We start from the raw sequence: 452390 nt of genomic DNA, 5'->3' as shown, positions 1-452390 counted from the left end.
GCCGTTCGGCTGCCGGATGGGCATCTGCCAGACATGCGTGGTCACCCTCACCGACGGACATGTGCGCGATCTGCGCAACGGATCCGAGCACCAGGCCGGGGAGAAGGTGCAGACCTGCATCTCGGCCGCGGCCGGAGACTGCACTCTCGACGTGTGAGCCGGAACTCCGGTGGGACGCGCGGTGACCGTACCGGCACAAGCGATCACCACCGGTAACCGATACTCTGAACAGGAACAGACCGAGACCTCCCACCGAAGTGCAGCGGAGGCAATCCGAGACCGGCCCGCCGACGCGCAGCAGAGGCATTCATCTCGAAACCGCCGGAGCGAAGCGGAGGCATTGCAATACCGTGGCCATCACCGACATCAAGGCGTATTCGCACCTGACGGCAGCCGATATCGAAACCCTCGGCGAAGAACTCGACACTATCCGGCGCACCGTCGAGCAATCGCTGGGCGAGCGCGACGCCGCCTATATCCGGCGCACCATTCGGGCCCAGCGCACCCTCGAGGCCGCGGGCCGGGCGGTCCTGTTCGCCGGGCGCAACAAGTGGGCCTGGGTGGCCGGGACGGCGATGCTGTCGGTGGCCAAGATCATCGAGAACATGGAGCTCGGCCACAACATCAGCCACGGCCAGTGGGATTGGATGAACGATCCGGAAATCCACTCCACCAGCTGGGAGTGGGATATGACGGGCACCTCCGGTCAGTGGAAGCGCGCCCACAACTTCTCTCACCACACCTACACCAACATCGTCGGCATGGACGACGATGTGGGCTTCGGCATCCTGCGGATGACCCGCGACGAGCAGTGGAAGCCGATCAATCTCGCCCAGCCGGTGGCGAACCTGATCCTGGCCGCGCTGTTCGAGTGGGGTATCGCGCTGCACGATCTGAAGATCGAGAAGATGCAGCTGGGCGTCCCGCGCAGCGATCTGCTGTCGGAGCCGAATCGGCAATTCCTCCGCAAGGCCGGGCGACAGGTGGCCAAGGACTTCCTGGTCTATCCGCTGCTGACCGGTCCGGGCTGGAAGCAGACGCTCAAAGCCAATGCCACCGCCAATCTGATCCGCAATCTGTGGGCGTACGCGGTGATCTTCTGCGGCCATTTCCCCGATGGCGCCGAGAAGTTCACCCAGGAACAGTTCGCCGGCGAAACGCGGGCGGAGTGGTATCTACGGCAGATGCTCGGTAGCGCCAACTTCCAGGCGGGCCCGGCGATGGCGTTCATGAGCGGCAATCTCTGCTATCAGATCGAGCACCACCTCTTTCCGGACATTCCGAGCAATCGGTATCCGGAGATCTCCGAGCAGGTGCGGCAACTGTGCGACAAATACGATCTGCCGTACACGACCGGATCGCTCGGAAAGCAATATCTGCTCGCCTTCCGCACCATTCACAAACTGGCACTGCCCGATCGGTTCCTGCGCCGCACCGCCGACGACGCACCGGAGACCTCGTCGGAACGCAAATTCACGCTCTCGGCGCTGCCGTTGGCCGGCGGTTCCGACGACGCGCTGTTCGCGATCGACCCATTGACCGGCCGGCGGCAGGGATTGCGCTCGGCGCTGGCCGAGGCGAAAGCGGCGCTGCGCGAGAAAGCACGGCAGGAAAAGGCGGCACTGCGCGAGGCGAAACTCGTACTGCAGGAGAAAGCGCAGGCCGAGAAGCAGATCTTGCGCCGGCGGGCGCTGCGCGAGCGGGCGACCGTTCGAGTACGGTGGCGTCAGCGACGGAAGCGACTAACTTAAGCAGATATCGGTCACAATCACAATGCGGTATACGCCACAGTTGTAATCCGATCCCGAGGCAACCTACGCAACCGTAACCTACGGTAGTGTAACCAGCATGGCGATCTCGGATGTCAAGGAATACGCCCACCTCACCCCCGAGGATGTGGAGGCTATCGGCGCGGAGCTGGATGCGATCCGCCGCGAAATCGAGTCCTCCCGGGGTGCGAGCGACGCCCGCTACATCCGCAATGTGATCCGTTTGCAGCGCGCTCTGGAAATCGGTGGCCGCGCAACGCTGTTCGCCAGTTTCCTGCCGCCGGCCTGGCTGGCCGGCACCGCGATGTTGTCGGCCGCCAAGATCATCGAGAACATGGAGATCGGCCACAACGTCATGCACGGCCAGTGGGACTGGATGAACGATCCGGAAATCCACTCCACCAACTGGGAATGGGACAACGCCGGCCCGTCCGAGCACTGGAAGATCACGCACAACTACCTGCATCACAAGTACACCAACGTGCTGGGCATGGACGACGACATCGGCTACGGCCTGCTGCGCGTGACCCGCGATCAGCGGTGGACCCCGTTCTATCTCGGCCAGCCCGTATACAACCTGCTGCTGCAGATGTTCTTCGAATACGGCGTCGCCATCCAGCATTTGGAGCTGGGCAAGGTGGCGAAGAAGAAGTGGGCACCCGGATCGCCCGAGCGGCTGCAGTTCGAAGAGGACCGCCGCGTGGTGCTGAAGAAGATCGGTAAGCAGGCCGCCAAGGATTACCTGATCTTCCCGCTGCTCACCGGACCGGCGTTCCTGTCCACCCTCACGGCCAATATCACCGCGAATATCGTCCGGAATGTCTGGACCAACGCGGTCATCTTCTGCGGACACTTCCCCGACGGTGCGGAGAAGTTCACCAAGGGCGATGTGGACAACGAAACCCAGGGCGAGTGGTATCTGCGTCAGATGCTGGGCAGCGCCAATATCACCGGTGGCGCGGTCATGCATTTCATGACCGGCAACCTCTCGCACCAGATCGAACACCACCTTTTCCCGGATCTGCCGAGCAACCGGCTGCGCGCTATCTCGGTCCGGGTCCGCGAAATGTGCGATAAATACGACCTGCCCTACACCGCCGGATCCCTGCCGGTGCAGTACGGCAAGTCGTGGCGCACCATCATCAAGCTGTCGCTGCCCAACAAATATCTGCGCCGCGGCACCGACGACGCCCCGGAGACCAAGTCCGAGCGCGCATTCGGCGGCATCGGCACCGTCGACCCGGCCACCGGCCGCCGCCGCGGGCTGCGTACCGCGCTGCGCGAAGGAAAGCGCCGCGTCGCCGAGCGACGCCAGGCCGTCGGTTCGGCCGCCTGATTCCACGAACACGGCACAGGGGCTTCCCGGATTTGTCCGGGGAGCCCCTTTGCCATGGGTATCGATCGCGACTGGTTGACTGAACCGGTGTCAGTGCAAGAACCCAGCATCTACGACGTGATCCGGCGGCGCCGCGATGTGCGTGCCGAATTCACCGGGGAAGTCGTCGACGATGCGACCCTGCTCCGCATTCTCGACGCCGCGCATCGCGCACCGAGCGTGGGCAATTCACAGCCCTGGGATTTCGTGGTCGTCCGCGCCCCGGAGACCCTGACGAGATTCGCCGCCCACGTCGCCGACAAACGGGTGGAGTTCCACGATTCCCTGCCCCCGGAGCGGGCCCGCACCTTCGATCCGATCAAGATCGAGGGCATCACGGAGAGCGGCACCGGCATCGTCGTCACCCACGACGACAGCCGCGGCGGTCCGCAGGTGCTGGGCCGGGCGACCGTACCCGAAACCGGCTTGTACTCCACGATTCTGGCGATCCAGAATCTGTGGCTCGCCGCCACCTCGGAGGGGGTCGGGGTCGGCTGGGTGAGTTTCTACGACGCCCCGTTCCTCACCTCGCTCATGGAACTGCCGCCCGGTATCCGGCCCGTGGCATGGCTGTGCGTCGGACCGGTCCACGACTTTCAGCAGACGCCGGATCTGGAACGATTCGGCTGGCGTGAGCGGCGCCCACTCGAGGATGCGATCCACTGGGAACGGTACTGATCCGCCTCCGGAGACCGGGGCTACACCCGTTCGAGGACCGCGGACGCGCCGTGGCCGCCCGCGGCGCAGATGCCCAGTAGCGCGGTGCTCTTGCCCGTCAGCGCCAATTCGTTGGCCATGGTCGCCACCATACGGGCGCCGGTGGCTCCGAACGGGTGACCCAGCGATACCGAGCCACCGTGCACATTGAGGATGTCGGGATCGACCTCGCCGACCGCGGTATCGCGATCCAGCCGGGATTTGGCCCAGTCGGCGCTGGCCAGCGCGGAGACCACCGACAGCGTCTGCGCCGCGAACGCCTCGTGGATATCCACCAGATCGACATCGGACAGCGACAGGCCCGCCTTGTCCAGGGCTCGCGGCATCGAGATGGCCGGTCCGATCAACACCTGATCGGCGGGGTCGACGCTCACGAAACTCCAGGACCGGATGGCCGCCAGCGGCATGAATCCCAGGGCCCGGGCCTTCTCCTCGCTCATCAGTAGGACCGCGGCGGCGCCGTCGGTGAGCGGACTGGCATTTCCCGCGGTCACCGTGCCGTCGCGTGCGAACGCCGGCGCCAGGGTCGCCAGCTTCTCCACACTGGTGTTCGCGCGCACCAGCCCGTCGCGATCGATCGTCTTCCCGTCGGGGGTACGCACCGTCAGCACCTCGCGGTCGAAGCGGCCGGAGTCGATCGCGGCCGCCGCGCGATGATGTGACCGGACGGCGAATCGATCCTGCTCGGCGCGGGTGATCCCGTGGATGCGCGCCATCTTCTCCGCGGACTCCCCCATCACCTCACCGGTGGTGCGTTCGGCGATCCGCGGACGGCGCGGCACGAGATCGGTGAACGGGGCCAGCTGGGCGACCGCGGACAGATAGTCCTTGGGCTTGGGTTTGCCCAGCGCCAGGGGCGCGGCGGCGTGCACCATCTTCTGTGGCAGCTTCACCTCGGCATTACTGGTCGAGTCGCTGCCGCCGGCGATCATGACGTCGTACTCGCCGCGTTCGATGGCGGCGGCTGCCGCGGTCACGGCCTGCAGGCCCGAGGCGCAGGCCCGGGTGACGGTGTACCCCTCGACACCGTGGCCGAGATTCAGATCCAGCGCGATCTCCCGGGCGATGTTGGGGGCCGCGCTCGGCAGGATCACCCCGCCCCACACCATGGCCTGCACCTGCTCCTTCGGCAGGCCGACCCGTTCCAGGAGGCCGGAGACCGCCTGTGCGCCCAGATCGATGGTGTCCATCCGCATGTAGTCGGAGAAGGCGCGGAGGAACGGGGTGCGGGCGCCGGCGACGATGACGGCGCGACGGGAACGCTCGGTAGTCATGGGGCTTACTGTATGGTCGGAAAAATCCCGGTACAAGGTGTCACAGTAAATTGATCCGGAATAGTAAGCGGCCGGGGCACCAGGCCCCGGCCGCGGTCGATCAATCCATGATGCGTAACTCGGTTACGCCAGCCTGATCAACCCGTAGTCGAAGGCGTGGCGGCGGTATACGACCGACGGGCGGTCGGTCTCGCGATCGTGGAATAGGAAGAAATCGTGGCCTACCAGCTCCATCTGATACAACGCGTCGTCCACCGACATCGGTGTCGCGGAGTGCACCTTGGTTCGCACGATATGGCCGGGACCGGCGTACTCGCCGGTGTCGGCGGCGGACTCGGCCGCCTCGGAACCGTCGGAGGTCAGCAGTGCGGTGTCATCGATCAGCGCGGCCGTCGCCTCGGCCACCGATACCGGGGTCTTCTCGCCGTAGTGCACCCTGCGACGATCCTTACTGCGACGCAAGCGGGACTCGAGCTTGGCCACGGCCTGTTCCAGCGCACCGTAGAAACTGTCGGCACACGCCTCCGCGCGGACAACCGGGCCTTTACCACGCACGGTGATTTCCACGCGCTGACAGTTCTTGCGCTGACGGCGATTTCGTTCGTGGAACAGCTCGACGTCGAACAGATAGATCGACGGGTCGAAGCGTTCCAAACGGGAGAGTCGGTCCGCGACATGAATGCGGAAATGATCGGGTACCTCGACGTTGCGTCCCTTGACCACGACGTCCGCTTCGGGCGTCCGGGGCACATCCGAGATGGTCTGTTCGGCTCCGTTCAATTCTGTGGAACCCAGCTGGGTGCCCGTACCGGTCGAGGAATCTGCTTCTTTGACTGAAGGTCGTGAAGTCGTCACGCGTACCTCCCGGATCTGGCCGCACAACCGTGTCATGTGCGGCGGGTTAGCAGCCGTGCCGAGCAGGCGAACCGGGGGTGTCAGGAACTGGTGAGAAGGCTTGCGGCCTGCCACCCGTGGCCCGCTGTTCACGCCGGAAAGCTCGGCACGAAGTCGTCCGAGTTGCCACCTCCAACCTCTGGGATCGGGTGTCAGATCGCTATGTCAGCAACGCTATTACGCCAACGATCCGTCCGCCACTGTTCACGCAAATTTCTCCGACTCACGCGGCGCATGTCACCATCACGGCCCGAACCCGCAGTCCCGCGGCGGCCAGCACACGCACCGATTCGGCCGCCGTCGCCCCGGTGGTCAGCACATCGTCTACCAGCACGATGTCGGCATCGGCCACGGTCAGAAGCGGTGAGGAGGCGGTGATCCGGACGGCGATACGTCCGGCCAGATTGTCCCGGCGCGCCGCCACACCCAATCCGACCGAATCCCGCACCTCACCACGTGCCCACAGCACCGGTGCGAGATGGCAATCGGTCAGCCAACCGGCCGCGACCCGGGCGGTCCGGACGACCGGATCGCCACCGCGACGCCGCGCCGCGACCCGGCGACTGGGCGCCGGGACCAGGATCAGTGGACGTTCGGGAGCGCGCAACCGGCCGATCCCCCGCGCCAAGGCCAGCCCCAGCGGCGCCGCCAGATCACGGCGGCCCGACTCCTTCGCCGCCACCACCGCCCGCCGCGCCGGACCGGTGTACGGTCCCAGTGCCCAGCACGGCGCCCCCGGGGCGGTTCGTGGCCTGATCCGCATCGGTGGCTGCGTGAGAATCGCGGCGCATTCCGCACACCATCCGGTCCCGGCCGATCCACATCCCCCGCAGTACTGCGGCAGGATCAACTCCAGCAGCGTGCGCATCGCACCAGTGTCGCCGAAGCCACCGACACGGCCGTCTCCGGCGCTGTCGGTGGGTGCCGAGATCGCCGGGCGCAATTCCGCTCGGCGTCCGCGCTCAGCCCGGCAGTACCGGCACGGCGTTGGCACCCAGCCCGGGCACCTCGCGCCAGAATCGATCCGTGGCCGGATCGGAGGACTGCAGCTGCATCACCGCCCGCGAATCCGCGGCGTAGAGCGTATCGGGCGCGGCACTCACCACGCGCACCGGCGGAGTGAGGTTCTGGCTGGACAGCGCCATCAGCTCCGAACCGTCGACGAATACCGAGTCCACCGGGTTCACATCGCCTTCTCTCGCCACGACCAGCGTGTCGGGAGTGGACCAGTCGATGGACGCCGCCGTCGTGCTGGAATCTACCGCCACCGGCTGCGGTGCGGTCAGCGAGTACTTACCGTCCGGATGTGGCACCACGATCGCCTGGTACACCTTGCCTCCGGCGATGATCGCCGCACGGGCGCCGTCACGCGAGATACGAAGGTCGGTGATGGGCAGCCGCGGCACGGAATCGGCGCTGTTGGGCTCCGCCACCGTGAGGGAGGAACTGTCGACGTTCTGCATCGAGACATTGCCGGTAGCGCGATCGTGCACGACCCGGACCACCCGGGTGCCGTCGACCACCGTCCACACCGCGCCCCCGTCGGAGGTCCACGACGGCCGGGTGAAGGTATCGCCCTGGACCACCGAGAAGGTGGTCGCGCCGTCGTAGCTGCCGATCACCAGAGTCTGCTTCGGAGCGGGAGCGGGCTCACCGCTGTCGGCCACCGCGGCCACCAATTGCCCGTCCTCGGACAATCCGACCGAGCGCAGATTGTGCACCGTGCCGAAGTATCCGGGTGTGGGGGCGATATCACCCTTGGTGGATTCCACCTTGACCAGCGTGCCGTCCCGCAAGGCGTGCAGACCGGCCCGGTCGGCGGTGCGCGCCGAGGGATTCATCGAGGTGACGTCTTCCAGCGACCAGCCGGTGCCGGCATACCGGTCGTCGAGCGGTTTACCGTCACCCAGCAGGACATACGGACCGAGAATGCCCGCACCGGAAAGGGTCAGCACGACCTGCGCGGCCAGCAGTTCCTTGCTGCGCTGATCGAGTGCCGAGGCGCCGGAGAAATCCATCCGCACACCACCGAGGCCGACACCGACGCCATCGGTCGCGCCGTTGGCCTTGGTGATGTCCGAACTCAGGCTCACCGGCGCGGCCAGCACATTGCGCACGGCCGGTGCCAGCCCCTCTCGCGGCCCGTCGGCCAGCAGCGATATCAGCCGCTGCGTGAGCTGATCCTTGCCGACCGCGATCCAGCGCAGGTCGGGAACCATCATGGTGCCGGGACTGTTGGCGAAATGCAGCGAATACCGGTGATAGGACTTGTAGAAGGCCGTGCTGTCGACCACGACGCCCGGCTCCATCTGGTTGATCCGCCACTCGTCGCCGACCTTCGTCATCTCGATTCGGGTCTCGTAGGTGTTGTCCTGCGCCCGGAACGACCCATCGGTGCCCAGCTCACCGAGCTTTCGCGCCCGCACCCGATAGGTCGCCGTGTCCTCGGACCTCGACTCCCGCAGGGTGTCGGGCTTGTCCACGATGATGGTCCGGGCGGTGTCGTCCCAATTCTGCGAGGCATCCGAGGTGAGATACTGCCGTGCGGTCCGATGGTTGTCGGCCGGATCCGCGGTGGCCTGCAGGAAGTCGTGCAGCAGCAGATCCGGATCGCGCCCGTTGACCGGTGGATGCGGACCCGTCGACGTCGGCTCGTGACTGATGGTGCCCAGCGCCTGGGGCGCGGAGGAATCCGGCAGATTGGCACAACCGGTGATCAGCAGCGCGCAGCCGAACAGCGCACCGATCACCGTTGCCAGTCCGGTGCGATTCATGGGTTGATGTCCTCTTTGTCGGCACGCGCGGCATCCGTCGCGCTCTCGGCAGCGTCACTCGTCCCGGCCGGTGCGGGCGCGGACGACGACGCGCCGCCATCCGACGACTCCGGATGGCCGGACGGCTCCGCCGCCTCCGGCGTCGTACCGGACGGCGTCTCGGCATCGGCTTCGGCATCGACGGTACCGGGCCTCGCGGAGCTCTCCGAGAGGCCCGACTCCTGTGTGCCCGAGTTCTCCGGCTCCCCTGGGCCCGTGGCCTCCGGCTCCCCTGGGCCCGTGGCCTCCGGCTCCCGTTCACCGGCCGGTTCGGCCGGCGTATCGGCCAACCGGCGTTTGGGCGGCTCCAGCGACAGCGGACTGGGACCGAGCTTGCGTCCACGTACCAGCGGCAAGGTCAGCCGGAAGCTCGCACCCGCGCCGGGCTCACCCCAGGCCTCGAGGCGGCCGTCGTGCAGATTCGCGTCCTCGACGCTGATCGACAGGCCCAGACCCGTACCGCCCGAACGCCGCATCCGGGACGGATCCGAACGCCAGAACCGGTTGAAGACCAATTTCTCCTCACCGGGCCGCAGGCCGACACCCTGATCACGAACCACCATCGAGACCGCGTTGGCATCGGAGTCGCCGCGCATCCGGATCAGCACCGGCTTGCCCTCGCTGTGGTCGATGGCGTTGGCGAGCAGATTGCGCAGCACCCGCTCCACCCGCCGTGGATCGACCTCGGCGACCAACGGCTCCTCCGGCAGATCCACGATCAGTTCACAGCTGGATTCCTTGGCCAGATGCCGCACCGTGGACACCGCCGCCCGGGCGCACATGCGCACATCCAGCGATTCGACCTGCAATTCGGCCACACCCGCGTCGTGGCGGCTGATCTCGAGCAGATCGTTGAGCAGTCCCTCGAATCGATCCAGCTCGGTGACCAGCAGTTCCGCACTGCGGGCCAGCGCCGGATCGAGTTCGTCGCTGGAACCGTGAATCAGATCGGCGGCCATCCGCACGGTGGTCAGCGGTGTCCGCAATTCGTGGCTGACATCGGAGGTGAACCGGCGTTGCAGATTGCCGAATTCCTCGAGCTGGGTGATCTGATTCGACAGACTCTCGGCCATCTCGTTGAACGACATGGCGAGTCTGGCCATATCGTCCTCACCTCGGACCAGCATGCGCTCCTTGAGCCGCCCATCGGCGAACCGGCTGGCGATGCGCGCCGCCGAGCGGATCGGCAGCACGACCTGCCGGGTCACGAGCGCGGTGATCGCCGCCAGGAGCACCAGCAGCACGATGCCGCCGATCAGCATGGTGCCGCGCATCAGGCTCAGACTGCGCTGCTCGTTGTTGAGCGGGAAGATCAGGTAGACCTCGAGCGTCGGCACCTCGGTGCTCGGGCTGCCGATGATCAGCACCGGTCCGTGGTAGCCGTCCACGCCGGCGGCCGTCGCGAACTGGTAGCTGACCTGGTTCTGCTGGACGAACCGGCGCAGTTCGGCGGGCACCTCCAGCATCGGCCCGGCGGTCACCTCCTGCTGGCCGTTGCCGACCATCGCCAGCGCCACACTGTAGGTTCCGGCCCCGCCCGTGGCGGACGAACCACCACCGGCGACCGAGGAAGCCGACAGCGCGCTCACCGCATCCTGCAGCCGGGCGGCCTGGGTCCTCGAATCCGAGGCACCCGTCAGCTGTGCCTCGACCGTATTGCGGGCACGCCCCATCTCCTCAACGGCCGCATTGACTTTCGCGTCCAGGAGGCGATCGGTGATCTGGCTGGTCAGCACGACACCGAGAATCGTGATGACGATCAGCGACAGCGTCAGCGTGGATACCACCACGCGGAGCTGCAGCGACCGTCGCCACATGTGGCCCAGCGATTCTCCGACGGATTTGAACCAGGCCACCACAGCTGCCAGCCACCGCTCGAGGCGGTTCCTGGAGCCAGCGATCACGGCTGTGCCTCGCCGAGGCGTTCGATCACGGCGGTCCGGCCTTGTATCCGACACCGCGGACGGTCAGCACGATCTCGGGGTTCTCCGGGTCCTTCTCGACCTTGGCCCGCAGTCGCTGCACATGCACGTTCACCAGGCGGGTGTCGGCCGCGTGCCGGTAACCCCACACCTGCTCGAGCAGGACCTCACGGGTGAACACCTGACGCGGCTTGCGGGCCAGGGCCACCAGCAGGTCGAACTCGAGCGGAGTCAGCGAGATCTGCTGACCGCTGCGGGTCACCTTGTGGGCCGGTACGTCGATGACGATGTCGGCGATCGACAGCAGTTCGGCCGGCTCGTCATCGGTCCGGCGCAACCGCGCCCGCACCCGAGCGACCAGCTCCTTGGGCTTGAAGGGTTTGACGATGTAATCGTCGGCGCCCGACTCCAAGCCCAGAACGACATCGACCGTGTCCGGTCTTGGCCGTCAACATCACGATCGGCACACCGGAATCGGCGCGCAGCACCCGGCATACATCGATGCCGTTCATGCCCGGAAGCATGAGGTCGAGCAACACCAGGTCCGGGCGTAGCTCTCGGACCGCGGTGAGCGCCTGCGTGCCGTCACCGACGACATGGGGGTCGAAACCCTCGCCGCGCAAGACGATCGTGAGCATCTCCGCGAGCGCCATATCGTCGTCGACGACCAGAATCTTCGGCTTCATAACTACTATGTTGTCATCTCTCCGGCTCGGAACGGGCAACCACGCCAACACTGGTTACATTACCGACGCACATCCCACCCTATCGGCCAGTCATTTCCGATAGTCGAGCGGTGAGTCGGGCTGGATCGTCCTGCGGCGCATGGACCCACCAGGGGCCGTGCCACTGCGATTCGGCCAACACACGATAGACCGCCCCGGTGCGTTCCTGCAGCGATATATCGCGTTCGTAGGCATCCAACGCCCTGGACGTGTCGAGTTCGCCTCGGCGGCGGGCGCGTTCGGCGGCCAGTTCGGTGGGAATATCGAGCAGGACCTGAATGTCGGGCACCGGGAGCTCGAAGCGGGCGAACTCCAATTCCGCCACCCACGACACCATTTCACCGTCGGCATCCTCGCCCACCCGCGCCGCGCTGTAGGCGGCGTTGGACGCCACGTAGCGATCCAGCAGCACGATGTCGTTGTCCGCCAACAGTTTCGACAACTCGTCCCGGGCGTCGGCGCGATCCAGCGCGAACAGCAGGGCCATCGCGTTCACCGAGACGGCCACATCGCCGTGGCGGCCGCGCAGCGCCTCGGCTGCCAGATCCGCGTGCACCGAGCGGCCGTAGCGCGGAAAGGCCAGTGTCCCCACCCGCTGTCCCCGGCCGCGCAGCTCCGCGACGACGGCGTCGATCAATGTCCGCTTACCCGCGCCGTCGAGGCCCTCCACTGCGATGAGTGCACCCATAACGTGCAGGCTACAGGGCTGCCCAGCGCGCTGTTCGACGCGCCTGAGCGCGTCGTCCGAAATCTCGATTTTCCACAGAATCGGAGCGCCGGCCCGCCCCCTGTTAACGGCCGCGCCGCCGGGCGCGATCCTCGAAGCGTCTCGAACACAGGAAGGCAATCATGATCATCACCCGCGTATTACCCACCGTCGCAGTGACTCTCGCGATCGGTGCGCTGGGCGTCGGCGCCGCGACGGCCGCGCCGCTGTCCCTCGAGCCCGCCACGGTCACCACCTCGGCCGCGACCCCCGGCCGGATCGCCGATTCCGGCGGTCCGCTCGGTTCGGGTTCAGCGAGTGGATCGAACGAACCGGGCTCGATTCTGTGCTGGCTCCTGCACCCCAGCCCGACCTGCCAGCTCTGACGAGGCGCCGGCGAGCGTCCCTCACAGCGGCGAAGGCGTCCCGCCGACCTCGGAAGGTTCGGCGGGACAACGGCTCGATACCGCTCAGTAGCGGTAGTGCTCGGGCTTGAACGGGCCCTCGACATCCACACCGATGTACTCGGCCTGGTCCTTGGTGAGCTTGGTGAGGGTGCCGCCCAGTGCCTCGACGTGAATGCGGGCGACCTTCTCGTCGAGCACCTTCGGCAGACGGTAGACCTCGTTGTCGTATTCCTCCGGCTTGGTCCACAGCTCGATCTGCGCGATGACCTGGTTGGAGAAGCTGTTGGACATCACGAAGGACGGGTGGCCGGTGGCGTTGCCCAGGTTGAGCAGCCGGCCCTCGCTCAGCACGATGATCGACTTCCCGGTGCCCTCGAAGGTCCACAGGTCCACCTGCGGCTTGATGTTGAGCCGGGTGGCGCCCGAGTTCTCCAGGGCCGCCATATCGATCTCGTTGTCGAAGTGGCCGATATTGCCCAGGATCGCCTGGTCCTTCATGGCCTTCATGTGGTCCAGGCCGATGATGTCCTTGTTACCGGTCGAGGTGATCACGATGTCGGCGTCGGCGATGGCCTGATCGACGGTGACCACGTCGAAACCGTCCATCAGCGCCTGCAGCGCGTTGATCGGGTCGATCTCGGTGACCTGTACGCGCGCGCCCTGACCGGCCAGCGACTCCGCGCACCCCTTGCCGACATCGCCGTAACCGCAGATCAGCACCTTCTTGCCGCCGATCAGCACATCGGTGCCGCGGTTGATGCCGTCGATCAGCGAGTGGCGGGTGCCGTATTTGTTGTCGAACTTGGACTTGGTGACCGAGTCGTTGACGTTGATCGCCGGGAAGGACAGCTCACCCGCGGCGGCGAACTGGTACAGCCGCAGCACGCCGGTGGTGGTCTCCTCGGTGACACCGCGGACCGAGTCCGCGATGACGCTCCACTTGCTCGGGTTCGCCGCCAGGCTCGCGCGCAGCAGGTTCAGGAACACCTTGTACTCGGTGGAGTGCGTCTCGTCCTCCGGCGGCACGACTCCGGCCTTCTCGAACTGAGCGCCGCGCAGCACCAGCATGGTGGCGTCACCGCCGTCGTCGAGGATCATGTTGGCGGGCTCATCCTGCCAGGTCAGCATCTGTTCGGCCGCCCACCAGTACTCCTCGAGGGTCTCCCCCTTCCAGGCGAAGACCGGGGTGCCCTTGGGATCGTCGACGGTGCCGTGCGGGCCGACCACCACCGCCGCGGCGGCGTGATCCTGGGTGGAGAAGATGTTGCACGAGGCCCACCGCACCTGAGCACCCAGTTCGACCAGGGTCTCGATCAACACCGCGGTCTGCACCGTCATGTGCAGCGAACCGGAGATGCGCGCACCCTTCAGCGGCTGCACCTCCGCGTATTCGCGGCGCAGCGCCATCAGCCCGGGCATCTCGTGCTCGGCGAGCCGGATCTCCTTGCGGCCGAACTCGGCCAGCGACAGATCCGCCACCTTGTAGTCGATGCCGTTGCGGACATCGGGAGTCAGCGTGGTGCTAGCGGAAAGTTCTGAGGTCGTCATGCGCCTGGATCAGCCTCTCGGTGGATGTCGGTACGACAATTCAGGCTAGCCTCTCCGGCGCACGCGGTGTGCGCCGACGTGGCGCCGCGATCGGCCGTATCGAATACCGCTGCGAAACAACGTGCGTTCCGGGGTGATGCGACGCCGCGAATCGAGTAGTCCGGCAGATCGCGCTATCCCGCCAGACCGTAGGCAGCCAGAATGCGCTCCCGCTTGCGCGGGGCGATATTGGCGCGGGTCAGATCGCCGGCATAGTGTGCGCGCACCTTCGGATCCATGACCCGGCGCCACAACGGCGGCACGGTGGCCAGCAGGATCATGGTCGCGTAGCCGGCGGGCAGTTGCGGCGCCTCCTCGGTGCTGCGCAGAGTCTGGTAGCGCCGCCCCGGATTGGCGTGGTGGTCACTGTGCCGCTGCAGGTGGAACAAGAAGATGTTGGTGACCAGGCGATCCGAGTTCCAGCTGTCGGCCGGGGAGCAGCGAGCCCACCGCCCGCCGGGCAGCCGCCGGCGCAGCAGGCCGTAGTGCTCGACGTAGTTGACCGTCTCCAGCAACCCGAAACCGATCACCGCCTGCAACACCAGATACGGCAGGACGGCGGGGCCGAACAACAGCACCAGGGCGCCGTAGAGCACCAGCGTCATCGACCAGCCCTGCAGGATGTTGTTGCGAATGTTCCACCAGCCCAAGCCCTTCCGGTCCAGCCGATCGCGTTCGAGACGGATCGCGGAACGGAAGCCGCCGACGATGCTCCGCGGCAGGAACATCCACAACGACTCGCCCAGCCGGGCACTGGCCGGATCCTCCGGGGTGGCCACCCGGGCGTGATGACCCTTGTTGTGCTCAACGTAGAAGTGCCCATATCCGGACTGCGCCAGGGCCAGTTTGGCCAGCCAGCGCTCCAAGCGCTCGACCCGATGGCCGAGTTCGTGCGCGGCGTTGATCCCGATACCGCTGACCAATCCGAGCGTGGTGGCCAATCCCACCTTGTCCACGATGCCGAGCCCGTCATCGGCCCACAGATAGGCGGCGATGATCAGCCCGGCCAGCTGGATCGGCAGGAAGAGGTAGGTGCACCAGCGGTAGTACCGGTCGTGCGAGAGCCGCTCGTAGTCCTCGTCGCGCGGATTGGTGCCGTCCTCGCCGACGAACCAGTCGAGGACCGGAATCAGGATCAGCACGATGATCGGCCCGAGCCACCAGAACACCTCGATACCCGTCCGCGCGACCAACTGCGACGGGAGTAGGGCACAGCCGGGCGCGATCAATCCCAACATCCACAAGTGCCGTTTGGGATCAGGCGAAACCGCCTGTTTGCCGACCGATTGCACGCAAGCTCCACGGGAAACGAACTGGACTACTGCCAGATAAATATGTAGCGACTCTACGGGCGTTACGCAGGGTGGATCTTGCCAAAGGTGGTGACCGTTACATCCGGCGAGGCCGCAATCCCGTGCCGCTCAGCCGCGACGCACCCCCCGGCACATCATCAGCTATCACGACGATCGAGGGTGATTCGCGCGGTCGACCCGCCTGCGACACCCCGGCTCGCCCCACCCCGCCCGGCCCGGCGGATGATCAGCATCCGAAATCGCGTGGCGGCTCAATCGTTATACGCCACAATGCGATTGGACTCCGATTCAACGATGCTCCGATGCGGCGACGATCGCCTCCACATACGGCGACAGCAGCCTGCTCAACTCCTCCGGAGCGTCGCGGTGCACCGCGGCCGGGGTCGGGATATAGCTGATCGCGATCCGCACCAGCGCATGCGCCAGCACATCTGCCTGCGACGATGAGGCGCCGACCCAGCTCCGTTCGAACGCGCCACCCAACCGCTCGGCGGCATGTTCGATGATCGGGCCGGCGTCGAGCGTGATCAACCGGAGCAGGTCCAGTTTCGCCTCTCCGACAACCAGCGACTGCACCAGCGGATCGGCGGCGCTGTCGAGAATGAAATTTGCCAGCCCTTCGCGGAAGCCCGCGCGCGCGTCCCCGACGTTATCGTCGATCGCCGTGCCGACATGGTCCACCAGCTGGTCGGCCAGCCGCAGCGCATACGCCTGCGCGAGCCCCGTCCGGGACCCGAATTCGTTGTAGAGCGTCTGCCGGCTCACCCCGGCCCGCGTCGCGATATCCCCGAGGGTGATCTTGGCCCAGTCCCGCTCGGTGAGCAGCTCGCGCATCGCGTCGAGCACCGAGGTGCGCAACAGGGTGCGCGCCGCCTCCTGATACGGGACCCGGGCTCCGTTACGCGGCATACCCGTGACGGTGTCACGGGCCGATTCCGCAGTCAAAGCGACTCACGAACGCTCGATCTCGACCATGAAGAAGTCGGCCTTGGCCGCACCGCAGTCCGGACAGGTCCAGTCGTCGGGGATGTCCTCCCAGCGCGTGCCGGGGGCGATACCCTCATCCGGCCAGCCCTGCTCCTCGTCGTACTCGAACCCGCACTGGATGCATTGGAAAATCCGGAACCCGCCACTCACCGCGCCTCCTCGAAATCGATCTTCTCCCGCACTCCGCAGTCCGGACAGCACCAGTCGTCGGGTACCTCGCCCCAGGGCGTCCCCGCCGGAAACCCCTCGCGAGGAGCACCTTTCACCTCGTCGTACTCGTAGTCACAGACGGGACAACGAAAAACGCTCATCACCTCTCCTGCCTCCGGTCGGCACCGCGAGCCGCTACGCGATTGTCGCTCACCGTGCCACCGCGACACGCGGGACACCCGCACCCGGTCGGCACCGCGAGCCGCTACGCGATTGTCGCTCACCGTGCCACCGCGACACGCGGGACACCCGCACCCGGTCGGCACCGCGAGCCGCTACGCGATTGTCGCTCACCGTGCCTCCTGGAAACGCGCGAAGACCTTGTCCCGCTTACTCGGCTGCACGTTGGCGAGGGTGATGTCGCCCTCGTAGTGCGCGAGCACCCGCTTGTCCATGACGCGCCGCCACAGCGGCGGGAAGTAGGCGAGCAGAATCATGCTGGCGTACCCGCTGGGCAGATTCGGCGCGCCGTCCCAGCTGCGCAGGGTCTGGTAGCGCCGGGTCGGATAGGCGTGATGGTCGCTGTGCCGCTGCAGGTGGTACAGGAAGATGTTCGTGACGATGTGGTCGCTGTTCCAGCTGTGCCGCGGTGCGGGCCGCTCGTACCGGCCCCGCGCCGTGCGCTGGCGCAGCAGCCCGTAGTGCTCGAGATAGTTGACGGCCTCGAGCAGGCTGAATCCCACCACCGCCTGCAGCACGAGATACGGCAGCAACTCGATGCCGAAGGCCGCGACCAGTGCCGCGTAGAGCACCAGCGACATCGCCCACGCACTGAGCACATCGTTGTGCAGCGACCACGGCCGCTTTCCGAGCCGCTCCAGCCGAGTCCGCTCGAGCCCCCAGGCCGAGCGGAGACTGCCCCACACCGTGCGTGGCCAGAACGTCCAGAACGTCTCTCCCACCCGAGAACTCGCCGGATCCTCGGGTGTGGCCACCCGCACGTGATGTCCTCGATTGTGCTCGATGTAGAAGTGGCCGTAGCAGGTCTGGGCCAGGGCGATCCGCGACAGCCAGCGCTCGAGATGGACCTTCTTGTGCCCGAGCTCGTGCGCGGTGTTGATGCCGATACCGCCCACCATGCCGACCGTGAGCGCGAGACCGATCTTGTCGACGACTCCCAGTCCGCCGTCGATCCCCAGCCAGCTCAGATCGCCGGCGGTGATCAGATAGCAGGCCATGATCAGCGAGGCGTACTGGAACGGCAGGTAGATGTAGGTGAGATAGCGGTAGTACCGGTCGTTCTCCAGGTACTCCATCACCTCGTCGGGCGGATTGTCGCCGTCGGCGCCGAAGAACAGATCGGCCGCCGGGATCACCACGTAGATCAGAATCGGACCGAGCCAGAACGGCACTCTCGCCAGGGTGTGCCAGCCCAGTTCGTTGAGTCCCCAGATCAGCGGGATTCCGATGATGAACAGTCCGGTCGGGGCGAACAGGCCCCACAACCACAGATAACGCTTGCGGTCCCGCCAGCCCGAGTCGAGAAGTCCGCTGGAAGCTCCGGCTTCGGTCGACATCGTTGTCTCCATTCGATACAGCTGCCACATCAACTGTGACGTGGATAACCATTACCGTGGACAATATGTCGATCAATGTCGGGTGTCTATACATATCCGATGATTTGTAAAGGCATCGTGATGCGGCAGCGCCCGATGCGACGGCACCGTCTCCGGAGGGCCGGCGCATCGGCGCACCGAGAGCCTCAGCGCAACAGCACGTCGGAATCCGGCGGCAGCGCGTCGACCGGCCACCATCGCAGATCCGTCGACTCCGAACTGCGCACCGGAACCGCGCCGCGCGGCGCGCGGATCTTGAACAGCAGATCGAGATGCCGGGTCGGCACCCCCAGCGAGCACGTGATCGGATGCGCTTGCGCTCCGTACAGGCCGGGTTCCACCACGAGGCCCGCGATCCCCGACTCCTCGGTCGCCTCGCGCAGCGCGGCGTCCACGACCGTCTCGTCGGCGGGCTCGCAATGCCCGCCGAGCTGGATCCACCGCCCCACTCGCGGATGCAACGTCAGCAGCACCTCGCGTTCGTCGGCGGAGAAGACCACCGCCGAGGCGGTGATATGGCCGGGCGCGTGTTCACGCAGGCACCCACGTGCCGCCGAGCCCAGGAAGGCGAGCATCGCCGCACGGATCGACTCTTCCGCATGCGTTGCGGGCGACCAGGTTTCGAGCAGTTCGGTGGCCGATTCGTGTAAGGATTCGGCGCTCACAGTTCGATCAACCCGAAGCCGTCCGGCCGCGGCTCGCGCGGCGTCAGTTCCTCCAGCGGATATCCGACGGCGATGGCGCCCAGCGGGTTCCAGTCCTCGGCCAGACCCAACACCTCGCGTGTCACCTCCGGCGCGAAGATCGTCGAACCGATCCAGCAACTACCGACGCCACGAGTGGCCAACGACACCAGCAGCCCTTGCACGGCAGCGCCGACCGCCACGGTGAACATCGTCGACTCGGCGGCGCGGCGACGCTGATCCGGATACGCGTGCGCACCGTCGGGCACACAGAACGGAATGATCACCTCCGGTGCGTCGAACAGAATGCGCCCGCGCGCGACCCGGCGCTCGACCCGATCGGGTTCGAGGCCGTCACCGCCGAGATCGTTACGCCACTGCGCGGCCATCGCGTTCAGCAATCCCGCCCGCAACTCCGGGCGGCGCACCCAGACGAACCGCACCGGATGCGTGTGATGCGGGGCGGGTGCGGTCAGCGCCTCCGACACCGCGGACCGGACGAGTTCGGGGTCGACCGGCGTATCGGCGAAGCCGCGCACCGAACGGCGCAGCAGCAGCGCTTCGCGGCGGCCGCGCTCGATCGCCTCGGCGGTGCCCAGCCAGAACAGATCCTCCTCACCGCCGCGCAACAGATCCTTGGCGGTCGAACCGTCGTCGTCGGGCACCAGTCCGCGCACCACGGCGACCGGGACTCCGCCGAGTTTGCCCTTCGCCAGATCCGCTGCGGCGGCGAGCTCGTCGGCCACCGCGACCTGCGTCACCTGCAGTTCGTTGCCCTGCTCGTCGATGGCGCCGGCGTAGTCGTGCACCACGCGCAGACCGGCCGCGCCGATCGCGGCGTCGGTCTGGCCGATCCGCCACGCACGGCCCATCGTGTCGGTGATCACCACCGCGACCCGCACCCCCAGCCGCTGCGCCAATGCCGCCCGTAACGACCGCGCACTGGCATCGGGATCGACCGGCAGCAGCACCAATTCACCCCGCTCCACATTGGAGCCGTCGACGCCGGAGGCGGCCTGCACGATGCCGATCCGGTTCTCGGTGATCAGGGTGCGACCCTTGCGCGCCAGCACTCGCACCGCCTCGGCGTCGACCAGCTTGCGGCGCAACGTATCTCGCTCATCGGGATCCAGTGGCGCGTCCACGATGCGCCCCTCGGCCTTGGCGACGATCTTGCTGGTGACCACCAGCACATCCCCGTCGGCGAGCCAGGGCGCTTGCGCCGCAATATGTTCCGCGATGTCGTCACCGGGACGGAACTCCGGCAGCCCCGGCACCGGGATGATGTGGATCTCGCCACCCGGCGCGTGATCGTTCACCTGATCGCTCACGCCGGCACCCCCGCGATATCGAGCGCCTCACGTACCATCGCGGCCGTGGTGGCCGGATCGGTCATCAGCAGCGGCACGCTGCGCACCTCCACACCCGGAATATCCGCCTTGTCGGTGGAATGGACCAGCCAGCCGTCGAGGATGCCGGTCTCGGATCGAGCGCCGAAGTGCCGTCCGATGGCCTCGGCCGAGGTCTCGACGCCGATCACCTCGAGGCACTCGTCGGCCATGCCGCGCAACGGTTTTCCGTCGATCACCGGAGACAGGCCGACCACCTTCGCCGAGGTCGTCCGCAGCGCGCCCCGGATACCCGGTACCGCGAGGATCGCGCCGACGCTCACCACGGGGTTCGAAGGGGCCAGCAGAACAGCATCAGCCCGCTCTATGATTTCCGTCACACCGGGTGCGGGTTTGGCTTGATCCGCCCCGATTGTGACGAATCCATGGGTCTCGACGTTTGCTCGGTACCGAACCCACCACTCTTGGAAATGAATCGCGCGACGTTCGCCAGGGTTGCCCGGGTCGCTGATTACAACATGGGTTTCACATCTGTCGTCGGTCGCCGGCAGAAGTTTCACACCCGGTTGCCAGCGGTTACACAGCGCTTCGGTTACCACTGAGAGCGGGTATCCCGCACGCAGCATTTCACTTCGAACGAGATGTGTCGCGATATCGCGATCTCCGAGTCCGAACCAATCGGGCTGGGCGTGATATTTCGCCAGTTCCTCCTTGGCGTGCCACGTTTCCCCGACCCGGCCCCAGCCGCGCTCGGTATCGATGCCCCCACCCAGGGTGTACATGCAGGTGTCCAGGTCGGGACAGATTCGTAAACCGTGCATCCAGACGTCGTCACCGACGTTCACCAGCGCCGTCACATCCGCATCCGGCAGCAGTTCCCGCACGCCTTGCAAGAAGCGCGCGCCGCCGACTCCACCGACCAACACCGCAATGCGCGGTTTACCATCAACCCGCTCGATCTCGACCGCGATGTCCGCTTGTTCTCCAGTCACATCCGCACAGCCTATGCGGTGCCCGGAAACGTGCGCTCGAGTGCATATTTGCTGGTCATTTGCTACTCCAGGGTTACCGAACCGCGTTCGAGGCGGCGACGGATAGTAACGGAATTGTGTCGGCAGCTTGACCATCGCCGCGTCCGGCGTGTCTAATCACAGACATGTCATTCCGGGTCCGCGCGAGAGCGTATGGCGCAGACCGTATTTCGAACAAGTGTTCGTATCGGAACGACAAGCTCGGGGATGTCCGCGGGACTACGTCGCGGTGTGGGACCGTCGGTGGGCACGTTCGGTCCGACGGAACAATCATTCTGCGCTAACACACAGTGAGGAGGCGGAGCGATGGCCGAGGAGCTGGCCCCGTCGGGCATTCCGGGCGGTGTATCGCAAACCGATTCCACAGCATGCGCAGTACCTGGCGACTGCGCTGACAGCCGGAACGACGAACGAGAGGGGGGCAGCACGGTGAACGAAGAATCGGGATCGCTCAGCAGAACTCCGCAGGGAGGGCAGTGGGCGCGCACCCAGCGCAAACCCGAACCACCGCAGCTGAGTCTCATCGTCACCGACTTCGATGCGATGTTCGACACCATCGAGGAACAGTGGCAGGAACGGGCGCTGTGCGCCCAAACCGATCCGGAAGCCTTCTTCCCCGAAAAAGGCGGCTCCACAAGGGAAGCCAAACGGATCTGCTTGGGCTGCGAGGTTCGTGACGAGTGCCTGGAGTACGCACTCGCCCACGACGAACGCTTCGGTATCTGGGGTGGTCTGTCCGAACGCGAACGCCGGCGCCTCAAGCGCGGCATCAGCTGAGGACTGTCCCGCCTCCCCTGGCCACTGCGGACGAGTAGGAGCCGCACGGTCGCGTCACGGGGCGGCGGTCGGGATGCAGTGCGGGTTCCGGGCGTCCCGACGAGTTCCCCATGTGTTCACCAATTGTGTTGTGACCTTTCGGCGTCGCCCCGCTTCGCTGCCGGCGAAGCGGGGCGGGGCCGGAGTCGGTGCGCCGGCTCCCGTTTCCGCGGCCCGTGGTCGCGAGAACCGCCGGCGACCGCGAAAACCTCTGCCGTGTCCGGCCTTCGCGTCACCGCGCATCGTGCGACGCGGCCGGTCACTCCCCCGTCGGGTCGATGACCTCCGGGTCCACACCCAGGTAGGTGGCTATCTGCTGGACCAGCACCTCGCGCAGGAGATCCAGCAGATCCTCCGGGTCCTGGGCGCGCAGTTCGAGCGGCTTGCGGAACAGGACCACCCGGGCGCGGGTGGCCACGTTGTGGCGGTCCATGCCGGCGGGGATCAGGCGCGACAGGGGCACCGGGCCATCGGCCACCACCTCGTCGGGCCAGGTGACCGAATCCGGATGCAGAGGACGGATCTTGGGTACGTCGTCGACCGCGATATCGAGTTTGGTCAGGCGATCGTGCCAGCGCGCGTCCAAGGGCGCGAAGGCCTCCAGCACCAAGCGGTCGAACTGCTGACCGCGGGTACGGCGCGCGGGCGCCGACGGCGGCAGCATCGGTCCGCGCACACCGCGGCCACGGCGCACCACCGAGCGGGTGGTGACCGGCCGCCTCTTCGAACGGGTCATACCTTGCGACAGTAGTCACCGCGCCGGTGCCGCGGCGAAACCATCTCCTCGACTGCACGGCACCGTAGTCAGCGTGTCTGTCTGCGACACACGGCTCGGCGGGTTAGTCTGCTTGGCGTGATTCCCATGCGTCGTTGCTGCCGCCCAGGCTGCAAGAATCCGGCCGTAGCGACGCTCACGTATGTCTACTCGGACTCCACCGCAGTCGTCGGACCGCTCGCCACCGTCGCCGAACCGCACTCCTGGGATCTGTGCGAAACCCACGGCTCCCGGATCACCGCCCCCAAGGGCTGGGAAATGGTTCGCCACGAGGGTGGATTCTCCTCCAGCACACCGGACGACGACGATCTGACCGCACTGGCCGAGGCCGTCCGCGAGGCCGGAATGCGGCGACGCGCACCCGAACCCGAACAGCCGGGCTACGCCGATTACGCACCGCCGCCGGCCCGGCCCCAGCGACCCGGCCGCACCGGCCGTCGCGGCCATCTCCGGGTGCTGCCCGATCCCCCGAACTGAGCCCGCGTCGGGCCCGGCACACGCGCAACCGGCCTGAAGCCCGATCGAGCTCCGCGTCCTATTAGGGTGTTGGTCATGACAGTCGCCCGGTCTGCCGAGTCCGTTCACGCAGTTGTCAAGGCATATGACGTTCGCGGGGTTGTCGGAGAGCAGATCGACGCGGCATTCGTCCGCGATGTCGGCGCGGCCTTCGCCCGCCTGATGCGCGACTCCGCCACCCGAATCGTGATCGGCCACGATATGCGGGAATCTTCCCCGGACCTGGCCGCCGCCTTCGCCGAGGGCGTGCTCGAGCAGGGTCTCGACGTGGTCCACATCGGGCTCGCCTCCACCGACCAGCTGTACTTCGCCTCGGGCCATCTCGAGTGCCCGGGCGCTATGTTCACGGCGAGCCACAATCCCGCGCGCTACAACGGCATCAAGCTGTGCCGGGCCAACGCACTGCCGGTCGGTCAGGACACCGGACTGGCGACCATCTCGAACGAACTGATCGACGGCGTGCCCGCCGGACCGGGTCCGCGCGGTACCGCCACCGAAGTCGACCTGCTCGAGGCATACGCCGAATTCCTGCGCGGGCTCGTCGATCTCGGCGGGATCCGACCGTTGAAGGTCGCGGTCGACGCCGGCAACGGAATGGGTGGCCACACGGTGCCCGCCGTCCTCGGCGCGGTGCCGCAGTTGACGATCGCCCCGCTGTATTTCGAACTCGACGGCTCGTTCCCCAATCACGAGGCCAACCCGCTGGATCCGAAGAACCTCGTCGATCTGCAGAAGTACGTGCGCGAGACCGGCGCCGACATCGGCCTGGCATTCGACGGTGACGCCGATCGCTGCTTCGTCGTCGACGAGCGTGGCGAACCGGTCTCCCCGTCCGCGGTCACCGCGCTGGTGGCCGAGCGTGAACTAGCCAAGGAACCGGGCGCCACCATCATCCACAACCTGATCACCTCCCAGGCGGTACCGGAATTGGTCACCGAACTGGGCGGTACCCCGGTGCGCACCCGGGTCGGGCATTCGTTCATCAAGCAGCAGATGGCCTCGACCGGCGCCATCTTCGGCGGTGAGCATTCGGCCCATTACTACTTCCGCGACTTCTGGGGCGCCGACTCCGGTATGCTCGCGGCTCTGCATGTGCTCGCCGCGCTCGGTGGGAGCGACGGGGACGAAGGCGGCAGCTCGCGTAACCACGAAGGCCCCCGCGGACACCGCGTCGAACACAGTGGGAGCGACGGGGACGAAGGCGGCAGCTCGCGTAACCACGAAGGCCCCCGCGGACACCGCGTCGAACACAGTGGGAGCGACGGGGACGGCGAGAAGTCCCGCACCATGTCCGAGCTCGCGTCCTCGTACTCGACCTATGCGGCGTCGGGAGAGATCAACTCCACAGTGGCGGATGCGCAGGAGCGGACCATGGCGGTCGTCACCGCGTTCGAGGACCGCGCCCGATCGGTGGACCGGCTCGACGGTGTGACCGTGCGGCTGCCCGGCCAGGCATGGTTCAATCTGCGCGCATCCAATACCGAACCGCTGCTGCGACTCAACGTCGAGGCTCGTTCGCAGGAGGAAGTAGACGCACTCGTGACCGAGATTCTGAGCATCGTGCGCGGCTGACTGGAATAGTGGAATCACAGGGCTTGGATTCACCCGGGGACAACGACATCACCCGGCGTGGTGACCCGATTGAGGGGAGGTGGCAACGCCCGATGATCGCAGGGACACCCGTACTCGACCTCGATGACGTCGCCTCGTTGGAGGCCGCGGATTCCGGGGGAATCTTACGTTCGGCAGCACTGGGTGGCGCGCAGGTGCGTGCCACCGCGGCAGCTGTCGCCGAGGGCGCGCTCACGCGCCTGGACGGACTGCGTCCACGCAGTCTGGTGCTGGTCTCCGGCACCGGGCGCGCGGTGCGCGCGGCCACACTGCTGCAGGCGGCACTCGGCGACCGCGCTGGTCTGCCCGTCATCTCTACCACCACCATTCCCCAGTGGGTGGGTTCGCTCGACGTGGTGATCGTCGCCGGCGACGACTCGGCCGATCCACGACTGACCGGCGCCGTCGATCGGGCGCTGCGCCGCGGCGCCGAGGTCGTGGTCGCCGCGCCGGACGAAGGTCCGATGCGGGCCGCCGCCGCCGGACGCGCCGCCATGGTGTCACCGCGGGTGCGGGTGCTCGACCACAACCGGATCATGCGTTTCCTCGCGGTCGGCATCGCGGTCCTGCACGCGATCGATCCCGTGCACATCGGCCCACTCGTCCCGAATCTCGACGAACTCGCCGATGTCCTCGATGCCGAGGCACTGCGCGACGGCCCGCACAACGAGGTCTTCCACAATCCGGCCAAGACTCTCGCCGCGCGGATGCGCGATCGCCGCCTGGTCCTGACCGGCGACTCACCCGCCGCGGCGATCGTCGCCCAGCACGGGGCCGAGGTGCTGCTGCAGACAGCCGGGCAGATCGCGTCCGCCGCCGATCTCACCGAGGCCGTCGCGGCCAATGCGCGGCTCGTCGAATCCGCGGAGACGACGGCGCCGGGCTACGATCCGCTGTTCCACGACGAGCAGCTCGACGGACCGCCACCGGTCGATCGCGCCCGGGTCTTCGTGCTGAGCGCCGATGCCGATCAGGTCGCCGCGCGGCGGCGGCTGGGCGTCTTCGGCGCGGGTGGTGGAATCGTCGACGCCGACCTGGTGAATGTCGATGTGGACCTGATGCGTTCGGAGGCGAGCGTGCCGCGTGACGCCGGAGCGGGCGAACCCCAGCCACCGGCCGCCGGACGCGGCAGCGAACTCGAGCAATTGGCGGTGCTGGTGCTGCGGCTCGAGATGGCCGCCGCCTATCTGCGGCTCCTGGGTAGCCCGGCCGCCGCGAGCCGACCCGCCCACTACGACGGGGGCCACTACTAGTGCACGAACTCGTTGGTGCGTTGCGTTCCTACGCCTGGGGATCACGCACCGCCCTCGCTCAGCTGTGCGGTCGGGAGGTCCCCTCGGCCCATCCGGAGGCCGAACTGTGGTTCGGCGCCCACCCCGCCGATCCGGCGCAGGTCCGCACCGATGGCGTGACCCGGTCACTGCTGGAGGTGCTCGAGGCCGATCCCACCGGGGAATTGGGTTCGGTCGCACCGGCATTCGGCGGACGGCTGCCCTTCCTGGTGAAGATCCTCGCCGCCGAGGAGCCGCTGTCGCTGCAGGCGCATCCCAGCGCCGATCAGGCCCGGTACGGATTCGAGCGGGAGAACCACCACCGGGTGCCGCTGGATTCGCCGATGCGCAACTACCGCGACGACAGTCACAAGCCCGAACTGGTGGTGGCGCTGGACCGGTTCGAGGCGCTCGCCGGATTCCGCGATCCGCTGCGCACCGTCGAACTGCTCAGTTCACTGGCCGTGCCCGAGCTGGTGCAGTACACCGAACTACTTGCCGCGCAGCCCGATTCGGGTGGTCTGCGCACCCTGTTCACCACCTGGATCACGCTGCCGCAGGCGATGCTGGCCACCCTGCTGCCGAAGGTGCTCGACGGCTGTGTGCGCTATCTCAAACAGGGCGACCCCACCGATTCCCCCCGGCAGAACAAGGAATTCGCGGCCGAGGTGCAGACCACGCTCGAACTCGCCGAGGCCTATCCGGGCGATGCGGGAGTGCTGGCCGCGCTGCTGCTGAACCGGGTGACACTCGAACCCGGTCAGGGCTTGTTCCTGGCCGCCGGCAGTCTGCACGCCTATCTGCGCGGTATGGGTGTGGAGATCATGGCCAACTCCGACAACGTCCTGCGCGGCGGGCTCACGCCCAAACATGTCGACGTACCCGAGTTGCTGCGGGTGCTGGACTTCGAGCCGCTGCGGCTGCCGATCATCGAGCCCGAACCCGTCGGCCGGGAGTCGTTCCGGTACCGCACGCCCGCGGCGGAGTTCGCGCTGCGCCGCTTCGAACTGACCGAAGGCGAAGGACCCATGGACATTCCGCGGAGCGGGCCGGGCATCCTGCTGATCACGGCCGGGCGGGTGCGGCTGACGCAGCACGGTGACGCCCTGCCGATCACCGCGGGCAGCGCGGCGTGGGTCTCGGCGACCGATACCGATATCCGGGCCGAGGCCATCGGCGGGCCCGCCCAGCTGTTCTGCGCCTGTGTGGGTGAGTGAGCCGTCGACCCGGTCGGCGGGGCTAGTAGATTAATCCAACAAATCGGACATCTACCGGCGAGCGCCGGGAACGAAAGGACCGGGGCAACACCATGTCTGCAGGTGGCGGCAAGAAGGCGATCTTCGCGGCGTTGACCGCTAACGCCGGTATCGCGGTGGCGAAATTCGTCGGTGCGGCGATTACCGGCTCGGGTTCGATGCTCGCCGAGGCGGTGCACTCGGTGGCGGATACGGGTAATCAGGGTCTGCTGCTGCTCGGCCAGAAGCGCGCCGAACAGGAAGCCGACGAACTACATCCGTTCGGATACGGGCGTAACCGCTACTTCTACTCCTTCGTCGTCGCGCTGGTGCTGTTCTCCCTGGGTTCGATGTACGCGATCTACGAGGGTGTGCACAAGATCCAGCATCCCGAGGAGCTGACCTCGCCGGTCGTCGCGATCGTCATCCTCGCGATCGCCGCGGCGCTGGAGGGATTCAGCTTCCGCACCGCCATGCGGGAGTCCGCGCCGCTGCGCGAGGGCGCCAGCTGGTGGCGATTCATCCGCAATTCGCGCAGTCCCGAACTGCCGGTGGTACTGCTCGAGGACACCGGTGCGCTGATCGGTCTGCTGATGGCGCTGGTCGCGGTGATCCTCACGGTGCTGACCGACAATCCGATCTGGGACGGTATCGGCACCCTCGGCATCGGCGCCCTGCTCGGAGCCATCGCGGTGGTCCTGATCGTGGAGATGAAGAGCCTGCTCATCGGTGAGGGTGCCACGCCCGCGGAGAACGAGGCGATCCGCGCGAATCTGGTCGACGGCAGCCGGATCGACCGGGTGATCCATCTGCGCACCGAATATCTCGGCCCCGACGAGATGCTGGTCGCGGCGAAGGTGGCGATCGCGCCGGGACTGGACATCGCCCAGATCGCCACGGCCATCGACGAGGCCGAAGCGCGGGTGCGCACGGCGGTACCCGCCGCGCGGGTGATGTACATCGAACCCGACCTGTACCGGACCCAGCCGGTCCAGTAGGTCCCGCCGTTACCGGCCCGGACACGTCCGGTCAGCGTCCTCGCAACAAGGTGTACGGGTCGGTCCGGATACCGAATCGGTCGCGCAGCACGTGGGTCGCCGCGTGCAGACCGCACATACCGTGCACTCCCGGGCCGGGCGGTGTCGCCGCGGAACACAGGTAGACCCCCGACAGTGGTGTGCGGTACGGGTTCCAGCGCGGGGTGGGACGAAAGATCGTCTGCCACAGACTCATCGCGCCCGCGGCGATATCACCGCCGACGTAGTTGGCATTGTGGTCGGGCATGCGGGCGGCCGTGCGGACGTGTGTGTGTTCGATCAGATCGCGGAATCCGGGCGCGAAACGGTCGATCTGGGCGATGATCTCGGCGCTGACGTCACGATCGGATCCGTTCGGCACATGGGCGTAGGCGTAGAGCGTCCGGTGTCCCGCGGGGGCGCGGGAGTCGTCGACCACACCCGGCTGGATCACCAGCACATACGGCCGCGGCGCGTGCCGGCCCGCGGCGATCGTTCGTTCGGCGGCCACCGCTTCGGCCCGGGTGCCGACCACGTGCACCGTGCCCGCCGCCGCCAGCTCGGCGGCCCGCCAGGGCACCGGGCCCGACAGCGCGAAGTCCACCTTGCACGCCGCGGCGCCGAAGCGGTAGCGCTGCAGCCGATTCCGATATGCCCGCGGCAGCCGGGCAATCCGCAGCAGCTCGGTGGGTGCGGTATCGAGCAGGATCGCGCGGGCCGCGCCGAACTCGTCCAGCGAATCCACTCGATGCCCCGGATGTACGCGACCACCGTGCCGTCGGATATCCGCCATCATGGCATCGGCGATGGCCTGGCTGCCGCCGCGTGGGATAGGCCAGCCCTCGACGTGGGCGAGCGTACCCAACAGCAATGCCACCCCCGCCGCGGCGAACGCGCGCGGTGGCGTGATGGCGTGCGCGCTCACACCGGTGAACAGCGCCGCGGCCGGTTCGTCGCGAAACCGTAAGTCCCACATCGGCGTCGACTGCTCCAGCAGTCTGCGGCCGAATCGCACGGCGGTGGCCGGATCGCGGGGCGGATGACGCAGATCCGACATCGCCAGCTCGACCACCGCGTCCCACCGCCGAACCAGCGGCTCGAACAGTCCGCGCCACGCCGCACCGTCGCGCCCGAGCCCGTCCACGGTCCGGTCGAGGTCGCGCCAGGCCACAGCGGCCGCACCACCGTCGAGCGGATGGCCGTAGGAGATATCGGGGCGCAACAGTTCCACCCCGTGCGCGGCCAGGTCGAAGGCTCGGAAGAACGGGGAGGCCGACGCCATGGGGTGGGCGCCGGCGCACAGGTCGTGCTGAAAACCGGGCAGGGTCAATTCGGCCGTGCGACTGCCGCCACCGGCGGATTCGGCCGCCTCGAACACCGCGACCTCGAGGCCGGCGCGAGCGAGCACCACCGCGGCGGCCAAGCCGTTGGGTCCCGACCCGACCACCACCGCATCCGCCATGATCACCACTGTAGGTGGGCGGGCTCAGCGTGCTACCGGCTGCTTTCCCCAGCGCATCAGCACCTGCATCCGCTGTTCCCGCAGATCCGGACGCAGCCGCCCGCTGCGGTCCAGTGCCGCCAGACCGTGCAGCGCGCTCCAGTACACCTCGGCATAGGTCCCCAATTCCGATTCGGGCACCAGCGGGTGGAACACCGCCTCGAGTTCGGCGAACGCCGCGCGCAACGCTTCCGGAGCATCGGGGCCGAACGCCAGATCCGTGTCGAGGATGAACATCGCGTCGTAGAGCGCGGTGTTGTCGGCGGCGAAATCCAGGTAGGCGCGCGCGACGGCCTCCATCGCCGCCGCGGGATCGGCATGCTGCACGCGCGCGGCATGCAACACCTTCGCCAGCACCCCGCATCCCTCTTCGGCGACCGCGGAGACGATCGCGCGCTTACCGGAGAAGTGGCTGTAGAGCACGGGCTGGCTGTATTCGATCCGATCCGCCAGCCGACGCACGGTGACCGCATCCCAGCCATCGGATTCGGCCAGCTCACGGGCGCTGTCGATGATCGCCTGGCGGCGTTGAGCGCGATCGCGCTCCTTGCGTTCCTGAACCGTCATACCCAAATTCTAGCAACGCTAGACAAGGTAGCGATCGACGAGTTAGTCTTTACCGCATAAGTTAGCAACGCTAGATTTTGGAGCAGAACAATGACACGCACTCGCATCGCCACCGCCCTCGCCCTGCTCGGTGCGGCGTTCATCCTCTACATCGGGATCGGCTACGTCGTCACCCCGGATTCGATGGCGCAGGGGTTCGGGCTGCCGGCCTGGCCGCAGGGATCGAGTTCGGCGTTCATGACCCTGAAGGGAGTGCGCGATATCAGCGTCGGCGTGATGATCCTGGCACTACTGCTGACCCGGCAGCGCTTCGCGCTCGGCGTGGCACTACTGGCCACCGCGGTGACGCCGACCGGCGACATGCTGACCGTGCTGAACAACCACGGCTCGATCACCACCGCGCTCAGCGTGCACGGCGCGACCGCGCTGCTGGTCGTGCTCACCGGTCTGCTGCTGATCCGGGAACGGTCGGCGGTTGCGGAATCACCCGCGGTGCCCGCGACAGTGTAGAAACCGCGAAACCGGCGGGCCCCGTTGACAACAGGTCAGCGGGCCCGCCGGTTCCGGCTGGTGAACTATACGTCGGTGGAGAAGCGGATACCGCCGTCGGGCAGATCCACCCCCGGCCAGATACGCGCGCCGCGCAACAACTCGCAACGGGCACCGACACTGGCGCCGTCACCGATCACGGCATCGCGAACCAGGGCACGCGGACCGATGCGCGCGCCGAATCCGATGATCGAACGCTCGACCGTGGCCCCGGCCTCGACCCGGGCGCCGTCGAACAGCACCGCGCCGTCCAACCGCGCACCCGCGCCGACCTCCGCACCGCGGCCGACGACCGTACCACCGATCAGCAGCGCCCCCGGTGCGACTCCGGCGCCGGGATGCACCAGCGATTCTCCGCGCTGACCGGGCAGGGCCGGCGACGGCGCGATACCGCGCACCAGATCCGCGGAACCACGGACGAAATCCTCCGGCGTGCCCATATCGCGCCAGTAGGAGATATCCACATGGCCCTGGATGTGGGCGCCCTCGGCCAGCAGCGACGGGAACACCTCACGCTCGACCGAGACCGGGCGACCGGACGGGATCTTCTCGATATAGGCCCGGCGGAAGACGTAGCAGCCGGCGTTGATCTGATCGGTCGGCGGATCCTGGGTCTTCTCCAGGAAGGCGGTCACCCGGCCGTTCTCGTCGGTCGGCACACAGCCGAAGGCACGCGGATCGCTGACCCGGACCAGATGCAGCGTCACATCGGCGCGACTGGAGGCATGCGTGTCGAGTACCGCGCCCAGATCGGCGCCGCCCAGTACGTCACCGTTGAACACCATCACGTTGTCGGCGCGCAACTTGGGCAGCACGTTGCGGATACCACCACCGGTGCCGAGCGGCTCGGTCTCGGTGACGTACTCGATCTCCAGGCCCATATCGGCGCCGTCGCCGAAATGCTCCTCGAAAACCTCCGCGCGGAAGGAGGTCCCCAGCACCACATGGCTGATGCCGGCATCGGCGATCCGGGCCAGTAGGTGGTGCAGGAACGGCAGACCGGCAACCGGCAACATCGGCTTCGGCGCCGACAGTGTCAGCGGACGCAGCCGGGTGCCCTGGCCGCCGACCAGGATCACGGCATCAGTTGCGGTGTCCACACCCGCTCCTTCCCGAATATCCGGCATCAGTCTTCCTCTGTTCGATCCAGGCGCTACTGGTGCGCGCTCCGGTCGCGCTCGCGCAGCGCAGATCGAACCGCAAGTTTGCAGCGAATCGCAAGTCCGGCGCGCAGCGCCCACCGCAACGGTGCCTGCCACCAGTGCGGATGGCGATCGGCCTGGAAACGATAGGCGGACGCGTGGTGGGCGGGCAACATGGTCTCCGGATGCCGTCCGGCCGCATGTCCCTTGGCGTGGGTGACCTCGGCGGTGGGCACGAAGACGTTGTGCCAGCCGGCCTTGCCCATCCGGTCGCCGAAGTCGACGTCCTCCATGTACATGAAGTAGCGGGAATCGAAGCCGTCGATGCTGTCGAAGGCCTCGCGCCGGACCAGCAGGCACGATCCGGACAGCCAGCCCACCGTGCGCTCGGCGATCTCCTCGTTCTCCTGCCGATAACGCCGCGTCCACGGATTGCCCGGCCACACCGTGCCGAGGACCGCGTGACCGGCGCCGTCGAGAAGACCGGGCACCCGCCGCGCCGACGGATAGATGCTGCCGTCGGGTTCGTGGATCAGCGGGCCCAGCGCCCCGGCGCGGGGCCACCGCCGCGCCGCCGCGAGCAGTTGATCGATGGCATCGGTGCTCCAGCGCACATCCGGATTGGCGATGACGATGTACTCGATCTCCGGATCGACCTCGGCCACCGCGCGATTCACCGCGCCGCCGTAGCCGATATTGCCGCCGGTGTGCAGCAGCGTGACATGTTCGTTGGATTCGGCGGCCAGCTCGGGGGAACCGTCGGTCGAGCCGTTATCGGCCAGGATCACCTGCGGCTTCTCATTGGTCGCAGCGGCCAGCGTGCTGATGAAATGGTCGAGATGCTCGCCCGGCGAATAGGTCACGGTGACCACCGCCAGCTGGGGAGTACGGTCCGCGGAGGGGGCTGAATCCGAAGCGCTCACGGGGGTTCACCCTAACTGGTCGGAGCCCGGTTGGCGGCAGCGAGCGTCGGGTTCCCGGCGGCACCGACCACCTGCCGGCTAATCGACCAGCCGCGCGAGCGCGTCCGAGAGCGCGGAACGCCAGTCGCGCAGCGGAGTCAGGCCGGCCTCCTTCCAGGCGCGATCCGACAGCACCGAATAGGCCGGGCGCCGTGCGGGTCTCGGAAAATCGGCGGTCGTGCACGGGCGCACCCGTTCGGGATCCTCACCCAGTTGAGCGAAGACCGCGCGGGCCACCTCGAACCAGCTCGCCACACCCGCGTTGGTGGCGTGCAGGATGCGTGACTTCGGCTCCCGGGCAACGACTTCCAGCACCGCGTCGGCGAGGTCGGGCGCGTAGGTGGGCGAGCCGATCTGATCGTCGACCACCGATACCGGATCGTCCCCTGCCGCCAACCGGCGCATGGTCGCGACGAAATCACCGTGGTCGCCGGTGTACACCCAGGCCGTGCGCACGATCGTCGCATCCGGATGGGACTGCGATACCGCCTGTTCACCGGCCAGTTTGGTACGTCCGTAGACCGAGGTCGGGGCGGTCGGGTCATCCGGTTCGTAGGGACGGTCCGCGGTGCCGTCGAAGACGTAGTCGGTGGAGATGTGGATCAGCCGCGCCCCCGCTTCCCGGCAGCCGGCGGCCAGGACACCGGGCCCGGTGGCATTACCGGCGAAGGCCGCGTCGGGGTCGGACTCGGCGGCATCGACCGCGGTGTAGGCGGCGCAGTTGATCACGACATCGCCGGGACGCAGGGCCGCGCGCACCGCGCCGGGGTCGGTGATATCGAGATCGGCACGTCGCAGCATCACCGCCTCCGGTGCGCGGGAGGCCAGGGCGCGGCCGAGTTGCCCACCGGCGCCGACGACAACGATTCGGGACGGAGAAGCAAGGCTCACGCGGCAAGTCTGGCACGCCACGCCAACAGCGGTTCAGCGGTGCGGGCGGCCGGGTTGGATAGCCTCGGATTCGGGAACCCACACCTACGCCGCCGGTCGGGATGCGATATCCCTCGCGACGTAGTACACGCCCCGCCGGCACGGTCGGTGCGTGTCCGCGTGGCCCGGGTTCTCGAACGGGGGTCGATCGACAGTGGAGAAGGAAGACGAAGTGCCGCAGAACAGGAGGGCATCGTCACCGCGTCCGCGTGGTACCGGTGCACCACTGCCCGGCGGCCGTATCCCGCGTGCTCGTGGCGCGCGCCCGGCCGCGACGTCCGGGGTGAACCGGCCCGGACGGCTACTCGCCACCGCCGCCGCGGCCGTGGTGTTCATCGTCACCGGATTCGGCTGGCACAGTGTGGACAGCCTGATCTCGGGTATCGAGCGCATCGGCAACCTCGGGCTGGGCGGGGGCCACGACGGCGCGGTCGACATCCTGATGGTGGGTATCGACAGCAGGACCGACGCCCACGGCAATCCGCTCAGCGATCGAGAGCGGGCCATGCTGCACGCCGGTGACGAGGTCGGCACCAACACCGACACCATCGTGCTGGTCCGGGTACCCAACGACGGCCGCTCGGCCACGGCGATCTCGATCCCGCGGGATTCGTATGTCGATATTCCGGGCATCGGCAAAGGCAAGATCAACTCCGCCTACGGCGTCACCAAGGAGAACGCGCGCCAGAAGCTGGCGAATCAAGGACTGTCGGACTCCCAGGTAGAGGAGAAGTCCACCCAGGCGGGCCGGCAGGCGCTGATCAAGAGCGTCGCCGGTCTCACCGGCATCACCGTCGACCACTACGCCGAGGTCGGCCTGCTCGGATTCGTCCTGCTCACCGACGCCGTGGGCGGGGTCCAGGTGTGCCTGAACGATGCGGTGGACGAACCGCTGTCGGGTGCGGAGTTCCCGGCCGGGGAGCAACGGCTCGACGGTCAGCAAGCCCTGAGTTTCGTCCGTCAGCGGCACGATCTGCAGCGCGGGGATCTGGATCGGATCGTGCGCCAGCAGGTGTTCATGGCATCGCTGGTGAATCAGGCGTTGAACGCCCGGATCCTGGCCAATCCCGGTAAATTGCGTGAGCTCGGCGATGCCGTCGGCCGCACCATCGTGCTCGACGAGGACTGGGATGTGGTGGCGTTCATGCATCAGCTGCAGGACCTGTCGGGCGGGAAAGTGAATTTCGAAACCATCCCGGTGCAGGACCTCAACGGCAGCACCGCCGACGGCGAATCCGTGGTGAAGGTCGATCCGAAATCGGTCAGATCCTTCGTGGCGGCGGCAGTGGGTGGCCGGGCGGACGAGCAGCACAGCGACGATGCCACGGTGGCGCCGAGCTCGGTGAGCGCCGACGTCTACAACGCCGCCGGGACCGGGGGTCTGGCCGGGCAGGTGGCGCAGGCACTGACCGCCAAGGGCTTTCACACCGGGACCGTGGCCAACTGGGACGGTGCGCCGGTGCGCAGCAGCCGGGTCCTGGCGGCGTCGACCTCCGATCCCGGTGCGAAGGCCGTCGCCGAGGCGCTGGGCGGACTGACCGTGATCGCCGACCCCGGGGCGCAGGAGGGTGCGGTGCGGGTGGTCCTGGCCGATGACTACTCTGGTCCGGGCTCGGCGGCCGGCAGTCTGTTCGATCTGTCGGGAACCTCGTCGTCCTCGGGCACCCCGACACCGGTGCCGCCCGCGCCTCCCATCGACGCCGGCCAGAACGGACCGAAATGCGTGAACTGAACGACACTCTGACCGATGCCCTGCTCGGTCCGATCCTGGCGCGCGAACCCGCCGCACCACGGATCACCCACTACGACGACGGCACCGGCGCCCGGATCGAACTGTCCGGTCTGACCCTGGCCAACTGGGCGGCCAAGACCGCCAACATGATTCGCGACGAATTCGGCCTGGCCCCGGGGGCCCGGGTGTCGGTGCTGCTGCCCGCGCACTGGCAGACCGCGGCGGTCCTGCTGGGTTGCTGGTGGGCCGGCACCGAGGTGGTCCTGGCCCCCGACGCCGATGCCGAACTCGCCCTGGTATCGGCGGCCCGCATCGACGAGACCGGCGATATCGCGGAGGTGGCGGCCCTGTCGCTGGATCCGATGGGCCTGCCCGTCGCCGATCTGCCGGTCGGGATCACCGACTTCGCGACCTCGGTGCGCGGTCACGGTGACCAGTTCACCCCGTCGGGCGCGGGGCCCGCCCTCGACGGGGCCTCCGTCGCCGAGACCGTGGCCGCGGCGCGCGCTTCGGCCGAGCGCCAGGGATTCGGCGCGGGCGACCGGGTGCTGTCCACGACGCCGTGGGATACCGCCGCCCAGCTGATCGACGGCCTGCTCGCGGTGTACGCGGCCGGCGCCTCGCTGGTACAGGTCACCGCGCCGGACCCGGCGAAACTGGAACATCGGGTGGACATCGAGCGGGTGACGGCCCGCCGCGGCTGATCTCCTACCCCGGTATGGGGTGCGATCCACCCGCGGACCGTTTCCGGGCCGGCCCGGTCTCCGTACTGTGGAGACCGAGAACCGGACTACGAACGGGGATGGCGATGAAGCCGCAGCACTGGGTTCGATGGTTACTGGTACAGGGCACACCGCGGCTGGCCCTCAAGACCTACGCGCGTCGCGGCGAAACCCTGGCCCGACTGATGTCGAGCCCGGCCGCGGTGCGGGATCCGATACCGCTGCTGGAGTCGTTGCGCGCGCAGGGCCGGATCGTGCGTTCCCCGTTCGGCTGGGCGACCGCCGATCACGAACTGGTCCGGACCGTGCTGCGCGACAGCACCTTCGGCGTCGCGGCGGCCGAGGGTTTCGTGCCCGAACGGCTGCGCCCACTCGCGGATCGGGCGCAGTTGCCGCCCAATCCGGTGCAGCCGCCCTCGATGCTGGTGATCAATCCACCGGATCACACCCGGATGCGTAAGCCGGTGGCCTCGGCGTTCACTCCGCGCGCGATCGCCCGGCTGCGCGATCGCGTCGAATCGGTGACGGCGGAACTGCTCGACGCGCTGCCCTCCGGCGGTTCGGCGGATCTGGTGGCGGACTTCGCGGCGCAGGTGCCCATCGCGATCATCTCCGAGATGCTGGGCTTCCCCGATGCCGACCGCAGCCGCTTCCTGGCCTGGGGTGACGCCGTATCTCCGATGCTGGACATCGGTATCAGCTGGCGTACCACCCGCGACGCCTCGGCCGCCATCGTGGAGATGGACCGGTACCTCGACGCGCATATCGCGCGGCTACGGCGAGATCCGGGCGAGGACATCCTGTCCGGCCTGGTGGCCTCGGGGGATCTGGACGACCGCGAGTTGAAGGCCTCGGCCACTCTGCTGATGGGCGCCGGCTTCGAGACCACGGTCAACCTGATCAGCAACGGCGTCGTCCAGCTGGTGAACCATCGCGCACAGCTCGACCGGTTGCTCGCCGATCCGCAGTTGTGGCCCAACGCGATCGAGGAGATTCTGCGTTTCGACGCGCCGGTTCAGAACACCGGGCGCATCGCCGGGCGCGATGTCGAACTCGCGGGGACGCACGTGCGCAAGGGCAGTACCGTCGTCGTCTCACTGGCCGGAGCCAATCGCGATCCGAAGGTGTTCACCGATCCGCACACGTTCGACGTCACCCGCGCCAACGCGAAGGATCATCTGACCTTCTCCAGCGGTATTCACGTCTGCCTGGGCGCCAGCCTGGCCCGGATGGAGGGCACCTACGCGCTGCAGTCGCTGTTCGAACGGTTCCCGAATCTGGTGCTGGCCGGGGTTCCGGAACGCCGTCCACTGTTCACACTGCACGGTTACAGCCGCCTGCCGGTACTGCTCGGGCAGCGCGCCGAACAGCACAGCAGCGTGTGAGCCGGCTCAGCTGAAGCCGACCGCCTCATCACCCCAGGCGGTGTGCAGATCGTGATCGGGGTCGTCGACGACACGATCGGAGGCGTCGACGACCAGTGTGGTGCGGGTGGATTCGCGGTACGGCGGCCAGTGCTTGGAACCGTCCAGCGCCGCCGGGACGCCGTGCTCGGCGAAGGCCAGCCAGCGCCGCATCATCCGGCCCGACACCTCCATCGCGACCTTGCGCCCGCCCAGCCAGAAGGTCGGATCGTGGTCGAAGGAACCGAAATTGCCGAAGATGTACGGCAATTCGGTGGCGTGACCGGCGCCGACCCGGGCCGCCTTGAGCATCGGCGTGGCCTGGTCGAAACGGTACATCCAGGTGCGGCTGTGGCGAGAGTGCGCATCGGCCACCCAGTGCGCCGGCATCCGGAACGCGGCGTCGGTGGACATCGCCAGCGCACCCCGCGTCTTGGCCAGATCCGGGTAGGCGGAGGTGATCTCGGCGATGCGCTCGTGCGACAGCCCGGGATGTTCTCCCGCGACGGCGTTGAGCATCGCGTTCACCGCATCGGGGGTGACCGGCATGATCGGTGACCGGAACAGCCGGAACAGGGAGGCCTCGTCCTTGTTGGTGCCGATGATCAGCGGTACCCGATGCGATCGCCCCTGCTGGAAGCGATCGGTCGGATAGGTCGGGAGGATGTCGCCGTCGACCACCGGGGCGGCGGCGAGGCGTCCGGGCGACTGCAGCGGCACCTCGTCGAGCAGCACACCCGCCGCGTCCACGATCCGCTCGATCGGGCATTCCAGCAGTTCACCGGCACGCTCGGGCGGCAACTCCATCAGTTCCAGGAAACGGCTCGCGACTCCGGCGGCCCGATCGGGACCGAAGACGGTGGTGGCCGGCGGGCTCTGGGCGATCGCGCGGTGGAACAGACCGGCAGCGCGGGGCGAGGTCAGCAGTGCGGTGACGCATCCGGCACCGGAGGATTCGCCGAAGACGGTCACATTGCCCGGATCACCACCGAAGGCGGCGGCATTGTCGCGCACCCATTCCAGGGCCGCTATCTGATCGTGCAGACCGAGGTTCGGCACGAATTCGTCGCCGAGTGAGGACAGATCGAGGAAGCCCAGGGCACCCAGCCGGTAGTTGACGGCCACGAGAACCACATCACCGGCCTCCACCATCCGGCGACCGTCGTATATCGCCTGGGCCGCGGTACCGAGACAGTAGGCGCCGCCGTGCAGCCACACCATCACCGGACGGGGCTGTACCGGCTCGGCGGCCGGCGTCCACACATTGACCCACAGGCAGTCCTCGCCCATCCGCAGCCCGGAGTCCACAGGCACCATATCGCCCATGGTCTGCGGGGCGATCTCGCCGAATTCGGTGCAGTCGCGCACTCCCGACCAGGATGCGGGCGGCTGTGGACGCGCGAAGCGATGCGGGCCCGCCGGCGCCGCCGCGTAGGGGATACCGCGCCACGCGTGGACCGATCCCGCACGGAATCCGCGTACCGCTCCCCCGGTCGTGTGAGCGAGGGGACCATCACCGAGTGTGTCCTCAGCGGGGGTCGCCTCGAAGAATTGAGTGCTCATCTCGCACCTCCTCGTACTCCCTGTCACCGAGAGTACGTCCGAGATCATGCCGTCAGCGTCAGCCTCGGTCGATGTGGCCGAGGTCTCGATCGGGATCTATGCGGTCGCGCACACGCTGCTTGAGCCGGGCGATATCGGGAAAACCGCCGTCCGCCTTGCGCTCCCAGATCTGTTCACCATCCACCGTTACCCGGAAGACTCCGCCGGTGCCGGGGATCAATGCCACCTCGTCGAGGCCGGTGCCGAAGGTGTTGAGCAACTCCTGTGCCATCCACCCGGCTCGTAACAGCCACCGGCATTGCGTGCAATATTCGATCGCGATTCGCGCCATGGTGCGACCCTAATGAGCCGGCGACCGTGGCGATCGCGCAGCGCGCTTCGCGTAACCTACTGGCAACTCCTTCGCTATCTGTACTAATCGGAAATGTATGGCCGCCATAGTAGTGACCTACCACTAGCAACCACCCACGAGCCGATCACGATTCGATATCACCATCGACGTACAGCCACTGGCCGTTAACACGAGCAAACCTGCTGCATTCGGAGAGGACACCGCGCCGCCCGGCGATCCGGTAGATCGCGCGGAACTCGACCACCCCGGTGTCGTCGAACAGGCCGCCCGCTTCGGTGCCGAACACCTGGAGCGACACCCAGTGCTGGGCGGGATCGAGTGTCAGCCGCCGCGGCCGGGTGCCGGGGTGCCAGGACCGCAGCAGATAGTCGCGGTCACCGACCGCGAAGGCGGTGTATCGCGAACGCATCAGGGCCTCCGCGGTGGGTGCGGGAACGGTGCCGTCCAGGCGCGGGGCGCAGCATCGGGCGAAGGCTTCGCCACTGCCACAGGGACAACGATCGTCGCCGTCCGGTCGGGTCGGCGGGGTATCGGCCATCGTTCGATTATCGCCGGGCGGAATTCGCCGGCGACGACCGGTTCAGCGGCGACGGGTGAAAGCGGCCGGTACCTCCGCCGATTCGATCCGGTCGAGTTCCTCCACCAGCCGAGCCGTCTCGTCGTACCAGTCCCGCAGCTCGAGCACACTCGGCGCGGGTTCGGAATCGAGGTGGTGGCCCGCTCGTGACAGCACCGCCCACAGTCCCGCGACCCGACCGGCGAGTTCGGGACCGGCGCAGCTCTCCAGGGCCAGCAGTTGCGCGCGCATACTGCATCGGGCCAGCGGCGGGGCCACGCGCGCCCAGACCCGGTCGACCGATTGCTCCAGGGCGATGCGCAGAATCCAGACCGTGGCCCGCGACCACAATCCTCCGGCATCGGTCACGGTGCCGTCCAGGAGATCCGCGGCCGCCGCCAGCCGCTGCGCCACCGTCGGTCTCACGGATTCAGCCATGTCACGAAGCGCTTGGTCCCGGACACCAGATCACCCGACCGGCGCTGGATGCGAATATGGGCACCGGCGGCGGCGTCGCGAATCACGGCACGCGCCCAGGGCGCCTGCTGGTCGAGCAGTTCGTTGAGATCGTCGACCCGGTCCGGAACACCGAAAACGGCCAAAGAGACCGTCTCCCAGGTGGTTCGAGCCCGGTCGACTCGCTTCTGCACCTCTCGGTGGTCGATTCCGGCCGCCAGCAGGTCACGGCGAGCGCGAGCCAACGCGGCCGCCTCGATGGCCGAACGGCAGCAGGTGATCACGAGTTCGTTCGCGATCGGGCGGGGCAGCTGGCGGGTGCGCAGCAGGGCGCGCGCGTCGCTGAGATAGCGCCGCACCGGATCCTCGACCGCCCGCACCTCCACTCGCGATCGTTCCCGCCGCTGCACCTCGAGCACCGTGGCGTCCAACCGCAGCCGGCGCACCGCCTCGGCCAGCCGCTCGTCGTGGGTGAACACCACCACCTGACGCCCGCTGCGTGCCACCGCGGCCAGTACCCGGGCCAGTCCGTCCACCTTCGCCGGATCCATCGCCTGCACCGGATCGTCGATCATGACGAAGCCGAAGGGACTCTCGGCCACCGTGGCCCGGGGCAGGAACAACGCCAGCCCCAGCGCGTGCAGCTCGCCCTGACTCATCACCCCCAGCGCGGTGCCGTCGGAATCGTCGACGGTGACATCGAGCAGGACTTTGCGGCTGGCTCCGGCGTTGCCCTGCAGGCGAATCGCACCCAGATCCACATTGCTGCGCTGCCGCAATCCGCCCCAGATGCGTCGCGCGTGCTCGGCCAGTGGCGCCATGCGTTCGTCGCGCAGTCCGGCGGCCGCCGATTTCAGCCATTCCTCCGCGCGGCGCACCGTCCGCAATTCCGGATCGGCCGCGGCCACCTGGCGCGCGTCGTGCAACCAGGACGCGATACGCGGAACCAGCGGAGTCCACACCGCATCGATGCGATCGAGTTCCTTGGATACCGCATGCTGCAGCAAACCCAGCTCCGCCGCCAGGTCGGCATGGGTACCGCGCAGGCGCGCGGCCAGCGTGCCGGCGGCGTCGAGGTCGAGCAGCGCGGCCCAGTCCGCCCACGCCCGATCGGCCGGTCCCGGATCGATATTCGGCGCGGCGACCATCGAATCCAGCTCCGGCGGAACGGGTTCGATCAGCGACTGTGCCTCGGCTATCGCCTCGTCCAGGCTCCGGCGCGCCGCGGTGAGGGCGGTGGCGCGCCGGTCGGCGGCGGCGAGGCGGCGGGTGGTCTCCCGGCGCCAGGTGGCATCGAGGACACCGTGCCCGCAGACCGGGCAGTGGCATTCCTCGCCGGTCTCGGTGTGAGCGAGGGCCCGGCGCAGCAGATCCGCGACGCCCAGTTCGGACTCGAGATCACCGGTCGCGAGGGCGAGCAACCGCGCGGTGCCGCGCTCGACGGCCGTGGCCGCGGCGTCGACCTGCGCGGCGGCGGGGATGCGCAGTCGCGCGATGGCCTGCAGGGCGGCGACCCCGCCCGGATCGTGGCGCGCGCCCGCCAGTTCCCGGGCGATCACCTCCAGATCCGGAGTCGGGTTCCGCAACATGCCGGCGACGCGTTCGGCGCGATCGTCGGCGACGGTGATCAATTCGTCCAGCAGTGCCTGGCGCCCGTCCCGCGACTGTTTGGCCGCGCGCTCCAATTCGATTCGCCGCGTACGGGTTCGGTCCAGCGCGGCGCTGATGTCATCGAGTCCGAGCAAGCGGTGCAGAGCGTCGAACAGATCACTGGGGCGCCCGTCGACGACCGCGCCGAGTTCGCTGTAGGAGAGAAATGGGCGGTAGAGCTCCAGCGCACGAGCCCAGTCCTCGATCCGGAATTCACTGTCGGAACGATCGTTTCGGCGTCTGGCCCACCGGCCTTCGGACAACTCCTGCCCGTCGGCCCACTCCCGCACGACGGCATACTCGCCCACCGCCTCCGACACCAGCTCCACCGCGATGCGAGGTGCGCTGTCGCAGTGCATATTCCGCCAGCCCTCGCGCCAGACGGCCGACCGCCCCTCCCAGCGCCGGTTGACGCCGGTGAGCGCCAGTTCGGCCGCCTCGGCGAAACTCGACTTACCCGAACCGTTGCGGCCCACGACGAGTGTCAGCCCGGGACCGGGCGCGATCGGCAACACCGCCTCCGGGCCGATCCCGCGAAATCCGCGCACGCGCACGGCGCGCAGGAAGATCCCGGACTGCGGAGTGGTGTCGGCCGCGTCGGCCGCGTCTCCCAGGGCCGTGAGGACGGTGTGGGCGACATCGGGGCTCACCGACGAATCCGCGTGCAGGCGAGCGGAAACCAGCTCGCGCAGGCGCGATGCGGCTTCCCCCTGGCCTTGCCCCACGTCCCCTCCTGGCATTCACGCACGATTCCTCGTGGCGAACGCTACCGGAGAACCGGCCCGGGCGGGACGCATGGCCATCGGACGGTCGAACCGGCCGGTGGCCACCCCTCGGCCGTCCCGGCCGGGCAGTTCCACGGGTTACACCCTTGCAGGCGGCTCGGTTCAACCGAACAGATCAGAATGCCAGAACTTGCGATCTTGCACAAGGCGAACGCCACGTCGCAATGACATTCTGCGGCATGGATATTCGTCTCGCAACCATCGGGCGAATGTCGGAATCCGAGCACTCCCGGCCGGTCGGGGCCGGATCCACATGATCTTGTCGGTGGGCTCGGGTACAAATCCGGGGTACCGAACGAACGGGGGAACATGTGACGACATCTCCGGCCGCCACCCATGCCGTAACCGCCGACAATGTGCTGGCCCTGGCGCCCGATGCCGCCTCGGTGAACGCCGCGCGCAAGCTCGCCGGCGCCTGGCGCGGCACCGGCGCCCGCGGCAGTGCGCTGTGGGGGTCGTGCAAGGGCAGCGGGGCCGTGCCGTATCAGACGATCGTCGATCTGTCGGGGCCCGCGTATCGCTGCACGTGCCCCAGCCGGAAATTTCCCTGCAAACATGCGCTGTCCCTCCTGCTGCTGTGGTCGCAGGGCGCGATCGAGCAGTGTGAAGCACCGGCCGACTTCGCCGCCGAATGGCTCGCGTCCCGCGCCGCCCGCAACGCGGCGCCGGCCGAGTCCGGCAGCCGCGGGACCAGACAGTCGACGCTGGATCAGCGGCGCGCGCGGGTCACCGCCGGCCTGGACGATCTCGATATCTGGCTCAGCGATCAGATCCGCACCGGATTGGCCCAGGCCGATCACTCGCCCGCGGCCCTGGAAGCGGTGGCCAAGCGCATGGTCGATTCGCAGGCACCGGGCGTCGCCGCCGCACTGCGGCAACTGTCGCGGCGCCTGCTCGGCACCGAACAGTGGCCGGCCATCCTGATCAGTGAATTCGCCCGCATCCATCTGCTGATCACCGCGCATCGGCGGCTCGACGAGCTGGCGCCGGAGCTCGCCGCCGGGGTGCGCGCGCATATCGGCTATCCGGCCCGGGCCGAGGAGGTGCGCGCCGGTGAACCCGCGGTCCGCGATCACTGGATGGTGCTCGGCGTGCGGATCACCGAGGAGGAGCGGGTCTTCAGTCGGCGCACGCTGCTGCGCGGCCGGCACACCCAGCGCTGGGCGCAGGTGGTGGACCACAGCTTCGGCAGCGCGAGCTTCGCGGGCGACCTGCCGATCCCGGGCACCGTGGCGGAGGCCGATCTGCATTTCCACCCCGCCGCGATGCCGCTGCGCGCGGTATGGGGAGCCCGCCACGGCCGGGCCGAGCCGTTCACCACGATCATCGCCGAATCCCCCACCGTCACCGGTCAACTCGGCGCCCATGCCCGTGCGCTGAGCGCCGATCCGTGGCTACGCGAATGGCCGATGCTGCTGTCGGAGGTGGTACCGACCCCTGGTGAGCACGGCTGGTATCTCGCGGAAGCCGACGGCACCGCGGTGCCGATCGCCGCGACCGTCGAGGTGCCGTGGCGGTTGATCGGGCTGTCCGGTGGCCATCCGCTGACGGTGATCGGCGAATGGACCGCGGCCGGGCTGGTCCCGATCGCCGCCCTGTCCGGCGGCGAGCTGGTCGATGTGGAGACCGAATCGGCCACCGGCGTCCCCAGCCCGGCCACCGCGGTTGTGTCGTCCTCGGCCATGGTGGTCCCGGTCGCGCTGCTGGGAACAGCGCGCCGGACCTTGGATCCGGGCACGCTGGCGCCGGCGGTCGCCGAGACATCACGCGCGGCCGATCCGGAGCACACCGTCCTGAATGCGGTGGCGCTGCAGGAGCTCTATCACCGCGGCGGCGCCGAGCCGGCGCGGGTGGAGCCACTCGCACCCGCCGCACCCGACGATCGCCGGGTCCTGTCTCCGGCGGCGGCGCATCGGCTGCACCAGCTGCTCACCGACGGGTCACCGATGCTCGCGGAATGGTTCGAGGCAGCACTGCCCGGCGACCCGCGGGCCCCCGACGCATTCTGTGCCGAGCTGCTGGACCAGGCGAGAACCCAGACCGCCCTGCGTGATTCGCTCCTGCGGCTGGCGGGCCCGCGTGGCCGGTGGCTCGCCGCGCTGCATCCGCGCTGGCGCCCCCTGCTGCGCGCCGGCGACGAGGATCCGCAGGTGTGGACCCATGGCCATCCCGCCGAACGGCGGAGCTGGCTGGCCGCCCTGCGCTCCCGCGATGCCGCGGCCGCACGGGAAGCGCTCACCGAAACCTGGAGCCGGGAACCGGCGCGCGGACGAGCCGAACTGCTGGCGGTACTCGCCGCCGGCGTCGGCGCGGACGACGAATCGCTGCTGGAATCGGCGCTCGACGATCCGCGCGGGGACGTGCGCCGCACCGCCGCGGATCTGCTTGCGCGACTGCCGAATTCGGCCTTCGCCGCGCGGATGCGCGCCCGCGCCGCCGACTGGATCACCGTGCGATCCGGCGCACTGGCAGCCGACCTGCCGCCCGAGCTCGACGACTCCGCCCGGCGCGACGGGCTCACCGATCGTCTCGACCCGGTCGCCTACCGCCGCGACGGCGGGGCCGATGTCGACGCCGAACGCATCCGCCGGTTGATGGCCGCGACTCCGCTGAACCACTGGGAATCGCTGTGCGGTTCCGCGGCGGCGGCCACCGGGCTGCGCCTGCCCGACGACATTCTCGGGCCGATCTGCGCGGGCTGGTCCGAAGCCGCACTCGCACAGCGAGACTCGCGATGGGCCGGACCATTGTTCGAGGTCCTGAGCACCACGCCCACACTCGGCGCGGATCCGCGGTTGCGCCAGGAACTGTTCGCTGTGTTGCCGCTCGAACAGCGGGTGCGGTATCTGTGCGGACTCGACAGCAGCTGGCTGGCCGAACTCGAACTGCTGGTACCGGCGCTGCCGCGCCCCTGGCCACAACCCCTGGCCGAACACGTGATCCGGCTCCTGCTCGATCGCGCGCACCTGGCCGCCGCCCAGCCCGGCGCCGCGGGCCGGTCCCCCGCGTCCTATCGCACCCTGCTGCGCAGTGCCGCGATCAATTTCCCGCCCCGCGCGGTCGGGGCGGTCACCGTGGCATCGCGCCGCTGCGCGGATCCCCACTGGCAAAGCGCCTTCGACCGTCTCACCGACGATCTGACCCAACGCACCCTGATGCTCGAGGAGCTGGCATGACCACGACCCAGAATCCGCCCGCCGACCTGCTGCGCCCCCATGCCGAACAGTCCTTCGCCGGCGAACTTCGCGCCCTCGCCGCCGCGGACGACCGCCCGCGCCCGCCGTCGTGGCAGCTGTCGCCCTGGGCGGTGGTCACCTATCTGCTCGGCGACACCCTGTCCGACGGCACCGTGATCACGCCCAAGTACGTGGGCCCGCGCCGCCTGATGGAGGTCGCGGTCGCGACCCTGGCGACCGATCGCGCACTGCTGCTGCTCGGTGTTCCGGGCACCGCGAAAACCTGGGTGTCGGAACATCTCTCGGCCGCCATCAGCGGGGCTTCGACGCTGCTGGTGCAGGGCACGTCCGGTACCGCCGAGGAGGCGATCCGCTACGGCTGGAACTATGCCCGGCTGCTCGCCGAGGGCCCCAGCGACGGCGCACTGGTGCCCTCACCGGTGATGACCGCGATGCGCACCGGAACCATCGCCCGGGTCGAGGAGCTCACCCGCATCCCGTCCGATGTGCAGGACGCGTTGATCACGGTGCTGTCGGAGAAGACTTTGCCGGTTCCGGAGCTCGGCATCGAGGTGCAGGCGGCCAAGGGCTTCAACGTCATCGCCACCGCGAACGATCGCGATCGCGGCGTCAACGAGCTCTCCTCGGCACTGCGCCGCCGGTTCAACACCGTGGTCCTGCCGCTGCCCGCGGATGAGGAGGACGAGGTGGCCATCGTCACCCGGCGGGTCGAACAGCTCGGCGCCGCACTGCAATTGCCGCCGATTCCGGCCGCCGCCGAGGAGGTGCGCCGGGTGGTGCGGGTGTTCCGGGAACTGCGTTCCGGAATCACCGAGGACGGGCGGACCAAGCTCAAGTCGCCGTCGGGCACGCTGTCGACCGCCGAGGCGATCTCGGTGATCACCAACGGCATCGCCCTGGCCGCGCATTTCGGCGACGGTGTGCTGCGCGCGAGCGATGTCGCGGGTGCGGTGCTGGGTGCGGTGGTCAAGGATCCGGTGGCCGATGCGGTGGTGTGGACGGAATATCTCGAAGCGGTCGTCCGCGAGCGCCCCGAGTGGTCCGACTTCTATCGCGCCTGCCGCGAGGTGCACGGATGACCGAGTCCGCGGCACCCCTGGACGCACCACGGACCCAGGTGTTCGGAATTCGCCATCACGGCCCCGGTTCGGCACGGTCACTGCGCTGGGCACTGCGGCGTTTTCGGCCCGACGCCATCCTGATCGAAGGTCCTGCCGATGCCGATCCGCTGATCGCGTATGTGGCCGCGGAGGGAATGGAACCACCGGTAGCGCTGCTGGCCTACACCCCGAACGATCCGTCCCGGGCGGGATTCTGGCCGTTCGCGGTGTTCTCCCCGGAGTGGCAGGCCCTACGGTACGCCGTGGAAAACGCCGTGCCCGTGCACTTCTGCGATCTACCCGCCGCGCATACGCTCGCCGGTGACGACGACTCGGGTGAGCGCGGTGATCCGTTGGCGGCGCTCGCCGCCGCCGGCGGATACGACGATCCCGAACGCTGGTGGGATGCGGTGATCGAATCCTCGGCCGATCCGAGCGGCGACGGCACCGAGATCTTCGACGCCATCACCGAAGCGATGGCCGAGCTGCGCGCGGCCGACGCCGATATCTCCGCTGATACCCGCACACTCCGGCGCGAGGCGTACATGCGCCAGACGATGCGCGCCACTGTGAAGTCCGGCGCCCGGCGGCTCGCGGTCGTGTGCGGGGCGTGGCATGCGCCGGCGCTGGCCGGCGACCTCGGTCCGGCCGCACCGGATATTCGGCTGCTCAAGGGTCTGCCCAAGGTGAAGACCGCGTTGACCTGGGTGCCGTGGACCCATTCCCGGCTCGCCGGATCGTGCGGGTACGGCGCGGGCATCACCTCACCGGGCTGGTACCACCATCTGTTCACCTACTCCGACCGCCCGATCCCGCGCTGGCTCACCCGGGTGGCCGGCGCCCTGCGGGCACGGGATCTGCCGGTCTCCAGTGCGCACATCATCGAATCGGTGCGATTGGCCGAAACCCTCGCCGCCCTGCGCGGACGTCCCGGACCGGGATTGTCCGAGGTCACCGATGCGACCCGATCGGTGTTGTGCGAGGGCGACGAGGCGATGCTGCGATTCGTGAGCAGTGAACTGGTCGTGGGCGAGGCCCTCGGCTCGGTACCCGACAGCACGCCGACCGTCCCGCTCGACGCCGATCTGCGAGCCCGGGCACGGACATTGCGGCTACCGCAGCAGGCGTTGGCCAAGCAGTGGGATCTGGATCTGCGCAAGGACCGGGATGTGGACCGGTCACACTTGCTGCATCGGCTGCGCATCCTCGGAATCGACTGGGGCACACCGGTTACCGGCGAGGTTCGCAACACCGGCACTTTCCGCGAGTCGTGGGCGCTGCGCTGGGAGCCCGACCTGTCGGTCGCGGTGATCGAGGCATCCCGCTGGGGCACCACGATTCACGCCGCGGCCGAGGCGAAGGTCCTGGACCGGGCCGGCGCCGCCGACGCCACGGTCGGCGATATCAGCGCGGCCCTCGACACCGCGCTGCAGGCCGATCTCGGCGGGGCGGTGGACGGATTGGTCACCAGGCTGGAGGCGGTGGCCGCACTCGACCACGACGTCACCCATCTGCTCGCCGCCCTGCCCGGACTGATCCGCACCCTGCGCTACGGCGATGTACGCAGTACGGATGTGCGCGCCCTCGCCCGCGTCGCCGACGGTCTGCTCGTGCGTATCTGCGCGGGACTGCCCGGAGCCGTGACCGGCCTGGACACCGATGCCGCCACCCACCTTCGCGAGCTGATCGACGCCGCCCATGTCGCGATCGCCACCCGCGACGACCCGCGGGCGACCGAGAGCTGGCTCACGGCGCTGGGCCAGCTGGCCGACCGCGACGATGTACACGGCGCGCTGGTAGGGCGCGCGGTGCGACTGCTCTGCGATGCCGAGATCATCGCCGATACCGAGGCCGGCCGCCGACTGTCGGCGGCGCTGTCGGTCGGCCACCTCCCCGCCGAGAAAGCGGCGTGGATCGACGGGTTCCTCGGCGGACGCGGACTGCTGCTGGTCCACGATCGAGATCTGCTGCGGCGCATCGATTCCTGGCTGCGCCACCTCGACGAGGAGCAGTTCGTCGCCACCCTCCCTCTGCTGCGGCGAACTTTCGGCGCCTTCGAAGCGGGGGAACGCCAGGCGATCGCGCGTGCCGTCCGCGACGGTGCGCCGATCACCGCCACGACCCACCACCGCGCCGGTGTGGATATCGACCGCGGCCTGCTCGCACTGCGCGCGGCGACCGAGATCCTGGTGACCGCGGGATGATTCGACCGAGGAGATACCGACTATGACACATCCGGAGACCGACGACGCCCAAGCCCGTCGCTGGCGGCTCGTCCTCGGCGCACCCGCCGAGGCCGGTCTGGGCGGACTGAATTCGGCCGAGGACACCGCGATGGATCGGGCGCTGTCGGCGCTGTACAACGGCGACGAGCACACCCCGTCCGAGAAGCGCGCGGCCGGCCTGGGCGGTTCGGCGCCGAAAGTCGCCCGGTGGCTGGGCGATATCCGCACCTACTTCCCGTCCACCGTGGTCGAGGTGATGCAACGCGACGCCATCGACCGGTTGCAGCTCAGTCAGCTGCTGCTGGAACCGGAGCTGCTCGAGGCCGTGGAACCCGACGTCCAGCTCGTCGGCACCCTGCTGAGCCTCAACCGGATGATGCCCGAAACCACCCGCGCCACAGCTCGAGTCGTGGTCGAGAAGGTGGTCCGGGACATCGAGCGGCGACTGGCCGCGCGTACCGTCGCCGCGGTAACCGGTGCGATCAACCGGGCCGCCCGAGTGTCGCGGCCGCCATTGCGCGATATCGACTGGGACCGTACCATCCGCCGCAACCTCGCCCATTACCTGCCCGAACATCGCACCGTCGTACCGCAGCACCTGGTCGGCTACGGCCGCAAGGCGCAGGCGGTACGCCGCGAGGTGATACTCGCCATCGACCAATCCGGTTCGATGGCCGCCAGCGTCGTCTACGCTTCGGTCTTCGGCGCGGTGCTGGCATCGATGCGCTCATTGAAGACCTCACTGGTGGTATTCGACACCGCGGTAGTCGATCTCACCGAACAGCTGTCGGATCCGGTCGATGTGCTGTTCGGCACCCAGTTGGGCGGCGGCACCGATATCAACCGGGCCATCGCCTACTCCGAACAACTCGTCACCCGGCCGGCCGACACCTTGTTCGTCCTGATCTCCGACCTGTACGAGGGCGGCATCCGCGACGAGATGCTGCGCCGGATCGGTGCCATGAAGGAGGCGGGCGTCCAGGTGCTGGTACTGCTGGCCCTGTCCGATGAAGGCGCACCCGCCTACGATCACGACAATGCCGCCGCACTCGCCGCACTCGGCGTTCCCGCCTTCGCGTGTACCCCCGACCGTTTTCCCGATCTGCTGTCGGTCGCCCTCGACCGCGGCGATGTGCGGACCTGGGCGCGGTCGAACGCGAGCCGCCGCTGAACCATCGGCACCGCCCGGCGAAAGCGGTTGTGATAGCACGATTCTCACGCCGATCGGCGCCGCGGTGCTATTACCTGCGGTTCTGCGTACTATGCCGGTCACGGCCCGAAAGAGACCCGGCACACATCGGCGGGCCGCGTGTCGGCGCGGAATCCGACGCGATAACTTGGAATGGTGTTGAAGAATTCCGTGGCCACGACGGCAGGAGCATGGCGGGTAACTGACGACACTACGGTGTCATTTCGTGAAGCGGCGGTGGCCTGGGCATTGGCAGCACATGCCGAGCTGGCCGAAACCGCGACCGGATACGGGCATTTCATCACTGTCAACGAGCTGGCCGACCGGATTCAGGAAGTCTCCGGGATCCACACCGAGGCGCCGACCCGGACCTGGATGGCCGCGATTCTGCGCAAGGTCGCACGACGCTGCCACGGCGCCGGCGAACCGCCGCTGACCGCACTGTGCGTGCGCCAGAATCACACCGTCGGCGACGACTACAAATACGTCCTGGAGCTGGCCGGCCTGCCGATCCCCGAGGATCTGGAACTGCATGCCGCCTACGCCCGCTGGCAGTGCTATCAGCACTACGGTGCGGATATGCCCGCCGAGGTCGGCGTGCCGCCACTGACCCCGAAGGTCGATGCGCGCCGCCGCGGACGCGGCGCCGCGAAACCCACCGCCGCACAGGAGGAGAAGTCCTCCGAACCGCGTCCGGCGGTGTGCTCGCAGTGCTTCATTCAGCTGCCCGCGGGCGGCGTGTGCCAGTACTGCGTCTGATCGAGCCGAGTGGCACGGCGGCGCGAGGCCGCCGTGCGCTCACAGATCGGCGATCGCCGCCAGCGGTGGGGTGCGCGCGGCCCGCACGGCCGGCCACAACGCCGCCAGCACCCCCACCACGGCCGAGCCGAGGAGCATGCCCACGATCTGCGACCACGGCACCGTGATCGTGCTCAGCCCCAGATCCGACAGCGTACGCAGGAACCCGACGCCGAGCCCGAGCCCGAGCACCACACCGACGACGGCGCCGAAGACCGCGATCAACATGGATTCGAGATAGATGGTGCGCCGCACCTGTGGTCGCTGCATACCGACCGCACGCAACATGCCGATCTCCCGGCGTCGCTCCACCACCGACAGCGCCAGCGTGTTGACGATACCCAGAATCGCGATCACGACCGCGAGCGCCAGCAACCCGTACAGAATCGCGAGCATGGTGTTGATCTGGCGGCCCTGAGCGCCCTTGAAATCCTCCCGATCCTGCACCTGTACCACCACATACGAGGCGGTCGCCTTCTCCAGCGCCCCCCGCATCGCGGTCAGATCGGCACCCGGCATCCCCTTGACCAGCACGATCAGGTCGGTGCGGAACGCCACCGGCATCACCTGGTCGTACAGCCCCGGAGCCACCACCATCGGGCCGAGCAACTGGCTGTCGGCATAGATACCGGAGACGGTCACCGAGAATTTCTTGTTGTCCACACTCGTGACGTCGACCCGATCCCCGGCATGCCAATGACGTTCACCGGCTTCGGTTTCCGAAGCGAGGATGGAATCACCGGCGAGATTGTCCGTGCCGTGCCGGAGGTCGTAGTGCAGCACACCGCCCAGCGGACCGTCGGGTGAGGTCCCGGTGACCTGATCGTCGCCGACGCGCAGGGCCACCCCGCGGATCGCCACCACATCGGCGACACCCTGGACCGAGCGGGCCGCCTCGGCGGCGCCCAGCGGCACCCCGATCATCTGCGGTCCGGCGAGGACGTAGTCGGCATTGACACCCTTGTCGACCAGGTCGCCGACACTGGCCTTCGCCGAGGCTCCGAGCATGCCGATCGCCGACACCAGCATCAGGCCGAGGGTCAGTGCGAAGGCCGTGGCGGCGGTCCGGCGCGGGTTGCGCACCGCGTTGTTTCGAGCCATCGCCCCGATCGAGCCGAACGGTCGAACCAGCAGTCCCAGTACGCCGACCACCGGTCGCGACAACGCCGGCGAGGCGAACAGCACCGCGAAAATCATGGCCGCCGCGCCGATTCCGACCGTCGCCGCCGCATTGCCGCCGGTATGGCGCGCGCCGGCGACGACGAGGACGACACCGATCACCGCCAGAACCGCGCCGATCACGGTCCGCACCCGCAGTGACTCACCGACCGAGGCGAACTCCTCCCGCATCGCCTCCACCGGCGGAATCTTGGCGGCCCGCCGCGCCGGGGCATAGGCGCTGGCCATGGTGACCACCAGCCCGATCCCCACCGCCGCCAGCACGGTCCGCGGCAGCACCTGCATGGTTCCGGTGGGCAGGCCGAGATCGAACGCGTTCAGCAGTGCCGAGAGCCCGAAGGCCAGGCCGATACCGCCGGCCAGTCCGATCAGGCTGCCGATCAGCCCGATCACGAACGCCTCCGACACCACCGACAATCCGACCTGCCGGCGTCCGGCGCCGACCGCGCGCAACAGCGCCAGCTCGCGCAACCGCTGGGCCACGATCATCGAGAAGGTGTTGTAGATGATGAAAGTGCCGACCAGCAGCGCGATCGCGCCGAAGGCGAGCAGGAAGTAGTTGACGAATTTCAGGGCATTGCCGACCTGCTCCTTCAGATCGGCGCGCACCTGATCACCGTCGGACACCTTGAAGTCCGGCACCGCCTTGGCGATCCGGTCGCGCAGGGTGTCCGGTGAAACACCCGGCACCGCGGCCACATCCACGTAGCCGACATGCGCACCGTCGGTGAACAGCTCGCGCGCCTGGGAGTCCGCGAACAGCAACCCGATGAATCCGCCGGTATCGGAGGGCACGGTGTAGATGCCGCTGACCGTCATATCCATGGTGCCGCGCGAGGGTACGAGCACCGTCGCCTTCTCACCGACATGCAGTCCGGCCCGCTCGGCGCCACCGGAATTGATCGCGATCTGCCCCGGCGTCACCGGCGCCACCCCGTCGACGAAATGCTCCGGTTCGGCGATCGCCCGATCGGGCGGCAGATAGGACCGGCCCCAACTCGGCGCACCGCCGGTCTGCACCGCGTGCCCGTCCTTCAGCAAGACGACCGGCCCCTGCACGGCGGGCGCGACCGCGCGCACCCCGTCGGTCCCCGCGACGGTGGTGACCACATCGTTCGGAACACCGAGGGACTGAGCGTGTTCGGGCTCCACCCGGACGTCCACGCCCTTGGCCTGATCGGCGAAGATACCGTCGAAGGTCTGCTGGAGGGTATCGGTGAACACGAACGAGCCCGCGACGAACGCGGTCCCGAGCACGACCGACAACAGGGTCAGAACGAGCCGCACCTTGTGCGCGGCCAGATTACGCAAGGCCACCTTGCGCATCGGAGATCCAGCCACGATCTATCCCTCCAGTGCCCGGCGGGACACCCGCACCCGGGCGGCGCCATGAGCCGCCGCGCGATCGTCGCTCATCACGCCCCGTAATCCGCGATCGTCGCTCATCACGCCTCCAGCGACTTCATCCGGTCCAGTACCGATTCCGCTGTCGGATCACGCAATTCGTCGACGATGCGGCCGTCGGCGAGGAAGATGACGCGGGCGGCGTAGGAGGCGGCATGGGGTTCGTGGGTGACGATGACGACCGTCTGGCCGAATTCGTCGACCGCGGCCCGCAGAATCGACAGCACCTCTCCCGAGGACCGCGAATCCAGATTTCCGGTCGGCTCGTCACCGAAGATGATGTCGGGCCGTCCGACCAGCGCCCGGGCGCAGGCCACCCGTTGCTGCTGGCCACCGGACAGTTCGCTGGGCCGGTGGTCCAGCCGATCGCCGAGCCCCAGCCGTCCGATCACCGTATCCAGCCACTGCTGATCGGGTTTGCGGCCCGCGATATCGAGCGGCAGGGTGATGTTCTCGAGCGCGGTCAGCGTCGGCACCAGGTTGAAGGCCTGGAAGACGAACCCGATGCGGTCGCGACGCAGACGGGTCATCTGTTTGTCCGACAGCCCGGTCAGCTCGGTATCACCGATCGCCACGGTGCCGGAGGTGGCGGTGTCCAGTCCGGCCAGGCAGTGCATCAGGGTGGATTTGCCGGAGCCGGACGGGCCCATGATCGCGGTGAACTCCCGCTGGGCGAAATCGGCCGATACTCCGTCGAGGGCACGGACCTGGGTGTCTCCGGATCCGTACAGCTTCATCAGGTCGGTTGCGCGGGCCGCGAGCGTGGTCGCGGCGGCGGTTTCGGTGCCAAGGGCATCGGCAGTCATGCACACCAGTCTGGTCAAGACCGCCCGCGGGCGCCATCAGGAATATCCCCCAATACCTCAGGGGCACGGCTCGCGTCCGGGACCCGCGCGCCGACCTATTCTCGTGCCCATGGCCCTGCTCGCCCCCGTTCTGCTCGCGGTCGTCATCGGGATCGCGGCGATGCAGCACGGATCGATGAGCCGGGCCCGGGCCGCGGTCCTGCTCGCCCTGGCCACGGTCGCCGGCCTCTTCGCCCAGCTCACCCACGATGTCGTCGACGGCGGCGGTGCGATACGTATCGACGAGCCGATCACCGACTGGGTGATCGGCCACCGCGTCGGCTGGCTGAATCCGGTGGTCCGGATAATCACCGACAGCGGTGGTGTCGCGGCGATGACGGCGGTGACGATCGTGGTCTGCGCCGGGTTGGGCGCGCGGCGGCGATGGCCTGCGTTCCTGGTCGTCGCGGCGGCGGGCATCGCCTCCGCGGTACTCGGATCGGTGCTGAAATCGGCGATCGGGCGAGCGCGTCCGCCGGTCGTCGATCGGCTGGTCTCGGAGACCAACGCGTCGTTCCCGTCCGGTCACGCCCTCGGCAGCACCACGATCACGGGAATCGTCGCCGCGCTGGTGGTGATCGGCACCGCGCGCCGGTCGATCCGGGTGGTGGCGGTGGCCGTCGCGGCCGGGTTCGCGGTGATCATCGGGCTCACCCGGATCTATCTGGGTGTGCACTGGACCACCGATGTGGTCGCCGGCTGGGCGCTGGGCATCCTGCTGATCGCGCTGTGCCTGACACCGTATCTGTGGTGGCGGCGGGGCCGATCAGCTGGACATGGCCGCCATGACCAGGAGTACGACCAGTAGCAGCACCACCGCGCCGACGATGATGCCGATGATCACGCCGGTATTGGATTTGCTCTGCGGCGCCGGTGGCCGGTAGCCGTAGGGCTGGTTGTACGGGGCGGACGTACCGTAGTTCGGCTGCACCTGGTTCATCGGCTGCATCTGGTTCATCGGCTGCATCTGGTTCATCGGCCGCGCGCCGGTGAGCGGCGGCACGGGCTGCGCCATCGGGTGCGGCTGCGACATCGGGTGCGGCTGCGACATCGGCCGCGGTGCGTGCGGCACGGACGGACCGGTCGACGGATGCGGCGCGACCGGAGTGCCCGGGCCCGTCACCGGCCGTCCCGTCGTCGGCGTGGGCGGCCCGGTGTAGGGGTGTCCGACCGTCGGAATGCGCGGCGCACTGGCCGGCGACACCGCCTGGCGCGCGGCGGCCGCGAAGTCGGCACAGGTGTCGAAGCGGTCGATGGCCCGCTTCTGCATCGCCTTGAGCAGGACCGCGTCCAATCCGGCGGGCAGGCCGGGACGCACACTGCTCAACGACGGCGCCGGACCCTGCAGATGTCCGCGGATCACCGCCGCCGGATTCGGCGCGTTGAACGGGCCGCGACCGGTGAACAGCCAGAACAGACTGCATGCCAGCGAATACTGATCCGAACGCCCGTCGAGCTGGGCGCCGGTCAGCTGTTCCGGCGAGGCGTAGGCCAGGGTCGCGGTGAAGGTTCCGGTCTGGGTCAGGTGGCCGCCGTCGTCGCGCAGCCGCGCGATACCGAAATCGGTGAGGTAGACCCGCTCACCCTTACCGCCGGTGGAGCGGGCCAGCAACATGTTGCCCGGCTTCACATCCCGGTGCATGACGCCGTTGCCGTGCGCGTAGTCCAGCGCCTCGGCCACCTCGGCGATGATCTGCACGGCACGTTCGGGCGGCAGCTTCTGCGGATCCACGCTGGCGGCGTCGATTCCGTCGATGAACTGCATGGAGATCCAGAGCTGGCCGTCCTCGAGGCCGCGATCGTAGACCGTGACGACCTTGGGATGGTCGAGCTGGGCGACCAGATCGGCCTCCCGCTCGAAGCGGGCCCGAATCTCCGGATCGGCGACCATTTCACGGTTGAGCAGCTTCAACGCGGTCATTCGCGGCAACCGCGGATGCTTGGCGAGATACACCTGCCCCATACCACCGCGGCCCAACAGTCGTTCGATGACGTAGCCCGCGAACACATCGCCGCTTGCCAGCATGCCCCGCTCCCACTTCCCGTGCCGGAATCACCGAAACCATAGCAGTACGGCGGAAAAGGCGATCTCGATCGGCGGGGGCCCGGCTGTCGGTGGCTACCGATACCCTGCTGTCATGCGCATTGGAGCACACGTCCGCCAAGACAGTGATCCGATCGGCTTCGGCGAGCGTCTGGGCGCCGACGTCATCCAGATGTTCGTGGTGGACCCGCAAGGCTGGGACAAACCGCAACCGCACCCCCGCACCGAGGAGATCAAGGCCAGCGCGATCGACGTGGTGGTGCACTCCTCGTATCAGATCAACGTGGCCAGTACGAACAACCGGCTGCGGATGCCGTCGCGCAACGCGGTGGCCCAGCAGGCACAGGCCGCGGCCGATCTCGGCGCGTTCGGGCTCGTCGTCCACGGCGGGCACGTGCGGTCGGATTCGGAGATCGAGGCCGGCATCGTCAACTGGCGCAAGCTGTTCGAACGCCAGCAGGACAAGGGCGGGTTCGCGGTGCCGATCCTCGTCGAGAACACCGCGGGCGGCAATCACGCGATGGCGCGGCACTTCGATTCCATCGCCCGGCTGTGGGACGCGATCGGCGATTTCGGGGCCGGCTTCTGCTTGGACACCTGTCACGCCTGGGCCGGCGGTGAGGAACTGATCGGCGTCGTCGACCGGATCCGTGCGATCACCGGCCGGATCGATCTGGTGCATCTGAACTCCTCGCGCGACGATTTCAACTCCGGCGCCGACCGGCACGCGAACTTCGCCGACGGCACGATCGATCCGCAGTTGCTGGCCGAGGTCTGCCGGACCGCCGATGCGCCGGTGGTGCTCGAGACTCCGGCCGAAGGTGTCGCCGAGGACCTGGCCTACCTGCGCGAACACCTGGGCTGATCACAGCGGCGCGGTCGATCCGCGGCCGGCTTTGTGATCGCGCTGACCGTAAACCTGTTCGCGGGCGAGGCTCGATGGTGTGCTCGAACCACAGCAAGATTCGAGCGAAAGGCCTTCCATGTCTGTCGATCACGCAGCAGAACCCGTGTCCGTGCGCAAGCTCGGCACCCACATCGGTGCACGGATCGACGGCGTCCGGCTCGGCGGGGATCTGGCTCCGGAGACCGTCGCGGCCATTCGCACGGCACTCAACGAGCACAAGGTGATCTTCTTCCGCGACCAGCACCATCTCACCGAGGACACCCAGTACGAGTTCGCGGAACTGCTCGGCAGCCCCACCACGCCACATCCGACGGTCACCTCCAAGGGTGTGAAGAGCCTGGCGATCGATTCACACCACGGCCGGGCCAACAGCTGGCACAGCGATGTCACCTTCGTCGACCGCATCCCGAAGGCGTCGATCCTGCGCGCGGTGAGCCTGCCCAGCTACGGCGGTTCCACGACCTGGGCGTCCACGGTCGCGGCCTACGAGTCGCTGCCGGAGCCGCTGAAGCGGCTGGCCGAGGGCCTGCGGGCCGTGCACACCAACAAGTACGACTACGCCGCGACCCAGGAGGATCGGCCGAACCAGCGGTCCAAGGCCTACCGCGAGGAATTCGAGTCGACCTACTACGAGACCGAACATCCGCTGGTCCGGGTGCACCCCGAAACCGGTGAGCGCGCGCTGCTGCTCGGACATTTCGTCAAGCAGATCGTCGGACTGTCCGGTAACGAGTCGCACGCGCTGTTCCGGCTGTTCCAGGACCGGGTGACCCGGCTCGAACACACCACCCGGTGGGATTGGTCGCTCGGTGACGTGGCCATCTGGGACAACCGCGCCACCCAGCACTACGCGATCGACGACTACGACGGCAGCGAGCACCGCCAGCTGACCCGCATCACGCTGGCCGGCGATATCCCGGTCGGAGTCGACGGCCGCTCCAGCACCGTCATCGCCGGTAACGCCGAGCACTACTCGATCGTCGAAGAGGTCGCCCAGGCGGCCTGACCGTCACCGCCGGCCGGTGGTTGAATCACTACATGGAGATTCGACCGCTGGCCGGCGTTCGGGTATTGGAGCTGGGCAACTACATCGCCGCCCCCACAGCCGGGCGCATTCTCGGCGACTTCGGCGCCGAGGTGATCAAGGTCGAGCGCCCGAAAACCGGTGACGAGCTGCGTAATTGGCGGCTCTACGGCGGCGATACCTCGATGCTCTACCGCACCGTCAACCGCAACAAGAAGTCCATCACGCTGGATCTGCGCACCGACGCGGGCCGCGCGATCGTGCTCGATCTGATCCGGCACTGCGATGTGCTGCTGGAGAACTTCCGCCCCGGAATGCTGGAGAAGTGGGGGCTGGGCCCCGAGGTCCTCGACGAGGTCAATCCGGATCTGGTCATCACTCGAATCTCGGCCTACGGCCAGACCGGTCCGCTATCGCAGCGCCCGGGGTTCGCCGCGGTCGCCGAGGCGGTCGGTGGGCTGCGTGAACTCGTCGGCGATCCGGACCGGCCGCCGGTCCGGGTGGGTGTCTCGATCGGCGATTCGATCGCCGGGATCTACGCCGCCTTCGGCACGGTACTGGCGCTGTTCCAGCGCACCGGTGCCGACGAGCGAATTCCGTTGCCGCACCGCATCATCGATGTCGCGCTGAGCGAATCGATTCTGTCGGTGATGGAATCGCTGGTCCCCGATTACGAGGCCTACGGCATCAACCGCCAGCGGGTCGGCGGGCGCATGGAGGGGATCGCACCCAGTAACGCCTATCCCTGTTCGGATGGCACCAGCATCATCATCGGCGGTAACGGAGACGCCATTTTCCGCCGCTACATGCAGGTGATCGAACGGCCCGAGCTGGCCGAGGACCCGGAACTGCAGGACAACGCCGGACGCTGGCGCCACCGCGACCGCCTCGACGCCGCGATCGGCGAGTGGACCGCGCGCCGCACTCGCGAGGAGGCACTGGCCGTCCTGGAGGCGGCCGCCATCCCGTGCGGGCCGATCTACACCGCCGCCGATATCGTCACCGACGAGCAGTACCGGGCCCGGGACATGATCCAGCATTTCCCGGTCGACGTCGGTGCGGACGAACCGAAGCAGGTGGCGTTCACCGGCATCGTCCCGGTGATCGGCGACCGGTCGCTGCCCATCCGGTCCGTGGGCCCGGACCTCGGTGAACACACCCGGGAAGTACTCTCGGAGCTGCTGGGCATGTCGGAGGCCGAGATCGACGCCCTGGACGCGTCGTGAGCCGGGCGGTCTTCCCGCGGACTCGGGAGGTGCGATGAGCGACGCGACGATCACGGCCGGATTGCGTGATGTGACCTTGCGCGACGGTCTGCAGTTGACCGGCAAGGTACTGCCCACCGAGCACAAGGTGGAGATAGCCCGCACCCTGCTCGCCCTGGGGGTGCCGGAGCTGGAGATCGGTTCGATGGCGCGGCCGGATCTGGTGCCGCCGATGGCCAACACCATGGAGCTGGTCGCCGCGCTGAGTCCCGAAGAGCTGCAACGAAGCTGGGTGTGGGTGGCCACGCCGCGACAGGTCGCCCGGGCCGCCGAGGCGGGAGTGCGAAAGTTTCAGTACTGCCTGTCGGTTTCGGATGCGCACAACCAGGCCAATATCGGCCGCACCGCCGAGGACAGCGTGGCCGCCATGCCGGAGGCGATCCGGTTGGCCGAGGAGGTCGACGGGTCGATTCAGCTCTGCCTGGCGACCTCGTTCACCTGCCCGTTCGACGGACCGGTGGATCCGGCGCGGGTGCTGGCCATCGCCGCCGACCCGCGCACCGACGGCGCCGCGGATATCGTGCTCGCCGATACCCTCGGGCAGGCGCATCCGTCCCAGGTACACGCACTCGTGGCCGCGGTCCGATCGGGAACGCCGCAGCGCCGCATCCTCTTCCACGGCCACGACACCTGGGGTATGGGGGTCGCGAACTCACTGGCCGCGGTGGCCGCCGGAGCGAGCGCGGTCGACGGTTCGCTGGGCGGTCTCGGTGGCTGCCCGTTCGCCCCGGGCGCCAGTGGTAATACCGCGAGTGAGGATCTGGTGTTCGCCACCCGCCCCGATTGGTTCACTCCGGCCGCGCTGGCCACCCTGGTGGAGCTGACCGAGACCTTGCTCGCCGATCTCGGTGAACCCAACCGCTCCCGCACCGCCGAGGGCGCCCGCTCCGAGGCCCGCGCATTCGAATGGGTCGTGCGACAAGCGGATTAGCGGGACCCGGTATCGGCGGCGCCGGCCCGCGATGGGTCACGCCGGACCGGCGGGCGGGGTCGACGGCGGTCGCCGGCCTTCTTCGATCCCCAGTCGGGAGGCCAGCCCGTCCACAAGACACCGCAGGGTCCACGCCACCGGATCGGCCGGGCCGGAGCCGGTCCGGCCGTGGAACCAGCGCGCGAAGGCCGGGTAGTGGCCGCCGGCGAGAATCGGTTCGATGAAGGGTGCTGCCGCCGCGGTCAGTTCGCTGTCGGTCCGTATACCCACGCGCGATCGCATCCGCTGTTCCTCGGCCGCTTGCAGTGCGGCGCCGAACAGGTGACCGTCCACCGCGCCGGTCAGTAACGACAGATCGTCGGCGGACAGCCCCAGGGGCTCGAGCATCCGGAAGCGGACATCGAAATAGCGCAGTGCGTTCGGTCCGAGTGGCGGCCGGGTGTGGACGAGTTCGCCGAACCACAGATGCCGCTGGATCACCACCCAGGTATCGAGCGCCAGGCGCTCCAGCGCATCGCGCCAGTTCGGCTGTTCGCCTGTGTCTTTCGACTCCGGTGCGGCGCCGGCCGGTGGTTCCGGTAGCGGAATCTCACCGTAGACGGCGTCGATCATCAGATCGACCAATCCGTCCTTACTGCCCACATAGCGATACAGCGACATCGGCGTGGAGGCGCCGACCGCCTGCGCGACCCGGCGCATGGTCAGCGCCCGCGCTCCCTCGCCATCGGCGATCGTCAGGGCCGCGCGCAGGATGTCCACGCGGCTCAGGTTCGTCGTCGGCCGGCCAGGTGGTTCCGGCAGGGTCCAGATGAGCGCTCCGGGTGCCTCGTCGGTCATCGCACCTCCTTGCCGAAATTCAACCACTGGTGTACAACGTACACATGATGTACGACGTACACTCAGAGCCCGTAGTGATCGTCGGCGGCGGACTGACCGGACTCACCGCGGCCCTGTTCCTGCGGCATCACGGTGTCCCGACGGTACTGATCGAGCGCCGCCGCACGACCTCCCCGCAGCCGAAAGCACGCCGGATCAATATCCGCACGATGGAGCTGTTCCGGCAGATCGGCATCGCCGAGGCCGTCGAGGAGGCCGCACGGGGCCTGTCCGCTCATCAGGCGATGGCGGCGGGCCCGACCCTGGCGCGCGCCGAGCGCATCCCCTTCACCCTGCCCGGGGGCCTGCCGGACTGGGATGCGATCACCCCGTCCGCGGCATGTCTGTGCGCTCAGGATCTCCTGGAGCCCCTCCTGCGCGACCTGGCGACGGCCCGTGGCTGCGATATCCGATTCGGTGTCGAATGCGTCGAATTCGAGGAGACCGCAACGGGTATCGCCGCACTGTTGCGCACCGGCGACGGTCTCGCCGAGCCACTGCGCGCGTCGTACCTGATCGCCGCGGACGGTGCGCACAGCCCGATCCGGCACCGGCTGGGCATCGATCGGCACGGCCGCGGCACCCTCGGGCGCGCGGTGAACGTCTACTTTCGCGCCGATCTGTCGGAGGTGGTGCGCGGCCGCGAATTCAACCTCTGCCAGATCGAGAACGACCGCATCCCGGGCGCTTTCGCCTCGGTCGACGGATCTCAGCGCTGGATCTTCACGAGTTCCACCGAGCTCGACCGCCCGGCCGCGGACTGGCCCGGCCTGCTGCGCCGGGCGATCGGCGCCGGCGATCTCGACCTCGAGGTGCTGAGTGTATTGCCCTGGGAGTCCGGCATGTTCGTCGCCGACCGGTTCGGATCGGGCCGGGTCTTCCTCGCCGGCGACGCGGCCCACGTAATGCCGCCCTATGCGGCCGCGGGTGCCAATACCGGCATCCAGGACGGCCACAATCTGGCCTGGAAACTCGCGATGGTGTTGCGCGGTACGGCCGATCCGCGATTGCTGGACAGCTACGATGCCGAGCGCCGCCCCATCGGCTGGTACACGGCCGACCAATCCAGCATCCGGACCGCGAATCTGCGCACGATGGCCACCGAGTCCGCCGACGACACCCCCCTCGCCGATCCGATCGCGCTGATCCTGGGATTGCGCTATCCCGACGGCGCCTTCGTGGACGACGGCAGTGCGCACACCACCACCCGGCTCGATCTCGGCGGTTGCCCCGGTACCCGGCTGCCGCACCGCTTCCTGGACGGCCGGCGCTCCACCCTCGATCTCGTCGGCACCGGCTTCACCCTGTTCACCGGACCGGATGCGGCCGCCTGGCAAGCGATGTCACCCCGCGACGACCGGGTGCGCCACCTCCGCATGGACGAGAACTGGTGCGCCGACGTCGGCATCGGCACATCCGGAGCACTGCTGGTGCGCCCCGATCAGATCGTGGCCTGGCGCGCGCCACATGCCCCCGCCGATCCCGGGCGGGCGCTACGCGCGGCGCTGACGCGGATTCTGGGCACACGTGACAGTGCTCACGCGCGCTTGACCTGAAGTTACGTTCAGTTTCTAGGTTCGAGAGCGTACCCGGAACCAGGAGGTAGTCATGATGAATCGCCCCGCATTGGACAATCCGTCGGCACGCGACGAGGCCCATCGGGTCGCGACCGCATTGGCCGCGGAACTGCAGCACGCCGGGGAAACGGGTGACGCGGACCTCTACGACCACTCCTTCGCCGCGGACGTGCTGTGGGGAACTCCGTTCGGCGCCACCGTCATCGGCTACGACCAGCTCAATCCGATCCACCATCGGCTGATGTCCGGACAGGTGGCGCCGCCGTCGACCTTCGAAGTGGTCACGGCGATCAGCCCGGCCCCCGGTGTGGTGGTCACCCAGATCCGGCGGCAGGCCGCCGATCCCACGGCGTTCTCCGAAACGGCGCTGTACGTCATGGTGGAACGGAACGGAAACTGGTGGCTTTCGGCCGCCCAGAACACACCGCTGAATCCGGAGAAGTCGCCGCTGCTGCGGATGTCATGAACCGGCGGGATCCGTGCGAGTGTCGAAGGTGTACTGCAGGAAGTCACACACCGGCCGATATCCGATGTCCTGATAGATCTTGTTGGAGGTCGGATTGCCGATATCGGTGCACAGGCACACCTGCGAGCCGTTGTCCCGCAACATTTTCGATACCCGGGCGGTGAGCGCGGAGGCGTAGCCGCGGCGCCGGAACTCCGGCGGCGTGTACACCGGCGCGATACGCGTCCAGCCGAAGGAACGGATCTGATGTCCGGCGATCGCCACCGGCCGCGCACCGTCCTCCCACAACCACAAATGCCCCACGGCCACCCGCGCGGGCACCGACCGAGGGTCCGGACCTATGCCGGAATCCCGTCGCATCCGCTCGGCGAACTCGACGCAGATCGCCACATCCGAGTCGGTGGCCGGCCGCGCGCGACCGGATACCACGGGACTGCCCGGATCGGCGAACCGATAGAGCCGGGTGGACCCGGTCTGCCGGAAATCCTTGCCGGACAATGCCCGCCAAGACCGGGCGAAGGCGAGGCCGGACAGCGGGCCGCCGTCGACGCCGGGCATATCGGGGTCGCCCGCGAAGAAGGTGCCGGCCAGTTCCGCGAGCGCGGCATCGGGAAGCTCGCCGAGGCACACCCCGCGCCCAGGGGTGTCCATCGCGACACCGACCACCGCACCGTCGGCATACACCGCGGCGAACAGCGGATCGACAACGGACGTACCCGCCACGCAGTTGTCGACCATGGTGGTGATGATCGTGTGCCGCAGGGGGTCTCGCGCCAGGAAGGTCTCGGCACGACGGCGGAATTCGGCCGCGTCGATGGTCGATTCGATCCTCATGCCGCCCCACGGTAAGCCCGAGGGATTCCGGCGCCCAGTGATTTTCCGCCGATGCGGAACCTCAGGCGGAACTGTGACCGTCGGCCCGCAGCTTCAGCAGGACCAGACCTGTCGTACACGCCAGAATCAGTCCGGCGACAGTGATTTCGACACGAAGGCCCGCGATGCCGAGCACCGCGCCGACCAATCCACCCAGGAAGATCAGCCAGGCCGCGATGCGGGCTGTGATCGACCATGCGGTGCGCCCGGATTCGGCGGAGGCCGAATCGTTCCGCGACACCGCGCGTGTGGGGGATGTCGAATAAGCTCCCATCACCACTCCTCGATGACGCCTACCGAGATGCTCGAAACGTCAGTTTCACCCGGCAAACAACACGCGTCGCATTTGTAACTTCGCTCACACGGTACGTGGCCGTTGCCGAAACTCCACACGACACGTGCCCGCAACACGCCGAAAGTAATCGCTTTGTTATGTGAAACATTGGCACTTCACGTTACTCTCCGGTATCTTGCCGCGCCGCGGACGCGTCTGGCCTCGTCAGCCGGTCTCGGTTACTGTGAGGCCACTCGGAAACAGTTTGAGGGAGCACCACATCCATGGACGACAGGGCGGGCACGGGGGATCGCGCCGATGCGGATATCCCAGGCCGCCTGAATATGAAGGTCGCGGGCCCCGCCATGGCCGCCGGCGCCGTATCGCTGGGACTGGTGCTGATCGGCGCCTGCGGGATCGGGCACAAGGACGTCTACGTCGCCCCGCCGCCACTTTCCGCGGATCTGCAGGTAGCCACCGCCCCGCTCCGGCACAGCGGCACCACCACTCCCCAGGTGATGATTCCGCCCTCCCCGTCCTGGCGGGTCGCGGCGAATACGCCGGCCCGGCGGACCACCTCGGCGACCGCGACCGACACCGCCATCACGTCGCCCGATGCGGAACCGAGCTACACGCCCTACGCGCCGCCGCCGACCACATCCTCGCGAACCGTCCCGACCACCGTTGATCCGAACGACGACCGTTACGACGAATCCGAGACCGGCACCACGACGACCACGCGGCCGCACTACACGCCGCACTCGATCGAGGAGACCGAACCCGCGCCGCCCGACAGCGGCAACGAGAACTGAGACCCGATACGGAAAAGGTGGCGGCCGCGCGGAATTCGCGTCGACCGCCACCCCTGCCGGAGACCGTTCGAATCAGAGTTCGACCAGGCTGTACTCCCCCACCCCGGCGGCGAGCACACCGAGATGTTCCCTGCGGCCACCGAAGGTCTGATCGACCGCGGTGAGCCGGGCGACGTAGTGACTGACCGGATATTCGGTGGTGATGCCGATACCGCCGTGCATCTGCACCGCTTCCTGGCCGATATGGCGAGCACCGCGCCCGACCTGCAGGCGGGCCCGGGACAGGACCGACGCGTCGACCGCGCCCTCGGCGAGCGACGCCGTCGCGTAGTAGCTCATGCTGCGGGCCAGCTCCAGCGAGACGTACATATCCGCGGCACGCTGGGTCAGGGTCTGGAACTTCGACAGGGTGACCCCGAACTGCTTGCGCGTCTTGAGATATTCGGTGGTCAGGCGCATCGCCTCACCCATCGCACCGACCGACTCCGCACACAGGCTCGCCTGTGCGACAGCGATGGCCGAGGCGACCGCGTCGGCGGCGTCACCGGCATCGGCCGCACCGAGCAATTCCGCGGAAGCCGAGGCGAATTCGACCTGCGCACCCCGCCGTTCGTCGAAGGTGCGATACGGCGTGCGAGTGACGCCTTCGGCATCGGCCGCCACCAGGAACACCCGCAGCGCACCGTCGGCGTCGCGCGCGGTCACGACCAGCTCGTCGGCGCAATCACCGTGCGGTACCCGGCTTTTCACACCGGTCAGCCGATAGCCGGCGCCCTCCGCGGCGGCCGTCGTCGTCACCTCGAGATCCGGCCAGCGCGAACCGGCCTCCTCGTGCGCCAGGGCCAGCAGCCGGGATCCGCCGACCACCTCGGGCAGGATCCGCTCGCGCTGTGCGGCCGTACCTAGTGCGGCGACCAGCCCACCGGGCAGCAACACCGCGTCGAGCAGCGGCTCCGGCGCCAACCGGCGCCCGATCTCCTCCATGACGACCATCGTCTCCACGGGGCCCGCGCCGACACCGCCGTCGGCCTCGCTGAAACTCAGTCCCAGCACACCCAATTCGGCCAGTTGCGACCACACGTCACGGCTCCAGCCGAGTTCGGTGTCGAGCACCTTCAGCCGGCTCTCCGGATCGTAGGTACGAGCCAGCAGATCACGCACCGTATCGCGCAGCATGACCTGTTCATCGGTGAGCTCAAAGTCCATGGCTACGCCTCACAATCCGAGGATGGTGGAGGCGATGATGGTGCGCTGCACCTCGTTCGAGCCTCCGTAGATGCTGGTCTTGCGGTAGTTGAGATACGTCGGCCCGGTGCGCTGCGCCCAGTCCGGCGCGGCGATATCGGCCGCGGCGACCGGCACCGCATCCGGACCGGCGACATCGAGCATGAGCTCGGTGGCGGCCTGCTGCAATTCGGTGCCCCGCAGCTTCAGCACCGACGAGACCGGATTCGGCTTACCCTCGGCGGAATTGGCCACCACTCGCAGCAGGGTCAGCTCCAGTGCGAGCAATTCGTTCTCCAGCTCCGCGACGCGAGAGGCGAAGACCGGATCCTCGAGCAGCGTGCCGGAACCCGATGCGATCCGCGCCGCATGCTCCTTGGCGGTCGCGACCACCACCTTGGTGCGGCCCACGCCCGCGATACCGGTGCGCTCGTTGCCGAGCAGGAACTTGGCGTAGGTCCAGCCCATGTTCTCCTCGCCGACCAGCTGATCGGCCGGGACCCGGACATTCTCGAAGAAGACCTCGTTGACCTCGTGATGACCGTCGATCAGTTTGATCGGCCGCACGGTGACCCCGGGCGAATTCACGTCGAACAGCAGCATCGAGATACCGGCCTGCTTCTTCGGCGCATTCGGGTCGGTGCGGACCAGGCAGAAGATCCAGTCGGCGTACTGGGCCAGGGTGGTCCAGATCTTCTGGCCGTTGACGATGTAGGAGTCACCGTCGCGCACCGCGGTGGTCCGCAGCGAGGCCAGGTCGGATCCGGCGTCCGGCTCCGAGAAACCCTGGCACCACCAGATGTCGAGCGCCGCGGTCGGCGGCAGGAAGCGCTGTTTGAGCTCCTCGGAGCCGAACTGCGCGATGACCGGCCCGATCATATTGGCGTTGAAGGTCAGCGGCTCGGGCACACCGGCCAGCTGCATCTCGTCTTCCCAGATGTGGCGCTGCATGGAGGTCCAGTCCTGACCACCCCACGCCACCGGCCACTTCGGCACCGCGATGCCCTTGCCGTGGAGCAGCTTGTGCGCGGTGACTATGTCGTCGCGGGAGAGCTCCCGGCCGCTGGTGACCTTGTCCCGGATCTCGGCCGGAATCTCGGTCCGGAAGAACGTGCGCAGGTCGTCCCGGAAGGCCACCTCATCGGGTGACAGGGCAAGTTTCATGGGCATCTCCCACCGTATTCGTAGGTCCGAATCGAATCTACGCCTCGACACGAACCACATGTCGACCGGATCATAAACGACGAATCGCGCGCTTCACGCCGATGGGATGCCACAGGATACCGTCGGGTAACCAGCTGAACCGTTAGGTTGCGACAAAGAAGGGCCCACCCTGCGGAATTCGCGGCCGAGCAGTTAAGTTAATGGAAATTCGCATCCACTGTGGGACAGTTCCGCGCGGCACGCGCGGGTGGCGGGGCGCCCGTCCCGCAGCGTCGGCCGGTTCGATTTATCGCACACCCTCCGGCGCGTGGACGGCGTTTTGCCGATTCCGCAAATTTTCTTGCTGCCCGCACCGATTCGGCGCGATGCTCGGATGCGGTGCCGCCCCCGGCCCAACCCATCGTGACGAGGAGTCTCATGTCCGCCACATCCCCGACCGAACCCGCCCTGTTCTGGGAGCAGCGCTACCGCGACAGCGACCGGATCTGGAGCGGCAACCCCAACCCGCTGCTGGTCCGCGAGACGACGGACCTTCGTCCGGGCCGGGCTCTGGATCTGGGCTGCGGAGAGGGCGCGGACGCGGTCTGGCTGGCCGGCCGGGGCTGGCAGGTGACCGGAGTCGATATCGCGGCGACCGCGCTGACCCGCGCGGCCGCCCATGCCGAATCCGCCGGTGTCGCCGACCGGATCTCCTGGCAGCGCCACGAATTGGGCGTCACCTTCCCCGAAGGCACCTACGACCTGGTCAATGCCCAATTCCTACAATCGCCGGTCGCCCTGGACCAAGACGGGGTCCTGCGCCGCGCCGCCGATGCGGTGGCATCCGGCGGCACCCTGCTGATCGTGATGCACGGCGGCTGGCCGACCTGGATGACACCGGACGAATATCCCTTCGACGCGGAATTCCCCACCCTCGACGGAGTTCTGGAGAGCCTGAACCTCTCCGCCGAATGGACGGTGACGACCCACGAGCCGGTGCGACGGCCACTGACCGCGCCGGACGGCCGCACCGGCACCCGCGTGGACAACGTCTGGCGGCTGACCCGTGCGGACGCCGCGGAACGTTAGCTCCGAGGCTTGCGGCGATCGTATTTGCGACCACCCTCGCGGCGGGGGCCGCGCGGCATCGCGCGGTGCGACGGCGGGCCCTGATCCAGCTGCAACTGGATCAGGACACCGCTGATCCGGGTGCGGCGCAAGGCGTCCAGCGTCTCCGAGGACAGGTCCGCGGGGAGCTCGACCAGGCTGTGATCGGGCCGGATGCTGATATGTCCGAAATCGCTGCGACGCAGGCCGCCCTCATTGGCGATCGCCCCGACGATCGCACCGGGAACCACGCGGTGACGTTTGCCGACCGCGATCCGATAGGTCGCCATCTCCGCACCGGTGGCGCGATGACGCTGCGGCCCTTCGGGCCGCCGCTCGCGCTCTTCGCGCGGCGCACGTTCACGCCGCGCCGGGCGGATCGGCTCGATCTCGGGCTCCATGAAGAAGTTCTCGCCGTCGTGGCCGCCGACGGCCAGCGCCGCGGCGATATCGGCCAGCGGGATGTTGTGCTCGGCCTCGTAGTCCTCGATGAGCTTGCGGAACAGCGCGAGATTCGGCGACGAGAGGTTCTCGGTGATCGCGTCGTGGAACTTGACCACGCGCTGCGCGTTCACGTCGTCGACGCTGGGCAGCTGCATCTCGGTCAGCGGTTGCCGGGTCGCGCGCTCGATGGCGTCGAGCAGGCGGCGCTCGCGCGGTGCGACGAACAGCAGCGCCTCACCCGTGCGGCCCGCGCGTCCGGTACGACCGATGCGGTGCACGTAGGACTCGGTGTCGTGCGGAATGTCGTAGTTGACCACATGGGAGATGCGGTCGACATCGAGTCCGCGGGCGGCGACATCGGTGGCGACGAGGATGTCGAGAGCGCCGGACTTCAGCTGCCCGATCGTGCGTTCACGCTGGTTCTGCGCGATATCGCCGTTGATCGCGGCCGCCGAGTACCCGCGCGACCGCAACTTCTCGGCCAGTTCCTCGGTGGCCTGCTTGGTCCGCACGAAGATGATCATCGCCTCGAACGGCTCGACCTCGAGGATGCGGGTCAGAGCGTCGAGTTTGCGCTGATAGGACACATGCACCCAGCGCTGGGTGATGTTGGTGTTGGTCGAGGTCTTGGATTTGACCGTGATCTCGACCGGATCCTTCAGATACTGCTTGGAGATCTTGCGGATCACCGCCGGCATGGTCGCGGAGAACAGCGCGACCTGCTTCTCGGGCGGAGTGTCGCGCAGAATGCGCTCGACATCCTCCTGGAAGCCCATCTTCAGCATCTCGTCGGCCTCGTCCAGGACCAGATACCGCAGCTGGGTCAGGTCGAGTGTGCCGCGTTCGAGATGGTCGATGACGCGGCCCGGCGTGCCGACGACGACCTGCGCGCCGCGCCGCAGGCCCTGCAGCTGCACCGCGTAGTTCTGGCCGCCGTAGATCGGCAGCACATGGATGCCCGGCAGATGCGCCGAGTAGCGGCCGAAGGCCTCGGCCACCTGGATCGCCAGCTCACGGGTCGGCGCGAGCACCAGCGCCTGCGGCGGCTTCGGCCGTTTGTCCAGCCCCATCAGGATCGGGATCGCGAACGCGGCCGTCTTACCGGTTCCGGTCTGCGCCAGGCCGACGACATCGGCGCCGGCCAGCAGCGGCGGGATCGTGGCCGCCTGGATCGGCGACGGCGACTCGTAGCCGACATCGGCGATGGCCGCGAGCAGCCGATCGTCGATGCCGAGATCGGCGAACGACGGTTCGGATGCGTCGCCGCGCTCGGGTGAGCCGCCGCCCGCGGGCGCGGTGCTCCCGTCGCGGTACCCGGTGGCGGCGTCCGCGGGCCCTTCGTGGATGCGCTCTGCTGCGCCTTCGGGCCTGTCGCCCCCGCCGCTGGGTACGCTGTCGACCGATGAGTTGTTCATATTGACCAGCAGTTTAATGCCTCGTGGTGGCCGCCCGGACCATCGGGCCAATACGGTGAGACGTATGCAACCGCAGCAGCCGCCCCCGCGCGCCGTTCCGGAATCCGCCGAACCCCTGCGGCCCACCGCATCTGCGCCCGGCGAGCCGAATTCACCGTCGGACGCCGATGTCGGCACGAGTGACGAATCAGACACCCTCGATCCCGCCGGAACAACCCGCGATCCCGCGCCGATCGTGGTCACCTACTCGTCCACGATCGATGCCGGGCGCCCGGCACCGGCCACCGCGGTCGGTGTGGAGGAACGGCCGCGACCGCAGCCCGCCGCGGCACCGGCCCCCGCGCAGGCCGTCGATATCGCGGTGGTGCAGTTCGGCCCGTACACCGACAAGGCGGCCAATCTCGCGACCCTGCGCGCACACGTCCGCGCCGCAGCCGGACACGGCGTGAAAGTTGTTGTCGCCCCGGAGTACTCGATGTTCGCGGTGAAGCGGCTGGATGAGCGGGTGGTGGCGGCCGCCGAACCCGTCACCGGCCCGTGGGTGAGCGAATTGCGGGGACTGGCCGCCGAATTCGGCGTGCACGTGGTCGCCGGTGTCGTCGAGTCGCCGGGCGGGGAGCAGGGCGAGCGAATCTACAACACACTGGTCGCCGCCGGTCCCGATGCCGAGTTCGCGGCGATCTATCGGAAGGTGCATCTCTACGACGCCTTCGGTTTCCGTGAATCGGAGGTGGTGGCGCCCGGGCCGATCGAGGATCCGGCCACCTTCGCCGTGGACGGCGTCGTCTTCGGCCTGCAGACCTGCTTCGATCTGCGCTTCCCGGAGGGATGCCGCCGGGTCGCCGCCGCGGGCGCGCACGTGCTGCTACTTCCGGCGCAATGGATTCCGGGTCCCGGGAAACTGGACCAGTGGACCACTCTGCTGCGGGCGCGGGCCATCGAGAACACGGTCTACGTGGCCGCCGCCGACCACTGCGCGCCCCGGGGCGCGGGCGGGTCGATGATCGTCGACCCGGCCGGCAATCTCCTGGCCGAACTGGGCGATGCCGACGGCATCGCCACCAGCCGCGTCGACCTGGATCACCTGCGGCAGATCCGCACCACCAACCCCAGCCTGAGCCTGCGCAGATTCACCATCGAGCCATAGACTGAGGGCACCATGATCTATCCGGATCGGAGGGCCGCCGGTCGCACGCTGGGTGCATCGCTGACACACCTGCGCGCGTGGAATCCCCTGGTGCTGGGCCTGCCCCGAGGCGGGGTACCGGTCGCGGCCGCGGTGCGGGAGGTCATCGGCGGAGATCTCGACGTGTTGCTGGTGCGCAAGCTCGGCGTGCCCTGGCAGCCGGAACTGGCGATGGGCGCGATCGGTGAGGGCGGGGTGCGGGTCCTCAACGAGGATGTGGTCTCCCAGACCGGGGTGCGCGACGATCAGATCGCCGCGGTGGAGGCCGCCGAACGCGCGGAGCTGTCCCGCCGGGAGGACATGATCCGGTCACAGGTGCCGCGGGTGCCGGTGCGCGACCGCACGGCGGTGATCGTCGACGACGGTATGGCGACCGGTGCGACGGTGGCCGCGGCCTGCCGGGTCGCGAGCTCACATCGACCGCGCTGGATCACGGTGGCGGTGCCGGTGTCCTCGATCGAGGCGATGGATCGGCTGCGCGGGCTGGCACAGGAGATCATCTGCCCGCTGGTCCCGCGCTCCCTCGGCGGGGTCGGCGGCGCCTATCGCGATTTCCATCAACTCGGCGACGAGGAGATGCTGGGCCTGCTGCGGTCACCGCCGCCCCCGGGCGACTGACGAGTCGACCCCGGCGTCCGAATCGCCCGCCACCGATCCGGACGCCTCTCGACCGGTGGCCGCTCCCGGGTCGCGGGAGCGGATTCGCCGCACCGTCGCCCGCGAGCGCGGATTACTCTGCCGCCGTATCGATCTCGCGGATGCCCTCGCGATGGCGCTCGGCGAGTTCCGCGTAGTATTCGGGGTTGATCTTGACCCAGCCTTCGGCCTGCGTTCCGGCGATGGGGCGCTTGACCTCGGCGGGTGCGCCCGCCGCGAGGACGTGGTCGGGGATCACGGTGCCGGGCTGGACCAGGGAGTGCGCGGCGATCATCGAGCCGGCGCCGATTGTGGCCATATCCAGCACCGTACTGCCGTTGCCGACGATCGCCTCCGCGCCGACACTCGCCCCGTGCAGGACCACGCTGTGCGCGATGGTGGCACCGGGCCCGACCTCGACGGCCACCTCGGGCGGGGTGTGAATCACGCTGTTGTCCTGCACATTCGCGCGCTCGCGCACGATGATCGGCGCCAGGTCGGCACGCAGCACCGCGCCGTACCAGATCGAGGCCCGCGCCTCCACCCGGACATCGCCGATCAGGGTGGCGGTCGGGGCGACGAAGGCGGTGGGATCCACCTGCGGCCGCTTACCTTCGAATTCGTAACAGGGCATGCGTTCTCACCATTCGTTGTTGTCCGCGACCAGACGCTCCGCGGCCGCGACCATCGGACGTAGTTGCGCGGCGAAGGTTTCCGCGGTGACGCCGACGATGTCGACCTCGGCGCGGGTGCGCACCGCGTAGCGGCCGTCGTCGACGACATCGATCCAGCACAGCACGGCGAGGGCACGCATGGTGTCGTCGGGGCGGCGCGCGGAGACCACGATCTGGCCGATTCCGTCGCGGGGCTGTTTGAGCAGCCGCCGCATGCGCGCGGTGTTCGACGGCCCCGCGACCGGCACCGTGACCAGATCCCGGCTGTCCTCGCGGACCCGGTCCAAGGGTGCGGTGCGGCGCGGTTCGGTACCGGGCCCGTTCTCCGGCAGCAGGGAAACGACCCGGGCGGCAAGGGTTTTCGAATTGCCCACGAACAGCCGGATATCGCCGCCGCGATCGGGCCGGGCGCCGTGGCGCTGGGCCGCGACCACCGTGATGTGTCCCGCCGCGGTGCCCAGAACCCGCACCGGCCGTACCTCGCCGGTGCCCTGTTCGCCGAAGACCTCGATCCGGATGGTGGGGCGGGCGAGCACTCGCAACGCCGCCTCCAGGTCGGGATCCAGCGCGGTGCCGGACCATTCGGTCAGCGCGGGAAGTTGCGCGGCCCGTTCGACATTGTCGCGCGCGGACAATCGCACCGCGAGCGGATACGGAATGCGGTCACCGTCGATACGCTGCCAAGCCAGGGCGAACTGATCAGGCGTCAACGTCCATTTCACCGCGGGTGGACCACCCGCGCCACACCGGCCGAACGGCGGTCAGTCATCCTCGGACCATTCGCCGAGTACGGGTGGCGTGGTCGGACCGAGTTGCCCGACCAGCTCGCCGCCGGGTTCAGCCGGTTCGAGAAAGGTCGGCTCGTCGAATTCGGCGAAGTAGTCCTCGTCGTCGTCCTCATCGTCGTCGAGGCGCGGCGGCCTCACCGGCGCGGGGCCGGAGGTTCCCTGCCGGACGGCGTCACCCGCCGCGAACGCGCCACCCGCCAGACCGCCGACGATTCCGGCGCCCATACCGGATACGGCGTCGGTGCCGGAGTTGCGGTCGTCGCGCTCGTCCCGCTTGGCCGGATCGGAATTCTGGGCATTCGCCGGTGTGGTGGCGCCGCTCGTCGCGGTGGTCACGGTGGCCACACTCGGCACCCCGGCCGGGGCCGCCGGGACAGGCATCGACTTCGCCGGCGGTTTTCGCTGTGGCGCAACCGGATCGACGACCATCGCGGGGCCGGGCCCCGACACCGGTGCGACCGCCGGCTGGACGGTTCCCGGTACCGCGGGGGCGGTGACACGCGTCGCGGGTTCGACACCGGAGGGGACGGTCGCGGCGGCCGGGGCGACCGCGGCCGGGCGCTCGACGGGCTGCTCGCCGGGCCGATCGTCGCCCGGTCGATCGGGATCGGCCGCCGGCGCCTGCGGCCCGCCGGGCAGCTCCCCCGCTTCCGCCGCCACCCGCGGCGTCGGCGTACCGACCAGATCCGCGCTGCCGCCGCCGGGTGCCGTCGTCTCGTCCGGACCGGGCGGGGCGACAGCGGGATTCGGATACATCCCGCCCTCGGGGAAGGCCGGCACATTGTCGCCCGTGGGCAGGAAGACACCCGCGTAGACGGAATCCATCACCCGCACCGCGTCCAGGCGCAGGTTCTCGGCGCTCTTCTGCAGCGCGCTGTTGGCGGTGGCCTGTTTCGGATCCAGCAGGGCCGCCTCCAGATTCGGCACATCGGCCATCTGCTGCGAGACGGAGGCGCGCAATGTCTCGGCCGCGTCGTTGGCCTGTCCGAGCCGCCGCCCGACAACCGCCATCACATCGGACAGATTCTGGCCCAGCCGCTCGAAGGCCGTCACCGCATCCGCCGCCAGCTGTGCCGCGCCACCGCGCCAGCCGTCGGCGATGGCGCCGCGGATCTCGGTATGCGCCGACTGCACCGCTTCGGCGAGCCCGGCCGCCGACTGCTGCCATGCCTGCCGGCCGGCGGTGAGTACCTCCGGGTCGAGGGCCTGCACCCCGCGCTGGATATCGACGTGGGTGAGGTTGTCGAACACCTCGACCGTGGTGGCGTAGTTCGGGTCGGTATGCCCCTCGGCAGGCGGGGTGCCGTTACCGCTGACCCTATGCATGGCCGACCCCCACCGGTTGCGTCGGCTGCACAGTGACCGGCGGCGGCGCGGCGCGGCCGATCGCGGCCGCCGCATCGCTGTCGTGCCGGGCGTACGCGTCCGCGGCGGCCCGCAGGGTCTGTGCCAATTGCCGTGCGGCATCGGCGTATTCGCGGAGCCGATCGACCGCGTCGGCGGCCTTGCCCTCGAACCCGCGGCGCAGCGCGGCACCCGATTCGAAGCCCCCGAATCCGGGCAGGGTGGCGGCCCCGCCGAGCGTGCGGATCTGCAGTTCGACCTGTTCGGCGAGTGCTTCGTAGCGGCGCGCACAGCGTTCGTGTGTGCCGTCACCGACCAGGACCCCGTCGATCCACAGCTCGCCGTCGTCGACCGCCTGGGTCAGTGCGCGGACATCGGTACCCAGATCCCCGGCCTCTTGTGACTGCATCGCGGTCCCCCTTTCTCAGCCCACTTCCGTGGCGCCGTGCCGACGATCCGCGACCGCGCGAATCCACTCCGCGATATCGGCGGTCACTGCCGCGTGCACCGGCTCGTGCAGCAAATCGTGCCCGGCGTCGGCGTACTCGTGCAACCCCACCGACCGATGCCGCGCCGCCCAATCGCGTACCGCGTCGATCGGCGCCCGGCGGTCGTCGACACCGTGCAGCGCCAGAACGGGCAGTTCGGGCGGCGGTACAACGGATGGGTCGAGCGCACGTTTCGGGGTTCCGGTCAGAACCGATCCCGCGCACCCGGACAGTTCCGGAAGTCCGGCCGCCACCAGGCAGCTCGCCGCGCCGAGTGAATGACCCGCGAGGAAGAACGGCACGCCCGGACGCTCGGCTCGCGTCAGGGCGGCGAGGGCGGCGGCATCTGCCGCCAGTTCGGTGAGGGTGCCGGGCGCCTCCGGATCGCCTTCACTGAGCCCCTGGCCCGCGGTGTCCAGGCAGCGGGTCTCGATCCCCCATCGGCCGAGAGCCCGGCCGAAACGGTGATAGTGCCCACTGTGCTGGCCGGATCCCGGGAGGAACACGACCACGGCCACCGGGTCGGCGGAATCCGACGGCCGGCACCGGTAGTGCAGCCGGCCGCGCGCGCCCTGGAAGTACGGCATCGCACCATTGTTCGCGATCGTCGGCAGCCGGGTGAACTCGGTCCGATATCCGACACGCCCCCCTCACGCCACGCCGTGCGACCTCGAATGATTACGCTGATGCGCGACTCGGGACGCCGGCGGTGCGTCGGCCGCGTGCGGGTATCCGGAACTCAGGAGGGCCGCGATTGATTTTGTTCGGTGATCGTGTCGTGTGCAGCACCGATGACCTGGTGAGGGCAGCGCGCTGCGAATTCGCGCTGTTGCGCGCGTTCGATACCGAACTGGGCCTTGTTCTTTCGCCGGATTCCGCCGATGCGCCGGGCATCCGGCTCGGGTCCCAGGACGTCGCGCGGGAAGCGTTCGAGGATCTGCGCGCCACCTTCGGCGAAGCGGTCGAGATCGCCGCACCGGCGGCGCACACTCCCGCCGAACTGACGGCCGCGCACGACCGGACCGTGGCCGCACTGCGCGACGGTGTCCGCGCGCTGGCCGGCGCCACCTTCTTCGCCGACGGCTTCGCCGCCGGATGCGCCGTCATCGCCCGCACCGACCCGGACGCGCCCCTCATCCTGTACGGCCACCACGACCGCGCCGAGGTGGCGGCCCTCATGGAGCTGGCAGCGTGTGCGCAGATGTTGCGGGCCAACGGGTTCACGGTCGATCCGCTGGTGCGTCTGCGTGACGAATCGGGTGCCGAGCGGATCCACGAACTGGCCTACGCCGAGCCGGTCCACACGGCCCGGCGGATCCGGCTGTCCGCGATCCTCTCCGCCAAACAGGACGAACTGCTGCCCGTGCAGTGGGGAGATCGCCGCTATCTGGCCTGCGGACACTGTGCGCGCTGCACCGCCGAACTGGTCGCCGGGCGGGATCTGCTGCTGGTGGCCGGAATGCGTCCCACGGTCCGGGCTCAGCTGCGGGACGCGGGAATCACCACCGTCGACCGGCTCGCCTCGGCCGACTCCTCGGTGACCGGTGTGGCAGTGCAGACCCTGTCGGCGCTGCGACGGCAGGCCGAACTGCAGCTGCGCCGGGAGCGGACCGGGCGATCGGCCTACGCGGTCACCGACGCGGCGGCCTTCGGTGAGCTGGCCCGCCCCGACACCGGCGACGTCTTCGTGTCGGTCTCCGGGTCGACGGTCGGGGTCGGGGTCACCGCGCGCGGCGCCGACGGGGGCGAGGGCGTCTTCCTCTTCCACGCGTTCAGCACGCACGATCCGGTCGCACTGCTGGAATTCCTCGCCGACCGGCAGCAGCACCACCCCGAACTACGGATCTACCACTACTGCTCACCGATCCGCACGTTGCTGGCCGATCTGTGCGCCCGCTGCGGCGCGGATGAGGAAACCGCCGACGAACTGCTCGGCGCGCTCCTGGATCTGTACCCGATCGTGCGTTCGGCGCTGCTGATCGGCGCCCGGTCCTACGCCCTGCCCGAGGTGCTCGACCTGCTCGATCCCGACGCGGCGACGGTCGGCACTGATCTCGAATCCGCCTGTGCGGCAACACTGCGCCTACGCGAACGACTCCACGAACTCGCGGCCTGCCACGATGTGCGCCCGTGTCCGGTCCCCCGCCGGACCCTCGCCGAACAGCCCGCCGCGGTCGAGGCCGCGCTGCGCGAGTTCGCCTACGACTACGACGAGACCCGAAGCACCGCACAGCAAGCCGCCGCGATGATGGCCGCGGTGCTCGGCTATCACCGCCGGGAACGCCAGCCGCTGCACTGGGCGCACGAGGATCGCCTGCATCGTCCGATCGGCGAATGGGCCGACACCCCGGGCGTTCTCGTCGCCGACTGGGCCAGCGTGGACACCAAATGGCAGCATGCGGACAACCGGCCGATGCGGCGTTATCTCAAGCTGACCGGCCGCTTGGGCACCGGCCGTCCGCCGCCGCCGGGCACCGCGGTGCGCACCCTCTACGACAGCCCCGTCCCCGATCTGCCCGCTACGCCGGGCCGTCGCGCGACCGCGGCCGCCACCGTGCTCGGCTGCGCCCTGGACGACAATTTCGACGATGTGGTCCGGGTGGAGGAGGTACTGCCGCCGGGTTGCGCGCCCTTCGACGAGTTGCCGGTCGCCATCGTCCCCGATCCCCCGGGCCGGGACGAGAATCTGGAACTGACACTGACCTCGGTCGCCCACGAGCTGCTGGTCAGCCTGCCACAGGTGCCGCATACGGCCACCTTCGATCTGCTGTGCCGGCGGCGGCCGCGGCTGCGCGCCACCACGTCGCTGCCGCAGGTCTTCGGCGATTACGCGGCGGCCGTCACTGCGGCGGTACTCGATCTGGACTGCTCCTATCTCGCGGTCCAGGGGCCCTCGGGTACCGGCAAGACCGATACCACCGCACGCGTGATCGAACGACTCGTCACCCGATACAAATGGCGGGTCGGCGTTGTGGCGCAATCGCATTCGGCCGCCGAATCCCTGCTGGACGCCGTGGTCCGGGTGGGCGTGCTGCCGGAGCTGGTCGCCAAATCGGATGTGCACACGGTGGCGCCCGAATGGCTGGGTATCGCGGCCGATCGGTACCCCCGATTCCTCGACAATGCCGTCAACGGATGTGTGATCGGTGGTCTGCCGGGCGATTTCATCGACCCCGACCAGGTCGCGCCGTCGAGTCTGGATCTGCTGGTGATCGCCGACGCCGGATATTTCCCGCTGGCCCAGGCGATCGCGGTGGGCGCGGCCGCGCGCAATCTGCTGCTGCTCGGCGATCCGGCGCCGCTGCCCGCGGAGGGGCTGCATCCGGAGCCGGTGGAAGAGTCGGCGCTCGGGCGCATCGTGGGTGAGGCTCCCACGCTGCCCGCCGATTTCGGATACTTCCTGGAACGCACGTGGCGGATGCATCCGCGGTTGTGCGGGCCGGTGTCGCGGCTGCGCTACGGCAATCGGCTGCGATCCAACGAAACCGTCACGCTCGCACGCGAACTCGAGGGAGTGCCGCCCGGCGTCCGGGCCGTTCCGGTCGAACATCACGGCAACAGCACCGAATCCGCCGAGGAGGCCCGCGAGATCGTGCGGCAGGTCCGCGCGCTGCTGGGCCGCGACTGGCGCCAGGGCGTCCTCACCCGGCCGCTGCATCCGCACGACATCCTGGTCGTGACGCCCTACCACGCGCAGGTAGCACGGATCCGAACCCTGTTGTCGCGGGCCCGGATCGAGGATGTGGTCGTCGGCACCGCCGATCGGTTCCGGGGCCGGGAGGCCGCGGTCGTCCTGATCTCGATGACCACCTCGGCGCCGGCGGACGCACCGCACGGCATGGACGAACTGCTGTCACGGCACTGGCTCACGACCGCGGTGTCGCGGGCGATGTGGTCGGCGATCGTCGTCGCCTCACCGCTGCTCACCGACTACCTGCCCGAAACTCCCGGACAGCTGCCCGATCTGGCGGCGTATCTGGAACTACTCGGCGACTGAGCCGTCAGCCGAAGTTGCGGCCCTCGCCCCGGTAGGTGGGCACCGCGGTGCGCCGTCCGTCGGCGTCCACGACGTGGAGCCGATCGAAACGCTCGCAGAGCTCACCGGCCTTCGCGTGCCGCATCCAGACCCGATCTCCGATCGCCAGTCGCGTGGCGCCGGTGAACGGTGTCTGCACCTCGCCCGCGCCCTCGGTGCCGATCAGCCGCAAGCCCTTGGGCCACACCGGTTTCGGAACACGGGACGCACCCGCCGGTCCGGACGCGATGTATCCCCCGGCGAAGACCGTGGCGATGCCGGCGGCCGGGTGGCGCAGCACCGGCAGCGCGAAGTACAGCGCCGGGCGCGGCGTGAAGGCGCGGTATCCGTCGAACAGCGTCGGCACGTACAGGCCCGAGCCCGCGGTCACCTCGGTGACCTCCGGTGCGGACACGCTGACCTCGATCGAACCGCTGCCACCGCTGTTGACGATCTCGAGGGCGCCGGCCACCGAACGCACCGCGTCGAGCACCTGTTCGCGGCGGGCGCCGATCTCCTTCGCCGACAGCCGCTTGACCACGCGCACCGCGGGATTGGTGTCGGGCAGGCCCGCGATCTGAGCCTCGTAGGTCATCACGCCGACCACCCGGAAGCCGCGGTCGCGGGCGACGCGGGCGAGTTGCTCGGCCTGCTCCGGCGTGCGGATCGGCGACCGCCGCACCCCCAGGTGCAGCGGGCCGATTCGCAGCGAGGCGTCCACATCCAGGCAGACCCGCGGGCTCACCGTGGCGCCGACCGCGGATCGGATCAGGTCGAGTTGCGCGACATCGTCGACCATGAGGGTGATCGAATCGAGCAGTGTGGCATCGGCCGCGAGTTCGTTCAGCGCGCCGCGATCGACGCTGGGATAGCCGAGCAGGATGTCGCGCGCACCGAGTCCGGCCAGCCACAGGGCCTCACGCAACGAATAAGACATGATGCCGGCGAATCCGCCCTGAGCCGTGAGCCCCGACCCGAGCACCTCCTCGAGAACGGCGCGGCAGCGCACCGATTTACTCGCCACCCGGATGGGCACTCCACGAGCGCGACGGACCAGATCGGCGGCATTGGCGCGCACGGCGGTCAGGTCCAGTGCGGCCAGCGGCGGATCCAGGTCCGCGGTGGCGGCATGCAGGTCGGCGATCGGCGACGCATCTGTCACGACATCAGCCAATCATGAAACTGGTCAAACGTCCAGAACTTGGTTCCGGCCGATCGGGGGTCGCGACCGGATCAGAGCTCGACGGCCTTGGTGGTCAAGGTCGAGACCAGATCGTCGAAGACCACCAGGGTCGTCTCGTCGTCACAGTCGGCCAGCCACCGCAGGACGGTGCCGTGCGTGACCGCGACGACATAGGCCGCGATCGCCTCCACCGGCTCGATCCACTGGGTACCCGACCGCTCGGCGCACAGCTGCAGATAGGCCGTGACCTCGTCGTCCAGATCGCGGAACATCTCCGAGACCGACGGATCGGCGACACAATCGACCCGCCCCTCCCAGCGCTGACGTAATGCGGCGATCGTCGCCTCGAGGGTCCGGACCTGACGCTCCGGCGCCGCCTTGATGGCAGGCCACAGCGCACTCACCCCGGCATGCAGGAGTACTCGCAACGCGCGCGTGCCGGTGCAATCGATCGCGGCACTGGCCGTCTCGATGGCCTCCTGCACGGTCGGCCGGGGCCGGACCTCGATCATCTCTCCACTAGCGCTCAACGACGACTCCCTCGGCGAAAGAACGCGCGCACCTCGCCTGCGCGACTCGCTCACGGGTTGCGGATCTGCGGTGACCTCTACCGAGGACGACCTCGGACGACCCGTCAACATCCGTCAATGCTAGAGGCTATTCGGGGATTAGGACCATGTTCGAGTGGTTATTCCAGACTGAAAGAATGTTTTGTTACCACTTCACCGAGTCTCGGACGGGGCGCTCTGGGCGGATCCGCCACGGTCAAGCGGCTGCCGCGCGGGCACAAACGCCCAGAACTCTACGGCCCCTCGGCCGGAATCGTTATATCGATGTGGTCGAGCACACACCCGAACAAACGCCTCGCCACCGGGCATCGGGCGCCGATAATCTGGATTCGTGACCACGGCGCGCCCCGATCATCTTCACATTCCCGGCACCTTCAACTACCGCGACGTCGGCGGACTGCGCACCGCGCGCGGGACCACGATCCGGTCCGGCGTCCTGCTCCGATCGGCGCAGCTGTGCCGGCTGGACACCACCGGCCACGACACCCTGCGTCGGCTGGGCGTCGCCACCGTGCACGATCTGCGCGGGCCGGCCGAAGCGGACCGTATGGGTGTCGACATCCTCCCGGAGGGGGTGCGGCTCGAGCTGACCCCGTTCGATTCGGCGATCGGCGCCGCGCCACCGCACGAAGAGGCGGCCGAGGAGAGCCGGCACCTCGATCTGGTCGATGTCTACACCGCCTTCCCCTCGATGCCCGAGGCCGGAGTCGCGCTGACCGCGATGGCCCGTTCGCTGATTCGCGGTGACGGCGCGGTGCTGGTGCACTGCGCGGCCGGTAAGGACCGCACCGGCTGGGCCATCGCCACGCTGCTGCGCGCGGTCGGCGTCACCGAGGAGGAGATCCTCACCGACTACCTGCTCAGCAACGCCGCCATCGACGCGCTGGCCGCGGATGTGGCCCGCAACTCCGGCGGCACCACGACGCTGCCGGCCGCACTGCTCGGGGTGAGCGTGGAGTACCTCGCGGCCGGTACCGAGTCCATGCACCGGCTGTACGGGGATCTCGACGGGTACCTGACAGCCATCGGATTCAGCCCCGAACTGCGGACCGCACTGCACGACCGCATGGTGGAGTGACCGCGGCGCGGCACTATTCGGTGCGATGCACCAGGCCGTCGGTATCGATGCTCACCTGGTTACCGGTGTGGAACCAGGTGCCGGTGAAACGGGATTCGGTGGTCTGCGGGTCGTTCCAGTAGCGCGGGGCGACATTCGGTCCGCGACACAGCAATTCCCCACTGCCCCCCTTCGCCCTCGGACCCCACAGCGCCAATTCCGTACCGCCGAACGGGAATCCGAGCAGATCACCGGCGGGCGTCGCGGTGCCGTCCACCAATGCCAGCCCGATACCGCTGGTTTCGGTGGCGCCCCACACCGACCACTGCCGGGCCAGCGGGAAGACCTCGCGCAGCGCCGCGGTCACCAGATCGGCGGTGCCCGCTTCGGTGGCGGCAAGTTCGGCGCGGTGCCCGGCACTGCAGACCTGACGCACTCCCTCGGCACGCAGACCCGCCAGTTCCGGAAGGAGTCCGGCGAAGATCCGCGGCGTCGCGGAGACCATATCGATGCGTTCGGCCACGATCGCCTCCGCGATCGCGCCCGAATCCGGGGCCAGGACGACGGTGCCGCCGACCGCGAAGGTCGGCAACAGCTGGTCGACACAACCGCTGGCGTGCGCCAGCGGCAGCAAGACCAGATTGCGCAACCCGTCGGTCGGCAGATCGAAGGCGCCGACCACCGACCGCACGGCCGACAGCAGATTCTCGTTGGTCAACTCGACCCCGCGCGGACCGCTGCCGTCCTCGGCCGAAACGCTCTGGGCCGCACCACCACTGGTGTAGCACAGCAACGCGAGCTCGCCGAGGGAGGCGCCGTCGTCGATGAAGGCGGCCCCATCGGGCAGATCGGCGTACCCCGCCTCCGGGCCACCGCCGTCCAGGACGAAATCCGCGCAGCTGTCGGCGAGGACCTGATCGGCGACCGACTCGGGCAGGCCGTCGTGCACCAGCACCGGCACCGCACCCGACAGCAGCGCGCCGAGGAAGGCCTGCACCCAGCGGGCGCCCACCGGCATCCGCACCGCAACCCGATCGCCGTAGCCGATTCCGTGCTCCTGCAGCCCGCCCGCGATGCGGGAGGCGGCGTGCCACAGCTGCCGGTAGGTCAGCCGTGGACCGCCGATTTCGACAACCGCCTCACGCGCCGCGAAGGCGTGCACCTGAACATCGAGTAGTTCGGTCAATGCCGGGTTCAGGTTGCCGTAACGCAGGACGCCGTCGGCCCCGCGAGCAAGAGGGTTGCCGCACCACGGATTTCGCGACTGCGGATATTCGATCAGAAGCTGCGCCATCAAGTCCCTCCGAAATGCCTCGATCAACAGGCACTTGTGACTATATGACGCAGATCACAATCATGGGGGATTAGGCGACAAAGATGTCCGCGTGATCACCGCCCGGAGTAGCTCGCCTTGCCGGGCCCCACGTCGAGGAAGCTGCGCACCGCACCCCGCAAATCCTCGGTATCGAACAGTTCCCCGGACACCTTCGGGGTCACCGAATCCGCGTGCGCGACCCCGCCGGATCGCCATGCGGCGATGATCTGCTTGGTCGCGGCGTGCGCGCGAGTCGGACCATCGGCGAGGCGGGCGGCCAGTGCCCGGGCCGCCGCGTCCACATCCTCGTGGATCGCGTTGACCACTCCCCATTCGGCCAGGGTGGCCGCGTCGTACACATCACCGGTCATGACCAGCTCACGAGCCCGGCCCGAACCGGCGCGCTCGGCCAGCCGCTGCGGGCCACCCATCGACGGCGTCAACCCGACCACCGTCTCCACCAGGCCGAACTTGGCCTTCGGGGAGGCCAGCAGCAGATCGCAGGCCAGCGAGATCTCGAAGGCGGCGGTGAGGGTGAGCCCGTGCGCGGCGAACACCACCGGGCACGGCAGCTCCTCGATGGGATGGATGATCCGATCGAACAGCCGCTGCCACAGCGCGGCGCCCTGCTCGACGGTCAGCCCCTCGAATTCGTGCACGTCGACGCCACCGGAGACGACCTTGCCCTCGGCCCGCAGCAACAAGGCCCGAGGCGGAGTCGCGGCCAGCGCGGCGAGATCGCCGGCGAGCGAGTCCAGCAGCGCCGAATCGAACAGATTCAGCGGCGGATGGTCGATGGTGACGATCGCCAGCTGCGCGCCGCCCTCGGTCTCGGTGCGCTCCAACCGGGTGGGTTTCGAATCGCTCATCGGCCGAATCTATCCAGATCGCCGTCGATTCGGTACCCCGCCCGCAGGCAGGCCCGGGTCATCGTGGCGGTCTGCCACACTGGTGCGGTGACCACCTCGCCGACCCAGAATGCCGGGCCGAACTCCGCGACCTATGTCGAGCCGGGCGAGTTCGAACGCGATACCAACTACATCACCACGCGGATCACCGCCGACGGCCGCGACGGATACCCCGTCGAACCCCAGCGCTATCGACTGGTCGCGGCCCGCGCCTGCCCGTGGGCCAACCGCACGTTGATCGTGCGCCGGTTACTCGGTTTGGAACCGGTGATCTCGCTGGGCCTGTGCGGACCCACCCACGACCAGCGCAGCTGGACCTTCGACCTCGACCCGGGCGAGATGGACCCGGTGCTGGGCATCCACTTCCTGCGCGACGCCTACCTGGCGCGCGATCCGGAATACCCCCGGGGCATCACGGTTCCGGCGATGGTCGACATTCCTACCGGACAGATCGTCACCAACGACTACGCGCAGATGACCCTGGACTTTTCCACGGAGTGGACGGCGTTCCATCGCCCCGGCGCGCCGCAGCTGTATCCCGAACCGCTGCGCGCGGAGATCGACCGGGTGAATCGCCGGGTCTACACCGAGGTGAACAACGGGGTGTACCGGTGCGGCTTCGCCGGTAGTCAGGAGGGCTACGACGCCGCCTACGATCGGCTGTTCACCGCGCTGGACTGGCTCTCCGAGCGCCTCGGCCGACAGCGCTACCTGGTCGGCGACACCATCACCGAGGCCGATGTGCGGCTGTTCACGACGCTGGTGCGATTCGACCCGGTCTACCACGGGCATTTCAAGTGCAACCGGGACAAACTCAGCGAACAGCCCGTGCTGTGGGCGTACGCGCGCGATCTCTTCCAGACGCCGGGGTTCGGTGACACCGTCGACTTCACCCAGATCAAGCAGCACTACTACATCGTCCACAGCGATATCAACCCCACCGGAGTGGTGCCCAAGGGGCCGGAGCTGTCCGGCTGGCTGACTCCGCACGGGCGCGAAGCGCTGGGCGGCAGACCCTTCGGCGACGGCACGCCGCCGCCACCGCCCTTGCCGCCGGAACGAGTCCCGGCGGCAGACTGGGCGTAGTGCGGTCACCCGGGCCGCCGGCTGCTCATCCGGCGGCGCCCGCGTAGGTGCCGAAGCTCCAGTACACACCCTCCGGATCGCGGCAGGTGAATCCGCGCGAGCCGTAGTCCTCGTCGCGCAGTTCGCGGGTGATGGTCGCGCCGGCGGCGCGGGCTCGCTCGTAGAGACCGTCGGGATCGCCGGTGACGACGTATACCGAGCCGGTCCCGGCGGGCAGTTCGCTCAGGCTCGTCCCCTCACGGACCGAACCGAGCATGATGCCGCCGCCACCGGGCCAGGTCAGCTCGGCGTGGTCGATCACGTCGCCGGTGCCGTATCGAGCGGCCTCGACGAAACCGAAGGCGCGGCGCAGGAAGTCGATAGCGGCCGGAGCGTCGCGATAGGTGAAGCTCGGCCACAAGGGAGCGGTTGTCGCTGTGGTGTTGGTCGTATCGGTCATACCTGCAGCCTCTCTCGATCGACTACCCGGTGGCTTGGACGAATGGGAACACTTCCCGCGCCCGCCACGCCGACGGGGACGAACCGGCCAGCTCACGCCACTCCCGAGCCATATGCGCCTGGTCGTAGTAGCCGGTCGCGGCGGCCACCTCGGCGATACCGGCCCCGGGCCGGCGGAGCAGGCGATGCGAGGTCTCGAATCTGGTCAGCCGCGCGGCATCCTTCGGGGTGATGCCGAACTCCGCTGTGAACCGGGCAGCGAGATATCTTCTGCTCCAGCCGATCTCCTGCGCGACCCCGGCGACCGCGAGCCGCCGCGCCGGATCGGTCAGCAGCCGCCAGGCCTGTCCGAGATTGGCGTCCATACCCAGCCGGGGCCGATCGGTCCCCGCGGCCCGGGCGGTGAACACCGCGTCGAGAATCGTGAACCGGGCCGGCCAGTCGGGAGCGGCGGCGATCCGCTCGCGCAGCCGCCGGGCCTCGGGCCCCAGCAGATCCGCCAGGTCGACGATCCACGACCCCAGCTCACCGGCCGGTATGCCGAACAGCGCCCGCGCGCCCAGCGGCGTCATGGCCAATTGGATGCCGTACTGGTTGCCGTCGTGCGCGATGAGCGTCGGCCGCAGGGTGAGCCCGCCCGCCAGCGTGTCCCAGCGCGCACCGGCCTGATCGGGATGTGACGACACCGGCACGTCGATCGGCTCGTCGATGGTGAGGATCACCGTGATCGAGGTTCCCGGCATCCCCACGTGGACGCCGGATTCGAACCCGCGCAGCAGATAGCCGTCGTAGGGGCCGAGAAACGCCCGCAACGACGGAGCCGGCGGTCTGCGGGCTCCCGCGGAGACACCACTCACGCCCTCCACGGTAGGCGTCGCACGCGAGGACGCGGAACCGGATCCGGGCGCGGTTCGTTACTCGTTCGACGGCCGCGTCGTCCACGGCCGCATACGCGGTCGCCGGGCAGAACAGACACCACTAGAGTTTGTGCGGACCGGACGAGAGGGGTGCGTTACCGATGTTCGACAGCGGCATGGAGAAGGCCGTGCGGTCCCTGCTGGACAACGGGGCACAGTTGCAGGCTCCGGCCGTCGCGAAATATGTCGACCGATTCCGCCGGGCTCATCCCGACGAGAGCCCGGCCCAGATCCTGGACCGCCTGGAGAGGCTGTACCTCACCACCGTGACCGGCAGCGGCACGGCCGTGGGCGCGACCGCCGCGGTACCGGGCGTCGGCACTCTCACCTCGATCGCCGCGATGAGCGCGGAAACCACCTTCTTCCTCGAGGCGTCGGCCGTGCTGACCCTGGCGGTGGCCGCCGTGCACGGCATCGCCCCCGAGGACAAGGAACGGCGGCGGGCGCTGGTGCTGGCGGTGGTGCTCGGCGAAACCGGCATGGATATCGTCCAGCGCAGCGTCGGGCATTCGGCCAAGAACTGGGGCACCCTGCTGGCCGACCGGATTCCGGGCATCAATCGGATGAACGACTCGCTGATGAAGAAGTTCGTCGTCCAGTTCATCACCAAGCGCAGCCTGCTGATGTTCGGGAAGGTGCTGCCGGCCGGAATCGGCGCCGCGATCGGCGGATTCGGCAACCGTGGCCTGGGCAAGGGCGTGATCGCCAACGCGCACCGGGCCTTCGGTCCGGCCCCCTCGCACTGGCCCTCCCCCGCCCGCGGCGCGGTGATAGACGCGGATCCGCTTCCGGCGCTGACCGATTCGGCCACCGACGACACCGCCGAGCAGCGATGAGCGCGGCCCGGTCACCGGCGATCTCGGTCACCGGACTGCACAAGCAGTTCGAGGGCATCGCCGCGCTGCGGGATGTCGACTTCTCCGTTCCGCCCGGAACCACCGCGGCGCTGGTCGGCCCACCCGCCTCGGGAAAGTCCACGACCGTGCGGATTCTGCTCGGCCTGCTCCAGGCCGATTCCGGCGTCGCCGCGCTGTCGCGTGCCGGTGGAATCGGCGCCGTCCTGCAACCGCGGGGCCTGCATCCGGCCCGCTCGCTGCGGGCACAACTGCGGATCTACGCCGCCGCGGCCGGTGTCGGCGACGAGCGAGTGGAAACGGTGCTCACCGCGCTGGGCCTGTCCGAGGCCGCCGCGACCCGGGTGCGCGAGGTGCCCGAGGGCACGCTGACCCGGCTCGCCCTGGCGCAGGCGTTATTGGCCGATCCGCGCGTCCTGGTGCTCGACGACCCCTTCGACGGCCTCGAATCCGGTGAGCGCACCTGGCTTTTCGACTACCTGCGCGGCCACGGCCGGCGCGGTGGTACCACCCTGCTGACCTCGCGTAGTCTCGCCGCGGCGGTGCCGCTGTGCGATCAGGTGATCGTGTTGTCGTCGGGCACCGTGGCCTACCAGGGCAGTCCGCGGCGGCTGCGCCGCAACCATCCGGATCGTCTGGTGGTCGCGGCCTCGAGTCCGATCGCGCTGGCGACCACGCTGGCCTCGCAGGGGTTCACCGACGCGGTGATGCGCGGTGACGGCCGCTTGGCGATCGCCGAGGCCTCGCCCGCGGAGATCGAGGCCGCGGCGGTGCTGGCCCGCGTCCAGCTCGGTGAGATGGTCGCCGAACCCGTGCATCCGGATCGGGTGCTGGCCGTACTCACCAAATCGACACCGCCGCCGGCCTATCCGTCCCCCACCCCTGCGACCACGTACGGAACGCGATGATGCTGCCGACGATGCCCACCATCCCGGCCGAGGTGAGCCGAGCGGCGACCGCCGAGCTCCGCAAGATCACCGCGGTGCGATCCGGCTGGCTGCTGCCGCCGATCCTGGCGGCCGTCGGATTCGTCGTCGCGGCCGCCTCGGCGCTGCGCGGCTCCGGGCCGCAACCGCACGCGGCCCTGGCTACCGGGACCGCGACGGTCGGGCTCTATCTGGCCATCGCCGTCGCGGTGGCGGCCGGGGCGATCGGCGGTGCGGTCAGCGCGGGCGACGAGTATCGCTACCGCGGAATCGAATCGACGGCCCTGTTCACGTCCGACCGCGATGTGCTCTTCGGCGCGAAAGCGGGTGTGGCCGGGGCGTATTCGCTGGTGGTCGCGGCCTGTGCCGAGATCGGCGCGGCACTCGGGCTGGCCCTGTTCGGGCGGGGATCGGTGGAATTCGGCTGGCGACTGACCGGCGTGTTCGGCGGCGGTCTGCTGGCCGCGGTGTGCTGGGGCGTGATCGGGGCGAGCCTGGGCCTGCTGCTGCGGTCGCCGAATCTGGCGGTGGTCGCGACGGCGGGCTGGCTGTTCATTCTGGAACCGCTGATCTGGCTGGTCGCCAAGGGCGCGGGGATCGCGGGCGTGGTGGTGCTGCTGCCCGGCTCGGCGACCATCGGCACGGTGGCGGTCGGTTCCTTCGCCGACAGTCCCTTCTTGCCGCCGAACGCGGCCTCCGCGGTGGTGCTGGTGATCTGGACGATCGCCGCGGGCGCCGCCGGTTGGTGGTATCTGCGCACCCGCGATATTTGATAACGCGGGGTACCTGTTCAGGCCGGCCGGGCGGGGTCCGCCGTACCGCGCTGTTCCGGCGGCAGATTCGACCGGATCTCCTTGCGGGACCCGATCATCAGTTTCGCCAGGATGGATGCCACCTGAGCGTCGGTGGTACGCACGGAGGTGCCGCGCCGTAGCGCGATCGCGGTATTGGTCAAACCCGTCGCGGCCATCACCGCCACCTCTTGTTCGGCGATGGTGAGCGATTGCCAAGGAGACTCCGTGCGCCCATCGCGACGCTTCGGCCGCACCGGCTCGGCGCCCGGAGTTCCCGGCGCCGCGGCGGCGTCGAAGACCTCGGCTCCCAGCACCTCCCGCGCCTTGTCGACGGCCGCGGAGGTCTCGGTGGCGAAAGGCCCCAGATTGGTCAGGTCGATACCCAGCCGGCGCCGCAGCGCCTTCGTCTCACCGATCAGGCGCGCGATCTCCAGCGCCCGCTCCGGCGCGCGATCAGCATGATCGGCGATTTCGCGGGCGGCGATCCAGGACCGGATATGCAAGGCCCACACCCCACCCCATTGATCCCGCATGGGTTGCTGCCAGCCCTCCGCCGAATCGCACAGCTCCCGCGCCCGGGCCGGATCACCGTGGGCCGCCTCGGCGATGGCGGCGGCCAGCTCCGCCCAGGAAATCGCCCACTGCGCACCCGAGGCGGACATGTTGTCCAGGTGCCGCCGGGTGGTCTCGAGCGCGCTCTCGGCGGAACCGAAGAATGCCATCGCCAGTGCCTCGAACAGACTGCTCATGGCGACACCGCCCGGATCACCGGCTTGGGCGAACTTCGCCCGGGCGCGAGCCAGCACCTCGGCCGACCGGCTATCCATCTGCAGTAATAGCAGGCTGCACCCCCACAGGAAGTCCACCTGCGCCGGAAGTACGGGGTCGATCGCGGGATCGGTATCGCGGCCGGCCCACCCGGTACTGCCCCAGATCTCGGCACATTCGTCGAGAATTCGCTCGGCATCGGCGGATCGCCCCTGGCACAGCGCGATCCATCCGGCCAGGGCCAGCGCCGAGATCTCCAGCTCCACCGGATATTCGCCGAAGGATCGCACCGCCGCCAGGCTGCGATCGGCGAGTTGACGTGACTCGCGCAGGACTCCGCGCAGGAAGGGAATGCGCAGGGCCATGACAGCAACCACGATCTCGAGCCCGACCACGGCTTCGCGCGGGTCGGTCAGGCTGGTGTCGATGGCGCACAGCAGGTCGTCCCACGCCGCCCAAGCCCAGATCAGCAACGGTTGTTCATGGGGACCCACCCACCGCGCGGCGCCGAGCCGGTCCCGATAGTAGCGCCGGTGGCGCGCGCCCAGCATTTCCCACTGGCCGTCTCCGCGCTCGCGGATGCGCTCCCGGGCGAAGAGCCGGAAGCTCTCCGACAGCGAATATCGCACCGTCTGGGTGTCCAGGTGGATGGTGATCATCGAACGGTCGGCGAGCTGTTCCAGCAGCGGTTGGATATCGCGGCGGTCGAGACCACCCGGTGTGGGGTCGACGCAGATCGCCTCCACGGCATCCAGCTCGACACCGGTCTCATGGGCGAAACCACCGGCATCACGCAGGCCGGGGTACAACTCGTCGCCGGCGGCGAAGACCGACATCCGCTCGAACAACAGACGTTCCTCGGCACTGCACAGATCGAACGACCAGCCGATGACCGCACCGATATCGCGATGACGGTCGTCGTCACCGACTCGGAAGCCCGGCGACCAGCGCAACCGGCGGTCGGCGCCGCCCTCGAGATCATGCAGTACCGCGGGGAGCGGCTGATAGCGCAGCCGGGCGGCGGCGAGCCGGATGAACAGCGGATAGTTGTGCAGATGCCGGCAGATGGCCTCGACCACCGCCGCGTCGGCATCTGTGACGACCCGTCCGGTCAGCTCCGCTCGCCGCCGGAACAGTCGAGCCGCATGAGCTGGTGGCAGCGGCACCACGGGCAGAATCTGCTCGTCCACCCATCCGATGGCGGTCCGGCTGGTCGCCAGCACCGTGAGCGCCGGCATCGCGGCCAGCAGTTCGCTCACCACCCGGCCGACCCCGTCCAGCACATGCTCGCAGTTGTCCAGGACCAGCACCGCGCGGCCGTTGCCCCGCCGCGCGGCATCGACTCGACTCAACGCAGCCACCAGGGCCGTACGCACCGGACGACCCGAGAAATCGCCGTCGACGACCACGCCGGCGATCTCGTTCTCGACCTCCGCGGCTGTGGCGTCTTTCGGCAGCCTGGCCAGCCGCACCCAATACACCTGGCCGTGCCGGGCTCGGCGCACCCGTTCGGTCGCCTCCATCGCCAGCCGCGTCTTACCGATCCCGCCGGGGCCGAGCAGGGTGATCAACCGGCACGACCCCACCAGCAGTGCCGCTGTGCGCTCCAGTTCTTCGGCGCGACCGACGAAATCCTTCACGGCGGCTTCCGCACTCGCCCCGTACTCACCGCCCGACACGTTCGCAGAGCTTAACGGCAGTCGCGGCAACCGAATAGGCAACCGCGAAACTCGTCTCGGTAGTCCGGCCGCGGATTACCGATGCCGGTGCGGTACCTATTCGCCGAGACTTCGTATCGAGCCATCCGGCCTGGTCCGGGCGGTCATGACACCACCGATATCGTGAGGATTACGCGCATGACGCGAGTGCAGGTACTGGGTGCGGGTGAATGCGGACTACCGCTTGCACTCCGGCTGCTCGACAGCGGTGTGGCGGTCACACTGGTCGCCGATCGGGACCCGGAGGCCGTGCTGGCCGGCGCGGTCACCAGCACCCAGGTGAAGTTCGCTCGCACGCTGCAACTGGAATCCGATGCCGGACTGGGCACGTGGCGCGACAAGGCCCCGCAGATCCGCGGTATCCGGCTCACCGTGGGCGTCGACCGCACGCCCGTGTCGAGTTGGGCCGCCCCGCTGGACAGCCCCGCGCAGAGTGTCGACCAGCGCACCGTATTCAGCCATCGGATGACCCAGTTCGCCGCCGCCGGGGGCGATCTGCAGATCCGGCAGCTCTCGGTGGACGAACTCGATGCCCGGACCGCCGACTTCGATCTGACGGTGGTGACCCGCGCGCCGAAGGAACTGGCCACCGCCTTCCCCGACGATCCGGACTGGAGGTATCCGGTCGGTCCCATGCGACAGTCGGCGGCACTCTATCTGGACGGCGTCGAGCCCGACCCGGATCAGCTGGGCATGTTCCTGGCGCTACCGGGACTCGGTGAGCTGATCTCCACCCCCGCTCTGACCGGAGCCCCCGGCTCCGAGCGACCGTGTCATGTCCTGATGTTCGCGGCGGTTCCCGGAGGTCCGCTGGACCTGTTCCGCGGCGACAGCACACCGGGTGAGCGGCTGAAACTGGCCACGGAACTACTCGAATCGCACTGCCCGCCGGCATTGGCGCGGCGCTTCCACGGTGTCGAATTGACCGATGGCGGAGGCACATTGGTCGGCGCCGTGATCCCGGCGATGCGACGACCGGTCGGCTTCCTGCCGTCCGGAACCGCCGTACTCGGCGGCGGCGACGTCGTCTGCCGGATGGACCCCTCGGGTGCTCAGGGAGCGAACAGCGCGGTGCACTGCGGCTTCCACTACGCCGAGGCCATTCTGAATCATTCCGGCGGTCCGTTCGGCTCCGCGTGGATGCGCGCCACCGGCGAGCGGTGGCTCGAGGAGACCGCCCATCCGGCCGCTCGCTGGACGCTGACCATGTTGTCGGCGGCACCGGAGCTGGACGAGTTGATGCGCGCCGGCGAGCACGATCCCGCGGTCGCGCGCTCCTTCGCCGCCGGCTTCGCCCGGCCGGCCGATTCGCCGCTGACGGCAGTCTGACCGTTCGACACGATTCGAGGGCACCCATGGATCACCACAGCCGCTCGCAGTGCCGCCGAGCGCCGCTACCACCATGGCATCGGCGCGGGACCGCGGTCCCACCCCAGGCGCAGCCCACCAAGGGATCGTCCGCGACCGATCCGGTGTGGCGAACCCGCTGGTGCCATCTGGAGAAACGGGACAACTGATATCCGGCCGCACCGCCGGGGGTCCGGGAAGAATTCGGTGTCCGATCGCGTCGGTACCGTCGAATCGACATGAACGACACCGACACCACCGGTACCGGACTCCACGCGTCGCGGCGCGCCGACGGTTCCGACGCCTCCTCCCCCGACGCGCCCGCGCGTCCTACCGCCGCACCCGGCTGGCTGCGGCGGCTGTGGGCTGCCTGCCGCGCCCACTCGCGCGTACTGGCCGGGGTGATCATCGCGGTCGTCGCGGGTGCCGGCGCCGAGTCGGCGGCCCCGCTCGCCGCCAAGGCGGCGCTCGATCGCGCGCGGGCCGGTGAGGTGAGCGCGCTGGCACCGATCGCCGGTGTGCTGGTGGCACTGGCCTTCGCCCGATTCGCCGCAACCTATGGACGGCGCTGGCTGGCCGGGCGGCTCGCCCTGGATGTGCAACACGAATTGCGGGTGAGTCTGCTGACCGCGCTGCATCGCTACGACGGGCCGCGCCAGGACCGGCTGCGCACCGGACAGGTGGTGTCGCGCTCGATCAGCGATCTGCAATTGGTCCAGGGGCTGCTCGCGATGGCACCGCTGTCGGCGGCTTCGCTGCTGATCTTCGCCTTCGCCGCGATCGCGATGGTGCTGTTGTCCCCGCCGCTGGCGCTGGTCTCGTTGCTGACAGTGCCCGCGCTGGCCCTGGTGGTGTACCGGGTCCGGCCCACCTTGCACGCCGCCACCTGGTCCGCGCAGCAGCGCGCCGCCGACCTGGCCCAGCACGTCGAGGAGACGGTGACCGGTGTGCGGGTGGTGAAGGGATTCGGCCAGGAATCGCGGATGGTCCGGATCCTGGAGGAGCACGGCCGCAGGCTCTACTCCCACCGGATGCGCGCCGCCCGCATCGATTCCCGCTTCGCCCCGACGGTTTCCGCGATTCCGCAGGCCGGACTGGTGATCGTCATCGCGCTCGGTGGCGTGCTGGCACTGCATTCGGTGATCGGTGTCGGCACCTTCCTGGCCTTCGCGACCTACGTGACGATGATGGCGTCCAGTACCAGGATCCTGTCCAGCGTCGTGGTGATGGCGCAGCTGACACGGGCGGCGGCCGAACGCGTCTACCAGGTCGTCGACGATGCGCCGGAGAGTGTGGATCCGCCCGATCCGCAGCCGCTGCCCGACGGCCCGCTCGGGCTGCGGATCCACGGCCTCACCTTCGGTTTCGAACCGGGCCGTCCGGTCCTGCACGACCTCGATCTCACGCTGCGCGCCGGTGAGACGGTCGCGGTGATCGGCCCGGCCGGATCCGGCAAATCCACGCTGACCTTGCTGCTGCCGCGATTCCACACCCCGGAATCCGGCCGGATCACGCTGTTCGGCGCGGGCCCCGACGCCGCGGACGTCGACATCTCCCGGGTGCGGGCGGGCGATCTGCGGGAGGCGGTCGGTGTCGTCTTCGACGAGCCGTTCCTGTTCTCCGACACCATCGCCGCGAATATCGCACTCGGCGCACCGGATGCCGACCGCGCCGAGATCGAGTCCGCCGCGCGCATGGCAGCGGCCGACGAGTTCATTCGCGCCCTGCCCGACGGCTACGACACCGTCGTCGGCGAACGCGGCCTGACCCTGTCCGGCGGTCAGCGCCAGCGCCTCGCCCTGGCCCGGGCCCTGCTGGCCGATCCGCGCATCCTGATTCTCGACGACGCCACCTCGGCGGTCGACGCGGTGACCGAGGCCGCGATCTTCGCGGCCCTGCCCGCCCGCGGCCGTACCACCCTGATCCTGGCGCACCGCGAATCGACGCTGGCGCACGCCGATCGGGTGGTCCGCCTGCCCGGCCCGAGCACCGGGGTGGTCCTGGCGGCCGATACCGAACCGCAGGCACCGGCCGGGTACGAACCCGCGCCGGCGGACGGCGCCATCTTCGCCCCCGGCCTCGCCCGTCCCGTCGTTGCGGAACCGGCTCCCGAGCCCGTCGCGTACGAACCGCAATCACCGCCCGTGGAGCCGGACGCGCCGCCGGAGATGCGGGCGGCGCTGACGCGCCTCACGCCCGCCACCGAACAACCCGCGCTCGACGATCGCGAACTCGAGCGGCCCGACCCCCGGTTCCGGCTGGTCCGCCTGCTGCGTCCGGTCCGGTGGCTCCTGGCGGCGGTGGTCGCGCTGCTGGCGCTCGACGCCGCCATCGGTGTGGCGTTCCCGGCGCTGACCCGATTCGCCCTCGACGACGGGGTGGGTCAGCATCGCGGTTCGGTGCTGGTGGCCGCCGCTGTCGTCGGGGTGCTGCTGGTACTGGTCAGCTGGGCCGGCGAGGCGCTGGGCACGCTGCTGTCGGCGCGCGGCGGCGAGCGGGTGCTCTACGGTCTGCGGGTGCGCAGTTACGCCCACCTCCAGCGGCTGGGCCTGGACTACTACGAGCGCGAACTCTCCGGCCGCATCATGACCCGGATGACGACCGATATCGATGCGCTGTCGACCTTCCTGCAGACCGGGCTGGGGACGGCGTTGATCAGCATCGTCACCGTCGTGGGTATCGCGGTCGCACTGCTGATCATCGATGCCCCGCTGGCGCTGGTGGTGTTCGTGGCGCTGCCACCGCTGATCGTGGCGACGCTGATCTTCCGCCGCGTGTCCGCCTCGGCGTATTCGGCGTCGCGGGAGCGGGTCGCCACGGTCAATGCCGATTTCCAGGAGAACGTCGCGGGCCTGCGGGCCACCCAGGCCTATCGGCACGAGGCCGAGGCCGCCCGCCGGTTCAGCGCGTACTCCGACCGCTACCGCACCGCCCGCCTGCGCGCCCAGCGGGCGATCGCGATCTACTTCGCCTTCGTGCTGGCGTGGGCGGATCTGGCCCAGGCGGCGGTGGTGTACCTGGGTGCGCGCGAGGTGGCGCACGGCACCACGACGCCGGGCACCCTGGTGGCGTTCGTGCTCTACCTGAGCCTGCTGTTCGGGCCGATCACGCAGCTGTCCCAGGTCTTCGACGGATATCAGCAGGCCCGGGTGGGGTTGCGGCGCATCGAGACGCTGCTGCACACCGAGTCCTCGATCGCCCCCGACCCGGAAGATCCGGCCGCCATCGGCGAGCACCTGCGCGGTGAGGTGCGCTTCGACGGCGTCACCTTCCGCTACCCCGATGCGAAAACGCCCGCGCTGGAGGATGTCTCACTGCACGTCCCGGCCGGCTCGACCCTGGCCCTGGTCGGTGCGACCGGTGCGGGCAAGTCGACGGTGGTCAAGCTGCTGGCCCGCCTCTACGACCTCCCCCGGCAGGATGCGGGAACCATCCGAGTCGACGATGTGGATATTCGCGACTATCGGCTCGCGCGGTTCCGATCGCGGCTGGGCGTGGTGCCCCAGGAACCTCACCTGTTCACCGGCGACATTGCCAGCAACATTGCATTCGGGAAACCTTTCGCCACTCCGGCGGAAATAGCGGATGCCGCGGCGGCGGTGGGCGCACGGGAGATGATCGAGGGCCTGCCCCGGGGTATGGCCCAGCCGGTCGGCGAGGGCGGACGCGGACTATCGGCCGGGCAACGTCAGTTGATCGCGCTGGCCCGTGCCGAATTGGTCGATCCGGATCTGCTGCTTCTCGATGAGGCCACCGCCGTGCTGGATCCGGCCAACGAGGAGAAGGTGCTGGTAGCGAGTAGATCGCTGACACGCGGGCGGACCACGATTATCGTCGCGCATCGGTTGGCGACCGCCGCGCGGGCCGATCGGATCGCGGTGGTGGCCCACGGCCGGATCGTGGAATTCGGCGCGCACGAGCAGTTGGTGGCCGAACGCGGAATCTATAACCGACTCTGGGAGGCAGCCGATTCCGACGAAGGAATATTCTCGACCCGGGACGAGTCGTCACCTATGAGGCTGGGTCTGTCCGGCGGGTAAGTGAGCCGGGCAGTAGCGGAGCGGTGCACCCGAAAGACGGCAGCCGGGGGAACCAGGAAATGGGCCCGCGCCTGCCGCGCTGGGGCACGGCGTCGGGGCTGGGCCTATCCTCAGAAAGGGCGCAACGGCGCAAATCGCGCCGATTACCCGTGCCGGGCACGTCACAAACGTCGCAGCGCGAAGAACGAAATGAGGCGAACACCTGCTGTGAGCAGCTCAACATCCCAGTTCGGACAGAACCAGTGGCTCGTCGACGAGATGTACCAGAAGTACAAGCAAGATCCGTCGTCGGTCGATGAGAGCTGGCATGAGTTCCTCGCCGACTACACACCGGAATCGCCGGGTGAGATTGTTAACAGCACGCCCGCCGCCTCCGCACCCACCGCGGCGCCCTCGGCGCCGGCTCCCTCCAACTCGGTCACGAAGGCGGCCCCGGTCGCACCGGCCCAGCCCGCGCCGGCGCCGCCCGCCCCCCAGGCCCCCGCCGCTCAGGTTCCGGCCGCCCCGAAGGCGACCGCCGCTGTCTCCGCGGCCGCGGCCCCGCCGCAGGCGCGTGCCAGCAAGCCACAGGCCAGCACCACCCCGGCGCCGACCTCCAACGCCACCCCCGCCAAGAGCGCTCCGGCGGAACCGGCCGCCGACGAGTCCAAGGTGCTGCGCGGACCGGCCGCGGCGATCGTCAAGAACATGTCGTCGTCGCTGACCATCCCGACCGCGACCAGCGTGCGTGCCATTCCGGCGAAGCTGATGATCGACAACCGTCTGGTCATCAACAATCACCTGGCTCGCACCCGGGGCGGCAAGATCTCCTTCACCCACCTGCTGGGTTATGCGATCGTGCAGGCGGTCAAGGCGTTCCCGAACATGAACCGCCACTTCGCCGAGGTCGACGGCAAGCCGAACTCGGTCACCCCGGCGCACACCAATCTCGGCCTGGCGATCGACCTTCCGGGCAAGGACGGCAACCGCACGCTGGTCGTCGCGGCCATCAAGAACACCGAGTCGATGTCGTTCGCGCAGTTCCACAGCGCCTACGAGGACATCGTGCGGCGAGCCCGCGACGGCAAGCTCGGCGCCGACGACTTCTCCGGCGTCACCATCTCGCTGACCAACCCCGGCACCATCGGCACCAACCACTCGGTGCCCCGGCTGATGCCCGGTCAGGGCGCGATCATCGGTGCGGGCGCCATGGAGTACCCGGCCGAGTTCCAGGGGATGAGCGATCAGCAGCTCGCCGAGATCGGTATCGGCAAGCTGATGACACTGACCTCCACCTACGACCACCGCATCATCCAGGGTGCGGAGTCCGGTGACTTCCTGCGCACGATCCACAACCTGCTGATCTCCGACGAGTTCTTCGACGAGATCTTCCACGGCATGGGCGTGCCCTACGAGCCGGTCCGCTGGCGCAAGGACATCAAGGAACGCGGCGTCGACAAGAGCGTGCGCGTGCAGGAGCTGATCGCGGCGTATCGCAGTCGCGGCCACCTGATGGCCGATACCGATCCGCTGCGGCTGGTCAAGGACAAGTTCCGCAGCCACCCCGACCTCGATGTCACCCAGCACGGCCTGACCCTGTGGGATCTGGACCGCGAGTTCAACGTCGCGGGCTTCCACGGCCAGGAGCGGATGAAGCTGCGCGACGTGCTGTCGGTGCTGCGCGACGCGTATTGCCGCCACGTCGGTGTGGAGTACACCCACATCCTGGAAACCGAACAGCTGCAGTGGATTCAGGACCGGGTCGAGCAGAAGCACGAGAAGCCGACCGTCGCCCAGCAGAAGTACATCCTGTCGCGGCTGAACGCGGCCGAGGCGTTCGAGACCTTCCTGCAGACCAAGTACGTCGGCCAGAAGCGGTTCTCGCTCGAGGGCGCCGAGTCGACCATCCCGATGATGGACGCCGTCATCGACCAGTGCGCCGAGCACGCGCTCGACGAGGTCGTCATCGGTATGCCGCACCGCGGTCGCCTCAACGTGCTGGCCAATATCGTCGGCAAGCCCTACTCGCAGATCTTCACCGAGTTCGAGGGCAACATGAACCCGGCCGCCACCCACGGCTCGGGCGATGTGAAGTACCACCTCGGCGCGCACGGCACCTACATCCAGATGTTCGGCGACAACGACATCGAGGTCTCGCTGACGGCCAACCCGTCGCACCTCGAGGCCGTCGACCCGGTGCTGGAGGGTCTGGTCCGCGCCAAGCAGGACCTGCTCACCAAGGAAGATCTGGTCACCCGGGGCGAGGAGGCACGCACCTTCTCGGTCGTGCCGCTGATGCTGCACGGTGACGCCGCGTTCGCCGGTCAGGGTGTGGTGGCCGAGACACTGAACATGTCCGGCCTGCGCGGCTACCGCGTCGGCGGCACGGTGCACATCGTGGTGAACAACCAGATCGGTTTCACCACCGCGCCGGAGAACAGCCGCTCCACCGAGTACTCCACCGATATCGCCAAGTCGATCGGCGCGCCGATCTTCCACGTCAACGGCGATGATCCGGAGGCCTGCACCTGGGTGGCGCGCTTGGCTACCGACTTCCGCGAGAAGTTCCACAAGGACGTGGTCATCGACCTCATCTGCTACCGGCGTCGCGGCCACAACGAGGGCGACGACCCGTCGATGACCCAGCCGTACATGTACGACGTCATCGACACCAAGCGCAGCGTCCGCAAGTCCTACACCGAGGCTCTGATCGGCCGTGGCGACATCTCGATGAAAGAGGCCGAGGACGCCCTGCGTGACTACCAGGGTCAGCTGGAGCGGGTGTTCAACGAGGTTCGCGAGCTGGAGAAGTATCCGCCGGAGCCGAGCGAATCGGTCGAGGAGGAGCAGACCGTTCCGGGCACCGTCGTGACCGCGGTCGACAAGTCCGTCCTGCAGCGCATCGGCGACGCCTTCCTCGGCGTGCCGGACGGCTTCAATGTGCACCCACGCGTGAAGCCGGTGCTCGAACGTCGCCGGGAAATGGCCTACGAGGGCAAGGTCGACTGGGCCTTCGCGGAGCTGCTGGCCTTCGGCACCCTGATCGACGAGGGTAAGGCGGTCCGGTTGACCGGCCAGGACTCCCGTCGCGGCACGTTCACCCAGCGGCATTCGGTGATCATCGACCGCAAGTCCGGTGCCGAGTACACCCCGCTGCACAACATCGGCAGCGAGAACCCGGGCTGGTTCGCGGTCCACGACTCGGCGCTGAGCGAGTTCGCCGCGGTCGGCTTCGAATACGGCTACTCCCTGGGCAATCCGGATGCGCTGGTGCTGTGGGAGGCCCAGTTCGGTGACTTCGTCAACGGCGCGCAGTCGATCATCGACGAGTTCATCTCCTCGGGTGAGGCCAAGTGGCAGCAGCTCTCGGAGGTCGTGTTGCTGTTGCCGCACGGTCACGAGGGTCAGGGTCCCGACCACACCTCCGGCCGCATCGAGCGGTTCCTGCAGCTGTGCGCCGAGGGTTCGATGGCGGTGGCGGTTCCCTCCACTCCGTCGAACTACTTCCACCTGCTGCGCCGTCACGCCCTCGACGGCATCCGCCGACCGCTGATCGTCTTCACCCCGAAGTCGATGCTGCGCAACAAGGCCGTCGTCTCCAATATCGAGGACTTCACCGACGCCAAGTTCCGGTCGGTGCTCGAGGAGCCGACCTACGAGAGCGGCGACGGTGACCGCACCAAGGTCAAGCGGATCCTGCTGACCAGCGGCAAGCTCTACTACGAGCTGGTCGCGGAGAAGGCGAAGAAGAACCGCGACGATGTGGCGATCATCCGCATCGAGCAGCTCTACCCGATCCCGTCCTACCGGCTCAACGAGAAGCTGGCCACCTACCCCAACGCCACCGATCTGGCGTGGGTGCAGGAGGAGCCGGCCAACCAGGGCGCCTGGCCGTTCTTCGGCCTGAACCTGCCGGAGATCCTGCCGGACCGGTTCAACAAGCTGCGCCGCATCTCGCGTCGCGCCATGTCGGCCCCGTCCTCGGGTTCGTCGAAGGTGCACGCGGTCGAGCAGCAGGAGATCGTCGACTTGGCCTTCGCTCCGACCGACTAGCCTTCGCTCCGACCGACTGGGTCGCATCGCCTCTTCGAGGTCGGATCATCGGCGCCGGGCCGGATCACTCGTTTCGAGTGATCCGGCCCGGCGTTTTTGTCGTATTCGGGGGCGTTCGGTCGTCGTCTTCGGTGAAACGGTCTTGCTTCACGTACTTCCGCGTCGTATATTCGGCGTGGAATATTTGATGTGGGTTATGTCGGCGGGCGTGCGTAGAGTCCGGCGACAGCGATGAAGGGAGTCGATACCGATGTCCAAGCAGCCGGGTGCCACGTTGACGCCGATGGCGATCGCGGTGCTCGCGCTGTTACAGGAGGAACCGATGCATCCGTACGAGATGTATCAGCTGATGCTCAAACGCCGGGAAGACAATCTCGTCAAGATCCGGCCCGGCTCGCTCTACCACACGGTAACCCGGCTGGCCGAACAAGGAATGGTGCACGCCGAGGGCACCGAACGCGCGGGCAACCGGCCCGAGCGCACCACATACCGCATCACCGAGGCGGGTACCGCAGCGTTGCGCACCCGCATCTCCGACATCATTCGCCGACCGATCCGCGAGTACCCGATCTTTCCCGTCGCCCTGGCCGAGTCCCACAATCTGCCCGCCGGCGAGACCATCGATCTGCTCACCGAACGCATCGGCTGGCTCGACAACGACATCGTCGAACTCGAAGCCATTCGCACGTGGGCGACCACCCATTCGGTACCGCGGCGGTACTGGATGGTCATCGACTATCTCCGCAGCCAGACCGCCGTCGAAGCGCACTGGCTCCGCGGCCTCGTCGAGGAAATTCGCGACGGTTCACTGCCGTGGGAGGAATTCGACGAGCACGGAACCCGTTGCCCCAGCAAGAGCGGTGACATGGGCCACGACTGGGGTGCGGCCCTCACCGACGACATGCTCGCCGAGCTGCGGAAAGGTGGTGCGACCACTGCCGAACCCTGAGGGGGGCACGGTCCCACGCCGCGCTCCGAGACCCGCATACGTTCGACCATCGGCCGTACCGACCGGCCGGTTTCTGGAACAGGAACGAAATCTATGACAACCCAACGCAATCCGTGGCTGGCGCTCTCCGCGCTGGTCGTCGGGTTCTTCATGATCCTGCTGGATATGACCATCGTCGCGGTGGCCAATCCGGCGATCCTGTCGGACCTGCACACCGATATGAACAAAGTCATCTGGGTGACCAGCGCCTATCTGCTCACCTACGCGGTGCCGCTGCTGGTCACGGGACGCCTCGGCGACCGCTTCGGCCCGAAGAACGTGTACCTGGCCGGGCTGGCGGTGTTCACCCTGGCCTCGCTGTGGTGTGCCACGTCGGGCTCGGTCGAGATGCTCATCGCCGCGCGCGCCGTACAGGGCCTCGGCGCCGCGTTGATGACGCCGCAGACCATGGCGGTCATCACCCGCACCTTCCCGCCGGACAAGCGCGGTGCGGCCATGGGCCTGTGGGGCGGTGTCGCCGGCCTGGCGACCCTGGTCGGCCCGATCCTCGGCGGTGTGCTGGTCGACTGGCAGGGCTGGAACTGGATCTTCTACATCAACGTCCCCGTCGGCATCGTGGCCTTCGTCCTGGCGGTCTGGCTGGTGCCGAGCCTGGAGACCCACCAGCACAAGTTCGACATCGTCGGCGTCGTGCTCAGCGGTGTCGGCATGTTCCTGCTGGTGTTCGGCATCCAGGAAGGCAATACCCGGGACTGGGACGCCTGGATCTGGACGATGATCGTGGCCGGTCTCGTGGTGCTGGCCCTGTTCGTGGTCAACCAGGCACGCAACAAGAACGAGCCGCTGGTGCCGCTGAGCCTGTTCCGCGACCGCAACTTCTCGATGTCGAGTATCGCGATCGCCGCGATGGGTGCCGCGGTCACCTCGCTGATGGTTCCCGCCTACTTCTACCTGGAAGCCGTGCGGGAGTACACGCCGACGCGGGCCGCGCTGGTCTTCGCGCCGATGGCCATCGTCACCGGTCTGACCGCGCCGATCATCGGCAAGATCTCCGATCGGATGCATCCGCGGGTGTTGCCCACCATCGGTTTCGCGGGCTTCGCGTTGACCGTGTTCGGGTTCGCGGCATTGATGAAGCCGGACAGCTCGATCGTGGTGTTCCTGATCGTCGCCGGTATCGCCGGTCTGTCGAACTCGTGCATCTGGGCGCCGCTGGCTTCCACCGCCACCCGTAACCTGCCGATCCATCAGGCCGGCGCGGGCGCCGGTGTCTACAACACCACCCGGCAGGTCGGCTCGGTGCTGGGCAGCGCCGCGATCAGCGCGCTGATCTCGGCTCGCATGTCGGCGCAGGGCCTGGGCGGCGGCCAGTTCGGTGAGGGCGGTGGCGCGGGTACCGGCCACATCCCGGTGCCGATCCTGGACAAGTTCAGCACGGCCCTGGGGCAGGCGATGATCCTGCCGGGCGCCATCCTGCTGATCGGCGTCGTGGCCTCGGCGTTGTTCATCGCCAACGGATCCGCGAAGCCGCAGGCCGCACCGGATTCCGAACCGGAGAAGGCCGGAATCGCCGGCTGATCGGCCACACTGTCGAAGGCCCCGCCCGAGAAGCTTGGGTTCACACGGGCGGGGCCTTTCGCGTCGCCGGCGCTCTCGGCCGACTATCCGACCCGCACGGTCTTGGACGGATATCCACTGGCGCCGTCGGGTACGACGTCGGCGTATTCGGCGGTCTGCACCGCGCCGGTGCCGTCGGTCGAGCGGGCGCGGAGGGTGTGGGTGCCGGCGGTGGCATCCCAGTCGAAACTCCACTGCCGCCAGGTGTCGATCGAGGGTTCGGCGGCCAGGCGCGCGAATTGCCAGGGGCCGTCGTCGATCTGCACTTCCACCGCCCGGATGCCGCGATGCTGGGCCCAGGCCACGCCCGCGATCGTCACCACCCCCGCCCGCACCGCCCCGCCCCGCGGCGTATCGATGCGGGTGCCGGTTTTGATCGGACCGCGGGCGGACCAGCCGCGCCGGGTCCAATATGCCTGTGCGCGATCGAATCTCGTGACCTCGAGTTCGGTGACCCATTTGGTGGCCGATACGTAGCCGTACAGCCCGGGCACCACCAGCCGCACCGGATATCCGTGTTCGACCGGTAGCGGTTCGCCGTTCATGCCCACAGCCAGCAGGGCGTCGCGGCCGTCGGTCAGTGCCGCCAGCGGGCTTCCCGCGGTGAACCCGTCGACGCTGCGGGACAGCACCATATCGGCATCGGGGTGCGGACCGGCCTCGGCGAGCAGCTCGTCGAGCCGATATCCGAGCCAGCGGGCATTACCGATCAGATCGCCGCCGACCGGATTCGACACACAGGTCAGTGTCACCGTTCGCTCCACCGCTTGCCGATGGGTGAGATCGCGGTAGTCCAGCCGGATTTCGCGGTCGACCATGCCGTGGATACGCAGCGACCAGGTTTCGGTACTGACCTGCGGCACCACCAGCGCCGTATCGATGCGGTAGAAGTCGTCGTTCGCGGTGAGATACGGCGTAAGTCCCGGTATCCGGAGGTCCGCGGCCGGATCGGGCGGTGGCGCGGGGGTATTCGGCGGCGGCAGCCGGATCTGGGCCCGCTCGGCCGACACACTGTGCACCGTCGCGCCCAGTACCCGGCCGACGACTCCGGCGGCCACCGCGACCACGCCGACACTCGCGATCGCGCGCACCAGCTGTCGCCGATCCATCTGCGCGACAACGGGTTCCGCCGGTGCCGCGACCGCGTCGGCAGCCGGCCGTTCGCCTCGGCGGATCAACCACCGCAGCGCCACGATCGCGAGCGCGACCCCGACGATCGACGGCAGCATCCAGGTCCGGTCGGCGGCAGGACGGGTCACGGCCGCCCAGGCGGCGACGATCCCGAAGATCGCGAAGACGGCCGATCCGATCGGACGGCCGATGCGCTCGACCGTGCCGGCGAGCGCCGCGACAGCGAGCGCCACGATTCCCATCAGCAGGGAGAGAACGAGTTTGTCGTTGGTCCCGAAGGTGTCGATCGCCCATTCCCGCACGGTGTCGGGGGTGTGGTCGACCACCGCCGATCCCAGGGCGGCCAAGGGCGCGCTGCCCGCTCCCACCGGCACCGACACCAACTCCGCGACACCCAGTGCCACACCCGCGGATACGACCCCGCAGGCCGCCCGCAGTCCCGTTCCGGCCATATCCGCGAGCGTACTGCGCACCGATACGCTCCCGGGCCGGTCACGGCCGCCGTCATACTTTCGTCAGGATCGCTCTCGGCGGGATCGTCCACGGTCGTGAGCCGGGCCACGTAGGCAGTTCCACGGCAAGCGCCCAGCCCTCTCTCAGGAAACGCGCGCTTAATCGATTACAGGATCCGAATTCCCGCGCCGGATCCGCCGACACCCGGGATGTGACCGAACAGGACGTGATGAGTGTGTATCCGAATCAGGGCAACCGGCCGTATCCGCCCGGACCGTACGAACCACCGTCGGGGGCGTACGGTCCGCAGTCGTCTCCGCCGGGCGCCGCCCGCGCACCACGCCACGGTCTGACCTTCGGGTTGATCGCGGCGCTGGTCGCGGTGATCGCGCTGACCATCGGGCTGGTCGGTGCCCGCATCGACGGCCACGGTCCCGTCTCGGGGACACCCCTCGGTCACGGTCGAGTGCCGGCGGTGGAGCAGGTCGATTCCCAGGCCACGGCGCTGGAGCAGGCCGCGAACGCGGTCGTCCCCGGCATCGTGGTGGTGAATACCGAACTCGGGATGCAGAACGGAGCCGGCGCCGGAACGGGCATCGTGCTCGGTTCCGACGGCACGATCCTGACCAACAATCACGTGGTGGAGGGCGCGACCGACATCTCGGTCACCGCGCTGGGCGATGGCCGCACCTATCAGGGCACCGTCGCCGGATTCGATCGGCAGGACGATCTGGCGCTGGTGAAACTGCGGGGCGCATCGGGTCTGCAGACCGCGCCCCTCGGCGATTCGGACCAGGTCGCGGTCGGCGACGCCGTCGTCGGCGTGGGTAACGCGGGCGGTACCGGCTCCCCGACCGCGGCCGGCGGGCGCGTCACGGGACTGAACCGATCGATCACCGCCAGTGACGACTCCGCCGGCACCTCGGAACAACTGACCGGCCTGATCCAGGTCGCCGCGAATATCCAGCCCGGCGATTCCGGCGGTCCGCTGATCAACAGTTCCGGCAAGGTGATCGGCGTCGATACCGCTGCGTCCCAAGGCTTCCGGCTCGGCACCGGCGGCGGTCAGGGCTTCGCGATCCCGATCAACAAGGCGGTGTCGATCGCCAAGCAGATTCAGGCCGGTTCCGCCTCGGATCGCGTGCACATCGGCGATTCGGCCTTCCTGGGTATCACGATGAGCGATGCCAACGGTTCCGGTGCGCTGGTCCGCGATGTGGTCGGCGGCGGCCCCGCCGAGGCGGCCGGGCTGGCCGCGGGCGATGTCATCACCGGCCTCGACGGCCACAGCATCGACTCGGCGACCGCCCTCACCGGCACCATGGATCAGCACCACCCGGGCGATACCGTCACGCTCACCTGGACCGACGGTTCGGGACAGCACGAGTCGGCCCGCACCGGACTGACCCAGGGCCCGGTCGGCTGAGCCGTGGCCGGCCCGGTCACCGCGGCGGCTGCCAGGACAGCGCCGGGCCCAGCCCACGCAACAGCACACTGCCCGGTGTCACCAACAGCGCCGCGTCCCGGCCCAGGGCCGGAACCGAGGACAGTTGCGCGATCCGGCCGATGCGGCGCGAACGCTGTGCGATCCGCCGGGTCCGGGGCCGGCGGATCCGGTCGTATTCGACCAGGGCGGCGCCGATTTCGCCGGTGCGGTCGAGCAGGGCGGCCAGGGTGACGGCATCTTCGATCGCCTGATTCGCACCCTGTCCCATATTCGGGGTCATCGCATGGGCGGCATCTCCGAGCACGGCCGCGCGGCCGCGGGCGAACGTGCGTAGCGGCGGCAGGTGGTAGATGTCGTGGCGCAGGACGTCGTCCTCGCCGACCGCGTCCAGCAGCGCCGGAATCGGCTCGTGCCAGTGGCCGAATCGGCGGCGCAGCTCGCCGAGTTCGTTCCCCGGGCTGCGTTGCCCGGCGGGCGCGGCGGCGGCGCCGAAGACGTACACCCGACCGTCGGGCAGCGGGATGACACCGGCCTGTTGCCCATTCCCCCAGCTCTGTCCGCCCTCACGCAGTGCCGGGACCGGCCGGGCGGTGATCATCCGCCACGCGGTCAGTCCCGTATATCGCGGTGGCGCCGCCTGGGGGCAGACCCATTCCCGGACCACACTGTGGATCCCGTCCGCACCAACGACGAGATCGCTATGGGACGCACCGGCGCCGTGCCGGACCGTGATCCGGTCGCCGTCGGCCTCGATCCCGGTCACCGCGATACTCGTGCGAATGCCGAGTCCGGCGACCGCGCCGCGCAGGATGTCGAACAGATCGGACCGCGGGATCATGACCACTTCGCCGTAGCGCCGGGTCAATTCGGCGGTGTCGGTCCGAATCAGCCACCGGCCCCGCGGGTTACGAATACCGGCATCGGTCTCGGGCATCGCCCGGGCCCGTACCTCGGCCCCGAGACCGATGCTGTCCAGGGCTCGTAAGCCGTTGCACCACAGGGTCAGTCCCGATCCCGATTCGCCGATCGCGGCCGACCGCTCCAGGATCTCGACAGCCCACCCCCGGCGGCTCAGCGCGACGGCCGCCGCGAGCCCGCCGATACCGGCGCCCACGACCACGGCCCGCCGGGTGTTCGGGTCGGCCCTCATCGCCGATTGAGCCGGATCTCGATATCGCCCGACTTCGCGTGCGGTCCCGGATCCCGCACCACCTGCACTCCGATCTCGGCGCCCGAATCCCGCTCCACGAACGCCAGCGGCGGCGCCCCGTCCTGCAGGTACCTGTCACCCCACTGCATCAGGGCCAGGAAGACGGGCAGCAGATCCTCACCGGCCGCGGTCAACCCGTATTCCTCACGCGCGCGGCGCCCCGGTTCCCGATAGGGCATGCGCTCGACGATCCCCGCCGCCTCGAGTTGTTTGAGCGCGCGCGACACCGCGGGGGCCGACGTTCCCACCCGCACCACGAAGTCCTCGAATCTGGTTGTGCCGTAGAAGCATTCACGGACCACCAGAAAGACGGTCCGCGTACTCAGCAAATCCAGCACCCGCCCGGCCGAGCAGTGGTCACCGATCGACCAGTCATCGCGGTCGCGCAGCCGCGCCTCGAACGTCATCGACACGAGACCCATCGTACCTAACGCTTGCGTTACCCAGATAGCTGTGCTGTCATCTAACTAACGACATCGTTATCCAGCTCGGAAATCCGAAGGGAAGTACATGGTCGACATCGAAGGCGCGGTCGCAATCGTCACCGGTGGCCGTCGCGGACTGGGCAAGGCGTTCGTGGACGAACTACTCCGGCGCGGCGCGGCGAAGGTCTACGCCGCCGCGCGAACTCCGCATCCGGACCCCGATTCGCGGATCGAGGTACTCGCCCTGGATGTCACCGATCCGGAATCGGTGGCGGCCGCGGCGCAACGGGCGACCGATGTCGACATCGTGGTCAACAATGCCGGCGTCCTGCTGCCGGCGCCGCTGCTGACCACCGAGATGGCCGACGTCCGAACCACATTCGACACCAACGTCTTCGGGCCGCTGCGGATCGCTCAGGCCTTCGCGCCGACGCTGGCGGCCCGCGGCGGCGGTGCGCTGATCGATATTCATTCGGTGCTGTCGTGGGGTGCGGGGGCGGCGGCCTACGGCGCGTCCAAAGCGGCGCTGTGGTCACTGACCAATTCACTGCGGCTGGAACTCGCCGCACAGCACACCCAGGTGGTCGGCGTACATCTGGGATTCGCCGATACCGAGATGGTCGAACGGCTGACCGTCGACAAGATCTCCCCGGCTCGCGTCGCCGAAGCCGTATTCGACGGCCTGGAGCGCGGCGACCACGAGGTGCTCGTCGACGAGATAACCCGACGGGTGAAGGCCGCGCTGTCGGGTCCCGTCGACGGGCTGGCACTCACCATCCCCCGATAGATCAGCGACGGCGAAAGGACGAACCGATGCCTCTCTGGCATATCTACCATCCGGCGAATACCTACTCCGACAAGGATAAACAAGATTTCGCCCGGGATATCACCGCGCTCTACACCAGCTTCGGACTGCCCGAGTTCTATGTCGTCGTACTGTTCCGGGAACTCGAGGAATCGTCGTATTTCGTGGGCGGTGAGCCGGCGCGCGACACCGTGCGGATCGTGGTCGAACATCTGGCCCGGCATCTCGACGATCCGGATATGCGTAGGCGATCGACGCTGCGGCTGAACGCGATCATGGAGCCCTACACCCGCGATCGCGGACTACATTGGGAATTCCACACCTACGAATCCCCGCGGGATCTGTGGATGATCGCCGGATTGTTCCCGCCGGACGCGGGATCCGAAGCCGAAAAGACGTGGGCTCGGTCGAACAAACCCGCCCCCTACTGAACACACCACCGCCCGCCGCATGTCCCGAGCCATGCGGCGGGTACTCGAAACCTGCGAGAAACCCTATTCGCCGCCGTACAGGTTGATCATCCACGGCACCGAGTATTTGTCGGTGACCATGCCGAACAGTTCGGCCCATTCGGTCTTGCCCAGCGGCATCGATACCTGACCGCCGGCCGACAGCCCGGTGAAAATCCGCTCGGCCTCGGCCTGATCGTCGACGTCCAGGCATACGCTGAAGGCCGGGTCGGCGTGGTTGACCCGCTGGTCGGGCGGACAGTCCGAGCCCATGATCATCTGATCCGCACGCCAGGTCAGCGCGGCATTGGCGATGCGCTTCGCGACCTCGGGGGGCAGATCGCCCCCACCGCCGTCACCCATTTCGCCGTAGCGAACCATCTGCAGTTCGCCACCGAGAACGGACTGGTAGAAGCCGAACGCCTCCTCGGCATCGCCTTCGAACATCAGGTAGGTGGTAGCTGATTTCACGGTTGCCTCCTCCGCAGTGGATACGGGCCGGTGACCGGTGGCCGCGGCCCTGCAGATGAGACGACGGCAACCGGCGGAAATCATCGCGTGCAGCCGATATCGTCGCATGCCCGAGAACGCCGATGGCCCGCCTTCGCGAAGAAGGCGGGCCGGAAGCGACGCGACGATCAGCTGTAGATCGCCTCGACCTCGCTCGCGTAGTTCTTCATCACCACATTGCGCTTGAGCGACATCTTCGGGGTGAGTTCACCGCTGTCCTCGGTCCAGTCGACCGGCAGGATGCGGATCTTCTTGATCGCCTCGGCGTGGGAGACCAGCTTGTTGGTGTCCTTGACCGCCTTGTCGATCTCGGCGTTCAGTTCCGGCAGTTCGATCAGCTTCTCGATCGGGGTGTCGGCGGGCACGTTGTTGCGAGTCTGCCAGCCCGGCAGCGCCTCCGGATCGAGGGTGATCAGCGCGCCCACGAACGGCTTGCCGTCGCCGACCACCATCACCTGGCTGATCAGCGGATGTGAGCGCAGTGAGTCCTCGAGCATTCCCGGGGAGACGTTCTTACCGCCTGCGGTGACGATGATTTCCTTCTTACGACCGGTGATCGTGACGAAGCCCTGATCGTCGATCGCGCCGAGGTCGCCGGTCTTGAACCAGCCGTCGGCGAAGGCGTCCTCGGTGGCGGTGGGGTTGTTCCAGTAGCCGGCGAAGACGACCGGGCCACGCAGCAGCAGTTCACCGTCGTCGGCCACCTTGGCGGCGTGACCGCCGAGCGGGCGGCCCACCGAACCGACCTTCAGATGGTCGGGGGTGTTCACCGACACCGCGGCGGTGCTCTCGGTCAGGCCGTAACCCTCGTAGATGGTGACGCCGACACCGCGGAAGAAGTGCCCGAGCCGCGCGCCCAGCGGGCCGCCGCCGGATACCGCGGACTTGCAGCGCCCGCCCATCGCCTCGCGCAACTTGCCGTAGACCAGCTTGTCGAACAGGGTGTGCTTGAGCTTGAGCACCAGCCCCGGGCCGCCGTTGTCGAGCGCCTGGCTGTACTCCACGGCGGTTTCCGCGGCCAGATCGAAGATCTTGCCCTTGCCGCCGTCGTGTGCCTTCTGCTTGGCGCCGTTGAAGACCTTTTCGAACACGCGCGGCACCGAGAGGATGAAGTCCGGCTTGTATTCGCCGAACTGCTCGACCAGCGTCGACCAGTCGGCGGTGTGGGCCACGGTGACGCCGGCGTCGAAAGCGGCCAGCGCCACCGCGCGGGCGAATACGTGCGCCAGCGGCAGGAACAGCAGCGAGCGATGGCCCGGCTTGAGGAACTGCGGCATCGCGGCGCGGTCGGCGGCGGACTCGGCGTAGAGGTTGGCATGGGAGAGCATGACGCCCTTGGGCCGTCCCGTGGTGCCGGAGGTGTAGATCAGCGATGCCGGGGAAGCGGCCTTGACCTGCTTGCGCCGTTCGTGCACGGCCTCGTCGGCGAGTTCGGCGCCCCGGGTGACCAGGGTGTCGATGGCGCCGGCGTCGATCACCAGCGGCTCACCCAGTTCCGGCAGGCCGTCCTCGATCTCGGCGATGGTGGCGCGGTGCCGGGCGTTCTCGACCACGATCAGCTTGGTGCCCGAATCGGACAGGATCCAGCGCGCCTGCTCGGCGGAGGAACTGTCGAAGATCGCTACCGTGCAGCCGCCGGCGGCCCAGATCGCGAAGTCCAGCACCACCCACTCGTAGCGGGTCGAGGCCAGGATGGCGACCCGGTCACCGAGTTCGATCCCGGAGGCGATCAGTCCCTTGGCCACCGCGGTGACGTGCTTCGCGAACTCCGCGGCGGTGACATCAGTCCAACCGCCCTTGCCGTCCGGCCTGTTGAACACCACCAGGCCGGGCGTGCGCTCGGCGTGCCGGAAGGCGCCATCGGACATATTGGCGTCTTCGGGGATGGTGTAGGTAGCCGGGACTTCGAACTCTCGCATCGGTGCCCTTCCACGTGGTCTACTCGCCAGTAATTTACGCCAGCCACAACAGCAGGCTCCGCCCGGCCGCCCGGTCGACGTGTCGACGCGGATGCGGCGGGCGGAACCGGTCCGACCGACTTCTATCCTATGGATCGAATTTGCGCTGGTTGCAGCGATTCGCCGAGGAACTGCGCCAGCTCACGAGCGGCGGCCGCCGCGGGCTGTACCAGCGATGCCTGCAGCTGGGAAACATGCCAGAGGCCGTGGGTCACCGAGAACCGAACCGGCACCTCGGCCACACGCAGCGCCTCCACCAGCCGCTCGCACTGATCGTGCAGCAACTCCCCGGCATCGACCTGGACATAGATGACCGGCAGGCCGCGCAGCACACCCAGCAGCGGTGCGTAACCCGAATCCAGCGGATCGCCGTCACCGAGGTACGCGGCCGCGCACATCCGCGACCACGGCGTATTGATCACCAGATCCCGCGCGCGACTCGGCAGCTCGTTCGGATCCGCCCACGGCGCGATCAGGCCGAGGCCCGCGGGCCGGATACCGTGCCGATCCCGCAACCGCTGCGCGAGCGCCAGCGACAAGCCGCCACCGGCCGAATCACCGGAGATCGCGATCTGCTCGGGGGCCAACCCGGTCGACACCAACTCCAGGAATGCCGCCTCGGCGTCATCGAGCGCGGCCGGATAGGGGTGTTCCGGCGCGAGCCGGTAGTCCGGGACGTAGACCGGACAGCCGATATCGCGTGCCAGATGTCCCGCCAGCGACCGATGGGTGGCCGGGGATCCGATGGTGTAGCCACCGCCGTGCAGATACAGCACCGCGCCCGAGCCGGTCGCACCGGCCGCGGTCACCCGCTCGGCGGAGCGTCCACCCAGTCGCATCCGGTCCACCCGGGTCCCGCTCGGTAGGAGCTGCAGCACGGAACCGGCATCGAGCAGCGCCCGCTGCAGGGTGAAGGGCAGCCGGCTGTGCATGGCATACCGGAACATCGGATGCAGGACGGCCCGTGCGATCGGCAAGGGCATGGACAACGCTTTCGAAAAACCAGGCATCACAGCGTCATTCACTCGCGGCTCAGGGCATGAACCGGCTGTTGACGATGCTGGCGATGCGCTGATAGTAGGAGCCCGTGGTGCGCACGAACAGATCCAGCGCCTTCGCCTCCCAGCCGATCAGCACCCGGCCGTGCCCCTTGCGCACGCCCTCGGTGATGGTCTGCGCGGCCATCTCCGGGGTGTGCATGGCGAGCTTCTTGTCGAAGAAGGCGGAGAGCTGATTCGCGTCGAGCCCCTCGGCGTAGGTGGCGTTGCGCGCCACCGCGGTCTTGATACCGCCCGGATGCACACAGGTGACCTTGACCGGCTTCTTACCGCCCAGCATCTCCTGACGCAGCGATTCGGTGAAACCGCGCACCGCGAACTTCGCCGCGTTGTAGGCACTCTGACTCGGCACCGCGATCAGACCGAACAGCGACGACACGTTGATCACGTGACCGTCGCCGGATTCGATGAGGTAGGGCAGGAAAGCCTTGGTGCCGTTGACGACTCCCCAGAAGTCGACATCCATGACACGCTCGAAGTCCTTGAACTGGGACTCGTTGACCTCGCCGTGGAAGGCGATACCGGCGTTGTTGTAGATCTGGTGCACGACACCGAAATGCTTTTTCACCTCGTCGGCGTAGAGCAGGACGGCCTCGCGCTCGGCCACGTTGAGCCGATCGGATTTGACCTGGGCACCCAGCGCTTCGACGCGTCGGACCGTCTCGGCCAAGCCTTCGGAATCGATATCGGACAGCGCGAGTTTCGCGCCCCGGCGGGCCAGATTCTCGGCCAGTGCCCGGCCGATGCCCGACCCGGCGCCCGTGATCACACAAACCTTGCCCGTGAAGTAAGCGTCATTGCTCACTGTGTTGCCACCACTTTCAGATCGGGCCGCGCGGCCTCGTCGGTCGATTGGGTCGTCTCGTACGCCGCGACATCGAATTTCTCGGTCAGCTTACGGAAGCGGAAGGTGAAATCGGGCCACAGCGTGGTGTTGTTGCCGTGCTTGTCCAGGTACCAGCTGGCGCAGCCGCCGTTGAGCCAGACACTGGCGGCCATGCTGTCCTGCAGGTCGCGGTTGTACTTGTCCTGCACGTCTTTTCGCACCTCGACTGTGCGCAGTCCGCGCTGGTCGACGGTGGCGATGGCGTCGGCGACGTAGTTGATCTGCGATTCGATCATGTACACCATCGAGGTGTGGCCCAGGCCCACGTTCGGCCCGAGCATGAAGAACATATTCGGGAAGTTGTGGATGGCCGCGCCCTTGTAGCCCTGCTGGCCGACCTCGTCGAAGAGTTCGGTGAGGGTGCGCCCGTCACGACCGGAGATGGTCTCGTACACCGGCGAATCGGTGACGTGGAAGCCGGTGGCCACGATGATGGCGTCGACCTCGCGCTCGGTGCCGTCGGCGGTGACGATCGAGTTCGCGCGGACCTCGCGGATACCGTCGGTGACGACATCGACGTTGTCGCGTCCCAGCGCCGGGTAGTACTCGTTCGAGATCAGCATGCGCTTACAGCCGATGCGGAAGTTCGGCGTCACCTTCTCGCGCAACGTCGCGTCGGACACCTCGAGCCGCAGCTTGAGCCGGGCGAGCCCTTCGAACGCCAGCATCGCGGGCGGGAACTTGGCCAGTCCGACGACCTGCGTCTCCCGGGCGGCGTAGATGGCCGCGCGGGACAACTTCTGCACGCCCGGAACGTATTTGAACGCCAGCCGCTCGGCCCGCGTGTACTGACGGTCCATTCGCGGCAGCAGCCAGGGCGCGGTGCGCTGATAGAGGTCCAGGCGGGCGACCTTCGGCGCGATCGAGGGCACGATCTGAATGGCCGAGGCTCCGGTGCCGATCACCGCGACCCGCTTACCCGTCAGATCGGCGTCGTGATCCCAGCGCGCGGAGTGGAAGATCTGCCCTTCGAAACCGCTGATGCCCTTGATATCCGGCAGATTCGGCTCACACAGCGCACCGACGGCGGAGACCAGGACATCGGCGGTGAAGGCACCCCGGCTGGTCTGCACCTCCCAGCGGGCCACTTCGTCGTTCCAGCGCGCGCCGGTCATCTCGCAATCGAACAGGTGCTTGTCGCGCACCCCGTAGCGGTCGGCCACGCCCTGGATGTAGGCCTGGATCTCCGGCTGCTTGGAGAACGACCGGGACCAGTCCGGGTTGAGCGCGAACGAATACGAATACAGCTGTGAGGGCACATCGCAGGCCGCACCCGGGTAGGTGTTGTCCCGCCAGGTACCGCCGACATCGTTGCCGCGCTCGAGTACGAGATAGTCGTCGCGCCCCTGCTGGCTCAGCCGGATGGCCAGCCCGAGCCCGGAGAATCCGCTGCCGACGATCAAGGTGCGCACATGACGAGCGGGCGCAGCTTCGCCACCGCCTTCGGACGCAGCGCCGCGGCCGTTGTCTGTAACCCTACGACTCATGTACTAAAGCCTACGGTCTTATTGAGCGCGAGTCAACAGTATTGACTACCGTTCAGTAAGATGAGATCCGTGAGTGACAACGGTCCCGGAACCAAAAGGGTGCGGCTGAGCCCGGACGAGCGCCGGGAACAGCTGGTCACCCTCGGCGTGAACATGTTGCGCGACCGCACGCTCGAGGACATCTCCATCGGGGAGATCGCCCGGCAGGCGGGGATCTCCCGGGGCCTGCTGTTCCACTACTTCGCCTCGAAACAGGACTTCCAGCGCGCCATCGTCCGCCGCGCCAACGAGGAGTTGCTGGCCCGGACCATGCCCGATCGCAGTCTCGGCCTGCTGGGGATGCTGCACGATGCGGTCGAGCGCTACGTCGACTACGTCAGCGAGAACCGTATCTCCTATCAGGGCCTGCTGCGCGGCCCCGCCAGCGGCAGCCCGGAACTGCTGGCCCTGGCCGATGCCACCCGCGACGCCATCGTCGACCGGATCCTCACCGAAACACCGTTGACCCCCGACGATCCCGAACTGCCCCGGCTGCGGCTGGTGTTCCGCGGCTGGATCGCCTTCGTCGAGGAAACCACCCTGATCTGGTTGCGCGAGGAGACGATCGGCCGCACCGAACTGATCGATACCCTGGTCGGCGCGCTACCGGCACTGGCCATGCATCCGGCGCTGGCCGAATGGCTGGCCGAATCGGCGGACGGCAGCACCCTGCCCGCGTGAGCGGCGGATCGGCGGCGGTGCGGCCCCATGACACGGCGAGATCAGTCCTCGTGCACGTACCCGGCACGGTCCCCGCGACGCGGCAGCCATACCGCGGTGACGACGGCGGCGAGCAGGATCATGATCGCAGACACCAGCAGCGCCACCTCGAGTCCGCGGTGGAACGCCTCGTAGGTGGCGTTGATGACCCGATTCACGATGGGTCCATAAGCCGCCGAGGCCGCGGCGTCACCACCGGCCGGGACATTGCCGGTCTCGATGGCGTCGATCACGATGGCCTGGAAGTTGGCCGGAACCCCGATCTGCCGCAACCGATCCCGCAGATCGGAATTGAGGAAGGAGTTCACCAGCGAGCCCAGCGCGGCCACACCGACGACCGCACCGACCTGTCGCATGGTGTTGGTGGCCGCGGCCGCCATACCGGAATGTTCGGCCGGAACGCCGGACAGTACCGCCGAGGTCAGTGGTACCACGGCGATACCGAAACCGAGTCCGGCCAGCATCAGCGCCAGCGCCAGCGGCGTGAATTCGACCGTGACGCCCAGGAAGTGACGGGTGAGCAGAATTCCCGCCGCACCCAGCACACAGCCGGCGATCATCGGCGTACGGGATCCACGCAGCGCCACCCAGAAGCCGGAGATCAGTGATCCGGCGATGATCGCCACCGCCATCGGGCCGAAGACCGCCGCGGTCCGCCAGCCCGAATAGCTCACCACCTCTTGGAGATACAGCGCGGTGAAGAAGAAGATCGAGAAGATCCCGAAGTAGACCGCGAAGGCGACCACCAGCGCGCTGCGTACCAGCGGACGCTCCAGATAGTGGAAGTCGAACATCGGGTTGGGCGCACGCGTCTCGACCCACAGGAACGCGACGAACGCGAGCGCGCCGATCACGAACAGCGTGATCACCGAGGCGGACGAGTAGCCCACCTGCTCACCGGAGATGGCCGCGTAGATCACGCATCCGAGAAAGGTGGCGCCCAGGACGAATCCGGCCCAGTCGACCGGACCCGGCTGCGGATCGGCGCTCTCCGGAACGAATTTCAGCGCGGCCGCCAGCACGACCACGCCGACGATCAGGTTGAACCAGAAGATCGAGCGCCAGCCGAAGGCGCCGACCAGCACACCGCCGATCACCGGCCCCAACGCCAGGGCCAGCCCCGACACCGCCGCCCAGGCGCCCAGCGCCTTGGCTCGGGCACCGCGATCCGGGAAGATGTGCCGGATCACCGACAGCGTGCCCGGTTCCGAGGCCGCCGCACCGACACCCATCACCGCGCGCCCCGCGATCAGCAGCGAGACGCCACCGGCCAGCGCCGACAGCACCGAGCCGATACAGAACACGACGAGCCCGCCGACCATCACGCGTTTGCGGCCCCACCGGTCGCCGAGAGTGCCGGCGGTGAGCATCAGGCTCGCGAAGACCAGCGTGTAGGCGTTGACCACCCACTGCAGCGACACCACCCCGGCATGCACATCGGACTGGATATCGCCGAGTGCGACGCTGACGATGGTGGTGTCGAGGAAGGTCACGAACAGCACCGCGGTGACCACCGCCAGCGCGACATAGGGTCGCCGGGTTCCGCCCGCCGATGCGCCGTCCCCGGTCGCCGGCGCGACCGCGCCGGGCGCATTCACCGTGGGATTCGTTGCGGCGGAGGCACTACCGCGATGCGGTCGGCGCGATCCGGTACCCCACCGGCTCGACGACGTCATCGAGACCTCAGCTGGTCGGTGTCGGAACGACGGTGGGCGGCGGTGCCGCGCCGGGCGCCGGACTCGCGCCGGGGGCCGGTGCGGGCGCGCCACAGACCGGCGGCGCCGCCCCCTCCAGGGTGAGCAGCGCGCAGAAGGTCGAAGCCGTCACCTTCCAGGTGCCGTCGGTGTAGACCGCCGACCCCTGCTGACCGGACAGCGCGGGTGTGCCGTTGAACAACACGTCGAAAGTCACATCGGCGTGATCGGTACTCGTACTGGCCACCGTGGTGACCTTGGCGGACGCCGATTTGGCCAGCGGGGAATCGGCTTGGGCCCTGATGGCGTCGGAGAACGCGGCGCCGTTCTCCAGCAGCGCGATCTTCTGATCCGCCGAGGTGGCGCCGTCGAAGAACTTCTCGAAGTTGACGGTGACCGCCTGGGTGACCGTGGGCGCGCCGGAATTCGACGACGATGCGGCCTTGTCGCCGGAATCGTCACTCCCGCAGGCGGCGGTGGTGGCCAGCAGCGCGGTAAGGGCACACGCCACAAGCGCTTTCGACGCGATCCGGTCGAACATGATTCGGCCTCCCTCGGGTAACGGTCGGCTCCGTGATCAACTGGTCGAAGACTACTCGCCGGATCCTGCCTCCGGGCGCTATTCGGCCACGAACGTGGGGTCGGCGAGTTCGGCCAGCACACCGGGCAACTCGGCCGCGACCGTGGCGGCGTCGAGTATCGCCGGATCCACCGAGAGCCCGATTCCCAGCTCCCCGTGCCAGCTCAGCACACCGGCCACCACGGGCACCCCCGGTGCGGCCGGAAGAATCGGAAAGACCTGGGTGATAGGCATATTCGCGAAAGTCATCGCGATCTCGGGCCCGGCCATATTGGACACTATGGCGTGGAAGAACCGGCCGCCGTACACCGACCGCGCGAACGCCCCGACCGCGGGCTCCGGGAACAGCCGGAGTACCTGCGCCATCACGAAATGCGAGGCGAGCGCGCGGGTTCCCGCATGCAGCCGGTCGCTGTGGGCGCGGATATCGGCGAGCCGGTCGCGGGGGCTCATCGCGGTCAGCGGGATATCGATCATCACCGCGGCGGTCAGATTGCCCTCCGCCCCCGAGGACGGATCGCGCACCATCAGCGGGACCGCGACCCGGATCCTTCCGTGCAGCCGTTCCCCCAGATCGGGACGCAGTCGCTGCAGTGCGGTGACGGTCAGACACAACAGCACATCGGTGACCCGGGCGCGATGCGAACGCGCCACCGCCCGAACGGTTTCCAGATCCAGCGAACAGACCGTGAACACTCGCCGCACGCAGTCGCCGGGCAGGGTGCCGCCGGGCCGCGCATCGGCCGCGAGCTGCGCCAGCCCGGCGACCGTACCCACGGCGGTCGTGGCCCACCCGGGTGGTGTGCGGTCGGCCACGGCCAGATCGATGGTCGGGCGCAGCAGTCGCAGCGCCTGCAGGACCGTACCGATACCGTCGGCCACCACATGGTGCAGCAGCAGCACCACTCCGATGGCGCCGTCGGCCGGATCGCGTACCAGCACCAACCGCCACAGCGGGCGATCCTTCGGCAGTGTCTCGGCCGCCAGATCGGTGACCACCCGGCTGATTCCGTCCACCCGCCGCGCCACCGCTTCGGTGGCCGCCGGGCACCGCGGTTCGGCCACACCGGATTCGATGCCACCGCCGCCGGGACCGACGGCGACGCCGGCCGGCACGACGTCGAAAGCCGAGAAGCCGTCCTCGGATCGGCCGGTACCGCCGGCGCGCCCGGGACGATCGCCAGATCCCTCCGGTGATCCGGTCTCGACGGTGCGCTCGGTGACATGCCAGTCCCAATCCACCGGACTGTCCACCCAGCGCGCCCGGCGCCACCGCCCCGGCTGGTCCAGCCGCTGCTGGAATCGCGGTAGATGACGCAGTTCACCGCGCACCAGATCGCGCACCTCGGCCAGGGTGGGCCCGCCGTCGGCGCGGGGTCCGAACACCACCATCCCACCGACCTGCTGCGGTATTCCGGACTTCTCGATATGCAGGAAGAACGCGTCGGCCGGGGGGACGGCGGGCGGACGCGCGTACCAGCGATCGACCAGCCGCACACTCACCGCGACGAAGGCCACCGCGATCACCGCGTCCAGGACGAAGTGATTGGCGGTCGCCACGATCACGTAGCTGGTGAGCCCGACATGCGCGGCGCTGAGCAACTGCATCGCCCAGCCGCCGGAGACCCGGGCCAGCACCACGCTGACCCACAGCGCCCAGCCGACATGCAACGACGGGACCGCGGCGAGTTGATTCGCCCCGGAAACCAGCGATGACCCCCACGAGCCCCAGGTGTGGCCGGCGACGACGGTATCGGTGAAGCCCAGATCGGCCAGCAGCCGCGGCGGGGTGACCGGAAAGACGGCGAAGCAGGCGATGGCCAGCACGTTCAGCAGCAGGAACGAGTCGCGGGCGCGAGGGTAGTCGGCGCGGCGGCGGAAATACATCCAGAACAGCAGCGCGAAGGCGCTGATGATGTAGGTGAAGGCGTATTCGTAATTGGCCAGTGTGGCCAGCAGTTCGCGTGACTCCAGCCAGCGATTGAGCGGGCGCTCGACGTCGATGTCGAGCCATTGTTCGAGGTCGAAGATGCGGTGCGCATGACGGTCGGCCGATTCGCGACGCGCCGGGCTGTGCAGGGCATCCACCGCCAGATACAGCCCGAATACGGCCAGTCCGACCACACAGTCCCGCCACAGCACCGGACGCGACGGATTGCCCACACAATGGTCATAACACATGCGTCGCAACCCTTTTACGACATCAGGCTTGGCGATTCATCGGTTATCTCCTCGTTACCGGCATAGAACGCGCGCGCCAGCGGCGAGTGCGCGAGCCCGCCGATGCCCGCGGCGATCAGCGCGCCGGCCACCGCCACCGCCGCGAGGGAACCGGGATCGTGGGGTACGGCCACGCGGAAGGCCAACACACCGACCACATAGCTGACGATGGGGTTGGTGACGCTCATGGCCGCGATCGCCCACGGCAACGGCCCCGCGGCGAAGGCGGTCTGCTCCAGCAGCAGCCCGCTGAGCGTGGAGACCGCCAGCAGATATCCGGGCCAGTCCGCCGCGGTGGCCGGGATGCCACGATGCAGCAGATCCTCGGTGGTCAGTTTCATGAACACCGCACTCATGGCGAAACAGACGCCGGCCGCCACCGCCACCAGATTGGCCGCCACCCAGATCGGGCAGCGAATACTGATCAGGGCCAGCAGGGCCACCAGCCCGGCCGCGGAGAACGTGGCCAGCAGCACCCGGCCCCGGTCGGGCTCACCCGACAGCGGCGCCACGCCGCCGATACCGAACAGCACCGCCAGTCCGGCACAGACCAGCAGGGCGAAGCAGATATCGCGGCCGCGCGGCCGGCGCCTGCGGCCGAAGGCCTCGAGCGGGACCGCGAACAACAGCTGGGTCGACATCAACGGCTGAACCGCGGCCACCGACCCCAGATGCAAGGCCGCCGCCTGGGTCAGGAAACCCGCCAGATTCGTCAGCCAGCCGCGCAACCAGGTACCGCTGCGCAGCAGGCGCTGCATCAGGGTGGTCATACCGAAGACCCGGGCCGCCCGGGGTTGCTCGGCGACCACGGTGCGCGCCGCGCGCTGCTGCAGATATCCGGCCGCGGCGAACAAGAATGCGGCCAGCACTCCCAACGCGATGACCAGGACCATGCGGACCCCCACTCAGGTGATCTATTCGCACTGTACGCCCGAATTCCCAGAGAACCTGATCATGAACGACGGCCGCGGGCCGGATGCGGCCGGGGTGGTCAGAGCGCGTGCTCGTCCAACCAGGCCCGCGCCACCTCGGCAGCCGGTGCGTGTTCGTCGCGGACCCGGCGCACCAGATCCGCGAAGTCGGCCGCGGTGAGCTCACCGGCGACATAGTTGAGTTTCTCGAGTTGCCGACGGTCCAGCGCGCCCTGACGCAGCAGGGGGATCACGTTCTGGGCACGGAAGGCGTAATACGGATCGGCCACCACCGCCAGATCGCCGGGGCCGCCCGGCAGCAGCGCGACCGCCGAGGTGAACACACCGGCGTCGATCTGTCCCTCGCGCAGGGCCTTTCGCAGGTCCGAATCACTGGCGAAGGTGATGTGGCGGACGATGTCGCAGCCGTAGACCTCGTGCAGCGGTGTCAGTACATCGCGTTGTGGATCCGGCGCGATGCGCAGCGGGTCCAATTCGTGGCCGGTCGCGATGCCGACCGACAGTTCGGCACAGTGCGGGGCCAGCGCGGTCGCGTCGACCGGGAAGCGTGCGGCCGCGGACGGTGCGAGCGCCAGCTGGGGACGCAGATCGGTGGCATCGGCGAGGTCGGAGATCGCCAGGCCCTCCGGCACCGCCCGGCTGAGATCCTCGGCGACCGAATCGACCCGTGTCGCGTCGGAACCACCCGGCGCGGCGGCCTCGGTGGGCGGGGTGGACGGGGTGCGGTCGTCGGCGATCTTCGCCGCGACCGCTCGATCCGGCGCGCTCGCCCGGGACGACGAATCGAAGGCGCGGAGCAGATCGCCACTGGTGTCACCCACCACGGTCACCGTGCCCGCGTCCAGCGCGGCCAGGTAGTCGGCGCGCTGGCCGAGATGTTCGCGGGTGACCGCGCGCGTGCCCGCGCGGGCGAGCGCCTGAGCGTAGATCTGGGCGATGATCCGCGACTGCGCGGAATCGCCGGCGCCCACGGTGAGCGTGGGCTCTGCGTCCGCGCTCGAACATGCCACCGCCAGCGCCACGGCGGTCACGGCGATCATCACACCGGCCGTCGCTCGCACCGATCCGGCCAGTCCCATCCGGCGACACCCACTCCCGATAGTCAGCAACAACCACGTCCGGCGGCCGGGACGGGCCCGGCACAGGAATCGTAGGTGCCGCCGCGGGATACCGGGATACCCGCACCCGGTCCCGGAGCAGTGGGCGCAGCGCCATTGACCTCACCTGTGATGTGGATCACGATTGAAGCGGCCGTAAGTCCGGGCTCACTGCAACTGACAGGAGGTTCGCCGTGGAGGTAATGAAGGCCCGCGACATCATGCATCTCGATGCGACGTGTATCCCGGCCGACGAAACCCTCGACCGTGCCGCACAACTGATGCGGAATATGGATGTCGGCGCGCTGCCGATCTGCAACGACGATCGGCTCATCGGCATGCTCACCGACCGCGACATCGTGGTCGGCTGCATCGCCGAGGGCCACGACCCGAGCCGGGTGCGCGCGGGCGATCTGGCGCAGGGCACCCCCCACTGGATCGACGCCGACGCCGCCGTCACCGATGTTCTCGACCTGATGGAGAGCCACCGGATCAAACGCCTGCCGGTGATCGACACCCGCGCCGGTAAACGACTGGTCGGGATGATCTGCGAATCGGATCTGGCCCGCAACATCAGCGACGAACAGCTGGCTCGCTTCGTCGCCTCGGTGGCCGTGCCACACTGACCTCGCACAAGGGACGAATCGGACCTGCCCGAAGTGACCGGACAGGTCCGATTCGCGCCGCCTCAGCCCTCGATGCCGCGCGTGCCCGCCTCCCCGTACGGATTGCCCTCCCGCGGTCGCGATCGCTCGTTCGCGCGCCGCAGTGACGCGACCTCACGAGCCACCTGCCGGGCCCGCTTGCCGACCTCCGGAGGGTTGTCACCCCGATGACGACGCCTCGACATCCGTTCGATGAATCGTCGAATTCCCAAGTGCACCACACCTTTCGGATGTTCGAGTCGATATGACTCTACCGCTGACCACCGACAGATTCCGGCGTGCGAAGCGAGCGCGAAGCAGACTCTCGAGCGGCTTTCAGCCAGGTCTCAGCCGGGGCGGCGAATAATGTGCGGGTGCAGCCCGGACGCATCCTCCTGATCGAAGACGCCGACGCCATTCGCACGGCGATCGCGGCGGCCGTGCACACCGCCGGGCACGAGGTGCTGGCGCGCGAGCACGGCGAACGACTCGAGGCCGACCTGGAACAGTTCCGCCCCGATGTCGTAGTGCTCGATGTGATGCTGCCCGGCCGCGACGGCTTCGGACTGCTCGAGGTGGTGCGGGCGCGCAGCGGGGCGGGCGTGGTCATGGTGACCGCCCGCGACGGGGTGGCGGACCGGGTTCGCGGCTTGCGTTCCGGCTCCGACGATTACGTGGTGAAACCCTTCGATCTGGCCGAGCTGGTGGCCCGCATCGAGGCGCTGCTGCGCCGGATGGGCCGGCTGCACGACCGCATCACGATCGCCGATCTCGTCGTCGAGACCGACTCCGGCACCGTGCGGCGCGGCAGTGCGCCGATCACCCTGACCGCGACGGAGTTCAAACTGCTCAGCTATCTGGCCGCACATCGCGATCGAGTGGTCACCAAGACCCAGATCCTCACCGCCGTATGGGGTTACGAGGACTACGACCCGAATCTGGTCGAGGTGTACGTCAGCGCGGTGCGACGCAAACTGGAGGAGCACGGGCCCCGCCTGCTGCACACCGTGCGCGGTCTGGGCTACGCGCTGCGAGCGAGCCGGCCGTGACGACCGACGGCCCGGACCACACCCCGCGACCACGGCGACTACCGACCGTCTCGCTGCGCCGCCGGGTGGTTCTCACCGCCGTCGCGGTGTCCGGACTGGCGTTGATCGCGGTGGCGCTGGCCGTACACAGCCTGTTCGGTGTCGTGGTGGCGCGCAGCGCCGATACCGTCCTGACCGATCGCGCCCAGCTGGCACGCCGGCTCGCCGTACAGGACACCTCGCCCGCCGAGCTGATCATGCGCGTGGACAACCGCTCGGTGCGCGCCCGGCTGGTCCTGGCCGACGGCAGCGTCTACGGCAGTCTGCCGTCCGGACACCCCTCCGACAACGGTGTCCGGACCCGGACCGTGACCCTCGCCGGAACCGGGCAGCTCGAGCGGGCCCGGCTCACCCTGCAGGCCGACACCCCGCTCCCGGCGAAACTGCGAGCCCGGCTGGGTCGCGTGCTGATCGGAACCACCGCGGCCGCGATCGTGATGATCACCGCCGCACTGTGGTTCGGTTTGCGGCAGGCGCTGGCACCGCTGGACTCGATGACCCGCCTGGCCGGCGATATCGCCCGCGGCGGGCGCGGTCGGCGGCTCTCCCCCGCCCGCACCGATACCGAATTGGGTCGCACCGCAGCGGCATTCGATGACATGCTCGACGCGCTCGAGGGAGCGGAAGCCCGCGCCCGGGCCTCCGAGCAACAGATGCGCGCCTTCGTCGGCGATGCCGCGCACGAGTTGCGCACGCCCATCGCGGGTATCAAGGCGATGGCGGAGGCGGTCCTGCACCAGCCCGCCGATACCGATCCCGAACAGCGCGAGCGAATGTACCTGCTACTGGTCCGCGAAGCCCACCGGGCCGGGCGGCTGGTCGAGGATTTGCTCGATATGGCGCGCATCGATGCCGGGCTGACGCTGCACCGCGAACCGGCCGACCTCTACGAGCTCGCGCGGTCTCAGCTGGATCGGATGCGAATCCTGCACCCGGACATCGAATTCCGGCTCACCGGCCGACCGGTGCCGGCCGAGGTCGACCCGGAGCGGATCGGGCAGATCCTGGTGAATCTGCTGAGCAACGCGTGCGCCGCGGTGACCGGCGGGGCGACGATCGGCATCGCGGTCGGCGAGGGCGTCGACGTCACCGGCGCGCCCCGCGCCGAGATCCGCGTCAGCGATACCGGCCCGGGAGTCCCCGCCCCCGACCGCGACCGCATCTTCGACCGCCTGGTGCGGCTGGACGCGGGCCGCGACCGCCGCCGCGACGGCGCCGGTATGGGTCTGGCGATCGCCCGCGGCATCGCCCGCGCCCATGGCGGCGAGCTGCGCTGCGTTGCGCCGCCGCCGGGTCACTCGGGGGCGGTGTTCGAACTGGTCGTGCCGACGGGCCCGATATCGGCGACCATTGTGCGGCACGTCGGTCCCACCTGAGGATCGGCTGAAGATCACCCGCCGCCACTCGGTGTCTTCAGGCTCCTATCAGATTCGCGGCGCAGATTCGGCATTCGACAACGTCCCGTCACGAATGGAGTTACCGGTATGAAGCGAACCGTCGCCGCCCTGCTGGCCGGCACCGCCGGCATCGCCGCCCTGGCCCTCGCCGTCCCAGGCGTCGCCTCGGCCGATGCGCCGCAGTGCAATCCGCAGGCACGCGCCCAGGTGCAGGCCCAGACCGCTCCGCAGGTCGCGTCGTACCTCGCGGCGCATCCGGATCTGGCCGCCGAGCTGGCCAAGGTCAAAGGGATGCCGAAGGATCAGCGCAAGGCCGAAATGCAGGCCTACCGGCAGGGCCACCAGCAGGAGCTGAAGGATTTCCGCTCGGTGCGCCAGCCGATGATCGACTACCGCATGTCCTGCCACACGAGGTGATCCACCGGATATGCCGAGGGCGCCCCGTTCCGATGAACGGGGCGCCCTCGGCGCAGGAGTGTGAAGTCGCTGTCAGGCAACGCCTTCGGCCCGGGCGGCCGCGGCCACGGCCTCGGCGACGGCCGGGGCGACACGCGGGTCCAGCGGGCTCGGGATGATCTTGTCGGGCGCGAGCTCGTCGGCGACCACTCCGAAGATGGCGTTGGCGGCCGCGACCTTCATCCCCTCGGTGATCCGGCGCGCACCGGCATCCAGCGCGCCCTTGAACACGCCTGGGAAGGCGAGCACGTTGTTGATCTGGTTCGGGAAATCGCTGCGGCCGGTGGCCACGATCGCGGCGTAGCGGTGCGCCACCTCGGGGTGGATCTCCGGGTCCGGGTTCGACATCGCGAACACGATCGACTCGGGTGCCATCGACGCGATCAGGTCCTCGGCGATGGTGCCGGCCGACAGGCCCAGGAACACATCGGCCCCCGACAGCGCCTCGGCGGCGCCACCGGTGATCCCGCGCGGGTTGGTGCGCTGGGCCAGATCCGCCTTGACCTCGTTCAGGTCACCGCGATCCCGGCTGACGATGCCCTTGGAGTCGAGCACCACCACATCGGAGACTCCCGCGGCCAGCAGGATGTTCGTGCACGCCACACCGGCGGCACCGGCGCCGGACACGACGACCTTCAGATCGGCGGTGTCCCGGCCCTGCACCTTGGCCGCGCCGTTGAGCGCGGCGAGCACCACGATCGCGGTGCCGTGCTGATCGTCGTGCATGACCGGGCAGTCCAGCGCCTCGACGACCCGCTTCTCGATCTCGAAGCAGCGCGGGGCGGAGATGTCCTCGAGGTTCACCGCACCGAAGCTCGGGCGCAGGCGGACCAGGGTCTCCACGATCTCGTCGACATCCTTGGTGTCGAGCACGATCGGAATCGAATCCAGGCCGGCGAACTTCTTGAACAGCGCGGCCTTGCCCTCCATCACCGGCAGCGAGGCGCGCGGTCCGATATCGCCGAGGCCGAGCACCGCGGTGCCGTCGCTGACCACGACCACCAGCCGGTCGGTCCAGGTGTACCGCTTGGCGAGCGCCTCGTCCTTGTGGATCGCGCGGCTCACCTGCGCGACGCCGGGGGTGTAGGCGATCGACAGATCACGCTGGGTCTCCAGCGGCGCGGACAATTCCACCGAAAGCTTGCCACCGAGATGGCCGGCGAAAATTTCCTCGTGAGTGATAGCGGAAAGGTCGGTCGTATCGGTTTCACGGCTCGCTGTAGTGGCATTCGGTGCGTCAGTCACAGATGACACGATTTCACTCCTGCTCGGTCCGGGCTGAACCGGCTCACGGTTACCGCCGGGTATGCGTATAAAAGGTATTCACTATTCGAACGACGTGCGCCGACCAGGCGTTCACGGGCCGCGCAATACGTCCGGTAATTACATCGCGCGGCGAGCCGTCCCGAGTACAACGACAACGAGTCGGCTGCGCATCGTGACGGCGAACCATCCGCTGCAACAGGCGAACACGTTCACATTCTTTGTAGGGCTCGTGCACAATCCGTCGAGCGAGAACCGGACGGGTGGTCCGGGCAAGGCTGCGGGGTGATCCGCGGATCGGAGCCGTGCGTCACGACCCGAAGCTCACCAACCGTCCCGGACCGGGCGGTGGCGTCGGCCGGGGATCCGCAACATTCTGCCAGTAGGGACGGATAGTTGCCAAATCCCTCTGTTCGGAGCCTGCTGGGGACCGGATGCGCGCTGCCATCTCCCGAGGGTAGGGCGTCCGAATTACCTGCGCGTAAGGGGAAACTCGCCCGCGCGATCCAGTGGCGGTGAACAGTCCGGCCGAGGCCGCCCCCGCGGCTGTGAGATCGCGCTCGCCGCTGGTCAGGCCGGTCGCACCCAGACCTGGCTCACCCCGCCGGTGAGCAACCGCCGACACCAGTCCTGGGTCGCGCCGGGATGGTCGGTGCGCCGGTGCACCCCACGGGTCTCGGTTCGCGCCAGCGCGCTGTATTTCGTCCAGCGGGCCACCGCCAGCAGGGCGGCGGCCTGCCGCGCCCGCACCCGATCGGCGCCGATGCCGCCGAGCTCGCACTCGGTGACCGGCCAGATCGCATCCAGTTCGGCGATGCTGTCGCGCAGACTGCCCGCGCTGCGCCAATAGCTGCGGCGCATCGGCAGCGTATGTTCCTGCACCAGCCCGACCACCGCGCGTGCGTCGATTCCGGAGCGCGGATTCAGTCCGGCGCCCGGAAGCGGCCGGGCCCGGCCCACTCGGCCGCGCTGACGAGCGAAGCGCTCCGCTCCCGATCCGGCCCACATCCCCGACGAGATCGCCCAGCCGCCGCCGTGTCCGCCGAAGCCGCCGACCGCGCCCGTGACCGGTTCCCTGGTCGCGATGTCGCCGGCCGCGTAGAGCCCGGGAACTGTTGTCGCACAATCGAATCCAACGAGGCGAAGCCCACCCGAACCGCGCACCGTACCCTCCAGGACCGCGCGCAGCCGCACCCGGCCGGACGGATCCGCTCGATGATCCGGGATACCCGGCACAGCCGTGGTGCCGGCCGGAACCACCGCCCTCGGACCCAGCCGCACCGCCGATCCGCGCATCGGATCGGCATAGATCCGCCGCCCCTGCGCCAATGCCGTCAGTGCGGCCGAGCGCACGGTGAACTCGTCCCCTTCCAGCAGCGCCCCGGATTCGTCGAACAGCGCGCCGAATCGCACATCCCGCGGATCGGCCGCCGACGCCAGGCTGTAGGCCCCGGAGAATTCCATCCCCGATAGCTCACCACCGGCCTCCGCCGCCATGAGCAGGCCCTCGCCGGTGGCGCCGTCGGTGCCGGCGCCGCCCGACAGGAATGCGCAGCCACCGGTCGCGAGCACGACCCCGCCCGCGCGCACGGTCCAGCTCCGGAAGCTGTCGCGCACCTGCGCACCACCTGCCCCGCACACCACGCCGTCGCTGTCGACCAGCAGATACAGCGCCTGATGATGATCGAGCACCCGCACCCCGGCCCGCAGCAGGCCACGCCGCAGCGCACCCAGATATCGGCGACCGTCCAGCCGGACCCGGGTCGACGGCCCGAGCGCGTCGCCGGCCTGCCGGTAACCCCAGCGCAGCAACGGATCGATGCGGTGATGGGTTTCGCCCAGTACCCGATCCAGCCACTCCGGATCGCCCAGACCACCGCCGTGCGAGAAGCTGTGCGCCACCACTTCGTCGCGGCCCGGTCCGGGTGGGATATCCCACAGCGCGACGGTGCCGTTCGCGGACGGCCCGCTGCGGCCACAGCGGGCCTTGTCGACGAGAATCACGCGCGCACCGGCCGCGACGGCGGTCAACGCGGACCACATACCGGCGGGCCCGCCACCGACCACCAGGACATCGGCGGTCGTCTCATCCCCCGCTGGCGGGTGCGCGGCATCGTTCACCGGGCGCCCCCGCGAATTGTGGACCGGTTACGGACGCTCACAGAGAAAAATATTCGGCCACAATTCATCCGACCGCAACCGTTACGCGGAGCTCAATTCCACCATTGCGTAACCAATAGGTAACCTGCCGCCACAAAGACGACCACCGATCCGAAAAATGCCGGAATTCCCCGACGTCTGTCGGAAAAAATCTGTGCGCCGAGGGCGAGCACCGCCAGTGCGATATGCCAACCCACACTGGTCGCGCCCGGGCCCGGAAAACCGCGCTGTGACGCCGCGATCGCCGCCCCGACGACCACCAGCGCCAGCACCACCAGTCCGGCGGCGACAGTTCCGCTCAACGCCCGCAGCACCCTCACGAGGCGATCACCGCGACGCCACTGGCCTTCTCCACCAGCCGGTCGAATTGCGCCGGATCGGTACGGCATTCGCCGAGTCGCACCGGCTTGTCGGCACCGTGGTAGTCCGAGGAACCGGTGGTGATCAGATTCAGCTCGCGTGCCAGCTCCCGCAGTACCGCGCGATCGGCGTCGTTGTGGTCGGGGTGGTCGATCTCGAGTCCGCCCAGACCGTGCCCGGCCAGCTCGCGAATATCGTCGAGCGCCAGCAGCCGGCCCCGGGTGCGCGCCCGGGCGTGGGCGACCACCGTCACCCCGCCGGCCGCCGCGACCATCTCCACGGCCTGCCGCAGCGGCGTATCGGCCTTCTCCGCGTAGTAGCGGCCCCGCGGGGCCAGCAGATCGGTGAATGCCGCGCCGACCGTCGGCACCACACCGGCATCGACCAGTGCCCGCGCCAGATGCGGCCGTCCGGCCGCGGGACCGGCCGCCGCGACGACCGCGTCCGGATCGATCGGCAATCCGTCGTCGGCCATCCGCTGCGCCATCGCCCGCACCCGGGCCACGCGCTCACCGCGCAGCCGCTCACGCTCCGCGGCGAAAGCGCCGTCGTCGGGATCGAAGAGGTACGCGAGCAGATGCACCGGTACCGGCCAGCCGTCCTCGCCCATCCCCACACACGACATCTCCATGCCGCGCACCAGCCGTAATCCGCTCGGGAGCGCGTCGACGGCCGCCGCCCACCCCGCCGTGGTGTCGTGATCGGTGATCGCGACGACATCCAGTCCGGCCGCGGCGGCGGCACGCATCAACTCGGCGGGGGTTTCGGTGCCGTCCGACGCGGTCGAATGGGTGTGGAGGTCGATGCGCACGCGCTCCATCTTGCCCAACCGCGGTCGTGCGGCACGCGGTCGGGGCGCGGCGGCGCGGCCGTGGTGCGGCGCACCATCTCCTGCGGGGCACCGATCTCAGCCGCTAGCATCCGGCATCGTGCCCTCGATACCTCCGTTTCCACAGTTCCGTGGCTCCGGGAGGACGCGGCGTAACCCGCGCGTCCCCCGCATTCCGGTGCCCACCGCCCGCGCCATCGTCGATTGCGGGGTCTACGTCGACGGGCGGCGTCAACCCGGACATGTCACCCCGGCGGACGGGCTGGCGCAGGTACGCAAGCAGAACAAGGGCTTCGTCTGGGTGGGTATCCACGCACCCGATGCGGATCAGATGGCCGAGGTGGCACAGATTTTCGGACTGCACGAACTGGCGGTCGAAGATGCCGTGCACGCGCATCAGCGGCCCAAGCTCGAGCGCTACGACGACACGATGTTCCTGGTGCTGCGCACGGTGAAATACCTCGAGCACGATCCGAATTCGGTCAGCGAGATCGTGCAGACGGGCGAGATCATGATCTTCGTGGGCCCGGATTTCGTCGTGACGGTCCGGCACGGCGAGCACACCGCGCTGGCCGTGGTCCGCGACCAGATGGAACAGCATCCCGATCGGCTGGCGCTGGGGCCCGGCGCGGTACTGCACGCCGTCGCCGACCATGTGGTCGACTCGTACCTGCTGGTCACCCAGTCGGTGGAAGACGATGTGGAGGCCATGGAGGAAGAGGTCTTCACGCCGCGCAGCCGCCTCACCATCGAGGCGATCTATCAGCTCAAGCGCGAGGTCGTCGAATTGCGACGGGCGGTCAATCCGCTCGCGCTGCCGCTGCAATTGCTCAGTCGCAGTACGGAATTGCCGATGCCGAAGGAGATCCGCCGATATCTGCGCGATGTCGCCGATCACCACACCGCCGTCGCGGAGCGGATCAGTGATTTCGACGAAGCGCTCAGCGCCCTGATCAACGCGGCGCTGGCGAAGGTGAGCGTCCAGCAGAACACCGATATGCGCAAGATCTCCGCCTGGGCCGCGATGGCGGCGGTGCCGACCATGATCGCCGGAATCTACGGGATGAATTTCGAGCACATGCCGGAGCTGGGGTGGACCTACGGTTACGGGCTGATATGGCTCATCATTCTGGTGATCTGCGGTGCGCTGTTCGTGGCGCTGCGACGCAACAAATGGTTGTGACGGTTACAGATTCGCCACGGATCGATCCGGATCCCGCACATCGATGCCCGCCTCCGCCCACGCTTCCCGCAATGCCCCCGCACCCCGCACCCGCACCCAGGCGGCCTCGGTCGCGGTGATCGGCGCGACGGACAGGAATCGCACCGGCTCGGCGGGTTCGGGCAGCGGCACCTCGGCGATATCGGCCGTGCCCAGCAGCGCGGCCGTGAACGGCGCGTTGCGCCACAACGGCTCTCCGAGATCGAGGAGGGCGTCGGTCTGCAACACAACACCTTCCACCGCCGGCGCGGCGATCAGCACACCGAGCCCGCGCGGTAATCCGGCCTGCACCCCCGCCCCGCCGCGCACGGTCAAGACGAGCTCCGCGCGCGGGCCGCGCAGCGGATCGGCCAGCGCCGCGGCGGGATCGGTCATCGGATGCCGGGAGCCGCCGAGGGTGACGTAGTGCACGAACTCGCCGTCGGGGATACGCAGGATTTCGATCGGCTCGAGTCCCAGGAAGGTCACCGATGCCGAATCGAAGCGGGTGGCGTCCCAGCCCGACTCGGCGCGCGGGATGCCGAAATGCGTCAGGACCGCGGCCCGCACCTGATCGAGTTCCATAGCCCTACCGTGCCAGAGCGCTACAGGGCCAGGCGAGCCAGCATGTCACGCGCCTGCTCGGCCACCTTCGGATCGCACAGCACGTCGTAGCGCCCGGCGACCAACTGCATGGTCGAGGCGAAATCGCGGGTGCCGCGGGTGGCCGCGTACGGGATGACCGCCGAGATGAGCCCGAAGATGATGCCGCCGATCAAGCCGACCACCAGCGGTCCGATCACCCCGCCGGTGGTGAACAGGCTCAGCAGCAGACCCAGGAACAAACCCAGCCAAGCGCCCGAAACCATGCCGCCGCCAATGACTTTGCCCCAGGTGAGACGGCCGAGCACGCGTTCGACCTGCATGAGGTCGACACCCACGATGGTCATGTTCTCCACCGGGAACTGATTGTCGGCCAGATAGTCGACCGCCCGCTGCGCCTCCGCATAGGTCGGATACGAGGCCACCGGCCACCCCGACGGCGGCGTCGGCAGGCCGGGCCGATTGCGATTCGTACTACCCAACGGATTGGTCATAACTCTCGCATCCTAGGTCGATATCGCCGTCGCGGCCGGATGCGGCGGTTCAGCGCCCCGCCCGCGTGTCCGATTTTACCGGCGCGGGCGAGAAACGGACATCTCGGTCCAGCGCCCGCGACAGCCAGTGCTGCGCGGCCCCGGCGGTCGTGGTGCCCAGCATGTCACCGGTGCGAGCCCAATATCGGTGGATCCGCGGATCGGTGTCACCGAGGGCGCCGCGGAGTCGCCTCCGGAATCGCGGTGTGTCGCGAACCTCACGGGCGGCGGCATGGGCGGCCACGAAGCGGTCGAGTTCCGCACCGGGGCGCGGCTCGACCTCCGCCGTCGCCGACACGCCCACGGCCGCGCATGCCTCGGCGACCCCCGCCAGCAGTTCGCGCGGGTGGACGACGGCCCGCCGGTCGCCACCCCACAGCTGGCGCGAGACCGCCGCGAACCAGCCGGGATCGGCTGCGGCGCAGACGAGGTCGGCGTAGGCGAGAACCTGCGCCGCGGTGGGATCGGCGGGTGGCGCGGGGACGTTCATCTCGACGAACCCGTCGAATTCGGTGGCCGGCATGGGAGCCAGCAGACGCCGCCATATCGCGACGAGACCGTCGCGGGCATGCGGTCCGTCCAGCACTGCGGCCAGGCGTTCGAGGCGCGCGGCGCGTAGTTCCGGTGCGGCGGTCTCGACCGCGACGAGTGCGGCGCGGCGCCAGCGCAGTGCCGTCAATTCGTTGTCGAGCGAGCGGCGTTCGGCGGCAACGGCATCGCCGATCGATACGGCCCCGCGCAGGACCTCGACGATCGCGGCCAAACCGAGTCCCAGGCCCCGCAGCCGCCGCACGAACGCCACCTGCTCCGCGGCGGTCGCCGGATCGAACAGCCGATGACCGGTGGCGCTGCGCACGGTGTCGAGGACCCCCTCGTCGCAGTAGAACCGCAGCGTGCGAACGGGAACCCCGGTCGACCGGGACAGCGCGCCGATGCCGATCAACTCGTCGCGAGGTGTGGCCTCGGTCACGTTCGCTTGCACCTCCACCCGACTGGAATTCCTACGGTACGGGAATCCGCATCCCCAGTGAGGAGTACGAACATGACCGCACCGATGGACCTCGAACAGATCTGGCAGGCGATCGTCGTGGAACGAGCCGGACTCGCGGATCTGCTGGGCTCGCTCGCCGCATCCGGCTGGGATCACCCCTCACTGTGCGACGGCTGGCGCGTGCGCGATGTCGCCGCCCATCTGATCCAGGCCACCCGACTGGATGTGCCGGCGATCGCGATGGGGCTGATTCGGGCGCGCGGCAACCTCGATCGCGCGATCCGCGACTCCGCGATCCGCTACGCCGACGCCCGCTCGACCCCGGCACTGCTCGCCGAGTTCCGCGACAGCGTCGGATCGCGTGCCGTCCCGTTCGGGACCACCCCGGCCGATCGCCTGATGGATCTGCTCCTGCACGGCCAGGACATCGCGATCCCGCTGGGCATCACACGGGAGATGCCCACCGCGGCAGCGGTATCGGCACTGCGGCGGATCTGGGAGACGGGCGCGCCCTTCCATGCCCGCAGGCGGTTCGCCGGATACCGATTGACCGCAACCGATTCCCCATGGTCGGCGGGTACCGGTCTCGCGGTCGAAGGCCCCTCGGCCGCGCTACTGCTGCTGATCAGCGGGCGGTCCGCCGCCCTCGACCGGATCACCGGCGAGGGCGCCACGCGGTTGCGGCAGTGACGGCCGGGCGCCGGCAGGTCCCGGTTATCGGCCGGGTCGGAACGTGGTGGTGCGGGCCATGCCGGCGGCGCGGCCCTTCTCCGCCACCACCTGGGCCATCTTCGCGCTGGCCTCATCGATCATCTCGTCGCCCAGCATGACCGCGCCGCGGGCGCCGCCCTCGGCCGAGGTGTGGTACGCGTAGGCGTCGAGAATCTCCTCGGCGCGGTCGTAATCGGCCTGGCGCGGGCTGAAGATCTCGTTCGCGGCCTCGATCTGGGTGGGATGCAGGACCCACTTGCCGTCGAAACCCAGTGCGGCCGTGCGCGATGCCGCCCGGCGGAAACCGTCCAGATCGCGAATCTGCAGGTACGGACCGTCGATCGCCTGCAGTCCGTGAGCGCGGGCGGTCAGCAGAATGGTCATCAGGATGTGGTGATAGGCGTCGCCGGGCTCGTAACCCTCGGGCTGTTCGCCGACCACCAGGGTGCGCATATTGATACTGGCCATGAAATCGGCCGGGCCGAAGACCAGGGTCCGCACCCGCGGGCTCGCGGTGGCGATCTCATCGATGTTGCGCAGGCCCAGCGCGTTCTCCAGCTGCGGTTCGATGCCGATGCGCCCCACTTCGAGACCGTTGGCCTTCTCCAATTGGGTCAGCAGCAGATCGAGGGCGCGTACCTGCCCGGCGTCGAGCACCTTCGGCAACAGGATCGCGTCCAGATCGCGGCCCGCTCCTTCGACCACCGAGATCACGTCGGAGTAGGTCCACTGGGTGGTCCAGTCGTTGACCCGCACCACCTTGATCTGATCACCCCAGCCCGGTGAGTTCAGCGCGGCGATGATGTTGGCGCGCGCCGCGGCCTTGGCGGGCGGAGCGACGGCGTCCTCGAGGTCCAGGAAGATCTCGTCGGCGGGCAAGCCCTTGGCCTTGTCGATCATCCGCAGATTACTGCCGGGTACGGCGAGCACCGAACGACGCGTTGACATGGGCTGCTCCTGAATCGTCTCGCGCGGCTGCACCACATAGCCTTGCACTTATGGCAGCAACGAAAGTTTTCGCCGCCAGGCTGGCGGGCCTGGTGGTACTGGGTCCGGACGGCGAGTCTATCGGCCGCCTCCGCGACGTGGTGATCTCCATCCGCTACGACCGCCAGCAACCCAGGGTGCTGGGACTGCTCGTCGAATTGCCCACGCGTAAACGCATTTTCGTGCCGATGCTGCGCGTCAACGCGATCGAGCCGAATTCGGTGAACCTCAACACCGGCACCGTGAGCTTGCGCCGTTTCGAACAGCGACCGGGCGAGATGCTGGCCCTGGCCCAGGTCCTCGACTCCAAGGTGCGCGTCGCAGACCCCGAACTGCCCGACCTCGAGGGAGTGGATGTTTTCGTCGTCGACCTGGGCATCGAACAGAGCCGCACCCGGGACTGGGTGCTGTCGCGGGTGGCGGTGCGCGGGCATCGCCGGCTGGGCCGGCGCCGCGAAGTCCACGTCGTGGAGTGGTCGGATGTGCGCGGGCTGACCCAGCACGAACTGAATCTGCCCGGTCAGGACGTCACCCAGTTGCTCGGGCAGTTCGAGGGCCTGCGCCCCGCGGATGTGGCTCATCTGCTGCGTGAACTGCCCGAGAAGCGCCGCATCGAATTGGCCCGGGCGCTGGACGACGAGCGCCTCGCCGACGTGGTGCAGGAACTTCCCGACGACGATCAGGTCGACGTACTGCAGCACCTGGGCGTGGAACGCGCGGCCGATCTGCTGGAGGCGATGGATCCCGACGACGCCGCCGACCTGCTCGGTGAACTGCCCACCGGGGAGGCCGAAGCGCTGCTGGCGCTGATGGATCCGGAGGAGTCCGAACCGGTGCGGCGACTGCTCGAGTACTCGCCCTACACCGCCGGCGGCATGATGACGCCCCGGCCGGTGGTACTCACTCCCGCCGCCACCGTCGCCGAGGCGCTGGCGCGGGTCCGCGATCCCGACCTCACCCCGGCGCTGGCGTCGATGGTGTTCGTGGTCCGCCCGCCCACCGCCACCCCGACCGGCCGTTATCTGGGCTGCGTGCACACCCAGCAGCTGCTGCGGGAACCCCCCGCGACACTGGTCGGCGGTCTGGTCGACAGCGATCTGACCCAGCTGCGTCCGGAAGCCGCCCTCACCACCGTCACCCGCTACTTCGCGACCTACAACCTGGTCTGCGGACCGGTGGTGGACGAGGAGAACCACCTGCTCGGAGCCGTCAGCGTCGACGACGTCCTGGACCATCTGCTACCCGAGGACTGGCGCGAACAGGATGAGGACGGCTCCGATTCGGCGAACGCGATCCACGCGGTCGCGGCGGCGGGCCGGGCGGCCGAAGCCGGAAAGGCACAGCAATGAGCGAGCGCAGCGAACGCGCCGGCGTGCGCACGGAGAAGGCACTTCCGCGCCAGCGCCTGGAAACCCCCGTCGAATCCCGATTCCGGTTCGAGATAGACGCCGAGGCGGTGGCTCGTGGCAGCGAGACCGTGGCCCGGTTCCTGGGCACCGGGCGCTATCTGCTGCTGCAGTCCGTCGTGGTCGTGGTCTGGATCCTGCTGAACGTGTTCGCGGTTTCGCTGCAATGGGACCCGTACCCCTTCATCCTGCTCAACCTGGCCTTCTCCACCCAGGCCGCCTATGCCGCACCGTTGATCCTGCTGGCGCAGAACCGACAGGACAACCGGGACAAGGTCGCGCTCGAGGAGGACCGCTCGCGTGCCGCGCAGACCAAGGCCGATACCGAGTTCCTGGCCCGCGAGTTGGCGGCGCTGCGGATCGCGGTCGGCGAGGTGGCCACTCGTGACTATCTGCGCCGAGAGCTCGAAGACATCAAAGATGCTCTGGCGCGGCTCCAACTACATGCGCCGCTGGACGACGAAGATGCTGTCGAGGCCGCCAAGACCAAGAAAAGTACCGATCGAAAGAGGGGTCGGGTACCGATTTCGCCTCAAATAGATGGCGGCTGACCGCAATTATCGATAACAACGTGCTGACCGACAGGTAACCTGGATCACGTTGTCCGCGGCGGCCCCGTGCTGAACAGGCCGCCCAATGACTACGAGGGGATTGGTTGTGCCGATGCGAATATCTGGACCGATTACCGTGTCGGCGCTGGTGGTTGCGGGTTTGATGGCTACCGGTTCGGCAGCGCACACCACCGCCAGAACGAGTGCGCCCAAGACGGCCGAGGCACGCCTGGCGGCAGCGAGCTCCCCCACCGACGCCGGCAACTCCGACACCGCATCAGCCGGACTGGTGCCGGCAGCGCCCGAACCTCCCCGCAAACTTCGAGCTATGGCGGCGCCCGCGAACGGGGCGCCGTTGTTCGGCGACACGGTCCCGCTGCGGGACATCGCATTGCCAGGAGGTAACGGGGCCTTCGGAATTCCGGAGATCGTGCTGGCCGCCTATCGCAATGCCGAGCTGACTCTGCAGTCGTCGGAACCGAACTGCGGTCTGAGCTGGAGCCTGTTGGCGGGTATCGGGCATATCGAGTCCAACCACGCCGGCCACGGCCGCACCGATGCCGCCGGCACCACGATCGGCACCATCTATGGTCCCTCCCTGGACGGGACCCTCCCGGGTAACGAGGTGATCAAGGCCGCCGACGGCAACTTCGTCCGGGCGGTCGGGCCGATGCAGTTCCTGCCCGGCACCTGGTCGTACTATGCCTCCGACGGTAACGGCGACGGCGTGGCGGATCCGAACAACGTCTTCGACGCGTCACTGGCCGCCGGGAAGTACCTGTGCTCGGGCGGGTTGAATCTGCGCGACCCGCAACAGGAACTGCGCGCGGTCCTGCGCTACAACAACTCGACCGCCTACGCCTCCAACGTGCTGAGTTGGGCCAACGCCTACAAGACCGGCGGCACCCCGACCCAGGTGACCATATCCCCGGATATGGTTCCGCCCGGCACCATGTCCGTCCCGCCGGCCGGACCCGACATCCTCGCGGCCAACGGCTCCATTCCGACCCCGACGGAACCGCCGTCGCAGGCCACCACGACGGTGCCGACCCCGCAGCAGCCGACCCAGGTGATGATCAATCTGCCCGGCCTGCCACCGATTCCGTGCGGAATCTTCTGCCCCCCACCGAAGCCGAATCCGTGCGATCCGGCCGCGGTCCCCGCGCCGATGCCGCAACCGGGCCGGCCCGCCGCACCGATGGAAACCCAGCGCTGGGCGCCGGGCAATCCGGTACGCCCCGTCGATCCACAGGCCGCCGACGGCAAACCGGCCGATCCGAACGCGGCGGCGAATCCGAACGCGGCGGCGAATCCCAGCATGCCGGCGAATCCCGGTGCGGCCCAGAACGATCCGAACGCACCCAAACCCGCCGCCCCCGCCTGCACCCAGCCGCAGGACCGGCCCGCCCCCGGCGCACCGGCCCAGCCGAACGGCGCGCCGGCACCGGCGCCCGCGCCCGATCAGCAGCCGGAAATGCCGTCCAAGACACCGGAACCCAGTCCGCAGGGCGCGGCGCCGGCGCCGCCCGCTCCCCCGGCCCCGCCGCAGCCGCCGGCCATCACCCTCCCGTTCGGGATCGTCGTCCCACTGCCCGCACTGCCGGCCCCGCCGAAATAGTTCCCCACCCGAAACCCCTGCTCACGCGGGGGTTTCGGGTTAAACGGGACACCCGGTCACGAAGCAGTAACGAAAAGGTCTCGGATGCGGTAATCTGGTCTCGTTGTGTCACGAAAAGCTCACAGCGAGCATTGGAGGGTCACCACATAGTGGGACGTCACCGAAAGCCGCCGGCTACGCCTGTCCGGCGCGGATCCGTTATTGCTCTGACCGGACTCGTCCCCGCGGGACTCGTCGCCGTCGGTGCCTCTGCCGCCGAGTTGAACACCGGCGAATTCGCCGCTGTGGCTCTGCCGCAACACACTCAGGACGCCGAACAGGCCGCCGACCAGCAGGATGCGCCGGATGAGATGATGCGTGCCGCAAAGCATCCCGGCCCCCCGATCGTGAGAACCGTTGCGCAGCAGGACGGCCGGGTCGCCGCCGACCTCCCGCCGGGGCCGAACGGCATGCCGGGCATCGCCTACGAGGCGTATCAGAACGCGGAGCGGATTCTGGCCCAGGAGGACCCGAACTGCCACATGCCGTGGTCGGTGCTGGCCGGTATCGGCCAGGTCGAATCACATCACGCCTACGGCAAGGCGGACTCCAAGGGCGTCGCGCTCGACCCGATCTACGGTCCGGTGCTCGACGGCAGCCTCGCGGGCAACAACGTCGTCCACGCGACCGGTGACGACCTCGACGGTGGCATGGGCAGCTTCACCCGCGCGGTGGGACCCATGCAGTTCCTGCCCGAGACCTGGCGCAAGTACGCCGGCGACGGCGACGGTGACGGCATCGCCGATCCGCAGAACCTCTTCGACGCGGCGCTCACCGCGGGCAACTACCTGTGCTCCGGCGGCCTGGACATGTCGGACCTGTCGCAGCAGTCGAAGGCGATCATGCGCTACAACAACTCGATGGCCTACGTCGCCAACGTGATGGCGTGGGAGGTCGCGTACCGCACGGGCGTCGCCCCCAAGGCCAGCGACCTGCCCCGCATCTGACCTACGCGGCGGCCTCCGTGGTAACGCAGGCTGCCGCCTCCGGCCTCGTCGCTCCGGTCGCAGTGCGCGATCAGCGACCTACGCGGAGGCCTCCGTGGTAACGCAGGCTGCCGCCTCCGGCCTCGTCGCTCCGGTCGCAGTGCCCGATCAGCGACCTACGCGGAGGCCTCCGTGGTAACGCAGGCTGCCGCCTCCGGCCTCGTCGCTCCGGTCGCTAGACTCCCCCATATGCCAGTGGTTACGGAAACGGATGTGCGGGGCGCGCTCGCAAAGGTGGACGACCCGGAGATCCGCAAGCCGATCACCGAACTCGGCATGGTCAAGAGTGTCGCCGTCCGCGACGACAGCAGTGTCCACGTCGAGATCTACCTGACGACGGCGGCCTGCCCGCTACGCACCAAGCTCACCGAAATGGTCACCAAGGCGGTCGCCGATGTGGCGGGCGTCGGCGCGGTCACCGTCGAGCTGGATGTGATGAGCGATGAGCAGCGCACCGAACTGCGCAAGCAGCTGCGCGGCGATTCGGCCGAACCGGTCATCCCGTTCGCACAGCCCGGATCGCTGACCCGGGTGTACGCCGTCGCCTCCGGTAAGGGTGGCGTCGGAAAGTCCAGTGTCACCGTCAATCTCGCCGCCGCGCTCGCCGAACGCGGCCTGTCGGTCGGCGTGCTGGACGCCGATATCTACGGCCATTCGGTACCGCGCATGCTCGGCACCGACCAACGCCCGACCCAGGTCGAGCGGATGATCATGCCTCCGATCGCCCACAACGTGAAGCTCATCTCGATCGCCATGTTCACCCAGGGCAATACGCCCGTGGTGTGGCGCGGCCCGATGCTGCACCGCGCGCTGCAGCAGTTCCTCGCCGATGTCTTCTGGGGCGACCTGGATGTGCTGCTGCTGGATCTGCCGCCCGGTACCGGCGATGTCGCGATCTCCATCGCCCAGCTGATCCCCAACGCCGAGATCCTGGTCGTGACGACTCCGCAGCCGGCGGCCGCCGAGGTCGCCGAGCGCGCCGGCGCCATCGCGCTACAGACCCGCCAGCGCATCGCCGGCGTGGTGGAGAACATGTCGTGGCTGGATCTGCCCGACGGCACCCGCATGGAGCTCTACGGTGCGGGCGGCGGCCAAGACGTCGCGGAGCGCCTCAGCCGCGCGGTCGGCGCCGATGTCCCCCTGCTCGGCCAGATCCCGATCACCCAGGAACTGCGTGAGGCCGGCGACGAGGGAACGCCGATCGTGCTGCGCGATCCGCGGAACCCCGCCGCCCAGGCATTGCAGGGCATCGCCGACAAACTCGCCGTGCGCCGCCGCGGCCTGGCCGGGATGTCACTGGGCATCGACACCACCCGGCACCTGTAGCAGGTCGGAGCCGGAAACCCCGGCCCACGGGATCGTCGCATGCGAGGGCTGCCACCGCGCCGGCCGCCCTCGATCACGTACTCCGCACGGACCGTGCCTCCCGCGGCCGGGGCCGACGGTTCGGCACGAACCCGGACCCGCACAGCTGCGAACGCCGTTGTCGGCGGCGCCCCCTATCCTCAGACCTATGCTCACGCTGCTGTTGTACGTGCTCATCGTCGGCTTGGTGGCCGCGCTGTTGTTTCTGGTGGCCAGTGCGGTGTTCGGGCGCGGGGAGGAGTTGGGGCCGCTGCCGGAGGGCACGACGGTGACGGTGCTGCCCGCGGCGGGGATTCGCGGATCCGATGTGCGGGCGCTGCGCTTCCAGCAGGTTTTCCGCGGCTACAAGGCCGGTGAGGTCGATTGGGCGCTGAGCCGGTTGGCCGCCCGCATCGACGAACTGGAAACGCAACTCGCCCAGGGATCTCCATCCACCGCGGCCTCGGATCCGGCGTCACCGGGTAGCGGCGGGATGAGCGCTCCAGGCGCTGAGATCGAGCCGCACGGCCCCGCCAACGGCACGGCCACGAATTTCAGCACCGGATTCGCGAACACGATCTCCGGCTTTCCCACCGCCCCGGGTCAGCTCGCCCCCGGATTCGGCGGCCCGCCGGCCCCGGCGGGGCCACCATTCAACGGCGGCGCCGGGTTCGTCCCGCCGACCGTCACCGGATTCGGCAGCGGCCCGGTGCCCTCGACTCCCCCGACCGACCCGACCACGGGCGGATATCCCGGCATCCCCGGAACCGGTTTCGGCGTCGCGACGCCGGGCACACCGACCACCTCGGCCTACGGCTTCCCCGGCGCCGCCCAGGCGGCGCCGGGAGTCGGCGGGCACGTCCCGCCCGGCACCGGCACCTTCCCCGCCACCCCGGGCCCCGGGCAACCGACCGCGAACACCCCCGCGGTACCCCCTGCCACCGGAGCTTCCTCCGCCGCGGCCGAGGCTTCGGGCACCGGATCGTGGGCACCGCCTCCACTACCCGGTGACCCGCCTCCGGGAACCGGAGCACCGCGGTGAGCACGGCCGCCGTCGAGGACGACGGAAAGGTGCGCTGCGGATGGTCCCAGTCGTCGCAGCTCTACCGCGATTATCACGACACCGAGTGGGGACGGCCGCTGCACGGAGACGACGCCCTGTTCGAACGTATGTGCCTGGAAGCGTTCCAGTCCGGCCTGTCGTGGATCACGATCCTGCGGAAACGCCCGGCATTCCGGGCGGCGTTCGACGGGTTCGTCATCGAGCGGGTGGCCGAATTCGGCGACGACGATGTCGAGCGACTGCTGACCGATCCCGGCATCGTGCGCAATCGCGCCAAAATCCTGGCCTGTGTCGGTAATGCCAAAGTCGCGCGAGACCTGGGTGCCGGCCTGGACGACCTGCTCTGGTCGTTCGCCCCACCAGCGCGTCCGCGGCCGCCCACCCTCGCCGACGTGCCCGCCGTCACACCCGAATCCGTAGCTCTCGCAACCGAACTCAAAAAACGGGGGTTCCGCTTCGTGGGCCCGACCACGGCCTACGCGCTGATGCAGGCCACCGGAATGGTCGATGACCATCTGGCCGATTGCTGGGTCGATCTGCGACGTTGATCGCGCGCCACGCCGGTCGGTTTTCGAACTCAGCTACCCGGCCGGATCCGTGATGAGGAAGAATAGGCGTGGTGCAGCCCACCGGACACGCTCGTCGGGTCCGGCGGCTGCCTGTTGGTGACAACACATTAGTTCCGAGAAGTGCGCAGCAGACCGCGCGGATCTGGAGGGAGCAGAGGATGGCGGCCATGAAGCCCCGCACCGGGGACGGTCCCCTCGAGGCAACCAAGGAAGGGCGTGGAATCGTCATGCGGGTTCCACTCGAGGGTGGCGGGCGTTTGGTCGTCGAGCTCACGCCGGAGGAAGCGGCAGCGCTCGGCAAAGAGCTCACCGCGGTCACCAGCTAACCGCTCGACCCAACCGAAACAACCGGTGAAGAAATTGCCGGTGAGGGCTCGTACGCAGGGATCCGGTCACCTTCGGGGGCCGGATCCCTGCTCCCCGCCCCACCCGAGCCGACCGGGCGTCCAGGTGCGTCCGCACTCGGATGAGTGATTCGGCGCCCACGGCGCTGTCCGCCGTCGCTTCCGCCGTGGCATGTCCGGAATGCCGTGGCGATATCGACGTACGAGATCGCCGTGTGGTGTGCGCGCGGGGCCACAGTTTCGATATCGCCAAACAGGGCTATGTCAGCCTGCTGACCGGCGCCGCGACGAAGATGAGTGGCGACACCGCCGACATGCTCGACGCACGCGAGCGATTTCAGTCCGCGGGTCACTTCACCCCGATCGCGCGGGCGGCGGCCGAGGCCGTGAGCGGTGACGCCACGCCCGAGGTGCTGCTCGAGATCGGCGCCGGCACCGGCTACTACCTGGCCGCGGCATTGGACGCGGTCCCGCCCGCCTACGGTATCGCCCTGGATGTCGCCAAACCGGCCGCGCGCCGGGCCGCGCGCGCACATCCACGCGCCGCCTCGATCCTCGCCGATGTCTGGCGCGGTCTCCCGATCCGCGACGGCGCCCTCGATGCGGTGCTGTCGGTTTTCGCGCCCCGCAATCCCGCCGAGGTGGCCCGGGTGTTGCGGCCGGGCGGCCGGTTCGTCGTGGTCACCCCGACTCCACGGCATCTGGGCGAGTTGATCGGCCCGCTCGGCATGGTCGGAGTGCAGGCCGATAAGGACGAACGCCTGTCGGAGGCACTGGCGGCCGATTTCACCCGCGTGGACAGCGCGGCGGTCGAGTATGCGATGCCGCTGGATCACGCGGCGGTCGCCCAGGTGGTCGGCATGGGGCCGTCGGCCCATCACGCCGCCGGCTCCCGTGACGATCTGGTCGCCGCCCTACCGGACATCGCGCCGGTCACCGCATCGGTCACGGTCACCACGTATCGCCGCTGAGCGCGATCCGGCGTCACCCGGCGATGTCATCGTGGGAAGAAGGCGCCCACCTGCTGCCGGTCGGCGTAGATGTCGATCTCGGCGATCGATCCGCCGGTCACCGTGAATGCCAGCAACACCCCGGGCTGCCCGTCGAACCGGACCAGCGCACCGGCAGCGCCGTTCACCAGTACCGGATGGACATCGGACGAAGGCCGAGCGAAAAGCACTGCGCGCGTGGCGGTATCCCCCGGGCCGTGGATCTCCCAGCGCCCGCCCGCGCCGGCATCGGCGCGACAGCACCACCTGCATCGCCAGTCCGAGCGAATCCGCCAGCAGTGCTTGTGCTTCCGGTCCCGCCGCGGGATCGGCGGTGACGACCAGCGGATCGGGCAGTGCGGCCGGGCCGGGTTGTTCGGGCCGGGCGCGCTGGGCGCGCAGCAGATCCAGGTAGGTGTGGGCGAGCGCGGTGGTGAGCCACGCGTCGAGATTGCCGACCTAGTGCGGCGGGCTGCGGCTCGCATCTGAGCGCTCGATACGCGCGCGGTGAGGTCGCGATCCTGAGTGTGATGGCGGTGCTAACCGTGGTGTCGTGGGCACTGCGACCGGCCGACCGCTGCCTGCCCGGGCGTCAGCCCTTGCGGATGCGGTCGTAGAGGTCCGTGGTGCGGCCGGCGACCTGCGCCCAACTGAATTCGGCCATGGCTCGGGCCCGGCCGGCGGCGCCGAGCCGCGCGGCCGTGGCGCTGTCGCCGGCCAGGGCGCTGACGGTGGCCGCCAGATCCCGTTCGAACTCCGCCGGCCGCTGCGGGTCGTAGTGCACCAGCCGCCCGGTCTGCCCGTCGAGGACCACCTCCGGAATACCGCCCACGTCCGAGGCGACGACCGCGGTACCGCAGGCCATCGCCTCCAGATTCACGATCCCGAGCGGTTCGTAGACGGACGGACAGATGAACACCGTTGCGGCGGCGAGAATCTGGCGTACCTGCTCGGTCGGCAACATATCGCGCACCCAGAACACACCGCCCCGGGTCGCGGCGAGTTCGCGCACCGCCCGGGCGGCCTCGGCCTCGAGCTGTGGGGTGTCGGGGGCGCCGGCGCACAGGACGAGCTGGATCTCGGGGTCGATATCGCGGGCCGCGGCGAGTAGATGCGCGACCCCCTTCTGCCGGGTGATCCGGCCGACGAAGGCCGCGATCGGGGCGTCTCGGCGGACCCGGAGTTCGTCGAGCACATCGCGGGCCTCGGGGACCGGGCCGCCCGGGAACCAGGACCGGCTGTCGATACCGTTGTGCACCACGTGGACTCGGGACGGATCCACGGTCGGGTAGGCGTCGAGCACATCGCGGCGCATCCCCTCGCTCACCGCGATCACGGCATCGGCGTTCTCCATCGCGGTGCGTTCCGACCACGAGGACAGCCGGTACCCGCCGCCGAGTTGTTCGGCCTTCCACGGCCGCCGCGGTTCCAGCGAATGCGCGGTGAGCACGTGCGGGATGCCGTAGAGCGTCGCGGCCAGATGCCCGGCCAGGCCGGTGTACCAGGTGTGGGAGTGGACGATGTCCACCGCACCGACCGCATCGGCCATGCGCAGCTGCGCCGACATCATCTGCAGCGCGGAATTGGCGGCATACAACAGGGGGTCGGGCTGATGGACGACCGCCTCGGATCGCTCGGCGCCCATACAGTGCACCGTCACGTCGCACAGCCGGCGCAACTGCGGGACCAGTTCGGTGACGTGCACCCCGGCCCCGCCGTACACCTCGGGCGGATATTCACGGGTCAGCATCGCGACCCGGAGCCGTTCGGGGTCCAGTGGTGATATCGGCTCGCGGCCGCCATCCGCGACACTCACCGGTCCAACCTAATCCGTGCGCGGCCGGGCCACCACAGCTGGTCGGTATCCGGCCCGGTCGCGTCGCGGAAGGCCACGCCGGTGCGAACCACCGTCGGACACGCCGCGGCCCCGAACGGTAGGTTGAAATGCGTGAGGAGCCAGCCGCACGTACTCGGGGTAGTGCTAGCCGGTGGTGAGGGTAAACGACTCTTTCCCCTCACCAAGGACCGCGCCAAACCGGCGGTCCCTTTCGGGGGTGCCTACCGCCTGATCGATTTCGTCCTCTCCAACCTGGTCAACGCCGGATATCTGCGCATCTGCGTGCTCACCCAGTACAAATCACATTCGCTGGACCGTCATATCTCCCAGACCTGGCGGCTGTCCGGATTCGGCGGTGAATACATCACTCCGGTCCCCGCGCAGCAGCGGCTCGGGCCTCGCTGGTACACCGGCAGCGCCGACGCCATCATGCAGTCGCTGAATCTGATCTACGACGAGGATCCCGACTACATCGTGGTTTTCGGCGCCGATCACGTCTATCGCATGGATCCCGAGCAGATGGTGGCCCATCACATCGATTCCGGTGCGGGTGTGACCGTGGCCGGGATCCGGGTACCGCGCAGCGACGCGGGCGCGTTCGGCTGTATCGACTCCGACGAGTCCGGGCGCATCACCCAATTCCTGGAGAAGCCGGTCCATCCGCCCGGAATTCCCGACGATCCCAATATGACCTTCGCCTCGATGGGCAATTACGTCTTCACCACCAAGGTGCTGGTCGACGCGATTCGCGCCGATGCCGACGATGTCGACTCCGATCACGATATGGGCGGCGACATCATTCCCGGACTGGTCGCGCAGGGTCAGGCCGGTGTCTACGATTTCGCGCGCAACGATGTCCCGGGCTCCACCGATCGTGACCGCGGCTATTGGCGGGATGTGGGAACCATCGACGCCTTCTACGCCGCCCATATGGACCTGGTCTCGGTGCACCCGATTTTCAATCTCTACAACCGGCACTGGCCCATTCGCGGTACCACGGAGAATCTCGCCCCGGCGAAATTCGCGCAGGGCGGGCTGGCCCAGGAATGCATCGTCGGCGCGGGCAGCATTCTGTCCGCGGCGACGGTACGCAATTCGGTCCTCAGTTCGAATGTGTTCATCGAGGACGGGGCCACCGTGGAGGGCAGCGTGCTGATGCCCGGTGTGCGCATCGGCCGGGGCGCGGTGGTGCGGCGCGCGATCCTGGACAAGAACGTGATGGTCGGCGAGGGCGAGATCATCGGCGTCGATCTCGATCGCGACCGTGACCGTTTCGCGGTGAGCAACGGCGGTGTGGTGACCGTCGGCAAGGGTGTGTGGGTCTGACGGATGCTCAGCGGCCGGGCATCGGATATTGCGCCGGCGGCGCCGGTTGGGTGACACCAGGACTTTCGGGGGTGTAGCAGAACGGGGTGCAGGTGCCGTGCGGAACCTTCGGCTGGCGGGCCGGATCGTCGAATTTGTCGTTGCTGACCAGCAACATCACCAGGAGTGCCACGAAGACCGCGCCACCGAGGGCCACAATCCCCAGAATGAGCCAGCCTCGGGGCGCAACCTCGATGAAGACGCTGCGCTCGTACGCTCCCCGACGATCGTACACGCCCCGCCTCCCGATACTGCCGAATTGCCCGCTATCCCAATGGTATCGGCTCAAAGGCGGTCTCGGCTATCGGCAAAGGCCGCCCGGCCGTCCCCGCGGCGGGGACGGCAGGGCGGCGAAATGCCGTGCGGGTCAGCGGAGATCGCGGCGACGCCAGGCGGCCAGACCGATCGCGGTCAGCACGGCCGCGAGTACGACCAGCACGATCACCGGAGTCGCACGGAATGCCTCCGCCGGGAGTTTGGGCAGATGACCGTAGGGGTTGAGGTCCAGAACCCACTGCGGCATACCGGCTATCGACCCCAGCAGGTACACCGCCACCCCGGCCGTCAGCACACCCCATGCCACCGGTGTCCAGCGCGGCAGCAGACCGAACAGCAGCACGGTGATCGCGGTGAACACCCAGACCGCCGGAATCTGAATCATCGCCGCGCTCAGCGCCTGCGGGAATTTGTCGCCCATATCCCCGGCCGCGATACCGTAGGCGATGCCGCCGAGAGCGCCGGAGACGAACAGCGCCAGCACCGGTCCGCCGAATGCGAAGAGCAGATGTGTTGCCGCCCACCGAATTCGGCCGACAGAGCCGGTGAGCACCGTCTCGGCCCGGTCGTTGCTCTCCTCCGAGAACATCCGCAGCGCCGCCGATATCGAATAGGCCGCCGCGGCCAATCCGACCATCGAATAGGCGGTGTTCAGGAAGGCCTGCTCGACTCCCTGGGAGCCGCCGAGCCGTGCGATCACATCGCGCACGGCCTGACTGGAACCGATCTCGTCACCGATGCCGTGGATGACACTGCCGATGACCAGTCCGTAGAGGGCGAGCCCGACGGTCCATGCCAGCAGCGTGCCGCGCTGCAGCCGCCATGCCAATCCCAGCGGTCCGCTCAGCAGTGCCGATCCCGCCGAGGGGCCGGGGCGTTCGGCGATCAGCCCCGCCCCCATATCGCGCCGCCGCAACAGGGTGTACGCGACCGCGATCAGCACCAGGGTGGCCGCCGCGTGCAGCAGCAGCACCCACCAGCGATCACCCGCGAACGGCCGCACCTGCAACGACCAGCCCTGCGGCGACAGCCAGGTCAGGATGTCGGTCGGGCCGTCCCCGGCGCGCGCGTCACCGATGGCGCGCAGGGTGAAGGTCACCGCCAGGACCGCGAGGGCGATGCCCCGGGCCAGGCGGGCGCCGGCGCTCAACTGCGCGGCCACGGCGGCGACGGCCGTGAAGACGATGCCGGAGGCGGCCAGGGCGGCGCCGAAGGCCAGTGAGCCGTTGAACGGCACGCCCGCCGCGGCGATACTCAGCGTGGCGACGAGCCCGGCCACCAGACACGCGCCACAGGTCAGCAGCAGGGTCGCGGTGAGCGCGGCGAACCGTCCGACCCGGGTGGAGGCGAGCAGTTCCTCACGCCCGCTCTCCTCCTCGGCACGGGTGTGCCGGATGACGGTCAGAATCGTCGCGATCCCGATCAGGGTGTAGAACATCCCCGCCTTCCACACTCCGGACGCGCCGAGTGTGGTGTTGTAGATCGGGCCGTACATCGCCAGCTGCGCGGGACTCGACAGGATCGTCTGCGCGAAATTCTGCAGATCGGCCGGTGACGAGTACAGCTTGTCGACACTGGAGACGTAGACGCTGCCCAATGGCAGCGACAGCAGCAGAACCCACAGCGGCAGCACGATGCGATCGCGCCGCAGATACAGTCGGAGCAGTTGCCCGGTTCCGGTGAAATCCGAACCGCTCCGCGCCGATTCGGCGAATCCGCCGTGCGGGCGGGTAACGGTGGCGGTGGTCATTTCGTGGCCTCGGTCAGGGTACGGCCGGCGGACTCGGACCCCGGCCGGGAATCTGCTGCCGCGTCGCCGTCCAGCGAATAGTGGCGCAGGAACAGCTCTTCCAGGGTCGGCGGCTGGCTGACCAGACTGCGCACCCCGGCATCGCCGAGGACACGGATCAGTTCACCGAGGTGTTCGCCGTCGACCTGGCAGCTGAGCATGTGATCGGAGATGCTGACGTCCTCGACACCCTCGATGGCGCCGAGATCGCCCGGGTCGCCGATGAGTTCGGCCTTGATCGAGGTGCGACTGAGATGCCGCATCTCGGCCAGTGTGCCGCTCTCCACGGTGCGTCCGGCGCGGATGATCGTGACCCGGTCACACAGCGCCTCCACCTCGGAGAGGATGTGGCTCGACAGCAGCACCGTGGCGCCGCGTTCGGCCGCCTCCCGCGCGCACTCCCGGAAGATCTGTTCCATCAACGGATCCAGGCCGGAGGTCGGTTCGTCGAGCAGCAGCAGCCGGGCATCGGAGGAGAAGGCCGAGACCAGCGCGACCTTCTGCCGGTTGCCCTTGGAGTAGGTGCGCGCCTTCTTGCGCGGATCGAGTTCGAAGCGCTCGATCAGTTCGGCGCGCCGTGCGGTGTCGATCCCGCCGCGCATCCGCGCCAGCAGATCGATGGTCTCCCCACCCGACAACGACGGCCACAGTGTGACATCGCCCGGCACATAGGCGATATCGCGGTGCAGTTCCACCGCGTCGGTCCACGGGTCGCGGCCGAGGACCCGCGCCTGCCCGGAGGTGCGGGCGAGAATGCCCAGCAGAATGCGGATGGTGGTCGACTTGCCGGCGCCGTTGGGCCCGAGGAAGCCGTGCACCTCACCCTCGGCGACCTCGAGGTCGAGGCCGTCCAGTGCGTGTACCGATCCGAAATGCTTGTGCAGCTTCCGGACGTCGATTGCCGATGACATCGAATCTCCTTGTGAGATAACGGTTCACAGGTCGGCGAGTAGCGAGTCCAGCAACGCCGAGTCGGCGAAGAGACCGTGCGTGTTGACCTCGACCGCCGGCAGCATCATCTGTTCGGCGTACTCGCGCAACGCTTTTCGAAAGTCGAGCTTTCCTTCGTGCCTGGCGGAGTAGAGCTGCAGGAAGAAGAAGAATCCGCCGCCGTTCTGTACCGCCAGATAATTCGCCGTCGCCGATACATCCCTGGGCCGGCGCAGTGTGCCGGCCGCGATGCCGACCTCGAGGTAGGACTCCACATCGCTGCGCATCTGATCGAACAGCGAGGTCATGAGTGTTCCCCCGGCCTGAAAGCTGCGCATCAGATACGCGGTGTAGGGCGCGAACTCCTCGATCTCGGCGAGCGCCTTGAGGGTCGAATTCGGCGAGGGCTGTTGAACGTATTCGGTCTTCGCGGCGCGAATGACCGCGCGCACATGTTCATCGCACGCCTCACGCAGTCCGTCCTTGGATCCGAAATGGTGGTTGACGAGTCCGGGTGAGACCCCCGCCGCCTTGGCGATGGCCCGCACGCCGACCCCGAATCCCTCGTCCCCGAAGACGACGATCGCCGCGTCCCGGATCCGGGCGGGAGTGCTCAGATCCGAGGCGGATCCTTCCGGTACGGCTGTTCCCTTAAACACATGTTCAATATACTAAACACTCGTTCAATTCGCACGCAAGACTCTGGCCACAGGGAATTTTTCGGCTGCGAACGCCGAGGTGAGAGCGTCGGATCAGAGTCCGATCCGGTGCGGGGTCAACCGCGAGAGGCGCAGAGCAGGCCGTCCCCGACCGGGATCAGCACACTGGTCAGATCCGGATCCTCGGCCACCGCCCGGGTCGCGGCGCGCACCGCCTGGGTGGCCGCGTCCCGCTGGGCCGGATCGGGCACCCGGCCCCCGAGCAGGGCGTTGTACATCAGCAACGCACCACCCTCCCGCAGCAGCCGCACGGCCTGTTCGACGTACTGCGGCTGCTCGAGCGGCGCCGCGTCGATGAAGACGAGGTCGTAGGCGCCGTCGGCGAGCCGCGGCAGCACATCGAGGGCGCGGCCGTTGATCAACCGGGTGCGCGCCGTGGCGATATCGGCCGCCCGGAACGCGTCCTTGGCGGCGCGCTGATGCTCCGGTTCGGAATCGATGGTGGTCAGCGTGCCGTCCTCGCGCATACCGTCCAGCAGCCACAATCCGCTGATTCCGGCGCCGGTACCGACCTCGACCACCGCGCGGGCCCCGAGCAACTGGGCGTACATGCTGAGCAACGCGCCCACCGACGGCGGCACCGGCGCGGCGCCCAGTTCGGTGGCCCGCTCGCGCGCGGCGATGAGGATCTCGTCCTCGACCACGGATTCCTCCACGTAGGCGAGGTTGCGCTGCAGGGCCGATGCCGCTGGGATGTGGCTCACGAATATGAGGCTAACGGCGTGACACCCGAGGAGCGCGACGACGGCCGCTGTTTTTCTCAGGTGTCCCTCAGCCTCCCCATACCACCGGCACATCGGGAACCGCCAGAGTAGGACCAAGCAAGGGCCGGCCGACCGCCGGACGGCGCCCGGGAACACCGCACGCAGGTCGCGGGTTGTACCCGGTACGCGATGACCACCAGTCGTCGTGCGCCTGCCACGGTCCCGAGTAGGAGGTCACCCCATCCACAAGGTCGATGCGGCGCGTGAGTACGCCACCCTGCCCGAGTCGAGTCTGCCGGTCGGCGTCTCGGCCGATTACGAGCTGCCCGGCGCGGCTCGCGACGATGTGATCATCGGCACCGAATTCGACGATACCGAAATTCCGGCCGATGGCCAGGAATCCGCCGGTAGCGCGCAAGCGGCCGACGACGACGAGCTCAGCGGCACCGCCGCCTTCGACGCCACCGGCGACCGCACCATGATGCCGTCGTGGGACGAACTGGTCCGCGAACACGCCGACCGGGTGTACCGGCTGGCCTACCGCCTGACCGGCGACCCGCAGGACGCCGAGGATCTGACCCAGGAGACGTTCATCCGGGTCTTCCGCTCCCTGCAGAGCTATCAGCCCGGCACCTTCGAGGGCTGGCTGCACCGGATCACCACGAACCTGTTCCTGGACATGGTCCGCCGGCGTAACCGCATCCGGATGGAGGCGCTGCCCGAGGACTACGACCGGGTGCCTTCCGAGGGCCCCGGGCCCGAGCAGGTCTATCACGACGCCCGGCTGGATCCGGATCTGCAGCGTGCGCTCGACGCGCTGGCGCCGGAGTTCCGCGCCGCGGTCGTGCTCTGCGATATCGAGGGTCTGTCGTACGAGGAGATCGGCGCTACCCTCGGGGTAAAGCTGGGAACCGTGCGCAGCCGGATCCATCGCGGCCGTCAGGCGCTGCGGGAGTACCTTGCGCATAATGGTTCTCAGCAGCGGTACGCCGCTGAGGAGAAGGTCGGGTAGACAGCGGTCGAGGCGCCGCGGCATATGCCCGGCGAAGCTGTAGTCCGTCGGAAGGGTGTGCATCCGTATGACTGGCGAGGGTCGTTTCGCCCCCACCGAACACCTGGCCAGTGAGGCCGTTGTCGCGTACGTCGACGGCGAGCTGAGAATGAATGCCTATCTACGCGCGGCCGAACATCTGTCCCGCTGCCCCGAATGCGCCGCCGAGGTCGAGGCGCAGCAGCAGGCGCGGGTGGCACTGCGCCGCGCCGCGCAAATGCAGATTTCGGCGCCGACCGACCTGCAGGACACTCTGAGTCGAATACCGTTGGCCGATCTGACCGGAAGTAGCACCGAAAATATGTCGCGTGGCGCGAGTTTCCTCGGCCTGCGGGCGGATTCGTTCCGTTTCGCTTCCTCCTCGAATCGAGAAATAGGATTCGAGAGCAGGCGGTGGACGGGATGGTGGCGCAAGTAGAGTTCACGAACGTGACCACCGAATCGACGCCGTCCAACACATCGGATTCGGCGGCCAACAGGGGGAACCTGAGGCCGTCGGACGCGCCCGTACTCGGGCCGCGCCCGGTTTATCGCCCGGATATCGATAAACACACCGCCCGCGCTTTCCGCCGCCCCGAGGGTCAGGTGGGATCCTTCACCCCGCACGCCCCCGCGGCCGCTGCGGTTCGCCACGACGCGCCCCAACTGGTCAACCGTCCCCCGGACGCGGTGCTGGCCGAGGCCTTCGGCAGGCCCGCGGGGTCCGACGAACTGCTGCAGCGCGATCCCGACGCCGTCACCGATACCGCGGCGGCCGGCGCACCGGCCGATCCGTGGCGTGATCCCGAAGCCGCCGCCCGGCTCGGCGATCCCGCGCTCCACACCCCCGCCCCGCGACCCTTGCCGCCGGGGACGAAGCTGAGCGCCCGCGAGGTGCTGTTCGGCGGCAACGTGGCGCCCAAGGCCCTGGCCGTACTCGGGGTCGTGGCGCTGGTCATCGGCGTCGCCGGCGGTCTGGTCGGCCGGTTCACCGCCGAGAACACCTCGGCGCTGACCTCCCGCAAGGTGGCGCTGCAGCAGGAGAGCAATTCCGACAAGCCACACAGCCAGGTCGCCAAGGTGGCCGACGCGGTGCTGCCGTCGGTGGTGTCGATTCGCGAGACGGTCGGCGACAACGGCGCGCTGGGTTCCGGCGTGGTGATCGACGGCAACGGCTACATCGTCACCAACAATCACGTCATCTCGATGGCCGCCCAGGACAAGTCGGGCCGCGCCAAGATCCAGGCCACCTTCTCCGACGGCACCAAGGCCGCGGCTCAGCTGGTCGGGCGCGATCCCAAGACCGACCTCGCCGTCCTGAAGGTCGATGTCAAGAACCTCACCGTGGCCCGGCTCGGGAAATCCGGTGATGTCCAGGTCGGTGACGAGGTCCTGGCGATCGGCTCACCGCTGGGCTTGAACAAGACCGTCACCTCCGGCATCGTCAGCGCCCTGCATCGCGCCATCCAGGAGAGCCCGGAGGCCGGCGACGACACTGCGGGCGCCTTCGACGCCGTGCAGACCGACGCCGCGATCAACCACGGCAACTCCGGTGGCGCGCTGGTGGACGGCGAAGGCCGGCTGATCGGCATCAACACCGCCATCCGCAGTGAAAGCGGCGGTTCGGTCGGTCTGGGCTTCGCGATCCCGGTCGATCTGGTCCAGCGCATCTCGCAGACCCTGATCCGCGACGGCGTCGTCTACCACCCGTGGCTCGGCGTCAGCGCCAAGTCCAAGCAGGTGGAGAACGACGCGATGAGCGGCGCCGCGGTCGCCGATGTGGTGGGTGGCAGCCCGGCCGCGAAGGCGGGGATCGCCGAGGGCGATGTGATCGTCAAGGTCGGCGACCGGCAGGTGACCGAACCGGCTGAATTGACGGTGGCCGTCCAGTCCCATCAGATCGGGGAGACGGTGAATTTCCAGCTGATCCGAGACGGCCGCCAGGTCGATGTACCGGTCACCCTGGAATCCGATAAGAACGCCCCACAACCGCCCCAGTAGCCTGGTCTTATGTTCAATATCGGCTGGCCCGAGATGGTGATCCTGGTGGTCGCCGCGCTGGTGATTCTCGGCCCGGAACGGCTTCCGGGGGCGATTCGCTGGACCGCGCAGAGTTTGCGTCAGGTCCGCGACTACGCCTCCGGCGCCACCAGCCAGCTGCGCAATGATCTCGGACCCGAACTCGACGAACTGCGCAAACCCCTGGAAGAACTCAACGAGCTCCGTAAACCGCTCGAGGGTTTGCGCGGTATGACACCGCGGTCGATGGTGACCAAACATCTTTTCGACGGTGACGATTCACTGTTCACCGGCACATTCGGTGCCTCGAATTCGGCGAACGGGCAATCCGGCAATTCCGCGGTACCCGGATCCGGCGTATCGAATTCCGCGGCACCGTCCGGCTATTCGGTGCCCGAGCCGCCGAAACCGCTCGACCGCAACGAGAAACCTCCGATCGATTTCGACGCCACCTGAGCGGGCCGCCGCACCGGGTTGTCCGGTCCGGCCGAAATATCCGGTGCACCGGTTCGATTGGCCGTGAGCACCGGATTCGTCAACCGGACTAGACGCATCCTGCTGTCGAGCTATCTAGACTTCGCACATGTCGGCCGACGAGGTGGCGCGAGTTTTCGCGATCGAGGACAAGGTCGAGCGACTCAAGGCCGCCACCGAAGGGGTCGCGGCGGCCCAGCAGACCATCAACGAGCTCACCCGCATCCGCCGTGCGGTGATCCAGGAGCTGCACGCCGAGGGGTGGACCTTCGCCAGGATCGGTGCGGCAGCGGGGCTTTCACGTGCCCGGATCCACCAGGTCAGCACCCAGGGCCCCGCACCGGAGGGCCTGTTCTTCGGCCACGGACCGCTGACCGTGCTCACCCCCGATCAGCGCGCCGCGACCCGCGCCACGCCGCTGGTCGGCGCACCGGATGCCGCGGCGCCGAATCGCCTGGCGGAACTGTTGCGGCAACTCGGATTCACGGTCACGGTCGAACGTTTCCTGCCCGGCCGGCCGCTCGATCTCGATCGCGACGGGCTGATCGTGCTCGGCGGTCCCGAATTGTCGCCCAGTCTGCGGTATCTGGTGTCGGCCGATCCGCGATTGCGGCGCACACTGGCCCGGGCCGGACGGGTGCGGCGCGCCATCGAGGACCGTGCCGCCCGGCGCGTCTACCGGCCCGGCGGCACGGAACCCTACGACATCGCCTATCTGGCCCGGCTACCCCGGCCGGACGGACGCGGCACGATTCTGGTGATCGACGGCCTGCATCCGCCCGGATCACTCGGCGCCGTACGGCTTCTCGCCACCCGGCTGGCGACCCTGCACGAACGCGCGGACACCCGCGCCTTCTCCGTGGTGGTCGGGGTGCGCTACGACCGCAGCACCGGAGAACCGGTGGAGGCGGATCTGCTCACCCCGATCTACCGCCACGAACGCTGAACCTTCGGCGTCGGCTCCGCCCCTGCGTGGGTTTTCGGCCCGCTCGGCCGAAACCCACGCAGGGCACGGTCTCGCGTCGAGAATCAGGCGGCGACCCGTGCGGGCCGCAGCGTGTTCATCGGCGGGCGGTCCGCCAGATGCACATCGGTGGTGAGAGCGGTGAATTCCTCTCCGACCAGAGGGAATTGGGTCAATGCCGCACCCGAGTCCCGGATTCCGCTACGCCCCAGGACGGTGCCCAGAATCTGACGGCTCATGACGCCCAGATCCGACAGCGGGCGGTTGCGGTGCGTGCGCACACCCAAATTCACCTGACCGATCGCCGCCAGCCCCAGCAGATCGAAAGTATCCAGCAGCAAACCGATTTCCACGCCGTAACCGGGTGCGAACGGCACCGCGGTGAGCAGTTCGCGGGTGCCCGCGTACTCACCCCCCAAGGGCTGCAACACCTTCGACAGATCCGGCCGCAGCGCCGCCAGCAACGGCCGCGCCACCAACTCGGTCACCCGGCCGCCGCCGTGCTGATCCACCGCCGCGCCCTGGCGCAGCGGGCGCCGGTAGTAGGCCTTCACCAGATGCATACCGTCGACGGTCAGCAGCGGGCCCAGCAGCTTCGGCACGAACATCGGATCCGGATCGATCAGATCCGAATCGACGAACGCCACCAGATCACCGGAGGTCGCCGCCAGCGACCGCCAGAGGACCTCTCCCTTACCGGATACCGGGTCCAGCTCCGGCACCGCCTGCTCGCGGGTCACGACCCGCGCGCCGGCGGCCCGGGCACGTTCCGCGGTGGCGTCCACCGAACCGGAATCCAATACGACCAGCTCGTCGACGAGTGTGCCGAGCAGCGGTCGGATACTGGTCACCACATCGGCGACCGTGCGCTCTTCGTTCAACGCGGGCAGCACCACCGAAACGGTGCGCCCGTTCTTCGCGTCGACCAATTCGTCGATCGCCCACTGTGGTCGATCCCACGTATTCGTGGCATTCCAATCGAACGTCATACCAGACCTCGCAAGGTTCGTGCGGGGGGCCGGATGCCCTGAATCGCCGCGATCATGTCCACGACGCGCCGGGTCGCGGCCACCTCGTGAACTCGGAAGACCCGGGCGCCGGCCGCGGCCGACCATGCGGTTGCCGCCAATGTGCCCTCCAATCGCTCGGAAAGTCCGACACCAAGAGTCTCTCCGATGAAATCCTTATTGCTCAGCGCCATCAAGACCGGCCATCCGGTATTTACAAGAATGTCCACGGCCCGCAACAGTTCGAGCCCGTGGTAAGTGTTTTTCCCGAAATCGTGGGTCGGATCGATGAGAATCGAATCCGCGGCGACCCCCGCCGCCCGCGCCGCCTCCGCGGCCCGCACCAGTGTTTCGGTGACCTCGGACACCACATCGGGGTACCGCACCCGATGCGGTCGGGTACGGGGGCGCGCACCGCCGGTATGGCTGCAGACGATGCCCACACCCAGTTCCGCGGCGACTCCGGCCAAATCGGGATCCGCACCCGCCCAGGTGTCGTTGATCAGATCCGCGCCCTCGGTCACCGCTGCCCGCGCGACCTCGCCGCGCCAGGTATCCACACTGATCAACAGTCCGGGAAAACGATGCCGAATGGCCGCGACGAACGGCACCACCCGCTGGATCTCCTGCGCGGCGTCCACCTCGTCACCGGGCCCCGCCTTCACGCCGCCGATATCGACCAGATCGGCGCCCTCGGCGACGGCCCGGGCCACGGCCGCCATCGCCGCGTCGTCGGAGAAGGTGGCGCCTCGGTCGTAGAACGAATCCGGCGTGCGATTCACGATCGCCATCACCAGCGCTCGATCCGTCGCCACCGGTTTCCCGCACAGGGTAGGCGACGGTGACGCAGAACTCATACCGGCAAGTGTATTGGGGGCTCGGTCCGAGAGCCCGGCGAGCACCCCGTAACCACGCGCTCGGGAGGAGGTCAGTTCCGGGGAAGCAGGCCGGAGGCCACCTCGTTCGGGTAATCGTCGTAGAACGCCACATACCCCTGCTCACGGCCCTTCAGGACGTAGACCGTCGTGTCGCCGTCCGGTCCGTACCCCTGTTTGCGCAGATCCACCTTGCGGCTCTTGAAGGTCGAGGTGGTTTCCAGTTCGGGAACCACTCGGAGGAACAGCGGGACGGCGTATCCGGGCAGGCGATCGTAGAGCCGGGCGGCCAGCGCCCGGCCGTCGAGTTCGGCCCCGGGGTCCAGGGTGACGGCGGCCATGCCCGCCTTTCCGTCGGCGCCGGGCACGTCCACGCCGTACACCACCGCCTCGGTGATGCCGGGGGCGCCGTCGAACGCGCCCTCGACCTCGGTGGTGGCGACGTTCTCCCCCTTCCATCGGAAGGTGTCACCGAGCCGGTCGACGAAGGCGATGTGGCGCCAATGCTGATCTCGCACCAGATCGCCGGTATCGAACCAGCAGTCGCCGTCGTGGAAGGCGTCACGGACCAATCTGGATTCCGTGGCGGATTCGTCGGTGTAGCCGTCGAACGGCGAGCGGCTGGTCACCTTCGCCAGTAGCAGCCCGACCCCGCCCGAGGGCACGCGGCGCAATCGGCCGTCCGGGCCCCGCCACGCTTTCCCGGTCGCCTCGTCGAATTCCACGACCGCATAGGGCAGGGGGCCGAATCCGGCGGTGCGATCGACGCCGAACGCGTTGATGAAGGCGATATTTCCCTCACTGGCACCGTAGAACTCGACCACCCGGCCGATACCGAAACGGCGCCGGAATTCGTCCCACAGTTCGGGGCGCAGCCCGTTGCCGACCGCGAGCCGCACCGAATGCTCGTGCTCTCGTGGCGATTCCGGCTGGTTGAGCAGATATCGGCACAGCTCACCGATGTAGATGAAGGCCGTGGAGCGAGTCGCGATGACCTCGTTCCAGAAATTCGATGCCGAGAACTTGCGACCCAGCGCGAGAGAGGCGCGGGCCCCGAGCACCGCGCCGAGCGCGACCGTCAGCGCGTTGTTGTGATACAGCGGCAGACAGCAGTACATGGTATCGGCGCCGCGCAGGCGGACGCCCAGCCCGCCCAGACCGGCCATACTCTTGGTCCAGCGCAGGTGGGTCATGACGCTGGCCTTCGGCAGTCCGGTGGTCCCGGAGGTGAAGATCAGGAAGGCGCGTTCGCGGGCCCGGATATCGGCGCACACCGGCGGATCGGCCGGATCGGCGTCGCGTGCCAGCTCCTGAAGTTCCTCGGAGTACAGCGGATTCGCGGGCGGCTCCGGTAGTGAGCGCAGCGCATCGGCGCATTCCTCCCCGATCACGTCGAGGACGCTGCCGAGCAATCCGAAGCTGTGCGCCAGCACGTGTTCGCGCTGATTGTGATTCAGCAGGCCGACGGTGGCGCCCAGTTTCACCGTCGCCAGCACGACGAACAACGTCTCCGGGCGGTTGGTCATCAGGACACCGACCACATCGCCGCGCCGCACCCCGCGGTCGGCCAGTACCCGCGCGAAGCAGTTCACTTCGATATTGGCCTCGCGGTAGGTGTATTCGCGTCCTTCGAACCGCAGGAAGATCCGATTCGGATAGCGCGCGGCCGCCTGCTGGAAGTACAGGCCCACCGACGATTTGTCGTCGGCACGCACCAGCATGCCCGTGGCCCCGCGCAGCATGCCCGGCGCTTCGACGGCCATCGCGGGTAGCTTGCGGACCAGATCCCAGAGGCCGACGGTGTTGCGCGACTCGGTGGACACATTCTCCTCCAACGGGTTTCGGCTACACCGCCGATGTGGTCAGGGCTTCGAACGCGGATGCCGTATCCGCGGTCACGGTAATCCGATCCAGGGCGGGGCGCCCGATGAAACCGGAGGCGCGCAGCTCGTCCAGCCAGGTGAACAGCCCCCGGTAGTGCCCGTTCGGGTCAAGGACCACCAGCGGCTTACCGTGCAGTCCCAGATAGCCGCCGGTCCACGCCTCGAAGAATTCCTCGAGGGTGCCGATTCCGCCGGGCAGGGTCAGGAAGGCGTCGGCCCGATCCTCCATGATCTGCTTACGTTCGCGCATGGTGTCGGTGACGATGAGCTCATCGCTGTCCACATCGGCGACTTCCTGATGGACCAGTCGTTTCGGGATCACGCCGATGGTGCGGGCGCCGCCGGCGCGCGCGGCCACCGCCACCGCGCCCATCATCGACACGTGGCCGCCGCCGGAGACCAGATGCCAACCGCGGCGCCCGATTTCGGCGCCCACCTCGGCGGCCAGCGCGAGGGCGTCGGGATCGGTGGCGCTCGCCGAGCAGTACACACAGACCGCGAACGGACCGCCGTTCACCATGTGCCCTCCCTCCCAGTCGTGTCCTGGCCCCGCCGCTCGGCGGCTTGCAACACGACCCGAACCACCTCGTCGACACTGTCGGTCACATGCAGCAGGCCCAGGTCGTCGGGCGAGATCTTGCCCGAGCCGGCCAGCGAGTCACGCAACCAGTCGACCAACCCGGACCAGTGCCGGGTGCCGAACAGCACGATCGGGAAGCGGGTGATCTTGTGCGTCTGCACCAGGGTGAGCGCCTCGAACAGTTCGTCCAGGGTGCCGAATCCGCCCGGCAGGCAGATGAACGCCTGGGAGTACTTGACGAACATCGTCTTGCGGGCGAAGAAGTAGCGGAAGTTGATCCCGAGATCCACCCACTCGTTGAGGCCCTGTTCCATCGGCAATTCGATGCCCAGGCCGACCGAATAACCCTCCGCCTCGCTGGCGCCGCGATTGGCGGCCTCCATCACGCCGGGTCCGCCGCCGGTGATCACCGCGAAGCCGGCATCGGCCAGGGCCGCGCCGATCGCCCGGGCGGCCTCGTATTCGGGGGTACCCACCGGTGTTCGCGCCGAACCGAAAACGGCTACCGCCCTGGGGATTTCGGCGAGCGCACCGAATCCCTCCACGAATTCGCTCTGAATTCTCAAGACCCGCCACGGGTCGGTGTGTACCCAGTCGGTGGGGTCGCGACGATCCAGTAGATGCTGATCGGTGGTGCCGAGCCCCTGTTTCCGCGCCCGGCGCAACATGATCGGGCCGCGATATCTCGGTGTCGACTTCGGCGCTTTGACGGGTGCGGATTCGGGGTCGGTGGACATAGCGGCAAACCTACCGTTCAGCCCCGGTCACCGGTCAGGTAGTTACGCAGTATCTCGGTGACGGTGGTGATCTGACGGGTGGGTACCCGCTCGTCGACCTTGTGCGCGAGATTGGGATCACCGGGGCCGAAGTTGACCGCGGGTATGCCCCGAGCGGCGAATCGGGACACATCGGTCCAGCCGTACTTGGCCCGCACCCCGCCTCCGCCGTGCGCGTGCACGCGCTCGACCAGATCCCTCGCCGCCGGCGCGGACAGGCCGGGCAGCGCCCCGGGCGCGCCGTCGGTCCGCTCGAAACTCACGTCCAGACCGGCGAACACCTCGCGTACGTGCTCGGTGGCCTCGTCGAGGCTGCGATCGGGTGCGAACCGGAAATTGACCAGCACCCCGGCCTCGTCGGGCACCACATTGCCGGCCACCCCACCGGATACCTCGACCGCCGACAGTCCCTCCCGATAGGTGCAGCCGTCGATCTCGACCGCCCGCGGCGTGTACTCGCGCAGGCGTTGCAGCACCGGCGCGAGTTTGTGAATCGCGTTGTCACCCAGCCAGGCTCGCGCGGTGTGCGCGCGGGTGCCGCCGAGGCCGAGCCGCACCCGCAGTGTGCCCTGACATCCCGCCTCGATCCAGGAGCCCGACGGCTCGCCCAGAATCGCCAGATCACCGTCGAGCCATTCCGGCAGTTCCCGCTCGATACGACCGAGTCCGTTGTACTCGGCGGCGATCTCCTCACAGTCGTAGAAGATGAGGGTCAGATCGCAGACCGGATCCGCGACGGTCGCGGCCAGATGCAGGAAGACCGCGTCACCGGATTTCATATCGACGCTGCCGCAGCCGAACAGCACCTCTTCCCCGTCGACGACCTCGAACCGGCCCGGCACGTTGTCGGCGATCGGCACGGTGTCGAGGTGTCCGGCGAGAATCACCCGGTTGGGCAACCCCCGATTCGTGCGCGCCAGCACGGTGTTGCCGTGCCGCAGTACCTCGAAGCCCTCGGTCTGCTCACGCAGAGCCCAGGCGACGGTGTCGGTGATCGCAGCCTCGTCCCGCGAGACACTGGGGATGTCGACGAGGGTGGCGGTGATCGAGATCGGGTCGGCGCGCAGATCGATGGTCACCGGACCAGCCTAATTGTTCGCTCGACTCACGACCCGGGTGAGCGCCCGCGCGCGGGCGCTGCGGGGAGCCCACCGCTTCGCGAGGACGACCCAGTAGGCTGAGGTGTCGTGAGCACACAGGGAGCATCCGCAGTCGGCCTGGCGACGATCACCGTGAACGGTACGGTCCTCGACACCTGGTACCCGTATCCGGAGCTGGGAGAATTCGCCGAATCCGGGTCCGCGCGGCTGAGCCCCACCGATCCCGAGTACGCCCGCTTCGCCGACCTCGTCGGCCATGACGAGGGGCGCCGGGTCGAGGTCGTCGCCGTGCGCACCACGATCGCCGACCTGGCGGCCGCACCGGTGGACACCCACGACGTCTATCTGCGCCTGCACCTGCTGTCCCATCGGCTCGTCGCCCCGCACGGCGCCAGCCTCGACGGTCAGTTCGGCCTGCTGGCGAATGTGGTGTGGACCAACCACGGCCCGTGCGCGGTCGAGGAGTTCGAACTGGTCCGCGCGAAGCTGCGCGCCCGCGGCCCGGTGACCGTCTACGGCGTAGACAAATTCCCGCGCATGGTCGATTACGTGCTGCCCGCCGGGGTGCGCATCGCGGATGCGGACCGGGTACGGCTGGGTGCGCATCTGGCCGAGGGCACCACGGTGATGCACGAGGGTTTCGTGAACTTCAACGCCGGGACCCTGGGCGCATCCATGGTCGAGGGCCGGATCTCGGCCGGTGTGGTGGTCGGGGACGGTTCCGACGTGGGCGGCGGCGCCTCCATCATGGGCACCCTGTCCGGCGGCGGTAAGCAGGTCATCTCGATCGGTGAGCGTTGCCTGCTCGGCGCGAACGCCGGTCTGGGCATCTCACTCGGCGACGATTGCGTCGTCGAGGCCGGGCTCTACGTCACCGCCGGCACCAAGGTCGCGCTGCCGGACGGCCGCACCACCAAGGCGGCCGAGCTGTCCGGGCAGTCGAATCTGCTGTTCCGCCGCAATTCCCTCACCGGCAGCGTCGAGGTGGTCGCGCGCAAGGGCACCGGTATCGAACTCAACGCCGCGCTGCACGCCAACTGATTTCTCCGCGCACCCCCTCCCCGCTCGTTCCGGCCGGGAGGGGGTGTTCGCGTCGGGGGTTCACTCGATTCCGAACGCCAGGACACGTTGCGGGGTGATGCGGATCAGTTCGCGCGATCCGCCGTCGAGGTAGGTGTCGACGTCCGCCAGAGCCTGTGCCACACCGCGGATTTCGAGGCACCGTACCTGCCACGGATCGATCGAGGCGATATCGTCGACGACGAACGAGACGCGCTCCTGCTTGGCCAGGTTGCGGAACTTCTGCGAGGCGCCCATGTTGTGGCCCGCGATATCGATGGTGCCGAGCGCGTCGTTGTAGCGGAAACCCACCGGGTTGTTCTGCGGCGAGCCGTCCGGGCGAATGGTGGCCAGTCGGCCCAGACGTTGGCCCGCCAGATACCGGATCTGGGCTGCAGACAGCGTTGCGATCATGCGCCGACCTTAGAACCTGGAGCGTGGTACAGGTCAACTCGGCACACTCCCAGCACCGAATCGTGGCTCAGCCGAGTCGCTTCTTCTGGACCTTGCCCATCGCGTTGCGCGGCAGATCCGTCACCATCAGTACCTCGCGGGGCCGCTTGTGGTTCGAAAGCCGTTCCGCGACAAACCCGATCAGTTCATCCGCGGCGATCGCGACCTCGGCGCGCGGCACCACGTAGGCGCGGATGCGCTGCCCCAGGTCGGCATCCGCCACCCCGACCACCGCGACCTCCGCGACCGCGGGGTGGCCCAGCAGGCAGGTTTCGATCTCTCCCGCCCCGATGCGGTAGCCGCCGGATTTGATGAGGTCCACCGATTCGCGGCCGACGATGCGATGAAAGCCGTCGGCATCGATCGCGGCCACATCACCGGTGACGAACCAGCCGTCGTCGGTCCAGCATCCGGCGGTGGCGTCGGGCCGGTTCAGATAGCCGTCGAACAGCATCGGCCCGCGCACCTGGAGTCCGCCGATGCTCTCTCCGTCGTGCGGTACCGGCTCACCCGCTTCGTCGCGCAGCCGAGTCTGCACGCCCGCGACCGGCAGGCCGACCCACCCCGGACGACGTTCGCCGTCGGCACGGGTGGACAGCGTGATCATGGTCTCGCTCATGCCGTAGCGCTCCACCGGCGCGTGCCCGGTGAGATCTCGTAAGCGCTCGAACACCGGTACCGGCAGCGGCGCACTGCCGGATATCAGCAAACGCGCACCGGCCAATGCCTGTGCCGCATCCGGGTCTTCGGCGATGCGGGACCACACCGTCGGCACTCCGAAATAGACGGTGCCGGCCGCCGCGGCATAGGCCGCCGGGGTGGGTTTACCGGTGTGCACGAGCGCGCTGCCGATTCGCAGCGGGCCCAGCACGCCCAGGATCAGGCCGTGGACGTGGAACAGCGGAAGTCCGTGCACCAGAACGTCGTCGGGCCGCCAGGACCACGCCTCGAACAGCGCGTCCAGGCCGGCGGCGATGGCGCCGCGACTGAGCACCACTCCCTTGGGGGCGCCGGTGGTTCCCGAGGTGTAGAGGATGAAAGCCGTTGTGTCCGGCCCAGGTTCGGGGTAGCGATGCCAGGAGCGCGCGTGTTTGCGCACCGGGATCACCGGCAGCGTCGGATTCTCGGGTGCGGCGCCGAGCCAGGCCCGGGCCCCGGAATCGCGGAGAATGTGGTCGAGTTCGGCCGATCCGGCATCCGGGGGCACGGGCACGGCGGCGACCCCGGCGATCAGGCAGCCCAGAATCGCCAGCACGGTGGTGGCGGTGGGGCGGGCCAGGATCGCGACGCGCTCGGCGGCGGCGACCCGTTCGGCGACCGAGGTCGCGGCACCGACCAGATCGCTGCGCGACAACGTCTCACCATCGATGGTGACCGCATCGGGGAGGTCGTAACCGGCGGCGACGGTGGCGGGGTTCAGTGAGGGCAGCAGCGGCGACGAACCGTAGGACACCGCATCAACCTATCAATCCGGTGCGCACCCGGCCGGTCGGTGCGGCGGCATTGCGAATTCGTCTCCGTCACCGGCCGCCCGTTGACAGCGGTATGAGATGGTGAGACTGTCGAAGCATAGCTTTCTCAGGCGAGCTGGGGGTCGACGATGACCGCATCATTTCGCAGCGCGTCCGGACCGGACGCCGAATACGATGTCGCCGCACATCTGGACGGGTCGGCGGCCTTCTTCGGCGCCACGGCCAATGTCATCATGCAGTTGTCGCTGGCACCGGTGGGCTACGGCGTCGTGGAGAGCACCGTGGACAGCGGCAAGGTCATGCTGCATCCGGTCAAACGCACCCGCACCACGCTCACCTACCTGGCGGTGGCCATGCTGGGCAGCGAGGACGAGCGAGCGGCCTATCGCGCCGCGGTCAACCGGCAGCATCGCGCGGTGCGCTCGTCGGCGCGGAGCCCGGTCCGCTACAACGCCTTCGATCCCCGGCTGCAACTCTGGGTGGCCGCGTGCCTGTACTGGGGTTCACGCGATCTCTACGAACGGATGCACGGGCCGATGCCCGAGGACCAGGCCGAGGCCTTCTACCGGCATGCCGCCCGCTTCGGCACCACCCTGCAGATGCCACCGGCGATGTGGCCGCCGGATCGGGCGGCCTTCGACCGCTACTGGTCCGAGCAACTGGCCACCGCGCACATCGATCCGCCGATCCGCGCCTATTTCGACGATCTGGTGGATCTGAAGATGTTCCCGCGGCCGATTTCCTCGACATTCGGCCGCTTGCATCGCTGGATGGTCGCGGGCATGCTGCCGCCGAACCTGCGCGCCCAGATGGATATGCCCTGGAACGATACCGACGATGAGCGCCTGGCCCGGCTCCTGCTCGCCGTCGGCGCGATGGAACGACGAGTTCCCAAGCAGCTCAAGATGTTCCCGGTGAATGCCTACCTCTGGGACATGCGCATCCGCCGGCGGCTCGGCCTGCGTCTCGTGTAGTACCGGCCGAAGCGGACCCCACGCCCCGATTCAGGGAACACGGAACCCCGGAACCACGTGGTCGCGAGCGAAGGCGCGACCGGCGGCGTCGTCGTCGACCGGGATCAGGGTCTGCGGCGTCAGCGCCATCGACAGCGCGTTACGGGCCACCATTTCCGCCAGCGGCAACGGATCGTAGTGTGGCAGTTTGCCTTCCGACTGCAGTCGGGTGATGAACTCGGCCACGTAGTCACGCCCGAGCTCGATCACCGGCGCGCCCCGCACGGTGAGATAGGGCAGCACGATCTCCGGCTCGGTGGTGAGCAGCCGGTCGAGCAGTTTGTTCCCACGCAGGCCGTCCAGGAAGGCCATGAACAGTTCGACGATCTGATCCTCGGCGCTGGCGTCGCGATCGATCTGGCGCTGGACCGCGGCGTCGACCTGCTCGACGAACTGCCGCGCCTGCCAGAGCCCGACGGCCTGGATCAGATCGGACTTTCCGGCGAAGCGCCGATACAGCGTCGCCAGCGACAACCGCCCTCGCCGAGCCACCTCGACCATGCTGGTGCGCTTGATCCCGAAGTCCAGAAATGCGAGCAGCGCGGCATCGAGCACGGTGGTCTGATTGCGATCCTCCGGCCCCGCACCACGGACCAACGGCAGCAATCGCGCCGAGAGTTCGGTCGATTCGCTCATGGCCATCCCTCTCTCGTTCGCCCAGGTGTCTCGCCATCGCGCCGACGGATCGGCACGCTCATCTTCCCACAGGGCCACGCGGCCCTCGATTGACATGATGCCACACGAATGAGAAGGTTCGTAAGAAAGCTTCTCACACTTTCTCTCGCCGTTCCGGCGGGAAGGAACAGGAGACGAGTCGACGATGACCGCCCCCCTGCCCGCGACCGGCTACGAGCCCGAGATTCCGGGCGACGATCTGACCCCCGAGACCGTCCGCGAGCACATCGACGGCGTGGCCGCCTTCCTCGGCGGCGCCGCGAATGTGATCATGCAGCTCAGCCACCCGCCGGTCGGTTACGGCGTCCTGGAGAGCACGGTCGACAGCGGCAAGGTGACGCTGCACCCGCTCAAGCGGCTGCGCACCACGCTCACCTATCTGGCCGTCGCGTGGATGGGTACCGAGAAGGACCGGGAGACCTATCGGGAAGCGGTCAACGCGTCACACCGGCCGGTGCATTCCGGACCGGACAGCCCGGTCAAGTACAACGCCTTCGATCCGAAGCTGCAGCTGTGGGTGGCCGCGTGCCTGTACTGGGGCGTGGACGACCTCTACCACCGCATGCGCGGGCCGATGGACCCCGAATTCGCCGAACGGTTCTACCGCTACAGCGCCCGGCTCGGCACCACCCTGCAGATGCGGCCCGAGATGTGGCCGGCCGACCGGGACGCGTTCTACGCGTACTGGGAGGAGAACCTCGCGACCAAGACCATCGACGAGCCGGTACGGCGCTACTTCAACGATCTGATCGATCTGAAGATGCAGCCGCGGTTGATTCGACTGCTGTCCGCGCGTTTCCACCGGTTCACCGTCACCGCCCTCCTGCCGCAGCACCTGCGCGATCAGATGGGGATGCGGTGGACCGCGCGCGACGAACGCCGGTTCCGCCTCATCCTGCGCTCGATCTCGGCGGTGTGGACCCGGATGCCCACGGTGATCCGGGTGTTCCCGTTCAACTTCTATCTCGCCGACATGCGATTGCGCCGCCGCTTCGGGCGACCACTGGTCTGACGCCCGATCGAATTCAGCGCCGCTCGGCCAGCGCGCGCAAAAAGAAGCCGAGGTTGGCCGGACGTTCGGCCAACCGGCGCATCAGATAGCCGTACCACTGGGTGCCGTAGGGCACGTAGACGCGGACCGCGTGCCCGGCCTCGGTGAGGCGCCGCTGTTCGAGAATCCGAATGCCGTACAGCATCTGGAATTCGAAATCTCCCGGCTCGCGGCCGTGCTCGGCGGCCATGTGCTGGGCGGCGGCGATCATCACCGGATCGTGGGTGGCGACCATCGGATAGCCCGCGCCACCCATCAGCGCCTCGAGACAGCGCAGGTAGGATTCGTCGACCTCGGCGGACCGCTGAAAGGCGACGCTGTCGGGCTCGCGATAGGCGCCCTTGCACAACCGGATTCGCGCACCCTCGGCAGCGGCGGCGCGGCACCGCTGTTCGGCTCGGCGCAGATAGGTCTGAGTGGCCACCGCCAGCCAGGGATGGTCCCGGCGAATACGCCGCACCGTCGATTCGGTGCCCTCGGTGGTGGTGTGATCCTCCGCGTCGACGGTGATCCATACTCCGGCCTGTTCGGCACGCGCACACAGGGTCCGCAGATTCTCGGCCGCGATCTCCGGTCCCGCCGCCCCCAGTGACTGGCCCAGCGCGGACAGCTTCACCGAAACCTCGACCGACGCCACCACACCGGCGCCCGGCCGGACCGCCGCTTCGGTCCGGCGGCGCGCCAGATCGTCGATCAACGCCAGGTATTCGGCCACCGCGTCGTCGGCCATGAACCGTTCGGTGGTGTACTCGCCGAGAAAGTCCACGCTGACCATTCGCCCGCTGGCCAGCAGTTCGCCGACCACCGGCGCGAGGTCGGCGCGCGTCTCCCCCGCCACGAACCGGTGCACCACCTCCGCGGTGACCGGGAATCCGGTGACGGCCCGCTTCATCCGGGTCGATCCCGCGGCCGCCAGAATGGCCGGCCGCAAGGGGTTCACGGCCGGCTCCCGCGCCCCGGGGCGGAGGCGCCGGTCATTCGGGATCCATATGCGGATACCGGAAATCCGTGGGCGGAACGAAGGTTTCCTTCAGGGCGCGGGGTGCCACCCAGCGCAGCAGATTCAGATACGAACCGGCCTTGTCGTCGGTCCCCGATGCCCGCGCGCCGCCGAAGGGCTGCTGGCCGACCACCGCCCCGGTGGGCTTGTCGTTGATGTAGAAATTGCCCGCCGTGTAGCGCAGTGCGGTCGCGGCCCGGTCGATCGCGACCCGGTCGCGGGCGAACACCGCACCGGTCAGGGCATAGGGCGCCGCCGTATCGACTTCCGCCAGCATCGAATCGAACGCGTCCGGGGCATCGTCGGCATAGACGTAGACCGACAGGATGGGGCCGAAGTACTCGGTGGTGAACGCCTCGTCGCGCGGGGTATCCGCCAGCAGCACCGTAGGGCGGACGAACCAGCCCTCACCGTCGTCGTAGGTCCCACCGGCCGGAATGCCGAGTCCAGCGGCGCGGGCGCGCTCCACGGCCGCGACATTCTTGTCGTAGGAGCGCCGATCGATCACGGCCCCACCGAAATTCGTCAGATCCGCGATATCGCCGTAGCTCAGCTCGTCGACCTGGGTGAGGAAATCGTCGCCCATCTCCCGCCACAGCGAGCGCGGGATGTAGGCGCGCGAGGCCGCCGAACATTTCTGGCCCTGGTACTCGTAAGCGCCGCGAATCAGCGCGGTGCGCAACGCATCCGGATCCGCGGACCGGTGCGCCAGGATGAAGTCCTTGCCACCGGTCTCACCCACCAGGCGCGGATATCCGCGATAGCGATCGATATTCGCACTCACCTGCCGCCACAGGTGCTGGAAGGTGCGGGTCGAGCCGGTGAAGTGGATACCCGCCAGGCGCGGATCGTTCAGCGCGACCTCCGACAGGTCGACACCGTCGCCGGTGACCAGATTGATCACTCCCGGCGGCAGTCCGGCCTCCTCGAGCACACGCATCGTGTAGTACGCGGCCAGGGTCTGTGTCGGAGAGGGTTTCCACACCACCGTGTTTCCCATCAGCGCGGGCGCGGTGGGCAGATTACCGGCGATCGCGCTGAAGTTGAACGGGGTGATCGCGTAGACGAACCCTTCCAGTGGCCGGTAGTCCATCCGATTCCACACTCCCGCCGCCGATTCCGGCTGCTGAGCGAAGATTCCCGCGGCGAAGGCCACATTGAACCGCCAGAAGTCGACCAGTTCGCAGGGCGCGTCGATCTCGGCCTGATACGCCGATTTCGACTGCCCGAGCATGGTCGCCGCGGCCACCGTCTCCCGCCACGGCCCGGCCAGCAGATCGGCCGCCCGCAGCAGGACGGCGGCGCGCTCGGCGAACGGCAGCGCCCGCCAGTCCGGCGCCGCCGCCGTCGCCGCCTCGACCGCGGCGCGACCCTCCTCCTGGGTGACATCGGTGTAGGTACCGAGTACGTGCGCGTGCCGATGCGGCATCACGATATCGGCGCGGCGGCCGGTGCCCGGCCGATGTTTACCTCCGATGACCAGCGGCACATCCACCGCCCGACCGGAGATTTCGGTAAGTTTGCCGATCAGAAGTTCTCGTTCCCGGCTCCCCGGCGCATACGAGTGAACCGGCTCGTTAGCCGGAGTCGGGACAACCGTGACAGCGTCCATAGCCCCAGGCTAGTCCGGTTACGCTCCGATGCTCCGTCAAACCCGCCAGCGTCTCGCGCGTCGCGCCACCACCGATGCCGATCGGTTGCCCGGACCGGCAAACGAGGACGGAACCGAGCGATCCCGGTGGCCGATCAAGCGGACAGGCGGACCGCCGCGGCGGCGATGCGCTCATCGGTGGCGGTCAGCGCGATGCGCACGTGTTCGGTGCCGGTGGGACCGTAGAAATCGCCGGGGGCCGCGAGGATACCGCGCTCGGCCAGCCAGTCCAGGGTCGTGCGGCAGTTCTCGCCTCGCGTCGACCACAGATACAGTCCAGCCTCGGAGTGGTCGACCCGGAAACCCGACTCCTCCAACGCCTTCCGCAACACCTCGCGGCGCGCGCGATAGCGTTCGCGCTGCACCACCTCGTGTTGATCGTCGGTGAGCGCGGCGGTCATCGCCGCCTGAATCGGATAGGGCACCATCATGCCGGAGTGCTTGCGGACCTCCAGCAGTTCGCGCACAAACTCGAGGTCACCGGTCACGAACCCGGCTCGGTAACTGGCCAAGTTCGAGGTCTTCGACAGTGAGTGGATGGCCAGCAGGCCGGTGTGGTCGCCGTCGCAGACCCGCGGATCGAGAATCGACACCGCCTCGGCATCCCAGGTCAGCCCCAGATAGCACTCGTCGGAGGCGACGATCGCTCCGCGCTCGCGGGCGAAGGCCACCACCTTGCGCAGGTGATCGATGCCGAGCACCTTGCCGGTGGGATTCGACGGCGAGTTCAGATAGATCAGCGCCGGCGACTCCGGCCCGAGCCGAGTCATGCCGTCCGCCCGCAGAATTCGCGAACCGGACAGCAGCGCGCCCACCTCGTAGGTCGGATACGCCACCTCCGGAATCACCACCAGATCCGACGCACCGAGTCCGAGCAGGCGCGGCAGACCCGCGATCAGTTCCTTGGTACCGATCACGGGCAGTACGGCATCCGGCTCGATCCCCGACATGCCGAAGCGGCGGGCCACCGCGGCGACCGCGGCTTCGCGCAGTTCGGGCGTGCCGTAGGTGGCCGGATAGCCGGGAACCTCCGCGACCGAGGCGAGCGCGCTCCGAATCAGCGGATCGACCGGATCGACGGGAGTGCCCACCGACAGATCGACGATGCCGTCGGGGTGTTCGGCGGCGCGCGCCTTGGCCGCGGCGATGGTGTCCCAGGGAAAGTCGGGCAGCAGACTGCTGACCCGCACGCGATCGCGGATCACCGAGGCGCTACCTACTCGGCTGCCATCGGCGGCAGGGCGGCGATGAACGGTACGTCGTAGTCGGTCTTACCGACCTTGGTCGCGCCTCCCGGCGAGCCGAGGTCGTCGAAGAAGTCGACGTTCGCGTTGATGTACCCGCTCCACTGGTCCGGCGTGTCGTCTTCGTAGAAGATCGCTTCCACCGGACAGACCGGCTCACATGCACCACAGTCCACGCACTCGTCGGGTTGGATGTACAGCATGCGGTTGCCCTCGTAGATGCAGTCCACGGGGCATTCCTCGATGCACGCCTTGTCCTTCACGTCAACGCACGGTTCAGCGATGATGTACGGCACTGCCGCTCTCCTAGTCTGTCCTTGCCTGCGGGACACTTCCGCCCGCGCAACAGTATCCCGGCGACTCACATGACAACTGGTCAGCCTTGCCTAACTTGTCGGCGGCAACGGTGCCCGCCCGGCCCGCTCAGCCGACCGACAACGGTAGCGCCGACACCCGGTGCCGCGGCACGCCGTAGGTGGTGGTGCGCTCGCGCACCGGACGGCCGATCCCCTCGCCGATCTCGACCAATTCCGCCACCGTCTTCGCCGAGCCGTGTTCGGAGCCGGCCATCCGGGAGATGGTCTCCTCCATCAACGTACCGCCGAGGTCGTTGGCGCCGCCATTGAGCATCACCTGGGTACCGGTCACACCCAGTTTCACCCAGCTGGTCTGGATATTGGCGATCCGCCCGTGCAGCATGATCCGCGCCAGCGCGTGCGCGGCACGATTGTCGCGAATCGTCGGCCCCGGCCGGGAAGCGCCCGCCAGATACAGCGGAGCGCTCTGATGGACGAACGGCAGCAGCACGAATTCGGTGAAACCACCGGTCTCGTCCTGGATGCCGCGCAGTACCCGCAGGTGCCCCACCCAGTGCTTGGGGTTGTCGACGTGGCCGTACATCATGGTGGAACTGGACGGCAGGCCCACCTTGTGCGCGGTGGTGATCACCTCGATCCACGCCGAGGTGGGCAGCTTGCCCTTGGTGAGCACCCAGCGCACCTCGTCGTCCAGGATCTCCGCGGCCGTACCCGGAATCGTGTCCAGTCCGGCCTCTTTCAGCGCGGTCAGCCAGTCGTGGATGCTCTGGCCACCGCGCGAGGCGCCGTTGACGATCTCCATCGGGCTGAAGGCGTGCACATGCATCGACGGCACCCGCTTCTTCACCGCGCGCACCAGATCGGCATAGCCGGTGACGGGCAGATCCGGATCGATACCGCCCTGCATACACACTTCGGTGGCGCCCTCGACATGCGCTTCCCAGGCCCGTTCGGCGACCTCGTCCGCGGAGAGGGTGAAGGCGTCCGCATCGCCCTTGCGCTGGGCGAAGGCACAGAACCGGCAGCCGGTGTAGCAGATGTTGGTGAAGTTGATATTGCGGTTCACCACGTAGGTGACATCGTCACCGACGGTGTCGCGGCGCAGCTGGTCGGCCAGTGCCGCGATCGCGTCGAGTTCGGGCCCGTCGGCAGTCGCCAGCGCCAGATATTCGGCGTCGGTGAGCCCCGCGGGGTCTTTCTCCGCCGCCCGCAGCGCACCCAGCACATCGGTATCGAGCTTCACCGGCGCGGACAGCGAGAGTACTTGTTCGCGAACGGTTTCCCAGTCGCCGAAGGCACCCAGGCCGTCACCTTCCAGCGCGGCGTCACTGCGAGCTTCGGTATTGCGCCCCTCGGTGTCGATGGAGGTGTTGAGATCGGTGCGGCCCAGCGACTCCCAGGACTGATCGGGCTCCTGCCAGGGACGGCCGACCGGATTCACCTCCCGCGCCAGGCCGGTGCGCGGATCGGCCAGTGCGGCGACATGGCCCTGCACCCGCGGATCGATCCACGGGTTGCCCGCGAGCACGTATTTGGGATGTGCGGTCAGTCGCTCGGTCAGCACGTAGCCGGCTTGCGCCGTGACCTCGGCGAGGACTTCCAGATTCGGCCAGGGCCGTTCCGGATTCACATGGTCGGGCGTCAGCGGTGACACCCCGCCCCAATCGTCGATACCGGCGTCGATCAGTGCCCGGCACTCCTCGAGCGACACCAGATTCGGCGGCGCCTGAATACGCATCTTGGGCCCCAGCAGCAGCCGGGTGACGGCGATGGTGGCGCGGAACTCGGCCAGGTCGGCATCGGGAGTGTCGCGCATGGCGGTATCGGCCTTGGCCAGGAAGTTCTGCACGATCACCTCCTGGACGTGACCGAATGCCTTGTGCGAGCGGCGGATCGCCAGGATGGAATCGACACGCTCGGCGTAGGTCTCCCCGATACCGACGAGAATGCCCGTGGTGAACGGGATGCTCAGCCGCCCGGCATCGGTCAGCGCCCGCAGGCGGACCTGCGGATCCTTGTCCGGACTGCCGTAGTGGGCCTGACCACGTTCGGTGAACAGGCGCTCGGAGGTGGTTTCGAGCATCATGCCCATCGAGGGGGCGACCGGCTTGAGCCGCGACAGTTCCGCCCAGCTCATCACGCCCGGATTCAGATGCGGGAGCAGCCCGGTCTCCTCGAGCACCCGGATCGACATGGCCCGCACATAGTCCAGGGTGGAGTCGTAGCCGCGCTCGTCGAGCCACTGCCGGGCTTCCGGCCAACGCTCCTCGGGGCGGTCCCCCAGTGTGAAAAGTGCTTCCTTACAGCCCAATTCGGCGCCGCGCCGGGCGATGTCGAGAACCTCGTCGGGTTCCAGATACATCCCCTTGCCCTCGGCGCGCAGCTTGCCCGGCACCGTCACGAATGTGCAGTAGTGACATTTGTCGCGACACAGGCGGGTCAGCGGGATGAACACCTTGCGCGAATAGGTGATGGGCAACGGCCCGTCGGTGTTCGACTCCCGCAGACCGGCATCCCGCACTCGCGTCGCCGACGTGCACAGATCCACCAGATCGTCGCCCCGCGCGTGCAGGAGGACTACTGCCTCGTCGAGATTGAGCGTCGCCCCGTCGCGCGCGCGCCGCAGCGCCCGGCGCATGGCCGAGGGCGTCGGTGGGGCGGGCGGTACACCAGGGGTCGGTAGACCGGTGTTCGGTTGCTCTGTCACGCCGTCGATCATGCGCCAACCATCCGAGTGTTCTCCCTTCGGTGCCCTGTGACGTGAGTCAACCCGGCGCCCGTCGCGGGTTATTCCTGCGGTGGCGACTCAGTTTCCGGAATTCGTGCCACCATGGCGACATGATCCGGCCGCTGGATTCCTCGCCGTCGCGCACGATCATGGCAGCGCCGGCCTGGCGGGCCAGTCCGCGGGCACCTCTGCTGTGGGCGACCGGACCCGCCGTCTTCTGGTCTTTCGTGCTGGTGGGCGGACTGATCTGGCTGCTGGTCGACGACCGGCACCGGCTCTGGGCCGGGGCCGTCGTCGCCGGGGCCGCGCTGCTGGGCGTCTTCAGTGCGCTGGTCGTGCCGCTGTGGCGCTACGCCGTTCATCGGTGGGAGATCACCGAGACCGCGGTCTACACCCGGACCGGCTGGTTCACCCAGGAGTGCCGGGTCGCGCCGATCACCCGGGTGCAGACCGTCGATACCCACCGCGGTCCGCTCGAGCAACTGTTCGGCCTGGCCACGGTCACGGTCACGACGGCCTCGTCGGCGGGCGCGGTGCGAATCGTGGCGCTCGACCTCGATGTCGCGGAACGGACGGTGAGCCGTCTGACCGAGATCGCGGCGCTGCATCGCGAGGACGCCACATGACCGCGTTCGGCGGCGAACCCGATACCGATCGGCACGACGGCGCCCGGCCGGGATCGACAATCGGATCGGCCGGCGCCGCGGTCGCGACGGCAGCGGATACCGACTGGCGGCGGCTCGACAAGCGGATGATGCTGGTCCACCCGGTGCGCGAGTTGATCAAATTCATCCCGGTCCTGCTCGGCGCGGTGATCGTCGGCAGCCAGAGCGACAATCCGGCGTGGAGTCCGGTCGTCGCGGGGGTGATCGTCGTCATCGCACTGGCCCGCTGGTTCACGACCGCCTATCGGATCGGGCCCGATACCGTGCAGTTGCGACGCGGTCTGCTGCACCGCCGGACGCTGACCGTGCCGCGCTCGCGAATCCGCTCGGTGGACGTCCAGGCCGATGTGATGCACCGGCTGCTCGGCTTGGTGCGGCTGGTCATCGGGACCGGACAACACGCCGAGCGCGTGGAGCGTTTCCACCTCGACGGGGTCGACGCCCGGCAGGTTCCCGAACTGCGGGCGCTGCTGCTGAACCGATCCGGGCGCTCGGAGACGAACGATGCGACTGCCGGCCCCGAGCCACCTCGAGCCGACGATCCGAAGCTGTCCGGCCGGCGCGAACCGGGCGGCGGGCGAGCGGCCCTGCGGCGCGCGCTGCGCCGCGGCGACGATCTCCCCGACGCCGGTACCGAGATCGGCCGGTGGCGCCCCCAGTGGGTGCGCTACGCCCCGCTGTCGCTGACCGGACTGGCGATCGTCGGACCGGTGATCGGCTTGGCCGCCAAGGTGGGCGTGGCGGATGTGCTGGTGCGCTCGGAAGCGGTCCGGGGCTTGAGCAAGCACAGCACCGTCTTCATCGTGCTGGCCGTGGCGGCGGCGGTGGCCGCGTTGCTCGTGGTCGCCGCCGTCGCCGCCTGTATTCACTATCTGGCCACATATTTCGGGCTTCGGGTGGTCGACGACGGCACGGCGCTGCATATCCGCAGCGGCCTGTTCACCACCCGGCAGACCACCCTCGACCTGTCCCGGCTGCGCGGCGCGACGGTGCAGGAGCCGTTGCTGTTGCGCCTGGCCGGCGGTGCGGAACTCGAGGCCATCATGACCGGCACCGGCGCCCGGCAGAAACTACTGCCCCAAGCCCCGCGCGCGGCCGTCGATCACACCCTGGCCCAGCTGCTCACCAGCCCTTCCCGCCCACCCGGGCGGTCCGGGAACGCGGCCGATCCCACACTGCCGCAACCCCTGTGGGACGACATCGCGACGGCGACCGCACCGATCTCGGTCCCCCTCGAACAGCACGGCCCGCGGGCACTGCGGCGGCGCTACACCCGGGCCTTCGTGCCGGTGTGGATCGCACTCGCCGCCCTGGCCGCGATCATGCTCGCGGGTCATCGAGTTCCGGCGTGGGCGTGGATCGTTGTCGCGGTCCTGGTGCTCGGTTCGATAGCGCTGGCGCAGGAGCGCTATCGGGGCCTGGGCCACGCCGTGATCGCATCCGACGGTGCGCGACCGGTGTGGCTGATCACCCGCCGCGGCGCGCTGGAACGCGACCGCGACTGCCTCGAGGCGCCGGGGGTGATCGGATGGACCGTGCGCCGCACCTGGTTTCAGCGCCGGGCGGGTTTGGCCACCCTCGTCGCCGCGAGTCCCGCGGGCAAGAAGAAATACAGCATCGTCGACATCCCGGTGGCGCGGGCGTGGGCGCTGATCGAACAGGTGACGCCCGGACAGCTCGGCACCCGGATCCCAGCGGAGTAGTATGTTACTCGCAATTTCGCCTCCCAAATGGGTAAATCGGCGGCTATGGCCGAATAAGTGAGCGGCGATTCGCGGCACGTGATAAAACTCACCCGACCTCGGCGAAAGGGTGAAGTCGAATGGAACCGACAGCACGGCAGCGCGCGGCTCTGGGCATGATCTGCGATACGTTCACACCGGGCGACGGCGCCGAGCTGCCCTCGGCCACCGAACTCGGCTCCGTGGATACGGTTTTCGAGATCCTGCGCCGCAATCCCCGTGCCTCCGAACGCAAACAGCTCACCACCCTGCTCGACCTGTGGGATTCGCGATGGATCGGCCTGCTGCTCGGCAACGGCCCACGGCACTTCTCGGCGCTGACTCCCGAGCAGCGCGAGCGGGCCCTGCTCCGGCTCGGCAACTCCCGAATCGCGGTGAAACGCACCCTGTTCCAGGCTCTCAAGCAGGCCGCACTGCTGTCCTACAACGTCACCCCGGGTCCCGGCGGCAGTAATCCGATGTGGCGAGCGATCGATTATCCGGGGCCGCCCGGCACCCTGCCCGCGGCGGCCGCGCCCGCGCTGTCGGTGCTGCGCCCGACCGAACCGACCACGCTGAGCTGCGATGTCGTGGTCGTCGGCTCCGGCGCCGGGGGCGGCACCGCGGCCGCGGTCCTGGCCGCGGCGGGCCTCGACGTTCTCGTCCTCGAACGCGGAAGCTATTACGACGACCGCGATTTCGGCAACGGCGAGCTCGACGCTCTGCTCCGGCTCTACGCGCCCGGGCCACCCGCGACCGAGGAAGGCCAGATCACCCTCGTCGCGGGGAGCTGCCTGGGCGGCGGCACCGTGGTCAACTGGAGCACCTCGCTGCCCACCCCCGAGGACGTGCGCGGCGAATGGGCCGGACTCGGTGTGCCGCAGTTCGCCACCGGCGAATACGGCGCCGCCCTGGACGCGGTCTGCGCCCGGCTCGGGGTCAACGATCGCCACTCCCCGCTGTCGGCGCGCGACGACGTCCTCGAACGCGGCGCCACCGCACTGGGCTGGCATATCGACACCCTGCCCCGCAATGTGGGTGACGCGTGCGATGCCGGTGTCGAATGTGGTCGCTGTCCCTACGGCTGCCGGGTCGGCGCCAAACAGTCGGTGACCAAGACCTGGCTCGCCGATGCGGCCGCGCACGGCGCCCGCTTCGTCGTGGACGCGAATGTCCGGCGCATCATCGTGAACAACGGTCGTGCCGAGGGAGTTTCGGCGGTCGACTCACAGGGCCTGCCCATCGAGGTCCGCGCCCGCGCCGTCGTGGTCGCCGCCGGCGCGATCCAGACCCCGGCGCTGCTGCGGCGATCGGGGTTGGGCAACAAGAACATCGGGCGCTATCTGCGCCTGCATCCGGCCGCGGCCGTCTTCGGTGTGTTCGACGATCCGATCCGGCCGTGGGAAGGCGGTATGCAGGCCCGGATCAGCCGGCACCACCGCGACCTCGACGGCGACGGCTACGGGGTCATCTACGAGACCGGGCCGATTCATCCGGGTATGGGTGTCGGCTTCATGAACTGGCGCGGGGCCGCCGCCTACCGCCGCAACCTGCTCGACCTGGGCAGATCGGTGGCACTCGGGGTGATCACCCGCGATCGCGACCACGGCAGTGTCCGGGTGGATCGCCAGGGCGAGCCGGTGGTGTCGTATCGTCTGTCCGATCGCGACCGCGACCATCTGCACACTGGAATCGCCGGCGCCGCACAGATTCTCGAGGCCGCAGGCGCCCGCCGCATCTACTCCGGCCAGCAGGCCGGACCGGCGTACGAACCCGGTGGCTCCGGATCGCATGCCGAGTTCGTCGCCGCCTGTGCCGCCGCGGGATACGGCCCCGGCCAGTGCGCGATGGGTGCGTTGCACATCATGGGCTCGGCGCGGATGGGCGGATCGGCCGAGTTCTCCGCCACCGATCCCGACGGCGCCACCTGGGATGTGAACAACATCGTCGTCGCCGACGGCTCCTGTTTCCCGACCGCCTCCGGGGTCAATCCGATGGTGTCGATCGAGGCGATCGCCTACATGAACGCGAAACGCCTCGCGGCCCGGCTGAACTGACCGGATCAGAGGCCGCGAATCCCGTCCAGCAGCGCCTTGAGCACACCGACATCACCGGCGTCCTCATGGCGCGGCTGGCGGTATTCCAGGCGCCCGTCGTCGATCAGGTCGCCGACGAGCACCTTCGTCACCGTCAGCGGAAGTCCCAGCCGCGCGGCGACTTCCGCGACCGACTGCGGAGTGCGGCACAACTCCACGATCGAGGCATATTCCGGTTCGTGACGTCGCAGCGCCGTGCCGCGGCCGATATCGATGACCAGGGTGAGCATGTCCAGCTCGGGCCGGTCACTCCGGCCGCGTCCACGGGTGAGTGCGTACAGCCGCACCACCGGTCCGGCGTCGTCATCGAACCAGGCGTCCTCATCGTGCGGGCGATATCCGCTGGGCATGGACGGACCTCAGCGACGGTCGACGGCCAGATGGGCGCCCACTCGTTGCACGGTCTGGTTCATCGCGTACGCGACCATGCCCAGGTCCGCGTTCTCCGCGGCCAGCAGACCCAGGCACGCGTTGTCACCGGCGGAGGTGATGAACAGCACCGCGCGGTCGAGTTCCACCATCGTCTGGCAGACACCACCGGCGTCGAAGTGGTGCCCGGCACTGCGCGCCAGGCTGTGCAGGGCCGAGGCCATGGCGCAGAACCGTTCGGCGTCGGAGGTTTCCAGTTCCGAGGAATTGCCGAGCAGCAGTCCGTCGGTGGACAGCAGTACCGCGTAGCGGACTCCGGTGAGGCCCTTGACCAGGTCGTCGAGCAGCCACCCGACATCATTTCGGTTGGAAGTAGCCATCATCGCCTTCGTTGGTATCGGATTGTGGTGCCGGCGAACCGGATTCGCCGGACGGTCGGCGGCCCTGCCGGGTCCCCCGCTCGACGGCGCTGATCAGGTTGCGTGCTTGATCGGCGCTACGTTGCCGAACGGAGTTGGTGCCCGGGGCAGGACCGTCGTTCGCGGCCGTCGACCGGACGCGGCGCGGCAGCGGCGGACGTCCGCCGCCTGCGCGTGGCGTCTGAGTCGCGGCGGTGACCGGGGCGCCGAAGACACCGGCCGCGGGCGCGGGGTCGGATCGCTGCTCCGACGCCGGGGTGAACCAGGCCGAGCGGTGCGCGGACGAATCGGGATCCGCCGGGATCGGTGCCGGAACATCCGGTGTGGCAACGGTATCGGCGTTGCGCCGGGGCAGGGCGGGGGGCTCGGGCGTGACGGCGCCCCGGAGATCGGCGACGGATTCCGCACGCCCCTGACGCGCGGCGACCGGGGTCGGCGCGAAGGCGGCGAATTCACCGGTGGCCGGACCGGAGTCGTCGAACTCCGCGACGACCGGATCGGCGGTCTCGAGCACCGGGGTGCCGATCAGCACCACCGCCCGCACGCCGCCGTAGGGCGACTCCCGCAGTTTCACCGAAATTCCGTGGCGGTTGGCGAGTTTCGCGACCACGAACAAGCCCAGACGAGTATCGCTGGACAACGTCGCCACGCTGAACTCCGGTGGGTGCGCGAGCATATCGTTGCGGCGATCGAGGTCGTCGGCGGCCATGCCCAGGCCCTGATCGACGACCTCGATGGCCACGCCGCGGCCGACCACCGCCGCGGAAACCTCCACCCGCGCCTGCGGCGGTGAGTACGAGGTGGCGTTGTCCATCAGTTCGGCCAGCAGGTGGATCAGGTCGGCGACCGCGGTGCCGTTGACCCGCACCCGCGGAATGCGGCCGATCCGGATCCTGGTGTAATCCAGGCTTTCCGCGACCGCGCCCCGCACCACCTCGACCAGCGGCACCGGCTGCCGCCAGCGCCGGCCCGGCTGCTTACCACCGAGGATGATCAGATTCTCGGCGTTGCGCCGTGCGCGGGTCGCCAGGTGGTCGAGCTGGAAGAGCAGTTCGAGCTGATCGGGATCTTCCTCGCGGCGCTCGGCCTGATCCAGTAGCGCCAACTGCCGGTGCACCAGCGCCTGGCTGCGATGCGCGATATCCAGGAACACGGTATTGATCCCGGCGCGGGTGTTCGACTCCGCGACCGCGGCCGATACCGCCGCCACCTGCGCCCGGTTGAAGGCCTGTGCGACCTGGCCCAGTTCGTCGGAGCCGAAGTCCAGCCGCGATACCTCGGTGGGGGTGTCCACGGCCTCACCGGCGGATACCCGGCGCATGATGTCGGGCAGCCGCTCATCGGCCAATTCCAAAGTGTCCCGGTGCAATCGGCGCATCCGGCCGATGAAGCGGTTGGCGAGCAGCAGGGCCGCGACGAAGGCCACGATCGACACCAGCAGTACCGCACCACCGCCGAACAGCGATCCGATGGCGGTGCGGTCGCCCATGGATCGTGCCTCGGCGTGCGCGTCGCGGCTCTTGTCCTCCCACACGCGCAGCAGTCCCGAGTTCACCTGGCTCCCGCTGTCCTGCCATGCCTGCGACGTCAACGGCAAAGGCGGCTGGGTATCGGTGCCCGCGCCGCGGGACGCGCTCGTCCGCGCGGAACGGCCGGAGTCGTCATCGGTCGCCGATTCCGGCCCGCGCGCGGCGAGCGCATCGGCCATCTGGTTGACCTGCGCCCACGCCGGACTGTTCACGATCGCCTGCAGCTGATCGCCGCGCACGCCCCGCAGCACCGATTGCGCATAACGGATGTGACCGCGATACTCGCCCAGCAGGTCGGTGAACTGCACTCGCTGCGCGGGCGTGGCATGTCCTGTGAGCAGCGATAATTCACCGATGGTCAAGGCTCGAGACAGAGCCTCCTCACCGCGCAGCGCCTCCACCGCGTAACCCAGCTGGACCGCGATACCCGCATCCGGCGCCACCCGGGCGGCCAGCATCGAGGCATCGATGATCGCCGCGGCGAAGGTGGAGAACAGGCCGAAGACCTGCTCCGGCGGCGCCTGGCCCGAATCGACGCCCTGCCGGACCTTCGGCAACTGCGCCAGCAACTGCCCATAGGCCGCGATATCGGCTCCGGAGTTGTTCGGATTCATCTTCTGCGCCTGGTCACCCTTGGCGGTGAGCGCGGCCAGCGCGGCGTCCGAACGCTCCCGCGCCTCCGGCAGTTGTCCCGCGGCGGCCGGATCTCCCGCGATCTGCAGCATCGACAGCCGGCGTTCCTCGCCGAAGGTCTGCATGATCGCGGCCGCCGGAGTGGTCGTGCTACCGGCCAATTCGGCCCAGTTCCGGGCATCGCGACCGGACCGCACCAGATACGACGACGCGCCCACACCGATGGCGAGCAGAGTGATACTCGAGATCAGCACGATCCCGAGCAGCCGTACGCGCACACTGACCCGTCCGCGCAGACCGCGGCTGAACAAGCCGAAAATGTGCGAATCAGGTTTTCTCACAGGCAGACCAGGAAGCTTCGACCACTCAACCACGGGTGATCTTCCTGTTATCGGGTATCAACGCACCCGAGCCAACCGGCCAGCTGAGCAACCGGCCCCCACTTCCTCACCGCACCGCCCGAAAGCGGCAGACCACAGATAACGCCTGAGAGACTAACCGACACGCCGTCACCCGACAGCGATTCGCCGATATCCGTTGCTCGGCAACGGATATCGACCAACGATCATGAGTCAGCGCGCGGGCGCCGAATCCTTCGGACGCAGGAACGACTGCCAGAACAGGTACAACCCGACCGGCACGATGCCGCAGGCCAGCAGCAACGGTGAGGTCCAGCTGTCGGTGAGCAACACATCGCCGCCGGGCCCCGTGGTCGAGCAGATCAGGAATCCGAACAGCCACGCCATCACCGGCAGCGACATCGCGGCCGGACGCGACACCACCACGCGCATACCCATGATCAGCAGCACATTCACCACCGCGGCGACCAACGCCGCGATCGGAAAAGGGGTGGCGCCGAGATAGAGCGGCAGATACAGCACCTCGAGTACTACCGAGAGCAATCCGTCGAACACCAGCACCGCCGCGAGCAGACCGCCCACCACCGACCAGGCATACCGGGGGCCGCCGGGCACCTCCGCGGGCCGGCTCGTCGTAGCGGCCGTCACGGCACCGGCGGGAAGCCGAGCAGCGTCAGCAGGTGACTCTGCATATCGACGAATCCGTAGAGCACCGACAGGTACAGATCATGCTGCGCCTGCCAGTTCGGCTTCTGGCTTTCGACGAACGCGGCGATGGCGTCCTGCACGCTCCAGTTGTACATGCGAGCAGTGTAAGCCGGTCAGCTGCCGAGACAACCGCGTACTCGATCCGGCCCGCAACTCAGTCCGAACCGGCGAACAGGTCGTCCTCGTGACCACCGGGCCCGGTCGGACCGGGCCGGCCGCGGACCAGCGTGTAGTGCTCCTCCGGCAGCACCGGTTGGGCGATATTGTTCGACAGCGCGAATTCGCGACCGGACGGAGCCACCATGACCTGGGTGGCATGGGCGCGCAGCGCGGCCCGCTTGGCCCCCAGCACACCCGACACATCGATCGTCGCGGTCACGGACTCGCTGGCCACCCCGGCCAGTTCGCCGACCGCGGGCAGGCGCCAGCCGCTGGGCAACGCACCGGGCAGTCGGTCCACCGTGCGGCGGGCCAGCGCTTCGGTATGCCGGCGCAGCACCTCGGCATCGGTCACCGTCCAGTACACCTTCGGTGTGTCCCAGCCTCTTTCGGCCGCCGCGGCCACCGCGTCCATCGTCACCCGATGCGCCCGGATGTGGTCGGGATGGCCGTATCCGCCCCGCGGGTCGTAGCCGACCACCACACGGGGACGCAGCGCCAGCAGCACCTCTGTCAGCTCGGCCACCGCCTCCGGCCCCGAATCCACGAAGGCGCGCGGATGGGTCGGCACCATCGGTTTCGGATCGGCGGTCGTCCCGGTCATCCCCGAATCGCGCCAGCGTCCCGCGCCGCCCAGAAAGTGCGGCGCCTCGACCCCGAGCGCGGTCAACGCGGCGGTGAGCTCGCCGATGCGGAATCCGCCCAGCTGATCGGCGTGCGCACTGGTCAATCCCTGCCAGCGGTCGCCGATCACCTCCCCCTCCTCGCCGAGGGTGCAGGTCACCACCGTCACCGGGATCCCGCGCCGCCGATAATGGGCGATGGTGCCGCCGGTGGTGATGGTCTCGTCGTCGGGGTGGGCGTGGACCAGCACCAGGCCGCCGGTATCGGTCACGACAGCCGCCGCCACGTCCCCGCGCCGCCGAAGATCCCCACCTGGATGGATCCGCTCAGCGACACCCCGTCCATCCGCGAGCTGGCCGCCGCCACCCCGGTGTCCTGCACGATCGGCAGCACCGTGGCCAGATCCCACAGCTTCGGTTCCGCGTCGCCGATCGCCTTGGGCACATCCACCCCGCGCAGGGCGGCATCGATCTGTGGCTGCAGCGACGGATCGCAGACGCCGGAGACATTGCCCGGCGCCTTGTGCGCGGCATCGACCTGCGAGGTGTCGCTCTGACCGGGGACCGCGACCGGCGGACAGCCGTAGCGCGAGGCGAGCATCGTCGCCGGATCCTCACCGGCGCGCTCCCAGCCGACCACCGCGTCGACGGTGCCGTCGATCAGGTCCTTACCGTAGAGCTCGTCGGCGGGCAGACTGCGCACCGAGGCGTCGATACCGGCGCTGCGCAGCTGGTCCGCGGCGGTATTGGCCACCGCCAGCGTGGTCGGATCCTTGTCCACCGCCCCGATCCGCATGGTCAGGGTGCGGCCGTTCTTGGCGACCGGACGCGGCTGCGGCGCCGGAGAAGTCGTGGGATTGCCCGAGGTCGGCGGCTCGGGCGCGCGCCCGAATCCGGCCTCGGCGAGCAGGCCGAACGCCTGATCGGGGGACATCCGCGGCGGCTCGGTCGGCGCATACCCGGGATCCGACGGCGCCAGGATCTGCGCGCGCACCGGATCGACCCACGCTCCGGTCTCCGCGCCCACCGATGCCAGCAGCGCCGGATCCAGCAGACCCAGCACCGCGTGCCGCACTCGCGGATCGGACAGATCGCCGGCGCGTCCGTTCAACGTCAGCTGCATCTCGCGCGCCTGCGGCATGATCGCGGTCCGTACCGCCGGAATCGCCGCCAACTGCGCCTGGGTCGCGACGCCACCGTGCACCAGTGCCATCTGGGCATCGCCGGCACGCAGCGATTCGGCCAGTTGCGCGGGAGTTCCCCCGCGCCGCAACAGAATCTGATCCGGCACCGCCGGGGTGCCCCAGTAGCGGTCGTTGCGTTCCAGCAGGATCTCCTCGCGGCCGGAATCGGCCTGCTTGACGCGGAACTGGCCGCCGGAGATCGGGTTCTGGTCGATCAGGCCGCGCTCCACCGCGAGCGCCTTCTGGAATCCGCCGGGCGAGTCCTTCAGCAGATGCGACGGCAGCAGATCCGAGAACAGTTGCCGCCAGGCCGGATACGGCTGGCTCATGGTCACCGTGACCGTCTTGCCGCCCTCCGAGGAGGCGACATCGGTGATCAACCGGTAGCCCGCCGGATCCACCACACCGGGCTGGGTGATCATCTGCTGCCACAGATACCGGAAGTCCTCGGCCGCGATCGGCGCACCGTCGGACCAGGACGCCTGGTTCTGGATCCTGTAGGTGATGGTGAACGGATCGGGCGCGGTCACATCCGCCGACACCATCAGCGAGGTATCCGGCACCCAGTCGGTGCCGCCCTGCACCGTCGGCGAGGGCACCGGCCGGAACGGGCTCGGAAAGACCATCGAGGCAACGGCATTGGTCGCCGGCGACTGGTTCGAGCGCAGATGTGGATTGAAGCCGATGCCGATGTCGTCCACCGCCACCACGACCGTCGACTTGGTCGGCTTGGCCGGGGTGGTCTTCGGACTGTCGGTGCTCTCGATCGGCGGCGGCGGATTCGCGGTGCAGGCGGTGAGCATGCCCACCGCCAGCACCAGCACCAGTACCGCCACACGCCGCAGGGCGCGGCTACCTACTCCCGACTTCACGATCGGAACCTTAGCGGGACGCGCGGCGGACCGGAGATGGCAGCTTGCGCAACCGCGCAGGGCCGACGCGGACACCGCCGGAAAACACAGTGTCAGGCCCCCTGGGCCGCGCGATCGCGGGCCTTGCGTCGCGACGCTTCCCGGCCCCGCTCGGTGGCGCCCAGGATGACCTTGCGCACGCGCACGATCTCCGGAGTCACTTCCACGCACTCGTCGGCGGCACAGAACTCCATGGCGCCCTCGAGATCCAGCTGCAGCGGCTTGGCCAGCGTCTCGAACACATCGGCCGTCGCGGACCGCATGTTGGTCAGCTTCTTCTCGCGGGTGACGTTGATGTCGAGATCCTCGGCACGCGGGTTGATGCCGACCACGTGACCCTCGTAGGTATCGGCGCCCGGCTCCACGAAGAACTGGCCACGGTCGGCCAACTGGATCATGGCGAACGGGGTGACCGAACCATTGCGGTCGGAGACCAGCGAACCGGTGTGGCGGGCGCGGATCTCCCCGGCCCACGGCGCGTAGCCGTCGAACACGGCGTTGGCGATACCGGTGCCCCGGGTCTCGGTGAGGAAGTCGGTGCGGAAACCGATCAGACCGCGCGAGGGGACGATGAACTCCATGCGCACCCACCCGGCGGAGTGGTTGCTCATCTGCACCATCTTGCCCTTGCGGGCGGCCAGCAGCTGGGTGACCGCGCCCAGGTACTCGTCCGGGCAGTCGATGGTCAGCTCCTCGAACGGCTCGTGCACCTTGCCGTCGACCTGCCTGGTGACCACCTGCGGCTTGCCGACGGTCAGCTCGAAGCCCTCGCGGCGCATCTGCTCGACCAGGATGGCCAGCGCCAGCTCACCACGGCCCTGGACCTCCCAGGCGTCCGGGCGGCCGATGTCGAGCACGCGCAGCGACACGTTGCCGACCAGTTCCTGATCCAGGCGCGACTTCACCATCCGAGCGGTGAGCTTGTGGCCCTGGACGCGGCCGACCAGCGGGGAGGTGTTGGTGCCGATGGTGACCGAGATGGCCGGCTCGTCGACGGTGATGCGCGGCAGCGCGACCGGGTCCTCGGTGTCGGCGAGGGTGTCGCCGATCATGATCTCCGGGATGCCCGCGACCGCGACGATGTCACCGGCCACGGCCTCCTCGCCGGGCTTGCGCTCGACGCCGATGGTCTGCAGCAGCTCGGTGATCTTGACGGTTTTGGTGCCCTCGGCGCTCATCCAGGCCACGTTCTGGCCCTTGCGCAGGGTGCCGTTGTGGATGCGGACCAGGCCGATGCGGCCGAGGAACGGCGAGGCGTCGAGGTTGGTCACATGCGCCTGCAGCGGCTTGCCGGCGTCGCCCTTGGGGGCGGGCACGTACTTCAGCAGCACCTCGAACAGCTCGTCGAGATTCTCCGCATCGGGTGCGCTGCCGTTGTCGGGGCGCTGAGTGGAGGCCTTGCCCTCGCGGCCGGAGGCGTAGAGCACCGGCAGATCCAGGGCCAGCTCGGCGGCCTCGGACGCCTCGTCGTCGAGATCGGAGGCCAGATCCAGCAGCAGATCGTGGCTCTCCTCGACGACCTCCTCGATCCGGGCGTCGGGGCGGTCGGTCTTGTTCACGACCAGGATCACCGGCAGCGAGGCGGCCAGCGCCTTGCGCAGTACGAACCGGGTCTGCGGCAGCGGGCCCTCGGAGGCGTCGACGAGCAGGACGACGCCGTCCACCATGGACAGGCCACGCTCGACCTCACCACCGAAATCGGCGTGGCCGGGGGTGTCGATGACGTTGATGACGGTGACGCTGCCGTCACCGTGGTGGCGATGCACCGCGGTGTTCTTGGCGAGAATGGTGATGCCCTTCTCGCGCTCGAGATCGCCGGAGTCCATCACCCGGTCGACCGGCTCGGCCCGCTCGGCGAACGCGCCGGACTGCCGCAACATGGCGTCGACCAGCGTCGTCTTGCCGTGGTCGACATGAGCCACAATGGCGACATTGCGGAACTCGACAGACGACACGTTGAATCCTCCTGCTGAATGAATGGACTGCGGCCGACCCGCGCCGTAGCGGGTCCGGACAAGACGGGTGGGCTGTCGCGTCGAGCAAGTCTGCGTGCAGCGATATCGCCCCACCGGGCATGCGGCCAGGTACACAGTACCGAAACCCGGTCGGCGGCCGTTGTCGGCATCGCACTTGGATAGGGTTGGGGCCATGGGCAAGGTGAAGGCCAAAGAGGTCGCACACCTCAAACCGAAGAAGAAATGCTGTCGCAAGAAGACGCGATGCCTGAAATGTCCGTTCGTTGTCGCGAAGATGAAGAAGTGCGAAGCGGCCGGGGTCAAGGGCAAGGAATTGAAGAAGGCCCTCAAACACGCACGCGCCGCCTGAGCCGCGATCGCACTCGCCCGAGATTCACCCTCGACGCCGGATATGTGCGAAATCCGTGGCAACAGGGGTAGAACCGAAGTATGGGTACCGCACTGCTCTCCGATGACGAGATCGCCGCAGGTTTGCGTGAACTGCCCGGCTGGACGCATGTCGGCGCCAGTATCTCCCGCACTGTCGAGGCGCCCACCTTCCTCGGCGGAATCGATCTGGTGCGCCGGGTCGGCGAGGCCGCCGAGCGTGTCAATCACCACCCCGATATCGATATCCGCTGGCGGCGGGTGACCTTCACGCTGTCCACCCACTCCGAGGGCGGGATCACGCACAAGGATCTGGCGCTGGCCGGCCAGATCGACCGGCTCGCCGACCAGGGCTGAGCGTCACCGGCCCGCCGCGACCGCGTCCGACGCCGCGGGCGCCGGCTCCGACCGGCCCGATTCGCGTCGCGCTCCAGCCCAGATGATCCACAGGTAGGTCGCCACCACACCGAAGACGTAGATCGCGCCGAGCCAGGCCAGCGGCCACGGCCGGGAGATCTCCCAGATCGTGGGCTGGGCGAAGGTCAGTATCCACGGAATGCCGACCAGCGTGGTCACCAGCCAGAACGCGGCCAGGACACGCGCGCCGGCCACCTCGCGCATGGGCCCGTAGACCAGCCACATCATCAGCGGCAGCAGCCACACCCAGTGATGTGACCACGAGATCGGCGACACCATCAGCCCGAACAGCTGCACCACCAGCAGCACCCCGAGCCGATCGTCGAATCCCAGCGCGCGCCAGGCGAACCAGGCCAGCACGACCGTGATCAGCACCGCGCCCAGCCACCACGGCCCGAACGGAATGCGATGCCCCGCCAGCTGCCAGGGCGCGCTCGCGTCGTGACCGAGAATGCGGCTCAACGCACCGCGCAACGACTGATTGACCACCGATCCGACCGGGCCGATCCGATTCGCGTCCCCGATCAGCGGCCCGAAATAGGTCCTCGTCTCCGAGGAGGAGATCAGATAGCTCACCGCGGTCGTCAGCGCGAAGACCACCGCCGACCACACCGCACTCGCCCAGCGCCGCTGCGCGAGGAAATAGAACCCGGTGACCCCGGGCGTGAGTTTGACCCCGGCGGCCACCCCGACCAGCAGCCCCGACAACCACCAGCGCGTCGAATACGCCGCGGCCAGTCCGGCCAGTACCAGGAACACGTTGACCTGGCCGTAGTCGAGTGTCGTGCGGGTCGGTTCGAGCCATACTCCCACCGCGGTCCAGATCATCGCGGCCGCACGCCATTTCGGCTCCGCCGCCGCGGCACCGAACAACAGCGACAGGGTGATCCGCACACAGGCGTACAGCGCCACCACGATCGAGCCGAACCACAGCAGCGTCACCAGCGCGAACGGCAGGAAATGCAGCGGGTAGAACACCACCGCCGCGAACGGCGGATAGGTGAACGGCAGCGGGAAGTCCGGAGTCTTGTCCGCGTACACGAAGTCGTAGAGATGCCCGCTACCCAGATTCGCCGCACCCTCGACATAGACGCGCAGGTCCACCACGTCCAGGCCGTGCGGGAGCACATACATCAGCACCAGTCGCGCCAGAACGGATACGGCCAGAACAGTTCCCGCCACGCGACGATCGGCCAGACGGAGGTGTCGGGTCACGGCACGCATCTTTCGGTCGGGTCCTGGGGTCGTGTCATTGTGCTCTATCTTCGGTCCCCGCTGCGCTCCGGCGGGGTTTCGGCCTCCTCGGCCTCGATTTTCCCTCCCCCGGCCCCTCCGCTTCGTCGGCCCACCGATCGAGGCGGGCCGAAACCCGCCGACGGGCACGTGCCGGAGGGTCGACCTCGAATATCGATGGCATGGAATGCCGTGCGCGGACGGAATTGCACACCTGCCGCTGTTGTAACATTTGCATCACTGATCACTTCAGTAACAGGGCAGTCGGGTTATGTTCCGATAACGCGCCGAGTCGGCTGACCGGATTCGGGGCGGACTGCAGGCAAGATCACACCACAGCTGTACAACACGGCGACAGTATCCCTAAAGTGTCGCGAAGCGATGCCCCGCATCGCCCGATGTTCTTGCATCGCATGACGAGGTACCCCGAGGTTAAGGACGGCAACACCAGTGCTTCGCACCAGAGGAACGCGGTTCGCATTGTCCGTGCTGGCCCTGACAGCCGGCGCGACACTCGCCGCGTCGACTATCGCGGTTGCCGAACCGGCACCGAAGCCCCAAGCCGCCGATGTCCCGCTGGTCCCGGAAGGCGTGGCGGTCGATGCGATCGCCTCGCTGGCCCCGGCCATCGTCGGGGCCGCGGCGCAGGCGGGCAATATCGCCTCCCCCGGCTCGCAGACCATCCTCGATCAGGCGATCCACCTGCTCGATCAGGCGAATCTGCCGCCGCAGGTCAAGCAGACGCTGCAGGCCATCGTCGCCTTCCTCGACGGAAGCGGTGGCGGCGGCCCGGACATTCCGAAGAACGGTCCGGCCATCGCGCAGTTCCTGTACCCGTCCATCGGCAAGAACTGCATCGGCCCCGGTTCCGACTCGGTCGGCACCGCACTGGCCGTCCCCGGCCCGGCCGAACTGCCCCCGCCCGGACCCGCTGCCGGTCAGACCGGTTTCGTGTTCACCGCGCTGGGCACCAAAGGCCTGACCCCGCAGCAGAACCCGCCGATGACGGTGCAGTGGTACAACCTCGACAACCACCGCGGCGGCACCGTCGCGCTGACCGACGAGGCGCATATCAACCCCGACGGCCCCGCCACCCTGTCGGCCATCGTCGACACCGGACCGGGACGGGTCGTCTCGGTGGTCGCCGGCTCGCTGACCACCCAGCCCGCCGCCGATCAGCCGCCGATCACCTGCTCGTTCCTGCCCACGCTGGGACTGTTCACGGTCGCCGCGGGCAACTCGCAGGCGGCGGCCCCGGTCGCACCGCAGGCCGCCGCGGCTCCCGCCGCGCAGTTGCTGCCGCAGCCCGCGGCCGGCCGTAGCCAGCACTGATCCCGCCGGGACAGCACGTCCCGCCACGGATTTCCGGCCCGGAGTAATCGCGAAAGCGACACTCCGGGCCGTTTGCTGTCAATGTGCCATGACCAGCACGCGACTGTGGTAGACCGCTAGGTATGGCGACTGTCGATCAGCTCGAACGGTCTACATCACCCACTCCGGACACCGGCCCCGCACCTCGCCGGCGTGGCCGAGCGGGGCACTCGGTGATGTCGCGGCGGTCCTATCGCTCGATCCTGTCCACGCGCTCACACCGTTCGATTCTGTCGATCCGCTCCGAACGCTCGATCCTGTCGATCGGCTCGGCCTACTCGGTGCTGTCCGTCGGCAGCGTCGGCTCGGTGCTGTCGGTGGGGTCGGCCGGTTCGTTCCTCAGCCTCGGCTCGGCGTTCTCCGGTTTGTCACGATGGTCACTGCTGTCCTGGATGGGTGTGCGCGACGCGCCCGAAGCGCGACCCACCCTGACGGTCGTCGCGGAGGAACCGGATCTGCTCGCCGACCCCACCTGCCATTGCCAGACGTAGGTTCACCCGCGTCGTCGGCGACCCCGGTCGGCAGACCTACCACTGTCCGTATGCGGCGGTGAGGATGTTGTTCACGTCGACCCCGACGCCGTCGACCGCACCGACGTCGATCTGGATCTGGTGCAGGTTGGCCGCCGGGTGCACGAACCCCTTCGGCGTGCCCCAATTATGTTGCCAGTACCAGGAACCCAGGCCCGCGACCTGTGCCAGTTCGATGGTGGGGGCATTGGCGTAGACGCCGACGTTCTCGTTGCCGAGGACCGATTTCCAGCCCTCCAGATACGGCGCGATCATGGCCGCGAAATCGACCGGTGTCGGATTGTCGTCGATGGAGGCGTAGATCGGGACCCCGTCGGGACCGCCCGCCTGACGATGCAGTTGCAGACCACGGTCGGCATGGCGTTTGCCGGCCTCGAGACCACCGCGCCAGTCCGCGGTGGGGCCCTTACCGAACTGGTAGCACGAGACCACGGTGAGTCCGGCCGCGTGCAGTGCGTCGGCCTCGCCTGCCAGCAGCGGCTTTCCGGCCATCCACTCCGCACCCGGACGGCGATCGGAGACATAGCGAATCGCACCCGCGTGGCCGGCCGCGCGGATCGCTTCGGCGCTGGGTACGCCGCCCGCGTAGTCGAGCAGGGTGCCGAGCTCGGCACCGGCCGCACCGGCGGTGGGCGACAGTACGCCGGGTGCGAGAGCGGCCAATCCGGCGGCCGTGGCCGCCGCGCCGGCGTATCCGAAGAGGGTGCGCCGGGTCATCGGAACGGAACGCATCGAAAACTCCTTAACGCCGCATCGTGAATTCACCTGATGCCGGTCACCCCGCGGACCGGTACAACTGCAAGCGTGTCCCGGCGCGCCTTCCCCGACGACAACATCGCTGCCATCGACGCGCCGGAAGCCTCGAACGTGGACTCATTTCACCACATGCACATGTGAACCGCTAGACGTATCGGGTCACATCAACACCACAAGTAACAGGTATCAGGATGTGGCGGAATCGATCCGGCCGGCCACATCGATGGTGCGTCCCCGGTGGTCGGCAAGTTCGGCCCGGATCACCTGCGCGACCTGGGCGGCGATCTGGCGGCGGATCTTGCCGACCGATCCCAGCACCTTGGCCCTCCAGCCCTCGGCCTGCAGCTCGACGGTGACATCGGCACTGCGCGGCGGCGTCGCATCGATCACGATGAGCAGCGGGTCGGCCGCCCGCGCCACCAGGACCAGCGCGACCTCGACCTCGGCGCGATAGCGATTGGCCTTGAGCACGTCGACGGTGATGTCGAGCCCCACCGGAATGGTGAGATCGAACGACACCGGGTCGTCGCCGGGCGGCCGCGCCAGCCGCGGCATCCGCACCGTCCCCTTGACCTCGACGGTCGCCGCGTCACCGGGTCCGGTGCGGATCGGCCCCACCTCGACCGCACGACCGGCCAGGCCTTCCACCACATCGCGGACCCGGTCCGCGGTGACGATCAGCGGGAAGAACCGCCGCCCGAACTCCGCGTACCCGATCCAGTCGAAGTCGGTGCGCAGCAGATGTTCGGAGCGGGTTCCGTTCATGATCGCCTCGACGTCGAACACCCGGCCGCGCCGCGCCGCCGGATCGGCCAGCATCTGGTTCAGCCGGCCGGCGACCTCACGGCGCACCAGGGTGGCGATCGGATCCAGCAGGACGTCGACGGCGGCGCCGACGGCCTCGGCGCGCACCGCGAAACTCACATCGCGGGCCCGGACTCGCGGGATATCGATGACGATCAGCAGCGGATCCGCGGTCCGCGCGTGCAGTGTCAGATCGATCTCGACCGTGGCCTCGACACGGAACTGCTGACCGCCCAGTGTGACCGTGAGATGCATCGACACCGGTACCCGGACCTCGAAGGTGACATGCGGTTCGCTGCGCGCGATCACCGGCTTGCCGACCTTGCCCTCGGCCACCAGCCCGGCCAGTCCCGCCGGGCCGATCGAGAACGGCCCGATACTCATCCCTCGCCCGGCCATACCCGAGACCGCGGCTGCTATCCGGTCCCGGTTGACCGCGTGGACGACGAACCGCTCGCCGAATTCGGAGTAGTCGATCCATTCGGATCCGTCGTGCGCGCCGGGCTGTGCCATGTGCTCCCACTCCTCGCCAACACCGATCACCTACACACGCGGATCCCCGTCCTGCCGCGCGGCGGCCGGCAAGGCGGGAACCGCGGGCGACAGCGCCACCGGGCGCCGCCGGGTTCATCGTAGGGTCCGGTGTTGCCGCGCCTTCCCCACCGATCGAGATCGTCCGCCGATGGACGAAAACGTTTCACATATGGCCGAAACCGACGATACCGCGAACAGTGGCCGGGTCGTATCGATGAATACGAACGCCACCCCGCTCGTTGCCGCCGATCGTGGTCAGCGCATGGTCGGCGGCCGCGAGAACGATATTGGTGTGCTGGCCGAACGGACTTCCCGCGGCATAGATCACGACATCCCCCGGCCGCGGCCGATACTCGGAGCCGACCGCCGCGAAGCGCCCGTTCGCTTCGAAATACTCCTGCAGCGTCGACACACCGGGAATTCGCCACCCGCCGGAATTGGGATTCGACAGCGGTTGTCCGGCCTCGCGCAACGTCCAGCTCACGAAATCGGCACACCATGGCTCATCCACGCCCTCTGCGTATTTGGGCCCGTTTCCGGGGTGCGCGTATTCGGTACGCAGAATCGACACGAGGCGATCGGAATTCGCATCCAGCGTCGCCGGGTCGATCGCGGGAAAACCGTCCAGCCGATCCCCCGCTATGGCGGCGGTGCGATCCCGCCACCACGGCAACCCCACCACCACACCCACTCCGAGCACGCCGATCACGACCAACGCCACCAGCACCAGCCAGCGCGTGCGGCCGAACCAGCGGACCTGCACGGTACTCATGAATCTCTCCGTCCCCGACCGAGAATCGGCCTCCTGGGTTATAGGACGCGGCATCGGGCACTCCGGTTCCGCGGCGTGCTGTTCGACTGAACATCAGCCTCGGCACGAGAGGCGTTGCCTGCGTCCGCGCGTCCGGATCGATAGACTGCTCGAACGCCGCCGAGCTCTGGGAGGACATCGCCCTGGATACTCTGTGGACCTTCCTGGTTGACCATCGCCGACAACTGCTCACCGATTCCTATCTGCATATCTCCGCCGTCGTACAGTCGGTGCTGATCGCGACCGCCGTGGCGGTGTGTGTCGGCATCGTCGTCTACCGCAGTCGGTGGGGCTCGGCGGCGGCGACCGCGGCGGCGAGCATCATCCTGACCGTCCCGTCGTTCGCGCTGCTGGGTTTGCTCATTCCCGTCCTGGGCCTGGGGGTCCGGCCGACGGTGACCGCCCTGGTCCTCTACGCCCTGCTGCCGATTCTGCGCAACACCATCATCGGTCTGGCGGCGGTGGATCCGGCGGTCTCCGATGCCGCGCGCGGGGTGGGCATGAACCGCATTCGCATCCTCGCCCGCATCGAACTGCCGCTGGCCTGGCCCTCGATTCTGGCCGGGATGCGGGTCAGCACCCAGATGAGTATGGGCATTCTGGCGATGGCCGCCTATGCGAAAGGGCCGGGCCTGGGCAATCTGATCTTCACCGGATTGGCCCGGCTGGGCAGTCCCACCGCCGTTCCGCAGGCGCTCACCGGCACGGTACTGATCATCGTGCTGGCGCTGCTGCTCGATGCCGTGCTGGTGCTCGTCGGCCGGCTCACCACCTCGAGGGGGATCCGTGACTGATACCGCGACCGCCGACCGCGTCGAGCATCCGCCCGCGGAGATCGTGCTCGACGCGGTGACCAAACACTATCCGGGACAGAGTGATCCGGCGGTGGATCGGATCTCGCTGACTATTCCGGCCGGTGAGATCGTGGTGTTCGTCGGCCCCTCGGGCTGCGGTAAGACCACCACCATGCGGATGATCAACCGGCTCATCGAACCGACGTCCGGCACCATCACCATCGCCGGGCGCGATGTCACCGCGGTGAATCCGGATCTGCTGCGCCGCAGTATCGGCTACTCGATTCAGCAGTCCGGACTGTTTCCGCACATGACGGTCGCGCGCAATATCGCCACCGTGCCCGGACTGCTCGGCTGGGATCGCAAACGGATCAGCGCGCGGGTCGACGAAATGCTGGATCTGGTCGGACTCGACCCCGCGACCTTCCGGGGCCGCTACCCTCGCCGGCTGTCCGGCGGCCAGCAGCAACGAGTCGGGGTGGCGCGCGCCCTGGCCGCCGATCCGCCGGTGCTGCTCATGGACGAACCGTTCGGCGCGGTCGATCCCATTACTCGCGGACTGCTGCAGGACGAACTGTTGCGGTTGCAGACCGAACTGCACAAGACCATCGTGTTCGTCACCCACGACTTCAACGAGGCGGTCAAACTCGGCGACCGAATCGCGGTACTGGGCAACAGATCACGCATCCTGCAGTACGACACACCGGCCGCAGTCCTCGCCGATCCGGCCGATGAGACGGTGGCCGGCTTCGTCGGCGCCGATGCCGCGCTCAAACAGCTGACACTGGTCCGGGTCGCCGACGTGGAGCTGGGGACCTGCCCGACGGTCACGGCGGACGAACCGATCGACACTGTGCGCGCCGCCCTGCGTGGAGCCCGGACGTGGGGCCTGGTCGTCGACGAGCAGCGTCGGCCGCGGCGCTGGATCTCCGAACAGCTACTCGCCCAGGCCACGTCGCTGCGCGAGGCGGGACTTCCGGTCACGGGAACGGTCACCGCGGAGTCGACGCTGCAGGCGGCGCTGGAATCGTTGCTGGCCCACCGTGCCGCCCGGGCGGTCGTCATCGGCGCCCACGGCGAGTATCTCGGACTCGTCGACGTGGACACCCTGGTCGCGCACCTGGCCCGCACCAGGTCCGAACATCGTGCGGCCCTGACGAATTCGAGCGAGCAGCCATGAGCCCGGCAGCCGGGCACGAACGCCGCGCCGACCGGATCCGCTTGTTCGTCCAGCCGGTGCTGGCCCTGGCGCTGGGCATCGGCGTGCTGGTGTGGGCGTTCGATCGCACCCTGACCGCCACGCAGCAGGCCAGCATCAACGCCACCAATATCGCCACCGTACTGCGCCAGCACATCGCGATCACCGCGACCGTCGTGGCCATCGTCATCGTGGTGTCGGTTCCGTTGGGCACCATGCTGACCCGGCCGCGCTATCGCCGGCTCGCGCCCCTGTTCGTCGGTGTCGCCAATATCGGTGCGGCGGCGCCGGCGATCGGCCTGATCGTGCTGACCTATCTGTGGACCGAGCGGACCGGCTTCTGGGTCGGTGTCGCGCCGATCGCGTTCTATGCGCTGCTTCCGGTGTTGCGCAATACGATTCTGGGGTATCAACAGGTCGACCCCGACCTCGTCGACGCCGGTCGCGGACAGGGCATGTCGGCGCTGACGGTCCTGCGCCGCATCGAGTTTCCGCTCGCGGTGCCCTATATCCTCGCCGGTCTGCGCACCTCGCTGGTGCTGGCCGTCGGCACCGCCACCCTGTCGTTCCTCGTGAGCGCCGGCGGTCTCGGCATCCTCATCGATACCGGATACAAGCTGCGCGACAACGTGACCCTGTGGGTGGGCGCGATTCTCGCGGTGGCGCTCGCTCTGCTCGTGGACTGGCTGGGCGCGCTGGCCGAGCAATTCCTCGGTCCCCGGGGGTTGCGATGACCCGGCGAGACCGTCGCGCGACCGCGGCCGCGGCACTGCTGCTGACCACCGTCCTCACCGCCTGCGGCCTCGAAGCCGGTGGCGCGGTGCCGCTTCCGGTCGGGCCGGGCAGTATCACCGTCGTTCCCGAGCTCGACGGGGTGGCGATCACCGTGGGCTCCAAGGATTTCACCGAGCAGAACATCCTCGGCTATCTGATCGAATTCGCGCTGACCGCCGCGGGGGCACAGGTGCGGGATCTGACCAACATCACCGGCTCCAACAGCCTGCGCGACGCGCAGCTGCACGGTCAGGTCGATGTCGCCTACGACTACACCGGCACCGGGTGGATCAACTATCTGGGCAACGAGACCCCGATCCCGGACTCCACCGCTCAGTTCGAGGCGGTGCGCGATACCGATCTGGCGCGGCACGGCATGGTGTGGGCGGATCCGGCGCCGATGAACAACACCTACACGATGGTGACCACCGCCGACAGCGCCGCCCGGACCGGGGCGCGCACCCTGTCCGACTACGCCCGGCTGGTCAACACCGATCCGAGCACCGGGCCGACCTGCCTGGGCACCGAATTCAGCGTGCGCCAGGACGGATTTCCCGGGCTGGTGCGGAAATACGGCATCGACCCGAACAAGGTGCACAAGCAGATCATGCAGGACTCACTGGTGTATTCGGCCACCGCGAACGGCACCTGCCAGTTCGGCGATGTCACCGCGACCGACGGCCGCACCAAGGCGCTGAACCTGGTGCAGCTCGCCGATGATCAGAACTTCTTCCCCAAATACAATGCGGCACTGGTGATGCGGAAATCCTTCGCCGACGCGCATCCTCAGGTCGCCGAGGTCCTGGCACCCATCTCCCGGCTGCTCACCAACGAGACCATCACCGAATTGAACCGCAAGGTCGACGTCGAGGGCGCGGAGCCGGCCACCGTGGCCCGTGACTGGCTGGTTCACCAGGGCTTCGTCACCGCGAAATGAGGACTCAGGCCAGCGCCGTCCGCACTGCCAGCCAGCGTCCGGCCGGATCGGCGTAGCCGTGGTACATCAGCGGAATACGTTGGTCCACGCCGAAATACCGGTACACCGCCAGCATCGCCTGGCGTACCGAATGGTCGGCGAAATCGTCGATCCGCCGCGGTCCGACGGCGCGTTCGGGCAGCAGTGACAGCCGCGCCATCTCGTCGGGATCGCAGATATCCAGGCCGAGCGGCCCGTCGTAGATGTAGTGATCGTGGAAGATATGCCGCATGCCCGGCTCATCGGGATGCCGAGAGGCGCAGGGCAGCAATCGAATACCGAGGTCGGGCAGGATGCGAGATTCGAGCGTGGCGGTCAGGCGGGTATCCGGTCGAGGCACACCGGAGACCGGTACCTGCTCGAGCAGATGCAGCATGGAGGCGCCGCGCACCCGTGGCTCGGGCGCGAGGAACAAACTCACCACGGGCGTGGGGTAGGCGGGGTCGGTGAAGCACAGCCGGGTGTGCGAGCGATCGAAGGGCTGCGGGTCGGGAGTGGATCGAGACGAGGTCACCGGGTCGGACATGCGGTCTCCTCAAGGGGAGGGCCGCCGGCCCTCCCGTGAACGCGAAAATACCAGGTCCGAAATGCGCCGAGCACCGAGTTACCCGATTCGGACCGATCTCCTCGGCGCCCGACCGTGCTGCCATGAAGTATAGAAGCCGGGCGTTGGATTCGCTATGCAGTTGCTGGAGGTGTGGAAATCATGCATTGAGCAACCGGGGCTGCTTGGCGAGTTCGGCGGCGATGCGCGCCCGCACCGTCGGCCACTCCTCGTCCAGAATCGAATAGAACGCGGTACTGCGTACGGTTCCGTCCAGACCACGCGAATGCGCCCGGCGGACGCCGTCACTGGTGGCGCCCATCCGCTCGATCGCCACGCGGGAGCGCACATTTCGCATATCGGCGCGCATCGCGATCCGGCGCACCCGCCACACCTCGAAGGCATGTCCGAGCAGCAGCATTTTCGATTCCAGATTGACTCCGGAGCCGCGTGCCCGGGCCGACAGCCAGGTATTGCCGATCTCGGCCGCATCGGGCACCGCCAGCAGCGGATCCCCGGTCGGCATACCGTGCACGACCGGCCACACCATGGGCCCCTGCCAGTAGTCGAAGCGGGTGAACCGGGTCGAGCCGAGTACGCGATCATCGGCGGTCGCGACGATGGCGAAGGCGAGCGCCGACCCGACCGCGTGGGCGGCGGCGGCATGGGCGATGTAGTCCGCGGCCTCGGCGCGCCCGTGCGGCACGGGTGTGAACGCGAACGCATCGCGATCCGCGGCGCCCGCCTCGGCGAGCCCCGGAACATGGTGCGGTGCCAAAGGTTCCAGCCGGATGAGACGGCCGGTCAGGATGACGGGTGCAGGCACGTTCCCTCGATCTTTCGGGACGGACTCCGGTCGCGGTCGGACGATCGTCACACCGGGCACTCGCTGGTGGATCGACGACCAGTCCTGGCGCGCCGGCAGCAGCATCGGACAGTGAGATGAACGATAGCCGAACGTGTGCTGTCGACAGTGCATGTGCACCGTAAATTTACCGACGTTGCTCGCGTGTCACTCGGCGCGTCGCATACCGCCGGTCACAACGGGTTTCGGCGCGTCGGCCTCGGTTATCGGGTCGATACGAAACCGTTGCCGGAGCCGCCCAAAGGTCCTTCGGCGCGGACGTAACGTGAGAGGAGCGACCGGGGAGAGGCACATGACCGAATCAGCGCGCGCGGCCATTCTGCTCGATGTGGACGGACCCCTCAACCCGTACCCGCGCCCGGCTCAGCCGCCGCCGCCCGGGTATCACCCATATATCCTGCAGCACAGCATCATTGCCGCGATCCCCCCGATCGAACAGCGGGTGCTGCTGAATGCCGCCCTCGGCCGGCGGCTCCTGGAGCTGGCGGAGTCCACCGATGCCGAACTCGTCTGGGCGACCGCGTGGGAGTATGCCGCGAATACGGTGATCGCCCCGGTCCTCGGATTGCCCCCGCTCGAGGTGATCATCTTCGAGGACACCGGAATTCGGCATCGCGACGGCCATCACGGCAAGCTGCCGACCATCGGCCGCTGGGCCCGGCAGCGGCCGTTCTGCTGGTTCGACGACGAATTCCAACCCGCCGACCAGCGCTGGGCCGACCAGCGGACCGCATCCGTGGCTCCGACGCTGCTGGTTCCCGTGGACCGCCACACGGGTTTGACCACCGAACATCTGGACCGCGCCCAGGCATTCCTGCGGCGGCTGGCCGCCGCGTGAACAGCCCCGTTCCACAGCCGACGTCCTCGGCCGACGGAGGCTAGCCGGTGGCCGCAATCGGCGGCAGTTTCAACAGCGCCGCTACGGCTCGTGACGCACTCTGCACCGCACTCTCCATCGTCGCCGACCAGTCGGTTCGGGTCCAGTCACCGGCCAGCATGAGATTCGGCACCGAGGTGCGCTGAGCCGGGCGCAGCCCCTCGGTGCCCAGCGTCTGTGAGAAGGTCGCCTTCGGCATCTTGACGACATGGCCGTGCACCACCCTGGCCTCGGCGGCGTCGGGATAGTACCGGCGCAGCAGTGTCATCTGCTCCTCGACGATCTCGTCACTGCTCTTGTGAATCTGCTCGTAGGCGCCACTGGTGGTCAGGCAGTACAGCCAGACGCCGTTCGGTTCCCGCCCGTGCATGCGCTGGCGATCGAAGACCTCGTCGATGACTCCGGTGCCGCCGATGATCGCCTCCATCGCACTGCGGGTGCCGAGCGGCCGGTCCAGGTACAGGTTGGTACTGACGATCGGGGTGGCGCCCAATTTATCCGCGGCAGCGTAGATTTCGGCGTGTTCGGGCAGATCGTCGAGCAAGCCGTGAATGCGCGAATTGGGTACGGCGCAGATCACGGCATCGGCCGGGATCGAGGTGCCGTCGGCCAGGTCGACGCCCACGACCGAGCCGTCGGTGATGCGGATCCGGTCCGCCACCGCCCGGAAGCGCACATCCACGCCGTGGCGGCGGAAGACCTCCTCGGCGCCGGTCACGTACAGCGTGTCGAGGTCGACGGTCGGATATCCGATGGTCACCGCACGCCGATCCCGCAGTCCCAGTCTGATTCCGGTCGCCAGCACATCCGCGAACACCTTCGCGCACTCACGTTGCACGGGCTCGGCGGCGATTCCGAGCGCAAGCCAATCCCAGAGTGCCTCACGGGCTTTCGCGGGCATGCCGACGCGTTCGAACCATTGCTCGGTGGTGATGTCGGCCAGATCCGCGGGCTGGAACAGGGCCTGGGTTCCCAATCGAACCGTCGCCCGCGCGGCCGCCAGCCGTTCCCGCAGACCGGCATCCGGATGTGCGCCCATCAGCGTGCCGAAGGCACGGAATCCCTTGGTGTACAACGGAACAGCGCGTCCTCCCGGCCAGCGTAGAGTGCCGCCGTCCGGGAACTGCACGTATTTCTCGGTGCCCACACTGGTGAGATAGCGGAACAGGTGCCGATATCCGCTGGCGACCACATGCTGACCGTTGTCGGGAATATCGCCGACGTCGGGGACCGTCATCGCCTGGGTGCGGCCGCCGAGCCGGGCCCGGCGTTCCAGTAACGTCACCCGCTTTCCCGCCTCGGCCAGCCAGACGGCCGAAGCCAGTCCGGCCAGACCACCACCGATCACTACGAACCGACGAGCGTCGTTCATCCGAACCTCCGTGCGAGACAGCGGGTCCCGGTATCGACGATACGGAGCACCGCTTCGGTTCCGCTCACTGTAGGTAGCGCGCGCCGCGCGGTCAACAGTGAGGCACTGATCGTCGCATTGTTGCACTCTATGCGACAGATCCGCCGCCTCGGCCGCGCACAGACTTTGGACTTGCTGGTCCAAAAAATCGCTCGTAGCGTCGATCGCATGTCACGACTTTCGGGCAGAACGGCCCTCGTCACCGGTTCCACCAGCAATATCGGCCGCGCGATGGCCGTCGCGTTCGCAGCGGAGGGAGCCCATGTGATCGTCTCCGGCCGCGACGATGGTCGCGGCGCCACGGTCGTCGCCGAGATCCGCGACCACGGCGGGCGGGCCGACTATGTCCACGCCGATCTCGACGGTAGCGCCCAAGCCGCCCGGGCACTGGCCGCCACCGCGACCGAACTGCTCGGCGGACGGATCGACATCCTGGTCAACAATGCCGGCATCTTCCCGCCGTCGACCACGGAAACCGCGGACGAGGACATGTTCGACCGCGTCTACCGCGTCAATGTCAAAGCGCCGTTCTTCCTCACTCAGGCGATCGCGCCCGCGATGGCCCAGTCCGGCGGCGGGGTGATCATCAACCTGGGCTCGTGGGTGGCGCGGCTGTCCGTTCCGGTCGGCGCGCTGTACGCCTCGACGAAGGGTGCGACCGAAACCCTCACCCGCGCATGGGCCGCCGAGTTCGGCCCGCGAGGCGTGCGAGTCAACGCCATCTCCCCGGGGGTGGTCCGGCCGGCCGCGGACGAGCCCGCCGCGGCGGCGATGATGGCCGGAACCCCGTCCGGCCGGGTCGGCACCCCCGAGGAGATCGCGGCTGCCGCCGTCTATCTGGCCTCCGACGAGGCATCCTTCGTCCACGGCTCCGTGATCGACGTCGACGGCGGTCGCACCGGCGTCGCGGTCCTGGCCGGCACCGCGTCCCCGCGGTAGATCCCGCGATACCGGCCGGCGGGCAGTGCGCTACTTCAGCGTGCTGCCCGCATCCACCGTCATGGGCAGACCGGTGATGTACCGCGCCTCCTCGGAGGCACCGAGTTGACCCGGATCGAATGCCGGCCAGCTCCACCGCGAAGGTCCGCATGAGACCCACCACGCCGTGCTCGGCCGCGACGTAATGTCCGGTGTTGGGGCACCAGGAGCGGTCACCGGGGTGACACCACCGGCCCTTCGCCAGGCGCACCGGTCACCCGTCGCCCCGGATGACTGTCGAGCATCCGCAGACTCGCCATCATCGCGGCGCCGATCCGGAATTCACCGGCCCACCACTTGGCGGATCGGATCGGCAGGCCGCGCGTCTTGTATTTCCGCATGATCTCGACGTGATACGGGAGTCCGATGAATGTCGACAGCCCGCGCTCGTCGGCCCATATCGACAGCGAACCGACCTGGCGGCGCCACGGCCGGATATAGGTGAGTACGCCGACCGCGCCATCGATCTGCGCCAGTTGATCTCCCAGCCGCTCCGAGGCACGCCAGATATCCGGCACATCGGCGATATGCGTGGTGGTGAACTGGGTCAGGCTGATCATGAAGGGCCCCCCGGCCTCGGCCATCGGGCCCGCTTTCCACGCGCTGTTGAGGACCAGATCGGCCAGCGGTGAGCCGGGTGTCCGATATCGCCTCCACGCCTGCCACGGCAGCGCGGGCAGGCGGCGTCGCGGCGGAAAGGTCGGTGCCATGCGGATCTCCTGTCGAACCATCAGAGTTGATATGCTAACGATTACGATACGCGCATGCATATAATTTTCCAATGGCTGCCGGACGGCGGCGAAAAGCACCGGACTCTCGATGCCGCCACCTGCCGCGGACGCGGCACTCAGCGCGCGGCGCGGACGGTATCGCGCATCCAGCGGAACAGGGTGGGGTTGCCGACAGTGGTGATGACACCCACGGTGGCCCGCACATAACGATCCTCGGTCACGGCGGCGAGCATCGCGGCGGCCAGATCCGCTCGGGCGGTGAACATTCCGTCGGCATGCCCCTCGACGACGGTGAAATCGGTGACATCGGGACGGTCGTAGAGTCCGCTCGGGCGCAGGATCGTCCAGTCGAGATCGGTGGCACCGATCGACGTCTCCATGCGCCGCATATCGTCGTAGAGGGTGCGCCCGGCCACACGCGTCACGTACGGAACCACCACCCGGTTGAAGACGAACCCGCCGTCGGAGTAACGCCGCGGGTCGACCCCAGCGGAACTGATCACCGCCAGCCGCCGCACTCCATGGCGCCGCATCGCGCCGACGATCGTGGCCGTCCCCTCCGAATAGGTAGTGATCGGCTCCTTCGCCGCGGGCACACCGAGGGCCGACAGCACCGCGTCCGCGCCCGCGACCGCCGCGTCCACGGCGACCGGGTCGAAGACGTCGGCACCGGCGACCGCGAGCCGATCATGGCGCAGCGGAAACGAATCCGGTTGCCGGGTGACCGCGGTGACCCGGTGCCCTGCCGCCAGAGCCTGGCCGGTGAGCGCCCGGCCGGTCGGACCGTTGGCTCCGAAAATGGTGATACGCATGGTGCGCGCCTTCCTGATCTGTTCTTCGGGGGACGCACACAAGACGCCCGAACCCCCGGCCGCGTGACAACCACGCCGCAGTGAGCCGGCTCACACCGAATGGCGACGCCGTGACCGACCGCGGCGAGAATCGGCTCGTTCGCGGGATCGGACGGCCGCCATCGGCCGGGCCGGGGTTGAGTGCGATGCGACTGTCGATGGAATACGCATCGGGCATCGTGTGGAATCGGCGGGGTTCGGTCTGGCGAGTCTTCGATCGAAGCACGCTCGGCCGCCACAGCGATCGGGAAAATCTCGGGCCCACAATGAATCCCGTCTTCGCCGAACGCGATATGACACCCGAGGGGTTCGCGGAGTACGAGGCGATGCGCAAACAGGGCGGCCGCGCCTTCGTGCTGTGGGGCCGACGCCGCCCGGCAACGGGTATTCGCTCGCGTGAGAACCGCGAGCACCACCACGGGCGGGCCCGCGATCTACGAAATACTCGGCGCCACCGGAGAATCCGTCGGCACCGTGGTCCGGGAGCCGGCCTTGCGCAACGGCCGGATCCGCACCCGGTGGACGGTCACCGCCGCGGGCCGTGAGACCGTCACCGGGCACAAGGGTGACACCGGCTGGTGGATCGCGTGGTGGTTGTTCTTCCCGGTCCAGTGGCCGTGGTCGTGCTCATCGTCGCGGCGGCTGTCATGGGTGGAGGCGATGGCGACATCGCCGCACACCGCGCCGAATCCGATGGCGCGACAACACGACCGGCGCCGTACCGCTCGATGACGACAGCGAGGTGCTCGATGCCGCCGGCGCACGACCTGACCCGCCTACAACCACACGGTCGACAACCAGACGAGCACGGCCGCGGCGACCAGCAGGGCGACGTTCAATCCGATCACCGCGACCTCACCCCTACGCAGATGCAGGGTGATCGCGCCGAGTTGCACGGCAACCAGTCCGAGGGCGGCCGGCAGCGCCAGGAGCACAGCCGTTCCGGTGAGCGGCGGCAGGATCAGGCCGGCCGCGCCCAGTACTTCGAGCACGCCGAGGGTGCGGACGAAGCCCAAGGGCACGGTATCGATCCACCCCATCATCGGCCGCAGCTGATCCTGCGAGCGCACGATCTTCACACCGCCCGAGTAGAGATAGAACACGGCCAGCAGCCCGCCGACGATCCAATAGGCGTTTTCCACCGGTTACCTCCAATGGTTACGAATGGTAAGCAGCAGCATCATCCGTCAGAATCGGAAGGCGTACAAAAGGAACATCCGTGTGCGTAGCCGACAGGAAGGTGCCCATGGCAGGTCAGCCTCGACTGTGCTCGATCCGTGGAGATATGGGCAGGGCGGTCCGCGACGTCCTGGACCGGATCGCCGACAAATGGGCCCTGCTGATCATCGCCACCCTCCACGATCAGCACATGAGATTCACCGAGGTCCAGCAACAGATCCCCGGTATCTCGCAGCGGATGCTGTCGTTGACGTTGCGCAAACTCGAACGCGACGGCTTGGTCACCCGGACGGCCTACGCCGCGGTCCCGCCACGCGTCGAGTACGGCCTGACCGCCCTGGCCGAATCCCTCATTCCGCATGCCGTCGCGCTGGCCAACTGGGCCGCCGAACACAACCCGGCGATCGCCGCCAACCGTCGCGACTACGACGCGCGCCGCGATTGAGCGTGGCCGGAAGTCACCGGGCACCGGGCTGATTCGACAACCGGGATGAATAGTCCTCGACGGTCATGGAGTTGTATACGCGGGCGCTCGTGGTGGTGAGGCGCAGAAGTGCGCGGGCGGGCCCCGCGGGCAGCACGGACAGCAGACGGGTGGCCTGCAGCAATCCCTGCACACCGAAGCGGGAGGTCGGGATCAGGGTCTTGGCCGCACTCAGCGCCACCGCCCGGCTGTCGCGCACATGCTCCGCCATCGCGTGCTCGTAGGCGGGAAGGGCACACTCGGGATCGCCGCCCGCGCGCGCCAGCTCCCCCGCCAGGACATAGGCGCCGACGACGGCCAGGCTCGTGCTGCCGCCGACTGCCGGGCCGGGACAGTAACCCGCGTCGCCGACCAGCGTCACCCTTCCCCGCGACCAGGTGTCCATGCGGATCTGGGTGATCGAGTCGAAGTAGAAGGCCGCGGAGGTGTCGATGGCGTCCAGCCAGCGCTGTACTTCGGGGTCGGCGCCGCGAAACACGTTGCGCAGCATATTCTTCTGCCGGTTCACATCGTGGTGGTGGTAGTCGAGTTCGCGCTCGCTGCGGAACAGGAACAACGCGCGCGCCTCGTCGAGGTGCCGGGCGCGATACATCCCCGCGGTGCGCCCCACGCCGACATGGATGCGGACCTCACCGTCGACCCCCGAGATGCCCGGCAGCGACAGCACCGCCAGATAGGCTCCGGCGAAGACACTGAAACGGGACTCGTCACCGAAGACCAGGCGGCGCACGGTGGAATGCAGGCCGTCCGCACCGACGATCAGGTCGAACCGGCGCGGCGCGGCATGCTCGAATCGCACCTCCCCCTCGGGCGAGATGGCGGTGATCGAATCGCCGAAAAGGTACTCGACGTCGTGACATGCGGCCTCGTAGTAGATCTCGCTCAGATCGTCGCGCATGATCTCGGCATGCCGGTCGGAGGTCGTGCCGAAGATCTTGGACAGGTCCACCCGGGCCGGCGGTCGGCCGCCTTCCGGGTACAGGGCCATCCGGTCCGTACCCGTGATCCGCTCCTCGATGCGGGCGAGCACACCCATCCGCTCCGAGATGTCCATCGCGGGCCGGAACAGATCGACCGCATGACCGCCGGTCTTGCGCGGGGCCGGCGCTCGCTCGACAACCGTGACCGAAAAGCCGTGTCTGGTAAGCCAATACGCCAGCACCGGACCGGCGATACTGGCGCCGGAAACGAGAATCCGCATAGGTGGTCCTCCCTTCGCATCAGTGCTGAGCGGCGACGTCGCGACGGAGCGTTCCGGTCGCGGCCGGTTCCGTGGCTGTCGCCGCCGGGCAGCCGGACCCCTGGGTCCCTCCCGGACCACCACCCTGCTGGGCGACAACGACTTACGTCTTGGACAAATGTCGGCCCCGGCGCCTCGAAACCCCGCCACGACGACCGGGGTCACCCGTCCGCACGTATCCGGAGGCGATCTATCCCCCCGACAACGCTTCGATTCCCCGCCCGATCATCATCGCGCCCAGCACGAACAACAGGACCATCGCGACGGTCCGGTCGTTGGCGATCAGCCACGTCTTGGCCGCTGCCAGCCGCCCGTCGAGTCGGGAACCGGTGACGAGATAGGCGACGATCGGGATGATGCACGAAGCCAACGCGATCCCGACGAATACCGCGCCGGCGCCGATCGCGGACCCCGTCGACAGCCGGGCCTCGCCGATATCCAGACCGCCCATCGCTCCCGGAACAAGCGAACCGACATCGATCACCACCAGCGCCACTCCGAGCCCGAACGCCCGCACCGGAGTGATCCCGTCGACGCGGCGTAACAGTCTGGCCGTCTGCGATTCCGGGCCGCCGCGCCCGCGCCGATACATCAGCCAGGTGGCGATGAGGATGAGGACACCACCCAGGCAGATGTGCACGATCGATACGGTCGTCGAGTGCCCGTGCCGGCTCGTACGCCGGGCGGCGGAAGTACCGCCGATGATGAGTGCGACCAGCACGACGACACCGACGAACGCGATCACCCGCCCCGCCAGATACCCGACGCTGTTGGTGCGCGCCCGGTCCGACACCAGAAGCAGCACAGCCACGATGACAGGAAGCGGACTCAGCGCGATCGCGGTCGCGAACGGCAATGTCCGGCCGATCACGGTGACCATTCGCCGTTCCTTTCCGGCCCCGGAAACCGGCAGCCACCACCATTCGGATCAGCCGTGTGCCATCGAATTCCGGCCCGCCGGACTACATGGTGAGGACCATGCGATATCGGGCACGACCTTCGGCCATATCGGCGTAAGCCTCGGCCGCGCGAGCGAGCGGGCATTCCTGGACCCGCGCCCGCACACCCGATTGGACCGCGAATTGCATCGTCTCCTCGACGTCGCGCGCGGTGCCGGAAGGATGGCCGACGACGCTGAGTCCGGGCACGATCAACTGCATCGGACTGATCGGCAGCGGATCGGCGGTGACGCCGATGGCGATCAGCTGACCACGCGGCGCCAGCCCGCCGACCGTATCCGCCATGGCTCGGGCATTGCCGGCGGTCCCCAGCACCACCGCTACCCCGCCGAGCCCGCGCAATGCCTCGCTGACGTCGCCGGCGGTCGAATCGATGTAGTGGTGGGCGCCCAGTGCGCGGGCGTCCTCGGCTTTGCCCGCTCCCCGGGCGATCGCGATCGTTTCGAAACCCATCGCCCGCGCGAATTGCACACCCAGGTGGCCCAATCCGCCGATTCCCAGCACCGCGACCCGATCGCCCGGGACCGCCTTGCTCTCGCGCAGCGCGTGAAAGGTGGTGACCCCCGCGCATCCCATCGGCGCGGCGTCCACCGGTGAGAGCCCGTCCGGAATGCGGGCCAATGCGTTGGCCGGCACCGTCACCGACTGGGCGTATCCGCCGGGATAGTGCCAACTGGGCACCTGCAGGTTCTCGCAGTGGATGAAATCGCCCTTCCGGCACGGTATGCACACGCTGCAGTGCCCGCCGAACCAGCCCACCGCGACACTGTCGCCGACCGCGAAGTTGTCGACACCGGCACCGACCTCGGCGACGGTGCCGGCGATCTCGTGCCCCAGCGTCAGTGGCCACGTCATCCCGGGGAACCCGCCTCCGACGAACGCGCGATCGGTGCCGCAGACCCCGCACGCCGATACCGCGATCCGCACGTGGTCTCGAGTCGGTGAGGTCGTGTCGACGTCGACCAGTTTCAGCGCCTCCCCGACCGACCGCACCTGAACAGCGTGATGAGTAGCCATCTCAATCCTCTCCTCGGGAACGACTGTGAGCGTTTGCGGAGCGGCGGAACGGTCGATCAGGCCGGGTCTGCGCCGGGCGGCCGCACCACGGTCGCCGACATCGATGCAGGTACAGGCCCCACGACGGAAGGGTACCGCGAATTCCGGCCGCCCGAGGACGGGTCGAAGGATCACCCTGCTGCCCGGCCGTCTGCACCGCGTCGCACCTGTTCGGGCCCCGTGGCGCGGGTGAACCGGCCGGCGAGGGCCCGCAGATGCGCCACCAGTTCCGGCGGGGATTCGACCTCGAATTCGACATCCAGCATGCCGACCGCCAGCGCGACCAACGCGTAGGAGTCCGAACCCATCTCGAGGCGGCAGGTGTGTTCGTCGATCGGGGTGACGATGCCCTCGATCCGGCCGGCGAGTTCTTCGGCGGGTACGTGGACGCGCATGACGGAGCGATACGGCCACATCGCGAAGCCCATGGTGCGGCGCAGATACGCGCCGACGTCACCGTCGGGGGACGCGCGGTGGGTGAAGCGGCGGCCGTTGGGTGTCCGCAACGCCATTCGGTCGACGCGGAAAGTGCGCCAGTCCTCGCGGTCGGTGTCCCAGCCCACGAGGTACCACTTGTTGCCCCAGTGCGCTATTCGATGCGGCTCGACACTGCGGCGGGATTCGTCACCGGCGTGGCTGCGGTAGTCGAAGCGCAGCGTCTCGGCGGCGCGGATGGCGGCGGACATGGCGGTCAGCGAATCGGCGTCGACCGTGGGACCCGGGTGGTATCGGGGCGGCATGGCGACCACGGCGCCGCGCAACGCGTCGACGCGATGCCGCAGCCGAGCCGGAAGGACCTGTTCCACTTTGGTCAGCGCGCGCAACGATGTTTCCTCGATACCGGCGATGGTGCCGGTCGCATTGGTTTGCAGGCCGATCGTGACCGCCACCGCCTCGTCGTCGTCGAGCAGCAGCGGCGGCAGTGACGCACCCGCGCCGAGCCGGTAGCCCCCGACCGGTCCCATGACCGCGTGCACCGGATAGCCCAGCTCCCGCAGCCGATCCACATCGCGCCGAACGGTCCGGGTGGTGACGTCGAGTCGTGCCGCCAATTCCGTTCCGGTCCAATCCCGGTGCATCTGCAGCAGCGACAGCAGCCGCAACAGCCGCGCTGGGGTGGTTTCCGACATGATGTCATCCTCCCCCACGTGTAGGACCGAAACAGTCCTATATGGATCGGATGCTTTTCCCATGACCGAGACAACGTCCGCGATAACCCCCTTCCGCATCGACATTCCGCAGGCAGACCTCGATGAACTCGGCGATCGGCTCGCCCGGACCCGGTGGCCCGACGCGCTGCCGGGGGTCGGCTGGACATACGGGGTCGACCGGGACTACCTCATCGAGATGACCGAGTACTGGCGGACCGGTTACGACTGGCGCGAGCACGAGGCGCGGTTGAACAAGGCCCCGCAGTTCACCACCGAAATCGATGGGCAGAACGTGCATTTCGTGCACGTTCGCTCTCCGGAGCCGGATGCGACCCCGTTGATCCTCACCCACGGCTGGCCCAGCACACCGGCCGACTTCCTCGACATCCTCGGCCCGCTGACCGATCCGCGGGCACACGGCGGAGATCCTGCCGACGCATTCCATGTGGTGGCTCCGTCCGTACCGGGATTCGGGTTCTCGGGCCCGACCCGGGACACCGGCTGGGACGTGGCCCGGATCGCGCGAGCCTGGGCGACGCTGATGGCACGACTCGGCTACGAACGCTACGGCGCACAGGGTGGCGACTACGGGAGCCTCATCTCCCCCGCCCTGGGTCGCATCGCGCCGGAGCGGGTCATCGGTGTGCATGTGAACGCGCTCGCGGACGCCGCGACGGCGACCGGCTCCGGCCAGGGACTCACCGCGCTCTCGGAGGCCGATCGAGCCAAGGCCACGGCGAACCAGCGGTGGTGGTACGGCCACAACGGGTACGCCACCCAGATGTCGCTGCGCCCGCAGACCATCGCCTACTCCCTCAACGACTCCCCGGTCGGCCAGCTCGCCTGGAACCTGGAGTGGTTCGTCGACTGGGACCCCACCGCCACCGAGCAAACACCGATCGACCGCGACATCATCCTGACCGACGTCACGACGTTCTGGCTCACCGGCACAGCCGGTTCGGCCGCCCGGATCTACCGGGAGTCCGGGGCGTCCTGGGGCAGCAAACCCGCTCCCTCGGGCGTCCCGACCGCGGTCGCGAACTTCCAGGGCGACCGCGCCGTCCGTGGCCTGGCGGAGTTGGCCAACACCATCGTCCGCTGGACCGAATACCCCGTGGGCGGCCACTTCGCCTCGCTCCAGGCTCCCACCGAACTCGTCACCGATATCCGCGAGTTCTTCCGATCGGTCGCGGGCGTACACCGATGATCGATCCCGTGACGCGGCAACGCCTTTCGCACCCTCGGCACGGTCATCGACGTTGCGGTGCGGCAGCCTCCCACGCCGCTTCGATCATCCGGAAGATCTCGTCGATCGCGGCCTCCGGATCGTCGGCCTCACGGGCGAGCGAATAGGCGTCGATCACGAATCTCGCGATCGCCCGGCAGACCGCGGGGGTCGATGTCAGGTCGGGTGCGGCGGCGATGGCCGAGGCCAGCGATTCGGCGTGGCGCAGTCGCATCGACTCCTCGTACTGCCGGAGGGCGGGCGAGGAGTCGATCATGCGCCAGATCGGGTCGGCGTCGGCCGCCGTGCAATGCCGCACCAGGGCGAGGACCGCGGGGCGCAGGGCCGGGATGAGCGGCGCACCCGGCGCCCGGTCGGCGACCGCCTGTGTCAGGCGCCGCTCGAAGTCGTCGTCCCGTTCGAAGACCAACGCTTCCTTCGAGGTGAAGTGCGAGAAGAGGGTGGTCACAGCCACGTCGGCCGCGGCTGCCACGTCACGGATCCCCACCGCCTCGTACCCGTGTTCCAGGAAGAGCCGCAGGGCGGCGTCGGCGATCTTCTGACGGGTCGCGGCCTTCTTCCGCTCACGACGTCCGGTCGGCGCAGTCACGGTTGGATGCTATCAAGTACAAAAAACTAACGGTTACAAAACACTAACGGTTAGTGTTATTGTCGCCGCATGAAGAAGGTGAGCTTCGCCGAGTTCGGCGGTCCGGACGTCCTGCAACTGATCGATGCCGAGGAGCCACACGCCGGCCCTGGCCAGGTGCGCATCGCCGTGCGGGCGGCGGGTGTCAATCCCGTCGACTGGCGGATCCGCGAGGGCCAGTTCCAGCACGTCCACCCGATGGTCCTGCCCGCCGGGGTCGGGCAGGACGCGGCGGGGGTGGTCGACGAAATCGGTAAGGGCGTCACCGGATTCGAGATCGGGGACCGCGTATTCGGCGAGGGCTCGAGCACCTACGCGGAGTTCGCCGTCCTGTCGGCCTGGGCCCACATGCCGGGGACACTGACCTTCGAGGAGGCCGCCGGTTACCCCTCCGTGATGGAAACCGCACTGCGGATCATCGACCAGGTCGGCGTGCGAACCGGACAGACGCTTCTGGTCAGCGGCGCTTCCGGCGGGGTCGGATCGGCAGTGCTGCAGATCGCTCGCGACCGCGACATCACGGTGATCGGGACGGCCGGGGCCGTGAACCAGGACTATCTACGCGGCCTGGGCGCCGTCGCGACCACATACGGCGAGGGCTGGGTGGCGCGGGTGCGCCGGCTGGGCCGGATCGATGCAGCTCTGGACCTGGCCGGCTCGGGGGTGATCCGCGAACTCGTCGAATTGACCGGGGATCCGCAGCGGGTGATCTCCATCGCCGACCTCGGGGCACCGGAGTTCGGCGTCCGATTCTCGGGTGTAGCCGGAAGCATGACAGCAGCGCTGATCGAGGCGGCGACCCTCATCTCACAGGGAAAGCTCCACATCCCGGTCGAGAAGTCGTACCAGCTCGGCGACGCCGCGGCGGCACATGCCGACAGCCGCGCCGGTCACACCCGCGGCCGCCGGGTCATCGTGGTGTGACGAGTAAATATCAGGCTTGACTTATATTTGCTGTGCCTTATATTTGCAGTGTGCACGCGTTCGATGTCCTCGGCGATCCGGTCCGAAGACGCATTCTCGAGCTGTTGTCCGATGACGAGATGTCGGCGGGCGAGGTCGTTCGGGTGATCGGCGACGAGTTCGGGATCAGTCAGCCGGCGGTATCTCAGCATCTGAGAGTCCTCCGGGAGTCGGGCTTCGCGCGCATTCGCGCCGAAGGCACCCGCCGGATGTACTCGCTGGCACCCTCGCCGTTTCGCAGTGTCGACGAGTGGCTGGATCCGTTCCGACGGTTCTGGGAACCCCGCCTGGATGCACTCGCGACGGAGATCGCCCGAGGTAAGAAGGCGCGACGCGACGGCCGCGCACCGACACCACCACCTATCGAGGAGCAGCCATGAGCGAGCCATCCGATGATGTCATCGACGCGCAGCCGGATGCGGTGCGCCGTGAACTGGCCATCGAACGCGAGGAGGGCAGGCAGCACACGGTTCAGACCATCAGCCAGTCCTATGCCACCACGGTCGACGATCTATGGGAGGCCTGCACTCAGCCCGGCAGGCTCGCGCGGTGGTTCGCACCGGTCAGCGGTGACCTACGGCTCGGGGGCCGCTACCACATCGAGGGCAACGCCTCCGGTGACGTGGTGGCCTGCGATCCGCCACGCTCGTTCACCGTCACGTGGGAGTTCGGCGGAGACTCGAGCCAGGTGACGGTGCGCCTGACCCCGGAGGAGAACCGCGCCCGGCTCACCCTCGAGCACGCGCACACCGGCGAGGCCGACTCCGCATTCTGGGCTCGGTTCGGACCGGGCGCGACCGGGGTGGGCTGGGATCTCGCCCTGCTGGGTCTGGCACTGCATCTGATCGCCGGAAAGGATCGCCCGGACGATCCGGCCGCTTTCGCCCGCACCCGATCCGCCCAGCAGTTCATCCGCACAGTAAGCGGTCGCTGGGGTGAAGCGTCGGCCCGGGCGGGCACGCCGGAGGAGGACGCCACCGCGGCAGCGGATCGCACCGCCGCCTTCTTCCTGGGCGAGGCGCCCGCCTGACCGACCGGGACCGCGGTTCGCGCACCCGAGACGAGAGAGGTCGAGATGTCCACGACGGTGGCCGAGGTGATGGGCGAGCTTGCCGCGCTGGAGGATTCGAAGACTCGCGCGGTCAACGAGAAGCACGGTGATGAGCACGGAGTCAAGCTCACTGAACTGCGGGCGCTGGCGAAGCGCCTCGGACCGCAGCACGATCTCGCCCGCCGGCTCTGGGCAACCGACGATGCCGCGGCGAAACTACTCGCGATCCTGATCTGCCGGCCGAAGGAATTCGAGTTCGACGAGCTGAACGTGATGATCCGCCAGGCACGCGCCCCGAAAGTGCACGACTGGCTGGTGAACTACGTGGTGAAGAAGAACCCATCCGCGCAAGCATTGCGGCCGGTCTGGTTCGACGATCCGGATCCCGTGATCGCCGGCGCCGGGTGGGCACTGACCACCGATCGCGTCACGAGCACACCGGCCGATCTCGACCTGGCGGAACTGCTCGACATCATCGAGGCGCGAATGAAAGACGCGCCGGACCGATTGCAATGGGCGATGAACGAATGCCTGGCCCGGATCGGCATCGAACATGCGGAATACCGGGACCGGGCAACCGACATCGGCGAGCGCCTGAAGGTTTTCGAGGACTACCCGACCTCCCCGGGGTGTACATCCCCGTTCGCGCCGACGTGGATCGCCGAGATGGTGCGGCGGCGGGAGGCCCGCTAGCCGACTCGAACGGGGAGGCCGCCCATCACCGCGAACGGGTCTACCGGCCTTGCTATTTCGAGTCGTGAAAATGTCGAGGGCGGGCCGAGCGCCCACGCCCGATGCCGACCTCAGTCCTTGCCCAGGGCTTCGGAAGTCTTTCCGTCCTCGGCGGTTCGCGCCGCGCGCTGCGCTCTCATGTCGGCCTGCCACTTCTCGAAATCGGCCTGCATCACACCGATCTGACGTTCGACGGCTTCCTGGGTTTCCGACCACCAATTCTGCGCGGCCTTCCGCAGTTCCCCCGCCGTCTTTTCGAACTCGCTCTCTTCATGCTCGAGGGTGGTGCTCACCTCTTCCCGTCGAGCCCGCAGCGCGGCGCGATTCTTTTCCCGCGCGGCCGCGGAGGCATCTTCGAACTGCTTCACCCGGGCCGCGAGATCCATCAGCGATTCCGACAACGGTTTCATATCCCTGCCCCTTTCTCGAAATGTTTCGACCCTCGACGAGGATCCGGCATCCGTCACAGTCCAGCGTGGCCTACCCACTCAACCGAACCAAGGGCAGAACGTCATCTGATGCTCGGATCACGCGGGCAAAGCGTCTCCCGGAAAGCCGAGGCAGGAATGGACATCGCAGAGAATCATCTGCGCCCGCACGCACGGGTCGGCGGCCATGATGTCCTCGGCCTCTTCGGCCGACACGTTCATGATGGCGACTCCGGCCAACCCCTCGGAGGTGACCGGACAGAGGATCGCGATCACCCCGTCGGCGCGCAACGCCACCATTCGCCGCTGATGCTCGAGTTCGATCGCGTCGGCACCGTCCATATACCGTCGCGGACCCCATCGAAGGACGGCCATGCTGTAGGGCTTGGCGGATTCGGCGAGCTGCCGAATCTGCTCGTCGGTGATGTCGGTGGTCATTACTTCCTCGACTTCTCGGTAGCACACGGTCGGCGTCCTCCGTAGCGTACGGAGTAACCGCGCCGAGGACCTCTGGACCAGCGGAACCGGCTCCCCCGCAACAGATCCGGCAGGCCGGCGGACACGGGGACCACCACCGCCGCGCGAGGATCGACGAGCGGTGCCGGATCGAGGAACCGACCCGGTTCCTCGATCCGGCACCACCGCGCTGTCATGCGAATCTACCAGCGCCCCAACCGCATCGGTTCCGTGCGACCCGAGTCCATCAGCCTAGTAGTAGTGCGCACGGCCTCCGACCGGCCGGCCGATCCGTCCCAGCACGAACAAGATCGCACCGACCACCACGGCAATGATGCCCAGCGTCCACAGGATCGGAATCCCGAAGATGAAACCGAGAACCAGCAGAATGACACCCAGGGTGATCACAACGAACTCCTTACTCGCAGCTCTCGCAACGAATTACGGTCGGTCGACCACGTGCGATGAGCGGTAACTCGAAAGAACAGATACCCGGAACCCACTATCTGAAACAGATACATTTCGAAGAGTTTTCCGCCGGATCGTCCTTCCCCGGCGACGCGGGATGCGCGGCCCCTCGCAACCGGGTAGATCCGCTATACCCCGATTCTCGGCCTCGACACCGTGAGAACGCGGCAGTCCCGGCAGCGCGGTCACGGGCGGGCGGGCATCGATGCGATTGTTTGGCCGTATGGACGCCGGGTATCGCCCTCAATGCCCGAACTGATCGACTGATGAAGGGGTCACGCAATGTCCGACCATGCGGGTAACAGTGCAGCAGAAGGCGTCGAGAGCGCCGTCGAGGGAATCAAGGGCCGCGTCAAGGAAGCCGCCGGAGCCCTGGCCGGAAACAAGGACCTGCGCGAAGAAGGCAGCGCCCAGCAAGACAAGGCCGAAGCCCAGAAGGAAGCGGCCAAGAACGAAGCACGCGCCGAAAAGGAGCGTGCCGCAGCCGAACTCCACGAGGCGCGCCAGAAGAGTCATCAGGACGACTGAGCAGAACCCCCGGCGGGCCCACGACTTTGCGGTCGTGGGCCCGCTTCGGGTGCCCATTCCTCCGAATGCGCGCCGATCGCCGTCCACTACCCGATATTCGATATCTCAGTATTGATTCTTGATGACGAAGTAGGAGCCGCGGATTGTCCCCGCCAGCTTCGACTTCTGCCTCGCGAATTTGAACGCGGCGAGTTCACTGGGGATCTCCATTCCGTCGGATAGCTTGAAACCGACGGCACGCTTGCCACTGTCGTCGAGCGCGTACATCACGTTGATCGACAAACCGCTCTCGTAGAAGACGTATGCCATGCGAATGTCCTCCACCTGGAAGGCAGTGGCCTCCAATGGACGTGAGGCGATCACGATGTCGCGTTCTTCCTCCAGGATCCGGCTCACCCAGTCGACGGTCGACTGGGCTTCCTTCGCGGGCTCCACCGTGAAGACGTAGTCGTACTTGTTCTTGAAATATCGAGCCTCGTTCGCTCGAAGCCCGGCCAGCGCCGCGGCGACCGGTGACGACTCCAGGCCGACGGTCGATACGGTGTCGAAATCCACGGTGTAGGTCATGGCGAGCTCCTCAGCACGTGTGTCCGTACAACTCACGGATGCGGGTGTCCATCGTCGAAAGAAACGAAGGGCCGTGAACCGAAGGCCTTCCCGCTGGACTCTACAACTCCGCGCCCCGAGCGGGCCGTACACGACGCCCACGGTCGAACGTCGCCGATCGGCTCTGGGATCATTGCGGTCGGCGTTCGACATCGTGCACCGAGCGCGGCCATGGAATGCGGCTTTACGCCCCGGCGCGCCACCACTGCTTCCCGGGGACGCGTGAAACCCCCTGGCGCTCAGACCGTCCCGCGATCGCCCGGCGCGCGACCGGGCCGCGCGGACCACGACGCGACATCCGGCAACGCCGCGAGGCGAGCGGTCGCACGCGAACCGCCGACAGACGCGATCCTTCGGCTTGTTCCCGGGTCGGGTTCAGCCGGGATCAGGAATCGTCGTCGTCCTTACGAAGGTCGTCCGGCGGCTTGTTCTCGGTGATCTGCTCGTCGACCGAATCGGCGAAGGCGGTGCCGGCGACCATGCCGTCGGTACCGGGTACGACGACGGTCGGCCGCGCACCGGGCTCGTAGATCTCCTCCAGCTCGGCGGCGTCCTTCTTGGCCTGGTCGCGGGTGTCCTGATCCGGTTCGAGTGCGGCCGTGTCGGCGGGCTTCGTGGTCCGATCGGACGCGTCCGATGTGTTCTCCGTCATAGTGACGAGATTCCCGCCCGCACTGCTCTTACACGACCGAGATCTCTGGTGTCGAGGGCGCCGGGATCACCCCGCCGTGTCACGACATCGGCGCCGCGCCGACGGGCGGGACGGCATCGAGGGCACAGGGCAGCCGGTGACGGGGATCGTCCGCATGATCAAGCAGAAATCATGCGCCTCAAGTCATTGAACAAGCCCAGGGCCGCCTGGTTGCGATCTTCTTCCGCCCGCCGCAGAGCATCCCTGACCAGAATTCCAATTTCATCATCGCCGAAGACCATCTGGCACAGGTGGCACACTCCGACATAATGTGTCGGAAAATCCACAGTGGGATGATATTTTTTCACGAGCCGCTGCAAACCGGCGAAACCTTCGGTCGTGATCATTTGAAACCAGATCGAGTTCTCTGCTCGCGATCTCAGCTCCCGTAGCGAGGTGGTCTTGGCATTTCCGAGTCGTAAGAATTCGTAATCGCCGGCCGTCGAGCAGCACGGATAGGCATCGCCGTTCGCTTCGATGAGAAGATCACCGGTCGCCGGACAAGCGAGATTTTTGCCTGTCCAATCATTGATCAAGAGGTCTACTTGCGGAATATTCGACGCCCGCCCCTGAGGTACGATCGCCCCATCTTTTGTTTCGACGCCCGGAAATTCCTTCAACCAGTCACCGAGAGCGTCAGCGGCTCCAGCCCGACTCTTGCTTGTCGATCCGGCAACGACCACTCTTATTCCGATACCGTGGCCGGCACGTACACAGTTCTTTACCCGTTCCACATCGATCCATGGCGCATGCGAACTGTCGTAACTTATCGTGAGCGTCCGGAGCCCATTAGCTTTGAGCTCGCCGAGTCGTTCCGATGCGTAGGCAGTCGACTTCGCCCATGAGGCGCTGGTAATTGCTGTGTGCCACATCCCGAGACCGGACGCTTCCCTGGAAATGTCACGCATCAACGAAAAACGCGCGAACGGCTCGCCACCAGTGAAACTCAGGGTTGCCTCGGGACACTCGGTCTTCGCCTGATGCACGTAGGAGACGGCGTCCCGCAGCTCCATCGTTTCACGCCGCCATGGCCCCGAATCGACACAACAGTATTCGCACTGCAATGGGCATTGCGAAGTAATCGACAGGATAAGATGCCGGAATTCCAGTCCAGTAGACATGATCACATGTGTACCCAGCGGTCGGTGGTCGGACCGGTGCGATAAACCCACATAGGATCACCGCCGCCGGAGGTCCCCGACGCCTGAGCTTCCGGAAAACGATGAATGTCTTCTCTGTCGAAGTCGATGTCGTGCCGCTCGCAGAATGCGGCAATTGTCTGGATCAAGTCTTCCCGGACCGCAGCATCTCGGATACGGTCTTCGAATTCTGCCATGGTGAATCTCCCTTCACTTCGAACGCGGCTTGTCACCTCTTCGGTGTAACCGGAGGCCCAGCGTGCACTGTTCTTCGATCGGAGATTTCTTCACGCCGAAACACTGACTCAGAAAACATGGTGAGCGTGCCAAGAAATGGTAGGCGTTCAACGCCACACAGTTGCCTGTTGTTGCTGAATCGTTGCTGCTAGCTCGGTAAAGGCGGGTGAACTGCCGCGACGCAACCACCCGCCGGCATGGGCCAGTGCGGCACCCCTCGTATAACGATGTCCGACAGGCCGACCAGCGCGCCGCGCCGACGAAACGATCACGGTCTACTCAACAACGCGCGGCCGCGTTCCGGGGTGAGGCTGTACGCCAGCACGGGGTCGGCGAGCAGCGCGACCGGGGCGATGTGATCCGGAGTGCGGGGCTGCCAGTGCGTCATCGCGGCCTCCAGCGCATGCCACAGTGCCGCCGGGTCGGACCGGTGTTGCGCGAGCGCGTCTCGCACCGCGGTGTCGAATGCTCGGTTTCCGTAGGTGAGCCGGTAACCGGGCTGCTGTACCCGTGCTCGGTGCTCGCCGATGGCACGTCCGATCTCGAGCCCGGGGTCGTTCTGTGTGATTTCGAGGATCTGGGCAACTTCGCGCGCGGAGTACTGCGAGGCCTCTTCGGTTGCGTGCTGCTGGGCGCGCTCGCGGGCTACGCGGTGGCTGGTGAGCGCGCGGTCCGCCAGGTACTGGGCATTTTCGAGCGCGGAGCCGTACCAGGATTCTCTGTGTTCGTGTTGCAGGACCATGCACGGCAGGAACTCTTCGGTGAACAGTGAACCGGTGAAGAACCCGTCCGGGACGGGCGTCGGAGGTAGCAGGTGTGAAAGAAGCCGGGAGGCCTCGTACGGCGAGGAGGAGGTGAGGAACATCTGGAGCTGGACTCGTAAGACCGCAGCGCGTGGCTGGCCGACATGTCGAGCCTTCTCCAGGGCCACCATGGCCGTGTCGATATCGCCGGAAAGGGCCTCGTCCCGAGCCTGTTCCACCGCCAGAGCCCAACTGTCACGAGTCTTGCCCGCCGGCTGACGTATGTGATGAAAGCCTTGGTACAGCGATTCCATGAGGGCAGTGAACGACGGATACCGCCGCGGGAATTCAGCCCAGGAAAATACGCTGTAGGCGGCCCACTCGCCGTTTTCGTCACGGTCGGCCGGGTCGAGGAACAGGACCCCGGCGTCGGCGTGCAGCGAGATCAGTAGCCCGCGGCCGAACGGGTTGCCCGGCGCGTCGACCGGAGCCTCGGTGACCAGGTCGGCCCACGACTCCCAGACCGGTTCGAGGTCACGCAGCCATCCCAGATTGGTGGTGTCGCGCATCTTCCAGACGAACTCCCCGGCGTTGCGCCATCCATCGGTGGTCAGCAGGAAGCTGCGATACGAGGGCGGCAACCTCAGGCCGAGGCGCTCCTCGACCGCTGCGACGTCGGCCTCGGCCGCTGGGGCGTAGCCGAGCCAGCGCTGCTGCACCACCTCGGGCTCCAGGTCACCGGGATCACTGGCGGTGATCCGTTCCTCGCTCCACAGCTCCAGCCACGGTCTCCAGTTCATTGCGTGAACCCTAGGAGCAGCCTCCGACAAGTACCTGTTCTTCGTGCTGTGCGGATGCTCGGTGGCTTGGGTCGAGCCCCGCCTCGTACGCGGCTGCCTCGTCCTTGTCGTGCAGGAAATGCGGGGCCACCACGCCCTCGAGCGAGGTGTCGCTGATCGGCCCTGGTTGCCACTCGTTGCGCACGAGTTTCAGCAGGAACTCGGCCATTCCGCACGGGTACACCGACCACTCATGGTTCATACGCGAGTACACCGCGACCGGCCATCGATCCGGGTTCTGGTCCGTCGTGATCCAGCACAGAGTGTCGGCCGCAGCTGTTCCGCCCCAGATCAGCAGGTCCTCCAGCCGATACCGGCCCCTGTCGGCGCGAGCCCACTCGTTGCCCCCCTGGTCCGCGAGCGCTGCCTCCGAGAGCCTCGATACCTTCACCATCCGTAGCTCCTCCGAGGAGACGACAGGGGTGAAGACGACGACCATCTCCTCGATCGTGCCGCTGCCGAAGGCTGCCACGAAGGCCCGATAGTCGGCCGGGAAAGCAGTTTCGTAGATCTTCTCCGCCGCACTCCAGTCGACGATCTCCCCGCAGGTCGGCCCGATGCACGACAGCACTTCTCCGAGGCCCGCCATGGCGGGCTGATCCTCACTCACGCTCCGGTTCCCATCCGGTCGGGGCCCCTTGCCCACGTTGTGGCATTGTTTGTCCTTCGGTTGTGCATCTCTCGGTGGGGCGCGCCATATCCGCCCGGTTTCGGCGAATGCTATTGCACCCCTACGACCTATCCGTTCGACGCCAACGGAACGGAACCCGGCTGTGCGCCTGAAGGAACGACAGAAGCGGGTCTTGCGCCACGGCCTGGCCGCAGCTCGACCAGGCAGATTTCACAGATCCGCGGTGCTCGCGGCCGTCTCGAGGGCGTGCGGCGAAACGTGACGCTGCCGCTGAGTGAAGGCAGAGCTTCGGCCGACGCCCTTGTGCGGCAGCGGATTTACTAGTTGCCGATGCACCGGATCACCGACACGGGTCCGTAGGAAACCCTGGCCCGCGCCGGCCGACCATCCGTCCGAACGCGACCCATCGATCACCCGCGCGATCTTGCGATCCATCGGATCAGCCGATGCCCTCAGCCGATCCGCAGAAGACTCCGACCATTCGACATTGTCGCGTCGATGCTGGATGCGCGGAATGTGGACCTGAATGTGGGAATCAACGTAGAAGGCGATGCGCTCGACCGGTCGGAAGAATCGGCTCGGCTGGCACTAATGCTCGGTAGAGGCAATTGCGCCAGAGCTGCTCGTATTTGCGTCCAAGCAGGCCCCGGTTCGAACATATAGGCCCCGTTACCGATGTGCAGGACACATCATGCGGGTCCGGAAACGGATCGATGACCTGGTTTTGCCGGGCGGAGAGGCCTCGAGGTCGAGGGTGGCCACGGGCCATTGCCGCAGAAGACGCGCAGCGCCCTCAGTTTGCGGGCGCGGGAACACAATGCGGGCGACCCGCCCCGGGGAACGCGGCCGAAGGCTGCGCACTGGCGCATGCCGCGCGGTGCCCGTTCCCTGTCCCACGCTCGATGGCGCTTACTTCCGGTATCGAGCAGAATCGTGCAGTGACCAGGAGGGTGAGCGCGTCTCGCGCACAGGCACATACGAGACCGACCGCGCTGCGCGCAGCGTTGACCAAGGAATCGCGCGCGGCATTCAGCCGCCGGGCGGGACGAATACAGCTGTTCCCCGCGGTCACCGCGGCGCTGCTCGCCGGACTAGCTGTGGCCTTCGCAGCATACGGATTCCTACGCTGGATCACCCCCGTCGATGCGACCAAGCAAGCCGCCGAAATCGATATCACTCGTGTCGCATTGACCGTCGTCGCCGGTGTCGGCGGCGTGGTCGCCCTGGTCATCGCCTACCGGCGGCAACGCGATCTGGAACAGAGCCGGTTCGTCGACCGCTTCGGCGCCGCAGCCGCCCAACTCGGCGCGACAGATGTCGCGGTCCGAATCGCCGGGGTCTACGCGATGGCCGGCGTCGCCGATGGATCCGACGGCCCGCGCCGCCAGCAATGCATCGACGTGCTGTGCGGATACCTCCGCTTGCCCTACAGCCCGGAGCTCGGTGCCAACCACCAGAGCAAACTGGTCGTGAAACAGCACCGCGCGACGGCGGACAACACCCATGCCGATGACCGGGAACACCACCACGAATATCGACACAATGACCGAGAAGTCCGGGCAACCATCGTCCGTGTCATTACCGACCACCTTCGACCCGAGGCCGCATACAGCTGGTCAACAGCCGATTTCGACCTCCGCACGGCCTATCTCGAGAACGTCGATTTCAGCCGTGCACAGTTCTCGGGTGCGGCTCGGTTCGGCGGCGCGACTTTTTCGGGCGACGCCTGGCTCGGTAGCGCGACCTTCGCCGGCAACGCCGAGTTCGACGGCGTAACATTCTCCGGCAACGCATGGTTCGATGGCGTAACCTTCTCTGGCAACGCCCATTTCGACGGCGCAACATTCTCCGGCAACGCCCATTTCGAGGGCGCGACCCTGTCCGGAAGCTCCCGGTTCGACAAGGCGACCTTCGCCGAGAACGCCTCGTTCGCCGGTGCGAACTTCTCCGCCGACGCCCGGTTCGGCGGCGCCACCTTCGCCGGCGACGCCCACTTCGGTGGGACGACCTTCGCCGGCAACGCCCGGTTCGACGGCGTAGCCTTCTCCGGCAACGGTCATTTCGACGGCGCAACATTTTCCGGCAACGCGCGGTTCGGCAACGCAACCTTCGCCCGCGACGCCCGGTTCGACGGTGCGACCCTGGCCGGCAATGCCCGGTTCGGCGACGCGTCCTTCGCCGGTGACGCAGGATTCGGCGGCGCCACCTTCACCGGCAATACAGGATTCGACAGCGTGACCTTTTCCGGTGACGCGGAGTTCGGCGAGGCGACCTTCTCCGGCAACGCCGAGTTCGGTGACACAACCTTCGCCGGCGACGCAGGATTCGGCGGCACCACCTTCGCCGGCGACGCAGGATTCGGCGGCACCACCTTCGCCGGCAACGCCCGATTCGACCGTGCGACCTTCGCCGGCAATACATGGTTCGGCAGCGCGACCTTCGCCGGCAACGCCCGGTTCGACCGTGTGGCCTTCGCCGGCAACGCCCGGTTCGACGAGGCAGACTTCGGTAGCGGCACCATCTCCTTCAGTGAACCGAGACAGTGGGGGCCTCCGGCACCTATATTCGACTGGAGCCAGGACCACAGTCAGAAGCCCGCCAATACCGAACCGCATGATTGGCCGCCCGTTGTGGCGGCACGTAATCACTAGCAGGCCGCGCTGACACCACCCCTCGGTAGAAGCAAGCCCCCACCGAGAGGCTCAATGTTCATATTGCGTGGCAACAGAACGAAGGCGCGAGCGCCGGTTCGCGAACGACGGCGTCCACGCGGTCGCATCACCCACACATACGTGCGCCGCCACTGCCAGCCGTCACATCGGCCATGCCGCTTATCTGTAGACCGCAGCCATCGCTTACGACGCCACCCACCCACCCACCTTTGTCTCCGCAAGTCGACACTCTCGGATCGCACTGGTTCAACCGGCCGATGACTGGCCAGCGAAGCGTTGAGCCCACCCAATACTTTTGGTGGGCTCAGCAAGTCTCTACCAGCAGCGATACCTACGCCGACCTACTTCTTCGCAGACGCTAATCCGCTGCGGAACTCGGCCGCCGCCGATCGAGTTGCCCGCGCATGTCTTCGGCAATGTTCATCAGGGTCGGGCGGTGTAAGCGGAGTACTGCCGTACACCTTCACGCTCCAGCCAGGTGGTGAAATCCAGCAGTTCCGGATGGCATCGCCGCAGCGACACGATGTCGGCATTCCAGCCTCCGCCCTGGTTGGCGAACCGGTAGCCGGCGAGGGCGTCGGGGTCCTTGTCCGACAACGCTTCTCGTGGGATCGCTCGGTATTCGATCGGTTGTCCGAGGGACCGGCTCATGGCCTCGGTGATCTGGGTCATGGTCAGCTCGTCGCCCGCCAGCTCCACCGCGGCTCCGATGTATTCGTCCGGGTGAGTGAAAGCCCGTGCGGCGAAGACACCGATGTCGGTACCCGCGATCAGCTGCACGGGTACGTCCGGATGGATGACATCGGTGAGTACTCCCTCGCGCAAGCCGAAGCGGGGGTCGAGCTGGTTCTCCATGAAGCGCGCCGGGCGTAATGCGGTGGTCGCCAAGCCGAGCCGAGTCGAGTATCTCTCCAACTCCGCCTTGCTCTGCCAGCGGCGAATGCCGTGATCGGCGTCGGCAGCGCCGACCGAGGCGTAAACAAAGTGAGCAACACCCGCTGCCGCGGCCGCATCCGCGACATTGCGGCCCAGCCTCAGTTCATCGTCGACGGTGAATCCGGGAGGTGTGCCAGGGTATCCCGCGGTCGGTTGCACGCTGAACACCCCGTGAACACCCGCCGCCGCCGTATCCAGCGTGGTTCGGTCGCCCATATCGCCACGCGCCAGTTCCGCACCCGCCTCTGCCAACATCCGAGCACCCGCGGTGTCCGGGTCACGCACCAGCGCACGCACCCGCCAACCCGCCGCCAGCAGTGCGCGAGCCGTTGCGCCACCTTGGGTGCCCGTCGCTCCGGTAACCAACACGATGTCCGACATCGCATCCTCCTCGAGTAGCACTGTTCGCCTGCATCGGCGATAAATGGGGATTGTCCCCGTTCAACCGTCGGCTACAATACGGGGACTATCCCCGTTTTGCACTCGGAGTGTAATGACACCAGCCCCGAGCAGACCGGCCCGTGCCGATGCGCTGCGCAACTACCAGCGGCTCATCACCGCCGCCACCAATGCCTTCGCCGAACACGGCCCGCAGGTGCCGCTGGACGACATCGCACGCGCCGCCGGGGTCGGCAATGCCACGCTCTACCGCCATTTCCCGACCAGACAGGCACTACTGGAAGCGGTCCATCACGACCACATAGAGGCCCTGGTTCACCGAGCCGGCGACTTGGCCACGGCACACTCCCCCGCCGAGGCGCTCAGGTTGTGGCTCGACACCGTTGTCGCACAGGGCAGCGCCACCCGCGGCCTCGCGGCCTCGCTGCTCGCAGTCATAGGCACATCGACCGAATCTTGGTGCCGGAAAGAAATATTCGCCGCGGCAACCGGCCTTTTGCAGCGCGCTCAAGACGCAGGCGAGATCCGTTCCGGGCTGACCGCACCCCAGTTACTGAAGCTCGTCAACGCGATAACCCTTGCCACTGAAGGAGATCCGGACCGAACCCAGCAAGCCCACACACTGCTGGACTTCCTCTTCGACGGCCTTCGCGTCCAAGCGTGACACTGTGCACGCGACAGACCTGTGCGCAGCTCGAACGGACTGGCGCAACGTTCGCCGATGCCGCTGATCGCGCTGTTCGGACTGGCACATACGGCGCGCCGTCCCGGGATAGAACGGTCCTGGGCCGGGCAGGGATTGGTATGCCGGTCAGTTCGCCACGTTGTCGAATGTGCCGGCCTGGTAGGAGCCGCCTGTGGTCTTGGTGATCACCAGCAGCCGGTTGCGGCGTTGATCATGGCGACCAGAGACCAGTGCGGCGATCTGGTCATAGTCGTAGTGCTGGTCATAGTCGTAGTGTCTGCGCACCAGGAACTCCCGCCGACTCGCAGCGAAGATCTCACCGTGACGAACATCGCCTTCGACTCAGCAATTAGGCGGAAACATTCTCTTCTGCCGCTACCCGCGCGGTCCGAAGCGGCCATCCTGGCTCCACCAACAACTGAACCCCACCCTGAGCTGGGATGGAGCTCAATCAGCCTGTGCGCGTGGTAGATCCGACCGCGGCCTACTTGCTCTTGGACGGTGAGGCTATTCCGGTTCGGAACTCGACTACGTCCCCGTCGTGCATGACGTAGTCCTTACCTTCCATCCGCACCTTGCCCGCGGACTTGGCGGCCGCCATGGAACCGGCTTCGACCAGGTCGTCGTAGGCCACGATTTCGGCCTTGATGAAGCCGCGTTCGAAGTCGGTGTGGATGACACCTGCCGCCTTGGGCGCGGTGTCGCCCTGGTGAATCGTCCACGCGCGGGCCTCTTTCGGGCCGGCGGTGAGGTAGGTCTGCAGGCCGAGGGTGTGGAAGCCGGCGCGGGCCAGCGCGTGCAGGCCGGGTTCGGTCTGGCCGATGGATTCCAGGAGTTCCAGGGCGGATTCGGCGTCGAGTTCCAGGAGTTCGGCTTCTACCTTGGCGTCGAGGAAGACCGCGTCGGCCGGGGCGACCGCGGCTTTCAACTCGGCTACGCGGGCTTCGTCGGTCAGGACCGACTCGTCGGCGTTGAAGACGTAGAGGAAAGGCTTGGTGGTGAGCAGCGACAGTTCGCGCAGCAGGTCGGCGTCGATCTTGTCGCGGACCGCGTAGAGCGTTTTGCCCTCGTTGAGGAATTCCTGTGCCTGCTTGGCGGCGTCGGCGACCGGCTTGCGGTCCTTTTTGACCTTGGCTTCCTTGTCGAGGCGGACGACCGCCTTCTCCAGGGTCTGCAGGTCGGCGAGGATGAGCTCGGTTTCGATGACCTCGATATCGCTGAGGGGATCGACCTTGCCGTCGACATGGACCACGTCGTCGTCGGCGAAGACGCGGACCACCTGGCAGATGGCGTCGGCTTCGCGGATGTTGGCGAGGAACTTGTTGCCCAGGCCCGCGCCCTCGGAGGCGCCCTTGACGATGCCGGCGATATCGACGAACGACACCGTCGCGGGAACGATGCGCTCGGAGCTGAAGATCTCGGCGAGCTTGTCCAGCCTCGGATCGGGCAGCGGCACCACGCCGACGTTCGGCTCGATGGTGGCGAACGGGTAGTTCGCGGCGAGCACGTCGTTGCGGGTCAGCGCGTTGAACAGCGTCGACTTTCCGACGTTGGGCAGACCGACGATACCGAGGGTGAGACTCACGAGTGCAAGAGTCTACGCGGCGCATGCCCGGCTGCTGCATCTGCCCAGGTAGCGCCCGCTGAGATGGAGTACCCCTTACCCGCCCTCGTCGTCGCGGATCCGCACGTGGTGGTGCGGCGTATGCCGTATCCGTTACTTGTGCGCGGTGCTGGGCTGAGTTGTGAACCGGGGAATCGAACCCCTGCACTGCCCACCGTGCGCCAAGAAAGGGGGCCGAGTTGCCCGCCGGCCCTACGGGTTGTGCACGCCTCCGCTGCGACTACCTGCTCCATCTCCCGTCAGTCCAGCAGATCGATCTCCCAGTTCGCACGCTGAATACGGACGTCGAGTTCACGCAGTTCCCGGGCCAGCTCATCGGCCTGCGTCCGCAGATCGGCGACCGGCAGTGCGGACAGCATCTTCAGCTCGGAGCGCAACTGGCGACCGTAGCCGTGCTGCCCCTGCCCCACCGCGGCGTTCGCGGCGTCGGTGACGATCGCATGCCGCAACCGCAACGCATCGCGGCGGGCCAGCGCATCGGTCACCGTCCCGTCGTCTCCGATCCGGGAGGCCGCGTTGGTGCGATTGATCCGCCGAACCAGATCTTCGAACTCCCCGAGCGCGTCCCCCACCTCGGTGAGTAGTGCCCCGGCATCTTCGGCGGGCTCCTCACCCTCCTGGAATCGCGCGTTACCGGCGATCCGCGTGCGCAGCTGCTCGATTCGTTTCACCGAGTCCGCGCGCAGAGCCAATGCCTCGGCCAGCTTCATTTCCCACCTCCGATTCACATACCGGACGGAGTGTAGTCGCGGCAGGGACCGCTTCGACATGTCATTTTCCAGGCCCGCCGGGTTCGGAAGAGCGGCAACGGGGTTCGAGCAAGCCGAGACGCGCACCGCACTACTCAGTCTCCAGCCTTCGGGACGAATCCCGTTGCCGGGCGCGATCGTCGACAGCATTCAGCACCTCTACGGCGGCGACTACATCCCTTCGCGGGTGGTGTGCTGGTGACCGAGTACGGGATGATCCTCGGAGCGGCCGGCGCCTCGGGCGCCCATGCCACCCAGGACGAAGAGGCCGTGCGGACGGCGGTGGATCGCCGGCACGACGATCGCGCGCACTCGGCGTGAGCCGCGAAAGACCTTCGTAGGCTGAAGCATCGATCGGCGCTGTTCACACCGAGTTCGCCGGCGGCCGCACCAGGGCGGCGAGTCCGAACTCGGCGCATTCGTCGTCCTGCTCCGGCCTTCCTCCGCTGACCGCGACCGCGCCCAGCACCAGACCGTGGCGATGGATCAGCCGCGAGCCCGCGCCTGCCAGGATCGGCGTCGAGGACATCTGGCCGATCCGGTCGAACAATGCGGGCCAAGCCTGCTGGAGTCGCTGTAGCTCATCGCCGTCGCGGTGGAACAGGGCGACACTCGATGCCTTCGCCGGGGCGATGCGCGCCGACATCGGTGGCGCGCCGTCCATGCGGTCGAGGACTCGGACATGCCCGCCCTCGTCGACGATCGCTACCGCGATCCGCGCACCCAATTCCGATGCGTGCGTGCGGACTCCGACACTGATCGCACGGGCTTCCTCCAAGGTGAGCGTCATTTCTCTCCCTCAACTGATCGTTGGTCTCTCCAACGTTCTACTCGGCAAGCGTACGCCAAAATAGTTGGCCAGCCCAACGAATTAGCTAGACTGTCCACATGGAGGAGGCACCTGCCCGTTTACGCGGCAAGCCGAGTTGGCTGGTCGGCAAAACGGCCGCACTGGCCCAGCGACATATCGGCGAAGCCATGGCAACAGTCGGGGCTCGCGGGTACCACTTCGCGATTCTCGCCGCGCTCGACGAGTTCGGGCCCGCGAGCCAAGCGGCCATCGGGCAGCGATGCCGGATAGACCGCAGCGATATGCACACGATGCTCGCCGAGCTGGAATCGCAGGGACATATCGCGAGAGAACCGGATCCGGACGACCGGCGTCGCAATCTGATCACGCTCACCGCTACCGGCGAGCACAGACTGCGCGAGCTGGATGCCACGCTGACCGCCGCCCAGGACGAGATCTTCCGCGGGCTGACCGCCGCCGAGCGAGACCGCCTGGCCACACTGCTGACCCGGGTACTCGCCCGGACCGAATAGCTCAGCGCAGCACGGGTATTCGCGAACCCCGGGAGCGCATCTCAGGCGCGCGGATCTCGGCCCAGGTAGCGCAGCAGCGCGTCCACCACGGAGTCCCCCGGCTCCGCGTCCAACACCGCCGCGTAAGCACCCCACTGGCGCAGCGGCTCCACCAGACCGGTTGCGGCGGTGAGGAAATGGCCGGCCAGCTCGTCGGTCAGCGGGGAGGGCTGCCCGGTGGCGATCGCGATATCCCAGGCGTGGACGGCCGCGTCGAGGGCGCACATCACCGCGGCGACCGGGGTGGGCAGGACGCCGTGCGGCAGCGGGGTCGGGACGGATTCGGCGTCGTCGGCGACCGTGGCCCACGCGGCGGCGGTCTCCGTGACGGCCGCGGCGACCAGATCGGCGGGGCTGCCGACGACCACGCCGGACGGGGAGAACGGGTCCTCGGCGGGGCCGGAGCCGATACCGAGGGCCGCGGCGTACGCGAGCTGATCACCCGCGGCGTGCTGCACCACCTGGGTGACCGTCCACTGCGAGCAGGGTGTCGTGGATTCCCACCGATCGGCGGTGATGCCGGCGACCGCCGCGGTGAGCGCCCGGTAGGACTCGGCGAGGACATCGCGCCACACGGGAGCGAGGACGAGGGCGGGATCGGTGGTCTGCGAGGTGGTGTCCATGGTGGGGCCTTTCGTTCGCTGTCGGCGTTGAACTCAGGCTATGCGGCAATTAGGCTCGTATTCTTCCTAATCGCGTCCCGATGCCGAAGGACAAGTTTGTGACCTCTACCACAACCCGCGTCCTGCGTCTGCTGTCGCTGCTGCAGGACCGCACCTACACCGGCCGGGAGCTGGCGCAACGGCTCGGCGTCACCGATCGCACGCTGCGCCAGGACATCGCACGGCTGCGCGAACTGGGCTACCCCGTACACGCCGAGCGCGGGGCGATCGGTGGATATCGGCTCGGCCAGGGCAAGACCATGCCGCCACTGCTGCTCGACGACGACGAGGCGGTCGCGGTCGCGGTGGCGATCGGACTCGCGGAGGACGGTTCGACCGGCATCGCCGATATCGACGAGAACGTGGCGCGGGCATTGGCGAAGCTGGAACGCATCCTGCCGATTCGGTTGCAGCGCAAGGTGACCGCGCTGCGCGCGGCTACCGAGATCGGGCCCGCGGTCACCGGATCACGCGAACCGGACGCGCCGGTCCCGGCACAGACCCTCACCACCATCGCCTCGGCGATTCGCGGCACCCGGGTATTGGAAGCCGGCGCCGACCGCTTCGAGCCCTACCGCCTGATCAACTGGCAGCGCCGGTGGTATCTGGTGGCCTACGACCTCGAAACCCACAGTTGGCGTGCGCTTCCCGTGGCCGCGATCGACAGCGTCACCGCCGGTTCCCGGCATTTCGCCGCCCGGGCTCTGCCCGATAGCGATCTGGTGGCCTTCGTCCTGCGTGAAATCGCCACGGCCGGTTGGCGAGTGCACGCGCGCGTGACGGTGCTCGCCCCGGCCGAGACGGTGATCGCGCGCATCAACCCCACTGTCGGTGTGGTGGAGCCGATCGATGCCACCTCATGTGTGTTGTACACCGGCGCGGACACTTTGGAGACGATCGCGATCTATCTGAGCATGCTCATGATGGATTTCCGTATCGAGAACCCGCCGGAACTGGTCGAGCACATCCGCACCCTCGGTCATCGATACGCCGCCGCGGTGACGGATCCGGCGTAATACCGCGCGCGTCCTAGCGCATGCCGGCCGCGCGGAACGCCCGGTCGTAGATCACCCGGATGACCGGCTGCTTGCGCGTGTTGTAGTCCGTCATCCGCCCGCCGCCGGAGACCGCGGAACGCTTGGCCGCCTCGTAGAGCGCGCGATCGTCGGGGTGGGTGCGCAACCAGTCCCGGAACATGCGGTGCCGGATGGTCTCCGGACAGTCGGGGCCGAAGACGTGCAGGTGGGCCCGGGGGTCGTCGAGTCGCAGCATGCGATGTTCGTGGAACGACGGCTCGCGCACGATGTGCACGTACCCCAGCGGTTCCAGCAGCGGCACATAGGTGTCCTCGGCGCGGGGATCCGCGACGATCAGATCGATATCGATGACATCCTTCGCGGCCGGACCCTCGACCGCGGTCGAACCGACATGGTCGATCTCGAGTGCCGCCGCGCCGAGCGTCGAGCGGAGCCGCGCGGCCAGCTTCTCGAAGCGCTGGGGCCACTGCGGGTCGTAGGCGACGATCTCGATGGGCGCTTCCTCCGGGCGGTCACCGACCCAGGGGTCCAGATCGGGATCGGGGTCGGAATGCCGAGTTATCTCTGCGTAGCTGGGCATCGGACCGATCCTGGTGGCCGTATCCGTACGCGCCAGTACACATCCGGACCCGCTCATCGCCCGCCGAAACCGGACTGGGCGATACCGCGCACGAACGACTTCTGCGCGTAGAGGTAGACGACCAGCAGGGGCGCGAGCACGATCAACGCGGCGGCCATCAGAATCGGCCAGTTGGTGTGATATTGGCCCTGCAAACGCACCAAACCCAGTGTGATGGTCGATATCTCGTCGCGCTGGATCATCACCAGCGGCCACAGGAAATCGTTCCACACCGTGATCCAGGTGAGCACCGCCAGCACCGTCATCGCGGGGCGCGCCTGCGGGACCAGCACACGCCAGTAGGTCTGCCAGATACTGCAGCCGTCGAGGATGGCCGCCTCCTCCAATTCCAGCGGGAGCGTGCGGAAGAACTGACGCATCAGATAGGTACCGAAGGCGGACCCGAACAGGCCGGGCACGATCATCGACCACGGTGAATCGACCCAGCCGAACGCGCGCATGAGCAGGAACTGCGGAATCACGGTCACCGTGATCGGCACCATCAGCGTCGCCAGGTAGGCGATGAACAAGACGTCTCGACCGGGAAAACGCAAGCGCGCGAAGGCATATCCCGCGAGGGAGCAGAACAATACCTGACCGGCGGTCACACAGCCGGCGTAGAGCGCGGTGTTGGCCAGCATGCGCCCCAGCGGCAGCAGCGCGAACACCTCGCGATAGTTGGACCAGTGCGGTGCGGTCGGCAGCGGATTCGGATCGCTGATCGCACCTTCGGTTTTCAGCGATGCCGCCACGGCCCACAGAATCGGGCCGACCGCGCACCACGCGATCACGATCAGCAGAAGGTAGAGCCCGAGCCCGCGCAGCGTCCGCCGGGCGATCGCCCGCGCGACCGTGCTCGACGGCGGGACGGCCTCGGCGCCGGGCGCCACGGGGTTACTCACGGTTCCTCCCGGCGGGACAACCACAGCTGGAACAGGGTGAGCACCAGCAGCAGGGCGAACATCACCCACGCCAGCGCTGCCGCGTATCCGACCTCGTAGAAGCGGAAGGCGTTCTGGAAGAGCATGATTCCCAGGACGAAGGTGCCGGTCTCGGGACCTCCGTTGCCGTCGGTCAGGGCATAGGCCTGATCGAAGGCCTGCACCGAATTGACGATGGTGATCACGAAGACGAACGACAGCGCACCGCGGATCAGCGGCACCGTGATCGAGCGGAATCGGCGCACCGCGCCGGCCCCGTCGATACGCGCGGCCTCGTACAGGTTCGCGGGCACTCCCTGCATGGCCGCCAGCAGGATGACGGTGGCGAACGGCACGCTCTTCCACACGGTGACGATGCTCAACGCCACCAGTGCCCAGTTCGGATCGGCCAGCCACGGAATCTGCGCCGTCCCCAGCACCCCGAGCCCACGATTGATCAGTCCGTCGTCGGCGGCGAACAGAAACCGCCACACCACGGCCATCGCCACGGTGGAGGCGGCCAGCGGCAGGAAGGCCAGCGTGCGGAACAGCCCCATCCCCGGCAGCTTCCGATTCAACGCCGCCGCGACACCCAGGCTGATCACCACTGTGGGAAGCAGCGTCAGCACCGTGAACAACGCCGTATTACGCAGCGCGATATAGAACAGCGGATCGCGGAACAACTGGCGGAAGTTGCTCGTGCCCACGAACCGCATGGGACTGAACAGATCCCACGAATGGAAGCTCAGATACAGCGAAAAGGCCAAGGGAAAGAGCAGGAACAAGCCCACCGCAGCGAAATTCGGGGCCACGAACCACACTCCGGCCCGGGCGCGCATCCGGTCCACCGCCGACCGGGACACGCGCGATCGCCGGTGCCGGCCCCGGTACCGGCGATCGCTCCGCCATCCGGCTCGGACGCCGTCACCGCCCGGATCGGCCGCGCTATCCGGCTCGAACCGCGAGGGCACCGGCCGCATCGTCCGGCCGGCGACGCCGCTCATATCCGTTCCCGCAGTAGCTGGTCCACATCTGCGGCCGTTCCGGCGAGCCAGGTCGCCGGGGCGGCACCACGCAGGACCCGGTTACAGTTGCGCGACAACAGCGAATCGACCTTTCCCCACGCCGGGGTCACTGCCAGCAGCCGCGAATGGGCGGGCCCCTCGGTGAATATCTCCCGGTTACGCACCTCGCGGTGCGCGGCCGCGAAGCCGGGGGCGGACATGGCCGAACGCAGCACCGGCACGAACAGCCCGGACCGGGCGATCAGCTCCTGCCCCTCGGGACCGGTGGCGAATTTGACGAATTCCCAAGCCTTTTCCCGGCGCGGGCTCGAGGCCGCGATGGCCAGGCCGGTACATCCGACATCGGTGACCGCATCGGGTCCGCCGTGCGGGCCGACCGGAAGTGCGGTCACATCGAAGTCCAGATCATCGTGTTCGACCAGTTCGGAGTACAGCCAATGCCCGCCCAGCAGCATGCCCGCGCGCCCGCTCGCGAACACATCCGACGCCGTCAGCGACTGCCGGTCGGCATTGGAAGGGGCGACCCCGTAGCGCACCGACAGATCTGCGTAGAACTGGAAGCCTTCGGCGAAACGCGGATCCCCCATCTCGGTACGGGTCGGATTCTTCGCCGGGCTGAACCATTGCGCCCCGTTGTTGAGGGCGAAACAGGCCGCCGAGTAGTACGGCACCCAGCCGTCCACGAAACCCCACTGCCGCACCCGGCCCACTCGGCGAGTCGTGGCCTGGGCGGCGGCGAGGAACTCCGCGAAGGTCCAGCTGCCCGACCAGCGGGTCGGGGGATGTATTCCGGCCTGGTCGAACAACTTCCGGTTGTAGTAGATGAACACCCCGGACCACTGCTCGGGCAGGGCGTACCGACCGCCGTTGTAGGCGAAGGTGTCGGACAGGGTCGAGAAGCCGTCCGCGCGCAGCGTCGCGGCGGCGGCCGGGTCCCGCGCGAGCATGGTGTTCAGGTCCAGCAGGACACCGCGCTGGGCGAGCCCGGCGTAGAGCAGTTCCCACGCCATCAGCACATCCGGACAGCGACCGCCGGCACAGTAGGTCAGCATCTGCTGCAAGGGATCCGGGCTCGACAGCACGGTTCGGATTCCGATGTCGGGCCGGCGGGCGGCGAATGCCTCGATGATGCGCATCCGGGCCCGCGCCTCCTCCGGGCGGGCCTGGAAGAAGAAGGTCAGCGCGTCGTCGTCATGGTCCGAGCACCCCGTGGACAGCGCGCCCAGGGCGGCCATCGAGGCCGCCGCCCGGAGCACCGAGCGCCGGGGTACACCGGAATTCCCGGATCCGAACGCCGTCACGCGCCTCCTTCCGACTGCCTCGCGGGACGCGGGGACCCGAGCGGATCGGCCCAGCGGATTCGCCGGCTGCCGGAAGTGCGGCAACGACCGCAGACCAGGACCGGAGCTTACGGATCGAACCCGCGCACGCGCCGGTCCGACACGCGGCCGCCGGCGGGGTTCGCCCCGGTTGCCTGACCTCCCCAGCCCCGGGAACCGGCCGTCCGGTCGGGCACGACCCGGTATCGGGCACGTGAACCGTCGGTTCGTCCCTACCCAAGCCGAGTCATCCGGCAGCGGGTTCGGCTACGTTGTCTCAGTCGGTATGTCCGGTCCCGGATCGGTGCACCGGGCATACGGACAGTACGTAAGCGCAGACAGCACGGGAGAGTAGCTCGCATGGCGACCATCGAATACCTCCGAACAGAGCCGGACCTACCTCCCGTGGGGATCGTGGATCGCCGGCCCGTCGCCCCCGCCAAGAAGGCCATCTTCGCGGCCATCGCGATCGTGGGCGCGATCGCGTGGGTCATCCTCGCCATCGCTCGCGGTGAGAGCGTGAACGCGGTGTGGATCGTCATCGCGGCGGTCTGTACCTACATCCTCGCCTACCAGTTCTATGCCCGGCTGATCGAATGGAAGATCACCAGGCCGCGAGACGACACCGCCACGCCCGCCGAGGAATTGGAGAACGGCACCGACTACATGCCGATGGACCGGCGGGTGCTGTTCGGACATCACTTCGCCGCCATCGCGGGCGCCGGTCCGCTGGTGGGCCCCGTCCTCGCCGCCCAGATGGGTTATCTGCCGGGCACCTTGTGGATCGTGATCGGCGTGGTGCTCGCCGGAGCGGTGCAGGACTACCTGGTGCTGTGGGCCTCGGTGAAGCGGCGCGGTCGCAGCCTCGGGCAGATGGCGCGTGACGAACTGGGCGTGGTCGGTGGTATCGCGGCGCTGATCGCGGTGCTGGTGATCATGGTGATCCTGCTGGCCGTACTGGGCATCGTGGTGGTCAACGCACTCGCCGCGACCAAGGGCGCCGACGGTCAGCTGCACGGCGGCAGTCCGTGGGGTGTGTTCTCGATTTCGATGACCATCCCGATCGCGCTGCTGATGGGCCTCTACCTGCGCTATGTGCGACCGGGCAAGGTCGGCGAGATATCGATCGTCGGATTCGCGTTGCTGCTGCTGGCCATCGTCTCGGGACGCTGGGTCTCCGAATCCGGCTGGGGCCGAGACCTGTTCACCCTGTCCGGCACCACGATCGCGTGGATGCTGATCGTCTACGGCTTCATCGCCTCGGTGCTGCCGGTGTGGTTGCTGCTGGCCCCGCGCGACTATCTGTCGACGTTCATGAAGGTCGGCACCATCGTGCTGCTGGCCCTGGGCGTGGTGATCACCATGCCGGTCCTGCACGCCCCCGCGGTCTCGCAGTTCGCGGGCAACTCCAGCGGTCCGGCCTTCGCGGGCAGCCTGTTCCCGTTCCTGTTCATCACCATCGCCTGCGGTGCGCTGTCGGGATTCCACGCACTGGTCGCCTCGGGCACCACACCGAAACTGCTGGAGAAGCAGTCCCAGGCACGGATGATCGGCTACGGCGGCATGCTGATGGAGTCGTTCGTCGCCGTGATGGCCCTGATCGCCGCCAGCATTCTCGACCAGCACCTGTACTTCGCGATGAACACCGGTGGTCTCACCAGCGCGCAGGCCGCCGCGGACAAGGTCAATTCGCTGGGATTGGGGGGCACCCCGATCACCGCGAACGAACTGACTCGAGCCGCCCACGATGTCGGTGAGCAGGCCATCTACTCCCGGACCGGTGGCGCGCCGACCCTCGCGGTCGGGATGGCCGAGGTGATGCACAACTTCATCGGCGGCACCGCGATGAAGTCGTTCTGGTACCACTTCGCGATCATGTTCGAGGCGTTGTTCATCCTCACCACCATCGACGCCGGGACCCGGGTCGCGCGGTTCATGCTCTCCGATACCCTCGGCAACCTCGGTGGCCCGGCCCGCAGGTTCAAGGACCCGTCGTGGCGGCCGGGGGCCTGGCTGTGCACCTTCATCGTGGTCGCCGCCTGGGGTTCGGTCCTGCTGATGGGTGTCACCGATCCGCTCGGCGGCATCTACACGCTGTATCCGCTGTTCGGTATCGCCAACCAGCTCCTGGCCGCCGTGGCGTTGACGGTGGTCCTGGTGATCGTCGTGAAGAAGGGGCTGCTGAAGTGGGCCTGGATCCCGGCCCTGCCGCTGATCTGGGATCTCGTGGTGACCATGACCGCTTCCTGGCAGAAGATCTTCTCCGGGGACAAGAACATCGGCTACTGGACCCAGCATCACATCTACCGCGATGCCCGCGACGCCGGCAAGTTGATCGCACCTGCCAAGAGCATGGCCGATATGGACAAGGTCGTGCGCAACACCTTCATCCAGGGGTCGCTGTCGATCGTCTTCGCGGTCCTGGTGTTGATCGTGGCCGTGGTCGGTGTGATGGTGTGTGTACAGGCGATACGACGAGGCGGTGGAGCCACTACCGAAACTCCCGAGGTGCCCTCGAAGATCTTCGGTCCCTCGGGCTTCCGCACCACCAAGGCGGAGAAGGAGGTGCAGCGCGAATGGACCGAATTGGAACGGGCGGGAGCGGTGAAGGTTCCCGGCGCGGCACATGCCTCGACTCCGGAGCCGACGTCGTAACGACCGGCTCCACGGGCGCCGGTCGGGCCGGCCCGGCGCCCGGCGGGGTCGCCGCGGCCGTCCGGGTGCCGTGGCGTGCCCTGCGCGCGACCGCCGGCTATCTGAACGCGGTGCTCGGCGGTCGGGACTATGCCCGCTATGTGGCACATCTGCGGCGGGTGCACCCGGATCGGCCGATCCCCACCGAGAGGGAATATTGGCGTGCGCGGCATGCGGCCGCCGAACGCAATCCCGGAACCAGGTGCTGCTGACACCGCAGCGACCGATCCGGCCCCGAATCCGTTGTGACGCTTCGGAACACCCCCTCCGCGGCGGTTATATCGAGCTGCTCTCACCTGTCGCGCCCGTGATAGCGAACAGGTATGGCGCTGAAACGTTATCCTTCGGGGTAGTTGTCTGTTTTCCGCTAGCGCAGGCGGGCTCAGGCTGACAAGGTGGACTGCGTGAGTGTGAACGGTCTGGATTTCGAGCGCTGCTATCGAGCGGTGGCCACCCGTGATGCCCGATTCGACGGGCAATTCGTCACCGCGGTGCGAACCACCGGAATCTACTGCCGGCCATCGTGTCCTGCTATCACTCCGAAGCGAACGAATGTCACGTTCCTGCCCACCGCGGCCGCCGCCCAGCAGAACGGATTTCGCGCCTGCCGCCGCTGCCTGCCCGATGCCGCCCCCGGCTCCCCGCTGTGGAACACCCGCGCCGATCTGGCCGCGCGGGCGATGCGCCTGATCGCCGACGGCGTCATCGAGCGCTGCGGTGTTCCGGGGCTGGCCGACCGGCTCGGCTATTCACAGCGCCAGCTCACCCGGGTACTCACCGCCGAACTCGGCGCCGGACCGCTCGCACTGGCCCGTGCCCATCGCGCCCACACCGCCCGGCTGCTGATCCAGACCACCCGAATGCCCATGTCCGACATCGCATTCGCCGCCGGATTCGCCAGCATTCGCCAATTCAACGACACCGTCCGCGAGGTGTTCGTGGTGAGTCCGACCGTCCTGCGGGACGAGGCGCGCCGGCTGCGGGGCGATACCCTGCCCGCCACCAACGGCACCCTCACCCTGCGCCTGCCCTACCGGGAACCGCTCGACGCGAGCTGGCTCGAGTGGTTCCTGTCCGCACATGCCGTACCCGGTCTGGAGAGCTGGGAAGACGGGGTCTACACGCGGAGTCTGCGCACCCCGCACGGACATGCCACCGTGCGCGCGAGTATCCATCCCGGCCATGTGCGAGCCAGTCTGGCACTGCACGATATGCGCGATCTGGCGCCGACCGTCGCACGGGTGCGGCATCTGCTCGACCTGGATGCCGATCCGATCGGTATCGATGCGGCACTGGCCGAGGGCTTCGGCCCGGGTACACCCGCGACCGGGGCGGGTATCCGGGTGCCCGGCTGCCTGGACGGCCCGGAGTTGTTGCTGCGCACCATGATCGGACAGCAGATCTCGGTATCGGCGGCGACCACCCACACCGCTCGCCTGGTCGACGCGCTGGGCGAGAACATCAACGGGCCGATGCCGCGACTGTTCCCGACCGCCGAGGCCGTCGCCGAACGCGGAGCCGATGTGCTGACCGGCCCGGCACGGCGCACCGCGTCGATCGTGGCAGTGGCCCGTGCCCTGGCCTCCGGTGATCTGCACCTGCACGCCGGGCGGACCGCCGCCGACGTGCGACGCGATCTGCTCGCCCTCGACGGCGTCGGCCCCTGGACCGCCGACTACGTGACCATGCGCCTGCTCGCCGATCCGGACATCCTGCTGCATACCGATCTGGTGGTCCGCCAGGGTGCGGCGCGATACGGCATCGATTTGACCGACACCTCGCGATGGGCGCCGTGGCGGTCGTATCTGTCCATGCATCTGTGGAAGCGCGCGCTGTCCGAGCGCCCGGGTGCGGGCCGGGTGCCCACCCCCGCGCGCAACGGCCTCATTCCGCCAGGCCGCGAGGATTCCGCCGGACGCGTCGCCGGTGAGAACGCGTTCGCCCGACGGCCGACCGCGAATATGATCGGTAGACGATGAGCACCGCCGAATATGCGACGGTCCCGACCCCGATCGGGCCGTTCACGGTCGTCACCGAACCCGACGGCGCCGTTCTGGCATCCGGGTGGACCGCCGATGTGGAGAATCTGTGCGGTGTGGTCCACCCGGGACTGCGCCCGCAATCGCTGCGCCGCTTCGACGCACTCGGTGAGGTCACCACGGCCGTCGAGCGCTACCACCAGGGTGAGATGGACGCGATCGACGACATCGAGGTGCGGCAGCAGTCGGGCCCGTTCCTCGAACACGCGTGGTCGGTCCTGCGGTCGGTACCCGCCGGGGAACCGATCACCTACACCGCCTTCGCCGAACGGTCCGGCCGTCCGGATGCGATCCGCGCCGCCGCCAACGCCTGTGCGCGCAATGCCGTGGCGCTGTTCGTACCGTGTCACCGGATTCTTCGTACCGACGGCTCACTCGGCGGTTTTCGCTGGGGACTCGGGTGCAAACGGTGGCTGCTCTCGCACGAGACACGGGGCCGCACCCCGCACTGACACCCCGCGACGCCCCCCTTCCTCGCCCCGAATCCGCCCCGAGACGAATCCGCGCCGGGCAGAATGCGGATCGACGAAGGAGAGTTCGGTATGGAAACCATCGTGTCCGTCACCGGCGGCAAGCTTCGCGGCGTCACCGATCGCGGCGTGAGCGCCTTTCTCGGAATCCCCTACGCGGCCGCGCCGGTCGGCCCGGCTCGCTTCGAACTGCCGCGGCCCGCGGCCGAATGGGACGGCGTGCGCGACGCCCTGGCCTACGGCCCGACCTGTGCGCAATCCGCTTATCCGGCACCGATACACGCCTTGATCGGCAGCGACGGACTCCCCGGCAACGACTATCTCAACCTCAATGTGTGGACCCCGGATGCGGGAGGTTCCGGCCTTCCGGTGCTGGTGTGGATTCACGGCGGCGCCTTCACCCGCGGTTCGAATGCCCGCACGATGTACGACGGCAGCACCTTCGCCCGGGACGGTGTCGTGGTGGTGTCGATCAACTACCGGCTCGGGATCTCCGGATTCGCCGCGGTGCCCGGCGCTCCGCTCAATCGCGGGATCCACGATCAGATCTTCGCGCTGCGATGGGTGCGCGAGAACATCGCGGCCTTCGGCGGCGATCCGGACAACGTCACCATCTTCGGTGAATCCGCGGGCGGGATGAGCGTGGTCAACCTGATCGCCGCACCCGCCGCGCGCGGGCTGTTCGGCCGGGCGATCGTGCAGAGCGGCAACGGATCCGCGGTCGCCGAGGCGGCGGATGCGGCCAAAGTCGCCGATATCCTCGCCGACACATTGGGCATCGAACCGACCGTCGCCGACTTCGGCCGACTGGGACCCGACCGGTTGCGAACCGCACAGGACGCGGTGGCGCTCGACCTGATCGCCAATCCGGATCCCGAGCGCTGGGGGCGATCGATCCTGGAGAACGGACTCGGTGTACTGAGTTTCTTCCCGGTGATCGACGGTGAGTTGATCACCGACCGGCCCACCGAGGTCCTGGCCCGCTCCGGCGAGCACGCGATACCGCTGATCATCGGCTGGACGGCCGAGGAGTTCCGATTCTTCACCTTCCCCACAGGGATCGCGGCCGGACTCGATGCCGGCACCCTGGGTCCGTTCCTGTCCCGTTACGGCGTGGATCCCGCCGTCGCCGAGGTCTACACCGCCCGACGGCCGCAGGCGGCACCGGCCGACATCTTCGCCGCGATCATCACCGATGTCGTCTTCCGCGACGACTCGATGCGCATCGCCGAGATCAACTCCGCCGCCGGCGCCCCGACTCACGTCTACGAATTCGGCTGGCGCAGTGGTGTTCCCGACCTCGGCGCCTGCCATGTGCTGGAGGTGCCGTTCGTCTTCGACAAACTGGCCGAGGCGCACCCATTGACCGGCGAGAATCCGCCGCAGCCGCTGGCCGACGAAATTCACCGGGCCTGGGTCGATTTCGCCACCCACGGCGATCCCGGCTGGGCGCCGTTCGATGCCGGACGCCGGGTGCGGATCTTCGATTCCCCGCAGTCGGTGACCGTCTCGGATCCGCACGCCGAGGAGCTGCGGGCGCTGCGCGCATCGGCCGGGCAGCCGCATCGGTAGATCAGGCGACGATCGTGCGCAGCCGGGAGCCGCTGGGCTCCCGGATCACGTGCAAGCGGCTGGGGATGCGCTGGCGCATCTCGTCGACATGGCTGACCACACCGACCACCCGTCCGCCGGAACGCAATTCGTCCAGCACTCCCATCACGGCGTCGAGGGTGTCGGCGTCGAGGCTGCCGAAGCCCTCGTCGATGAACAGGGTGTCGAGCACCAGGCCGCCCGCTTCCGCGGCGACCACATCGGCGAGCCCCAGCGCCAACGACAGTGAGGCCATGAAGGTCTCGCCGCCGGACAGGGTCTTCGCCGGGCGCACGGCGCCGGTGTAGTCGTCCCGGATATCGAGGCCCAGACCACCCCGGCGCCCCCGCGGACCGGCCGCATCGGAGTGCACGAATTCGTAACGGCCGCCCGACATCCGGCGCAGCCGCGCCGACCCCGCGACCGCGACCTCCTCCAGCCGGGCGGCGAGCACATAGGAGCGCAACGACATGCGCCGGTTGTTCGCACCCCGGCCCGCCACCACTTCGGACAGGCTCTCGAGTTCGGTATGCGCCTGCTGCAGCGGCGCGATCCGGTCGGCCGCCGCCCACAACTGGCTACCCAGCTCCTCGAGCTGGGTCACCCGCCGGGAGCTCTCGGATTGCGCGGCGATCGCGAGATCCAGCAGCCGGCGGGCCTCGGCGACCTCGGCCTCCACCGCGGCGAGATCGACCGGGACGGCAGCGGCGGCCGCCCGCACCTCCGGTTCCGCCAGTACCGCTTCCGCGAGGGCGCGCCGGCGATCGGCGGCTGCCAGCTCGGCCTCCAGCTCCGCCTGCTGTCGCGGGGTCCGGCCCGCTGCCGCGACGACTTTCGCGTAGGCCGCGAGCACGGCGGTATCGGGAGTGCCGTCGACCGGGCCGTCTCCCACCGACACCGGCAGATCGGCCGCGCGGGCGGCCCGCTCGACCCGGCGGGCGAGATCGGTGAACTGCTCCCCGGCCACGGCGGCCTCGGCCCGGGACGTGAGCAGATCGGTGGCATCGGCGACGAGTGCTTCCAGACGCGCGCGGCGCCGCTCGACCGTGTGGTCGGCGCCGGCCGCCACCCGGACCCGTTCGGTGAGTTCGGACAGGCGCCGGTCGGCGGCCAGGATGCGCTCCTGCGCCGCGCTGCACCGGCTCTCCAATTCCCGCAGCTCGGTGTTCAGTTCGGTTTCGGCGGTGCGCAGCCGCGCGACCTCGGCGGTGAGATCGTCGGCGGCAGCGGCGGCCTGCTGCGCGGTTCGCCACCGATCGGTCGCGGCGTTCAGAGTGGCGGCCAATTCCGCGGGATCACCGTCACCACCACGCTCGGCGAGCAGTCCGGCCCGGCGCTCCACCTCGTTCCGGTGACCGAGCGCCCGATCGCGCACGGCTTCGGCGGCCTGCTCGGCCCGCACCGCCTCGTCCTCCTCCGATTTCCCGACCGTCACCTCGGTCGGGCGGGCGGGCGCGGGGTGGTCGGCGGATCCGCACACACCGCACGGCTGCCCCTCGACCAGCGCGCCCGCCAGTTCCGCCGCCATTCCGGCGAGCCTGCGCTCCCGGAGATCGAGGGTGCGCTCGCGCGCGTTCGCATGCGTGGTCCGGGCGCGCTCCAGTTCCTCGGTGGCCGTGGACAGCTCCTTGCGGGTACGCACCAGCTCGACTGCGGCCTCCGCGGCGGCCCGCGCCCGGTCGCAGTCGCGTTCCAGGCCCGGCAGCGCAACCTTCGCATCCGCGGCCTCGCGCAGTGCTGCCTCGGCGGATCGGATGGATTCCGGCAGCTGCTCCCGGCGCTGCGACAGTTGCTTGCGCGCCTCGGTGGCGGCGGTGTAATCGGAACGTAGCCCCGCCAATTCGGCCGTGAGGCGAACGGCCGATTCGGCGTCGGCGCGGACCTCCTCCAACGATCCGATATGTGCCGACCAGCGCTGGACCGCGGTTTCGATGCGTGGGGCCGTGGGGGATCCGACGGTGGGCGCGGCCGGGGCCGGATCCGGCGGCCCGGCCGGACGTACGGACGAGAGGGAGAACAACTCCAGTTCGACCGGTTCGTCGAGCTCCGGGTCGGCGGCCGACAACTGTTCGGCCGCGTCGTCTTCCGGTACCGTGCCGTCGGCCGCCGGGGCAGGTTCGGACGTATCGCCTCGGTGATCGTGCGTCCCGGCATCGCCGAGCGGCACCGAAGTGTCCGGCTCGGACAGGGCCGACAACTCTTCGGCCGTATCGGAGCCGTGCAGTTCGCCCGCCGCCAGATCCGCGGCCGCCCAGGACGTCCCGGGCAGTTCGGCGCTCGCCGGTTCGAGGAGCCGGGCGGCCAGCCGCTCCGCGAGCTCCAGCACGTCTTCGTTGCGGTGCCGCAGCGTGACCGCCGCGGTGCGGGCCTCGCCGAGCGCGGTCGCCACCGGCTCGACGCGACGCGACCGCTCCAGATCGGCTCGCAGGCCCTCGCGATGTGTGGCTGCCGCCGTGTACTCGTCGAGTTGGCGGCGCGCGATCACCCCGCGCTCACGACGTTCCCGTATCCGGCGCTGCTCCTCGGCGGCCGCCTGGCGCTGAGCCGAATCCTGCTGACACCGAGCCAATTCGACCGCCGCGCGCTCGGCCTCGGCGCGCGCCTCGGTGAGCAGGCGTTGCGACCACTCCACCGCCTCGAGCGGCCCCACCGCCTCCGTCGCCCCCAGCCCGGCGGTGATGGCGACCTGAGCGATCAACCGGTCGACGCCCTGGCGATGGTTCTCGAGCTGTGCGGAACTCTCCCGGCGGCGCTGCACCAGCCACTGTTCGGCCGTACCGAACCGCTCGGTGTCGAAGAGGCGCTCGAGCAGCTTCTCCCGATCCTCGTTGTCCGACCGCAGAAATCGCGCGAAATCCCCCTGCGGCAGCAACACCACCTGAAAGAACTGGTCGGCACTCATCCCGAGCAGGCGGCCCACCTCATCGCCGATATCCGGGATTCGGGACAGATGCTGCCCGCGGCCGTCGAGCCATTCCAGCGTGGCCGCGGCCTGTTCCGTGCGCATACCGGTGCCGCGCTTCTTCGGCCGTTCGAACTCCGGCGACCGGATCAGGCGCAGCCGGCGCCCGCCCAGCGTCGCCTCCAGCACCACCCGCGGCGGCGTCTGCGGGTCGGCGTGATCGGAGTGCAGCCGCTTACTCTCCCCGCGAGCCCCCGGAACCCGGCCGTAGAGCGCGAACGCGATGGCATCGAGCACCGTGGTCTTACCCGCACCGGTATGGCCGTGCAGCAGGAACAGACCGTCGGCGCCGAGTTCGTCGAAATCCACGCACGCGGTCTCGGCGAACGGCCCGAACGCGGTGAGCTCCAGCCGATGCAGCCTCATGCGACTACCGCCCGGGTGCCGGTCATGCCGACAACTCCCGATCCCCCGAAACCGCCCGCACCTCGGCGGCGGGCTCACGGCGCGCGGCCGACAATGCCTGTTCGATCAACGCCATCTCCCCCGATGTCGGCTCGGCACACACATCCGTCAGAAAGCTGCGCGCGATCTCGCTGTCGCCGCGACCGTGCACGCGCTCGCGATAGCGTAACCGCGCATCCCCTTCCGGCCGTGCCCATTCCACGTGTACCGCATGCGGAAAACGCTCCCGCAGCCGGCGCAGGGCCTCCACCGGCCGGGCGTGATCGGTCAGTGTCGCCGAGACGTAATCAGCACGCGCATCGTCGTATTCGGCGGCGGTCAGCAATTCGTCCAGCACGCCCGTCAGTTGGGAGAGCCCGCGCACCACCGGCAGCTCGTGGCGCTGCACCGAGGTCAGGCCGTCAGCATCGAGATCGACGATCCACACCGCTTTGCGGTGGGAACGCTCCCCGAACGAATACGGCAGCGGTGAACCCGAATACCGGACGGACTCCGACAGGGTTTGTGGCGAGTGCAGATGTCCGAGAGCCACGTAATCGATTCCCTCGAAGGCACTCAGCGGAACCGTCTCCACACCGCCCACCGCGATCGAACGCTCCGATCCGGTGGCCTCCCCGCCGACGACGAACGCGTGCGCGAGCAGCACCGTCCGCGGCTCGCCACGCCGCCGACGATCCGCACGGATCCGCGCCAGCGCGGCATCCAGGATCTCGGCATGCGAACGCGCCTGCGGCACACCCAGTTCCGCGCGGGTGATCTCCGGTTCCAGATACGGAATGCCGTAACAGGCGACCGGGCCGAACTCGTCCGACAGCATCACCGGATGATCCACCTCGGCGACCGACGTCCGCAGATGCAGCCCGCCCGCCGCCGCGAAACTGCCCAGCGCACCCAGCCGGGTCGGCGAGTCGTGATTACCCGACGTCGCGACGATCACCGCCCCGGCCGTGCGGATCGCCTCGAACCCCCTGTTGCACACCGCTATCGCCTCGGCGCTGGGAATCGAACGGTCGTACACATCCCCCGGAACGACGACTACATCCACACCCTGCTCGGCGACCAACTCCGCCACCGACTCCAGCGCACGCGCCTGATCGGACAACAGGTCCACACCGTGGAAGGTGCGGCCGATATGCCAGTCCGAGGTGTGCAGCATCCGCATGACGCAGAACGGTAAGCGATCCCTCCGACAGAATCCGCTTCCCCCTCCGCCGCGAATCGAATCTCCCCTTTCGGAGGCCGATGAACACGCCGGAGCGAAGCGGAGCGGGAATACTGTCGGTGGCTTACGGCACTATCGGGACCATGACCGCATCGATGCTGTTTGCGTTGTTGTTGGTGTTCTGCGCCGGAGCCGGCCTCGGCTGGCTGGGGCATGCCGCGCGGGCGGGGCAGCGGGCCGCGGCCGCCGAGGCCCAGCTGTCGGCGCTGCGGGACAACGAACAGCTGCTGCGGCAATCTCTCGGCGCCGCCAGCGCGGATGCGGCACGGCACAATTCGCATGCGATCGGCACCCTGGTCGAGCCCTTGCGCGAGGCGCTCGGCAGCTTGAACCAGCACATCCAGCAGGTCGAGCACAATCGGATCAACGCCTACTCCGGTCTGCGCGAGCAGGTCGCCGGTATGCAGCAGATCTCCCAGCAACTCTCGACTCAGACCGGTCAGCTCGTCTCCGCGCTGCGCGCCCCCCAGGTGCGCGGGCGCTGGGGTGAGGTGCAACTCGAGCGTGTGGTCGAACTGGCGGGGATGACCAAACACTGTGATTTCGACACCCAGGTGACCGCCGCCGGCCGCGACGGCATGGTCCGGCCCGATCTGGTGGTGCGGCTGGCCGGGGACCGGAGCCTGGTGGTCGATGCCAAGGTACCGCTGACGGCCTATCTGGACGCCACCGCCGAGACCGATCCGCGACGGCGCACCGAGCAACTCGCCCGCCACGCCAAACATCTACGCGCCCATATCGACCAGCTGGCCGGCAAGGCGTATTGGGAGGCGTTCGACCCCAGTCCGGAGTTCGTGGTGCTGTTCATCCCCGGTGACCCGTTTCTCGACGCCGCTCTGACCGCCGACTCGGGTCTCCTCGAGTACGCCTTCGGCCGCAATGTGATCCTCGCTACGCCGACAACCTTGATCGCATTACTGCGGACGGTCGCATTCGGATGGCGACAGGAGGCCTTGTCTCGAGACATGGCAATCGTTCAGCAACTGGGCCGGGACCTATACACCCGGCTGTCGACGACCGGCGCCCACCTCGACAAGCTCGGCACTCAACTCGGTAAGGCCGTCGACGCTTTCAACCACACAGTGGCGTCGATCGAGTCCCGCGTGATGGTCACGGCGCGTCGCCTGCACGATCTCGATATCGGTGATCGAGCCGTTCCGGCAATTGCTCCCGTTCAGTCGTGGCCGCGCGCGGTAGGCTTCTCGGACACCAACGAGTAACTCCGGCCCCCGCCCGGCCTCGACGCACGTTCCGGCCGCGGCAGATAGTGTGCTTTACGTGGCAGCTACCCAACGCGAGCGATCCGATGTACCCGCCTCGCACCTCTCGATCGTCCCGTCGGTACCCGGTGTGCCCGCCGGCGCCGCGGTTCTGATCGCGGTGGCGTGCACCTTCATCGGATTCTTCATCGACTCCGGAAGCAGCGGTAGAGAGCTGACTCACGTCTTCGCCGCCTTCTACATCATCGGATGTCTGATCGCGGCCTGCGTGGTTCGCTATCGCGGTTTGTTCACCACCATGGTGACTCCGCCGTTACTCCTGTTCATCGCGGTACCGCTCGCCTATCAGCAGCTCACCGGCCACAGCTCCACCTCGGTGAAGGACATTCTGCTGAACCTGGCGATTCCGTTGGTCAACCGGTTCCCCACCATGGCCATCGCGACGGTGCTCACTCTGCTGCTGGGCGCCCTGCGGGTCTGGCTCTATCGCAACGGCGACACCGCCCCGCGCCCGGCTCGCGAACGCGCCCGTGGCAGCGACAGCTGGAATCCGCGCTCGGGCGCCGACCGTGCCCGCCGTAGCCGCAAGCCCGCGGGGGCCGAGGACACACTGCGTCGTAGCTCTCGCGCTCAGAAGCGCGATTCCGAGGCCGCCAGGGCCACCAAGCGCGGTGAGGCCGCCAAACGCGGCGCCGGGGCGGCCAAGCGGTCCGCGGAGCCCGAACCCGCGCGCGCCGGGCGCCGGACGGGCGGCAAGGTGGCCGAGCGCCCACCGCGCGTCTCCGCCGGCGCGTCGTACCCTCGGACCGGTGAACGCACCCGCACCGCGGAACGCACCCGGGTCGCCGAACCGCAGCCCCGTCGCGGACGTCCCCAGCCGCCCAGCGATGTCCCGCCGCATCCGCGGCCGAACGTCCGCTACCGCGACCGCTGATCCGGCCGCATCACGCGACGAATCCACCGCGGCGCGGCCGGCGTAGACATTCCCCGAATTCCCCACGCACAGTGATCGTCTCGCACGGGCGCGGCGTTACCCGTCTCCGTCCCGACCTTTCCGGTGCGGTCGAGGCGGGACGAAAACCCTTCAGCGCGTAGGATTTCGAGTATCGGCCGCAGAGCCGGGAACCCTCAGCCGATACCTCAGCCGATACCTCAGCCGATACCTCAGCGCCGAGCGCTGGTGCGCAACTCGCGCGGGAGGGCGAAGACCAGGGTCTCGTTGGCGGTCGTCACCGGCTGCACCTCGCCGTAGCCGTGCTCGGCGAGCAGATCCAGCACTCCGCGCACCAGAATCTCGGGCACCGAGGCGCCGGAGGTGATGCCCACCGTGGTCACACCCTCGAACCAGGCCGGATCGACCTCGCGGGCGAAATCCACCAGATAGGACGCCTTCGCGCCCGCGTTCAGCGCGACCTCCACCAGACGCCTGGAATTGGAGGAGTTGCGGGAGCCGACCACGATCACCAGATCGCATTCGGGGGCCATCGCCTTCACCGCGACCTGCCGGTTCTGGGTGGCGTAGCAGATATCGTCGCTCGGCGGATCCTGCAGATTCGGGAAACGCTTGCGCAACCGCTGCACGGTCTCCATGGTCTCGTCCACCGACAGGGTGGTCTGCGACAGCCAGATCACCTTGTTCTCGTCGCGGACCCGCACATCGTCGACCGCGTCCGGACCGTCGACCAGCTGGACGTGGTCGGGCGCCTCACCCGCGGTGCCCTCCACCTCCTCGTGGCCCTCGTGGCCGATGAGCAGGATGTCGAAATCGTCGCGGGCGAAGCGCTTGGCCTCCTGATGGACCTTGGTCACCAGCGGGCAGGTCGCATCGATGGTGTGCAGGCTGCGCGCGGCCGCGGCCTCGTGCACCGCGGGCGATACGCCGTGCGCGGAGAACACCAGCACCGCTCCCTCGGGGACCTCGTCGGTCTCGTCGACGAAGACCACGCCGCGGTCGCGCAGCGTCTCCACCACGTGGCGGTTGTGCACGATCTCCTTGCGGACGTAGATCGGCGCACCGTGCTTGTCCAGGGTGCGCTCCACGGTTTCCACCGCCCGGTCCACACCCGCGCAGTAACCACGGGGTTCGGCGAGCAGCACCCGCTTGCCCGCGCCGGCGCCGACCGCATCGGCCGACCGGGCGATTCCGACATTCAGGGGGATAGCCGAGGACATGGTCACAGCTTACGTGCGCACCGCGCGTGGTACAGCCTCGCCCGCACGACAGCGGGTGCCGCGCGATCGCCCAGACGGCGCGACAATGGAACATGTGAACTCTGTTCTTTGCATCACCGGCCGTTTCGGGCAGGCTAGGGACATGTTCCGACCTCCCTACCTGGCCCGGGTCGCCGCTGGGGCCGCCGTCTACGCACTCGAGGAAACTCGCCGGTTACCTACCGTGGCAATGCATTTGCCGATTACCGCGATCAGTCAGCTGCTGCAGACGTCGATGCATCTGCAGCAGTTCGTGACCAGTCTCGCGCTCAAAGGTGACGAGGTATTCGATCGATTGGGCAATCGCCCGGTCGAACAGCCGGAATGGGCCACCTTCGACGAGGATCTCGACGAGGAGCAACCGCTCGGCACCGCCGATTTCGCGGCCCGGCTCAGTCGTTTCGATCTGTTCGCCGACGCCGACGCGGCCACCGACGCCCCGGCGACGGTCACCGCGATCACCGGCGCGTCGCAGACCAACGGGTATGCCGCATCTCACACCGCGGAACCCGAAACCGAGTCGGCACCGGAGGTCGAACCGGCCGCGGAGACCGAGCCCGAGGCGGCCGACGCCCCGGAGCCGGCCCCGGAGCCCGAGCAGCCCGCCGACCGGCGCGGTGCCATCGAACCCGAGGTCGCCTCCCGCTACGACTACGCGAATATGACGCTGGCCCAGTTGCGGGCACGCCTGCGCATGCTCAGCGTCGAGGATCTGGCCGCGCTGCTCGAATACGAGAAGCAGACCTTCGACCGGGCGCCGTTCGTGACCATGCTGACGAACCGGATCGCCACCGTGCAGGCCAAGTGACCGACTCACACGCCGACGCGCCGGCTACCGGGGCCCGAGCCTCCGGAGAGCCGGCGCGAGCCGCCCGCCCCGCCAGTTCGGCCGAGCAGCCGTGGCCGGTGCGCACCATCGCGATGAAGGTGGCGCAGTGGATCGATCGGCTGGGCAGCGTCTGGGTCGAGGGGCAGATCACCCAGATCAATCTGCGCCCGGGCACTCGCACCGCATTCCTGGTGCTGCGGGACACGGCAGCCGATATGTCGCTGTCGATCACCTGCGATCCGCAGTTACTACGCGGATCGGCGGTGCCGCTGCAGGAGGGCAGCCGGGTGGTCGTCCACGGCAAGCTGTCCTATTTCACCGGACGCGGCACGATCTCGTTGCGGGTCACCGAGATTCGCCCGGTCGGAATCGGTGAACTGCTGGCGCGCATCGAACGGTTGAAGGCGCTGCTGGCCGCCGAGGGCCTGTTCGATCCCCGTCTGAAGCGGCCGATTCCGTTCCTGCCCAGAACGATCGGCCTGATCACCGGGCGCGCCAGCGCCGCCGAACACGATGTGGTGACCGTCGCCCAGCAGCGCTGGCCCGCCGTACGTTTCGACATTCGCAATACCGCCGTACAGGGCGCGTCCGCGGTGCCGCAGATCCTCGACGCTCTCGCCGAGTTGGACGACGATCCCGAGGTCGAGGTGATCGTGCTCGCGCGCGGTGGCGGCAGTGTCGAGGACCTGCTGCCGTTCTCCGACGAAACCCTGTGCCGGGCCATCGTTTCCGCGACCACGCCGATCGTGAGCGCGATCGGGCATGAACCGGACAATCCGCTGTCGGACTACGTCGCGGACCTGCGCGCGGCGACCCCGACCGATGCCGCCAAACGCCTCGTCCCGGACGCGGCGGCCGAACTCGCGGGCGTGCACGACCTCCGGGAGCGCTCGGCCGCGGCGCTACGCGGCTGGGTCGAACGCGAGGCACGCCACGTTCGACAGCTGCGGTCACGCCCGGTACTCGCCGATCCGCTGCGCCTGCTGGACCAGCGCCGCGACGAGGTCGAGCGACTGCGCACCGCCGCCCACCGTGCCGTCGGGCACACCCTGACCGCCGAGGCCACCACCGCGCGACATCTGCGCGACAAACTCACCGCCGTCGGCCCGGCCGCGACCCTGGCCCGCGGATACGCCGTCGTCCAACGGGTGACGGGTTCGCAACGGCATGTCGTGCGGACCGTCGCCGATTCGCCACCGGGCACCCAGTTGCGCATCCGGGTGGCCGATGGCGCGGTCAGCGCCGCAGCCCTGGGCAGCCAGGCGCTGACCAACCCGATCCCGGACAAGTCCGCACCCGACCACGAGGAGACGCAGTGACCGACAGCGACCTCGCCGAAATCGAGACCTTCGGCTACGAACGTGCCCGCGACGAGCTGGTCAACGTCGTGAAGATGCTGGAACAGGGCGGTATGGATCTCGACGATTCACTCGCGCTGTGGGAACGCGGCGAGGCGCTCGCCAATCGCTGCGAAGCACATCTGGCCGGCGCCCGGCAGCGGGTCGAGGACGCACTGTCCCGGCGCGAGGCGCACGGGGAGGAATGAGTATGGGAATCCGACGCGTAGTACCCGATCTGCGGGTCGCCGATATGGAGCGCAGCCGTGCGTTCTACCGCGCGCTCGGCTTCGACGAGGTGATGGATCTCGGCTGGGCGGTCACCGTGGCCTCTCCGGACAATCCGACCGCGCAGATCATGCTCGTCGGCGCGAACGCCGATGAGCCGCAGCCGGATATCAGTGTCGAGGTGGCCGATGTCGACGGGGCATACGAGACGATGGTCGCCGCGGGGGCCGAGGTGGTCTACGCGCTGCGCGACGAACCCTGGGGTGTGCGGCGGTTCTTCGTACGCGATCCGGACGGCACGGTGGTCAACGTCGTCAGCCACCGCTGAATCGGTCAGGGCCGCAGCGGTTGCGCCGCGCCGACCGCGTTCGCCAGCGCCGAGTAGGCGCCCTCCCCGGCAGCGCCCTTGATCAGCACCCGGCTGGTGCCGAAGTCCGCGATCCAGGCGGGCTCACTGTCGGAGACGTGGTACACGGTCCACTTCTGCGCACCGACCATCCGCGTTCCCGACGGGCTGCGGGTGCTGACCACATGGTCGGCGAGGGCGCTCTCGGTGGCATTGGACTGACTCAGCTGCAGATAGGTGCCGTTGCCGGTGATGTAGCCGACCGTGCTGACGGTGCCGCCGCTGGGACCGGTGATCGTGTCGCGACTACCGGAGTTGGACTTCCAGTCCGCCGGCACCGCGGGATCGCGGATCGGGAACGAGAGCATCCGGGCGTCGTCGTGCAATGCCGACCGCACATCGAAATTCGGGACTTCGCCGGGTGTGGGCCCGTGCGTGGAGAAGGTGCACTGGCTGGCCACCGCCGCGAGCACCACGCAGATCAGTACCAGCGGGACCAGCGACCAGATCAGATCCCGATAGTCGTTCATGATGCGTGGTTTCTGCGACACATCCCAAGTATCCACGCGGCCTCGGGACCGCTCCGGTGGCCCCCGTGACCACGAGGCCGATATCACAGCGCTCCGACCGGCGAGGACGTCCGCCGCGCCGAGTGGAACAGCAGCACCTGAATGAGCGATCCGACCGTTCTGCGACAATTCACGCAGCAATGGACAACTGAGGAGGCACCGTCATGACGGCACCCACACCCGCAACCAGTCGCCGCCGCGAGGCCCCGGACCGCAACCTCGCACTGGAGTTGGTCCGGGTGACCGAGGCCGGTGCGATGGCCGCGGGCCGCTGGGTCGGGCGCGGCGACAAGGAGGGCGGCGACGGTGCGGCGGTCGACGCGATGCGGCAGTTGGTGGCCACCGTCTCCATGCGCGGCACCGTCGTGATCGGCGAGGGCGAGAAGGACGAAGCCCCGATGCTCTACAACGGCGAGGCCGTGGGCGACGGCACCGGCCCGGAGGTGGATTTCGCGGTCGACCCGATCGATGGCACCACGCTGATGTCCAAGGGTTCCCCCGGCGCCATCTCGGTACTGGCGGTCGCCGAACGCGGCGCCATGTTCGATCCGTCGGCGGTGTTCTACATGGAGAAGATCGCGGTCGGCCCGGAGGCCGCCGACGTCATCGATCTGTCCGCCCCCATCGCGGAGAATCTGCGCCGGGTCGCCAAGGCCAAGAATTCGCTGGTCTCCGATCTGACCGTCTGTGTGCTGGACCGGCCCCGCCACGCCCGCCACATCCAGGAGGTCCGCGAGGCGGGTGCTCGCATCCGCCTGATCTCCGACGGTGACGTGGCCGGTGCGATCGCCTGTGCCCGCCCCGATTCGGGCACCGACATGCTGGTCGGCATCGGCGGCACCCCCGAGGGCATCATCGCCGCGGCCGCGCTGCGCTGTATGGGTGGTGCGCTGCAGGGCAAGTTGGCGCCCACCGACGACGCCGAGAAGCAGAAGGCCCTCGACGCCGGCCACGACCTCGACCGCATCCTCAACACCGAGGATCTGGTCTCCGGCGAGAACGTCTTCTTCTCCGCCACCGGCGTCACCGACGGCGATCTGCTGCGCGGCGTGCGCTACTACAGCGGCGGCGCGTCGACCCAGTCGATCGTGATGCGGTCCAAGTCCGGCACCGTGCGCATCATCGACGCCTACCACCGCCTGACCAAGTTGCACGAGTACGCCTCGGTCGATTTCGTCGGCGACGAGGACGCGATCCCGCCGCTGCCGTAATTCGGCGGCGGCTCGACGCCGAGGTTTTCCGAAGCGGTGCTGGTGGGTGGGTTCGCGGCAGTCTCGCCGGAGCGAAGCGGAGGCCAAAATCACAGCCTCCTGCGTGGCGGCCCAACCACGCCCGCGCCCGTCGTAATGTCGGGTCATGAGCGACGACCAGACGCAGTATCGAATCGAACACGACACCATGGGCGAGGTCCGGGTTCCGGTGAACGCGCTGTGGCGAGCCCAGACCCAGCGCGCGGTGGAGAATTTCCCGATCAGCGGCCGCGGCCTCGAGCGCGCCCAGATCCGGGCCCTGGGCCTGCTCAAGGCCGCCTGTGCGGCGGTGAACCGGGATCTGGGACTGCTCGATCCGGTCAAGGCCGACGCCATCATCGCCGCCGCGGGGGAGATCGCCGAGGGCCGCCACGACGACCAGTTCCCGATCGACGTCTTTCAGACCGGTTCGGGCACGAGCTCGAATATGAACGCCAACGAGGTGATCGCGAGTCTGGCCGCCGCCCGCGGGGTCACCGTGCACCCCAACGACGACGTCAACATGTCCCAGTCGTCCAACGACACCTTCCCCACCGCCACCCATCTGGCCGCCACCGAGGCGGTGGTGCGAGACCTGCTGCCCGCATTGGATCATCTGCGGCTGCGGTTGCTGGACAAGGCCACCGAATGGCGCACGGTGGTCAAGTCCGGCCGCACCCACCTGATGGACGCGGTGCCGGTGACTCTGGGGCAGGAGTTCAGCGGTTACACCCGTCAGGTCGAGGCCGGTACCGAACGGCTGATCGCCGCGCTGCCGCGGCTGGGTGAGCTGCCGATCGGCGGCACCGCGGTCGGCACCGGACTCAACGCGCCGGCCGGATTCGGCGCGAAAGTCGTTGCCGAACTGCGGAAGACGACCGGTCTGGACGAATTGTCCGAGGCGCTCAACCATTTCGAGGCACAGGCCGCTCGCGACGGCCTGGTGGAGATCTCGGGTTCGCTGCGCACCATCGCCATCAGTCTCACCAAGATCGCCAACGATATCCGCTGGATGGGTTCCGGGCCGCTCACCGGACTGGCCGAGATCCAGCTGCCGGATCTGCAGCCCGGTTCCTCGATCATGCCGGGCAAGGTCAATCCGGTACTGCCGGAGGCGGTCACCCAGGTCGCGGCCCAGGTGATCGGTAATGATGCCGCCGTGGCCTGGGGTGGCGGTAACGGCGCATTCGAACTGAATGTCTACATTCCGGTGATGGCGCGCAATGTCCTGGAATCGATTCGCCTGCTGGCCAACGTGTCCCGCCTGTTCGCGGACAAGTGCGTTTCCGGCCTCACCGCCGATACCGAACGCCTGCGCCGGCTGGCGGAATCGTCGCCGTCGATCGTCACACCGCTGAATTCGGCGATCGGTTACGAAGAAGCGGCCGCGGTGGCGAAGCAGGCGCTGCGGGAGAACAAGACCATTCGTGAAACCGTGATCGATCGCGGTTTGATCGGAGCGGACCTGTCGGAGGAGGAGCTGGATCGCCGGCTGGACGTGCTGTCGATGGCCAAGGTCGACGAGCAGGACTGACGGGCCGGATCCGGATCCGGCCGGGTTCCCGGCCGGGCGAGGGCGACGCGCTATCGATTGCCCACCGCGACCAACGCCGGATAATCGCGCAGGTCGATATCGTTGGCGGCGTTGTCGCTGTACCTCAGCATGAGGTCGAACAGTCGCGAGCCCAGGAACCAGTTCCGCATCCGGATCCCGCGCGCGGTCCGCGGCGCCAGGAAGCGTCCGGCGTTGGAATTGCCGGCGATCTTGGCGTAGCGCTTCATCATCTCGTTGTAGCGCGCGAAGGCGGACGTGTGGTCGCCGTCGGCCAGTGCCAGTTCACCCGCGAGCACGTAGGCGCCGACGACCGCGAGCCCGGTTCCGAAGCCACCCAAGGTATTTCCGTACGCCGAGTCACCGACGAGTGCGATCCGGCCCTTGGTGTAGCCGCCCTTCATCCGCACCTGTCCCAGCGAATCGAGATAGAACGAATCCAGCTCACCGAGTTCGCTCATCATCGCCGGCACCGGGCCCTCGGTGCCGGCGAACGCCTCGGCGAGCACGCGTCGCTGCGCCGCCTCGTCCCGCCGGTCGTACTCCAGCGGGGCGGCGACGAACATGTACATGTGCGCGGCCTTGTTCCCGCCTCGCACCGCGAGCCGGCCGGGTTCGTTGTAGGCCGCGGACCGGTTGCGCTGCCGGGGCCCCTCCGGATCGTGGCCCCATCCGGCCGCACCGGCGGTGCAGTAGTAGTAGCCCAGATGCTTCACGTAATCGGCTTCGGGGCCGAAGGCCAGTGCCCGCACCCGGGAGTGGATGCCGTCGCAGCCGACCACCAGATCGAAGGTGCGCGCGGGTGCGCGCTCGAATTCGACCTCGACGCCCGACTCGGTCTCGCGCAGCGCGGTGACGGAGTCCCCGAACAGGTATTCGCAGCCCTCGACTGTGCGCTCGTAGAGGATCTCGGCCAGATCGCCGCGCAGGATCTCCACATCACCACCGGTGAAATCGCCTGAGATCTCGGCCAATTCGCGGCCGTCGGCGTCGTTGATCACCATGTCGGTCTTCCCCGTTCGCCGGCTCTGGATCGCCTCCCAGATCCCCATTCGCTCCAGCACCGTGCGATGGGTGGCCCCCTTGAAATCGACGGCTTGGCCGCCCGGTCGCAGCGCGGCGGCCCGCTCGACCACCGTGACCTCGAAGCCGTAGCGCCGCAGCCAGAAGGCCAGCGCCGGGCCGGCGATGCTGGCACCGGAGATGAGAACTGTCGTGTTCCGCATGATGAGCCTCGATCCTTAACTGTGTCTATTGGACGCTATTTAGCGTATGCTGGACGCAGTTTTCCGTCAAGCCGTCATTCGGAGAGGATGTCCTCATGACCGGACCGACCGCCCTAGAACTGCTGTGGGGTGCGCCGCAGCGCCCCCGGCGCGGCCCCAAGCCGTCGCTGTCACTGGAACGCATCGTCGCCGAGGCCATCACCCTGGCCGATTCGGACGGGCTGAGCGCGGTCTCGATGCAGCGACTGGCCGAGCGGCTGGGCTGCGCGAAGATGGCGCTGTACCGCTATGTGCCGGGAAAGGCCGAGCTCACCGCCCTGATGCTGGACACCGCCCTGGGCGGCCCGCCGCAGTCCACCACAGCCGCCCCCGAGCCGTGGCGCGCTGCGCTGCGGACCTGGGCCTCGACGATCGACGAGCGCTACCGCGCGCATCCGTGGACCATCGAGCTCACCGCGGGCTCGCGACCACTGGGCCCCAACGAGCTGGCCTGGATGGAGGCCGCCCTGGCACCACTGGCGGGCACCGGCCTGACCGGGGCCGAACGACTCGATACCGTCGTACTGGTGAACGGTCACGTTCGCAGCCTGGTCCAGCAGACCTCCGCCGCCGGATCACAGCGGACCGAGGACCAGATGGCGCGCGAGGTGGCCGCGATCCTGGCCGATCACGCCGAACGATTCCCCGAGGTCGTCGCCGCCTTCGCCGACTCCGGCCCCGACGGCCGCAACGCGGCGCTCGAATACGGCATCGAGCGAATCCTCGACGGAGTGTCGGTATTGATCGCCCAGCGGCGCGGTTGAGGACGAACCGGACACGAAACGAGGGCGATCATCCCCCCTCGACACCTCGGCGCGCCTACAGTCGGACTATGGCCGAACTACCGGAGCTACAACAGAACGCCGTGACCACGGTGCGCGAATTCTTCGCCGCGATGGAAATGGGCGCGGTGAACGAGGCATTGAATCTGCTGGATCCGGACATCGTGTGGAAGAACACCTCACTGCCGGATATCCGCGGCATCCACCGGGTGGGCGCGGTACTGCGCGGACTCAATCGTGATGCCTTCGGTTTCCGCGCCGATATGCGTCATATCGCCGCGGAAACCGACGGCGCACCGGCCGTCGAGGGCGAAACGGTCCTCACCGAGCGCACCGACTATCTGCGCATGGGCCCGCTGGAGATCGAGTTCTGGGTGTGCGGCACCTTCGAACTGGTCGACGGTCGCATCACCCTCTGGCACGACCATTTCAGCTGGGAGAACTTCCTGCGCGGTACGGCGGCGGGACTCTGGCACATGGTTCGCCGCCGGTAGCCCCCGCGGACCGCTCCGCCCGCACCCCCCGGGATCGGGCGGTCGTGGCGCGCACCCGCGCACCACGACCGTCGAGTTCAGCGTCGCAGATGTTCGATCTCTGCCCGCGCCGCCTCGCCGTCCGCACCGAAGTCGGTGCGAGAGAAGATGTTCCAGCGCTCGAGCAGCGGCGCGAACACCAGCTCGCCGGCCCGGTCCGGTTCGTAGATTCCGGCCTCGGCCAGCACGTCGGTGCTGTTGCGGCCGTCGGGCAGGGTGAGCTCCGGAACCCGGAAGTCCGCGATCCGGTCGGCGATCGCCCGCACGGTCTGATCCGGCACCAGATCCAGGGCCGCTGCCACCAGGTTCGCGAAGAATTCCGCCTGCAGTTCGTCGTCGACGGCGATCCGGTCGGCGATCTCGGTCACCATCGGATTCTCCCGCAGCGCGGCGATATTGCGATGCCGCACTCCGGAGGCGGCCTCTTCGAAGGCGCACTGGGCCAGCAGGTCGAGCAGATGGATGGCCGGGCGGGTGAAGCCGGTGGTCATATGCGCCATCCGGGCTCGCTCGAGTTCCACCGGATCCACCGCGCGGGTCACCATCAGGTAGTTGCGGATGAGGATCTCGTGGCGGTTCTCCTCGGCCGTCCACCGGCCGACCCAGCGCCACCACGGACCGGTCCGCAGGCGCCGGCCGAGCTCGCGATGGTACGAGGGCAAATTGTCAGCGATCAGCACGCTCACCGTGAGCGCAACCGCGGCAACCTCGCCCAGCGTGACCTGTTGCGGATCCCAGTCGGCGCCACCGAGGAATGCGAAATTGCGCCCGTCACTGAAGGGCACGTACTCGTGCGGCTGCCAGTCCCGCACCTGTTCGTTGTGACGCCGGAGATTGTCTTCCACGGCCTCCGCGAGCGATTCGAGCAGCTCACGGTCGGTCAACAGAGTTTGCACCCCGACAACGTACCGACTGTTCGCTCGTATCGGGGGATTTACGCACGGACGCCGTGCGACGCACAGCGCGGCGGCGGCGGGACCATGACATCGTCCCACCGCCGCCGCGCGCGAGGATCCGCTACTTCGGCGTCACCGTCGTCTGCCGATCCGACGAGTTCCAGGTGATCGTGCCGCCGGTGAAGTCGCTCTCCTTACCGGTCGGGTTGTCCTTCTCGTCGCTGGTCGGATAGCCCAGGTTGCCGTTCACGCCGCCGTTGCCCTCCCAGGCCGTGCGGATATCACCCCACACCACGTGGGCGTTGGTCTGTTCGCTCCAGCAGACGGCGCCGCCGGTGAACTCCTGACAGGAGCCGCCGTTGGGACCCTCCACCGACGCGCCGGTGGGCTCACCGAGCGGGCTCTGCACCCCGCCCATCTCGGTGTACTTGGTCAGGATGTGGCCGGAGACGGTGATCTCCTGGCCGTTCTGGGTCGCGATCTTGGTCTCCGAGGCCGCGGCACTCCCCGACGGCGTCTCGCCGGAGGTCATGGTGCCGGAGGCCATCGCACCCGTGGTCTCGGCCATACCCGTCGTCGTGCTGGTAGCCGAGCTGTTGTTGTCGTTGTCGTCATTGCTACAGGCAGCGGTGAACAGCAGTGCCGCACCGGCGAAAGCCATTGCGACGGCGGCAGAACGGCGAGCGAAGTGGTGCATGTCCATCCTCTCGAAAGGTGCTGGTCGGTGGCGCCGCGGAGGACGACACCACCGACCACCAGGCCAGCGCTCGGCTATGATCCGGCGAATCGCAATGGATCAGCCACAGACCGCACCGAGCAGTGTTCTTGCCGGAATATACCCGTCACTGTGTGAGCTGAACCATATTCCGAATGTTTGCTGGCCTACACCTTCGAGGCGCTCAGGAGTTCGGCCCGTATTCCTCCAGCATCTCGGTGACCAGAGCAGCGATCGGCGACCGTTCGCTGCGGGTCAGCGTGACATGGGCGAAAAGCGGATGGCCCTTGAGCTTTTCGATCACCGCGGCCACACCGTCGTGCCGGCCGACCCGCAGGTTGTCGCGCTGGGCGACGTCGTGGGTCAGCACCACCCGGGAACCGCTGCCCAGCCGGCTCAGCACCGTGAGCAGCACATTGCGTTCCAGCGACTGCGCCTCGTCCACGATCACGAACGAATCGTGCAGCGACCGGCCGCGAATGTGAGTGAGCGGCAACACCTCGAGCATGCCCCGCGCGAGCACCTCCTCCATCACCTCGGGACTCGCCAGCCCGTCGAGAGTGTCGAAGACCGCCTGGGCCCAGGGGCCCATCTTCTCGCTCTCACTGCCGGGCAGATAGCCCAGTTCCTGGCCGCCCACCGCGTACAGCGGCCGGAAGACCACGACCTTGCGCTGGGAACGCCGCTCCAGCACCGCTTCCAGGCCCGCGGTCAGCGCCAGGGCCGACTTTCCGGTGCCGGCCTTACCCCCGAGGGAGACGATGCCCACACTCTCGTCCAGCAGCAGATCCAGCGCGATGCGCTGCTCCGCCGAACGCCCGTGCAGCCCGAAGGCCTCCCGATCGCCGCGGACCAACTGCACGCGTTTGTCCGCGGTCACCCGGGCCAGGGCGCTGCCGTTCGTGCCGAGCAGCCGAATACCGGTGTGGCAGGGCAGGTCACGGGCCTCGTCGAGGTCGACCACCGAGTCGGCGTAGAGACGGTCCACACAGTCCGCGGAGACCTCCAGTTCCGCCATCCCGGTCCACCCGGAGATGACCACGTCCTGGGCGTGGTATTCCTCCGCGGGCAGGCCCACCGCGCCCGCCTTCACCCGCAGCGGAATGTCCTTGGACACCAGCACTACCCGCTGTCCCTCGGCCGCCAGATTGAGCGCACAGGCGAGGATGCGGGAATCGTTGGTGTCGGTCCGGAATCCGACCGGCAGGACGTTCGGGTCGGTGTGATTCAACTCCACCTGTAGCGTGCCGCCGTCGGTGCCGACCGGAACCCGCTGATCGAGCCGGCCGTACAGCAGGCGTAGATCGTCGAGGTTGCGCAGGGCTTCACGGGCGAACCAGCCGAGTTCGTGATGATGCCGTTTGGACTCCAATTCGCTGATGACCACCAGCGGTAACACCACATGGTGCTCGCCGAAGCGCGTCATGGCCCAGGGGTCGGACAACAACACGGAGGTGTCGATCACGAAGGATTTGAGGGGCGAGGTGCCGGCTCCCTTTCCGGAGCCTCCGCTCTTTTCGGAGCGGGTATTCGAGGGAGCGATGACGGAGCGTGCATCAGTCACGGTGGGCTCCTTTGTTGTCCGTGCCATACCCGCACGGACGTTCTCGCTGGGCCGGTCCGCCCTGGGGTCAAACGACCCGAGGGCCGGGTACCGGCCCCCTCGTACTGAATTCCTCAGCCACGATCAGGACCTCCCGCACGAGCCACAACGACGCGGCTCGCACTTCGACGGTACTGCGGTTTCGCGATTCCGGCTCCCGAGATGACAGGCGTGTCGATGAATATGTCGTTAACGCCGACCAGTAGCTATCAGTCAGCTACATGGTTGCCCGATGCCCCGGTCCGGCGGCTAGAGTCACACCATGAGCGATCCCGCGGAACTGGACAAGCTGTCGTCGAAGGAACTTCACGACCGAGCCGTCAAACATGCCGTGCGCCATGGCGATGTCAAGTTCCTGTGGCGCCTGCTCGAGCAGATTCCGGCGGCCCAGGCGGCCACCGGCGATCTCGGCGAGAGCGAAGCCGACATCAAATACGTGCTGCCCATGCTCGACGACTATGTGCACGCCGGCGAGGGCAAGATCGCCGATGCGCTGCGTCCGCTCTACATCGAGTATCTGAGCACTCACGACTGATCCCCTACCAGGTCACCGGCAAGCGGCGCAGGCCGTGGATGCCGGTGTCGTGGCGTAGTTCGACCTCTTCCGCGGGGACGGCCACGCGCAGGTCCGGGAATCGGGATATCAAGGCGGGCAGCGCGACTCGCATCTCCACCCGGGCCAGCTGCGCTCCCAGGCACAGATGCGCGCCGTAACCGAATCCGAGATGCCCGGCCGGATCGCGACGCAGGTCGAGAGTGTCGGGATCATGGAATCGAGCCGGATCACGGTTGGCCGCTTGCAGCGACAGCGCCACTGTCTCCCCCGCCGCCACGGTCTGCCCGCCGATTTCCACCTCGGCGCGAGCGACCCGGGTGCCCGTGTGGGCGATCGACAGATACCGCATCAGCTCCTCGACGGCCGGCCCGGCCAGATCGGGATGAGCGCGCAGCAGCTCGAATTGGTCGCGGTGAACGAGGAGCGCGTAGGTGCCCAGCGCGATCATGTTCACCGTGGTGTCGAGACCGGCGGCCAACAGGAAAGCGCCGATGCCGGTCAGTTCGTCCACGTCGAGTTCACCACCGGCGGCGAGATCGCCGAGCAGATCGTCGGTGGGCCGGGACTGTTTGGATCGCACCAGTTCACCCATGTAGTCGGTCATCGACGCGTAGGCGGCGTAGGCCTGTTCCGGGGTGGCGTCGACACCGCCCATGGTGGCCGCCAGTTCCTGGAATCGGTCGTGATCGTCGAACGGGACGCCGAGCAGCCCGCAGATCGTCAGAGCCGGAATCGGAAACGCGAAGGCACGCACCAGATCCACCGGTCCGCCACCGGTCCGCATGGCGTCGAGGTGGTCGGCGGTGATCCGCTCGATGCGTTCGCCGAGCTGCCGCATGCGGCGCGCGGTGAATTTGCCCGCCAGCAGCTTTCGATAGCGCGTGTGTTCCGGGGCGTCGATGCCGGTGAGGTCACCCAGTGGCGCGGGCGGGATCGCACCGATATCGGCCAGCGGATAGTGCGCAAGCTCGACCCGCGAGCTGAACCGCGGATCGGCGAGGATCTCGCGCACGACCGCGTGCCCGGTGGCGAGCCAGCCCAGGTGCCCATCGGGAAACCTCATCCGCACCAGAGGATTTCGCTCCCGCAGGATCGCCAGCCCGGCCGGCGGATCGAAAGGGCGGCCCGCCGGACGCTCGGTGGGCAGTCCGACGACGGTGGTGTCGGCGATATCGGTCATGGTCCGCTCCGTTCCTGCTTCGGTATATCCCGAACGCTACGTTGCGTTCAGTAAATCAACAACGCTATATAGCGGTAGAAACAGAAGAATGACCAGCTGAGGGCGTATTTCATCAGTGCAATGAGGATGACGCTCAATGCAACCGGCGCCGAGCTGCGTTGCAATGACCGTACCCTCGAACGCATAATTCGATCGGCACCCACGGCATGCAGGAGGCGATGTGCCCGGAGGAAGGCTCACCGAGGACGACCGTCGGCGGATCGCCGAGGGCCTGGCCCGGCATCTGGGCTATGCCGAGATCGCGCGACAGCTCGACCGGCCGACCTCCACCATCAGCCGGGAAGTGACCCGCAACGGGGGTCCCGGCCGCTATCGGCCCGAGCGCGCGCACCGCGCCGCGACACTGCGGGCTCGGCGGCCGCGCCCGAAATCAGGCGAAAACAGCACCCCCGTAGCGCATTCCGATGACACGGTGGCCCGCTACACGGCGGAATTCGGCGAGGTGCTGGTCGAGACCGGCGTCCCTCGCATCGGCGCGGCGATCGTGGCACAGCTGTACCTCAGCGAATCCGGGAGCGCGACGGCGGCGGCCCTCGCCACAGCGCTACGGGTAAGCCCCGCAACCATTTCCACCGCCGTCGCGACGCTCGAGGCACACGACCTGATCCGCCGGACCCGGGAACCCGGAACCCGGCGTGACCGCTACACCCTCGATGTCGACGCCTGGTACCGCACCACCATCGCGAGCGTGCGCGCGAACCGGACCCTCACCGAGGCCGCGCGCCGGGGCGCCGAACTACTCGGCCCGTCCAGGGCCGCCGGCGCGCGCCTGGGAGCCATGGCCGACTATCTCGACCATATCGGCGCCGACATGGAACGTTCGGCGCGCCGCTGGCGCCACCTGCTGGCTCAGCCCAGCAGTTTCCAGTCCTCGAGTCCGTCGTAGAGCGGGAAGTCCAGGGCCAGCTTGGACACGCGCGCCCGCAGCGAGCTCAGATCGGCATTACCGGCCAGGGCGGTGGCGATGATGTCGGCGACCTCGGTGAACTCGGTGTCGCCGAAGCCACGGGTGGCCAGGGCGGCGGTGCCGATGCGCAGACCCGAGGTGACCATCGGCGGCCGCGGGTCGAACGGAACGGCGTTGCGGTTCACCGTGATTCCGACCTCGTGCAGCAGATCCTCCCCCTGCTGACCGTCCATCTGCGAGTTACGCAGATCGACCAGCACCAGGTGCACATCGGTACCGCCGGTGAGCACGGTGACGCCGTTACCGGCGACATCGGCGGCGGTGAGCCGCTCGGCCAGGATCTTCGCGCCCGACAGGGTGCGCTGCTGACGCTGCTTGAACTCCTCGGTTCCGGCGATCTTGAACGCGGCGGCCTTGGCCGCGATCACGTGCATCAGCGGGCCACCCTGCTGCCCCGGGAACACCGCACTGTTGAGCTTCTTCGCGAACTCCTGCTTGGCCAGGATCAGACCTGAGCGGGGACCGCCGAGGGTCTTGTGCACGGTGGAGGAGACGACATCGGCGTGCGGCACCGGAGACGGGTGCAGACCGGCGGCGACCAGACCGGCGAAGTGCGCCATATCGACCCACAGGTAGGCCCCGACCTCGTCGGCGATCTCGCGGAACGCCGCGAAATCCAGGTGCCGTGGGTAGGCCGACCAGCCGGCCACGATCACCTTGGGCCGCACCTCGAGCGCCTGCTTGCGCAGTTCGTCCATATCGACGCGGTGATCTTCCTTGCTGACCCCGTACGCGTGGACCTCGTACAGCTTGCCGGAGAAGTTCAGCCGCATGCCGTGGGTGAGGTGACCACCGTGCGCGAGATCCAGGCCGAGCAGCTTCTCCCCCGGATTCATCAGCGACATCAGCACCGCGGCATTGGCCTGTGCGCCCGAATGCGGCTGCACATTGGCGAATTCGGCACCGAACAGCGCCTTGACCCGCTCGCGCGCCAGATTCTCCACCACGTCGACATGCTCACAACCGCCGTAGTAGCGACGCCCCGGATACCCCTCGGCGTACTTGTTGGTCAGCACACTGCCCTGCGCCTGCAGCACCGCGCGCGGCACGAAATTCTCCGAGGCGATCATCTCGAGGGTGTCGCGCTCACGGGCGAGCTCGCCCGCCATCGCGGCGGCCAGCTCCGGATCCAGTTCGGCGAGCGATTGGGTGTTGACAGATGCGGCGGTCGTCTGGGTCACCCGGACAGTCTATGCGGTGGCCGCGACGGGCCTGGAGGAGGCAGCCCGCGTAACCCCGCAAGGCCCCGCGGCCGCCGCCGTCGAGCACAGCGGTGGCCGCGACGGGCCTGGAGGAGGCAGCCCGCGTAACCCCGCAAGGCTGCGCGCCCACCCGGAAAGTCCGTTCGACAATGGGGGCTGACCGGCCCGCAAAAATGCCGTAACATTCGCCGCGCCGTCGACGACTATGACGGCGTTATCAGTCTCATTCGAGCACTCAGGGGTTCACATGCTGTATTTCACCGCTGGCACCGGCAACGCGATTCAGGATTTGCTTTTCGCACTCCTGAAGTCGGCCTGCACCATCTCCTCGGGCGGCGCCGCTGGTTGTTCCGGCTGGGGGATGTAGTTCCTGCCGGCCGATTCACCTATCGAATCGACGGTCCGGACGGGTTCGCGGCTCGGGCGCGAACCCGCGTCGATTTCCGAAGTTCCGAATTTCCCGTCAATTCGATCGATAGCCGCGAACCGGACATTGCGATTCGCATCACTGTTCACAATTTTCCGGATATCGAATTTTCTTCACTGCGCTAACCACATGGCGCGCCGTGCCGATATTCCGGTGCGGCCCCGGTCGTCGTCCACCGGCCCCGTCTCGGATTCCCGTCACGAGGAGCACATCATGCAGCCGATCTTCGTCCCCGTCGATCCCCTGCGGGCACTGCTGATGCGCCGGCAGAACATCGTATGCGCGCTGCTGTCCGGGCAGCCCCGCAGCATGATGCCGATGTGGGCCGGGGTCCGATCACGGACGTCGCAGCGCCGCCGGGGTCAGCGGTTCATCGAGCAGCCTGCCGAAGCGGGCGACTCGATCCGCCGTATCGACGGCGCGATCCAGCCAGCCGCCCAGCAGCCGATACCCCTCGACATAGGTGCTGATGTACGCGCGCCACAGCGGTGAGGACAGGAACCGCAGGGACTGTCGGGCGCGTTCGGGAGTAGTCAGACTCCAGCGCTGGAGGAATTCGGCGACCTCATCGACATCGCGACCGCGGTCGTGCAGCAGCAGTGCCGCATCCTGGCGCACGCCGAGCAGTTTCGACGAGGCGGTCGAAAGCCGTTGCGCGCGTTCACCGTCGAAACGCAGGCCGAGATCGGCGTAGATCTCCTGGGCCCAGATGCCCCAGTCCGGCCCGACGATCGATGTCAGGGCCAGATCCGCCAGTCCCTCCGCCATCAGGCACTGCGGAGTGTTGACCACGAACAACGTCTGCTCGTCCTGTCCGGCCGCGACCAGCCCCGCCTCCTTACGGCAATGCTCGGTGTGATGGCCGGGATAGGCCTCGTGCGCGATCAGCGCGGGCAGGTTCGCCATATGTTGTTTGAGGTCGGAATTGATCGCCACCTTGGACTGGAAATTGCCGAGGTAGTAGTTGAACCCGGACCACGGTTTGTCGCCGACGACTTCATATTCCACGCGCTCGTGATCCGGCAGCGGATACCGCTCGCGCACCAGCTCGCGCAGCGCGCCGGAGAAGGCCTGGACACATTCGGTCAGCCGGTGCGGCGGAATCTCGTCGGCGCGCCGATGTGCGGTCATGCGCTCGAGCAGCGAACCGTCACCGGCGAGGACCTCGTCCAGCTGCCGATGGGCGTCGCGGTAGTCCTCCACCTCGCCGAGTTCGATATCCACGTCGAAATACGCCCGCACCTCGGCGACGAACGAGATCCGGTCGCCGGCGAACTTGCGTCCCGAGCATTCCAGCGCGCGCAGATGGGCCGCGAGGAATTCGGTCCGCCGCGCACTCAGACCCGCCTCGGGCAGCTCCTTCGACAGTGCCGCCGCCCGCTCGGCCAACTCGCGCGGCGCGGGCGCGGGGCCCGATTCCACGGCCCGGCGCAGCGCCGGATCGCCGGTGAAGGCGTCGACGAATCCGGGTTCCAGCCGATCGAAAGCCAGTCCCAGGCGCAGATATTCGGTGACGAGCGGGTGCGCGTGCATGGCATCCGACGATAGCCGCTGCGCCCCGGGCGGTCGGCCCGCACAGCCGAAACCCGACATCCCCGAGAGAAATGTCACCCATAGTTACTGGCGGGTAATAACACCCCGCGTTCGATGCGGTGTCGACCTCGAGGAGAATTCGCCTATGCGAGGACTGTCGAGCGAATCTCACCGCGCCGGGCACGGCACAGCTTCATCGGTGACATCGGGGCGGACGATCGTGCGCGCACCCGGCGCAAAGATGCCGGACCGGGAGTGTGACTAGGTGGGGCGGATGAGTGAGCCGAGTCCGTACGTCGAATTCGATCGCAAACAATGGCGCATGCTGCGCAAGTCGACACCTCTGATTCTCACCGAGGAAGAACTGATCGGCCTGCGCGGTCTGGGCGAGCAGATCGACCTCGAGGAAGTCGCCGAGGTCTACCTGCCGCTGGCCCGGTTGATTCATCTGCAGGTCGCCGCCCGGCAGCGACTGTTCGCCGCGACCGCGACCTTTCTCGGCGAGACCCACCCCGATCATCAGGTGCCGTTCGTCATCGGGATCGCCGGAAGTGTGGCCGTCGGAAAATCCACCACGGCCCGCGTTCTGCAGGCACTGCTCGCCCGCTGGGATCATCATCCGCGCGTCGATCTGGTGACCACCGACGGATTCCTCTATCCCACAGCGGAGCTCACCCGGCGCGGCATCATGCACCGCAAGGGCTTCCCGGAAAGTTACAACCGGCGCAAACTGCTTCGCTTCGTCACCGAGGTCAAATCCGGTGCGCCCGAAGTGTGCGCACCGATGTACTCGCATATCGCCTACGACATCCTGCCCGACCAATTCCACTGCGTGCGCCAGCCCGACATCCTCATCGTGGAGGGGCTCAACGTGCTGCAGACCGGACCTCGGCTGATGGTGTCGGATCTGTTCGATTTCTCGATCTACGTCGATGCGCGCATCGAGAACATCGAGCGCTGGTACGTCGATCGTTTTCTGTCCCTCCGGAAAACGGCGTTCGCCGATCCGCGGTCGCATTTCCACCACTACGCGAAGTTCACCGATTCCGAGGCGACCGTCGCGGCTCAGGAGATCTGGAACGCCACCAACCGCCCCAATCTGGTGGAGAACATCCTGCCGACCCGCCCCCGGGCGACACTGGTGCTGCGCAAGGACTCCGACCACAGCATCAATCGGATCCGGTTGCGCAAGCTCTGATCACGTCGGCCATGCCGCGTCGAGCCGGACCGCGACATCGATATCGCGCACGGCCGCGATATGCGGTTTACGGATCTCGGTGGCCACATAGCGCGCCACGAACCGGCGGATCTCGTGATCGACGCCGGCCAGCAATCGCAGCAGCCGCCCGCGCCGGGTAGCGGTGGCGATATCGATGCGCACATCACCGGGGCGCGGTTCGGCGATATCCACGATGATCCGCAGCGGCGCCGCGGTCCGGACGGCCAGATGGACGTCGACGAAGCCGGTGATCGCGAATCGGTGCCGATCGACCGCGAGATCCAGCAGAAGATCGATATCCAGCGGTATCGCCAGATCGAAGCCGACGACCTCCTCGACGGACCGGCGCAGCACCGGCTCACCGAGCTGCACCTGCGCCGACGCCTTGGCCAGACGTGCCGGGCCGACGCCGATCGGGCCGAAATCGAGTGCGCTGCCCGCCAATTGGGCGAAGACACCCGCGATACGTTGTTCGGATGCGGCATAGGCCACGAACCGCCGGCCGAATTCGGCATAGCTGACATACGGCAGCAGAGCTCCGGCCGACTCCGCCGCACCGCTGCCCATCTCGCCCATGTTCGCGACGGTACGCGAACGCCGCTACGGGCCGGGCGATGATCATGCAATGCAACACATCCTGCGCCGGGCTGTTATCTACTCTCCGCCCGTATCTACTCTCCGCCCGGCGGCGCCGCTCAGATTCCGTAACGGCGATGCCGCGCGGCGTAATCGCGCAGGGCGCGCAGGAAGTCCACCCGGCGGAATTCGGGCCAGTAGGCCTCGGTGAACCAGATCTCGGAATAGGCGCTCTGCCAGAGCAGGAAGCCCGACAGCCGCTGCTCCCCGGAGGTGCGGATGACCAGGTCCGGGTCGGGCTGACCGGAGGTGTAGAGATGCTGGCCGATGGCATTGACGGTGATCGACTGGACCAGATCCTCACCGGTCTCGCCCGCCGCGATCTCCTGCCGCACCAGCGACTGCACCGCGTCGGCGATCTCCTGCCGGCCGCCGTATCCGATCGCGACGTTCACGTGCACGCCCGCGCGGCCGTGGGTTTCGTCGGCCGCCTTCTGCATCCGCCGCGCCACATCCTCGGGCAGTCCGGCGAGGGTGCCGACGATGCGGACGCCCCAGTTGTTCTCCGGCGCCGACAGCTCCTCGACCACATCGGTGATCACCTCGAACAGGGTCTCCAGCTCATCGGCGGAGCGGCTGAGGTTCTCGGTCGACAGCAGGTACACCGTCACCATCTCGATGCCCTCGACCTGACACCAGCCGACCAGTTCGGCGATCTTGAGCGCGCCCACGCGGTGACCGTGCGTGACGTCGGTGAAGCCGTTCTCGCGGGCCCATCGGCGGTTGCCGTCGCAGACCACGGCGACGTGGCGCGGATGCTGTTTCCCGGCGAGCTGCTTCGACAGCCGCGTCTCGTAGATGCGATAGGGCAGGCCGCGCACCTTATTGCCGAGCACCCGACTAGCAAGCTTCACGGCTGCCAACCTTATCCACCTCTCGCGTGCCGCCCGAGCCATGGCAGCGGACACCACGAATCAGTTCATTGGGTTCGCTCGACCATATCTCGGCGGCCACCGGCGCGCCGAGCCTACTGCCGGTACAGTGGCTGAAGACCCAACCTACGGAACCGTAGGTTACTAGGAGGTAACTTGTGCCCGAATCGGTGAGCTCGGCGAATCCGGATCTCGGCGCCCACATCACGCCCGCCGCGCGGGAACCGGCCCTGGCGGATGCGGCGCGGGAGGGCATGCGCGCCGTCAAACCGCGGATGCGGGGCTGGATCCACACCTACGCCGTGGCCGTCGCCGCGGTGGCGGTCGCGGTACTGGTCGCGGTCGCGGCCACGGTATCCGCGACGGCGGGCTGGTCGACACTGATCTACGGCCTGACGGTGTGCGGCCTGTTCGGCGTGAGCGCGATCTACCACCGGGTGACCTGGCGCACCGTCGAGGCCCGGACCCACATGAAGCGCGCCGACCATTCGATGATCTTCCTGTTCATCGCCGGGAGCTACACCCCGTTCGCACTGCTGGGCCTGCCCGGCGCGACCGGGATCACCCTGCTGATCGTGGTCTGGTGCGGCGCGGTGGCCGGAGTCGGGCTGAAACTGTTGTGGCCGACCGCGCCACGCTGGGTCGGGGTCCCGCTGTATCTGCTACTGGGCTGGGCCATCGTGCCGGTCGCCGCGACATTGACCCACAACGTGGGGGTGGCGCCCATGGTGCTGCTGCTGATCGGTGGGATTGCTTACAGTGCCGGCGCGATCCTGTACGCGACGAAATGGCCGAATCCGTGGCCGGAGATCTTCGGGCATCACGAATTCTTCCATGCCGCAACGGTTCTCGCGGCCCTGTGTCACTACGTGGCGATCTGGCTCGTCGTATTGTCGTAGGACAAGATCACCGGTAACCCGTCGCGCCGACACGGGCGGGTTCTATGCTCGTTCGTGCTATCCGTCCGAAACCGGTAATACCGAACCAGACCACTGCCAGGGGCTATGACCAGTCGACTCGTGCTCTGGGCCCTGCGTGCGCGCTGGGGCCTCTCGACGGTGGTGATGGCCTGCAACCTGGGCGGACTGGCGGTCATCGTCGTCGAACTGTGGTTGAGCGGATTTCTGGGCGCACTCGGTGACGAATGGCTCACCGCGCTGACTCAGACCGCCATCTACCCCATCCTCGGCGCTGTGGTCGGCGTCGTACTCGCGGTCCGCGACCGGGTGTACTACTTCGGCTGGATCGATCAGACCCGGCGGCCCACCAGGCCCGAGGCCGAGCGACTGCTGAAACTGCCGGTCGCGATCACCGTCCGGGCCCTGGCGATCTGGATTCCCGGCGTCATCATCGCCACCGCACTGTTCGCCCAGGTCGTGCCGACCCGGGCGCTGTGGGCCCTCGGCGCGATGTTCTTCCTCGGCGCGCTGGAATCGGCCGGTTTCACCTTCCTGGTCGTCGACCGGCTCATCCGGCCGACCATCCCGGTGATCGCGCGGGTTCTCGGAGGCACCTCGCACTGGAGCGCCACCGTACTCAACCGGCTGGTGATCTCCTGGGCGGTCGCCGGGGCCATGCCGCTGCTGATGCTGATCACCGTGTTGGGCGATCCGGTGGCCGACGCCACCGATCGGGTGCGGACCGCGCTGTACATGTCGCTGGTCGGCCTACTGGTCGGAGCGCTCACGACCGCCACGCTGGCGCGCTCGGTGGCCGCGCCGCTGCGCTCACTACAGCGCGCCCTGGACCGGATCGGGCGCGGTGAACTCTCCGCCCGGGTGCCGATCACCAGCGCCAGCGAGATCGGGCGGCTGGAACTGTCGGTGAACGAACTCGCGGAGAACCTGTCCGAACGTGAACGTATGCGCGATGTGTTCGGCCGGCACGTGGGCAACGAGGTCGCCGAGCGGGCACTGTCCGGCAAAGTCGACCTGACCGGGGACGTGCGGGTGGTGACCGCCCTGTTCGTGGATGTGACCGGATCGGTGGAGCTGTCCACCGAACTGGCGCCGCGGGAGTTCGTCGAGAAGCTCAATCGGCTACTGGCGGTGGTGGTGTCGGCGACCGAGGACAACGGCGGCCTGGTCAACAAGTTCGAGGGCGATGCGGCACTGTGCATCTTCGGTGCGCCGATCGCCCTCGGCGACAACGCGACTCCCGCACTGCGCGCGGCCCGGCGTATCCGCGACGAGGTCGCCCTCGGCGGCGAATTCGATATCGGCATCGGGGTGGCCCGCGGTTCGGTCTTCGCCGGCGACGTGGGCTCCGATACCCGGCTGGAATTCACCGTGATCGGCGATGCGGTCAACGAGGCATCACGCCTGACGACCGAGGCCAAGGAAGTCCCCCGCCGAATTCTGGCCAGCCAGGCCGTGATCGAGGCCGCCACCGAATCCGAACGCTCCCGCTGGGTCCTCTACGACAAGATCCAGCTGCGCGGACGCAAGGAGCCGACGGCGTGCTGGACCGACCGCAAGCCGGTCGGCCTGGTGGAGGCACCGGCGCCGGAAACATCCACCGAGGCCTGACCGGCGCCGCGGTGGGCGCCGATTCGCTCCCCGAGCGCCCGCCGATCACTCGATGTCAGCCACCGAGATGTCGGTCGCCGAACGGCTCTCGATCACCGACCAGCGCGGCCCGGACCCGGTCCGGATCCGAGACCGGCAGATCACAGACCGCGCCCCGGCAGATGTAGGCGGCCGGAGCGCCGTGGACGGGCGGGCGATCCGCGAGCAGCGGGGTCGAATCCCGCTCTCCCGCTACGACGACGGCGCCGCCGGGCGCGAATCGACGTGCGGCGCCCAGCAATTCGGCCGCCGCGTCGCGAGCCCCCGGCACCGAGATCGCGATCTGGATCGGTCCGGCCAGCGCGGCCTCGGCCACGCTGAGCCACTGCCCCGCGGAACGGGGAGCCCGCGCCAGCACCACCGCGCCCACATCCGATGTCGCGTCGGCGAGGCCGCGGTAGCGGGCGCCGCGCTCCGGATCGCTCAGTGCGGCGGCGGTCAGCAAGGTCTCCGCGAACGCCGAGGCGCCGGCGGGGGTGGCACCGTCGATCGGATCACGCGGGCGGGCGACCAGGGATTCGGCGTCCGCGGCGGTGTCGAACCAGCTCCCGGGAGCGTCCGGATCGTCGAAATATGTTGTCGCGGTGTCGATCAGGCGCTGCGCGTGCTCGAGCCACGACGGCTCACCGGTGGCCTGATGCAATGCCAGCAATCCGGTCGCGAACCAGGCGTAATCCTCGAGCACACCCGGAGCGGTCCCGGCGACACCGCCGAGTGAGGCGCGCATCAGGCGGCCGTCCACGACATGCCGGTCGAGCAGGAAATTCGCGCAGCGCCGCGCACCGGCCACCCACTCGGGCCGGTCGTATGCGGTACCGGCCTCCACCAGCGCGGTAATAGCGATGCCGTTCCAGGCGGTGACCACCTTGTCGTCGCGTTCGGGCTGCGGTCGGCGATCACGCGCGGCCCGCAACCGCTGCCGGATATCGTCGAAGCGCCCGGCGTCGCCGGGATCGCTGTAGCGGGTGAGCACGGACGTGCCGTGTTCGAAGGTGCCTTCGGCCGTCACCCCGAAAACCGTTGCGGCCCAGGAGCCGTCCTCGGGTCCGAGCGCGTCGGTCAGCTGCTCCGGAGTCCAGACGTAGGTCGCGCCCTCGATACCGGGCACACCCGGTTCCAGATGGGTGTCGGCATCGAACGCCGAGGCGAAACCGCCCTCGGCGGTCAGCAGATCGGTCAGCAGGAAGGCGGCGGTCTCCTCGGTGATCCGGTGCGGCAGCGACGACGTCGCGCCCGCACCGGCCTCGACGCGCGCCAGATGGGCGTACACCCGCAGCAACTGGGCATTGTCGTAGAGCATCTTCTCGAAATGCGGTACCACCCAGGCGGCGTCGACCGAGTAGCGCGCGAACCCACCGCCGAGCTGATCGTAGATACCGCCGCGGGCCATCGCGGCGCAGGTCTGCGAAACCACCTGCCGCACAGTGTGGTCACCGGTGCGCTCGTAGTGCCGCAGCAGGCCCTCGAGTAGCGCCGACGGCGGAAATTTGGGCGCACCACCGAATCCGGCGTAGCGCTGGTCCACATCCCGCAGGACCGTGGCCACCGCGTGCGCGAGCAGTTCGGGCGTGACACCGATCTCGGTGGCGGGCAACCCGGCCGTCTGTTCCCGCAGCGCCTGGGCCACCTGTCCGGCCGCCTGATCGACCTCCTCACGACGGGTGGTCCAGGTGTCGGTGACCGCGGTCAGCAGCTGGGTGAACGACGGCATGCCGCCGCGCGGTGTCTTCGGATAATAGGTCCCGCAGTAGAACGGCTCCCCGCCCGGCGTGAGAAAACAGGTCATGGGCCAGCCGCCCTGCCCGGTCATGGCGACCGTCGCGGACATGTACACGGCATCGATATCGGGCCGTTCCTCCCGGTCCACCTTCACACACACGAAATCGGCGTTCATCAGCTCGGCGGTGGCCGGGTCGGAGAACGATTCGTGTGCCATCACATGACACCAGTGGCAACTCGCGTATCCGACGGACAGCAGAATCGGCACATCCCGCGCCGCGGCCTCCGCCAGCGCGTCGGCGTCCCACTCCCGCCAATCGACCGGGTTGTCGGCATGCTGCCGCAGGTACGGGGAGGTCGCGCTGCCCAATCGGTTCATGACTTCACCCTCCCACACTCCCTGCTCGGCGATCGTGGCCCGGAGCCGCCCGGACCGGAACCCTCCACCGCGATAACGAACACCCGCACCGAAGCGTGTCGGCAGGGGTGTTCGCGCTCCCACATCCGGCGTCGGTGAGCACGTCACCGATCATCTTCATACCGAGTTCCAGCGCCTGTACCGCGTCCGCACCGTCGGAGTACCGGTCAACCGGCTCGTCCAGTCCCTCAATGAAAATGGGGTACTTGACTCTCACACGGTGTCAGGCGGTGGGCTGAGAGGCGTCATGTTCATTATCGGAGACTTCGCCCGGCACGGTCGCGTATCGGTCCGGATGCTGCGTCACTACGACGCGCGCGGGCTCTTGCGTCCAGCTCGAGTCGACCCGGCCACCGGCTACCGCTACTACAACGCCGACCAGCTGGCCCGTCTCAACCGCATCATCGCGCTCAAAGATCTGGGATTCACCCTCCAGCAGGTCGGCGAAATTCTGGACGAGAAGGTCACGACCTTCGAACTGCGTGCCATGCTGCGGCTGCGGCGAGCAGAACTGGAAGCTGCCATGCGAGCCACGTCGGCCAGGTTGGCGCAGGTGGAGGCGAGGCTCCGCTCGATCGAAAGCGAGGGGCAGATGCCCGACAACGATGTGGTATTGAAGAGTCTGCCGAGCGTGCGGGTTGCCGAATTAACCGGTGTGGCACCAGACTTCGACAGTATCGGTCCGGTCATCCAGCCGCTGTACGACGAGCTGTTCCGACGTCTCGGTGTCGCAGGCATCACTGCTTCAGGTCCCGGTATCGCCCACTACGAGGACGCCCCCGAAGGCGGGGTCCTCATCCACGCCGGTGTCGAGGTCCGCGCGCCGCTGATGGAAGAGGACGGATTGCGGATCGTGGAACTACCACCGATCGAACAGGCTGCGACCATTCTGCATCGCGGGTCGATGGACACCAGCCTGCCCAGCTTCCAAACCCTGGGCCGCTGGATCGATGCCAACGGCTACCGCTCCACCGGCCATCCCAGGGAGGCCAACCTAGAGTGTCCCGCGAACCGCGACGATTGGGTTACCGAGTTCCAGGAACCGGTCGTCAAAAACCAGCGCACCAACTGACTCGTGCCGATAGAGGGTCCGAGTCATCCCGGACCCGCACCCGGTGCCTGTCTGTTGAACGCGGTTTTCCGCAGGGGACTTCGGGGGTTTGCCGCATGGCCGCGGGTTCGGCCCGGCCGTAGTTTCGGCCGGTGCGAGTGCTTCGAAGAGTGTTGATAGTTGTGTTGTCGGTGGTGGTGGGTCTCCCGGTGGCAGCGGCGCTGCTACTGGTGGGCCATCGGGAAGCGGTGATCGGTTTCATCGTGGATCGAAGTGCCGGTAGGCCGGTGACGGCGGCGGCGCTGCAGGTATCGGACCGGCACGGGACGCAGATCTGGCAGGCGGGCGAGGTGGTAGCCCCGCGGACACATTTCCGGATCGGGAGCGTGACGAAGACGTTCGTCGCGACGGTGGTACTGCAACTGGCCGAACAGGGAATCCTCGACCTGGATGCTCCCATCGATCGCGTTCTGCCCGATGTTGTCCCCGGTGGCCGATCCATCACCGCAGGTCAGCTACTCAACCACACCAGTGGTCTGTATGACTACATGAAAGAACCTGGCATGTCGACCAACCGGTGGCGCGGCGAGGATCGCTTCCGGCACCACGCGCCGGCGGAATTGCTGGCCGCAGCGTTCTCACATCCTCCGTATTTCGCGCCTGGAACCGGCTTCCGGTACTCCAACACCAACTACATCGTGCTCGGCGCGCTGATCGAGAAGGTCACGGGTATGCCGTATGGGGATACCATCCGTCATCGCATACTCGATCCATTGGGCCTGCGCGACACGTCACTACCCGGTGACGACCCGACGATCGGCGCCCCCGCGGTAGCAGCACGATCCACATCCGGTTCGGGAGCCACCGTCGACGTCGCGGAGCAGAATCCTTCGCTGGATTGGGCTGCGGGCGAGATGATTTCCACGACAAAGGATTTGAGCACGTACTTTGGCGCGCTCATGAGCGGTCGCCTCCTGTCGGCGGCGATGCTGGAACGGATGCAGCAGACGGTTCCGATGGGAATGGGCTTTCACTACGGCTTGGGCATCCAACGATTCGACCTGCCGTGCGGGGTGCGGCTGTGGGGACACGGTGGTGAGTTGCTGGGCTATCTCACCTATGTGTTCGTCGGGCCGGACGACCGGGTCATGACCATGCTGCTGGCATCGGCGCCGGGTGACAGTTTCGTGGAGTTCGCCGCGGCCGCGGCGGCGGTGTTCTGCCTGCGGTAGGGTGCGGAAATCCACAGGTCGTCGTCCGGAAACCCCCACTGTTCTGCGGACATTCGGCTTCTAACGTGGCGATCATGAACAATGTGACAGCCGTTTACGCCGCCGAGTCCGGCGGTGTCGCGGGGTGGGCTACGACGATCATGCACGCTCTCGGAGGACCGGGCGCGGCGGTGGCCAATGCCGTCGACAGCGTGTTTCCGGCTATTCCAAGCGAAGTCATTCTTCCGCTGGCCGGTTTCGCGGCCGCGCGTGGCGAAATGTCGTTGGCCGGCGCGCTGGTGTGGACCACCATCGGTTCGGTGACCGGTGCGATGGTGCTGTATCTGCTCGGCCTGCTGGTCGGAAGGGAGCGCCTGTACGCCGTCGTGGCGCGGCTACCGCTCATACGGACCGAAGACCTCGAGCGCAGCGAACAATGGTTCGCCCGGCACGGCCGCAAGGCGGTGCTGATCGGCCGGATGGTGCCGGTGGTGCGGTGTTTGGTCTCGCTGCCCGCTGGTGTCGAGCGGATGCCGGTCGGCTGGTTCATCGCGCTCACTGCCGCGGGCAGCGCGATCTGGAACACCTTGTTCGTGCTGGCCGGGTATCACCTGGGCGAAAATTGGGAACTGATCCGCGACTATGCGGCGCGGTACCAACTGGCCATCGGAGTCGCAGCGGGTGTGGCAGTGATCTTCTGGTTGGTTCGCCGTGTACGCGCTGGGTCTAGCCTGGGTTCGTGATCGTGATCGGTGACCTCTCGCTGCCGCGCCGAGCATGCTATCCCGTGGTCGGCGCGGTCCTCGGGACCTGCACGGCGCTGTGCGGCCTCGCGGCGCTCGCGCGCGGGGATGTCCTCGGCCTGCGCCGTCACGCCCGTCGGGAAAGGCATCGACTCGTGCGCTGGTTCCACGCCACCGCCGTGGCCGAGCTACCCGACCGCGACCCCGCCGGTTACGTGCTACTGCGCGCGCTGCACGCTGTCGCGGGCGGTGTCGTGCTGATCGCGGCAGGCGCCGCTGCGCTGGGATATTTCGGGTGGGCGCTGGAACTCACACTGGTGCACCGCATTCCACTGATGACCAGTGCGGTTTCACTGGCCGTGGGAGCCGTCGGCATATACCTGTGCCGCCAGTTCGCCCTCGCGCTCGGCCATGGTGACGCGGTCACGGCGATGCGGTATCTGGGCGACGATGGCACTCAAAGCCGGTTGCGGGAACTCGAACGCACGCGGGCTGGTGTCATAGGCGCCGTCGACGACGAGCGCCGCCGCATCGAACGCACCCTCCACGACGGGGTGCAGCAGCGAACCGTCACGCTCGCACTGCAGCTGGGCCGCGTGCGCCGAGTCCTGCAGCGGCAGAACGCAACCGATCTGGCCGGCGAACTCGACCACGCAGTCGACGAGGCGACCCGGTTGATCGCCGACCTGCGCGAAGTGGCGTGGCGGATCTACCCCTCGGTCCTCGACGAGCGCGGTCTCGAGGCGGCACTGCGGGACTTGCCCGCGCACACCACCATGCGACTGTGGCTGGACCTGCATATCGATCGCGAACCGCCGACCCCGATCGCGGCGGCGGCGTATTTCGTGGTCGCCGAGGCAGTCACCAACGCCACGAAACACTCAGGCGCGGAGGAGATCTCGGTGTCGGTCACCCAGCTGCCGGACCGGGTTGTGACCGTAGTCCGAGACGAAGGTATCGGCGGGGCCGACCCCGAGGGCGGCGGCCTGACCGGGCTGCGGCGCCGGGTGGCCGCACTCGACGGCGTATTCGAAGTGCACAGCCCCGCCGGCGGCCCCACGACTGTTACGGCGGAGCTACCGTGCGCATCGTGATCGCCGAGGATTCGGCACTTTTGCGCGAGGGTCTGCTGCGCTTGCTCACCGACGAAGGCCACGACGTTACCGCGGTCGGCACGGCAGTCGAACTCGTTCACGAAACCGACCGCGCCACACCCGATCTCGTCATCGCCGACGTCCGCATGCCGCCGACGCATTCCACCGAGGGAATCGACGCGGCACGAGCGCTGAAAGCGCGGTACCCGGACCTCGGCGTACTCGTACTGTCGCAATACGTCGAACAACACAACGCGATCGAACTGCTCACCTCCGGTGTCGGCGGAGTCGGGTATCTCCTCAAGGACCGCGTCGCCAACGTCGACGCATTCCTCGCCGATATCGAACGAATCGCCCTCGGCGGTACAGCATTCGACCCCGATGTCGTCCGGCAACTATTCGCGCAACAACGCCGCGCCGACCCGCTGGCGGCCCTGTCCCCCCGCGAATCGGACGTACTCCAACTCTTGGCCCAAGGCCTCACCAACACCGGTATCGCCGCCCGGCTGTCCCTGTCCACCAGTGCGGTCGAGAAACACATCAACTCCCTCTTCGCCAAGCTGCACCTCGCCAAAGACCCCGCCCACAGCCAACGTGTCCGGGCGATCCTGATCTACTTGGAACAACGAACCACCACCGGTTTCCCAGGGGAATAACGTGATCGCCACCGGACTTCCCGAAATCGGCCAGCTTGCCCCCATACCATCCGCATCCCGAACGGGCGGACATCGCACCGATTCCGTTACCGTAGGAACCGGCAGAACGGGTATCCAGTATCCATGGACGACACAGCGCGCAGACAGTCGGTGCGGCGGCCCTGGTACGCGGATCTGGAAGAGGCCGAACGCCGTGGCGCACATGGCAATGCCGGGCTCGGATATTTCGATTGCGATTGCGATATCTGCCATCGGCGGTTCCGGCCCGCAGCAGTCTGAGATCGAACGCCCGGTATGGCCTCTGCGGCAACCGAATCCGCCGGCGCCGCCGTGAACGATGCTGCCGAAGTGGCCGATTCGAGCGAGCGGATCAGGGCAGTGATCCGAACAGACGTGCCCCGAGCCGATTCGCATCGGCGCAGGAATCACCCACATCGGTCTGGACCCGGGTGTTGCGCACGGTGAATCCGATGCTTCCGAATGTGGCCGGTGTGCCGATCATGCAGCCCAGATTGTGGGTGTCCTGGACCGATCGGTAGATTACGACCTGCCTGCCGCGGAATTCGGTCCGCCGCAGATCCTTGTAGGTCCCGGGTGCGAGCAGATCGTCGATCGTGCGCTCGGATGAGCCGATCACCAGCTCGAAAGACCCATCGGCGGCATACCACTGGCACATCCGATGGGCCGGATTCGTGGGGTCGGATATCCGTGCCAGAGTAATGGTGTTCAATCCGGCCGCGGCGATATCCGCATCGGGGAGTGAGCATGGGTCCCAAGTCGTCTCGGCCGCGACGTCGCCGGCAGCGGCGGCCGGGGACGTGGTGACCGGGTTTGCCGGGGCAGGCGATGTCGTGACCGAGGTGATTCCAGGGGCGGGCGGGTCCGCTGTCAGCTGCGTGGTCGGGGGACCGGCCGATTCACCATCGCCACGGACCGTCGTCGGGAACGCCGCGGCGCTGGCTGCCATCGCGGTGGTGGCACCGGCCGGATGGGCCGAAGTACCTCCGGAAGTGGCCGATGTACTCGCGGGAGCTGAGCTACAGCCGGCGAGCACCAGTGCCGCGCCGCACACCACGGCCGCGACGCGCAGCCCGGCAACCATCGTGGTCATGGTCTGAATTCCTTTGCTGTCGGGATGTTTCGGAACAGTGGCCCGCGCTCCGGCCCGCGCTCCGGCTCGCGCCGGCGCAAGCCATGACTGGCCCGGTCCAACCTCCCCGGCAGTTCGGAACGGTGGATCATGATCACAAGCTTGACCGACTCGCGGCAAGCACCCTATTCCCAAATATGGTGCGCACCAGGGAATTCACCCCGTGACGAGATGTGGACCTCGCCGGGTCGAGCGCTGTGCGACGGCCTCGTCGACCGCGATCGGGACCGTCTCTCAGGCCCCGATAGCGCCGGCCAGCACCGGCCACGAATCGTGCAGATCCGCCTCGAACAGTCCCCAGGTGTGCGAGCCTTCGGGCCGATCGACGTAGGTCGCACCGATGCCGAGCTGTCCGAGCCGCCCGGCGAAGGCGCCCGTGCACAGGCTCGCCAGCGCCTCGACCGGCGGGAACGGCAATCCGCGATCGATCCCGCCCGGGATACCCGAGGCCGCGGACAGGTAGATGCCCTTACCCGCGAGCACCCCGGCTCGCGCGAACGCGTCGTGCGCCGGCCAGGCGCCGCCACCGGGCAGGCCCCACATGTTGCCCGGATTCCCGCCGCCGCGAATCACCTGCGCGCTCACCATCGCGATACCGGTGGGGTCGTTGGACCACGGGCATCCGCTGTAGGAGGCGACCGCGTCGTAGCGCTGCGGAGCCTGGATGGCGAGATCCACCGCCGAGGCGGCGCTCATCGATACCCCCGCGATGGCGTTGCGCCCGGTCGTGCCCAGCTGGGCGTCGATCACACCGGGCAATTCCTGGGTGAGGTAGGTCTGCCAGCGATTGCGACCCATGGCCGGATCGTCGCCGGCCCAATCGGTGTACATGCTGTAGGCGCCACCGACCGGCATCACGACATTGACGTGCTTATCGGCGAAGAAGGCGCGCACATCGGTGTCGTCCCACCACGAGATGTTGTCCACGCCGCCGCCGATTCCGGTGAGCAGATACAGCGTGGGCGCCGGGCCGCCACCCGCGGCGCGGATCACTCGATTGGTGATCACCCGATCCATCGAGGGCGAATACACATCCATCTGGACCGCCGCCGGGCCCAGGGGCTGCTCCCCCACGACATTCGCCGCCGGTCCCGCGTCGGCGGGGGTGGCCGCCGTCATCGAGAGGACACCGCCGAGGACGATCGTGGTCAGTACCGCGAAAAGATGCTTCGTAGACGTCACGAACGAATGATTACCCAGGCGTCGGCCCGCGTACCGGAAGCGAGTGGGTCGCGGTAGATAACGGATCGGTCAGGATTTGTCGCCCGGTGATCCGGACGTATCGGATCCACCGTCTCCTCGCCCCGCGCCGTTGGCCGCGCCGTGCGGCTTCTTTCCCGCATCGTCGGCATCCGATTCGGGCTCCTGAACGGTGACGCCGTGTTCGGTGCCTTCGTCGGCTTCCTGGTCCGGTTCGGGATGCTCCCGCGAGAAGTCGGCGGGCAATCGCTTGATGTGCTTGTTCATCGAACGGATCAACAGCACGGTGCCGGCGAGCAGCACCAGAATGATCACCAGACCCAGCGGGGAGGCCTTACCGAACTCCGGACCGGTCGGGTTGGTGGTGGTGTTCTGCGCCAGCAGCGCTGCCCGGGCGAGAAACGTCGACGTCATCATCGAACCGTGCCCTCGGAGTCGTCGATACCGGCGAACAGGTCGATCTCCGGTATCGCGGTGCGCACCCGCGTCTTGGCCAATTCGAACTCCTCCGTCGGCCACAGGCGCTGCTGCATCTCCAGCGGAATCGCGAAGAACATGCCGTTGGGATCGATCTGGGTGGCGTGTGCGCGCAGCGCCTCGTCACGCTGCGGGAAGTATTTGCCGCACTCGATCTGGGTGGTCACCCGCGACATCACATCGCCGTGTTCGGCGGCGGCCTTGCGGATGCGCTCCATCCAGTCGCGCATCGGGAACGGTTCGCCGATCCGGTCGTACTCGTCGGCGAAGGTCTCCAGCCGCTGCAGGCTGAAGCCGTGGTTGTAGTACAGCTTCAGCGGCGTCCACGGCTCACCGGCGTCGGGGAACCGCGCCGGATCACCGGCCGCCTCGAAGGCAGCCATGGACACCTTGTGGCACATGATGTGATCGGGATGCGGATAGCCACCGTTCTCGTCGTAGGTGGTCATCACGTGCGGCTTGAACTCACGCACGACCCGCACCAGGGCCTCGGTGGCCTCTTCCAGGGGCACCAGCGCGAAGCTGCCGTCCGGCACCGGCGGTAGCGGGTCTCCTTCGGGCAGACCGGAATCCACGAATCCGAGCCATTGGTGCCGCACGCCGAGGGCCTTGGCGGCGGCGGCCATCTCCTCGCGCCGGACGTCCTCGATCCGGTCGAGAATGCCGGGTACGTCCATCGCGGGATTGAGGATGGATCCCCGCTCCCCGCCGGTCAGACTCACGACCAGGACGTCGTCACCTTCCGCGGCGTATTTCGCGGTGGTGGCGGCACCCTTACTCGACTCGTCGTCGGGGTGGGCGTGGACCGCCATGAGGCGCAGCGGCCGATCGAAGCTGCCGCTCACTTCTCGTTCACCTCGTTGCTCACCGTTTCACCTCATAGCCCTCCGCCGTACCGAGCGGCACGCGGGTGTCCGAACTGCATTCCCTATAGTTCCATCCGACGGTCTTTTGTTCCGACCTACCCCCTGATCGACCACGGGAGCAACCACATCATGAGCGAGGCGGCACCGCAGTCCGACCGGACCGATCCGGACGGGCGCACCGCCGACGCCGCACCCGGTTCGTCGGATGCCACGACCGATCGGGTGTCGGATCGTTACGGCTCCCGGCCGCCGCGCAACCGCCGTTGGATTCCGATCGCGCTCGGCATCGTCGTGGTGATACTCGGCGTGATCGTCGCCTATGTGGGGTATCGGCAGTACGGACCCAAGGATATCCAGCCCGACCAACTCGGCTACGACGTCATCGACGATTCCACGCTCACGGTGCATTTCAAGGTGACCCGCAGCCATCCCGAGCAGCCCGTGGTGTGCCTGGTCCGGGGCATGGATACCGAGGGCAGCGAGATCGGCCGCCGCGAGGTGCTGGTGCCGGGCTCGGGCAGCGGTACCGTCGAATTGACCACGACGGTGCGCACGACCGCACGGCCCGCCAACGGCAATATCTACGGTTGTAGCGATCAGGTGCCGCCCTATCTGAAGGCGGGCTGACGCCGCCCATAATCAAGGCTTCTACCTGCACATATCCAATTCGTGCTAGAATGGCGCGAACACGGTTCCGAACGCTCGGAGCCGTGTTTGCTGCATTGACGGCCAGCGCTGCCGGGTCCCGGGCACACAATGCCCGCGACACCGTCGGGGTTCGAGGAACATCCCCCCGGATCGCTCTAGCCGTCGACTGTCGCTGTGCGCGGACAACGTGCTCGCACATGTGCGACGGGTATTACGGACCCCGGCGCGCCGGGAACAACTACTAGGGAGTGATCGAGATGACTGAGACGCAAGTGACCTGGCTCACACCGGAGTCGCATGAGAGGCTCAAGGGCGAACTCGACGCGCTCATTGCCAACCGTCCGGTCATCGCGGCCGAGATCAACGAACGCCGCGAAGAAGGCGACCTCAAGGAGAACGGCGGTTACCACGCCGCCCGCGAGGAGCAGGGCCAGCAGGAGGCCCGCATCCGGCAGCTCCAGGAACTGCTGAACAACGCCAAGGTTGGCGTCGCGCCGACGAAGTCGGGCGTCGCGCTGCCCGGCTCGGTGGTCAAGGTGTACTACGACGGCGACGAGACCGACACCGAGACCTTCCTGATCGCGACCCGCGAAGAAGGTCTGGGCGGATCCGATCTGGAGACCTACTCGCCCAGTTCGCCGCTCGGTGGCGCGCTGATCGACGCCAAGGTCGGCGAGACCCGCGAATACCGCCTGCCCAACGGCAACATGATGAAGGTGACCCTGGTCAGCGCGGAGCCGTACCACAGCTGATCAGGAGCGATTCCGATGGACGCGTCCAGCAGCGGCTCCCCCGGTGGATACGGCGATCATCCCGATCCGGTCGGTGACGCTGCGCTGGGCTCGCTGCGCACACTCCTCGGAAGACTCGGCCGGGTGGGCAGCAGCCCGGCCGAGCGCCTGAGATAGTCCGCGCGACGACGAATGGCCGTACCGATTCGATACGGCCATTCGTCGTCGCGAGACCGGTTATCCCAGTGCGCGCTCGACGTCGGCGAGCAGATCACTGATGTCCTCGATGCCGACCGACAGCCGCACCAGATCGGCGGGCACCTCGAGTTCGGAACCCTCGGTCGAGGCATGGGTCATCGCGCCGGGATGCTCGATCAGCGATTCCACACCGCCGAGCGATTCGGCGAGAGTGAAGATCTTCGTCCGCGCGCAGAAGTCGAGCGCCGCCTGGCGGCCGCCGTGCAGCCGCACCGAGATCATGCCGCCGAAGCGACGCATCTGCTTCTGCGCCACCGGATTTCCGGGATGTTCGGGCATTCCCGGATAGATGACCTGCGCGATCGCCGAGTGATCGGCGAGGAATCCGGCCAGGGTCTCGGCGTTGTCGCAGTGCCGATCCATCCGCAGCGCAAGGGTTTTGATGCCGCGCAGGGTGAGGAAGGCATCGGTGGGGCCGGGTACCGCGCCGGCGCCGTTCTGCAGGAAGGCGAAGGCCGCATCGAGTTCGGCGTCGTTCGTGACGAGTACGCCGCCGACCACATCGGAATGGCCGCCCAGGTATTTGGTGGTCGAGTGCAGCACGATATCGGCGCCCAGCAGTAGCGGCTGCTGCAGGTACGGGGAGGCGAAGGTGTTGTCCACCACCAGTTTCGCGCCGCCGCCGTGCGCGATGTCGGCGAGGGTGGCGATATCGCCGATATTGAGCAGCGGATTGGTGGGCGTCTCCAGCCACACCAGTTTGGTGTTGGGCCGCAACGCGTCTCGCACGGCGTCGGGGTCCGAGATCGGCGCCACGGAGTATTCGATGCCCCACTGGGTGAACACCTTGTCGATCAACCGGAAGGTGCCGCCGTAGGCGTCGTTCGGAATCACCAGATGATCGCCCGGGCGCAGGTTCGCGCGCAGCACACAGTCGGTGGCCGCCATCCCCGAGGAGAAGGCCCGCCCGTACCGTCCCGATTCCAGCGCGGCCAGATTGGCCTCGAGCGCGGTACGGGTCGGGTTACCGGTGCGGGCGTACTCGTAGCCGCCACGCATCCCGCCCACGCCGTCCTGGGCGAAGGTCGAACTCGCGTAGATCGGCACGTTCACCGCACCGGTCTGCGGATCGGGATCGTATCCGGCGTGCACGGCTCGTGTGGAGAACCCCAGCTGATCGTCGGTCATGCCGACCAGCCTAGAACTGCGATGTCTGCCCCCGGGACGCGGGAACCCCGCTCACCGGAAGATGTGAGCGGGGTCATCGCGGATCGGGTGCGCACGAGTGCGATCGAGATCTCAGTACGCGGAGTTGACGTTGTCCATCGAGCCGTAGCGCTGCGCGGCGTAGTTGCAGGCGGCGACGATGTTCGCGACCGGATCCCAGACGTCCCAGGAGGTGCCCTCGACGTGGTACGCCTGGAAGGTCGGGTCGATGACCTGCAGCAGACCCTTGGACGGGATGCCGTTCATGGCGTTGATGTCGTAGAGGTTGATCGCCTGGGTGTTACCCGAGGACTCGCGCATGATGTTGCGGTAGATGCCGTCGTAACTGCCCGGGATGCCGTGCGCGGCCATGATGTCGAGCGCGTTGTGGATCCAGCCGTCGAGATTGTCCGGGTAGGAGGGAGCCGGCGGGGGCGGCGGGGGAGCCGGGGCGGGGGCAGGCATGGGCGCCGGAACGGCCGCGGCGGGGGCGGCGGGCGCGGGGGCCACGGCGGCCACGGCCTCGGCGGGCTTGGCGGCGGGCTGGGGCTTCTCGGCGGACGCGGCGAGGGTGGAGGCCAGCGCGACCGGCTTCACATCGTCGCTCTGGTGCCCACCGGCGGCGGTGATAGCAGCAAAGGCGGCAAAGGCCAGCGTGGCGGATCCGGCGGTACGCGCGACCGCCTTGGCTCTACTGCTCGTCATGGACTTCGACATTCGATGTTTTCCCTACTCGTGGTGTGTCGGCCTCGTGGTATGGGCTCGGTGGCATGTCGCGGGCAGCGCGGAACCAGGGCGGGACCCCCGTGGGACTCGCCTCGGGTGCTGCATGCTTCTGTTGAGATGGATGGGAACCGCGGTTCCCTCGAGGCGACGGACTTCCGCCGCGTTCGACTCCGGCTACCGGATGCCGCCGCCGGGTGGCCCGGCGGCTACGCGTGGAGCGGCGGCCGCCGTCACGGCGTGCGCCGTGGCCGGCATGCCCGAGGGCAACTCCGACTGGTTCGCATTCCGCATGGCGTTCGACAACTCCTCGTATGACTCAGACTCGATGTCTGACAACCAACGAGGTCACAGGATGATGTCGGCAGGTGAACGTAAACTTAACCAAAGATGAACACACGGTGCCGCTCCTCGCGTTTCACCCCCAAAGACACCCGAACCATGGCGCCGACCTGGAGATCTTTCCGTTATGACACAGTGCTGCGCATCACAGAAAAATAACGCGTGTCGAGCTGGACAAGGGCGTTTTGTCCGAATCTTCAGGCATTCGGCAACTGTTCGGTAACGATCGGCAACGCTTCGTAACCCCCTGGCGAGCGCATCCGATACTCCTTCTTCGGCCCTTCACCCGGTAGCGCCCACAGATCCGCCCGCCACCCCGCCGAGATCACGGTCCGGTAACCGAGCCGATCCGGATCGGGAGCCGGGCTCGATCCGGGTGCCGTCGCCGGCCGCGAGCGCTGAGAGGGACGCGCGGCAGTGAGGGCAAACCCCGGGCAGCCCGGATCCGGCGATACCCGGCCCGCATCACGCGACCGAAACGGGCCCGTCCACGGCGCGGTGGGAGCGCGAACGACCGCGCCCGGCCGACCACCATGGCCGACCGGGCGCAGTATCACTGTCGAGATCCCGGTTCTGTTGCACGACAACGTAATCGGCGAGAACCGAGCGCCTGGGATCAGTGCGTGGGCAGTCCCGAACCGCTGAGGAAGCCGAGCAGATCGTGGCGGGTGATGACGCCGATGGGCTTGCCGTCCTCGACCACCATCAGGGCATCGGTGGATTCCAGGGCCTTGGTCGCCGCCGATACCGGTTCGCCGGAACCGATCAGCGGGAACGACGGGCTCATATGCTTCGACACCGGATCGGTCAGATGCGCGCGGCCTTCGAATACCGCCGACAGCAGATCGCGCTCGGTGACACTGCCGGCCACCTCACCGGCCATCACCGGCGGCTCGGCGCCGACCACCGGCATCTGCGAGACACCGTATTCGCGCAGGATCTCGATCGCGTCGCGCAGCGTCTCCTGTGGGTGGGTGTGCACCAGATCGGGCAGCTCACCGGATTTGCCGCGCAGCACGTGGCCGACGATCGGCTCGGCGGTGCTGCCGTCCAGGCGCGAACGCAGGAATCCGTAGGAACTCATCCAGCGGTCGTTGAAGATCTTCGACAGGTAGCCGCGGCCGCCGTCGGGCAGCAAGACCACTACGACCGCGTCGGGATCGCGCTCGGCCACCTGCAGGGCAGCCACCACGGCCATGCCGCAGGAACCACCGACCAGCAGACCCTCCTCGCGGGCCAGGCGGCGGGTCATATCGAAGGAATCGGCATCGGAGACGGCGATGATCTCGTCCGGGATCGCCGGGTCGTAGGCGGAGGGCCAGAAATCCTCACCGACGCCCTCGACCAGGTAGGGACGTCCGGTGCCGCCGGAGTAGACCGACCCCTCCGGATCGGCGCCGACGATCTTGACCTTGCCTCCCGAGACCTCTTTCAGGTAGCGGCCGGTACCGGTGATGGTGCCGCCGGTGCCGACACCGGCCACGAAATGGGTGATCGTGCCCTCGGTATCGCGCCAGATCTCCGGGCCGGTGGTCTCGTAGTGGCTGGCCGGACCACCGGGGTTGGAGTACTGATCGGGCTTCCACGCGCCCGGGATCTCCCGGGTCAGCCGGTCCGAGACGCTGTAGTAGCTGTCCGGATGCTCCGGTGACACCGCGGTCGGGCACACCACCACTTCGGCGCCGTAGGCCCGCAGCACGTTGCGCTTGTCCTCGCTGACCTTGTCCGGGCACACGAAGACGCAGTGGTATCCGCGCTGCTGGGCGACCAGAGCCAGACCCACCCCGGTATTGCCGGAGGTCGGCTCGACGATCGTGCCGCCGGGCTTCAGCAATCCCTGCTCCTCGGCGGCATCGATCATCTTGACCGCGATCCGGTCCTTCGAGCTGCCACCCGGGTTCAGGTATTCGATCTTCGCCGCAACCAGCCCGGAGTTCGGGCCCACCACGGAATTCAATCGAACGAGCGGGGTATTACCGATCAGGTCGACAACGTGGTTCGCGATACGCATAGCTACATCGTCGCAGAGACCGAAGTAGGTGCTGACAGTGGATACGTCCGGCACACCGACCGGTACGCACACCCATTCGTCCGGTACAGCTTCGTCCGGTACAGCGGACACGCGGTCGGTGCGCCACGCGTATCCGGGTCGTGACGACACGCGATGACCGATCTCGCGGCACTCACCCGTCCGCAAAAGTCGCGGAGCGGCGGACAGCGATTACTATGCCGAACGTGAGGATGCCGAAGACAGCCCGCGTCGCCGCAGTCGTCGCCGGGACAGTCGGGGCCGTGACCGCGATCGGGTCCGCCTCGGCCAGCGCTCAGACCGTCGAATTCCCCCAGACACCCAGCCTGTTCTACGGCGGGTTGTGCGGGGGCAACATCCGGACCTGGGCCGATACCAGCTCCGACTATCCGGGCCGGGCGATCCTGAACGTCCAGGCCCTGCCCATTCAGGGCGTGGGACCGGGCCAGTATCCACTCGCACCGCTGTGCAATGTCGACACCACCGTCGCCTGGCGCAATGTGAATACCGGTGCGGCCGGCGAGTATCGGCTCAATGTCGTCTCCGGCATCTACGGCAGCATTCTGTACGCGACCTTCCAGGACACCGGGCCGGGTCATATCGAGGTGACGGTCACCACCAACAACCTCAGCATTCCCGCGCACGGCGGATTCGACGTCGCCTGAGTTCCGCGCCGCGCCGAGCGCACGCCGTACGACACTGGTCGGCACGCACCCGACCACCGCATAATCGGTAGGACCGGACCGGTCGCGCGCTCACCGTAGCCGCGCCGGATGCGAATCCCGGGTGTGTGCCGATCGTGGTGTCACGACCCGTCGGCAGACAGCGCGGACGACGAAGACCGGAGGTGTGGCGTGACGTCCAGAACGTGGCGCACGGTCGCCGCGAGCGCGGCCACCGCGGTGGCTGTCGGGTCCGGGGCGGGCACCGCGGGCTGGGCGACCTATCGGCTGCTGATGTCGCAGGCGCGGGCGGCGCGCACCGTGATCGGCCGCGATACGTCCAAACCCCCCGAGGCGGACGGCGTCTACACCCGTGCCTGCGGGGCACCCGAGCCGTGGCGCACAGGGGTCCCGTTCGACATACATCTGATGATCTTCGGTGATTCGACCGCGGCCGGGGTCGGATGTTCCGATGCCGAACAGGTGCCGGGCGTCCTGCTGGCGCGGGGCCTGGCCGATATCACCGGATCGCGAATCCGCCTGAGCACCAAGGCGATATCCGGTGCCACCTCCAAGGGGCTCGCGGGTCAGGTCGACGCGATGTTCATCGCCGGACCGCCACCGGACGTGGCGGTCATCCTGGTCGGCGCCAACGACGTCACCAAGAAGCATTCGATCGCCAGATCGGCCCAGCGGCTGCGGCGCGCGGTCGGACGCCTGCACGAAGCGGGCGCGATCGCCGTGGTCGCCACCTGCCCGGATCTGGGCGCCGTCGCCGCCATCCCGCAGCCGCTGAGTACGGTCGTGCACCGCTGGAGTGCTCGCCTGGCCCGGGCACAGGCCACCGCGGTGCGCGCGGCCGGTGGCACCGCGGTGGCCATGGGCGATCTCCTCGGTCACGACTTCCGTAGCACCCCCGAGGTGCTGTTCTCCGCCGATGGTTTCCATCCCTCCCCCGCCGGCTACGCCCTGGCCGCCGAGCACATCCTCCCGGCGGTCCTGACCGAATTGGGCGCCGACCCGCACCCCCTGTCGGCGACGGCCGTCCAGCAGTCCCACTGAGCGGGACGCCCACCCCGATCGACTCCATACCGATCCGGATTCAGACGAGCTCCTCTGAAATCAACTGTCCCCCAAGCTTTCTCGGACCGACTCGATGTCGGGCCGCCGCGGCGAAGATGCGCGGCGATCGAGCGGGGAACGGAAAAATCGAGACACAGGGGGCCGAGAACCCGCCGGAGCGAAGCCGAAGCAGACGACCCAGTACATTCGGGAGTGAATTGTCGTACCTGTGTACCGAAACGGTCTGCTGACCGATTCGGCGCCCACCCCATAAGGAGTCCTCATGCCAGAGGCCGTCATCGTCTCGTTCGCCCGCTCTCCCATCGGCCGCGCGGGCAAGGGTTCGCTGGTGAGCATGCGCCCGGACGACCTTGCCACCCAGATGGTCCGCGCCGCCCTGGACAAGGTGCCCGCGCTGAACCCCGCCGATATCGATGATCTGATGCTCGGCTGCGGCCAGCCCGGCGGCGAAGCCGGATTCAACATGGCCAAGGTGGTGGCCACTCAGCTGGGCTACGACTTCCTGCCCGGCGTCACCCTGAACCGGTACTGCTCGTCGTCGCTGCAGACCACCCGGATGGCGCTGCACGCCATCAAGGCCGGTGAGGGCGACGTCTTCATCTCCGCCGGTGTCGAGACCGTGTCCCGGTTCCCGAAGGGCACCTCCGACGGCTGGCCCGACACCCACAACGACAAGTTCGCCGAGGCCGAGTCTCGCACCGCCAAGCGCGCCGAGGGCGGCTCGGGCGGCTGGGCCGACCCGCGCGAAGCCGGCGATCTGCCCGACATCTACATCGCGATGGGCCAGACCGCCGAGAACGTCGCCCAGTTCACCGGTATCTCCCGGGAGGACCAGGACCACTGGGGCGTGCGTTCGCAGAACCGTGCCGAGGAGGCCATCAAGGCGGGCTTCTTCGAGCGGGAGATCACCCCGGTGACCCTGCCCGACGGCACCGTCGTCTCCACCGATGACGGCCCGCGTCCCGGCACCACCTACGAGAAGATCTCGCAGCTCAAGCCGGTCTTCCGTCCCGACGGCACCATCACCGCCGGTAACGCCTGCCCGCTCAACGACGGCGCCGCCGCCCTGGTGATCATGAGCGACACCAAGGCCAAGGAGCTGGGCCTGACCCCGCTGGCGCGCATCGTGTCCACCGGCGTGTCCGGCCTGTCGCCGGAGATCATGGGCCTGGGCCCGATCGAGGCCGTGCGCAAGGCGCTGAAGATCGCCGGCAAGACCATCGACGACATCGATCTCTACGAGATCAACGAGGCCTTCGCCGTGCAGGTGCTGGGTTCGGCCCGCGAACTGAACATGGACCTGGACAAGCTGAACGTCTCCGGCGGCGCGATCGCCCTGGGCCACCCGTTCGGTATGACCGGCGCCCGCATCACCGCCACCCTGATCAACAACCTGCAGACCCACGACAAGCAGTTCGGTCTGGAGACCATGTGTGTCGGTGGCGGCCAGGGCATGGCGATGGTCATCGAGCGGCTGAGCTGAGGTTCGACCGCCTCCCCGCGACGTCAGCGGACCAGTGAGTGCCGCGAGATCCGCGTCCCGGGGCGGCGAGTGAGCGCCGGGCGACTTCCGAGCATGCCCGCTGGTTGACCCCTGTGCTCACGAAATCAGTCGGCCGGTTCCGCACCGAGAGGTGGGGAACCGGCCGGCTTGCGTTGCGGGGTAGTGATTCAGCGTTGAAGCGGGTGGTCGACTGCTGTGCATTACCCAGCGGGTAATCGACTCCGCTACGGTCGCGCGGGAGTATCAATGGCATCAACACAACTCGGTACGAGGAGTTCGAGATGCCTGCCTACGCTGTGGCTCACCTGTACGACGTCGACGTCAATGCCGAGATCGTGGAGTATCTGCGCCGGATCGACGGCACGCTGGCGCCGTTCGGCGGGAAGTTCATCGTGCACGGCGGACGGCAGATGGCCGCCGACGGGCCGCGGGACGGGAATGTGATCGTCATCGAATTCCCGGATTACGACGCGGCGCAGGCCTGGTACGCCTCGCCCGAGTATCAGGAGATTCTGCCGCTGCGACTGAACAACTCCCAGGGCATCGCCATGCTGGCCGATCATTGCGGCGCCGACCATATCGCCACCGATGTGCTGCCCGCGGAACTCCTGGTGTGAACCCGTCGGCCCGGCGCCGGACTCACCGGCGCCGGACTCGTATCAGGGCACTGTGAGCTCAGCCGCGCACGATCGACATGAGGGCGTCGATCGACCCGGCCGTCGGCAGCGCCAACGCCTGTTCGGCCACCGAACGCGCGGCGGGCGGGGACAGCTGCCCCGCCACGTTCAGGTCGAATTTCAGGGTGAGCTCGTCGTCGGTGAGCGGGTTCACCGGACCGCCGCGATTGTGATCGACACGCGCCTCGTGCCAGGCGCCGTCGCGGGTGCGCACCCGCAGCACGGCGGGGAATTGATGTGGGTAGATCTCATCGCACCGGTCATCGCTGTGCGCGACCACCAACGAGGCCAACGCGAGCGTACGAGGATCCTTCGCCGCCGCATCGGTGAAATCGGCATGTCCCACACCGAGTCCGGAACCACCGAGCAACGCGCGTGCGACGGTGAACGGGCCCGAGAATGCCGCGTGGTATCCCGATTCCGGGGCCGCCTTCGCCGCGGGCGGTTCGGCGATGGTGCGAAGTACCGGCTTCGGCACGCCGAGATCGATCGCGACGATCTCATCGGGGTCGAGCCCGGCGCCGCGCAGTGCGCGCGCGGCATCGATTCCGGCGTGGGTGAAGTGGTTACACGGATAGGGCTTGAAGAAGATGCCCGGCAACTCCCAGTGCTCGCCGAGTCCTTCGGTCACCTTCGCCACGTCGGCACGGTCGCCACAGAATGCGTGCAGGAATCCGAACCTGCCTTCGATGACGGTGGGCGGGCCGGTGAGTCCGTGCCGCGCGAACTCCGCCGCGGTGACACCGGAATGCGCTGCCCAACCACAGTGTGCGCGCTTGACGGTGCCGCCGGTCCGGTTGGCCTCGAGCAGCCCCGCCCCGAAGCTGGCGGCGATTCCCATCGCATCGGCGATCCCGTCCACGTCCAGCCCGTACAGCATGGCGGCGGCCGCGGCCGATCCCACCGCACCGCAGATCGAGGTCGCGTGCTGGCCGCGTTCGAAGAATTCGGAATTGCCGAGTTTCTCGTCGTAGCCGCCCATTCCCAAACGCACCGCGATCTCGACACCGACACCGGCGGCGTCGAGCACCGCGGCGCCGGAAGCGCCCGTCGCCTCGCCGACCGCCAAGGCGGTCGGCACCACCGACGCGGAGGGATGCAGTACCGACGGCAGATGGGTGTCGTCGGAGTCCATCGAATGGGCGAGGGTGCCGTTCACCAATGCCGCGGTGGCGGCGGGAAACCGTGCGCCGGTGCCGATGCCCGTCGCCCGGGCCGCGCCGGCCCAGTCGCGAGCCACCGCGACGACCGCACGCGCCGATGGTTGCGCCTGCGCGGCAAGCGAATTGCCGAGCACATCGAGGACTCGCCGCGCCACATCGGTGCGCAGTTCGTCGCCGAGTCCGGCCGTTCGGATGTGGTCGGCCAGCGCGGCCAGCCGGCCGACGACCGTCCCCTCGAGATCGTGGCGGCTGCTCATGCGGCCACCACCGCCACCGGCCGCACCGGCGACCCGGTCCCGCCGGTGATGCGCAGCGGTGCCATGACGAAGGTGAATTCGGTGAGGCCCCGCTCGCCGGCCGCTTCGAGATCCAGATGTTCGATGATGTGGATCCCGTTCTCCACCAACAGGACTCGATGCACGGGCAGGACGCTGTGCCCCTTGCCCGCCGGAATCTGCTCGAATGCGGTGGTATCGGCGCCCGCGGCGACGATACCGGCGTCGGCCAGCCACCGCGCAGCGCTCACATCGGCGCCGGGGACCCCGTCCTCTTGACCGAGATAGCGTTGCGGATCGTCGAAGTAGCGAGCCCAGCCGGTACGGATGAGGACCACGTCCCCGCGCCGCGGCGTCACACCCGCGGCGTCCGCCGCGTCCCGCAGATCCTGTTCGGTCACGGCGGCTCCGGCGTCGAGGGCGTCGAGTCCGCGCACCCGGGCCACGTCGAGCAGCAGACCACGCCGAAGCAGGAACGGAATCGTCTCCGCCCCCAAGTGCGAGAATCGTCCGCCCCTCTGGGCCTGTTCCGCGTCCACACCACCGTGCAGTTTGCCTTCGTGGCTGACATGCGAGAGGGCGTCCACGTGGGTGCCGACGTGGCCGCCGGTCACGATGATCTCGTTGGAGGCCGACCCGCCGTCCGGCCGGACCATATCGCCGTGCCGGCGGATCAGGGTCATCCGGAATCCGGGATGGTTGGGGGAGCACGGCATCCCCGTCGTGTGGGGATGTCCGAGCTCGACGATGTCGACGTCGGTATCCACCACGGCGCTCAACAAGGCGTCCGGTCCGGTGGTGACGGTCTGGGTGGTCATACATTCACTCCTGATGCTGCTGTGGCTGCTGCTCGATCGAGGACGAGCCGCGCGTTCGCGACCACGGCGGGGTCGATGAATCGGCCGTCGTCGTCGAGTACCGCCGACTCCCCGGCGGCCAGCGATTCGGCCGCGCGGTCGACGATCCGTCGAGCTCTTCGTTGTGCGTCCGCCGACGGGGTGTAGGCGTCGTGGACGATGTCGATCTGTTTCGGGTGCACGACGGACCGGCCGAAGAAGCCCTGAGCCAGTCCGGCGCGGGAGGTGTCCGCGAGCCCCGCGAGATCGTCGACCGCCGTCCAGACGCTCTGGACGGGCGAAGTCAGTCCGGCGGCACGCGCGGCGGCGACGATCCAGCCCCGCGCCCACGCGAGCCCGCTCGCCTCCACTCGCAGATCGGCGGCGAGGTCGGCCTCGCCGAGCGCGATACCCGTGACGCGGGGATGACATTGTGCGATCCGGGGAGCTGCCAGCAGTCCCGCGGCGGATTCGATGATGGCGTGGACGTCGCAGGACAGCCGGTCGACCGCAGCCGAAACAGCCTCGGGCTCATCGGCTTTCGGAAGCCGGACACCGGCGGGCGCGACTGCCGCCGCATCCAGTGCGGCGAGTTCGTTATCCAGCCATTCGGACCCGATGACGTTGAGCCGCAACCAGATCTCGCGGCCCGGGGGCGCTGTCCGCACCGCGTCGAGGGCGTTCGCGAGGGCCCGATCCTTCGCGGTGACCGGCACCGCGTCCTCGAGGTCGATGACCACGGCGTCAGCGCCGCTGTCGAGCGCCTTGCCGATGCGGTCGTGGCGATGCCCCGGCACATACAGCCAGCTGCGCGGAGTCATGCGGGTTCCGAACCGGCCGGACGATAGCCCAGGGCACGCGAAACCGACTGCGCCGCTTGCACAACCAGACCTTCGTACCGGTCACACGCTTCGTCGGTCATGCGATAGCTGGGCCCGCACACCGAGACCGATCCGACCACCGAGCCGTCCGCCCCGAATACCGGCGCGGCGACCGATCCGGCGCCTTCCTGACGTTCGCCGGTCGATCGGCAGACACCGTGCTCGCGGGCGATACGCAGCGTCTCGCGCAGTGCCGCCGAGTCGATGATGGTCGTGGCCGTCAGGCGCGGGAGGGGTCGCGACAGCAGATCGTCGCGCTCCTCGTCGGACAGATGCGCCAGGATGACCCGGCCCGACGAGCCGCTGTGCAGATCGAACCGCTTACCCAGATCGACGGTCATCTTGATTTCCTGGGTGCTCTCGACCTGGTCCAGATAGACGCGCCCGCCGGGGACGCGAGCCGATACCGTCGCCGTCTCACCCGTGGCCCGCTGCAGCTCCACCAACGCCTCTCGTGCCATTCGCCGCAGCGGAGACACATCCAACGCGCGAGCACCGAGCGTCGCGGCCGCCGGACCGAGTAGATACCGACGCGTCGAGGGCTCGTAGAGCAAGAGACCGCATTCGACAAAGGTGGTCAGAATACGGTGGGCAACCGCCTTGGACATACCGGTCGCGCGGGCGATCTCCGAGACGCCGAGTGCGCTCGAGCGGCGACCGAATTCGAGCAGCACTTCCGCTGCTCGCGCGGCGGCTGTGGTGCCGCCACCGGAGGACTCCATCGTGGCTCCGTTCTCCGAAGTCGTGTGTGTTGTTCCGAGCGGCGACATCAGTCATGCGTCCCCGCAAACCCAAAACCAGTTGTACCGCTTAGCGAAACGATTGTCTAGACGTGGGAGCGAACTCGACTTCACGCTTTCGGCGAGTTATTCCACTCGACAAGCCCTTGCGTTGAGAAAGCATCGGATGCAATAGTGCGGAGGACCACATTCTAGCGTTCCGCTAAGCGGAACAGATTAGGAGGAAGCGTGGACAGTCCGGAATTCGATCTCGTCGTCGCCGGCGCCGGCGGTGGACTCGTCGCCGCCCTGCGAGCGGCCGAACTCGGATCGAACGTTCTCGTCATCGACGCCGACGAGCACTTCCAGCGCGGTAACAACACCTCGATGTGCACCGCGATGATCCCCGCCGCGGGGACCCGCTGGCAGCATGCGGCCGGTGTCGCGGACAGTCCCGAGCAATTCCTCGGCGATATCGACCGCAAGACCGGCGGCACGGCTGATCGACGTCTGGCCCGCGCGCTGGCCGACGCGAGCGCGCCACTGGTGACCTGGCTGGCCGACGCGCAAGCCCTCGACCTCGAACTCGTTACCGATTTCCGCTATCCCGGGCACAGTACCGATCGCTGTCACACCATCGCCGGGCGCCACGGCTCCCGCCTGCTGAACCACCTCCTTCGGCGGGCGCACGACCACCCCCGGATCGACGTCGTCGCACCGATGAGCCTGCGCGCGGTACACACCAGCGCGGGACGCGTCTCCGGCGTCGAGATCGCCACCCCCGACGGACGCGGCGAGGACCTCACCGCGACCTCGGTATTGTTGGCCACCAACGGTTTCGGCGCCGATCGCGCACTCGTACGACAGTGGATTCCCGAGATCGCCGACGCGCATTATCACGGCGGCGGATACAGCCGGGGCGACGCGCTGCGGATCGGGCGCGGCCTGGGCGCGGACACCGCCTACCTCGACGCGTATCAAGGTCACGCCGCGCTGTCGTCGCGCAGCCGGACCCTCGTCGGCTGGGCCACCGTCGTCCACGGCGGAATCATCGTCAACCGCGACGGCCGCCGCTTCGCACCCGAATCCACCGGATATTCGGAATTCGCCGCGATGCTCGCCGCACAGCCCGGCGGCGCCGGCTGGATCATCATCGATGAGCACATCGAGAAGCTGTGTTCGTCCTTCGACGATTTCCGCGCCGTCGCCGAGAGCGGGTCGCTCGTTCGCGCCGACAGCGCCGCGGAACTCGCCGGACGGCTCGCACTGCCCCCCGAAACGCTCGCGGACGAGTTGGCCGCCGCGGCACGATCCGCCGCCGGACCGGAACCCGACCGCCAGGGACGCACCGACGAACGTCATCCGTTGAGCTCGCCGTATGTCGCGATCGCGATCACCCCGGCGCTGTTCCACACCCAGGGCGGGCTCGTCGTCGACGAACACGCGCGCGTCCTCGCCGGCGGCTCACCGATTCCCGGTCTGTACGCGTCGGGCGGCGCGGCGATCGGCATCTCCGGTCACGGCGCGAGCGGATACCTCGCCGGCAACGGACTCATCACCGCACTCGGACTGGCCTACCTCGCCGCCGAACACGTCAACAGCCCCGTCCCCGCCTGACCACATTCACCCTTTCGGATTTCTGCCAGGAGAAGAAGAGAACTATGACCAACTACCTCATCAAGAACGGCACGGTCGTGCGCACCGACAAGGCTGCGCCCGAGGACGGGCAGTCCGCCGACATCCTCATCGTGGACGGCAAGATCGCCGCCATCGGTCCCGATCTGGGCGACGACGCGGTCGCGGATGCCGAAATCGTCGACGCCACCGGCAAACTCGTCTTCCCCGGCGTCGTCGACGCCCATCAGCACTGGGGTATCTACAACCCGCTGGCCGAGGACACCGTCACCGAATCCCGCGCGAGCGCGCAGGGCGGCGTCACCACGGCGCTGACGTACATGCGCACCGGGCAGTACTACCTGAACAAGGGCGGCGCCTATGCCGACTTCTTCCCGGAGGTACTCGACGCCTCGGCTGGGCGCAGCTACATCGACTACGCCTTCCACCTCGCGCCGATGTCCAAGCAGCACATCGGCGAAATCCCGGACCTGGCCTCCGATCAGGGTGTGACCTCGTTCAAGATCTTCATGTTCTACGGCAGCCACGGTCTGCACGGACGCTCCACCTCGCAGAGCGATTTCCTGATGATTCCCGAGGACGAGCGCTACGACATCGCCCATTTCGAATTCGTCATGCGCGGCGTACAGAAGGCCCGCGAGCAGTTCCCCGAACTGGCACCGCACATCTCGCTGTCGCTGCACTGTGAGACCGCCGAGATCATGAGCGCCTACACCAAGATCGTCGAACAGGAGGGCAAGCTCAGCGGCCTGGCCGCCTACAGCGCGTCCCGTCCCCAGCATTCCGAGGGACTGGCCGTCACCATCGCCTCCTTCCTCGCCGACGAGACCGGACTGCCGAATATCAATCTGCTGCATTTGAGTTCGGCGAAGGCCTTGAAGGCCGCGATGAAGATGGCCGAGGCCTTCCCGCACGTGAACTTCCGCCGCGAGGTCACGATCGGGCACCTGCTCACCGATATCGACAACGCGAACGGTCTGGGCGCCAAGGTGAATCCGCCGATCCGCCCCCGCGAGGATGTCGAGGCGCTGTGGGAACACCTGCTCGCCGGCAACATCGACTGGGTGGTCTCCGATCACGCCTGTTGCAAGGACGAGGTCAAGTTCGGCGAGGATCGGGACGACGTGTTCGCCGCCAAGTCCGGATTCGGCGGCACCGAATACCTGCTGCCCGGCCTCATCACCGAGGGCCGCAAGCGCGGAGTGTCGTTGCGCCGGATCGCGCAGCTCACGGCATCGAACCCCGCCGATCGGTACGGTCTGCCCGGCAAGGGCCGCCTCGCCGAGGGCCTCGACGCGGATATCGCGATCGTCGACCCGAACCGGACCTGGACCGTGCGCGCCGCCGATTCCGAATCCACCCAGGAATACACGCCATTCGAAGGGTTCGAGCTGACCGCCGCGGTCACCGATACCTTCGTCCGCGGTAACCGGGTGCTCGCCGACGGCGCGGTCACCGGCAGTCCCGCCGGTCGCTACCTGGCCCGCCCGTACTGAGGAGCCTGGCGGTGACCGACGATACGAGCGAGAGCCCAGCCGCGGGACCACTGCGCGGGATCAAGGTTCTCGATGCCTCCACCATTCTGGCCGGGCCGCTGTCGGCTCAGATCCTGGGCGATTTCGGCGCGGAAGTAATCAAGATCGAACATCCGGACAAGCCGGACGGCATGCGCGGGCACGGACTGGACAAGAACGGTGTCCCGTTGTGGTGGAAGATGATCAGCCGCAACAAGCAGACCGTCACACTGAATCTGAACACCGCGGACGGACAAGCGATCTTCCGTGAGCTCGCCGCCGAAGCCGACGTGGTGGTCGAGAACTTCCGGCCGGGAACCTTCGAACGCTGGGGCCTGTCCTATGCCGAGCTGTCGGCGGCCAATCCCGGACTGATCATGTTGCGCGTGACCGGATTCGGGCAACACGGCCCCTACGCCGGACGTCCGGCCTTCGGGACGCTGGTCGAATCGATGAGCGGCTTCGCGCACCTCACCGGACAACCCGATGGACCACCCACCCTGCCGGCGTTCGGACTGGCCGATTCGATCGCCGGAATCGCGGGATCGGCCGCGGTATCGATGGCGCTGCTCGACCGTGAACGTCATGGCGGTGCCGGCCAGGAGATCGATCTCGATCTGCTCAGCCCGATCATGGCGGCGGTGGGGCCGGCGGTCATCTATGCCGACCAGCTCGGAATCGATCAGGAGCGCACCGGGAACCGGTCGCAGAACAACGCGCCCCGAAACCTGTACCGCACCAAGGACGACCACTGGGTGGCGATCTCGACCAGCGCGCAAGCGATCGCGGAACGCGTCATGCGCATCGTGGGCCATCCCGAGGTGCTCGACGAGGAGTGGTTCGCGACCGGCCGAGCCCGCGCCCAGCACGCGGACCTGCTGGACCGCTACGTCGGCGACTGGATCGCCGACCGCACGCGAGACGAGGTCACCGGTGTTTTCGAGGACGCCGGCGCCGCGGTCGCGCCGGTCTACCGGCCCAGTGATCTCCTCGTCGATCCGCAGGTGGTGGCCACCGACATGATCACCACGGTCGCCGACGACGAACTCGGACCGATGCGTATGCACAACGTCATGTGGCGCATGGGCAGGACCCCCGGCGCCATCCGCCACACCGGACGACCCGCAGGTGCCGACACCGACAAGGTCCTCACCCAACTCGGCCACAGCGCCGAGGACATCGACAATCTGCGGTTGCGCGGGGTCATCTGACCCGCCACAGCTTCATCCGAGGAGTTCGCTTTGAAATCGCGTTGGCTGACTATTGCCATCATTCTGGGATTGGTGGTGGTGAACTACATCGACCGCAGCGCAATCTCATTCGCCGCCGGGGACCTGAGACATGAATTCGGAATAACGCCCGGAAATTACGGAATCATCAGTTCCGCATTCTCGATCGGCTACATGCTTTTCGCTCTGCTCTCGGGGCCCCTCGTCGACCGTTTCGGCCCGCGCCGCATTCTCATCGCCGGAATGTTCATCTGGGCCGCCGCGACGGCACTGACACCGTTCGCCGGTGGATTCATGGGGCTCATCCTGCTCCGCTTGATCCTCGGCTCCGGTGAGGCCCCCTGCTTCCCGGCCGCCACCCGAATCGCCAGTCGATGGTTACCGGCACAGGAGCGCGGCAAGGCACTGGCGCTCATCGGCGGTGTCGCCGTCTCGGGCAGCCTGCTCATCGGCGGCCCGATCCTCACCCAGCTGATCGCGCTGACCGGGTGGAAGGGAATGTTCTGGGTACTCGCGCTCGCGGGAGCCGTCTGGGTGGTCGTCGCCTACCCCACGTTGCGGAATTCGCCGAGTGAGGCCTCGTTCGTCTCCGAGGAGGAACTTCGCTACATCCGCGCCGGACAACACGAGGGCGAGGACAGCGGTCACGAGTCGAGCACGGACTGGGGCGCGATCCTGCGCAACCGCAATCTGTGGCTGGTCGGTCTCGGCTACTTCTCCTGGGGATTCATGTTCTGGGCCTTCATGTATTGGCTCCCGCAGTATCTGCAGGGTGAGTTCGACCTGTCGATCAAGGCGGTCGGAGCGTTCTCCGTCGCTCCCTGGGCGGCCGGCGTGGTGGGCGCGGCCATCGGCGGAATCGTGGTCGATCGCGTCTACAAGCGCACCCACAGTATTCGGTCCCGGTTCGTCATCATCGGCGTGGCGCTGTTGCTGGCCGGCGCCTCGATCCTGCCGATCCTCGTGGTGCGCGGCAATCTGACGGTGGCCTTGATCTGCATTTCCGCCGGCGTCGGATTCGGATTCGTCACCGGCGGCATCTGGTGGGTGGCGGCCATCGACGCCGCACCGGCACAACCGGGCACGGCGGCGGGATTCGCGGACGCGTGTTTCGCACTCGCCGGAATCATCGCCCCGTCGGTCATGGGCTTCATCGTGGACCGCACCGGCACCTACGACGGCGGATTCATCGCGATGTCGGCGCTGTGCCTGATCGGCTCGCTCGCCCTGCTGCTGTTCGCCGAGGAACCACGGCGTCGATCCATGACCGGGACACCGACCCACTCCGCGACCGAAGACGGGCTCCCCGCGACCACCTGACGGCGCGTTTCGCTCACCCGCGGCGACACAACCGGAACTCCATTCATACCGATCTCAGCGATATTCGAATCGCACCATCGTCGCCACTCATAGTGATGATTCCGTAGCACAATTTCACAACAACCCGTTTTCTCCCGAGTCGGGTTTATTTGTCGATGCCGAAAACGGATCGAATTTTCGGTAACAAGAAAGAAGTAATCAGATGAGGAAAATCAATCTGGCATGCTCCATGCTCGTCGCTGCCGTCGGAATTACGGTTGCCACAACCGGATCCGCATCCGCGACGACGCCCGTCCCGGCGGTCAACTACACCGCGACCACGTCCCCCACCGACACCATCGTCACGACGGACTCCGGTTCGCTGGTGAACGACGGCGGCGTATTCAAAGTCGAAGCGGCCGACGGCACCGTCCTGGCCGGCACCGATCTGTCGTTCCGCGTCGATGATTTCGTCTTCCCGATCGACGCCGATATCGCCGGGCGAACGGCAACGCTGACCCCGCGCTTCGATCTCGCGCACGCCGCCTATCGACCGGTCGCGCTCCCCTACGACGACACCGCCCCGTGGAAGACCCCCTACGACCGCGAACAGGCCGCGTGGAATCGGCTGTCGAGCACGATCCTGATGGGCGCGACCCTGGGCACCCTGGTCGGCGGCCTGACCGGCGCCGCCGGTGGTTGCGTCCTCGGCGGTATCGCCGGCGCGACGGTCGCGGCCGCCACGATCGTCGGCATGTTCGGTCCGTTCATTCCGGCCGCGGCGGTGGGCTGCCTCGGCGGCGTCATCGCGGTGGGCGCCCTGGGCACTGTCGCCGGACAGCTCCTGGTCACGGCTCCCGCGGCGATCATGGCGGCGGTCCAGTATTTCACCACCATCAATTCGCCTCTTCCGGCGAAGTGACCGCCGTGACGCGATGAGTTTGCGTCCTCCTCCGGATCTATATCGATGACGGTACAGATTCGGAGGAGTTCGACGTGAACAGAACAGTAATGGTGCGATACCGGACCCGAGACGACGCCACAGTGGAGAACCGGCGCCTGATCGAGGAGGTCTTCGCCCAGCTTCATCGTGAACAGCCGGCGGAACTGAGCTACTCCGCCTTCGAACTGGGCGATACGGGCCGGTTCGTGCACACGGCGACCGCCGCGGACGGAGCATTGGCCGCCTTCAGCGCATTCGATCGATTTCAGCGCGATATCGCGTCCCGCGTAGTGAGCGATCCCGAAGTGGACACCGCGGCGGTGATCGGGTCCTATCGGCCGGTCGCGGCGAGTGTTCCCGTCGCGGTGGCGTTCATCGAGGCAATCGGGCGCCGGGACCTGACGGCGGTGACGGCGCTCCTGCACGACGATGTCGTATTCGACAGTCCCCGTGTACACCTCATCGGCGCCTCGGCCGTCGCCGCCACGATCGCGGAGTTCGCCGGCGCGGTGACGGGGGTGGAGATCATCGACGCGTTCGGTGACGACGAACGCGCGCTGGTCGTCTACGACATGCACACCGATCCCTTCGGCACCGTGCGCACGGTCGATCACCTCACCGTCCACGGCGGGAGGATCGCCGCCGACACCGTGGTTTTCGATACCGCCCGGATGTCCCGGTGATCGACGAACCGTTCGATATCGCCGCGCAGCGGTACCGGACCGAGCTGTTCACCTACTGCTACCGCATGCTCGGCTCACCCCACGACGCCGACGACGCGGTACAGGAAACCTATCTGCGCGCATGGCGCGGCTACGACAATTTTCAGGGCCGGGCGGCACTGCGAACCTGGCTGTACCGGATCGCGACCCGGGCCTGTCTGCAAGCCATCCAGCGGCGCGCGCGACGGGCCTACCCGTCGGGGCTCGGTCCTCCGGTGACCGAACCGACCGGGCCGCTACCACCGCGCCGCGCCGAAATCGCCTGGGTGGAACCGGTATCCGACAGCGCACTGGATCCGGCCGAGGTGGCCGCGGCCCGCCACACCACGCGATTGGCCTTCATCGCCGCGCTGCAACATCTTCCGGGGCGCCAGCGCGCGGTGCTGATTCTGCGCGAGGTGCTGATGTTTCGCGCCGACGAGGTGGCGGATCTGCTGGGCACCACCACCGCGGCGGTGAACAGCGCACTGCAACGTGCTCGCGCGCACCTGGCCAAGGCCGCACCCCACGGCTACGACCTCACCGAACCGGACGATCCCCGGCGCCGCATCCTGCTCGACCGTTACGCCACCGCCTTCGCGCGCGCCGATGTCGACGGGCTGATGGACATCCTCGCCGAGGACGCGGTGCTCGAGATGCCCCCGGTGCCGTCCTGGTTCCTGGGCCGCGAGCACATCGGCCGTTTTCTGCGGACCCGCCTTCTCGACTCCGATGCCCAGCGTTTGGTGCCGGCCGCCGCGAACGGCCAACCGGCCTTCGGCCTCTATACCCGCGGCCATGGTGGCGTACATCGCGCGCACGCACTGCAACTGCTCACCGTCGGTCCGGCCGGCGTCGCTCGAATCGACATGATTCACGACCCCGCGCTGTTTCCGAAGGTCGGACTGCCCCACCTGGCACCGGCCGATCCCGAACCGAACCTCGTTCCACTACAGGAGAAGAGAACAGAATGCATCTGCTGACCGGTGTCACGGGCCGTGCGGGCTCGATCGTCGTCCGCGAATTCGCGCGTCGGGAGGTTCCGGTCCGGGTCCTCGTCCGCGACCCCGCCGCCGCACTCTGGCTGGGTGACCTCCCGACCGTCGAGGTGGTGCGTGGCGATATGGCCGTACCCGAATCGCTGAGGACCGCCCTCCGCGATATCGATCGCGTGCTGATGATCTCCTCACCACGCGGCGACATGGTGGAGACGCAATGCCGCTTCATCGATGCCGCCGCCACGGCCGGGGTGCGGCATATCGTCAAGTTCAGCGGGAAGGAATCAAGCACCGACTTCGATCCGCACGCCTTCCGCGGTACCCGCTGGCATCTCGAGATCGAGAAGTACCTGGAGAATTCCGGACTGGCGTGGACACATCTGCGGCCCAGCCAGTTCATGCAGCTCTATCTCCCTGGCACGCTGACCGGAGTGGACCCGCGACGCCGGGCGCTGGTCATGCCGATCGGGCAGAGCAGGCTCGCGCCGGTCGATATCGTCGATATCGCGCGGGTGGCGGTGGCCATGATGGGGGCCCAGGGCATCGAGGGCCGGGCATTCGACATGACCGGGCCCGAAGGGCTGAACATGTCGGAGATCACCGATCGGATCAGCGCCGCCACGGGCCGGACGTTCCGCTACGAGGAGGTGACATCCGAGCAGAAACGCGCGCTGCACACCGCTGAGGGACTGCCGCCGGAGGTGGTGGACCTGCTGGACGAGATCTATCGCGGCCGGCTCGCCTCGCCGGATTGCCGGGTGGACCTGTCCACCCATCACGAGTTCGGTATCGAACCGACGACGTTCGCGGATTTCGCGCGTCGCCACGCGGCCGACTTCGTCGCGGAGACGGCAGCGTGATCGCGCACCGGCTCCCCGAGTAGGCCGTGAACGCGAACAGGTGGCTGCCGTGTGGCAGCCACCTGTTCGTTGTGGAGTGTGAGATCAGTCGTTCTGCAGATAACTCAGCAGACGCAGGATCTCGAGGTACAGCCAGACCAGGGTGACGGTCAGACCCAGGGCCACGCCCCACGCGGCCTTCTCCGGCGCACCGGCCCGGATCAGCTGGTCGGCGGCGTCGAAGTCCAGCAGGAAGCTGAACGCCGCGATGGCGATGCAGACCAGGCTGAAGATGATCGCGATGGTGCCGCCGTCACGCAGGCCGAATCCGCCGGGAGTGAAGAAGGCGGCGACCAGGTTGCCCAGCATCAGCACGATGACGCCGATCATGGCGCCGACCAGCATGCGGGTGAAGCGCGGGGTGACCCGGATGGCTCCGGTCTTGTAGACCACCAGCATGCCGAAGAACACACCGAAGGTGCCCAGGACCGCCTGCGCGATCAGACCGCCGCCGCCGACGCCACCGAACTCGACGTTGGTGAACATGAACGACAGCGCGCCCAGGAACAGGCCCTCGGCGGCCGCGTAACTGAGCACGATGGCCTTGTTGTCCTGTTTGCGGCCGAAGGTGGCGACCATGACCAGCACGAAGCCGACCAGACCACCGACGATCACGAACAGCGGGGCGAGGGAGTGATTGGCGGCCGTCGCACCGTAGGCGATGATCGCGGCCAGGGTGACCACACCGAGTGTGATGCCGGTCTTGGTGACGACATCGTCGATGGTCATCGGCCGGGTGGCCGGGGCCTGCTGATAGGGCTGCTGGACGTCGTAGGGATTCTGCTGCTGGCCGTACTGCGCGAATTGCCCGGCGCCCGCAGCCGCCGAACCGAATCCCGCGTATCCACCGCCTTGTTGTTGCGGCAGGTTCTTGAAGATCGGGTTGCTGGTAGTGCGTGAAGCACGCATCTGTCGCTTCTCCTTAGGTCGATGCCCGATTCGCATGCTACCTGCACGATCAATCGAACGGGCTCACAGGAAGGGTCCGTTATGTCCCATTAACGAACGAGTCCACGCCTCAAGTTCCCTCCACCACGCAAAATCCACAGCCAGGAGAAACCCCATGTTCCGCAAGGTCATCGCTGCTGCCATCGTCGCTGCCGCCGCTACCGTCCCGGCCGCCGGTATCGCCCAGGCCGCCCCCACCGAACCCGCCGCTACCCCGGTGGCGCTGCCCGATCCGGTCGAGCTGTCGGTCGCCCTGTCCGGCGGGATGCTCGGTGGCGCGATCGTCGGCGGTGTCGCCGGAGCCGGTGTCGGTGCGATCCTGTGCGCCCCGACCGTCGGTCTCGCCTGCCCGGTCACCATCCCCGCCGGGGCCGCGATCGGCATCATCACCGGTGCCGCGGTCGGATACGGCATCGGCGCCGGTGTCGCCTTCAGCGACGGGTTCGCGAAGTGACCGCCATCGACCAGACACCGGCCACCACCGGCACAATCCTGATGGAGTGGATCGCCGCCGCGAAAACCGAACGCCGCGCCCATCAGGCATGGCAGCGCGCCCTGCCCCTGGCGCCGATACGCCGCGGACCCGACCAGTACGGGCAGCCCTGGAACGGATACGTCGAACGTCTCCGAGCCGAATACGATGCCGCCCGCACTGCGCTGGACGTGGCGACCCGCGCCGCGCAGGACGTCAGGATTCGATCGACATCGGAGCGAGGGACTTTCCCAACAACAGCACCTACGCCATGTTCGCAACCTGGGGAACCCCGCTCGGCCGCCTCGGCCGCGGCGTCAGCGAAGTGATCGAGGCGCGCGACACGAGGACACGCCAGTAACGGCTCGATACAACGAAATCGGCCCGGACCAATGGTCCTGGCCGTTTCGCTGATGGGGCACCTTATCGGAAGATGCACCCGCAATCCTACCGCCCGATCAGCCGGTAACCCCAATACGGTGGGCGAAGTCCCGCAGGGTGCTGTGCCGGTCGTTCTCCAGCAGCTCCGCGGTCACCGTCTTCAACAGAGTCTGGTATCGCGCCCACTCCGTACCGCCGATCTGCTCCGCGGTGAGCAGCATGTCCAGCGCCTGCTGATACTTGCCCATGTTCACCGCGGCCGACGCCTGATCGAGTAGATGCCGCGCCCGCGACACCTTCGTCAGCCCGGTCCCACGGTTCGGCATCGTTTTCGCGACCTTCAGCGCCTCCGGGAATCGCTCGTTGGACACCTCGATGTCCACGCGCTGCATCACCACCTGGGACTGCCCGAAATTGCACTCGTACCAGTTCGTGTCACCAGGAAGCCGTGACGCCACCTCTCCAGCCGCCTCGGCCAGGTTGAGCGCTTCGCCGATATTCAGGTCGCGACCTGCCGCGGTCGCCCCCTGCAGTAGGAGGCTGCCGTGCACAGCCAGATGCTGTTGCGGCACATCGCCCTTCGGCTCGATGTCGGCGGCCGCTTTCAGCACCACGCGCCGCGACTCCTCGTACCGGCCCTGCACGAGCAGCTGCCAGCCGACACTGCCCCGGATGGTGGCCTCGAGGAACGGGTCGTTGCCCTTCTCCGCCGCGGCTAACGCCTGCCGGATCGCCATCCACGCTGGATCGTTCTGCCCGAGATGCACCAGCGTGCAAGCTGATACCCACAGCATCCACGCGTACAACTCGTTCGCGCGCGGCGTCTCATCGACCGCGACGTTCCCCGCGGTAGCGCGCAGGCGGGTGATGCCCGGCGGCAGGATCGCGGACAGTTGTTCGTAGCGGCCCGACCAATACGATCCCCACGCGTAGGACACCTCGCGTTGCGCCTGGTCCAGGCTCAATGGCTCGGTGTCGTCGATGGAGTCGTCGATGAGGTCATCTACGGACGAGAGTGCTTGGCGGATCGCGACCACGCCGGCGTCGAAGTTGCCTGTCGGAACGCCGGAGCGCTTGCCGACCAGTTCGGCTACGTCGATGTCCAATGCGCGGGCGATCTTGCGCAGCGACGTCAGCGACGTCCTCTCCCTCTTGTTCTGCTCCAGCTTGGAGATGAGGTCAGTCGAGACCTCTGCGGCCTCGGCTAGTTCCTTCTGTGTGAAGGCTTTTCCGCGGAATCGCTTGATTCGGTCGCCGATTGTTTCGTCGGTCATTTCGAATGTCCTGGTCACTCGGTGTGTCCCCCTTGCTCTTCTGAGGGTACCGAGATTTGGCGAGAAAAGTAGGACGTAGCGTCCTACTACTTCTTACGGTTTCGGTCATACCTTCAAGTCAGCCCCCGATGGGCTCTCGCCTCTCGCCCCCCCGAAGCGAGAGGCAGACACCAGGGGGAGGGCACGTAGCCACAACTCCCTGCCCTCCCCTCGGTGCCCCATCCACAACCGAACACCACAAGGACGTAGCGATGAAACCCAGAGCGGTTGGCTTCCTACACCGAGAAATATCCGGCGCCCGACAAGAGGCCGACGAACACGCAATCCGCGTCACCGCGGGCACCGCACACCTCGACCTGGCCCGCACCTTCGCCTGCTCACACCTCGTCGAGCAGCCCATGCAGCGCCTCGAAAACATCCTCAGCCGAGTCGAGTCCAACACCATCATCGTCCCCGAACTGCGCCACCTCGACGACGCCGCGAAACTCAACGAGCGCTACCGGATCGTCGTCGCCGCACACGATCTCGGCGGCAAACCCAAGATCTGGGAGCCCCACACGTTGATGGCGGTAGCACGATGAACCTCCAAGCGGTCGACCGCTGGCGCAACATCCACCGGTTCTGCAACGACGAGCCCGGCCCCATCGTCAGCCTCGACGAAGCCCGATACGTCCTCGGCGAACACTCCGACCACGGCCCCGGATGCCTGCAATATCTGGCCGCCCTCAGCCGCGCCTCCGAGGTGGCCGCATGAGCGAACCGTCCCGCATGGGCTACCTACACGGCAGCGACGGCATCTCCGTCGTCGACACCACCGGCTGGTGCCACGAACTAGACGACGCCGCCGACCTCCTCGACGAGGACACCCCCGCTCTGAATGTCCTCACGATCGACGTCGACCCGGAATCGGTGACCGACCGAGAAGCAGGCCAGCGTGAACTCGAAAACTGAGCTGCCGCAGCGCCTCCCCCAAGAGCTCGACCTCCCCCCGATCGAGCCGAACGAGCCGCCCGTAGAGCTGCTGATGGCGCTCTCTGCGGCTCTCGATGAATGGGATCCAGAAGGGGGTACCCGGACCGACCCTACCGGCCCGGGTACCCACTCCAGCATCCCCTCCCAGACTGCCGGCCAAACCATGGCCGGTATCCCCGGCGGCACATGCCGTCTCACTCTCAAGGAGAATCAGATGCCCTTCGCCCCCAACGCCGGCGAACTGCGCACCCGGGTCCCGTTCCGCAAGGCGACCGCGTCCAACCCGTCCGGCAACTGCGTGACCGTCGCCGAGCTCGAGAACGGCGACGTCGCCGTGGCCCACTCTGCCGCCCCGAACGGTATGGCGATCACCTACACCCCGAGCGAGTGGGACGCCTTCCTCGACGGCGTCCGCAAGGGCGAGTTCGACCGCCAGGGCTGAGAACGCAGAAAACCGCCCTACCTGATCGTTAGAGTCCAATGGATCTCAGCGATCGGGCAGGGCGGTTTCGTGTTAACGGATGCCTGGTACGGGCAATACTTGCTGTGTGAAATCGGTTCTCGCGCTTGCGGCCCTGACGGTCAGCGTCGCCGCGCTCACCGGCTGCTCAACGTCGCACAGCGATAGTCCAGCACCAACTCCAACGGCCGATATGAGCGACGAGGCCATGGCCCGCGAATTCGCAATCGGCGTGAACGGAGTCGAGTTCGACGCCATCGCACACCCTGACGACTTCGTATTCGGAGTAACTCAACTTGCTCGTTCGACATGCAGCGGCCTGGAGTCCATGAGCAAGACAGGCGACTTGCCAGCCACTCCGACCCCCTCCAGCAAGGCCACGTTCGCAGCGGTGGTAGAGATGGCGATCCGCGACAACGGGCTCACCGAACAGCAGCAACGCAACAAGCTGTGGGTGAGCGCGAAATTCCGGTGCCCGCAATATTCAGCTGCGCTCGGCGCCCACTTCGACGCCGTGCCGGTCAAACCAGCTCGTTGATCGCCTCAGCCATCCGGTGGCAGTACATGTCCTCGACGTACGCCCGGATGTGCTGGGACCCATCCAGGTAGCCGACCACCTGCTGAGCCGCCTCGTCATACAGCCGCCACGTCCCGACAGGATCCCGCCACCAATCCCAGTTGATCGGCTGGAACCGCTTCCGCAGTAGCCGGTCGACGAGATCCTGACCCCAGCAGCCGATCTCAGCGAACGAGAACGCGGACATGCCGTCAGCGATGCTCCGCAGTGGTGAGCCGGCCGCGCAGGAGGTGATGCAATCCCGTGGGTTCGCGTATTCCAGATGCGGGATCTCCGCGGGGAAGTCTCCGCGCTGGCCGTTGATGCCGTACCCGTAGGCTCCGGAGTCGACCGAATCACCCTCCCGCCGCGCCGGATTCGCCAACGTCGCCGTGAACGCGATCTCACACTCAGGAAACAAGCCCTTGGCCTTGGCCTCCATGAACGCGTTCACCGCCAGCGCACCGAGCGAGTAGCCGAGGATCCCCACCGGGTTGGGGGTCGCCCGGATCATCGTGGCCAGGGAGTTCACAGCGATCTCGATGCTGGTCTCCTCACTCGGCCCGACCGGGCCGCCACCCACCGGCCCCACCGTCGCGGGATACGGGCAGTCACCCAGCAGATGGAACCGGTTCGGATCGAGCTCCCGGGTGACGTTGCGCAGCATGTTCGTCGGGGCGCCCATCGGCTCACCGGTACCGCGCACCATGATCACGTCGATCAACCGCTCCTCCGATCAGTAGGTGTAGGCGGCGAAGTCGTCCAGGCAGGCGGGCGGCTGCCCACCGCCCGACACCGCGGAATCGTCCTGGATCATGACCCCGACATAGTGCGCAGTCGTCGGCACCGTGCTCGTCGACACAGTCCCTTGGGCCACAAGCTTGCCGTTGACGTACGCGGAGTACGTGCTCCCGCTGGCGACAATCCGAAGTCTGGCGCCCTCGGGGAATTTGGTGGTCGAGATGTAGTCGGCCGTCCCGGTCGCGGCGACGAAACCACCGCTCGAGGTCTCGTACAGGATCCCCATCAGGTCGTTCACGTTCCAGAACTGCACGCCGCTGGCGCCGTCCGTCGGCATGTTCGCGGGGTTGGCGCGACACACCACAGCGACTGCGCTGTGGGCTGGATCGTTCCCGTTCCACCTCAATGTCGCTTCAACGATTTGGTTGTCCGAGGAAACCGGGACGCCCCAAAACGCATACGACATCGGAGTGGAGGGTGTGCCGACGCCCGAGATGTATTGCTGGGCATTGATGAACAGCGTGCCGCCGCCCTTGTTCACCCAGTTGGATCCGAGAGATGCCCGGTTGAAGTTGTCCGAAGCCTCCAGCGTCGTCCGGCCGACCGAGTTGACAACGATAGCGGCAGTGACACGCTGAAACGTACTGGCACTGGATGTTGCCGAATAGGTTTGCGAACTCCCCGCAGCCGACTGCTGATGGTAGGCAGCCGAGTGGCTGACCATCCATGTAGCGGCCGACGTGTACAGCCTGCTGTCCAGGATCTCTGTCGCCGGCGCACTCCACGTAGTGCCGAGTGTCGTTGCGTTGCTGTTGATCGAGCACGTGGACATGCAGAGGACTTCGCTACACCCCGAGGCTGTAATGATGGACGGAGTCGTCACCGCGCTGGAACCAGACAGGAGATAGGTGTAGTTCGATGCCGGGATCTCCACGGGCATGATTGGATCGAACGTGCCGGCCTGGTAGGCGACCATCGACACACCGGTCGGCCGCCAGGTCCCTGTGACGGAAGCCTTTACGGTGACAGATGTTTCAGAACCGCGGATGCAATAGTAGTAGCCAGCCCAGCAGCCATCGGCAGCGGAACCATCCCTGGCCATAATGAGATTCCAGGCGCCGCCGCCGGTGAAAGTGCCAGCGTTCGCGGTGTAAGAGACTAGCGTGGCATCCGACCGGCTGAAGTTCACCTGCATGATGAGCAGGTCGCCAGCGCTCGAGCCGGTCGGGTAGGTGGCCGTGTATTGCCCGTTGGTTGGGTTGTTCCCGGACGTATTGAACATCGTGCCGTTCGTCGCCACCCGTTGCGGGAATGTGCGGGCGGTGGTCGTCGGCACGAGCGCGGTAGCGGTCGCGGTAGCGGTAGGCAGCGTGATCGCGCCAGGCACAGAAACGGTCGGCACCAACGCCGCGGCCGTGGCCTGCGCGCGCGGGAGGGTGACCGACGCGCCCGCCGCTATCGACGGCGCCAACGCGGACGCGGTTGCGACCGCAGTCGGCAGGGACACGCTCCCGCCCGCCGTGACCGTGGGAACGAGCGCCTCGGCCACCGCGGTGGCGGTGGGCGGTGCGACCACAGCGACGACCGAGATACTCGGAACGAGCGCTGTCGCGATCGCTTCGGCGCGCGGGAGCAGCACCTCGCCCGAGGCCACCACCTGGAAATCCGGTACCGCCGCAGCCGCGACAGCCGTCGCTGTCGGCAGCGATATCGACACGCCTGCGGAGATCGACGGGACCAGCGCTGCCGCAGCGGCTTCCGCAGGCGCGGCAGCGACTCGCGCCCCTGCAGTCACCGACGGTACGAGCGCCTCCGATACCGCGGCCGCCACCGGCATAGCCACCGAGGCGCCGCCAGCTATCGCCGGAGCGTTGGCGGCCGCGGTCGCGGTGGCGCGCGGCAGCACGACCACCGCCGGGACCGTGCCGTCGAAGACCAAGTGCTCGCCGAGCATGACGCGCGTGATCGGGGTATCCCCAACTCGGATCGCCTTCGGCGCGCGCCCGTTGATGAACAGAGCCACAGGCCAGCCTCAGATCAGGAGATCGTCACGGTGCACAGGCCGCCAGCGTTGACGGTCGAGGAGAAGGTGCTTGAGGTGACCGGGATGTCCGCGTTGAAATTCACGTACATGATCAGCGGGCGAGTGGCATCCGATCCGGGTGTGGCGTCGTATACGACCAGGTTGCGGGCAGTGAAGGTGGCGCTGGTGCCCCACGAGAAGTCGTCACAGTCCAGCTTCAGCGTGTGGGTGGTCGAGTCGTAGGAGATCGTGCAGTTCGCCAGGGTGAGCCCGCCGGCGGTGTAGCCGGTGCCGCTGACCTCGTTGGTGACGTCCGACTTGTATTTGTGCACATCGCGATCCGGCGTGTACGAGCTGGTGGTCAGCATCGCCTTGATCGTGTCCGAATTGAAGTCGATTTCTTTGTTGAAAGCGCAGACGAACGCCTGGCCGTAGAACTTCGCTGTATCAGCCATTGGGGGACCTTTCAGTCTTCGTAGAGGTAGTAAGCGGTTTCGGGATCGGGGGTGATCGCCGCGTAGGCGGTCTCGGTCATGGCTTGGGCGCGGGCGATGCCGCCGCCGTTGCGGACCGCGGACGCTTCCTGTGTGGCGGGGACCGGCAGGCCAGCTTCGATGAGCGGCCACAGCCGGACCGGGGTGTCGGAGTCGGGAATGTCGATGGTGTAGGACTTCACGCCGACCGACACGGTCGCCAGTCCTGGATCCAGGTCCGGTGTCGTGAGCACGCCGGCCTGTGGCGTGACCCGGACACCGAGGGTGGTGATCAGGGCTGTGCCGTCGCTGGAGTCGCGTAGCTGGCTGGCGAAGGTGAACATTGTGTCGTTGTCGGCGCCGCCGATCGTTTCGACAGTTTCCTGGATGACCGTCATGCGATCACCTCGTAACCGGCCAGGGCCAGGGCGAACCAATGGGCGCCGTCGATGCGCTCCTGTGTATCCGGCTCGTCGTGCAGCACAAACGAACCCGCGCGTTTCTTCACCGACTGCTCCGTGCAGGCGCCACTGTCGGTCGCGGGCACGAGTCCCACCTCGGGCTCCTGGTACGGGCCGAACGACGGCTGTGCCCAAACGGTGACGTAGTCGGCGCCGCGATAAGGCGGGTCGACCTTGAAGCAGCGGGCCGGACCGGGAAACCCTCCCACGTCCTCGATATGTACTGTGGCAGTAGCCAATTCGGTCTCCTAGTCGAAGAGATATTCGATAACGGTGATGCAGCCCGCGGCGCCGGCCGCGCCCGCGCCGCCACCACCCGCCGGGAACCCGCCCACGGCCCCGGACGGCCCACCACCCCCGGACTGACAGGTCTGCCAGAAAGGCGGATTCGACGTACCGGCCGCAACAAGCCCCGATTTGCCTCCCGCAGCCGATGCCCCGCCACCCCCACCGCCACCGGCGAGCAGCCGCACGACACCAGAGGTCACCGATTCCCCCGCCACGCCCGAACCCGAGCCGCCCCGCCCCCCGCGCATATACGTGAGCCCCCCAGCGCCACCATTTACGGCACCTCGCCCTCCAGGCGCGATCAGGATGGTGCCGAACGAGCTATCGCCGCCGTCCCCACCTGCACTGCCGCCCGACCCGACCGTGACCGCCACCGCGGCAGGCAGGTCATAGGAAGGGATGCGGCGGGGTGTAGCAGCAGCAGCCCCACCACCACCACCGGCGGTACTGTTCCCGCCGCCACCGGCTCCGCGGATCCAGACCTCGATCGCGTACAACTCGTCGGCCTTCGTCCACACGTCATTGCTGGTGTAGACGCGCAGCACGGAATGCATGGCCTACGAAGATCTCTCGATGATGAAACAGATCCCGTTCGCGCCCGCACCGCCCGTAGTGGCGCCGCCGACAGCGCATCCGCTGCCACCGCCGCCACCGGCGGGGTAGCCGCCCGCGCCGCCGCCGTACGCGGCGGACAGGGTAGCGCCGCCACCGCCACCGCCACCGCCACCGGTGGCGATGATCGAGGCCGGAGACGATCCAGCCACACCCGGATATCCAGTGCCGCCGCCGGGCGAAATGCCACCAGCACCGCCAGCCGTGCCGGCGATCTGGCCGCCGTATCCGCCAGCGCCACCGCCACCGCCACCGCCATGCAGGTCATAGGCGGATGTCGAGTTCCCTCCAGCAGTCGGTGCCAGCAGCGTGGACGAGTAGTACACCCCCCGGCCGCCGTTGCCGCCAGGGATCATGCCGACACCGCCGGCCGCGGTCGGCGCGGGCGTGCCGAAACCGCCGCCATCGCCACCGCCGCCGAGAAGCCACTGCGCAGACCCGCCACCGACTGCCGGCCCGAACTTCGAGTGCCCGCCACCGGCTCCCACATGCGCGTCACCCGACGCGCCAGCGCCTCCGGCGCCGATGATGATCTGGATCGGCTTGAAGTTTCCGCTGCCGTCGACCGGCAGCAGCGATGCAGGAACGTTGGTGTGGGTTTCCCCACCGCCACCACCTCCGCCGCCGGTGGTGGAGTTGCCGAACAGGGCGTCGTACGAGCCGGAAGAACCTCCTCCGCCGGCGCCGATGATGATCACATCAATGCTCTTGATGCCCGCGGTCGGCGTGTAGGAGTTGTTGGAGGTGAACACGATCGCCGTGCCCTGCAGGATCAGCTGATTGAATTGTTCCTGCAGGGTTTCGATCGAGTGCGAATGGTCGGTGATCGTCGGCAACCCTGCGATGTAGGCGTTGTTGACGGTGCCGGTGATCGCGTCGATCAAACTCGCGAATCCGCCGAGCAGTGCGCTTAGCGCGCCACCGATGAGGCCGGCGACTTTCGCCAGGAACATCCCGCCGAGGCCGCCCCACTGGGTGTTGTCCTGAATGTCAGCAGCGAGAGCGTCCGAAACGACGTCCTGGGTCCGGCCGGTCATGCCGGGGATAGAGCCGTCCTTGCTCACCCCGTAGTCGCCGGGCGTAGCACCTCCGGCGTTTGCGGGAAAGGTCACGGAGCGCACCCCAAGGTAGTCAGCCCGCGAGTGATAGTGTCCGCCGCAGATTTCCGCAACTGCACCTGCTCCGGAGTCGCGGCCGCTGGGGCCGGATTCAGGCGCAGCGACTGCGCCAGCCACACGTACAGCGGGCACAAAACCTCAACAGAAGTACGAGCCTGCACCTGCTGCAGCTGACGCTGATTCGATTCGACCTGGTAGCCTAGGAAGCCGCACGCCACGGCGAGTGCGAGAACTACCGCCAACACAATCCACGTCGAGTGAATGTCCCGCGTGTGCTTCTTGATCGCTTCGATCATCTTGCGCTGAGTGTCTACGCGATCTGACAGTTCCCGCACCGCGGCCGTGAGAGTGTCTACCGCTCCAGCCAATTCGTCCGGATTCACGACGACGACACCCCTTTCTGCCGGGTCTCGCTCTGAAGTTCATTGATTTGGCTGGTCAGGACCTCCAGCAGGCCCTCAAGAAGTCCCATGGTTTCGTGGGTCTTCTTGAGGGTTTCCTCGATGCTGTCGTCAGACCGCTCGTATTTGTCGGGCATGTCATGACCGCCCTCGATGCTGGTCGTGCACGTTTCCCCACGCCTCCCGAATGGCGTCCGTAGCCCTGACCAGCTCCCCGGCGAGCTTGTCGTTGACGAGTTTGTTGAGTTCCCGCAGCTCGGACTCGAGCCGATCGCCCCGGCTGACCTCTTTGTCGTAGGCTGCGTCAGCGCGGTCGATGGCGTTCTTGTGTGCGGTCTGGATTCGGTCCAGTTCCGCCTGATGTTGGGCGACCAGTCGGTTGAAGATCTTGATGAAACCCCAGATGCACACGAGGGCTATTGCCCCAATGGCCCCGTATTGCGGAAGGGTGTCAGAGACCGCGTCCTGTTGCGCCCAGAGCAGCGACAGGAGCACTACTCACCATCGCTGGCAACCAGTCTGGCGACCGGGGTGACTTTGGCGCGCGCGACCTCGGCGGCCGGAATGCCTACCAACGCAGCGACAATCGCGGTGACGATATCCCCGAGCGAGGAATCGATGGTCCCCTTGGCTACGAGTGCGCCGATGAGGGCTACGAGCAGCGGGTAGACGATGACCCGGACCGGCTCACTGTGAACGATCGACAGGACCTTGTTCATTTCTCCGTCCCCTTCGCGGGCTTCATCGCATCGCCCTGCAGGATCAGCACGTCGATGTTGTTGCCGATCTCGGCGATCTTGTCGACCGGGGTGAGGTTCGAGCCCTGATCGTTGGTGCCGAGCTGCGGCCAGCCCTGCCCGTTCGGGCCGCGGAGCTGATCCCACACCTCACGGGTCTTGGTCAGCAGCTCCTGCTGCTCGTCGTCGCTGAGCGCCATGAATAGTCCTCCTGTGCCGGCCGACCACTGTCCGTAGTCGGAAGTCGTTGATTCGTTGATGTCGCACTGCACCCCGCCGACCCATGCGTATCCGGCGTTGTTGAGCTGCAGGATCTGCGCGCGCGGGTCGACGTTTCCGCCGGACCACGCCTCGGCCTGCCAGCCCCACTGAGCGGTGCAGTTGTCGAGTGCGCGTTTCACGGGCCAGTAGCCGCCATAGATGCCGACGTTCTCCGCGCCAATGACCGACGCGGCGCCATTGAGGTAGGCGTCGACCGCGCCCTGCTGTTCAGGGGTGACGTCCCAATCGGCGGAGAAGTAGATCGGCCGGTCGAGACGGCCGCCGCAGCGAAGTACCTGAGCGCGCGCGTACTTTGCATCTGTACGGCCGGCGTCGTAGCCCTCCAGCATGCGGTCGGCGTAGGTCTCCCAGTTCGACACGATCTCGATGCCGTGCGCGCGGAGGTCGTCAGCTTCCTCGGGGGTGAGGAGTTTGCCCGGGAGGTTCGCGCCGCCGTCGGACAGATATCGGACGACAAACCCATATTCGGAGTCCCTGATGGCCGCGCCGCCTGGGCGGCCGCCGGCGTAGTCGAGTCCTCGCGTACTCACATGTGCACCTCGATTCGGATAGGCCGCGCCGTCGAGCCACCCGAGGGGGTCGACCTTCTGGGCCGGGTTGTAGCCGTAGGGCATGACACTCAAATGCAGGTGCGGGCCCGAGGATTCGCCGTTGCTGCCGACATAACCGATCAACTGGCCCGCCTCCACGCGGTCCCCCGCCGAGAGTCCAGTGGCGTAGGCATCCCACATGTGGCCGTACTCGGTGACTCCGCCGCCCTCAGCGGCTGGATGGTCGATGACAATCCACTGGCCGTAGCCCTGCGCGGCGCCGATGTATAGGACGGTGCCCCCTGCGCAGGCGTAGAACGGTGTGCCGTCGGAGGCTTCGAAGTCCTGGCCCGCGTGGAATCCGCCGGCTCGAGGACCGAACGGTGATCCAGTCCGGAATGCACCCTCAGCGATCGGCCAGAGCCTCACTGTTGGCCGCCGTGTAGATTCTTGAACGTCTCCCGGCTGAACTCGTGCATCCGCTCGAAGATCTCCTGCATCTGCGGCTTCTGTTCGACCTTCGCCGCGGCGCGCTCCTCTGGAGTCATCGACGAGATCTTCTTAGCCAGGCCTGGATTCACCGCCTCCAGCAAACCCATCAGCTGGGTTTCGGCCGTCCCATCGTCAGGCCGCGACGCCGCATACTTCTCGTACTCTGCGGGTGACACCCAGCGATTCGGGTTCATAAACCCCGCCTCCGGATGATCGCCCGGGATGGGGAACTCTTCCATCAGCTCCGGATGGATACGAACGCCGCGCTTGATCAGCGCCTCCGCCCACGGCCGGCGAGACTTCGGATGTATCGGGACCTTGATGTCGTCGCGCTGACCGGGAAGACTGTCCAGGATCAGCATGAGCATGTCGGCTTGGGATGCGCCCTCGCCGAACAGTTTTGATGTATCAGGCACAGTGATTCCCTCTGGTCAACTCAGGAGGTGGACGCCAATGTTGCTGATCGCCTGCAGCGCCTTGTTGATCAGGCGCGCGGACCGTTCGGATTGGGACATGGCCGCTTTCGCGGTGCCGACGGTGACGGTCCAGTTGTAGGACTTGCCTGACGACCAGTCCCAATCCAAAGTCATCTCTTCGACTTGGTCGACGAAGATGACATCGGAGACGTACGCGACGGTGGAGCCGATCCGGTCCCCGATCGAGAAATGCAGCCCTGGCAGGAACGGGCCGCCGGAGCCCATCGTGAACTGGTGTGCGGTTTCGCTCTTGGTGGCGAGAAACCCGGCCCGGATCGCAGCAATTGCGGACAGGCTCCACGCGTTGTTGTCGGCGCCTTGCTGGTAGATCTCCCACAGGTGCACCCAGCCGAGTTGGGTTGCGCGAGACGCGTTCTTCCATTGCAGCCAGGCGAGAATCGTCCCGACCAGGAACGGCATCACCACGTCGGCGATGATCGTTCCCAAGTCCGAGAATCCAGCGAGGAGGAAGTAGCCGACCAGCGCGCCGATGGACTCGATAGTGATGCGGGCGAGGTTGTCCGCTAAGGGGTTGTCGCCGCCGACGACCACCGACACAGGCCCGGCTGGCCCCCAGGTGAGCTGGGACGTCTGCATCGAAGTCCAGTCCGAATCCCGCGCCACCACCCACGGGAATCCAGGCAGCGTGCCGAGGAATCCGGGCTGGTAGTACTGGTCTGGTTTGATCGTCTGGTCATCGGTGACGAGAGTCTCGGTGTCCTCGATGAACCCGTCGGTGAAGCCCTGGATGGTGCGGGTCAGTCCGCCCACGATGCCGCCGCCGGTGGCTGTGCCGTCGGGGCCGTAATAGCCGGACTTGTCGACCACCTCGAGGACCAACGCACCGTTCTGGCAGACCGGAACACCGTCGACCGGGCAGGTTTCGCCGTCGACAGTGAGAATCCTGCGATAGGTGAGGACCAGTTGAGCGTCATCGAGAGCATCGGCGATGATCTGGTCCATCCGATTCATGCGGGTAGCCAAGATCGTCCACAGTGAGGAGTCGTCGAGGTCGAATGGCTTGGCCTTGATCAACACTTGCCAGCCGGACCAGTCGAATAGGCCATCCCAAGAGCCGACATCGAACGGGTCATCAGGCAGTGTCCAGAGGTTGCCCTCGAGCCGGATCAGGTTGATCAGGATCATCATGCTGATCGCCCATTTCGCGGGCCCCAGCAGCGGGAGCACCCGCGGGAACTGGAAAATGGGAATCGGCAGCAGTGGATTCGGCGGGCCGAGCATGTTCTGCAGGAACTGCAGGTCGTCGATGAATGTGACGTCGAGGTAGCGGATGCCGTCGCCGTCGCGGACGACCTTCCAGTTCTTCAGCAGACCGGACCAGCGGACCGCGCCGCCCATCGAGTCGACCGTGATGACGACGTTCTTCTTGGCGGTCGGGTCGTTGGGGATGGAGATCAGCCAGCGTGACAGGTAGTGGTCCAACCGGATCCGCAAAATCCCTTGTGCGGCTTGGTTCTTCCGGAACGGGAACTTGCCGTTGATGTGGTCGCGGCATTCCCCACGCAGCAGCAGGCCCTCGGAAGAGTCCGGTTTGTTGGTCCACAACCGGATCCGCGGGGCTGCGCGGCGCATCGCCCGGTGATGGTCGCGGATGCCTGCGCATTGCCGCCTCAGTGTGGGGTGGTCGGCGAGCGTGGTGGTCATACGCTCACTCCGATCGGCCGCGAGTACCGCCGCGGAATCGTCACAGTGACACCAGCGCCCGGGTTTGCGCCCGAAATCGTGATCGTGCAGTCGGTCGGCAACGTCTTCGGCGCGATCGGATAGATCAGAGCCTCCTGCTGCCGCGCCCACACCGGCGCCCGGTTCGCCGCGACGATGAACTCCTCATCCGGATCGGAATCAATGTCGGAGTCCTCACCGGCCCGCAGATCGACGACCGTGATCGTGTGGTTCGTGTCGGCGCCTGGCGGCCGCTGATAGGCGACCTCCTGCCCCCAAGACTTGTCCGGCAACTCCAGCGAAGCCAGAGGGGCGTTGACGAAGTACTTCGGCCACACGATGACGTCGCCGCGGTTCTCGTACGGGAACGTCACCGACCCGTTTCCGGTGTCCGTTGACCAGGTGAACACCAGATCGTCGGCGTACCAGAACGGCTGTTCCGCAGCGGCCGGCACAAGCAGCGTGCTCGCCCGGAGGTTGTGCGAGTCGCGGCCGCTCTCCCACGGACCGTTCTCCCACGGCGTCGGATCCTGCAACAGACGCAAGTCCAGATGCCGTGTGCTGTCCTCGGTCTCGACCATCAGATGGAACTGTTCGTCGTACATGCCCAGCGCCATCCGGAAAGCCGAATCCAGCTCCCGCCACTCACGCGGAGTATCGCCGACAATGTTTACCGTGAACGTAGGGTCGCGGCGCTGGAACTGCTTGCCCTGATAGGACATGTTCGCCGCGCCCTGCACCCAGAACGTTTTCGCTGGTGCGTCGATCAGCCGTTTCGGGCCCGGTCGCAGACTCACCCCAGCGCTGCCGTTGTCAGGCGAGCCTGGTCCGGCCAGGATCCAGGTCGACCCGTCCACCCCGGTGAGGGTGATACGCATGTCCTTGCTCACGAGTACGCCGCCAAAGCGCCCATCGACTGCTGCTCGACATAGCGGTCCATGCCACGGACCAGGTCATCGTGATTCATCACGTGGGTGTCTCCGTAGAAGTTGACCGAGTGGTCGCGGTTCACCGACGCCGCCCCGGCGCCCGAGAAGGCGGGGGCGAGGGCGGGCATGGACACCGGATTCCACTGCGATGAGTTGATCGCCTGCAGGAGGGGCAGATTCCGTTGCGCGTCGTAAGAATTGACGATGAACTCGCCCGCGCTCGCCCAAATCCGCTGCGTGTCCGACCGGCCACCGCCGATGCCGCCGATCAGGCCACCGTCGGCGTACCCGTGGCCCTGGCCCCACATCGTGGACAGATCCGACCCGTAAGCGGCGCGGTAGTAGCGCAGCGCAGCAACCATGTTCGCCTCAGGGTTGGTGCGGTCGTTCGGCAGCGACGGATCCCTGTAGGTGGCGAAGGTGCCCGGGATGACCTGCAGCAACCCGACCGCCTCGTTGCCGCCGGAGTTGACATCCTTGACCTGCTGGACGATCGACGGATTACCGCCGGACTCCGATTGGATCTGCGCGAGCATGATGTCGACCTGGGCCGGGTTGAATCCCTCCCGGATCAGCACCTGCGTGGACAGGCCGCGCCACTGCTCCACACCCGCTTCGGGGTTGTAGGAAGACGGCGCAGACTGCCCCCCAACGCCTCCCGGCGTCGCACCCGCATACGGTGATACTGCGGTCCCCTGCGGCACCGCCAGCGGCGTATAGGTGGTGAGCGTCGACGGGAGATTCTGCGGGGTGTAGTTGTATCCCGGCGCGCCCGTTCCCGCGCCCTGCTTCTGCAGGTAGTCGCCGACCTTCTGGAAATCGCCCGCATACACACTGCTGTCCGACAGCGCCGAGGAGCCTAGGCCCACCGAATCAAGAACGCCCTGAGCCAGCACCCCCGCGAAGCGAGACGCGATGCCCGGCACCGTGTACTGCTTCGGCAGCGCACCGGATCCGGTCTGCTCCTGCGCGGACTTCAGCTGGTTCTGCACCTGCAAGTACTTCAGGTCCGAAGCCCGCTTGTCCTGCGGAGTGGAGTTCGGGTCCGCATACACTCGGTTCCGCTCGCTATTCGCTGCATCCACCGCGGACTGCCCTTGGAGCACCTGGATCTGCTGATCAGTCATCGGCGTCGGGAGTTGCGCCTGCGGATAGGTGACCGTCTGCGAACTCATGCCCGGGATCTGCGGCTTGGTCGGGTCGTTGGGGTCGACCACACCTCCGTCAGCGAACCCGGGAAGCGACTTCGGGTCGATACGACCGGAATTCAACGCCTCGAAGAACCCCACGCCGTATTTGCGGACCGACGCCTCACGGTTGATGAACTCGCCGTTGGACACCCGAGCCAGCATCGAATCCGACGTGCCACTACCTGGCCCGGTGAGCAGGCCGCCGGTCGCATGTCCCGGGGCCTGCAGGTACTGATACCAACCAGGCCCCTGGGTAGCGTTCGGATTCGCAGGACTCGACAGGCTCGGAATGTTCTGACCACCCGTGATACCGGGGGTGAGCAGCTGCATCCACGCCGGGATCTGCCCCTCCCGGTTCTTCACGTCGTCGAGCATCTTCTGATACGCGCCGAGGGCCGTCATGGCCTGACTCGTATCGACAGTGAAGGTGCCATTGAAGTTTCCGGCCAGTGGCTCGTAGTGCTTCAACAGCGCGTCAGCTTGCGCCTGGGTGTAGCCCATCGCTTCGATCGACTTCAGCGCCGAGTCGTGCATCGCGTCGGACTGCTTCTGCGCCGCCGCCTTCGCCTGTTCCGCGGTCTGGCCGTGCTGGATCGCGTCCCGGTACGCCGCGGACGTGACTTGCTCCCACGCCGGCGCCAGCTGCTGATTCAGCAACTGGTAGAGCTGTTGCCCGTTGGAGGTGGTGGTGTCGATGCTGCCGTCGGCCTCGATGATCGCGTTGGATGCCTGCTGCGCGCTGGAACCCATGGCGGAGAGAGCCTGGTTCGCGCGCAGCTGGGCGTCCTCGAACGTCAGGTTCCCCTGGCGTTGACGTTCCATCGCCGACGTAGCCGCGTCGATCGAGGTAGCCGCGTCCTTGTTCTTGTCGGACAGGTCCTGGATCGCCTTGACGACCGGCGAAACGGTCGCCGCGTCCAACGCCCACTCGTCGCGCAATTGGGACAGCTTGGACGCAGCCTCGCGGCCGCCGTCGCCCATATCGCTGAGCCGGTCGACCAGAGCATCGAATTCCGGCTTGGACCCGGTGATCTTGCCTGCCAGTTGGTCATTGGCCAGCCCGATCGAATCGAGCGCCGATTTCGCGGCCTGCCCGAGGCGGGAGGTGTCGTCGCGGGTCTTGTCGTTCTGGAGGACTCCGCCGCCGATCCCGAACAGCGAGTTCGCGATCGTAGTCGCGCCCTCCTGGATCTTGTCCCCGATGCCGGGCATGTCGGCGGCGTTGGCCGCCCACGCGTCCCGCAATCCCTTAACGCTCTGCGTCTCGGCGTCGAGTACCGCGGATTCGGTCGCGTTGCCATGTGAGGACAGCAGCACCTTCTGGAGGTTGCGGTCTGCGTCGATTGCTGCCGAGGTCTGGTCTTGCAGCCGCTTCATGGACTCGGCTGCCTTGTCAGTGGAGTTCATGAACCCGATCACCGTCGCGCCGGCCACGGCGAGACCGAGCGTCCACGGGTTGCCGAGCACGCCCAGCAAACCCTCCCCGGCAGCCTTCAGCTTCCCGACGCCTTTCGTTCCCTCTCCCGCCTCCCCGGCCTTCTTCGCGAGTCCGTCGATGGCGAGCTTGGCGCCGTCGACGAGCGGACCCACGGTCTTGAAGCCGAGGTATGCGGCGACAGCAAGTTCGACCAGGTGCGGGTGAGCCGCGAGCAGGCTCGACGCTTCACGCAGGAACGGCAGGGTGATGTCCCCCCACAGCCGGAACCCGTCCGCGACACCAGCCAGCAGGGCAGGCAGATCATGGAGGATCGGGGCGAGTTTGTCGCCCTCCTCACGCATCCGGTCGAAGATCTGCCCCAAATCCGTCTGCCCTTGCGCGGACTTCAGGAAGGCGGCCATCCTGGCGGTCATGTCGTCCAACGACTTCAGCGTCTGCCCGTTGTCGCCCGCGGCGCGGAACACCGACGCCATCGACGACCCCAGGTGGCCGATAATGTCGGCCAACTCCTTACCGGAAGTGATTCCGTCGTGTATCCACTTCTCCAGCGACCCGTCCGCTGCGGCTTTCTGGATGAGCGCATCGAACTTCAGCGAGGCGTTCTCGATCCCGACAGCCAATTGCGGCATCTGGAAGCTGCCCACGGTCGCGAGCGTTTCGATCGCTGCCGTGGCCGGGCGCGCCGCGCCTGCCAAGTCGCGGAATGCGGTAGCGGTATTGCCGAGGAATGTGGAGAACTGCAGCCGACTGGTTTGAGTCGACAGCTGATCGAGGGTGTTGCTGATGCCCTCATTGAGGGCGTGGTTGATGTCGACCATGCCGGACTTGAGTGTCGGCAGTTGCACATTCGCGAGATGGACGATCGCCGGGCCCATACCATCGGTGAGGGCATCCTGGGCGGCCCTGCGGGCATCGGTCCAGGCCGGGCCGAGGGAATGGATGTCGTTGACCGCCTGCTGCGCGTTCGGCGACAGCTTCGAGAAGGCCTCATTGATCTTGCCCTGCGCGCCGCCCGCGGACTGCTCCGCCTGCGCCTTGGACAGGTCGTAGTAGGCCTGCTGAAGGTTGTGCACGGCATCCGCTTCGGCCGCGGTGTCGTCGATGACGCGCTGTTTCGCGTCGACGACCTGCTTCGACCCCTCGACACCTTTCGCGTTCGCGTCTGCGGTGTCGGAGGCGAGGTCGTTGGCCTTGTTCTGCGCCTGCTGGTAGGACAGGATCGCGCGCTGGTAGTCGTTGACCGCAGCCTGCCGAGCATCCGAGTCCGCCGTCGGATCGAACTGCACTTTCTGTAGGTTCTTCGCGGCCTCGCGAACCGCGATACCCGCGTCGGAGACGTTGAGCTTCTGCTCGTCCAGGGAGATGTTCATATCCCGGATCGAGCGGTTCGCATCCTTGTATGCGTCGGTGAGCGCGATTTGATCCTGCTTCAGCTGCCGACCGGCCTGCCCGACCGCGCGCTGCGACTGCCCCACCTTGTACTGGGCCTCGGACACAGCATTGAGGGCGTCGCGCTGCTGGATCGCGTTCTGCGCCGACGAATCCGACGCCTGCGACAGCGCCTTGAACGCGTCCGGTATGCCCTTGAATCCGACCGCGGCCGAACCGACACCGGCGAGTCCGCCCAGCCCTGCAGCGGGGAGGAGGGCGAGCATGTGCGCCGCCTGCGCTGCGGCATCGGCGATGGCCAGCAGATCAGCCACCGCAGCACCGGCACCGAGGACGCCGACTACTGAGAGGTTGATCTTCGCCGCGCCGGATAGCTCGTCCTTCAGCTTGCTGAGACCGTTGCGGGCCGCACCTGAGGATGCCCGGTCGATATCGACCTTCAAGCCGAGGGCGTTGGCCTCCTGCTTGGCACGCCACGCGCTCAGCTGCCCGTCGGCGGGCGCCGTGTTGGCGTTAACACGCACATCGAGGGGGTTGTTCGACTGCTCCTTGCGGAACTTCTCGATCGCGGCTTTCGCGACACCAGTCTGCGGCTGGAGCTTGACCTCCGCCGACAGATCCATCGCCCGCAACTCCGCGCGGGCTTCGCGCACGAACGTCTTGAACGACGGCGTGATCTTGATGCTCGCGCTACCGGCGGAGAAATCAGGCACGGGCGTCACCTCCGTCGAATTAATTTGTGGCGCAGTGAATTACTGGCGCGGCTTGAGTTTCGGAACCTTGTCCATGTGGTCCGGGAACCAGTCGATGAACAGCTTCCGCATGTTTGTCTGACGCTGCTGCAGGTCAAGCTGCACGGCGGCCGTGAGCGGGCGCTTCAACCGAGCCGACTCGACATCACCCCCACCGCGGGCAACTGCGGCCTGCAAAGTGATGTCAGCGAGATCGGTGATCAGGTGATGTAGCGATGAGAACCCGAACAGCTGCGGATGCGTCGCCCTGGGAATGTCCTTCGTCGCCTCCGCGAGATCCGGATCGAGCAGCAGGGCCTCGTTATAAGCGGTGCCGGAGATGCGGCCCATCCGATTGGCGAACCGCATGAACTGCGGCCACGGCCGCTCACGCCTGACCCAATCGAGAGCGTCGACCTTCAGGACCTCTTGAAAGTCCCACTCGAGCTCGTCCCACCACTGATCTATGACTCCGAGGAGTCCTGGGATTTTCCCTCGACGTCGTTCGCTCCCGGACCGAAGAAGTGGGTGCTGATATCGGCGATGAACTTGTCATACACGGCTTCCGGCTGCGCGTCGAACAGCTTGTTGATCGCATCCCACTGGGCGCCGAAGAACACTTTGTTGTAGTCCTCGGGAGTGCCGCCCTCGATCTCGGCAGCGGCGCGCGCAGCCCGCAGAAGCCCCCGAGTCGGCGGTTCGATCACGATCTCCGGGGTCAGCACATACGGCCCCGGAATCTTGACCTCGGCCTGCAGAGCGGCCAGCCGGCCGACGTTCTTACGCGGGGTGTTTCGAGTTGTCATGACAATCTCCTAGGTTTCCCTGGCGGTCCTGGCGGAAGCCGCCCCCGCGCTCCGCCAGGACGGCGCGGGGACGGCGATCGAGGGACTACGAGACGGTGACCGCACAGGTGTCGGTCATCGCCGAACCGCCGCCCGGCGGGGTGTAGCTCGCGGTGATCGTGGAGGTGCCGGTCGCCACCGCAGTAACCAGACCCGCACTGTTCACGGTGGCCTTAGCCGGCGTGCCCGAGCTGAACGTGCAATCCGAGGTGCGGTTCACGCCGTTGTTGTCGATCACGGTCAACTGCAGAACCTCAGCAGCGATCAAGGTGGCCGCCGACGGCGACACGTTGATCGCGGACGGGGCATCCTGGAATCCGGCGGCCGCAGTGAGTGTCTTCCAGCCGGGGCCTGCGTAGGCGATGCGCGCGGCGTACCCGTAGCTGTCGTCCTTCAGGAACTGCATGGTGACGGGGTACATCTGGATGCCGTCGTCGTTGGTCTGGATGTCGCCCGACTTCTGCAGGGTGACGCGAGGTCCCGCGATGATGGTGTACTTTTCGTCGCCGTCCGCGCCGTCACGGGCGATCATCACCAGACGCCACTCCAAGTTCTGCGAGGACTCGGAGATGATCAGGTTCACCTCGCCCGAATCGGGATCGGCGACCTCACCGGTGAAGTCCTGCCCCCAGAATGCGGACAGGGTGATCGCGGAGGTCTGCTGCATCGTCCAGTCGACGGTGATCTCCCGCGATTTGACGATGATTCGGGTCGGCCCCTGCTCGCCGTAGGTGTCGACCGGGGTGGAGGTGATCGCGTTGGCGATCTTCACCGCACCCTTCTTGTCCAGGTTGCCGACAGGCAGGAACCCGGTCAGCGGCTGAATGACACTCGACGAGTTGGAAAACGAGGTCGGGAGGGGAACGGACTTCGGGGCGAGTCCGATCGCCCAGTCCAGGGCGGCGAGTTCCAGGTCGGCGTTACCCTGCCGGAAATCGCTGGCGAAATCGGTCATTGTCTTACTCCTTCCGCCCGGATAGGGCGTGTGCCCGCGCACCGGGAACCGGCCGCGCGGAGGAAACGGGATAGCTACACTGAGCGGGCTTTCCGGCACATCCGCCGACCCGACTCAGTCCATTGGGGGCACCGCTATGGGCACCTCGTGCCGCCTGGCATCAGCACTTCTCGCTGCGATCGCATGCGCCGGCGTCTCGGCGTGTGGAGACTCGTCGAAACCCACCGCTGACGTGTCCGGAGACATCGTCCTGACGACCGGATTCGCCTACCAGGAAGCTGACGGAGGACTCGTCACCCCCAACCAGCTGGCCTCTGACGCGAACCCATTCGAGCTGGGATGCACGGGAACTGGCAGGTTCGCAGACATCACGAAAGGGGTGCCGGTGTCCATGCTCGACGCGTCCGGAAAGGTGATCGCCACCGGCAAAGTCACCGGCGACACTCCCTCTGCGGGCCCTGCAAGCACCATGCGGTGCTCGCTGGCATTCCAGATCGAGAAAGCTCCCGCCGGAGTATCCGGCGCTCAGGTCCGCGTCGGACAACATCCGGCCGTCGCGCTGGCACCGGACTATGACCAGGGTTACGCGACGATCAACATCGTTCAGTGACTGAGTGACTCGCGGACCTGCGCGTAGTCCGGCAGCCCCTTCGGGGCACGGCAGACGACACGGAAAGTCAGCGGCACGAGCCGCACATCCGGATTGAGCTCAGGCAGCATCTGCGGACCGACAAGCTCCTCGATGCAATCGACGAGCGTCTTCGACCCGTCCTCACGAACCACGGTGCCGCCGCGGGAGTAGCTGAGTAGCCACATCCGGCAGAACTCCATCAACTCCCACGACTCGGCGCGCGTATCGGCGATACACGCCACCTGCACCGACGCCGGATCCCGCAGCACACCCGAATCCGCTGCCCCGCCACCGCGGTACACCCGCACCAACGGCAGATGAGCGGCGTAATCGTCAGGCAGCCACGTCACCGCTTGCGGCCGCCGCGGCACCCCGTTGTCCAGCACTGGATTCCCAACACTGTCGGTGACATCGACGGTATCGAACACCGGCTGCAGAGCATCCATGACGACCAGCTCACGGTCCGGGAACCCGCCCTTGAACCAATCCGGGAACGTCAGGCTCACAGCTTGCCCATCATGTCGAGGACCTGATTCAGATCCCGTGACGCACGCTGGAAATGCGTGTGAGTACTGCCCGGGTGATTGCCGGCGCCGAATATCTGCGCCGCCGCGTACGGGACGGTGACGGCCATGTGGGACACCCACCGGCCACTTTCGATACCGGTCGAGATGTGCGTGGACGCCACCATGCGACCCGATCGCTTCGCGGCAATCTGCCGATACAGCGCCTCCGCGAGCTCACCGGCCTGGTACACCGCCGAGCGGCACTCGGCGCCGAGAAGCCATTGCGTGATGAACGGATTCGGAGAGGGGACGTTGACATCTTCCATCAGAACACCCCTCTCAGTCGCACGACGACGCCCGGCTCCCAGCCGGTGAATGGGTTGCGCCACGGCGCCGGATCGCCATCGACGAGATACTTTCGGCCGTTCGGGAGCGTGACTTTGTCGGTGGAGCGGATGTCTGTCCCTGGCGGGCACAGCAATTCGATCCAGGACAGCACGGTTTCCCGGTGGTCGTTGTTCTCGCTGGTGGACTGGTAGTTGATGCCGCAGCCGTCCACAGTGAACGTGGAGTCGGTGCCGATCGGATCGCCTGTCCGGTCGGTAGCTGCCGGCCGAGTGACCGTGACGGTCTCACCGGCCGTAAACATCTACCCTCCAGGGCGATACGCCGATGGTGCCGAACTGACGCCGGCGGCCCGAACCGCGGAGCGCGTCCAGCTCGTCGTCCGGGAAGTACAGGAGCCCGCTGTCGGGGCCCTTCGCCCGGGACACGCTGAATACCGAGGCCGTCTCCTGTGTAGCGCCGGAAGGGTTCCGGTACACGCGCAACACCGCGTCGGACACCATCGCCTTCGCCCGTGACAGGCGCGCTGGATCGGCGCTGGTGGCCATGGACGGAACCAGCGAGACCAGCAGGCTTTCGGCGTCGTCGATCTTCGCGTCCAACCATGGGTCACGGTTGGAGGGGATGACGCCCTCGAAACGAGCTCGGACGTCATCCCTGGTCGCGAACATCAGACCGCCACTCCGGCAGCCTCGCACGCGGCGATGATGTCCTCGCGCTTCCAGTCCTCCTGGACGACAACATTGTTGGCTTCGGCGTAGGCGGCCCACTTCGCGCGAGACGCACCGGCGCCGCCCTGGGGCGGGGGCCCGTCGCCGTGATCGTCGTCGACGGCATCCGCCTCCGGCGCGGCCTCGGTTTTGTCGTCCTTGGCCCAGACGTTCGGGTTGCTGATCTTGTCCCGGGCCCAGGCCGGCAACGCCGAGTCCGGGCCGAACGCGTGCACGCCACCGGTTTCGTCGGTGACGTACACGAAGCAGTTCAGGCGGCTCATGCGATCACCGTCGAGATCATCAGCTTCCGCGGGTCACCGATGACGGGGAGCGCGACCGCGTCCACGTAGGTGTACTTGCGGAACGGGATGCCGTCCTCGCGGACGATCACACCGACGATGCCGGCGCCGGTGTTCAGCTGCACGTTGCGGGACTGCAGCTCCATCGCGGTCGTCGGGGTGCCCCACGCGGTGAACCCGAGCTCGCCCATGTTCTCCGGCAGGAACAGCAGCTTGTTCTCAGCCAGCACACGCTGATTGACCAGGGCGCCGTTGTCGCTGTCGACCTGGAAGTTACTGTTGTAGTCGGTGCCGAACTGCGGAAGGCCCTCGGACTCCAGCAGGGCATTCAGCTCCGCGGTGGTGACGCGGGTCTTGCCGACCGTCGAGCCGTAGATGGCGTTGATGATTTCCTTGTTCCGCTCCACCAGCCGGCGCACGGTACGCGAAGTGGCGATACGGCCCGGCGTGACACCGTTGGTGGCCTCGTACACATCCGACCACGCGACCAGGTCGGTCAACGGGGTGGAGTTGGTGGTGTCCGACCACAGAGTGCCCGGGGCAGTGATCTGATTGCCGGGGACGCCGAAGTCGATCTGCTGCTGGACGCCGTTCTCGTTGATGGTCAGGACACCATCGGCAAGGACGTCACCCCACGCGAGTTCGACACGGTTGTATGCCTGAGCGGTGAGGCTGTCCAGGTCGTTGTACACCGCGGTGACGAGCTTCTGGGTGAAGGTACTGCCGTTGGCGGCGAACTCACGCTGACGGCGCTCGTACTCGCCTTCGAACAGCTTGGCCGACAGGGGCAGCATCTTCACGCGCCGCTCGGACCCGGTGTCGCGGGCCGACACCCACACCGAGCCGTCCCAATTGCGGAACTGCGCGGCACGGTTGGTATGGATGATGGTGCCGAAATCGACGGTGTCGGTGTCGAAGTCCTTGCGCGGGAACAGGTTCGAGAACGCGAGGTTCGAGGGGATCGGCACGCCCTGCGTGTAGGTTGCGGTCGCGTCCAGTGGGATCGGACCGTCGAGGAAAAGACCCATTGTTCAGCTCTCCCTTACTCGAACCGGATGGTGGGCGCATCTGCCTTGGCGGCAGCGTCGACCGACCCCGGTCCGGACTGGAACGGCAGTTTGGCGGTGGTGACCGAGCCGCGCACAAACGCCCCGGTGCCGACCTTCGCGGCGACCGAACCGTTGGCGCGGACCGCGGTGACGTCGTTGAACGTCAGGCCGTAGAAGACCTGCCGTCCGTCGGAGGCGGTGTCGTCGTACGGGCCGAACAGGCCGGTCGCGGTGACCTTGCCGACTGCGATCCCTGCCGGGATGTAGCCGTTGGGGTAGTGGCCGGTCACGCCCGCGGTGGTGGTGGCAACCGACACCGACGGCGAAGTGCCACCGGTCAGGCCGGCGCCCGAGGCGGTCATGGCGGCGACGTTCTTGTTTCCGAGCGTGCCGGTGAAGGTCACCGCGTAGGGGCCGCCGTTGCTGCCCGAGACGCTGACATTGCCCGAACCGATGGTCGACAGCGCGGCGAGCGCGGTCTGAACGGTCGACGCCGACGCGTTGTAGGCGATCGCCGAGGTGGTCTGACCGGACAGGGTCAGGGTGAAGGTGCCGCCGGTCGGGCCGCCGGTGATGGTCACCGTCTGGACCTCGTTGGCGTTCGACTGGCTGAAAAGCGAGATATCGAGCGTGATGTTCGGGGTTTCCCCGATCAGGTCACGCATCCACCGCCGGTTACCGACCTGGTAGTCGGTGGTGACGAGTGCGATGTCCGTAGACATGCGTCCTCCTTACGAGTTGGGTTTGTTGACCCCGTGCCGCTGGGCGAGCATGGCGTTGGCCTGCTCGATGCCGGATTGGGCGGGGCGTCGGGAACCGTTCTGGCCCCAATTCATGTGCTGCGGCAGGCTCGAGCCGAACTGGCGCGGCTGCCCGTAGATCGCGGTCAGATGCCCAATGACCGCTTCACTGTTGATCTCGCCGTCCTCGCCCACGAACTTGCTCGTGTCGGCGATGTCCATGAACGACTTCAGTGCGTCGTCGTCGAGGATCCGGCCGGCGATCGCTTCCAGCCGTGCGGTCCGGTACTTGCCTTGCCACTCCTGCTCGAGGGTGGTGCGCGTCGCCTGCTCGGCGTTGGCCACCGCCTCCGCAATCGCCTTCTCTTCGGTGCTCATCCGATCGGTTTCGAACGTCTTGAGCTGCTGTTCCATGTCCGCGATCTGCTTGGGCGTTTTGCCCTTGAACGCCTTGACGGTGTTCTCGTGCTTGCGAGCGTGGAACTTCCAGTAGGCGGCTTGCTCCTCCGGAGTCATGTCATCGACTGGCACACCCTTGGGGTAGCCGTGCGACGTCAGCTCCTGTGCATCAGGTTCGGCGGTTTCGGTCGTCTCGGTCGTTTCCGTGACGTCAGCGTCTTCGGATCCGCCGAGTACAGGCCAGATCGGGCCTCGCTTGCTCATGCCGAGCGCGCGCAGACCAGTAGCAGGGTGAACTGGCAGGTGGGACATCGGGTCTCCTTGTCGGAGTTGAGTGGGGTCCTCCGTGTCGGAGGCAGCCCGCGAGCGCGTCGCGGGAAGTCTGGTTACGCCGCCTTTTTCAGTGCGGCTTCGAACTTGGCGATCTGCGCCAGGTGGTACTGGACCGGGCTCGAGTCCTCCGCCAAGCCCTTCTCCCGCAGCGCCTTCAGCGACGCCCGCAGCGCCGGCAGGTGCCGTTCGGCGACCGACCGGCTGGATTCCTGACCCTTCGGGGTGGCATCGACGGCACGCGGCTTGCCGGCCGTGAAGTACGGGACCGGTGAGCCCTTCTGAGGGACCAGGATCGGGCCGAGTTCGCTGTGCTGCTGCACCGTGTATCGGGTGCGCTTCAACAGGTCTCGGGTGTTGCCGCCTGCCGCGTCGTAGAGGTCCGACAGGTCCCGGCCGTTCAGCTGCTGGCCCGGGTCGTATCCGTCGTACACCGCGGAGGTCGTGCATTTGCAGCGGTCGTGGATCGCCTTCAGCTCATCGATCGCGTAGATCCGGTCCGCGGCGATCACGCACATGCCGCAGACGCCGCCCTTGGACAGCTCCGGGTGGATCAGTCGTCGGTATCCGATCGGCGCCGGGCCGGACTTGCGTGGCGATCGCAGAGCGGCCTCTTCGACGAGACGCTGTGTCACCTGGACGTTGCCGTCGACCAGGCGCAGGATCCGCTCCTCGGCCGCCGCTTGGGCTTTCGTGGCGTCGCTCTGCGACTCGGTGTACCGGTAGTCCTTCGCCACCCGCACGAACACCCGAGAGGTGTTAGACGCCTCCTGCGAGACCTTGGCCGTGCTGCCGTCGTTGTAGGTGATGGTCGATTTCGGCCGCCGGTGCGTCACGATCTCCGGAGTGTCCTGGCGGATAACCACCTTCGCGCTGCGGACGTCGTCCGGGATGCTGGTCGGCACGCTGGCTTGCACACCCGCCGCGCGCATCTGCGCGGTCTGCGCGCCCGCGGTGAGCTGCGCGACGGCCCGCTGAGTGGGGATGAGGATCCGGCCGGCCGCCTCCGCGAAATCCCGAACCGCGCTGTCGCTGTACGGATTCACCGACTGCCACAGATTGGTGATCGTGGCCCCGGCCGCGTCAGACGCTGCGCTGATCGCCTGCGCCGCGGCCAACACGGTCGCCGCCAGGCTGTCGATCGGGTCCGGCGCCTGCGCGGCCGCGTACAGCGACTCAGCTACAGCCAGGGCGTCCGCGTAGGTGGCCGGAGCGGTCACGCTGCAGCGCCTGCCGGTTGCCCTGTCTGCTGCTGGGCCGGCTGAGAGTTCTGGCCAGCCAACGCCGTGGTCACCGCGAGCAGCTGCTCCGCCGACAACTGGGTGATGTTGTCCTCAGCCTCGGTAGGCGTCATACCCCAGATGTCGATGAGGATCGTGCGCAATGACAGAACGCCCTTCGCCTGCGCGGTGGCCGAGCCCTTGTCCGCGAGCGAGTTGTTCTCCAGCGGGCCCCAGTTCAGCTTGATCGTGTTGCCGCGCTCGGCGTCACCAGCCATGGCAAACGCCATCCGCAGCACCATCTTCAACTTCGGCGTCACCCGCGACCGGCGATCGCCGACCTTGTGGTTGATACCCTCTCGCACCAGCGACGCACCCTCCGCGGACTGATTCGCCGCGTCCGGGGTGATCAGATGCAAGGGCGTGAAGGTGACGGCCGCGAATTCCTTCACGTCGTCACGCTTCGCCGTGATGATCGAGGTCAGATCCACCGGATCGGACTCCCAGAACTTCACACCATCCGGGACCTTCCACAACGATCCCGGGTCCGCGGTGAAGATGTCGCGGAACTCCTCGAGCGTCATCGGCTCAGCGTCGTCGGTGTCGCCCTCGAGGTCGCCGATGATGGCGCGCTGCTTGAACGCCTGATACCAGGCGATCACGATGCGCTGCAACGTTGTGTCATTGATGCGGTCCAGCAAATCGATGTGGGGCTCGAATTCGCCCATGCCTTCGGCGTTGTCGATGCGGACGATCGGGATGCCGCCGAACGCGTCGATCCCCTCCACCGGCTCGCCGTCGGCACCACCGCGGGTCGTGTCCCAATCCCACTTGGCCGAGATCGACTCCCCGAACGCGCCGTACGCGTCCCGAACTCCGTGGTATGCCCGGCCCGGAACGAACAGCACGGCGTGCTCGGTGCCATAGGTGGGGTCGAAGCTGCGGACCATCGCCGAACGTAGCACCTGCGGATTGTCCGGGTTGATGTCGCCGATACAGCGCCGCGGATCGAGTGCTGAGATCATCGGCACCCCACCGGTTCCAGGCTTCGGCGGGACCACCATCGCGTACGTCTCGCTCATCGTGAACAGGTACGTGAACAGGTCCTGGATCATGGCCTCCCAGTTGGAGACCTCCGCGATCTGGGTGAACAGGTCATCGTCACCGGTCGAGTCCTTGCCTGTGGCGACACTGGTGAGGCTCATACGGTTCAGCAACGCCGCCACACACATTCCGGCGTAGTTCGATCGCGCCTTACGCATCACCGCACGGAACACCTCGGTGTACTCGGCGGATACCTGCGGCAGCGGAGGCCGGCCGGTGTGATACGCCCACAACCGCTCCAGACGCTCACGGCGAGTGTCGTTGTCGAAAGGCTCCGGATCACAATCGGCCGGGCGCCACTGAGGCGGCCTCGGGGCATCGAAACCTGCCATCAGTCTGTCGAACCACCATGCAGGGGTTCCGGTTTCCTGTGAGCCGTCCACGATCACCGCCTCACCTGATCCGTTGGGCGCGCCCACCGCGGCGCTTCTGTTTCGTCGATTCCCCCAGCACGTCCATCCGCGCCTGCCACGCCAGAATCAGCGCCATAGCCGCGTCGAACTTCCGGGTCGGATGCAATTTCGAGAGGATCCACAGCCGCTCACCCCGCTCGTCGAGCAGGTTGATCGGCCGCTTCCCCGCATTGCCGATGTGCCGTGCGAGATCGGGGTCGCCGATGTGGGAGATGCGGCCGCTGTCGATCGCCTGGATGAACGCGCTGATCGCGGCCACCATCGGCCGTTGCCGGTTCGTCCACCACTCCTGCACCGCATCGCCATAGGTCACCGACCAATCACCGACCGTGTTATTCCAATGCGGCGGATCGCAATACATGCGCACCACCCGATACCGCTTCATCAGCTCAGCGACCTTCGCAGTCACCTCAGCCTCCGGGACCTCCCAGTCCTCCTCGGCATCCTCCGGGCGCTCCCACAGTCCGGCCAGTTCCGCGAACCCCGTCTTGATGTCCACGACCGCCAACGCGGTCGCGTCCCGCATCCGGGCGCCGTCGAAACCGATCGCCACAGTCGACCGCAGCGGGATGGATTCGCCGGACAGCTCGAGCGTCTTCCACTTCTTGACGTCGAACGCCTGCGCCGCCATCTGCGTCCACCGGTTGCACCACACCCGCTCGAGGTAGGTCTTGTCCGCCTTCGGCCGATCCCACTGGGAAGCAATGCCTTCCAGGTCCGACCATTCCGCGACATCCGGGCCGGACGCCTCCCGGACCGCCTCCACGCGATCCTCAAACCGGGCCATGTCGTACCCGTCCGAGGCCTGCCGGTGGAAGAAGAAAAACGCCGGCCGCTCCACCTGCCCGCGGGCGATAGCTTCAGCCTCGAAGTACTCGTCCTCAGCCACCGAATCCTGACCCGGCTGCCCTGCGGTGGTGCAGGAGAGCATCCACGGATCCTCGATCGGCCGCTTCGGCAGGTTCGCGATCATCGTCTCGATCGCCGCCTTGTGATTCGGCAGATACAGGCGGTGCGGTTCGTCGATGCCCTGGAACGTCGTGCGGGCACCGTCTCGCGCGTTCGGGGCGCCGGCGATCGGGACAGCCTTGCCGTCCGCCTCACCGTTGTTCCCGAGACGCACGATCCGATCGAGGCCCGTGTCGAACAGGTCAGCGTCCGGACCTTCCTCGCACACCACCATCAGCGCGCCGTAGGCGAGCTCTTCGACCTGGTCCTTGGTGTTCGCCATCAACGGGATATACGGATCGTTCACCGGTCGGCCCTGCCGCAGCGTGCCATCCGGGTTGAACCCGTTGAATCGGACCGGGCTGTCGGAGTGGAGCTCGCAGAACGCCACCCACGCCATCAGCTCGGTCTTCGCCGAACCCTTGCGCACCGACATCCCGCACCGGTTGAACACCCGCTTGCCAGCTCGAGGATGACCCTGCGGCCACACCTCGTAAGCGCGGTAGAGGACGAACCGCTGATCCGAGTTCAGCTTGGCCGGCTGACCTTTCAGCGACCCCGGCCCGTACACGCATCGTTCTTCGATGAACGCACACACCTGATCGCCGAGAGTCGGATTCGGCACCTCCCCCATCGGGGGGACGGTCAGCTGCATCAGCCCGCGGCGTACGCGGCCCGCGGATCCGGCGCAGCCTTCGGACGAGTGCTCGTCCGCCGCTGCGTAGTCCGCTCCGCGGCAGACTCACCCCGCTCGATCTCCCACTGCAAGCTTCGGCGCGCCATCGGCGTAAGGCCACACTCCCGCAGCAGATGCCGGGCCTCCGTCGCCGAGGTCACCCGCGACGCCGGCGACGTAGCTTCATCCCACACCTGCTGCATCAACCGAGCCGCCAGAAACAGCGTGTGCCGATCCGACTCGGTCCACTCCGGAGCCATCGGCGACGACCAGCAATCCGTCCACCACGACAACACCGCCGGATGCCATTCGACATGGTCAGGCAGGTCAGGGATCTTCGGGTTCTCCACCGCGGACAACATCGCCCGGGTCGAGGTCTTGTTCCGACGAGCCCGCACAGAAGCGGGTTTCGATGCGGCCATGACGGCCTCCCTTCACCCCGACGGGACGCCTGACGGCGAGAGCCTCCGGGTCGTACAGATCGGAATCCACAGAGCGCCCCGAATGTCAGGGACGGCGGGGAGGGGGCTTCCAGGCCCTACCCCTCAGCCAAGGAGGGCCAGCTGATCTCCTGCTCCGATGGCCCCCTTCCGGGAGTTGCACAGGAAGCAGGCGGTCGCGACGTTGGCTGGCTCGTGTGTCCCGCCCAGGCTCAACGGGATGAGGTGGTCGATGGTCGGCGCCTTCGGGTGCGGCACTACCTTGCTTCGGTCCGTGTTCCTGCGGCAGATGTGGCAGCGGTATCCGTCACGCATGTAGATCGCCGTGGGCGATACGTCGGCTACGTAGGCGGACCGCTTGCGCTGTCGATGTCTCCGCTCGATGGCATGACGTCTACAGTCCTTCGAGCAATACCGAGCTGGTGATCCCGCTGACGTTCGTGAGATGAACTGGTCTCGGCACCATCCGCACAACCCTTGGGTCCAGACGATCCCCTTGCCGCTCGTGCCACGCGCCGCTCGGCGTTGGGCTCTGCGTGCTCGCTTCATGCGGTCCGTCATCGGTCCGCGTCTGCGGCAGCGGTCCGGGCCGAATCGGCTAGCGATGATGCAGGCGTTGGAGCAGTAGTTGGCAGCGGCGTTCGTAGTGGTCCAAGTGGTGCCACATGCGAGGCAGGCGCGCTGGTGTTGGGTGCGGTTCGGACTGCGGCCTGCCGCCTTTCGGCTCTCGTGGTAGGCGCGCATGCCACACAGCTTTGAGCAGTACTTGCGATTGCCATGCGTGCGGATATAGTCGTCTCCGCAGTGGTCGCACAGGGCATGGATGGTCGACATGTGACTTCCTCATGGGATGCGAAAGCCCCCGCGCCATGAGGTCGCACGGGGGCCTTCTAACCGAGATGATCAGTCGCGGCTGCCTATTTCTCTCGGTTGGTCTTCGCCCGGTGGCAATGAGGCGCGACGCGGTCATGGACGGCGCCCAGGTTGCTCGGGATATCGCTGCCGCCTCGGGCCACGGAGACGATGTGGTCGACGGTGTCGGCGCCGGGTCGGCCGCAGAGATAGCACGTGTAGTTGTCGCGCTCGAGGATCTGCTCACGCAGCCGGCGCCATCCCGAGTGTGAGGTGGCTTGACCGCGTGTAGATCCCGCCCAGGCTTCGGTGTGGTCTGGGCAGTACTGGGTGTGCCGGATGAGGTTGGGGCATCCTGGTGTTGGGCAGCGACGCGGAGCCTTGGGCATCAGCGCTTGGGCTTGACGTTCGGGTGCCCGGCTCGATCCATACGGGCGTGCGTCGCCGGCCAGATCCCGAGTGCGTCATGGTGATAGCTCGCACACAGGCCATGCGGGTCGGATACGTACTTGCCCAGCTCAGCTACGCAGCGGTCGCAGCTAATAATCGCCGGGAGTGCCCCACGCCAGACGTACTGCGCCTTCGCCCTTCGTCCAGTATCGACGGAGTCGGGCGGTGGCTTGTGCGTCCTTGGGTGTGACTTCCTTTCCAGCGACCATTGGCATCACCTCCTTCTGACGTCTACCTGTCGGTGGGGACCGATAGGATTGCCATATGCGATGCGCAGTCAATGACTCGGAATGCGTCACCGGCCGTCTGCGGTCCGGCCTGTGCGAGAAGCACTACCGCCGTTGGAAGAAGCACGGCGACACCAGTTCACGCCGGATCGATTCGTTTCAGCACTACGACGTTGACCCGGATACAGGGTGCTGGCTGTGGCGTGGAGCGAAGTGGCGCAACGGTTACGGAAAGCTGCCTACTCGCCTGCACGGCACACGGCTCGCCCATCGCGGGTTCTATGCCGAGCACGTCGGTCCGATAGGTGAGGACCTTGATATCGACCACCGATGCCACAACGCCGACGCCACGTGCGTACGTGGCCCGTCATGCAGGCACCGTGCGTGCGTTAACCCGGAGCACCTGGAAGCAGTCCAACATCGGACAAACCTCGTCCGAGCTATCGATTCGCGGACCATGTGCGAGAGGGGGATTCACGACCTTACGCAGCCGGACGCAGTGATTGGCGAATCCAGGCAGTGTAAGGAATGTTGGCGTGCGCGATACCGAGCCGCTGGGCAACGGTATCGCGATCGGAAGCGGGCTACCAGGTGCCCGTGATCCGGGCATACAGAGCGACGAGCGTGAGCACCAGCTCGAGGAACCACACGGGCTACGCCGAGCCGGTGGAGGCGAGCAGCTGGCCGAGTTCGTGGAACGCCCACCGCGGGATGGCGAAGTCGTCGGCCGACACGATGGTCCACAGGGCAGCGAGCACGGTTCCGAGCATGATGTTTCTCCTGGCGGATGAGTTGGGCCGGAAGATCTCCGGATAACCAGCGCGGTCGCGCCGGAAGATTTTCTGTCAGTGGGGCGTCACGCCGAAGAGGCGGAGCAGCAGTTGCAGGAACGCGATGTAGGCGCGCTCGCCGCGGTCGACCATCAGGCGGCGGCTCGGTGGACGCGCAGCAGCTCGAGCGCGACGTCTTCGTCGCTGGCTCCCGCGATGCTGTGGCCGTGCGCCTCGATGAGGGCGTCGCGGCACGCGACCCAACCGCAGCCCGACCGGTCGCGGAGCGCCTTCACCTGGTCAATGGTGGGCTTCCAGGCGGACATCAGTTCCAGTACCTGGTGTTCAAGCTGTCCCGCTGCGCCTGCCAGTGTCGGAGGTAGTCGTGCATCTTCGACATGTCGGGGTGGAAGTGGATGTTGTGGTCCACGGTCACCCGCGGCGGGTAGATGCGGTGAGCCAACCGGATCAGCGCGCCAGCCAACGACTTACGCATGCTGCCCCCGCGCCCGTGCGAGCCACCGCCGCTTCCATTCGGCGAGCGCTCGGCTGGCCTGCTCAGGGTCCGGGTTCGTCATCGCGACCTGGATCAGCTGGCCATCGCTGGCAGATTCAACCCAGCGTCCACCCTGGACGACGTCTGGCGTGGAGGCGAGCGCGGTCCGAACCTGACGCTCGGCCTTGATTGGGCGGTCGCTCCACCGCCACGGCACGCTCACCATTCCCAGGCTCCGAGGATCTGCAACGGCACCACCCGGTACACGTGCGGGGCCGGATACAGCAGACGCAACAGCAGACCCATCAGGACTCCTCGTTGATTCGCCGCAGCAGGCCGCGGTCGTACCCGCCGATGGCCTCGATCTCGGCCGCGGAGAAGGTGTATCCGCAGTCGATCGCCGAGAGGGTGCGGTCGAGGTCATCGGGCGGGCCCTCGATCGGGCCGCCGGTCGCGAACTCGGGCATTAGGACTCCTCAACGGCGTCAGCCAGATACGGCCGCGCCTGCTCGTTCAGGTAGTAATCCAGATCCTGCACAGTCGACCAATAGCCGAACTGGGCATCGTCTGCTTCCATCGGCAGGAACCGCGGTGGTCGCACCTCGCCAGCACGTGGCAGCCACGGGTCCGCCTGTGCTGCTTCTACGCGCCGCCAGCTTGAACGCTCGCGTGAGCGTTGCTGGTGGTTCGATCGACGGTCGTTGCAGCAGCGGCAGAACAGTCCATCCCAGGCGGCGGTGCCGAGCATCTTCGCCATGACGCCTCCCGGGGAGAGTTGCTATGCGAGCGGGATGCCGTCGCCGATCACGCCACCATCCGCGAACGCATCACCGCGATATGGTCAGCCAGCTCCGGCGTCAACTGGAACCACTCGCGGCCGTGGCCGACCTTGGCCCGCAGATGCTGGAACTGCTTGTGCCGCTGGCGCTCGACGTAAATGCCGCCGGGCTCGGTCGCCATCACTTCATCGTGAGGGATGAAGGGCAACCGCTTGGCGAGGTTCGTGGTTGTGCCGATTTTCACCCGGTCGCCGAATCGGATGTAGTAGACCACTTCGTCCTGCGCCGATGCGGAATCGATCCGCTCCTGGCATAGCCGGTCGAATTGATCACGGTCGGCGCTGTAGTCACAGTCCGAGAATGCGCATATGACGGCGCCCTCAACCTTGTCCCGGCAGAGAGTCCTGTGCGCGCATTCCGGGCAGATTCCGAACTGGCCCTTGATGGGTTCAGCGAGTGCTGGCAACTCCGATGAAATCGGGCCGCCTCGTTCGGCCATATCGCGCTGCACTCGAATGTATTGCAGGGATTGGCGATAGGACTCGATCAGATGGAACTCGCACATCGGCAGCTGGAAGCTCTCGATGACGGCTTCGGCATCACACGCCAACGCACAGCAAACGTCAAGCTCGCTGCGGCGAGAACCAGCATCGGAAGGCTTCAGAATTGGCCGAACCATCTGCGTCGAATCCCCCAGTGGGCACAAGTGTTCTAAGACCTACGAGTAGCTTGCTGCAAGGGTCACGCGGAGTCAAGTCGCCGCGCCTTGCGTCGGGCATCCACGCCTGCGACGTCCCTCACAAGGTATTTCGCTGGCCGCGAATCATCCACTGGCGTCAGCAATCCGCGCGAGATCCAGCTGTAGATCGTTCCCGCTGGGATCCCGCATATCTCCGCAATCCGGGCCGGCGTAGCTGCTGCGGTCACTGCTTCTTCGGCGACAGCGGTCGGGATTATCTTCGGCGCGACCCAACCCTGGCCGAACTTGTGCGCCTCTCCATCGAGGCGCGCGCACATGTCTGGATCGACTTTCAGCAATGCTCCCCGATAGGCACGAGCGACATCACGAGCCCATTCCAGGCGGGTGCGGTGAACCTCCGGCATCAGTCCTCCTCGTCCCACAGGTGCTCGTTCAGGATGTCGAGGATCTCGTCGCACACGATGAGACGCTGGGCCACGTATGTTTCCTCGGGGCCGTAGCTTTCAGCCTTGTCGGCCCAATGCTGGGCGATGTCGAGGATCTGCTTGACGATATCCGCGCGGGCACCTTCGATGGTGTCCTCGTCGATGAACTCGCGGTCACGGGCCTCGTCAGCCGCGATGCGGGCATGGATGTTGTCGAGGCTGCTCACCAGATGTCCTCTCGGCCGCACGGGTCGTGGTGGTTGCGGGCGCACTCGTCGCACCAGCCGCAGTCTGGGCAGTCGTCTACGGCGTCGTAGTCGCGTTCCTCGTCGTAGTTCTCGATCACGACTTCTCCTCGGCGTCCACGAGCGCCCAATCCTGGTCGTAGTCAGGATGATCAGCCCACGCCGCCGCGAGGCCGTAGAGCGTGAGCCAGGCCAGGTTCGGGGCGTCCGTGTACTCCCAACCGTCCACCTCGAGGATGCTGGCGCACTCGGCGACGATCGCGCGCTTGCCGTCCACCTCACGCACCGCGCGCTCGGGATCCATGCGCGCAATGTGGGCAGCCTCCGACTTCAACGGCCAGCCTTCGTCGTAGACGATGGTGTGTGTACCGGATTCCTCGATCCCCCACTCCGGATCGGCAGGCTCGAACGGGCCACCGCTCACAGCGCCGTCGTACGACCGCCACTTCATCGCGCGTTCACCAGCCGTGCGGGCAGTCTGCTCGTCCTCGGCGATGCGTGCCTCGATGAACTCCTCGATCGCGCTCATGCGACGGCCAAGGGGTTGTTCAACCGCGCGAATTCGTCTTGGTGCCAGCAGTTCCGGCACTGCCTGCATTGGATCAGTTCATGCTCGAGGGCCATGGTGAGCATGCGGTAGCCGCAGATGTGGCAGGACTCGTGCAACCAGGCGGTGGTTTCGATCAGACCCAACGCTGATTGGGCGCGGTGGTGAAGCCTGGACAGGCGCAGGACAGCGTCCACACCGTCCAACGTGGCGTAGGTGATGTCATCTCCGCCGTCCGGGTGCGGCCGCCACACCGTCATCAACTGCGCCGGAAGGTCGATCAGCGTGCCCAGCGATGAGCAGATCAGGGTGAGGCTGTCGCCGTCGCCGGGGAGGCGGTTGGCCCAGCGGGTGGTTTCCTCGGTGAATTCGGTGAGCAGGGTGTCGATGCCGAGCGGTATCGGTATCGGCCGCTCGCTGCTGCCGGAGACTTTCGGGCCGGACACGTGCGAGCCCTGCTGGAGCCGGACGGCGCCGAGGAGGCACCAGTCGTCATCGAGTCGCCGGATGTCGTTGAACGCGTGCTGCTCACACGACCGGCAGAGTGTTCCCCCAGTTTCGACGCCGGCGCCGTGCCACTTCCCCCCAGCATCACGGCGGCGACCCTTGCACCGATGCCCTTGACGACACTCATGCTCGAGGTTGCCCATACGTACAGCGTAGAGACGGAGACGGCGTTTCTCGAGTCGCGCTGTTACAGAATCGTCTAGGGTCGCTTGACTTGCAATGTCTAGTCGAGCTAGACTACCCTTATGACGAAGCGCAGGGACATCATCAGGGCGATCCGGGACGCCGCCCGCGAACAGGATCTCGACTTCGAGGTCACCGAAGGCAGCCGCCACAGCATCGTCATCATCGACGGCAAGAAAGTCCCTGTCCCCCGCCACAGCGACGTCCCCGAGAACACCACTCGCGAGATCTACAAAGAGGCCGCCGAAGCACTCGGGAAGGACTGGTGGAAATGAGCACCTACACCGCGCGGGTAACCCGCGACGAGGATGCCTGGATGATCCAGGTCCCCGAGGTGAACCGGGTCACCTCAGCGTTGAACCTGCGTCAAGTCGAGGAAATGGCCCGCGACCTCATCGCGATCATGACCGACACCGAACCGGACTCGTTCGACCTCGTCATCGAATGGCCCCCGGAGATCTCTTCGTGGCTGGATGTCTTCCGAGCCGCCACCGCCGACGCTGAGCGGGCCGCGCAGGTCGCCGTACAAGCCCGGCAGTCCGCCGCAGCGGCCTTGCAGGCTATGGGAGCGACGGTCCGCGATATCGGGGCACTCATGGAGGTGTCGTTCCAGCGGGCCCAGCAGATCCTCGAAGCCTCACGAGCCGCGAACGCCGATATCGCGTTCCCGCTTGACGTGGCGTACTTCGACCCCTCGATGGCCGTTCCGGTTGAGCGCAATCCGGCAGACCGGCCCCCACAGCTTGCTGTGGTGCGTCGGCAAGCGGTCCGCGAGCAGAAGCCCCGCCGCCACGCCTGAAACCCTGGTGGGCCCGGATTTGGCCGGCTGCGGCCACCGCCAGGGGGTAGCGGTGGCCGCAGACGTTCTGCCGCGCTGGCAGGTGCCAGGGTGAGGGTCCTGCAAGAGGTGACCTCGGAATCAGGAACCGCCCGTTAGACGGGTCGCTCACCGCTGGCGGTATCGATCGTATCGAGCATCGGTGTGGATCTCGAGCCGCCGCGCGGTCCGTCCCCGGTCCCGATCACCATCTCCGGCACGGCACTGAACCAGGCCGCACGCGCCGGCGCCCAGTCGTCGGCCAGGAGCTTTCGCCATGATGGGCCGCTCCCCATCGACTCCGGTCCGTCGCCGCGGCGGCGGCCCTCCTCCAACTGCCAATCCACAAGACGGGTGATCTCATCCAGGACAGGCTGCTCCGGGGTGCTCATCGGTCCGCCCTTCCTGCTTCGGTGATCCACTCGTCCAGAACATCGCCCATATGGTCCGGCCACTCGAAATGGTCGTCCTCCAGCCACTTCCCACACTTGCAATGCGGTTCGTCGCCCTCAGGGACATAGACGGTGTTGTGACCGGTGATCTCCTGAGCGACCGTGTCCCGATCGGCGGCGGAGATGTAGCCCGCCTCGACCAGTTCGTCCGCAAGCTCGTCCGCAGCGAGGAACTGATTGTCAGCCATGAGCGCCTCAGCCTTGGACCGGTACTCCCATGCGCTCATGACCCCTCCGTCTTGTCTTCCCGCCACCAGTACGGGTCCGTCTTGGCGGTGTGGTCGATCCGGGTGAAGCAGTCCGGGCACATGATCCCGCCCGGACCCACAGGCTTCACCCGACAGATGCCACACAACCGAGGAGAATCACTCACGAGAACGATTCTCCCGGGCCCGGGTCTTCGCCCCGCATGAACCGGTACACGTCGTCGCCGAGGAGCTGGCGCATCTTGTGCTCTTGCTCAACCATGTGCAGCCGCGCTGATATCTCCATCTCCTCACGCATCCGCTGAAGGTCAGCGACCGTGTACCCGTTGCCGTCGCTCATGGTGTGGATTCTCCCGCCTCGGCGTAGATGGAGGACAGCGCCTCGACGAATGTCAGGCAGGCATCGCGGTAGCCCTCCGAGTACGCAGCGTACGTCTGGTCGCCATCGCTCACTGCCGCTTCCAGTTCGGCGGCCTTGGTCCGGTACACCTCGATGAAGGCGTCGATCGTCTGCGTCTCGGTAGCGTCGGTCACAGCTGCTCCTCGTCCTCATTGTCCGGCGGCAGCGACCAGCCTGCGCGCTCGTATCCGCTCGCCCCCATACGACCTCGGTCTTCGGTGGGGATAGCGTCTTCGCTGCCATACATACGACACCCGAGCCACTGGGTGGTCATAAACGTGTGGCAGGCGCAGCCCCGGCAAATGAAGTACACGCGGCCCACCTCAAGGTCGGGCTGCCGGATCTCCACGCCGCCTCGGGCGTCGAGAGCCTGCCGCTCGAAGACCATCGAGACCGGCTCCCAGTGGTGTTCGCATTCGCGGGGCGCGGCGAAGGTTGTGGGCATTCCGTAGCCGCTCATCGGCCGCGGCACCGGCGACTCTCGGTACCATTCGTCATGGCTGAATCCTTCCCGATTCGGTCAGTGGCCGGGCGGTCTCCACACCCCCGGCCACACCCAATTTTAGCAGGTCACAACACATTTCACGGCACCTCGTGCCATGTCCGACCGTTGTCGTAGCTGACGTATCCAGGCGTGATCAGCACTCCCACGCGGTCGTCATCCCAGGGCGGCGGACCCTGGATCGAACCGCCGTACGCGGCGCGACGCCAGGGCAGGCGCCGGAGCAGTCTCCGGATCTTAGCTGTCACCGCCACGGCAGGCTCCAGTACAGGACGTTGTTCCAGAACTCGTACACCGCCCGCACCCCACGCCGCCACCAGCCAGCGTCCGGCGGGAGCGGAGGGCGATACCCGAACGGACCAATCACACCATGAGGCTCGCGGTACGGCTTCGTTCTCAACGGTCCTCCTCGGGCTCGAGCGTGATCGTGATGCGCGGGTTGTCGCGGTCCAGGCGGATCTCCTGCGTCACCGCCAGCACATACCGGTGACTGTCGTCCGTCAGGACCCCGCACGACACGAGCGCATCCAGGGCTGCCTTGCACCACGGGCCCAGCGAATCCGGGTCCCGCCGGCGAGCATTCGGCGCCCACCACGTCACCGTCACCCGCACCGGATACGGGAGCACGGGGAGCTTCGCCTGCTTCGCCATCCACGCCACATCGGAAGCGACACGGGACTTCGCCGCCCGGACTTGCGGCCACGACATACGGCGTTGGTCGTTGGACGTCATCGGCGGGCGGTCGTGCGGGACGTCCAGGGTGTAGACCGCATGGGCTCGGGTCACGCGGTCGCCTCCGCATTCGCGAGCTCGACCAGGACATCGGCATGGCAGGGGACGCGGTTGCCGTGCTCATCTTCGAGCGGACACCAGCAGGCCAGGTCCTTCCCGCGCAGCTCCGTCACATCCAGCCCGGCCGTCCAGGAATGTTCCATCACGCCCGAACCGTCCCCGTGCACGTCCAGGCATCTCGGGTCGTCGCACGTCAGATGCGCCCGATAGAGGGCGACGCATTCGGCGATCGTGGCCGGGCGCTCGCCGGCCGAGGTGCAGAAGCGGTAGTTGTCGGGCGTGAATGGGTTTCCCCATTTCGTCGGACGGCCAACGTACAAAGCTCCTTCCGGCATTCGCCATCCGCGGGCGCGTCGGCGCTGAATCCGCTCAGGCATCAGCGTCTCCATCCGTGTCTGGCCAGCTGCATTGATGGTCTGCGCAAGGTGGATGCTGCCCGCACATATCGCAGTAGCGCGGATGGACCACTCCGCACCTCGCGCACGGCGTCTTCCGCCATTCCGGGGTGACGCTCACGTGGTCACCTCCCGCCGGGCCGTCCAGGGCGCAGTCACGTAGCCGTAGCGGTTATCCCCGCGCGCGGCGATCATCTCGGCAACCCACTTCTGCGCATCGGATACGTCCTCGAATACGGCGCGAGGAGACCCGTCCGGCGCTGTCCCGACATACACGGTCGGTTTGTTGGCGCTCATGTTCTGTCCTCCGGCGGGTAGTTGAGGTCATGGAGGTTCGCCCCGAACGGCAGGAAGCGGGCCCGGTTCTGGGCGTAGTTGTCGAGGCTGTTGACGAACCGGAGTGCGTCCAGCTCGGTGGGGAACACGACCACGTTGTCGTCGGTACCCAGGGTGTCGGCGACGACCCACACGCCGTCCGGGTTCTCGATCTCGCTCATTCGGTCTCCTTGGTCCAGTCGTGCTTGTACCGCCGCCACACGGTCCGGTCGGAGGCGCGGGCTTCTTCCTCGCTGAGGTTGTCCATGACCGGAGGCGCGAATGACCCGCCGTAACCCCATATCTCGCCGGTGGGTAGGAGTTCACCGAGAGCATCGGCCAGCGGCTCAGCATCGGCCCGGTACCGCTGGCGGACTCGTTCGGGCACCGCGTCCCAGGCTCTCGCCGGCATGGTGGGTGAGCTGTAGGCGTGCTCGTCGATACCGAACTGACCGACCGCCAGCCGTTCGATTGCCTCGGCGCGGATCTGCTCGCGGGTAGATGGATCAGACACGCGGGTCCTCCTCGATCTCAGCCAGGACGTCAGCGACGGTCACCCGGCCGTTCCGCAACGTCGGTGCCACCTGACGCGCGATCCGGAGCTCGGTATCCAGGTCGTGCCGGTACCGGGCCAGCCATTCGTCCAGACGTTCGGACGGGATCGGCTCCCAATCCTGATTGCCGTCGATGTCGTAGCAGCGCTTCAAGCGGGTCACAGCCCATTTCCCGCGTCCTCGGTACTCGACGGTGAGCGTGAACTCGATGCTGTTGATGTCGTCCAGCGGAACGCACGACACCGAATACTCGGTTGCCGTTACGGTCGGTTCGGGGACGGTTCGGTTGTCGCTCATCGCTCCTCCTCGGTGATCAGCTCCCACGGCAGCTCCGGACGACAGACAACCTCACCGCCAGTGTCTTCGGCGTGGAACGCGGCCATACACCGCGAGCTGCTGCGCTGTGCTGTGTCGTCGCCGTCGGTCCGCCAGCCGTACTCGACGCCGATGTCCGTGCGGGGTACGACAAGGAACTCAGCCAGGATCGCGTCGGCCTGATTCCGGTCGTTGTCGTTCACTTTCGCCGTGATGCCGCGCCGGGATCGGGCAAGGCTGCGCGCCAACGCTTCTCGGGTGTCGCTCATCGGTTCTCGGCCTCCTCGGCTGCTCGGTGGTCTTCGTCTTGGCACGCCCAGCACGGCAGCCCGGAAGGATGCCCCGGCCGCGTCCACATCAGCGCGCCGCAGCGGGGGCAATCGATCTGGATCAGTTGCGGCCATGTGTCCCCGTCACGGTCCATGTGGTCGCCGTCGTGCTCGGAATCGAGTACGCATTCATCGCCGCCGGGAACTCCGACGGTGTCGCAACTAGCCACGGTGCGCCTCCTCGGGCTCCCACAGGACGAGGGCCGGGAAGAGTCCCGAGTCGCTATCGTCCAGATGCCAGTAGTAGACGGGGTTTTGGAGCGTCATCACGCGACCGGGCCACTCCCCGCCGCCAGTGTCGACGGCGCCGACCACCCCATTCCGGAATCGAACGACCGTGCCGTGACGCTCGTCCTGCATGGCGCTGGCACTCTCGATGACGCGGGGCGGTGGATGCCAGCCCAGCACGGTTTCGATGTGCTTGGCCGCCTCCTCGCCGGTATCGGCCCAGGCGTATCCCTCGATGAAATCCGTGCAGTACTTGGCGAGCTGGTCGCGGGGTTCGTTACTCGTCACCAGAATCGGCTCCTTCACTGTGGTTCATCACGCGCTGGATATCGGCGACGGTGCGTTTCCAGCCGCACTTGATCACGTCGCCATCGGGGTGCTCGTCGCATTGGATGCCGGAGTACTGGAGGCTGGCGAGCACGAACTGCACGCGACCGACCTTCTCTGCGGCATCCAGCAGGGCAGGCACGAACCCGTCCGCCCGGACGATCTTGCCGAGACGAGCGTTCTCTGCCCGCAGCTCGGCATAGGTGTCACCAGTGCACCCGTCATGCACCCATCCGTCACCCCCGCAGGTCTCACACTCGGCGTACGCGCCCAACGCTGTAGCAGGGCCGCAGCCGCTACCCCGGCATTCCGGGCATCGAGTGGCAGCCATCCGCTCACCGCAGTTTTCGCACAGGCGTGGGCATTCCGAGTGGTCGCCCGCGGCTGCGAGCGCGTCATTGCGGGCGTAGGCGGCGTCACGATCCCGAGACACCGCGTCGATGACGAGCCCGCTGTTCACGTAGTTCTGCTCGGCGCACGTGCTGTACAGGTCCGCCTGGGTCCGCCAGTAGTCCCGCTCGGCAGCGAACCAGGCCGCCCAATCCCTGGCCTCAGCCGACTCGATTTGCGATGAGCCCCAGCGCTTCGCGTTGTTGTTCGCCTGGGCCAGCATGAACTTCGCTTCGCGTTCCAGTTCGGCGACACGGGCGCGCTGTTCCCGCACCAGGCGCGGCAGGTCGTCGAACAGTGTGTCGCCGGGCTCGCCGAGTTCGGCGGTGACAGCAACCAGCAGCTGTGCGAGCCGCTGAAGTTCGGTGAGCGGTTCGGGTGTCTGGTCAGGCATCGGCCTTGGCTCCCTCGAGGTATTGCGCGGCAGCCTGATCCAGGCCCGAGATGTCCGGCGCGGTGTGGTGGATGTCGGCGAGGCGAGCGATCCGCTCATGCCGGAACCCGAACCAATACACATCGCCCACCACGACGAGGGGCAGGGATTTCGGGCCGGGGTTCCTGGCGGCGTAGATGTCGACCAGGGCGCCGGCGACCGCGTCATCGTCCACATCGACGTAGGTGTAGGGGACGTTGGCTTTGTCGAGCTTGCGGGTGGTCTGCTTGCACTGCTGGCAGCCGGGGCGTCCATAGACGGTGACGGGGACCAGTCGGTCGGCGGGGGTGAGGTCAGTCATCGGTATTCCCATCAGTGGTGGTTGTGTTCTCAGTGGTGGGGACATATCCCAGGCGTTGAAGAAACGCCCCCATAGCTGCGAGTTCGTCGTTCACCCCACGCGCCCACTTGTCGAGGTTGACGTGCCATTGCTCATGCCAGGCGAGGTCGGCGGGGTATGCCTGACACATCCGGCAGAACGGCTCGGGAGAGGCGCTGGGGACACCTTCCCCACCGGTGGGGGCGGGGGTGTTGGCGCCGGGGTGGTTCTCCAACGCCTTGGCGTAGCCGTTCCACCCGGCCCGGCCCGTCCAGGGGATGGGGTTTCCGGGGGCTGTGCGGGGCTCTGGCGGGATTTCGGCGGGTTTCCGGGTCCGGGCTACCCGGGACAGCCCTGAGGGACGCTGAGGCATCAGTGGGCCTCACCTTCGGCCATGGCGGACTCCATCGCAGCCCGGAGGCAACGGCCAAGCAGTCGCGATTCGACGCCGCGCATCTCCGCCAGAGGTCCCGACGCCGGGAGTGCCATTCTGCGGAACGCATTCGCAGCCTGCTCGTCGCGGAAGAAGTCTTCCTCGATTTCCAAGCGCATCTCGATCAACGTCGGCGCGGCTGGCGAATCCTGGATGGCCTCTGAGTCGAGCAGCAGCACGAGCGCGTCGTGAAGGTTGCTCTGGTAGGTCACTTCCCGGTTGGGGTCGCGGCGGGTCATTGGTTGTTCTCCTGGTCTCGGTTGATGGCTTGTTGTGCTCGGGCGGACGGAGACCGCTCCGAGAAGTCGTTAGCGGTGGCGGTTTTGCGGAGGTGGGGTTTGCAGTTGAGGCAGGGGATGGGGCGGCCCTCGTCGTCGTGTCCGAGCCAGCCCCGCCGGCAACGCGGGTCACGGCAACGGGGCGGAGTCGGCTCGCCGTAACGGTCCGGGCTCATCGCTTCACCCCTGCGGAGGAATTCGGGTTTATCCACAGGCCGCCGTCCGCGCGTAGTGAGTTGCGTTTGAAAGCCGGGTACGTAAGTGGGTTGGTAAGTGGTTGGTGATCTATGGGTTGGTGGGGGGACACCCATGTCCCCCAGACATTGCTCAGATGTCCCCCAGACTTGGCTGAAATGTCCCCCAGACTTTTCGGCGCCCCATAGGTCTGAGGGACACCCATGTCCCCCAGACCCGTTGAGCCGCACCCACTCTGGGGGACACCCACGTCCCCCAGACATGCCAGCCTGTGGATAACTCCAGGAGACACTGATGTCCCCTGGACTACGGCAACTCGTCCGGCCCCAACATCGACAGAGACATCAAATCCACAGGCGTCGTCAGCCGGTACTCGTCGGCCTTGTGCGCCCACCGATTCCCCTGCTTCACCAACTCCACCAGCCCCAGCGACCGCAACTCCGCCAGCGACCGCTTCACCGTCCGATCGGTCACGCCCATCACGCGCGCCAACCGATCCACACCCGGATGAACCCGCGACCCATCCGGATCGGCGTACGTCGCCAACATCAGCGCGAGGAACTTCTGCTGCGACGGGATGGACAGGCGGCGAATGATGCGCTCCCACTCGTAGCGATCCTCTGGCTTGAGCACGAGAACCTCCATCACGTCCGCCTTCCAGAGGCATCACGACACCCCCTCGATCACGAATTCATCCCCCGATTCCGGCGACGGCGTGACACCGAGTAGCGCCCGTGCCGCCGCCAGCACGCTCCCCTGGTTGGCCGGCCGCGTCGTCAAGATCTCCATGGCACGAGCAGCCCGGAGTTCCCAATCGACCGCCTGCGTGGAGTCGCTCTTGCGCCGGTTGCATGGCGAGCAAGCCGCACGGAGGTTGTCGAAAGAGTTGTTGCCGCCCAGGGCCCGCGGGGTCTTGTGGTCCAGCTCGAGCCACACCGGTTTGCCGGAGGACATGTCGACCGGAGCGTTCCGCCCGTTCGCCTGGTTCGGCGTGGAGGGTTCGATACGCCGCTCGCAGTACTGGCACGTCCAGTCGTCGCGCTCGTAGACACGGCGCCGCACACCCGGCGATATGTCAGCCCGCCGGCGGGGGGATACCTTCACAGGTCCGCTCACGACGGCACCTCCATCACGTATTGGTCCGACGGCACCGTGGCCGGCTCCAGCTTCCGCATCATGAGACCTCCCCGAAATCGAGGATTCACTAGTGAGACCGGCGCGGCGGCCAGCAAGCGAGACGTCCTGGCACGGGAACCCGCCAGTGAGAACGTCGACCGGTTCAACGGCCGACCAGTCCGGCTCGGGCATGTCGTACTCGTATCCAGCTGACAGCGCCCGGGCCTGCGCGCGCTTGATCGCGGCCCATTCCTCGTCGGTGTGGGAGAGCCCGACACGCTCGATATCACCGAGGTTCGGCACGTCCGGCCAGTGATGCGCGAGCACCTTTGATGCGGCTGGATCAACCTCCGAATGCCACGCCATACCCGCGCCGTCGAACAACTCGAGCGCGGCCAAATCCAAGCCGCCCGCGCCGGAAAACAGTGATCCGATCCTCATGCCGCACCGCCGATCGGGTGCACTTCGCCGTCGTCGGTGAGGTTCACCCACCGGCCGCGGTACAGCACCGGCACCTCCGACGCGGTCCGGCCGGAATGCTGCGACACCAGCCAGCCCACATCGGCGGACGCGATCCGCGACCATGCTGGGTCACGGCCCTCGATCCAGTCGTGGCAGGCGTTGGAGACGTGGAATCCGTTCGCGGCCTGGTTTACCCACGGCAGCGATGTGCCTCCGGCGCCGCGCGGGCGGCGATGGTGGATCACCTCGGCGGGGCCGCAGCCGTCACGCTCGCAGATCCCGCCGGAGCGGGCCTCGACGATCGCCTTCACCGCGGCCGGGAATCCGTCCCGGTTGGGCTTCGGCCGGCGGGGTTGGACCTTGGGCAGCATCTGCCGCACCAAATTCCGGGCACTCGGATGAACGGTCATGCGCCGTACGCCCCCGATCCCGCGATCGAGATATCCGACCGGACCGCGGCACCGGTGGAGCGACCGACCTCGATCCGGGTCATCAGCGTCTTCTGTGACCTGGTCAGCGCACGAACCTTCATCTCCGCCAACTCGGCAGCGAACCGCAGCTCGTGAACTTCAATGATCGCCTTGTGCTTCCGGATATCCATCGGCCCCTCGGCGCGCATGAACGCTTCCGAGTTCGCCACGGTGGCGTACCCGCGGAGTTCGGGGGCCTCCTCGTCGGCCCGGTTCAGATCCTCTGTGACCTGGTCCAACTGAAGGGACAGCGCCGCGAGGTGGCTGACAACCTGGTTCGGGGTGAGGTGCTGATTGCTCACGCCGCCGTCCCCCGGTAGTACTCGGTCAACTTCACGATGGCCTCGGTGTTGGTGGAGGTGCGCAGGTTGTCACCGTCGTTGTCCGCGGCGAACTTGGCCGACGCCTCCTTGCTGTCCATGCCGAGCTGATTGAGCAGCCGCAGCAGCTCGGCCCGCGCGAAGTCGTGCGCTGGCAGTTGCGCGGCAGCGCTCATCGTCCGGGCGCGAACCTCTTCCGCGGTGGCAATGCCCTTCTTCGTGTCCGCAGCGAGAGCCGCGACGATCGCGCGCCCCCAGGCCGAGGTCTCGGCGTTCTGCAGCTCCGAGTCCCGGGTGAAGTTCGTCTTCCCCGGGAACTGCTCCCATGCCATGCCGATGCCCGGCGCCGGATCGTCCGGAGAGCGGTAGGCGGCGGCCACGACGACGATGAACGTCTTGTCGCCGACCGTCTCGATCCGGTACGGATTCGCCGTATCCACGGGCCGCAGCCGGCCATCCGGGTAGGTGGTGCGGAACTCGACGATCCGCTGCGCCACCTCGACGTAATCTCCGAGGTCGACCTTCTTGTCAGCCATGCTTACCACTCCTTACTCGCCCACAAGGGCAGCGTCATCAGATGCGTGTGGTCCCCGTAGCCGGGCCATTCGTCGGCCTCGCTGCACTGGGCGAACAATTTCGCGCCGAGGGTCACGACCCGGTCGGCGTCCTCGATAGCGGCGGTATCGAATTCGTGGATGCTCGTCAGGAACGGCGCCGCCTTCTCCTGGACGAGGAACACGAACCGGTCCACCACATAACCCAGGGACGCCAGCACACGGCGATAGTGGGCTTCCTGGATGTGGTAGCCGTAGCTGACCGCGCTGCGCTCGAACGCTTTCGGTGCGGCGTCCTTCGAGGTTTTGTAGTCGACGACCGTCACGTGCTTGTCGGGGCCGAAGATGATGTAGTCGAAGCGGGCTCGCAGCATCACCCACGTCTCCGGATCCATTGCATACGCGGACATCTCCGCGACGCCTTCACCGTTGATCAGCTCCGCCACCTCGGTCCGGGCCATGGCCGCGTCGACCATCTTCTTGGTCGCTTCGTACTGCTTGGTCAGCAGAGGGGTCTTGCCCTCGGCGCGGGCTTTCGCCTTCGCGGTCTTGGCTGCGGCCGACTGCCATGTCTTCGCGTCCACCACCTCGATACCGGCGCCGGCGCCGAGCAGCAGCGTGTGAGCGGCGGTGCCGATATCGAAGTCGTCGTTGTCCTCGCGGACACTGAATCGATGCTTCGCGGGGCCGCCGGGCTTCACCAGCTGGCGGACGCCGGTGCTGGACAGGCTGTTCGGGTCGCTGTGGTAGACGTCCTCGGGGAGATCCGGGTACAGGCCGGGCGCGGTCGGCGCCGCCAGGGGCGGGATGTCCTTCTTGCGGCAGTGGTCGCAGATCTCCCGATCGAGGTCGGTGATATCGCAGATATCGTTCGATCCGGTCACGGCTGTCCTCCCTTGATGAAGTCGGCGATCACGTCGGAGTCGGCCTGGTTGAAGTCGGCGGTATTGCCAGGCCCCGTGGCGTCGTGGACGGTGATATGGACTCGGCCATCGATGTCGTGTTCGACCACCAACTCCGTCAGGCCGGAGCGCGCGCGGAGACGGTGACCGTTGATCGTCAGGTTCACGCGGCCACCCCTGGATCCGACGCAGTGAAACCCCACCGCTGCACCTGACGCTGCGACCTCCCATACCCGCGCTCGATCCACTGGAGCGCCCGAGCGTGGCTCCAGCCCAGAACCTCCCGCGCGAACCGGTAGTCATGGCGGGCATGGATGCTGTCGAGGAGCGCCTTGCCCTTCTTCACGCTGCCTACCGGCACCCTGAACGGGCGCACAGGCGCCCCGGGTTGCGGCAGCGCCAGCCAGCCACCATCCGGCGACGGCACCACCAGCAGCGGGGTGCCCGCCGAGACGAGGCCAGTGTCGGTGCGGACGTCATGCGATGTGACGACCTGCAACGGCATCTCGGGCATCACGCCACCACCGGAATCTGGATCGCCAGGATCCGCCGCTCGGTGTCTCGCAGGACCCAGTCCCGCTCGACCTTGTAGTCGATCCCCCGCACTGACGACGGCGCGACGCCCGCGGCCGCGGCGATCTGGTTGGACGTCCAGCCGGCCGCGCGCAACTCGCGCACCTTCTCCCGCGTCGGGCCGATCGGCACAAGACCCTGCACGCACTGCGGACACTTCACCGCACCGGTGCGGCGCGTCTCGAACGTGAGGCCGCAGTCAGCGCAAACAATCTCTCGACGGATACGGACAGGCCGGGCGACCGCAGGCATGAGCATCTGGCCGCCGTGAAGCTTCTTCGCCAGCTTCCACTCAGCGTCATCGGCGAGGTTGAATCCGCCATGAATGCCGAATCTCTCGCCCCGCTGCAGGGCGTCTCTGATACACCAGCTGCTGATGCTGCACTGCTTGCACACCCCGCGGGCGGTGTCCGCGGTCTTCGTGTCTGCCCGGTCTGGGTACCAGACGTCCGGGTCGTATCCCGACACCCGGCACGCCGGCATCACGGTCTCGCTCATGCCATGCCCTCCAACATGCGCCGCTTGCATGCCTTCCCGCAGGCGCCCTTCAACCCCCACTTCGGCGACATCTGCTTCAGGCTCAACTCGGCACCGCACACCCGGCAGCGACCCGGATCGTGCTCCTTCTCGTCGAGAAGGCCGAGCATGGACAGCAGGTCCTTCGCCTCGGCCACATCGGCGGCGTGGTGGCACACCGTCTTCCGCGCCAGATCACGCTCACCGGGAGTTGATCCGAATCCGGTGGCGGCGGTTGTGCCGTCGGTCATCGGGTTGCCCATCACAGCACCCCGTTCTCGTAGTCGATTGACCTGTCGCGGGCGCGGTCCCAGTCGGCGCCCACATCGATGCCCTCGTTATCCACCGGGATCGGGGAAGGCTCGAACTCGTACGTGCAGTACTGGCAGCGGCAGCCGACATGGCCGAGCAGCTGCATCCGGGCACCACGCTCGGCGCAGCGTTCCGGGGCCAGGAACCAGGGCTCGCTCATCGCGCACCGCCCTGCAACAGCGCGAAATCCAGCTCGTGCCGGGGGTGTTCGGTGATATACCCGAGCCGCGACGCCAACGCGCGAGCCCGATCAGCCATGTCGTCCTGGCCCATGAACGCGAGATCCTCAGCCAACACACCCAGCGCGGCAGCGACTTCCAGATGCTCAGGGAGACGGTCGGCGATCATCGCTGCTCTCCATCCTCGAGCGGGAAGTCGATGTAGCCGAGACGGGCGGCCAGCGCGCGAGCGCCCCATTCCCCCTCGGGGTAGACCGGCAGCAGACGGGCCGGGTGCTGCTCGCTGTGCCGCGGGTCGCGGCGGCCGGGCAGGTTCGCGCAGATCTGGCCTACCAGGGCCCGCCATCCGCGGCGGTTGTGCTTACCCATCGGGTACGCTCCTCGTTGTTCTGGGGGCCGGGGCGAGATGAGTGCTCGCCCCGGCCGTTTCATGTCAGGGGTGGATAGGGGTGGACGCGATCCAGGCGATGCCGACGACCAGAAGGCCGAGGATTAAGACGCCCCCGATCAGCACCAGCAGCTCGACGAGGTCGGCGTCGACGTGTGGGCGGTGCGGCAGATGCAGGTTCATGCCGCACCCCGCTGTTGCTCCCGGACTGCATCGCAGTGCCGCTTGTACGCCTTGTCGTCCTGCAACATCCGCTTGTTCGCCGCGTCGTGGATCGCTCGCAGCCACAAGGCCACGGCCTTATCACCGCGGTGCATCCGCAGCCCGTAGAAATCGGCCTGGTCTTCCAGCTGGTGCAGCGTGTAGTTGCTGGGCTTCTTCGCCATCGGTCAGCCCTCCAGGGTGAGGACGACGTCGTCGAGCTTGATGTACTTCGTCTCCGGCGTGATCGTCACGAAATCCGGGCCGGTGATGAAGTCGTTGTCGATGAACCCGGGATCGCCCGGCTCCGCACCGACAGTTGCGGTCTGCTCCCAGTACCCGCCCAGGTCGCTGGTCGGGGTGACCGCGTAAGTGCCGTATCCGATCTGCTCGGGCACCTTCCAGCGCCCGTTCGTCGACAGCGGTTTCGCCGGCGTCGCCGACCGCGCGATCGGCATCCGTGAGGTAGGCGCCGTGTACGTCGATGCGGCATCAGCCATCCGCGACACCGGCGCCGGGTGGCCGCTCGTGGTGTCGGGGTCGCAGGCGGTCAGGCCGAGAACAGCGAGGCCAGCGACAGCGGTAGCAGCGATATGCTTGCGGGTGAACATCAATTTCTCCTTGTTGTTGGTGTTCACGGCCCGGCGAGATAGGCGCTCGCCGGGCCGCTTCATCGGTAGGTCAGTGCTCGTCTTCCCACGGGGCGCGGGCGTCGGCGTAATGCCAGTCGTCCCAATCCGCTGCGGCGGGAACCGTTCTGGCGGGGGTGTCGTGGCTGTGACGGTGGTGACGGATGCCGTCGATCAGCTCATGCACGAACGCGGTAGCGATGCTCATGCCGCACCGTCCACAGCCGACCAGCGCAGGATCAAACCCCGCAACTCCCACGCGATCTCATGCTCACGCGACCCCTGCGGCCGATCGATCAACAAATTGCCGACGTACTGCAACCGCAGGTTGTCGTCACCCTTCAGCGCGAACTCGCGGCCGATCTCCCACTCCGGAGTGCCGGCCGGGTGACTCAACAAGCCACCCAGGTAACGGAGGATGCCGTCCGTCCACGCCATGTACTCCGCGAGGTTCACAACGCCACCTCGGTCTCGGCGAGATGACCGAGCATGCGCGCGGCCACCTTGTACTCGTGTGTGGAGCAGGGGTCTTCGACGATCACGGTGGTCAGCAGTGACCACGCCTGGTCGTCGTCGGCGGCCGCGAGACGCTCGCCGAATCGGTGATCGAAGGAATCCGCAGGGGCGGCCAGCAGGGTCTGGAGGTGCTGCTGCCAGCCCGGTGTTGTCACGGACATCAGGTAGACTTCTCTCGTTCGAAGTGGTGTTCGGACATTCAGGCGAGTAAGGGGTTACTCGCTATCTCCCCCGGCATCGGGTGCCGGAAGTTTGGAAACGCCCTCCGCGGCCGCGGTGTCACGTGACAGCGCGGAGGGCGCATCCTCATCGCACGGAGCAGAATCGACATGCGATGAGGAGGTCTCGGACTTGACGCGGCGACGCTCGGCAGCCGCCTCGGCGCACATGGCCACATAGCGCGGGCAATGGCTCCGGTTCTCGTGCCAGCACTCTTGGAACGAACCGTGCTCATGGCAGTACCGGTCGCCGTCTTGCTCGACGTATCCGAACTTGCAATCAGCAAGGGCGTTCATCGCCGGACCGCCTCTCGGGGGTGGGACGTACCCGGGAGCGCCAACGAAACGTCGGCGGCAGGGTGTTCAACCGGGCACGCCCCGTCCTCGGCAGACAGAGCGTGACGACCGCTACCGAGGAAACTCACGACACCGAACACCACGAACACCAATCCGCCGGCCACACCGCCGCCCACGACAGCGAGCCCGAAACGCACACCCCACAAGAACTGGTCCACATCGATCCAGCCCGGCAAGTACATGGCCCCGCAGATCACCACCGACGCAGCAGCGACACAGACGGAGTAGTAGACGATCAGGGCGGAAGTACGAAGAGTCGCAGCGCTCATGCCGCACCGCCCTGCGCCCGGGCCAGTAGGCCATCCTCGACGCGCTCGAAACCATCGGCAGGCCAGATGATCTCCGAGCTGCGCTGGATGATCGCCGTCGCGCCGTAGCTCTCGATCAGCTCCTTGCGCTTCATCGCCGACGAGCGCGACTTCCATTCCTTGTTCGTGGTCGGCCAGTAGAACTGCGACGACCCGAACCGATCGATGTACTCCTCGTCGGGCTCCCATCCTTCGGGCTCCCACTGGGGATTCCGGTAGCTGCCGAACTCGTCCTCGTTCCATGATCCCGGGGGGTACGCCACGATCTGGACGCGGTACAGGTAGCGCTTCACGCCCCCAACTCCTTCATGTCAGATTCGGTGAGCAGAACCAGGCCCGTGGAGTGCGTGTTGACCGGCAACCCCTCGGCGGCAAGCGCGTCCCGCAGGGCGACCTCCGCCGTCGGTCGAACCCGGGGAGCGAATCGGCGTCGGCCGCCGTAAGTGCCCTGGTCGTGCGAGTAGATGTACGCGCGGCCCTTCGCGGTCGGCTTGCGATGGTCGTAGCCATCAGCTGTGGTGCCGTCCGCCCGAACTCGGGTGTTGCGCTGGTCGATCAGGTACCCGTGGTCGTACAGGTGCTGCTCAAAGTCGGTCTTGCGGACCTCGGAGAAGTACTTCTTGCCGAAGGTTGTGAGGTCGATTCCGTCTCCGGCCTCGATCGCGGCGCGATGCTTCTGCTCGGCAGCGAGCCGCTTCTCAGCCTTGTCGGCGCGGATGCGTTCGCCGCGTGCGATTTCGACGGCCTTGGCGACCCGCGCCGACTCGGCTTCGATGACCGCCAGCGGATCGGACATGTCGATCGCCTGCGCGATCTCTGCCTCATGAGTGCGAACCGCGAAGTAGGTCTTCGCCGCCGCGACTTCACTCTTGCGCCCGTCGCAGGACATGGCCACCATGTACGCGCCATACCGAGTCATCTCGACGTCCGGAACGTTGATCGAACCGCGACTCTCTCGTTCGACAACCTTCGTGACATCGCGAAGGTTGCCTTCTCCGGCCGTGATCGCGGCGGCGCGCTGCGCCTCCTTGATGCAGCGGGCGAAGTTCTCCCACCGGTCGTAGCCGAGCAGTGGCATCAGGTCCCGCGCCGACCAGTACTCCGAGCCATCCAGCCGAGTCCGGCGGATCGCATCGAACGGGGACGCAGTGAATGGGGTCAGCTCGATGCTCATGCCGCTTCACCCCGCACGCGACGGATAGCCGGGAGCAGCGCCCCGCGGATAATGACCTTCTGTCGATCGGTGAGCGGCGGCGCGGCGGCCAGCTGCTGTGCGATCCACTTCGCCTTGGACTCTTCGTAATTTGCGCGCCGGGTCATGCCGCCACCTCGCCGGTCACGAGACTCCGAGGCGAACATCCGATGACCTGGGCAATCGTCCAGAGCTCGACCAGTCTCCACGGACCTTGGGTAAGTCGCTTCAGGAGGGTCTTCTCGTGCATCCCGATCAGTGGGGCGAGCTCTTCGAGACTTATGCCAGCTTCGGCCATCGCCCGGAGTACGCTCTCCGATGCGGCCTTGTCGAGCTGATTCATGTGAACAGATTACGTCCAAATTTGGATAGTAGCAACCGATGTAAGGACAAATGTTGTTCACAAATGAACAGCCGTTACCGACTGGCTACGGGCACAGTTCAGAAACCACCCAGATCTGGGTAGTCACGAGTTGCAAAAAGTCAGATGTGAACGGAAAATGTTCACCATGGACCAGGAAGCCCTAGACGCACTCGCCGCAGCGATCAACACCGCCACCGGCGATAAGCTGCGAGGACTCCGCGCGGAGAAGCGGGTCACCCGCGATGAGTTGAAGCGACGGACCGGTCTCGGCCTCAGCACCATCCGACGGTTCGAGAACGGGGAGGGCTCACCGACCCTCACCCAACTCGCGAAGATCCTTCACGCCCTGGACACGTCCATGGGAGACTTTGCCGAGATGGCCCTAAAGGACCTTCCCAGCCCGAAATAGCGCGACAGGATCACGACCCATCTGCAGAGCACCGAGCACCACGTCACACCACGTGACTCTCCCCCGTCTAACGCGTCGCGCGCCGGCGGATCCGACAGTGCGTCTCAGCGAATCGGGATCCATCCGCCGCAGCAGGCACGAGAGTGCCTCCGGGCTCGCGCGGTTTTCGTCGACGTTGGTCGTCTCACGCGTCTCGTTCCGCCTACCCGGAACAGCCTTGTCGCCTATCAACCGTGAGCCTGACTGGGTCCGTAATGGACCCTCCTCGCGTGACCTCATCGTCTTGCCCTCTTCTTCTCACATGGGTTACTCACACTGCCCGTGACTCACCCCGATGAGTCCGCCGGTTTTGCCCCGATGTGTTTCCGATCATACTTTCGGGTTCAATCAACCACTGGCAGTTTGCCGGAACGCTTTCCATTTTTCCCGGGCCGCCCACATCGTCCCGATTGCGGAATCCGCTACACCGCACCACGATTCGCAACATCACGAAAATATTGCGTTTCACCTGCGCGGTAGCCGGACGCGCGTCCAGACACAGCACGGCCGCCTACTGATTACCCTGTAGTTCGCCAGTGAATCGCGGGCAGCCCCCGACCAGGCGCGACACGGCGCGAAAACCCGCTACTTCCAGGCGATTACGAAGATCATCAGGGATTTAGTCCGACGGCCAGCCCTTCCATTCCACGACAACTGAATTCGGATCGAACGGCTCCCTAAGGGACCTGCGCAACAACGTAATCGTCATCAGCGAGTCGATAATCGCCCTGCGCCGATCCAGATGCAGCTCCGGGAATTTCACCGCGCCGAGGCCGACCGCCCCCTTGAACAACCGCGACCGGTTCGCATCCTCGATCGCCTGCTCGATCGCCGCCAGCTTCTCCTTCGTACGCCGCGTCGACACCCTGAACTGCTCGTCGGTCATGTCGCCATCAGCGTGCATCAGCGCCGCCGACTTCATCCGCTCCCGCAATGCGGCCGCCTCCGACCGCTTTACATCCAAGTCCGGATGCCGCTGATCGATCAGCAGCTCCGCCGCATCCGGCTGAGACAGGCGACCGATCACCAGAGCATCGATGAGGTCGTCCACCTCCGACATCAGGTGAGTCACACGGAAACACTTCCGGCACCGGTAGATCAGCTGCGCCTTCGATGAAGACGTCTTCGCGGCCTTCACGGTCGTGTGCCGATCCTCCAGTGCACACTCGCCACACAACGCGATCCCCGTGAGCTGATGTTTGCGCGCCACATCCACAGGACGCCTCGACGGGTCCGACAGAACCTCATTCACAGCGCGCCACACATCCGGCGAAACGATACGGTCCCAACCCACCTCGACCTCATCGAGGATCTGCCGCCGGTAGGACTTCCACCCGGCATTGCGCGGGTTCTTCATCACCGTGGACAGTTGGGTCGGCGAGCGCCACTCGTTCCCGAGTGTCGTCTTGATCCCGCGCCGGTTCCAATCGGCGCAGATGCTGTGCAACGTATGCCCAGACAAGATCAGCTCGTACGCCTCGGCGAGCGCCGGCGCTTCGACCTCGTGCAGCGTGCCGTCATGATGCCGGCCGAACGGGCGCCGGGAGCTGTAGTTCTTCCCCGCTTCGGCGAGCTGCCGGTACTTCGCTTTCTGGCGCGCGCTACGACGCTCCGTCTCGGCCTTCGCCACCGCACCTTTGATCCGCGCGAACAACCTGCCGTTGTCGGTGGATAGGTCCACGTCACCCGATACCGTGGCGAGCATGGTGCGGTAGCGGTCGGCGACACCGATGATGTGCTCGAGGTCGATCGGCTCGCGATAGAGCCTGTCGAGATCCCACGACGCGATGGCCTGCAGTCGACCGGCCTCCACATCACGCAACATCCGGTCGCGGTCTGGCAGCTTGCGCTTGTCGCCGACCGCGGTGCGGTCGTTGTCGCAGTAGCGCACCGGCTCCCAGCCCCGCGGTTCGCAGACGAACTTCACGACTTCGTCCCACTGGCGGGAGACCGCGAGCTCATCGTCGTCAGCGTCGTCGGACTGCCGAAGGTAGACACCGCATCGGATCACGGCCAGCGCCTTTCGCACGGATTTCGGCCGTTCTCTGGACAACGGCCGACTGGTGCCGCTAGCCTACATCAAAGAGTGCTTCACTCAACATCAGATTGCTTGTGGTGCGCACCGTTCCCGTGCCTTTCCGAAGTAGCGGTCCACGTCCGTCGTGTCCGTTCTGAGTATCCAACGATCCGGCCCGGGAGCAAGTTCCCGAACCGGACACAAAATCGGACATATCAGACTGTACTGCCCGCAATCTACTCCTGCCGGGCGCTGCGCAGGCCACACACGGACCGAGTCACGGTGAATTTGCGATTACGGCCGACGACGTCGGTCCGGCCGACCAGACGGTCCATGACGCCGCGATAGTTCAGGTGGGTGTTGTAGACCGTCCACAGCTCGCCGCCCGGGCGCAGCACCCGACCGGTCTCGGAGAACATCTTGATCGCCGACCCGGTGTGCACCGCCGCGCCGACATGGAAAGGGGGGTTGCACAGCACGAGGTCGGCACTGCGGTCACCGATCGCGGCCATCACGTCGTCGCGCACCACCGTGACCCGGTCGCCCACACCGTTGGCGGCGGCGGTGGCGCGAGCCGAGGCCACCGCCGCCGCCGACTGATCGGTGCCGACCACCGTGATGTGCGGGCGCGCCTTGGCCAGCGCGGTGGCCAGAATGCCGGTGCCACAGCCGAGATCGATGGCCTCTCGGGCATCGGGCTTCATCCGGTTGAGGTGTTCGAGCAGGAACCGGGTGCCGATATCCAGCCGCGGGCCGGAGAACGCGGCACCGTGCGCGACCACCTCCAGCGCGAGTTCACCGAGTTGTTCGCGCACCGGAAAGCGCGGCGCTCCCGGCGGCTTCGGCCCGGTCGCGGTGATGGTCCGGGATTTCTGCCGGCCGCGGCTGGCCTGGACACCGGAGAAGTATTCCGCCAGCACATCGTTCATCGCCGGGGTCAGATACTTGTCTCGCCCGCCGGCGATCACGACGACCTCGGGATCGGCGTAACGGGCGATGGCCTCGGCGATTTCGGCCAGGCCCGGCAGCATCCGCGGCAGCCGCAGCAGCACCACGGTGACGCCGTCGAGCAATTCCGGCCCCAGCTCGTACGCACGGTAGCGGTCGGTGAGACCGGCGGCCCGGGCATTGTGGGCCAGCGCCTGTTCGCCGGTGAGCAGGTCCTGGTGGACCCGGATATCGCGCAGTCCGTGCGCCACGGCCGCGCCGAGGGTGAGTGCGCCGTAGCCGTCGTCGACGACCGCCACCCGGCCGTCGTCCGCGGCGGCCAGTGCGTCGGCAGCGGTATCGAGAATCAGGCGGTCAGCGGCATCGACCGCGTACAGGTTCACCGCCTCCACATCCGGATATCGCCGCAATCGGCCCAGTACGTCGTCGACCTCCAGCATTCCTACAGTGTGCTAGACCGTTGCCGTGTCGTCACCACGACCCCTGGCGCAGCACGGCATACCATCAGCCTCATGCGTAACAGGCTGGCATTGACAGTGGTCGCCGGGCTCGCACTGCTGGCGGGTTGCTCGAACGAGAACCCGAATCCGGCCACCAGGGTGCCGCCCAGCGCACCGGTCACCTCGAGTCCCGAGTCGAACGAGCCGCCGCCGGCGGGGATCTCGCCGCAGCAAGCCACACCCGCCAACGATTCGCGGCTCACGGTGACCGATGTGCGCATCGGCCACCATCCCGGATTCGACCGGATCGTCTATCAGTTGGGCGGCACCGGCGGTCCGCCCGGCTGGCGGGTGCAATACACCGACCGCGCGGTCCAGAACGGCAGCGGCAAGGAGCTCGATATCGCCGGCTCCTCGGTCCTCGAGGTGCAGATTCTGGGCACCGCCTATCCGTGGGACAGCGGTGTGACGCCCTACGAGGGCCCGGATCCGGCCACCGATCCGAGCGCGCCGGGTATCGCCGGGGTCTACGGCACCGCGGCCTACGAGGGGACGACCCAGTCGTTCATCGGGGTGAACGCCGATCGGCCGCCGTTCTCGGTGACCGCGCTCGACCGGCCCGCCCGGCTGGTGGTCGACATCGCCACCGGCTGATTTCCCGACCCCATACCACCCGGGGGTAACAGCGCCGTGCGTAGACTGGACCGCGTGCCCGCATCGAGTCGGCTTCCGCAGGCGCCCGGATACGTCCGGGTGCTCGGCCTGCTGACCCTGATGATCGGCATCATCGTCATGCATGCGGTCGTCTTCTCGACCGGCCACGCGATGGCCGGCCCGCACACCGCCTCGATATCCGCGAGCGCGACCGAACACCCCTCCTCCGCACTGCCGGACACGACTGCGCCGGCACATTCCGCCATGCTCGGGGCGTCCGCTCCGGCGGCTCCCCCGCACGCCACCGGCGGTTCCGATTGCGACGGCTGCACTCCGCACGGCGGTATGCACGCCTGCGTCTTCGTCCTGGTGGCCTTGGCCCTGGCGCTCGGGCTCGCCGTGATCGCGTGGATCGGCGCCGAGGCGATGTCCGGCGCGAACGGCCGCATCCGGGTCGCATCGCGGCGTCGTGATCGCCCACCCCCGTGGACGGTTCTCTCCCTGGCCGAACTGACGATTCTGCGGATCTGACGGACCCGCCGTATCGGCGCGCCCGCGCGCGGATACGGGTCCCATGGATCCCATCAATCGCAATTCCCCAGGAGCACAACCATGTTCATTTCTCGTATCCGCGTCCTGTCCGTCACCGCCGTCGCGGCCACCGCCCTGATCGTGGCCGGTTGCGGCAGTGACGACTCCGGCAGTTCCGCCGCGCCGACACCGACACCGACGTCGGCGATGGCCGATATGCCGGGTATGCCCGGCATGACGGGTATGCACCACGGCAGCACCCCCGCCACCGCGACCCGCACCGACTTCGACGACGACGACGTCAACTTCCTGACGATGATGTATCCGCATCACGCACAGGCGGTCGAGATGGCGAAAATGGTGCCGACCCGGTCGCAGAATCAGGAACTGATCACGCTGGCGGCGAATGTGGAGAAGGCACAGGCGCCGGAGATGGAGCAGTTCGCCGCCTTGCTGAACAGTTTCGGCAAACCCGCCCCCGCGGCCACCATGAACCATCCGATGGGCGGTGTGATGACTCACGATCAGATGACACAGCTGCAGCACGCCTCCGGCGCCGAGTTCGACCGGATGTGGTTGCAGATGATGATCGAGCACCACCAGGGTGCGGTGGATATGGCGAATACCGAGATCGCGAACGGGACGAATGTCGACGCGAAGACATTGGCCCACAACATCCTCACCGCGCAGCAGGCCGAAATTCAGCAGATGCGCGGGATGCTCGGGCAGAGCTGATCGGAAGCCGAGACGCCGGCGCGGGTGTGCCGGTTCCGGCACACCCGCGGGGTCGAGGATCAGCTCCCGATGACGGCGTTCATGATGGTGCCCGCACTGGTCGCGACACCACCGCCGATCATGGCGCCGGCCACCATCTTCGGCGACTCCAGGCCGCCGCCGCTCCACTTCTCCCAGGCGAAACGACCGCCGCCGTAGGTGATCGCGGTGACACCGGACAGCAGCACGAACCAGGTGAAATAGCGGACCAGCTTCAGCAGCTTGTCGGCGGCCGGCGGAGTTTCCGGCGTGGGGTTGCCGACCTGGGCCAGCACGGTGGTGTACATATCGTGTGCGACGAGAACCATGCTCACGTTCGTTGTCCTCTCGGATGCTGAGGTGATGCCGGTACTGAGGTGATGCCGGTTGGAGCGCAGAGCATGCGTTGACGAAACAACTAGTCGACACTTATTGAACCGCACAGTATGCCCAGCCCGCAGCCGGACACACCACATCCATGAAAGCGGCCACCACCTGCGCATACCAGGTCAACTGACCGGTCCGCTAGAGATCACGGTCGCGACCGGGCCTCGGACCGTGTCACCGGCGGTCCGGCATCGATGCCGGCGACCGGCGCCGCCACGGCCGACGCGCCCGGAATCCGGCGACCGAGGAGCAGCCGCACGCTCAGCGCCGCCAACCGCCGATGACTCGCCAGCGCACGCCGCGAGATCGCCACCGACCACACGGTCCGCGTCCGCGGCGCCGTCGGCCGACCGGCGAAACGGTCGGCGAGCCAGTCGACCATGACCGGGACGGCCAGGAACTCCAGCGGCAGATGGGTGCTGAGCCGATCACGCAGATAACCGATATCCGAACCGGCCTCGGCGTAGCGGCGCACCAGCGCGTCCACATCGTCGACCGCGATCACCTCGTCGTGAACGCCCTGGACGACCAGCAACGGCATGCGCGGTGCGCGGCGGCCCGGCAGGATGTCGTCCAGTATCCCGGGCAGCGGTGGACTGCGCAGAAATTCCAAGAGCCCGCCTTCTGTATGTCGGCTCACATCGCGGCGGGCCAGGCGTGCCAGCAGCGGAATCGTCGCCGTCTCTTCGGCTTCGGCGAGCAACGCCAGATATCGCGGATCCAGGCGCTCCCGCAGGGCCGCATCCAGCTGCGGATAGCCGCGGCGCAACCCAGCGGTGAAGACCATGGCGAATCCGGCGAACACGGTGCCGTTCAAGCGCGCGAACGCCGCACCCGGATCACCTACCGGCGATCCGGCGACGGCGCCGACGATATCGAGCTCGGGCGCATGGGATTCGGCCAGCTCCGCCGCCCACGCCGTGGCCAGACCGCCACCCGAATAGCCCCACAGCGCGACCGGAGTGTGCGAATTCAGACCCAGCGGAACGAAATTCAACGCCGCGCGCACCGCGTCGAGGGCTCGATGCCCGGGCTCCCGCGCGACCCCGAAACGCCCTTCGGTGCCGCCGTGATCGGGGACCGACACCACCCAGCCCTGGGCGAGCGCCGCCGCGATCAACGGCAGTTCCAGTTGCGGAATGGCACCGAGTGCGCGGGCGCCGCGCCGCAGGGCGTAGGACGGAAAGCACTGGGGCGCCACCGCATCGATCGCGCAGTGGAACGAGACGAGCGGACGACGCGGGGCACAGTCCCGAGGGAGCAGCACCGTGGTGACCGCCACCTCGGCCACCCCGTTCAGATCGCTGGTGCGGTACAGCAGCTGCCACGCCGAAACCCGCACCGGCACGATCCCGAAGGCGGCCACCTCCACCACCCGGGTGCGCACGATGGCGCCCGCCACCAAGCGGTCGACATCGCGCGGGGCCCGGTAGAACGGATCGACATCGGGCCGCAGCGGCCGGCTACGCCCCCGCACGGTCACAGCCCGCCCCCGCCGCCGACGAGCCACGGATTGAACGTGCACACCCGGTTCGGGGCGAGCGTCGGGTCCAGCGCGTGCAAGGCGATCGACACCGCCCGTGGCGAATACATCATCGTCAGGTGATCGGACAGATCCTGGTCACACCCGTCCTGCAGGGTGATGTCGTCGACGGTGGCATTCGGACCGGCACGCAGGAATGCCAGCTCCAGCGGATTCATGATTTCGTCGTAGCGGGAGGCGACCACCGTGTACGAGACGCCGGGCACGGTGTCGCCGACGCCGTTGAGCCGGTTCAGGAATGGTGAACCCACCGCCTGTTGAATATTCGCCGGCCCGATGAACGGCTGATAGAACCCGAGAATGTCGATACCCAGATTGGTGATGATCCGTCCGAGCGTCGCCATTCCCAGCAGTGTGGTGCCGTGATGGGTACCGCCGAAAGTGACCAGCCGGCCGACCTTCTCACCGCCGCCCTCGAATTTCAGATATTGATCGGCAACCGGTGCGCCCTGCGAATGCGCGACGATATCGACCCGGTCGGCGCGCGTCGCGGCCCGCACCCGATCCACGAACGCGCTCACCTGGCGAGCCGACTCCTCGATCGGCCCGACCCCGTACCTGCCGGGTAACACGGGCCCCAGGCCACCACCTTCGAGGACACCGGAGCGTCCGTAATTCAACGCGAAGACACAGAAGCCGGCATGGGCGAGCTTCGGCGCCAGATAGGCGAAGCTGTCGTAGGCGTTGAGCCACGTGCCGTGCAGCAGAACCACCGGATTCGGGTGGGCCGTACCGGGCACACAATCCCAGCGATTGCTGCCCGGGGGCGCCGCGTCGGGATGGGTGAGCCCGTAGCCGAATGCGGCCAGATACGACGACATTTCGGGCCCCTCCCCCGCCGTGTCACTGGCATGACTCGCGGACCCGGAACCGGAGCCGGAACTACTTCCGGTATCCGAGATCGGCTGTGGCACACGGCCGTCGGCAGCGGTATGCAAGCCGGAGGAAATCAGTTCCGCCAGTCGCGATTCCGGTGTTTCCGACGGCGCGGCCGTCGCGGTAGCGGCACTGACGGCGAGCGCGCACAGCAGCGCGGCCACGGCCGGGATTCGATGTCGAAGCTTCATTGCAACCTTCCCTACGGGCGCCCACCGGCCAACGATTCCGGGGACCCGCACCCAGCCTCACGGCCGGGTCCGGGAAAGTCACTGCACTCCGATACTCATATCCCGGCGCGGTATTTGTCGCCGGAAACCAATCATCGCCGGAATCGCCGGAGGTCTTGCCGGAATACCTGTGGCCCGCAACAATCGGCGCATGCCGGTAGCAGTTCGATCCGCATCAGCCAGCATCGCCGCGCGTATGCTCGACCGCCTGCCACAGGTCGCCGATCGCATTCTGTCCTCGGGCCTGGGCACGACGCCTCCGGCCGCGGATCTGCCCGCGGATCACTTCGGCGAGGTGCTGCCCGCGATCTACGGCTGCGCGCACGCATTTCTGCGCGCGGTGGATCAGCAGCGCGATTTCACCCGCGACGATGTCGCGGCATTCGTCGGGCCGGTGATCGAGCGGCACGCCGAGGATCGGCTGCCGCTGCCGATGCTGATGGAGGCGGTGCACCTCTCGGCTCAGCAGGTCCTGCAGGAGGCGGTGGCGCTGAGCGAACCGCACGAGGTGGATCAGCTGGTCGATTTCGGCTCTCGCACACTGGAACTGCTGATGCACATCAACCTGATCACCGTCGAGGGGTATGCCGAGGTCGAACAGTCGATCTACCACGCTGAACGGGAGGCCAAACGGGCGTTGTGCGTGGCGCTGGTGAGCGGCCAGCCCGCCGAGGAGCAGGCCGCGCGCGCCGACACCGCGCTGGCGGAACGCTACGCGGTCCTGGCCGTGCAGCTGCGCGCGGAGCCCCAGCCCACGGCGGCCGCGAATCTGGTGGTGCGCCGCCGGATTCGGATCCTGCAGCATGCTCTGGACCGCATCGGCGGCGCGACGGCACTGCACACCTTCGACGGCGAGTCGGCGATCGTCCTGCTGCCCAGCGGATCCGGCGCACACGAGACCACCGCCGCGCACTTGGCCACCGAACTCGCCGACCGGTTCGCGATCGATGTGGTGATCGCCGAAGCCGGCTGGACCGCACGGGAAACGGTGCCGGAGGCGGCCCGGCAGGCGGCCGAGATAGCACAGCTGGCCCGGCTGTCGGGCCGCCCCACCGGGGTGTACCGGCTCGACGATCTGCTGCTGGAGTATCAGCTCACCCGCCCCGGGCCGGCCCGGGAGCGGCTGGCCGACCGCATCGGCGCCCTGCGGCCGGCCCCACATCTGATGGAGACACTCGATGCCCATCTGCGCCACGGCGCCGATCGCAAGGCCGCGGCGGCCGAAATCCACGTCCACCCCAATACTTTCAGCTACCGCCTGCGGCGGATCGCCGAACTCACCGGCGCCGATCCGAGCGATCCCGGCGAGTCCAGGCTGCTCGCGGCCGCGCTGGTCGTCCACCGGCTGCGTCCGGCTCCGACGACCCCGGCCGGCTCCTGAGCCCGTCGCGAGCCGCATCTCGAGAGGTCGAACAAGGTGAGCACATGGCACTTTCACGCCGAATGGTTGCGGCCCGGAAGCGGGCGTCGTTATGGTTTTCGGCTCGCGCCGGCGAGCAGTGAGGTAGTACACGGATGAATACCCGCCCCCGCCACGATGTCCGAGTTCTCTCACGCCAGCTGGTCGGGCATTTCGCACAGCACGTGGCGCCGTGTTCGACGCTGCCCGGAGACGCCCTGCACGGCGATATCACCGCGGTGACCCGGGTCTGCCTGGAACTGACCGTCGATATCCTCGAGGGTCGCGAAGCGGGTGAGAAGGTGGCGCGGCTGCAGCGCGCCGCCGCGAACTGGGCACGGGAGGGTATCCCGATCGACACCGTGCACCACGCGGTGCACGAGGGCTTCCGGCTCGCCTTCGATGTGCTGCTCACCCAGACCGATCCGCGGCAGCGGCCCGAGAATCCGGCGCAATTGCTGCTGCGAATCCTCGACACCATCACCCCGGCCGTCGCGGTGGCCTATGTGCGCGAACATCAGGCGGCGGTCACCGAGCATCACACCGCGGTGCACACGCTGGTCTCGGCGCTGCTGGCCGGGCATCCGACCTCGACCATGGCGCGCGCCAGCGGGATCGAGATCGAATCCTCGTATGTGGTGATGGCGATGAGCATTCCGCCACACCCCGACGAATCCCATCCCACCGTGGACGGCAAGGTGGTGGCGCGCCGCAAACTGCGCCGGCTGCAGACCGGGCTGGCCACTCGCGGTGGCGGCCGGGTGCTGTCGCTACTCAGCGTCGACGGCGGCACCGTCCTGCTGCCGGCCGCGATGGTCGCCGACGACGAACTCGACGCCGTGATCGCGGAGCTGTCCGAGGCCGCACAGGTCGGGCTCACCGCCACCGCGATCACGGCGGACACCGAGGAGATCTCGACGGCCGCCGACCGCGTGCACGAACTGCTCGACACCGTGCTGCGACTGGCGAGCCCGCCCGGGTTGTACCGCTTCGCGGATCTGGCGATGGAATACCAATTGACCCGCCCCGGACCCGGTTTGGATCGGCTGGGCACGCTGCTCGATCCGCTCGACGACTATCCGGATCTGCTCGAGACCCTGCGCCTGCACATGGCGACCGGACTGTCCCGGCGCCGCACGGCCCGGCAGTTGCAGGTGCACACCAACACCGTCGACTACCGGCTCAAGCGAATCGGGCAGCTCACCGGGCTGGACCCGGCCCAGCCCGGCGGCCTGTGGTACCTGCGGGCCGCCCTGGTGGCCCGGACCTATCGGGAGGCCGATCGGTCCGCCACACCGGCTATCGCACGCGGCACCGCGAATTACTGGCGGGACGGTATGGGCAAAACATTTGCCGGAAGGTAGCCTTGCACCCCGTCACGACGGTTGTCTCATCCACACCCGTCCGGCTTCGGCGCGATCGACGGACGGGACAGCAGGGAAAGCGGGTAAGTGCCGATGGCTACGACTCCGGAATTGCGGGCCGCGCTGGCGGTTTTGCGCGCGGACACCGATGCGGCCGCCGACCAGGCCGGAATTTCGGATATGTCGGGAACCGATACGGCCGGCGTCGAACACGCGCTGCTCGCCGGTTTGCTGTACCGGTTGATGGGCGATGACGTCCGGCGATCACTGACCGGTGCGCCGGATCTCACCGCCCTCGAGGAACGGGCCCGCGCGGCCGGCCCCGGCACCGCGAAATACGCCTCCGACGACCGTGATCAGCGCGAAGAGCACTGCGCCCAAGCGCATTTCGAGGCCTACTGGCTCGCCGACCGGATCGCCGGACTGCACTTCACCACCACCCCACCGGCCCCCGCGCTACAGGCCGCCGCGCATGCCGCCGAGGCCACCCGCACCCTGTTGCGGATCCACTACGACATGGTGCGCGGCGTCCACCCGGAGGCCGGTCACGCGGGCTGGGAATCGGTCCTCGATCAACTCGATCGCGCCCGCACACTGGCCCGCGCGGTCCATACCGCCACTCCTACGGCGTCGCGATTCGACCCTCGCCCTGCGGCCGCGCCGGTTCAGTCCACCGTGGCCGACGACGACCCGGTCCGCAACACCGAGTGCCGCACACCATAGGTGAAGTAGACGACCAGGCCGACCACCATCCAGATCACGAATCGCAGCCAGGTCTCCACCGACAGGTTCAACATCAGCCACAAGCACGCGAGCACGCCGAGGATCGGCACCAGCGGCACCAGGGGGACCCGGAAACCACGCGGCAGTTCCGGCCGGGTGCGACGCAGGATCACCACACCGATCGACACCAGCACGAAGGCGAACAGCGTACCGATGTTGACCATCTCCTCCAGCGTGCCGAACTGCACGAATCCGGCCAGAATCGCACACACCACACCGACTCCGATGGTGAGCGTCACCGGCGTGCCGAAGCGCCCGGTGCGTGCCAGGCGGCGCGGTAGCAGTCCGTCGCGAGCCATCGCGAACAGCACGCGGGTCTGCCCCAGGTACAGCACCATCACCACCGTGGTCAGACCCGCGAGCGCGCCGACCGAGATGACGTTCTTCGCCCAGGTCACCCCGTGCAGGGCGAAGGCGGTGGCGAGAGTGGCGTCGTTACCGGACAATTCGGTGTAGGGCACCATGCCGGTCAGCACCACCGTCACCGCCACGTACAGGATCGTGACGATCAGCAGCGACCCCAGAATGCCGCGCGGCACGTTGCGCTGCGGGTTCTTGGTCTCCTCGGCGGTGGTCGCCACGACGTCGAATCCGATGAACGCGAAGAACACCAGACTGGCCGCGGCCAGCAGTCCGTACCAGCCGAAGGTGCTGTTACCGGCTCCGGTCAGCCAGGAGAACAGCGTCTGATGCAGCCCCTCCCCGGCGCTGCCGGGCCGCGACGGCGGAATGAACGGCTTCAGGTTCGACGGCTTGAAATAGGTGACGCCCACGACCAGGACCACCGCGATCACGGCCAGCTTGATCGCGACCGCGATCGCCGAAACCCGGGACGACACCTTGGTGCCGATCGCCAGCAGCACCGCCAGCACGACGATCAGCAGCGTCGCGCCCCAGTCGAAGTCGACCGATCCGATGTGCACGATCGGCGATCGCGACCCCATCACCTCGCCGAGATACTGGGACCAGCCCTTGGCGACAACCGATGCGGCGAGCGCGAATTCGAGGATCAGGTCCCAGCCGATGATCCATGCCGCCAGTTCACCGAAGGTCGCGTAGGAGAACGTGTACGCGCTGCCGGCGACCGGGACGGTGGAGGCGAATTCGGCGTAGCACAGCGCGGTGAGACCGCAGGCGACGGCGGCGAAGACGAAGGCCAGCGACACCGACGGGCCCGCCACATTGCCGGCGGTCCGCGCGGTGAGGGTGAAGATACCCGCGCCGACCACCACGGCCACACCGAAGACGGTGAGATCCCAGGCGGTCAGATCCTTGCGGAGTTTGGAATCGGGTTCATCGGTATCCCGGATCGATTGCTCGACCGATTTGGTGCGAAGCAACCCACCGAATCGGCGGGTCGGCGCCGATCCGGCCGTGTCATGCGTTGGTGTCGGCTCAGCCACACCCGTCTCCTCCGTTGTCACCGATCCCCCGTGACCTGCAGTGAGCAACCTAACAGCACTCGGCAGTCAGTCGTCGCAGCATGGTCGTGAAGGCCTTGCCCTCAGCCGATGCGGCCCACGCCGAACGACCGAGAAAGTAGTTACGGTAAGCGATCCGGGCCCGGCGCACCTGCCGACGAGGCGGAATCGTGAGAAAGTAATCCATTTCGGACAATTCGTACGCAACGTGAACGAGCGGGAAGAGATCGGGCAGCAACTCCCGTTCGGTCGCCTCCAGCGGACGAATCCCGTTGTATCCGCGCAGGAACGCGCGCAACTGATCGGCGCGCACCGGATGCGGGACCGGCGCGAGCCAATCCACGGCGAAACGCTCGATCGCCGTCGCCAGATCGAAGATCGCCACCGTGCGGTTGGCCAGGCCGAAGTCCAGGACCGAGCTGACCTCGGCGCCGGTCCACAGCAGATTCGTCGGATGCCAGTCGTTGTGGGTCCACAGCGGCGGCAGTTCGGCGATCCGCCGCGCCAGTTCGCCGCCCGCGTGCCGGCGGTCGTCCGGGAGCGGTCGCTCCCAGTCCGAACGCCAATCGAGATCCGCCAGGAAGCGGCCCACCTCGGGGCGCGCGGCGATGTACTGCTCGATGGTTCGCACGGCATCGGTGCTGACCGCGGCCAGCAGCGGATGCGGCGGACGCTGCGGAGCCTCGAATCCGATGGCCGCTAGATGCAAGCGGGCCAGCATGGCGCCGGCGGATACCGCCTCGGGCACCGAATGATAAGGGCTCCAGGAGAATTCGTCACGATAGCGGTCCGCGCCGATCCCGAGTTCCTGGATCTCGTAGGTGAAGGCGCCCCGGCGCACGGAAGACATCCGAGGGATCGGGATGCCGCGGACGCGCAGGTGATCGGCGAAATCGTGTTCGGGTGCCAGCGTTTCCGGATCGCGCAGGGCCGAGGGCATCCGCTTCACCACGACCGCGGTCCCATCGGAGCGGCGCACGCGCGCGGTCGACGACAGCGGCCGCCGGCTGCGCCACTCGATCCTGGCGACGCCCGATTCGTCGAGCACCGCCGCGGCTTCGGTGGCCGACAACGCCGGGAAATCCGGTGCCACCAGCCCGGTCTCGCCCATCGCGAAGACGCGGGTATCGGGTTCGCCGGCGGTCACCGGCCCTCCGGACTCACACCGGCGCCCGCGGCCCGACCCGCACGCGCTCGAGCCGGACCAGCACGATCGTGCAGACAGCGGCCACCGCGAACGAATACAGCGACGCCGACGACCACCAGCCCGGATGCACCCCGAGCCAGTCCTGGACCCGCAGCCAGATGCGCGCCCACCAATCCACCGAGCCCGGATTCAGCACCTGATAGACGGCGAAGCCGAGCAACCACGGCACGAGCAGCAGGGGCCGGGCGTGAGCGCCGTCGGACAGGTCCCATCCGTCCCGGCCCCGGCCGAGGAAGTAGTCGACCACCAGCACCGCGCACAGCGGCACGAACACCGATCCGATCAGCAGCAGGAAATTCGAGAAACCGGTGAAGTCGTGCACGCCCAGAGCCAGCACCGTCGCGACGGCGCCCACCGCCGCCGCCAGGATGCGCCGGTCGACCCGCGGCGCCAGATTCTGCAGCGACATCGCGGTGGAGTACACATTCGCGAAGGACTGATCGGATTCGCGCAGCACCAGCACCGCGAAGAACAACCAGCCCGCCCCGACCCCGAGGAAGGTGTCGAAGATCCGATCCGGATCACCGCCGACCCGCAGCAGCGCGACCACACCGAGGAGATAGCACCAGGTCTGGGCCACGGAGTAGCCGACCATGGCGGCGCCGGTGGCGGCCCGCGCTCCGCGCGCGTGGCGGGTGTAGTCGGCGGCCAGCGGCACGAACGACACCGCGACGGCCAGCGCGGTGTCCACGCCCGGGAAGAACCCGCTCCACGACGTACCCGATACCGGCGGCAGCGGCTGTCGCAGGAATTGAATCGTGAAGTAGCCCATGGCCACCGCCACCGCGACGGTCACGTACTTGCGCAGAATGTGCAGCACGTTCAACGGCCAGATCGCCATCGCGGTACACAGCGCGCCGGCACCGACGATCACCGGAATACGCGGGAGGTGACCGTGGGTGAGGGCCGCGACCCCGCCGGCGATCACCGTCAGCTCGAAAACGCCCCACCCGATGCACTGCACGATATTGGCGACGGTCGGCACATACGACAGCCGCGTACCGAACAGGCCGCGGAAATTCGCCATCGCCGGGGCGCCGGTGCGGGCGCCGACCGCACCGGCGGCGGCGACCATCGCGGTGCCCAGCACCGTTCCCACCGCCGTCGCCAGCACGGCCGCGACCACGGGCAGTTGGGGGTGACCGGCGGGCTGCAGGACATAGATGGCCCCGGTGAAGCCGATGAGGCTGACCCCGAGGTTCGCCCAGAACGCGGCCTGATCGCCGAACGACAGCGTGCGCGGCGGGTCGGTGGTCAGCAGCAGCGGGGCCTCGGCCGAGCGGTCTCCCGGCTGCTCGGGCAGAGTCGTCATAGCGGCCCTCATGCTATCGGTGCCGCCGGTGGAAATTCGCCCCCAGCTTCGTTCCACCGCTCACAGTCGGTAATCTCCTGCCGGATGGTTAGCGTCTCCACATCCGCCCGGCCGCTGTCGGGACCTCGTGTGCCGGGAGCCCACCGTATCGGTCGGCTCATCTGGCTGGTCCCGGTGCTGCTGGCCGCTGTCAGCGTGTTCTGGCTGCTACGCCCCACCTGGCCGTTACAGCCGATCAAGCGGGAGTTCATCGATCTGCAGGTGTACCGCCTGGGCGTGCAGGCGATGTGGGACGGCGCCGATATGTACGGCAGCCTGCCGAAGACCACCCTCGGAATCAGCCTGCCGTTCATCTACCCACCGTTCGCGGCGGTCGCCCTCGGCCCGTTCGCGCTGTTGCCGTGGAGTACCGCGGCCGTGAGCTTCTTCGTCGTCTCCACCCTCGCGGTGGCGGTCACGCTGTACCTGGTCGCGCGCCGGGTCTGGGGCAGTGGCGGCACCGAAGTGGTGCTGTGGGCCAGCGCCTGCGCGATTCCGCTGGGCCTCCTGCTGGAACCGGTGCATTCGACACTGGATTTCGGACAGGTCAACCTGCTGCTGATGGTGCTGGTCGCGGCCGACTGCCTGCCCAAGCGCACCCGCTGGCCCCGCGGCATGCTCATCGGCATCGCCGCGGCCGTCAAGCTGACGCCCGCCGCGTTCGTGTTGTACTTCCTGGTCCGCCGGGACTATCGCGCGGCCGTCACGGCGGCTGTCACCGGCGCGGTGGCGACGGGAATCGCCTTCGCCGTGATGCCGCACGAATCGGTGAAGTATTGGTTCGGCGGCATGGGCAATGTGTCCGGGCTCAGTGGTTCGGCGTTCCGGACCAACCAATCCATTCAGGGTGTGCTCTCACGCTTCCAGGTTCCCGAACCCGCCTTCACGGCACTGTGGGGGCTGCTGAGCCTGGCGCTGCTGGCCCTGGTCGTCGCCGCGATGCGGCGTGCCTGCGACGATCCCGCGCTCGCGCTGGCGTTCAACGCGGTCTTCACCCTGCTGGTTTCGCCGATCTCGTGGTCGCATCACTGGGTCTGGATCGCACCCGGACTGCTCGCTGCCGTCGGTGTCGCGACTCGGCTGCCCCGCCGCCAGGCCATGATCTGGTACGCCGTCATCGCGGCGGCCGCCGTGGTCTTCACCATCGGCCCGCAGAATTGGGAACCCGGTGACGACAACCGCGAACTGGCCTGGACGCCGTGGCAGCACCTGATCGGTGACACCTACGTGTGGTTGAGCGTGCTGCTGGTCGCCGTGTACGTCTTCGCCGGACCTCGGCCGGAAACCCAGGATCCGCTGCTTCCGGTGTCGTTGCGTTCGCTGCGGTCCAAGGTGCCCAGTAAGCCCTGAGCCGACACGCCAGGCGCAATCGATCGGTAAATCCCGGACGGACCGCGCGTCAGCTGCACCGCGGTAATCGCGACACATCCCTCGCGTTTCCATAACACCCCGGTCACGCGGGATTTTGGTCGTACCGTAGATAGATATGGACGACATCACGCCGACCGCGGAAGGTGATGCCACCCGTCCGGATCGACAGCTGATCCAACGGCGGGAGCAAGCCTGGAGCAACTACCAGCAGGCTTGTGCGGATCTGGCCGGTACCCGGATTCGCGCGAATCTCGACGGTTGGCGACGCTGGCTGCGCATCCTGCCGGGGGCGGCGGTAGACCAGGCCGAACGCCGGCGCGACGAGATCCGCGCCGAGCTGGCCCGACACTGCGTCGGCGCCGACGAGGACCACTGGGGTGTGCTGTCGGGCGGGGATACCGGAACCTTCGGTGGTTGTTTCGGACTCGAGCACACGGTGGATCAACTCGCCGAGCGCTACGGCAAGGCCGATCCGCACTGGGTGCGCACCCTGCGGGGTATCGCCCGCAGTGCCACCGATATCCGTCCGCTGGCCGCCGACGGCGATCGCAGTGCCGTCAGCGATCTCACCGAACGGGTGCTGCAGGCCGTGCGGATGGCTCCCGACGACGAGGCGCGGCGACGGCTGGCGATCCATCTGCCCGGCGACGTGCGCCCGGTACCGGCCGACCCAGCGACCCTCGCCGAACAGCACGGACCGGTCGCGGTGCACTTCGAAATCTATGCCAGCACCATCAAACTCGACCACATCGATGTGCTTCCACCGCTGCGCCGGATGGGTCTGGGCACCGCGACACTGCGCCATCTGTGCCGCACCGCCGACGCGCACGCCATGCACATCGTGGCACAGCTGGTGCCCACCTTCCGCGACGACGATTCGGCCGTCCCGATTCTGGCGCGCTGGTTCCGCGAACAGGGGTTCGAGGTCACCGAACGGCTGGGCGGACGAGTCGTCCGGGCCCCGCTGAGCGTCAAGTAGTCGTACCGGGCAGTACGGGTGATCGGCCGATCATCGTGTCCGAGTGAGGAATTCACCGATCGCCGGTGCGAGTTCGGCGGCGACCGGATCGTTGCTCACCCCGGGCAGCTCGCGCAGCCGGGCGTCCGGGAGCACCTCGGCCATCCGGTTGGCGCCCTTGGTCAGTGCCGGGGCGGAACGCTCGCCGATGAGCAACAGCGTCGGCGCGGTCAGCGCGGCCCAGTCCTCGGGCCGGATCGTCTCACCGCGGGTGAACGGCTTCAGCACCGCGAAATCGTGAGCCGTCGAGTCCGCGGTGGCGACGAGCTTCTTCCACACCGATGACGTCCGCATCACGGCCACGACCAGTGCGGGCACGCCCATGATCTTGGTCAGGTAGTACCAGACCGCGCCGCCGCGTTTACCCGCCGCGATACGCGCCCGCAACTTCTCCTCGGCGTCCTTGGGCGGCACATGATCCTTGGGATCGACCACGAACGGCGGTTCGAAGGCGATCACGTCGGTGATGCCGTCGATCGCGCCCGAGCGGGCGGCCAGCAGCGCCAGCACCGCTCCGGAACCCCAGCCGAACAGCGCGGCCGATCCGCCCTCTGCCTCGATCAGCGCACGCAGATCGGCGATTTCGTTGGCACTGTCGTAGATTCCGGGCGAGTCCGCGCTGTCACCGCGACCGCGCCGGTCGTAATTGAGCACCCGCAGGCCGTACTTCTCGGCCAGCGCCGTGGCCAGTTCGACGGTGTTGGGAACCTCCCGGTATCCGAACGCGCCGCCGATGAGCACGACGGTCCCCGCCTCGCCGGTACCGATCCGATCGAAGGCGATGGTGGTGCCGTCCGGCGACGTCACGGTCTGCATGTCGTACTCCTTCACGGCGACCACTGGGTGCGCGGATCTGCGCGGGCGAGGTTTTCCAGTCGAAGGTACGCGATGAGTTCCCGCGTCTCGGGCGGGCCGGTCGGTAGGCTCGCAGGGACGAGTATTCACAGGTGAGGGGGTGCCGTGGTGACGATGGTCGCCGGAGCGCACAGACTGCCGCGGATCAGCGGATTTCCGAGTTCGGATTTCGACACCGGACCCGACGAGTGGTCGGGCGTCGCCGTGAGCGAGGACCGCATCCGGGCGCTGGCCATCGGGGCCTACTACGGCCGCAGCTGGAGCGCCTACAACGACACCGTCGCCTTTCATCCCGAACATGAGGGCAGTTCGGAGACGCGCCGCGAGTCCACTATCGAGGGCCTGCACGAATCGTGGGGCGTCGACAACGGCGACGACGCGCGCGACACCATCGGCCGCCTGCTCAGCGGGATGCACGCACCGCTGTTCGCCATGGTGCATCCGCTGGCGACCGCGGCCGCCCAGGACACCACCCGGGTCGATCGCACCGGTCTCGCCGACAGTCACCGCGAATTCCTGCACACCCTGTCGGAGGTGCGCGGTTATCGCGGGGTCAACGGGATCGACCGGGATTACGACGCCTGGTTGCAGGCCATCAAATTCGGCATCGTCGACCGGCTGCCGCAGCCGCTCAACACCGATGCCACCGCGTGGGATCTGTCGCGCATCGTCTTCATCGCGCGTGCCGCGCACACCGCGGGATATCTCGACGAAGACGAGGCGTGGGTGCTGCTGGGCCGGGCTCTCGCCAAAGCGCAGCAGCACTACCGCAATTGGCGGCAGTTCTCCGGCGGATTCCTCACCGGCGCCATCTTCTGGGCGGCTACCCAGGATCTGGCCGCGGCCAAGGAGCAGGTCGACGAGCGTCGCTGGATGATCCGCGGGCTACTGATGCGGCCGTCCAGTCCGTGGCGGCGAGTCGCCCTGCATCCGGGAGCACCGGTATTCGGGTTGTCGCCGTTCCACTGAATCTCACTGCGGCATCGCACGCAGAATGCCGACGCCCTCCCACTTGAACTGGTCGGGCTCGACCATGCCGAGTTTGCGCCGCTCGACCAGCAGCTGCCATTCGCCGAACAGATCCAGCGACGAAGGCCGAGCCATCACGATCGAACCGTCGACATGTTCGATCTCGCAGGCCAGCCGCGCGGCCTGGGATACCCGCAGCAGGTGTTCCGGCTCGGTGGAGACGAATTCCAGATCGGTACCGCCGTCGGAAATACCGAGTGTGGCAACCGATCCGGGCGGTGCGGCCAGATCGATGCGATCGATCGCGGCGACCGGCATCTCGTAGGTGGCGCCGGCGGAGACGAACAGCAGCCGCAGCGTGGTGACGGCGACCAGCCCGGGTGCGCCGCGATGGCCGCCGGCCGCACATTCCAGGACGTATTCGTCCGGCCGGGCGTAGGCGTGCAGTGCCGCGAGTTCGCGCGCGCACAGTCCCGGCGCGCCCATCCGTTCGGCGGCGCGCGCGACATCGGGGCGGATGGGACCGAACTGTCCCTGCACCGGCCGGGGCGGAGTCAGATTCGGCCGCTGCCGCACGATGCGACGCATCTCGAGCAGATCGTCACAGATCGCGCGGACCAGCGTCGCGGCCTGTGTGAACACCTCCGGCTCCAGGAACACCGTGGCGGGATTGCGGCGGGTGGGAACCCCGGCGAGCACATAGTCCGGAGTTCGGAAGTACAGCATTACCAGCAGATCTCCGTTATCGGATTCGGCCAGGCAGGCGTCCCGGAGATCACGGACCCGGATATCGAGGGCGACGTCGTCGTCGAGCCCGAGCGGTGTGGTGGTGAGCCGCCCGTCGGCATATCTGATCGCGGCCCGACGACCCCACACCTCGAGCACTGCCGCATCCTCCCCATCCGACCCGGTGACCCTCATCGGAGGCAGATTCTACCGAGAGGCACCCGCCGTTCCCGGTAGCCGGGCGGCCCGGTCACATGTTGCCGGCGAACATGCTCGCGAGTCCGGTGACGCCCGCCAGTGCGGCGCTGCCCGTGCCGAGTCCGGCGAGAAGGAGTGTGACGATCATGGTTTCGACCTTTCGAATTACCGCGCTTTCCTCGAAAAGTAGTGTGGCCCAATGGTCTTCACAATCCGAACGGCGAAACTCTCGGCAACCTCCGTGCCGATCGACAGTACATTCCCAGCAACGGCGTCGCGCCGGGTTCGCGGACCGTGAATCCGGGCGACACGAATGCGCCAACCGGATCGGAGTGTCCGGCCCGTGAACGTGGATGGCACACTGGCCGAATGCTCGGTGTACACCCGGAAACCACCGAAATCGCGGAGCCCACCGCCGTGCGGCGGGCGATCCGCTGGACCGTCCGGTTCGCCTATCTGGCCGCACTGGCCGCGGCCCTGATCACCGGAGCGTTGCCGGGTGGCCGGATCCAGGAAGCCGCCTGGATGATCGGCGGCGTCCTGGCCTTCACCATCGATCGGCCATGGCGCCAGCACATCCGGGTTCTGGTCGACTGGCTGCCGCTGATCGCGGCGCTGATCGTCTACGACTACACCCGTGACCTCGCCGACAAGCTCGGCATGCCGCTGCGGATGCACGAGCTGGTCACCGCCGATCGCTGGATGTTCGGCGGCACGCTGCCGACGGTCTGGCTGCAGACTCATCTCGCCGCCGACGACGGGCAACCGTGGTGGACCCCGATCATCGGGGTCGTCTACACCACGCATTTCATCCTGCCGTGGGCGGTAGCGGCGATCTTCTACGTCTACTCCCGGCCGCTGTGGGTCCGTTACATGCGGCGCATCCTGCTGCTGTCTTATCTCGCGCTGGTCACCTACATCCTGGTGCCGGCCGCACCGCCCTGGTACGCCTCGCACGAGGGAGCGATCTCCGAACAGGTCCGCCGTATCTCCGGTTTCGGCCTCGGGCTGGTGTCACCGGACATCAGTGCGCAATGGCTCACCGAGCACGGCAATTTCGTCGCCGCGCTGCCGTCGCTGCATACGGCGTTCTCGGTTCTGGTGGCCGCCACCCTGTGGCCGCTGGCCAAACACTGGTGGCTCCGGGCGATCCTCGTCGTGTATCCGTGCGCGATGGGATTCACCCTGGTCTACGGCGGTGAGCACTACGTCCTCGATGTCCTGCTCGGCTGCGTGTACACCGGATTCACGGTCCTGATCACCCGAGTGTGGGAGAACTGGCGGGCGGGGCGTGCCCTGCTCGGACCGTTGCCGTCGGCGCTGCCGGACCGGACCGCGCGGGCATCGGAGGCCCACGCCGAGGCGGCGGGACAACCCGCCTAGCCGCCGGATCCCGAGCCACCGGGCGATGTGACGAGCGTCTCCTTCACTCCCGCAGCATTGCCGACGCGCAGGTGAGCGCGCGTTTTTCGGTGCGCTACACGCCCGTTCGAGCGAAAAATCGGATGATTGCTCTCCTGAATTGCCGGAATACTGTCGCGACACCGATGAGTTGAGTGGGTCACGGTCGTCACTTCACGTATGACGCCCGGGACACACAGGGGTGGCTCGGCGTCGGTCACAGCATTTCTGCGTTCGCGAACACCCGGAGGTAATCGATGCCCGCCGAACCAGTCCATCGCCCGGCCGGACGGCGAACCCCCGCGGTGATCCGGCTGCTGGTCCTCGCCACCTTCGTGGTAATCCTCAACGAGACCATCATGATCAACGCGATTCCGCGGTTGATGACGGATCTACAGGTCAGCGAGCGTTCGGCGCAGTGGGTTTCCACCGCGTTCATGCTCACCATGGCGGCGATCATCCCGGTCACCGGATGGTTCCTGCAACGGGTCACCACCCGGCGCGCCTATGCCATCGCGATGGGCGTCTTCCTCGCGGGCACCGCCCTGTCGGCGGCCGCGCCGTCGTTCGGCCTGCTGCTGGTCGGCCGCGTCGTCCAGGCCGGCGGCACCGCGGTGATGATGCCGCTGCTGATGACCACCCTGATGACCGTGGTGCCCGAACAGGATCGCGGTCGCGTCATGGGCAATGTCACCCTGGCCATCTCGGTCGCCCCGGCCATGGGCCCGGTCATCTCCGGCCTGGTGTTGCAGATCGGTTCGTGGCGTTGGCTTTTCCTGCTCGTCCTGCCCATCGCCGGCGCCGTCACCTACTTCGGCATGCGCAAGCTGGAGAACATCGGCGAACCCGAGAGCGGAGCGATCGATTGGGCCAGCGTGGTCTTCGCGGCTCTGGGATTCGGCAGCCTGGTCTACGGGCTCAGCAAATTCGAGGTCGGCAATATCGCGGTTCCCGCGTTGATCGTCGCGGCGGGCGCGCTGTTCATCGCGGTCTTCGCGGTGCGGCAGATCCGGTTGCAGCGCACCGGTTCACCACTCATGGATCTGCGGGTGCTGCTGGCGGGCACCTACACCAAATCACTGGTCCTGATGGCCGTCGCCTTCCTGGCGATGATGGGGTCGATGATCCTGCTGCCGCTGTACCTGCAGAACTTGCGATCGCTCACGCCGCTGGAAACAGGTCTGCTGGTGATGCCGGGCGGTCTGGCGATGGGCCTGCTGGGCCCGGTGATCGGGCGGCTCTTCGATCGGTTCGGCGGCCGAATGCTGGTAATTCCCGGCGCGATCGGGATCACCGCGGCGCTGGCCGGATTCACCCGTATCTCGTTGACCATGCCCTACTGGCAGCTGCTGGCGCTGCACATCCTGCTGATGGTGTCGCTCGCCGCGGCCTTCACGCCGGTGTTCACCCTCGGCCTCGGCTCGCTGCCGCAGCACTTGTACTCGCACGGCAGCTCGATGCTGGGCACCCTGCAGCAGGTGGCCGCGGCCTTCGGCACCGCACTGGTGGTCACCGTCATGTCGGCCCGCGCCACCACGCTGGTCGACCACGGAACCGATCCGCTCAGCGCACATCTGTCGGGTATGCGGCTGGCCTTCGCGGTCTCCGCGGCCCTGGCGGTGATCGTGATCGTCATGGCGTTGCTGCTGCCCAACCGTTCCACCGCCCCGGAGGAATCGGGCGAATCCCACACGCCGGAGCTCGAACCCGCCTGCCCGTGAGCGATAGCGGTGGGGGCGCATCGTCGATGCGTCCCCACCGGTATCGGCCGCGTCGTCATATCCGATGATCGGCCGACTGCAGCACCGTGCACGCGACCGCGAGCGGCAGAAACACCCCGACGGCCAGAGAGAACGTCTGCCCGTAATCGGCCACGCGCACATGGGTATACGCCGCGCAGACGAAGTACAGCACCAGCCCGATCGCCGCCGCCGTGCCCACATACGGCACGCCGGCCATCCCCAGCACCAGCCCCGCCGCCCCGGCCAGCTTCAGCGTCCCGATCGGGAAGATCAGCCACGAGCGCGGAATTCCCGCGGTCTCCATCGCAGGACCGAGAGTTGCCATGACCGGCCCGAACCTGGTGACGGCGGCCAGTCCGGAGAAGGTGTTGGCGACGACGGCCAGGGCCATGACGGTCAGGTAAGCGATGTCCATGGGATCCTCGAGTCGGTAAAACTAATATTGTTTCCCAATTATATCTTTTACATACAACATGCGACAGGGTGCCGGCGAATCGATTCCGCGCTTCACCACGACCAGCGCCCGATCCCCGCGAATTAGAACGTGTTCTATATTTGGGGTGACCGTTCCGCCGATCCTCGGGAGTGCACGACATGTACCAGTGGTCCGACGAAGATCTGATGCTCCGCGACGCCGTGCGCGGATTCATCAGGAAGGAGATCGAACCCCACGTCGAACAGCTGGAGAGCGGCGCCCTTCCCCCGTTCGACATCATCCGCAAGCTCTACGCCACCTTCGGACTGGACGAGATGGCACGTGAGGGACTGGCGAAATCCCTGGCCCGGGAGGAGTCCGGACAGTCGGGCAAGCCGGGCGGTTTCAGCGGTTCGGGAAGTATGGGCGTGATCCTCAATGCCGAACTCGCGGGCGTCAGCCTGGGCCTGGTGGCCTCGATGGGGGTCAGCCTGGGACTCACCGTCGGCTCCATCCGCAGTCGCGGCACCCTCGCGCAGAAGAAGCGGTGGCTGCCCGAACTGGTCACCTTCGAGAAGGTCGGCGCCTGGGCGATCACCGAACCCGACTCGGGCTCCGATGCTTTCGGCGGTATGAAGTCCTACGTCCGTCGTGACGGCGAGGACTATATCCTCAACGGCCGCAAGACCTTCATCACCAACGGCCCGTACGCCGATGTCACCGTCGTCTACGCCAAACTCGACGAGGAGGACGGTACCGACCGGCGCGACCGCAAGGTGCTGACCTTCGTACTCGACAAGGACATGCCGGGGTTCACCCAGAGCCCGCCGTTCAAGAAGATGGGCATGAACTCCTCCCCCACCGGCGAGCTGTTCTTCGAGAACGTGCGACTGACCCCCGACCGCCTGCTCGGCGAGACCGAGAATCCCGCCAAGGGCGACGGAAAGGACAGCGCCAAGGAGTCCTTCGCCGCCGAACGGATCGGCATCGCCTCACTGGCCCTGGGCATCATCAACGAATGCCACCGGCTCTGTGTGGACTACGCGAAGTCGCGCACCCTGTGGGGTAAGGAGATCGGCCAGTTCCAGCTCATCCAGCTCAAGCTGGCCGAGATGGAGATCGCCCGCATCAACGTGCAGAACATGGTGTTCAACGCGATCGAGCGCACCGCCGCCGGTGAACAGGTTTCCCTCGCCGAAGCCTCGGCGATGAAGCTGTATTCCTCCCGCGCCGCCACCGAGGTCGCGATGGAAGCGGTCCAACTGTTCGGCGGCAACGGCTACATGGCCGAATACAAGGTCGAACAGCTTGCGCGCGACGCGAAGTCGCTCATGATATACGCGGGCAGCAACGAGATCCAGGTGACCCACATCGCCAAGGGCCTGCTCAACCGATAGCGACCCGACTCCGCCCACGACCCGACTCCGCCCACGACGGGACGGCCCTGACGCACCGGGCCGTTCCCGTCGCGGGCGGTCACAGTGGCCGGGGAGCGGCCACCCCCGGGCAGGCGCGCACGGCCCGCCGCCGCGAATGATCACCGACAGGGCGATGCCCCACCCTGGGGGCAGCTCACGCACGGGTGGGGCACCGAACTTTCCCCTAGCAACGACAGCCGACGTATCCGCTCCCTGGGGAGGGCGGCCCTCGCATCGCGAAGCATATCCGGTACACACCCCTCGGTCGGATCGCATTAATGCGATTGCAATCAAACGTTCTCAATCAGTGGACCGAGAGGATTGTCGACGGTGCCTCGGACAACGGGAATGTGTGGGGATGACATCACGCTCGCGCACGCCCGAAGGTCCGAAATTTCGGTGGAAGCGATCGGCAGGCGCATGACAGGATCCGCGCCATGGAGGTTCCATTTCGGCAGATCCGGGCGCGATTCGACGATCGAACGGTCACGATCTACCAGGCGTACCGGCCCGGCATCGCGGTACCGGCCGCGAAGGAAGGGCGGTTTCCACCCGAGTTCAAGCGTGAGCGGATGACGTGGATCAAGCCGTCGTTCTGCTGGATGATGCACCGGTCGGGGTGGGCCGGCAAACCCGGCCAGGAGCATGTGCTGGCGATCAGCGTCACCCGGACCGGATTCGAATGGGCGCTACGCAATTCGGGTTTCTCGCACTTCGATGCGAGGCAGCACAGGAGTCGCGAACAGTGGAAATCCTCATTGGCGGCCCCGGTTCGGATCCAGTGGGATCCCGAGCGCGATATTCGGCTCACCGCACTGCCGCATCGCTCGATCCAGATCGGCTTGTCGGGCGAGGTGTCTCGCCGCTACTGCGATGAATGGATCACCGGTATCGAGGACGTCACCGAATTGGCGCACGAGGTAAAGCAACTCGTGCGCGACGGCGAGATCGATCGGGCACGGTCCCTGCTGCCGACAGAACTCCCGTATCCGGTGGACAGCGATCTCGCCGACCATCTGGGAATGCGGTGATCGGGCATGGGAGGTCACGGCGCTCGCCGGCGGTTGCCGCGTCTGCGGCGAATCGCCCGTGCGGCCTCGTCGACACAGGCGTCGAGATAGGAGTTCACATCGGCGGCGGCGTACCGCAGCACGAACCACCCGGCCCCCAGCAAAGCATTCTGGCGATGGCGATCACGACGGAACGTGACGGGATCACTGTGGAATTCACGCCCGTCGATCTCGATAATCGTTCGCGACCGTTCATCGACGAGGTCAGCGCGGTACCCACCCACCGGATGATTCGACAGCAAATGAAGACCGCGCCGCGCGAGCCCGCGAGCGAACAGTCGCTCCGGCTCCGAGGCGGCATCGAATGCGGCGCAGCGCAACTGCTCACGTAAACGCCGGGAGCCGTACCGTCCGGTGGTCAAATCCGACAACTCGGGTGCCACCGCGCGCGCGTGGGCGTCGACCATGCGCCCGGCGTCGGCATCGGACAGGACCGACATGCAATCGAGCAGGGTGCGGGCCCGGGTGGTCACCGGCAGCCCCCATGCCTCATCGATCCCATCGGATCGCAAGTCACGGCGGTACAGCCGAAGCCATTGCGACGTGGCTCGATAGCTACTTCGCGGTACGGTCGCCTCGATCGACTCGGGCTCCGGGTGCATATCCCACAGCCATGCCGCGGTTCGATGACTCAACACAGCAGCGGGCAGCCAGGCGATCACGGCCTCACAGCGGATGCGCTGAGTGACCGCCCCGACCGCGTAGATCCCCGGCAACACGCGCGCATATTCCCCGCGGCGACAGCGCGCGGCGATCGTCGCCGCCGAGACTTCACCCATCAATTCCGCCCTGGTTCGAATCACGAGGAGCGATGATTCCGGTCGATCGGCCCCGGTGTCCGAAGCTCACCCGGGCGAACGAGAAGCCTGTGGATGGAGCGCGCCCTGTGGATCCCCAGCGCCCTGAACCACAGCGAACGGAAAGGGTGCGCGCCTTTCCTGCTCGCGGCAACGGTGTTGGCCGAACAATTCGTGCAAACCTCGACGGAAATCCGGGAAAACCCCACAATTCGGCGCGGTTTGCACGATCGGTTCACCCACGCCCACGGCAGTGCGGCATCCGGGCCAGCCTTCGCGGCGTCCCAGCGATGCGATGTCAGCGGTCCATCCGATACGTGCCGGAAGTGCCGGTCTCGCTGCGCGAACGAGCCGAGGGTCGTCGCGTTGTGTACATGGGTGTGGGGCAGACTGACGACCGTAGTGACGTGCCGCCGAACGACCTAGGCCGTAGGTTGAGGGCCTTTCCGAGGTGACCGACGCGGGGATTCGCCGGACTCCACGACACGGTGTTCCGTCCAAACCTGCTCGGGTTCAGTCGATATCGAGACCACCAGCCAGCGGTCGGCTCGTCGCGAGGCTCAGGAGACCCGCCGAGACAGCCACAGGCCCTTGGGTGTCTCCGACACCGAACGGCCGCGAGACTACTTCTTCGGGGCCGGGTTCTGATCGATGATCCCGTTCAGCGTCGTCGCGTTGGTGTAGTCCTGCCCGCTGAGGCGAGCGAGTGAGATTGCCATGACTTCCCGCATCGCCTTGACGGTATCCACGTGGTCTTGAATGACTTGGGAGATCGAGTTGTCGTCGCCAATCGCTTGAAGCTTGAATTTGCCTTCAAGTGCGTGAGCCATGTCGAAATCGCCGAACCCGCTGACGGTTTGAACCACCTGCACGAGTCGGGTGACTTCCTGGAGGTCCTCTATCCGTTGGTTACATGCCGCCAAACACTCGCGGGCAACCTGCTCGTCTGACAGGTAAAGCTGCCCTGAACGCGCGTCGTTCGCGTGCTTCTGCCATGCCGTGAGATCACCGGCACCGGCCATGGTCTCCCCCTTACCTCTTACTCTGGAAGTGCTGGAAAATCACTTTGGAAGTACTGGAACGATCGAGTTGCCGACATTCGCAAGTGTCGGGCAAGGATCAACCGGGTAGTCGTCATCGATCCGGCCAAGAATTTGTATCTGTGCTGCACCCTGCTGGGCTGCGAAGACCACATCGCACCCTGTCCGGAAACCTGCCGCAAATTGAGTGCCCGCGCGACCGGCAATAGTGACGGGCTGCTGGTTGGTATTGCCGTCCTTGTTCGCAATTTCCGATGCCGATCGGTGTGTCGAGTACACAGTCACGTCGTAACGGCGCCCTTTCCAGCCGCAGATCTTCCAGCCGGATTGCTCGACACCCGCCACACCCGACTCCTTCGTACTCGGGTCCACCTGCGCAGCACTCAATGCCGAATCCGGAATCTGCGTGCACGGGTCCCACAGCCCCGCTGCCGCATCACTGCTCGCGGGCGCCGCTGTCCCCTCCGTAGTCGAACCGCACCCCGCCGTCACTGTCGCCAGCAACGCCCCGATCGCGATCGCCGCCCCTGCCACTCGTCGCCGCACCCGACGTCCTCCCGCTCGACCAATACAACCGCTAAGAACCTATACGGCACGACTCCCCGATCGCCAGAGCCGTGCGGAGAGGTAACGGGCGGCGGAAGGAGCGGAACTCTGTCGTCGCGGTCGGCGGCAAGCGCCGCTGCATATTTCCGCGACGCGCTGCTCGGTTAACCCCTCCGATGGCTCCCACCCGCACCGATAAGGTGCCCCCGGTCGGACTCGAACCGACACTGTGCGGATTTTAAGTCCGCTGCCTCTGCCAATTGGGCTACGGGGGCGCCGGGATAGCGTACCTAAGTCGTACGTCCGTCTCGGAATTGTCCGGGGATTTGCTCAGTGGACGCCTTCCATCAGGCGGCTGACCTGCGGGGCCAGGAAGTACACGACGATTCCGACCGCGATCGCCACCAGGCCGGTGATGCCGAAGTAGGCGACTTCATGGCTGGTGTCGTAGAAGTCGGACAGGACGCCGGACATCGAGGTCCCGATGCCGACGGAGAAAAAGTACAGGGCCATCATCTGGGCGCGGAAGGCTTCCGGGGCGAGCTGAGTGGTAACCGCGAGCCCGATCGGGGACAGCAGCAGCTCGGAGACGGCGAAGCCGGCGAGGATGACGAATACCAGCAGCGCGGGCACGGTCCGGTCGCCGAATCCGGCCAGCGGAACGAACAGCAGGAACGATGCGCCCATGCCCATGACGCCGTAGGCGAACTTTCGGGGCGTGGTGGGTGCTCTGGTACCCAGTTTGGTCCACATGATCGCGAACAGGGGCGAGAGCACGATCACCCAGACGGGTTCCTCGGAGCCGATCCAGCTCGACGGCGCGGTCCAGCCGAACAGGGTCCAGTTCATTCGCTCGTCGGAGTACACGGCCAGCACCGTGAAGATCTGCTGGAACAGTGACCAGAACACGGCGTTGGCGATGAACAACGGTATGAAGGCCCGCACTCGGACACGTTCCACCGCAACCACTTTCGGACTGGTCAACATCAACCCGAAATAGACTATCGATACGACCGTGATCACACCGGTCGTAACCCACGACAGATTCGACAGCCGCACCAGTCCGGTCCAGATCGCGACCACGGTCACCACCGCGACTACCAGCACGAACCCGATCACCTTGCCGATCTGGCCGAGCGGCAACGGATTCGGCACTTCCCGGCCGTGGGTACCCAGATTGCGGCGGAAGATCACGTATTGGGTCAGCCCGAGCGCCATACCGATGGCCGCCGCACCGAATCCGTAGTGGAAGCCGAGATGGGTCTGCAGCAGTCCGGTGATCAGGGGGCCGATGAACGCACCCAGATTGACGCCCAGATAGAACAGCGTGAAACCACCGTCGGCGCGGGCGTCACCCTTGTCGTAGAGCGTGCCCAGAAGTGAGGAGGCATTGGCCTTCAACGCGCCGGACCCGAGCGCCACCAGCACCAAACCCACTCCGACACCGGTCAATCCGGGCAGTATCGCGAGGGCTATATGCCCCACCATCACCACCACACCGCCGTAGAAGACGGTGCGCTCCATGCCGAGCACCCGGTCGGCCAGCCAGCCGCCGAGCACGGTGGACAGATACACCAGGCCGCCGTACGCGCCGACGATCCCGGTGGCGGTGGACTTCTCCAGTCCGAGCCCGCCGTCGGTCACCGAGTAGTACAGGTAGTACCCGAGGATGGTGAGCATGCCGTAGAACGAAAACCGTTCCCACAGCTCCACTCCGAACAAATTGACCAGTCCGATGGGATGGCCGAATATCGTGCGCGTCGCGGGGTGTGCTGACGCCTGCTCCCCCGGGGCGGGTTCCACCGTGCTCATGAGACGCAATTGTCCGGCAACCAGCCATCACGGTCGGGCAATTCGCGGTGACGGCTCGAGGGTGTCGTCGGTCAGGCGGTGTCGAAGAGGCCCGAGGAGGCGGAACGCCCCGCGGCCGCCTCCGGTTCGGTCCCTCAGGCGATGGACAGCGCGATGCCGTCGAGAATGTCGTGCTCGCTGACGATCAGTTCGGTGATCCCCGCACGGCGCGCCAGCTCGTCGGCGAGCACCTCCGTGATCACGGCGCCACCGCCGATGACGTCGACCCGGCCCGGATGCATGGGGCCGAGTGCGGCGCGTTCGTCGTGGTTCATCGCGATCAGGCGATTGCACACCGCGCGCACCTCGTCGAGGCCGAGCCGGGTCAGATGGACTCGGTCGGAATCGTATTCGGGCAGGTCCAAGGCGACCGCGGCGATGGTGGTCATGGTGCCGGCGACACCGACCCAGGTGTGCGCGCGCTCTACCGGCACCACCCCGAACGCCTGCGCGAGGCGCTGGGAGGCGAAGAACCGCGCGGAGGCGACCTCCTCACCGGTCGGCGGATTGCCGTGCAGACAGCGCTCCGTGATCCGCACACAGCCGATATCCGTCGAATAGGCCGCCTGCACACCGGTGCTGTCACCGAGCACCACCTCGGTGGAACCACCGCCGAGATCGACGACCACGAACGGCCCCTGCGCACTGGCCAATTCGCCGACCGCACCCGCGAACGACAGCCGGGCCTCCTCGTCACCGGTGATGACCTCGGCCTGGGCGCCGGGTACCACCCGGCCCAGTTCCACCCCGGTCATGGTGAAGAAGTCGTCGCGGTTGCGGGCGTCGCGGGTGGCGCTGGTGGCGACCATCCGCACCCGGCTCACCCCGGCGTCGACCATGAGGTCGACGTAATCGTGCAGGGCCGCGCGCGTACGTTCGATCGCCTCGGGATTCAGTTCACCGCTGGCGTCGACGCCTTTGCCCAGCCGCACGATACGCATCTCGCGGTGCACATCGGTCAGGCTGCCGTCGGCGGCGACGTCGGCGATCAGAAGCCGGATGGAGTTGGTTCCGCAGTCGACCGCGGCGACCCGGTCACTCATCGCTGGACCTGCCTGTCGGATCGGTATTCGGCTGGTACTGATCGTATTTCGGCCAATCCTCCGGAATCGCGGTGCCGCGTAATCCGGTATCGGCGGCCAGGGCGACCGCCTCGTCGCCGAGGAGATTGAGGCCCGGCCCCTTCGCGAGCGAATGCGCGATCAGCACGTGCAGGCATTTGACCCGCTCCGGCATACCGCCACCGCTGAAGTCGGTACCCAGCGACTCGATCTCGTCGCGCTCGGCGAGATAGCTCTCGTGCGCGACGCGATAGGAGGCCGCGAGTTCGGGATCGGTGGACAGCCGTTCGGTCATTCCGCGCATCAGCCCGGCCGCCTCCTGCCGGCTCGCCTCGGCGGTCAGCCGCGGATCGGTCAGGTAGTAGAGGGTGGGGAACGGGGTGCCGTCGGGCAGCCGGGGCGCGGTCTTCACCACCGCGGGCAGGCCGTCGGGGGTGCGGTAGGCGATCGCGAGCACCCCGCGCGGCGGCCGGCCGAGCTGGCGGGCCACGATCTCCAGATCCGCCGTGCTCGGGGCGGCCGGATCGCGGTTCCCGTCGTCCCGCACGTCGCCTCCGGACGGCGGCTCGGGCGTTGCGGGGTCGGTCACCGGGGTTCTCCTTCAGGACTGGGTGGGGCTGGGGGCGGCGGCGGAGGCGCCGGTGGAGCGGGGTGGGGCTGGGGATCGGACATGCTGCGCCACAGCTGGGTGTACCAGGGATCGGGACGGCGCGCCTGCGTGGTCGGCACCGGAACCGCGGGCTGTTCGATCCCGGGCACCTGCACGATGTAGGCGGTATCGCCGGGCATCACCAACCGGAGCCGGTCACGGGCCTCGGAGCGGATGTAGGCCGGATCCTGCTGCTGGGCGCGGCGATCTCGCAATCGCGTCAGATCGCCTTCCAGATCACGGCGCTGGGAGGCCAGCTGCGCCGATTCCGCACGCTGGCTGAAATAGGTGCGCATCGGCACGGCCAGGGTCAGCGCCAGAGCGCACAGGACCGCCGCCAGAATCACCGCGCGCCCGGTGGACAGCCCGAGGATCCGGTGTTCGTGCCGGTCCTCGGACTTCTTCGAACGGGGACGCGAGGTGCGGGGCTCGGATCTCGTGGCGGTCCGGCGCTGAGCCGCACGCTTACCGGCGCCGGTGCGGGTGGAGCCGTTCGCCGACCGCACGGGTCCGGCCGACCGCGACGAGCGGCGGTCACCACGTCCTGCCGGACTGGTGCCGCGCGCCCGTCGCTCCGTCATCCCCACACCTCGAAATCGCCAGCATTCATGCGACGGACCTGCGCCGCGCAACCGTTTGCGAGGCTACTACCCCTCGAACGCGAACCGGGGGAACGCGACGTCACCGGCGTAGCGAGCCGAATCGCCGAGGGCGTCCTCGATGCGCAGCAGCTGGTTGTACTTGGCGACGCGCTCGCTGCGCGCGGGCGCACCGGTCTTGATCTGACCGCTGCCGACCGCGACCGCCAGATCGGCGATGGTGGTGTCCTCGGTCTCGCCGGAGCGGTGGCTCATCATCGTCTTGTAGCCGTTGCGGTGGGCCAGCTCGACCGCGTCCAGGGTCTCGGTGAGGGTGCCGATCTGGTTGACCTTCACCAGCAGCGCGTTGGCCGCGCCCTTGGCGATACCGTCCTCGAGCCGCTCCGGGTTGGTGACGAACAGGTCGTCGCCGACCAGCTGCACCTTGTCACCGATCAGATCGGTCAGCGCCACCCAACCGTCCCAGTCGTCCTCCGACAGCGGGTCCTCGATGGAGACCAGCGGGTACCCGGTCAGCAGTTCGTTGTAGAACTCGGCCATCTGCTCGGCGGTGCGCTCGGCGCCCTCGAACTTGTAGCCCGCTGCGGCGCTGTGGAACTCGGTCGCCGCCACATCCAGGGCCAGTGCGACGTCGCTGCCCAGGGTGTAGCCGGCCTTCGCGACCGCGGCCGCGATCAGATCGAGGGCCTCGCGGGTGCCGCCGGCCAGATCCGGGGCGAAGCCGCCCTCGTCACCGAGACCGGTGGCCAGGCCCTTGGACTTCAGCTCGGCCTTGAGGGCGTGGTAGACCTCGGCGCCCCAGCGCAGCGCCTCGCGGAAGGTGGGCGCGCCGATCGGGGCGATCATGAATTCCTGCACATCGACACTGGTGTCGGCGTGGGCGCCACCGTTGAGGATGTTCATCATCGGCACCGGCAGCACATGGGCGTTCGGGCCGCCCAGGTAGCGGAACAGCTCCAGGCCCGAGGACTCGGCGGCGGCGCGGGCCACCGCCAGCGAGACGCCGAGCAGCGCGTTGGCGCCCAGCCGGGACTTGTCCGGGGTGCCGTCCAGATCCAGCAGTACCTGGTCGACGGTGCGCTGCTCGACCGCGTCCAAGCCGATGACGGCCGGGGCGATCTCGTCGAGCACACCCTCGACGGCTTTGCGGACACCCTTGCCGCCGTAACGGTCGCCGCCGTCACGCAACTCCACGGCCTCGTGCTCGCCGGTGGACGCGCCGGAGGGTACCGCCGCCCGGGTCAGGGTGCCGTCGTCGAGAGCGATCTCGACCTCGACGGTGGGGTTACCGCGTGAATCCAGGATCTCGCGAGCTCCGACCTGTTCGATGATGGCCACGAAACGACACTCCTTCGGCTGCTGACAATCAATTCAGGGGCCCTGCCCCACCGCCGTCCATGAGCAGGTCGCACGGCGGGCCCGTGCGCCTGCGAGCCTAGTAGGTGAGGTCGTGGTCGCACGACACAGGTGTGCACCGCCGCCGGGCGCGCCGGGTCGCCCGCGCCGAGTTCGGTTCAGGCGCGGCGGCCGACGCTGTAGGCGGCGGCCTTGGTTCGGACCGTCGCCATATAGGTAGTGGATTGGTTATAGGTGAGGACGGCACGCTGCCAGCCCTCCGCGGTCCGCAGATCGCCACCGCTGGCGCACAGATACCGAGCGGCGGTCAGCGAAGCGTCGTCGATACTGTCCGGGTCGGCGCGACCGTCACCGTTGGCGTCCACGCCCCAGTGCTGCCAGGTCTCGGGCAGGAATTGGAAGGGCCCCTCGGCGCGCACGTACACCGGGCTACCGGTGCGCTCGGTCGCCGCGTCGTCCAGAATCCTTGCGACACCGGGTGATCCGTCCAGCGGAATGCCTCGGATCGGCGGCCGGACCTGGCCGTCGGCGTCGAGCCGGGAGCTGCCGTGGCTGCCGTGTTTGCTCTCCACCCGGGCGATACCGGCCACCGTGGTCCAGCCGATCCCGCAGTCGGGCCGCGATCGGGCCATGACCGCCGCGGCGTAACCGTAGGCCTCCAGCGCCACGGTCGGAATACCCAGTGCGTCCGACTGTCCGGCGGCCCAGTCGCGCAACTGTTCGGCACTGCGGCCGGGCGCATCGAGATCGAAGGGTGGGACCGGCGCCCCCGCACCCGGCGGAATGCCGTCCGGAATCGGCGGCAGGTTGTCGATTCCGGAGCATCCGGACAGCACCGCGACGGTCGCGATGGCAGCGAGGGCGAGGTTCCGGAATCCGGAGATTGTCGAACGCACCTCTCCATCATCCAGATTCGCGCGGCGGCATCACCGATCCGTCGATCACTCCCCCTCTCCTCGGCACACGATCAGCTACCGTTTGCCGCGGTCGAAATATGCGCGAAAGCTATGTCCGGCGACACTCTTTAGGTAAGCCTTGCTTAAGATCAACGGAGCGACTACCTTCGCTGTCCGAGCCTTCACCCTCTGCGTCATCCCCATTCCGAGGAAGGGAACTCCTGGTGAAAAACGTTCTCCGCGAACGTAAGACACCCCACGACCGAGATTACGAAACGATCGACCGCCGTACGCTTCCGGAAGAGGCCGCGGCGGCCGTACTGTGTTCGGCCAGAGAGATCGCGATCACACTCGACCACGGACGCGCGCCCACGGCAGAGCTCCCCCGGACCCTGACCGATCCGATGCTGATCCGTTTGATCGACACCTATGCCGCCGAGCTTCCCGCCGCCGTGCGCATCGCGCTGCGCCCGCCCGAGACCGCCGCGGGCGCGACGATCATCGGCACGCTGCCGGTGCGCGACGCGGAACTCGGGGACACCCCACGCGACTGGCGACGCGCCGCGGATTCCGCACGGCCCGGCTCGTTCCACCTGGATATCGCGATGTTGCTGCTGGCCCGCTGCGGCGGTGAACCTTTCGGCTGGCAGGGACAACAGGGCGGCCGGCTGGTCAACAACATCCTGCCGACGCCCGGACACGAAGACGAGCAGTCCGGCGCCAGCAGCACCACACTGCTCAGTCCGCACACCGAGGACGCCTTCCATCCCGAGCGCGCGCATCTGCTGCTGCTGGGGTGCTTGCGCAATCCGGACCGCGTCGGCACCACCATCTCGTCGGTCCGGCAGGTGCGGCTCGATCCCGAACGCCTGCACCGCCTCACCGAACCCACACTGCCGATCCTGCCCGACGTCTCCTACGGCGCGGATTTCGGCGACCACCGTCCCGCATCGGTGGCGACCATCGGCTCCGGCGACGAGGGACCGACCCTGCGCTACGACCCGGCCTACACGCCGCTGGACGAGGCCGATCCCGAATATCGTTGCGCCTATACCGATCTCGGCACGGAATTGGCACGGGTTTGCCACGGCGCGGTGCTGGCGCCCGGCGAACTGCTGCTGATGGACAATGATGTCGTCGTGCACGGCCGGGTTCCGTTCTCCCCTCGCTACGACGGAACCGACCGCTGGCTCAAGCGGGTCAACATCCGGCTGACTCGCCGCCGCGCGACGGCCGAGGCGGACGAAAGCGGCTACGGCCAGCGCACGGTACGCCCGTTCCAGCCGAAACCCGCTGGGGAGCCGGATATCTCGAACCGACGAACCGACCAGTGAACCGAGGAAAGCAGTGAGCAGCCGACCGACCCCGTTGCGTGTACTCAGCCGCAGCGATCTCGCCGATGTCCCGATCGCGCCCGTCGACGTGGTGCGCGCCGTGGAGGAAGCCTATCTGGCCCTGGCACAGGGAGAGTCGGACAACCCGCGCAAACTCAGTGTGGCGCACCCGGACGGCTGGTCGGTGGCGTACGCGATGCTCGGTCGCGACGGTCGCCGCCGGGTCGTGGCGATGAAGACCTCCTACAAGTTCGACCCGAATCACGACCGCTCCACCAAGCGGTACTACACCACGATCACGCTCTACGACGACGCCACCGGCACCCCGATCGCGATGATGGACTGCTCCCGGGTCGGCGCGCTGCGCACCCCGGCCGTCTCGGCCCTGCTGGTCCGCGAGACCATCCGGCCCGGCGCGCGCAGCGTCCTGCTCATCGGCACCGGAACTCAGGGCCGAAATGCGCTGCCGCACTTGCTGGCCGCGAATCCGCAACTGGAACGGCTGATGGTGTACGGCACCCATCCCGAAGGGCTGGAGGCGGTCGGCGACTACCTGCACGCCCACGCACCGCATCGCGGCCTCGAGGTGGTCGACGATCCGCGCGCGGCGGCCGCCACCGCGGATGTCGTCCTCGCCACGGCCGGTCCGGGCACCCGGGTGGCACTCGAATCCTCCGATCTGGCACCGGGTTCGGTGGCGGTGCTGGTCGGGTACGGCCTGGCGCCGTCGACCCTCACCGATGCCGATCGGGTCGTCGCGACCAGCGCCGAGCAGATGGCGCTGACCGGTACCGATATGGCGGGGCCGGACGGACGGCTCAGGTCGGTGGACGCCGAACTGCCGGCCATCCTGAGTCGCCGGATGCCCGCCCGCCACAGTCCCGACCAGCGACTGTTCGTCTACAACAGCGGTCTGGTTCTCACCGATATCGCGGTCGCCCACGCTCTGGCCGAGCGTGCGATCGCCGAGGGACGTGGCACGGAGGTACCGCTGTGGGATTGATGCCGGCACGCGGCGCGGCCGGGCGGATCCGGTGACCGCGGACCTCACCCCGGACCGCGCGGCGTCGCGACAACGGTCGATCAGCGCCTCCCCACTGCCCGCCTACCGCGACGAGTGGGAGGAACGGCTCCTGGCCGATCCCGAACTGCTCGCCGATATCGCACACGCCATCGGCGGTCCCTTCCACGTGCTGTATCCGGCGCGGGTGGGCGCTCTCGTCGACGCCTTCGCCGCGCAGTTCCGGCACAGCGGTGTGGACGGCGCGATCTACTACGGCAAGAAGGCCAACAAGTCGGCGGGCGTGGTGCGGGCCTGCGCCCGGCACGGCGCGGGCGCGGATGTGGCCAGTACCGGTGAGCTGACTTCCGCTCTGGCCCAGGGTATTCGGGGTCGCGACCTGATGGTGACCGGCCCCGCCAAATCCGATGAGCTGCTGTGGTTGGCCACCCGCCACGGTGCGCTGATCGCGATCGACGACCCCGGTGAGATCGATCGGCTGGCCGCCTTCGGCACCGCCGCCCGGGTCCTGCTGCGCATCCTTCCCCCCGGTTCGAGCAGCCGCTTCGGCCTGACCGAGGCGGAGGTGGAGTCGATACTGCTGCGCACCGATCCGGCGCCGGTTCGGGTGGAGGGCTTCAGTTTTCATCTGTCCGGCTACGATCCGATCGCCCGGTCGGAACTGGCCGCGGCGCTGATCACGCGGTGCACGCACGCCCGCGCCCTCGGCCATCCCGTCACCACCCTCTCCATCGGCGGTGGATTCGGTGTGGAATATCTATCCGATGCGGTGTGGCGGGAGTTCACCGCGGGCCAGCACCCGGACTGGTTCCACGCCGGCAAGACGTTCGACTCCTATTACCCCTATCACCAGCGACCGGCCGGCCCGGCCGCGCTGGCCGCGATCCTGGATCACGGCGATCTGGCGCGGGCATTGCGGGCCAACACCCTTCGCCTGGCGATCGAACCCGGCCGTGCCCTGCTCGATCGAGCCGGAAGTACCGTGTTCCGGGTACAGGGCGTGAAAACGCGTACCGCACAGTCGCTTCCGTACCAGCTGCTGACGGTGGACGGCACCAGCCTGAGTCTGTCCGAGCAGTGGTTCGACAGTGAATTCCTGCCCGACCCCGTGCTGTGGCCGGCCCGGTCCGGCACCCGGACGCCGGCCGCTGTCGGCGCGGCCACCTGCCTGGAATCCGACATGCTCAGCTGGCGGCGCATTCCGCTGCCCCGCCCGGCGGCCGTCGGCGATCTGCTGATCTACCCCAATACCGCCGGCTATCAGATGGATTCCAACGAGTCGGCGTTCCATGATCTGCCGATTCCCCCCAAGGTACTGCTGTCGTGCGGTACCGGATCGGATCCGGCCCGGCCACCCCGGCTGCGCTGGACGCTCGAACGATGACACCACCCTTCCACCACTCTTCGAGGAGACTCGCCATGCCGATCGTCACACGCGTGACGGACCTGATCGGAAACACGCCCCTGTTCGAATTGGCCGTCACCGCGGGCGGCACCCGGCTGTTACTGAAGCTGGAACAGTTCAATCCGACCGGTGCGGCGAAGATCCGCATGGCGCGTGAAATGGTGCTGGATGCCGAACGACGAGGTTTGCTGAGAGATGGCGGGCATATTATCGAGTCCACATCCGGAAATACCGGACTGGGACTTGCGGTGGTCGCGGCCGAACGGGGCTACCGATTCACCGCGGTCGTCGACCACCACGCCTGTAAGGACAAGCTGCGCGCGATGCAAGCGATGGGCACCGACCTGGTCTATGTCGCCGACGACGGCGACGACAGCCTGGCCACCTCCGCCCGGGAGGATCTGGCCGAGGCGATGGCCGCCGCCCGCCCGGACGCGTACTTCACCGAACAGCACAACAACGACGCCAATCCGGTCGGCTACTACGCGGTCGCCGATGAGTTGCTGGCCGATCTGGGACGGGTCGATATCCTGCTGTCGGCGGTCGGTACCGGTGGATCCCTGTTCGGCACCGCGCGTCGGCTCGCGGACCTCGGCCAGCCGGCACGGGTGATCGGGGTGGAGCCGGTCGGTTCGATCGCCTTCGGCGGGCCGGGCGGCCCGTACTGGCAGTCGGGCACCGGCACGCCGCCCGGAGCCACGGTCGGCACGGCCGTGGACTATTCGCTGCTGGACGAGGGTGTGACGGTCTCGGATGTGGACGCCTTCGCCACCGTGCGCGCGGTCGCGCAGCGTTGCGGCCTGCTGATCGGCGGCTCGGCCGGCGGCTCGGTCCACGTCGCGCTGCAGCGCCTCGAGGAGTTCGAACCGGGCTCGACGATCGTGACCATCGTTTGCGACGGCGGCGAGAAGTACCTCGACACCGTCTTCGACGACGAGTGGATGAGCGATCGCGACCTGCTCGACCGCACGGCCGAACACGCCGTCACCGATCTGCTCGACCGCTATGCGCCGGCCGCGCCGCACAACGCCCCCGATCACCGAGACCTGGTGGGTGCCCGGTGAACTCGATGTTCCTCGCGTCGGCGGGACATCCCACCCGCCGGGAGGCGCGCCGATGACCGCGGCCCTGGTCCGCGGCGACGGACGGCGGTTGACCGCGTTGGCCACCCCCATCGCGCTGACCCAGCTGGCCCAGGTCGCCATCTCCACGACCAATATCGCTCTGATGGGCAGCCTCGGTGTCGACCAGGTGGCGGCCGGCGGGCTGGCGCTGGTGCTGTTCAACCAGATCCGCACCATGTGCGTCGGCCTGATCACCGCCAGCGGTAACCAGGTGGCGACGGTGGTCAGCCGGGCCGAGAAACAGAACCGATCCGCCGACCACGAGGTTCGCGAGGTGGTCCGGTCCAGTTTCGTCATCGCCACCCTCGCGGGCCTGCTGGGGGCCGCGATATTGATCGGCCTGGGCTGGTCGCTGCAGTGGCTCGGCCAGGATGCCGGCGTGCTCGGGCACGCGCGGCCGATGATGGTGGCGCTCGCGCCGGGCCTGCTGCCGTGCCTGTGGTTCCAGGTGGTTCGCCAGTACACGGTCGGGATGCGGCGGCCGCAGGCACTGCTGGTGGTGACGCTGGGTTCGGTGGCGGTGAACGTCGTCGTCGCACTGGCCCTGATCCACGGCTGGGCCGGACTGCCCGCCCTGGGACTGACCGGGATCGGCGTGGCCTCCTCGGTGGTCTTCCTGGTCACCTTCCTGGTGTTCTGGACGATGGTGCGCCGCGACGCGGTCCTGGGTCCGACCCTGCCGGTGCGTATGTGGCCGGTGCGCGCCCGAACGGTCGTCGCCGAACTGCGGCTCGGCACCCCCATCGCCCTGACCTACGGTTCCGAGGCCGGGATGTTCTCGGTGCTGGCACTGGCGATGGGCACCCTCGGACCGGCCGCACTGGCCGCGCACAATGTGGTCTATCAGCTGGTCTACATCGTGTTCCAGGTCGCGGTCGGACTATCGCACGGGGCATCGATCCTGGTCAGCCGGGCGGTGGCGCGGGAGGAGTATCGCCGCGCCCGGAACCTGGCGTGGCTGGCGTTGCGGCAGGCGGCCGTGGTGGCCGCACTCGTCGGCCTGCTGTACGTGACGGCCCCGGATCTGGCGCTGCGGCCGTTTCTGACCGGACATGACGGCGCCACCGCCGACCTCGCGCACCGGCTGCTGCTGATCGCCATCGTGCTGCAATTCTTCGATGCCGCGCAGAACATCGGCAACGGGCTACTGCGCGGGGTCGAGGACACCCGCGCCGGATTCCGGCTGTCGCTGGTGGGCTACTGGATCGTGGGACTGCCGACCGCGCTGCTGCTGGCCTTCCCGCTCGGCCTGGGCGCGGCCGGGGTCTGGTGGGGGCTGACGGCCGGTCTCGCCGCCACCGCCGTGCTGATGCTGCGGCGGTACTTCGTAGTGCTGCGCCCCCGTGACCACGCCGAACCACGTCAGCTCGCCGATAGCCTCAACTGATCGCGACCGCCCCCTCCTCCGGCTCCGGCGGCTCGACCACCGACCGAGCCGCTGATCAGGCCCATCAGCGCCCTCATCTCCGTGTGTTCGCGGCCGCACCCACACCACCAGCGGGGTTCACCCGCGCGCATCACACCCCAGCGGGTAAGCGGCACAACGGTTTACACTGGGGTGCCATGCGCGGTTGCCGACACCGCGTCAGCCGACCGTGAGGTGACGAGATGGTAGCCACTGCCGGGGAACGTCAACAGCCTGCCACCGAACATCCCGAACTGGACATCCTGCCCACCTGGCCGCTGGACACCATCGCCGTACTGGTCACCACCGATCCCTCCCCCCACGCCATTCCGGTCAGCTGGCCGGTGCGCGCCGATGACCGGCGAATTCTGTTGAGCCTCAAGTTCGATCGCGGCTCGCTGGCCCGCCTACGCAAGCGCCCTGATGTCGCACTGCTGATCCTGGGCGGCGGCAACGTGGCACTGTGCGCGCGGGGACCCGCCCGGATCATCGCCGATCCGATGCCTGGTGCCGAGGATTATGTGGCCGTGGCCATCGATGTCGAGGTGATCGACGATCACCGCCAGGGCGCGTTCGAGGTCGCCGCGGGCATTCAGCGCACCGTTCTGGACGAACCGGAACTCGAATACCTGCGTTCGCGTGTCGCGACCCTGCGAGAGATGGCCGGCTTGAAGAATTGACGGCATGATCGCCGCCTTCTCTGTCACCCCGCTCGGCGTCGGCGCCGATGTGGGCCGGGCCGTCGCCGAAGCCGTTCGCATCGTCCGCGCCAGCGGTCTGCCGAACGAGACCAACGCCATGTTCACCACGCTCGAAGGTGAATGGGACGAGGTGATGACCGTCATCAAACAGGCCTCCGATGCGGTGCTCGCCGCGGCACCGCGCTGTAGCCTCGTCATCAAGGCCGATATCCGGCCGGGTGTCACCGGCGCCATCACCGCCAAGGTGGACACCGTCGAGCGGTATCTCGCCGAAGACTCCTGACCGAGCGCTACCTTTCGCGAGGCCCGGACCAGAATTCACGCCACTGCCCGGCGCTGAGCGGCGCCCGCTCACCGCGAGCGAGTTCCGCGGCGTCCTCGGCGGCCCGGATCCGGGCCGCGAAATCGATGGCAGCCTTGCGCACCCGTTCCTCGGCGCTGTCCACTCCGCCCAATCGGATCACCCGCAACTCGTCCGGCACCAGGTCGTCCGGGAGTCCCGCCTTCGCGCTGCGGGTGCGGATCTTCTCGGCCAGCGCGAGCGCGGGCTGCGCCATGGCGATTCCGTCGAGGCAGGATCGGCGCGCCTTCTCCGCGAGTTTCCGCTCCTCCCAAGCCTTTTCCTGCGCGGCTATCTTGGCGGCGGTATCGGCGCCGGAATCGATCGCGGTATCCGACAGGTGCGGACTGCGATGCACGAGTTTGGCGACCAGGGCCGCGGCCACGTCGTCGACGGTGAATTCCCCCGCGGCCTCGGCGATCCGGGAGTGGAACAGCACCTGCAGCAGCAGATCGCCGAGTTCCTCCTTGATCGTGCCGGCATCGGCCTGCTGGATGGCATCGAGCAGTTCGTAGGTCTCCTCCAGCAGGTACGGCCGCAGTGAGTCGTGCGTCTGCGTGACCTCCCAGCCGCCGAAGCGCCACAGCCGGTCCATCACCTCGACCGCTTCGGTCAGACCGTGCGCGATCCGAGCGGACTCGGCCGCGCGGTCCACACTGTCGGTGCGGGCGGACTCGGGTGTCGTATCCGTCACCCGACCGGCACCTCGGCCGCCACCGCCAGATCGAGCATGCCCTTCGGTTTACCGTCCAGGGTGAGCAGCAGATCGGCGACGAACTGCAGCAGCCGCACATCCCGCACGCGGGCCGCGCCCACGCTGTCCTCGACCCGGGGCAGCGGCAACTGCACGATGCCGGTGGTGGGCCGATAGCTCGCACTGGGATACAACCGCTTGAGCCGCATCTGCTTCGAATCCGGCAGCTGCATCGGCGACACCTTCAAGGTCGTACCGGTGACACCGACCTCCTGGATGCCGTACTCGCGGCAGAGCAGCCGCAGTGTGGCGACCGACACCAGTCGCCCGACCTCCACCGGTAGCGGACCGTACCGGTCCACGAGCTCGTCCACGACCGCCCCGACCGCCGAATCGTCCTGGGCGGTAGCCAGTTTGCGATACGCCTCGAGCCGCAGCCGATCACTGGCGATGTAGTCCGGCGGGATGTGCGCATCCACCGGCAGATCGATCCGCACCTCCTTGACCTCTTCCTCGGTGGTGATCGGCCGGCCGTCGGCCGCGGCGCGATAGGCCTCCACCGCCTCCCCGACCAGGCGCACATACAGATCGAATCCGACGCCGGCGACATGGCCGGACTGCTCGGCGCCGAGGACGTTTCCGGCGCCGCGGATCTCGAGGTCCTTCATCGCGACCGCCATACCCGCACCCAGATCGGAGTTCTGCGAGATGGTGGCGAGGCGGTCGTACGCCGTTTCGGTGAGCGGCTTCTCGGCGGGATACAGGAAGTAGGCATAACCGCGTTCCCGGCTGCGGCCCACCCGGCCCCGCAACTGGTGCAGCTGCGACAGGCCCAGCGTGTCGGCCCGCTCCACGATCAGGGTGTTGGCATTGGAGATGTCGAGGCCGGTCTCGATGATCGTCGTGCAGACCAGGACGTCGAATTCCCGCTCCCAGAAGCCCTGCACGGTCTTCTCCAGGGTGTCCTCGTTCATCTGGCCGTGCGCCACCGCGACCCGGGCCTCGGGTACCAGATCGCGGATTCGCTTGGCCGCCTTGTCGATCGAGGAGACGCGATTGTGCACGTAGAAGACCTGGCCGTCGCGCAGCAGTTCGCGGCGCACCGCGGCGGCGACCTGCTTGTCGTTGTAGCCGCCGACGTAGGTCAGCACGGGATGGCGTTCCTCGGGCGGGGTGAGGATGGTCGACATCTCGCGGATGCCGGCCAAGCTCATCTCCAGGGTGCGCGGAATCGGGGTGGCCGACATGGTCAGCACGTCGACGTGGGTGCGCAGCGCCTTGATGTGTTCCTTGTGCTCCACACCGAAACGCTGTTCCTCGTCGATGATGACCAGGCCGAGTTCCTTCCAGCGCAGACCGGTCTGCAGCAGCCGGTGGGTTCCGACCACGATATCGACCTCGCCGGTGGCCATGCCGTCGATCACCTCGCGCGACTCCCCCGGATCGGTGAAGCGCGACAGGCCCTTGACCGTGACCGGAAATCCGGCCACCCGTTCGGCGAAGGTCTGCAGATGCTGTTGCGCCAGTAGCGTTGTCGGCACCAGCACCGCGACCTGCTTACCGTCCTGGACGGCCTTGAAGGCGGCCCGCACCGCGATCTCGGTCTTGCCGTAGCCGACGTCGCCGCAGATCACCCGGTCCATCGGCACCGCGCGCTCCATATCGGCCTTCACCTCGGCGATGGCGGTGAGCTGATCGTGGGTCTCGGTGAACGCGAACGCGTCCTCCATCTCCTGCTGCCACGGGGTGTCGGGGGCGAAAGCGTGGCCGGGTGCGGCCTGCCGCGCGGCGTAGAGCTGGACGAGCTCGGTGGCGATCTCACGAACCGCCTTGCGCGCCTTGCGTTTCGTATTCGCCCAGTCCGAGCCGCCGAGTCTCGACAGGCTGGGCAACTCGCCACCCACGTAGCGCGACAGCTGATCCAGCGAGTCCATCGGCACGAACAACCGGTCGCCGGGCTGACCGCGCTTACTGGGCGCGTACTCGATGACCAGATACTCCCGGCGCGCACCACCCACGGTGCGCTCGATCATCTCCACGAACCGGCCGATGCCGTGCTGATCGTGGACGACCATATCGCCGGAGCTGAGCGCCAGCGGATCGACCTGATTACGCCGCCGCGCGGGCAGCTTCTTCCCCTCGCCCGGTGCGGTGACCCGATTACCGGTGAGATCGGATTCGGCGATGACGACCAATTTCGCGTCGTCGAACACGATGCCGTCGTGCAACGAACCACACAGCACGCCGACCAGGCCGCGCACCGGTTCGGCACCGGGCTCGAGCGGCGCCGAGGGCACATCGGCATCGGCGAGGCGTTCCCGAATACGTTGTGCCGTACCGTGTCCGGCGACCACGATGACCGCCCGGCCACCGGTGCCGACATGGGCGCGCAGCGAGGCGAAAACGGTCGCGACCAACTCCTCGGAACCACGCGCGGCGGGAGCGGCGAGGACCGGGAGCACGATTTCGGCGGGATCGTCGGCGGCCAGCGGACTCAGCGTCCACCACGGCAGTCCGCGCGCCTCGGCGCCGGCCCGCACGATATCGAGGCCCCGATAAGCCGAGGAGGCCAGATCCAGACCGTGCGCACCCAGCGGCGCCGCACCGCCGAAGGATGCCGCCGTCCACGATGCCTCCAGAAACTCCTGGCCGGTGCGCACCAGATCCGCGGCGCGAGTGCGGATCTTCTCCGGATCACACAGCAGCACCTGCGATTCGACGGGCACCACATCGGTGAGCAGTTGCAGTTCACCAGGCCGCAGCACCGGCAGCAGGGCCTCCATCCCCTCGACCGGAATGCCCTGTGCGAGCTTCTCGAGCATTTCGACCAGCGCCGCATCGGCCGGATTGTCGGCGGCCACCCCGGCGGCGGATGCGCGCAGATCCTCGGTGAGCAGAAGTTCCCGACAGGGCTGCGCCACAACGAGATCCACCTCGACCTCGGTGAGCGAACGCTGGTCGGCGACCGAGAACGCGCGGAGTTCGCTGATCTCGTCGCCCCAGAACTCCACGCGCACCGGATGATCGGCGGTGGGCGGGAAAATGTCGAGAATGCCGCCGCGAACCGCGAATTCACCGCGCTTGCCGACCATGTCGGCGCGCTCGTAGGCGAATTCGACCAGGCGCGTGGTCAATTCGTCGAAATCGAACTCGGCCCCGACCCGCAGCACGATGGGTTCGATATCACCCAGTCCCGGGGCCATCGGCTGCACCAGCGACCGCACGGTGGTGACCACCACCTGCAGCGGCTCCGGGTGGCCGGGATCCTCCGGATGAGCCAATCGGCGTAACACCTGCAACCGCCGGCCCACGGTGTCGGCACTGGGCGACAGTCGCTCGTGCGGCAGCGTCTCCCACGACGGGAACAGCGCCACCCGGTCGCCGATGATCTCGCTCAGCTCGACGGTCAGATCGTCGGCCTCGCGGCCGGTCGCGGTAACCACCACCAGCGGCCGGGCCGCCGCCACGGTCGCCGCCACGAACGGCCGGATCGCCGAGGGCGCGACGAGTTGTACCGAAGACCGCCCGATCAGCTCCCGAACCCGGGCGAGCGCGGCATCGGCACCGGCCACCTCGGCCAGTCCCGCGAGAGGTGGACGACGGCTCGGCATGAAAGAACTCCCGGCTGCACAGATCGGCGATTCAGAGCGACCAATCGAGTCTATGTTTTCGGCCTCCGCTTCGCTCCGGCGGGGTTCTCGGCCCTCAGGCCTCGGTTTTTCCCTCCTCCGCTCAGTCCAAAATCGAGGCGGCCGAGAACCACTCAGGCGCACATCTCGCAAATGTGGGCTCCGGCGTTCACAGGTACCGTCGTCTGACGTCGCGACCGATTACGGCACGTAGCGACGCAGCCTCCGCGCCGCGAACTCCCGGAAATAGGCCACCTTCTCGTCCGGCACGATCGAGGGGAGCAGGAAGTACCACATCCGTTCCATCCGGACCGCCATCTGGTCGATGGATTCGGTGCCGACGGCGGTGATGTGCACACCGGCGGTCATCTCCTGCAGCAGCAGGCCGATGGTCTCGGGGTCCAGTTCGGGTTTCAGGTCGCCCTGCGCGATGGCGCGCTCGGAGAGCAGTTTGTGGGTCTCACCCCAGGTTTTGGTGATGTTCTCCCCGGAGGCCCCGCGGTAGTCACCGATCTGGTGGGTGAGCTTGAGCATGGCGCCGACCATCGGGTCGTTCATGGTGAGGTCGGCGACGACGTAGGTGATGCCGATCGCGGCCTCGAGCGCTGGCACGCGCGGGTCGAAGAAGCCCTGACAGGCGTTGACGAGCCGTTCGTTGCCCTGATCGACCACCGCGCGAGCGAGCTCTTCCTTGGAACCGAAGTGGAAGTACAGCGCGCCCTTGGTGACGTTGGATTGCGAAATGATCTCGCTGAGGCTCGCATTCGCGTAGCCGAGTCGCAGAAACACATCAGCAGCGCCTGCCAGCACCGAATCGCGAGTGATTTCCGCACGCGCTTGCCTAGCCATCAGATCCGCCTGTCCTCAAACCAGCCATCCTGAAGTAGACCGATATCCCGAAGTTGACCGACATCACAGCTCGAACAGCACTTGAAGGATGCGTGAACCGTACCATCCGACCGTCCGCCGCCAGCGGAATCGAGCATTAAGACCAGTCTCCTTCGCAAATCCTGGGTTAACCGTCCAGTTCGGCCCCCTAATTAACCCCCGGCAATCCAACTCGCCCGGTCAGCCCGCCGTGCCGCTCGGCCATTCGGAGGCGAGCTGGGGGTCGGCCTCGAGGTGGGTGAGCCCGTTCCAGCACAGATTCACCAGATGCGCGGCGACCACTTCCTTGGTCGGTTGCCGTTCGTCGAGCCACCAGGTGGCGGCCGTCGCGACCATGCCGACCAGGGCCTGCGCGTAGAGGGTGGCGAGGCTGGTGTCGAAGCCGCGACGACCGAAGTCACCGGCCAGGATGTGCGCGACCTGGTTGACCGCCTCGTTCAGCAGACTGGAGTAGGTGCCGTCGGCGGCCGCGGCGGGCTGATCACGCATGAGGATCCGGAAACCGTCGGTCCGCTCCTCGATGTAGGTCAGCAGCGCGAGCGCGACCTGTTCGAGCCGGACCCGCGACCGGTTCTGGGTCAGCGACGAGGTGATCATGTCCAGCAGGGTCGACATCTCCCGGTCGACCACGACCGCGTAGAGACCTTCTTTACCGCCGAAGTGTTCGTAGACAACGGGTTTGGACACCTGTGCGCGCTGCGCGATCTCCTCGATGGAGGTGGCGTCGTAGCCGCGCTCGGCGAAGATCCCCCGGCCGATCTCGATCAACTGCTGCCGCCGCTGGGTCCCGGTCATCCGTGGACGCGGCGTCCGATTCGCATCACCCGAAGTCATCGCTTCCCGCCGCCTCCCTGCGATACCTGCCCGATCGACGGATAACTCTTCCAGATCCGGAGAGCACCGTCCTCATCACCCCGGCGACCGGCGCGCCGAAATCGGACAGCGATGGACCGGACCCCGGTGGACACCGGCACATCCGCTCCCACGAACACGGGTAGTCACCGAGCACACCGGCCGACGTCCCCGCCCTCGCTCGCGCCACCGCCATACGCTCGCGACCTGCGGCGATCACGAGGTCGGACCGACGGCCGCGTCGACGACCGCCACACGACACGCTGCGGTCCCGGGGCGGCGAACGGCAAAATTCGCGGAGAGGCGGTCGAACATGCGAGGATCATTCCCGCATGCCGTGGCGTGGCGGTGGATCCGAGTGGTCCGCCGGTGCGACAATCCGCCGTAGTGTAATGGCAGCACCACTGATTTTGGTTCAGTTAGTTCAGGTTCGAGTCCTGGCGGCGGAGCTGGCGATGGGGCTGCGACCTGCGTCGATGTAGCGGCGAGCCCCGAGCCGACCTCCGCAGGCGGTGACCGTCTCCCGATCGCCGGACCGACAGCGTCCGGAGCCCGGGTTCAGGTGCACTAAGGTGTGGGCGGACGGCCCGCCGCCGGCCACGACAGCCCACACCCGCACGATGACAGGCAGACAGGCAGCCGAGGGAGATCCATGCCACAGCAGACCGCCGTCGTCGTTCTTGCCGCCGGTGCCGGAACTCGAATGCGGTCGAAGACACCGAAAGTGCTGCATTCGCTGGCCGGGCGCAGCATGCTCGAGCATGCGTTGCACGCGGCGAACGAGATCGACCCCACCGCTCTGATCACGGTGATCGGCCACGATCGGGAACAGGTCGGCGCGGCGGTGAATTCCGTTGCGGCCGAACTGAGTCGCGCGATCGTGTCCGCGGTCCAGGAACAACAGCTCGGCACCGGACACGCCGTGCAGTGCGCACTGACCGCGCTGCCCGACGACTTCACCGGCGACCTGCTGGTCACCTCCGCCGATGTCCCACTGCTCGACGGACACACCCTGTCGGCGCTCCTGGACGAGCACCGCAGCTACCACCCCCGCCCGGCGGTCACCGTCCTGACCTTCGCCCCCGAGGACCCCAATGGTTACGGCCGCATCGTGCGCGATCCGGACGGTGGCGTACTCGAGATCGTCGAACATGCCGACGCGACCCCCGAACAGGCGGCCATCGGCGAAGTCAATTCCGGCGTCTACGTTTTCGATGTCACCGTGCTGCGCACCATGATCGGCCGGCTGACCACCGCCAACGCCCAGCACGAGCTGTATCTGACCGATGTGCTGAAGCTGGCGCGCGAGGCCGGACATCCGGTCCACGGCGCCCGGCTGGTCGACGCCGCCAAGGTGACCGGTGTCAACGACCGGGTGCAGATGGCTCAGGCGGCTCGCACCCTCAATCGCTATATCGTCGAACGGCATATGCGCGCCGGGGTCACCGTGATCGATCCGGCCACCACCTGGATCGACGCGGGTGTGCGCATCGCCCGCGACGCGGTGCTGCGGCCCGGGGTGCAATTGCTGGGCGCGACCGTGATCGGCGAGGATGCCGAGATCGGCCCCGATTCGACACTGACCGATGTGGTGGTCGGCGAGGGCGCGAAAGTGGTGCGGACCCACGGCGAGGGTGCGACGATCGGGCCGTCGGCCACCATCGGCCCGTTCGCCTTCCTGCGACCCGGCACGATCGTCGGCGATTCCGGCAAGCTGGGCGCATTCGTCGAGTCGAAGAACGCCACCATCGGCGCGCATTCGAAGGTGCCGCATCTGACCTACGTGGGCGACGCCACCATCGGTGAGTACAGCAACATCGGCGCGTCGAGCGTGTTCGTCAACTACGACGGTGTGAACAAGCACCACACGGTGGTCGGATCCCATGTACGCACGGGAAGTGACACCATGTTCGTCGCACCGGTGACGGTCGGCGATGGCGCATATTCGGCAGCGGGTACTGTGCTGCGTAGAAGCGTTCCGCCGGGGGCGCTCGCCGTGTCCGGTGGAGCACAGAAGAACATTGAGGGCTGGGTGCAGCGGTACCGTCCCGGTACGGCCGCGGCGCAGGCGGCGGCAGACGCGATCGCGGCCGACAACAGGGCGAGTCAAGCAACCGAGCAAAAGGATGGCAACACAGAGTGACCGCGTTCTCCACCGACAACCAGAAGAACCTGATGCTGTTCTCGGGGCGCGCTCATCCCGAGCTGGCGGAGCAGGTCGCGAAGGAACTCGACGTCGCGATCACGCCGCAAACCGCTCGTGAGTTCGCCAACGGCGAGATCTTCGTACGCTTCGAGGAATCGGTGCGTGGATCGGACGCCTTTGTGTTGCAGAGCTTTCCGGCGCCGCTGAACCAGTGGTTGATGGAACAGCTGATCATGATCGATGCGCTCAAGCGCGGATCGGCCAAGCGCATCACCGCAGTGCTGCCGTTCTACCCGTACGCGCGCCAGGACAAGAAGCACCGCGGCCGTGAGCCCATCTCCGCCCGCCTGGTCGCCGACCTGCTCAAGACCGCCGGCGCGGACCGCATCATCACCGTCGATCTGCACACCGACCAGATCCAGGGCTTCTTCGACGGTCCGGTCGACCACATGCACGCGCTGGTCCAGCTGTCGGAGTACGTGCGCAACCACTACAGCACCGACAACGTCACCATCGTCTCCCCCGACGCGGGCCGGGTGAAGGTGGCCGAGAAGTGGGCCGACGCGCTGGGCGGCGCCCCGGTGGCGTTCATCCACAAGACGCGCGACCCGCTGGTCCCGAACCAGGTCAAGTCGCACCGTCCCGTCGGTGACGTCGCGGGCCGCACCTGCATCCTGATCGACGACATGATCGACACCGGCGGCACGATCGCCGAGGCCGTGCGCGTGCTGCGTGAGGCCGGAGCGGGCGATGTGGTCATCGCCGCCACCCACGGTGTCCTGTCGGCGCCCGCCGCCGAGCGCCTGGCCTCCTGCGGCGCCAAGGAAGTCATCGTCACCAACACCCTGCCGATCACCGAGGACAAGAAGTTCTCGTCGCTGACCGTGCTGTCGATCGCGCCGCTGCTGGCACGGACGATCCGCGAGGTCTTCGAGAACGGCTCGGTCACCGGCCTGTTCAACGGCAGCGCGTAACCGCCCACTCCCCCGCCTCCCCGGGACCTGTGCGAGCCGTCGGGCGGCGGATGAGTCGGTCGTCGATCTCACCTCCGGTGCGCCCGGTCGTGGGGGCTGCCCGGTGAGGTACCCGTGTTCTCACGAAATCGGTCGTCCCGTCGGAATCCCTCCGGCGGGACGACTGCTTTCTGCCGAGCTGTCCGACCGGGTCGGAACGGTTAGGCGGGGTAGTTACCCAGCGGCATACCTTTCACTTCGGCGCGGTGCGGCGGTAGCGTTAGCGGTAGGCGCATCGGATTCGCTGTTGATGTGCCGGCCTGCGAGAGAGGTGGGCTGATGATGGCCGACGAACGCGACGAGTACCGAGTGATGGACGAGGTGTTCGAAATGGGCGACGACGACCGCGAGGATTTGGACTACGACCTCGGTGACGACGAGCAGGCCGATGAGGTCCGCGAGTATCAGCGCTACATCGACGACCCGCCGCAGAATCTGGTCTTCAAGTATCACGAGAACGACGACGACGGACGGCTCGGCATCAAGAGCGAGCTCGATCAGGAGTGGACTCGCCGCCGTCATCGCGAGGAAGAACGCTCCGAGGACGATCGGCCCGCCGAGGTGGCGGCCATCGATGTCGTCGACGAACCCGGCGACTGACGGACGAGATCCGCACAACAGGCGCCGGGCGACCGGTCGGTGCCGGGCACTAGATTGGCGGCATGAGCGGATTTTCCGGATTCCCGTTCGCCGGGCTGGACTTCTACGAGGACCTGGAGGCCGATAACTCGAAGGCCTTCTGGACCGCGCACAAGCAGGTCTACGAGGCATCGGTGCGGGCGCCGATGGTGGCCTTGACCGCCGAATTGGAGGACGATTTCGGGGCGGCCAAGATCTTCCGGCCGTATCGCGATGTCCGGTTCTCCAAGAACAAGGCGCCGTACAAGGACCATCAGGGTGCGTTCGTCGCGGTCGCGCCGGGCGCCGGATGGTATCTGCAGGTGGGCGCGCCGGGACTGCTCGTCGCGGGCGGCGTCTACGCGATGTCCTCGGCACAGCTCGCGCGGCTGCGAACCACCATCGACGACGATGTCCGCGGCCCGGAACTCCAGGGCCTGCTCGACGGATTGACCACGGCGGGTTACGAACTCGGCGGTGACCGGTTGAAGACCCAGCCGAAGGGTTATGCCGCCGACCACCCCCGGATCGAGTTGCTGCGCCACAAATCTCTCGTGGCGCGCAGGGATTTCGGGGCACCCGATTGGCTCGAAACTCCCCGCGCGGCCACCGAGATCCGCGCCGCGTGGGAGGATATGCGCCCCCTCGTGGACTGGCTCGCCGCGGTCCTGGGCACCTGATCAGGCAGGTCAGCGCCGCTCGGCGAGAACCAGCACGAACCTGTCGTCCGGATCGGTCCACACCTTTTCGGTCGTGAATCCCGCCCCGGCCAGCTCCTCGGTCAGGCCGTCGATCCGGAACTTCGCCGAGATCTCGGTACGCATCTGCTCACCCGCCGCGAAGTGCACCACCAGATCGAGATCGGTGACGGTCACCGTCATCTCGCGCCGGGCCGCCAACCGCATCTCGATCCATTCGTTGTCGGCGTCCCAGCGCGCGACGTGGTCGAAAGCGTCCGGATCGAAATCGGCGTGCAGCCGAGAGTTCAGGACGTGCAGCACATTCCGGTTGAATTCCGCCGTCACACCGGCCGCGTCGTCGTAGGCGGGGACCAGGACGGCTGGATCGGTGACCAGGCCCGCGCCGAGCAGCAACTGCTCACCCGGCTCGAGCACCCGCTGAATACCGGCGAGGAATTCCGCGCGCTCGGCGGGCACCAGATTGCCGAGTGTGCCGCCGAGGAACGCGATCATCCGGCGGCCGCCCCGGGGCAGATTGTGCAGCGTATCGGTGAAATCGCTGACCACCCCGTGGACCGCCAGATTCGGGAACTCGGCGGTGATCTGATCGGCGGCACCGCGTAGCGCCGAGACCGAGACATCCTGCGGCACATAGGTCTTCAACGGCCCCTCGGACAGCAGGGCCGACAGCAGCAGCCGGGTCTTGGCCGCCGAGCCGGCGCCCAGCTCGACCAGGACCTCGGCCTGGGCGGTGCGGGCGATGTCACCGACGACGCGTTCCAGCAGCGCTCGCTCGGTCCGGGTCGGGTAGTACTCCGGCAACTCGGTGATCGCCTCGAACAGCTCGCTGCCCCGCGCATCGTAGAACCATTTGGGTGGCAGCGTCTTCGGCGTCGCGGTGAGTCCGGCTCGGGCATCCGACCGCAGGGCGGCGTCGAGGTCGTCGTCGGTCAGGTGGATATCGAGGGTCGGTTCGATCATGGACGGGCCCTTTCGGATTCAGCAGGTCCAGCGGAGAGAAGTTGAGGTGAGGCGTCGAGAGGTGTCGCGGTCAGATGGCCGGGTCGCACCGTCAGCACCTGCCGATCGGCGATCTCCCGCCAGCGCGGATCGTCGTCGTAGGGTTCGGACGCCACGGCGGCGAAGTCGTCGGCCACCAAGACCGACAAGGAGTGGTACACGGTTGTCGCCCACAGCGTTTCGCCATCGCCGAGCAGCAGATTCAAGCGGGCGCCGGGAGCCTGCGCGAGCACGGCGCACGCCACCGCCGCGAGTACCTCGGCCACGGCATCGGCGCGCGGCACGGCGCCCTCGGGCGACCCCGCGGAGTGACCGTCGGCGCCGCGCGAGTGCCCGATTCCGGACAGGGCCGCACACAGGATTACCCACAGCACCGCCGAATCGGTGGCGGCCTCGGCCGTCAGCAGATCCGGCGCGCCGAAGCGCGCGGCCACCGTCGGCAATACCAGGCGCCAATCCGGGATCACCCCGTTGTGGCTGAAGGCCCAGCCCGCGTCGATGAACGGAGCGCAGGCCGAACGCTCGACGGGCATGCCCACCGTCGCCGACCGGACCGCACCCAGCACCGCCGTCGACCGCAATTGCGGCAGCACCTCGTCCACGGCGGGATCGGTCCAGATCGGCGCGGAGTTCCGATAGCGGCTGGCCAGCAGCGCGATCGGCGAGCGACCGCCGATTCGTCCGGCCGTCCGGCCGTCGGCCATATCGCTGCCGTCCACCGACGGCACCTCTGCGGGCACCCACCACGCGACACCGAAGCCGTCGGCGTTGATGGTGCCGCCGCGGCGCATGTCGTTGGGTGCCCATGCCTGTGTGCGCAGCGAATGCGCACCCCGTGTGAGGAGCTCACCGACCGCCGCGGGCGGTCCGAGATAGCCGAGATGCCGGCACATCAGCGCTCGTCCGGTCGCAGATCGCGGGCGAGACGGAACCCGGAGAAGATCTGGCGCCGGATCGGATGGTCCCAGTTGCGGAAGGTACTGCGGCAGGCGACCGGATCGGTGCCGAAGGAGCCGCCGCGCAGGACCCGGTAGTCACCGCCGAAGAACACCTCGGAGTACTCGCGATAGGGGAAGGCGCCGAATTCGGGGTACGACTCGAAACCCGATGCGGTCCACTCCCAGACGTCACCGATCAGCTGATGGACTCCGGTAGCGGACGCCCCCGCCGGGTACGCGCCCACATCCGCGGGTTCCAGATGGCGCTGGCCCAGATTGGCGGTGGTCTCGTCGGGTTCGGCGTCACCCCACGGATAGCGGCGGGAACGTCCGGTCGCGGGATCGAATCGCGCGGCCTTCTCCCATTCGGCTTCGGTCGGCAGCCGCTTGCCGGCCCAGGTGGCATACGCCTCGGCCTCGAACCAGCACACGTGCACCACCGGCTGCTGCGGGCGCACCGGCACGGTGGCGCCGAAAACCCGGCGCCACCAACGATCGTCGGAATCGCGCTCCCAGAACTGCGGAGCCTCCAGCTCGGCGTCGGTCCGGTGCGCCCAGCCCTGTCGCGACCACAGTTCGGGACGCCGGTACCCGCCGTCGGCGATGAAAGCCTGGAATTGCGCGTTCGTGATCGGCGCCGCATCGATCGCGAATCCGGGCACATGGACGCGGTGTTCTGGCCGCTCGTTGTCCAGTGCCCAGGGGTCGGTCGAGGTGCCCATGACGAATTCGCCCGCCGGGACCACGACCTCGTCGCCGACCGCGATCCGGGCGGCTGGCGCGGGCGGGGCCGAGAGGACGGCGGGTCCGCGCCGCAGCTGATGGGTGGCCAGCATGGTCTCGTCGTGCTGCTGCTCGTGTTGCGCGATCATGCCGAAGGCGAAGCCGCTGTCCACCAACCGATGTCCACGCAACGGACTGGAATCCAGTACATCCCAGACCTTTTCTCGCACGCTCCCCACATATCCGCGCGCCTGTCCGGGATCCAGCAGCGGCAGCGCCGGGCGATCGGCGCGGGCATGCCGGAACGCGTCGTAGAGATGGTCGATATCGGCACGCACCGGCTCACGGCCGCCGACATCGCGGACCAGCCACAACTCCTCCTGATTACCGATATGGGCCAGGTCCCAGACCAGGGGGCTCATCAGCGGTGAATGCTGAGCGATCAGCTCGGCTTCGTCGACCGATTCGATCAGCCCGGTCGTCCGGGCGCGTGCCCTGGTGAGAACCTCCGCGATCTGCGCGCGTAATCGCTCCGTCTCGGCGTGATCGGTTCCGGCGTGAACGGTCATCAGTGCTCTCCCAAGCGTCGTACCCAGCGGCCCCGTCGGACCGAGCCGATCTCTGCGTCACGGTTCATTCCGCGGCCTCCTCGGGCCGGCAGTGGACGATCGCCCCGGACGGGGTCAGGCCCGCGCGACATCGCCGTGCGGCGTCCCCGATCTGATCGGCGGCCGTGTCGGTGCGGGCGTTGTCGGCGGCCAGGGTCAGCAGATCGACGGCCACCGCGCGGATCTGCGGGTCGGCCAGGCCGCAGCGCGCCGCCAGCGACCATTCGTCGGCGACCGGATCGGCCAGGTCGGCCGCCTCGGCCACGACAGCCGGTGCCGACATCAACGCGTCGAGGACGTGGATCGGCACCGTCCACTGGTCGCCCGGTTGCGCATCCAGATAGCGGACCTCGAGATGACCGGATGCGCGCACGGGCGGGAAGACGGTGGTCAGGTGATAGTCGAGGTCCTCGGCCTCCGGGCGGCGGCCGATCTCGTCGTCGAGCGCACCGCACAGCCAGTCGGCGAAGCTCGCCCCCGGCGGCGCGGCCCAGTCACTATCGGATTCGCCGCGGCGCACGCACAGCAGCGGCACGTCCAGTGCCCAGCGTCCGTAGTCGACGATCGGATCGTCCCAGTTCCGGACGGGCGGGCGGGTGCGGGTGTGATCGAGGCGCAACCAGGTCCGCATCCGTTGCGACGCCCATGCCCCGACGGGGGCACCGTGCAGGTCCGGCGAGCAGGCGAACGCGGCCAGCAAGGCCGGCCCGATCGCGTACAGCGTGTTCCACCGGGCCGCGATCTCGGCCCGGTCACCACCGGCGTCCACGCTGACCTGTGTGGCGGCCGTATTGCACATCATCAGCTTGCCGTACGGGCCGACACCGGCGAACGATCGTTCCATCGCGCGATAGCGCGGTAATCGGAGCAGCCTGCGGGCCTGCCGATCGGCATCGGCGGCGGCGGATATCGTTCGGATGGACCTGGCTTCGAGCAAGCCGGAAAGAAAGTGAGAGTCCTCCAGCAGCTGAGCGCACAGCTGCGAGGCGTCATCGAAGGGGGCGCTCGACAGTTCGATCTGACCACCGGGTTCGAGGGTGATCCGACTGCCACCGGGGAGCACTTTGGCGGGAGAATCGGGCGAAATGGACTGCGGCGCATAGGGGCCCAGCGCGTCCGCCAGCGCCGACAATCGCGGACGCGAATCCGACGCCGACGGCTCGCTACAGATGGTGAGCCACTCCAGTTCGGCGCCGATCAAGGCGGGCGGCCCCTGCTTGAAACACACACCCCCCACATAGGCCTCCGCCGCGGCGCGCGAGGAGAGGCCGACCCCTGGCTCGGCCGGCGCCTTGTCCACAGTTACCGCCATGCCAACCTCCGCTCAGCCCCGCACAGATCACGCATCCCCTCCGGCCGCTGTGCCGTCGGGATCGCGTGTAGCCGTACAACGAGAGACCACACCCGGTTCTTCCACCGACCCGAACCAGCGTAGCCGCGCCTACCGACACAGACTCCGAAGAAATGGTGAACAGGCCGGTCACGGCCCCACCGACAGCACTACCGCACCCACCGAAAGCCGCTGCTCGAGCTCGCGATGGGCGGTCGCGACCGCCGCGAGCGGCACCCGGGCGTGAATTCTGGGTTTCAGTTCGCCCCGCACGGCAGCGGCGAGCGCGCCCTCGGCATCGGCGCGCTGTTCGGCATCGGATTTGCGGATGACGACACCGAGCGCGCCGCACACCGTGAGGCCTCGGTGCGACACCGTCGGGGCGTCGACCGGTGCCCAATCGCCGGACGCGAAACCGTACAGCCCGATCCGGCCGGCGCCGTCGGCAGCGGCCGATATGGCCTGTGCGGCGACCTCGCCGCCGACCGCGTCGAGGACCAGATCCACCCCGCGCCCGCCGGTCAGCGCACGGACCCGGGCACCCCACTGACCGGACTCGTAGTCCAGCGCGTGATCGGCGCCGAAGTCGGCCACGGCGGCGGTCTTCGCGGTGCCCGCCACGCCGATCACCCGGGCTCCCGCGGCCTTGGCCGTCTGGACCACCATCGAGCCGATCCGCCCGGCCGCCGCGGTGACCAGCACCGTATCCGACGAGCTCAGCCCCATCGCGGTGAGCAGACCGCGGGCCAAGGCGCCGGACTGGAACACCGTGAGCGCCACCTCGAGATCCAGTCCGTCCGGCACCGGGAAGGTGTAGTCCGCCGGCGCCACCGCCAGTTCGGCATAACCACCGGCCCGGCCCGCCGTCGTCGCGACGACCGTGCGCCCCAGCAGCGCCGGATCCGCCCCCGGGCCGAGACCCACCACCCGGCCGCCGACCTCGAGTCCGGGAACCCAGGGCAGCGGCAACGGATACCGGCCGGAGCGCACGATCACGTCACCGAAAGCCACTCCCGCCCGCTCGACCTGCACCAGCACCTGTCCGGCGGCCGGCGCCGGATCCGCGATATCGGCGAGAACCAGCACCTCCGGATCACCGAATTCCGTCACTCGTACCGCGCGCATCGTTACCTCTTCCGTGTCGAGGGCAGGGTTCGGACGAGACGACCTGTCTCATTCCGGCTACGATGTCCAGCTTCCGAAACTTCCTCCGCCGCGACAAGATTCATCTCCGCGGATCTGTCCCGAAACAGACAAGGAGCCGTAGATGTCTCAGCAGAACGTACGTGTAGTGCGCACCCGCACCCTGCTGCGGCAGGCGCTGATCGAATCGATCGAGGAGCGCGGCTTCGACCGGATCACGGTCGGGGAACTGACCACGCGGGCCATGGTCAGCCGGGCCGCGTTCTACCGCAACTATCGCGACAAGTACGCACTCGTCGAGCAGATCTTCGACGAGGCGACGGCGGAGATGACCGCCACCGACGCACGCGACGACCGCTCCCCCGGACAGCGCTGGGCCGGATTCTTCACCCATATCGACAGCTACCACCGGCTCTACGCGGCATTGCTGGGCCGTAAGGGCAGCCCGTGGTTCGCCGACCGGATGCGGGCCACCCTCGCGGCCATGTCCAGCGAGCATCTGCCGGGGCGGACCGCGACGGCCTTCGTCCCGAGCATCGTGGGGGCGATGTTCGTCCAGTCGATCGTGTGGTGGCTCGAACAGGATCGGCCGTGCCCGCCGGAGCAGATGGCCGCGGAGTCCGCGCAACTGATCCGGGCCGTGCTCGAGGCAGCGTCCGGCGAGACCGGCCCCCGATGACCTACCGTCGATACCGTGCTCGACACTCAACGCCTGCGCGCCGACATCCCCGCCTACGCCGACGCGGCCGGACCGCCGCCGGTATTCCTCGACAGCGCGGGGTCCTCGCTACCGCCGCGGGTCGTCATCGACACCATCACCGCACATCTGCGTCGCGAAGGCGAGATCGGCGGATATCGGGCGGCCACTGAGCGGCTCGACGATCTCGCCGGGGTCAAATCCGCCATCGGCGCCCTGATCAATGCCGACGCCTCCGCAATCGCCCTGAGCGACAGCGCCTCTCGGTCGTGGTCGGATTTCTTCTACGCCATCGGACTCGGCCCCGGTGACCGGATCCTGATCTCCGGTGCGGACTACGCGAGCAACGCCATCGCCGCCCTGCAGCGCGCCCGGGCCTCCGGAGCCTCCGTCGAAGCGATACCGAGCGATCCCACCGGCCGGCTCGATCTCGAGGCCTTCGCCGATCTGCTCGACGAGCGGGTGAAGGTGGTATCGCTGTTGCACGCGCCGACCAACGGTGGCCTGGTCAATCCGGTCGCCGAGGCCACCCGGATCGCCCATCGGGTGGGTGCGCTGGTAGTGCTGGACGCGTGCCAGTCCGCCGGCCAGATCGCAATCGACGTCACCGAACTCGGCGTCGACGCGATGTCGGCCACCGGACGGAAATGGCTGCGGGGTCCGCGCGGCACGGGATTCCTCTACGTGCGTCCGGAGGTGTGCCGGGAGCTGGAACCGAGCCGGCTGGATCTGCACAGCGCCACCTGGACCGGCCCGCAGGAGTACCGGCTCGCCCCCGACGCCACCCGATTCGAATTCTGGGAATGCGATGTGGCGGCCCGGCTGGGTCTGGGCGCGGCCGTCCGCTACCTGCTCGATCTCGGACCGGAGCACGTGTTCGCCGCGGTCGCGGCCAATGCGAACCGGCTGCGCGACCAGCTGCCATCGATCCCCGGCGTCACCGTGCGCGATCTCGGAACCGAGCGCTCGGGCATCGTCTCGTTCACCATCGAAGGGCTCGATCCGGTCGAGATTCGTGACCGGCTGCGCGATTCCGATATCACCGTGACCGTGAGCCATCGGAGTTCGACCCTGCTCGATATGTCGGCGCGGCGCCTCGACTCCGTCGTGCGCGCCTCACCACACTGCTTCGTCAGCGTCGAGGAACTCGACCGATTCCTCGACGCGGTCGGCCGCCTGGCCCGCCGCAGGCGCTGAACGAGCGCAGGAAAGCTATTGCAGGACCGGATCTTCCGCCGCCTCGACCGGGTACCGGGAGCCGAGCGGCGCCCGGTCGCCGTAGACGAAATTCGCCACCAGATCATCGGCGACCCGGGCCAGATCGTCGCGTCCCTCCACTGCGGCACACCAATCCAGCGGCAGTGCGGTGAGCCCGTAGCAGGCGCCGAGCAGATTTCCGGTCACCGCGCCGGTGGAGTCGGAATCGCCGGAGTGGTTGACCGACAACAACAGTGCGCGGCGCAGATCCCCGGTGCGGGCGGCGTCGAGGGCGCAGTAGACCGCGACCGCCAGACATTCCTCGGCGACCCAGCCCTCACCGACCACCTCGACACCCTCGGAGGTCCCCGGACCCGCGTCGGCCGCGCTGACGGCCTTGCGCAGCGCCGCGGCGGTCTCCCCGCCGCCCGGGACGGCCTCGGCCTGAATCACGGTCTCGTGCACCGCTGTTCGCACGTCGGCGCCGTTCACGACCCGATCGATGACGGCGGCGAAGGCACCGGCGGCGAGATATCCGGTCGGATGACCGTGGGTGAGCTGGGCACAGCGGGCGGCCCACTCGAACGCGACCTCCGGGCCGAGCGCGGCAAGCCCGAACGGTGCCGACCGCATCACGGTGCCGCAGCCCTTGGAGTCGGGATTCACGGGTCCGGGCGTACCGAATGGATGTGGCGGAATAAATTGTCCCGCTTGTCGATTCAAGCCACCCATACAGGCGTTACCCGGTGCGCGGACGGCGTACAGATAGGGCAGGCCCGCCAGCCAGCCGTCGGGCGTCGGCTCCGGCAGATGTTCACGTTGGGTGCGCAGCCATCGCAGATAGGCCCGGCGCAGCACCGGCGCCGGATCCGCGCCGGGCGCGCAGCGCAGCAATCCCTCGGCGGTGAACAGCGTCATCTGGGTGTCGTCGGTGATCTGCTTGGGCGCGGGGTCACCGGCCGACGGCGCGAAATCGGTGAGACCGTCGGCACCGAACCGGTCGCGGATCTGCGCCAGCTTCAGGAACTCGATCGGCCACCCGAGCGCGTCACCGACCGCCCCGCCCAGCAGTACACCCCGATATCGGTCGTAAACAATGTCGTGGTCGCGCACAGTCGCCCATCATGGCAGATTGCCGGCCGAATACGGGCCGGAGGCAGGCTGCCGGCGCTCAGTGCAGCTGGTTCTGGGCCGGTTCCAGACCCACGCGCAGTAGCAATTCGACTGCGTCGGCGGTCTGTTCGACCAGTACCGGGACCTCTTTACGTTCGGCCGCGGAGAACGGTTTCAGCACGAAATCGGCGGGATCCTGGCGGCCGGGGGGACGACCCACACCGAATCGCACCCGCAGATAGTCCTTGGTGGACAAGGCATTCGAGATGGAGCGCAGACCGTTGTGGCCGCCCTCGCCGCCACCGCGCTTGAGCCGGATATCGCCGAAGGGCAGATCGAGTTCGTCGTGCACGACGATGATCTCGGTCGGCGGAACGGAGAAGAACCGCGCGAGTGCCGCGACCGGTCGCCCCGAGAGGTTCATATAGGTGCGCGGTTTGGCCAGCAGGATCTTGCGGCCGTCGAGCCGGGCCTCCACCAGATCGGCGCCCGACTTCTTGTGCACGGTGAACCGGCCGCCGATGCGCTCGGCGAGCACATCGGCGACCAGGAAACCCGCATTGTGTCGCGTCCGCTCGTATTCGGGGCCCGGATTGCCCAGTCCGACCACGAGTGCGGGCGCGTTCGAATCCGTCATCGGAAACGGTGGAGGGGCCGAATTATTCGGCGCTCTCGCCTTCGGCCTCGGCCTCGGCCTCGGCTTCACCCTCGGTCTCCTCGGCGGCCGGGGCGACGATGATGTTGACGATCAGCTGCTCCGGATCACCGGCCAGCGTGGTGCCCTTGGGCAGCTCGATCTGACCGGCGGTGATCTGGGTGCCGGCCTCGGCGCCCTCGATCGAGACCTCGATGGACTCGGGCAGCTTCAGGGCGTCGGCCTCGACCGACAGGGTGGTGGTCTCCTGAGTGACCAGGGTGCCCGGGCCCGCATCGCCGGCCAGCGCGACCGGCACGTCCACGACGACCTTCTCGCCACGCTTCACGATCAGCAGATCGGCGTGCTCGATGTAGCGGCGGATGGGGTGCACGACCACGGACTTGGTCATCGCCAGCTGCTTCTTGCCGTCGATCTGCAGGTCCACGATGGCGTTGGTGCCGTGCTCGCGCAGGATCGCGGCGAAGGCCTGTGCGTTGACCGACAGATGCTTCGGCGCCTCACCGTGGCCGTACAGGACGGCGGGGACGTTGCCGTCGCGACGGGTACGGCGCGCGGCACCCTTGCCGAATTCGGTGCGGGTCGTGGCTTCGAGGACGCTGACGTCGGACATGACTGGAATACTCTCCTACGGCTTTCCGGGGCGGACGGTGTGCTGGCCAGGTGCCATCCGGAATCGGATCACCCTGGCGAAAGGGTCTGCTCGTCGGGCGAGCACCGCACGACAACGGCCGGAAGCCGAGCCGCGTCGATCACGGTGTGCACCTGGGTGCGACACCCTCGCCGAGACAACCTGAGAACAATAGCATGTGGCGGAAAACGCCCCGCGCAACCCCCTGATGCGGTAATACGATCCCGCGAATCAGGCCGATTCGGCGCGGAATGTCGCCGCGTAGCAGTCTACGTAACGGCGGCCCGATCGCATCGCAAGTTCCACCATCAAATCGTCGGTCGCGGCCCGTACCGCGGCGCGATCGACGGGTTCGAAGCGTCGCGGCGGCCCGAAGACGATGCGCACCTTGCCGAAACGCAGCCCTCGACGGCCCCGGCGATTCACCAGATCGGTCCCGGTCAGCGCCACCGGGACAACGGGCGCACCGGTGCGCATCGCCACCCGGATCACCCCGGTGCGCCCGCGGTAGACCCGGCCGTCCGGGGAACGCGTGCCCTCGGGGTGGATACCCCACACTCCGTCGGATTCCAGAATTCGCACCGCCGCGGCCAGCGCGTCGGCCGAGGCGGACCCTCCGGTCCGATCCACTCGCACCTGCCCCGTCGCCGTCATCACCCACCGATTGAGCCGGCCGCGCCATCCGGGCTCGTCGAAATACTGACTCTTGGCCAGGAAGGTGATCCGCCGCGACAGCACCAGTGCCAGATACAGCGAGTCGATCGCGGCCAGATGGTTGGCGGCGATGATCACCGGACCGTCGGCCGGAACATGGTGCAATCCTTCGACTTTCGGCCGCCCCAGCAACCGCAGGATCGGGCCGATCAGGACGAATTTCAAGATCCAGTACCACATGCGAACCCTCCGCGAAGCGCCGTAGACATTGTCTACGGCAGACTAGTAGACAATGTCTACGGAAGTCACGCGTCCCGCCTGGCGAGTCAGCGGCCGCAGCGCACCCACCCCGCGATTCACCGCCCGGCCCGCATCGCCGGCTCGGTGCAGAGGCGACAATGTCTCGCATGGGTGTGGACGGACCGGTGCGGGAACGGCTGGTGAGTGCCGGCGTGGACCTGCTGGAGCAGGTCGGCGCGGCACAGCTGGGGCTCCGGGCGATCGCCCGGCAAGCCGGCGTGTCACACGGTGCGCCGCGGCGCTACTTCCCCACCCACAACGCGCTGCTGGCCGCCGTCGCGGTGCGCGGATTCGCGGATCTGAGCGCGCGTTTCGCGGCCTGCGACGACCAGCCCGCCCGGGTGCGCATCGATCGCATGGCCGGTGAATATCTCGGCTTCGCGGCCCAGCGTCCCGAGATGTTCACGCTGATGTTCCGCCACGACCTGCTTCAGGGCTCCGGGGAGAACCTGCGTCGCAGAACGATTCCGATCTACCGGGCCTGGGCCGAACTGGTCGCCGAGTGCGTCACCGATCGCCCGGAGGAACGCGCCTTCGGCCTGTGGACGAATATGCACGGCATCGCCACGCTGGTCGCCAACCGCAGTGTCGAACTGATCGCGCCCGGGATCACCCTCGACTCGCTGGTCCACACCACGGTCGCACTACACCTGCCCGGGTGAATCGCTCCGGCGTCCGGCACGCCTCTGACCGGGTCCTTTCCCACTGCTCACGGAGTATCCCGGCGCGGGCCGGATTCGCCCGTTCCCGTATTCTGATGCTTTGCCCTGTCCCGCGAAGAGGAGCCGATCGGTGAATTCCCCCTCAGCCAGCACGACCACATCCGGGCGGGTGGCGCAGGAGGCGGAACGGCGGCGCACCTTCGCGGTGATCTCCCATCCCGACGCGGGTAAATCGACGCTCACCGAGGCCCTGGCGCTGCACGCGAAGATGATTTCCGAGGCCGGCGCCATTCACGGCAAATCCGGCCGCAAATCCACCGTCTCGGACTGGATGGAAATGGAGAAGGCGCGCGGTATCTCGGTCAGCTCCACCGCGCTGCAGTTCGAATACGGCGACTGCGTGATCAATCTGGTCGACACCCCCGGCCACTCGGACTTCTCCGAGGACACTTACCGGGTGCTGACCGCTGTCGACGCCGCGGTCATGCTGATCGACGCGGCCAAGGGCCTGGAACCGCAGACGCTCAAGTTGTTCCAGGTGTGCCGCCACCGCGGCATTCCGGTGATCACCGTGATCAACAAGTGGGATCGGCCCGGGCGCGCGCCGCTCGAGCTGCTCGACGAGATCAGCGAACGCATCGGCCTGACCCCGACTCCGCTGTTCCTGCCGGTCGGCATCGCCGGTGACTTCCGCGGTCTGCTGCGGCGCGGTGCGGACGGCGTCGCCACCGAGTACGTCCACTTCACCCGCACCGCCGGTGGCGCCACCATCGCGCCCGAGGAGTCCTACTCCCCCGAGCAGGCGGCCGCGCGCGAGGGCGAGCCGTGGGAGACCGCGGCCGAGGAGAGCGAGCTGCTCTCGGCCACCGGTCAGGATCACGATCAGGAGCTGTTCCTCGCCGGGCAGACCTCGCCGGTCATCTACGCCTCGGCCATGCTGAACTTCGGCGTGCGGCAGCTGCTGGACACGCTGGTGGCCCTGGCCCCGTCACCCGGGCCGCGCGCCGATATCGGCGGCGCCGAGCGGGAACCGGCGGATCCGTTCAGCGCGGTGGTGTTCAAGGTGCAGGCCGGGATGGATGCCGCTCACCGCGACCGGCTGGCCTTCATGCGCATCGTGTCCGGGGAGTTCGAACGCGGCATGGTCGTCACCCATGCCCAGACCGGCCGCCCGTTCGCGACCAAATACGCACTCACGGTCTTCGGCCGGGAACGCGCGACCGTCGACACCGCCTATCCGGGTGATGTGGTCGGCCTGGTCAACGCGACCGCACTCGCGCCCGGTCACACCCTGTTCGTGGACAAGAAGGTGGAATTCCCGCCCATCCCGTCCTTCGCGCCGGAACATTTCGCGACCCTGCGCGCTCGCAGCGCCGGCAAGTACAAGCAGTTCCGTAAGGCCATCGACCAGCTCGATTCCGAAGGTGTCGTGCAGGTGCTGCGCAACGATGTGCGCGGCGACGCCTCTCCCGTGCTGGCCGCGGTCGGCCCGATGCAGTTCGAGGTGGTGACCGCCCGGATGCAGGCCGAATTCAATGTCGAGACCCAACTGGACTTCCTGCCCTATCAGCTGGCACGGCGCACCGACGCGGACTCCGCGGCGGAACTGGATCGTCAGCGCGGAGTCGAGGTGTTCACCCGCACCGACGGCGCGATCCTGGCCCTGTTCAGCGACAAGTGGCGGCTGCAGTACATCCGGAAGGAAATGGCCGAGCTGACCCTGGAACCGCTGGTCGCGACCGCGGACTGACGACGAGGCCGGTGTCAGCCGATCGCCTCGTCGGGCTCTTCCTCGGGCTGGACCGGGGTGTCCTCGATATCGGCCACCACCGCGGGGATATCGGGCACGGCGCCGGGCTCGCCGGTGATCACACCCCACCTGCTCGCGGTCAGGCGCAGGCTCGGCAGATCCGAGAGCGACAGCACCACCTCGTAGGTCCGCTCATAGCCGGTGTGCGCGATCCGCCAGTGGCCGTCGTCGCAGCGTACGTACCGGTCGTTGTAGAAGGCCGCCCCGCGCAGCAGCATGTTGTGGCCGGGAATGAGCACCGTATCGGCCAGATACCAGGTCCCCGTCGCCACATCGCCGTCGATATCGATCTCGGGGTGGTCGCACCGGTGTTCGGTGATGACGTGTGGGCCGAGGGTATTGCGCATGAACGCCAGGAAGGCGTCACGCGACTCGAACTGCAAGTACTCGCTGTAGGTCGCCGTCGCCTCCGGGATCATCGTGTCGGCGAAGTCTTCCCATGACTTGGTGTCCAGTGCTCGCAGGTACCGGAACTTCAGCCGGCTTATCGCGGAGACGGCATCGGAGTCCATACCTCAACAATCCCACCGGATCCGGCGAATCTGCGCAGATCGGAAAATCTGTATCGGATCGCTATACAGCGTCCGGCACCCCGATCCGGTCAGGACCCGTTGATGGTGAAGCAGGTTTTGCAGAAATCCTCGCCGAATTCGGTGAGGCGCAGGCTCTTTCGCACGATCTTGGGCACCCGGCCGGCCTGTTTGAGGGCCGTCTCCACGATCGGCTGGACCTCGAGCACCATATAACGGCTCAGCACCACCGGATCGTCGGATGTGGTCAGCAGACCGAGCCTGGTCAGATTGATCAAATACAGCCGTGACCGGTCCGGATAGCGCACGCCGGCCTGTTCGGGCACCGAGGTCAGATCCCCCGCGACCAGCTCGGATCCGATCCCCAGCGGCCGGTTGGTACGCACGTCGACCGACGGTTGCGGGCCGTTGATGGCCATGAACCGCAGGATGCGGGCCTCATCGGAGGCCAGTTGGTCGAGGATGCGGTCGTAGGCGGGATGCACTTCCTCGGTGAAGTACACATCGGCGGATCGCGCCAGCAGATTGTCACCGCGGCGGCGCAGATCCGCCAGGCTGGCCGAGCGGACCAGCCCGGCGGTCGACGGTGTCGCCGCACTCCCGTTGGTGGGCACGTAACTGACGATCTCGCGCACCGAACCCTCGGTCACGCCGAGCACACTGCGCGCGACGGACTGCAGTGCGGCGCCGGTGCGTTCGGCGATCTCGGTGGAGGATTCGCCGTCCAGCGCGGCCTGCGCGATCTGCTTGGTGACCTCGAAGCCGGTGCCGACCGCCCACTGCCCGCCGCGGACCGCGGTGCCGGCCGCCAGACCCGCAGCGCGGAAAACGCCGCGGATCATCCGCGCTTCGTTGCTGATCTGCCGCTTCTCCACATCCGAGCTGCGTTCCACAGCGCGGGAACCGGGTCGGACCACATCCTGTCCGGTCCTGTCGTCTGTCACGTCCGTCTCCGAATATCGCCAGGTGAACGAGTCCGTTCACATATTCCTACCGCACCACGCGGGCTACCGGATCACCGTCGGCGGCCCCGCACCATGAGCACCGACACCCACAGCGATTGCGGCATGAATGTGGTTCCGGTCATTCTTGCGGCCACCGCTGTCCGGTGCGACATTCCCATCGCACGATGTGATCGAAGTCTCTGCCGATACGCTACCGTGTACCAGCTTCCAACCCGAATTCGATAGCGACTTCCGCGGTGGTCACGCGGGCTGCCGCCTTCGGCCGCGTCGCTACAGTCGCCAATTGGACCCGTTTCCGGAATTCACAGTAAGGTTCGCTCGGCCGACGGGGTACGTTGAAGTGCCGGTGTGACGGCGGTCACCGGTAAGGGGTCGGCAGGAGGGTGTCGTGCTGGATAGTTTGCTGGGTTTTCACCCAACGATTTTGCTGGAACTGATCACGATCCCCCTGTTCACAGGCGTTATCGGCTATATCACGAACTGGACGGGCATCCTGATGCTGTTCAAGCCGCTACGCTTTCACGGGTTTCGGACGCCGGGTCTGAAATGGCTGTTTCCGTATCTGCCCAAGCGCATTCAGGTACTTCCCCTACTGCAGTACGACGGCCGGATGGGATGGCAGGGAATCGTTCCTTCCCGCGCCGACAAGATGGCCTCGATCGCGGTCGACAAAGGCCTCTCGAAACTGGGCAGTGTCGCCGACTTCTATCGTGAACTCGAACCCGATGAACTGGCCGCCCATCTCACCGATATGGCGCAGTCCCAGATCCGCGAGATCGTGGAGGACATCGCCCGGCGCGAACACCCTCAACTCTGGTACAACCTGCCCGCCCCCGTCCGCGAGATGGTGCACGAGCGGGTCCGGGAACAGCTGCCGGAGATCCTCAAGGAGCTGACCGACGAACTCGGTTCGAACATCGAACAACTACTCGATGTCAAACAGATGGTGATCCGGTATTTCCAATCCCGGCCGCAGTTGCTCAACACGGTATTTCAGGTGCTGGGCGCCAAGGAGTTGCGGTTCATGCAGAACTTCGGCTTCTATTTCGGCGCGCCGATGGGTCTGGTATTGGTCGGCGTGTTGCACCTGACCCATTGGTCGCCGCTCGTGGTTCTACCGATCGGTGGCGTGATCATCGGCTGGGTGGTGAACTGGATCGGGCTGAATATGATCTTCGAGCCCGCCTATCCGAAGTGGTGGTGCCCGTGGCGGCAGGGTTTGCTGATCAAACGGCAGCCCGAAATCACGGAGGGCTATGCCGAATTGGTGGCGACGCAGATCATCACCATCGCCAATGTCGGTGACGAACTGCTCAACGGACCGCGCTCCGACCGCACCATGCAGGTGCTGGAGGACACGCTGCGACCGGCCACCGACCGTGCGCTGGGTCCCATGCGCGGGGCATTGAAATTCGTGATCGGCAGCCGCGACTACGCCACCTTGCAGACCCGGTTCACCGACGAGGCCAAATCGCTGGCGCCCGCGGCTTTCGCCGATCCCGGCTTCAACGCCCAGCAGAGCAAGCAGGTCACCCGGTACATCGCCAAGCAGATGGCCGCCCTGTCGCCGCCGGACTTCGTCGACATGTTGCGCGCGGCGATCAAACAGGACGAGTGGCTTTTGTTCGTTCATGGCGGTGTGCTGGGGCTCATCGCCGGTTACGCTCATCTCCTGATCTTCGGAACGGAAGTGGCGAAAGTATGGCTGTGAGCGGACCCGGCGCCGCCCCCGAAACCGGTGGTGGCGCCGAGTTTTCGATCGACAACGAGGAACAGGCGGCGGCCGGCGGGCCGCCCGAGCCCGAACTCGTGGAGACGATCGAACATGCGACGTATTCGACCGAACTCGTCGCCCGCCCGCCCTCCGAGCTGGTCGTCGCCGATTCCGGCCGGGCCGGGCCGGTCCGCACCACCACCGGTGTCGTCCGGGTGGCGCTGTCGGCGGTCAGCGAGGTCGCCTCGTGGAGTCTCGGCACCGCGGTCGGGGTGACGGCTACGGTGGTGCGCGGCAGCATGGCGGGGCATCCCCCGCATCGCGTGCTGTCGCAGGCCGGCGATCATGTCCGCGATTCGATGCGCCGTGCCCTCGGCGTCGATGACGCGCGTGACAGCGCGGCCGGTGCCCCCAGCGCGCCGAGTCTGCGCGAACGCGGCGCCGAACTGCTGCGTCGCTCGGCCGACGTGCACGGCGAGGACGCCGACCATCCGGCCTTCGCCCGCATCCTGTCCGAACTGGCCCCCGACGAGGCGCGCATCCTGCGCTTCCTGTATCTCGACGGTCCGCAGCCGGCCCTGGATATCCGCACCGGTCGCGCCCTGAGCGCCGGGACGCAGCGCATCGAGGTCGGGATGTCGCTGATCGGCGAGGCCGCCGCGCTGCGCTATACCGACCGGGCTGTCACCTATCTGACCAACCTGCGCCGCCTGGGCCTGATCACCGTCGAGGGCGACCAACTCGACAATCCGGCGCGCTATCAGCTGCTGGAATCCCAGCCCGATGTGCGGCGGCTGCTCAAGCGCGGGTTCGGCACCAAGGTCGGCTACCGCAGTATCGCGCTGACCTCCTTCGGCACCGAGTTCACCTGCGCCTGCCTGCCGGTGCCGCCGCTCGGTCACGCACTCTGAGTCGTTGGTCCCGTGGTCGGCCCCGGGGGGCCGATCTCTCTCAGCCGACCTCTTCGGCCAGCTCCAGCCAGCGCAGCTCGGTCGATTCCTTCTCGGCCTGCACCTGTTTCAGCTCCGCGCCGAGGCTGACGAGCTTCTCCGGATCGGTCGCGGCCTCGGCAAGTGCGACGTGCAGCCGCTCCTCACGCTCGGTGAGTTTCTCCAGTGCCCGCTCCAACCGGCCGAACTCCTTGCGCGCGGCGCGGTAGGCAGCCGAATCCGTTGCGGGGGCCGCGGTCTCGGACGTCGCGGAGGATCCAGCCGGACGCCGCGCGGCCTCCGCCGCCGCCGCGCGCCTGCGCAGATACTCCTCGATGCCGCCGGGCAGATTGGTGAGTTTGCCGTCGCCGAACAGGGCCCAGGTGGAATCGCTGATGCGTTCGACGAGGTACCGGTCGTGGCTGATCACCACCAGGGTGCCGGGCCAGCCGTCGAGCAGGTCCTCGAGCTGCTGCAGGGTGTCGATATCGAGGTCGTTGGTGGGTTCGTCGAGCAGCAGCACATTCGGCTCGCCCATCAGGATGCGAGTGAGTTGCAACCGCCGGCGTTCACCACCGGACAGATCACCGACCGGCGTGCGTTGTTTGGCCGGGGTGAAGCCGAGCCGCTCGGCGAGCTGACCAGCGCTGATCTCCTTGTCCCCCAGCATGGTTCGCTCAGCGACATCGGAAACCGCTTCCAGCACACGCATATCGGTGGGCAGATCGTCGAGTTCCTGCCGCAGCCAGCCGACGCGCACCGTCTGTCCTTGAATCCGCTTGCCGGATGCCGGATCAGCGTCGCCGGCCAGGGCACGCAGCAGGGTGGTCTTACCGGAACCGTTCACCCCGACCAGGCCGACCCGCTCCCCCGGCGCCAGCCGCCAGGTCAGATCACGGACCAGCTCCCGGCCGTCGGGCGTCGCCAGGGTGACGTCCTCGAGTTCGATCACCACGCGGCCCAAGCGCTTTCGCGCGAAGGACGCCAGCTGCACGGTGTCACGCGGCGGCGGCACGTCGGCGATCAGCGCCTCGGCGGCCTCGACCCGATACCGCGGCTTGGAGGTACGGGCCTGCGGTCCGCGCCGCAACCAGGCCAGTTCCTTGCGCGCGAGATTGCGGCGGCGAGCCTCGCTCGCATCGGCCTGGCGAGCGCGCTCGGCGCGGGCGAAGATCCAGTCGTTGTATCCGCCCTCGTAGCTTTCGACCTTGCCGCCCACCACTTCCCAGGTGCGCGTGGCGACCGTGTCGAGGAACCAGCGATCGTGCGTCACGACCACCAGCGCACTGCGACGGGACAGCAGATGTTCGGCCAGCCACTGCACCCCCTCGACATCGAGGTGGTTGGTGGGCTCGTCGAGGACCAGCAGATCGAGTTCGCGCACGAGCGCGGCGGCCAGCGCGACCCGCCGGCGTTCCCCACCGGACAGATTCGCCACCGGACTGTCCATCCCCAGATCGGCGATGCCGATACCGTCCAGCACGGTGCGGATACGCGGGTTGGCGGCCCATTCGTGTTCGGCTATCAGGTCCGTCCGCGCGTCCTCGGCCAGCCCGGCGAGTACCACCTCGCCGACCGTGGCGCCGTCGGGCAGCACCCCGCGCTGGGTCACCACCGCCATCCGCAGGCCGTTGATCCGGCTCACCCGTCCGCTGTCGGGAGCCTCGAGTCCGGTCAGCACCTCCAGCAGGGTGGTCTTACCGCCACCGTTGAGACCGACGACCCCGATCCGCTCACCCTCCTGCACGCCGAGGGACACGTTGTCCAGCAGCGGGGTGATTCCGAAGCTCTTGTGGACCTGCTCCAGATTGATCAGATTCGCCAAGGGGTCAGTCCTCTCCGAGTACAGCGGGCCTACGGGCACGTGCCGCGAGCTCGAAGGGGTCCGGCCGCGTCGCCGCACCGCCAGCGCTCCCCAGCGGCGGTGCCACGCCCGTCGGCTTCGCATGTGAACCTTACGGCAACAGCGGACACGGTCCCGGTGCGGGCCGCCCGCTAGGGCCGGGCCGACGGATCCGCGAGTTGCGGAGCGCATCGATCCCCGGCTACATTGTCCGCAATTCGATGGCGCTCTCCGGAAGTATTGCCGTAGTGCGGGAGCGCCCATCTCGGATCACGAGGTGTGAAGTGGGCGGCGTGAATGTGTCGACCCCACTATTGGAGAACCTTCGATGATCACCACCGAGTCCAGCCGTATGAAGTTCGGCATCGGCCTGCCCATCAGCGATCCGCGAGCACTCACCGAGTGGGCGGCGCGAGCCGAGGCCGGCCCGTTCAGCACCCTCGGACTGCTCGACCGGCTCGTCTTCCACAATCCGGAACCCCTTGTGACACTTGCCCATCTGGCGGCGGTGACCCAACGAATCCGGCTGCAGACCGAGGTACTGATCGCACCGTTGCGGGAACCGGCGCTACTGGCCAAACAGGTCGCGACCCTGGATCAGCTCTCGGGCGGACGTTTCACCCTCGGCCTCGGCGTCGGCGGCCGCGCCGACGACCACGAGGCCTCCGGCACCGAATTGCACACGCGCGGAAAACGTTTGGACGCACAGATCGCCACCATGCGCCTGTTGTGGTCGGGCGAGCGTTACAGCGACACCTGTGATGCGATCGGCCCGCTACCGCTCACCGCCGGCGGGCCGGAGCTGCTTTTCGGCGGCTTCCGGCCGGTCGCTCTGGAGCGGGTCGCACGCTGGGGCGGCGGCTTGCTGGCCGCGGCCCCACCGTCGTGGGCGCCGCAGTTGTTCGATACCGTGCGCCGATTCTGGAGCGATTACGACCGGCCGGGTTCACCACGCATCGTCGCCCAGGTCAACGCCGCCCTCGGCCCGCGGCAGGTGATCGATGACGCCCGTACCCAGATGTCGGCGTACTACGCCTTCAACGAATACGGGGCGAACATGGTGAACGGCATGATCATCGACGCGCACGGGATTCGCACGGTCGCACAGCAATTCGCCGACCTGGGTGTCGACGAGGTGATCTTCTACTGCTACGGCCGTGACCCCGAGCAGGTCGATCGACTCGCCGATATTCTCGGCTGACCCCTTCGGATGGGCGCCGGTCGGTCAGTGCTGGCCGGCGTCACCCAGTACCCGGGCGCCGGGCACCGGTCCGGTGGCGGTGCGCACGCTGCGGCAGACTCCGGCACCGGCCAGTTCGGCGGAGACCGCGACCGCGGCGGATTCGCTACCGCACAGGAATGCGCAGGTGGGCCCCGATCCGGACACGATTCCGGCCAGGGCGCCCGCCTCGACCCCGGCCCGCAGGGTCCGGCGCAGCGCGGGATTCAGCGACAGCGCCGCGGCCTGCAGATCGTTACCGAGCAGCGGTGCGAGCTGGGTGGCATCCCCGGAGGCCAAGGCCTGCAACAGATCCTGCGGATCGCCCAGCCGCGGTGGATCGCCCTGCTCGCGCAGCCGATCGAGTTCGGCGAACACCCGCGGCGTCGACAATCCGTCCTTGGCCAGGGCAAGCACCCAGTGAAAGGTGTTGCGCGACAGCACCGGCAGCAGTCGTTCCCCACGACCGCGGCCCAGCGCCGTACCGCCGTGCAGCGCGAACGGCACATCGCTGCCGAGTTCGGCGGCGACGGCGGCCAATTCGTCGCGCGACATCTGGAGATTCCACAACTCGTTGAGGCCGACCAGCGCCGCGGCGGCATCCGCACTGCCGCCTGCCATCCCGCCCGCGACCGGAATACCCTTGTCGATCGCGATCTCCACCAGCGGCGCGCGTCCGGCCAGATGTCCGAGGCGGACCGCCGCCCGCCAGACCAGATTGGTCCGATCGGTCGGCACCTGTGCGGCACTCTCACCTTGTACGGTCACCGCCAGTGAGCTCGCCGGAGAGATTCGCACATCGTCGGCGAGCGAGAGCGCCTGGAAGACCGTGGTCAGTTCGTGGTAGCCGTCACTACGCAGATCACCGACCCCAAGATGAAGATTCACCTTCGACGGGGCACGGACAACCACCGAACTGGGTACTACAGACAGCACGGGGCTAGGTTATCCGGCCGTGCGGCAAACGGCTGGTTTGCCGCGCACCTCGGTCTCGATGTACCGGTGACAGATCTCTCGCACACCGATGAGCAGCGGTGTTCGCGGCGTCGCGAACCGCGCCCGCGATCGGCTCCGAATTTCCCCGCCCACCCCTTGCGTGAGGTACCCATGGGGGGTATGTTCAGAGATGTCGGGGATACCCCCTCACCGTATAAGAGCGAGCGAAGGAAGCGATCATGGCTACCAGCACCTACACCGTCACCGGAATGACCTGCGGCCACTGCGTGGCGTCGGTGCAGAAGGAGATCGGCAAGATCGACGGCGTGACCAGCGTCGATGTGGACCTCGCCTCCGGTCGCGTCCAGGTCGAATCCGCCGCGCCGCTGCCTCGGGCCGACGTCACCGCCGCCGTCGACGAGGCGGGATATCAGGTGGCGAGCTGACATGAAAGACAGACTCAGGTTCGCCGCGTTCGGCGGCGGGCTGGTCGTGTTGTTCGGGGCCGCGTTCGGTATCGGATCGCTCGTGGGCGATCCGGCCGAACCGGCCTCCGGGCACCACATCTCCGCCACGAACGAGGCCGCGGGCGCCGGATTACGGGCCACCGAGGCCGGATACACCCTCACCGCACTCAGCGCGCCCACGTCCACCGACACCACCGGCAGTCTGCGCTTCCGGATCGACGGCCCCGACGGCGCTCCCGTCACCACCTATCGCGACCTGCACGAGAAGGATCTGCACCTGATCGCGGTGCGCTCCGATACGACCGAGTACCGGCATGTGCACCCGGTTCGCGATGCCGCCGGCACCTGGTCCATCGATTGGGCCTGGTCCGAACCCGGCACCTACCGGATCTTCGCCGATTCCCAGCCGACCGGCGCCCCCGGCGAACTGGTGCTGAGCAAGACCTTCACGGTCGCCGGACCGGCCACCGACATCCCACTGCCACCGGCGTCACGCACCACCGCCGTCGACGGCTATCAGGTGCGCATGGACGGCGATCTGTCCACCGGCGGCAGCCAGGTGAACTTCACCATCAGCAAGGACGGGAAACCGGTCACCGATCTGCAGCCGTATCTGGGCGCCTACGGGCACCTGGTGGCGCTGCGCGGGAACGATCTGTCCTATCTTCATGTTCATCCGGAAGGCGAGGTCGGTTCGACTCCCGCCGGGCCACAGGTCGCCTTCCACGCCCAGGCACCCGGTGTCGCCGCCTACCGCTTGTATCTGGACTTCGCCCACGAGGGCACGGTCCACACCGCGGAGTTCACCGCGAACGCCGTGGGCAGTGACACAACCGACCACAACAGCCACAACCAGCACGGAGGAGGTCACCAATGAGCGCGCCCACGACCGAGCGCTCCATCGAACTCGATATCGGTGGGATGACCTGCGCCTCCTGCGCCGCTCGCATCGAGAAGAAGCTCAACCGGCTCGACGGCGTCACCGCCACGGTCAACTACGCCACCGAGAAGGCGAAGGTCAGCTTCCCCGAATCGGTGACGCCGGATCAGCTCATCGAACGTGTCGTCGACACCGGCTACACCGCGACCGTGCACGACATCCGGCCGGCGGAAGCCTCCGCCGCCGATGATGTTCCGGCCGATTCGGCGCTGCGGAACCTGCGCAACCGGCTGCTGGTGAGTCTCGCACTGGCGATTCCGGTCATCGCGCTGGCGATGATCCCAGCGCTGCAATTCCGCAACTGGCAATGGCTTTCGCTGACGTTGGCCACCCCGGTGGTGTTCTGGGGCGGCGCCGCGTTCCATCGCGCCGCCTGGACCAATGCCCGGCACGCCACCGCCACCATGGACACGCTCATCTCACTCGGCACGCTCGCCGCCTACACCTGGTCGGTGTACGCCCTGTTCTTCGGTGACGCCGGGATGCCGGGAATGAAGCACGGTTTCAGCTTCTCGGTCGAGCCCGCCGCCGCGGCGTCCAACATCTATCTCGAGGTCGCCGCCGGGGTGATCGTGTTCATCCTGGCCGGACGGTACTTCGAGACTCGCGCCAAGGACCGGGCCGGATCCGCGCTGCGGGCACTGCTCGAACTCGGCGCCAAGGATGTGGCCGTGCTGCGTGACGGTGCCGAGCATCGCGTTCCGGTGGCGGAGCTGCGGGTCGCCGATCTGTTCCTGGTTCGCCCGGGTGAGAAGGTCGCCACCGACGGTGTGGTCACCGAGGGGAATTCGGCCCTCGACATGAGCATGCTGACCGGCGAATCGGTACCGGTCGAAGTAGGTCCCGGCGATCCGGTGATCGGCGCGACCGTCAACGCCGGCGGCATGCTCACCGTCCGCGCCACCCGCATCGGATCCGACACCCAGCTGGCCCAGATGGCCGCGCTGGTGGAGGACGCGCAGAACGGCAAGGCACCGGTGCAGCGGCTCGCCGATCGGGTGGCCGGGGTGTTCGTGCCGATCGTCATCGCGATTTCGGTACTGACGCTGGGCTTCTGGCTCGGCAGCGGCGCCGCGGTGGCGGTCGCGTTCGGTGCGGCGGTCGCGGTGCTGATCATCGCCTGCCCCTGCGCGCTCGGCCTGGCCACGCCCACCGCGCTGCTGGTCGGAACCGGGCGCGGCGCCCAACTCGGGATCCTGATCAAGGGTCCACAGGTGCTGGAATCGACCCGCCGCATCGACACGGTCGTGCTGGACAAGACCGGAACCGTGACCACCGGCACCATGTCGCTGGCCGAGGTGATCACCGCCGACGGCGAGGACACCGAGGAGCTGCTCGCGGTGGCAGCCGCCGTGGAACACGGCTCCGAACATCCGGTCGCCCGCGCCGTGGTGCGAGGCGCCGCCGAGCGCGGACTCACCGGCGAGCCGGTGCAGCAGTTCGTCAGCCACGGCGGAAAGGGTGTGCAGGGCCTGGTCGGCGACCGCGCGGTCGTCGTAGGACGCATCGAACTGCTGCGCGATTGGTCGATCGAGATCCCGGAATCGCTGGCGCGAGCCAAGTCCGAGGCCGAGAACGCCGGGCGCACGGCGATCGTGGTGGCCTGGGACGGCATGGCACGCGGGGTGCTGGTGATCGCCGACGCGATCAAGGCGACCAGCGCCGACGCCATCGCCGAGATGCGCGCACTGGGCCTGACACCGGTACTGCTGACCGGTGACAACGCGGCCACCGCGCGCACCGTAGCCGACCAGGTCGGCATCGACGAGGTGATCGCCGAGGTGTTGCCCGCCGACAAACTCGATGTGGTGAAGCGACTGCAGGACCGGGGCAAGGTCGTCGCGATGGTCGGTGACGGCGTCAACGACGCGGCCGCCCTCGCCCAGGCCGATCTGGGCCTGGCGATGGGTACCGGTACCGATGTGGCGATCGAGGCCGGCGACATCACCCTGGTGCGTGGCGATCTGCGCACCGTGGCCACCGCGATCCGGCTGTCCCGCGCGACGCTGCGCACCATCAAGGGCAACCTGTTCTGGGCCTTCGGCTACAACGTGGCGGCGATCCCGCTGGCCGCGGCGGGACTGCTCAACCCGATGCTGGCGGGTGCGGCCATGGCGCTGTCGAGCGTGTTCGTGGTCAGCAACAGCCTGCGCCTGCGCCGATTTCGCTGAGCGATCGGTGCGATAGTGGCCGACCGGCCCCACCGCTTCCCGCGGTGGGGCCGGTCGGCCATATCCGCACGCCGCTGCGTCGGACCACCCCGTCCGGCCGGGATCAGGGCAGGATGTTCGGGACGATCTGCGGCGCCTGTTCCGCCACTACCGTTCCGACGGCTACACCGGCGTAATACCCGGCGAAGGTGCCCGCGGCCGCACCGAGGACACCGCCGGCGATGGCGCCGATCGGGGCGCCCACCACCGTGGGACTCGCGAGGGCGGCTCCGGCGGTGCCACCGACCACGGCTCCGGTGAGACCACCGACGACCTGCCCCGCGGCCGTGCCGATATATGTGGCGTTCTCGAGCGGGCTCGCGATGGGCGCCGTGTGCAACACCGGTGCGGGCCCGGCCGCCGGGGCCGTCGCGGATGCCGATCCCGCCGCGCCGAGGGTCACCGCGGCGGGCACAGCCACGGCAACCGGAAGTCCGCGCATGACCGTGCCGCGCTTGCTCGCCGCGCGATGACGACCGCCCATGAGATCCGCCCTTTCCGAGGCTCGCTGTTATCGCGAGTCCTATCGGCGACAGCTCCCCGGATACAACAGGAATGTGAGCGGGTGCGCACACTCGGACGCTGCGCTATGAATCGGCCGGAGAACCCAGCGGAGAACGCGACACCGGAGAATTCCGGCCGATCGAGGTGGGAAGCACACCGACGGTGCACACGCCGCGGCCGACGGTCAGCTCTGTTCGGCAAGCCGGACGAAAGCCGCGGTGTCGAGCGTTTCACCGCGAGCGGTAGGCGCGATACCCGCGGCCACCAGCCGCCGTTCCGCCTCCGCCGGCGATCCCGCCCAGCCCGCCAGTGCTGCGCGTAAGGTCTTGCGGCGCTGCGCGAATGCCGCATCGACCACGGCGAACACCCGTTCGCGGTGAGCGGTGTCGAGTGACCACGGCGGCTGGTCGAAACGTTCGATGCGCACCAATCCCGACTCGACCTGCGGCACCGGCCAGAACACCCGCCGGCCGACCGCTCCCGCGCGGCGCACGGTCCCGAAGAAGCCGGCCTTCACACTGGGCACCCCGTAGATCTTGGAACCGGGTTCGGCGGACAGACGATCGGCCACCTCGGCCTGCACCATCACCAAAGCCGTTCTGATACTGGGCAATTCGGCCAAGAGATGAAGCAGGACCGGCACCGCGACGTTGTACGGCAGATTCGCGACCAACGCGGTCGGCGCACCGGGGATGTCCGCGGCCGAGACTCGCAGCGCGTCGCCGGGCACCACCGTCAATCGGTCCGCCAGCTCCGCCGCCCGATCGGCCACGGTTTCCGGAAGATGGTGCGCCAGTACCGGATCCAGTTCGACCGCGATCACCCGGTCGACCACATCGAGTAGCGCCAGTGTCAGCGATCCGAGGCCGGGGCCGACCTCGAGCACCACATCCGCACGTCCGACCCCGGCCGCGGCGACGATCCGGCGCACGGTGTTGCCATCGTGGACGAAGTTCTGCCCGAGCTGTTTGGTCGGGCGGATGCCGAACCGCTCCGCCAGCACCCGCACTTCGGCGGGGCCGAGCAGTTCGGCCTGGCCACGGGCTTCGCTCACAGGTTCGGACACGCCCGACAAAGTATCAGTGCGGCTACGGTTGGTACGGCGTGGACTGGACCCGCGCCACGAACGCGTCCATCGCGGCCCACATCTGCGGATTCAGATCGCAGTGCTGTCCGGTACCCACGACCGATTGCGCGTCGACCCCACCGGCGGCCAGCTGCGCCGCCAGGGCGGCATGCAGTGGCGAGGGCACGGTGGTGTCGGTCGCGTTGAGCAGCAGCAGGATCGGCGCGTCGTAGCCGCTCGTCGGCACCGCCAGATAGTCGGTCAGCGCCGCGGTGAAAACGGGATCCCCCAGTGGTTTCGCCAGCAAGTCGCCGAGGGAGGCGCCATTGGTGCGAGCGATCATGCCGTCCAGGCACAGCGATCCGATACCGTCGACCAGTTCGCGACCCCGCGGGCTCAGGTAGCCGTTCACATCGATATCGGGCCGGGCCTCGCGCATGCCGACCAGCACACCCGCGATGAAGGCGGTACTGGCTCCGCTGGTCCCTGGAATATTCGGCACCCACGGGGCGGCGGCGGGAAGGACGTGTTCGAGATCGGATTCCGGGTCGAGGGCGATGGTGCCGCGGTAATCCAGATCCGGCGCGTAGCTCTGTTGCAGATGGGCGGTGCCCAGGGCCGCCTGCCCGCCCTGCGAGGCGCCCACCGCGACCCAGGTCCGCGACAGTTCCGGATATGTCGCCCGCGCGGCGCGGAGCAGGTCCAGGGTGGCGGTGGCCTCGGTCCGGCGCTCCAGATACGGGTGCGGCCCGGTGTCGAACCGGCCGAGCCCGAGGTAATCCGGCGCCACCACCGCGAAGCCCTTGGACTGGAAGTACTGCAGGATGCGGTCTTCTTTACCGCGGCTGGACGGATAGGGCGCGTGTACCGGATCGGAGATCCCGCTGCATCCAGGGCCGAGCCCCGTGGTGCCGTGGTCGTAGGCGACGACCGGCCAGCCGCCGGCCGGCGCCGGTCCCGGCGGGACGAATACCGCTCCGCTCGCGGGCACCGGAGCGCCGCTCGAGGTGGTGGTCCAATACTCGAACAGCGAACCGCCGTACATCGTGTGCCAGCCGTCGGGTTGCGCGGTCCGCGATATCGGCGTTCCCGCCGGTGCCGCGGCCGTGGCCGAGGGGGCGGCAACGACCGCCAGGGCCGCGGCCGCGAGCGCGACGCCGGCCACCATCGGCCGGCGCAGGATCCGAGCCGAGAAAACCGCCAACCTCATCAGGCCACCTCAGTTCATCGGGGATGTGCCGAGTTTACGGTGCGTATCCGCTGTGGACCCCGAATTCCCTGGCCGTGGCGTCGTCGACCGTTGACGGAAACTGATACGCGTTCTAATTTCGGTGTGGTCGCGGAACAGACGGTGGCGCATTCGGTTTCACCGCACCCGATCGCAGGAGAGGACGGCCACGATGACGCTCAGGCACGAGGGACGGCGAGTGGTGGTGACCGGGGCCGGCTCCGGCATCGGACAGGGTGTGGTGCTGCGACTGCTCGCCGAGGGTGCGCACGTCGTCGGCGCCGACATCTCCGAACCCGGCCTGAAGGAGACCGTGGCGGCCGCGGGCGAGCATCGCGATCATCTACACACGGTCACCGTCGATGTGGCGAATCCGGAATCGGTGCGAGCCGCCTGCACCGAGGCCACCGACCATCTCGGCGGGCTGGACGTCCTGGTCAACGCGGCCGGCATCATGCGCACCGCGCACACGCACGATATGCCGTTCGAATCCTGGAACCAGGTCATCGGCGTCAACCTCACCGGCACCTTCCTGATGATGCAGGCCGCACTGCCGACCCTGCTGGAGTCCGAGCATCCAGTGATCGTGAACTTCTCCTCCACCGCCGCCTTCGGCTCCCACCCGTACATGGCCGCCTACGCCGCGTCCAAGGGCGGCGTCAACGCGATGACGCACGCGGTCGCGCTCGAGTATTCGAAACAGGGCCTGCGCGCGGTGAATATCGTGCCCGGCGGCATCACCAGCGGGATCACCAATAATCTGTCCGCCCCCGAGGACGCCGACTGGACCCTGTTCTCCCGCCTCACCGGCTGGCTCAACGGCGGCACCCTGGGCGAACCCGCCGACGTAGCCGGAGTGGTGGCCATGGTCGCCTCCGAGGACGGCCGCTACATCACCGGCTCGGAGATTCGAGTGGACGGCGGAGCCTTGATGTAGGACCGGCGGACCGTCTCGCGCTTCAACGGCAACTGTCAGCCCACCATCTGCCAGACGGTCCACCCCGCCGGAGCGAAGCGAGGGCCACAAATCCGGAGCCGAGAATTCAGCTGATCCCCAGCCGACTGGTACAGGCAGGCCAGGCTCCCCATCCCTGCCGGGCCCGAGTCACCTCGGCGATGGCGATCTGCTCTTCCCGGGTCGCCAGATCGGGTCGCGCCGCATACCGCGTCCCCCCTTGCCTCGACCAGGTGTTCTGATCGAACTGGATGCCGCCGAAATATCCGTTGCCGGTATTGATGGCCCAGTTGCCACCGGATTCGCATTTGGCGAGCGCGTCCCAGACCGCCCCGTCGCGCACGGGCGGGACTTCCGTCCCCGGCTTGGCGCCCTTGCGCACGGTTTTGGCCTGTGCGGGCACGACGACGGTGTGGCCGACCGCTTCGCGACCGGTTTCCCTGCCGTTGACGATCGATACGTCGTAGGTGACGTCCTGCACGCCCGGCTTACCCGGATTCTCGACGACGGTGCGGCTCATGTTGAGGTCGGCGTCGTCGATGACGTTCTCGGGCGGGTCGAGCGCTTCGCGTTCGGTGACCTTCTCGGTGCGCTTGCGGGTGACGGTGATCTTCATACCGTCGTGCAGCGGGGTCGCCGCCCCGGGTTGCACCGTGTCCTCACCGGCCAGCGGCACGCCCTGCACCTGGAGCAGTTCACCGACGGTCGGCGCGGCCAGCCGCACATAGCTCGCGCCTTCGCCGTTGTCGGAGAGCTGGACCGTGCGGGGACTGGTGACGGCCAGTGCCGCGCCGATCAGCGGCAGCGGTGTGGGACGTGCGGGTGAGACGAATACGTCGCCGGGCAGTTGCAGCTGGGTGAGCGCGTCACCGACGGTGTAGGCGGTGGTCCACACCTGCTTGGTCTTACCGTCGAAGGTCAGTGCGACCTGGCGGGCGCGATTGAGTGTGATGGTCGCGCCGTCGACGGCATGTGTGTCGCCGCCCGGCGACACCGAGTCCTTGCCGGCGAGTTTGAACCCGCCCGCCTTGATCACACCCTTCACGCTGGCCGCCATGGTGGTGACGGTGCTGCGCTGACCGTCGACGACGAGGGTGACGGTCTTGCGATTCACGATCGCCAGGCTGGCGCCGATGATCAGGGTGATCAGCATCGCGGCGATCGCCGCGTAGAGCAGCGGCGAGCGCGACGTGTTGATCCGCTGGAGAGCGGATATCCGAAACTCCGGCATGGTCACAATACGATAACGAGGGGGTCGGTTCCCGGCAACTTCATGCCGTGGAACAGGGGATTTCCACATCACGATTCGATATCGACGATCCGGAAATATTACGACCGCGCAATAGTAAGTGAACTGGAGCACACAGCGCGCTCCAGCTGCCCGTTATGTGACGTACTGCACGCGGACCGGATCAGGAGCGTGGCAGCCGGTACACCCGTTCGGCATTGGCGGTGGTGATCGCCGCGAGCTCGGCCGGATCCTGTTCACGCAGTTCAGCGAGGGCCCGCACGGTGTAGGGCAGGCAATACGGCTCGTTCGGCGCGCCCCGGAACGGGTGCGGTGTCAGGAACGGCGCATCGGTTTCCACCAGGATCTGCTCGTCGGGCACGAGAGTGGCGGCCTCGCGCAACTCGTGCGCGTTCTTGAAACTCACGGTGCCGGAGAAACTCAGCACATATCCCTCCGCCACGCAGGCCAGCGCCATATTGGCGTCGGAGGAGAAGCAGTGGAAGATCACCGTCTCGGGCGCACCCTCGTCCAGCAGCACCGCCAGCACGTCGTGGTCGGCCTCGCGGTTGTGGATCATCAGCGGTTTGCCCAGGCGCTTGGCCAGGTCGATATGCCAGCGGAAGCCCTCGACCTGATCCTCGATGGCGGCGCATCCGTCGAGTTTGCCGGGCCAGTAGTAGTCGAGTCCGGTCTCGCCGACGGCGACCACGCGGGGATCGGCGGCGAGTTTCTCCAGTTCGGCACGGGTGGCCTCGTCGAGTGCCTGCGCACGGGTCGGATGCAGGGCGACGGCGGCGTACACACGGGCATCCCAGTGCGCGGCGCCGACGGCGAAACGGGCGGCGTCGAGATCGTCGGCGATGGTCACGACCCGGCCGACACCCACCGCGGCGGCCCGATCCACCATGGCGGCAACCGATTCCGCGTCCTCGGCGCCACAGGCGTCGAGATGGGTGTGCGCGTCGACGAGCGGGGACAGCGGTTCGGGCGGCTCGGGTGCGGGTCGTTTACCGGGCATCGGACCAGATTAGACACCCTCGCCGGCGCCGTGGTGGCCCCGGCGGCACCGGGCGGGTATCGACGTGAGGTGATATCGGCGGCGGATTAGAGTAGGGGCACCATGAGCGCACCCGAACGCACGTCGTCGAATTCCGCACCGGCCTTCTACATCACCACGGCGATCGCCTACCCGAACGGCGCGCCGCATATCGGCCACGCCTACGAGTACATC

At 67.6% G+C, this 452390-nt stretch carries 470 protein-coding genes, 2 tRNA genes and 2 pseudogenes (2 of these 474 running past the window's edge); 184 read left to right on the top strand and 290 right to left on the bottom strand.

The annotated features are described in order from the left end of the window. From LKD76_RS07745 to bluB, 4 genes are all read left to right on the top strand, one after another. Positions 1-157, top strand: partial view of a ferredoxin reductase gene (locus LKD76_RS07745; RefSeq protein WP_372465762.1) — the 3' portion only. 1028 nt of this gene lie to the left of the window's left edge; the window shows 157 of its 1185 coding nt (coding positions 1029-1185); the start codon falls outside the window, past its left edge; the stop codon is at positions 155-157. Positions 158-350: 193 nt separating this feature from the next. After that, complete coding sequence (locus LKD76_RS07740; RefSeq protein ID WP_227980348.1) at positions 351-1751, top strand: fatty acid desaturase family protein; 1401 nt, start codon at positions 351-353, stop codon at positions 1749-1751. Positions 1752-1848: 97 nt separating this feature from the next. Further along, the gene (locus LKD76_RS07735; RefSeq protein ID WP_227980347.1) at positions 1849-3105 is read left to right on the top strand and encodes a fatty acid desaturase family protein; all 1257 of its coding nucleotides are present in this window, start codon (positions 1849-1851) and stop codon (positions 3103-3105) included. 93 nt (positions 3106-3198) lie between these two features. Beyond that, entirely contained in the window at positions 3199-3822 is a 624-nt protein-coding gene (bluB, locus tag LKD76_RS07730; protein ID WP_372465973.1) for a 5,6-dimethylbenzimidazole synthase, read from the top strand. Positions 3823-3842: 20 nt separating this feature from the next. On the opposite strand, the gene LKD76_RS07725 is transcribed toward bluB, so the two are convergent. From LKD76_RS07725 to LKD76_RS07695, 7 genes and pseudogenes are all read right to left on the bottom strand, one after another. Further along, on the bottom strand, positions 3843-5135 hold the full coding sequence (locus LKD76_RS07725; RefSeq protein WP_227980345.1) for an acetyl-CoA C-acyltransferase: 1293 nt from the start codon (positions 5133-5135) through the stop codon (positions 3843-3845). Positions 5136-5258: 123 nt separating this feature from the next. After that, positions 5259-6104, bottom strand: coding sequence for a ribosome hibernation-promoting factor, HPF/YfiA family (hpf, locus tag LKD76_RS07720; RefSeq protein ID WP_308188512.1), 846 nt, complete (start codon positions 6102-6104; stop codon positions 5259-5261). 148 nt (positions 6105-6252) lie between these two features. Then, complete coding sequence (locus LKD76_RS07715; RefSeq protein WP_227980344.1) at positions 6253-6897, bottom strand: ComF family protein; 645 nt, start codon at positions 6895-6897, stop codon at positions 6253-6255. Positions 6898-6991: 94 nt separating this feature from the next. Continuing rightward, positions 6992-8803, bottom strand: coding sequence for an MtrAB system accessory lipoprotein LpqB (gene lpqB, locus LKD76_RS07710; protein ID WP_227980343.1), 1812 nt, complete (start codon positions 8801-8803; stop codon positions 6992-6994). Continuing rightward, positions 8800-10659: an MtrAB system histidine kinase MtrB gene (gene mtrB / locus LKD76_RS07705; RefSeq protein ID WP_227985142.1), complete on the bottom strand. Its 1860-nt coding sequence runs from the start codon at positions 10657-10659 to the stop codon at positions 8800-8802. The genes lpqB and mtrB overlap by 4 nt, the downstream gene beginning before the upstream one ends. Before the next feature lie 112 nt (positions 10660-10771). Further along, positions 10772-11450: pseudogene (gene mtrA / locus LKD76_RS07700) on the bottom strand (MtrAB system response regulator MtrA). 79 nt (positions 11451-11529) lie between these two features. Then, positions 11530-12177, bottom strand: a complete 648-nt coding sequence (locus LKD76_RS07695; protein WP_227980342.1) for a dTMP kinase — start codon at positions 12175-12177, stop codon at positions 11530-11532. Between the two features lie 161 nt (positions 12178-12338). Between LKD76_RS07695 and LKD76_RS07690 the strand changes: the two genes are divergently transcribed. Continuing rightward, on the top strand, positions 12339-12581 hold the full coding sequence (locus LKD76_RS07690; RefSeq protein ID WP_227980341.1) for a hypothetical protein: 243 nt from the start codon (positions 12339-12341) through the stop codon (positions 12579-12581). An 84-nt stretch (positions 12582-12665) separates the two neighbouring features. On the opposite strand, the gene ahcY is transcribed toward LKD76_RS07690, so the two are convergent. The 9 genes from ahcY to cofD form a co-directional block, all read right to left on the bottom strand. Beyond that, positions 12666-14150, bottom strand: coding sequence for an adenosylhomocysteinase (gene ahcY, locus LKD76_RS07685; protein ID WP_227980340.1), 1485 nt, complete (start codon positions 14148-14150; stop codon positions 12666-12668). Between the two features lie 173 nt (positions 14151-14323). Further along, the gene (locus tag LKD76_RS07680; protein WP_227980339.1) at positions 14324-15427 is read right to left on the bottom strand and encodes an alkane 1-monooxygenase; all 1104 of its coding nucleotides are present in this window, start codon (positions 15425-15427) and stop codon (positions 14324-14326) included. A gap of 363 nt (positions 15428-15790) precedes the next feature. After that, positions 15791-16411 carry a TetR/AcrR family transcriptional regulator gene (locus tag LKD76_RS07675; protein ID WP_227980338.1) on the bottom strand — a complete coding sequence of 207 codons (621 nt, stop codon included), beginning with the start codon at positions 16409-16411 and terminating at the stop codon, positions 15791-15793. A gap of 42 nt (positions 16412-16453) precedes the next feature. Continuing rightward, positions 16454-16639 (bottom strand): rubredoxin, encoded by a 186-nt coding sequence (locus LKD76_RS07670; protein ID WP_227980337.1) that lies wholly within the window; start codon positions 16637-16639, stop codon positions 16454-16456. Continuing rightward, the gene (locus LKD76_RS07665; RefSeq protein WP_227980336.1) at positions 16636-16800 is read right to left on the bottom strand and encodes a rubredoxin; all 165 of its coding nucleotides are present in this window, start codon (positions 16798-16800) and stop codon (positions 16636-16638) included. Before LKD76_RS07665 ends, LKD76_RS07670 begins: the two co-directional genes overlap by 4 nt. A 189-nt stretch (positions 16801-16989) precedes the next feature. Beyond that, positions 16990-18216, bottom strand: coding sequence for an alkane 1-monooxygenase (locus tag LKD76_RS07660; protein WP_227980335.1), 1227 nt, complete (start codon positions 18214-18216; stop codon positions 16990-16992). Positions 18217-18401: 185 nt separating this feature from the next. Then, positions 18402-18920, bottom strand: a complete 519-nt coding sequence (locus tag LKD76_RS07655) for an NUDIX hydrolase (protein ID WP_227980334.1) — start codon at positions 18918-18920, stop codon at positions 18402-18404. Then, positions 18917-20269, bottom strand: coding sequence for a coenzyme F420-0:L-glutamate ligase (locus LKD76_RS07650; RefSeq protein WP_227980333.1), 1353 nt, complete (start codon positions 20267-20269; stop codon positions 18917-18919). The genes LKD76_RS07655 and LKD76_RS07650 overlap by 4 nt, the downstream gene beginning before the upstream one ends. After that, a complete protein-coding gene (gene cofD, locus LKD76_RS07645) occupies positions 20266-21414 on the bottom strand; it encodes a 2-phospho-L-lactate transferase (RefSeq protein WP_227980332.1) in 1149 nt (382 codons plus the stop codon). Before cofD ends, LKD76_RS07650 begins: the two co-directional genes overlap by 4 nt. Positions 21415-21861: 447 nt before the next feature. Between cofD and LKD76_RS07640 the strand changes: the two genes are divergently transcribed. Beyond that, complete coding sequence (locus LKD76_RS07640; protein WP_036504657.1) at positions 21862-22095, top strand: WhiB family transcriptional regulator; 234 nt, start codon at positions 21862-21864, stop codon at positions 22093-22095. A gap of 298 nt (positions 22096-22393) precedes the next feature. Here the strand turns inward: LKD76_RS07640 and LKD76_RS07635 are convergent, their stop codons facing one another. Beyond that, entirely contained in the window at positions 22394-22870 is a 477-nt protein-coding gene (locus LKD76_RS07635; protein ID WP_227980331.1) for a metallopeptidase family protein, read from the bottom strand. Between the two features lie 126 nt (positions 22871-22996). On the opposite strand from LKD76_RS07635, the gene LKD76_RS07630 reads away from it, so the two are divergent. From LKD76_RS07630 to LKD76_RS07610, 5 genes are all read left to right on the top strand, one after another. Beyond that, the gene (locus tag LKD76_RS07630; RefSeq protein WP_255661072.1) at positions 22997-23386 is read left to right on the top strand and encodes a DUF3499 domain-containing protein; all 390 of its coding nucleotides are present in this window, start codon (positions 22997-22999) and stop codon (positions 23384-23386) included. A 75-nt stretch (positions 23387-23461) separates the two neighbouring features. Further along, positions 23462-24997: a phosphomannomutase/phosphoglucomutase gene (locus LKD76_RS07625; protein ID WP_227980329.1), complete on the top strand. Its 1536-nt coding sequence runs from the start codon at positions 23462-23464 to the stop codon at positions 24995-24997. Between the two features lie 92 nt (positions 24998-25089). After that, entirely contained in the window at positions 25090-26289 is a 1200-nt protein-coding gene (locus tag LKD76_RS07620; protein ID WP_227980328.1) for a tobH protein, read from the top strand. Then, complete coding sequence (gene manA / locus LKD76_RS07615) at positions 26289-27524, top strand: mannose-6-phosphate isomerase, class I (RefSeq protein ID WP_227980327.1); 1236 nt, start codon at positions 26289-26291, stop codon at positions 27522-27524. The genes LKD76_RS07620 and manA overlap by 1 nt, the downstream gene beginning before the upstream one ends. Positions 27525-27616: 92 nt before the next feature. Beyond that, positions 27617-28540 (top strand): cation diffusion facilitator family transporter, encoded by a 924-nt coding sequence (locus LKD76_RS07610; protein WP_227980326.1) that lies wholly within the window; start codon positions 27617-27619, stop codon positions 28538-28540. A 31-nt stretch (positions 28541-28571) separates the two neighbouring features. On the opposite strand, the gene LKD76_RS07605 is transcribed toward LKD76_RS07610, so the two are convergent. Then, positions 28572-30020 carry a phytoene desaturase family protein gene (locus LKD76_RS07605; RefSeq protein ID WP_227980325.1) on the bottom strand — a complete coding sequence of 483 codons (1449 nt, stop codon included), beginning with the start codon at positions 30018-30020 and terminating at the stop codon, positions 28572-28574. Positions 30021-30044: 24 nt separating this feature from the next. After that, a complete protein-coding gene (locus tag LKD76_RS07600) occupies positions 30045-30626 on the bottom strand; it encodes a TetR/AcrR family transcriptional regulator (RefSeq protein WP_227980324.1) in 582 nt (193 codons plus the stop codon). Positions 30627-30716: 90 nt separating this feature from the next. Here LKD76_RS07600 and LKD76_RS07595 point away from each other — a divergent pair, with 90 nt between their 5' ends. After that, positions 30717-31136 (top strand): DUF4267 domain-containing protein, encoded by a 420-nt coding sequence (locus LKD76_RS07595; protein ID WP_227980323.1) that lies wholly within the window; start codon positions 30717-30719, stop codon positions 31134-31136. A gap of 65 nt (positions 31137-31201) precedes the next feature. On the opposite strand, the gene manB is transcribed toward LKD76_RS07595, so the two are convergent. The 3 genes from manB to rfbD form a co-directional block, all read right to left on the bottom strand. After that, a complete protein-coding gene (gene manB / locus LKD76_RS07590) occupies positions 31202-32302 on the bottom strand; it encodes a mannose-1-phosphate guanylyltransferase (protein WP_372465761.1) in 1101 nt (366 codons plus the stop codon). Positions 32303-32328: 26 nt separating this feature from the next. Continuing rightward, positions 32329-33240: a glycosyltransferase family 2 protein gene (locus tag LKD76_RS07585; protein ID WP_308188510.1), complete on the bottom strand. Its 912-nt coding sequence runs from the start codon at positions 33238-33240 to the stop codon at positions 32329-32331. Positions 33241-33318: 78 nt separating this feature from the next. Further along, on the bottom strand, positions 33319-34170 hold the full coding sequence (gene rfbD, locus LKD76_RS07580; protein WP_227980321.1) for a dTDP-4-dehydrorhamnose reductase: 852 nt from the start codon (positions 34168-34170) through the stop codon (positions 33319-33321). Positions 34171-34450: 280 nt separating this feature from the next. Here rfbD and LKD76_RS07575 point away from each other — a divergent pair, with 280 nt between their 5' ends. From LKD76_RS07575 to LKD76_RS07565, 3 genes are all read left to right on the top strand, one after another. After that, positions 34451-35941 carry an LCP family protein gene (locus LKD76_RS07575; RefSeq protein ID WP_443678166.1) on the top strand — a complete coding sequence of 497 codons (1491 nt, stop codon included), beginning with the start codon at positions 34451-34453 and terminating at the stop codon, positions 35939-35941. Further along, positions 35929-36645, top strand: coding sequence for a TIGR03089 family protein (locus LKD76_RS07570; RefSeq protein WP_227980320.1), 717 nt, complete (start codon positions 35929-35931; stop codon positions 36643-36645). Before LKD76_RS07575 ends, LKD76_RS07570 begins: the two co-directional genes overlap by 13 nt. Positions 36646-36749: 104 nt before the next feature. After that, on the top strand, positions 36750-38048 hold the full coding sequence (locus LKD76_RS07565; protein ID WP_227985139.1) for a cytochrome P450: 1299 nt from the start codon (positions 36750-36752) through the stop codon (positions 38046-38048). 6 nt (positions 38049-38054) lie between these two features. Here the strand turns inward: LKD76_RS07565 and LKD76_RS07560 are convergent, their stop codons facing one another. The 5 genes from LKD76_RS07560 to LKD76_RS07540 form a co-directional block, all read right to left on the bottom strand. Further along, positions 38055-39629 carry a carboxylesterase/lipase family protein gene (locus tag LKD76_RS07560; RefSeq protein ID WP_227980319.1) on the bottom strand — a complete coding sequence of 525 codons (1575 nt, stop codon included), beginning with the start codon at positions 39627-39629 and terminating at the stop codon, positions 38055-38057. Between the two features lie 58 nt (positions 39630-39687). Next, the gene (locus LKD76_RS07555; RefSeq protein ID WP_227980318.1) at positions 39688-39960 is read right to left on the bottom strand and encodes an Rdx family protein; all 273 of its coding nucleotides are present in this window, start codon (positions 39958-39960) and stop codon (positions 39688-39690) included. A gap of 145 nt (positions 39961-40105) precedes the next feature. Then, positions 40106-40519 carry a YchJ family protein gene (locus LKD76_RS07550; protein WP_227980317.1) on the bottom strand — a complete coding sequence of 138 codons (414 nt, stop codon included), beginning with the start codon at positions 40517-40519 and terminating at the stop codon, positions 40106-40108. Positions 40520-40561: 42 nt separating this feature from the next. Next, a complete protein-coding gene (locus LKD76_RS07545; RefSeq protein ID WP_227980316.1) occupies positions 40562-40963 on the bottom strand; it encodes a hypothetical protein in 402 nt (133 codons plus the stop codon). Next, entirely contained in the window at positions 40960-43368 is a 2409-nt protein-coding gene (locus tag LKD76_RS07540; protein WP_227980315.1) for an AAA family ATPase, read from the bottom strand. Before LKD76_RS07540 ends, LKD76_RS07545 begins: the two co-directional genes overlap by 4 nt. A gap of 371 nt (positions 43369-43739) precedes the next feature. On the opposite strand from LKD76_RS07540, the gene LKD76_RS07535 reads away from it, so the two are divergent. From LKD76_RS07535 to LKD76_RS07515, 5 genes are all read left to right on the top strand, one after another. Continuing rightward, positions 43740-46604: an SWIM zinc finger family protein gene (locus LKD76_RS07535; RefSeq protein WP_227980314.1), complete on the top strand. Its 2865-nt coding sequence runs from the start codon at positions 43740-43742 to the stop codon at positions 46602-46604. Further along, positions 46601-47704 (top strand): ATP-binding protein, encoded by a 1104-nt coding sequence (locus LKD76_RS07530; RefSeq protein WP_227980313.1) that lies wholly within the window; start codon positions 46601-46603, stop codon positions 47702-47704. Before LKD76_RS07535 ends, LKD76_RS07530 begins: the two co-directional genes overlap by 4 nt. Beyond that, entirely contained in the window at positions 47701-49929 is a 2229-nt protein-coding gene (locus LKD76_RS07525; RefSeq protein ID WP_227980312.1) for a DUF5682 family protein, read from the top strand. Before LKD76_RS07530 ends, LKD76_RS07525 begins: the two co-directional genes overlap by 4 nt. Before the next feature lie 22 nt (positions 49930-49951). Continuing rightward, positions 49952-51121, top strand: coding sequence for a VWA domain-containing protein (locus LKD76_RS07520; protein ID WP_227980311.1), 1170 nt, complete (start codon positions 49952-49954; stop codon positions 51119-51121). A 234-nt stretch (positions 51122-51355) separates the two neighbouring features. Beyond that, positions 51356-51898 carry a hypothetical protein gene (locus tag LKD76_RS07515; RefSeq protein ID WP_227980310.1) on the top strand — a complete coding sequence of 181 codons (543 nt, stop codon included), beginning with the start codon at positions 51356-51358 and terminating at the stop codon, positions 51896-51898. A 39-nt stretch (positions 51899-51937) separates the two neighbouring features. Here the strand turns inward: LKD76_RS07515 and LKD76_RS07510 are convergent, their stop codons facing one another. Further along, positions 51938-54442, bottom strand: a complete 2505-nt coding sequence (locus LKD76_RS07510; RefSeq protein WP_227985138.1) for an ABC transporter permease — start codon at positions 54440-54442, stop codon at positions 51938-51940. A 119-nt stretch (positions 54443-54561) separates the two neighbouring features. Continuing rightward, positions 54562-55326, bottom strand: coding sequence for an ABC transporter ATP-binding protein (locus LKD76_RS07505; RefSeq protein ID WP_227980309.1), 765 nt, complete (start codon positions 55324-55326; stop codon positions 54562-54564). 109 nt (positions 55327-55435) lie between these two features. Between LKD76_RS07505 and LKD76_RS32110 the strand changes: the two genes are divergently transcribed. Further along, the gene (locus LKD76_RS32110) at positions 55436-56173 is read left to right on the top strand and encodes a phosphatase PAP2 family protein (RefSeq protein WP_308188509.1); all 738 of its coding nucleotides are present in this window, start codon (positions 55436-55438) and stop codon (positions 56171-56173) included. On the opposite strand, the gene LKD76_RS07495 is transcribed toward LKD76_RS32110, so the two are convergent. After that, on the bottom strand, positions 56132-57391 hold the full coding sequence (locus tag LKD76_RS07495; protein WP_308188508.1) for a serine/threonine-protein kinase: 1260 nt from the start codon (positions 57389-57391) through the stop codon (positions 56132-56134). The genes LKD76_RS32110 and LKD76_RS07495 overlap by 42 nt on opposite strands. Positions 57392-57503: 112 nt before the next feature. Here LKD76_RS07495 and LKD76_RS07490 point away from each other — a divergent pair, with 112 nt between their 5' ends. From LKD76_RS07490 to LKD76_RS07475, 4 genes are all read left to right on the top strand, one after another. Then, positions 57504-58274 (top strand): deoxyribonuclease IV, encoded by a 771-nt coding sequence (locus tag LKD76_RS07490; protein ID WP_227980308.1) that lies wholly within the window; start codon positions 57504-57506, stop codon positions 58272-58274. 118 nt (positions 58275-58392) lie between these two features. Then, the gene (locus LKD76_RS07485; RefSeq protein WP_227980307.1) at positions 58393-59322 is read left to right on the top strand and encodes a TauD/TfdA dioxygenase family protein; all 930 of its coding nucleotides are present in this window, start codon (positions 58393-58395) and stop codon (positions 59320-59322) included. Between the two features lie 32 nt (positions 59323-59354). After that, the gene (locus LKD76_RS07480; protein WP_227980306.1) at positions 59355-60566 is read left to right on the top strand and encodes a CaiB/BaiF CoA transferase family protein; all 1212 of its coding nucleotides are present in this window, start codon (positions 59355-59357) and stop codon (positions 60564-60566) included. Between the two features lie 34 nt (positions 60567-60600). After that, positions 60601-61536, top strand: a complete 936-nt coding sequence (locus LKD76_RS07475) for a hydroxymethylglutaryl-CoA lyase-like TIM-barrel protein (RefSeq protein ID WP_227980305.1) — start codon at positions 60601-60603, stop codon at positions 61534-61536. A 36-nt stretch (positions 61537-61572) separates the two neighbouring features. On the opposite strand, the gene LKD76_RS07470 is transcribed toward LKD76_RS07475, so the two are convergent. Then, the gene (locus LKD76_RS07470; protein ID WP_227980304.1) at positions 61573-62373 is read right to left on the bottom strand and encodes a TetR/AcrR family transcriptional regulator; all 801 of its coding nucleotides are present in this window, start codon (positions 62371-62373) and stop codon (positions 61573-61575) included. 44 nt (positions 62374-62417) lie between these two features. Between LKD76_RS07470 and LKD76_RS07465 the strand changes: the two genes are divergently transcribed. Together LKD76_RS07465 and LKD76_RS07460 are read left to right on the top strand one after the other, a co-directional pair. Beyond that, entirely contained in the window at positions 62418-63968 is a 1551-nt protein-coding gene (locus tag LKD76_RS07465) for an FAD-dependent monooxygenase (protein WP_227980303.1), read from the top strand. Between the two features lie 52 nt (positions 63969-64020). Beyond that, positions 64021-64455, top strand: coding sequence for a nuclear transport factor 2 family protein (locus LKD76_RS07460; RefSeq protein ID WP_227980302.1), 435 nt, complete (start codon positions 64021-64023; stop codon positions 64453-64455). Here LKD76_RS07460 and LKD76_RS07455 read toward each other — a convergent pair. After that, the gene (locus LKD76_RS07455; RefSeq protein WP_227980301.1) at positions 64450-65289 is read right to left on the bottom strand and encodes a GNAT family N-acetyltransferase; all 840 of its coding nucleotides are present in this window, start codon (positions 65287-65289) and stop codon (positions 64450-64452) included. The genes LKD76_RS07460 and LKD76_RS07455 overlap by 6 nt on opposite strands. Before the next feature lie 61 nt (positions 65290-65350). Beyond that, on the bottom strand, positions 65351-65602 hold the full coding sequence (locus tag LKD76_RS07450) for a hypothetical protein (protein WP_227980300.1): 252 nt from the start codon (positions 65600-65602) through the stop codon (positions 65351-65353). Positions 65603-65886: 284 nt separating this feature from the next. Between LKD76_RS07450 and LKD76_RS07445 the strand changes: the two genes are divergently transcribed. After that, a complete protein-coding gene (locus LKD76_RS07445; protein WP_227980299.1) occupies positions 65887-66414 on the top strand; it encodes a hypothetical protein in 528 nt (175 codons plus the stop codon). Between the two features lie 72 nt (positions 66415-66486). Here LKD76_RS07445 and LKD76_RS07440 read toward each other — a convergent pair whose 3' ends face one another. Next, on the bottom strand, positions 66487-67620 hold the full coding sequence (locus tag LKD76_RS07440; protein WP_227980298.1) for an acyl-CoA dehydrogenase family protein: 1134 nt from the start codon (positions 67618-67620) through the stop codon (positions 66487-66489). A gap of 9 nt (positions 67621-67629) precedes the next feature. After that, complete coding sequence (locus LKD76_RS07435; RefSeq protein ID WP_227980297.1) at positions 67630-68802, bottom strand: acyl-CoA dehydrogenase family protein; 1173 nt, start codon at positions 68800-68802, stop codon at positions 67630-67632. Between the two features lie 417 nt (positions 68803-69219). On the opposite strand from LKD76_RS07435, the gene LKD76_RS07430 reads away from it, so the two are divergent. Further along, complete coding sequence (locus LKD76_RS07430; protein WP_227980296.1) at positions 69220-69870, top strand: class I SAM-dependent methyltransferase; 651 nt, start codon at positions 69220-69222, stop codon at positions 69868-69870. On the opposite strand, the gene LKD76_RS07425 is transcribed toward LKD76_RS07430, so the two are convergent. Further along, positions 69867-71747, bottom strand: coding sequence for a DEAD/DEAH box helicase (locus LKD76_RS07425; protein ID WP_227980295.1), 1881 nt, complete (start codon positions 71745-71747; stop codon positions 69867-69869). The two genes, LKD76_RS07430 and LKD76_RS07425, sit on opposite strands and share 4 nt — an antisense overlap. A 295-nt stretch (positions 71748-72042) precedes the next feature. Between LKD76_RS07425 and LKD76_RS07420 the strand changes: the two genes are divergently transcribed. Both LKD76_RS07420 and LKD76_RS07415 read left to right on the top strand, forming a co-directional pair. Further along, positions 72043-72894: a carbon-nitrogen hydrolase family protein gene (locus LKD76_RS07420; RefSeq protein WP_227985136.1), complete on the top strand. Its 852-nt coding sequence runs from the start codon at positions 72043-72045 to the stop codon at positions 72892-72894. A gap of 12 nt (positions 72895-72906) precedes the next feature. Then, positions 72907-73551, top strand: coding sequence for a phosphoribosyltransferase (locus tag LKD76_RS07415; RefSeq protein ID WP_227980294.1), 645 nt, complete (start codon positions 72907-72909; stop codon positions 73549-73551). 112 nt (positions 73552-73663) lie between these two features. Here the strand turns inward: LKD76_RS07415 and LKD76_RS07410 are convergent, their stop codons facing one another. Genes LKD76_RS07410 through LKD76_RS07390 form a run of 5 tightly spaced genes read right to left on the bottom strand, consistent with a single transcriptional unit; the run spans position 73664 to position 77450 of the window. After that, on the bottom strand, positions 73664-74203 hold the full coding sequence (locus LKD76_RS07410; RefSeq protein ID WP_227980293.1) for a gamma carbonic anhydrase family protein: 540 nt from the start codon (positions 74201-74203) through the stop codon (positions 73664-73666). Positions 74204-74209: 6 nt separating this feature from the next. After that, positions 74210-74953 carry an ESX secretion-associated protein EspG gene (locus tag LKD76_RS07405; RefSeq protein WP_227980292.1) on the bottom strand — a complete coding sequence of 248 codons (744 nt, stop codon included), beginning with the start codon at positions 74951-74953 and terminating at the stop codon, positions 74210-74212. 51 nt (positions 74954-75004) lie between these two features. Next, positions 75005-76357: a WXG100 family type VII secretion target gene (locus LKD76_RS07400; RefSeq protein WP_227980291.1), complete on the bottom strand. Its 1353-nt coding sequence runs from the start codon at positions 76355-76357 to the stop codon at positions 75005-75007. Then, entirely contained in the window at positions 76350-76784 is a 435-nt protein-coding gene (locus LKD76_RS07395) for a hypothetical protein (protein WP_227980290.1), read from the bottom strand. The genes LKD76_RS07400 and LKD76_RS07395 overlap by 8 nt, the downstream gene beginning before the upstream one ends. 15 nt (positions 76785-76799) lie before the next feature. Next, positions 76800-77450 (bottom strand): alpha/beta hydrolase, encoded by a 651-nt coding sequence (locus LKD76_RS07390; RefSeq protein WP_227980289.1) that lies wholly within the window; start codon positions 77448-77450, stop codon positions 76800-76802. Positions 77451-77641: 191 nt separating this feature from the next. Here LKD76_RS07390 and LKD76_RS07385 point away from each other — a divergent pair, with 191 nt between their 5' ends. Next, positions 77642-80860: an AAA domain-containing protein gene (locus tag LKD76_RS07385; protein ID WP_227980288.1), complete on the top strand. Its 3219-nt coding sequence runs from the start codon at positions 77642-77644 to the stop codon at positions 80858-80860. A gap of 4 nt (positions 80861-80864) precedes the next feature. Here LKD76_RS07385 and LKD76_RS07380 read toward each other — a convergent pair whose 3' ends face one another. Beyond that, positions 80865-82040 carry an amino acid deaminase/aldolase gene (locus LKD76_RS07380; protein WP_227980287.1) on the bottom strand — a complete coding sequence of 392 codons (1176 nt, stop codon included), beginning with the start codon at positions 82038-82040 and terminating at the stop codon, positions 80865-80867. Positions 82041-82111: 71 nt separating this feature from the next. Then, positions 82112-82591 (bottom strand): TetR family transcriptional regulator, encoded by a 480-nt coding sequence (locus tag LKD76_RS07375; protein WP_227980285.1) that lies wholly within the window; start codon positions 82589-82591, stop codon positions 82112-82114. A gap of 370 nt (positions 82592-82961) precedes the next feature. Between LKD76_RS07375 and LKD76_RS07370 the strand changes: the two genes are divergently transcribed. Beyond that, positions 82962-83708, top strand: a complete 747-nt coding sequence (locus LKD76_RS07370) for a tyrosine-protein phosphatase (RefSeq protein ID WP_227980284.1) — start codon at positions 82962-82964, stop codon at positions 83706-83708. 13 nt (positions 83709-83721) lie between these two features. Here the strand turns inward: LKD76_RS07370 and LKD76_RS07365 are convergent, their stop codons facing one another. Then, on the bottom strand, positions 83722-84981 hold the full coding sequence (locus LKD76_RS07365; RefSeq protein WP_227980282.1) for a class I adenylate-forming enzyme family protein: 1260 nt from the start codon (positions 84979-84981) through the stop codon (positions 83722-83724). Positions 84982-85076: 95 nt separating this feature from the next. Next, the gene (locus LKD76_RS07360) at positions 85077-85871 is read right to left on the bottom strand and encodes an enoyl-CoA hydratase/isomerase family protein (protein WP_227980280.1); all 795 of its coding nucleotides are present in this window, start codon (positions 85869-85871) and stop codon (positions 85077-85079) included. Positions 85872-85958: 87 nt separating this feature from the next. Here LKD76_RS07360 and LKD76_RS07355 point away from each other — a divergent pair, with 87 nt between their 5' ends. Next, on the top strand, positions 85959-86996 hold the full coding sequence (locus LKD76_RS07355) for a glutathione S-transferase family protein (protein WP_227980278.1): 1038 nt from the start codon (positions 85959-85961) through the stop codon (positions 86994-86996). Between the two features lie 25 nt (positions 86997-87021). Here the strand turns inward: LKD76_RS07355 and LKD76_RS07350 are convergent, their stop codons facing one another. Together LKD76_RS07350 and LKD76_RS07345 are read right to left on the bottom strand one after the other, a co-directional pair. Further along, the gene (locus LKD76_RS07350; protein WP_227980276.1) at positions 87022-87435 is read right to left on the bottom strand and encodes a VOC family protein; all 414 of its coding nucleotides are present in this window, start codon (positions 87433-87435) and stop codon (positions 87022-87024) included. 22 nt (positions 87436-87457) lie between these two features. Beyond that, positions 87458-88291, bottom strand: coding sequence for a helix-turn-helix domain-containing protein (locus tag LKD76_RS07345; RefSeq protein WP_227980274.1), 834 nt, complete (start codon positions 88289-88291; stop codon positions 87458-87460). Positions 88292-88467: 176 nt separating this feature from the next. Here LKD76_RS07345 and LKD76_RS07340 point away from each other — a divergent pair, with 176 nt between their 5' ends. Genes LKD76_RS07340 through LKD76_RS07330 form a run of 3 tightly spaced genes read left to right on the top strand, consistent with a single transcriptional unit; the run spans position 88468 to position 90904 of the window. Beyond that, a complete protein-coding gene (locus tag LKD76_RS07340; protein ID WP_227985135.1) occupies positions 88468-89187 on the top strand; it encodes a hypothetical protein in 720 nt (239 codons plus the stop codon). Then, positions 89184-90113: an ATP-binding cassette domain-containing protein gene (locus LKD76_RS07335; RefSeq protein ID WP_227980269.1), complete on the top strand. Its 930-nt coding sequence runs from the start codon at positions 89184-89186 to the stop codon at positions 90111-90113. The genes LKD76_RS07340 and LKD76_RS07335 overlap by 4 nt, the downstream gene beginning before the upstream one ends. An 11-nt stretch (positions 90114-90124) precedes the next feature. After that, positions 90125-90904: an ABC transporter permease gene (locus LKD76_RS07330; protein WP_227980267.1), complete on the top strand. Its 780-nt coding sequence runs from the start codon at positions 90125-90127 to the stop codon at positions 90902-90904. 17 nt (positions 90905-90921) lie between these two features. Here the strand turns inward: LKD76_RS07330 and LKD76_RS07325 are convergent, their stop codons facing one another. Beyond that, positions 90922-93372 (bottom strand): ATP-binding protein, encoded by a 2451-nt coding sequence (locus LKD76_RS07325; RefSeq protein ID WP_227980265.1) that lies wholly within the window; start codon positions 93370-93372, stop codon positions 90922-90924. Positions 93373-93549: 177 nt separating this feature from the next. On the opposite strand from LKD76_RS07325, the gene LKD76_RS07320 reads away from it, so the two are divergent. The 5 genes from LKD76_RS07320 to LKD76_RS07300 all read left to right on the top strand — a co-directional run bounded on the left by LKD76_RS07320 (position 93550) and on the right by LKD76_RS07300 (position 105357). Further along, positions 93550-94740, top strand: coding sequence for a styrene monooxygenase/indole monooxygenase family protein (locus tag LKD76_RS07320; RefSeq protein WP_227980263.1), 1191 nt, complete (start codon positions 93550-93552; stop codon positions 94738-94740). 257 nt (positions 94741-94997) lie between these two features. Continuing rightward, on the top strand, positions 94998-98798 hold the full coding sequence (locus LKD76_RS07315; RefSeq protein ID WP_227980262.1) for an ABC transporter transmembrane domain-containing protein: 3801 nt from the start codon (positions 94998-95000) through the stop codon (positions 98796-98798). A 189-nt stretch (positions 98799-98987) separates the two neighbouring features. Next, the gene (locus tag LKD76_RS07310; protein ID WP_227980260.1) at positions 98988-102830 is read left to right on the top strand and encodes a multifunctional oxoglutarate decarboxylase/oxoglutarate dehydrogenase thiamine pyrophosphate-binding subunit/dihydrolipoyllysine-residue succinyltransferase subunit; all 3843 of its coding nucleotides are present in this window, start codon (positions 98988-98990) and stop codon (positions 102828-102830) included. Positions 102831-103080: 250 nt separating this feature from the next. Further along, positions 103081-103779 (top strand): PadR family transcriptional regulator, encoded by a 699-nt coding sequence (locus LKD76_RS07305; RefSeq protein ID WP_227980256.1) that lies wholly within the window; start codon positions 103081-103083, stop codon positions 103777-103779. 93 nt (positions 103780-103872) lie between these two features. Then, positions 103873-105357, top strand: coding sequence for a DHA2 family efflux MFS transporter permease subunit (locus tag LKD76_RS07300; protein WP_227980255.1), 1485 nt, complete (start codon positions 103873-103875; stop codon positions 105355-105357). Positions 105358-105440: 83 nt separating this feature from the next. Here LKD76_RS07300 and LKD76_RS07295 read toward each other — a convergent pair whose 3' ends face one another. After that, positions 105441-106979, bottom strand: coding sequence for a molybdopterin-dependent oxidoreductase (locus LKD76_RS07295; RefSeq protein ID WP_227980253.1), 1539 nt, complete (start codon positions 106977-106979; stop codon positions 105441-105443). 212 nt (positions 106980-107191) lie between these two features. On the opposite strand from LKD76_RS07295, the gene LKD76_RS07290 reads away from it, so the two are divergent. After that, a complete protein-coding gene (locus LKD76_RS07290) occupies positions 107192-108406 on the top strand; it encodes a S1C family serine protease (protein ID WP_227980251.1) in 1215 nt (404 codons plus the stop codon). A gap of 16 nt (positions 108407-108422) precedes the next feature. Here the strand turns inward: LKD76_RS07290 and LKD76_RS07285 are convergent, their stop codons facing one another. Together LKD76_RS07285 and LKD76_RS07280 are read right to left on the bottom strand one after the other, a co-directional pair. Next, positions 108423-109577, bottom strand: coding sequence for an FAD-dependent monooxygenase (locus LKD76_RS07285; RefSeq protein WP_227980249.1), 1155 nt, complete (start codon positions 109575-109577; stop codon positions 108423-108425). After that, entirely contained in the window at positions 109574-110044 is a 471-nt protein-coding gene (locus LKD76_RS07280; protein WP_227985134.1) for a winged helix-turn-helix transcriptional regulator, read from the bottom strand. The genes LKD76_RS07285 and LKD76_RS07280 overlap by 4 nt, the downstream gene beginning before the upstream one ends. A 103-nt stretch (positions 110045-110147) precedes the next feature. Here LKD76_RS07280 and LKD76_RS07275 point away from each other — a divergent pair, with 103 nt between their 5' ends. After that, the gene (locus LKD76_RS07275; RefSeq protein ID WP_227980247.1) at positions 110148-110849 is read left to right on the top strand and encodes an SDR family oxidoreductase; all 702 of its coding nucleotides are present in this window, start codon (positions 110148-110150) and stop codon (positions 110847-110849) included. Between the two features lie 26 nt (positions 110850-110875). Then, the gene (locus LKD76_RS07270) at positions 110876-111298 is read left to right on the top strand and encodes a tautomerase family protein (protein WP_227980246.1); all 423 of its coding nucleotides are present in this window, start codon (positions 110876-110878) and stop codon (positions 111296-111298) included. Between the two features lie 63 nt (positions 111299-111361). Here the strand turns inward: LKD76_RS07270 and LKD76_RS07265 are convergent, their stop codons facing one another. The 5 genes from LKD76_RS07265 to LKD76_RS07245 form a co-directional block, all read right to left on the bottom strand. After that, positions 111362-111787, bottom strand: coding sequence for a VOC family protein (locus tag LKD76_RS07265; RefSeq protein WP_227980245.1), 426 nt, complete (start codon positions 111785-111787; stop codon positions 111362-111364). Positions 111788-111954: 167 nt separating this feature from the next. Further along, positions 111955-113745, bottom strand: a complete 1791-nt coding sequence (locus tag LKD76_RS07260; RefSeq protein ID WP_227980244.1) for an AMP-dependent synthetase/ligase — start codon at positions 113743-113745, stop codon at positions 111955-111957. Positions 113746-113867: 122 nt separating this feature from the next. Further along, positions 113868-114767, bottom strand: a complete 900-nt coding sequence (locus tag LKD76_RS07255) for an alpha/beta hydrolase (protein ID WP_227980242.1) — start codon at positions 114765-114767, stop codon at positions 113868-113870. Between the two features lie 49 nt (positions 114768-114816). Next, a complete protein-coding gene (locus LKD76_RS07250; RefSeq protein WP_227980240.1) occupies positions 114817-115647 on the bottom strand; it encodes an SDR family NAD(P)-dependent oxidoreductase in 831 nt (276 codons plus the stop codon). Continuing rightward, positions 115644-117215: a flavin-containing monooxygenase gene (locus tag LKD76_RS07245; RefSeq protein WP_227980239.1), complete on the bottom strand. Its 1572-nt coding sequence runs from the start codon at positions 117213-117215 to the stop codon at positions 115644-115646. The genes LKD76_RS07250 and LKD76_RS07245 overlap by 4 nt, the downstream gene beginning before the upstream one ends. 60 nt (positions 117216-117275) lie before the next feature. Here LKD76_RS07245 and LKD76_RS07240 point away from each other — a divergent pair, with 60 nt between their 5' ends. Further along, positions 117276-117935: a TetR/AcrR family transcriptional regulator gene (locus tag LKD76_RS07240; RefSeq protein WP_227980237.1), complete on the top strand. Its 660-nt coding sequence runs from the start codon at positions 117276-117278 to the stop codon at positions 117933-117935. A 41-nt stretch (positions 117936-117976) separates the two neighbouring features. Here LKD76_RS07240 and LKD76_RS07235 read toward each other — a convergent pair whose 3' ends face one another. From LKD76_RS07235 to LKD76_RS07215, 5 genes are all read right to left on the bottom strand, one after another. Further along, complete coding sequence (locus tag LKD76_RS07235) at positions 117977-119572, bottom strand: MFS transporter (RefSeq protein WP_227980235.1); 1596 nt, start codon at positions 119570-119572, stop codon at positions 117977-117979. Between the two features lie 85 nt (positions 119573-119657). Next, the gene (locus LKD76_RS07230; protein WP_227980234.1) at positions 119658-120209 is read right to left on the bottom strand and encodes an MTB12 C-terminal domain-containing protein; all 552 of its coding nucleotides are present in this window, start codon (positions 120207-120209) and stop codon (positions 119658-119660) included. A 78-nt stretch (positions 120210-120287) separates the two neighbouring features. Then, positions 120288-122411: a bifunctional phosphatase PAP2/O-acyltransferase family protein gene (locus tag LKD76_RS07225; protein ID WP_227980232.1), complete on the bottom strand. Its 2124-nt coding sequence runs from the start codon at positions 122409-122411 to the stop codon at positions 120288-120290. A gap of 32 nt (positions 122412-122443) precedes the next feature. Beyond that, positions 122444-123361, bottom strand: a complete 918-nt coding sequence (locus tag LKD76_RS07220; RefSeq protein ID WP_227980231.1) for a DMT family transporter — start codon at positions 123359-123361, stop codon at positions 122444-122446. A gap of 98 nt (positions 123362-123459) precedes the next feature. Then, positions 123460-124479, bottom strand: coding sequence for a glycine betaine ABC transporter substrate-binding protein (locus LKD76_RS07215; RefSeq protein WP_227980230.1), 1020 nt, complete (start codon positions 124477-124479; stop codon positions 123460-123462). A gap of 221 nt (positions 124480-124700) precedes the next feature. Between LKD76_RS07215 and LKD76_RS07210 the strand changes: the two genes are divergently transcribed. Beyond that, a complete protein-coding gene (locus LKD76_RS07210; protein WP_227985133.1) occupies positions 124701-125123 on the top strand; it encodes a CBS domain-containing protein in 423 nt (140 codons plus the stop codon). Between the two features lie 62 nt (positions 125124-125185). Here LKD76_RS07210 and LKD76_RS07205 read toward each other — a convergent pair whose 3' ends face one another. Next, on the bottom strand, positions 125186-125374 hold the full coding sequence (locus LKD76_RS07205) for a hypothetical protein (protein WP_227980228.1): 189 nt from the start codon (positions 125372-125374) through the stop codon (positions 125186-125188). Positions 125375-125515: 141 nt separating this feature from the next. Here LKD76_RS07205 and LKD76_RS07200 point away from each other — a divergent pair, with 141 nt between their 5' ends. The 3 genes from LKD76_RS07200 to LKD76_RS07190 all read left to right on the top strand — a co-directional run bounded on the left by LKD76_RS07200 (position 125516) and on the right by LKD76_RS07190 (position 128043). Next, positions 125516-126190 (top strand): response regulator transcription factor, encoded by a 675-nt coding sequence (locus LKD76_RS07200; RefSeq protein WP_227980226.1) that lies wholly within the window; start codon positions 125516-125518, stop codon positions 126188-126190. Next, a complete protein-coding gene (locus LKD76_RS07195) occupies positions 126187-127605 on the top strand; it encodes a sensor histidine kinase (RefSeq protein WP_227980225.1) in 1419 nt (472 codons plus the stop codon). The genes LKD76_RS07200 and LKD76_RS07195 overlap by 4 nt, the downstream gene beginning before the upstream one ends. 108 nt (positions 127606-127713) lie before the next feature. Beyond that, positions 127714-128043 (top strand): hemophore-related protein, encoded by a 330-nt coding sequence (locus LKD76_RS07190; protein WP_227980223.1) that lies wholly within the window; start codon positions 127714-127716, stop codon positions 128041-128043. Between the two features lie 72 nt (positions 128044-128115). Here LKD76_RS07190 and LKD76_RS07185 read toward each other — a convergent pair whose 3' ends face one another. From LKD76_RS07185 to LKD76_RS07170, 4 genes are all read right to left on the bottom strand, one after another. Then, a complete protein-coding gene (locus LKD76_RS07185) occupies positions 128116-129327 on the bottom strand; it encodes an NAD(P)-dependent malic enzyme (RefSeq protein ID WP_227985132.1) in 1212 nt (403 codons plus the stop codon). A 588-nt stretch (positions 129328-129915) separates the two neighbouring features. After that, positions 129916-131466: an FAD-dependent oxidoreductase gene (locus tag LKD76_RS07180; RefSeq protein ID WP_227980222.1), complete on the bottom strand. Its 1551-nt coding sequence runs from the start codon at positions 131464-131466 to the stop codon at positions 129916-129918. 92 nt (positions 131467-131558) lie between these two features. Then, positions 131559-131819, bottom strand: coding sequence for a hypothetical protein (locus LKD76_RS07175; RefSeq protein ID WP_308188507.1), 261 nt, complete (start codon positions 131817-131819; stop codon positions 131559-131561). A 2-nt stretch (positions 131820-131821) separates the two neighbouring features. Continuing rightward, positions 131822-132676 carry a PHP domain-containing protein gene (locus tag LKD76_RS07170; protein ID WP_227980220.1) on the bottom strand — a complete coding sequence of 285 codons (855 nt, stop codon included), beginning with the start codon at positions 132674-132676 and terminating at the stop codon, positions 131822-131824. Between the two features lie 118 nt (positions 132677-132794). Here LKD76_RS07170 and LKD76_RS07165 point away from each other — a divergent pair, with 118 nt between their 5' ends. Next, the gene (locus LKD76_RS07165) at positions 132795-133877 is read left to right on the top strand and encodes a magnesium and cobalt transport protein CorA (RefSeq protein WP_227980219.1); all 1083 of its coding nucleotides are present in this window, start codon (positions 132795-132797) and stop codon (positions 133875-133877) included. A gap of 3 nt (positions 133878-133880) precedes the next feature. Here the strand turns inward: LKD76_RS07165 and LKD76_RS07160 are convergent, their stop codons facing one another. Genes LKD76_RS07160 through LKD76_RS07150 form a run of 3 tightly spaced genes read right to left on the bottom strand, consistent with a single transcriptional unit; the run spans position 133881 to position 136001 of the window. Continuing rightward, positions 133881-134480 carry a suppressor of fused domain protein gene (locus LKD76_RS07160; RefSeq protein WP_227980218.1) on the bottom strand — a complete coding sequence of 200 codons (600 nt, stop codon included), beginning with the start codon at positions 134478-134480 and terminating at the stop codon, positions 133881-133883. 20 nt (positions 134481-134500) lie between these two features. Beyond that, positions 134501-134992: a YflT domain-containing protein gene (locus LKD76_RS07155; RefSeq protein WP_227980217.1), complete on the bottom strand. Its 492-nt coding sequence runs from the start codon at positions 134990-134992 to the stop codon at positions 134501-134503. 49 nt (positions 134993-135041) lie between these two features. After that, positions 135042-136001, bottom strand: coding sequence for a MerR family transcriptional regulator (locus tag LKD76_RS07150; protein ID WP_227980215.1), 960 nt, complete (start codon positions 135999-136001; stop codon positions 135042-135044). 72 nt (positions 136002-136073) lie between these two features. Here LKD76_RS07150 and LKD76_RS07145 point away from each other — a divergent pair, with 72 nt between their 5' ends. Continuing rightward, positions 136074-136712, top strand: a complete 639-nt coding sequence (locus LKD76_RS07145; protein ID WP_227980214.1) for a maleylpyruvate isomerase family mycothiol-dependent enzyme — start codon at positions 136074-136076, stop codon at positions 136710-136712. A 24-nt stretch (positions 136713-136736) separates the two neighbouring features. On the opposite strand, the gene LKD76_RS07140 is transcribed toward LKD76_RS07145, so the two are convergent. Further along, on the bottom strand, positions 136737-137681 hold the full coding sequence (locus LKD76_RS07140) for an HpcH/HpaI aldolase/citrate lyase family protein (protein WP_227980213.1): 945 nt from the start codon (positions 137679-137681) through the stop codon (positions 136737-136739). 50 nt (positions 137682-137731) lie between these two features. On the opposite strand from LKD76_RS07140, the gene LKD76_RS07135 reads away from it, so the two are divergent. The 9 genes from LKD76_RS07135 (at position 137732) to LKD76_RS07095 (ending at position 146611) form a co-directional block, all read left to right on the top strand. Next, a complete protein-coding gene (locus LKD76_RS07135; protein WP_227980211.1) occupies positions 137732-139069 on the top strand; it encodes a magnesium transporter MgtE N-terminal domain-containing protein in 1338 nt (445 codons plus the stop codon). Beyond that, on the top strand, positions 139066-139677 hold the full coding sequence (locus LKD76_RS07130; protein WP_227980209.1) for a DUF1003 domain-containing protein: 612 nt from the start codon (positions 139066-139068) through the stop codon (positions 139675-139677). Before LKD76_RS07135 ends, LKD76_RS07130 begins: the two co-directional genes overlap by 4 nt. Positions 139678-140005: 328 nt before the next feature. Next, positions 140006-141295, top strand: coding sequence for a lytic transglycosylase domain-containing protein (locus LKD76_RS07125; protein WP_227980207.1), 1290 nt, complete (start codon positions 140006-140008; stop codon positions 141293-141295). A 149-nt stretch (positions 141296-141444) separates the two neighbouring features. Further along, a complete protein-coding gene (locus tag LKD76_RS07120) occupies positions 141445-142281 on the top strand; it encodes a lytic transglycosylase domain-containing protein (RefSeq protein WP_227980206.1) in 837 nt (278 codons plus the stop codon). A gap of 228 nt (positions 142282-142509) precedes the next feature. Continuing rightward, the gene (locus LKD76_RS07115) at positions 142510-143646 is read left to right on the top strand and encodes an Mrp/NBP35 family ATP-binding protein (RefSeq protein ID WP_227980205.1); all 1137 of its coding nucleotides are present in this window, start codon (positions 142510-142512) and stop codon (positions 143644-143646) included. 187 nt (positions 143647-143833) lie between these two features. Then, complete coding sequence (locus LKD76_RS32285) at positions 143834-144706, top strand: DivIVA domain-containing protein (RefSeq protein WP_372465760.1); 873 nt, start codon at positions 143834-143836, stop codon at positions 144704-144706. Continuing rightward, positions 144703-145275, top strand: coding sequence for a DNA-3-methyladenine glycosylase I (locus LKD76_RS07105; protein WP_227980203.1), 573 nt, complete (start codon positions 144703-144705; stop codon positions 145273-145275). The genes LKD76_RS32285 and LKD76_RS07105 overlap by 4 nt, the downstream gene beginning before the upstream one ends. 179 nt (positions 145276-145454) lie before the next feature. Then, on the top strand, positions 145455-145622 hold the full coding sequence (locus LKD76_RS07100) for a DUF3117 domain-containing protein (protein ID WP_064902036.1): 168 nt from the start codon (positions 145455-145457) through the stop codon (positions 145620-145622). A 140-nt stretch (positions 145623-145762) separates the two neighbouring features. Continuing rightward, complete coding sequence (locus LKD76_RS07095) at positions 145763-146611, top strand: putative RNA methyltransferase (RefSeq protein WP_227980201.1); 849 nt, start codon at positions 145763-145765, stop codon at positions 146609-146611. A gap of 26 nt (positions 146612-146637) precedes the next feature. On the opposite strand, the gene LKD76_RS07090 is transcribed toward LKD76_RS07095, so the two are convergent. After that, positions 146638-146778, bottom strand: coding sequence for a hypothetical protein (locus LKD76_RS07090; RefSeq protein WP_227980199.1), 141 nt, complete (start codon positions 146776-146778; stop codon positions 146638-146640). Positions 146779-147221: 443 nt separating this feature from the next. Beyond that, positions 147222-148379: a glycogen synthase gene (gene glgA, locus LKD76_RS07085; protein WP_227985131.1), complete on the bottom strand. Its 1158-nt coding sequence runs from the start codon at positions 148377-148379 to the stop codon at positions 147222-147224. A gap of 198 nt (positions 148380-148577) precedes the next feature. On the opposite strand from glgA, the gene glgC reads away from it, so the two are divergent. Further along, complete coding sequence (gene glgC, locus LKD76_RS07080; protein ID WP_227980198.1) at positions 148578-149792, top strand: glucose-1-phosphate adenylyltransferase; 1215 nt, start codon at positions 148578-148580, stop codon at positions 149790-149792. Positions 149793-149799: 7 nt separating this feature from the next. Here glgC and LKD76_RS07075 read toward each other — a convergent pair whose 3' ends face one another. The 5 genes from LKD76_RS07075 to LKD76_RS07055 form a co-directional block, all read right to left on the bottom strand. Then, positions 149800-150066, bottom strand: coding sequence for a hypothetical protein (locus tag LKD76_RS07075; RefSeq protein WP_227980197.1), 267 nt, complete (start codon positions 150064-150066; stop codon positions 149800-149802). 132 nt (positions 150067-150198) lie between these two features. Beyond that, the gene (locus tag LKD76_RS07070; RefSeq protein WP_227980196.1) at positions 150199-151857 is read right to left on the bottom strand and encodes an ABC transporter permease; all 1659 of its coding nucleotides are present in this window, start codon (positions 151855-151857) and stop codon (positions 150199-150201) included. Beyond that, complete coding sequence (locus LKD76_RS07065) at positions 151854-152807, bottom strand: ABC transporter ATP-binding protein (protein WP_227980195.1); 954 nt, start codon at positions 152805-152807, stop codon at positions 151854-151856. The genes LKD76_RS07070 and LKD76_RS07065 overlap by 4 nt, the downstream gene beginning before the upstream one ends. A gap of 24 nt (positions 152808-152831) precedes the next feature. Next, positions 152832-153485, bottom strand: a complete 654-nt coding sequence (locus LKD76_RS07060; protein ID WP_227980194.1) for a TetR/AcrR family transcriptional regulator — start codon at positions 153483-153485, stop codon at positions 152832-152834. Between the two features lie 116 nt (positions 153486-153601). Then, positions 153602-154240, bottom strand: coding sequence for an O-methyltransferase (locus LKD76_RS07055; RefSeq protein ID WP_227985130.1), 639 nt, complete (start codon positions 154238-154240; stop codon positions 153602-153604). Positions 154241-154454: 214 nt separating this feature from the next. Between LKD76_RS07055 and sigE the strand changes: the two genes are divergently transcribed. The 5 genes from sigE to LKD76_RS07030 all read left to right on the top strand — a co-directional run bounded on the left by sigE (position 154455) and on the right by LKD76_RS07030 (position 158718). Beyond that, positions 154455-155261 (top strand): RNA polymerase sigma factor SigE, encoded by an 807-nt coding sequence (sigE, locus tag LKD76_RS07050; RefSeq protein WP_372465759.1) that lies wholly within the window; start codon positions 154455-154457, stop codon positions 155259-155261. Positions 155262-155328: 67 nt separating this feature from the next. After that, positions 155329-155718 (top strand): anti-sigma factor, encoded by a 390-nt coding sequence (locus LKD76_RS07045; RefSeq protein WP_227980192.1) that lies wholly within the window; start codon positions 155329-155331, stop codon positions 155716-155718. Next, positions 155703-157280 (top strand): S1C family serine protease, encoded by a 1578-nt coding sequence (locus tag LKD76_RS07040; RefSeq protein WP_372465757.1) that lies wholly within the window; start codon positions 155703-155705, stop codon positions 157278-157280. Before LKD76_RS07045 ends, LKD76_RS07040 begins: the two co-directional genes overlap by 16 nt. Before the next feature lie 9 nt (positions 157281-157289). Then, the gene (gene tatB / locus LKD76_RS07035) at positions 157290-157754 is read left to right on the top strand and encodes a Sec-independent protein translocase protein TatB (RefSeq protein WP_227980191.1); all 465 of its coding nucleotides are present in this window, start codon (positions 157290-157292) and stop codon (positions 157752-157754) included. Positions 157755-157881: 127 nt separating this feature from the next. Continuing rightward, positions 157882-158718 (top strand): hypothetical protein, encoded by an 837-nt coding sequence (locus LKD76_RS07030; protein WP_227980190.1) that lies wholly within the window; start codon positions 157882-157884, stop codon positions 158716-158718. Between the two features lie 83 nt (positions 158719-158801). On the opposite strand, the gene LKD76_RS07025 is transcribed toward LKD76_RS07030, so the two are convergent. The 6 genes from LKD76_RS07025 to dapE form a co-directional block, all read right to left on the bottom strand. Next, positions 158802-159725, bottom strand: coding sequence for a glucosyl-3-phosphoglycerate synthase (locus LKD76_RS07025; protein WP_227980188.1), 924 nt, complete (start codon positions 159723-159725; stop codon positions 158802-158804). Next, a complete protein-coding gene (gene folP / locus LKD76_RS07020; RefSeq protein ID WP_227980186.1) occupies positions 159722-160600 on the bottom strand; it encodes a dihydropteroate synthase in 879 nt (292 codons plus the stop codon). Before folP ends, LKD76_RS07025 begins: the two co-directional genes overlap by 4 nt. Positions 160601-160671: 71 nt before the next feature. After that, positions 160672-162441 carry a long-chain-acyl-CoA synthetase gene (locus tag LKD76_RS07015; protein WP_227980179.1) on the bottom strand — a complete coding sequence of 590 codons (1770 nt, stop codon included), beginning with the start codon at positions 162439-162441 and terminating at the stop codon, positions 160672-160674. Positions 162442-162463: 22 nt separating this feature from the next. After that, positions 162464-163021 carry an LOG family protein gene (locus tag LKD76_RS07010; protein ID WP_227980178.1) on the bottom strand — a complete coding sequence of 186 codons (558 nt, stop codon included), beginning with the start codon at positions 163019-163021 and terminating at the stop codon, positions 162464-162466. Beyond that, positions 163015-163818 carry an LOG family protein gene (locus LKD76_RS07005; protein WP_227980177.1) on the bottom strand — a complete coding sequence of 268 codons (804 nt, stop codon included), beginning with the start codon at positions 163816-163818 and terminating at the stop codon, positions 163015-163017. The genes LKD76_RS07010 and LKD76_RS07005 overlap by 7 nt, the downstream gene beginning before the upstream one ends. Positions 163819-163835: 17 nt before the next feature. Then, positions 163836-164936, bottom strand: coding sequence for a succinyl-diaminopimelate desuccinylase (gene dapE, locus LKD76_RS07000; protein ID WP_227980176.1), 1101 nt, complete (start codon positions 164934-164936; stop codon positions 163836-163838). Positions 164937-165044: 108 nt separating this feature from the next. Between dapE and dapD the strand changes: the two genes are divergently transcribed. Then, a complete protein-coding gene (gene dapD / locus LKD76_RS06995; RefSeq protein WP_227980174.1) occupies positions 165045-165998 on the top strand; it encodes a 2,3,4,5-tetrahydropyridine-2,6-dicarboxylate N-succinyltransferase in 954 nt (317 codons plus the stop codon). Positions 165999-166058: 60 nt separating this feature from the next. Here dapD and LKD76_RS06990 read toward each other — a convergent pair whose 3' ends face one another. Both LKD76_RS06990 and LKD76_RS06985 read right to left on the bottom strand, forming a co-directional pair. Continuing rightward, on the bottom strand, positions 166059-166430 hold the full coding sequence (locus LKD76_RS06990) for a PPOX class F420-dependent oxidoreductase (protein WP_227980172.1): 372 nt from the start codon (positions 166428-166430) through the stop codon (positions 166059-166061). Positions 166431-166497: 67 nt separating this feature from the next. Beyond that, the gene (locus LKD76_RS06985; RefSeq protein ID WP_227980170.1) at positions 166498-167922 is read right to left on the bottom strand and encodes an acyl-CoA synthetase; all 1425 of its coding nucleotides are present in this window, start codon (positions 167920-167922) and stop codon (positions 166498-166500) included. A 147-nt stretch (positions 167923-168069) separates the two neighbouring features. Here LKD76_RS06985 and LKD76_RS06980 point away from each other — a divergent pair, with 147 nt between their 5' ends. Continuing rightward, complete coding sequence (locus LKD76_RS06980) at positions 168070-168915, top strand: oxygenase MpaB family protein (RefSeq protein WP_227980169.1); 846 nt, start codon at positions 168070-168072, stop codon at positions 168913-168915. A gap of 30 nt (positions 168916-168945) precedes the next feature. On the opposite strand, the gene LKD76_RS06975 is transcribed toward LKD76_RS06980, so the two are convergent. After that, on the bottom strand, positions 168946-169590 hold the full coding sequence (locus LKD76_RS06975; protein WP_227980168.1) for a TetR/AcrR family transcriptional regulator: 645 nt from the start codon (positions 169588-169590) through the stop codon (positions 168946-168948). Positions 169591-169774: 184 nt separating this feature from the next. Here LKD76_RS06975 and LKD76_RS06970 point away from each other — a divergent pair, with 184 nt between their 5' ends. Then, positions 169775-170641: an oxygenase MpaB family protein gene (locus tag LKD76_RS06970; RefSeq protein WP_227980166.1), complete on the top strand. Its 867-nt coding sequence runs from the start codon at positions 169775-169777 to the stop codon at positions 170639-170641. Between the two features lie 13 nt (positions 170642-170654). On the opposite strand, the gene LKD76_RS06965 is transcribed toward LKD76_RS06970, so the two are convergent. The 5 genes from LKD76_RS06965 to LKD76_RS06945 all read right to left on the bottom strand — a co-directional run bounded on the left by LKD76_RS06965 (position 170655) and on the right by LKD76_RS06945 (position 177611). Next, positions 170655-171572 carry a proline dehydrogenase family protein gene (locus LKD76_RS06965; protein ID WP_227985127.1) on the bottom strand — a complete coding sequence of 306 codons (918 nt, stop codon included), beginning with the start codon at positions 171570-171572 and terminating at the stop codon, positions 170655-170657. An 82-nt stretch (positions 171573-171654) separates the two neighbouring features. Then, a complete protein-coding gene (gene pruA, locus LKD76_RS06960; protein WP_227980164.1) occupies positions 171655-173292 on the bottom strand; it encodes an L-glutamate gamma-semialdehyde dehydrogenase in 1638 nt (545 codons plus the stop codon). A gap of 134 nt (positions 173293-173426) precedes the next feature. After that, entirely contained in the window at positions 173427-174533 is a 1107-nt protein-coding gene (dapC, locus tag LKD76_RS06955) for a succinyldiaminopimelate transaminase (protein ID WP_308188612.1), read from the bottom strand. Positions 174534-174547: 14 nt separating this feature from the next. Next, complete coding sequence (gene fdxA, locus LKD76_RS06950) at positions 174548-174871, bottom strand: ferredoxin (RefSeq protein WP_227980162.1); 324 nt, start codon at positions 174869-174871, stop codon at positions 174548-174550. A 127-nt stretch (positions 174872-174998) separates the two neighbouring features. Then, a complete protein-coding gene (locus LKD76_RS06945) occupies positions 174999-177611 on the bottom strand; it encodes a bifunctional FO biosynthesis protein CofGH (RefSeq protein WP_227980159.1) in 2613 nt (870 codons plus the stop codon). Positions 177612-177730: 119 nt separating this feature from the next. Here LKD76_RS06945 and LKD76_RS06940 point away from each other — a divergent pair, with 119 nt between their 5' ends. The 3 genes from LKD76_RS06940 (at position 177731) to LKD76_RS06930 (ending at position 182063) form a co-directional block, all read left to right on the top strand. Further along, positions 177731-178246 carry a PH domain-containing protein gene (locus LKD76_RS06940; protein ID WP_227980158.1) on the top strand — a complete coding sequence of 172 codons (516 nt, stop codon included), beginning with the start codon at positions 177731-177733 and terminating at the stop codon, positions 178244-178246. Then, positions 178243-179988, top strand: coding sequence for a PH domain-containing protein (locus LKD76_RS06935; RefSeq protein ID WP_227980157.1), 1746 nt, complete (start codon positions 178243-178245; stop codon positions 179986-179988). The genes LKD76_RS06940 and LKD76_RS06935 overlap by 4 nt, the downstream gene beginning before the upstream one ends. A 119-nt stretch (positions 179989-180107) precedes the next feature. Continuing rightward, a complete protein-coding gene (locus LKD76_RS06930; protein ID WP_227980156.1) occupies positions 180108-182063 on the top strand; it encodes a GMC family oxidoreductase N-terminal domain-containing protein in 1956 nt (651 codons plus the stop codon). Between the two features lie 5 nt (positions 182064-182068). On the opposite strand, the gene LKD76_RS06925 is transcribed toward LKD76_RS06930, so the two are convergent. The 8 genes from LKD76_RS06925 to typA form a co-directional block, all read right to left on the bottom strand. Beyond that, the gene (locus LKD76_RS06925; RefSeq protein WP_227980155.1) at positions 182069-182452 is read right to left on the bottom strand and encodes a DUF742 domain-containing protein; all 384 of its coding nucleotides are present in this window, start codon (positions 182450-182452) and stop codon (positions 182069-182071) included. Positions 182453-182461: 9 nt separating this feature from the next. After that, positions 182462-182851, bottom strand: coding sequence for a roadblock/LC7 domain-containing protein (locus LKD76_RS06920; protein WP_227980154.1), 390 nt, complete (start codon positions 182849-182851; stop codon positions 182462-182464). Next, the gene (locus LKD76_RS06915) at positions 182829-185363 is read right to left on the bottom strand and encodes a sensor histidine kinase (RefSeq protein ID WP_227980152.1); all 2535 of its coding nucleotides are present in this window, start codon (positions 185361-185363) and stop codon (positions 182829-182831) included. Before LKD76_RS06915 ends, LKD76_RS06920 begins: the two co-directional genes overlap by 23 nt. A 261-nt stretch (positions 185364-185624) precedes the next feature. Continuing rightward, entirely contained in the window at positions 185625-186059 is a 435-nt protein-coding gene (locus LKD76_RS06910; RefSeq protein ID WP_227980150.1) for a hypothetical protein, read from the bottom strand. Then, positions 186056-186214 (bottom strand): hypothetical protein, encoded by a 159-nt coding sequence (locus LKD76_RS06905; protein WP_227980149.1) that lies wholly within the window; start codon positions 186212-186214, stop codon positions 186056-186058. The genes LKD76_RS06910 and LKD76_RS06905 overlap by 4 nt, the downstream gene beginning before the upstream one ends. A 59-nt stretch (positions 186215-186273) precedes the next feature. Beyond that, positions 186274-187173, bottom strand: a complete 900-nt coding sequence (gene mshB, locus LKD76_RS06900) for an N-acetyl-1-D-myo-inositol-2-amino-2-deoxy-alpha-D-glucopyranoside deacetylase (RefSeq protein WP_227980147.1) — start codon at positions 187171-187173, stop codon at positions 186274-186276. Further along, positions 187170-188888, bottom strand: coding sequence for an ABC transporter family substrate-binding protein (locus tag LKD76_RS06895; RefSeq protein WP_227985125.1), 1719 nt, complete (start codon positions 188886-188888; stop codon positions 187170-187172). Before LKD76_RS06895 ends, mshB begins: the two co-directional genes overlap by 4 nt. 161 nt (positions 188889-189049) lie before the next feature. Continuing rightward, positions 189050-190951, bottom strand: a complete 1902-nt coding sequence (gene typA / locus LKD76_RS06890) for a translational GTPase TypA (RefSeq protein WP_227980145.1) — start codon at positions 190949-190951, stop codon at positions 189050-189052. A 193-nt stretch (positions 190952-191144) separates the two neighbouring features. On the opposite strand from typA, the gene LKD76_RS06885 reads away from it, so the two are divergent. Together LKD76_RS06885 and LKD76_RS06880 are read left to right on the top strand one after the other, a co-directional pair. Then, the gene (locus tag LKD76_RS06885) at positions 191145-191321 is read left to right on the top strand and encodes a hypothetical protein (RefSeq protein ID WP_227980143.1); all 177 of its coding nucleotides are present in this window, start codon (positions 191145-191147) and stop codon (positions 191319-191321) included. Positions 191322-191401: 80 nt separating this feature from the next. Further along, a complete protein-coding gene (locus LKD76_RS06880; protein WP_227980141.1) occupies positions 191402-191695 on the top strand; it encodes a 4a-hydroxytetrahydrobiopterin dehydratase in 294 nt (97 codons plus the stop codon). 3 nt (positions 191696-191698) lie between these two features. Here the strand turns inward: LKD76_RS06880 and LKD76_RS06875 are convergent, their stop codons facing one another. After that, positions 191699-192979 carry a mannosyltransferase gene (locus tag LKD76_RS06875; protein WP_227980140.1) on the bottom strand — a complete coding sequence of 427 codons (1281 nt, stop codon included), beginning with the start codon at positions 192977-192979 and terminating at the stop codon, positions 191699-191701. A gap of 495 nt (positions 192980-193474) precedes the next feature. On the opposite strand from LKD76_RS06875, the gene LKD76_RS06870 reads away from it, so the two are divergent. Together LKD76_RS06870 and LKD76_RS06865 are read left to right on the top strand one after the other, a co-directional pair. Next, the gene (locus LKD76_RS06870; RefSeq protein WP_227985124.1) at positions 193475-194320 is read left to right on the top strand and encodes an Rv1157c family protein; all 846 of its coding nucleotides are present in this window, start codon (positions 193475-193477) and stop codon (positions 194318-194320) included. A gap of 215 nt (positions 194321-194535) precedes the next feature. Then, the gene (locus LKD76_RS06865; RefSeq protein ID WP_227985123.1) at positions 194536-194850 is read left to right on the top strand and encodes a hypothetical protein; all 315 of its coding nucleotides are present in this window, start codon (positions 194536-194538) and stop codon (positions 194848-194850) included. Between the two features lie 36 nt (positions 194851-194886). Here LKD76_RS06865 and LKD76_RS06860 read toward each other — a convergent pair whose 3' ends face one another. The 3 genes from LKD76_RS06860 to LKD76_RS06850 all read right to left on the bottom strand — a co-directional run bounded on the left by LKD76_RS06860 (position 194887) and on the right by LKD76_RS06850 (position 197755). Then, entirely contained in the window at positions 194887-195621 is a 735-nt protein-coding gene (locus LKD76_RS06860; RefSeq protein WP_227980138.1) for a DUF1906 domain-containing protein, read from the bottom strand. A 210-nt stretch (positions 195622-195831) separates the two neighbouring features. Next, entirely contained in the window at positions 195832-196962 is a 1131-nt protein-coding gene (locus tag LKD76_RS06855; RefSeq protein WP_227980137.1) for a hypothetical protein, read from the bottom strand. A 184-nt stretch (positions 196963-197146) separates the two neighbouring features. Further along, the gene (locus LKD76_RS06850; RefSeq protein ID WP_227980136.1) at positions 197147-197755 is read right to left on the bottom strand and encodes a CHAP domain-containing protein; all 609 of its coding nucleotides are present in this window, start codon (positions 197753-197755) and stop codon (positions 197147-197149) included. 182 nt (positions 197756-197937) lie between these two features. Here LKD76_RS06850 and LKD76_RS06845 point away from each other — a divergent pair, with 182 nt between their 5' ends. Genes LKD76_RS06845 through LKD76_RS06830 form a run of 4 tightly spaced genes read left to right on the top strand, consistent with a single transcriptional unit; the run spans position 197938 to position 201497 of the window. Beyond that, complete coding sequence (locus tag LKD76_RS06845; RefSeq protein ID WP_227985122.1) at positions 197938-198588, top strand: ABC transporter permease; 651 nt, start codon at positions 197938-197940, stop codon at positions 198586-198588. Then, on the top strand, positions 198581-199768 hold the full coding sequence (locus LKD76_RS06840) for an ABC transporter ATP-binding protein (protein ID WP_227980134.1): 1188 nt from the start codon (positions 198581-198583) through the stop codon (positions 199766-199768). Before LKD76_RS06845 ends, LKD76_RS06840 begins: the two co-directional genes overlap by 8 nt. After that, a complete protein-coding gene (locus tag LKD76_RS06835; protein ID WP_227980133.1) occupies positions 199765-200520 on the top strand; it encodes an ABC transporter permease in 756 nt (251 codons plus the stop codon). Before LKD76_RS06840 ends, LKD76_RS06835 begins: the two co-directional genes overlap by 4 nt. After that, a complete protein-coding gene (locus LKD76_RS06830) occupies positions 200517-201497 on the top strand; it encodes a glycine betaine ABC transporter substrate-binding protein (RefSeq protein ID WP_227980131.1) in 981 nt (326 codons plus the stop codon). Before LKD76_RS06835 ends, LKD76_RS06830 begins: the two co-directional genes overlap by 4 nt. Before the next feature lie 4 nt (positions 201498-201501). Here LKD76_RS06830 and LKD76_RS06825 read toward each other — a convergent pair whose 3' ends face one another. Further along, positions 201502-202062: a hypothetical protein gene (locus tag LKD76_RS06825; RefSeq protein WP_227980130.1), complete on the bottom strand. Its 561-nt coding sequence runs from the start codon at positions 202060-202062 to the stop codon at positions 201502-201504. A gap of 178 nt (positions 202063-202240) precedes the next feature. Continuing rightward, positions 202241-202906: a GNAT family N-acetyltransferase gene (locus LKD76_RS06820; protein WP_227980128.1), complete on the bottom strand. Its 666-nt coding sequence runs from the start codon at positions 202904-202906 to the stop codon at positions 202241-202243. Positions 202907-203237: 331 nt separating this feature from the next. Between LKD76_RS06820 and LKD76_RS06815 the strand changes: the two genes are divergently transcribed. Next, positions 203238-203783, top strand: a complete 546-nt coding sequence (locus LKD76_RS06815; protein ID WP_227980126.1) for an HAD domain-containing protein — start codon at positions 203238-203240, stop codon at positions 203781-203783. A gap of 40 nt (positions 203784-203823) precedes the next feature. Here the strand turns inward: LKD76_RS06815 and hpnE are convergent, their stop codons facing one another. After that, positions 203824-205194 carry a hydroxysqualene dehydroxylase HpnE gene (gene hpnE, locus LKD76_RS06810; protein WP_227980125.1) on the bottom strand — a complete coding sequence of 457 codons (1371 nt, stop codon included), beginning with the start codon at positions 205192-205194 and terminating at the stop codon, positions 203824-203826. A gap of 207 nt (positions 205195-205401) precedes the next feature. Here hpnE and LKD76_RS06805 point away from each other — a divergent pair, with 207 nt between their 5' ends. After that, a complete protein-coding gene (locus tag LKD76_RS06805) occupies positions 205402-206172 on the top strand; it encodes an SDR family NAD(P)-dependent oxidoreductase (protein ID WP_227980123.1) in 771 nt (256 codons plus the stop codon). A gap of 77 nt (positions 206173-206249) precedes the next feature. Here LKD76_RS06805 and LKD76_RS32105 read toward each other — a convergent pair. The 3 genes and pseudogenes from LKD76_RS32105 to LKD76_RS06795 form a co-directional block, all read right to left on the bottom strand. After that, positions 206250-206371, bottom strand: a pseudogene (locus LKD76_RS32105) (SDR family oxidoreductase); the annotation flags it as partial. Positions 206372-206384: 13 nt separating this feature from the next. Then, positions 206385-206921 carry a hypothetical protein gene (locus tag LKD76_RS06800; RefSeq protein ID WP_227980122.1) on the bottom strand — a complete coding sequence of 179 codons (537 nt, stop codon included), beginning with the start codon at positions 206919-206921 and terminating at the stop codon, positions 206385-206387. A 137-nt stretch (positions 206922-207058) separates the two neighbouring features. Further along, positions 207059-207754, bottom strand: coding sequence for an NAD(P)-dependent oxidoreductase (locus tag LKD76_RS06795; protein WP_227980121.1), 696 nt, complete (start codon positions 207752-207754; stop codon positions 207059-207061). A gap of 435 nt (positions 207755-208189) precedes the next feature. Between LKD76_RS06795 and LKD76_RS06790 the strand changes: the two genes are divergently transcribed. Further along, on the top strand, positions 208190-208525 hold the full coding sequence (locus LKD76_RS06790) for a hypothetical protein (RefSeq protein ID WP_227980120.1): 336 nt from the start codon (positions 208190-208192) through the stop codon (positions 208523-208525). Positions 208526-208569: 44 nt separating this feature from the next. On the opposite strand, the gene LKD76_RS06785 is transcribed toward LKD76_RS06790, so the two are convergent. Continuing rightward, positions 208570-208935 carry a DoxX family protein gene (locus LKD76_RS06785; RefSeq protein WP_227980118.1) on the bottom strand — a complete coding sequence of 122 codons (366 nt, stop codon included), beginning with the start codon at positions 208933-208935 and terminating at the stop codon, positions 208570-208572. 104 nt (positions 208936-209039) lie between these two features. On the opposite strand from LKD76_RS06785, the gene LKD76_RS06780 reads away from it, so the two are divergent. After that, positions 209040-209417 carry a winged helix-turn-helix transcriptional regulator gene (locus LKD76_RS06780; RefSeq protein WP_227980117.1) on the top strand — a complete coding sequence of 126 codons (378 nt, stop codon included), beginning with the start codon at positions 209040-209042 and terminating at the stop codon, positions 209415-209417. 13 nt (positions 209418-209430) lie between these two features. Here the strand turns inward: LKD76_RS06780 and LKD76_RS06775 are convergent, their stop codons facing one another. The 4 genes from LKD76_RS06775 to LKD76_RS06760 form a co-directional block, all read right to left on the bottom strand. Then, positions 209431-210657 carry an FAD-dependent monooxygenase gene (locus LKD76_RS06775; RefSeq protein WP_227980115.1) on the bottom strand — a complete coding sequence of 409 codons (1227 nt, stop codon included), beginning with the start codon at positions 210655-210657 and terminating at the stop codon, positions 209431-209433. A 229-nt stretch (positions 210658-210886) separates the two neighbouring features. Further along, positions 210887-211576, bottom strand: coding sequence for a GAP family protein (locus tag LKD76_RS06770; protein ID WP_227980114.1), 690 nt, complete (start codon positions 211574-211576; stop codon positions 210887-210889). A gap of 82 nt (positions 211577-211658) precedes the next feature. Further along, the gene (locus LKD76_RS06765; RefSeq protein WP_227980113.1) at positions 211659-212672 is read right to left on the bottom strand and encodes an alcohol dehydrogenase catalytic domain-containing protein; all 1014 of its coding nucleotides are present in this window, start codon (positions 212670-212672) and stop codon (positions 211659-211661) included. A gap of 170 nt (positions 212673-212842) precedes the next feature. Then, positions 212843-213841 (bottom strand): helix-turn-helix transcriptional regulator, encoded by a 999-nt coding sequence (locus LKD76_RS06760; protein WP_227980112.1) that lies wholly within the window; start codon positions 213839-213841, stop codon positions 212843-212845. A 61-nt stretch (positions 213842-213902) separates the two neighbouring features. Here LKD76_RS06760 and LKD76_RS06755 point away from each other — a divergent pair, with 61 nt between their 5' ends. Further along, on the top strand, positions 213903-215069 hold the full coding sequence (locus LKD76_RS06755; protein WP_227980111.1) for an epoxide hydrolase family protein: 1167 nt from the start codon (positions 213903-213905) through the stop codon (positions 215067-215069). A gap of 43 nt (positions 215070-215112) precedes the next feature. Here LKD76_RS06755 and LKD76_RS06750 read toward each other — a convergent pair whose 3' ends face one another. Next, positions 215113-215697, bottom strand: a complete 585-nt coding sequence (locus tag LKD76_RS06750; protein WP_227980109.1) for a TetR/AcrR family transcriptional regulator — start codon at positions 215695-215697, stop codon at positions 215113-215115. Between the two features lie 69 nt (positions 215698-215766). On the opposite strand from LKD76_RS06750, the gene LKD76_RS06745 reads away from it, so the two are divergent. The 4 genes from LKD76_RS06745 to LKD76_RS06730 are packed head-to-tail and all read left to right on the top strand — an operon-like array spanning position 215767 to position 218443. After that, positions 215767-216660: an NADP-dependent oxidoreductase gene (locus LKD76_RS06745; protein ID WP_227980107.1), complete on the top strand. Its 894-nt coding sequence runs from the start codon at positions 215767-215769 to the stop codon at positions 216658-216660. A gap of 50 nt (positions 216661-216710) precedes the next feature. Continuing rightward, complete coding sequence (locus LKD76_RS06740; protein ID WP_227980106.1) at positions 216711-217079, top strand: ArsR/SmtB family transcription factor; 369 nt, start codon at positions 216711-216713, stop codon at positions 217077-217079. Next, a complete protein-coding gene (locus LKD76_RS06735; protein ID WP_227980105.1) occupies positions 217076-217729 on the top strand; it encodes an SRPBCC family protein in 654 nt (217 codons plus the stop codon). The genes LKD76_RS06740 and LKD76_RS06735 overlap by 4 nt, the downstream gene beginning before the upstream one ends. A 45-nt stretch (positions 217730-217774) precedes the next feature. Continuing rightward, entirely contained in the window at positions 217775-218443 is a 669-nt protein-coding gene (locus tag LKD76_RS06730) for a DNA alkylation repair protein (RefSeq protein ID WP_227980103.1), read from the top strand. A gap of 110 nt (positions 218444-218553) precedes the next feature. Here the strand turns inward: LKD76_RS06730 and LKD76_RS06725 are convergent, their stop codons facing one another. The 3 genes from LKD76_RS06725 to LKD76_RS06715 form a co-directional block, all read right to left on the bottom strand. After that, complete coding sequence (locus LKD76_RS06725; RefSeq protein WP_227980102.1) at positions 218554-218868, bottom strand: hypothetical protein; 315 nt, start codon at positions 218866-218868, stop codon at positions 218554-218556. 141 nt (positions 218869-219009) lie between these two features. Further along, complete coding sequence (locus LKD76_RS06720; RefSeq protein WP_227980101.1) at positions 219010-219348, bottom strand: YciI family protein; 339 nt, start codon at positions 219346-219348, stop codon at positions 219010-219012. A gap of 270 nt (positions 219349-219618) precedes the next feature. Next, positions 219619-219774, bottom strand: a complete 156-nt coding sequence (locus LKD76_RS06715) for a DUF6131 family protein (RefSeq protein ID WP_227980097.1) — start codon at positions 219772-219774, stop codon at positions 219619-219621. Positions 219775-220116: 342 nt separating this feature from the next. Between LKD76_RS06715 and mbp1 the strand changes: the two genes are divergently transcribed. Further along, positions 220117-220362: a microaggregate-binding protein 1 gene (gene mbp1 / locus LKD76_RS06710; RefSeq protein WP_227980096.1), complete on the top strand. Its 246-nt coding sequence runs from the start codon at positions 220117-220119 to the stop codon at positions 220360-220362. A 105-nt stretch (positions 220363-220467) separates the two neighbouring features. Here mbp1 and LKD76_RS06705 read toward each other — a convergent pair whose 3' ends face one another. The 7 genes from LKD76_RS06705 to LKD76_RS06675 form a co-directional block, all read right to left on the bottom strand. Beyond that, positions 220468-220929, bottom strand: coding sequence for a DUF8821 family protein (locus LKD76_RS06705; protein ID WP_227980095.1), 462 nt, complete (start codon positions 220927-220929; stop codon positions 220468-220470). 424 nt (positions 220930-221353) lie between these two features. Next, on the bottom strand, positions 221354-221620 hold the full coding sequence (locus LKD76_RS06700; RefSeq protein WP_227980094.1) for a hypothetical protein: 267 nt from the start codon (positions 221618-221620) through the stop codon (positions 221354-221356). Between the two features lie 158 nt (positions 221621-221778). Beyond that, positions 221779-222780: a radical SAM/SPASM domain-containing protein gene (locus tag LKD76_RS06695; protein WP_227980092.1), complete on the bottom strand. Its 1002-nt coding sequence runs from the start codon at positions 222778-222780 to the stop codon at positions 221779-221781. A 2-nt stretch (positions 222781-222782) separates the two neighbouring features. After that, on the bottom strand, positions 222783-222995 hold the full coding sequence (locus tag LKD76_RS06690) for a hypothetical protein (protein WP_227980090.1): 213 nt from the start codon (positions 222993-222995) through the stop codon (positions 222783-222785). 308 nt (positions 222996-223303) lie between these two features. After that, positions 223304-224500: an SMI1/KNR4 family protein gene (locus tag LKD76_RS06685; protein WP_227980089.1), complete on the bottom strand. Its 1197-nt coding sequence runs from the start codon at positions 224498-224500 to the stop codon at positions 223304-223306. An 88-nt stretch (positions 224501-224588) separates the two neighbouring features. After that, positions 224589-225227, bottom strand: coding sequence for a hypothetical protein (locus LKD76_RS06680; RefSeq protein WP_227980088.1), 639 nt, complete (start codon positions 225225-225227; stop codon positions 224589-224591). 231 nt (positions 225228-225458) lie between these two features. Then, complete coding sequence (locus LKD76_RS06675) at positions 225459-225683, bottom strand: hypothetical protein (protein WP_227980087.1); 225 nt, start codon at positions 225681-225683, stop codon at positions 225459-225461. 503 nt (positions 225684-226186) lie between these two features. On the opposite strand from LKD76_RS06675, the gene LKD76_RS06670 reads away from it, so the two are divergent. Next, entirely contained in the window at positions 226187-227899 is a 1713-nt protein-coding gene (locus tag LKD76_RS06670; RefSeq protein ID WP_227980085.1) for a pentapeptide repeat-containing protein, read from the top strand. Positions 227900-228343: 444 nt separating this feature from the next. Here LKD76_RS06670 and LKD76_RS06665 read toward each other — a convergent pair whose 3' ends face one another. Beyond that, a complete protein-coding gene (locus LKD76_RS06665) occupies positions 228344-229237 on the bottom strand; it encodes an NmrA/HSCARG family protein (RefSeq protein WP_227980083.1) in 894 nt (297 codons plus the stop codon). A 112-nt stretch (positions 229238-229349) separates the two neighbouring features. Between LKD76_RS06665 and LKD76_RS06660 the strand changes: the two genes are divergently transcribed. Beyond that, positions 229350-229919 carry a TetR/AcrR family transcriptional regulator gene (locus LKD76_RS06660; RefSeq protein ID WP_227980081.1) on the top strand — a complete coding sequence of 190 codons (570 nt, stop codon included), beginning with the start codon at positions 229350-229352 and terminating at the stop codon, positions 229917-229919. Positions 229920-230066: 147 nt separating this feature from the next. On the opposite strand, the gene LKD76_RS06655 is transcribed toward LKD76_RS06660, so the two are convergent. The 3 genes from LKD76_RS06655 to LKD76_RS06645 all read right to left on the bottom strand — a co-directional run bounded on the left by LKD76_RS06655 (position 230067) and on the right by LKD76_RS06645 (position 232274). Further along, positions 230067-230225, bottom strand: a complete 159-nt coding sequence (locus tag LKD76_RS06655; protein ID WP_227980080.1) for a hypothetical protein — start codon at positions 230223-230225, stop codon at positions 230067-230069. A gap of 199 nt (positions 230226-230424) precedes the next feature. Then, entirely contained in the window at positions 230425-231525 is a 1101-nt protein-coding gene (gene ychF / locus LKD76_RS06650; RefSeq protein WP_227980078.1) for a redox-regulated ATPase YchF, read from the bottom strand. A gap of 278 nt (positions 231526-231803) precedes the next feature. Next, positions 231804-232274 (bottom strand): DIP1984 family protein, encoded by a 471-nt coding sequence (locus LKD76_RS06645; protein WP_227980077.1) that lies wholly within the window; start codon positions 232272-232274, stop codon positions 231804-231806. Between the two features lie 237 nt (positions 232275-232511). Here LKD76_RS06645 and LKD76_RS32280 point away from each other — a divergent pair, with 237 nt between their 5' ends. After that, complete coding sequence (locus tag LKD76_RS32280) at positions 232512-232634, top strand: hypothetical protein (protein WP_339428836.1); 123 nt, start codon at positions 232512-232514, stop codon at positions 232632-232634. A 43-nt stretch (positions 232635-232677) separates the two neighbouring features. Here LKD76_RS32280 and LKD76_RS06635 read toward each other — a convergent pair whose 3' ends face one another. After that, the gene (locus tag LKD76_RS06635; RefSeq protein ID WP_227980076.1) at positions 232678-233103 is read right to left on the bottom strand and encodes a GlcG/HbpS family heme-binding protein; all 426 of its coding nucleotides are present in this window, start codon (positions 233101-233103) and stop codon (positions 232678-232680) included. Between the two features lie 98 nt (positions 233104-233201). Between LKD76_RS06635 and LKD76_RS06630 the strand changes: the two genes are divergently transcribed. Next, positions 233202-233636: a MarR family winged helix-turn-helix transcriptional regulator gene (locus LKD76_RS06630; protein WP_227980075.1), complete on the top strand. Its 435-nt coding sequence runs from the start codon at positions 233202-233204 to the stop codon at positions 233634-233636. A 41-nt stretch (positions 233637-233677) separates the two neighbouring features. On the opposite strand, the gene LKD76_RS06625 is transcribed toward LKD76_RS06630, so the two are convergent. Continuing rightward, positions 233678-234298: a TIGR03086 family metal-binding protein gene (locus tag LKD76_RS06625; protein WP_227980074.1), complete on the bottom strand. Its 621-nt coding sequence runs from the start codon at positions 234296-234298 to the stop codon at positions 233678-233680. Positions 234299-234396: 98 nt separating this feature from the next. Here LKD76_RS06625 and LKD76_RS06620 point away from each other — a divergent pair, with 98 nt between their 5' ends. After that, positions 234397-235353 (top strand): helix-turn-helix transcriptional regulator, encoded by a 957-nt coding sequence (locus LKD76_RS06620; protein WP_227980073.1) that lies wholly within the window; start codon positions 234397-234399, stop codon positions 235351-235353. Positions 235354-235366: 13 nt separating this feature from the next. Here LKD76_RS06620 and LKD76_RS06615 read toward each other — a convergent pair whose 3' ends face one another. The 4 genes from LKD76_RS06615 to LKD76_RS06600 form a co-directional block, all read right to left on the bottom strand. Then, the gene (locus tag LKD76_RS06615; RefSeq protein WP_227980072.1) at positions 235367-235954 is read right to left on the bottom strand and encodes a GrpB family protein; all 588 of its coding nucleotides are present in this window, start codon (positions 235952-235954) and stop codon (positions 235367-235369) included. A 53-nt stretch (positions 235955-236007) separates the two neighbouring features. Continuing rightward, on the bottom strand, positions 236008-236832 hold the full coding sequence (locus LKD76_RS06610; RefSeq protein ID WP_227985120.1) for a carbohydrate ABC transporter permease: 825 nt from the start codon (positions 236830-236832) through the stop codon (positions 236008-236010). Between the two features lie 59 nt (positions 236833-236891). Continuing rightward, positions 236892-237752 carry a carbohydrate ABC transporter permease gene (locus LKD76_RS06605; RefSeq protein ID WP_227980071.1) on the bottom strand — a complete coding sequence of 287 codons (861 nt, stop codon included), beginning with the start codon at positions 237750-237752 and terminating at the stop codon, positions 236892-236894. A 161-nt stretch (positions 237753-237913) separates the two neighbouring features. Further along, positions 237914-239173 (bottom strand): ABC transporter substrate-binding protein, encoded by a 1260-nt coding sequence (locus LKD76_RS06600; RefSeq protein ID WP_227985119.1) that lies wholly within the window; start codon positions 239171-239173, stop codon positions 237914-237916. A 444-nt stretch (positions 239174-239617) separates the two neighbouring features. Here LKD76_RS06600 and LKD76_RS06595 point away from each other — a divergent pair, with 444 nt between their 5' ends. The 5 genes from LKD76_RS06595 (at position 239618) to LKD76_RS06575 (ending at position 246032) form a co-directional block, all read left to right on the top strand. Next, complete coding sequence (locus LKD76_RS06595) at positions 239618-241912, top strand: carbon starvation CstA family protein (protein ID WP_227980070.1); 2295 nt, start codon at positions 239618-239620, stop codon at positions 241910-241912. Positions 241913-241977: 65 nt separating this feature from the next. Then, a complete protein-coding gene (locus LKD76_RS06590; RefSeq protein ID WP_227980069.1) occupies positions 241978-242163 on the top strand; it encodes a YbdD/YjiX family protein in 186 nt (61 codons plus the stop codon). A gap of 183 nt (positions 242164-242346) precedes the next feature. Then, positions 242347-243930 (top strand): DNA-3-methyladenine glycosylase 2 family protein, encoded by a 1584-nt coding sequence (locus tag LKD76_RS06585; protein ID WP_308188505.1) that lies wholly within the window; start codon positions 242347-242349, stop codon positions 243928-243930. Continuing rightward, positions 243927-244442: a methylated-DNA--[protein]-cysteine S-methyltransferase gene (locus LKD76_RS06580; RefSeq protein WP_227980068.1), complete on the top strand. Its 516-nt coding sequence runs from the start codon at positions 243927-243929 to the stop codon at positions 244440-244442. Before LKD76_RS06585 ends, LKD76_RS06580 begins: the two co-directional genes overlap by 4 nt. Positions 244443-244532: 90 nt before the next feature. After that, positions 244533-246032, top strand: coding sequence for a carboxylesterase/lipase family protein (locus tag LKD76_RS06575; protein WP_227980067.1), 1500 nt, complete (start codon positions 244533-244535; stop codon positions 246030-246032). Between the two features lies 1 nt (position 246033). Here LKD76_RS06575 and LKD76_RS06570 read toward each other — a convergent pair whose 3' ends face one another. Together LKD76_RS06570 and LKD76_RS06565 are read right to left on the bottom strand one after the other, a co-directional pair. Further along, entirely contained in the window at positions 246034-249378 is a 3345-nt protein-coding gene (locus LKD76_RS06570; protein WP_227980066.1) for an AAA family ATPase, read from the bottom strand. Between the two features lie 22 nt (positions 249379-249400). Continuing rightward, positions 249401-250579: an exonuclease SbcCD subunit D gene (locus tag LKD76_RS06565; RefSeq protein ID WP_227980065.1), complete on the bottom strand. Its 1179-nt coding sequence runs from the start codon at positions 250577-250579 to the stop codon at positions 249401-249403. A 143-nt stretch (positions 250580-250722) separates the two neighbouring features. Between LKD76_RS06565 and LKD76_RS06560 the strand changes: the two genes are divergently transcribed. Then, a complete protein-coding gene (locus tag LKD76_RS06560; RefSeq protein ID WP_227980064.1) occupies positions 250723-251859 on the top strand; it encodes a DNA recombination protein RmuC in 1137 nt (378 codons plus the stop codon). A 58-nt stretch (positions 251860-251917) separates the two neighbouring features. Next, on the top strand, positions 251918-252793 hold the full coding sequence (locus LKD76_RS06555) for a DUF6542 domain-containing protein (RefSeq protein WP_227980063.1): 876 nt from the start codon (positions 251918-251920) through the stop codon (positions 252791-252793). Between the two features lie 230 nt (positions 252794-253023). Here LKD76_RS06555 and LKD76_RS06550 read toward each other — a convergent pair whose 3' ends face one another. After that, complete coding sequence (locus LKD76_RS06550; protein WP_227980062.1) at positions 253024-254031, bottom strand: 4-hydroxy-3-methylbut-2-enyl diphosphate reductase; 1008 nt, start codon at positions 254029-254031, stop codon at positions 253024-253026. Positions 254032-254173: 142 nt separating this feature from the next. Here LKD76_RS06550 and LKD76_RS06545 point away from each other — a divergent pair, with 142 nt between their 5' ends. The 4 genes from LKD76_RS06545 to LKD76_RS06530 all read left to right on the top strand — a co-directional run bounded on the left by LKD76_RS06545 (position 254174) and on the right by LKD76_RS06530 (position 256792). Continuing rightward, positions 254174-254878, top strand: coding sequence for a lipid droplet-associated protein (locus LKD76_RS06545; RefSeq protein ID WP_227980061.1), 705 nt, complete (start codon positions 254174-254176; stop codon positions 254876-254878). 98 nt (positions 254879-254976) lie between these two features. Beyond that, positions 254977-256218 (top strand): exodeoxyribonuclease VII large subunit, encoded by a 1242-nt coding sequence (xseA, locus tag LKD76_RS06540; RefSeq protein ID WP_227985118.1) that lies wholly within the window; start codon positions 254977-254979, stop codon positions 256216-256218. After that, positions 256215-256445, top strand: coding sequence for an exodeoxyribonuclease VII small subunit (locus LKD76_RS06535; RefSeq protein ID WP_227980060.1), 231 nt, complete (start codon positions 256215-256217; stop codon positions 256443-256445). The genes xseA and LKD76_RS06535 overlap by 4 nt, the downstream gene beginning before the upstream one ends. Positions 256446-256447: 2 nt before the next feature. Next, on the top strand, positions 256448-256792 hold the full coding sequence (locus LKD76_RS06530) for a VOC family protein (protein ID WP_227980059.1): 345 nt from the start codon (positions 256448-256450) through the stop codon (positions 256790-256792). Between the two features lie 5 nt (positions 256793-256797). Here LKD76_RS06530 and LKD76_RS06525 read toward each other — a convergent pair whose 3' ends face one another. Then, positions 256798-257361 carry a DUF4245 domain-containing protein gene (locus tag LKD76_RS06525; protein ID WP_227980058.1) on the bottom strand — a complete coding sequence of 188 codons (564 nt, stop codon included), beginning with the start codon at positions 257359-257361 and terminating at the stop codon, positions 256798-256800. A 182-nt stretch (positions 257362-257543) separates the two neighbouring features. On the opposite strand from LKD76_RS06525, the gene glpX reads away from it, so the two are divergent. After that, positions 257544-258590 carry a class II fructose-bisphosphatase gene (gene glpX, locus LKD76_RS06520; RefSeq protein ID WP_227980057.1) on the top strand — a complete coding sequence of 349 codons (1047 nt, stop codon included), beginning with the start codon at positions 257544-257546 and terminating at the stop codon, positions 258588-258590. Positions 258591-258735: 145 nt separating this feature from the next. Continuing rightward, positions 258736-260142, top strand: a complete 1407-nt coding sequence (locus LKD76_RS06515) for a class II fumarate hydratase (protein ID WP_227980056.1) — start codon at positions 258736-258738, stop codon at positions 260140-260142. Positions 260143-260192: 50 nt separating this feature from the next. Here LKD76_RS06515 and LKD76_RS06510 read toward each other — a convergent pair whose 3' ends face one another. Further along, positions 260193-261386, bottom strand: coding sequence for an FAD-dependent monooxygenase (locus tag LKD76_RS06510; protein WP_227980055.1), 1194 nt, complete (start codon positions 261384-261386; stop codon positions 260193-260195). A 95-nt stretch (positions 261387-261481) separates the two neighbouring features. On the opposite strand from LKD76_RS06510, the gene LKD76_RS06505 reads away from it, so the two are divergent. Next, positions 261482-262189, top strand: a complete 708-nt coding sequence (locus tag LKD76_RS06505; protein ID WP_227980054.1) for a TetR/AcrR family transcriptional regulator — start codon at positions 261482-261484, stop codon at positions 262187-262189. Positions 262190-262257: 68 nt separating this feature from the next. Next, the gene (locus tag LKD76_RS06500; protein ID WP_227980053.1) at positions 262258-262701 is read left to right on the top strand and encodes a limonene-1,2-epoxide hydrolase family protein; all 444 of its coding nucleotides are present in this window, start codon (positions 262258-262260) and stop codon (positions 262699-262701) included. A 77-nt stretch (positions 262702-262778) separates the two neighbouring features. On the opposite strand, the gene LKD76_RS06495 is transcribed toward LKD76_RS06500, so the two are convergent. The 3 genes from LKD76_RS06495 to phoH2 all read right to left on the bottom strand — a co-directional run bounded on the left by LKD76_RS06495 (position 262779) and on the right by phoH2 (position 265942). Next, on the bottom strand, positions 262779-263636 hold the full coding sequence (locus tag LKD76_RS06495; protein WP_227980052.1) for an acyl-ACP desaturase: 858 nt from the start codon (positions 263634-263636) through the stop codon (positions 262779-262781). 121 nt (positions 263637-263757) lie between these two features. Beyond that, positions 263758-264333, bottom strand: coding sequence for an LGFP repeat-containing protein (locus LKD76_RS06490; RefSeq protein ID WP_227980051.1), 576 nt, complete (start codon positions 264331-264333; stop codon positions 263758-263760). A 202-nt stretch (positions 264334-264535) separates the two neighbouring features. Beyond that, complete coding sequence (gene phoH2 / locus LKD76_RS06485) at positions 264536-265942, bottom strand: RNA 5'-3' helicase PhoH2 (RefSeq protein ID WP_255659678.1); 1407 nt, start codon at positions 265940-265942, stop codon at positions 264536-264538. A 274-nt stretch (positions 265943-266216) separates the two neighbouring features. Between phoH2 and LKD76_RS06480 the strand changes: the two genes are divergently transcribed. Beyond that, on the top strand, positions 266217-266489 hold the full coding sequence (locus LKD76_RS06480) for a hypothetical protein (protein WP_227980049.1): 273 nt from the start codon (positions 266217-266219) through the stop codon (positions 266487-266489). Between the two features lie 4 nt (positions 266490-266493). Here LKD76_RS06480 and LKD76_RS06475 read toward each other — a convergent pair whose 3' ends face one another. After that, positions 266494-267690: a cytochrome P450 gene (locus LKD76_RS06475; RefSeq protein WP_227980048.1), complete on the bottom strand. Its 1197-nt coding sequence runs from the start codon at positions 267688-267690 to the stop codon at positions 266494-266496. 220 nt (positions 267691-267910) lie between these two features. On the opposite strand from LKD76_RS06475, the gene LKD76_RS32095 reads away from it, so the two are divergent. Further along, positions 267911-268636 carry a GbsR/MarR family transcriptional regulator gene (locus LKD76_RS32095; protein WP_227980047.1) on the top strand — a complete coding sequence of 242 codons (726 nt, stop codon included), beginning with the start codon at positions 267911-267913 and terminating at the stop codon, positions 268634-268636. Here LKD76_RS32095 and glyA read toward each other — a convergent pair. From glyA to LKD76_RS06455, 3 genes are all read right to left on the bottom strand, one after another. Then, a complete protein-coding gene (gene glyA / locus LKD76_RS06465; RefSeq protein ID WP_227980046.1) occupies positions 268600-269898 on the bottom strand; it encodes a serine hydroxymethyltransferase in 1299 nt (432 codons plus the stop codon). The genes LKD76_RS32095 and glyA overlap by 37 nt on opposite strands. 303 nt (positions 269899-270201) lie before the next feature. After that, positions 270202-270435, bottom strand: coding sequence for a hypothetical protein (locus tag LKD76_RS06460; RefSeq protein ID WP_227980045.1), 234 nt, complete (start codon positions 270433-270435; stop codon positions 270202-270204). Positions 270436-270682: 247 nt separating this feature from the next. Next, positions 270683-271879: a DUF885 domain-containing protein gene (locus tag LKD76_RS06455; protein WP_227980044.1), complete on the bottom strand. Its 1197-nt coding sequence runs from the start codon at positions 271877-271879 to the stop codon at positions 270683-270685. Between the two features lie 265 nt (positions 271880-272144). Here LKD76_RS06455 and coaA point away from each other — a divergent pair, with 265 nt between their 5' ends. Continuing rightward, complete coding sequence (coaA, locus tag LKD76_RS06450) at positions 272145-273077, top strand: type I pantothenate kinase (RefSeq protein ID WP_227980043.1); 933 nt, start codon at positions 272145-272147, stop codon at positions 273075-273077. Here coaA and LKD76_RS06445 read toward each other — a convergent pair whose 3' ends face one another. Together LKD76_RS06445 and LKD76_RS06440 are read right to left on the bottom strand one after the other, a co-directional pair. Continuing rightward, a complete protein-coding gene (locus LKD76_RS06445; protein ID WP_227980042.1) occupies positions 273078-273674 on the bottom strand; it encodes a hypothetical protein in 597 nt (198 codons plus the stop codon). It lies immediately after the preceding gene. Between the two features lie 119 nt (positions 273675-273793). Continuing rightward, a complete protein-coding gene (locus tag LKD76_RS06440; RefSeq protein ID WP_227980041.1) occupies positions 273794-274588 on the bottom strand; it encodes an isoprenyl transferase in 795 nt (264 codons plus the stop codon). A gap of 272 nt (positions 274589-274860) precedes the next feature. Here LKD76_RS06440 and trhA point away from each other — a divergent pair, with 272 nt between their 5' ends. After that, positions 274861-275505 carry a PAQR family membrane homeostasis protein TrhA gene (gene trhA / locus LKD76_RS06435; RefSeq protein WP_227985117.1) on the top strand — a complete coding sequence of 215 codons (645 nt, stop codon included), beginning with the start codon at positions 274861-274863 and terminating at the stop codon, positions 275503-275505. Between the two features lie 105 nt (positions 275506-275610). Then, complete coding sequence (locus tag LKD76_RS06430; RefSeq protein ID WP_227980040.1) at positions 275611-277134, top strand: adenylate/guanylate cyclase domain-containing protein; 1524 nt, start codon at positions 275611-275613, stop codon at positions 277132-277134. Positions 277135-277189: 55 nt separating this feature from the next. Here LKD76_RS06430 and LKD76_RS06425 read toward each other — a convergent pair whose 3' ends face one another. After that, entirely contained in the window at positions 277190-279271 is a 2082-nt protein-coding gene (locus LKD76_RS06425) for a thioredoxin domain-containing protein (protein WP_227980039.1), read from the bottom strand. Between the two features lie 286 nt (positions 279272-279557). On the opposite strand from LKD76_RS06425, the gene LKD76_RS06420 reads away from it, so the two are divergent. The 6 genes from LKD76_RS06420 to LKD76_RS06395 all read left to right on the top strand — a co-directional run bounded on the left by LKD76_RS06420 (position 279558) and on the right by LKD76_RS06395 (position 284344). Then, the gene (locus LKD76_RS06420; RefSeq protein ID WP_227980038.1) at positions 279558-280382 is read left to right on the top strand and encodes a MerR family transcriptional regulator; all 825 of its coding nucleotides are present in this window, start codon (positions 279558-279560) and stop codon (positions 280380-280382) included. A gap of 170 nt (positions 280383-280552) precedes the next feature. Then, positions 280553-281593, top strand: coding sequence for a serine hydrolase domain-containing protein (locus tag LKD76_RS06415; RefSeq protein WP_227980037.1), 1041 nt, complete (start codon positions 280553-280555; stop codon positions 281591-281593). Positions 281594-281667: 74 nt separating this feature from the next. After that, positions 281668-282315 (top strand): DedA family protein, encoded by a 648-nt coding sequence (locus LKD76_RS06410; RefSeq protein WP_227980036.1) that lies wholly within the window; start codon positions 281668-281670, stop codon positions 282313-282315. Next, positions 282312-283409 carry a sensor histidine kinase gene (locus tag LKD76_RS06405; RefSeq protein ID WP_227980035.1) on the top strand — a complete coding sequence of 366 codons (1098 nt, stop codon included), beginning with the start codon at positions 282312-282314 and terminating at the stop codon, positions 283407-283409. The genes LKD76_RS06410 and LKD76_RS06405 overlap by 4 nt, the downstream gene beginning before the upstream one ends. Next, entirely contained in the window at positions 283397-284065 is a 669-nt protein-coding gene (locus tag LKD76_RS06400) for a response regulator transcription factor (protein WP_227980034.1), read from the top strand. Before LKD76_RS06405 ends, LKD76_RS06400 begins: the two co-directional genes overlap by 13 nt. Positions 284066-284188: 123 nt before the next feature. After that, positions 284189-284344, top strand: coding sequence for a hypothetical protein (locus LKD76_RS06395; protein ID WP_227980033.1), 156 nt, complete (start codon positions 284189-284191; stop codon positions 284342-284344). 91 nt (positions 284345-284435) lie between these two features. Here the strand turns inward: LKD76_RS06395 and LKD76_RS06390 are convergent, their stop codons facing one another. The 4 genes from LKD76_RS06390 to mca all read right to left on the bottom strand — a co-directional run bounded on the left by LKD76_RS06390 (position 284436) and on the right by mca (position 287704). Then, positions 284436-285176 (bottom strand): DUF3558 family protein, encoded by a 741-nt coding sequence (locus tag LKD76_RS06390; protein WP_227980032.1) that lies wholly within the window; start codon positions 285174-285176, stop codon positions 284436-284438. Between the two features lie 273 nt (positions 285177-285449). After that, entirely contained in the window at positions 285450-286397 is a 948-nt protein-coding gene (locus tag LKD76_RS06385) for an alpha/beta hydrolase (RefSeq protein WP_227980031.1), read from the bottom strand. Between the two features lie 69 nt (positions 286398-286466). Continuing rightward, a complete protein-coding gene (locus LKD76_RS06380; protein WP_372465753.1) occupies positions 286467-286832 on the bottom strand; it encodes a hypothetical protein in 366 nt (121 codons plus the stop codon). Continuing rightward, entirely contained in the window at positions 286829-287704 is an 876-nt protein-coding gene (gene mca / locus LKD76_RS06375) for a mycothiol conjugate amidase Mca (protein WP_227985116.1), read from the bottom strand. Before mca ends, LKD76_RS06380 begins: the two co-directional genes overlap by 4 nt. Before the next feature lie 183 nt (positions 287705-287887). On the opposite strand from mca, the gene LKD76_RS06370 reads away from it, so the two are divergent. The 3 genes from LKD76_RS06370 to LKD76_RS06360 all read left to right on the top strand — a co-directional run bounded on the left by LKD76_RS06370 (position 287888) and on the right by LKD76_RS06360 (position 289314). Further along, positions 287888-288385, top strand: a complete 498-nt coding sequence (locus tag LKD76_RS06370; RefSeq protein WP_227980029.1) for a DUF4307 domain-containing protein — start codon at positions 287888-287890, stop codon at positions 288383-288385. Positions 288386-288663: 278 nt separating this feature from the next. Next, positions 288664-289158 carry a transcription elongation factor GreA gene (gene greA, locus LKD76_RS06365; RefSeq protein WP_227980028.1) on the top strand — a complete coding sequence of 165 codons (495 nt, stop codon included), beginning with the start codon at positions 288664-288666 and terminating at the stop codon, positions 289156-289158. A 15-nt stretch (positions 289159-289173) separates the two neighbouring features. Continuing rightward, positions 289174-289314 (top strand): hypothetical protein, encoded by a 141-nt coding sequence (locus tag LKD76_RS06360; protein ID WP_227980027.1) that lies wholly within the window; start codon positions 289174-289176, stop codon positions 289312-289314. 60 nt (positions 289315-289374) lie between these two features. Here LKD76_RS06360 and LKD76_RS06355 read toward each other — a convergent pair whose 3' ends face one another. The 3 genes from LKD76_RS06355 to LKD76_RS06345 all read right to left on the bottom strand — a co-directional run bounded on the left by LKD76_RS06355 (position 289375) and on the right by LKD76_RS06345 (position 293617). Next, complete coding sequence (locus tag LKD76_RS06355; protein ID WP_227980026.1) at positions 289375-290523, bottom strand: cystathionine gamma-synthase; 1149 nt, start codon at positions 290521-290523, stop codon at positions 289375-289377. 111 nt (positions 290524-290634) lie between these two features. Then, positions 290635-291246, bottom strand: coding sequence for a transglycosylase SLT domain-containing protein (locus tag LKD76_RS06350; protein ID WP_227980025.1), 612 nt, complete (start codon positions 291244-291246; stop codon positions 290635-290637). 976 nt (positions 291247-292222) lie between these two features. Next, positions 292223-293617, bottom strand: coding sequence for a cystathionine beta-synthase (locus LKD76_RS06345; RefSeq protein WP_227980024.1), 1395 nt, complete (start codon positions 293615-293617; stop codon positions 292223-292225). A 230-nt stretch (positions 293618-293847) separates the two neighbouring features. Here LKD76_RS06345 and LKD76_RS06340 point away from each other — a divergent pair, with 230 nt between their 5' ends. The 4 genes from LKD76_RS06340 (at position 293848) to LKD76_RS06325 (ending at position 297501) form a co-directional block, all read left to right on the top strand. Next, on the top strand, positions 293848-294300 hold the full coding sequence (locus tag LKD76_RS06340; protein ID WP_227985115.1) for a hypothetical protein: 453 nt from the start codon (positions 293848-293850) through the stop codon (positions 294298-294300). Between the two features lie 189 nt (positions 294301-294489). Then, positions 294490-295359, top strand: a complete 870-nt coding sequence (locus LKD76_RS06335) for an SGNH/GDSL hydrolase family protein (RefSeq protein ID WP_227980023.1) — start codon at positions 294490-294492, stop codon at positions 295357-295359. A gap of 283 nt (positions 295360-295642) precedes the next feature. Further along, the gene (locus tag LKD76_RS06330; RefSeq protein ID WP_227980022.1) at positions 295643-296863 is read left to right on the top strand and encodes an acetyl-CoA C-acetyltransferase; all 1221 of its coding nucleotides are present in this window, start codon (positions 295643-295645) and stop codon (positions 296861-296863) included. Between the two features lie 302 nt (positions 296864-297165). Continuing rightward, positions 297166-297501 (top strand): DUF1330 domain-containing protein, encoded by a 336-nt coding sequence (locus LKD76_RS06325; RefSeq protein ID WP_227980021.1) that lies wholly within the window; start codon positions 297166-297168, stop codon positions 297499-297501. Between the two features lie 58 nt (positions 297502-297559). Here LKD76_RS06325 and LKD76_RS06320 read toward each other — a convergent pair whose 3' ends face one another. Genes LKD76_RS06320 through LKD76_RS06305 form a run of 4 tightly spaced genes read right to left on the bottom strand, consistent with a single transcriptional unit; the run spans position 297560 to position 301438 of the window. After that, a complete protein-coding gene (locus tag LKD76_RS06320; protein ID WP_227980020.1) occupies positions 297560-298981 on the bottom strand; it encodes an MmgE/PrpD family protein in 1422 nt (473 codons plus the stop codon). Further along, positions 298978-299817, bottom strand: coding sequence for a cyclase family protein (locus LKD76_RS06315; protein ID WP_227980019.1), 840 nt, complete (start codon positions 299815-299817; stop codon positions 298978-298980). Before LKD76_RS06315 ends, LKD76_RS06320 begins: the two co-directional genes overlap by 4 nt. After that, positions 299814-300656, bottom strand: coding sequence for an HpcH/HpaI aldolase/citrate lyase family protein (locus LKD76_RS06310; protein WP_227980018.1), 843 nt, complete (start codon positions 300654-300656; stop codon positions 299814-299816). Before LKD76_RS06310 ends, LKD76_RS06315 begins: the two co-directional genes overlap by 4 nt. After that, complete coding sequence (locus LKD76_RS06305; protein WP_227980017.1) at positions 300653-301438, bottom strand: IclR family transcriptional regulator; 786 nt, start codon at positions 301436-301438, stop codon at positions 300653-300655. The genes LKD76_RS06310 and LKD76_RS06305 overlap by 4 nt, the downstream gene beginning before the upstream one ends. A 246-nt stretch (positions 301439-301684) precedes the next feature. On the opposite strand from LKD76_RS06305, the gene LKD76_RS06300 reads away from it, so the two are divergent. The 8 genes from LKD76_RS06300 (at position 301685) to LKD76_RS06265 (ending at position 310614) form a co-directional block, all read left to right on the top strand. Further along, positions 301685-303052 (top strand): FAD-dependent oxidoreductase, encoded by a 1368-nt coding sequence (locus LKD76_RS06300; protein ID WP_227980016.1) that lies wholly within the window; start codon positions 301685-301687, stop codon positions 303050-303052. 44 nt (positions 303053-303096) lie between these two features. After that, the gene (locus LKD76_RS06295; RefSeq protein ID WP_227980015.1) at positions 303097-304566 is read left to right on the top strand and encodes a dihydroorotase; all 1470 of its coding nucleotides are present in this window, start codon (positions 303097-303099) and stop codon (positions 304564-304566) included. An 11-nt stretch (positions 304567-304577) separates the two neighbouring features. Continuing rightward, complete coding sequence (locus LKD76_RS06290; protein ID WP_227980014.1) at positions 304578-305795, top strand: CaiB/BaiF CoA transferase family protein; 1218 nt, start codon at positions 304578-304580, stop codon at positions 305793-305795. 72 nt (positions 305796-305867) lie between these two features. Further along, a complete protein-coding gene (locus tag LKD76_RS06285) occupies positions 305868-307133 on the top strand; it encodes an MFS transporter (RefSeq protein ID WP_227985114.1) in 1266 nt (421 codons plus the stop codon). Positions 307134-307335: 202 nt separating this feature from the next. Further along, positions 307336-308034 (top strand): DUF8020 domain-containing protein, encoded by a 699-nt coding sequence (locus LKD76_RS06280; RefSeq protein ID WP_227980013.1) that lies wholly within the window; start codon positions 307336-307338, stop codon positions 308032-308034. Positions 308035-308108: 74 nt separating this feature from the next. Next, entirely contained in the window at positions 308109-308738 is a 630-nt protein-coding gene (locus tag LKD76_RS06275; protein WP_227980012.1) for a nuclear transport factor 2 family protein, read from the top strand. Beyond that, positions 308735-309739 carry a sigma-70 family RNA polymerase sigma factor gene (locus LKD76_RS06270; protein ID WP_227980011.1) on the top strand — a complete coding sequence of 335 codons (1005 nt, stop codon included), beginning with the start codon at positions 308735-308737 and terminating at the stop codon, positions 309737-309739. Before LKD76_RS06275 ends, LKD76_RS06270 begins: the two co-directional genes overlap by 4 nt. Then, the gene (locus LKD76_RS06265) at positions 309727-310614 is read left to right on the top strand and encodes an NmrA family NAD(P)-binding protein (RefSeq protein ID WP_227980010.1); all 888 of its coding nucleotides are present in this window, start codon (positions 309727-309729) and stop codon (positions 310612-310614) included. The genes LKD76_RS06270 and LKD76_RS06265 overlap by 13 nt, the downstream gene beginning before the upstream one ends. A gap of 84 nt (positions 310615-310698) precedes the next feature. Here LKD76_RS06265 and LKD76_RS06260 read toward each other — a convergent pair whose 3' ends face one another. Next, the gene (locus LKD76_RS06260) at positions 310699-311562 is read right to left on the bottom strand and encodes a Bax inhibitor-1/YccA family protein (RefSeq protein WP_227980009.1); all 864 of its coding nucleotides are present in this window, start codon (positions 311560-311562) and stop codon (positions 310699-310701) included. 154 nt (positions 311563-311716) lie between these two features. Between LKD76_RS06260 and LKD76_RS06255 the strand changes: the two genes are divergently transcribed. Further along, on the top strand, positions 311717-312055 hold the full coding sequence (locus tag LKD76_RS06255) for a hypothetical protein (RefSeq protein WP_227980008.1): 339 nt from the start codon (positions 311717-311719) through the stop codon (positions 312053-312055). A 476-nt stretch (positions 312056-312531) separates the two neighbouring features. Here the strand turns inward: LKD76_RS06255 and LKD76_RS06250 are convergent, their stop codons facing one another. Further along, positions 312532-313728 (bottom strand): helix-turn-helix domain-containing protein, encoded by a 1197-nt coding sequence (locus LKD76_RS06250; RefSeq protein WP_227980007.1) that lies wholly within the window; start codon positions 313726-313728, stop codon positions 312532-312534. Between the two features lie 251 nt (positions 313729-313979). Here LKD76_RS06250 and LKD76_RS06245 point away from each other — a divergent pair, with 251 nt between their 5' ends. The 5 genes from LKD76_RS06245 (at position 313980) to LKD76_RS06225 (ending at position 315698) form a co-directional block, all read left to right on the top strand. After that, positions 313980-314309 carry a hypothetical protein gene (locus LKD76_RS06245; RefSeq protein WP_227980006.1) on the top strand — a complete coding sequence of 110 codons (330 nt, stop codon included), beginning with the start codon at positions 313980-313982 and terminating at the stop codon, positions 314307-314309. Further along, positions 314306-314482, top strand: a complete 177-nt coding sequence (locus LKD76_RS06240; protein WP_227980005.1) for a hypothetical protein — start codon at positions 314306-314308, stop codon at positions 314480-314482. Before LKD76_RS06245 ends, LKD76_RS06240 begins: the two co-directional genes overlap by 4 nt. Next, a complete protein-coding gene (locus LKD76_RS06235; RefSeq protein WP_227980004.1) occupies positions 314479-314679 on the top strand; it encodes a hypothetical protein in 201 nt (66 codons plus the stop codon). The genes LKD76_RS06240 and LKD76_RS06235 overlap by 4 nt, the downstream gene beginning before the upstream one ends. Before the next feature lie 235 nt (positions 314680-314914). Then, the gene (locus LKD76_RS06230) at positions 314915-315142 is read left to right on the top strand and encodes a DUF397 domain-containing protein (RefSeq protein WP_227980003.1); all 228 of its coding nucleotides are present in this window, start codon (positions 314915-314917) and stop codon (positions 315140-315142) included. Positions 315143-315248: 106 nt separating this feature from the next. Next, a complete protein-coding gene (locus LKD76_RS06225; protein WP_227980002.1) occupies positions 315249-315698 on the top strand; it encodes a hypothetical protein in 450 nt (149 codons plus the stop codon). Here the strand turns inward: LKD76_RS06225 and LKD76_RS06220 are convergent. The 19 genes from LKD76_RS06220 to LKD76_RS06130 all read right to left on the bottom strand — a co-directional run bounded on the left by LKD76_RS06220 (position 315682) and on the right by LKD76_RS06130 (position 333510). Next, positions 315682-316431 carry a PE-PPE domain-containing protein gene (locus LKD76_RS06220; protein WP_227985113.1) on the bottom strand — a complete coding sequence of 250 codons (750 nt, stop codon included), beginning with the start codon at positions 316429-316431 and terminating at the stop codon, positions 315682-315684. The genes LKD76_RS06225 and LKD76_RS06220 overlap by 17 nt on opposite strands. Positions 316432-316452: 21 nt before the next feature. Beyond that, the gene (locus LKD76_RS06215; RefSeq protein WP_227980001.1) at positions 316453-318480 is read right to left on the bottom strand and encodes a hypothetical protein; all 2028 of its coding nucleotides are present in this window, start codon (positions 318478-318480) and stop codon (positions 316453-316455) included. A 14-nt stretch (positions 318481-318494) separates the two neighbouring features. Then, entirely contained in the window at positions 318495-318935 is a 441-nt protein-coding gene (locus LKD76_RS06210) for a hypothetical protein (protein ID WP_227980000.1), read from the bottom strand. Positions 318936-318946: 11 nt separating this feature from the next. Further along, positions 318947-319351, bottom strand: a complete 405-nt coding sequence (locus LKD76_RS06205; protein WP_227979999.1) for a hypothetical protein — start codon at positions 319349-319351, stop codon at positions 318947-318949. After that, positions 319348-319653, bottom strand: a complete 306-nt coding sequence (locus LKD76_RS06200) for a hypothetical protein (RefSeq protein ID WP_227979998.1) — start codon at positions 319651-319653, stop codon at positions 319348-319350. The genes LKD76_RS06205 and LKD76_RS06200 overlap by 4 nt, the downstream gene beginning before the upstream one ends. 9 nt (positions 319654-319662) lie before the next feature. Further along, positions 319663-320256 carry a glycine-rich domain-containing protein gene (locus LKD76_RS06195; RefSeq protein WP_227979997.1) on the bottom strand — a complete coding sequence of 198 codons (594 nt, stop codon included), beginning with the start codon at positions 320254-320256 and terminating at the stop codon, positions 319663-319665. A gap of 3 nt (positions 320257-320259) precedes the next feature. Then, positions 320260-321426 (bottom strand): glycine-rich domain-containing protein, encoded by a 1167-nt coding sequence (locus LKD76_RS06190; RefSeq protein ID WP_227985502.1) that lies wholly within the window; start codon positions 321424-321426, stop codon positions 320260-320262. Further along, complete coding sequence (locus tag LKD76_RS06185; protein WP_227979996.1) at positions 321423-321815, bottom strand: hypothetical protein; 393 nt, start codon at positions 321813-321815, stop codon at positions 321423-321425. The genes LKD76_RS06190 and LKD76_RS06185 overlap by 4 nt, the downstream gene beginning before the upstream one ends. Then, entirely contained in the window at positions 321812-321970 is a 159-nt protein-coding gene (locus tag LKD76_RS06180; protein ID WP_227979995.1) for a hypothetical protein, read from the bottom strand. Before LKD76_RS06180 ends, LKD76_RS06185 begins: the two co-directional genes overlap by 4 nt. 1 nt (position 321971) lies before the next feature. Beyond that, positions 321972-322328: a hypothetical protein gene (locus LKD76_RS06175; protein WP_227979994.1), complete on the bottom strand. Its 357-nt coding sequence runs from the start codon at positions 322326-322328 to the stop codon at positions 321972-321974. Next, complete coding sequence (locus LKD76_RS06170) at positions 322328-322552, bottom strand: hypothetical protein (protein ID WP_227979993.1); 225 nt, start codon at positions 322550-322552, stop codon at positions 322328-322330. The genes LKD76_RS06175 and LKD76_RS06170 overlap by 1 nt, the downstream gene beginning before the upstream one ends. Then, a complete protein-coding gene (locus LKD76_RS06165; protein ID WP_227979992.1) occupies positions 322549-323811 on the bottom strand; it encodes a peptidoglycan DD-metalloendopeptidase family protein in 1263 nt (420 codons plus the stop codon). The genes LKD76_RS06170 and LKD76_RS06165 overlap by 4 nt, the downstream gene beginning before the upstream one ends. Further along, the gene (locus LKD76_RS06160) at positions 323808-324290 is read right to left on the bottom strand and encodes a phage gene 29 protein family protein (protein WP_227979991.1); all 483 of its coding nucleotides are present in this window, start codon (positions 324288-324290) and stop codon (positions 323808-323810) included. The genes LKD76_RS06165 and LKD76_RS06160 overlap by 4 nt, the downstream gene beginning before the upstream one ends. Positions 324291-324305: 15 nt before the next feature. After that, positions 324306-326015 carry a Gp37-like protein gene (locus LKD76_RS06155; protein ID WP_227979990.1) on the bottom strand — a complete coding sequence of 570 codons (1710 nt, stop codon included), beginning with the start codon at positions 326013-326015 and terminating at the stop codon, positions 324306-324308. After that, complete coding sequence (locus tag LKD76_RS06150; protein ID WP_227979989.1) at positions 326012-326773, bottom strand: hypothetical protein; 762 nt, start codon at positions 326771-326773, stop codon at positions 326012-326014. Before LKD76_RS06150 ends, LKD76_RS06155 begins: the two co-directional genes overlap by 4 nt. Before the next feature lie 146 nt (positions 326774-326919). After that, positions 326920-331692, bottom strand: coding sequence for a transglycosylase SLT domain-containing protein (locus tag LKD76_RS06145; RefSeq protein WP_227979988.1), 4773 nt, complete (start codon positions 331690-331692; stop codon positions 326920-326922). Between the two features lie 39 nt (positions 331693-331731). Continuing rightward, positions 331732-332079, bottom strand: a complete 348-nt coding sequence (locus LKD76_RS06140; protein WP_227979987.1) for a hypothetical protein — start codon at positions 332077-332079, stop codon at positions 331732-331734. A 95-nt stretch (positions 332080-332174) separates the two neighbouring features. After that, a complete protein-coding gene (locus LKD76_RS06135; RefSeq protein WP_227979986.1) occupies positions 332175-332516 on the bottom strand; it encodes a hypothetical protein in 342 nt (113 codons plus the stop codon). An 85-nt stretch (positions 332517-332601) separates the two neighbouring features. Further along, entirely contained in the window at positions 332602-333510 is a 909-nt protein-coding gene (locus LKD76_RS06130; protein WP_227979985.1) for an Ig-like domain-containing protein, read from the bottom strand. A gap of 385 nt (positions 333511-333895) precedes the next feature. Between LKD76_RS06130 and LKD76_RS06125 the strand changes: the two genes are divergently transcribed. Further along, positions 333896-334120: a hypothetical protein gene (locus LKD76_RS06125; protein ID WP_227979984.1), complete on the top strand. Its 225-nt coding sequence runs from the start codon at positions 333896-333898 to the stop codon at positions 334118-334120. Here LKD76_RS06125 and LKD76_RS06120 read toward each other — a convergent pair. From LKD76_RS06120 to LKD76_RS06010, 24 genes are all read right to left on the bottom strand, one after another. Next, positions 334114-334647 carry a phage tail termination protein gene (locus LKD76_RS06120; RefSeq protein WP_227979983.1) on the bottom strand — a complete coding sequence of 178 codons (534 nt, stop codon included), beginning with the start codon at positions 334645-334647 and terminating at the stop codon, positions 334114-334116. The genes LKD76_RS06125 and LKD76_RS06120 overlap by 7 nt on opposite strands. Further along, on the bottom strand, positions 334644-334973 hold the full coding sequence (locus tag LKD76_RS06115; protein ID WP_227979982.1) for a hypothetical protein: 330 nt from the start codon (positions 334971-334973) through the stop codon (positions 334644-334646). The genes LKD76_RS06120 and LKD76_RS06115 overlap by 4 nt, the downstream gene beginning before the upstream one ends. After that, entirely contained in the window at positions 334973-335296 is a 324-nt protein-coding gene (locus LKD76_RS06110; RefSeq protein WP_227979981.1) for a hypothetical protein, read from the bottom strand. The genes LKD76_RS06115 and LKD76_RS06110 overlap by 1 nt, the downstream gene beginning before the upstream one ends. Next, complete coding sequence (locus LKD76_RS06105; protein ID WP_227979980.1) at positions 335280-335663, bottom strand: hypothetical protein; 384 nt, start codon at positions 335661-335663, stop codon at positions 335280-335282. The genes LKD76_RS06110 and LKD76_RS06105 overlap by 17 nt, the downstream gene beginning before the upstream one ends. Next, positions 335663-335986 (bottom strand): hypothetical protein, encoded by a 324-nt coding sequence (locus tag LKD76_RS06100; protein ID WP_227979979.1) that lies wholly within the window; start codon positions 335984-335986, stop codon positions 335663-335665. The genes LKD76_RS06105 and LKD76_RS06100 overlap by 1 nt, the downstream gene beginning before the upstream one ends. Then, entirely contained in the window at positions 335983-337032 is a 1050-nt protein-coding gene (locus LKD76_RS06095; RefSeq protein ID WP_227979978.1) for a major capsid protein, read from the bottom strand. Before LKD76_RS06095 ends, LKD76_RS06100 begins: the two co-directional genes overlap by 4 nt. 14 nt (positions 337033-337046) lie before the next feature. Further along, positions 337047-337775 (bottom strand): head decoration protein, encoded by a 729-nt coding sequence (locus tag LKD76_RS06090; protein WP_227979977.1) that lies wholly within the window; start codon positions 337773-337775, stop codon positions 337047-337049. A 9-nt stretch (positions 337776-337784) separates the two neighbouring features. Beyond that, on the bottom strand, positions 337785-338504 hold the full coding sequence (locus tag LKD76_RS06085) for a hypothetical protein (protein ID WP_227979976.1): 720 nt from the start codon (positions 338502-338504) through the stop codon (positions 337785-337787). A 74-nt stretch (positions 338505-338578) separates the two neighbouring features. Beyond that, positions 338579-339742, bottom strand: a complete 1164-nt coding sequence (locus LKD76_RS06080) for a hypothetical protein (protein WP_227979975.1) — start codon at positions 339740-339742, stop codon at positions 338579-338581. Continuing rightward, on the bottom strand, positions 339739-341178 hold the full coding sequence (locus LKD76_RS06075; RefSeq protein WP_227979974.1) for a phage portal protein: 1440 nt from the start codon (positions 341176-341178) through the stop codon (positions 339739-339741). The genes LKD76_RS06080 and LKD76_RS06075 overlap by 4 nt, the downstream gene beginning before the upstream one ends. A 61-nt stretch (positions 341179-341239) precedes the next feature. After that, a complete protein-coding gene (locus LKD76_RS06070) occupies positions 341240-342493 on the bottom strand; it encodes a terminase large subunit domain-containing protein (RefSeq protein WP_227979972.1) in 1254 nt (417 codons plus the stop codon). 368 nt (positions 342494-342861) lie between these two features. Next, complete coding sequence (locus tag LKD76_RS06065) at positions 342862-343305, bottom strand: phage terminase small subunit (RefSeq protein ID WP_227979971.1); 444 nt, start codon at positions 343303-343305, stop codon at positions 342862-342864. A gap of 123 nt (positions 343306-343428) precedes the next feature. Continuing rightward, the gene (locus LKD76_RS32275; RefSeq protein ID WP_227979969.1) at positions 343429-343638 is read right to left on the bottom strand and encodes an HNH endonuclease; all 210 of its coding nucleotides are present in this window, start codon (positions 343636-343638) and stop codon (positions 343429-343431) included. A gap of 602 nt (positions 343639-344240) precedes the next feature. Next, on the bottom strand, positions 344241-344564 hold the full coding sequence (locus LKD76_RS06055; protein WP_227979968.1) for an HNH endonuclease: 324 nt from the start codon (positions 344562-344564) through the stop codon (positions 344241-344243). 1210 nt (positions 344565-345774) lie between these two features. Then, positions 345775-345948: a hypothetical protein gene (locus LKD76_RS06050; RefSeq protein ID WP_227979967.1), complete on the bottom strand. Its 174-nt coding sequence runs from the start codon at positions 345946-345948 to the stop codon at positions 345775-345777. Beyond that, positions 345948-346118, bottom strand: a complete 171-nt coding sequence (locus LKD76_RS06045) for a hypothetical protein (RefSeq protein WP_227979966.1) — start codon at positions 346116-346118, stop codon at positions 345948-345950. The genes LKD76_RS06050 and LKD76_RS06045 overlap by 1 nt, the downstream gene beginning before the upstream one ends. Positions 346119-346423: 305 nt before the next feature. Beyond that, positions 346424-346585, bottom strand: a complete 162-nt coding sequence (locus LKD76_RS06040; RefSeq protein ID WP_227979965.1) for a hypothetical protein — start codon at positions 346583-346585, stop codon at positions 346424-346426. Then, positions 346585-346875 carry a hypothetical protein gene (locus LKD76_RS06035; protein ID WP_227979964.1) on the bottom strand — a complete coding sequence of 97 codons (291 nt, stop codon included), beginning with the start codon at positions 346873-346875 and terminating at the stop codon, positions 346585-346587. The genes LKD76_RS06040 and LKD76_RS06035 overlap by 1 nt, the downstream gene beginning before the upstream one ends. Positions 346876-346922: 47 nt before the next feature. Continuing rightward, the gene (locus tag LKD76_RS06030; protein ID WP_227979963.1) at positions 346923-347576 is read right to left on the bottom strand and encodes a GIY-YIG nuclease family protein; all 654 of its coding nucleotides are present in this window, start codon (positions 347574-347576) and stop codon (positions 346923-346925) included. A 62-nt stretch (positions 347577-347638) separates the two neighbouring features. Continuing rightward, positions 347639-348001: a hypothetical protein gene (locus LKD76_RS06025; protein WP_227979962.1), complete on the bottom strand. Its 363-nt coding sequence runs from the start codon at positions 347999-348001 to the stop codon at positions 347639-347641. Continuing rightward, entirely contained in the window at positions 348001-348249 is a 249-nt protein-coding gene (locus LKD76_RS06020) for a hypothetical protein (protein WP_227979961.1), read from the bottom strand. The genes LKD76_RS06025 and LKD76_RS06020 overlap by 1 nt, the downstream gene beginning before the upstream one ends. Beyond that, a complete protein-coding gene (locus tag LKD76_RS31760) occupies positions 348246-348368 on the bottom strand; it encodes a hypothetical protein (protein ID WP_255659664.1) in 123 nt (40 codons plus the stop codon). The genes LKD76_RS06020 and LKD76_RS31760 overlap by 4 nt, the downstream gene beginning before the upstream one ends. Then, positions 348365-348796, bottom strand: coding sequence for a DUF6221 family protein (locus tag LKD76_RS06015; protein WP_227979960.1), 432 nt, complete (start codon positions 348794-348796; stop codon positions 348365-348367). The genes LKD76_RS31760 and LKD76_RS06015 overlap by 4 nt, the downstream gene beginning before the upstream one ends. Beyond that, positions 348793-349464 carry a hypothetical protein gene (locus LKD76_RS06010; protein WP_227979959.1) on the bottom strand — a complete coding sequence of 224 codons (672 nt, stop codon included), beginning with the start codon at positions 349462-349464 and terminating at the stop codon, positions 348793-348795. Before LKD76_RS06010 ends, LKD76_RS06015 begins: the two co-directional genes overlap by 4 nt. Positions 349465-349566: 102 nt before the next feature. Here LKD76_RS06010 and LKD76_RS06005 point away from each other — a divergent pair, with 102 nt between their 5' ends. Both LKD76_RS06005 and LKD76_RS06000 read left to right on the top strand, forming a co-directional pair. Continuing rightward, entirely contained in the window at positions 349567-349779 is a 213-nt protein-coding gene (locus LKD76_RS06005; RefSeq protein WP_227979958.1) for a hypothetical protein, read from the top strand. Next, positions 349776-350303, top strand: a complete 528-nt coding sequence (locus LKD76_RS06000; protein ID WP_227979957.1) for a hypothetical protein — start codon at positions 349776-349778, stop codon at positions 350301-350303. Before LKD76_RS06005 ends, LKD76_RS06000 begins: the two co-directional genes overlap by 4 nt. Positions 350304-350437: 134 nt before the next feature. Here LKD76_RS06000 and LKD76_RS05995 read toward each other — a convergent pair whose 3' ends face one another. The 41 genes from LKD76_RS05995 to LKD76_RS05795 form a co-directional block, all read right to left on the bottom strand. Further along, complete coding sequence (locus tag LKD76_RS05995) at positions 350438-350713, bottom strand: hypothetical protein (protein ID WP_227979956.1); 276 nt, start codon at positions 350711-350713, stop codon at positions 350438-350440. Next, positions 350710-351000, bottom strand: a complete 291-nt coding sequence (locus LKD76_RS05990) for a hypothetical protein (RefSeq protein WP_227979955.1) — start codon at positions 350998-351000, stop codon at positions 350710-350712. The genes LKD76_RS05995 and LKD76_RS05990 overlap by 4 nt, the downstream gene beginning before the upstream one ends. Positions 351001-351142: 142 nt before the next feature. Then, positions 351143-351319, bottom strand: coding sequence for a hypothetical protein (locus LKD76_RS05985; protein WP_227979954.1), 177 nt, complete (start codon positions 351317-351319; stop codon positions 351143-351145). After that, positions 351316-351513 carry a hypothetical protein gene (locus LKD76_RS05980; RefSeq protein ID WP_227979953.1) on the bottom strand — a complete coding sequence of 66 codons (198 nt, stop codon included), beginning with the start codon at positions 351511-351513 and terminating at the stop codon, positions 351316-351318. Before LKD76_RS05980 ends, LKD76_RS05985 begins: the two co-directional genes overlap by 4 nt. Continuing rightward, on the bottom strand, positions 351510-351839 hold the full coding sequence (locus LKD76_RS05975; protein ID WP_227979952.1) for a hypothetical protein: 330 nt from the start codon (positions 351837-351839) through the stop codon (positions 351510-351512). The genes LKD76_RS05980 and LKD76_RS05975 overlap by 4 nt, the downstream gene beginning before the upstream one ends. 122 nt (positions 351840-351961) lie before the next feature. Next, positions 351962-352135: a hypothetical protein gene (locus LKD76_RS05970; protein WP_227979951.1), complete on the bottom strand. Its 174-nt coding sequence runs from the start codon at positions 352133-352135 to the stop codon at positions 351962-351964. A gap of 142 nt (positions 352136-352277) precedes the next feature. Beyond that, the gene (locus LKD76_RS05965; RefSeq protein ID WP_227979950.1) at positions 352278-352667 is read right to left on the bottom strand and encodes a RusA family crossover junction endodeoxyribonuclease; all 390 of its coding nucleotides are present in this window, start codon (positions 352665-352667) and stop codon (positions 352278-352280) included. After that, entirely contained in the window at positions 352664-353050 is a 387-nt protein-coding gene (locus tag LKD76_RS05960) for a DUF4326 domain-containing protein (protein WP_227985112.1), read from the bottom strand. Before LKD76_RS05960 ends, LKD76_RS05965 begins: the two co-directional genes overlap by 4 nt. Positions 353051-353185: 135 nt before the next feature. Next, complete coding sequence (locus LKD76_RS05955) at positions 353186-353365, bottom strand: hypothetical protein (protein WP_227979949.1); 180 nt, start codon at positions 353363-353365, stop codon at positions 353186-353188. Further along, a complete protein-coding gene (locus LKD76_RS05950) occupies positions 353362-353565 on the bottom strand; it encodes a hypothetical protein (protein ID WP_227979948.1) in 204 nt (67 codons plus the stop codon). Before LKD76_RS05950 ends, LKD76_RS05955 begins: the two co-directional genes overlap by 4 nt. After that, on the bottom strand, positions 353562-353897 hold the full coding sequence (locus LKD76_RS05945; protein ID WP_227979947.1) for a hypothetical protein: 336 nt from the start codon (positions 353895-353897) through the stop codon (positions 353562-353564). The genes LKD76_RS05950 and LKD76_RS05945 overlap by 4 nt, the downstream gene beginning before the upstream one ends. Then, positions 353890-354234: a hypothetical protein gene (locus LKD76_RS05940; RefSeq protein ID WP_227979946.1), complete on the bottom strand. Its 345-nt coding sequence runs from the start codon at positions 354232-354234 to the stop codon at positions 353890-353892. The genes LKD76_RS05945 and LKD76_RS05940 overlap by 8 nt, the downstream gene beginning before the upstream one ends. Continuing rightward, positions 354231-354521: a hypothetical protein gene (locus tag LKD76_RS05935; RefSeq protein WP_227979945.1), complete on the bottom strand. Its 291-nt coding sequence runs from the start codon at positions 354519-354521 to the stop codon at positions 354231-354233. The genes LKD76_RS05940 and LKD76_RS05935 overlap by 4 nt, the downstream gene beginning before the upstream one ends. A 222-nt stretch (positions 354522-354743) precedes the next feature. Next, positions 354744-355097 (bottom strand): hypothetical protein, encoded by a 354-nt coding sequence (locus LKD76_RS05930; protein WP_227979944.1) that lies wholly within the window; start codon positions 355095-355097, stop codon positions 354744-354746. Beyond that, positions 355087-355920 (bottom strand): hypothetical protein, encoded by an 834-nt coding sequence (locus LKD76_RS05925; RefSeq protein WP_227979943.1) that lies wholly within the window; start codon positions 355918-355920, stop codon positions 355087-355089. Before LKD76_RS05925 ends, LKD76_RS05930 begins: the two co-directional genes overlap by 11 nt. Beyond that, positions 355913-356260 carry a glutaredoxin family protein gene (locus tag LKD76_RS05920; RefSeq protein ID WP_227979942.1) on the bottom strand — a complete coding sequence of 116 codons (348 nt, stop codon included), beginning with the start codon at positions 356258-356260 and terminating at the stop codon, positions 355913-355915. The genes LKD76_RS05925 and LKD76_RS05920 overlap by 8 nt, the downstream gene beginning before the upstream one ends. A gap of 390 nt (positions 356261-356650) precedes the next feature. Next, positions 356651-356950, bottom strand: a complete 300-nt coding sequence (locus tag LKD76_RS05915) for a hypothetical protein (RefSeq protein ID WP_227979941.1) — start codon at positions 356948-356950, stop codon at positions 356651-356653. A 540-nt stretch (positions 356951-357490) separates the two neighbouring features. Next, the gene (locus LKD76_RS05910; protein ID WP_227979940.1) at positions 357491-357829 is read right to left on the bottom strand and encodes a helix-turn-helix domain-containing protein; all 339 of its coding nucleotides are present in this window, start codon (positions 357827-357829) and stop codon (positions 357491-357493) included. 21 nt (positions 357830-357850) lie between these two features. Next, entirely contained in the window at positions 357851-358741 is an 891-nt protein-coding gene (locus LKD76_RS05905; RefSeq protein WP_227979939.1) for a DNA cytosine methyltransferase, read from the bottom strand. Beyond that, positions 358738-359172 (bottom strand): hypothetical protein, encoded by a 435-nt coding sequence (locus tag LKD76_RS05900; RefSeq protein ID WP_227979938.1) that lies wholly within the window; start codon positions 359170-359172, stop codon positions 358738-358740. Before LKD76_RS05900 ends, LKD76_RS05905 begins: the two co-directional genes overlap by 4 nt. Further along, positions 359169-359534: a hypothetical protein gene (locus tag LKD76_RS05895; protein WP_227979937.1), complete on the bottom strand. Its 366-nt coding sequence runs from the start codon at positions 359532-359534 to the stop codon at positions 359169-359171. Before LKD76_RS05895 ends, LKD76_RS05900 begins: the two co-directional genes overlap by 4 nt. Beyond that, entirely contained in the window at positions 359531-360088 is a 558-nt protein-coding gene (locus tag LKD76_RS05890; protein WP_227979936.1) for a hypothetical protein, read from the bottom strand. The genes LKD76_RS05895 and LKD76_RS05890 overlap by 4 nt, the downstream gene beginning before the upstream one ends. A gap of 2 nt (positions 360089-360090) precedes the next feature. Next, positions 360091-360990 carry a PD-(D/E)XK nuclease-like domain-containing protein gene (locus LKD76_RS05885; protein WP_227979935.1) on the bottom strand — a complete coding sequence of 300 codons (900 nt, stop codon included), beginning with the start codon at positions 360988-360990 and terminating at the stop codon, positions 360091-360093. Beyond that, on the bottom strand, positions 360987-361175 hold the full coding sequence (locus tag LKD76_RS05880) for a hypothetical protein (RefSeq protein ID WP_227979934.1): 189 nt from the start codon (positions 361173-361175) through the stop codon (positions 360987-360989). Before LKD76_RS05880 ends, LKD76_RS05885 begins: the two co-directional genes overlap by 4 nt. Continuing rightward, positions 361172-361522 (bottom strand): hypothetical protein, encoded by a 351-nt coding sequence (locus tag LKD76_RS05875; RefSeq protein WP_227979933.1) that lies wholly within the window; start codon positions 361520-361522, stop codon positions 361172-361174. The genes LKD76_RS05880 and LKD76_RS05875 overlap by 4 nt, the downstream gene beginning before the upstream one ends. Beyond that, entirely contained in the window at positions 361522-362079 is a 558-nt protein-coding gene (locus tag LKD76_RS05870; RefSeq protein WP_227979932.1) for a WhiB family transcriptional regulator, read from the bottom strand. Before LKD76_RS05870 ends, LKD76_RS05875 begins: the two co-directional genes overlap by 1 nt. Then, on the bottom strand, positions 362076-362360 hold the full coding sequence (locus tag LKD76_RS05865; RefSeq protein WP_227979931.1) for a hypothetical protein: 285 nt from the start codon (positions 362358-362360) through the stop codon (positions 362076-362078). Before LKD76_RS05865 ends, LKD76_RS05870 begins: the two co-directional genes overlap by 4 nt. Further along, positions 362360-362569 carry a hypothetical protein gene (locus LKD76_RS05860; protein WP_227979930.1) on the bottom strand — a complete coding sequence of 70 codons (210 nt, stop codon included), beginning with the start codon at positions 362567-362569 and terminating at the stop codon, positions 362360-362362. The genes LKD76_RS05865 and LKD76_RS05860 overlap by 1 nt, the downstream gene beginning before the upstream one ends. Then, positions 362566-362757, bottom strand: a complete 192-nt coding sequence (locus LKD76_RS05855; protein WP_227979929.1) for a hypothetical protein — start codon at positions 362755-362757, stop codon at positions 362566-362568. The genes LKD76_RS05860 and LKD76_RS05855 overlap by 4 nt, the downstream gene beginning before the upstream one ends. After that, the gene (locus LKD76_RS05850; RefSeq protein WP_227979928.1) at positions 362754-362957 is read right to left on the bottom strand and encodes a hypothetical protein; all 204 of its coding nucleotides are present in this window, start codon (positions 362955-362957) and stop codon (positions 362754-362756) included. Before LKD76_RS05850 ends, LKD76_RS05855 begins: the two co-directional genes overlap by 4 nt. Positions 362958-363021: 64 nt before the next feature. Then, entirely contained in the window at positions 363022-363159 is a 138-nt protein-coding gene (locus LKD76_RS05845; protein WP_227979927.1) for a hypothetical protein, read from the bottom strand. Next, positions 363156-363362, bottom strand: a complete 207-nt coding sequence (locus tag LKD76_RS05840; protein ID WP_227979926.1) for a hypothetical protein — start codon at positions 363360-363362, stop codon at positions 363156-363158. Before LKD76_RS05840 ends, LKD76_RS05845 begins: the two co-directional genes overlap by 4 nt. Before the next feature lie 3 nt (positions 363363-363365). After that, positions 363366-363788 (bottom strand): Rv1352/Rv1906c domain-containing protein, encoded by a 423-nt coding sequence (locus LKD76_RS05835; protein WP_227979925.1) that lies wholly within the window; start codon positions 363786-363788, stop codon positions 363366-363368. A 70-nt stretch (positions 363789-363858) separates the two neighbouring features. Then, a complete protein-coding gene (locus LKD76_RS05830; RefSeq protein ID WP_227979924.1) occupies positions 363859-364014 on the bottom strand; it encodes a hypothetical protein in 156 nt (51 codons plus the stop codon). Beyond that, positions 364011-364262, bottom strand: a complete 252-nt coding sequence (locus tag LKD76_RS05825; protein WP_227979923.1) for a hypothetical protein — start codon at positions 364260-364262, stop codon at positions 364011-364013. The genes LKD76_RS05830 and LKD76_RS05825 overlap by 4 nt, the downstream gene beginning before the upstream one ends. Further along, positions 364259-364483: a hypothetical protein gene (locus LKD76_RS05820; protein ID WP_227979922.1), complete on the bottom strand. Its 225-nt coding sequence runs from the start codon at positions 364481-364483 to the stop codon at positions 364259-364261. The genes LKD76_RS05825 and LKD76_RS05820 overlap by 4 nt, the downstream gene beginning before the upstream one ends. Before the next feature lie 350 nt (positions 364484-364833). Beyond that, the gene (locus LKD76_RS05815; RefSeq protein WP_227979921.1) at positions 364834-365166 is read right to left on the bottom strand and encodes a hypothetical protein; all 333 of its coding nucleotides are present in this window, start codon (positions 365164-365166) and stop codon (positions 364834-364836) included. Next, the gene (locus tag LKD76_RS05810) at positions 365163-365498 is read right to left on the bottom strand and encodes a hypothetical protein (protein ID WP_227979920.1); all 336 of its coding nucleotides are present in this window, start codon (positions 365496-365498) and stop codon (positions 365163-365165) included. Before LKD76_RS05810 ends, LKD76_RS05815 begins: the two co-directional genes overlap by 4 nt. Beyond that, positions 365495-366379: a hypothetical protein gene (locus LKD76_RS05805; protein WP_227979919.1), complete on the bottom strand. Its 885-nt coding sequence runs from the start codon at positions 366377-366379 to the stop codon at positions 365495-365497. The genes LKD76_RS05810 and LKD76_RS05805 overlap by 4 nt, the downstream gene beginning before the upstream one ends. Continuing rightward, on the bottom strand, positions 366376-366525 hold the full coding sequence (locus LKD76_RS05800) for a hypothetical protein (RefSeq protein ID WP_227979918.1): 150 nt from the start codon (positions 366523-366525) through the stop codon (positions 366376-366378). Before LKD76_RS05800 ends, LKD76_RS05805 begins: the two co-directional genes overlap by 4 nt. Next, positions 366522-366740, bottom strand: a complete 219-nt coding sequence (locus LKD76_RS05795; protein WP_227979917.1) for a helix-turn-helix domain-containing protein — start codon at positions 366738-366740, stop codon at positions 366522-366524. Before LKD76_RS05795 ends, LKD76_RS05800 begins: the two co-directional genes overlap by 4 nt. 166 nt (positions 366741-366906) lie before the next feature. On the opposite strand from LKD76_RS05795, the gene LKD76_RS05790 reads away from it, so the two are divergent. Beyond that, positions 366907-367170, top strand: coding sequence for a helix-turn-helix domain-containing protein (locus tag LKD76_RS05790; RefSeq protein ID WP_227979916.1), 264 nt, complete (start codon positions 366907-366909; stop codon positions 367168-367170). Between the two features lie 658 nt (positions 367171-367828). Here LKD76_RS05790 and LKD76_RS05785 read toward each other — a convergent pair. Both LKD76_RS05785 and LKD76_RS05780 read right to left on the bottom strand, forming a co-directional pair. Next, the gene (locus tag LKD76_RS05785) at positions 367829-369220 is read right to left on the bottom strand and encodes a recombinase family protein (RefSeq protein ID WP_227979915.1); all 1392 of its coding nucleotides are present in this window, start codon (positions 369218-369220) and stop codon (positions 367829-367831) included. 242 nt (positions 369221-369462) lie between these two features. Beyond that, entirely contained in the window at positions 369463-370614 is a 1152-nt protein-coding gene (locus tag LKD76_RS05780; protein ID WP_227979914.1) for a class I SAM-dependent methyltransferase, read from the bottom strand. A 72-nt stretch (positions 370615-370686) separates the two neighbouring features. On the opposite strand from LKD76_RS05780, the gene LKD76_RS05775 reads away from it, so the two are divergent. From LKD76_RS05775 to LKD76_RS05765, 3 genes are all read left to right on the top strand, one after another. Continuing rightward, the gene (locus LKD76_RS05775; RefSeq protein ID WP_227979913.1) at positions 370687-371268 is read left to right on the top strand and encodes an AMIN-like domain-containing (lipo)protein; all 582 of its coding nucleotides are present in this window, start codon (positions 370687-370689) and stop codon (positions 371266-371268) included. 54 nt (positions 371269-371322) lie between these two features. Continuing rightward, positions 371323-371799 carry a DUF6153 family protein gene (locus LKD76_RS05770; protein ID WP_227979912.1) on the top strand — a complete coding sequence of 159 codons (477 nt, stop codon included), beginning with the start codon at positions 371323-371325 and terminating at the stop codon, positions 371797-371799. A gap of 81 nt (positions 371800-371880) precedes the next feature. Beyond that, positions 371881-372534 (top strand): DUF305 domain-containing protein, encoded by a 654-nt coding sequence (locus tag LKD76_RS05765; RefSeq protein WP_227979911.1) that lies wholly within the window; start codon positions 371881-371883, stop codon positions 372532-372534. A 59-nt stretch (positions 372535-372593) separates the two neighbouring features. Here LKD76_RS05765 and LKD76_RS05760 read toward each other — a convergent pair whose 3' ends face one another. The 3 genes from LKD76_RS05760 to LKD76_RS05750 form a co-directional block, all read right to left on the bottom strand. Beyond that, a complete protein-coding gene (locus LKD76_RS05760) occupies positions 372594-372881 on the bottom strand; it encodes a hypothetical protein (protein WP_227985111.1) in 288 nt (95 codons plus the stop codon). A 203-nt stretch (positions 372882-373084) separates the two neighbouring features. After that, complete coding sequence (locus LKD76_RS05755) at positions 373085-374422, bottom strand: lipase family protein (protein ID WP_227979910.1); 1338 nt, start codon at positions 374420-374422, stop codon at positions 373085-373087. After that, on the bottom strand, positions 374419-375549 hold the full coding sequence (locus LKD76_RS05750) for an esterase/lipase family protein (protein ID WP_227979909.1): 1131 nt from the start codon (positions 375547-375549) through the stop codon (positions 374419-374421). Before LKD76_RS05750 ends, LKD76_RS05755 begins: the two co-directional genes overlap by 4 nt. Positions 375550-375784: 235 nt before the next feature. Between LKD76_RS05750 and LKD76_RS05745 the strand changes: the two genes are divergently transcribed. The 3 genes from LKD76_RS05745 (at position 375785) to LKD76_RS05735 (ending at position 379074) form a co-directional block, all read left to right on the top strand. Further along, positions 375785-376969, top strand: coding sequence for a PucR family transcriptional regulator (locus tag LKD76_RS05745; RefSeq protein ID WP_227979908.1), 1185 nt, complete (start codon positions 375785-375787; stop codon positions 376967-376969). 134 nt (positions 376970-377103) lie between these two features. Next, the gene (locus LKD76_RS05740) at positions 377104-378351 is read left to right on the top strand and encodes a PucR family transcriptional regulator (RefSeq protein ID WP_227979907.1); all 1248 of its coding nucleotides are present in this window, start codon (positions 377104-377106) and stop codon (positions 378349-378351) included. Positions 378352-378444: 93 nt separating this feature from the next. Next, complete coding sequence (locus tag LKD76_RS05735) at positions 378445-379074, top strand: hypothetical protein (RefSeq protein WP_227979906.1); 630 nt, start codon at positions 378445-378447, stop codon at positions 379072-379074. Here LKD76_RS05735 and LKD76_RS05730 read toward each other — a convergent pair. Genes LKD76_RS05730 through LKD76_RS05720 form a run of 3 tightly spaced genes read right to left on the bottom strand, consistent with a single transcriptional unit; the run spans position 379017 to position 383074 of the window. Next, positions 379017-380537 (bottom strand): amino acid permease, encoded by a 1521-nt coding sequence (locus LKD76_RS05730; RefSeq protein WP_372465752.1) that lies wholly within the window; start codon positions 380535-380537, stop codon positions 379017-379019. The two genes, LKD76_RS05735 and LKD76_RS05730, sit on opposite strands and share 58 nt — an antisense overlap. Before the next feature lie 49 nt (positions 380538-380586). Then, entirely contained in the window at positions 380587-381702 is a 1116-nt protein-coding gene (locus LKD76_RS05725; protein ID WP_227979905.1) for a phosphotransferase enzyme family protein, read from the bottom strand. Between the two features lie 13 nt (positions 381703-381715). Next, the gene (locus LKD76_RS05720) at positions 381716-383074 is read right to left on the bottom strand and encodes a purine-cytosine permease family protein (RefSeq protein ID WP_227979904.1); all 1359 of its coding nucleotides are present in this window, start codon (positions 383072-383074) and stop codon (positions 381716-381718) included. A gap of 84 nt (positions 383075-383158) precedes the next feature. Between LKD76_RS05720 and LKD76_RS05715 the strand changes: the two genes are divergently transcribed. Both LKD76_RS05715 and LKD76_RS05710 read left to right on the top strand, forming a co-directional pair. Beyond that, a complete protein-coding gene (locus LKD76_RS05715; RefSeq protein ID WP_227979903.1) occupies positions 383159-384463 on the top strand; it encodes a glycosyltransferase 87 family protein in 1305 nt (434 codons plus the stop codon). Positions 384464-384599: 136 nt separating this feature from the next. Further along, positions 384600-385463: a hypothetical protein gene (locus tag LKD76_RS05710; protein WP_227979902.1), complete on the top strand. Its 864-nt coding sequence runs from the start codon at positions 384600-384602 to the stop codon at positions 385461-385463. A gap of 30 nt (positions 385464-385493) precedes the next feature. Here LKD76_RS05710 and LKD76_RS05705 read toward each other — a convergent pair whose 3' ends face one another. Then, complete coding sequence (locus LKD76_RS05705) at positions 385494-386318, bottom strand: alpha/beta fold hydrolase (protein ID WP_227979901.1); 825 nt, start codon at positions 386316-386318, stop codon at positions 385494-385496. A 153-nt stretch (positions 386319-386471) separates the two neighbouring features. Between LKD76_RS05705 and LKD76_RS05700 the strand changes: the two genes are divergently transcribed. After that, positions 386472-387326 carry a DUF1266 domain-containing protein gene (locus LKD76_RS05700; RefSeq protein WP_227985109.1) on the top strand — a complete coding sequence of 285 codons (855 nt, stop codon included), beginning with the start codon at positions 386472-386474 and terminating at the stop codon, positions 387324-387326. Between the two features lie 3 nt (positions 387327-387329). Here LKD76_RS05700 and LKD76_RS05695 read toward each other — a convergent pair whose 3' ends face one another. Beyond that, positions 387330-388247, bottom strand: coding sequence for a hypothetical protein (locus tag LKD76_RS05695; RefSeq protein WP_227979900.1), 918 nt, complete (start codon positions 388245-388247; stop codon positions 387330-387332). Positions 388248-388619: 372 nt separating this feature from the next. On the opposite strand from LKD76_RS05695, the gene LKD76_RS05690 reads away from it, so the two are divergent. Continuing rightward, the gene (locus tag LKD76_RS05690; protein ID WP_227979899.1) at positions 388620-389633 is read left to right on the top strand and encodes a phosphatase PAP2 family protein; all 1014 of its coding nucleotides are present in this window, start codon (positions 388620-388622) and stop codon (positions 389631-389633) included. A 275-nt stretch (positions 389634-389908) separates the two neighbouring features. Further along, positions 389909-391372 carry an MDR family MFS transporter gene (locus LKD76_RS05685; RefSeq protein WP_227979898.1) on the top strand — a complete coding sequence of 488 codons (1464 nt, stop codon included), beginning with the start codon at positions 389909-389911 and terminating at the stop codon, positions 391370-391372. A gap of 55 nt (positions 391373-391427) precedes the next feature. Here the strand turns inward: LKD76_RS05685 and LKD76_RS05680 are convergent, their stop codons facing one another. Beyond that, positions 391428-391808, bottom strand: coding sequence for a DoxX family protein (locus tag LKD76_RS05680; protein WP_227979897.1), 381 nt, complete (start codon positions 391806-391808; stop codon positions 391428-391430). A 179-nt stretch (positions 391809-391987) separates the two neighbouring features. Between LKD76_RS05680 and LKD76_RS05675 the strand changes: the two genes are divergently transcribed. Then, entirely contained in the window at positions 391988-393205 is a 1218-nt protein-coding gene (locus tag LKD76_RS05675) for an acyl-CoA dehydrogenase family protein (RefSeq protein WP_227979896.1), read from the top strand. 458 nt (positions 393206-393663) lie between these two features. Beyond that, the gene (locus LKD76_RS05670; protein ID WP_227979895.1) at positions 393664-394257 is read left to right on the top strand and encodes a DUF4291 domain-containing protein; all 594 of its coding nucleotides are present in this window, start codon (positions 393664-393666) and stop codon (positions 394255-394257) included. A gap of 14 nt (positions 394258-394271) precedes the next feature. Here LKD76_RS05670 and LKD76_RS32090 read toward each other — a convergent pair whose 3' ends face one another. From LKD76_RS32090 to LKD76_RS05620, 10 genes are all read right to left on the bottom strand, one after another. Beyond that, positions 394272-395099, bottom strand: a complete 828-nt coding sequence (locus LKD76_RS32090) for a PDDEXK-like endonuclease domain-containing protein (protein WP_227979894.1) — start codon at positions 395097-395099, stop codon at positions 394272-394274. Between the two features lie 617 nt (positions 395100-395716). After that, complete coding sequence (locus LKD76_RS05660) at positions 395717-396115, bottom strand: hypothetical protein (protein ID WP_227979893.1); 399 nt, start codon at positions 396113-396115, stop codon at positions 395717-395719. Positions 396116-396154: 39 nt separating this feature from the next. After that, positions 396155-396625 carry a DUF3558 family protein gene (locus tag LKD76_RS05655; RefSeq protein WP_227985108.1) on the bottom strand — a complete coding sequence of 157 codons (471 nt, stop codon included), beginning with the start codon at positions 396623-396625 and terminating at the stop codon, positions 396155-396157. A gap of 255 nt (positions 396626-396880) precedes the next feature. After that, positions 396881-396954 (bottom strand) — tRNA-Leu (locus LKD76_RS05650). Positions 396955-397009: 55 nt separating this feature from the next. Continuing rightward, positions 397010-398491, bottom strand: a complete 1482-nt coding sequence (locus LKD76_RS05645; RefSeq protein WP_227979892.1) for a peptide MFS transporter — start codon at positions 398489-398491, stop codon at positions 397010-397012. A 134-nt stretch (positions 398492-398625) separates the two neighbouring features. Then, positions 398626-399573: a Ppx/GppA phosphatase family protein gene (locus tag LKD76_RS05640; protein WP_227979891.1), complete on the bottom strand. Its 948-nt coding sequence runs from the start codon at positions 399571-399573 to the stop codon at positions 398626-398628. Beyond that, complete coding sequence (locus LKD76_RS05635; protein ID WP_227985107.1) at positions 399566-400138, bottom strand: DUF501 domain-containing protein; 573 nt, start codon at positions 400136-400138, stop codon at positions 399566-399568. Before LKD76_RS05635 ends, LKD76_RS05640 begins: the two co-directional genes overlap by 8 nt. Positions 400139-400176: 38 nt before the next feature. Further along, the gene (locus LKD76_RS05630) at positions 400177-400821 is read right to left on the bottom strand and encodes an FtsB family cell division protein (RefSeq protein ID WP_227979890.1); all 645 of its coding nucleotides are present in this window, start codon (positions 400819-400821) and stop codon (positions 400177-400179) included. Between the two features lie 66 nt (positions 400822-400887). Then, positions 400888-402177, bottom strand: a complete 1290-nt coding sequence (gene eno, locus LKD76_RS05625; RefSeq protein ID WP_227979889.1) for a phosphopyruvate hydratase — start codon at positions 402175-402177, stop codon at positions 400888-400890. Between the two features lie 176 nt (positions 402178-402353). Continuing rightward, a complete protein-coding gene (locus LKD76_RS05620; protein ID WP_372465749.1) occupies positions 402354-403091 on the bottom strand; it encodes a lytic transglycosylase domain-containing protein in 738 nt (245 codons plus the stop codon). A gap of 224 nt (positions 403092-403315) precedes the next feature. Here LKD76_RS05620 and LKD76_RS05615 point away from each other — a divergent pair, with 224 nt between their 5' ends. The 7 genes from LKD76_RS05615 to LKD76_RS05585 all read left to right on the top strand — a co-directional run bounded on the left by LKD76_RS05615 (position 403316) and on the right by LKD76_RS05585 (position 410364). Beyond that, positions 403316-404425 carry a TauD/TfdA family dioxygenase gene (locus LKD76_RS05615; protein ID WP_227979888.1) on the top strand — a complete coding sequence of 370 codons (1110 nt, stop codon included), beginning with the start codon at positions 403316-403318 and terminating at the stop codon, positions 404423-404425. A 13-nt stretch (positions 404426-404438) separates the two neighbouring features. Next, positions 404439-405428 (top strand): ornithine cyclodeaminase family protein, encoded by a 990-nt coding sequence (locus LKD76_RS05610; RefSeq protein ID WP_227979887.1) that lies wholly within the window; start codon positions 404439-404441, stop codon positions 405426-405428. Between the two features lie 31 nt (positions 405429-405459). Then, the gene (locus tag LKD76_RS05605; RefSeq protein WP_227979886.1) at positions 405460-406830 is read left to right on the top strand and encodes a type III PLP-dependent enzyme domain-containing protein; all 1371 of its coding nucleotides are present in this window, start codon (positions 405460-405462) and stop codon (positions 406828-406830) included. 35 nt (positions 406831-406865) lie between these two features. Continuing rightward, complete coding sequence (locus tag LKD76_RS05600) at positions 406866-407915, top strand: PLP-dependent cysteine synthase family protein (protein WP_227979885.1); 1050 nt, start codon at positions 406866-406868, stop codon at positions 407913-407915. A 52-nt stretch (positions 407916-407967) separates the two neighbouring features. Further along, positions 407968-409362, top strand: coding sequence for an MATE family efflux transporter (locus LKD76_RS05595; RefSeq protein WP_227979884.1), 1395 nt, complete (start codon positions 407968-407970; stop codon positions 409360-409362). 221 nt (positions 409363-409583) lie between these two features. Continuing rightward, complete coding sequence (locus LKD76_RS05590) at positions 409584-410060, top strand: hypothetical protein (RefSeq protein WP_227979883.1); 477 nt, start codon at positions 409584-409586, stop codon at positions 410058-410060. Between the two features lie 4 nt (positions 410061-410064). Further along, positions 410065-410364, top strand: a complete 300-nt coding sequence (locus tag LKD76_RS05585; RefSeq protein ID WP_227979882.1) for an MTH1187 family thiamine-binding protein — start codon at positions 410065-410067, stop codon at positions 410362-410364. Between the two features lie 7 nt (positions 410365-410371). Here the strand turns inward: LKD76_RS05585 and LKD76_RS05580 are convergent, their stop codons facing one another. The 4 genes from LKD76_RS05580 to LKD76_RS05565 form a co-directional block, all read right to left on the bottom strand. Further along, positions 410372-411016, bottom strand: a complete 645-nt coding sequence (locus LKD76_RS05580; RefSeq protein ID WP_227985105.1) for a nucleoside triphosphate pyrophosphohydrolase — start codon at positions 411014-411016, stop codon at positions 410372-410374. A gap of 95 nt (positions 411017-411111) precedes the next feature. Next, on the bottom strand, positions 411112-414726 hold the full coding sequence (gene mfd, locus LKD76_RS05575; RefSeq protein WP_227979881.1) for a transcription-repair coupling factor: 3615 nt from the start codon (positions 414724-414726) through the stop codon (positions 411112-411114). A 219-nt stretch (positions 414727-414945) separates the two neighbouring features. After that, positions 414946-415593 (bottom strand): TetR family transcriptional regulator, encoded by a 648-nt coding sequence (locus tag LKD76_RS05570; protein WP_227979880.1) that lies wholly within the window; start codon positions 415591-415593, stop codon positions 414946-414948. Positions 415594-415812: 219 nt separating this feature from the next. Beyond that, on the bottom strand, positions 415813-416427 hold the full coding sequence (locus LKD76_RS05565) for a TetR/AcrR family transcriptional regulator (protein ID WP_227979879.1): 615 nt from the start codon (positions 416425-416427) through the stop codon (positions 415813-415815). Positions 416428-416862: 435 nt separating this feature from the next. Here LKD76_RS05565 and LKD76_RS05560 point away from each other — a divergent pair. From LKD76_RS05560 to LKD76_RS05540, 5 genes are all read left to right on the top strand, one after another. Next, a tRNA-Gln gene (locus tag LKD76_RS05560) sits at positions 416863-416933 on the top strand. Between the two features lie 203 nt (positions 416934-417136). Continuing rightward, on the top strand, positions 417137-418627 hold the full coding sequence (gene glmU / locus LKD76_RS05555) for a bifunctional UDP-N-acetylglucosamine diphosphorylase/glucosamine-1-phosphate N-acetyltransferase GlmU (RefSeq protein WP_227979878.1): 1491 nt from the start codon (positions 417137-417139) through the stop codon (positions 418625-418627). Further along, positions 418624-419604: a ribose-phosphate diphosphokinase gene (locus tag LKD76_RS05550; RefSeq protein WP_227979877.1), complete on the top strand. Its 981-nt coding sequence runs from the start codon at positions 418624-418626 to the stop codon at positions 419602-419604. Before glmU ends, LKD76_RS05550 begins: the two co-directional genes overlap by 4 nt. A 318-nt stretch (positions 419605-419922) precedes the next feature. Next, a complete protein-coding gene (locus LKD76_RS05545; protein ID WP_227979876.1) occupies positions 419923-420243 on the top strand; it encodes a hypothetical protein in 321 nt (106 codons plus the stop codon). 62 nt (positions 420244-420305) lie between these two features. Further along, positions 420306-420941, top strand: a complete 636-nt coding sequence (locus LKD76_RS05540) for a DUF2461 domain-containing protein (RefSeq protein WP_227979875.1) — start codon at positions 420306-420308, stop codon at positions 420939-420941. Positions 420942-420950: 9 nt separating this feature from the next. Here the strand turns inward: LKD76_RS05540 and egtD are convergent, their stop codons facing one another. From egtD to LKD76_RS05515, 5 genes are all read right to left on the bottom strand, one after another. Then, complete coding sequence (gene egtD, locus LKD76_RS05535; RefSeq protein ID WP_227979874.1) at positions 420951-421922, bottom strand: L-histidine N(alpha)-methyltransferase; 972 nt, start codon at positions 421920-421922, stop codon at positions 420951-420953. Further along, complete coding sequence (locus tag LKD76_RS05530) at positions 421919-422854, bottom strand: class II glutamine amidotransferase domain-containing protein (protein WP_227979873.1); 936 nt, start codon at positions 422852-422854, stop codon at positions 421919-421921. The genes egtD and LKD76_RS05530 overlap by 4 nt, the downstream gene beginning before the upstream one ends. Beyond that, the gene (gene egtB, locus LKD76_RS05525; RefSeq protein ID WP_227979872.1) at positions 422854-424191 is read right to left on the bottom strand and encodes an ergothioneine biosynthesis protein EgtB; all 1338 of its coding nucleotides are present in this window, start codon (positions 424189-424191) and stop codon (positions 422854-422856) included. Before egtB ends, LKD76_RS05530 begins: the two co-directional genes overlap by 1 nt. 64 nt (positions 424192-424255) lie before the next feature. Further along, positions 424256-425542 carry an ergothioneine biosynthesis glutamate--cysteine ligase EgtA gene (gene egtA / locus LKD76_RS05520; protein ID WP_227979871.1) on the bottom strand — a complete coding sequence of 429 codons (1287 nt, stop codon included), beginning with the start codon at positions 425540-425542 and terminating at the stop codon, positions 424256-424258. Positions 425543-425710: 168 nt separating this feature from the next. Next, entirely contained in the window at positions 425711-426685 is a 975-nt protein-coding gene (locus LKD76_RS05515) for a zinc-binding dehydrogenase (protein WP_227979870.1), read from the bottom strand. Positions 426686-426827: 142 nt separating this feature from the next. On the opposite strand from LKD76_RS05515, the gene LKD76_RS05510 reads away from it, so the two are divergent. Together LKD76_RS05510 and LKD76_RS05505 are read left to right on the top strand one after the other, a co-directional pair. Continuing rightward, positions 426828-427382, top strand: a complete 555-nt coding sequence (locus LKD76_RS05510; RefSeq protein WP_227979869.1) for a TetR/AcrR family transcriptional regulator — start codon at positions 426828-426830, stop codon at positions 427380-427382. 15 nt (positions 427383-427397) lie between these two features. After that, positions 427398-428597: an aminotransferase class V-fold PLP-dependent enzyme gene (locus LKD76_RS05505; RefSeq protein ID WP_372465747.1), complete on the top strand. Its 1200-nt coding sequence runs from the start codon at positions 427398-427400 to the stop codon at positions 428595-428597. Positions 428598-428612: 15 nt separating this feature from the next. Here the strand turns inward: LKD76_RS05505 and LKD76_RS05500 are convergent, their stop codons facing one another. The 4 genes from LKD76_RS05500 to LKD76_RS05485 form a co-directional block, all read right to left on the bottom strand. Further along, positions 428613-429710: an ADP-ribosylglycohydrolase family protein gene (locus tag LKD76_RS05500; protein ID WP_227979868.1), complete on the bottom strand. Its 1098-nt coding sequence runs from the start codon at positions 429708-429710 to the stop codon at positions 428613-428615. A 58-nt stretch (positions 429711-429768) separates the two neighbouring features. Beyond that, on the bottom strand, positions 429769-430347 hold the full coding sequence (gene pth / locus LKD76_RS05495) for an aminoacyl-tRNA hydrolase (RefSeq protein WP_227979867.1): 579 nt from the start codon (positions 430345-430347) through the stop codon (positions 429769-429771). A gap of 22 nt (positions 430348-430369) precedes the next feature. Continuing rightward, positions 430370-430978 carry a 50S ribosomal protein L25/general stress protein Ctc gene (locus tag LKD76_RS05490; RefSeq protein ID WP_227979866.1) on the bottom strand — a complete coding sequence of 203 codons (609 nt, stop codon included), beginning with the start codon at positions 430976-430978 and terminating at the stop codon, positions 430370-430372. Positions 430979-431227: 249 nt separating this feature from the next. Further along, positions 431228-431890: a lysophospholipid acyltransferase family protein gene (locus tag LKD76_RS05485; RefSeq protein WP_227979865.1), complete on the bottom strand. Its 663-nt coding sequence runs from the start codon at positions 431888-431890 to the stop codon at positions 431228-431230. A 167-nt stretch (positions 431891-432057) separates the two neighbouring features. Here LKD76_RS05485 and LKD76_RS05480 point away from each other — a divergent pair, with 167 nt between their 5' ends. Together LKD76_RS05480 and LKD76_RS05475 are read left to right on the top strand one after the other, a co-directional pair. Further along, a complete protein-coding gene (locus LKD76_RS05480) occupies positions 432058-432612 on the top strand; it encodes a TetR/AcrR family transcriptional regulator (protein ID WP_227979864.1) in 555 nt (184 codons plus the stop codon). Between the two features lie 130 nt (positions 432613-432742). After that, positions 432743-434362 carry a peptide chain release factor 3 gene (locus LKD76_RS05475; protein ID WP_227979863.1) on the top strand — a complete coding sequence of 540 codons (1620 nt, stop codon included), beginning with the start codon at positions 432743-432745 and terminating at the stop codon, positions 434360-434362. 14 nt (positions 434363-434376) lie between these two features. Here LKD76_RS05475 and LKD76_RS05470 read toward each other — a convergent pair whose 3' ends face one another. Continuing rightward, a complete protein-coding gene (locus tag LKD76_RS05470; RefSeq protein WP_227979862.1) occupies positions 434377-434934 on the bottom strand; it encodes a nuclear transport factor 2 family protein in 558 nt (185 codons plus the stop codon). A gap of 89 nt (positions 434935-435023) precedes the next feature. Next, entirely contained in the window at positions 435024-435896 is an 873-nt protein-coding gene (locus LKD76_RS05465; protein ID WP_227979861.1) for a DUF4393 domain-containing protein, read from the bottom strand. Between the two features lie 409 nt (positions 435897-436305). On the opposite strand from LKD76_RS05465, the gene LKD76_RS05460 reads away from it, so the two are divergent. After that, on the top strand, positions 436306-437628 hold the full coding sequence (locus LKD76_RS05460; RefSeq protein ID WP_227979860.1) for a DUF445 domain-containing protein: 1323 nt from the start codon (positions 436306-436308) through the stop codon (positions 437626-437628). Then, entirely contained in the window at positions 437625-438542 is a 918-nt protein-coding gene (locus LKD76_RS05455; protein WP_227979859.1) for an Abi-alpha family protein, read from the top strand. Before LKD76_RS05460 ends, LKD76_RS05455 begins: the two co-directional genes overlap by 4 nt. 40 nt (positions 438543-438582) lie before the next feature. On the opposite strand, the gene LKD76_RS05450 is transcribed toward LKD76_RS05455, so the two are convergent. Continuing rightward, complete coding sequence (locus LKD76_RS05450; protein WP_227979858.1) at positions 438583-440385, bottom strand: ABC-F family ATP-binding cassette domain-containing protein; 1803 nt, start codon at positions 440383-440385, stop codon at positions 438583-438585. Between the two features lie 346 nt (positions 440386-440731). Between LKD76_RS05450 and LKD76_RS05445 the strand changes: the two genes are divergently transcribed. Further along, positions 440732-441604 (top strand): LLM class flavin-dependent oxidoreductase, encoded by an 873-nt coding sequence (locus LKD76_RS05445; RefSeq protein ID WP_227979857.1) that lies wholly within the window; start codon positions 440732-440734, stop codon positions 441602-441604. Between the two features lie 24 nt (positions 441605-441628). Here LKD76_RS05445 and LKD76_RS05440 read toward each other — a convergent pair whose 3' ends face one another. Further along, positions 441629-442558, bottom strand: coding sequence for a 4-(cytidine 5'-diphospho)-2-C-methyl-D-erythritol kinase (locus tag LKD76_RS05440; RefSeq protein ID WP_227979856.1), 930 nt, complete (start codon positions 442556-442558; stop codon positions 441629-441631). A gap of 239 nt (positions 442559-442797) precedes the next feature. Here LKD76_RS05440 and LKD76_RS05435 point away from each other — a divergent pair, with 239 nt between their 5' ends. Genes LKD76_RS05435 through LKD76_RS05425 form a run of 3 tightly spaced genes read left to right on the top strand, consistent with a single transcriptional unit; the run spans position 442798 to position 446136 of the window. Next, positions 442798-443004: a heavy-metal-associated domain-containing protein gene (locus LKD76_RS05435; protein ID WP_227979855.1), complete on the top strand. Its 207-nt coding sequence runs from the start codon at positions 442798-442800 to the stop codon at positions 443002-443004. A gap of 1 nt (position 443005) precedes the next feature. Further along, positions 443006-443902: a DUF8832 domain-containing protein gene (locus LKD76_RS05430; RefSeq protein ID WP_227979854.1), complete on the top strand. Its 897-nt coding sequence runs from the start codon at positions 443006-443008 to the stop codon at positions 443900-443902. Continuing rightward, positions 443899-446136, top strand: a complete 2238-nt coding sequence (locus LKD76_RS05425) for a heavy metal translocating P-type ATPase (protein WP_227979853.1) — start codon at positions 443899-443901, stop codon at positions 446134-446136. The genes LKD76_RS05430 and LKD76_RS05425 overlap by 4 nt, the downstream gene beginning before the upstream one ends. Before the next feature lie 103 nt (positions 446137-446239). On the opposite strand, the gene LKD76_RS05420 is transcribed toward LKD76_RS05425, so the two are convergent. The 3 genes from LKD76_RS05420 to LKD76_RS05410 form a co-directional block, all read right to left on the bottom strand. Next, positions 446240-446659: a hypothetical protein gene (locus LKD76_RS05420; RefSeq protein ID WP_227979852.1), complete on the bottom strand. Its 420-nt coding sequence runs from the start codon at positions 446657-446659 to the stop codon at positions 446240-446242. A 204-nt stretch (positions 446660-446863) separates the two neighbouring features. Continuing rightward, positions 446864-447745 (bottom strand): 16S rRNA (adenine(1518)-N(6)/adenine(1519)-N(6))-dimethyltransferase RsmA, encoded by an 882-nt coding sequence (rsmA, locus tag LKD76_RS05415; protein ID WP_227979851.1) that lies wholly within the window; start codon positions 447743-447745, stop codon positions 446864-446866. Between the two features lie 22 nt (positions 447746-447767). Next, entirely contained in the window at positions 447768-448955 is a 1188-nt protein-coding gene (locus tag LKD76_RS05410; RefSeq protein WP_227979850.1) for a lipase family protein, read from the bottom strand. 190 nt (positions 448956-449145) lie between these two features. Here LKD76_RS05410 and LKD76_RS05405 point away from each other — a divergent pair, with 190 nt between their 5' ends. Then, positions 449146-449910: an SDR family NAD(P)-dependent oxidoreductase gene (locus tag LKD76_RS05405; protein ID WP_227979849.1), complete on the top strand. Its 765-nt coding sequence runs from the start codon at positions 449146-449148 to the stop codon at positions 449908-449910. Positions 449911-450016: 106 nt separating this feature from the next. Here LKD76_RS05405 and LKD76_RS05400 read toward each other — a convergent pair whose 3' ends face one another. Together LKD76_RS05400 and LKD76_RS05395 are read right to left on the bottom strand one after the other, a co-directional pair. Continuing rightward, a complete protein-coding gene (locus LKD76_RS05400) occupies positions 450017-451144 on the bottom strand; it encodes a resuscitation-promoting factor (RefSeq protein ID WP_227985103.1) in 1128 nt (375 codons plus the stop codon). A 196-nt stretch (positions 451145-451340) separates the two neighbouring features. Next, positions 451341-452177: a TatD family hydrolase gene (locus LKD76_RS05395; RefSeq protein WP_227979848.1), complete on the bottom strand. Its 837-nt coding sequence runs from the start codon at positions 452175-452177 to the stop codon at positions 451341-451343. Positions 452178-452279: 102 nt separating this feature from the next. Between LKD76_RS05395 and metG the strand changes: the two genes are divergently transcribed. Further along, a protein-coding gene (metG, locus tag LKD76_RS05390; RefSeq protein WP_227979847.1) for a methionine--tRNA ligase crosses the window boundary here: on the top strand, positions 452280-452390 show its 5' portion. It continues 1467 nt past the right edge of the window; 111 of the gene's 1578 nt are visible here — the first part of the coding sequence; it begins with the start codon at positions 452280-452282; its stop codon lies off the right edge, out of view.

It is taken from the genome of Nocardia spumae, assembly GCF_020733635.1.
Classification (GTDB): Bacteria; Actinomycetota; Actinomycetes; order Mycobacteriales; family Mycobacteriaceae; genus Nocardia; species Nocardia spumae.
The sequence above is the reverse complement of the archived record's forward strand: the minus strand, read 5'-3'. Positions and strand labels throughout refer to the sequence as shown.

What these genes read in the sequence shown, in the direction of transcription:
- LKD76_RS05530 (WP_227979873.1), bottom strand. Translation starts at nt 422,854, where the DNA reads ATGTGCCGGCATCTCGGCTATCTCGGACCGCCCGCGGCGGTCGGTGAG.
- LKD76_RS07550 (WP_227980317.1), bottom strand. Translation starts at nt 40,519, where the DNA reads ATGGCCGATACCCCGCCGACCCGACCGGACGGCGACGATCGTTGTCCC.
- LKD76_RS07415 (WP_227980294.1), top strand. Translation starts at nt 72,907, where the DNA reads ATGATCTATCCGGATCGGAGGGCCGCCGGTCGCACGCTGGGTGCATCG.
- glmU (WP_227979878.1), top strand. Translation starts at nt 417,137, where the DNA reads ATGCCACAGCAGACCGCCGTCGTCGTTCTTGCCGCCGGTGCCGGAACT.
- LKD76_RS05995 (WP_227979956.1), bottom strand. Translation starts at nt 350,713, where the DNA reads ATGAGCACCCCGGAGCAGCCTGTCCTGGATGAGATCACCCGTCTTGTG.
- LKD76_RS05990 (WP_227979955.1), bottom strand. Translation starts at nt 351,000, where the DNA reads ATGAGCGCATGGGAGTACCGGTCCAAGGCTGAGGCGCTCATGGCTGAC.
- LKD76_RS06475 (WP_227980048.1), bottom strand. Translation starts at nt 267,690, where the DNA reads ATGACCGATATCGCCGACACCACCGTCGTCGGACTGCCCACCGAGCGT.
- LKD76_RS05395 (WP_227979848.1), bottom strand. Translation starts at nt 452,177, where the DNA reads ATGCCCGGTAAACGACCCGCACCCGAGCCGCCCGAACCGCTGTCCCCG.
- LKD76_RS05955 (WP_227979949.1), bottom strand. Translation starts at nt 353,365, where the DNA reads ATGAGCGCCAACAAACCGACCGTGTATGTCGGGACAGCGCCGGACGGG.
- LKD76_RS05950 (WP_227979948.1), bottom strand. Translation starts at nt 353,565, where the DNA reads ATGAGCGAGATCGAGAACCCGGACGGCGTGTGGGTCGTCGCCGACACC.
- LKD76_RS06835 (WP_227980133.1), top strand. Translation starts at nt 199,765, where the DNA reads ATGAGCCCGGCAGCCGGGCACGAACGCCGCGCCGACCGGATCCGCTTG.
- LKD76_RS07725 (WP_227980345.1), bottom strand. Translation starts at nt 5,135, where the DNA reads ATGACTACCGAGCGTTCCCGTCGCGCCGTCATCGTCGCCGGCGCCCGC.
- LKD76_RS06390 (WP_227980032.1), bottom strand. Translation starts at nt 285,176, where the DNA reads ATGACCACGATGGTTGCCGGGCTGCGCGTCGCGGCCGTGGTGTGCGGC.
- LKD76_RS07525 (WP_227980312.1), top strand. Translation starts at nt 47,701, where the DNA reads ATGACCGAGTCCGCGGCACCCCTGGACGCACCACGGACCCAGGTGTTC.
- LKD76_RS06315 (WP_227980019.1), bottom strand. Translation starts at nt 299,817, where the DNA reads ATGACCACCCAGACCGTCACCACCGGACCGGACGCCTTGTTGAGCGCC.
- LKD76_RS06430 (WP_227980040.1), top strand. Translation starts at nt 275,611, where the DNA reads ATGACCAGTCGACTCGTGCTCTGGGCCCTGCGTGCGCGCTGGGGCCTC.
- LKD76_RS06110 (WP_227979981.1), bottom strand. Translation starts at nt 335,296, where the DNA reads ATGTTTACGGCCGGTGAGACCGTCACGGTCACTCGGCCGGCAGCTACC.
- LKD76_RS07335 (WP_227980269.1), top strand. Translation starts at nt 89,184, where the DNA reads ATGAGCGCGGCCCGGTCACCGGCGATCTCGGTCACCGGACTGCACAAG.
- LKD76_RS32110 (WP_308188509.1), top strand. Translation starts at nt 55,436, where the DNA reads ATGGCCCTGCTCGCCCCCGTTCTGCTCGCGGTCGTCATCGGGATCGCG.
- LKD76_RS07505 (WP_227980309.1), bottom strand. Translation starts at nt 55,326, where the DNA reads ATGACTGCCGATGCCCTTGGCACCGAAACCGCCGCCGCGACCACGCTC.
- hpnE (WP_227980125.1), bottom strand. Translation starts at nt 205,194, where the DNA reads ATGAACGACGCTCGTCGGTTCGTAGTGATCGGTGGTGGTCTGGCCGGA.
- mbp1 (WP_227980096.1), top strand. Translation starts at nt 220,117, where the DNA reads ATGTCCGACCATGCGGGTAACAGTGCAGCAGAAGGCGTCGAGAGCGCC.
- LKD76_RS06095 (WP_227979978.1), bottom strand. Translation starts at nt 337,032, where the DNA reads ATGGGTCTTTTCCTCGACGGTCCGATCCCACTGGACGCGACCGCAACC.
- LKD76_RS06490 (WP_227980051.1), bottom strand. Translation starts at nt 264,333, where the DNA reads ATGCACCACTTCGCTCGCCGTTCTGCCGCCGTCGCAATGGCTTTCGCC.
- LKD76_RS06885 (WP_227980143.1), top strand. Translation starts at nt 191,145, where the DNA reads ATGGGCAAGGTGAAGGCCAAAGAGGTCGCACACCTCAAACCGAAGAAG.
- LKD76_RS06100 (WP_227979979.1), bottom strand. Translation starts at nt 335,986, where the DNA reads ATGAGCCGCCTGAACTGCTTCGTGTACGTCACCGACGAAACCGGTGGC.
- LKD76_RS07410 (WP_227980293.1), bottom strand. Translation starts at nt 74,203, where the DNA reads ATGCCCTGTTACGAATTCGAAGGTAAGCGGCCGCAGGTGGATCCCACC.
- LKD76_RS05900 (WP_227979938.1), bottom strand. Translation starts at nt 359,172, where the DNA reads ATGACCGTTCATCCGAGTGCCCGGAATTTGGTGCGGCAGATGCTGCCC.
- LKD76_RS07435 (WP_227980297.1), bottom strand. Translation starts at nt 68,802, where the DNA reads ATGAAACTTGCCCTGTCACCCGATGAGGTGGCCTTCCGGGACGACCTG.
- trhA (WP_227985117.1), top strand. Translation starts at nt 274,861, where the DNA reads ATGCGCGCCGTCAAACCGCGGATGCGGGGCTGGATCCACACCTACGCC.
- LKD76_RS06295 (WP_227980015.1), top strand. Translation starts at nt 303,097, where the DNA reads ATGACCAACTACCTCATCAAGAACGGCACGGTCGTGCGCACCGACAAG.
- LKD76_RS07560 (WP_227980319.1), bottom strand. Translation starts at nt 39,629, where the DNA reads ATGAGCACTCAATTCTTCGAGGCGACCCCCGCTGAGGACACACTCGGT.
- LKD76_RS05935 (WP_227979945.1), bottom strand. Translation starts at nt 354,521, where the DNA reads ATGAGCGACACCCGAGAAGCGTTGGCGCGCAGCCTTGCCCGATCCCGG.
- LKD76_RS07300 (WP_227980255.1), top strand. Translation starts at nt 103,873, where the DNA reads ATGACAACCCAACGCAATCCGTGGCTGGCGCTCTCCGCGCTGGTCGTC.
- LKD76_RS07735 (WP_227980347.1), top strand. Translation starts at nt 1,849, where the DNA reads ATGGCGATCTCGGATGTCAAGGAATACGCCCACCTCACCCCCGAGGAT.
- LKD76_RS05875 (WP_227979933.1), bottom strand. Translation starts at nt 361,522, where the DNA reads ATGCCCGAGATGCCGTTGCAGGTCGTCACATCGCATGACGTCCGCACC.
- LKD76_RS06705 (WP_227980095.1), bottom strand. Translation starts at nt 220,929, where the DNA reads ATGACCTACACCGTGGATTTCGACACCGTATCGACCGTCGGCCTGGAG.
- LKD76_RS06815 (WP_227980126.1), top strand. Translation starts at nt 203,238, where the DNA reads ATGACCGAATCAGCGCGCGCGGCCATTCTGCTCGATGTGGACGGACCC.
- LKD76_RS07630 (WP_255661072.1), top strand. Translation starts at nt 22,997, where the DNA reads ATGCGTCGTTGCTGCCGCCCAGGCTGCAAGAATCCGGCCGTAGCGACG.
- LKD76_RS06320 (WP_227980020.1), bottom strand. Translation starts at nt 298,981, where the DNA reads ATGAGCAGCCGCCACGATCTCGAGGGGACGGTCGTCGGCCGGCTGGCC.
- LKD76_RS05420 (WP_227979852.1), bottom strand. Translation starts at nt 446,659, where the DNA reads ATGGGCGGTCGTCATCGCGCGGCGAGCAAGCGCGGCACGGTCATGCGC.
- LKD76_RS06980 (WP_227980169.1), top strand. Translation starts at nt 168,070, where the DNA reads ATGACCGCATCATTTCGCAGCGCGTCCGGACCGGACGCCGAATACGAT.
- mtrB (WP_227985142.1), bottom strand. Translation starts at nt 10,659, where the DNA reads ATGTGGCGACGGTCGCTGCAGCTCCGCGTGGTGGTATCCACGCTGACG.
- LKD76_RS05735 (WP_227979906.1), top strand. Translation starts at nt 378,445, where the DNA reads ATGGCTACGACTCCGGAATTGCGGGCCGCGCTGGCGGTTTTGCGCGCG.
- LKD76_RS07210 (WP_227985133.1), top strand. Translation starts at nt 124,701, where the DNA reads ATGAAGGCCCGCGACATCATGCATCTCGATGCGACGTGTATCCCGGCC.
- LKD76_RS05410 (WP_227979850.1), bottom strand. Translation starts at nt 448,955, where the DNA reads ATGAGGTTGGCGGTTTTCTCGGCTCGGATCCTGCGCCGGCCGATGGTG.
- LKD76_RS06210 (WP_227980000.1), bottom strand. Translation starts at nt 318,935, where the DNA reads ATGGCTGATACAGCGAAGTTCTACGGCCAGGCGTTCGTCTGCGCTTTC.
- LKD76_RS05815 (WP_227979921.1), bottom strand. Translation starts at nt 365,166, where the DNA reads ATGAGCGCTGCGACTCTTCGTACTTCCGCCCTGATCGTCTACTACTCC.
- LKD76_RS05845 (WP_227979927.1), bottom strand. Translation starts at nt 363,159, where the DNA reads ATGAACCTGCATCTGCCGCACCGCCCACACGTCGACGCCGACCTCGTC.
- LKD76_RS06530 (WP_227980059.1), top strand. Translation starts at nt 256,448, where the DNA reads ATGGGAATCCGACGCGTAGTACCCGATCTGCGGGTCGCCGATATGGAG.
- LKD76_RS06550 (WP_227980062.1), bottom strand. Translation starts at nt 254,031, where the DNA reads ATGTCCTCGGCTATCCCCCTGAATGTCGGAATCGCCCGGTCGGCCGAT.
- LKD76_RS05515 (WP_227979870.1), bottom strand. Translation starts at nt 426,685, where the DNA reads ATGCGCGCGGTACGAGTGACGGAATTCGGTGATCCGGAGGTGCTGGTT.
- LKD76_RS07470 (WP_227980304.1), bottom strand. Translation starts at nt 62,373, where the DNA reads ATGACCGACGAGGCACCCGGAGCGCTCATCTGGACCCTGCCGGAACCA.
- LKD76_RS06340 (WP_227985115.1), top strand. Translation starts at nt 293,848, where the DNA reads ATGCCGAAGACAGCCCGCGTCGCCGCAGTCGTCGCCGGGACAGTCGGG.
- LKD76_RS06075 (WP_227979974.1), bottom strand. Translation starts at nt 341,178, where the DNA reads ATGGCAGGTTTCGATGCCCCGAGGCCGCCTCAGTGGCGCCCGGCCGAT.
- LKD76_RS07465 (WP_227980303.1), top strand. Translation starts at nt 62,418, where the DNA reads ATGATGTACGACGTACACTCAGAGCCCGTAGTGATCGTCGGCGGCGGA.
- LKD76_RS06990 (WP_227980172.1), bottom strand. Translation starts at nt 166,430, where the DNA reads ATGATCGCAACGCTGTCTGCAGCCCAGATCCGGTATCTGGCGGGCCAA.
- LKD76_RS06825 (WP_227980130.1), bottom strand. Translation starts at nt 202,062, where the DNA reads ATGTCCGACCCGGTGACCTCGTCTCGATCCACTCCCGACCCGCAGCCC.
- LKD76_RS06795 (WP_227980121.1), bottom strand. Translation starts at nt 207,754, where the DNA reads ATGCGTATCACCATTTTCGGAGCCAACGGTCCGACCGGCCGGGCGCTC.
- LKD76_RS06745 (WP_227980107.1), top strand. Translation starts at nt 215,767, where the DNA reads ATGAAGAAGGTGAGCTTCGCCGAGTTCGGCGGTCCGGACGTCCTGCAA.
- LKD76_RS05700 (WP_227985109.1), top strand. Translation starts at nt 386,472, where the DNA reads ATGGTCGCCGGAGCGCACAGACTGCCGCGGATCAGCGGATTTCCGAGT.
- LKD76_RS06170 (WP_227979993.1), bottom strand. Translation starts at nt 322,552, where the DNA reads ATGAACAAGGTCCTGTCGATCGTTCACAGTGAGCCGGTCCGGGTCATC.
- LKD76_RS06265 (WP_227980010.1), top strand. Translation starts at nt 309,727, where the DNA reads ATGCATCTGCTGACCGGTGTCACGGGCCGTGCGGGCTCGATCGTCGTC.
- LKD76_RS05405 (WP_227979849.1), top strand. Translation starts at nt 449,146, where the DNA reads ATGACGCTCAGGCACGAGGGACGGCGAGTGGTGGTGACCGGGGCCGGC.
- egtD (WP_227979874.1), bottom strand. Translation starts at nt 421,922, where the DNA reads ATGATCGAACCGACCCTCGATATCCACCTGACCGACGACGACCTCGAC.
- LKD76_RS06775 (WP_227980115.1), bottom strand. Translation starts at nt 210,657, where the DNA reads ATGCGGATTCTCGTTTCCGGCGCCAGTATCGCCGGTCCGGTGCTGGCG.
- LKD76_RS07360 (WP_227980280.1), bottom strand. Translation starts at nt 85,871, where the DNA reads ATGAGCGATTCGAAACCCACCCGGTTGGAGCGCACCGAGACCGAGGGC.
- LKD76_RS07070 (WP_227980196.1), bottom strand. Translation starts at nt 151,857, where the DNA reads ATGACCACCGCCACCGTTACCCGCCCGCACGGCGGATTCGCCGAATCG.
- LKD76_RS06660 (WP_227980081.1), top strand. Translation starts at nt 229,350, where the DNA reads ATGACACCAGCCCCGAGCAGACCGGCCCGTGCCGATGCGCTGCGCAAC.
- LKD76_RS05870 (WP_227979932.1), bottom strand. Translation starts at nt 362,079, where the DNA reads ATGAGCGAGACCGTGATGCCGGCGTGCCGGGTGTCGGGATACGACCCG.
- LKD76_RS05920 (WP_227979942.1), bottom strand. Translation starts at nt 356,260, where the DNA reads ATGACTGACCTCACCCCCGCCGACCGACTGGTCCCCGTCACCGTCTAT.
- LKD76_RS05630 (WP_227979890.1), bottom strand. Translation starts at nt 400,821, where the DNA reads ATGACGGAGCGACGGGCGCGCGGCACCAGTCCGGCAGGACGTGGTGAC.
- cofD (WP_227980332.1), bottom strand. Translation starts at nt 21,414, where the DNA reads ATGGTCAAGCTGCCGACACAATTCCGTTACTATCCGTCGCCGCCTCGA.
- LKD76_RS07595 (WP_227980323.1), top strand. Translation starts at nt 30,717, where the DNA reads ATGACACGCACTCGCATCGCCACCGCCCTCGCCCTGCTCGGTGCGGCG.
- LKD76_RS07260 (WP_227980244.1), bottom strand. Translation starts at nt 113,745, where the DNA reads ATGCGAGAGTTCGAAGTCCCGGCTACCTACACCATCCCCGAAGACGCC.
- LKD76_RS05890 (WP_227979936.1), bottom strand. Translation starts at nt 360,088, where the DNA reads ATGGCTGACAAGAAGGTCGACCTCGGAGATTACGTCGAGGTGGCGCAG.
- LKD76_RS06195 (WP_227979997.1), bottom strand. Translation starts at nt 320,256, where the DNA reads ATGCATTCCGTGCTGCGCGTCTACACCAGCAATGACGTGTGGACGAAG.
- LKD76_RS06105 (WP_227979980.1), bottom strand. Translation starts at nt 335,663, where the DNA reads ATGTTCGCGACCAGGGATGACGTCCGAGCTCGTTTCGAGGGCGTCATC.
- LKD76_RS06875 (WP_227980140.1), bottom strand. Translation starts at nt 192,979, where the DNA reads ATGCGTGCCGTGACCCGACACCTCCGTCTGGCCGATCGTCGCGTGGCG.
- LKD76_RS07025 (WP_227980188.1), bottom strand. Translation starts at nt 159,725, where the DNA reads ATGACGTTCGATTGGAATGCCACGAATACGTGGGATCGACCACAGTGG.
- LKD76_RS07320 (WP_227980263.1), top strand. Translation starts at nt 93,550, where the DNA reads ATGACGCGAGTGCAGGTACTGGGTGCGGGTGAATGCGGACTACCGCTT.
- LKD76_RS06805 (WP_227980123.1), top strand. Translation starts at nt 205,402, where the DNA reads ATGTCACGACTTTCGGGCAGAACGGCCCTCGTCACCGGTTCCACCAGC.
- LKD76_RS06575 (WP_227980067.1), top strand. Translation starts at nt 244,533, where the DNA reads ATGGAAACCATCGTGTCCGTCACCGGCGGCAAGCTTCGCGGCGTCACC.
- LKD76_RS07680 (WP_227980339.1), bottom strand. Translation starts at nt 15,427, where the DNA reads ATGTTGGGATTGATCGCGCCCGGCTGTGCCCTACTCCCGTCGCAGTTG.
- LKD76_RS07485 (WP_227980307.1), top strand. Translation starts at nt 58,393, where the DNA reads ATGTCTGTCGATCACGCAGCAGAACCCGTGTCCGTGCGCAAGCTCGGC.
- LKD76_RS06445 (WP_227980042.1), bottom strand. Translation starts at nt 273,674, where the DNA reads ATGGGCGAGATGGGCAGCGGTGCGGCGGAGTCGGCCGGAGCTCTGCTG.
- LKD76_RS05790 (WP_227979916.1), top strand. Translation starts at nt 366,907, where the DNA reads ATGGACCAGGAAGCCCTAGACGCACTCGCCGCAGCGATCAACACCGCC.
- LKD76_RS07045 (WP_227980192.1), top strand. Translation starts at nt 155,329, where the DNA reads ATGACTGGCGAGGGTCGTTTCGCCCCCACCGAACACCTGGCCAGTGAG.
- LKD76_RS06510 (WP_227980055.1), bottom strand. Translation starts at nt 261,386, where the DNA reads ATGCGGAACACGACAGTTCTCATCTCCGGTGCCAGCATCGCCGGCCCG.
- LKD76_RS06770 (WP_227980114.1), bottom strand. Translation starts at nt 211,576, where the DNA reads ATGGTCACCGTGATCGGCCGGACATTGCCGTTCGCGACCGCGATCGCG.
- LKD76_RS07425 (WP_227980295.1), bottom strand. Translation starts at nt 71,747, where the DNA reads ATGAACAACTCATCGGTCGACAGCGTACCCAGCGGCGGGGGCGACAGG.
- LKD76_RS06945 (WP_227980159.1), bottom strand. Translation starts at nt 177,611, where the DNA reads ATGATCGACGGCGTGACAGAGCAACCGAACACCGGTCTACCGACCCCT.
- LKD76_RS05570 (WP_227979880.1), bottom strand. Translation starts at nt 415,593, where the DNA reads ATGGCTAGGCAAGCGCGTGCGGAAATCACTCGCGATTCGGTGCTGGCA.
- LKD76_RS07125 (WP_227980207.1), top strand. Translation starts at nt 140,006, where the DNA reads ATGGCGGCGCCCGCGAACGGGGCGCCGTTGTTCGGCGACACGGTCCCG.
- mfd (WP_227979881.1), bottom strand. Translation starts at nt 414,726, where the DNA reads ATGCCGAGCCGTCGTCCACCTCTCGCGGGACTGGCCGAGGTGGCCGGT.
- LKD76_RS06595 (WP_227980070.1), top strand. Translation starts at nt 239,618, where the DNA reads ATGGCGACCATCGAATACCTCCGAACAGAGCCGGACCTACCTCCCGTG.
- LKD76_RS06040 (WP_227979965.1), bottom strand. Translation starts at nt 346,585, where the DNA reads ATGCCCGAGTTCGCGACCGGCGGCCCGATCGAGGGCCCGCCCGATGAC.
- LKD76_RS07295 (WP_227980253.1), bottom strand. Translation starts at nt 106,979, where the DNA reads ATGGCCGGAACGGGACTGCGGGCGGCCTGCGGGGTCGTATCCGCGGGT.
- LKD76_RS06850 (WP_227980136.1), bottom strand. Translation starts at nt 197,755, where the DNA reads ATGAGTACCGTGCAGGTCCGCTGGTTCGGCCGCACGCGCTGGCTGGTG.
- LKD76_RS06905 (WP_227980149.1), bottom strand. Translation starts at nt 186,214, where the DNA reads ATGTACAACTGGAGCGTGCAGGACGCCATCGCCGCGTTCGTCGAAAGC.
- LKD76_RS07270 (WP_227980246.1), top strand. Translation starts at nt 110,876, where the DNA reads ATGCCTCTCTGGCATATCTACCATCCGGCGAATACCTACTCCGACAAG.
- LKD76_RS06970 (WP_227980166.1), top strand. Translation starts at nt 169,775, where the DNA reads ATGACCGCCCCCCTGCCCGCGACCGGCTACGAGCCCGAGATTCCGGGC.
- LKD76_RS07565 (WP_227985139.1), top strand. Translation starts at nt 36,750, where the DNA reads ATGAAGCCGCAGCACTGGGTTCGATGGTTACTGGTACAGGGCACACCG.
- LKD76_RS07310 (WP_227980260.1), top strand. Translation starts at nt 98,988, where the DNA reads ATGAGGCGAACACCTGCTGTGAGCAGCTCAACATCCCAGTTCGGACAG.
- LKD76_RS05580 (WP_227985105.1), bottom strand. Translation starts at nt 411,016, where the DNA reads ATGGACCGGCTGTGGCGCTTCGGCGGCTGGGAGGTCACGCAGACGCAC.
- LKD76_RS07190 (WP_227980223.1), top strand. Translation starts at nt 127,714, where the DNA reads ATGAAGCGAACCGTCGCCGCCCTGCTGGCCGGCACCGCCGGCATCGCC.
- LKD76_RS06865 (WP_227985123.1), top strand. Translation starts at nt 194,536, where the DNA reads ATGTCGCGGCGGTCCTATCGCTCGATCCTGTCCACGCGCTCACACCGT.
- LKD76_RS06180 (WP_227979995.1), bottom strand. Translation starts at nt 321,970, where the DNA reads ATGCCCGACAAATACGAGCGGTCTGACGACAGCATCGAGGAAACCCTC.
- LKD76_RS06755 (WP_227980111.1), top strand. Translation starts at nt 213,903, where the DNA reads ATGACCGAGACAACGTCCGCGATAACCCCCTTCCGCATCGACATTCCG.
- LKD76_RS06630 (WP_227980075.1), top strand. Translation starts at nt 233,202, where the DNA reads ATGGAGGAGGCACCTGCCCGTTTACGCGGCAAGCCGAGTTGGCTGGTC.
- LKD76_RS06410 (WP_227980036.1), top strand. Translation starts at nt 281,668, where the DNA reads ATGAACAATGTGACAGCCGTTTACGCCGCCGAGTCCGGCGGTGTCGCG.
- LKD76_RS06800 (WP_227980122.1), bottom strand. Translation starts at nt 206,921, where the DNA reads ATGGCACCGACCTTTCCGCCGCGACGCCGCCTGCCCGCGCTGCCGTGG.
- LKD76_RS05590 (WP_227979883.1), top strand. Translation starts at nt 409,584, where the DNA reads ATGGTAGCCACTGCCGGGGAACGTCAACAGCCTGCCACCGAACATCCC.
- LKD76_RS05925 (WP_227979943.1), bottom strand. Translation starts at nt 355,920, where the DNA reads ATGCCTGACCAGACACCCGAACCGCTCACCGAACTTCAGCGGCTCGCA.
- LKD76_RS05830 (WP_227979924.1), bottom strand. Translation starts at nt 364,014, where the DNA reads ATGAGCATCGCTACCGCGTTCGTGCATGAGCTGATCGACGGCATCCGT.
- LKD76_RS07440 (WP_227980298.1), bottom strand. Translation starts at nt 67,620, where the DNA reads ATGGACTTTGAGCTCACCGATGAACAGGTCATGCTGCGCGATACGGTG.
- LKD76_RS06000 (WP_227979957.1), top strand. Translation starts at nt 349,776, where the DNA reads ATGAGCACCTACACCGCGCGGGTAACCCGCGACGAGGATGCCTGGATG.
- LKD76_RS06935 (WP_227980157.1), top strand. Translation starts at nt 178,243, where the DNA reads ATGACCGCGTTCGGCGGCGAACCCGATACCGATCGGCACGACGGCGCC.
- LKD76_RS06115 (WP_227979982.1), bottom strand. Translation starts at nt 334,973, where the DNA reads ATGGAAGATGTCAACGTCCCCTCTCCGAATCCGTTCATCACGCAATGG.
- LKD76_RS06035 (WP_227979964.1), bottom strand. Translation starts at nt 346,875, where the DNA reads ATGGCGAAGATGCTCGGCACCGCCGCCTGGGATGGACTGTTCTGCCGC.
- LKD76_RS07350 (WP_227980276.1), bottom strand. Translation starts at nt 87,435, where the DNA reads ATGACCGATACGACCAACACCACAGCGACAACCGCTCCCTTGTGGCCG.
- LKD76_RS06255 (WP_227980008.1), top strand. Translation starts at nt 311,717, where the DNA reads ATGTTCCGCAAGGTCATCGCTGCTGCCATCGTCGCTGCCGCCGCTACC.
- LKD76_RS06580 (WP_227980068.1), top strand. Translation starts at nt 243,927, where the DNA reads ATGAGCACCGCCGAATATGCGACGGTCCCGACCCCGATCGGGCCGTTC.
- LKD76_RS06730 (WP_227980103.1), top strand. Translation starts at nt 217,775, where the DNA reads ATGTCCACGACGGTGGCCGAGGTGATGGGCGAGCTTGCCGCGCTGGAG.
- LKD76_RS05745 (WP_227979908.1), top strand. Translation starts at nt 375,785, where the DNA reads ATGCTCGACCGCCTGCCACAGGTCGCCGATCGCATTCTGTCCTCGGGC.
- LKD76_RS05750 (WP_227979909.1), bottom strand. Translation starts at nt 375,549, where the DNA reads ATGAAGCTTCGACATCGAATCCCGGCCGTGGCCGCGCTGCTGTGCGCG.
- LKD76_RS06345 (WP_227980024.1), bottom strand. Translation starts at nt 293,617, where the DNA reads ATGCGTATCGCGAACCACGTTGTCGACCTGATCGGTAATACCCCGCTC.
- LKD76_RS05445 (WP_227979857.1), top strand. Translation starts at nt 440,732, where the DNA reads ATGATCACCACCGAGTCCAGCCGTATGAAGTTCGGCATCGGCCTGCCC.
- LKD76_RS07095 (WP_227980201.1), top strand. Translation starts at nt 145,763, where the DNA reads ATGAGTGATTCGGCGCCCACGGCGCTGTCCGCCGTCGCTTCCGCCGTG.
- LKD76_RS07520 (WP_227980311.1), top strand. Translation starts at nt 49,952, where the DNA reads ATGACACATCCGGAGACCGACGACGCCCAAGCCCGTCGCTGGCGGCTC.
- LKD76_RS05905 (WP_227979939.1), bottom strand. Translation starts at nt 358,741, where the DNA reads ATGAGGATCGGATCACTGTTTTCCGGCGCGGGCGGCTTGGATTTGGCC.
- LKD76_RS07695 (WP_227980342.1), bottom strand. Translation starts at nt 12,177, where the DNA reads ATGGGTGCACTCATCGCAGTGGAGGGCCTCGACGGCGCGGGTAAGCGG.
- LKD76_RS06720 (WP_227980101.1), bottom strand. Translation starts at nt 219,348, where the DNA reads ATGACCACCGACATCACCGACGAGCAGATTCGGCAGCTCGCCGAATCC.
- pruA (WP_227980164.1), bottom strand. Translation starts at nt 173,292, where the DNA reads ATGGACGCTGTCACGGTTGTCCCGACTCCGGCTAACGAGCCGGTTCAC.
- LKD76_RS07430 (WP_227980296.1), top strand. Translation starts at nt 69,220, where the DNA reads ATGTCCGCCACATCCCCGACCGAACCCGCCCTGTTCTGGGAGCAGCGC.
- LKD76_RS06615 (WP_227980072.1), bottom strand. Translation starts at nt 235,954, where the DNA reads ATGCCCAGCTACGCAGAGATAACTCGGCATTCCGACCCCGATCCCGAT.
- LKD76_RS05680 (WP_227979897.1), bottom strand. Translation starts at nt 391,808, where the DNA reads ATGGACATCGCTTACCTGACCGTCATGGCCCTGGCCGTCGTCGCCAAC.
- LKD76_RS06645 (WP_227980077.1), bottom strand. Translation starts at nt 232,274, where the DNA reads ATGAAGCTGGCCGAGGCATTGGCTCTGCGCGCGGACTCGGTGAAACGA.
- LKD76_RS07255 (WP_227980242.1), bottom strand. Translation starts at nt 114,767, where the DNA reads ATGCCCTTGCCGATCGCACGGGCCGTCCTGCATCCGATGTTCCGGTAT.
- LKD76_RS05675 (WP_227979896.1), top strand. Translation starts at nt 391,988, where the DNA reads ATGTACCAGTGGTCCGACGAAGATCTGATGCTCCGCGACGCCGTGCGC.
- LKD76_RS06230 (WP_227980003.1), top strand. Translation starts at nt 314,915, where the DNA reads ATGCCCTTCGCCCCCAACGCCGGCGAACTGCGCACCCGGGTCCCGTTC.
- manB (WP_372465761.1), bottom strand. Translation starts at nt 32,302, where the DNA reads ATGCCGGATATTCGGGAAGGAGCGGGTGTGGACACCGCAACTGATGCC.
- LKD76_RS06245 (WP_227980006.1), top strand. Translation starts at nt 313,980, where the DNA reads ATGAAACCCAGAGCGGTTGGCTTCCTACACCGAGAAATATCCGGCGCC.
- LKD76_RS06940 (WP_227980158.1), top strand. Translation starts at nt 177,731, where the DNA reads ATGATCCGGCCGCTGGATTCCTCGCCGTCGCGCACGATCATGGCAGCG.
- LKD76_RS07400 (WP_227980291.1), bottom strand. Translation starts at nt 76,357, where the DNA reads ATGCATAGGGTCAGCGGTAACGGCACCCCGCCTGCCGAGGGGCATACC.
- LKD76_RS06635 (WP_227980076.1), bottom strand. Translation starts at nt 233,103, where the DNA reads ATGACGCTCACCTTGGAGGAAGCCCGTGCGATCAGTGTCGGAGTCCGC.
- LKD76_RS06140 (WP_227979987.1), bottom strand. Translation starts at nt 332,079, where the DNA reads ATGCGGTTCGCCAATCGGATGGGCCGCATCTCCGGCACCGCTTATAAC.
- LKD76_RS06005 (WP_227979958.1), top strand. Translation starts at nt 349,567, where the DNA reads ATGACGAAGCGCAGGGACATCATCAGGGCGATCCGGGACGCCGCCCGC.
- LKD76_RS06030 (WP_227979963.1), bottom strand. Translation starts at nt 347,576, where the DNA reads ATGGTTCGGCCAATTCTGAAGCCTTCCGATGCTGGTTCTCGCCGCAGC.
- phoH2 (WP_255659678.1), bottom strand. Translation starts at nt 265,942, where the DNA reads ATGGCACGGACAACAAAGGAGCCCACCGTGACTGATGCACGCTCCGTC.
- LKD76_RS05910 (WP_227979940.1), bottom strand. Translation starts at nt 357,829, where the DNA reads ATGGAGGTTCTCGTGCTCAAGCCAGAGGATCGCTACGAGTGGGAGCGC.
- folP (WP_227980186.1), bottom strand. Translation starts at nt 160,600, where the DNA reads ATGAGTTCTGCGTCACCGTCGCCTACCCTGTGCGGGAAACCGGTGGCG.
- LKD76_RS06355 (WP_227980026.1), bottom strand. Translation starts at nt 290,523, where the DNA reads ATGACCGACGATCAGCTGGGGTTCTCCACACGAGCCGTGCACGCCGGA.
- LKD76_RS07510 (WP_227985138.1), bottom strand. Translation starts at nt 54,442, where the DNA reads ATGCGCAAGGTGGCCTTGCGTAATCTGGCCGCGCACAAGGTGCGGCTC.
- LKD76_RS05640 (WP_227979891.1), bottom strand. Translation starts at nt 399,573, where the DNA reads ATGAGTGACCGGGTCGCCGCGGTCGACTGCGGAACCAACTCCATCCGG.
- egtA (WP_227979871.1), bottom strand. Translation starts at nt 425,542, where the DNA reads ATGGCGGTAACTGTGGACAAGGCGCCGGCCGAGCCAGGGGTCGGCCTC.
- LKD76_RS07280 (WP_227985134.1), bottom strand. Translation starts at nt 110,044, where the DNA reads ATGACGTTCGAGGCGCGGCTGCGCGACCGCGATGACTGGTCGATCGGT.
- LKD76_RS32275 (WP_227979969.1), bottom strand. Translation starts at nt 343,638, where the DNA reads ATGCGTGACGGATACCGCTGCCACATCTGCCGCAGGAACACGGACCGA.
- LKD76_RS05435 (WP_227979855.1), top strand. Translation starts at nt 442,798, where the DNA reads ATGGCTACCAGCACCTACACCGTCACCGGAATGACCTGCGGCCACTGC.
- LKD76_RS06560 (WP_227980064.1), top strand. Translation starts at nt 250,723, where the DNA reads ATGACCGCATCGATGCTGTTTGCGTTGTTGTTGGTGTTCTGCGCCGGA.
- LKD76_RS07450 (WP_227980300.1), bottom strand. Translation starts at nt 65,602, where the DNA reads ATGGGAGCTTATTCGACATCCCCCACACGCGCGGTGTCGCGGAACGAT.
- LKD76_RS07135 (WP_227980211.1), top strand. Translation starts at nt 137,732, where the DNA reads ATGGCAGCAACGAAAGTTTTCGCCGCCAGGCTGGCGGGCCTGGTGGTA.
- LKD76_RS05715 (WP_227979903.1), top strand. Translation starts at nt 383,159, where the DNA reads ATGGTTAGCGTCTCCACATCCGCCCGGCCGCTGTCGGGACCTCGTGTG.
- LKD76_RS07490 (WP_227980308.1), top strand. Translation starts at nt 57,504, where the DNA reads ATGCGCATTGGAGCACACGTCCGCCAAGACAGTGATCCGATCGGCTTC.
- LKD76_RS07605 (WP_227980325.1), bottom strand. Translation starts at nt 30,020, where the DNA reads ATGGCGGATGCGGTGGTGGTCGGGTCGGGACCCAACGGCTTGGCCGCC.
- LKD76_RS06050 (WP_227979967.1), bottom strand. Translation starts at nt 345,948, where the DNA reads ATGTCCGCCTGGAAGCCCACCATTGACCAGGTGAAGGCGCTCCGCGAC.
- LKD76_RS06605 (WP_227980071.1), bottom strand. Translation starts at nt 237,752, where the DNA reads ATGCGCGCCCGGGCCGGAGTGTGGTTCGTGGCCCCGAATTTCGCTGCG.
- LKD76_RS06920 (WP_227980154.1), bottom strand. Translation starts at nt 182,851, where the DNA reads ATGGCTACTTCCAACCGAAATGATGTCGGGTGGCTGCTCGACGACCTG.
- LKD76_RS06455 (WP_227980044.1), bottom strand. Translation starts at nt 271,879, where the DNA reads ATGCACGCGCACCCGCTCGTCACCGAATATCTGCGCCTGGGACTGGCT.
- LKD76_RS07570 (WP_227980320.1), top strand. Translation starts at nt 35,929, where the DNA reads ATGCGTGAACTGAACGACACTCTGACCGATGCCCTGCTCGGTCCGATC.
- LKD76_RS07690 (WP_227980341.1), top strand. Translation starts at nt 12,339, where the DNA reads ATGATCATCACCCGCGTATTACCCACCGTCGCAGTGACTCTCGCGATC.
- LKD76_RS06695 (WP_227980092.1), bottom strand. Translation starts at nt 222,780, where the DNA reads ATGTCTACTGGACTGGAATTCCGGCATCTTATCCTGTCGATTACTTCG.
- LKD76_RS05840 (WP_227979926.1), bottom strand. Translation starts at nt 363,362, where the DNA reads ATGGCGAAGAAGCCCAGCAACTACACGCTGCACCAGCTGGAAGACCAG.
- LKD76_RS07390 (WP_227980289.1), bottom strand. Translation starts at nt 77,450, where the DNA reads ATGCCGTACTTCCAGGGCGCGCGCGGCCGGCTGCACTACCGGTGCCGG.
- LKD76_RS06205 (WP_227979999.1), bottom strand. Translation starts at nt 319,351, where the DNA reads ATGACGGTCATCCAGGAAACTGTCGAAACGATCGGCGGCGCCGACAAC.
- LKD76_RS05820 (WP_227979922.1), bottom strand. Translation starts at nt 364,483, where the DNA reads ATGTCCGTGACAACACCGGGCTGGCAGCAGCACCTCCAGACCCTGCTG.
- LKD76_RS07115 (WP_227980205.1), top strand. Translation starts at nt 142,510, where the DNA reads ATGCCAGTGGTTACGGAAACGGATGTGCGGGGCGCGCTCGCAAAGGTG.
- LKD76_RS07330 (WP_227980267.1), top strand. Translation starts at nt 90,125, where the DNA reads ATGCCCACCATCCCGGCCGAGGTGAGCCGAGCGGCGACCGCCGAGCTC.
- LKD76_RS05645 (WP_227979892.1), bottom strand. Translation starts at nt 398,491, where the DNA reads ATGAGCACGGTGGAACCCGCCCCGGGGGAGCAGGCGTCAGCACACCCC.
- LKD76_RS07480 (WP_227980306.1), top strand. Translation starts at nt 59,355, where the DNA reads ATGGAGATTCGACCGCTGGCCGGCGTTCGGGTATTGGAGCTGGGCAAC.
- LKD76_RS05510 (WP_227979869.1), top strand. Translation starts at nt 426,828, where the DNA reads ATGTCTCAGCAGAACGTACGTGTAGTGCGCACCCGCACCCTGCTGCGG.
- LKD76_RS05850 (WP_227979928.1), bottom strand. Translation starts at nt 362,957, where the DNA reads ATGGGTAAGCACAACCGCCGCGGATGGCGGGCCCTGGTAGGCCAGATC.
- LKD76_RS06725 (WP_227980102.1), bottom strand. Translation starts at nt 218,868, where the DNA reads ATGGATCTCGCGGCCCGGGTGAAGCAGTTCGAAGATGCCTCCGCGGCC.
- LKD76_RS06025 (WP_227979962.1), bottom strand. Translation starts at nt 348,001, where the DNA reads ATGCCGGAGGTTCACCGCACCCGCCTGGAATGGGCTCGTGATGTCGCT.
- LKD76_RS05960 (WP_227985112.1), bottom strand. Translation starts at nt 353,050, where the DNA reads ATGCCTGAGCGGATTCAGCGCCGACGCGCCCGCGGATGGCGAATGCCG.
- LKD76_RS05800 (WP_227979918.1), bottom strand. Translation starts at nt 366,525, where the DNA reads ATGACCCGGCGCGCAAATTACGAAGAGTCCAAGGCGAAGTGGATCGCA.
- LKD76_RS07140 (WP_227980213.1), bottom strand. Translation starts at nt 137,681, where the DNA reads ATGTCAACGCGTCGTTCGGTGCTCGCCGTACCCGGCAGTAATCTGCGG.
- LKD76_RS06330 (WP_227980022.1), top strand. Translation starts at nt 295,643, where the DNA reads ATGCCAGAGGCCGTCATCGTCTCGTTCGCCCGCTCTCCCATCGGCCGC.
- lpqB (WP_227980343.1), bottom strand. Translation starts at nt 8,803, where the DNA reads ATGAATCGCACCGGACTGGCAACGGTGATCGGTGCGCTGTTCGGCTGC.
- LKD76_RS07040 (WP_372465757.1), top strand. Translation starts at nt 155,703, where the DNA reads ATGGTGGCGCAAGTAGAGTTCACGAACGTGACCACCGAATCGACGCCG.
- LKD76_RS05545 (WP_227979876.1), top strand. Translation starts at nt 419,923, where the DNA reads ATGATGGCCGACGAACGCGACGAGTACCGAGTGATGGACGAGGTGTTC.
- LKD76_RS07065 (WP_227980195.1), bottom strand. Translation starts at nt 152,807, where the DNA reads ATGTCATCGGCAATCGACGTCCGGAAGCTGCACAAGCATTTCGGATCG.
- LKD76_RS06780 (WP_227980117.1), top strand. Translation starts at nt 209,040, where the DNA reads ATGGCAGGTCAGCCTCGACTGTGCTCGATCCGTGGAGATATGGGCAGG.
- glgA (WP_227985131.1), bottom strand. Translation starts at nt 148,379, where the DNA reads ATGCTGACCCGTGAATATCCGCCCGAGGTGTACGGCGGGGCCGGGGTG.
- LKD76_RS07030 (WP_227980190.1), top strand. Translation starts at nt 157,882, where the DNA reads ATGTCGGCCGACGAGGTGGCGCGAGTTTTCGCGATCGAGGACAAGGTC.
- LKD76_RS06155 (WP_227979990.1), bottom strand. Translation starts at nt 326,015, where the DNA reads ATGACCACCACGCTCGCCGACCACCCCACACTGAGGCGGCAATGCGCA.
- LKD76_RS06260 (WP_227980009.1), bottom strand. Translation starts at nt 311,562, where the DNA reads ATGCGTGCTTCACGCACTACCAGCAACCCGATCTTCAAGAACCTGCCG.
- LKD76_RS06735 (WP_227980105.1), top strand. Translation starts at nt 217,076, where the DNA reads ATGAGCGAGCCATCCGATGATGTCATCGACGCGCAGCCGGATGCGGTG.
- LKD76_RS05600 (WP_227979885.1), top strand. Translation starts at nt 406,866, where the DNA reads ATGCCGATCGTCACACGCGTGACGGACCTGATCGGAAACACGCCCCTG.
- LKD76_RS06965 (WP_227985127.1), bottom strand. Translation starts at nt 171,572, where the DNA reads ATGAAGCGGGCCGTCACCGGATTCCCGGTCACCGCGGAGGTGGTGCAC.
- LKD76_RS07555 (WP_227980318.1), bottom strand. Translation starts at nt 39,960, where the DNA reads ATGGCGCGAATCGCGATCGAATATTGCACGCAATGCCGGTGGCTGTTA.
- LKD76_RS07215 (WP_227980230.1), bottom strand. Translation starts at nt 124,479, where the DNA reads ATGGGACTGGCCGGATCGGTGCGAGCGACGGCCGGTGTGATGATCGCC.
- LKD76_RS06515 (WP_227980056.1), top strand. Translation starts at nt 258,736, where the DNA reads ATGAGCGACGACCAGACGCAGTATCGAATCGAACACGACACCATGGGC.
- LKD76_RS07245 (WP_227980239.1), bottom strand. Translation starts at nt 117,215, where the DNA reads ATGAGTCGTAGGGTTACAGACAACGGCCGCGGCGCTGCGTCCGAAGGC.
- LKD76_RS05425 (WP_227979853.1), top strand. Translation starts at nt 443,899, where the DNA reads ATGAGCGCGCCCACGACCGAGCGCTCCATCGAACTCGATATCGGTGGG.
- LKD76_RS05775 (WP_227979913.1), top strand. Translation starts at nt 370,687, where the DNA reads ATGCGTAACAGGCTGGCATTGACAGTGGTCGCCGGGCTCGCACTGCTG.
- LKD76_RS06135 (WP_227979986.1), bottom strand. Translation starts at nt 332,516, where the DNA reads ATGACAACTCGAAACACCCCGCGTAAGAACGTCGGCCGGCTGGCCGCT.
- LKD76_RS06565 (WP_227980065.1), bottom strand. Translation starts at nt 250,579, where the DNA reads ATGCGGATGCTGCACACCTCGGACTGGCATATCGGCCGCACCTTCCAC.
- LKD76_RS07625 (WP_227980329.1), top strand. Translation starts at nt 23,462, where the DNA reads ATGACAGTCGCCCGGTCTGCCGAGTCCGTTCACGCAGTTGTCAAGGCA.
- LKD76_RS06065 (WP_227979971.1), bottom strand. Translation starts at nt 343,305, where the DNA reads ATGGCCGCATCGAAACCCGCTTCTGTGCGGGCTCGTCGGAACAAGACC.
- LKD76_RS06250 (WP_227980007.1), bottom strand. Translation starts at nt 313,728, where the DNA reads ATGACCGACGAAACAATCGGCGACCGAATCAAGCGATTCCGCGGAAAA.
- LKD76_RS05975 (WP_227979952.1), bottom strand. Translation starts at nt 351,839, where the DNA reads ATGAGCGGCTACGGAATGCCCACAACCTTCGCCGCGCCCCGCGAATGC.
- LKD76_RS06505 (WP_227980054.1), top strand. Translation starts at nt 261,482, where the DNA reads ATGACCGGACCGACCGCCCTAGAACTGCTGTGGGGTGCGCCGCAGCGC.
- LKD76_RS06625 (WP_227980074.1), bottom strand. Translation starts at nt 234,298, where the DNA reads ATGGACACCACCTCGCAGACCACCGATCCCGCCCTCGTCCTCGCTCCC.
- LKD76_RS07275 (WP_227980247.1), top strand. Translation starts at nt 110,148, where the DNA reads ATGGTCGACATCGAAGGCGCGGTCGCAATCGTCACCGGTGGCCGTCGC.
- LKD76_RS05720 (WP_227979904.1), bottom strand. Translation starts at nt 383,074, where the DNA reads ATGACGACTCTGCCCGAGCAGCCGGGAGACCGCTCGGCCGAGGCCCCG.
- LKD76_RS06395 (WP_227980033.1), top strand. Translation starts at nt 284,189, where the DNA reads ATGGACGACACAGCGCGCAGACAGTCGGTGCGGCGGCCCTGGTACGCG.
- LKD76_RS06500 (WP_227980053.1), top strand. Translation starts at nt 262,258, where the DNA reads ATGGCCGAACTACCGGAGCTACAACAGAACGCCGTGACCACGGTGCGC.
- LKD76_RS07455 (WP_227980301.1), bottom strand. Translation starts at nt 65,289, where the DNA reads ATGAGGATCGAATCGACCATCGACGCGGCCGAATTCCGCCGTCGTGCC.
- LKD76_RS07660 (WP_227980335.1), bottom strand. Translation starts at nt 18,216, where the DNA reads ATGTCGACCGAAGCCGGAGCTTCCAGCGGACTTCTCGACTCGGGCTGG.
- LKD76_RS06235 (WP_227980004.1), top strand. Translation starts at nt 314,479, where the DNA reads ATGAGCGAACCGTCCCGCATGGGCTACCTACACGGCAGCGACGGCATC.
- LKD76_RS06880 (WP_227980141.1), top strand. Translation starts at nt 191,402, where the DNA reads ATGGGTACCGCACTGCTCTCCGATGACGAGATCGCCGCAGGTTTGCGT.
- LKD76_RS05915 (WP_227979941.1), bottom strand. Translation starts at nt 356,950, where the DNA reads ATGACCCGCCGCGACCCCAACCGGGAAGTGACCTACCAGAGCAACCTT.
- LKD76_RS05710 (WP_227979902.1), top strand. Translation starts at nt 384,600, where the DNA reads ATGGACGACATCACGCCGACCGCGGAAGGTGATGCCACCCGTCCGGAT.
- LKD76_RS07365 (WP_227980282.1), bottom strand. Translation starts at nt 84,981, where the DNA reads ATGGCGCAGCTTCTGATCGAATATCCGCAGTCGCGAAATCCGTGGTGC.
- LKD76_RS05430 (WP_227979854.1), top strand. Translation starts at nt 443,006, where the DNA reads ATGAAAGACAGACTCAGGTTCGCCGCGTTCGGCGGCGGGCTGGTCGTG.
- LKD76_RS06760 (WP_227980112.1), bottom strand. Translation starts at nt 213,841, where the DNA reads ATGTCGGAAACCACCCCAGCGCGGCTGTTGCGGCTGCTGTCGCTGCTG.
- LKD76_RS05760 (WP_227985111.1), bottom strand. Translation starts at nt 372,881, where the DNA reads ATGGTTCTCGTCGCACACGATATGTACACCACCGTGCTGGCCCAGGTC.
- LKD76_RS05565 (WP_227979879.1), bottom strand. Translation starts at nt 416,427, where the DNA reads ATGACCGGGACCCAGCGGCGGCAGCAGTTGATCGAGATCGGCCGGGGG.
- LKD76_RS07160 (WP_227980218.1), bottom strand. Translation starts at nt 134,480, where the DNA reads ATGGAACTCGATCAGGTGCGGGCCGCGGTCCTGACGCATTTCGGCATC.
- LKD76_RS07640 (WP_036504657.1), top strand. Translation starts at nt 21,862, where the DNA reads ATGTTCGACACCATCGAGGAACAGTGGCAGGAACGGGCGCTGTGCGCC.
- LKD76_RS06570 (WP_227980066.1), bottom strand. Translation starts at nt 249,378, where the DNA reads ATGAGGCTGCATCGGCTGGAGCTCACCGCGTTCGGGCCGTTCGCCGAG.
- LKD76_RS06600 (WP_227985119.1), bottom strand. Translation starts at nt 239,173, where the DNA reads ATGGCCGCCCTGGGCGCGCTGTCCACGGGGTGCTCGGACCATGACGAC.
- LKD76_RS05855 (WP_227979929.1), bottom strand. Translation starts at nt 362,757, where the DNA reads ATGATCGCCGACCGTCTCCCTGAGCATCTGGAAGTCGCTGCCGCGCTG.
- LKD76_RS07460 (WP_227980302.1), top strand. Translation starts at nt 64,021, where the DNA reads ATGATGAATCGCCCCGCATTGGACAATCCGTCGGCACGCGACGAGGCC.
- LKD76_RS05485 (WP_227979865.1), bottom strand. Translation starts at nt 431,890, where the DNA reads ATGTGGTACTGGATCTTGAAATTCGTCCTGATCGGCCCGATCCTGCGG.
- LKD76_RS05540 (WP_227979875.1), top strand. Translation starts at nt 420,306, where the DNA reads ATGAGCGGATTTTCCGGATTCCCGTTCGCCGGGCTGGACTTCTACGAG.
- LKD76_RS06240 (WP_227980005.1), top strand. Translation starts at nt 314,306, where the DNA reads ATGAACCTCCAAGCGGTCGACCGCTGGCGCAACATCCACCGGTTCTGC.
- LKD76_RS32285 (WP_372465760.1), top strand. Translation starts at nt 143,834, where the DNA reads ATGCTCACGCTGCTGTTGTACGTGCTCATCGTCGGCTTGGTGGCCGCG.
- LKD76_RS07285 (WP_227980249.1), bottom strand. Translation starts at nt 109,577, where the DNA reads ATGAGGGCCGACCCGAACACCCGGCGGGCCGTGGTCGTGGGCGCCGGT.
- LKD76_RS06310 (WP_227980018.1), bottom strand. Translation starts at nt 300,656, where the DNA reads ATGACTCCGCGCAGCTGGCTGTATGTGCCGGGGCATCGCCACGACCGC.
- LKD76_RS05670 (WP_227979895.1), top strand. Translation starts at nt 393,664, where the DNA reads ATGGAGGTTCCATTTCGGCAGATCCGGGCGCGATTCGACGATCGAACG.
- LKD76_RS05695 (WP_227979900.1), bottom strand. Translation starts at nt 388,247, where the DNA reads ATGAGGGTCACCGGGTCGGATGGGGAGGATGCGGCAGTGCTCGAGGTG.
- LKD76_RS06130 (WP_227979985.1), bottom strand. Translation starts at nt 333,510, where the DNA reads ATGACCGATTTCGCCAGCGATTTCCGGCAGGGTAACGCCGACCTGGAA.
- LKD76_RS06765 (WP_227980113.1), bottom strand. Translation starts at nt 212,672, where the DNA reads ATGGCTACTCATCACGCTGTTCAGGTGCGGTCGGTCGGGGAGGCGCTG.
- LKD76_RS05705 (WP_227979901.1), bottom strand. Translation starts at nt 386,318, where the DNA reads ATGCAGACCGTGACGTCGCCGGACGGCACCACCATCGCCTTCGATCGG.
- LKD76_RS05795 (WP_227979917.1), bottom strand. Translation starts at nt 366,740, where the DNA reads ATGAATCAGCTCGACAAGGCCGCATCGGAGAGCGTACTCCGGGCGATG.
- LKD76_RS06855 (WP_227980137.1), bottom strand. Translation starts at nt 196,962, where the DNA reads ATGGCACAGCCCGGCGCGCACGACGGATCCGAATGGATCGACTACTCC.
- LKD76_RS06480 (WP_227980049.1), top strand. Translation starts at nt 266,217, where the DNA reads ATGAGCGATCCCGCGGAACTGGACAAGCTGTCGTCGAAGGAACTTCAC.
- LKD76_RS06085 (WP_227979976.1), bottom strand. Translation starts at nt 338,504, where the DNA reads ATGTCCCACCTGCCAGTTCACCCTGCTACTGGTCTGCGCGCGCTCGGC.
- LKD76_RS05780 (WP_227979914.1), bottom strand. Translation starts at nt 370,614, where the DNA reads ATGCTGGAGGTCGACGACGTACTGGGCCGATTGCGGCGATATCCGGAT.
- LKD76_RS05835 (WP_227979925.1), bottom strand. Translation starts at nt 363,788, where the DNA reads ATGTTCACCCGCAAGCATATCGCTGCTACCGCTGTCGCTGGCCTCGCT.
- LKD76_RS06280 (WP_227980013.1), top strand. Translation starts at nt 307,336, where the DNA reads ATGAGGAAAATCAATCTGGCATGCTCCATGCTCGTCGCTGCCGTCGGA.
- LKD76_RS06370 (WP_227980029.1), top strand. Translation starts at nt 287,888, where the DNA reads ATGAGCGAGGCGGCACCGCAGTCCGACCGGACCGATCCGGACGGGCGC.
- LKD76_RS07495 (WP_308188508.1), bottom strand. Translation starts at nt 57,391, where the DNA reads ATGCTGGCAAGCGGCGATGTGTTCGCGGGCTACGTCATCGAACGACTG.
- LKD76_RS06090 (WP_227979977.1), bottom strand. Translation starts at nt 337,775, where the DNA reads ATGTCTACGGACATCGCACTCGTCACCACCGACTACCAGGTCGGTAAC.
- egtB (WP_227979872.1), bottom strand. Translation starts at nt 424,191, where the DNA reads ATGACCGTTCACGCCGGAACCGATCACGCCGAGACGGAGCGATTACGC.
- LKD76_RS05480 (WP_227979864.1), top strand. Translation starts at nt 432,058, where the DNA reads ATGGGTGTGGACGGACCGGTGCGGGAACGGCTGGTGAGTGCCGGCGTG.
- LKD76_RS05660 (WP_227979893.1), bottom strand. Translation starts at nt 396,115, where the DNA reads ATGGCCGGTGCCGGTGATCTCACGGCATGGCAGAAGCACGCGAACGAC.
- LKD76_RS07665 (WP_227980336.1), bottom strand. Translation starts at nt 16,800, where the DNA reads ATGAGCGTTTTTCGTTGTCCCGTCTGTGACTACGAGTACGACGAGGTG.
- LKD76_RS05690 (WP_227979899.1), top strand. Translation starts at nt 388,620, where the DNA reads ATGCTCGGTGTACACCCGGAAACCACCGAAATCGCGGAGCCCACCGCC.
- LKD76_RS06425 (WP_227980039.1), bottom strand. Translation starts at nt 279,271, where the DNA reads ATGAACCGATTGGGCAGCGCGACCTCCCCGTACCTGCGGCAGCATGCC.
- LKD76_RS06380 (WP_372465753.1), bottom strand. Translation starts at nt 286,832, where the DNA reads ATGATGACGTCGACGTTTCTCGCCCGGGCAGCGCTGCTGGCGCAGAAC.
- LKD76_RS05595 (WP_227979884.1), top strand. Translation starts at nt 407,968, where the DNA reads ATGACCGCGGCCCTGGTCCGCGGCGACGGACGGCGGTTGACCGCGTTG.
- LKD76_RS06895 (WP_227985125.1), bottom strand. Translation starts at nt 188,888, where the DNA reads ATGCTCACCGCCTGCACCGCGAATCCGCCGCCGCCGATCGAGAGCACC.
- LKD76_RS06700 (WP_227980094.1), bottom strand. Translation starts at nt 221,620, where the DNA reads ATGACGGAGAACACATCGGACGCGTCCGATCGGACCACGAAGCCCGCC.
- LKD76_RS07620 (WP_227980328.1), top strand. Translation starts at nt 25,090, where the DNA reads ATGATCGCAGGGACACCCGTACTCGACCTCGATGACGTCGCCTCGTTG.
- LKD76_RS07475 (WP_227980305.1), top strand. Translation starts at nt 60,601, where the DNA reads ATGAGCGACGCGACGATCACGGCCGGATTGCGTGATGTGACCTTGCGC.
- glpX (WP_227980057.1), top strand. Translation starts at nt 257,544, where the DNA reads ATGACGGCACCCACACCCGCAACCAGTCGCCGCCGCGAGGCCCCGGAC.
- LKD76_RS06690 (WP_227980090.1), bottom strand. Translation starts at nt 222,995, where the DNA reads ATGGCAGAATTCGAAGACCGTATCCGAGATGCTGCGGTCCGGGAAGAC.
- LKD76_RS06360 (WP_227980027.1), top strand. Translation starts at nt 289,174, where the DNA reads ATGGACGCGTCCAGCAGCGGCTCCCCCGGTGGATACGGCGATCATCCC.
- LKD76_RS06420 (WP_227980038.1), top strand. Translation starts at nt 279,558, where the DNA reads ATGTTCATTATCGGAGACTTCGCCCGGCACGGTCGCGTATCGGTCCGG.
- LKD76_RS07155 (WP_227980217.1), bottom strand. Translation starts at nt 134,992, where the DNA reads ATGACCAATCCGTTGGGTAGTACGAATCGCAATCGGCCCGGCCTGCCG.
- LKD76_RS07240 (WP_227980237.1), top strand. Translation starts at nt 117,276, where the DNA reads ATGAGATCCGTGAGTGACAACGGTCCCGGAACCAAAAGGGTGCGGCTG.
- LKD76_RS06010 (WP_227979959.1), bottom strand. Translation starts at nt 349,464, where the DNA reads ATGGGCAACCTCGAGCATGAGTGTCGTCAAGGGCATCGGTGCAAGGGT.
- LKD76_RS05805 (WP_227979919.1), bottom strand. Translation starts at nt 366,379, where the DNA reads ATGAGCATCGAGCTGACCCCATTCACTGCGTCCCCGTTCGATGCGATC.
- LKD76_RS06045 (WP_227979966.1), bottom strand. Translation starts at nt 346,118, where the DNA reads ATGCGTAAGTCGTTGGCTGGCGCGCTGATCCGGTTGGCTCACCGCATC.
- LKD76_RS06925 (WP_227980155.1), bottom strand. Translation starts at nt 182,452, where the DNA reads ATGCCCAGCGGATATCGCCCGCACGATGAGGACGCCTGGTTCGATGAC.
- LKD76_RS06545 (WP_227980061.1), top strand. Translation starts at nt 254,174, where the DNA reads ATGTTCCGACCTCCCTACCTGGCCCGGGTCGCCGCTGGGGCCGCCGTC.
- LKD76_RS06350 (WP_227980025.1), bottom strand. Translation starts at nt 291,246, where the DNA reads ATGACGAGCAGTAGAGCCAAGGCGGTCGCGCGTACCGCCGGATCCGCC.
- LKD76_RS07145 (WP_227980214.1), top strand. Translation starts at nt 136,074, where the DNA reads ATGACCGCACCGATGGACCTCGAACAGATCTGGCAGGCGATCGTCGTG.
- LKD76_RS07010 (WP_227980178.1), bottom strand. Translation starts at nt 163,021, where the DNA reads ATGGTGAACGGCGGTCCGTTCGCGGTCTGTGTGTACTGCTCGGCGAGC.
- LKD76_RS06675 (WP_227980087.1), bottom strand. Translation starts at nt 225,683, where the DNA reads ATGGATCGCAAGATCGCGCGGGTGATCGATGGGTCGCGTTCGGACGGA.
- mca (WP_227985116.1), bottom strand. Translation starts at nt 287,704, where the DNA reads ATGGCGGTCCACGCCCACCCCGACGACGAGTCGAGTAAGGGTGCCGCC.
- LKD76_RS06015 (WP_227979960.1), bottom strand. Translation starts at nt 348,796, where the DNA reads ATGAGCGCGATCGAGGAGTTCATCGAGGCACGCATCGCCGAGGACGAG.
- LKD76_RS07100 (WP_064902036.1), top strand. Translation starts at nt 145,455, where the DNA reads ATGGCGGCCATGAAGCCCCGCACCGGGGACGGTCCCCTCGAGGCAACC.
- LKD76_RS06830 (WP_227980131.1), top strand. Translation starts at nt 200,517, where the DNA reads ATGACCCGGCGAGACCGTCGCGCGACCGCGGCCGCGGCACTGCTGCTG.
- LKD76_RS07005 (WP_227980177.1), bottom strand. Translation starts at nt 163,818, where the DNA reads ATGTCCACCGACCCCGAATCCGCACCCGTCAAAGCGCCGAAGTCGACA.
- LKD76_RS05985 (WP_227979954.1), bottom strand. Translation starts at nt 351,319, where the DNA reads ATGAGCGACGGCAACGGGTACACGGTCGCTGACCTTCAGCGGATGCGT.
- LKD76_RS05860 (WP_227979930.1), bottom strand. Translation starts at nt 362,569, where the DNA reads ATGAGCGAGCCCTGGTTCCTGGCCCCGGAACGCTGCGCCGAGCGTGGT.
- tatB (WP_227980191.1), top strand. Translation starts at nt 157,290, where the DNA reads ATGTTCAATATCGGCTGGCCCGAGATGGTGATCCTGGTGGTCGCCGCG.
- LKD76_RS07130 (WP_227980209.1), top strand. Translation starts at nt 139,066, where the DNA reads ATGAGCGAGCGCAGCGAACGCGCCGGCGTGCGCACGGAGAAGGCACTT.
- LKD76_RS05940 (WP_227979946.1), bottom strand. Translation starts at nt 354,234, where the DNA reads ATGAGCGACAACCGAACCGTCCCCGAACCGACCGTAACGGCAACCGAG.
- LKD76_RS07230 (WP_227980234.1), bottom strand. Translation starts at nt 120,209, where the DNA reads ATGTTCGACCGGATCGCGTCGAAAGCGCTTGTGGCGTGTGCCCTTACC.
- LKD76_RS07610 (WP_227980326.1), top strand. Translation starts at nt 27,617, where the DNA reads ATGTCTGCAGGTGGCGGCAAGAAGGCGATCTTCGCGGCGTTGACCGCT.
- LKD76_RS07715 (WP_227980344.1), bottom strand. Translation starts at nt 6,897, where the DNA reads ATGCGCACGCTGCTGGAGTTGATCCTGCCGCAGTACTGCGGGGGATGT.
- LKD76_RS07635 (WP_227980331.1), bottom strand. Translation starts at nt 22,870, where the DNA reads ATGACCCGTTCGAAGAGGCGGCCGGTCACCACCCGCTCGGTGGTGCGC.
- LKD76_RS07530 (WP_227980313.1), top strand. Translation starts at nt 46,601, where the DNA reads ATGACCACGACCCAGAATCCGCCCGCCGACCTGCTGCGCCCCCATGCC.
- LKD76_RS07600 (WP_227980324.1), bottom strand. Translation starts at nt 30,626, where the DNA reads ATGACGGTTCAGGAACGCAAGGAGCGCGATCGCGCTCAACGCCGCCAG.
- LKD76_RS06975 (WP_227980168.1), bottom strand. Translation starts at nt 169,590, where the DNA reads ATGAGCGAATCGACCGAACTCTCGGCGCGATTGCTGCCGTTGGTCCGT.
- LKD76_RS05865 (WP_227979931.1), bottom strand. Translation starts at nt 362,360, where the DNA reads ATGGGCAACCCGATGACCGACGGCACAACCGCCGCCACCGGATTCGGA.
- LKD76_RS07220 (WP_227980231.1), bottom strand. Translation starts at nt 123,361, where the DNA reads ATGGTCCTGGTCATCGCGTTGGGAGTGCTGGCCGCATTCTTGTTCGCC.
- LKD76_RS06305 (WP_227980017.1), bottom strand. Translation starts at nt 301,438, where the DNA reads ATGGAGTCCTCCGGTGGCGGCACCACAGCCGCCGCGCGAGCAGCGGAA.
- greA (WP_227980028.1), top strand. Translation starts at nt 288,664, where the DNA reads ATGACTGAGACGCAAGTGACCTGGCTCACACCGGAGTCGCATGAGAGG.
- LKD76_RS07315 (WP_227980262.1), top strand. Translation starts at nt 94,998, where the DNA reads ATGAACGACACCGACACCACCGGTACCGGACTCCACGCGTCGCGGCGC.
- LKD76_RS07675 (WP_227980338.1), bottom strand. Translation starts at nt 16,411, where the DNA reads ATGCCGCGTAACGGAGCCCGGGTCCCGTATCAGGAGGCGGCGCGCACC.
- pth (WP_227979867.1), bottom strand. Translation starts at nt 430,347, where the DNA reads ATGACGGATTCGAACGCGCCCGCACTCGTGGTCGGACTGGGCAATCCG.
- LKD76_RS07340 (WP_227985135.1), top strand. Translation starts at nt 88,468, where the DNA reads ATGGAGAAGGCCGTGCGGTCCCTGCTGGACAACGGGGCACAGTTGCAG.
- LKD76_RS05765 (WP_227979911.1), top strand. Translation starts at nt 371,881, where the DNA reads ATGTTCATTTCTCGTATCCGCGTCCTGTCCGTCACCGCCGTCGCGGCC.
- LKD76_RS06665 (WP_227980083.1), bottom strand. Translation starts at nt 229,237, where the DNA reads ATGTCGGACATCGTGTTGGTTACCGGAGCGACGGGCACCCAAGGTGGC.
- LKD76_RS05490 (WP_227979866.1), bottom strand. Translation starts at nt 430,978, where the DNA reads ATGTCCGACGTCAGCGTCCTCGAAGCCACGACCCGCACCGAATTCGGC.
- LKD76_RS06325 (WP_227980021.1), top strand. Translation starts at nt 297,166, where the DNA reads ATGCCTGCCTACGCTGTGGCTCACCTGTACGACGTCGACGTCAATGCC.
- LKD76_RS05685 (WP_227979898.1), top strand. Translation starts at nt 389,909, where the DNA reads ATGCCCGCCGAACCAGTCCATCGCCCGGCCGGACGGCGAACCCCCGCG.
- LKD76_RS06860 (WP_227980138.1), bottom strand. Translation starts at nt 195,621, where the DNA reads ATGCGTTCCGTTCCGATGACCCGGCGCACCCTCTTCGGATACGCCGGC.
- LKD76_RS05740 (WP_227979907.1), top strand. Translation starts at nt 377,104, where the DNA reads ATGAATACCCGCCCCCGCCACGATGTCCGAGTTCTCTCACGCCAGCTG.
- ahcY (WP_227980340.1), bottom strand. Translation starts at nt 14,150, where the DNA reads ATGACGACCTCAGAACTTTCCGCTAGCACCACGCTGACTCCCGATGTC.
- LKD76_RS07445 (WP_227980299.1), top strand. Translation starts at nt 65,887, where the DNA reads ATGGACGACAGGGCGGGCACGGGGGATCGCGCCGATGCGGATATCCCA.
- LKD76_RS07305 (WP_227980256.1), top strand. Translation starts at nt 103,081, where the DNA reads ATGTCCAAGCAGCCGGGTGCCACGTTGACGCCGATGGCGATCGCGGTG.
- LKD76_RS06930 (WP_227980156.1), top strand. Translation starts at nt 180,108, where the DNA reads ATGGAACCGACAGCACGGCAGCGCGCGGCTCTGGGCATGATCTGCGAT.
- LKD76_RS05470 (WP_227979862.1), bottom strand. Translation starts at nt 434,934, where the DNA reads ATGGACTCCGATGCCGTCTCCGCGATAAGCCGGCTGAAGTTCCGGTAC.
- LKD76_RS05585 (WP_227979882.1), top strand. Translation starts at nt 410,065, where the DNA reads ATGATCGCCGCCTTCTCTGTCACCCCGCTCGGCGTCGGCGCCGATGTG.
- LKD76_RS06055 (WP_227979968.1), bottom strand. Translation starts at nt 344,564, where the DNA reads ATGCCCAAGGCTCCGCGTCGCTGCCCAACACCAGGATGCCCCAACCTC.
- LKD76_RS07395 (WP_227980290.1), bottom strand. Translation starts at nt 76,784, where the DNA reads ATGCAGTCACAAGAGGCCGGGGATCTGGGTACCGATGTCCGCGCACTG.